This is a genomic window from Mycobacterium sp. 2-64 (genome assembly GCF_035918375.1).
Lineage (GTDB): Bacteria > Actinomycetota > Actinomycetes > Mycobacteriales > Mycobacteriaceae > Mycobacterium > Mycobacterium intracellulare.
Window position 1 is genome coordinate 1,418,605 of record NZ_CP142361.1, and the last position, 445,298, is coordinate 1,863,902.

Annotated in this window: 459 protein-coding genes, 6 tRNA genes and 4 pseudogenes (2 of these 469 only partly in view); 283 read left to right on the plus strand and 186 right to left on the minus strand. The window is 69.4% G+C overall.

Going from position 1 to position 445,298, the window contains the following annotated elements:
- Nucleotides 1–375, plus strand: partial view of a class 1b ribonucleoside-diphosphate reductase subunit alpha gene (nrdE, locus tag QGN31_RS06850; RefSeq protein WP_014942701.1) — the 3' end only. Its footprint begins 1,743 nt before the window's first position; 375 of the gene's 2,118 nt are visible here — the last part of the coding sequence; its start codon lies beyond the left edge, outside the window; its stop codon occupies nt 373–375.
- A 27-nt stretch (nt 376–402) separates the two neighbouring features.
- Here nrdE and QGN31_RS06855 read toward each other — a convergent pair whose 3' ends face one another.
- Nucleotides 403–870 (minus strand): VOC family protein, encoded by a 468-nt coding sequence (locus QGN31_RS06855; protein WP_165576416.1) that lies wholly within the window; start codon nt 868–870, stop codon nt 403–405.
- Nucleotides 871–897: 27 nt separating this feature from the next.
- Between QGN31_RS06855 and QGN31_RS06860 the strand changes: the two genes are divergently transcribed.
- The 4 genes from QGN31_RS06860 (at nt 898) to QGN31_RS06875 (ending at nt 4,750) form a co-directional block, all read left to right on the plus strand.
- Nucleotides 898–1,728, plus strand: coding sequence for a helix-turn-helix domain-containing protein (locus tag QGN31_RS06860; protein ID WP_043955263.1), 831 nt, complete (start codon nt 898–900; stop codon nt 1,726–1,728).
- Between the two features lie 74 nt (nt 1,729–1,802).
- A complete protein-coding gene (locus QGN31_RS06865) occupies nt 1,803–2,531 on the plus strand; it encodes a TetR/AcrR family transcriptional regulator (RefSeq protein ID WP_008259177.1) in 729 nt (242 codons plus the stop codon).
- 155 nt (nt 2,532–2,686) lie between these two features.
- Nucleotides 2,687–4,240, plus strand: a complete 1,554-nt coding sequence (locus tag QGN31_RS06870; protein WP_008259176.1) for a flavin-containing monooxygenase — start codon at nt 2,687–2,689, stop codon at nt 4,238–4,240.
- Nucleotides 4,241–4,291: 51 nt separating this feature from the next.
- Nucleotides 4,292–4,750 carry a universal stress protein gene (locus QGN31_RS06875; RefSeq protein ID WP_008259174.1) on the plus strand — a complete coding sequence of 153 codons (459 nt, stop codon included), beginning with the start codon at nt 4,292–4,294 and terminating at the stop codon, nt 4,748–4,750.
- 14 nt (nt 4,751–4,764) lie between these two features.
- Here the strand turns inward: QGN31_RS06875 and QGN31_RS06880 are convergent, their stop codons facing one another.
- Both QGN31_RS06880 and QGN31_RS06885 read right to left on the minus strand, forming a co-directional pair.
- Nucleotides 4,765–5,301: a TetR/AcrR family transcriptional regulator gene (locus QGN31_RS06880; RefSeq protein WP_014942698.1), complete on the minus strand. Its 537-nt coding sequence runs from the start codon at nt 5,299–5,301 to the stop codon at nt 4,765–4,767.
- The gene (locus QGN31_RS06885) at nt 5,285–5,731 is read right to left on the minus strand and encodes an SRPBCC family protein (RefSeq protein ID WP_014942697.1); all 447 of its coding nucleotides are present in this window, start codon (nt 5,729–5,731) and stop codon (nt 5,285–5,287) included. The genes QGN31_RS06880 and QGN31_RS06885 overlap by 17 nt, the downstream gene beginning before the upstream one ends.
- 210 nt (nt 5,732–5,941) lie before the next feature.
- Between QGN31_RS06885 and nrdF the strand changes: the two genes are divergently transcribed.
- Entirely contained in the window at nt 5,942–6,916 is a 975-nt protein-coding gene (nrdF, locus tag QGN31_RS06890; protein ID WP_009954743.1) for a class 1b ribonucleoside-diphosphate reductase subunit beta, read from the plus strand.
- Nucleotides 6,917–7,059: 143 nt separating this feature from the next.
- Complete coding sequence (locus QGN31_RS06895; protein ID WP_014383026.1) at nt 7,060–7,410, plus strand: DUF3349 domain-containing protein; 351 nt, start codon at nt 7,060–7,062, stop codon at nt 7,408–7,410.
- A gap of 4 nt (nt 7,411–7,414) precedes the next feature.
- On the opposite strand, the gene QGN31_RS06900 is transcribed toward QGN31_RS06895, so the two are convergent.
- Nucleotides 7,415–8,455, minus strand: a complete 1,041-nt coding sequence (locus QGN31_RS06900; protein WP_014385512.1) for an NAD(P)-dependent alcohol dehydrogenase — start codon at nt 8,453–8,455, stop codon at nt 7,415–7,417.
- Nucleotides 8,456–8,556: 101 nt separating this feature from the next.
- Nucleotides 8,557–9,675 (minus strand): iron-siderophore ABC transporter substrate-binding protein, encoded by a 1,119-nt coding sequence (locus tag QGN31_RS06905; protein ID WP_014942696.1) that lies wholly within the window; start codon nt 9,673–9,675, stop codon nt 8,557–8,559.
- 286 nt (nt 9,676–9,961) lie between these two features.
- Here QGN31_RS06905 and ctaD point away from each other — a divergent pair, with 286 nt between their 5' ends.
- From ctaD to QGN31_RS06945, 8 genes are all read left to right on the plus strand, one after another.
- Nucleotides 9,962–11,707: an aa3-type cytochrome oxidase subunit I gene (gene ctaD, locus QGN31_RS06910; RefSeq protein WP_008259158.1), complete on the plus strand. Its 1,746-nt coding sequence runs from the start codon at nt 9,962–9,964 to the stop codon at nt 11,705–11,707.
- A 24-nt stretch (nt 11,708–11,731) separates the two neighbouring features.
- Entirely contained in the window at nt 11,732–12,967 is a 1,236-nt protein-coding gene (gene serB / locus QGN31_RS06915; RefSeq protein WP_008259156.1) for a phosphoserine phosphatase SerB, read from the plus strand.
- Between the two features lie 24 nt (nt 12,968–12,991).
- A complete protein-coding gene (locus tag QGN31_RS06920) occupies nt 12,992–13,852 on the plus strand; it encodes an ABC transporter ATP-binding protein (protein WP_026071262.1) in 861 nt (286 codons plus the stop codon).
- Entirely contained in the window at nt 13,849–14,679 is an 831-nt protein-coding gene (locus QGN31_RS06925; protein ID WP_014380772.1) for an NUDIX hydrolase, read from the plus strand. Before QGN31_RS06920 ends, QGN31_RS06925 begins: the two co-directional genes overlap by 4 nt.
- Nucleotides 14,676–15,440, plus strand: a complete 765-nt coding sequence (locus QGN31_RS06930; protein WP_043955815.1) for an enoyl-CoA hydratase — start codon at nt 14,676–14,678, stop codon at nt 15,438–15,440. Before QGN31_RS06925 ends, QGN31_RS06930 begins: the two co-directional genes overlap by 4 nt.
- A gap of 10 nt (nt 15,441–15,450) precedes the next feature.
- Entirely contained in the window at nt 15,451–16,422 is a 972-nt protein-coding gene (locus QGN31_RS06935) for a class I SAM-dependent methyltransferase (protein ID WP_014942693.1), read from the plus strand.
- Entirely contained in the window at nt 16,380–17,618 is a 1,239-nt protein-coding gene (locus QGN31_RS06940; RefSeq protein ID WP_193375565.1) for a THUMP-like domain-containing protein, read from the plus strand. Before QGN31_RS06935 ends, QGN31_RS06940 begins: the two co-directional genes overlap by 43 nt.
- Before the next feature lie 74 nt (nt 17,619–17,692).
- A complete protein-coding gene (locus QGN31_RS06945; RefSeq protein ID WP_014380768.1) occupies nt 17,693–18,376 on the plus strand; it encodes an esterase in 684 nt (227 codons plus the stop codon).
- A gap of 7 nt (nt 18,377–18,383) precedes the next feature.
- Here QGN31_RS06945 and QGN31_RS06950 read toward each other — a convergent pair whose 3' ends face one another.
- Complete coding sequence (locus tag QGN31_RS06950) at nt 18,384–18,770, minus strand: DUF6264 family protein (RefSeq protein ID WP_014942691.1); 387 nt, start codon at nt 18,768–18,770, stop codon at nt 18,384–18,386.
- A gap of 18 nt (nt 18,771–18,788) precedes the next feature.
- The gene (locus QGN31_RS06955) at nt 18,789–20,123 is read right to left on the minus strand and encodes an outer membrane protein assembly factor BamB family protein (RefSeq protein ID WP_014942690.1); all 1,335 of its coding nucleotides are present in this window, start codon (nt 20,121–20,123) and stop codon (nt 18,789–18,791) included.
- Between the two features lie 82 nt (nt 20,124–20,205).
- On the opposite strand from QGN31_RS06955, the gene QGN31_RS06960 reads away from it, so the two are divergent.
- On the plus strand, nt 20,206–20,943 hold the full coding sequence (locus QGN31_RS06960; protein WP_008259129.1) for an acyltransferase: 738 nt from the start codon (nt 20,206–20,208) through the stop codon (nt 20,941–20,943).
- Here the strand turns inward: QGN31_RS06960 and QGN31_RS06965 are convergent.
- The 4 genes from QGN31_RS06965 to QGN31_RS06980 form a co-directional block, all read right to left on the minus strand.
- Nucleotides 20,940–21,485: a DUF4333 domain-containing protein gene (locus QGN31_RS06965; RefSeq protein ID WP_043955813.1), complete on the minus strand. Its 546-nt coding sequence runs from the start codon at nt 21,483–21,485 to the stop codon at nt 20,940–20,942. The two genes, QGN31_RS06960 and QGN31_RS06965, sit on opposite strands and share 4 nt — an antisense overlap.
- A gap of 91 nt (nt 21,486–21,576) precedes the next feature.
- Nucleotides 21,577–22,905 (minus strand): cryptochrome/photolyase family protein, encoded by a 1,329-nt coding sequence (locus tag QGN31_RS06970; protein WP_008259125.1) that lies wholly within the window; start codon nt 22,903–22,905, stop codon nt 21,577–21,579.
- An 11-nt stretch (nt 22,906–22,916) separates the two neighbouring features.
- Entirely contained in the window at nt 22,917–23,396 is a 480-nt protein-coding gene (locus QGN31_RS06975) for a TspO/MBR family protein (protein ID WP_008259124.1), read from the minus strand.
- On the minus strand, nt 23,393–25,498 hold the full coding sequence (locus QGN31_RS06980; RefSeq protein WP_326544694.1) for an MMPL family transporter: 2,106 nt from the start codon (nt 25,496–25,498) through the stop codon (nt 23,393–23,395). Before QGN31_RS06980 ends, QGN31_RS06975 begins: the two co-directional genes overlap by 4 nt.
- Before the next feature lie 144 nt (nt 25,499–25,642).
- On the opposite strand from QGN31_RS06980, the gene fni reads away from it, so the two are divergent.
- Both fni and QGN31_RS06990 read left to right on the plus strand, forming a co-directional pair.
- The gene (fni, locus tag QGN31_RS06985) at nt 25,643–26,689 is read left to right on the plus strand and encodes a type 2 isopentenyl-diphosphate Delta-isomerase (RefSeq protein WP_043955259.1); all 1,047 of its coding nucleotides are present in this window, start codon (nt 25,643–25,645) and stop codon (nt 26,687–26,689) included.
- Between the two features lie 11 nt (nt 26,690–26,700).
- Nucleotides 26,701–27,951: a glycosyltransferase gene (locus QGN31_RS06990; protein WP_008259121.1), complete on the plus strand. Its 1,251-nt coding sequence runs from the start codon at nt 26,701–26,703 to the stop codon at nt 27,949–27,951.
- Between the two features lie 15 nt (nt 27,952–27,966).
- Here the strand turns inward: QGN31_RS06990 and QGN31_RS06995 are convergent, their stop codons facing one another.
- The 4 genes from QGN31_RS06995 to QGN31_RS07010 form a co-directional block, all read right to left on the minus strand.
- Nucleotides 27,967–28,533: a MarR family winged helix-turn-helix transcriptional regulator gene (locus QGN31_RS06995; protein WP_014942685.1), complete on the minus strand. Its 567-nt coding sequence runs from the start codon at nt 28,531–28,533 to the stop codon at nt 27,967–27,969.
- A 136-nt stretch (nt 28,534–28,669) separates the two neighbouring features.
- A complete protein-coding gene (locus QGN31_RS07000) occupies nt 28,670–29,002 on the minus strand; it encodes a DUF3140 domain-containing protein (protein ID WP_009955826.1) in 333 nt (110 codons plus the stop codon).
- Nucleotides 29,003–29,022: 20 nt separating this feature from the next.
- A complete protein-coding gene (locus QGN31_RS07005; RefSeq protein ID WP_008259118.1) occupies nt 29,023–29,238 on the minus strand; it encodes a DUF2945 domain-containing protein in 216 nt (71 codons plus the stop codon).
- Nucleotides 29,235–29,666, minus strand: a complete 432-nt coding sequence (locus QGN31_RS07010; RefSeq protein WP_008259117.1) for a hypothetical protein — start codon at nt 29,664–29,666, stop codon at nt 29,235–29,237. Before QGN31_RS07010 ends, QGN31_RS07005 begins: the two co-directional genes overlap by 4 nt.
- 153 nt (nt 29,667–29,819) lie before the next feature.
- On the opposite strand from QGN31_RS07010, the gene QGN31_RS07015 reads away from it, so the two are divergent.
- Nucleotides 29,820–30,041 (plus strand): hypothetical protein, encoded by a 222-nt coding sequence (locus QGN31_RS07015; protein WP_008259116.1) that lies wholly within the window; start codon nt 29,820–29,822, stop codon nt 30,039–30,041.
- Here the strand turns inward: QGN31_RS07015 and QGN31_RS07020 are convergent.
- The 10 genes from QGN31_RS07020 to QGN31_RS07065 form a co-directional block, all read right to left on the minus strand.
- Nucleotides 29,976–30,335, minus strand: a complete 360-nt coding sequence (locus QGN31_RS07020; protein WP_008259115.1) for a DUF2784 domain-containing protein — start codon at nt 30,333–30,335, stop codon at nt 29,976–29,978. The genes QGN31_RS07015 and QGN31_RS07020 overlap by 66 nt on opposite strands.
- A gap of 91 nt (nt 30,336–30,426) precedes the next feature.
- Nucleotides 30,427–31,431: a DUF5914 domain-containing protein gene (locus QGN31_RS07025; RefSeq protein ID WP_014942683.1), complete on the minus strand. Its 1,005-nt coding sequence runs from the start codon at nt 31,429–31,431 to the stop codon at nt 30,427–30,429.
- Entirely contained in the window at nt 31,428–32,963 is a 1,536-nt protein-coding gene (locus QGN31_RS07030; protein WP_014942682.1) for an FAD-dependent oxidoreductase, read from the minus strand. Before QGN31_RS07030 ends, QGN31_RS07025 begins: the two co-directional genes overlap by 4 nt.
- Nucleotides 32,960–33,685, minus strand: a complete 726-nt coding sequence (locus tag QGN31_RS07035; protein ID WP_014942681.1) for a class I SAM-dependent methyltransferase — start codon at nt 33,683–33,685, stop codon at nt 32,960–32,962. The genes QGN31_RS07030 and QGN31_RS07035 overlap by 4 nt, the downstream gene beginning before the upstream one ends.
- Nucleotides 33,672–33,983, minus strand: coding sequence for a lycopene cyclase domain-containing protein (locus QGN31_RS07040; RefSeq protein ID WP_009955833.1), 312 nt, complete (start codon nt 33,981–33,983; stop codon nt 33,672–33,674). The genes QGN31_RS07035 and QGN31_RS07040 overlap by 14 nt, the downstream gene beginning before the upstream one ends.
- Nucleotides 33,980–34,303 carry a lycopene cyclase domain-containing protein gene (locus tag QGN31_RS07045; RefSeq protein WP_014942680.1) on the minus strand — a complete coding sequence of 108 codons (324 nt, stop codon included), beginning with the start codon at nt 34,301–34,303 and terminating at the stop codon, nt 33,980–33,982. Before QGN31_RS07045 ends, QGN31_RS07040 begins: the two co-directional genes overlap by 4 nt.
- Entirely contained in the window at nt 34,300–35,253 is a 954-nt protein-coding gene (locus QGN31_RS07050) for a phytoene/squalene synthase family protein (protein ID WP_014385498.1), read from the minus strand. The genes QGN31_RS07045 and QGN31_RS07050 overlap by 4 nt, the downstream gene beginning before the upstream one ends.
- Nucleotides 35,250–36,770 (minus strand): phytoene desaturase family protein, encoded by a 1,521-nt coding sequence (crtI, locus tag QGN31_RS07055; RefSeq protein ID WP_036459377.1) that lies wholly within the window; start codon nt 36,768–36,770, stop codon nt 35,250–35,252. The genes QGN31_RS07050 and crtI overlap by 4 nt, the downstream gene beginning before the upstream one ends.
- Before the next feature lie 28 nt (nt 36,771–36,798).
- Nucleotides 36,799–37,920 carry a polyprenyl synthetase family protein gene (locus QGN31_RS07060; RefSeq protein ID WP_014942678.1) on the minus strand — a complete coding sequence of 374 codons (1,122 nt, stop codon included), beginning with the start codon at nt 37,918–37,920 and terminating at the stop codon, nt 36,799–36,801.
- A gap of 268 nt (nt 37,921–38,188) precedes the next feature.
- On the minus strand, nt 38,189–38,620 hold the full coding sequence (locus QGN31_RS07065) for an STAS domain-containing protein (protein WP_014942677.1): 432 nt from the start codon (nt 38,618–38,620) through the stop codon (nt 38,189–38,191).
- Nucleotides 38,621–38,949: 329 nt separating this feature from the next.
- Between QGN31_RS07065 and QGN31_RS07070 the strand changes: the two genes are divergently transcribed.
- From QGN31_RS07070 to QGN31_RS07080, 3 genes are all read left to right on the plus strand, one after another.
- Complete coding sequence (locus QGN31_RS07070; RefSeq protein ID WP_014380751.1) at nt 38,950–39,690, plus strand: Rv1815 family serine proteinase; 741 nt, start codon at nt 38,950–38,952, stop codon at nt 39,688–39,690.
- A gap of 69 nt (nt 39,691–39,759) precedes the next feature.
- Nucleotides 39,760–40,443 carry a phosphodiesterase gene (locus tag QGN31_RS07075; protein WP_326544695.1) on the plus strand — a complete coding sequence of 228 codons (684 nt, stop codon included), beginning with the start codon at nt 39,760–39,762 and terminating at the stop codon, nt 40,441–40,443.
- A 25-nt stretch (nt 40,444–40,468) separates the two neighbouring features.
- The gene (locus QGN31_RS07080; RefSeq protein WP_014942675.1) at nt 40,469–41,548 is read left to right on the plus strand and encodes an NAD-dependent epimerase/dehydratase family protein; all 1,080 of its coding nucleotides are present in this window, start codon (nt 40,469–40,471) and stop codon (nt 41,546–41,548) included.
- Here the strand turns inward: QGN31_RS07080 and QGN31_RS07085 are convergent.
- The 4 genes from QGN31_RS07085 to QGN31_RS07100 are packed head-to-tail and all read right to left on the minus strand — an operon-like array spanning nt 41,526 to nt 46,590.
- The gene (locus QGN31_RS07085) at nt 41,526–42,908 is read right to left on the minus strand and encodes a TIGR01777 family oxidoreductase (RefSeq protein WP_014942674.1); all 1,383 of its coding nucleotides are present in this window, start codon (nt 42,906–42,908) and stop codon (nt 41,526–41,528) included. The two genes, QGN31_RS07080 and QGN31_RS07085, sit on opposite strands and share 23 nt — an antisense overlap.
- A gap of 22 nt (nt 42,909–42,930) precedes the next feature.
- Complete coding sequence (locus tag QGN31_RS07090) at nt 42,931–44,175, minus strand: glycosyltransferase family 4 protein (protein ID WP_009955843.1); 1,245 nt, start codon at nt 44,173–44,175, stop codon at nt 42,931–42,933.
- 13 nt (nt 44,176–44,188) lie between these two features.
- Nucleotides 44,189–45,769 (minus strand): 1,4-alpha-glucan branching protein domain-containing protein, encoded by a 1,581-nt coding sequence (locus tag QGN31_RS07095; protein ID WP_009955845.1) that lies wholly within the window; start codon nt 45,767–45,769, stop codon nt 44,189–44,191.
- Nucleotides 45,766–46,590, minus strand: coding sequence for a class I SAM-dependent methyltransferase (locus QGN31_RS07100; RefSeq protein WP_014385494.1), 825 nt, complete (start codon nt 46,588–46,590; stop codon nt 45,766–45,768). The genes QGN31_RS07095 and QGN31_RS07100 overlap by 4 nt, the downstream gene beginning before the upstream one ends.
- 229 nt (nt 46,591–46,819) lie before the next feature.
- Here QGN31_RS07100 and QGN31_RS07105 point away from each other — a divergent pair, with 229 nt between their 5' ends.
- From QGN31_RS07105 to mnmA, 6 genes are all read left to right on the plus strand, one after another.
- Nucleotides 46,820–47,620, plus strand: a complete 801-nt coding sequence (locus QGN31_RS07105; protein ID WP_008259088.1) for an electron transfer flavoprotein subunit beta/FixA family protein — start codon at nt 46,820–46,822, stop codon at nt 47,618–47,620.
- A 51-nt stretch (nt 47,621–47,671) separates the two neighbouring features.
- The gene (locus QGN31_RS07110) at nt 47,672–48,628 is read left to right on the plus strand and encodes an electron transfer flavoprotein subunit alpha/FixB family protein (protein ID WP_009955847.1); all 957 of its coding nucleotides are present in this window, start codon (nt 47,672–47,674) and stop codon (nt 48,626–48,628) included.
- Between the two features lie 332 nt (nt 48,629–48,960).
- Nucleotides 48,961–49,803 (plus strand): GNAT family N-acetyltransferase, encoded by an 843-nt coding sequence (locus QGN31_RS07115; protein ID WP_014380749.1) that lies wholly within the window; start codon nt 48,961–48,963, stop codon nt 49,801–49,803.
- A complete protein-coding gene (locus QGN31_RS07120) occupies nt 49,800–50,636 on the plus strand; it encodes a lysophospholipid acyltransferase family protein (RefSeq protein ID WP_014380748.1) in 837 nt (278 codons plus the stop codon). The genes QGN31_RS07115 and QGN31_RS07120 overlap by 4 nt, the downstream gene beginning before the upstream one ends.
- 33 nt (nt 50,637–50,669) lie before the next feature.
- Complete coding sequence (locus tag QGN31_RS07125; RefSeq protein ID WP_009954359.1) at nt 50,670–51,848, plus strand: cysteine desulfurase family protein; 1,179 nt, start codon at nt 50,670–50,672, stop codon at nt 51,846–51,848.
- Nucleotides 51,849–52,925, plus strand: a complete 1,077-nt coding sequence (gene mnmA, locus QGN31_RS07130) for a tRNA 2-thiouridine(34) synthase MnmA (protein ID WP_014385493.1) — start codon at nt 51,849–51,851, stop codon at nt 52,923–52,925.
- A 7-nt stretch (nt 52,926–52,932) separates the two neighbouring features.
- On the opposite strand, the gene QGN31_RS07135 is transcribed toward mnmA, so the two are convergent.
- Complete coding sequence (locus tag QGN31_RS07135; protein WP_179960105.1) at nt 52,933–53,523, minus strand: sensor domain-containing protein; 591 nt, start codon at nt 53,521–53,523, stop codon at nt 52,933–52,935.
- Nucleotides 53,524–53,676: 153 nt separating this feature from the next.
- Between QGN31_RS07135 and QGN31_RS07140 the strand changes: the two genes are divergently transcribed.
- The 6 genes from QGN31_RS07140 (at nt 53,677) to QGN31_RS07165 (ending at nt 59,458) form a co-directional block, all read left to right on the plus strand.
- Nucleotides 53,677–54,693 carry a methionine synthase gene (locus QGN31_RS07140; protein ID WP_041785746.1) on the plus strand — a complete coding sequence of 339 codons (1,017 nt, stop codon included), beginning with the start codon at nt 53,677–53,679 and terminating at the stop codon, nt 54,691–54,693.
- Nucleotides 54,694–54,757: 64 nt separating this feature from the next.
- Nucleotides 54,758–55,240, plus strand: coding sequence for an SRPBCC family protein (locus tag QGN31_RS07145; protein ID WP_009954355.1), 483 nt, complete (start codon nt 54,758–54,760; stop codon nt 55,238–55,240).
- Entirely contained in the window at nt 55,237–55,572 is a 336-nt protein-coding gene (locus QGN31_RS07150) for an ArsR/SmtB family transcription factor (RefSeq protein WP_008259061.1), read from the plus strand. The genes QGN31_RS07145 and QGN31_RS07150 overlap by 4 nt, the downstream gene beginning before the upstream one ends.
- Nucleotides 55,573–55,620: 48 nt before the next feature.
- Nucleotides 55,621–57,702 carry an NAD-dependent DNA ligase LigA gene (gene ligA / locus QGN31_RS07155; RefSeq protein ID WP_014385490.1) on the plus strand — a complete coding sequence of 694 codons (2,082 nt, stop codon included), beginning with the start codon at nt 55,621–55,623 and terminating at the stop codon, nt 57,700–57,702.
- Between the two features lie 3 nt (nt 57,703–57,705).
- Nucleotides 57,706–58,812, plus strand: coding sequence for a cystathionine gamma-lyase (locus tag QGN31_RS07160; RefSeq protein WP_014385489.1), 1,107 nt, complete (start codon nt 57,706–57,708; stop codon nt 58,810–58,812).
- A 34-nt stretch (nt 58,813–58,846) separates the two neighbouring features.
- On the plus strand, nt 58,847–59,458 hold the full coding sequence (locus tag QGN31_RS07165) for a TetR/AcrR family transcriptional regulator (protein ID WP_029384610.1): 612 nt from the start codon (nt 58,847–58,849) through the stop codon (nt 59,456–59,458).
- On the opposite strand, the gene QGN31_RS07170 is transcribed toward QGN31_RS07165, so the two are convergent.
- Nucleotides 59,455–59,973, minus strand: coding sequence for a pyridoxamine 5'-phosphate oxidase family protein (locus tag QGN31_RS07170; RefSeq protein ID WP_014385488.1), 519 nt, complete (start codon nt 59,971–59,973; stop codon nt 59,455–59,457). The two genes, QGN31_RS07165 and QGN31_RS07170, sit on opposite strands and share 4 nt — an antisense overlap.
- A gap of 246 nt (nt 59,974–60,219) precedes the next feature.
- Here QGN31_RS07170 and QGN31_RS07175 point away from each other — a divergent pair, with 246 nt between their 5' ends.
- The 3 genes from QGN31_RS07175 to QGN31_RS07185 all read left to right on the plus strand — a co-directional run bounded on the left by QGN31_RS07175 (nt 60,220) and on the right by QGN31_RS07185 (nt 64,900).
- Nucleotides 60,220–60,624, plus strand: a complete 405-nt coding sequence (locus QGN31_RS07175) for an MmpS family transport accessory protein (RefSeq protein WP_009954349.1) — start codon at nt 60,220–60,222, stop codon at nt 60,622–60,624.
- Entirely contained in the window at nt 60,621–63,521 is a 2,901-nt protein-coding gene (locus QGN31_RS07180) for an MMPL/RND family transporter (protein WP_014385487.1), read from the plus strand. Before QGN31_RS07175 ends, QGN31_RS07180 begins: the two co-directional genes overlap by 4 nt.
- A gap of 80 nt (nt 63,522–63,601) precedes the next feature.
- Nucleotides 63,602–64,900, plus strand: a complete 1,299-nt coding sequence (locus tag QGN31_RS07185) for an HNH endonuclease signature motif containing protein (RefSeq protein ID WP_043955248.1) — start codon at nt 63,602–63,604, stop codon at nt 64,898–64,900.
- 118 nt (nt 64,901–65,018) lie between these two features.
- Here the strand turns inward: QGN31_RS07185 and QGN31_RS07190 are convergent, their stop codons facing one another.
- Nucleotides 65,019–65,675, minus strand: coding sequence for an amino acid-binding protein (locus QGN31_RS07190; protein ID WP_085978385.1), 657 nt, complete (start codon nt 65,673–65,675; stop codon nt 65,019–65,021).
- A 99-nt stretch (nt 65,676–65,774) separates the two neighbouring features.
- Between QGN31_RS07190 and gatC the strand changes: the two genes are divergently transcribed.
- The 6 genes from gatC (at nt 65,775) to gatB (ending at nt 73,052) form a co-directional block, all read left to right on the plus strand.
- Entirely contained in the window at nt 65,775–66,074 is a 300-nt protein-coding gene (gene gatC, locus QGN31_RS07195; RefSeq protein ID WP_009952003.1) for an Asp-tRNA(Asn)/Glu-tRNA(Gln) amidotransferase subunit GatC, read from the plus strand.
- Nucleotides 66,071–67,552 (plus strand): Asp-tRNA(Asn)/Glu-tRNA(Gln) amidotransferase subunit GatA, encoded by a 1,482-nt coding sequence (gene gatA, locus QGN31_RS07200; protein ID WP_014942670.1) that lies wholly within the window; start codon nt 66,071–66,073, stop codon nt 67,550–67,552. The genes gatC and gatA overlap by 4 nt, the downstream gene beginning before the upstream one ends.
- Nucleotides 67,553–67,595: 43 nt before the next feature.
- Nucleotides 67,596–68,627 (plus strand): ATP-dependent 6-phosphofructokinase, encoded by a 1,032-nt coding sequence (locus tag QGN31_RS07205; protein WP_008259042.1) that lies wholly within the window; start codon nt 67,596–67,598, stop codon nt 68,625–68,627.
- A 58-nt stretch (nt 68,628–68,685) separates the two neighbouring features.
- Nucleotides 68,686–69,798 (plus strand): MinD/ParA family ATP-binding protein, encoded by a 1,113-nt coding sequence (locus QGN31_RS07210; RefSeq protein WP_225336823.1) that lies wholly within the window; start codon nt 68,686–68,688, stop codon nt 69,796–69,798.
- A 121-nt stretch (nt 69,799–69,919) separates the two neighbouring features.
- Nucleotides 69,920–71,275: an IS1380 family transposase gene (locus QGN31_RS07215; RefSeq protein WP_155254931.1), complete on the plus strand. Its 1,356-nt coding sequence runs from the start codon at nt 69,920–69,922 to the stop codon at nt 71,273–71,275.
- A 265-nt stretch (nt 71,276–71,540) separates the two neighbouring features.
- The gene (gatB, locus tag QGN31_RS07220) at nt 71,541–73,052 is read left to right on the plus strand and encodes an Asp-tRNA(Asn)/Glu-tRNA(Gln) amidotransferase subunit GatB (RefSeq protein WP_014942669.1); all 1,512 of its coding nucleotides are present in this window, start codon (nt 71,541–71,543) and stop codon (nt 73,050–73,052) included.
- Nucleotides 73,053–73,143: 91 nt separating this feature from the next.
- Here the strand turns inward: gatB and QGN31_RS07225 are convergent, their stop codons facing one another.
- On the minus strand, nt 73,144–74,274 hold the full coding sequence (locus tag QGN31_RS07225; protein ID WP_080552487.1) for a PQQ-dependent sugar dehydrogenase: 1,131 nt from the start codon (nt 74,272–74,274) through the stop codon (nt 73,144–73,146).
- A gap of 253 nt (nt 74,275–74,527) precedes the next feature.
- On the opposite strand from QGN31_RS07225, the gene QGN31_RS07230 reads away from it, so the two are divergent.
- Nucleotides 74,528–75,388 carry a DoxX family protein gene (locus tag QGN31_RS07230; RefSeq protein ID WP_008259038.1) on the plus strand — a complete coding sequence of 287 codons (861 nt, stop codon included), beginning with the start codon at nt 74,528–74,530 and terminating at the stop codon, nt 75,386–75,388.
- A gap of 12 nt (nt 75,389–75,400) precedes the next feature.
- On the opposite strand, the gene QGN31_RS07235 is transcribed toward QGN31_RS07230, so the two are convergent.
- Complete coding sequence (locus QGN31_RS07235; protein WP_008259037.1) at nt 75,401–75,757, minus strand: PH domain-containing protein; 357 nt, start codon at nt 75,755–75,757, stop codon at nt 75,401–75,403.
- Between the two features lie 405 nt (nt 75,758–76,162).
- On the opposite strand from QGN31_RS07235, the gene QGN31_RS07240 reads away from it, so the two are divergent.
- The 3 genes from QGN31_RS07240 to ilvC are packed head-to-tail and all read left to right on the plus strand — an operon-like array spanning nt 76,163 to nt 79,506.
- Nucleotides 76,163–77,965 carry an acetolactate synthase large subunit gene (locus tag QGN31_RS07240; protein ID WP_225324875.1) on the plus strand — a complete coding sequence of 601 codons (1,803 nt, stop codon included), beginning with the start codon at nt 76,163–76,165 and terminating at the stop codon, nt 77,963–77,965.
- Nucleotides 77,965–78,471 carry an acetolactate synthase small subunit gene (gene ilvN / locus QGN31_RS07245; RefSeq protein WP_008259035.1) on the plus strand — a complete coding sequence of 169 codons (507 nt, stop codon included), beginning with the start codon at nt 77,965–77,967 and terminating at the stop codon, nt 78,469–78,471. The genes QGN31_RS07240 and ilvN overlap by 1 nt, the downstream gene beginning before the upstream one ends.
- A gap of 33 nt (nt 78,472–78,504) precedes the next feature.
- Nucleotides 78,505–79,506, plus strand: coding sequence for a ketol-acid reductoisomerase (gene ilvC / locus QGN31_RS07250; RefSeq protein ID WP_009952794.1), 1,002 nt, complete (start codon nt 78,505–78,507; stop codon nt 79,504–79,506).
- 88 nt (nt 79,507–79,594) lie between these two features.
- Here ilvC and wrbA read toward each other — a convergent pair whose 3' ends face one another.
- Together wrbA and QGN31_RS07260 are read right to left on the minus strand one after the other, a co-directional pair.
- The gene (gene wrbA / locus QGN31_RS07255; RefSeq protein WP_009952793.1) at nt 79,595–80,197 is read right to left on the minus strand and encodes an NAD(P)H:quinone oxidoreductase; all 603 of its coding nucleotides are present in this window, start codon (nt 80,195–80,197) and stop codon (nt 79,595–79,597) included.
- Nucleotides 80,194–81,621, minus strand: coding sequence for a phytoene desaturase family protein (locus tag QGN31_RS07260; RefSeq protein WP_014942668.1), 1,428 nt, complete (start codon nt 81,619–81,621; stop codon nt 80,194–80,196). Before QGN31_RS07260 ends, wrbA begins: the two co-directional genes overlap by 4 nt.
- Before the next feature lie 29 nt (nt 81,622–81,650).
- On the opposite strand from QGN31_RS07260, the gene serA reads away from it, so the two are divergent.
- Both serA and QGN31_RS07270 read left to right on the plus strand, forming a co-directional pair.
- A complete protein-coding gene (gene serA / locus QGN31_RS07265) occupies nt 81,651–83,237 on the plus strand; it encodes a phosphoglycerate dehydrogenase (RefSeq protein ID WP_014942667.1) in 1,587 nt (528 codons plus the stop codon).
- Nucleotides 83,238–83,298: 61 nt separating this feature from the next.
- Nucleotides 83,299–84,309 (plus strand): 3-isopropylmalate dehydrogenase, encoded by a 1,011-nt coding sequence (locus QGN31_RS07270; RefSeq protein WP_014942666.1) that lies wholly within the window; start codon nt 83,299–83,301, stop codon nt 84,307–84,309.
- Here QGN31_RS07270 and QGN31_RS07275 read toward each other — a convergent pair.
- Nucleotides 84,306–85,496 (minus strand): MFS transporter, encoded by a 1,191-nt coding sequence (locus QGN31_RS07275; RefSeq protein ID WP_014385483.1) that lies wholly within the window; start codon nt 85,494–85,496, stop codon nt 84,306–84,308. The two genes, QGN31_RS07270 and QGN31_RS07275, sit on opposite strands and share 4 nt — an antisense overlap.
- A gap of 3 nt (nt 85,497–85,499) precedes the next feature.
- A complete protein-coding gene (locus QGN31_RS07280) occupies nt 85,500–86,816 on the minus strand; it encodes an MFS transporter (protein WP_009952786.1) in 1,317 nt (438 codons plus the stop codon).
- Between the two features lie 286 nt (nt 86,817–87,102).
- Between QGN31_RS07280 and QGN31_RS07285 the strand changes: the two genes are divergently transcribed.
- The 4 genes from QGN31_RS07285 (at nt 87,103) to QGN31_RS07300 (ending at nt 89,741) form a co-directional block, all read left to right on the plus strand.
- Complete coding sequence (locus QGN31_RS07285; RefSeq protein WP_009952784.1) at nt 87,103–87,909, plus strand: fumarylacetoacetate hydrolase family protein; 807 nt, start codon at nt 87,103–87,105, stop codon at nt 87,907–87,909.
- Nucleotides 87,906–89,372, plus strand: a complete 1,467-nt coding sequence (gene gltX, locus QGN31_RS07290; RefSeq protein ID WP_083863017.1) for a glutamate--tRNA ligase — start codon at nt 87,906–87,908, stop codon at nt 89,370–89,372. Before QGN31_RS07285 ends, gltX begins: the two co-directional genes overlap by 4 nt.
- Before the next feature lie 151 nt (nt 89,373–89,523).
- Nucleotides 89,524–89,595, plus strand: a tRNA-Gln gene (locus tag QGN31_RS07295).
- Between the two features lie 73 nt (nt 89,596–89,668).
- Nucleotides 89,669–89,741 (plus strand) — tRNA-Glu (locus QGN31_RS07300).
- Nucleotides 89,742–89,756: 15 nt separating this feature from the next.
- Here the strand turns inward: QGN31_RS07300 and QGN31_RS07305 are convergent.
- Nucleotides 89,757–90,269, minus strand: a complete 513-nt coding sequence (locus QGN31_RS07305) for a pyridoxamine 5'-phosphate oxidase family protein (RefSeq protein WP_014942664.1) — start codon at nt 90,267–90,269, stop codon at nt 89,757–89,759.
- 50 nt (nt 90,270–90,319) lie between these two features.
- Nucleotides 90,320–91,021, minus strand: a complete 702-nt coding sequence (locus QGN31_RS07310) for an IclR family transcriptional regulator (RefSeq protein WP_043955242.1) — start codon at nt 91,019–91,021, stop codon at nt 90,320–90,322.
- A gap of 85 nt (nt 91,022–91,106) precedes the next feature.
- Between QGN31_RS07310 and leuC the strand changes: the two genes are divergently transcribed.
- The 3 genes from leuC (at nt 91,107) to QGN31_RS07325 (ending at nt 94,028) form a co-directional block, all read left to right on the plus strand.
- Nucleotides 91,107–92,546: a 3-isopropylmalate dehydratase large subunit gene (gene leuC, locus QGN31_RS07315; protein ID WP_008259010.1), complete on the plus strand. Its 1,440-nt coding sequence runs from the start codon at nt 91,107–91,109 to the stop codon at nt 92,544–92,546.
- Nucleotides 92,547–92,572: 26 nt separating this feature from the next.
- The gene (gene leuD / locus QGN31_RS07320; protein ID WP_008259008.1) at nt 92,573–93,169 is read left to right on the plus strand and encodes a 3-isopropylmalate dehydratase small subunit; all 597 of its coding nucleotides are present in this window, start codon (nt 92,573–92,575) and stop codon (nt 93,167–93,169) included.
- A 211-nt stretch (nt 93,170–93,380) separates the two neighbouring features.
- Complete coding sequence (locus QGN31_RS07325) at nt 93,381–94,028, plus strand: HU family DNA-binding protein (RefSeq protein ID WP_008259006.1); 648 nt, start codon at nt 93,381–93,383, stop codon at nt 94,026–94,028.
- A 113-nt stretch (nt 94,029–94,141) separates the two neighbouring features.
- Here the strand turns inward: QGN31_RS07325 and QGN31_RS07330 are convergent, their stop codons facing one another.
- The 3 genes from QGN31_RS07330 to cofC all read right to left on the minus strand — a co-directional run bounded on the left by QGN31_RS07330 (nt 94,142) and on the right by cofC (nt 98,225).
- Nucleotides 94,142–95,089, minus strand: a complete 948-nt coding sequence (locus QGN31_RS07330) for an NUDIX hydrolase (RefSeq protein ID WP_014942663.1) — start codon at nt 95,087–95,089, stop codon at nt 94,142–94,144.
- 84 nt (nt 95,090–95,173) lie between these two features.
- On the minus strand, nt 95,174–97,375 hold the full coding sequence (locus QGN31_RS07335; protein WP_009952778.1) for an RNA degradosome polyphosphate kinase: 2,202 nt from the start codon (nt 97,373–97,375) through the stop codon (nt 95,174–95,176).
- A 199-nt stretch (nt 97,376–97,574) separates the two neighbouring features.
- Nucleotides 97,575–98,225, minus strand: coding sequence for a 2-phospho-L-lactate guanylyltransferase (cofC, locus tag QGN31_RS07340; RefSeq protein WP_014942661.1), 651 nt, complete (start codon nt 98,223–98,225; stop codon nt 97,575–97,577).
- A 155-nt stretch (nt 98,226–98,380) separates the two neighbouring features.
- Here cofC and QGN31_RS07345 point away from each other — a divergent pair, with 155 nt between their 5' ends.
- Together QGN31_RS07345 and QGN31_RS07350 are read left to right on the plus strand one after the other, a co-directional pair.
- Nucleotides 98,381–99,424: an NAD(P)H-dependent glycerol-3-phosphate dehydrogenase gene (locus tag QGN31_RS07345; RefSeq protein WP_014383007.1), complete on the plus strand. Its 1,044-nt coding sequence runs from the start codon at nt 98,381–98,383 to the stop codon at nt 99,422–99,424.
- 31 nt (nt 99,425–99,455) lie between these two features.
- Nucleotides 99,456–100,601 carry a D-alanine--D-alanine ligase family protein gene (locus QGN31_RS07350; protein ID WP_009952774.1) on the plus strand — a complete coding sequence of 382 codons (1,146 nt, stop codon included), beginning with the start codon at nt 99,456–99,458 and terminating at the stop codon, nt 100,599–100,601.
- On the opposite strand, the gene QGN31_RS07355 is transcribed toward QGN31_RS07350, so the two are convergent.
- Nucleotides 100,602–101,186, minus strand: coding sequence for a DUF3515 domain-containing protein (locus QGN31_RS07355; RefSeq protein ID WP_014380728.1), 585 nt, complete (start codon nt 101,184–101,186; stop codon nt 100,602–100,604).
- A gap of 45 nt (nt 101,187–101,231) precedes the next feature.
- Between QGN31_RS07355 and QGN31_RS07360 the strand changes: the two genes are divergently transcribed.
- Genes QGN31_RS07360 through QGN31_RS07370 form a run of 3 tightly spaced genes read left to right on the plus strand, consistent with a single transcriptional unit; the run spans nt 101,232 to nt 103,839 of the window.
- Nucleotides 101,232–102,179 (plus strand): thiamine-phosphate kinase, encoded by a 948-nt coding sequence (locus QGN31_RS07360; RefSeq protein WP_014942660.1) that lies wholly within the window; start codon nt 101,232–101,234, stop codon nt 102,177–102,179.
- 41 nt (nt 102,180–102,220) lie between these two features.
- On the plus strand, nt 102,221–102,904 hold the full coding sequence (locus tag QGN31_RS07365) for a uracil-DNA glycosylase (RefSeq protein ID WP_014380726.1): 684 nt from the start codon (nt 102,221–102,223) through the stop codon (nt 102,902–102,904).
- Between the two features lie 5 nt (nt 102,905–102,909).
- A complete protein-coding gene (locus QGN31_RS07370; RefSeq protein WP_014942659.1) occupies nt 102,910–103,839 on the plus strand; it encodes an NADP-dependent oxidoreductase in 930 nt (309 codons plus the stop codon).
- Between the two features lie 11 nt (nt 103,840–103,850).
- Here QGN31_RS07370 and QGN31_RS07375 read toward each other — a convergent pair whose 3' ends face one another.
- From QGN31_RS07375 to QGN31_RS07390, 4 genes are read right to left on the minus strand one after another with little or no spacing between them, the layout of a single operon-like run.
- Nucleotides 103,851–104,681, minus strand: a complete 831-nt coding sequence (locus tag QGN31_RS07375) for an oxidoreductase (protein ID WP_014942658.1) — start codon at nt 104,679–104,681, stop codon at nt 103,851–103,853.
- Nucleotides 104,682–104,683: 2 nt separating this feature from the next.
- Nucleotides 104,684–105,928: a hypothetical protein gene (locus tag QGN31_RS07380; protein ID WP_014942657.1), complete on the minus strand. Its 1,245-nt coding sequence runs from the start codon at nt 105,926–105,928 to the stop codon at nt 104,684–104,686.
- Nucleotides 105,921–107,111, minus strand: coding sequence for a sulfotransferase family protein (locus QGN31_RS07385; RefSeq protein WP_014942656.1), 1,191 nt, complete (start codon nt 107,109–107,111; stop codon nt 105,921–105,923). The genes QGN31_RS07380 and QGN31_RS07385 overlap by 8 nt, the downstream gene beginning before the upstream one ends.
- A gap of 5 nt (nt 107,112–107,116) precedes the next feature.
- Entirely contained in the window at nt 107,117–107,560 is a 444-nt protein-coding gene (locus tag QGN31_RS07390; RefSeq protein WP_008258978.1) for a nuclear transport factor 2 family protein, read from the minus strand.
- 67 nt (nt 107,561–107,627) lie between these two features.
- Here QGN31_RS07390 and QGN31_RS07395 point away from each other — a divergent pair, with 67 nt between their 5' ends.
- Together QGN31_RS07395 and QGN31_RS07400 are read left to right on the plus strand one after the other, a co-directional pair.
- Nucleotides 107,628–108,530: an SDR family NAD(P)-dependent oxidoreductase gene (locus QGN31_RS07395; protein WP_014942655.1), complete on the plus strand. Its 903-nt coding sequence runs from the start codon at nt 107,628–107,630 to the stop codon at nt 108,528–108,530.
- A gap of 2 nt (nt 108,531–108,532) precedes the next feature.
- Complete coding sequence (locus QGN31_RS07400) at nt 108,533–109,354, plus strand: mycofactocin-coupled SDR family oxidoreductase (RefSeq protein WP_008258974.1); 822 nt, start codon at nt 108,533–108,535, stop codon at nt 109,352–109,354.
- Between the two features lie 6 nt (nt 109,355–109,360).
- Here QGN31_RS07400 and rpmB read toward each other — a convergent pair whose 3' ends face one another.
- A complete protein-coding gene (gene rpmB / locus QGN31_RS07405) occupies nt 109,361–109,552 on the minus strand; it encodes a 50S ribosomal protein L28 (RefSeq protein ID WP_008258973.1) in 192 nt (63 codons plus the stop codon).
- A 459-nt stretch (nt 109,553–110,011) separates the two neighbouring features.
- Between rpmB and QGN31_RS07410 the strand changes: the two genes are divergently transcribed.
- The 4 genes from QGN31_RS07410 (at nt 110,012) to QGN31_RS07425 (ending at nt 115,442) form a co-directional block, all read left to right on the plus strand.
- A complete protein-coding gene (locus QGN31_RS07410) occupies nt 110,012–110,695 on the plus strand; it encodes a transglycosylase SLT domain-containing protein (protein ID WP_014942654.1) in 684 nt (227 codons plus the stop codon).
- A gap of 165 nt (nt 110,696–110,860) precedes the next feature.
- On the plus strand, nt 110,861–112,510 hold the full coding sequence (locus tag QGN31_RS07415; RefSeq protein ID WP_008258970.1) for a DAK2 domain-containing protein: 1,650 nt from the start codon (nt 110,861–110,863) through the stop codon (nt 112,508–112,510).
- Nucleotides 112,511–112,512: 2 nt separating this feature from the next.
- Nucleotides 112,513–114,732, plus strand: a complete 2,220-nt coding sequence (gene recG, locus QGN31_RS07420; RefSeq protein WP_014942652.1) for an ATP-dependent DNA helicase RecG — start codon at nt 112,513–112,515, stop codon at nt 114,730–114,732.
- Nucleotides 114,729–115,442, plus strand: a complete 714-nt coding sequence (locus QGN31_RS07425) for an HNH endonuclease family protein (protein WP_014382993.1) — start codon at nt 114,729–114,731, stop codon at nt 115,440–115,442. The genes recG and QGN31_RS07425 overlap by 4 nt, the downstream gene beginning before the upstream one ends.
- A gap of 7 nt (nt 115,443–115,449) precedes the next feature.
- Here QGN31_RS07425 and QGN31_RS07430 read toward each other — a convergent pair whose 3' ends face one another.
- A complete protein-coding gene (locus QGN31_RS07430) occupies nt 115,450–116,295 on the minus strand; it encodes an aldo/keto reductase (RefSeq protein WP_161807802.1) in 846 nt (281 codons plus the stop codon).
- A 355-nt stretch (nt 116,296–116,650) separates the two neighbouring features.
- On the opposite strand from QGN31_RS07430, the gene QGN31_RS07440 reads away from it, so the two are divergent.
- The 6 genes from QGN31_RS07440 (at nt 116,651) to QGN31_RS07465 (ending at nt 122,420) form a co-directional block, all read left to right on the plus strand.
- Nucleotides 116,651–117,769 carry an alpha/beta hydrolase gene (locus QGN31_RS07440; RefSeq protein ID WP_043955232.1) on the plus strand — a complete coding sequence of 373 codons (1,119 nt, stop codon included), beginning with the start codon at nt 116,651–116,653 and terminating at the stop codon, nt 117,767–117,769.
- A gap of 95 nt (nt 117,770–117,864) precedes the next feature.
- On the plus strand, nt 117,865–118,632 hold the full coding sequence (locus tag QGN31_RS07445) for a DsbA family protein (protein WP_014382991.1): 768 nt from the start codon (nt 117,865–117,867) through the stop codon (nt 118,630–118,632).
- On the plus strand, nt 118,629–119,261 hold the full coding sequence (locus QGN31_RS07450) for a vitamin K epoxide reductase family protein (protein ID WP_014942650.1): 633 nt from the start codon (nt 118,629–118,631) through the stop codon (nt 119,259–119,261). Before QGN31_RS07445 ends, QGN31_RS07450 begins: the two co-directional genes overlap by 4 nt.
- Before the next feature lie 10 nt (nt 119,262–119,271).
- Entirely contained in the window at nt 119,272–119,826 is a 555-nt protein-coding gene (gene rsmD / locus QGN31_RS07455; protein WP_008258961.1) for a 16S rRNA (guanine(966)-N(2))-methyltransferase RsmD, read from the plus strand.
- A gap of 175 nt (nt 119,827–120,001) precedes the next feature.
- Nucleotides 120,002–120,484 (plus strand): pantetheine-phosphate adenylyltransferase, encoded by a 483-nt coding sequence (coaD, locus tag QGN31_RS07460; RefSeq protein ID WP_009953984.1) that lies wholly within the window; start codon nt 120,002–120,004, stop codon nt 120,482–120,484.
- A 226-nt stretch (nt 120,485–120,710) separates the two neighbouring features.
- Nucleotides 120,711–122,420 carry a thiamine pyrophosphate-requiring protein gene (locus QGN31_RS07465; RefSeq protein ID WP_014942649.1) on the plus strand — a complete coding sequence of 570 codons (1,710 nt, stop codon included), beginning with the start codon at nt 120,711–120,713 and terminating at the stop codon, nt 122,418–122,420.
- Between the two features lie 6 nt (nt 122,421–122,426).
- Here QGN31_RS07465 and QGN31_RS07470 read toward each other — a convergent pair whose 3' ends face one another.
- A complete protein-coding gene (locus QGN31_RS07470) occupies nt 122,427–123,593 on the minus strand; it encodes a permease (RefSeq protein WP_041785127.1) in 1,167 nt (388 codons plus the stop codon).
- Nucleotides 123,594–124,026: 433 nt separating this feature from the next.
- Here QGN31_RS07470 and sepIVA point away from each other — a divergent pair, with 433 nt between their 5' ends.
- From sepIVA to mutM, 4 genes are all read left to right on the plus strand, one after another.
- Nucleotides 124,027–124,764, plus strand: coding sequence for a cell division protein SepIVA (gene sepIVA, locus QGN31_RS07475; RefSeq protein WP_009956333.1), 738 nt, complete (start codon nt 124,027–124,029; stop codon nt 124,762–124,764).
- Between the two features lie 69 nt (nt 124,765–124,833).
- Entirely contained in the window at nt 124,834–125,433 is a 600-nt protein-coding gene (locus tag QGN31_RS07480) for a YceD family protein (protein WP_179293497.1), read from the plus strand.
- On the plus strand, nt 125,430–126,137 hold the full coding sequence (gene rnc / locus QGN31_RS07485; protein WP_014942648.1) for a ribonuclease III: 708 nt from the start codon (nt 125,430–125,432) through the stop codon (nt 126,135–126,137). Before QGN31_RS07480 ends, rnc begins: the two co-directional genes overlap by 4 nt.
- A gap of 4 nt (nt 126,138–126,141) precedes the next feature.
- Nucleotides 126,142–126,990, plus strand: coding sequence for a DNA-formamidopyrimidine glycosylase (gene mutM, locus QGN31_RS07490; protein WP_014942647.1), 849 nt, complete (start codon nt 126,142–126,144; stop codon nt 126,988–126,990).
- A 111-nt stretch (nt 126,991–127,101) separates the two neighbouring features.
- On the opposite strand, the gene QGN31_RS07495 is transcribed toward mutM, so the two are convergent.
- Nucleotides 127,102–127,875: a PIG-L deacetylase family protein gene (locus QGN31_RS07495; RefSeq protein WP_008258941.1), complete on the minus strand. Its 774-nt coding sequence runs from the start codon at nt 127,873–127,875 to the stop codon at nt 127,102–127,104.
- A 52-nt stretch (nt 127,876–127,927) separates the two neighbouring features.
- Here QGN31_RS07495 and QGN31_RS07500 point away from each other — a divergent pair, with 52 nt between their 5' ends.
- From QGN31_RS07500 to QGN31_RS07530, 7 genes are all read left to right on the plus strand, one after another.
- Complete coding sequence (locus QGN31_RS07500; protein WP_008258940.1) at nt 127,928–128,341, plus strand: OsmC family protein; 414 nt, start codon at nt 127,928–127,930, stop codon at nt 128,339–128,341.
- Nucleotides 128,328–128,621, plus strand: a complete 294-nt coding sequence (locus QGN31_RS07505) for an acylphosphatase (RefSeq protein WP_008258938.1) — start codon at nt 128,328–128,330, stop codon at nt 128,619–128,621. Before QGN31_RS07500 ends, QGN31_RS07505 begins: the two co-directional genes overlap by 14 nt.
- Before the next feature lie 135 nt (nt 128,622–128,756).
- The gene (smc, locus tag QGN31_RS07510) at nt 128,757–132,347 is read left to right on the plus strand and encodes a chromosome segregation protein SMC (RefSeq protein WP_008258935.1); all 3,591 of its coding nucleotides are present in this window, start codon (nt 128,757–128,759) and stop codon (nt 132,345–132,347) included.
- Between the two features lie 62 nt (nt 132,348–132,409).
- Nucleotides 132,410–133,741, plus strand: coding sequence for a signal recognition particle-docking protein FtsY (gene ftsY / locus QGN31_RS07515; protein ID WP_014942646.1), 1,332 nt, complete (start codon nt 132,410–132,412; stop codon nt 133,739–133,741).
- Nucleotides 133,742–133,894: 153 nt separating this feature from the next.
- Entirely contained in the window at nt 133,895–135,316 is a 1,422-nt protein-coding gene (locus QGN31_RS07520) for an ammonium transporter (RefSeq protein WP_009955175.1), read from the plus strand.
- Nucleotides 135,313–135,651, plus strand: coding sequence for a nitrogen regulatory protein P-II (glnB, locus tag QGN31_RS07525; protein ID WP_003878721.1), 339 nt, complete (start codon nt 135,313–135,315; stop codon nt 135,649–135,651). The genes QGN31_RS07520 and glnB overlap by 4 nt, the downstream gene beginning before the upstream one ends.
- Before the next feature lie 45 nt (nt 135,652–135,696).
- Nucleotides 135,697–138,159, plus strand: a complete 2,463-nt coding sequence (locus QGN31_RS07530; RefSeq protein ID WP_083863016.1) for a [protein-PII] uridylyltransferase — start codon at nt 135,697–135,699, stop codon at nt 138,157–138,159.
- Between the two features lie 18 nt (nt 138,160–138,177).
- On the opposite strand, the gene QGN31_RS07535 is transcribed toward QGN31_RS07530, so the two are convergent.
- The 4 genes from QGN31_RS07535 to QGN31_RS07550 all read right to left on the minus strand — a co-directional run bounded on the left by QGN31_RS07535 (nt 138,178) and on the right by QGN31_RS07550 (nt 141,719).
- Nucleotides 138,178–138,546: a VOC family protein gene (locus QGN31_RS07535; RefSeq protein WP_036429395.1), complete on the minus strand. Its 369-nt coding sequence runs from the start codon at nt 138,544–138,546 to the stop codon at nt 138,178–138,180.
- Nucleotides 138,547–138,569: 23 nt separating this feature from the next.
- Nucleotides 138,570–138,998, minus strand: a complete 429-nt coding sequence (locus QGN31_RS07540; RefSeq protein ID WP_008258924.1) for a DUF6188 family protein — start codon at nt 138,996–138,998, stop codon at nt 138,570–138,572.
- 61 nt (nt 138,999–139,059) lie between these two features.
- Nucleotides 139,060–140,823: a DEAD/DEAH box helicase gene (locus QGN31_RS07545; protein ID WP_014942644.1), complete on the minus strand. Its 1,764-nt coding sequence runs from the start codon at nt 140,821–140,823 to the stop codon at nt 139,060–139,062.
- A gap of 101 nt (nt 140,824–140,924) precedes the next feature.
- Nucleotides 140,925–141,719, minus strand: a complete 795-nt coding sequence (locus tag QGN31_RS07550; protein ID WP_009955181.1) for an alpha/beta hydrolase — start codon at nt 141,717–141,719, stop codon at nt 140,925–140,927.
- A 205-nt stretch (nt 141,720–141,924) separates the two neighbouring features.
- Here QGN31_RS07550 and ffh point away from each other — a divergent pair, with 205 nt between their 5' ends.
- The 4 genes from ffh (at nt 141,925) to QGN31_RS07570 (ending at nt 147,114) form a co-directional block, all read left to right on the plus strand.
- A complete protein-coding gene (ffh, locus tag QGN31_RS07555) occupies nt 141,925–143,481 on the plus strand; it encodes a signal recognition particle protein (protein WP_009955183.1) in 1,557 nt (518 codons plus the stop codon).
- Nucleotides 143,482–143,500: 19 nt separating this feature from the next.
- Complete coding sequence (locus QGN31_RS07560; protein WP_014385467.1) at nt 143,501–144,583, plus strand: amidohydrolase family protein; 1,083 nt, start codon at nt 143,501–143,503, stop codon at nt 144,581–144,583.
- A gap of 103 nt (nt 144,584–144,686) precedes the next feature.
- Nucleotides 144,687–146,519 (plus strand): N-acyl-D-amino-acid deacylase family protein, encoded by a 1,833-nt coding sequence (locus QGN31_RS07565; protein ID WP_020188524.1) that lies wholly within the window; start codon nt 144,687–144,689, stop codon nt 146,517–146,519.
- A 1-nt stretch (nt 146,520) separates the two neighbouring features.
- Complete coding sequence (locus tag QGN31_RS07570) at nt 146,521–147,114, plus strand: TetR/AcrR family transcriptional regulator (protein WP_014385466.1); 594 nt, start codon at nt 146,521–146,523, stop codon at nt 147,112–147,114.
- 16 nt (nt 147,115–147,130) lie between these two features.
- Here the strand turns inward: QGN31_RS07570 and QGN31_RS07575 are convergent, their stop codons facing one another.
- On the minus strand, nt 147,131–148,018 hold the full coding sequence (locus tag QGN31_RS07575) for a D-alanyl-D-alanine carboxypeptidase family protein (RefSeq protein ID WP_009955186.1): 888 nt from the start codon (nt 148,016–148,018) through the stop codon (nt 147,131–147,133).
- A gap of 59 nt (nt 148,019–148,077) precedes the next feature.
- Between QGN31_RS07575 and QGN31_RS07580 the strand changes: the two genes are divergently transcribed.
- The 5 genes from QGN31_RS07580 (at nt 148,078) to trmD (ending at nt 150,765) form a co-directional block, all read left to right on the plus strand.
- Nucleotides 148,078–148,497, plus strand: a complete 420-nt coding sequence (locus QGN31_RS07580) for a nuclear transport factor 2 family protein (RefSeq protein WP_009955187.1) — start codon at nt 148,078–148,080, stop codon at nt 148,495–148,497.
- 219 nt (nt 148,498–148,716) lie between these two features.
- The gene (gene rpsP, locus QGN31_RS07585; protein WP_014382972.1) at nt 148,717–149,238 is read left to right on the plus strand and encodes a 30S ribosomal protein S16; all 522 of its coding nucleotides are present in this window, start codon (nt 148,717–148,719) and stop codon (nt 149,236–149,238) included.
- A gap of 8 nt (nt 149,239–149,246) precedes the next feature.
- The gene (locus QGN31_RS07590; protein WP_003878715.1) at nt 149,247–149,489 is read left to right on the plus strand and encodes an RNA-binding protein; all 243 of its coding nucleotides are present in this window, start codon (nt 149,247–149,249) and stop codon (nt 149,487–149,489) included.
- Nucleotides 149,490–149,498: 9 nt separating this feature from the next.
- Nucleotides 149,499–150,014, plus strand: a complete 516-nt coding sequence (gene rimM, locus QGN31_RS07595; protein ID WP_014942641.1) for a ribosome maturation factor RimM — start codon at nt 149,499–149,501, stop codon at nt 150,012–150,014.
- Nucleotides 150,015–150,024: 10 nt separating this feature from the next.
- Entirely contained in the window at nt 150,025–150,765 is a 741-nt protein-coding gene (gene trmD / locus QGN31_RS07600) for a tRNA (guanosine(37)-N1)-methyltransferase TrmD (RefSeq protein WP_014942640.1), read from the plus strand.
- Nucleotides 150,766–150,831: 66 nt separating this feature from the next.
- Here the strand turns inward: trmD and QGN31_RS07605 are convergent, their stop codons facing one another.
- Nucleotides 150,832–151,818 carry a hypothetical protein gene (locus tag QGN31_RS07605; protein ID WP_014385463.1) on the minus strand — a complete coding sequence of 329 codons (987 nt, stop codon included), beginning with the start codon at nt 151,816–151,818 and terminating at the stop codon, nt 150,832–150,834.
- A gap of 353 nt (nt 151,819–152,171) precedes the next feature.
- On the opposite strand from QGN31_RS07605, the gene rplS reads away from it, so the two are divergent.
- The 4 genes and pseudogenes from rplS (at nt 152,172) to QGN31_RS07625 (ending at nt 154,607) form a co-directional block, all read left to right on the plus strand.
- Entirely contained in the window at nt 152,172–152,513 is a 342-nt protein-coding gene (rplS, locus tag QGN31_RS07610) for a 50S ribosomal protein L19 (RefSeq protein ID WP_007775353.1), read from the plus strand.
- A gap of 102 nt (nt 152,514–152,615) precedes the next feature.
- Nucleotides 152,616–153,512: a signal peptidase I gene (gene lepB, locus QGN31_RS07615; protein ID WP_014385462.1), complete on the plus strand. Its 897-nt coding sequence runs from the start codon at nt 152,616–152,618 to the stop codon at nt 153,510–153,512.
- 2 nt (nt 153,513–153,514) lie between these two features.
- Nucleotides 153,515–154,286, plus strand: a pseudogene (locus tag QGN31_RS07620) (ribonuclease HII).
- A gap of 15 nt (nt 154,287–154,301) precedes the next feature.
- Nucleotides 154,302–154,607, plus strand: coding sequence for a DUF2469 domain-containing protein (locus QGN31_RS07625; protein ID WP_003875077.1), 306 nt, complete (start codon nt 154,302–154,304; stop codon nt 154,605–154,607).
- Nucleotides 154,608–154,614: 7 nt separating this feature from the next.
- Here QGN31_RS07625 and QGN31_RS07630 read toward each other — a convergent pair whose 3' ends face one another.
- Nucleotides 154,615–155,385, minus strand: a complete 771-nt coding sequence (locus tag QGN31_RS07630) for a GAF and ANTAR domain-containing protein (RefSeq protein WP_009955198.1) — start codon at nt 155,383–155,385, stop codon at nt 154,615–154,617.
- A gap of 191 nt (nt 155,386–155,576) precedes the next feature.
- Here QGN31_RS07630 and QGN31_RS07635 point away from each other — a divergent pair, with 191 nt between their 5' ends.
- The 9 genes from QGN31_RS07635 to QGN31_RS07675 all read left to right on the plus strand — a co-directional run bounded on the left by QGN31_RS07635 (nt 155,577) and on the right by QGN31_RS07675 (nt 165,962).
- On the plus strand, nt 155,577–156,566 hold the full coding sequence (locus tag QGN31_RS07635; protein ID WP_014942639.1) for an NAD-dependent epimerase/dehydratase family protein: 990 nt from the start codon (nt 155,577–155,579) through the stop codon (nt 156,564–156,566).
- A 46-nt stretch (nt 156,567–156,612) separates the two neighbouring features.
- Nucleotides 156,613–158,952 carry an FdhF/YdeP family oxidoreductase gene (locus tag QGN31_RS07640; protein ID WP_029384859.1) on the plus strand — a complete coding sequence of 780 codons (2,340 nt, stop codon included), beginning with the start codon at nt 156,613–156,615 and terminating at the stop codon, nt 158,950–158,952.
- Complete coding sequence (gene fdhD, locus QGN31_RS07645; protein WP_009955202.1) at nt 158,952–159,773, plus strand: formate dehydrogenase accessory sulfurtransferase FdhD; 822 nt, start codon at nt 158,952–158,954, stop codon at nt 159,771–159,773. Before QGN31_RS07640 ends, fdhD begins: the two co-directional genes overlap by 1 nt.
- A 119-nt stretch (nt 159,774–159,892) precedes the next feature.
- Entirely contained in the window at nt 159,893–160,267 is a 375-nt protein-coding gene (locus QGN31_RS07650) for a YraN family protein (protein ID WP_043955203.1), read from the plus strand.
- Nucleotides 160,267–161,778: a YifB family Mg chelatase-like AAA ATPase gene (locus tag QGN31_RS07655; protein WP_014942638.1), complete on the plus strand. Its 1,512-nt coding sequence runs from the start codon at nt 160,267–160,269 to the stop codon at nt 161,776–161,778. The genes QGN31_RS07650 and QGN31_RS07655 overlap by 1 nt, the downstream gene beginning before the upstream one ends.
- Nucleotides 161,775–162,944, plus strand: coding sequence for a DNA-processing protein DprA (gene dprA, locus QGN31_RS07660; RefSeq protein ID WP_014942637.1), 1,170 nt, complete (start codon nt 161,775–161,777; stop codon nt 162,942–162,944). Before QGN31_RS07655 ends, dprA begins: the two co-directional genes overlap by 4 nt.
- A 33-nt stretch (nt 162,945–162,977) precedes the next feature.
- Nucleotides 162,978–163,847, plus strand: a complete 870-nt coding sequence (locus QGN31_RS07665) for a siderophore-interacting protein (protein WP_014942636.1) — start codon at nt 162,978–162,980, stop codon at nt 163,845–163,847.
- Nucleotides 163,848–163,872: 25 nt separating this feature from the next.
- Complete coding sequence (locus QGN31_RS07670) at nt 163,873–165,033, plus strand: lactate 2-monooxygenase (RefSeq protein WP_014942635.1); 1,161 nt, start codon at nt 163,873–163,875, stop codon at nt 165,031–165,033.
- Nucleotides 165,034–165,065: 32 nt separating this feature from the next.
- Nucleotides 165,066–165,962 carry a tyrosine recombinase XerC gene (locus QGN31_RS07675; protein ID WP_014942634.1) on the plus strand — a complete coding sequence of 299 codons (897 nt, stop codon included), beginning with the start codon at nt 165,066–165,068 and terminating at the stop codon, nt 165,960–165,962.
- Between the two features lie 231 nt (nt 165,963–166,193).
- Here QGN31_RS07675 and QGN31_RS07680 read toward each other — a convergent pair.
- Nucleotides 166,194–166,655 (minus strand): annotated as a pseudogene (locus QGN31_RS07680) (M23 family metallopeptidase); the annotation flags it as partial.
- A 333-nt stretch (nt 166,656–166,988) separates the two neighbouring features.
- Here QGN31_RS07680 and rpsB point away from each other — a divergent pair.
- Genes rpsB through QGN31_RS07695 form a run of 3 tightly spaced genes read left to right on the plus strand, consistent with a single transcriptional unit; the run spans nt 166,989 to nt 170,100 of the window.
- Complete coding sequence (gene rpsB, locus QGN31_RS07685; RefSeq protein ID WP_008258810.1) at nt 166,989–167,825, plus strand: 30S ribosomal protein S2; 837 nt, start codon at nt 166,989–166,991, stop codon at nt 167,823–167,825.
- A 12-nt stretch (nt 167,826–167,837) separates the two neighbouring features.
- Complete coding sequence (tsf, locus tag QGN31_RS07690) at nt 167,838–168,665, plus strand: translation elongation factor Ts (protein WP_008258809.1); 828 nt, start codon at nt 167,838–167,840, stop codon at nt 168,663–168,665.
- Nucleotides 168,666–168,696: 31 nt separating this feature from the next.
- On the plus strand, nt 168,697–170,100 hold the full coding sequence (locus QGN31_RS07695; RefSeq protein WP_014382957.1) for an amidase: 1,404 nt from the start codon (nt 168,697–168,699) through the stop codon (nt 170,098–170,100).
- Here QGN31_RS07695 and QGN31_RS07700 read toward each other — a convergent pair whose 3' ends face one another.
- Nucleotides 170,101–170,526 carry a MarR family winged helix-turn-helix transcriptional regulator gene (locus QGN31_RS07700; protein WP_008258807.1) on the minus strand — a complete coding sequence of 142 codons (426 nt, stop codon included), beginning with the start codon at nt 170,524–170,526 and terminating at the stop codon, nt 170,101–170,103. It lies immediately after the preceding gene.
- A gap of 132 nt (nt 170,527–170,658) precedes the next feature.
- Between QGN31_RS07700 and QGN31_RS07705 the strand changes: the two genes are divergently transcribed.
- The 5 genes from QGN31_RS07705 to QGN31_RS07725 all read left to right on the plus strand — a co-directional run bounded on the left by QGN31_RS07705 (nt 170,659) and on the right by QGN31_RS07725 (nt 174,895).
- Nucleotides 170,659–171,072: a ChaB family protein gene (locus QGN31_RS07705; protein WP_014385455.1), complete on the plus strand. Its 414-nt coding sequence runs from the start codon at nt 170,659–170,661 to the stop codon at nt 171,070–171,072.
- Between the two features lie 144 nt (nt 171,073–171,216).
- Nucleotides 171,217–172,395, plus strand: coding sequence for a phosphatidylserine decarboxylase (locus QGN31_RS07710; protein WP_014385454.1), 1,179 nt, complete (start codon nt 171,217–171,219; stop codon nt 172,393–172,395).
- A gap of 139 nt (nt 172,396–172,534) precedes the next feature.
- Nucleotides 172,535–173,035: a hypothetical protein gene (locus QGN31_RS07715; protein ID WP_014385453.1), complete on the plus strand. Its 501-nt coding sequence runs from the start codon at nt 172,535–172,537 to the stop codon at nt 173,033–173,035.
- An 11-nt stretch (nt 173,036–173,046) separates the two neighbouring features.
- On the plus strand, nt 173,047–174,537 hold the full coding sequence (locus tag QGN31_RS07720) for a molybdopterin-dependent oxidoreductase (RefSeq protein WP_041785124.1): 1,491 nt from the start codon (nt 173,047–173,049) through the stop codon (nt 174,535–174,537).
- A gap of 1 nt (nt 174,538) precedes the next feature.
- The gene (locus tag QGN31_RS07725; protein ID WP_009952693.1) at nt 174,539–174,895 is read left to right on the plus strand and encodes a hypothetical protein; all 357 of its coding nucleotides are present in this window, start codon (nt 174,539–174,541) and stop codon (nt 174,893–174,895) included.
- Here the strand turns inward: QGN31_RS07725 and QGN31_RS07730 are convergent.
- From QGN31_RS07730 to QGN31_RS07745, 4 genes are all read right to left on the minus strand, one after another.
- Nucleotides 174,861–175,193, minus strand: coding sequence for a hypothetical protein (locus tag QGN31_RS07730; RefSeq protein WP_014385451.1), 333 nt, complete (start codon nt 175,191–175,193; stop codon nt 174,861–174,863). The two genes, QGN31_RS07725 and QGN31_RS07730, sit on opposite strands and share 35 nt — an antisense overlap.
- Nucleotides 175,194–175,203: 10 nt before the next feature.
- Entirely contained in the window at nt 175,204–176,274 is a 1,071-nt protein-coding gene (locus QGN31_RS07735) for a hypothetical protein (protein WP_014942632.1), read from the minus strand.
- Nucleotides 176,275–176,355: 81 nt separating this feature from the next.
- On the minus strand, nt 176,356–177,195 hold the full coding sequence (locus tag QGN31_RS07740; RefSeq protein WP_008258798.1) for an SDR family oxidoreductase: 840 nt from the start codon (nt 177,193–177,195) through the stop codon (nt 176,356–176,358).
- 82 nt (nt 177,196–177,277) lie between these two features.
- Entirely contained in the window at nt 177,278–177,454 is a 177-nt protein-coding gene (locus QGN31_RS07745) for a hypothetical protein (RefSeq protein WP_167324040.1), read from the minus strand.
- A 296-nt stretch (nt 177,455–177,750) separates the two neighbouring features.
- On the opposite strand from QGN31_RS07745, the gene QGN31_RS07750 reads away from it, so the two are divergent.
- The gene (locus QGN31_RS07750; RefSeq protein WP_008258797.1) at nt 177,751–178,329 is read left to right on the plus strand and encodes an MPT63 family protein; all 579 of its coding nucleotides are present in this window, start codon (nt 177,751–177,753) and stop codon (nt 178,327–178,329) included.
- A gap of 91 nt (nt 178,330–178,420) precedes the next feature.
- Nucleotides 178,421–179,359, plus strand: a complete 939-nt coding sequence (locus tag QGN31_RS07755) for a lysophospholipid acyltransferase family protein (protein WP_020188526.1) — start codon at nt 178,421–178,423, stop codon at nt 179,357–179,359.
- 45 nt (nt 179,360–179,404) lie between these two features.
- Here the strand turns inward: QGN31_RS07755 and QGN31_RS07760 are convergent, their stop codons facing one another.
- Nucleotides 179,405–180,127, minus strand: a complete 723-nt coding sequence (locus tag QGN31_RS07760; protein WP_008258794.1) for a winged helix-turn-helix transcriptional regulator — start codon at nt 180,125–180,127, stop codon at nt 179,405–179,407.
- Nucleotides 180,128–180,317: 190 nt separating this feature from the next.
- The gene (mbp1, locus tag QGN31_RS07765; protein WP_008258793.1) at nt 180,318–180,557 is read right to left on the minus strand and encodes a microaggregate-binding protein 1; all 240 of its coding nucleotides are present in this window, start codon (nt 180,555–180,557) and stop codon (nt 180,318–180,320) included.
- A 325-nt stretch (nt 180,558–180,882) separates the two neighbouring features.
- On the opposite strand from mbp1, the gene pyrH reads away from it, so the two are divergent.
- The 6 genes from pyrH (at nt 180,883) to QGN31_RS07795 (ending at nt 185,836) form a co-directional block, all read left to right on the plus strand.
- Nucleotides 180,883–181,680, plus strand: coding sequence for a UMP kinase (gene pyrH / locus QGN31_RS07770; protein WP_014712070.1), 798 nt, complete (start codon nt 180,883–180,885; stop codon nt 181,678–181,680).
- A 15-nt stretch (nt 181,681–181,695) separates the two neighbouring features.
- Entirely contained in the window at nt 181,696–182,253 is a 558-nt protein-coding gene (frr, locus tag QGN31_RS07775) for a ribosome recycling factor (protein WP_014385446.1), read from the plus strand.
- A gap of 32 nt (nt 182,254–182,285) precedes the next feature.
- A complete protein-coding gene (locus QGN31_RS07780) occupies nt 182,286–183,230 on the plus strand; it encodes a phosphatidate cytidylyltransferase (protein ID WP_036429090.1) in 945 nt (314 codons plus the stop codon).
- Nucleotides 183,231–183,262: 32 nt separating this feature from the next.
- Nucleotides 183,263–184,366, plus strand: a complete 1,104-nt coding sequence (gene rlmN, locus QGN31_RS07785; RefSeq protein WP_008258789.1) for a 23S rRNA (adenine(2503)-C(2))-methyltransferase RlmN — start codon at nt 183,263–183,265, stop codon at nt 184,364–184,366.
- A 74-nt stretch (nt 184,367–184,440) separates the two neighbouring features.
- Nucleotides 184,441–184,950: a protein disulfide oxidoreductase gene (locus QGN31_RS07790; RefSeq protein ID WP_043955195.1), complete on the plus strand. Its 510-nt coding sequence runs from the start codon at nt 184,441–184,443 to the stop codon at nt 184,948–184,950.
- A 4-nt stretch (nt 184,951–184,954) separates the two neighbouring features.
- A complete protein-coding gene (locus QGN31_RS07795; protein WP_014942629.1) occupies nt 184,955–185,836 on the plus strand; it encodes a cytochrome c biogenesis CcdA family protein in 882 nt (293 codons plus the stop codon).
- On the opposite strand, the gene QGN31_RS07800 is transcribed toward QGN31_RS07795, so the two are convergent.
- Nucleotides 185,829–186,083: a DUF2631 domain-containing protein gene (locus QGN31_RS07800; RefSeq protein ID WP_036390065.1), complete on the minus strand. Its 255-nt coding sequence runs from the start codon at nt 186,081–186,083 to the stop codon at nt 185,829–185,831. The genes QGN31_RS07795 and QGN31_RS07800 overlap by 8 nt on opposite strands.
- Nucleotides 186,084–186,197: 114 nt before the next feature.
- Between QGN31_RS07800 and dxr the strand changes: the two genes are divergently transcribed.
- From dxr to QGN31_RS07865, 13 genes are all read left to right on the plus strand, one after another.
- The gene (gene dxr / locus QGN31_RS07805) at nt 186,198–187,409 is read left to right on the plus strand and encodes a 1-deoxy-D-xylulose-5-phosphate reductoisomerase (protein WP_014942628.1); all 1,212 of its coding nucleotides are present in this window, start codon (nt 186,198–186,200) and stop codon (nt 187,407–187,409) included.
- Between the two features lie 19 nt (nt 187,410–187,428).
- Complete coding sequence (locus QGN31_RS07810) at nt 187,429–188,652, plus strand: M50 family metallopeptidase (protein WP_008258786.1); 1,224 nt, start codon at nt 187,429–187,431, stop codon at nt 188,650–188,652.
- A gap of 8 nt (nt 188,653–188,660) precedes the next feature.
- Nucleotides 188,661–189,827: a flavodoxin-dependent (E)-4-hydroxy-3-methylbut-2-enyl-diphosphate synthase gene (ispG, locus tag QGN31_RS07815; protein WP_014385441.1), complete on the plus strand. Its 1,167-nt coding sequence runs from the start codon at nt 188,661–188,663 to the stop codon at nt 189,825–189,827.
- Nucleotides 189,828–189,876: 49 nt separating this feature from the next.
- On the plus strand, nt 189,877–190,731 hold the full coding sequence (locus QGN31_RS07820; protein ID WP_009952679.1) for a GNAT family N-acetyltransferase: 855 nt from the start codon (nt 189,877–189,879) through the stop codon (nt 190,729–190,731).
- 167 nt (nt 190,732–190,898) lie between these two features.
- The gene (locus tag QGN31_RS07825; protein ID WP_008258774.1) at nt 190,899–192,713 is read left to right on the plus strand and encodes a penicillin-binding transpeptidase domain-containing protein; all 1,815 of its coding nucleotides are present in this window, start codon (nt 190,899–190,901) and stop codon (nt 192,711–192,713) included.
- 51 nt (nt 192,714–192,764) lie between these two features.
- A complete protein-coding gene (locus QGN31_RS07830) occupies nt 192,765–193,349 on the plus strand; it encodes a DUF1707 SHOCT-like domain-containing protein (protein ID WP_008258773.1) in 585 nt (194 codons plus the stop codon).
- Between the two features lie 31 nt (nt 193,350–193,380).
- The gene (map, locus tag QGN31_RS07835; RefSeq protein WP_043955193.1) at nt 193,381–194,238 is read left to right on the plus strand and encodes a type I methionyl aminopeptidase; all 858 of its coding nucleotides are present in this window, start codon (nt 193,381–193,383) and stop codon (nt 194,236–194,238) included.
- 25 nt (nt 194,239–194,263) lie between these two features.
- Entirely contained in the window at nt 194,264–195,784 is a 1,521-nt protein-coding gene (locus QGN31_RS07840; protein WP_014380677.1) for a cobyric acid synthase, read from the plus strand.
- A 153-nt stretch (nt 195,785–195,937) separates the two neighbouring features.
- Nucleotides 195,938–196,489: an alpha/beta hydrolase gene (locus QGN31_RS07845; protein ID WP_008258770.1), complete on the plus strand. Its 552-nt coding sequence runs from the start codon at nt 195,938–195,940 to the stop codon at nt 196,487–196,489.
- Nucleotides 196,490–196,508: 19 nt separating this feature from the next.
- The gene (locus tag QGN31_RS07850) at nt 196,509–197,894 is read left to right on the plus strand and encodes a glutamine synthetase family protein (RefSeq protein ID WP_014942626.1); all 1,386 of its coding nucleotides are present in this window, start codon (nt 196,509–196,511) and stop codon (nt 197,892–197,894) included.
- Nucleotides 197,875–198,672 (plus strand): gamma-glutamyl-gamma-aminobutyrate hydrolase family protein, encoded by a 798-nt coding sequence (locus QGN31_RS07855; RefSeq protein WP_225346131.1) that lies wholly within the window; start codon nt 197,875–197,877, stop codon nt 198,670–198,672. Before QGN31_RS07850 ends, QGN31_RS07855 begins: the two co-directional genes overlap by 20 nt.
- 1 nt (nt 198,673) lies before the next feature.
- On the plus strand, nt 198,674–200,038 hold the full coding sequence (locus QGN31_RS07860) for an aldehyde dehydrogenase family protein (RefSeq protein ID WP_014385438.1): 1,365 nt from the start codon (nt 198,674–198,676) through the stop codon (nt 200,036–200,038).
- A 3-nt stretch (nt 200,039–200,041) separates the two neighbouring features.
- Nucleotides 200,042–200,821, plus strand: a complete 780-nt coding sequence (locus QGN31_RS07865) for a 3-oxoacyl-ACP reductase (protein WP_014385437.1) — start codon at nt 200,042–200,044, stop codon at nt 200,819–200,821.
- On the opposite strand, the gene QGN31_RS07870 is transcribed toward QGN31_RS07865, so the two are convergent.
- The 22 genes from QGN31_RS07870 to QGN31_RS07970 form a co-directional block, all read right to left on the minus strand.
- Entirely contained in the window at nt 200,793–201,752 is a 960-nt protein-coding gene (locus tag QGN31_RS07870) for a PPE family protein (protein ID WP_038536960.1), read from the minus strand. The two genes, QGN31_RS07865 and QGN31_RS07870, sit on opposite strands and share 29 nt — an antisense overlap.
- Before the next feature lie 117 nt (nt 201,753–201,869).
- Entirely contained in the window at nt 201,870–202,331 is a 462-nt protein-coding gene (locus QGN31_RS07875) for a hypothetical protein (RefSeq protein ID WP_014380670.1), read from the minus strand.
- A gap of 82 nt (nt 202,332–202,413) precedes the next feature.
- Nucleotides 202,414–203,538: an alkaline phosphatase family protein gene (locus tag QGN31_RS07880; protein ID WP_014942624.1), complete on the minus strand. Its 1,125-nt coding sequence runs from the start codon at nt 203,536–203,538 to the stop codon at nt 202,414–202,416.
- Nucleotides 203,539–203,559: 21 nt separating this feature from the next.
- Nucleotides 203,560–204,270 carry a DUF6390 family protein gene (locus tag QGN31_RS07885; RefSeq protein WP_014942623.1) on the minus strand — a complete coding sequence of 237 codons (711 nt, stop codon included), beginning with the start codon at nt 204,268–204,270 and terminating at the stop codon, nt 203,560–203,562.
- Between the two features lie 32 nt (nt 204,271–204,302).
- A complete protein-coding gene (gene hypD, locus QGN31_RS07890; protein WP_014942622.1) occupies nt 204,303–205,433 on the minus strand; it encodes a hydrogenase formation protein HypD in 1,131 nt (376 codons plus the stop codon).
- Nucleotides 205,434–205,445: 12 nt separating this feature from the next.
- Complete coding sequence (locus QGN31_RS07895) at nt 205,446–205,718, minus strand: HypC/HybG/HupF family hydrogenase formation chaperone (RefSeq protein ID WP_014942621.1); 273 nt, start codon at nt 205,716–205,718, stop codon at nt 205,446–205,448.
- A 12-nt stretch (nt 205,719–205,730) separates the two neighbouring features.
- The gene (hypE, locus tag QGN31_RS07900) at nt 205,731–206,843 is read right to left on the minus strand and encodes a hydrogenase expression/formation protein HypE (RefSeq protein ID WP_014942620.1); all 1,113 of its coding nucleotides are present in this window, start codon (nt 206,841–206,843) and stop codon (nt 205,731–205,733) included.
- Nucleotides 206,840–207,514 (minus strand): D-sedoheptulose-7-phosphate isomerase, encoded by a 675-nt coding sequence (locus QGN31_RS07905; protein ID WP_014942619.1) that lies wholly within the window; start codon nt 207,512–207,514, stop codon nt 206,840–206,842. Before QGN31_RS07905 ends, hypE begins: the two co-directional genes overlap by 4 nt.
- The gene (locus tag QGN31_RS07910; protein WP_043955190.1) at nt 207,511–208,248 is read right to left on the minus strand and encodes a HypC/HybG/HupF family hydrogenase formation chaperone; all 738 of its coding nucleotides are present in this window, start codon (nt 208,246–208,248) and stop codon (nt 207,511–207,513) included. The genes QGN31_RS07905 and QGN31_RS07910 overlap by 4 nt, the downstream gene beginning before the upstream one ends.
- Nucleotides 208,245–210,608 carry a carbamoyltransferase HypF gene (gene hypF, locus QGN31_RS07915; protein ID WP_043955809.1) on the minus strand — a complete coding sequence of 788 codons (2,364 nt, stop codon included), beginning with the start codon at nt 210,606–210,608 and terminating at the stop codon, nt 208,245–208,247. The genes QGN31_RS07910 and hypF overlap by 4 nt, the downstream gene beginning before the upstream one ends.
- Nucleotides 210,609–210,618: 10 nt before the next feature.
- A complete protein-coding gene (locus QGN31_RS07920) occupies nt 210,619–210,888 on the minus strand; it encodes a HypC/HybG/HupF family hydrogenase formation chaperone (protein ID WP_014942616.1) in 270 nt (89 codons plus the stop codon).
- Between the two features lie 3 nt (nt 210,889–210,891).
- The gene (locus QGN31_RS07925; RefSeq protein WP_014942615.1) at nt 210,892–211,389 is read right to left on the minus strand and encodes a hydrogenase maturation protease; all 498 of its coding nucleotides are present in this window, start codon (nt 211,387–211,389) and stop codon (nt 210,892–210,894) included.
- 10 nt (nt 211,390–211,399) lie between these two features.
- Nucleotides 211,400–211,519, minus strand: a complete 120-nt coding sequence (locus QGN31_RS26340) for a DUF6893 family small protein (protein ID WP_014942614.1) — start codon at nt 211,517–211,519, stop codon at nt 211,400–211,402.
- On the minus strand, nt 211,507–212,862 hold the full coding sequence (locus QGN31_RS07930; protein ID WP_014942613.1) for a hypothetical protein: 1,356 nt from the start codon (nt 212,860–212,862) through the stop codon (nt 211,507–211,509). The genes QGN31_RS26340 and QGN31_RS07930 overlap by 13 nt, the downstream gene beginning before the upstream one ends.
- Nucleotides 212,859–213,503, minus strand: a complete 645-nt coding sequence (locus QGN31_RS07935) for a DUF6084 family protein (RefSeq protein ID WP_014942612.1) — start codon at nt 213,501–213,503, stop codon at nt 212,859–212,861. The genes QGN31_RS07930 and QGN31_RS07935 overlap by 4 nt, the downstream gene beginning before the upstream one ends.
- Nucleotides 213,500–214,141 carry a DUF5947 family protein gene (locus QGN31_RS07940; RefSeq protein ID WP_014942611.1) on the minus strand — a complete coding sequence of 214 codons (642 nt, stop codon included), beginning with the start codon at nt 214,139–214,141 and terminating at the stop codon, nt 213,500–213,502. The genes QGN31_RS07935 and QGN31_RS07940 overlap by 4 nt, the downstream gene beginning before the upstream one ends.
- Entirely contained in the window at nt 214,138–215,061 is a 924-nt protein-coding gene (locus tag QGN31_RS07945) for a NifU family protein (protein ID WP_014942610.1), read from the minus strand. Before QGN31_RS07945 ends, QGN31_RS07940 begins: the two co-directional genes overlap by 4 nt.
- Before the next feature lie 3 nt (nt 215,062–215,064).
- A complete protein-coding gene (locus QGN31_RS07950; RefSeq protein WP_014942609.1) occupies nt 215,065–216,864 on the minus strand; it encodes a nickel-dependent hydrogenase large subunit in 1,800 nt (599 codons plus the stop codon).
- A gap of 115 nt (nt 216,865–216,979) precedes the next feature.
- Nucleotides 216,980–218,035, minus strand: a complete 1,056-nt coding sequence (locus QGN31_RS07955; RefSeq protein WP_014942607.1) for a hydrogenase expression protein HypE — start codon at nt 218,033–218,035, stop codon at nt 216,980–216,982.
- Nucleotides 218,036–218,304: 269 nt separating this feature from the next.
- Nucleotides 218,305–219,072 carry a hydrogenase nickel incorporation protein HypB gene (hypB, locus tag QGN31_RS07960; protein ID WP_043955807.1) on the minus strand — a complete coding sequence of 256 codons (768 nt, stop codon included), beginning with the start codon at nt 219,070–219,072 and terminating at the stop codon, nt 218,305–218,307.
- A gap of 46 nt (nt 219,073–219,118) precedes the next feature.
- On the minus strand, nt 219,119–219,454 hold the full coding sequence (locus QGN31_RS07965; protein ID WP_014942605.1) for a hydrogenase maturation nickel metallochaperone HypA: 336 nt from the start codon (nt 219,452–219,454) through the stop codon (nt 219,119–219,121).
- A gap of 98 nt (nt 219,455–219,552) precedes the next feature.
- Nucleotides 219,553–220,689 carry a HoxN/HupN/NixA family nickel/cobalt transporter gene (locus QGN31_RS07970; protein ID WP_373307901.1) on the minus strand — a complete coding sequence of 379 codons (1,137 nt, stop codon included), beginning with the start codon at nt 220,687–220,689 and terminating at the stop codon, nt 219,553–219,555.
- A 171-nt stretch (nt 220,690–220,860) separates the two neighbouring features.
- Here QGN31_RS07970 and QGN31_RS07975 point away from each other — a divergent pair, with 171 nt between their 5' ends.
- The gene (locus tag QGN31_RS07975) at nt 220,861–221,352 is read left to right on the plus strand and encodes a Fur family transcriptional regulator (RefSeq protein WP_014942603.1); all 492 of its coding nucleotides are present in this window, start codon (nt 220,861–220,863) and stop codon (nt 221,350–221,352) included.
- Nucleotides 221,353–221,354: 2 nt separating this feature from the next.
- Here the strand turns inward: QGN31_RS07975 and mtr are convergent, their stop codons facing one another.
- Nucleotides 221,355–222,734, minus strand: a complete 1,380-nt coding sequence (gene mtr, locus QGN31_RS07980; RefSeq protein ID WP_043955805.1) for a mycothione reductase — start codon at nt 222,732–222,734, stop codon at nt 221,355–221,357.
- 2 nt (nt 222,735–222,736) lie between these two features.
- Entirely contained in the window at nt 222,737–223,768 is a 1,032-nt protein-coding gene (locus QGN31_RS07985) for an alpha/beta hydrolase (protein WP_233425285.1), read from the minus strand.
- A gap of 168 nt (nt 223,769–223,936) precedes the next feature.
- On the opposite strand from QGN31_RS07985, the gene mqo reads away from it, so the two are divergent.
- The 8 genes from mqo to QGN31_RS08025 all read left to right on the plus strand — a co-directional run bounded on the left by mqo (nt 223,937) and on the right by QGN31_RS08025 (nt 234,531).
- A complete protein-coding gene (gene mqo / locus QGN31_RS07990) occupies nt 223,937–225,370 on the plus strand; it encodes a malate dehydrogenase (quinone) (RefSeq protein ID WP_043955803.1) in 1,434 nt (477 codons plus the stop codon).
- Nucleotides 225,363–225,833 (plus strand): GNAT family N-acetyltransferase, encoded by a 471-nt coding sequence (locus QGN31_RS07995; protein WP_043955188.1) that lies wholly within the window; start codon nt 225,363–225,365, stop codon nt 225,831–225,833. Before mqo ends, QGN31_RS07995 begins: the two co-directional genes overlap by 8 nt.
- The gene (locus QGN31_RS08000) at nt 225,830–227,671 is read left to right on the plus strand and encodes a magnesium chelatase subunit D family protein (RefSeq protein ID WP_014942598.1); all 1,842 of its coding nucleotides are present in this window, start codon (nt 225,830–225,832) and stop codon (nt 227,669–227,671) included. Before QGN31_RS07995 ends, QGN31_RS08000 begins: the two co-directional genes overlap by 4 nt.
- Nucleotides 227,672–227,686: 15 nt before the next feature.
- Nucleotides 227,687–228,301: a cob(I)yrinic acid a,c-diamide adenosyltransferase gene (gene cobO, locus QGN31_RS08005; protein WP_043955185.1), complete on the plus strand. Its 615-nt coding sequence runs from the start codon at nt 227,687–227,689 to the stop codon at nt 228,299–228,301.
- Nucleotides 228,298–229,686, plus strand: a complete 1,389-nt coding sequence (locus QGN31_RS08010; RefSeq protein ID WP_162137759.1) for a cobyrinate a,c-diamide synthase — start codon at nt 228,298–228,300, stop codon at nt 229,684–229,686. The genes cobO and QGN31_RS08010 overlap by 4 nt, the downstream gene beginning before the upstream one ends.
- Before the next feature lie 130 nt (nt 229,687–229,816).
- The gene (gene cobA / locus QGN31_RS08015) at nt 229,817–231,022 is read left to right on the plus strand and encodes a uroporphyrinogen-III C-methyltransferase (protein WP_009953420.1); all 1,206 of its coding nucleotides are present in this window, start codon (nt 229,817–229,819) and stop codon (nt 231,020–231,022) included.
- Nucleotides 231,023–231,055: 33 nt separating this feature from the next.
- Complete coding sequence (locus tag QGN31_RS08020) at nt 231,056–232,663, plus strand: MFS transporter (RefSeq protein WP_026071284.1); 1,608 nt, start codon at nt 231,056–231,058, stop codon at nt 232,661–232,663.
- Between the two features lie 116 nt (nt 232,664–232,779).
- A complete protein-coding gene (locus QGN31_RS08025) occupies nt 232,780–234,531 on the plus strand; it encodes a proline--tRNA ligase (RefSeq protein WP_014942594.1) in 1,752 nt (583 codons plus the stop codon).
- On the opposite strand, the gene QGN31_RS08030 is transcribed toward QGN31_RS08025, so the two are convergent.
- Nucleotides 234,528–234,974, minus strand: coding sequence for a ferritin-like domain-containing protein (locus QGN31_RS08030; protein WP_008258734.1), 447 nt, complete (start codon nt 234,972–234,974; stop codon nt 234,528–234,530). The two genes, QGN31_RS08025 and QGN31_RS08030, sit on opposite strands and share 4 nt — an antisense overlap.
- A complete protein-coding gene (locus QGN31_RS08035) occupies nt 234,971–235,498 on the minus strand; it encodes a hypothetical protein (RefSeq protein ID WP_014942593.1) in 528 nt (175 codons plus the stop codon). Before QGN31_RS08035 ends, QGN31_RS08030 begins: the two co-directional genes overlap by 4 nt.
- Nucleotides 235,499–235,705: 207 nt before the next feature.
- On the opposite strand from QGN31_RS08035, the gene rimP reads away from it, so the two are divergent.
- The 7 genes from rimP (at nt 235,706) to QGN31_RS08070 (ending at nt 243,410) form a co-directional block, all read left to right on the plus strand.
- A complete protein-coding gene (gene rimP, locus QGN31_RS08040; RefSeq protein ID WP_014942592.1) occupies nt 235,706–236,230 on the plus strand; it encodes a ribosome maturation factor RimP in 525 nt (174 codons plus the stop codon).
- Nucleotides 236,231–236,282: 52 nt separating this feature from the next.
- Nucleotides 236,283–237,329, plus strand: coding sequence for a transcription termination factor NusA (gene nusA, locus QGN31_RS08045; protein ID WP_009955964.1), 1,047 nt, complete (start codon nt 236,283–236,285; stop codon nt 237,327–237,329).
- 156 nt (nt 237,330–237,485) lie between these two features.
- Nucleotides 237,486–237,761 carry a YlxR family protein gene (locus tag QGN31_RS08050; RefSeq protein WP_009955965.1) on the plus strand — a complete coding sequence of 92 codons (276 nt, stop codon included), beginning with the start codon at nt 237,486–237,488 and terminating at the stop codon, nt 237,759–237,761.
- A gap of 75 nt (nt 237,762–237,836) precedes the next feature.
- Nucleotides 237,837–240,608, plus strand: coding sequence for a translation initiation factor IF-2 (gene infB, locus QGN31_RS08055; protein WP_014942591.1), 2,772 nt, complete (start codon nt 237,837–237,839; stop codon nt 240,606–240,608).
- A gap of 6 nt (nt 240,609–240,614) precedes the next feature.
- The gene (gene rbfA, locus QGN31_RS08060; RefSeq protein WP_008258717.1) at nt 240,615–241,103 is read left to right on the plus strand and encodes a 30S ribosome-binding factor RbfA; all 489 of its coding nucleotides are present in this window, start codon (nt 240,615–240,617) and stop codon (nt 241,101–241,103) included.
- Complete coding sequence (locus QGN31_RS08065; RefSeq protein ID WP_193375512.1) at nt 241,078–242,079, plus strand: DHH family phosphoesterase; 1,002 nt, start codon at nt 241,078–241,080, stop codon at nt 242,077–242,079. Before rbfA ends, QGN31_RS08065 begins: the two co-directional genes overlap by 26 nt.
- Nucleotides 242,076–243,410, plus strand: a complete 1,335-nt coding sequence (locus QGN31_RS08070) for an MATE family efflux transporter (protein ID WP_014942589.1) — start codon at nt 242,076–242,078, stop codon at nt 243,408–243,410. Before QGN31_RS08065 ends, QGN31_RS08070 begins: the two co-directional genes overlap by 4 nt.
- On the opposite strand, the gene QGN31_RS08075 is transcribed toward QGN31_RS08070, so the two are convergent.
- The gene (locus tag QGN31_RS08075; protein ID WP_043955180.1) at nt 243,407–243,973 is read right to left on the minus strand and encodes a hypothetical protein; all 567 of its coding nucleotides are present in this window, start codon (nt 243,971–243,973) and stop codon (nt 243,407–243,409) included. The two genes, QGN31_RS08070 and QGN31_RS08075, sit on opposite strands and share 4 nt — an antisense overlap.
- A 49-nt stretch (nt 243,974–244,022) precedes the next feature.
- Nucleotides 244,023–244,772, minus strand: a complete 750-nt coding sequence (locus QGN31_RS08080) for an enoyl-CoA hydratase (protein ID WP_014942587.1) — start codon at nt 244,770–244,772, stop codon at nt 244,023–244,025.
- Nucleotides 244,773–244,843: 71 nt separating this feature from the next.
- Between QGN31_RS08080 and QGN31_RS08085 the strand changes: the two genes are divergently transcribed.
- Together QGN31_RS08085 and QGN31_RS08090 are read left to right on the plus strand one after the other, a co-directional pair.
- Entirely contained in the window at nt 244,844–245,113 is a 270-nt protein-coding gene (locus QGN31_RS08085; protein WP_008258698.1) for a DUF2277 domain-containing protein, read from the plus strand.
- Nucleotides 245,110–245,670 (plus strand): DUF1802 family protein, encoded by a 561-nt coding sequence (locus QGN31_RS08090; protein ID WP_014942586.1) that lies wholly within the window; start codon nt 245,110–245,112, stop codon nt 245,668–245,670. Before QGN31_RS08085 ends, QGN31_RS08090 begins: the two co-directional genes overlap by 4 nt.
- Here the strand turns inward: QGN31_RS08090 and QGN31_RS08095 are convergent.
- Complete coding sequence (locus QGN31_RS08095; protein WP_014942585.1) at nt 245,629–247,350, minus strand: CocE/NonD family hydrolase; 1,722 nt, start codon at nt 247,348–247,350, stop codon at nt 245,629–245,631. The two genes, QGN31_RS08090 and QGN31_RS08095, sit on opposite strands and share 42 nt — an antisense overlap.
- A gap of 1 nt (nt 247,351) precedes the next feature.
- The gene (locus QGN31_RS08100; protein ID WP_014380652.1) at nt 247,352–247,942 is read right to left on the minus strand and encodes a hypothetical protein; all 591 of its coding nucleotides are present in this window, start codon (nt 247,940–247,942) and stop codon (nt 247,352–247,354) included.
- 147 nt (nt 247,943–248,089) lie between these two features.
- Between QGN31_RS08100 and QGN31_RS08105 the strand changes: the two genes are divergently transcribed.
- The 5 genes from QGN31_RS08105 to QGN31_RS08125 all read left to right on the plus strand — a co-directional run bounded on the left by QGN31_RS08105 (nt 248,090) and on the right by QGN31_RS08125 (nt 253,273).
- Nucleotides 248,090–249,067 carry a metallophosphoesterase family protein gene (locus tag QGN31_RS08105; RefSeq protein ID WP_014385423.1) on the plus strand — a complete coding sequence of 326 codons (978 nt, stop codon included), beginning with the start codon at nt 248,090–248,092 and terminating at the stop codon, nt 249,065–249,067.
- Nucleotides 249,064–249,747 carry a 4'-phosphopantetheinyl transferase PptT gene (gene pptT, locus QGN31_RS08110; protein ID WP_008258687.1) on the plus strand — a complete coding sequence of 228 codons (684 nt, stop codon included), beginning with the start codon at nt 249,064–249,066 and terminating at the stop codon, nt 249,745–249,747. Before QGN31_RS08105 ends, pptT begins: the two co-directional genes overlap by 4 nt.
- Nucleotides 249,744–250,649 (plus strand): tRNA pseudouridine(55) synthase TruB, encoded by a 906-nt coding sequence (truB, locus tag QGN31_RS08115; protein WP_014942584.1) that lies wholly within the window; start codon nt 249,744–249,746, stop codon nt 250,647–250,649. The genes pptT and truB overlap by 4 nt, the downstream gene beginning before the upstream one ends.
- 182 nt (nt 250,650–250,831) lie before the next feature.
- Nucleotides 250,832–252,022 carry a lipid-transfer protein gene (locus QGN31_RS08120; protein WP_009955346.1) on the plus strand — a complete coding sequence of 397 codons (1,191 nt, stop codon included), beginning with the start codon at nt 250,832–250,834 and terminating at the stop codon, nt 252,020–252,022.
- Nucleotides 252,023–252,028: 6 nt separating this feature from the next.
- Nucleotides 252,029–253,273 carry an acyl-CoA dehydrogenase family protein gene (locus QGN31_RS08125; protein WP_014385419.1) on the plus strand — a complete coding sequence of 415 codons (1,245 nt, stop codon included), beginning with the start codon at nt 252,029–252,031 and terminating at the stop codon, nt 253,271–253,273.
- Between the two features lies 1 nt (nt 253,274).
- Here the strand turns inward: QGN31_RS08125 and mntR are convergent, their stop codons facing one another.
- A complete protein-coding gene (mntR, locus tag QGN31_RS08130; protein ID WP_009955351.1) occupies nt 253,275–253,967 on the minus strand; it encodes a manganese-binding transcriptional regulator MntR in 693 nt (230 codons plus the stop codon).
- A 113-nt stretch (nt 253,968–254,080) separates the two neighbouring features.
- On the opposite strand from mntR, the gene QGN31_RS08135 reads away from it, so the two are divergent.
- Nucleotides 254,081–255,058: a bifunctional riboflavin kinase/FAD synthetase gene (locus QGN31_RS08135; RefSeq protein WP_036453365.1), complete on the plus strand. Its 978-nt coding sequence runs from the start codon at nt 254,081–254,083 to the stop codon at nt 255,056–255,058.
- A 13-nt stretch (nt 255,059–255,071) separates the two neighbouring features.
- On the opposite strand, the gene QGN31_RS08140 is transcribed toward QGN31_RS08135, so the two are convergent.
- Nucleotides 255,072–255,557: an SRPBCC family protein gene (locus QGN31_RS08140; protein ID WP_014385417.1), complete on the minus strand. Its 486-nt coding sequence runs from the start codon at nt 255,555–255,557 to the stop codon at nt 255,072–255,074.
- 3 nt (nt 255,558–255,560) lie between these two features.
- Nucleotides 255,561–255,902 (minus strand): ArsR/SmtB family transcription factor, encoded by a 342-nt coding sequence (locus QGN31_RS08145; RefSeq protein WP_036453363.1) that lies wholly within the window; start codon nt 255,900–255,902, stop codon nt 255,561–255,563.
- 169 nt (nt 255,903–256,071) lie between these two features.
- Here QGN31_RS08145 and rpsO point away from each other — a divergent pair, with 169 nt between their 5' ends.
- From rpsO to QGN31_RS08165, 4 genes are all read left to right on the plus strand, one after another.
- Nucleotides 256,072–256,341 (plus strand): 30S ribosomal protein S15, encoded by a 270-nt coding sequence (gene rpsO, locus QGN31_RS08150; RefSeq protein WP_003878661.1) that lies wholly within the window; start codon nt 256,072–256,074, stop codon nt 256,339–256,341.
- A 389-nt stretch (nt 256,342–256,730) separates the two neighbouring features.
- Nucleotides 256,731–258,992 (plus strand): polyribonucleotide nucleotidyltransferase, encoded by a 2,262-nt coding sequence (locus QGN31_RS08155; protein WP_014380645.1) that lies wholly within the window; start codon nt 256,731–256,733, stop codon nt 258,990–258,992.
- A complete protein-coding gene (locus tag QGN31_RS08160; RefSeq protein WP_014385415.1) occupies nt 258,979–260,340 on the plus strand; it encodes a M16 family metallopeptidase in 1,362 nt (453 codons plus the stop codon). Before QGN31_RS08155 ends, QGN31_RS08160 begins: the two co-directional genes overlap by 14 nt.
- A 60-nt stretch (nt 260,341–260,400) precedes the next feature.
- Entirely contained in the window at nt 260,401–261,426 is a 1,026-nt protein-coding gene (locus tag QGN31_RS08165) for a nitronate monooxygenase (protein ID WP_009952939.1), read from the plus strand.
- A 12-nt stretch (nt 261,427–261,438) separates the two neighbouring features.
- Here the strand turns inward: QGN31_RS08165 and ald are convergent, their stop codons facing one another.
- Nucleotides 261,439–262,554, minus strand: a complete 1,116-nt coding sequence (gene ald / locus QGN31_RS08170) for an alanine dehydrogenase (RefSeq protein WP_014942583.1) — start codon at nt 262,552–262,554, stop codon at nt 261,439–261,441.
- A 98-nt stretch (nt 262,555–262,652) separates the two neighbouring features.
- Between ald and QGN31_RS08175 the strand changes: the two genes are divergently transcribed.
- From QGN31_RS08175 to QGN31_RS08195, 5 genes are all read left to right on the plus strand, one after another.
- Nucleotides 262,653–263,114 carry an SRPBCC family protein gene (locus QGN31_RS08175; protein WP_009952942.1) on the plus strand — a complete coding sequence of 154 codons (462 nt, stop codon included), beginning with the start codon at nt 262,653–262,655 and terminating at the stop codon, nt 263,112–263,114.
- Nucleotides 263,115–263,136: 22 nt separating this feature from the next.
- Nucleotides 263,137–264,594, plus strand: a complete 1,458-nt coding sequence (locus tag QGN31_RS08180) for a flavin-containing monooxygenase (protein ID WP_014942582.1) — start codon at nt 263,137–263,139, stop codon at nt 264,592–264,594.
- 102 nt (nt 264,595–264,696) lie between these two features.
- Nucleotides 264,697–265,605, plus strand: coding sequence for a metal-dependent hydrolase (locus QGN31_RS08185; RefSeq protein WP_014942581.1), 909 nt, complete (start codon nt 264,697–264,699; stop codon nt 265,603–265,605).
- 3 nt (nt 265,606–265,608) lie between these two features.
- The gene (locus QGN31_RS08190; protein WP_014385411.1) at nt 265,609–267,360 is read left to right on the plus strand and encodes an SDR family oxidoreductase; all 1,752 of its coding nucleotides are present in this window, start codon (nt 265,609–265,611) and stop codon (nt 267,358–267,360) included.
- A gap of 8 nt (nt 267,361–267,368) precedes the next feature.
- Entirely contained in the window at nt 267,369–268,445 is a 1,077-nt protein-coding gene (locus QGN31_RS08195) for a PDR/VanB family oxidoreductase (protein ID WP_014380638.1), read from the plus strand.
- 5 nt (nt 268,446–268,450) lie between these two features.
- Here QGN31_RS08195 and QGN31_RS08200 read toward each other — a convergent pair whose 3' ends face one another.
- Nucleotides 268,451–269,026, minus strand: a complete 576-nt coding sequence (locus QGN31_RS08200; RefSeq protein ID WP_009952948.1) for a hypothetical protein — start codon at nt 269,024–269,026, stop codon at nt 268,451–268,453.
- A gap of 196 nt (nt 269,027–269,222) precedes the next feature.
- Between QGN31_RS08200 and QGN31_RS08205 the strand changes: the two genes are divergently transcribed.
- From QGN31_RS08205 to QGN31_RS08230, 6 genes are all read left to right on the plus strand, one after another.
- Complete coding sequence (locus tag QGN31_RS08205) at nt 269,223–270,230, plus strand: Rieske 2Fe-2S domain-containing protein (RefSeq protein WP_014385409.1); 1,008 nt, start codon at nt 269,223–269,225, stop codon at nt 270,228–270,230.
- A complete protein-coding gene (locus QGN31_RS08210) occupies nt 270,227–271,309 on the plus strand; it encodes an NAD(P)H-dependent amine dehydrogenase family protein (RefSeq protein ID WP_014942580.1) in 1,083 nt (360 codons plus the stop codon). Before QGN31_RS08205 ends, QGN31_RS08210 begins: the two co-directional genes overlap by 4 nt.
- A gap of 64 nt (nt 271,310–271,373) precedes the next feature.
- Complete coding sequence (locus tag QGN31_RS08215; protein WP_043955801.1) at nt 271,374–271,913, plus strand: hypothetical protein; 540 nt, start codon at nt 271,374–271,376, stop codon at nt 271,911–271,913.
- Nucleotides 271,914–272,004: 91 nt separating this feature from the next.
- A complete protein-coding gene (gene dapB, locus QGN31_RS08220) occupies nt 272,005–272,742 on the plus strand; it encodes a 4-hydroxy-tetrahydrodipicolinate reductase (protein WP_043955799.1) in 738 nt (245 codons plus the stop codon).
- Nucleotides 272,739–273,197, plus strand: coding sequence for a hypothetical protein (locus tag QGN31_RS08225; protein WP_009952956.1), 459 nt, complete (start codon nt 272,739–272,741; stop codon nt 273,195–273,197). Before dapB ends, QGN31_RS08225 begins: the two co-directional genes overlap by 4 nt.
- Nucleotides 273,190–273,651: a flavodoxin family protein gene (locus tag QGN31_RS08230; RefSeq protein WP_008258632.1), complete on the plus strand. Its 462-nt coding sequence runs from the start codon at nt 273,190–273,192 to the stop codon at nt 273,649–273,651. The genes QGN31_RS08225 and QGN31_RS08230 overlap by 8 nt, the downstream gene beginning before the upstream one ends.
- On the opposite strand, the gene QGN31_RS08235 is transcribed toward QGN31_RS08230, so the two are convergent.
- Nucleotides 273,642–274,451, minus strand: a complete 810-nt coding sequence (locus tag QGN31_RS08235) for a thioesterase family protein (RefSeq protein ID WP_036390089.1) — start codon at nt 274,449–274,451, stop codon at nt 273,642–273,644. The two genes, QGN31_RS08230 and QGN31_RS08235, sit on opposite strands and share 10 nt — an antisense overlap.
- A gap of 59 nt (nt 274,452–274,510) precedes the next feature.
- Here QGN31_RS08235 and QGN31_RS08240 point away from each other — a divergent pair.
- Nucleotides 274,511–276,042: pseudogene (locus tag QGN31_RS08240) on the plus strand (class I adenylate-forming enzyme family protein).
- Nucleotides 276,039–279,266 carry an acetyl-CoA carboxylase family protein gene (locus QGN31_RS08245; RefSeq protein ID WP_014942578.1) on the plus strand — a complete coding sequence of 1,076 codons (3,228 nt, stop codon included), beginning with the start codon at nt 276,039–276,041 and terminating at the stop codon, nt 279,264–279,266. The pseudogene QGN31_RS08240 and the gene QGN31_RS08245 overlap by 4 nt, the downstream one beginning before the upstream one ends.
- A gap of 14 nt (nt 279,267–279,280) precedes the next feature.
- Here the strand turns inward: QGN31_RS08245 and QGN31_RS08250 are convergent, their stop codons facing one another.
- The gene (locus QGN31_RS08250; RefSeq protein ID WP_008258627.1) at nt 279,281–279,595 is read right to left on the minus strand and encodes a hypothetical protein; all 315 of its coding nucleotides are present in this window, start codon (nt 279,593–279,595) and stop codon (nt 279,281–279,283) included.
- Between the two features lie 99 nt (nt 279,596–279,694).
- On the opposite strand from QGN31_RS08250, the gene QGN31_RS08255 reads away from it, so the two are divergent.
- The 3 genes from QGN31_RS08255 to QGN31_RS08265 are packed head-to-tail and all read left to right on the plus strand — an operon-like array spanning nt 279,695 to nt 282,773.
- On the plus strand, nt 279,695–280,477 hold the full coding sequence (locus QGN31_RS08255; protein ID WP_008258626.1) for an SDR family oxidoreductase: 783 nt from the start codon (nt 279,695–279,697) through the stop codon (nt 280,475–280,477).
- Nucleotides 280,474–281,664: an acyl-CoA dehydrogenase family protein gene (locus tag QGN31_RS08260; protein ID WP_008258625.1), complete on the plus strand. Its 1,191-nt coding sequence runs from the start codon at nt 280,474–280,476 to the stop codon at nt 281,662–281,664. The genes QGN31_RS08255 and QGN31_RS08260 overlap by 4 nt, the downstream gene beginning before the upstream one ends.
- An 11-nt stretch (nt 281,665–281,675) precedes the next feature.
- On the plus strand, nt 281,676–282,773 hold the full coding sequence (locus tag QGN31_RS08265) for an acyl-CoA dehydrogenase family protein (protein WP_014942577.1): 1,098 nt from the start codon (nt 281,676–281,678) through the stop codon (nt 282,771–282,773).
- Nucleotides 282,774–282,789: 16 nt separating this feature from the next.
- On the opposite strand, the gene QGN31_RS08270 is transcribed toward QGN31_RS08265, so the two are convergent.
- Nucleotides 282,790–283,539, minus strand: coding sequence for a dienelactone hydrolase family protein (locus QGN31_RS08270; protein WP_009955233.1), 750 nt, complete (start codon nt 283,537–283,539; stop codon nt 282,790–282,792).
- Between the two features lie 42 nt (nt 283,540–283,581).
- Here QGN31_RS08270 and QGN31_RS08275 point away from each other — a divergent pair, with 42 nt between their 5' ends.
- From QGN31_RS08275 to QGN31_RS08305, 7 genes are all read left to right on the plus strand, one after another.
- Nucleotides 283,582–284,382, plus strand: coding sequence for a thymidylate synthase (locus QGN31_RS08275; RefSeq protein WP_014380625.1), 801 nt, complete (start codon nt 283,582–283,584; stop codon nt 284,380–284,382).
- Nucleotides 284,379–284,882, plus strand: a complete 504-nt coding sequence (locus tag QGN31_RS08280) for a dihydrofolate reductase (protein ID WP_043955160.1) — start codon at nt 284,379–284,381, stop codon at nt 284,880–284,882. Before QGN31_RS08275 ends, QGN31_RS08280 begins: the two co-directional genes overlap by 4 nt.
- 99 nt (nt 284,883–284,981) lie before the next feature.
- Nucleotides 284,982–285,716, plus strand: coding sequence for a cell division protein DivIVA (locus QGN31_RS08285; RefSeq protein ID WP_009955236.1), 735 nt, complete (start codon nt 284,982–284,984; stop codon nt 285,714–285,716).
- A gap of 52 nt (nt 285,717–285,768) precedes the next feature.
- On the plus strand, nt 285,769–286,980 hold the full coding sequence (locus QGN31_RS08290; RefSeq protein ID WP_014942576.1) for a winged helix-turn-helix domain-containing protein: 1,212 nt from the start codon (nt 285,769–285,771) through the stop codon (nt 286,978–286,980).
- Between the two features lie 49 nt (nt 286,981–287,029).
- A complete protein-coding gene (thyX, locus tag QGN31_RS08295; protein WP_036455230.1) occupies nt 287,030–287,782 on the plus strand; it encodes an FAD-dependent thymidylate synthase in 753 nt (250 codons plus the stop codon).
- Nucleotides 287,783–287,948: 166 nt separating this feature from the next.
- Nucleotides 287,949–288,851 (plus strand): 4-hydroxy-tetrahydrodipicolinate synthase, encoded by a 903-nt coding sequence (gene dapA / locus QGN31_RS08300; protein WP_014385397.1) that lies wholly within the window; start codon nt 287,949–287,951, stop codon nt 288,849–288,851.
- A gap of 19 nt (nt 288,852–288,870) precedes the next feature.
- A complete protein-coding gene (locus tag QGN31_RS08305; RefSeq protein WP_009955241.1) occupies nt 288,871–290,547 on the plus strand; it encodes a ribonuclease J in 1,677 nt (558 codons plus the stop codon).
- A 4-nt stretch (nt 290,548–290,551) separates the two neighbouring features.
- Here the strand turns inward: QGN31_RS08305 and QGN31_RS08310 are convergent, their stop codons facing one another.
- Genes QGN31_RS08310 through QGN31_RS08320 form a run of 3 tightly spaced genes read right to left on the minus strand, consistent with a single transcriptional unit; the run spans nt 290,552 to nt 292,574 of the window.
- Nucleotides 290,552–291,424: an SAM-dependent methyltransferase gene (locus QGN31_RS08310; RefSeq protein ID WP_014385395.1), complete on the minus strand. Its 873-nt coding sequence runs from the start codon at nt 291,422–291,424 to the stop codon at nt 290,552–290,554.
- A gap of 5 nt (nt 291,425–291,429) precedes the next feature.
- A complete protein-coding gene (locus QGN31_RS08315) occupies nt 291,430–292,260 on the minus strand; it encodes a mycofactocin-coupled SDR family oxidoreductase (RefSeq protein WP_008258614.1) in 831 nt (276 codons plus the stop codon).
- Nucleotides 292,260–292,574 (minus strand): putative quinol monooxygenase, encoded by a 315-nt coding sequence (locus QGN31_RS08320; RefSeq protein WP_008258613.1) that lies wholly within the window; start codon nt 292,572–292,574, stop codon nt 292,260–292,262. The genes QGN31_RS08315 and QGN31_RS08320 overlap by 1 nt, the downstream gene beginning before the upstream one ends.
- Nucleotides 292,575–292,742: 168 nt before the next feature.
- Between QGN31_RS08320 and QGN31_RS08325 the strand changes: the two genes are divergently transcribed.
- Nucleotides 292,743–295,247 carry a DNA translocase FtsK gene (locus QGN31_RS08325; protein WP_193375511.1) on the plus strand — a complete coding sequence of 835 codons (2,505 nt, stop codon included), beginning with the start codon at nt 292,743–292,745 and terminating at the stop codon, nt 295,245–295,247.
- Between the two features lie 23 nt (nt 295,248–295,270).
- Here the strand turns inward: QGN31_RS08325 and QGN31_RS08330 are convergent, their stop codons facing one another.
- Nucleotides 295,271–295,804, minus strand: a complete 534-nt coding sequence (locus tag QGN31_RS08330) for an amino-acid N-acetyltransferase (protein ID WP_014385393.1) — start codon at nt 295,802–295,804, stop codon at nt 295,271–295,273.
- Nucleotides 295,805–295,842: 38 nt separating this feature from the next.
- Here QGN31_RS08330 and pgsA (QGN31_RS08335) point away from each other — a divergent pair, with 38 nt between their 5' ends.
- The 4 genes from pgsA (QGN31_RS08335) (at nt 295,843) to pspM (ending at nt 298,693) form a co-directional block, all read left to right on the plus strand.
- Complete coding sequence (gene pgsA / locus QGN31_RS08335) at nt 295,843–296,433, plus strand: CDP-diacylglycerol--glycerol-3-phosphate 3-phosphatidyltransferase (RefSeq protein ID WP_008258610.1); 591 nt, start codon at nt 295,843–295,845, stop codon at nt 296,431–296,433.
- Nucleotides 296,434–296,549: 116 nt separating this feature from the next.
- Nucleotides 296,550–296,912 (plus strand): transcriptional regulator ClgR, encoded by a 363-nt coding sequence (gene clgR, locus QGN31_RS08340; protein WP_043955157.1) that lies wholly within the window; start codon nt 296,550–296,552, stop codon nt 296,910–296,912.
- A gap of 134 nt (nt 296,913–297,046) precedes the next feature.
- Nucleotides 297,047–297,874, plus strand: a complete 828-nt coding sequence (gene pspA / locus QGN31_RS08345) for a phage shock protein PspA (protein WP_014942572.1) — start codon at nt 297,047–297,049, stop codon at nt 297,872–297,874.
- 9 nt (nt 297,875–297,883) lie between these two features.
- Entirely contained in the window at nt 297,884–298,693 is an 810-nt protein-coding gene (gene pspM / locus QGN31_RS08350) for a phage shock envelope stress response protein PspM (RefSeq protein ID WP_014942571.1), read from the plus strand.
- Between the two features lie 32 nt (nt 298,694–298,725).
- Here pspM and QGN31_RS08355 read toward each other — a convergent pair whose 3' ends face one another.
- On the minus strand, nt 298,726–299,124 hold the full coding sequence (locus QGN31_RS08355) for a DUF5313 domain-containing protein (protein WP_014942570.1): 399 nt from the start codon (nt 299,122–299,124) through the stop codon (nt 298,726–298,728).
- Between the two features lie 13 nt (nt 299,125–299,137).
- Nucleotides 299,138–299,569 (minus strand): limonene-1,2-epoxide hydrolase family protein, encoded by a 432-nt coding sequence (locus QGN31_RS08360; RefSeq protein ID WP_009956010.1) that lies wholly within the window; start codon nt 299,567–299,569, stop codon nt 299,138–299,140.
- A 52-nt stretch (nt 299,570–299,621) separates the two neighbouring features.
- On the opposite strand from QGN31_RS08360, the gene QGN31_RS08365 reads away from it, so the two are divergent.
- The 3 genes from QGN31_RS08365 to QGN31_RS08375 are packed head-to-tail and all read left to right on the plus strand — an operon-like array spanning nt 299,622 to nt 301,348.
- Nucleotides 299,622–300,788, plus strand: a complete 1,167-nt coding sequence (locus QGN31_RS08365; protein ID WP_043955796.1) for a glycosyltransferase — start codon at nt 299,622–299,624, stop codon at nt 300,786–300,788.
- Nucleotides 300,789–300,828: 40 nt separating this feature from the next.
- Nucleotides 300,829–301,101 carry a hypothetical protein gene (locus tag QGN31_RS08370; protein ID WP_193375510.1) on the plus strand — a complete coding sequence of 91 codons (273 nt, stop codon included), beginning with the start codon at nt 300,829–300,831 and terminating at the stop codon, nt 301,099–301,101.
- Nucleotides 301,102–301,153: 52 nt separating this feature from the next.
- The gene (locus QGN31_RS08375; protein WP_407558019.1) at nt 301,154–301,348 is read left to right on the plus strand and encodes a DUF3046 domain-containing protein; all 195 of its coding nucleotides are present in this window, start codon (nt 301,154–301,156) and stop codon (nt 301,346–301,348) included.
- 10 nt (nt 301,349–301,358) lie between these two features.
- Here the strand turns inward: QGN31_RS08375 and QGN31_RS08380 are convergent, their stop codons facing one another.
- Together QGN31_RS08380 and QGN31_RS08385 are read right to left on the minus strand one after the other, a co-directional pair.
- Nucleotides 301,359–301,997 (minus strand): flavodoxin family protein, encoded by a 639-nt coding sequence (locus QGN31_RS08380; protein ID WP_043955155.1) that lies wholly within the window; start codon nt 301,995–301,997, stop codon nt 301,359–301,361.
- A 34-nt stretch (nt 301,998–302,031) separates the two neighbouring features.
- The gene (locus QGN31_RS08385) at nt 302,032–302,691 is read right to left on the minus strand and encodes a (2Fe-2S)-binding protein (RefSeq protein ID WP_014942566.1); all 660 of its coding nucleotides are present in this window, start codon (nt 302,689–302,691) and stop codon (nt 302,032–302,034) included.
- 229 nt (nt 302,692–302,920) lie between these two features.
- Here QGN31_RS08385 and recA point away from each other — a divergent pair, with 229 nt between their 5' ends.
- From recA to QGN31_RS08405, 4 genes are all read left to right on the plus strand, one after another.
- Nucleotides 302,921–303,973, plus strand: coding sequence for a recombinase RecA (gene recA, locus QGN31_RS08390; RefSeq protein WP_008258595.1), 1,053 nt, complete (start codon nt 302,921–302,923; stop codon nt 303,971–303,973).
- A complete protein-coding gene (recX, locus tag QGN31_RS08395) occupies nt 303,939–304,460 on the plus strand; it encodes a recombination regulator RecX (protein WP_008258586.1) in 522 nt (173 codons plus the stop codon). The genes recA and recX overlap by 35 nt, the downstream gene beginning before the upstream one ends.
- 132 nt (nt 304,461–304,592) lie before the next feature.
- Nucleotides 304,593–306,050: a tRNA (N6-isopentenyl adenosine(37)-C2)-methylthiotransferase MiaB gene (gene miaB / locus QGN31_RS08400; RefSeq protein WP_233425338.1), complete on the plus strand. Its 1,458-nt coding sequence runs from the start codon at nt 304,593–304,595 to the stop codon at nt 306,048–306,050.
- On the plus strand, nt 306,038–306,655 hold the full coding sequence (locus QGN31_RS08405) for an Rv2732c family membrane protein (RefSeq protein ID WP_014942564.1): 618 nt from the start codon (nt 306,038–306,040) through the stop codon (nt 306,653–306,655). The genes miaB and QGN31_RS08405 overlap by 13 nt, the downstream gene beginning before the upstream one ends.
- Here the strand turns inward: QGN31_RS08405 and QGN31_RS08410 are convergent.
- Nucleotides 306,652–307,989: a DUF349 domain-containing protein gene (locus QGN31_RS08410; protein WP_008258580.1), complete on the minus strand. Its 1,338-nt coding sequence runs from the start codon at nt 307,987–307,989 to the stop codon at nt 306,652–306,654. The two genes, QGN31_RS08405 and QGN31_RS08410, sit on opposite strands and share 4 nt — an antisense overlap.
- A 404-nt stretch (nt 307,990–308,393) precedes the next feature.
- Here QGN31_RS08410 and QGN31_RS08415 point away from each other — a divergent pair, with 404 nt between their 5' ends.
- The 7 genes from QGN31_RS08415 (at nt 308,394) to QGN31_RS08445 (ending at nt 317,238) form a co-directional block, all read left to right on the plus strand.
- Entirely contained in the window at nt 308,394–309,368 is a 975-nt protein-coding gene (locus QGN31_RS08415) for a DMT family transporter (protein ID WP_014380607.1), read from the plus strand.
- Between the two features lie 41 nt (nt 309,369–309,409).
- Complete coding sequence (locus tag QGN31_RS08420; protein WP_014382926.1) at nt 309,410–310,102, plus strand: hypothetical protein; 693 nt, start codon at nt 309,410–309,412, stop codon at nt 310,100–310,102.
- A gap of 8 nt (nt 310,103–310,110) precedes the next feature.
- Nucleotides 310,111–311,028 (plus strand): tRNA (adenosine(37)-N6)-dimethylallyltransferase MiaA, encoded by a 918-nt coding sequence (gene miaA, locus QGN31_RS08425; RefSeq protein WP_009955011.1) that lies wholly within the window; start codon nt 310,111–310,113, stop codon nt 311,026–311,028.
- Between the two features lie 4 nt (nt 311,029–311,032).
- Nucleotides 311,033–311,899, plus strand: a complete 867-nt coding sequence (gene dapF / locus QGN31_RS08430) for a diaminopimelate epimerase (protein WP_014942560.1) — start codon at nt 311,033–311,035, stop codon at nt 311,897–311,899.
- Between the two features lie 52 nt (nt 311,900–311,951).
- Nucleotides 311,952–313,373, plus strand: coding sequence for a GTPase HflX (gene hflX, locus QGN31_RS08435; RefSeq protein ID WP_014380603.1), 1,422 nt, complete (start codon nt 311,952–311,954; stop codon nt 313,371–313,373).
- Between the two features lie 121 nt (nt 313,374–313,494).
- Nucleotides 313,495–314,655 carry an acyl-CoA dehydrogenase family protein gene (locus QGN31_RS08440; protein ID WP_008258570.1) on the plus strand — a complete coding sequence of 387 codons (1,161 nt, stop codon included), beginning with the start codon at nt 313,495–313,497 and terminating at the stop codon, nt 314,653–314,655.
- 369 nt (nt 314,656–315,024) lie between these two features.
- The gene (locus QGN31_RS08445; protein WP_014942559.1) at nt 315,025–317,238 is read left to right on the plus strand and encodes an LGFP repeat-containing protein; all 2,214 of its coding nucleotides are present in this window, start codon (nt 315,025–315,027) and stop codon (nt 317,236–317,238) included.
- Nucleotides 317,239–317,253: 15 nt separating this feature from the next.
- Here the strand turns inward: QGN31_RS08445 and lexA are convergent, their stop codons facing one another.
- A complete protein-coding gene (lexA, locus tag QGN31_RS08450) occupies nt 317,254–317,964 on the minus strand; it encodes a transcriptional repressor LexA (protein WP_008258568.1) in 711 nt (236 codons plus the stop codon).
- Between the two features lie 292 nt (nt 317,965–318,256).
- Between lexA and QGN31_RS08455 the strand changes: the two genes are divergently transcribed.
- The 3 genes from QGN31_RS08455 to QGN31_RS08465 all read left to right on the plus strand — a co-directional run bounded on the left by QGN31_RS08455 (nt 318,257) and on the right by QGN31_RS08465 (nt 319,888).
- Nucleotides 318,257–318,751 (plus strand): LysM peptidoglycan-binding domain-containing protein, encoded by a 495-nt coding sequence (locus QGN31_RS08455; protein ID WP_008258566.1) that lies wholly within the window; start codon nt 318,257–318,259, stop codon nt 318,749–318,751.
- Between the two features lie 152 nt (nt 318,752–318,903).
- Entirely contained in the window at nt 318,904–319,368 is a 465-nt protein-coding gene (gene nrdR / locus QGN31_RS08460; RefSeq protein ID WP_008258565.1) for a transcriptional regulator NrdR, read from the plus strand.
- A 34-nt stretch (nt 319,369–319,402) separates the two neighbouring features.
- On the plus strand, nt 319,403–319,888 hold the full coding sequence (locus QGN31_RS08465) for a peroxynitrite isomerase (RefSeq protein WP_009955003.1): 486 nt from the start codon (nt 319,403–319,405) through the stop codon (nt 319,886–319,888).
- Nucleotides 319,889–319,912: 24 nt separating this feature from the next.
- Here QGN31_RS08465 and QGN31_RS08470 read toward each other — a convergent pair whose 3' ends face one another.
- The 3 genes from QGN31_RS08470 to QGN31_RS08480 are packed head-to-tail and all read right to left on the minus strand — an operon-like array spanning nt 319,913 to nt 322,710.
- Nucleotides 319,913–320,599 (minus strand): PhzF family phenazine biosynthesis protein, encoded by a 687-nt coding sequence (locus tag QGN31_RS08470; protein ID WP_009955002.1) that lies wholly within the window; start codon nt 320,597–320,599, stop codon nt 319,913–319,915.
- A 47-nt stretch (nt 320,600–320,646) separates the two neighbouring features.
- Nucleotides 320,647–321,678 (minus strand): alpha/beta fold hydrolase, encoded by a 1,032-nt coding sequence (locus QGN31_RS08475; protein ID WP_008258562.1) that lies wholly within the window; start codon nt 321,676–321,678, stop codon nt 320,647–320,649.
- A gap of 60 nt (nt 321,679–321,738) precedes the next feature.
- Entirely contained in the window at nt 321,739–322,710 is a 972-nt protein-coding gene (locus tag QGN31_RS08480; protein ID WP_008258561.1) for a proteasome assembly chaperone family protein, read from the minus strand.
- 230 nt (nt 322,711–322,940) lie between these two features.
- Between QGN31_RS08480 and QGN31_RS08485 the strand changes: the two genes are divergently transcribed.
- A complete protein-coding gene (locus QGN31_RS08485) occupies nt 322,941–323,777 on the plus strand; it encodes a trypsin-like serine peptidase (RefSeq protein ID WP_014385380.1) in 837 nt (278 codons plus the stop codon).
- Between the two features lie 85 nt (nt 323,778–323,862).
- On the opposite strand, the gene sthA is transcribed toward QGN31_RS08485, so the two are convergent.
- Nucleotides 323,863–325,278: a Si-specific NAD(P)(+) transhydrogenase gene (gene sthA, locus QGN31_RS08490; RefSeq protein ID WP_014942558.1), complete on the minus strand. Its 1,416-nt coding sequence runs from the start codon at nt 325,276–325,278 to the stop codon at nt 323,863–323,865.
- A 113-nt stretch (nt 325,279–325,391) separates the two neighbouring features.
- Here sthA and QGN31_RS08495 point away from each other — a divergent pair, with 113 nt between their 5' ends.
- Entirely contained in the window at nt 325,392–326,453 is a 1,062-nt protein-coding gene (locus QGN31_RS08495) for a DUF4192 domain-containing protein (RefSeq protein ID WP_014942557.1), read from the plus strand.
- Nucleotides 326,454–326,475: 22 nt separating this feature from the next.
- On the opposite strand, the gene QGN31_RS08500 is transcribed toward QGN31_RS08495, so the two are convergent.
- From QGN31_RS08500 to QGN31_RS08510, 3 genes are all read right to left on the minus strand, one after another.
- On the minus strand, nt 326,476–327,165 hold the full coding sequence (locus tag QGN31_RS08500; protein WP_008258556.1) for a metal-dependent transcriptional regulator: 690 nt from the start codon (nt 327,163–327,165) through the stop codon (nt 326,476–326,478).
- A gap of 129 nt (nt 327,166–327,294) precedes the next feature.
- On the minus strand, nt 327,295–328,284 hold the full coding sequence (sigB, locus tag QGN31_RS08505) for a sigma-70 family RNA polymerase sigma factor SigB (RefSeq protein ID WP_050782802.1): 990 nt from the start codon (nt 328,282–328,284) through the stop codon (nt 327,295–327,297).
- Between the two features lie 135 nt (nt 328,285–328,419).
- Nucleotides 328,420–328,866: a DUF3099 domain-containing protein gene (locus QGN31_RS08510; protein ID WP_008258554.1), complete on the minus strand. Its 447-nt coding sequence runs from the start codon at nt 328,864–328,866 to the stop codon at nt 328,420–328,422.
- 70 nt (nt 328,867–328,936) lie between these two features.
- Here QGN31_RS08510 and QGN31_RS08515 point away from each other — a divergent pair, with 70 nt between their 5' ends.
- A complete protein-coding gene (locus tag QGN31_RS08515; protein WP_008258553.1) occupies nt 328,937–329,176 on the plus strand; it encodes a DUF3039 domain-containing protein in 240 nt (79 codons plus the stop codon).
- On the opposite strand, the gene QGN31_RS08520 is transcribed toward QGN31_RS08515, so the two are convergent.
- Nucleotides 329,177–330,178 (minus strand): YihY/virulence factor BrkB family protein, encoded by a 1,002-nt coding sequence (locus tag QGN31_RS08520; protein ID WP_009955740.1) that lies wholly within the window; start codon nt 330,176–330,178, stop codon nt 329,177–329,179.
- A 64-nt stretch (nt 330,179–330,242) separates the two neighbouring features.
- On the minus strand, nt 330,243–330,428 hold the full coding sequence (locus tag QGN31_RS08525; protein WP_008258551.1) for a DUF7455 domain-containing protein: 186 nt from the start codon (nt 330,426–330,428) through the stop codon (nt 330,243–330,245).
- 123 nt (nt 330,429–330,551) lie between these two features.
- Between QGN31_RS08525 and QGN31_RS08530 the strand changes: the two genes are divergently transcribed.
- The gene (locus QGN31_RS08530) at nt 330,552–330,923 is read left to right on the plus strand and encodes a DUF952 domain-containing protein (protein ID WP_038536870.1); all 372 of its coding nucleotides are present in this window, start codon (nt 330,552–330,554) and stop codon (nt 330,921–330,923) included.
- Here QGN31_RS08530 and QGN31_RS08535 read toward each other — a convergent pair.
- The 3 genes from QGN31_RS08535 to ppgK form a co-directional block, all read right to left on the minus strand.
- The gene (locus QGN31_RS08535; RefSeq protein WP_041785112.1) at nt 330,869–331,285 is read right to left on the minus strand and encodes a RidA family protein; all 417 of its coding nucleotides are present in this window, start codon (nt 331,283–331,285) and stop codon (nt 330,869–330,871) included. The genes QGN31_RS08530 and QGN31_RS08535 overlap by 55 nt on opposite strands.
- Nucleotides 331,286–331,420: 135 nt before the next feature.
- Complete coding sequence (locus QGN31_RS08540; protein ID WP_026071295.1) at nt 331,421–332,926, minus strand: RNA polymerase sigma factor; 1,506 nt, start codon at nt 332,924–332,926, stop codon at nt 331,421–331,423.
- Nucleotides 332,927–333,103: 177 nt separating this feature from the next.
- Nucleotides 333,104–333,913, minus strand: a complete 810-nt coding sequence (gene ppgK, locus QGN31_RS08545; protein ID WP_008258547.1) for a polyphosphate--glucose phosphotransferase — start codon at nt 333,911–333,913, stop codon at nt 333,104–333,106.
- A 102-nt stretch (nt 333,914–334,015) separates the two neighbouring features.
- On the opposite strand from ppgK, the gene QGN31_RS08550 reads away from it, so the two are divergent.
- Nucleotides 334,016–334,894 (plus strand): inositol monophosphatase family protein, encoded by an 879-nt coding sequence (locus tag QGN31_RS08550; RefSeq protein WP_014385377.1) that lies wholly within the window; start codon nt 334,016–334,018, stop codon nt 334,892–334,894.
- A 5-nt stretch (nt 334,895–334,899) separates the two neighbouring features.
- Here QGN31_RS08550 and cei read toward each other — a convergent pair whose 3' ends face one another.
- Nucleotides 334,900–335,550: an envelope integrity protein Cei gene (gene cei / locus QGN31_RS08555; RefSeq protein ID WP_008258545.1), complete on the minus strand. Its 651-nt coding sequence runs from the start codon at nt 335,548–335,550 to the stop codon at nt 334,900–334,902.
- Nucleotides 335,551–335,755: 205 nt separating this feature from the next.
- Here cei and QGN31_RS08560 point away from each other — a divergent pair, with 205 nt between their 5' ends.
- Nucleotides 335,756–336,058 carry a DUF4193 domain-containing protein gene (locus QGN31_RS08560; protein WP_008258544.1) on the plus strand — a complete coding sequence of 101 codons (303 nt, stop codon included), beginning with the start codon at nt 335,756–335,758 and terminating at the stop codon, nt 336,056–336,058.
- 9 nt (nt 336,059–336,067) lie between these two features.
- Here the strand turns inward: QGN31_RS08560 and QGN31_RS08565 are convergent, their stop codons facing one another.
- Nucleotides 336,068–336,553, minus strand: a complete 486-nt coding sequence (locus QGN31_RS08565; RefSeq protein WP_009955729.1) for a DUF3093 domain-containing protein — start codon at nt 336,551–336,553, stop codon at nt 336,068–336,070.
- A gap of 25 nt (nt 336,554–336,578) precedes the next feature.
- Here QGN31_RS08565 and dut point away from each other — a divergent pair, with 25 nt between their 5' ends.
- Together dut and QGN31_RS08575 are read left to right on the plus strand one after the other, a co-directional pair.
- Entirely contained in the window at nt 336,579–337,043 is a 465-nt protein-coding gene (gene dut, locus QGN31_RS08570; RefSeq protein ID WP_014385376.1) for a dUTP diphosphatase, read from the plus strand.
- A 43-nt stretch (nt 337,044–337,086) separates the two neighbouring features.
- Complete coding sequence (locus tag QGN31_RS08575) at nt 337,087–337,860, plus strand: DUF3710 domain-containing protein (protein ID WP_008258541.1); 774 nt, start codon at nt 337,087–337,089, stop codon at nt 337,858–337,860.
- A gap of 8 nt (nt 337,861–337,868) precedes the next feature.
- Here QGN31_RS08575 and QGN31_RS08580 read toward each other — a convergent pair whose 3' ends face one another.
- Complete coding sequence (locus QGN31_RS08580; protein WP_014385375.1) at nt 337,869–338,570, minus strand: hypothetical protein; 702 nt, start codon at nt 338,568–338,570, stop codon at nt 337,869–337,871.
- Nucleotides 338,571–338,702: 132 nt separating this feature from the next.
- Here QGN31_RS08580 and QGN31_RS08585 point away from each other — a divergent pair, with 132 nt between their 5' ends.
- Both QGN31_RS08585 and QGN31_RS08590 read left to right on the plus strand, forming a co-directional pair.
- Nucleotides 338,703–339,071 carry an OB-fold nucleic acid binding domain-containing protein gene (locus tag QGN31_RS08585; RefSeq protein ID WP_003875251.1) on the plus strand — a complete coding sequence of 123 codons (369 nt, stop codon included), beginning with the start codon at nt 338,703–338,705 and terminating at the stop codon, nt 339,069–339,071.
- A gap of 14 nt (nt 339,072–339,085) precedes the next feature.
- A complete protein-coding gene (locus QGN31_RS08590) occupies nt 339,086–339,775 on the plus strand; it encodes a DUF3159 domain-containing protein (protein ID WP_043955794.1) in 690 nt (229 codons plus the stop codon).
- Here QGN31_RS08590 and QGN31_RS08595 read toward each other — a convergent pair.
- Nucleotides 339,772–340,428 carry a potassium channel family protein gene (locus QGN31_RS08595; protein ID WP_008258524.1) on the minus strand — a complete coding sequence of 219 codons (657 nt, stop codon included), beginning with the start codon at nt 340,426–340,428 and terminating at the stop codon, nt 339,772–339,774. The two genes, QGN31_RS08590 and QGN31_RS08595, sit on opposite strands and share 4 nt — an antisense overlap.
- Nucleotides 340,429–340,462: 34 nt before the next feature.
- Complete coding sequence (locus tag QGN31_RS08600) at nt 340,463–341,128, minus strand: potassium channel family protein (RefSeq protein WP_008258523.1); 666 nt, start codon at nt 341,126–341,128, stop codon at nt 340,463–340,465.
- Nucleotides 341,129–341,255: 127 nt separating this feature from the next.
- Here QGN31_RS08600 and QGN31_RS08605 point away from each other — a divergent pair, with 127 nt between their 5' ends.
- Nucleotides 341,256–343,250 (plus strand): APC family permease, encoded by a 1,995-nt coding sequence (locus QGN31_RS08605; RefSeq protein WP_009955810.1) that lies wholly within the window; start codon nt 341,256–341,258, stop codon nt 343,248–343,250.
- 41 nt (nt 343,251–343,291) lie between these two features.
- Nucleotides 343,292–344,482, plus strand: coding sequence for a class I SAM-dependent RNA methyltransferase (locus QGN31_RS08610; protein WP_085978351.1), 1,191 nt, complete (start codon nt 343,292–343,294; stop codon nt 344,480–344,482).
- 8 nt (nt 344,483–344,490) lie between these two features.
- Here QGN31_RS08610 and QGN31_RS08615 read toward each other — a convergent pair whose 3' ends face one another.
- Together QGN31_RS08615 and QGN31_RS08620 are read right to left on the minus strand one after the other, a co-directional pair.
- The gene (locus tag QGN31_RS08615) at nt 344,491–345,780 is read right to left on the minus strand and encodes an SLC13 family permease (protein ID WP_014942554.1); all 1,290 of its coding nucleotides are present in this window, start codon (nt 345,778–345,780) and stop codon (nt 344,491–344,493) included.
- 16 nt (nt 345,781–345,796) lie between these two features.
- On the minus strand, nt 345,797–346,240 hold the full coding sequence (locus tag QGN31_RS08620) for a CBS domain-containing protein (RefSeq protein WP_008258518.1): 444 nt from the start codon (nt 346,238–346,240) through the stop codon (nt 345,797–345,799).
- Between the two features lie 154 nt (nt 346,241–346,394).
- On the opposite strand from QGN31_RS08620, the gene dxs reads away from it, so the two are divergent.
- A complete protein-coding gene (gene dxs / locus QGN31_RS08625; RefSeq protein ID WP_008258517.1) occupies nt 346,395–348,320 on the plus strand; it encodes a 1-deoxy-D-xylulose-5-phosphate synthase in 1,926 nt (641 codons plus the stop codon).
- On the opposite strand, the gene QGN31_RS08630 is transcribed toward dxs, so the two are convergent.
- From QGN31_RS08630 to QGN31_RS08640, 3 genes and pseudogenes are all read right to left on the minus strand, one after another.
- Nucleotides 348,317–349,609, minus strand: a complete 1,293-nt coding sequence (locus QGN31_RS08630) for a ribonuclease D (RefSeq protein WP_008258516.1) — start codon at nt 349,607–349,609, stop codon at nt 348,317–348,319. The genes dxs and QGN31_RS08630 overlap by 4 nt on opposite strands.
- A 1-nt stretch (nt 349,610) precedes the next feature.
- Nucleotides 349,611–350,277, minus strand: a pseudogene (locus QGN31_RS08635) (DUF3000 domain-containing protein).
- 78 nt (nt 350,278–350,355) lie between these two features.
- Nucleotides 350,356–351,177 (minus strand): enoyl-CoA hydratase/isomerase family protein, encoded by an 822-nt coding sequence (locus tag QGN31_RS08640; RefSeq protein WP_008258514.1) that lies wholly within the window; start codon nt 351,175–351,177, stop codon nt 350,356–350,358.
- 85 nt (nt 351,178–351,262) lie between these two features.
- Between QGN31_RS08640 and hemE the strand changes: the two genes are divergently transcribed.
- Genes hemE through QGN31_RS08660 form a run of 4 tightly spaced genes read left to right on the plus strand, consistent with a single transcriptional unit; the run spans nt 351,263 to nt 355,159 of the window.
- Nucleotides 351,263–352,336: a uroporphyrinogen decarboxylase gene (gene hemE, locus QGN31_RS08645; protein WP_014942553.1), complete on the plus strand. Its 1,074-nt coding sequence runs from the start codon at nt 351,263–351,265 to the stop codon at nt 352,334–352,336.
- Nucleotides 352,333–353,709, plus strand: coding sequence for a protoporphyrinogen oxidase (locus tag QGN31_RS08650; protein ID WP_008258512.1), 1,377 nt, complete (start codon nt 352,333–352,335; stop codon nt 353,707–353,709). Before hemE ends, QGN31_RS08650 begins: the two co-directional genes overlap by 4 nt.
- Before the next feature lie 5 nt (nt 353,710–353,714).
- Nucleotides 353,715–354,410: a hydrogen peroxide-dependent heme synthase gene (gene hemQ / locus QGN31_RS08655; RefSeq protein ID WP_008258510.1), complete on the plus strand. Its 696-nt coding sequence runs from the start codon at nt 353,715–353,717 to the stop codon at nt 354,408–354,410.
- Nucleotides 354,407–355,159, plus strand: a complete 753-nt coding sequence (locus tag QGN31_RS08660; RefSeq protein WP_014942552.1) for a class I SAM-dependent methyltransferase — start codon at nt 354,407–354,409, stop codon at nt 355,157–355,159. Before hemQ ends, QGN31_RS08660 begins: the two co-directional genes overlap by 4 nt.
- 163 nt (nt 355,160–355,322) lie before the next feature.
- Here QGN31_RS08660 and msrB read toward each other — a convergent pair whose 3' ends face one another.
- The 4 genes from msrB to QGN31_RS08680 are packed head-to-tail and all read right to left on the minus strand — an operon-like array spanning nt 355,323 to nt 359,413.
- Nucleotides 355,323–355,748 carry a peptide-methionine (R)-S-oxide reductase MsrB gene (msrB, locus tag QGN31_RS08665; protein ID WP_008258507.1) on the minus strand — a complete coding sequence of 142 codons (426 nt, stop codon included), beginning with the start codon at nt 355,746–355,748 and terminating at the stop codon, nt 355,323–355,325.
- Nucleotides 355,745–357,055, minus strand: a complete 1,311-nt coding sequence (gene aftC, locus QGN31_RS08670) for an arabinofuranan 3-O-arabinosyltransferase (RefSeq protein ID WP_008258505.1) — start codon at nt 357,053–357,055, stop codon at nt 355,745–355,747. Before aftC ends, msrB begins: the two co-directional genes overlap by 4 nt.
- A gap of 28 nt (nt 357,056–357,083) precedes the next feature.
- On the minus strand, nt 357,084–358,643 hold the full coding sequence (locus QGN31_RS08675) for an alpha/beta hydrolase (protein ID WP_008258500.1): 1,560 nt from the start codon (nt 358,641–358,643) through the stop codon (nt 357,084–357,086).
- Nucleotides 358,644–358,657: 14 nt separating this feature from the next.
- Nucleotides 358,658–359,413: a pyrimidine reductase family protein gene (locus QGN31_RS08680; RefSeq protein ID WP_008258498.1), complete on the minus strand. Its 756-nt coding sequence runs from the start codon at nt 359,411–359,413 to the stop codon at nt 358,658–358,660.
- On the opposite strand from QGN31_RS08680, the gene zapE reads away from it, so the two are divergent.
- Nucleotides 359,412–360,545 carry a cell division protein ZapE gene (gene zapE, locus QGN31_RS08685; protein WP_014942551.1) on the plus strand — a complete coding sequence of 378 codons (1,134 nt, stop codon included), beginning with the start codon at nt 359,412–359,414 and terminating at the stop codon, nt 360,543–360,545. The two genes, QGN31_RS08680 and zapE, sit on opposite strands and share 2 nt — an antisense overlap.
- Here the strand turns inward: zapE and QGN31_RS08690 are convergent.
- The 3 genes from QGN31_RS08690 to QGN31_RS08700 all read right to left on the minus strand — a co-directional run bounded on the left by QGN31_RS08690 (nt 360,523) and on the right by QGN31_RS08700 (nt 362,401).
- Nucleotides 360,523–361,032 carry a GNAT family N-acetyltransferase gene (locus QGN31_RS08690; protein ID WP_014942550.1) on the minus strand — a complete coding sequence of 170 codons (510 nt, stop codon included), beginning with the start codon at nt 361,030–361,032 and terminating at the stop codon, nt 360,523–360,525. The two genes, zapE and QGN31_RS08690, sit on opposite strands and share 23 nt — an antisense overlap.
- Entirely contained in the window at nt 361,020–361,538 is a 519-nt protein-coding gene (locus QGN31_RS08695; protein WP_179960103.1) for a DUF1942 domain-containing protein, read from the minus strand. Before QGN31_RS08695 ends, QGN31_RS08690 begins: the two co-directional genes overlap by 13 nt.
- A 92-nt stretch (nt 361,539–361,630) precedes the next feature.
- On the minus strand, nt 361,631–362,401 hold the full coding sequence (locus QGN31_RS08700) for a Clp protease N-terminal domain-containing protein (protein WP_014385366.1): 771 nt from the start codon (nt 362,399–362,401) through the stop codon (nt 361,631–361,633).
- 104 nt (nt 362,402–362,505) lie between these two features.
- Here QGN31_RS08700 and QGN31_RS08705 point away from each other — a divergent pair, with 104 nt between their 5' ends.
- Entirely contained in the window at nt 362,506–362,841 is a 336-nt protein-coding gene (locus QGN31_RS08705; RefSeq protein ID WP_009952067.1) for a DUF732 domain-containing protein, read from the plus strand.
- A 48-nt stretch (nt 362,842–362,889) separates the two neighbouring features.
- Complete coding sequence (locus QGN31_RS08710; protein ID WP_014385365.1) at nt 362,890–363,234, plus strand: DUF732 domain-containing protein; 345 nt, start codon at nt 362,890–362,892, stop codon at nt 363,232–363,234.
- Nucleotides 363,235–363,243: 9 nt separating this feature from the next.
- Here the strand turns inward: QGN31_RS08710 and QGN31_RS08715 are convergent, their stop codons facing one another.
- The 6 genes from QGN31_RS08715 to QGN31_RS08740 form a co-directional block, all read right to left on the minus strand.
- On the minus strand, nt 363,244–364,164 hold the full coding sequence (locus QGN31_RS08715; protein ID WP_014385364.1) for a cation diffusion facilitator family transporter: 921 nt from the start codon (nt 364,162–364,164) through the stop codon (nt 363,244–363,246).
- Nucleotides 364,165–364,226: 62 nt separating this feature from the next.
- Nucleotides 364,227–364,439, minus strand: a complete 213-nt coding sequence (locus QGN31_RS08720) for a hypothetical protein (RefSeq protein WP_009952062.1) — start codon at nt 364,437–364,439, stop codon at nt 364,227–364,229.
- 63 nt (nt 364,440–364,502) lie between these two features.
- Nucleotides 364,503–365,966: an aldehyde dehydrogenase family protein gene (locus tag QGN31_RS08725; protein WP_014942548.1), complete on the minus strand. Its 1,464-nt coding sequence runs from the start codon at nt 365,964–365,966 to the stop codon at nt 364,503–364,505.
- A 22-nt stretch (nt 365,967–365,988) separates the two neighbouring features.
- Nucleotides 365,989–366,744, minus strand: coding sequence for a carboxymuconolactone decarboxylase family protein (locus QGN31_RS08730; protein WP_263650922.1), 756 nt, complete (start codon nt 366,742–366,744; stop codon nt 365,989–365,991).
- Between the two features lie 58 nt (nt 366,745–366,802).
- Nucleotides 366,803–367,624, minus strand: a complete 822-nt coding sequence (locus tag QGN31_RS08735; protein ID WP_009952059.1) for a mycofactocin-coupled SDR family oxidoreductase — start codon at nt 367,622–367,624, stop codon at nt 366,803–366,805.
- A gap of 6 nt (nt 367,625–367,630) precedes the next feature.
- Entirely contained in the window at nt 367,631–368,461 is an 831-nt protein-coding gene (locus QGN31_RS08740) for a mycofactocin-coupled SDR family oxidoreductase (RefSeq protein ID WP_008258475.1), read from the minus strand.
- A 115-nt stretch (nt 368,462–368,576) separates the two neighbouring features.
- Here QGN31_RS08740 and QGN31_RS08745 point away from each other — a divergent pair, with 115 nt between their 5' ends.
- A complete protein-coding gene (locus QGN31_RS08745; protein ID WP_014385361.1) occupies nt 368,577–369,143 on the plus strand; it encodes a TetR/AcrR family transcriptional regulator in 567 nt (188 codons plus the stop codon).
- Between the two features lie 16 nt (nt 369,144–369,159).
- On the opposite strand, the gene QGN31_RS08750 is transcribed toward QGN31_RS08745, so the two are convergent.
- From QGN31_RS08750 to QGN31_RS08760, 3 genes are all read right to left on the minus strand, one after another.
- A complete protein-coding gene (locus tag QGN31_RS08750; RefSeq protein WP_009952055.1) occupies nt 369,160–369,534 on the minus strand; it encodes a DUF732 domain-containing protein in 375 nt (124 codons plus the stop codon).
- Nucleotides 369,535–369,646: 112 nt separating this feature from the next.
- Nucleotides 369,647–370,012 (minus strand): DUF4189 domain-containing protein, encoded by a 366-nt coding sequence (locus QGN31_RS08755; protein ID WP_014942546.1) that lies wholly within the window; start codon nt 370,010–370,012, stop codon nt 369,647–369,649.
- 86 nt (nt 370,013–370,098) lie between these two features.
- Nucleotides 370,099–370,317 carry a hypothetical protein gene (locus QGN31_RS08760; protein ID WP_009952053.1) on the minus strand — a complete coding sequence of 73 codons (219 nt, stop codon included), beginning with the start codon at nt 370,315–370,317 and terminating at the stop codon, nt 370,099–370,101.
- A 94-nt stretch (nt 370,318–370,411) separates the two neighbouring features.
- Here QGN31_RS08760 and QGN31_RS08765 point away from each other — a divergent pair, with 94 nt between their 5' ends.
- Complete coding sequence (locus tag QGN31_RS08765; RefSeq protein ID WP_014942545.1) at nt 370,412–371,686, plus strand: amidohydrolase family protein; 1,275 nt, start codon at nt 370,412–370,414, stop codon at nt 371,684–371,686.
- Here the strand turns inward: QGN31_RS08765 and QGN31_RS08770 are convergent.
- The gene (locus QGN31_RS08770; protein ID WP_014942544.1) at nt 371,683–372,570 is read right to left on the minus strand and encodes an IclR family transcriptional regulator; all 888 of its coding nucleotides are present in this window, start codon (nt 372,568–372,570) and stop codon (nt 371,683–371,685) included. The two genes, QGN31_RS08765 and QGN31_RS08770, sit on opposite strands and share 4 nt — an antisense overlap.
- Before the next feature lie 65 nt (nt 372,571–372,635).
- On the opposite strand from QGN31_RS08770, the gene QGN31_RS08775 reads away from it, so the two are divergent.
- The 5 genes from QGN31_RS08775 to QGN31_RS08795 all read left to right on the plus strand — a co-directional run bounded on the left by QGN31_RS08775 (nt 372,636) and on the right by QGN31_RS08795 (nt 377,264).
- Nucleotides 372,636–373,565, plus strand: coding sequence for an SDR family NAD(P)-dependent oxidoreductase (locus QGN31_RS08775; protein WP_043955134.1), 930 nt, complete (start codon nt 372,636–372,638; stop codon nt 373,563–373,565).
- Complete coding sequence (locus QGN31_RS08780; RefSeq protein ID WP_014385355.1) at nt 373,562–374,365, plus strand: acetoacetate decarboxylase family protein; 804 nt, start codon at nt 373,562–373,564, stop codon at nt 374,363–374,365. Before QGN31_RS08775 ends, QGN31_RS08780 begins: the two co-directional genes overlap by 4 nt.
- 3 nt (nt 374,366–374,368) lie before the next feature.
- Entirely contained in the window at nt 374,369–375,583 is a 1,215-nt protein-coding gene (locus QGN31_RS08785; protein ID WP_014942542.1) for an amidohydrolase family protein, read from the plus strand.
- 13 nt (nt 375,584–375,596) lie between these two features.
- Entirely contained in the window at nt 375,597–376,865 is a 1,269-nt protein-coding gene (locus QGN31_RS08790) for an amidohydrolase family protein (RefSeq protein ID WP_008258454.1), read from the plus strand.
- Between the two features lie 255 nt (nt 376,866–377,120).
- On the plus strand, nt 377,121–377,264 hold the full coding sequence (locus QGN31_RS08795; RefSeq protein ID WP_014942541.1) for a hypothetical protein: 144 nt from the start codon (nt 377,121–377,123) through the stop codon (nt 377,262–377,264).
- An 81-nt stretch (nt 377,265–377,345) separates the two neighbouring features.
- Here QGN31_RS08795 and QGN31_RS08800 read toward each other — a convergent pair whose 3' ends face one another.
- Nucleotides 377,346–377,630 (minus strand): hypothetical protein, encoded by a 285-nt coding sequence (locus QGN31_RS08800; protein ID WP_193375509.1) that lies wholly within the window; start codon nt 377,628–377,630, stop codon nt 377,346–377,348.
- Between the two features lie 224 nt (nt 377,631–377,854).
- Between QGN31_RS08800 and QGN31_RS08805 the strand changes: the two genes are divergently transcribed.
- From QGN31_RS08805 to QGN31_RS08815, 3 genes are all read left to right on the plus strand, one after another.
- Nucleotides 377,855–379,786, plus strand: coding sequence for a putative alpha/beta hydrolase (locus QGN31_RS08805; RefSeq protein ID WP_014385350.1), 1,932 nt, complete (start codon nt 377,855–377,857; stop codon nt 379,784–379,786).
- Nucleotides 379,767–380,339 carry a hypothetical protein gene (locus tag QGN31_RS08810; protein ID WP_043955130.1) on the plus strand — a complete coding sequence of 191 codons (573 nt, stop codon included), beginning with the start codon at nt 379,767–379,769 and terminating at the stop codon, nt 380,337–380,339. Before QGN31_RS08805 ends, QGN31_RS08810 begins: the two co-directional genes overlap by 20 nt.
- 310 nt (nt 380,340–380,649) lie before the next feature.
- Nucleotides 380,650–380,943, plus strand: a complete 294-nt coding sequence (locus QGN31_RS08815; RefSeq protein ID WP_162137756.1) for a hypothetical protein — start codon at nt 380,650–380,652, stop codon at nt 380,941–380,943.
- A 231-nt stretch (nt 380,944–381,174) separates the two neighbouring features.
- On the opposite strand, the gene QGN31_RS08820 is transcribed toward QGN31_RS08815, so the two are convergent.
- Nucleotides 381,175–381,462, minus strand: coding sequence for a hypothetical protein (locus QGN31_RS08820; protein ID WP_014942537.1), 288 nt, complete (start codon nt 381,460–381,462; stop codon nt 381,175–381,177).
- An 825-nt stretch (nt 381,463–382,287) separates the two neighbouring features.
- Here QGN31_RS08820 and istA point away from each other — a divergent pair.
- From istA to QGN31_RS08845, 5 genes are all read left to right on the plus strand, one after another.
- Nucleotides 382,288–383,880: an IS21 family transposase gene (gene istA / locus QGN31_RS08825; RefSeq protein WP_043955664.1), complete on the plus strand. Its 1,593-nt coding sequence runs from the start codon at nt 382,288–382,290 to the stop codon at nt 383,878–383,880.
- A complete protein-coding gene (gene istB, locus QGN31_RS08830; RefSeq protein ID WP_014941578.1) occupies nt 383,877–384,680 on the plus strand; it encodes an IS21-like element helper ATPase IstB in 804 nt (267 codons plus the stop codon). Before istA ends, istB begins: the two co-directional genes overlap by 4 nt.
- A gap of 39 nt (nt 384,681–384,719) precedes the next feature.
- The gene (locus QGN31_RS08835) at nt 384,720–385,298 is read left to right on the plus strand and encodes a hypothetical protein (RefSeq protein ID WP_014941577.1); all 579 of its coding nucleotides are present in this window, start codon (nt 384,720–384,722) and stop codon (nt 385,296–385,298) included.
- A 5-nt stretch (nt 385,299–385,303) separates the two neighbouring features.
- Nucleotides 385,304–385,642 (plus strand): DUF3024 domain-containing protein, encoded by a 339-nt coding sequence (locus QGN31_RS08840; protein WP_014941576.1) that lies wholly within the window; start codon nt 385,304–385,306, stop codon nt 385,640–385,642.
- Between the two features lie 306 nt (nt 385,643–385,948).
- Nucleotides 385,949–386,263 carry a hypothetical protein gene (locus QGN31_RS08845; RefSeq protein ID WP_233425283.1) on the plus strand — a complete coding sequence of 105 codons (315 nt, stop codon included), beginning with the start codon at nt 385,949–385,951 and terminating at the stop codon, nt 386,261–386,263.
- A gap of 536 nt (nt 386,264–386,799) precedes the next feature.
- On the opposite strand, the gene QGN31_RS08850 is transcribed toward QGN31_RS08845, so the two are convergent.
- Entirely contained in the window at nt 386,800–386,988 is a 189-nt protein-coding gene (locus QGN31_RS08850; protein ID WP_083863013.1) for a hypothetical protein, read from the minus strand.
- A gap of 662 nt (nt 386,989–387,650) precedes the next feature.
- On the opposite strand from QGN31_RS08850, the gene QGN31_RS08855 reads away from it, so the two are divergent.
- Nucleotides 387,651–388,241, plus strand: a complete 591-nt coding sequence (locus tag QGN31_RS08855; protein ID WP_014942532.1) for a hypothetical protein — start codon at nt 387,651–387,653, stop codon at nt 388,239–388,241.
- A 633-nt stretch (nt 388,242–388,874) separates the two neighbouring features.
- Here QGN31_RS08855 and QGN31_RS08860 read toward each other — a convergent pair.
- The 4 genes from QGN31_RS08860 to QGN31_RS08875 all read right to left on the minus strand — a co-directional run bounded on the left by QGN31_RS08860 (nt 388,875) and on the right by QGN31_RS08875 (nt 389,753).
- Nucleotides 388,875–389,237 (minus strand): excalibur calcium-binding domain-containing protein, encoded by a 363-nt coding sequence (locus QGN31_RS08860; protein WP_014942531.1) that lies wholly within the window; start codon nt 389,235–389,237, stop codon nt 388,875–388,877.
- 250 nt (nt 389,238–389,487) lie between these two features.
- Nucleotides 389,488–389,562: transfer RNA gene (locus QGN31_RS08865), tRNA-Val, on the minus strand.
- 16 nt (nt 389,563–389,578) lie between these two features.
- A tRNA-Cys gene (locus QGN31_RS08870) sits at nt 389,579–389,652 on the minus strand.
- A 28-nt stretch (nt 389,653–389,680) separates the two neighbouring features.
- Nucleotides 389,681–389,753, minus strand: a tRNA-Gly gene (locus tag QGN31_RS08875).
- A 182-nt stretch (nt 389,754–389,935) separates the two neighbouring features.
- Here QGN31_RS08875 and QGN31_RS08880 point away from each other — a divergent pair.
- The 3 genes from QGN31_RS08880 (at nt 389,936) to QGN31_RS08890 (ending at nt 391,842) form a co-directional block, all read left to right on the plus strand.
- Nucleotides 389,936–390,007: transfer RNA gene (locus QGN31_RS08880), tRNA-Val, on the plus strand.
- Between the two features lie 214 nt (nt 390,008–390,221).
- On the plus strand, nt 390,222–390,668 hold the full coding sequence (locus tag QGN31_RS08885; protein ID WP_014385339.1) for a hypothetical protein: 447 nt from the start codon (nt 390,222–390,224) through the stop codon (nt 390,666–390,668).
- Nucleotides 390,669–391,002: 334 nt separating this feature from the next.
- Complete coding sequence (locus QGN31_RS08890; protein WP_009952039.1) at nt 391,003–391,842, plus strand: enoyl-CoA hydratase/isomerase family protein; 840 nt, start codon at nt 391,003–391,005, stop codon at nt 391,840–391,842.
- On the opposite strand, the gene QGN31_RS08895 is transcribed toward QGN31_RS08890, so the two are convergent.
- From QGN31_RS08895 to QGN31_RS08905, 3 genes are all read right to left on the minus strand, one after another.
- Entirely contained in the window at nt 391,837–392,622 is a 786-nt protein-coding gene (locus QGN31_RS08895) for an MBL fold metallo-hydrolase (protein ID WP_014942530.1), read from the minus strand. The two genes, QGN31_RS08890 and QGN31_RS08895, sit on opposite strands and share 6 nt — an antisense overlap.
- A gap of 8 nt (nt 392,623–392,630) precedes the next feature.
- Nucleotides 392,631–394,178: an AMP-binding protein gene (locus tag QGN31_RS08900; protein WP_014942529.1), complete on the minus strand. Its 1,548-nt coding sequence runs from the start codon at nt 394,176–394,178 to the stop codon at nt 392,631–392,633.
- A gap of 70 nt (nt 394,179–394,248) precedes the next feature.
- Complete coding sequence (locus QGN31_RS08905) at nt 394,249–394,833, minus strand: hypothetical protein (RefSeq protein ID WP_009952650.1); 585 nt, start codon at nt 394,831–394,833, stop codon at nt 394,249–394,251.
- 195 nt (nt 394,834–395,028) lie between these two features.
- Between QGN31_RS08905 and QGN31_RS08910 the strand changes: the two genes are divergently transcribed.
- From QGN31_RS08910 to QGN31_RS08920, 3 genes are all read left to right on the plus strand, one after another.
- Nucleotides 395,029–395,820, plus strand: coding sequence for an SDR family NAD(P)-dependent oxidoreductase (locus QGN31_RS08910; protein ID WP_014380549.1), 792 nt, complete (start codon nt 395,029–395,031; stop codon nt 395,818–395,820).
- Between the two features lie 35 nt (nt 395,821–395,855).
- Complete coding sequence (locus QGN31_RS08915; RefSeq protein WP_014385334.1) at nt 395,856–396,797, plus strand: catalase family peroxidase; 942 nt, start codon at nt 395,856–395,858, stop codon at nt 396,795–396,797.
- 71 nt (nt 396,798–396,868) lie between these two features.
- Entirely contained in the window at nt 396,869–397,639 is a 771-nt protein-coding gene (locus QGN31_RS08920; protein ID WP_009952645.1) for a sulfite exporter TauE/SafE family protein, read from the plus strand.
- A 26-nt stretch (nt 397,640–397,665) separates the two neighbouring features.
- Here QGN31_RS08920 and QGN31_RS08925 read toward each other — a convergent pair whose 3' ends face one another.
- Nucleotides 397,666–398,751, minus strand: a complete 1,086-nt coding sequence (locus QGN31_RS08925) for a glutamate--cysteine ligase (RefSeq protein WP_014942528.1) — start codon at nt 398,749–398,751, stop codon at nt 397,666–397,668.
- A gap of 32 nt (nt 398,752–398,783) precedes the next feature.
- On the minus strand, nt 398,784–399,221 hold the full coding sequence (locus tag QGN31_RS08930; protein WP_009952641.1) for an anti-sigma factor antagonist: 438 nt from the start codon (nt 399,219–399,221) through the stop codon (nt 398,784–398,786).
- 153 nt (nt 399,222–399,374) lie between these two features.
- Between QGN31_RS08930 and QGN31_RS08935 the strand changes: the two genes are divergently transcribed.
- A complete protein-coding gene (locus tag QGN31_RS08935; protein WP_029384141.1) occupies nt 399,375–399,992 on the plus strand; it encodes a TetR/AcrR family transcriptional regulator in 618 nt (205 codons plus the stop codon).
- Here QGN31_RS08935 and QGN31_RS08940 read toward each other — a convergent pair whose 3' ends face one another.
- Nucleotides 399,993–400,664 carry a DedA family protein gene (locus QGN31_RS08940; RefSeq protein WP_009952639.1) on the minus strand — a complete coding sequence of 224 codons (672 nt, stop codon included), beginning with the start codon at nt 400,662–400,664 and terminating at the stop codon, nt 399,993–399,995.
- Nucleotides 400,665–400,789: 125 nt separating this feature from the next.
- On the opposite strand from QGN31_RS08940, the gene QGN31_RS08945 reads away from it, so the two are divergent.
- Nucleotides 400,790–401,605 (plus strand): IclR family transcriptional regulator, encoded by an 816-nt coding sequence (locus tag QGN31_RS08945; RefSeq protein ID WP_014942527.1) that lies wholly within the window; start codon nt 400,790–400,792, stop codon nt 401,603–401,605.
- On the opposite strand, the gene QGN31_RS08950 is transcribed toward QGN31_RS08945, so the two are convergent.
- Genes QGN31_RS08950 through QGN31_RS08970 form a run of 5 tightly spaced genes read right to left on the minus strand, consistent with a single transcriptional unit; the run spans nt 401,606 to nt 405,263 of the window.
- A complete protein-coding gene (locus QGN31_RS08950) occupies nt 401,606–402,349 on the minus strand; it encodes a class II aldolase/adducin family protein (RefSeq protein ID WP_009952636.1) in 744 nt (247 codons plus the stop codon).
- The gene (gene hcaB / locus QGN31_RS08955; RefSeq protein WP_014380541.1) at nt 402,346–403,164 is read right to left on the minus strand and encodes a 3-(cis-5,6-dihydroxycyclohexa-1,3-dien-1-yl)propanoate dehydrogenase; all 819 of its coding nucleotides are present in this window, start codon (nt 403,162–403,164) and stop codon (nt 402,346–402,348) included. Before hcaB ends, QGN31_RS08950 begins: the two co-directional genes overlap by 4 nt.
- Nucleotides 403,148–403,393: a hypothetical protein gene (locus QGN31_RS08960; protein WP_008258372.1), complete on the minus strand. Its 246-nt coding sequence runs from the start codon at nt 403,391–403,393 to the stop codon at nt 403,148–403,150. Before QGN31_RS08960 ends, hcaB begins: the two co-directional genes overlap by 17 nt.
- Entirely contained in the window at nt 403,390–403,920 is a 531-nt protein-coding gene (locus tag QGN31_RS08965; RefSeq protein ID WP_009952632.1) for a 3-phenylpropionate/cinnamic acid dioxygenase subunit beta, read from the minus strand. Before QGN31_RS08965 ends, QGN31_RS08960 begins: the two co-directional genes overlap by 4 nt.
- Entirely contained in the window at nt 403,917–405,263 is a 1,347-nt protein-coding gene (locus QGN31_RS08970; protein WP_014942525.1) for an aromatic-ring-hydroxylating dioxygenase subunit alpha, read from the minus strand. Before QGN31_RS08970 ends, QGN31_RS08965 begins: the two co-directional genes overlap by 4 nt.
- Before the next feature lie 273 nt (nt 405,264–405,536).
- Between QGN31_RS08970 and QGN31_RS08975 the strand changes: the two genes are divergently transcribed.
- From QGN31_RS08975 to QGN31_RS08995, 5 genes are read left to right on the plus strand one after another with little or no spacing between them, the layout of a single operon-like run.
- Complete coding sequence (locus QGN31_RS08975) at nt 405,537–406,508, plus strand: Rieske 2Fe-2S domain-containing protein (protein ID WP_043955121.1); 972 nt, start codon at nt 405,537–405,539, stop codon at nt 406,506–406,508.
- Nucleotides 406,505–406,990: a hemerythrin domain-containing protein gene (locus QGN31_RS08980; protein ID WP_009952625.1), complete on the plus strand. Its 486-nt coding sequence runs from the start codon at nt 406,505–406,507 to the stop codon at nt 406,988–406,990. Before QGN31_RS08975 ends, QGN31_RS08980 begins: the two co-directional genes overlap by 4 nt.
- Before the next feature lie 28 nt (nt 406,991–407,018).
- Entirely contained in the window at nt 407,019–407,792 is a 774-nt protein-coding gene (gene pcaH, locus QGN31_RS08985; protein WP_014942523.1) for a protocatechuate 3,4-dioxygenase subunit beta, read from the plus strand.
- Nucleotides 407,785–408,405, plus strand: coding sequence for a protocatechuate 3,4-dioxygenase subunit alpha (pcaG, locus tag QGN31_RS08990; protein ID WP_043955120.1), 621 nt, complete (start codon nt 407,785–407,787; stop codon nt 408,403–408,405). The genes pcaH and pcaG overlap by 8 nt, the downstream gene beginning before the upstream one ends.
- Nucleotides 408,402–409,628: a lyase family protein gene (locus QGN31_RS08995; RefSeq protein ID WP_014942521.1), complete on the plus strand. Its 1,227-nt coding sequence runs from the start codon at nt 408,402–408,404 to the stop codon at nt 409,626–409,628. The genes pcaG and QGN31_RS08995 overlap by 4 nt, the downstream gene beginning before the upstream one ends.
- Nucleotides 409,629–409,638: 10 nt before the next feature.
- On the opposite strand, the gene QGN31_RS09000 is transcribed toward QGN31_RS08995, so the two are convergent.
- The 3 genes from QGN31_RS09000 to QGN31_RS09010 form a co-directional block, all read right to left on the minus strand.
- Nucleotides 409,639–409,902: a hypothetical protein gene (locus tag QGN31_RS09000; RefSeq protein ID WP_009952620.1), complete on the minus strand. Its 264-nt coding sequence runs from the start codon at nt 409,900–409,902 to the stop codon at nt 409,639–409,641.
- A gap of 181 nt (nt 409,903–410,083) precedes the next feature.
- Nucleotides 410,084–410,296: a hypothetical protein gene (locus QGN31_RS09005; protein WP_026071309.1), complete on the minus strand. Its 213-nt coding sequence runs from the start codon at nt 410,294–410,296 to the stop codon at nt 410,084–410,086.
- Between the two features lie 191 nt (nt 410,297–410,487).
- Entirely contained in the window at nt 410,488–411,327 is an 840-nt protein-coding gene (locus QGN31_RS09010; protein WP_008258348.1) for a class I SAM-dependent methyltransferase, read from the minus strand.
- Nucleotides 411,328–411,486: 159 nt separating this feature from the next.
- Here QGN31_RS09010 and fdxA point away from each other — a divergent pair, with 159 nt between their 5' ends.
- From fdxA to QGN31_RS09035, 5 genes are read left to right on the plus strand one after another with little or no spacing between them, the layout of a single operon-like run.
- Nucleotides 411,487–411,843 carry a ferredoxin gene (fdxA, locus tag QGN31_RS09015; protein ID WP_043955118.1) on the plus strand — a complete coding sequence of 119 codons (357 nt, stop codon included), beginning with the start codon at nt 411,487–411,489 and terminating at the stop codon, nt 411,841–411,843.
- A 24-nt stretch (nt 411,844–411,867) separates the two neighbouring features.
- On the plus strand, nt 411,868–412,611 hold the full coding sequence (locus tag QGN31_RS09020) for a helix-turn-helix transcriptional regulator (RefSeq protein WP_009952616.1): 744 nt from the start codon (nt 411,868–411,870) through the stop codon (nt 412,609–412,611).
- Nucleotides 412,608–413,033 carry a hypothetical protein gene (locus QGN31_RS09025; RefSeq protein WP_009952615.1) on the plus strand — a complete coding sequence of 142 codons (426 nt, stop codon included), beginning with the start codon at nt 412,608–412,610 and terminating at the stop codon, nt 413,031–413,033. The genes QGN31_RS09020 and QGN31_RS09025 overlap by 4 nt, the downstream gene beginning before the upstream one ends.
- A gap of 54 nt (nt 413,034–413,087) precedes the next feature.
- A complete protein-coding gene (locus tag QGN31_RS09030; RefSeq protein ID WP_009952612.1) occupies nt 413,088–413,432 on the plus strand; it encodes a cupin domain-containing protein in 345 nt (114 codons plus the stop codon).
- 6 nt (nt 413,433–413,438) lie between these two features.
- Nucleotides 413,439–414,392 (plus strand): NAD(P)H-dependent flavin oxidoreductase, encoded by a 954-nt coding sequence (locus QGN31_RS09035; protein ID WP_014942518.1) that lies wholly within the window; start codon nt 413,439–413,441, stop codon nt 414,390–414,392.
- 14 nt (nt 414,393–414,406) lie between these two features.
- On the opposite strand, the gene QGN31_RS09040 is transcribed toward QGN31_RS09035, so the two are convergent.
- On the minus strand, nt 414,407–415,111 hold the full coding sequence (locus QGN31_RS09040; RefSeq protein ID WP_014942517.1) for a helix-turn-helix transcriptional regulator: 705 nt from the start codon (nt 415,109–415,111) through the stop codon (nt 414,407–414,409).
- A 92-nt stretch (nt 415,112–415,203) separates the two neighbouring features.
- Between QGN31_RS09040 and QGN31_RS09045 the strand changes: the two genes are divergently transcribed.
- Entirely contained in the window at nt 415,204–415,659 is a 456-nt protein-coding gene (locus QGN31_RS09045) for a DoxX family membrane protein (RefSeq protein ID WP_014942516.1), read from the plus strand.
- 7 nt (nt 415,660–415,666) lie between these two features.
- On the opposite strand, the gene QGN31_RS09050 is transcribed toward QGN31_RS09045, so the two are convergent.
- A complete protein-coding gene (locus tag QGN31_RS09050) occupies nt 415,667–416,167 on the minus strand; it encodes a DUF1990 family protein (RefSeq protein WP_009953636.1) in 501 nt (166 codons plus the stop codon).
- A 58-nt stretch (nt 416,168–416,225) separates the two neighbouring features.
- On the opposite strand from QGN31_RS09050, the gene QGN31_RS09055 reads away from it, so the two are divergent.
- A complete protein-coding gene (locus tag QGN31_RS09055) occupies nt 416,226–417,110 on the plus strand; it encodes an aldo/keto reductase (RefSeq protein WP_014382863.1) in 885 nt (294 codons plus the stop codon).
- A gap of 11 nt (nt 417,111–417,121) precedes the next feature.
- Entirely contained in the window at nt 417,122–417,775 is a 654-nt protein-coding gene (locus QGN31_RS09060; RefSeq protein ID WP_014385319.1) for a PaaI family thioesterase, read from the plus strand.
- Nucleotides 417,776–417,847: 72 nt separating this feature from the next.
- Here QGN31_RS09060 and QGN31_RS09065 read toward each other — a convergent pair whose 3' ends face one another.
- The gene (locus QGN31_RS09065) at nt 417,848–419,641 is read right to left on the minus strand and encodes a cation:proton antiporter (RefSeq protein ID WP_014942515.1); all 1,794 of its coding nucleotides are present in this window, start codon (nt 419,639–419,641) and stop codon (nt 417,848–417,850) included.
- 98 nt (nt 419,642–419,739) lie between these two features.
- Between QGN31_RS09065 and thrS the strand changes: the two genes are divergently transcribed.
- From thrS to QGN31_RS09115, 10 genes are all read left to right on the plus strand, one after another.
- Complete coding sequence (gene thrS, locus QGN31_RS09070; RefSeq protein WP_014942514.1) at nt 419,740–421,815, plus strand: threonine--tRNA ligase; 2,076 nt, start codon at nt 419,740–419,742, stop codon at nt 421,813–421,815.
- Complete coding sequence (locus QGN31_RS09075; protein ID WP_008258334.1) at nt 421,808–422,383, plus strand: HIT family protein; 576 nt, start codon at nt 421,808–421,810, stop codon at nt 422,381–422,383. The genes thrS and QGN31_RS09075 overlap by 8 nt, the downstream gene beginning before the upstream one ends.
- A 73-nt stretch (nt 422,384–422,456) precedes the next feature.
- Nucleotides 422,457–423,098 (plus strand): phosphatidylinositol phosphate synthase, encoded by a 642-nt coding sequence (gene pgsA, locus QGN31_RS09080; protein WP_036459250.1) that lies wholly within the window; start codon nt 422,457–422,459, stop codon nt 423,096–423,098.
- Nucleotides 423,099–423,115: 17 nt separating this feature from the next.
- Nucleotides 423,116–424,066 (plus strand): phosphatidylinositol mannoside acyltransferase, encoded by a 951-nt coding sequence (locus tag QGN31_RS09085; protein WP_014942512.1) that lies wholly within the window; start codon nt 423,116–423,118, stop codon nt 424,064–424,066.
- Nucleotides 424,066–425,190, plus strand: a complete 1,125-nt coding sequence (locus tag QGN31_RS09090; RefSeq protein WP_014942511.1) for a glycosyltransferase family 4 protein — start codon at nt 424,066–424,068, stop codon at nt 425,188–425,190. The genes QGN31_RS09085 and QGN31_RS09090 overlap by 1 nt, the downstream gene beginning before the upstream one ends.
- Nucleotides 425,190–426,212, plus strand: coding sequence for an NUDIX hydrolase (locus QGN31_RS09095; protein ID WP_014942510.1), 1,023 nt, complete (start codon nt 425,190–425,192; stop codon nt 426,210–426,212). The genes QGN31_RS09090 and QGN31_RS09095 overlap by 1 nt, the downstream gene beginning before the upstream one ends.
- A 132-nt stretch (nt 426,213–426,344) precedes the next feature.
- Nucleotides 426,345–427,193 (plus strand): pyridoxal 5'-phosphate synthase lyase subunit PdxS, encoded by an 849-nt coding sequence (gene pdxS / locus QGN31_RS09100; protein ID WP_014380523.1) that lies wholly within the window; start codon nt 426,345–426,347, stop codon nt 427,191–427,193.
- Nucleotides 427,194–427,207: 14 nt separating this feature from the next.
- Nucleotides 427,208–428,044 carry an acyl-CoA thioesterase II gene (gene tesB / locus QGN31_RS09105; protein ID WP_014380522.1) on the plus strand — a complete coding sequence of 279 codons (837 nt, stop codon included), beginning with the start codon at nt 427,208–427,210 and terminating at the stop codon, nt 428,042–428,044.
- Nucleotides 428,041–428,631, plus strand: coding sequence for a pyridoxal 5'-phosphate synthase glutaminase subunit PdxT (pdxT, locus tag QGN31_RS09110; RefSeq protein ID WP_009955058.1), 591 nt, complete (start codon nt 428,041–428,043; stop codon nt 428,629–428,631). Before tesB ends, pdxT begins: the two co-directional genes overlap by 4 nt.
- 261 nt (nt 428,632–428,892) lie before the next feature.
- The gene (locus QGN31_RS09115) at nt 428,893–429,648 is read left to right on the plus strand and encodes a YebC/PmpR family DNA-binding transcriptional regulator (RefSeq protein ID WP_009955059.1); all 756 of its coding nucleotides are present in this window, start codon (nt 428,893–428,895) and stop codon (nt 429,646–429,648) included.
- A gap of 98 nt (nt 429,649–429,746) precedes the next feature.
- Here the strand turns inward: QGN31_RS09115 and QGN31_RS09120 are convergent, their stop codons facing one another.
- From QGN31_RS09120 to QGN31_RS09140, 5 genes are read right to left on the minus strand one after another with little or no spacing between them, the layout of a single operon-like run.
- Nucleotides 429,747–431,324, minus strand: a complete 1,578-nt coding sequence (locus tag QGN31_RS09120; RefSeq protein ID WP_014942509.1) for a polyamine aminopropyltransferase — start codon at nt 431,322–431,324, stop codon at nt 429,747–429,749.
- Nucleotides 431,321–431,776, minus strand: coding sequence for a DUF350 domain-containing protein (locus QGN31_RS09125; protein WP_009955061.1), 456 nt, complete (start codon nt 431,774–431,776; stop codon nt 431,321–431,323). Before QGN31_RS09125 ends, QGN31_RS09120 begins: the two co-directional genes overlap by 4 nt.
- A 25-nt stretch (nt 431,777–431,801) precedes the next feature.
- Nucleotides 431,802–432,233: a DUF4247 domain-containing protein gene (locus QGN31_RS09130; protein WP_009955062.1), complete on the minus strand. Its 432-nt coding sequence runs from the start codon at nt 432,231–432,233 to the stop codon at nt 431,802–431,804.
- Nucleotides 432,230–432,745, minus strand: a complete 516-nt coding sequence (locus tag QGN31_RS09135; RefSeq protein ID WP_014712019.1) for a DUF2617 family protein — start codon at nt 432,743–432,745, stop codon at nt 432,230–432,232. The genes QGN31_RS09130 and QGN31_RS09135 overlap by 4 nt, the downstream gene beginning before the upstream one ends.
- Before the next feature lie 17 nt (nt 432,746–432,762).
- Nucleotides 432,763–433,374 carry a DUF4178 domain-containing protein gene (locus tag QGN31_RS09140; protein ID WP_009956149.1) on the minus strand — a complete coding sequence of 204 codons (612 nt, stop codon included), beginning with the start codon at nt 433,372–433,374 and terminating at the stop codon, nt 432,763–432,765.
- Between the two features lie 193 nt (nt 433,375–433,567).
- Between QGN31_RS09140 and ruvC the strand changes: the two genes are divergently transcribed.
- The 6 genes from ruvC to QGN31_RS09170 all read left to right on the plus strand — a co-directional run bounded on the left by ruvC (nt 433,568) and on the right by QGN31_RS09170 (nt 437,912).
- Nucleotides 433,568–434,122, plus strand: coding sequence for a crossover junction endodeoxyribonuclease RuvC (ruvC, locus tag QGN31_RS09145; protein WP_014385307.1), 555 nt, complete (start codon nt 433,568–433,570; stop codon nt 434,120–434,122).
- On the plus strand, nt 434,119–434,718 hold the full coding sequence (gene ruvA / locus QGN31_RS09150) for a Holliday junction branch migration protein RuvA (protein ID WP_014942508.1): 600 nt from the start codon (nt 434,119–434,121) through the stop codon (nt 434,716–434,718). The genes ruvC and ruvA overlap by 4 nt, the downstream gene beginning before the upstream one ends.
- A 52-nt stretch (nt 434,719–434,770) precedes the next feature.
- A complete protein-coding gene (ruvB, locus tag QGN31_RS09155) occupies nt 434,771–435,826 on the plus strand; it encodes a Holliday junction branch migration DNA helicase RuvB (RefSeq protein WP_009956162.1) in 1,056 nt (351 codons plus the stop codon).
- A gap of 92 nt (nt 435,827–435,918) precedes the next feature.
- Nucleotides 435,919–436,605: a hypothetical protein gene (locus tag QGN31_RS09160; protein ID WP_043955112.1), complete on the plus strand. Its 687-nt coding sequence runs from the start codon at nt 435,919–435,921 to the stop codon at nt 436,603–436,605.
- A 98-nt stretch (nt 436,606–436,703) separates the two neighbouring features.
- A complete protein-coding gene (locus QGN31_RS09165; protein WP_008258316.1) occupies nt 436,704–437,090 on the plus strand; it encodes a DUF1304 domain-containing protein in 387 nt (128 codons plus the stop codon).
- A 129-nt stretch (nt 437,091–437,219) separates the two neighbouring features.
- Nucleotides 437,220–437,912 carry a hypothetical protein gene (locus tag QGN31_RS09170; RefSeq protein WP_009953663.1) on the plus strand — a complete coding sequence of 231 codons (693 nt, stop codon included), beginning with the start codon at nt 437,220–437,222 and terminating at the stop codon, nt 437,910–437,912.
- 63 nt (nt 437,913–437,975) lie between these two features.
- Here the strand turns inward: QGN31_RS09170 and car are convergent, their stop codons facing one another.
- Complete coding sequence (car, locus tag QGN31_RS09175; protein ID WP_014942506.1) at nt 437,976–441,500, minus strand: carboxylic acid reductase; 3,525 nt, start codon at nt 441,498–441,500, stop codon at nt 437,976–437,978.
- Between the two features lie 139 nt (nt 441,501–441,639).
- Nucleotides 441,640–442,980, minus strand: a complete 1,341-nt coding sequence (gene gabT / locus QGN31_RS09180; RefSeq protein ID WP_041785721.1) for a 4-aminobutyrate--2-oxoglutarate transaminase — start codon at nt 442,978–442,980, stop codon at nt 441,640–441,642.
- Nucleotides 442,981–443,191: 211 nt separating this feature from the next.
- Here gabT and yajC point away from each other — a divergent pair, with 211 nt between their 5' ends.
- A complete protein-coding gene (gene yajC, locus QGN31_RS09185) occupies nt 443,192–443,518 on the plus strand; it encodes a preprotein translocase subunit YajC (RefSeq protein WP_008258310.1) in 327 nt (108 codons plus the stop codon).
- A 112-nt stretch (nt 443,519–443,630) separates the two neighbouring features.
- Nucleotides 443,631–445,298, plus strand: the 5' portion of a protein-coding gene (secD, locus tag QGN31_RS09190; RefSeq protein WP_014942504.1) for a protein translocase subunit SecD. Its footprint extends 144 nt past the window's final position; the window shows 1,668 of its 1,812 coding nt (coding positions 1–1,668); it begins with the start codon at nt 443,631–443,633; its stop codon lies off the right edge, out of view.

Genomic DNA, 445,298 nt, shown 5'->3' on the forward strand with positions numbered 1-445,298 from the left:
TCGATCAGCTACATCAACCACTCGACCAGCTCGATCCACCCGGTGGCGAGCAAGATCGAGATCCGCAAGGAAGGCAAGATCGGCCGCGTCTACTACCCGGCGCCGTATCTGACCAACGACAACCTGGAGTACTACCAGGACGCCTACGAGATCGGCTACGAGAAGATCATCGACACCTACGCCGCGGCCACCCAGCACGTGGATCAGGGGCTGTCGCTGACGCTGTTCTTCAAGGACACGGCCACCACCCGCGACGTGAACAAGGCGCAGATCTACGCCTGGCGCAAGGGAATCAAGACGCTGTACTACATCCGTCTTCGCCAGCTGGCATTGGAGGGCACCGAGGTCGAGGGCTGCGTGTCCTGCATGCTGTAGGACACCGATTCACTCTCCGGGAGTGCTTTACAGGTTGTCGGCGCCCCAGCTGGCAAGCCGGTGTTCGCGCTCGGCGGGATCGATGTCTTCGACCCTTGTCATGATCGACCAGCGTTGCCCGAAAGGGTCGACGATTGAGCCGAACCGGTCGCCCGTGACGAAGGTCTGGGCCTCTTCGCGTACCGTCGCGCCCGCTCGCTGGGCCCGCGCCAGCACGGCGTCGACGTCGGTGCAGTAAAACACCACCGAATGGGTCACCGATTCTGTCCGGCCGGGGGCTTCGAGGTGGTAGCCGGGGTTGGGATCGGACAGCTGCAACCTGCCGTGGCCGAAGTCCAGTTCCGCGTGCGCGATCGTGTCATTCGGTCCGGCCATCTTCTCGACGAGTGTCGCGCCGAAGACGTCGATGTAAAAGCTGATGGCGGCTTCGGCGCCATCGACGACCAAGAACGGGGTCAAACTCGTGTAGCCCTCGGGAATCGGTTGCACATTCATGCAATCCAGGTTGGCTAGATTCGTCATGTGGAGGCTTGGAAAAACGCGCCACAGGCGATCGGTCCCCAGCCGGGGGTGGTCGGACGCGCGGGCAGCGCATCGACGTTCGACCTCCGTCGCCAAGCGCCGTCGCAGGCCGCAGCCAAGTTCGTCGAGCATTTTTGGTCGGTGTGCTGGGATCTGACGGGACAGCCGCCGCGTGAAAGTCAGGTGATCACTTTCCCGTCGATCAACCTGAGCCATGAATGGGGCACCGACTCCCCGCGCCATGGATTCGCTTTGCCCGCCACGTTGGTACACGGCGTCGTCGAGAGGGTCTTCACCATCACGTTGTCGGGGCGTGGTGCGGTTGTCGGTGCGCGCTTCCGCGCCGGCGGGTTCACCGCCCGATTCGGACGCGATGCGGCTGCGCTGACCGGCCGAATCGTTCGAGTCGACGACGACTTGTTCAGCGGTCCAACGCTTTTCGACGACGACATCGAGCTCGCCGCCGCACAACTGGACATGGCGATCGGCGCTGCGAGCATCTGCGACCCGACCTACGACGCCCTCACGGCGCTGCTCCGCCGGATGCACGACGACGAGGCTTTGCACCGCGTGGAGCAGGTGATGGCGTGCTCGCCCTGGAGCGCGCGAACCACTCAGCGCGTGTTCCGGCGCTATGTCGGTGTGCCGGTCAAGTGGGTGCTGTGCCGTTACCGCCTGCAGCAAGCTGCGTTGGCGATCGAGAGCGATCGACGCGTCGACTTCGCCGACCTGGCCGTCCGGCTCGGCTGGTATGACCAGGCGCATTTCACCAACGAGTTCCGGTCGATGCTCGGCTGCAGCCCGGGCGAGTACGCCCAGCGGCACCGTTAACCGCGGTGTCTTCGTCTGGGCCAGTCTGCCCAGGTCAGAAGCGACGACGGGGTAAAGTGCGTGAGGTGGTGAGAATGCCTCGACCTCCCAGGCCCCACCCGGCCGCCAAGCCGGGGGCCAAGGTCGACGCGCGCAGCGAACGCTGGCGCGAGCACCGCAAGAAGGTGCGCGGCGAGATCGTCGACGCGGCGTTCCGCGCCATCGACCGCCTGGGACCCGAGCTCTCCGTGCGGGAGATCGCCGAGGAGGCGGGCACCGCCAAACCGAAGATCTACCGGCATTTTCACGACAAGTCCGACCTGTTCCAGGCGATCGGGGAGCGGCTGCGCGACATGTTGTGGGCGGCGATCTTCCCGTCCATCGACCTGAAAACGGACTCGTCCCGCGAGGTGATCCGGCGCGCCGTCGAGGAGTACGTCAACCTGGTCGACAAGCACCCCAACGTGCTGCGGGTCTTCATTCAGGGCCGCTCGGCGGCGAGCCCTCAGATCCTCAACGAGGGACGCGGCATCACCCTGGCGGTGGCCGACATGTTCGACAACGAGTTGCGCGAGATGGAGCTGGACCACGCGGCCGTCGAGCTGGCCGGGAACGCGGCGTTCGGCTGCGCCGCCTCGGCCACCGAGTGGTGGCTGGGCCCCGACCCCGACAGCCCGCTTCGCATGCCGCGCGAGCAATTCGTCGCCCACCTCACGACCATCATGATGGGGGTCATCGTCGGCACCGCCGAGGCGCTCGGCATCCGCATGGACCCTGACGAGCCGATCCACAGCGTGGTCCCGGCCAACCGCGCCGCGGGCTGAGAACCTTCGGCACGTTGACATCGCCCTGGCGATCGTCAACACTCGTCCCAACCGATACCCTGGGTACTGGGTATCTGCGCCAGCCGGGCGGCTACGGCCGAGGATGCCGGCGAGCGCCGACCCGAGACTGGCCCGACTAGAAAGACCGATCGACCGTGACCGACGTCGTGACACACACCGAGACCGCCCCGGTTCCGGCGGCCAAGGCCTCCAAACCCGTCCACACCCGCGCCGTCATCATCGGGACCGGGTTCTCCGGCCTGGGGATGGCCATCGCGCTGCAGAAACAGGGTGTGGGCTTCGTCATCCTGGAAAAGGCCGACGACATCGGCGGCACCTGGCGCGACAACAGCTACCCCGGGTGCGCCTGCGACATCCCGTCGCACCTGTATTCGTTTTCGTTCGAGCCCAAGCCGGACTGGAAGAACCCGTTCTCGTATCAGCCCGAGATCTGGGACTATCTCCAGGGCGTCACAGAGAAGTACGGGCTGCGCCGCTACATCGAGTTCAACTCGCTGGTGGATCGGGCCCACTGGGACGACGACGAGCACCGCTGGCACGTGTTCACCGCCGACGGGCGCGAATACGTCGCGCAGTTCCTGATCTCGGGCGCCGGCGCGCTGCACATCCCGTCCATGCCCGACATCGAGGGTCGCGACGAATTCGCCGGTCCCGCTTTCCATTCCGCGGAGTGGGACCACAGCGTCGACCTGACCGGCAAGCGGGTGGCGGTGATCGGTACCGGCGCCAGCGCGATCCAGATCGTGCCGGAGATCGTCGGGCAGGTCGCCGAACTTCAGCTCTACCAACGCACCCCGCCGTGGGTGGTGCCGCGCTCGAACCCCGAGATCCCGTTGGCGGTGCGCCGGGCCATGGAGAACGTGCCCGGCCTGCGCGCGCTCGTGCGACTTGTCATCTACTGGGGCCAGGAGGCTTTGGCCTTCGGCATGACCAAGCGGCCCAACCTGCTCAAGTTCATTGAGGCGTACTGCAAGTACAACATTCGCCGATCGGTCAAGGATCGGGAGTTGCGCCGCAAGCTGATTCCCAACTACCGCGTCGGGTGCAAGCGCATCCTGAACTCCTCCACCTATTACGGTGCGGTCGCCGACCCGAAGACCGAACTGGTCACCGACCACATCGCCCGGATCACCGCCGACGGCATCGACACCGTCGACGGCACGCACCGCCAGGCCGACGTGATCGTGTACGCCACCGGCTTTCACGTCACCGACTCCTACACCTACGTCCAGATCAAGGGCCTGCACGGCGAGGATCTGGTGGACCGCTGGAACCGCGAGGGCATCGGCGCCCACCGCGGGATCACCGTGGCCGACGTGCCCAACCTGTTCTTCCTGCTGGGCCCCAACACCGGGCTGGGACACAACTCGGTGGTGTTCATGATCGAGTCCCAAATCCGTTACGTCGCCGACGCGATCGCCACCTGCGACAAGCTGGGCGCGCAGGCGCTCGCCCCGACCCGGGCCGCCCAGGACGAGTTCAACGACGAGCTGCAGCGCCGGCTGGGCCCGTCGGTGTGGAACAGCGGCGGCTGCAGCAGCTGGTATCTGGACGAGCACGGCAAGAACACCGTGCTGTGGGGCGGCTACACCTGGGAGTACTGGCGGGCCACGCGCTCGGTCAGGCCCGCGGAGTATCAGTTCTTCGGGGTCGGCACGGGCAGGCACGCGGCCGCCGTGCAAAGTTGAGCCAATTCGTTTGGAGATTTGGCCGCCGCCGGGCGTTACAGTGACAGGGAAATGAGCGCCTATCAGACCGTCGTGGTCGGCACCGATGGCTCGGACTCGTCGCTGCTCGCGGTGGAGCGCGCGGCGGCGATCGCCGCGGACCACGGCGCGCGATTGATCGTGGTGACGGCGCATCTCCCCGTCCCCAAGGAACGCGGCCGCTACGCCATCCCGCCGGGGAGCGACCACGGCCAGGACTATCGGACGGTTGGGGAGGCCCCGTACTACAGGATCCTTCGCGACGCCACGGAACGGGCGCACCAAGCGGGGGCCAATAACGTGGAGGAACGGTCGATCGTCGGCGCGCCCATCAACGTGCTGGTGCAGGTCGCCGAGGAGGTCCGTGCCGACCTGATGGTCGTGGGCAACGTCGGGCTCAACAGCGTCGCCGGGCGGCTGCTGGGATCGGTGCCGTCCGAGGTCTCCCGCCGGGTCAAGACCGATGTCCTGATCGTGCACACCGCCAACTGAGGCACCGGTACGAATCAGCGGAGCAGTTCCGCGAAGGCGCGCGCGGCCGCGTCCACGCCGGCGTCATCGTCGGTGGCCACGAGATCCAGTAGCAGGCCACGGATTACGGCCAGCCCGAGCCTCGCCAGGGCGGGGTCGACCGGGCCGTCGGCGGCCTCCTTGACCTCGCCCAGCCAGCCGTCGACGGCGCCGGGAACCATTCGCGCGAAAGGCTTTTCGCCCTGCGCGGCGCGGGCGTAACACTCGAAGAAGAGGCGCTCGAACTGTCGCAGTTCGGGCCGGCGGACATCGGCCCACATGGCGGCGAAGCCCTCGACCGGGTCGTCGGGCAACTCGGCCAGCAGCCCCATCTGGCGGCGCTCGACCTCCTCGACGATCGCTACCAGCAGTCCTTCCCGAGACCCGAAGTGGTGCAACAACATTCGGTGACTGGTGCCGACCGCGTCGGCCACCGCGCGCAGCGACCGGTCGCCGACGCCGCCGGTGGCGAACTCGGTGACGAGGGCATCGAGGAGTTGGCGGCGCCGCTCGGTGTCAGTGGTGCGCGCCATCGGCGCGGCTGAGCTGCTCGGAGCGGGCCTTGAGGCCCTGGGCCTCGAGTTTGAGGTATCGCCGGGTCATCGATCGCATGAGCCGCCCGACCAGCGCGCCGAGCATGCCGTTCTGGTCGATGCGCTGGCGCACCAGGGTGCCGCCGCCCGGCTGGGCGATCACGTCATGGCGGGCGCTGGCCCGCGCGCCGGGGGCGCGTTGCTCCCAGGTCCAGGACGTCCCCGGCTCGAGCTCGGTGATCTTCCAGACCAGCTTCGACATGCGTGGCTGCTTGATCGCGAACCGCTTGCCGACCGCGAGCCCGGGCCCGTCCACCGCGGCCAGCGACGTCACCGAGGCCGTCCACTCGGGCCAGCGCTCGACATCGCTGAACACCTTCCACACCACGTGCGCCGGCGCGTCGATCTCGACGCTGTCTTCGGTAATCATGTACCAAATGGTACATCCCGCTCCCCGGTTGTGGCCACGAAACGTCGGCCCGCGCGCGCATACTGGAGTGAAGAGGCAAATCCGGCGGCCCGCGGGCGTCCGCGACACGCAAAACACAACTTCTTGTGTTGCGCTCGGTTGTCGTACCCCAGGGGTAGTGTCTGGAGCCTGACGTCCCTCAGGCAAAACGGCGTGTGAAGCGGGGTTCTGGTGACCGAAAACATGAAGCTGATCGACCGCGTTTCGGCGATCAACTGGAACCGGCTGCAGGACGAAAAAGACGCGGAGGTGTGGGACCGGCTCACCGGCAACTTCTGGTTGCCCGAGAAGGTGCCGGTGTCCAACGACCTGCCGTCGTGGGGCACCCTGACCGCCCACGAAAAGCAGATGACCATGCGGGTGTTCACCGGCCTGACGCTGCTGGACACCATCCAGGGCACGGTCGGGGCGGTCAGCCTCATTCCCGACGCGCTGACCCCGCACGAGGAGGCCGTCTACACCAACATCGCCTTCATGGAGTCGGTGCACGCGCGCAGCTACAGCAACATCTTCTCCACGCTGTGCTCGACGGCCGAGATCGACGACGCGTTCCGCTGGTCGGAGGAGAACCCCAACCTGCAGCGCAAGGCCGAGATCGTCATGCAGTACTACAAGGGCGACGAACCGCTCAAGCGCAAGGTCGCCTCCACGCTGCTGGAAAGCTTCCTCTTCTACTCCGGCTTCTACCTGCCGATGTACTGGTCGAGCCGGGCCAAGCTGACCAACACCGCCGACATGATCCGGCTGATCATCCGCGACGAGGCCGTCCACGGCTACTACATCGGCTACAAATTCCAGCGCGGCCTGGCGCTGGTCGACGACGCACGCAAGCAGGAGCTCAAGGACTACACCTACGAGTTGCTCTTCGAGCTCTACGACAACGAGGTGGAGTACACCCAGGACCTCTACGACGAGGTCGGGCTCACCGAGGACGTCAAGAAGTTCCTGCGCTACAACGCCAACAAGGCGCTGATGAACCTCGGCTACGAGGCGCTGTTCCCGCGCGACGAGACTGACGTGAACCCGGCGATACTGTCGGCGCTCTCACCGAACGCCGACGAGAACCACGACTTCTTCTCCGGCTCGGGCTCGTCGTACGTGATCGGCAAGGCCGTCGTCACCGAGGACGAGGACTGGGACTTCTAGCAGGGCATTCAGCCAAGCGGTGTGTGAACGCCGCGTGAATTGTGGCGACCCCGCGGCGGCCCGGTGGCGCCGCCGGCCGGGTTGCCGGGAGACTGGTGGGCGTGGCGATTACCCCATCTTCTACGGCCGCTTTCTTCCGTTCAGTGATCCAGTGGCTGCAATGCGGCTACCCCGACGGCGTTCCCGGACCCGACCGTGTACCGCTGTTGGAGCTGCTGCGCAGCACCCCGCTGACAGAGGACCAGATCAAGGAAGTCGTCGACGCGATAGACGAGGAAACCAAGCCGGGCGAGGAGATCAACCGCGACGTGATCGCCGATTTCATCTCCGACATGACCCACTACGACGCCGGCCCGGAGAACATCGCGCGGGTGGCCGCCCGGCTGGCCGCGGCGGGCTGGCCGCTGGCGGGCATCACAAACCCGCCCGAGGCGGCCGAAAATCCCGGCGCGGCCAACGGCAAGGCCGAACCGGCCCCGCACACGGCGTCCTGAGCCGCTACAGCTTCGAGATGTCGATGACGAAGCGGTAGCGGACGTCGCTGGCCAGGACGCGCTCGTACGCCTCGTTGATGTAGTCGGGGTCGATGACCTCGATTTCGGGCGTCACGTTGTGTTCGGCGCAGAAGTCCAGCATTTCCTGGGTCTCGGCGATCCCGCCGATGTTCGACCCGGACAGGCTGCGGCGTGCCAGCGCCAGCGGGAACGCGCCGACTTCCATGGGGTGCTCGGGGATGCCCAGTTCGACGAGGGTGCCGTCGACGTCGAGCAGGCTCAGGTAGTCGTTGAGCTTCAGGTTCGCCGAGACGGTGTTGAGCATCAGGTCGAAGCTGCTGCGCAACTTCTTGAAGGTCTCGGGGTCGGCGGTGGCGTAGTAATGCTTGGCGCCCAGCCGCAGCCCGTCTTCCATCTTCTTCAGCGACTGCGAGAGCACGGTGACCTCGGCGCCCATCGCCGCGCCCAGCTTGACGCCCATGTGCCCCAGGCCGCCCAGGCCGATGATCGCCAGCCGGGTGCCCGGCCCGGCCTTCCAGTGCCGCAGCGGCGAGAACAGCGTGATGCCCGCGCACAGCAGCGGCGCCGCCTTGTCCAGCGGCAGCGAGTCGGGGATGCGCAAGACGAAGTTCTCGTCGACGACGACCGCCTGGCTGTACCCGCCCTGCGTCGACGTGCCGTCCTTGTCGATCGAGTTGTAGGTGAAGGTCGCGCCGTTCTTGCAGTACTGCTCGAGCCCGGCGTCGCAGCTGCTGCACCGGCCGCAGGAATTCACCATGCAACCCACGCCGACGTGGTCGCCCACCTTGAACTTGGTGACCTCGGCGCCGACCTCGGTCACGACGCCGGCGATCTCGTGGCCCACGACCACGGGGTAATTCGGCGTGCCCCATTCGCCCTTGGCGGTGTGGATGTCGGAGTGGCAGATGCCGGCGAATTTGATGTCGATCGCCACGTCTCGCGGGCCCGGGTCGCGCCGCTCGATGGTGGTCTTGGTCAGCGGTTCGGTCGCCGACGTGGCGGCGTATGCCGAAACAGTGCGCATGAATATTCCTCTTCGGTCCGATGGCTTCGACCAAAATTTTAGCTAGGGTAACGTTCTTCCGCCAACTATCGGGGCGAACATCACGTTCGACTGGCCCGGCCTCAGTTGATGGGGGCGTTCACCAGGCGCAGGTCGTCGACGATGCCGCGGGCCGCGATCAGCCCCTCGCCGGTTTGCCAGATCTCGTCGTTGACGACATAGACCCGGTTGTCGCGGTTGGCCGACAGCTTGCGCCACGGGCCGCTGTCGAGCACCGTGGCGGCACGGTCGGCGGCGGCCGGGGTGGCGCACGACAGGTACACCACGTCGGCGTCGGCGATGGACAGGTCGGGATCCTTCGCGAGGTCGGCGTCGGTGGCGCCGATCTCGACGTAGGGCTTGTCGGTGAACCGCTGCGTCGCCGGCCGGTCGACGCCGACCGAGCCGAGCACGCTGGCCGGGAAGTTGTTGGCGCCGTAGACCCGGATCGCCTGGGTGGTCAGCCGCACGATCGACGCCTGAAAGTGGGAGGCGTCGTGGCGCGCGCCTACGTCGGTCGCCCGTTTCGCGAACCCGCCGAGCAACCCGTCCATCGCGGTGCCGCGCGCGGTGGCGGCGCCGACGGCGCGCAGGTTGTCCTCCCACCCCGCGCCCGGCGCGCCGGTGAACACCGTCGGGGCGATCGCCGCCAGCTGCGGATACAGGGTGGGCGTCAACCCCTGGGAGCCCAGGATGAGATCCGGGTGGGCCGCCTCGATCGCCTTCACGTCCGGGTGGGAGCGCGTGCCGGCGCCGGGCACACCGTGCACCGCGCCACCGAGATAGGCGGGCTGGGTCGGCGAGCCGTCCGGCAGCGCGGCGGCGACCACCCGCGATTGCAGGCCCAGGGCGCACAACGCGTCGAGCTGATCGCCGGAGAGCACCACGATGCGCTGCGGGTCGGCGGGCACCTGCACCACGTCCGGCTCGACGCCGGCGGCGTTGTGGACGCGCCGCTTCGCGGCCCCCGCGTCGGCCTCGGCGGCCTCGCGGGCGCACGAATCGTCGGGCCGGCGGTCGTTTCCGAGCACCCCGGCCCCCGCGATCTGCGTGGTGGGGGTGACCAGCGAACGGGCCGGGGGCGTGGCGGCGGGCCGGTGGGATCCGCAGCCGCCGCATGCCAGCACGACCGCGGCCGCCACGGCGCCGGCGACGGCGAACCCGGGGGCCAGCCGGGGGGGTCTGATCACGCCGAACGACACGCGTCAGACGCTAACATCGCCGACCCCCATGGCGATCGCGAGCGCGGCGGAGCCGGGCGAAGCGGGTCGCCACCATCGACCGGTGGCGATCGCGAGCGCGGCGGAGCCGGGCGAAGCGGGTCGCCACCATCGACCCCTCCCGGCGCCGCGACGAAGGACGCGGCGCCCCGCAGACCCGTTTACGACAGTTTGTAGGACCAGCCCTGACGTCGCCATCATCGACGGCTAAGATTCGACTCAATAGTGATGTTGGGCCAGTGTCCGATCCGGATGTTTGGAGAAGCTGTTGACAGCCGAAGCGCCCCCCTTGGGAGAACTCGAGGCCGTTCGTCCGTACCCGGACCGCATGGGCCCCAAAGGGAACCTCGTCTACAAACTGATCACGACCACCGATCACAAGCTGATCGGCGTGATGTACACCGTCACCTGCTTCGCCTTCTTCTTCATAGGCGGGCTGATGGCGTTGCTGATGCGCACCGAGCTGGCCGCTCCCGGGCTGCAGTTCCTGTCCAACGAGCAGTTCAACCAGCTGTTCACCATGCACGGCACGATCATGCTGCTGCTCTACGCCACCCCGGTGGTGTTCGGTTTCGCCAACCTGGTGCTGCCGCTGCAGATCGGGGCGCCCGACGTGGCGTTCCCGCGGCTGAACGCCTTCTCGTACTGGCTGTTCTTGTTCGGCGGGCTGATCGCCGCGTCCGGCTTCATCGTCCCGGGTGGGGCCGCCGACTTCGGCTGGACCGCCTACACACCGCTGTCTGACGCCGTCCACTCGCCCGGCGCTGGGGGAGACCTGTGGATCACCGGGCTGATCCTCGCCGGTCTGGGGACCATCCTCGGGGCGGTCAACATGATCACCACCGTGGTGTGCATGCGCGCGCCCGGGATGACGATGTTCCGGATGCCGATCTTCACCTGGAACATCCTGGTGACTTCGATCCTGATCCTGATCGCGTTCCCGATCCTCACCGCCGCGCTGTTCGGACTGGCCGCCGACCGCCATCTGGGCGCCCACATCTACGACGCGTCCAACGGCGGAGTCCTGTTGTGGCAGCACCTGTTCTGGTTCTTCGGCCACCCCGAGGTCTACATCATCGCGCTGCCGTTCTTCGGCATCGTCACCGAGATCATCCCGGTGTTCTCGCGCAAGCCGGTCTTCGGCTACACCACGCTGGTGTACGCGACGCTGTCGATCGCGGCCCTGTCGGTCGCGGTGTGGGCGCACCACATGTTCGCCACCGGAGCCGTTCTGCTGCCGTTCTTCTCGTTCATGACGTACCTGATCGCGGTGCCCACCGGGATCAAGTTCTTCAACTGGATCGGCACAATGTGGAAGGGGCAGTTGACCTTTGAGACACCGATGCTGTTCTCGGTCGGCTTCCTGCTCACCTTCCTGCTCGGTGGCCTGACCGGCGTGATGCTGGCCAGCCCGCCGCTCGACTTCCACGTCACCGACAGCTACTTCGTCGTCGCCCACTTCCACTACGTGCTGTTCGGCACCATCGTGTTCGCGACGTATGCGGGCATCTACTTCTGGTTCCCGAAGATGACCGGCCGCCTGCTCGACGAGCGGCTGGGCAAGCTGCACTTCTGGTTGACGTTCATCGGGTTCCACACCACCTTCCTGGTGCAGCACTGGCTGGGCGACCTCGGCATGCCGCGGCGCTACGCCGACTACCTGCCCAGCGACGGCTTCCAGCCCTACAACATCGCGTCGACAGTGGGCGCCTTCATCCTGGGCGCGTCGATGTTCCCGTTCGTCTGGAACGTCTTCAAGAGCTGGCGCTACGGCGAGGTCGTCACGGTCGACGACCCGTGGGGCTACGGCAACTCCCTGGAGTGGGCGACCAGCTGCCCGCCGCCGCGGCACAACTTCACCGAGCTGCCCCGAATCCGTTCGGAGCGGCCGGCATTCGAGTTGCACTACCCGCACATGGTGGAACGGCTGCGCGCCGAGGCGCATGTGGGCCGGGCGCACGGGCCCGCGGACAAGGACGTCACCAGGCTGGACGACGTCCAGGTTCGCAGCTGATGGCCTGACGGGCGGCTGTCGCGAGTGAACTCACCACCCAAGGTGTCGGTGCTGATCACCGTCACCGGCGTGGACCAACCGGGTGTGACCGCGACCCTTTTCGAGGCGTTGTCGCGGCACGGGGTCGAGCTGCTCAACGTCGAACAGGTGGTGATCCGGCACCGGCTGACGCTCGGCGTGCTGGTGTGCTGCCCGGCGGCCGTCGCCGACGGCGACGAGCTTCGCCACGACGTCGAGTCGGCCATCCGCAAGGTGGGCCTGGACGTCAGCATCGAGCGCAGCGACGACGTGCCGATCATCCGGGAACCCTCGACGCACACCATCTTCGTCCTGGGCCGGCCCATCACCGCCGGCGCGTTCGGCGCGGTGGCCCGCGAGGTCGCCGCGCTGGGCGTCAACATCGACCTGATCCGCGGGGTCTCCGACTATCCGGTGACCGGGCTGGAGTTGCGGGTCTCGGTACCACCCGGGACCGACGGCCGGCTGCGGACCGCCCTGAACCGGGTGTCCAGCGAGGAGCACGTCGACGTCGCGGTCGAGGACTACACGCTGGAGCGGCGGGCCAAGCGGCTCATCGTGTTCGACGTGGACTCCACCCTGGTGCAGGGCGAGGTCATCGAGATGCTGGCGGCCAAGGCGGGCGCCGAGGGCAAGGTCGCCGCGATCACCGACGCCGCGATGCGCGGCGAGCTGGACTTCGCGCAGTCGCTCGAGCAGCGGGTCGCGACGCTGGCGGGCCTGCCCGCCACGGTGATCGACGAGGTCGCCGATCAGCTGGAGCTGATGCCGGGCGCGCGGACCACGCTGCGGACCCTGCGGCGGCTGGGTTACGCGTGCGGCGTGGTCTCCGGGGGCTTCCGCCGGATCATCGAGCCGCTGGCCGAGGAACTGATGCTGGACTACGTCGCGGCCAACGAGCTCGAGATCGTCGACGGCACCCTCACCGGGCGCGTGATCGGCCCCATCGTCGACCGTGCCGGAAAGGCAACGGCGCTAAGGGAATTCGCTCAGCACGCCGGTGTTCCGATGGCGCAGACCGTCGCCGTGGGCGACGGCGCCAACGACATCGACATGCTGGCCGCCGCCGGGCTGGGGATCGCGTTCAACGCCAAGCCCGCGCTGCGCGAAGTCGCCGACGCGTCGCTGAGCCACCCGTATCTGGACACGGTGCTGTTCCTGCTGGGCATCACCCGCGGCGAGATCGAGGCGGCCGACGCGATCGACGGCGAGGTCCGCCGCGTGGAAATCCCGCCCGAGTAGGTTGCTTGTGTCGATCCGATGGGCATACGGCACCATGGTCGGGTGCCCGAAAACGGAAGCGAGGCAGCCGACCCCGATCTGCTGATCGAATTGCGCGAGGTGGCGCTGCAGCGCGGCGGCAACGTCCTGGTCGGGCCGTTGGATTGGGCGGTCGAACTCGACGAGCGCTGGGTCATCGTCGGGCCCAACGGGGCGGGCAAAACCTCGCTGCTGCGGATCGCCGCGGCCGCCGAACATCCCTCGTCCGGCGTGGCTTTCGTGCTCGGTGAGCGGCTGGGCCGGGTCGACGTGACGGAGTTGCGTTCCCGCATCGGCCTCAGTTCCTCGGCGTTGGCGCAGCGCGTCCCCGGCGACGAGGTGGTGCGCGATCTCGTGGTCTCGGCCGGCTACGCGGTCCTGGGTCGCTGGCGCGAGCGCTACGAAGACGTCGACTACCGCCGGGCGATCGACATGCTGGAGAGCCTGGGCGCGGAGCATCTGGCGGACCGCACCTACGGCACACTGTCGGAGGGCGAGCGCAAGCGGGTGCTGATTGCCCGCGCGCTGATGACCGACCCCGAACTGCTGCTGCTCGACGAACCCGCCGCCGGCCTGGACCTGGGCGGCCGCGAGGAACTGGTGGCGCGGCTGGCCGACCTGGCCGCCGACCCCGACGCCCCCGCCCTGGTGCTGGTCACGCACCACGTCGAGGAGATCCCGCCCGGGTTCAGTCACTGCATGCTGCTCGCGGAAGGTCGGGTGGTGGCCGCGGGATTGCTCACCGACGTGCTGACCGCGGAGAATCTGTCCACCGCGTTCGGCCAAGCGATCGCCCTCGACGTCGTCGACGGGCGCTACTTCGCGCGGCGAGTCCGCACCCGCGCAGCCCACCGGAGGCAACTATGACGTCACCCGAGGAAGCCCCGCTGGTCCCCAGGCCGGCGGCGACCGTGATGCTGGTCCGAGACACGGGTCCGGGACTGGGCGTCTTCCTGATGCGGCGGCACGCCAAGATGGAGTTCGCCGCCGGGACGATGGTGTTCCCCGGAGGCGGCGTCGACGACCGCGACCGCAACGCCGACATCGCCTGGGCCGGACCGCCGCCGGAGTGGTGGGCGCAGCGCTTCGGCATCGAACCCGACCTGGCCGAGGCGCTGGTCTGCGCCGCGGCCCGCGAGACGTTCGAGGAATCGGGGGTGCTGTTCGCCGGGCCGGCGGGCCGGGGCCGTTCGGCGCCAGACAGTATCGTTGGCGACGCGTCGGTGTACGGCGACGCCCGCCGGGCGCTGGCCGACGGGACGTTGTCGTTCGCGGATTTCCTGCGGCGGGAGAACCTGGAGCTGCGCTCGGACCTGTTGCGGCCGTGGGCCAACTGGGTCACCCCGGAGGCCGAGCGCACGCGGCGCTACGACACCTATTTCTTCGTGGGCGCCCTGCCGAAGGGGCAGCGCGCCGACGGCGAGAACACCGAATCCGACCGGGCGGGCTGGACGACGCCGGAGGCGGCGATCGAGGACTTCGCGGCCGGACGCAGCTTTTTGCTGCCGCCGACCTGGACGCAGCTGGACTCGCTGGCCGGGCGGACCGTCGCCGAGGTGCTGGCCGTGGAGCGCCAGATCGTGCCGGTGCAGCCGCACCTCGAAATCCAGGGCGACAACTGGGTTTTCGAGTTCTTCGATTCCGACCGCTACCACCAGGCGCGGGAAGCCGGCGGGCTGGGGTGGCGGCATTGAGCGAGTTCGTCAGCGTCGTGGTCAGCGACGGCTCGCAGGACGCCGGCCTGGCCATGCTGCTGCTGTCGCGGCCACCGACGAACGCGATGACCCGCCAGGTCTACCGCGAGGTCATCGCCGCGGCCGAGGAACTGGGTCGCCGGGACGACGTCGCCGTCGTGATCCTGTTCGGCGGCCACGAGATCTTCTCGGCCGGCGACGACATGCCCGAACTGCGGACGCTGCGGGGCGCCGAAGCCGAGACCGCCGCCCGGGTCCGGCAGGAGGCCATCGACGCGGTGGCGGCCATCCCCAAGCCGACCGTGGCCGCCATCACCGGATACGCGCTGGGCGCGGGGCTCACGCTGGCGCTGGCCGCCGATTGGCGCATCAGCGGGGACAACGTGAAGTTCGGCGCGACCGAAATCCTGGCCGGCCTGGTGCCCGGCGGCGACGCGATGGCCCGCCTGACCCGGGCCGCCGGGGTGAGCAAGGCCAAGGAACTGGTGTTCAGCGGGCGATTCTTCGACGCCGAGGAAGCCCTGGCGCTGGGCCTCATCGACGAGATGGTGGCGCCCGACGACGTCTACGACGCCGCCGCACGATGGGCGCGCCGTTTCCTCGACGGCCCCCGGCACGCGCTGGCCGCCGCCAAGGCCGGGATCAACGACGTGTTCGACCTGGGGCGCGCCGAGCGGCTCGCCGCCGAACGCCGCCGCTATGCGGAGGTGTTTTCCGCTGGTCAGGGCGGTGGCGATCGGGCGGATCCCGGCGGCCGTTAGGCTGCCCTGCATGACGAGTTCGACCGACGCCGTTCCGACGCCCCACGCCACCGCCGAGCAGGTGGAGGCCGCCCGGCACGACAGCAAGCTGGCCCAGGTGCTCTATCACGACTGGGAGGCCGAAACTTACGACGAGAAGTGGTCGATCTCCTATGACCAGCGCTGCATCGACTACGCGCGGGGCCGTTTCGACGCCATCGTGCCCGACGCGGTGCTGCGGGAGTTGCCCTACGACCGGGCCCTCGAATTGGGCTGCGGCACAGGGTTTTTCCTGCTGAATCTGATCCAGTCCGGGGTCGCTCGCCGCGGGTCGGTGACCGACCTGTCGCCGGGCATGGTCAAGGTCGCCACCCGCAACGGGCAGTCCCTGGGCCTGGACATCGACGGCCGGGTGGCCGACGCCGAGGGCATCCCGTATGAGGACAACACCTTCGATTTGGTCGTCGGGCACGCCGTGCTGCACCACATTCCCGATGTCGAGCTTTCGCTGCGCGAGGTGATCCGGGTGCTGCGCCCGGGCGGGCGGTTCGTCTTCGCCGGCGAACCGACCAGCGCCGGCGACGTCTACGCCCGCGAGCTGTCCACGCTGACCTGGCGGATCGCCACCAACGTCACCAAGCTGCCGGGCCTGGGCGGCTGGCGGCGCCCGCAGGCCGAGCTCGACGAATCCTCCCGCGCCGCGGCGCTGGAGGCCATCGTCGACCTGCACACCTTCACGCCCGGTGACCTCGAGCGGATGGCCGCCAACGCCGGCGCGACCGAGGTGCGGACCGTCAGCGAGGAGTTCACCGCCGCGATGTTCGGCTGGCCGGTGCGCACCTTCGAGGCGTCGGTGCCGGCCGGGCGGCTCGGCTGGGGCTGGGCGAAATTCGCGTTCAACGGCTGGAAGGCCCTGAGCTGGGCGGATGCCAATGTGTGGCGGCGCGTGGTGCCGAAGGGCTGGTTCTACAACGTGATGGTGACCGGGGTCAAACCCTCCTGAGCGGTGGGCTGCGGTTCAGCGCCGACGACGTCGGCTACCTGCGGTCGCATGCCGGCGCCGCGGCGCTGGCGGCCGTCGCCGAACTCGAGCTGACGGACGCCACCCGGGTCGCCGACGTCGCCGCGACCCGCGCCCGCTTCGGTGAGCGGGCGGCGGTGCTGGTGGAGACGGTCCTGTTGCGCCGCCGCGCCGCACAGAAACTGAGCGGGCTGGGGTGCGCCGTGTCGGACTGGCTGTTCACCGACGAGGCGCTGCAGCAAGCCACCGCCGCGCCGGTGGCGGTGCACCGGGCCGGGCGGCTGGCCGAGGCCGCCCCGGACGCCGTCGTGCACGACGCGACGTGTTCGATCGGCACCGAGCTGGCCGCGCTGCGCGGCCGCGGGATCACGACGGTGGGCAGTGACGTCGACGCCGTGCGGCTGGCCATGGCCCGCCACAACGTGGGGGCGGCGGGGCTCTGCCGCGCCGACGCGCTGCACCCGGTGACCCGCGATGCCGTGCTCGTCGTCGATCCGGCGCGCCGCGCCGAGGGTCGGCGGCGCCTGCGCATCGACGACTATCAGCCCGGCCTGGCCGCGTTGCTGGACGCGTATCGAGGCCGGGATTTTGTCGTAAAGTGCGCTCCGGGAATCGATTTCGACGAGGTGCGGCGGCTGGGCTTCGACGGAGAGATCGAGGTGACGTCCTATCGCGGCTCGGTTCGGGAAGCCTGCCTGTGGTCGTCGGGATTGGCGCGGCCCGGCGTCACCCTGCGGGCGAGCGTCCTCGACCGCGGCGAACAGGTCACCGACGCCGACCCCGACGACTGCGGCGTGCGCCCGGTCGGGCGGTGGATCGTCGACCCGGACGGCGCCGTGGTCCGGGCCGGGCTGGTGCGCCACTACGGCGCGCGGCACGGGCTGTGGCAGCTCGATCCCGACATCGCCTACCTCTCGGGTGATCGGCTGCCGGCCGGGGTGCGGGGCTTCGAGGTGATCGAGCAGCTGGTCTTCGACGAACGACGGCTGCGGCAGGCGCTCTCGGAGCTGGACTGCGGGTCGCTGGAGGTATTGGTCCGCGGGGTGCGGGTCGACCCCGATGCGCTGCGCAAACGGATGCGGCTGCGGGGCCGCCGGCCGCTGTCGACGGTCATCACCCGGATCGGGTCGGGAACCTCGGGGCGCGCGACGGCGTTCGTTTGCCGGGCGTCCCGGTAGCGCCGGGTACGCTGGCGGCGGTTACTTTTCCGGTCGCACCCCCGCCCTGGCTAGTTTGCGAGGACAATTCCACGATGCGTTATCTGATAGCCGCTGCGCTGCTCGCAACGGCGGTGTTGTTGGGCTGGCCGGCCGCCGCCGAGCCGCCGTCGTGCGCGAGCCTCGGCGGCAGCGTCGAGGCCGGCCAGATGTGCCGCGTGCACGCCACCGGCCCCAACTACATGCTCACCATGACGTTTCCCACCGACTACCCGGATCAACAGGCGCTGACCGACTACATCACCCAAAACCGGGACGGCTTCGTCAACGTCGCGCAGAGTTCCGGGGGGCGCGACCAGCCGTACCAGCTGGAGGCCACCACCGACCAGCACAGCGCCGGTCAGCCGCCGCACAACACCCGCAGCGTGGTGCTCAAGTTCTTCCAGGACGTCGGGGGAACGCGGTCGTCGATCTGGTACAAGGCGTTCAACTACAACCTCGGGACGAAGCAGCCCATCACCTTCGACACCCTGTTCCCGCCGGGGACGACGCCGCTGGACGCCATCTTCCCGATCGTGCAGCGCGACCTGGAACGTCAAACCCCTTTGGGCGCCGCGATTTTGCCGTCGACGGGCCATGATCCGTCGCACTATCAGAATTTCGCCATCACCGACGATCAGCTGATCTTCTACTTCGCCCCGGGCGAGATGCTGCCGGCGTTCGGGGGGCCCGCCCAGGCCCAGGTGCCGCGCAACGCGATCCCGCCGCTGGCAATCTGACTACGGCTCAGACCGGCCCGGCCCGCAATTCCATCGCCGCGGCCAGCGCCGCCAGCGCCACCTGGGCGAGGCAACCGATGATCGGGACGAAGAAGGCCCTCCTCCCGCGCACCAGCAGGTACACGGCGACCACGACGTCGGCGACCAAGAGGGCGGCCCCGCCCCAGGTGCCCAGGTTCATGGCCCGGTCGATCCAGGCGGGATCGCCGCACTTCTGATAGCTGCACGGGTCGGTGCTCATCACCAGCAGGCCCAGGACCACAAAGGTCGCCCCGTAGAGGCCGCCATGGATGACCAGCAGGACGAGCGTCGCCACGATGTCCGCGGTGCTTGCGCGCCGGCCCTCCGCTGTGGTGGTCGCGGCGTCCTGCGCTGTGGGGTCGTCGATCGGCACTCAAGGAGTATGTCCCGGTCAGGCCGGCGCGAAACCGTAGACCTGGCCGTCGCTGGTGGCGGCCACCACCCGCCGGTCGGTGCCGACCGCAACCCCGAGCGGATACCCGGTGGCCGCCGGCAGCGGATAGCTGTTCAGCGTGTGTCCGTCACCGGGATCGAAGACCAGCACCGACATCCCGGGGGCGCCGTTGGCAGGCGGTCCGCCGACCACCGTGTAGCCGACCCCGGCGCCCGCGAGGCTCGACGACGACAGGGGGACGGCGTCGTCGCGGCGCCACACCTGGTCGGCGTGATCGCCGGCGTCCTTGAACGCGACGAGCCGCGTGTCGGGCCCGCCACCGGACACGATCAGCCCCTGCGGGGTGATAGCCGGGGGAGTCTGCGCCAGAAATCCCAGCGGCGCCGACCACTTCACCTTCGCGTCCGCTGTGCGCAGCGCCCACAGGCGTTCGTCGCGGCCGTTGACGTAGACGGTCGACCCGTCGGCCGAGAGCACCGGGCTGGCGATGGCGCCGGCGCCCACGGCGTCGCTGGTCCACTCCTTGGTCAGCAGCGGCGTCTGCCCGGGGTGGTACTTCAGGCCCACCAGCACCGCGGCCGGTGCCCCCGGCTGCCAGACGCCGAGCACCGCCATCCCGTTGGCGGCCGAGAAGGCGGGGGCCGCCGCCACCGGGCAGCCCTGGCGCGCCGGCGCGCAGTCGGCGAGCCCGCGCGTCGCATCGGTGGGATCGATGCCGTCCACCAGATCGAGCGGGCTGCTCACCACCTGGCCGCGATGTGAATCGAAAACCAGCACCTGCCCCAGGTGCGTGGCGACGAGTAACTCGCCGCTACCGAGGAACCGGGGCGTCGTGGGCATGCCGATCACCGGCTGGCGCCACCGCGTCCACTGCGTCACCGGGAACGACAGGAAGGCGCCGGGCTGGCCGACGTAGAGGTTGTCGAAGCCGTCGAGCAGCGGCCCGCCGAAGCCGCCGCCCTGGAACAACCGCACACACCAGCGCTGGCGTCCGTTGTGGTTGTTCTCCCACTCCATCAGCGAACAACCCGCGGAGGTCTGGGCGTTCAGTGCCAGATAGCCCCGCGCGCTCAGCGCCGGTCCGGCGGCCAGGGTCCCCTTGACCGACCGGGTCCACTGCAACGACAGCTTGGTGGCCCCGCCGGTGGGGGTGTAGCTGCTGTTGGCGGCGTCGGCGTATTGCGCCGGCCAGCCTTGTGCGGCCGATGCGTCCACCCACGAGTCGGTGGTGCCGCAGCCGCCGACCCCGGCCACGAGCGCCGCCGCCAGCAGCGCGGATGAGCAACGCCGAAGCCCACTGACGAGGTGTCGGGCAAGCACGTTGGTTTCCAAGTCCTTCCCCAGGGCGTGCGCAGGTGCGGCGGTCGAGTACACGTGAGGGTATCGCTTGGGCTCTCGACTAGGCTTTCCGGCCATGACGAGCATGTGGGGCGCCCCGGTCCATCGCCGCTGGCGTGGATCGAACCTGCGCGACCCGCGCCAGGCCAGGTTCCTCACGCTGGCCTCGCTGAAGTGGGTGCTGCGCAACCGCGCATACACCCCGTGGTACCTGGTGCGCTACTGGCGGTTACTGAAGTTCAAGCTGGCCAACCCGCACATCATCACCCGCGGCATGGTCTTTCTCGGCAAGGGTGTGGAAATCCATGCCACGCCCGAGCTCGCGCAGCTCGAGATCGGGCGCTGGGTCCACATCGGTGACAAGAACACCATCCGCGCGCACGAGGGTTCGCTGCGGTTCGGCGACAAGGTGGTGCTGGGCCGCGACAACGTCATCAACGCCTACCTCGACATCGAGCTCGGCGATTCGGTCCTGATGGCCGACTGGTGCTACGTCTGCGATTTCGACCACCGCATGGACAACATCGACATGCCCATCAAGGACCAGGGCATCGTCAAGTCCCCGGTGCGGATCGGCCCGGACACCTGGGTGGGGGTCAAGGTGTCGGTGCTGCGGGGCACGTCGGTCGGGCGCGGTTGCGTGCTGGGATCGCATGCGGTGGTGCGCGGGGTGATTCCGGACTACTCGATCGCGGTCGGCGCGCCGGCCAAGGTTGTTAAGAACCGCCAGCTCGCCTGGGAGAGCTCGGCCGCGCAGCGTGCCGAACTCGCCGCCGCCCTGGCCGACATCGAACGGAAAAAGGCCTCCCGCTAGCTGTCCGGTTGCGGCCGGTCGTCGACCTTGAAATGGAAGTTGACGTCGCCCGCGGCGACGTTCGTGACGGTCACCAGCACACCGTATTTCTGGCCGTGGTCGGTGAGCTGACACCGAAGTGTCGCGCCCGCAACGCCTTTCAGATCGTCGGGGCAGGTCACCGAGTCCGGCTTTCTGCCCACCCGCTGGCCGAGCTGGGTGCTGATCGCGGCGGCGACCTGCTCCTTGCCGACCATCTCCACCATGTCGAACTTGACGTCGCCGCCCTCGACGCTGGTGACCGTGACGTTGACGCCGAACGGCCGGTTCTTGACCTTCATTTCGCAGGTCATCTGCGCGCCGAGGGTTGCTGGCAGGTCGTTCGGGCAGTTCACCGACTCGGGCTTGTTGCCCGCGGCGTCGGTCATCTTCGCGGAGATCTGGCCGGCGACCTCGCTCCTGCTCACCGCGTGCGACGAACCGATCGAGCAGGAACAGCCCGCGACGGCGGTGATGAGGCCGGCGGCAGCGCACGAAACCGGCAGCGCGCGGATGACGGTCATTGTCGCCTCCCGAATGGCTTGACCCGTGAATCGGCCGATCATGGCATGCCCATCGGCTACGGGTGCACGATTGGGCAAACGAGCGCCGAGATCAGATGCTCTGATAGCGCCGCAGCGCTTCGGCCCGTTCGGCGGCGTGGTCGACGATGGGCTGCGGATAGTTGTCCGGCCGCCGGCCCCTGCGCAGGTGCACGTCATCGGCCGAGCGCAGCTCGGGCACCCAGCGGCGGATGTAATCGCCTGTGGGGTCGAACTTTTCGCCCTGTGTCGTCGGGTTGAACACCCGGAAGTAGGGCGCGGCATCGGTGCCGCAGCCCGCACACCACTGCCAGCCGTGCTGGTTGTTCGCCATGTCCCCGTCCACGAGCTGGTCCAGAAACCATTCGGCGCCCCACTGCCACGGCAGATGAAGGTCCTTGACCAGAAACGACGCGACGCTCATCCGCACCCGGTTGTGCATGAACCCGGTTTCGCGCAGCTGCCGCATCCCGGCGTCGACGAAGGGAAAACCGGTCTCACCGGCCTTCCACGCCGCGAAGCGGCGCTCGGCCTCGGCGCCGGAGTCGGTCGGGATGCCGTCGAAATCTTTGTTCCAGTTGCGCCACGCGCTCGCGGGCCAGTGGTGCAGCACGTCGGCGTAGAAATCGCGGAAAGCCAACTCCCGCAGGTACGCCTGCGCCCCGCCGCCGCGCAGGTCCAGGTCGGCGGCCAGGGTGCGGGGGTGGACGGTGCCGAATTTCAGGTGCGCCGACATCCGGCTGGTGCCGCGCAGGTCGGGCCTGTTGCGGTCGTCGGCGTAGCTTCTCAATCCGTTGTCGAGGAAGGACTTCCACTGGGCGCGCGCCGCGGCCTCGCCGGCGGCGACATCGAGCGAGACACCGGGGTCGGGGATTTCGCAGTGCTCGACTTGCAGGCGCGCCGGATCGAGCCAGCGCGCGGAGGCGGCGCCCGATGTGGCCGGGGCCCGCCAGCCGACTTTGTGCCACTGCCGCAGAAACGGTGTGAACACCTGGTACGGGGAGCCGTCCGGCTTGGTGACGCGTCCGGGCGAGACGAGGTACGGCGAGCCGGTCGCCACCAGCGGGACCGCGCCCAGTGCGGCGCGCACCCGTTCGTCGCGGCGCGTGCCGAACGGCGCGAAGTCCTCGGAGATGTGCACCGACGTCGCGCCGATCTCCTTGGCGATGTGGGGAATCTGGGTGTCGGGCCGCCCGCGGGTGACGAGCAGCCGCCCGTCGAGGTCCGCGCGCAGCCGCCGCAGCGAGTCACCCAGGAACTGCAGCCGGCGCTGTCCCGACGAGCTTTCCAGCCGCGGATCGAGCACAAAGCAGGCGAGCACCTCGTGGGCCTCGGCCGCGGCGAGCAGCGCCGGATGGTCACGCAGCCGCAGATCGCGGCGAAACCACAACAGGGCGGGCATGATTCGGCCCCTTAACGGTTGAGCCGCCAGATGTGGGTGGACAGGACGGTCGCGAAGCCGCACCACATGGGGTAGGGCAGTAGCGCCGGCCCGCCCCGCGGGCCGGCTTGCGCGGTGCGCCTCACCAGGTCGGCGCTGCTGGCCGTCAGCGCCGCGGCACCGACCGCGGCCGCACCGAGCTTGTGGTACCGAAAGAAGAGCCAACTCCACCCGGCGTTGAGGAGCAGATTGACCACCAGGGCAGCGGCGTAGCTGCGCGCCTGGTCATGGCGCCCGGTGGCGCGAAACCGGTCGATGGCCACCGCCGACGTGACCGCGATGTCCGCGTAGAGCGTGGTCCACGCGACGGGGAAGGCGGCGCGCGGCGGCTGGTACGCGGGCTTGCGAAGCCGCGCGTACCACGGCGAGGCGGCGTTGGCGCTGGCGACGCTGCCGGCGCCGGCGGCCGCGGCGACGCCCAGGGCCGTCGCACCTAAGATCGATTTGTTCACGGCGTGCTCCGTTCGCGTTGGGCCCGATCCGCTTGTTGTTCAACGGGTTCGGCATTGGCGGGGCTGGTGGGCCACCAGATTCGGTCGCCGATGAGGGCGAACAACGCCGGGATGACCAGGGTGCGCACCACGAAGGTGTCGAGCAGGATGCCCAGGCCGACGATGATCCCCAACTGCGTCAGGACGATCAACGGCAGCACCCCGAGCACGCAGAACACGGCGGCCAAAACGATTCCCGCGCTGGTGATTACGCCTCCGGTCGCCGACACCGCGCGCACCATCCCGTCGCGCGCGCCGTGCCGTGCGGCCTCTTCGCGGGCGCGGGTGACCAGAAAGATGGTGTAGTCCACGCCGAGGGCGGCCAAGAACAGGAAGGCGAACAGCGGGGTGGTGTTGTCCAGTGCCGGAAAACCGAAGATATGGATGCTCGCCCAGCCGCCCATGCCCAACGCGACCAGGGCACCCAGAATCGTCGCGGCCAGCAGGGTCGGCGGCGCGAGGGCGGATCGCAGCAACGCATACAGGACGACCAGGATGACGGCCAGGATCGCCGGGATCAGCAGCACGCGGTCATGCGCGGCCGCGTCCCGGACGTCGAGGGCCTGCGCGTCGGCGCCGCCCACCAGCGCGCCGGGGTCGGCGGCCCGGGTCGAATCCCGCAGTGCGGCAACGATGCCGAACGCCCGGTCGGACGACGGCGGTGCGTCGATCACCACCGACCACTTCGTCAGCCCCGTTTCCGCGCGGCCGGACTCGGTCACCGAGACGACGCCGGGCGTGGCCCCGATCGCCTGCCGCACGGGCGACGCGTGGGCGGTGGGCGCGACAACCAGTGTCGGGTTGGCCAGGCCGGCCGGGAAGTGTTCGGCCACCACGGCGTAACCGGACACCGAATCCGCGCGCACGCGGAACTGCTCGGTCTGCGACAGCCCGATCCGGGTCCCCCACAAGCCCGTGCCCAGGGCGGCCAGCACCGCGATCGCGACCACCGCAACCAGCGAGGGACGACGGGCGACCGATTCCGCGATGCGCCGCCAGGCACCGGAATCCCGGTCCTCGGCGTCGTCGGCGTGCGGGATGAACGGCCAGAACAATCGGCGGCCGCACACGGCCAGCATCGGCGGCAGGATGACCAGCACCGACACCGCGGCGACCACGAGGCCGCACGCCGCCAGCGCGCCCAGACTGCGTGTGCTCGGAGTGGCCGCGAACAGCAGCGTGAGCAGCGCCAGCACCACGGTGGCATTGCTGGCAACGATGGCCGGCCCCGCCCGGCGCACGGCGTGCCGCAGCGCGACGCGGTGCCCGGAATGGCGCCGTAGCTCTTGGCGATACCGGGAGATCAACAACAGCGCGTAATTGGTGCCCGCCCCGAACACCAGCACGCTGGTGATGCCCGAGGTGGCGCCGTCGAAGCTCAGCCCGGTCAGCGACGCCACCGCCGTACCGACCGCGGCGGCGACCCGGTCGGCGAATCCGACGACGAGCAAGGGGACCAGCCACAGCACCGGGGACCGGTACGTGGCGATCAGCAGCAGCGCCACCACCGACGTCGTCACGGCGAGCAAGGTGATGTTGGCGTTGGTGAAGGCGCTGGCGATGTCGGCGCCGAACGCCGGCCCGCCCGTGACGTGCACCTGCAGATCCGTGGGCAGGCCGCTCGCCGCGGCCGTGCGCAGCGCCGTGACCGTGCGGTCGAGGTCAAGCCCCGACAGGCCGCCGCTGATCGGCACGATGCCCAGGACGGCCTTCCCGTCGGTCGACGGCAGCGCGGGCGCCGCGCCATCCCCGCCGGGCGGCGCGGCGGCCTGGGCCCCATCGCGGGCCGCGCGTGCGGCCGAAACGTCCGAGGGGCTGAGCACCGCGCCGTCGGTCCGGCTGACCACGACAATCACCGGGGCGCGGTCGCCGCCGGTGAACTGCCGCGACAGCGCGTCCACCTCGGCCGACGCGGAGTCGTCGGGCAGCGATTTCGGTGACTGGCCCGCCGCCGCGTTCTCGCCGATGAGAACCATGAAACCGACCCCCAGCAGGGCCGCGACCAGCGCGAGCAGCCACGAACGTCGACCCGTCACAGCGGTGGCCAAGGGCTCCCATACCACGAACACAACCCTTTCAGTTAGTTAAACATTAATCAACTGAAACGACGCAGCGCCACGAAGTCGGCATGGCGCTGCGCGAAAGGGGGCACTATGAACATTATGGACGCGATGCGGAGACATTGATGGACGCGAGGCTTGCCGGCGATGACCGCTGACCGTGGCGCGATGAAGAATCGCAAGCGGCGGCACATCGACGTGTGCCTGAGCGAGCCGGTCGGTTATGCCGGGGTCAGCACCGGCCTGGACCGGTATCACCTGCCCTACAACGCGCTCACGCAGACCAGCCTGGGCGACATCGACCTGTCCACCACGTTTTTCGGTGCCAACCTGCGCTCTCCGATCCTCATCGGCGCGATGACCGGGGGCGCAGAGTTGTCCGGGACGATCAACCGCAATCTGGCGGCCGCCGCCCAACAGCTCGGCGTCGGCATGATGCTCGGCTCGCAGCGCATCATGCTCGACAGCGCGCTGGGGGAGCGCGCCGCGGACAGCTTCACGGTTCGCGACGTCGCCCCAGATGCGTTGCTGTTCGGCAACATTGGGCTATCCCAGCTGGCGAAGGCGGCCGTGCCGGACCTGGCCAAGGCCCTCGATCGGGTGGGCGCCGACGCGCTTGCCGTGCATACCAATCCGTTGCAGGAAGCGATGCAACACAACGGCGACACCGACTTCTCCGGCTCGGTGGACCGGCTGCGCGAAGCGGCCGACGCCCTCGGCTACCCCGTGTTGCTCAAGGAGGTCGGCCACGGGATCGGCGGCGCCGCGGTGGCCGAACTCCTTGGGGCCGACGGCACGCTTCCGGTTGCCGGAATCGACGTGGCGGGCGCCGGCGGCACGTCGTGGTCGCGGGTCGAACAGTTCGTGCGTTACGGCGAACTGCGCCATCCGGAGTTGGCCGACTGGGGAATCCCCACCGCGCGTGCGGTCGTGGAGGTGCGCGAGGCGCTGCCGGAGATCCCGCTGGTGGCGTCCGGTGGCATTCGAACCGGGATGGACGCGGCCAAGGCGATCGCCCTGGGGGCCGACGTCGTGGCGGTGGCCCGGCCGCTGCTGCCGGCCGCGATCGAATCCACTGCGGCGGTGGTGGATTGGCTGCAGCCGTTCATCGATGAGCTTCGGGTTTGCCTGCACGGCTGCGGTGCGGCAAACCTCGCGGCGCTGCGCGACGTCGACCTCGTCCACGTTACGTAGCTTCGCGCGACGTGGCTGTCATCCTGGCGTACGGCTCGCCGGCACTCGGACATCTGCTGCCGGTCGGCGCCCTGCTGGCCGAACTCGCCCGGCGGGGTCACGACGTTCATGTGCGCACCATGGCGGGCGGCGTCTCGACGATGCGCTCGGTTGGCGTGCACGCCGCGCCCGTCGATCCGCGAATCGAGGCGATTGCCGGGAAGGACTGGCGGGCGCGAAACGCCTTGGAGGTCTTGACCTCGTCGGTCGACGTGCTGTGCCGGCGAGCGGTGTTCGAGGTCGACGACCTGCGTCGGGCCGTGGCCGAGGTTCGGCCGGATGCGGTCATCGTGGACGCGAATTGTTGGGGCGCCTTGTCGGCCGCAGACGCCGGGGAGATTCCGTGGTCGCTGTTTTCGCCGTTCACCCCGTACCTGCGCTCCCGGGGCGTGCCGCCGTTCGGTCCCGGGCTGCGGCCTCTGCCGGGCGTCGTCGGTGACCTGCGGGACGCCACGGTACGCCCGATCGTGAGGTACCTGTTCGACCGGCCAATGCTGCCGCGCGTCAACGCAATTCGCGTACAGCTGGCGGTGCCACCGGTAACGTCGGTGGACGGCTTCATGCGCCGCGCGCCGCTGCTGCTGGCCGTCGGAGGCGAGCCTTTCGAGTATCGGCATCCGGGATGGCCCGATGTGTTGCACCACATCGGCGCGTGCGTATTCGAGCCGACCGAAACCGTGACAGCGGGTTGGATCGATGACCTCGACCGGCCCGTCGTGCTGGTGAACACGTCGTCGTTGCGGCAGGCCGACGAACCGCTGGGGCGAATCGCCTTGCACGCGCTGGCCGATGAGGACGTGCACGTCGTGGCGACGTTTCCGGCGGGCATACCCACCGATTTGCCGCGCCCCGACAACGCGACGGTATGCCGTTTCGTGCCGCACACCGCCGTCCTGGAGAAGGCCGCCTGCGCGATCACGCATGGCGGAATGGGGACCACACTGAAGGCTCTCGACCGGGGTGTACCGGTCTGCGTCGTTCCCTTCGCCCGCGATCAGGCCGAAGTCGCCCGGCGGGTGGAGGTCGCTCACTGCGGCACCCGGCTGAGGGCGAAAAAACTCACACCGGCGCGGCTGAGAGCGAAGGTGCGTCAGGCAATGACGATGGCGGACGGTGCGCGACGGGTGGCCGCCGGGTTCGCGGCCACCGGAGGTGTGGCCCGCGGAGCGGATCTCATCGAGCAGCGGCTGTTGGGATGCACCGTCGAGCGCCCGGTGCACTAACCGGCCCGGTGCGTCTCAGCGCACGGCGCCGCCGCGGCCTTTCGCCGGGGTGCGCTTCCCCTCGGGGGTGGCGGGCCGTTTGGGAGCCGGTGCGGTGAGCGTGGATTCGAAGGCGGACATCGCCTCGATCATCGCCGTGAAAACCCGATGAGCGGCCTCCAAGTCGCGGTCGGGAAGCTCGGCGAGGGCGGTATGCAGTTCGGCGCCCAACGGCGTGAAAAATGAGCGCGCCAGCGCCATTCCAGGTTTCTCGTAGCGCAGCAGCGTCTTGCGGCGGTCCTGCGGGTCCGGTTCGCGCCGGAGGTGCCCTGCGTCGATCATGCGGTCCACGAGATAGGTGATGGCGGCGGGCGATACGTCCATGCGCCTCCGCAATTGCGCCGCCGTCAAAGGCGTTCCGGCAGTCTCGGCGACCATGATGTGCAGCAGGGCGTGGAAGTCGGTGCCGCTGACCTCGTTTTGCCGCGCGAAGTGCCGGCCGATGCGGTCGGACTGCGCCGTGATCGCGCGCATGTCCGCCGACATCAACTTCTCGAGTTCGGCTCGGTCCATTCGCCGGTCAGCGGCGCCGCGCTTGGTCACTTACCCGCATCCTCTTGCAAGATAGGCCGACCAGCGTTTCGGGACCGCTGCGCGCGGCCCCCGGTCCGGTCGGTGGCCATCAGCCTACGGCACCCCTACCGGATCACCGTGGCTTAGCCGGTGGGTCGAGGCGGTGTCACGACTTCGCGGGGTCGTGACCCCAGTTCATCAACGAGTAGCGCCAGGGGCTCTCGTCGATGTTGCCCTGTGGACGTTGCGCCAGATGGCGCTTGGCGTACCCGACAACCTTGCGCATGTGCGCGTAGTCGGCCTCGGTGAGGTCTTTTCGCTTCGCCGTGAGTATCTCGACGATGCGGCGCCCGCTGGCATGACCGGTCGACTCGCTCTCGCCCTGCTTTTGTCCCACGGCGTTCGACTCTTCTGTGGCGAGCCACTTTTCCAGCTCACCGGCGGTCATGTTCACCGCGTCGTGGAAGCGGGCCCAGGTGGTGTCCTTGTCCTCTGTCATCGGATGACCCTCGACACGAATCAGTCCGCGCGGCGCAGCGCGTCCGGCTTGTGCACCGCATCCGCGCCCGTCTTGTCGCTGCGCACCTTGTACTGCGGCTGGTCCGCGGAGGCGCGCACCGTGCGCCCGGCGGCCTCGGTATCCGAGGTGATCTCGCCCTCGACGGTACCGCGGACCGTCGTGCCGTGGCTTTGCCACTCGACCGCGTCGCCCTTGTCGAATTCTCTGTTGCTCATAGGTTTTCACCATTCGTCGATTCGTCGTTGGGCGACGCGGTGTGGGCGGGGTGACCCGCGGTGCGCCGCTCCTCTTTCATCGCCATCTCGTAGCGGTGGCGCTGTCCGCCGGCGAGTCGCATTCGCACCAGCTGTTCGATCTCCTTGAAGCAGCGGTAGTAGCCGTCGTCGTAGTCTTCGACCACCTGAAAGCTCCAGCGCCCCGGGAGGACGTTGCGCCCGATCAGCTCGCGGCTGATGTGTTGGGCCAGACCGGCGTGCCCGAGTTCGTGCAACCGCGACACCGCCTCGTCGAGTTGGAGGTCGGCATGGCCGGTGAGTTGGTGGAAGGAGTACAGGTGTCCCCGGGCGCGCTCGATGGTTTCCAGCGCCTCGGTGACTTTTCCCACCGCCTGCGTGGCGCCCTCGCCGGTGTTGTCGAAGCTCATGGTGTTCCTTCCCCCGTATTCCGCTATGGCATTCCCGCTGAGCAGGGCGCCGAATCGCGGAGACGTTTCATGTATTCAATAGTCAAATGCTTGTGGCTACAGACCGCGGCGTCCTGCGGTTTGAACAGGTGCTCCTCGGGTATGTGATGGCCGATGACCGTGCACGAGACATCGCAACGCCTGCGGGGCGCCCAGCGCAAAGTGCTGCGCCTGCAACGGCGTGTGTGGCTTGCCGAACTGGCCCTGTGGCCGGCCGCGATCGTGTTCGCGGCGCTGGTGCTGGGCACCGTATGGCTGCTGTGGCGGCGCTCAGCCGTTCACGCCGACGGGCCGCCTCCGGGGATGAAGGATCCGCCGCGCCAGGACGCACCATGAGACGCCGGCCGCGCTGAACGCCAACGCCTGTGCGGCACCAATGCGCCCGGTCGGCACGAAATGACCTGCGACATAACGCTCGATGAAGCCCGCGGTCGGCAGCGGATTCATCCCCGCGCTGCGGCGGGCCCACGATTCCAGGATGGTCAACGGGCAGGGGAGCCTGAGCGTGACGACGGCGATACCCCAACCCACCGCCGGCACGTGCAGCGCCATGGTGCGCGGCCAGCGCAATGCGAGAAAGCCGCCGCTGGGCACGTAGAGCAGGTACGCAAGGTGCGCGCCGACGGTCACTGCGACCGCGACTGCGTAGTGCCTCGTGACGGCCGAGGCGGACTCGGGTGCGGAACTGATCCGACGATTCTTGCATGCGCACCGCTGTGGGTCATCCGCGTGCGGCGCGTACCTGGTAACGACGCTCGGCGTAGGCGAGGTCGTCGCGCCAGAGCCTGCTCGACGCGAAGCGCATGAGCGGCGTGATCAGCGGCGCCACCCGGGATGCCCGCTTGAACCCGGGCCGCCCCGAGTGCGCGATGGTGGCTTCCAGGACGGCAGTGCGGGGGCGGCCATCGGGGCCCAGACCGATTGGGGTGGCGTGGGTTTCGACGACGCTGCCCGCCCCCTCCCCGTCCACGATGCGCATGACGATGGTGCGGGCCTCCGGGCAGCTGAACTCCGCGACGACCGGCACCCCCAGGCGTCCCATCCGGAACGTCACGGCCACCAAGAAGCGGTCGGCATGTTCGGTCGGTGTGGTGAGCACTTCGAGGCGGGTGAACGAGTACGGGTGAAACCAGGCGCCATGCCACGGATCGAGCCGGTTGGCGATGACGTCGATCGGCTCGCAGACGCCCTCCATGCGGGCGACTGCGGCCAGGGTGTCGCCGGTCGGCCGCTCCGGAATCACCGGAAGCTCCAGCGGCGGCTCCCGTCCGACCGCATCGAGCCGCACCCAGACCAGGGTGCCGTCGTCGTGACCGGGCAATGGGCTCCAACCGAATTCGCGGGCGCGCCCGTCCAGGGTCAGCCCGTGCCACCGGCACACCAGCGTGCCCCGGTGCACCGTGCCGGTGGCGAGGTCGGCCCCCAGGTGCGGGCAACTGCGCGGTCCCACGCACAGGCGGTGCTGCTCGTCGCGCCAGGCGACGACCTCGACGCCGGCGACGAGCGCGCCGAACGGCCGCCCGCCGACCACCTGCCGGCTGGCGGCGAACGCGTACCAGTTGCCGGTGGGGCGGTGCTGTGAGCGGCGCAGCGCGGCCTCGATGACGGCGGGTTGTGCATCGCGATAGGTCGGGCGCTGATCGGCCCACGACACACGCGGGATCACCTGCAGGGGCCAATCTTTGGGCCACGCCCGCAGGCTTTGCAGCTGGTCGCGGATCTTCATCGCCGGGCGGCTCCCTCGCGGGTGGCAAGCCATCGCAGCAGTGGTGAACGGCCCCGGGTGGGCACCGTGGACAACGGGTGTCCGGCCAGTCCCCAGCGTTTCAGCAGTTGGTTCGCGGCGCACCACCCAGTGGTGGCGGCGCGCTCCATCAGCGCCACCGGCAGGTCGATCCGGATGGCGTCGCCGGCCAACACCAGGCCCGGTGTCGGGGTGATCACCGCGGGGCGGTCCGTATAGGTGCCCGGCGCGAAAAGCGGGCAGTCGCTGCGGTGCAGCAGCCTCTCGTGAACGATGTGTGCCGCCGCCGTTTCCGGGTACACCGCGTGCAGCCGGCGGAGCGCGGCGGCGCGCGACGGCGCCGAATCCAATGCGTAGGAATGCAATTCGACCACCGAACCCTGATGCGCGCACGCCCACGCGCGGGCTTCGCGTTCGTAGCGTTCCAGCACGCTGATGTTGTCCAGCGGCTTGTGCCCGGCCGTGCCCAGAAACGCCGGGCGCCGCGCCGAGACGGGGCGATCGAGCCAGAACCGATGCACGGCGAACGGCGGCGCGGTGCGCAGCCGCGAGATCCGGGCCCGCCAGTCATCGGTGCCAAGGCCGCTCGATCCCGCCACGATCCGCTGCAGACCCGCGACGTCGGTGGCCAGCACCACCGCGTCGACGTCGAGCCGCTCGCCGGAATCGGTGTGCACGCGAAAGCGCCCCGCCGAATCCCCCTCGATGCCCAGGGCGGCGGTGCCGAGCCGAAACCGCGCCCCGCGCCCCTCGAGGTAGCCGCACAACGGCTGCCACAGCGCGGCGTCGTAGTTCGCGCACGGGACGTCGAAGATCAGCCCCTCGGCCGATCCCAGGAAGTAGATGTGGAACATGGTCGCCAACTCGGCCGCGGACAGCTTGGCGGGGTCGGCGAAGAAGCTGCGGGAGAACACCTCGAACGCCAGATGCCGTGCGGCCTCGGGGAATCGGATGTCCTCGAGGAACGCCGCGGCGTCGATGTGGTCGAGGCGCTCGTAGGTGCCCGGCACCGACACCGCGGCCAGCGGCGCGGCGGCGCGGGCATCGATGCGGGTGAAATCGCGAAGGCGAAAGGTCGGGCTGCGCGCGGCGAAGGCGACGGCGTTCCACGGCGGGGTGCGCGGCAGCCCGCGGAAGCTGTCGCGCCGCCCCGCGCCGTCGATGAGCGGGTAATCCTGGACGGGAGTCAGCATCCGCAATCGCGGGTCGATCCGGGCCAGCAGGGCGCGCAGGTTGTAGTACTGCCGGAAGAACGCGTGGAAGCCGCGGTTCATCGCGAGGTCGACGCCGCCGTCGCGCTCGGTCCAGCCGCCGACCCGACCGCCGAGGTAGGGTTCGCGTTCGATGACCTCGACCGCGACGCCGCGCTCGGCGAGTCCGGTGGCGGCGGCCAGTCCGGCGATCCCGCCGCCGACGACGGCGACCCGGGGCCGCGACGGCAGCGCGCCGGCGTCCGGCAATCCCGTTGGTGCGGGAAATGTTCGGCGGCGACGGTCGGCGGCGTGCGTGGTCATGACGGCGCGTCCGCCAGGAAGGTGTGCACGATGTTGGCTTCCCAGCCGGGCATCGTCTCGCTGTGCACGGCGGTGAAGCCGGCGTCGGCGAGGCGGGTCCGGAACCGCGCGGCGCCGTCGAATGCGAGCACGCTACGCCACAGGTAGCGATAGAGCGCGGTGTCGCGGGTGCGCCACCACCCGGACGGGATGATGATGCCCCAGCAGACCGCGTGCCAGATGCGGGTGGCGGCCCGGGAGTCGCGCACCGAATACTCGTGCACGGCCAGGGTGCCGCCGGGCCGCAACAGCGTGCGGAACTTGCGCAGTTGGTCGTCGCGGTCGGCGACGTTGCGGATCAGGTACGCGGCCAGGATGCCGTCGAAGGGCCCGGTGATCCCGTGCTCCGCCAATTGTTCGACGGGGGTGTGGAGGAAGCGCACCGTGGCGGGCCAGTCCTTCGCGCGCGCCGCGTCGAGCATTCCGCGCGACGCGTCCACGGCGACGATGTCGGCGTGCGGCGCGACGGCGAGCAGTGCGGCCGTCGAGGCGCCCGTCCCGCAGCCGGCGTCGAGCAACCGTAAGCCCTTGCCGCGGGCCGGAATCCGCATCCGGCGCGCCGACAGCAGCAGTTGCGCGTGGTAGCCCGGGCTGGCGCCGACCAGCCGGTCGTAGGCTGCGGCACCCGCGTCGAACGCGGCTGCCAGGTCGGCGGGGGCGGGGCCCGCATCACCGACGCGCATGTTGCCGTTCCCACAGCAGCAGCACCGCGGTGACCAACGCGAAACCGAACAGAAAGTCTTCGACCGGAATGTCGAACGGGAAGCGCAGCCCGCTCAGCTGCCGATCGTCGTAGCTGACGATGGGCGAGCTGAGCTTTGTCAGCCATCCGTCGACCGGGATCTGGAATCCCAGGACGATCACCATCGACAGCCAGTAGGCCGGCCGGCGAAACAGCCCGGTGCGCAGCACCGCCAATTCCAGTGCGCAGACGGCCAATACCGCCAGCGCGGCGGGCAGGGTGTAGCCGAGACCGCTCACCGCCGGTGCACCCTTGCCAGGATGGCGCCCACTGCGTTGTAGGTCAGCAGCGCGCATGTCGGAATGACGAGAAAGAACAGCACCTCTTCGATCGGCACCCGAAACGGGATGCTCAGGCCGCTGAGGTACGCGCCGTCGTAGGTCCACACGCGCGCGGCGACGGCGATCTCATCCCAGATCAGGAACACCGCGGCGACCGGCATCACCGCCTTGAGGAAGCGTCGCCACTGTCGGTAGACGCCGGGGCCCAACGCCTCCAGCGGCGCCGTGATCAGCAGGCATGCGGCCAGGACCACAAGGTATTGCCACCGATCGCTCATGCGGCCCCCGAGTTGAGATCGTCCCGCTCGCGATTTCGCGCCCGCCACGACCGTATCAGTCCCGCACCGGCGACCCGAAGCCGTCGAGCCCGGCCCACGGTGGCCCGGTGGTCGAACACCGCGAACTCGCTTCTTTCGATGCAGTCCAGGATCTCGGCGTACAGGGCGGCCGCGGTTGCCACGCACGGCCGTGAGCGACGCGCCAGCGTGGCGATCCCCGCCGCGGCGAATCGGTAAGTCTGACGCGCGATTTCGTGCTGCGCGGCCAGGGCGCGGCGCACCCGGGGGTCGGTGCGGCGATGCGCATGACACCACGTCAACAGCTCCCGATCCACGCCGTCGGCCGCGAGTTCGTCGGTCGGCAGGTAGACCCGGCCGCGCACCAGATCTTCGTCGACATCGCGCAGGAAGTTGGTGAGCTGGAAGGCCCGGCCCAGCGCCGCGGCATACGGCGCGGCCTCCTCCATCGGCGTCACGGTTCCCAGGATCGGGAGTACCTGCAGCCCAATGGCTTCCGCGGAGCCCCGCATGTAGAGGTTGAGCGCTGCGCGGTCGGGATAGTCGGTGACCGTGAGATCCATCCGCATCGAGTTCAGGAAGTCCTCGAAGAGCCCGGCGCTGATCCGGTAGCGCCGTGCGGTGTGCGTCACCGCCGCCACCAACGGATCGTCGAGGTGGGCGCCGTCGGAGAAGAAGCGCTCGGACAGTTGCTGCAGCCGCCTGCCACGACTGCAAGGGTCCAGCCGCGGATCGAGATCGTCGAGGATGTCGTCGGCGTAGCGGGCGAAGCCGTACAGCGCGTGCACGGGCGGCCGTTGGTCGGGCGCGAGCAGCCGGGTCGCCAGGAAGAAGGTGCGGCCATGGGCGGCATTGAGTTCCCGGCACTGGCGGTATCCCTCGCGCAGCCGCGGATCGTCGATTCCGGCCGCGGCCAATTCGCTGCGCATCATGGCAAACCGGCTTTCGTGTCGAGGACGGCGATGGCCCTCGTGGCGGCCCCGGTGATGCGGTCCGCGGCGAGCCGCCCGGAAATCAGGGTGGTCGGCACGCCGACGCCGGGCACCGTGGAGGAACCGGCGAGCACCGCGTTGTCGATGCCGCGCACCATGTTGGCCGGCCGGAACGGCCCGGTCTGACCGAACGTGTGGGCCAGCGCGAAGGGGCTGCCGGCCGCCATGCCCTGACGGGCCCAGTCGGCGGGTGTGACGACGTCGAGAACCGTTGCGTCCTCCCGCAATCCGGGGAGCAACCGGTCCGCGACGTGTGCGACGAGGCCCTCGGCGTAGGCGGCGCCGGCCCGCGACCAATCGATGGTGCCGCGCTCCAGGTTCGGCGCGGGGGCCAGGACGTAGAGCAGATCGCGGCCCTCGGGAGCCAGCGCCGGGTCGCCGGCCGTCGGGCGGGTCACCAGCAACGACGGATCGGTCATCAACCGGCCGTCGCGGATGATGTCGGTGAAGGTCTGATCCCATGCCTCGCCGAACAGGATGGTGTGGTGGGCCGTGTCGCGAGCGACCGCGGGGCAACCCAGGTGCGCCACCACCGCCGACGGGGAGGCCCGCAACCGCACGGCGCGGCGGGGTGTGCGGCCCAGCAGCGCGTAGGTCTGGGGCAGTTCGGTGGTCAGCACGATCGCGTCGCACGAGATGCGCCCGGCCTGTTCGGTGAGTACGGCCCTGACCCGGCCGCCGGATTGTTCGAGGGCCGTAACGGTTGCGCCGTAACGGAATTGGACGCCGGCGTCGGTGGCCGCCGCGGCCAGCGCGTCGGGCAGCGCGCGCACGCCGCCCCGCGGGAACACCACGCCCGCGATGGTGTCCATGTAGGCGATGACCGCGTAGACCGCCAGGGCGTCGCGCGGCGCCACCCCGGCGTACAGCGACTGGAAGGTGAAGATCCGCTGCAGTCGCTCATCGCTGATGTGCCGCTTGACCATGCGATCCCACCTGCGGAAGCCGCCGATCGCCGTCAGCTGCGCCAGCCGCGGCGTGAGCAGCGAGAGCGGGGAATCGAAATTGGCACCGATGAACCCGTCGAATTCGGTGCGGTACAACCTGGTCAGCCACGTGCGCAGCCGCCGGTAGCCCGCCGCCTGCCCGGAACCGGCGAAGTCGGCGATTGCGTCGGCCATCCGGTCTGCGTCACTGTGCACATCGAGCGCGCTGCCGTCGGCGAACACGGCGCGGTAGGCGGGATCAACCGGCGACAGCTCCAGCCGGTTGGACCTTGTCTCGCCGACGGCCGCGAAGGTCTCGTCGATGATGTCCGGCATCGTGAGCACCGTTGGCCCGGTGTCGATCCGGTACCCGTCGATGTCGAGGCGCCCGGCCCGCCCGCCCGGCCATGGCTCACGTTCCACCACGGTGACCGCGCGCCCCCGCCCGGCCAGGTGCAGCGCCGCGGACAGGCCGGCCAGGCCGGCGCCGACCACCACGACGTGATCGGTGCGTCCGTCGATGGTCCGCATGGTCAACGCGCTCCCGACTCGGTACCGGTCATACGGCGCGATCCGTACAAGCCGCCGCCATTTCGGCCAGCGCGATGCGAACGGGCTCCTCGATCGGCAGGTCCCCGAGGTGGGCGCGCGCGGACGCGACGCGGTCGCCGATCATCTCTTCGATCAGCCCCACGGCCCCGGTCCCGATGATCAGCGCCTTCCACCTGTCGATCGCGTCACGCCCGAGGCCTTCACGATTCGCCAGCTCGGTGAGTTCACGGCGGGTCGCGGGATCGGCCAGCTGGTGGGCGGCCACCACGACGCTGGTTGCCTTGCGCTCGAGCAGGTCTATCGCGCCGGGCTTACCCGTTACGGCGGGTGAACCGAAGACGCCGAGCACGTCGTCGCGGAGCTGAAACGCCTCGCCGACGGCGCGGCCGTAGCGGCCCAGTTGGCACAGCGTGTGAGCGCCGCAGCCGGCCATGGCCGCCCCGATCTCCAGGGGTCGGCGCACGGTGTAGTTGCCCGATTTGCGCCGTGCCACATCGAGAACGAATTCCAGCCCGGGCGCCTGCCGCGCGTCGTTGATCAGGTCGGCGAACTGTCCCACGGCGAGCTCGGTGCGCATCGCGTCGTAGCGCGGCCACGCCAATTGCAGCCGCCGGGGATCGATTCCGCTGTCCCGCAGCATTTGTTCGGCCCAGATCAGGCACAGATCTCCGAGCAGGATGGCCGCGGACTCGCCGAATCGCCGTGAGGCGCCGGGCAATCCGCGTTCCCGGTGCCACCGCCCGAATTGCCGGTGCGCCGACGGGCGGCCGCGCCGTACGTCGGAGCCGTCCATGACGTCGTCTTGCAGCAGCGCGAAGGCGTGCACCAACTCAAAGCTCGCCGCGGCCCGCAACGCCGCGGGGTCGGCCGGCGCGCCGCACAGCCACCCCAGGTACACGAACGTCGACCGCAGGCATTTACCGCCGGAGACGAAGTCGGCCAGGATGTCGCCGACCGCTTCGATGCCCGCCCCGTCCAGGTCGGCGGCGCGTCGCTGCGCGACGAACTCGGCGACCTCGACCAAAACCCTCCGCCGGACCTCCGACCGCCACTCGCCGAAGTCGTCACCGCCCGAGGAGCCCGTCACGGGCGGTGATGCGCCCGCGGGCGAAAACGACAAAGCTCCCATGGTGCCCAAGCGCTCCCTCCCGGACGGCTGGGAATGGCCGGGCCTGCGCTGGCCCGGCACACGCGGTCATACCCGCCGACGAGGCGGGCAAACCACGGCACGAGCCGCCAGGCCCCGCCCCGCGCCGCCCGGTGGGAGATACCACATTGTTCAATAACTTAAACATTCACTTGATGAAGGTGATCCGTGTTTGCCGAGTCACGCTGGGCCCGAAACCGAGCACGGAGCCGAAACGCCAACCCGTGCGGTGTTTTAACCCTCACCGTGGTCACGACGCGGCGCTGCGGGGGACCCGGCTACGCGGCTGTCGCGGCCGGGCCAGGTCGGACACGAAACGCCGTCGCGCCGCAAGGATGTCTTCGATGGTTTGAAATGCCTCCGGTACCGAGTCGGTGGTCGCCAACCCGTTGTCGTGCACGATCCGCAGCAGCGGCCGGATCGCCGTGCCGGTGACCACGCTGCAGTGCACGCGGGCTTTGCGGAGCTCGTCGTTGACGAACAGCAGCGCCCGAAAGCCCTCGACGCTGAGGAAGCGCAGTCGGCTCAAATCGAGGACCACCGGGGTCTTGAGCCGACCGAAGCCGCGGATGGCTTCGGTGAGGTCTCTCGCATTCGCGGCATCGATCTCGCCGTCGACGCGCACCACCGTGGCGAGGCAGCGCGCATAGACGAACACGTGCGCCCTGGCGAATTGGGCCATGTGGCGGCCGCGTGTGGGATGTTGTTGGTCCGCCGAATCCGCGGCGTGAAGAGCAGCCATTGAAGCGCCTATCGATTGTGGTGAGAAGGGAGTGACCAGTGTTTGCACACCGCTCCCGCTAAAGACGCAGCTGTGAACTCAACCTGACAGCAGCCTAGCGTCCCCGCCGTCGCGCGGTAGCAAAGTTTCGTTTTCTGGACGGTGAGCAACGACGCCGATGAACCCGGTGGTGAATGCGTGTTTGGCGGCGTAACCGCGGGGTATACGCGGGCCACGTAACAAACGCGACGAATCCCTTGACGGACGGACGCGAGGGGTGGTGCGGCCCAATGGAAAAGCTCGGCCGCCGCTGGTGCCGGTTAGCGCTTGCGCCCGCTGCCATCATGATGTTTATCGGCGCACCGGGATGGGCCGGCGCCGACCCGGGGATCACGGTGTTTCCGGGAATGGAGATTCGTCAGGGCAACACGGTATGCATGCTCGGAATGGTCGAGCCGCGGCTGCGGGTCGCGCTGACCAGCGGGCAATGCGACGGTGGGCAGTCGATGGTGACCGACCGTGACCGCAAGCCGATCGGCGATGTGGTCCTCGGCCGTAGGCAGGTCGACACGGACTCGGCTGCGGACACGTCGATGCTGCCGGTCGAATACGAAGTCATCGCTCTTGCAGGCAATGTCACGGCCTCGGACGTGTTGCCCACGGGCCGGCAGTTGCGGTCGACGCCCGGGCTGCGCGCGCAGCCGGGCCTGCCCGTGTGTCAGCTGCGCCGCTCGACCGGGCAGCGCTGCGGGCCGGTCGGCACGGTCACCAACGGCCGTTTCGCCATCCCCGACATGGTCGTGGACGGTCGCGACTTCGGCGGGCCGGTCTACGCGCTGACCGACGACAACAAGGCCGTCATCGTGGGGCTCTACGAGGGCATGTGGAGGGCCTCACCCCAGTTCGAGTCGTGGCAGGCGGTCATGGCGCAGGTCTACATCGACAGCCACTCCTACAGCGGGCAACAACAGCTGCCCGCTCTGCGCATGATCAACTGGCGCACCGCCGCTCGCGCTGTGGCGGCGCCGTAGCCGTCCCGTCGTCACCCAGGGACGTCGCGCGGCGTGTTTCCCCCGACACAGAACGGGAATCCGCCGCCGGTGAATGTTTTCGATCTTGTGGCGCTGCCCTTCCAGTGGGGCTCCGCGATCCGGGGCAAACGGATCTTTCATCCGAGCGGGGTGCTGGCGAGGGGCTTCATCGAACGCATCGCCCCGGCGGGTCAGGGCTTGCCGATCCCCTCGTCGGAGATCGTTGCCCGGGTATCCAAGGCCAGCGGCACACCGGGCGCGCTGCCCGACTTCGTCGGCCTGGCTTTCCGGTTGACGCCCCCGGAGCCGGCGGGAAAGCCGTGGGACATCTTGCTCGTGTCCGCCGGGTCGGGGGTGCTGTCCCGGGCGGTGGCGCTGCGGCCGACCGCGTCGTGGAACGGACAGACACTGACCACCCTGATGCCGTTGCACTATCAGAACCACAATTGGTGGCTGCGGGCCCGCACCCCGAGCGACATCGACGGCCTCGGCTTGTCGCTGGCCAGCGTCCGCAACCGTCTCGAACACGGCAATATCGAGATCGCGCTCGACCAAGCCTGCGGCAGAGGGCATTTCACCCCGGTGGGCCGCTTGACGCTGACCGCGGTCGTCGACGACGAACAGCATCGCGACGTGTCGTTCGATCCCGTCGTCAACACCGCGCCGGGCATGAGCCTGCACCCGCGGTGGCTCGCCGACCTGCGCGCCCGCGCGTATCGGCAGAGCCGTGACGGCAGGGATGCCGATGAGTAGCCGGGCGTAGGAAAGGGGGTAGCCGGTGCCCAAGCGCATCGTGATCACCGGGGCCAGCGGCAACGTCGGCACCGCCTTACTGCGCCGGCTCACCGCCGACGACTCGGACTATGAGATCGTCGGAATCAGCCGGAGGCGACCGCCTTCGGACGACGTGTACCGGTCCGCCCACTGGCACGAGCTGGACCTGGCCGACCCGGGCGTGGAGCTCGAGCTGCTCAAGGTCTTCCGCGGGGCCGCGTGCGTGGTCCATCTGGCGTGGGGTTTCCAGCCCACCCGCAACAGGCGTTATTTGGACGCGGTCGGGGTCAACGGCAGCGCGGCGGTATTGAGCGCGGCACACAACGCGAAAGTGCCGCACCTGCTGCACATGTCGTCGGTGGGGACCTACGCCGCCGGGCGATACGGGCAGAAGGTCGACGAGACCTTCTCGACCGCGGGCATACCATCCTCCGCGTACAGCAGGGCGAAATCCGCGGTGGAGCACATGCTCGACGGCTACGAGCGGCACAACCCCGACGGGGTCGGAATCACCCGGATGAGGCCCGGTTTCATCCTGCAGCGCGACGCCGCGTTGGGCCTGCGGCGCTACACCCTGCCCGCCTACGTGGACCCGCGTTGGGTGCGCTGGTTGCCGCTGCTACCGCTGGACCGCTCGCTGAGCGTGTCCATCGTGCACGCCGACGACGTCGCCGACGCGTGCGTCAAGGCGATCGAGCGCCGCGCACTCGGGCCCTTCAACCTGGCCGCCGAACCGCCGGTCGGCCGCGATGACATCGCAAAGGCGTTGCGGGCACGCCCGATTCACGTGGCCTCCCCGCTACTGGGGCTGCTGGTGGCGGCGTCGTGGCGGGCCAGGTTGCAACCCCTCGATCGTGGCTGGCTGGACATGGCGTTTTCGTTGCCGCTGCTGGGCACCGACCGCGCGCGTAACGTTCTCGGATGGTCGCCGCGGTGGAGTTCCGAGGCTGCGCTGGCCGACCTGGTCGACGGGTTCTTGCATACCTGGGGAACCCAGAGCCCCGTCCTTCGTGCGCGTTCGTGCGCCGAGGCCATCAGCCGCGACCTTCACGAAGGCCCGCTCACCGTCCGCCGGGTGCCCTAACCGTTGACTGCCCGCGGCCCAACAGGTGACGCAGCGCCTGGGTCAGGTCGGGTTGACGGAACCGGTGCCCGGCCGCGACGAGCTTGCGGGGTGCCACCCGCTGGCTCGCGCAGGCCAGTTCGCGGGCGCCCTGCCCCCCGAGCAGGAGGCGAGGCCCCAGCGACGGCACCGGCAACACGGCCGGCCGATGCAGCACCGCCGCCAGGGTCGACGTGTACTCCGCGTTGCGGACGGGTTGCGGCGCAACGGCATTCACGGGCCCCGACAGCGCCGCGTCCCACAGCGCGCGGTGATACACATCGACCAGGTCGTCGATTCCGATCCAGGACAGCCATTGCCTGCCGTCGCCCAGCCGCCCCCCGAGCCCGGCGGCGAACAGCGGACGCATCAGCCTCAGCGTGCCGCCGCGCGGTGACTGGACGATGCCGGTGCGCACCCGCACCACCCGCAGCCCCGCCTCCTGCGCGGGTGCGGTCGCCTCCTCCCAGTCGGCCACCACGTCGGCCAGGAATCCCTCCCCACGGTCGCTGTCCTCGCTCAGCGTGTCGTCGCCGCGGTCGTATCCGTAATAGCCGACCGCTGACGCCGAGATCAGCGCGGCGGGCCGGGGGTCGGTGCGGGCCAAGAGTTCGGCGAGGCGCCGGGTGGGCCCAATCCTGCTGTCCCGGATGGCATCCCGGTGCTTGTCGGTGAACCGTCCGGCGATGGAGGCGCCAGCCAGATGGATGACCGCGTCGACGCCGGCCAACAGCTGCGGGTCGGGATCCGCGGGGTCCCAACGCCGTTCGTCGGTGTCGCGTGCGTCGCGCCTGACCAGCCGGATGACCCGGTGCCCGCCGGTGCGCAGAAACGCCGTCAGCGCCGAACCGACCAGCCCCGACGATCCGGTGACGGCGATCGTCGATCGCTTCAGACCGTTCTCGGCGGCCACCCGGTGGGCAGCCAAGTCGTCGGCCAGCTGGCGGTGCCGGTAGTCGAACATGGGCCGCAACAGCGATCCCGGCACCGCGGTCTCGACCCGGTCGATCACCCGGGTGCGGTCATCGCCGATGTCTACGAACTCGTGGGTGTGGCGCCAGCGCAACGCCATTCGCGCCGGAAGCGTGGCCAGGCCGTCACCACCGAGGGCGTCGACGAACCGGCGCGGGGGATCGTAGCCGTCCGGCTGATGCACGGCGACCCAGCGCAGGCCGCCGGGCAGCGCCAGCGTCGCCCGCCCGTCCTCGAGCGAGGATGCCTCGGCGATGAGGCGCATCGGCTGCCACGGCGGCGAGAGGCGGTGGAAGGCACCCGGCCTGGCATGCCAATCGAAGACGTCCGTGATCGGCGCGTGCACCACGCTCGAATAGTCCAGGCCCATGCCTGAAACGTTAGAAAGCTCGCTACCGGTCCGGCAAGGCGTGTTCGACGATGGGGAGCCGCGCCTGCGGCTGCCGCTCGCCGCGCTTGGCCGACAGATAGACCTGCGCGGTCTTGTCGGCCACCGTATGCCAATCGAAGTCGGACGTGAGGCGTTCGCGGGCGGCCCGGGCGCGTTGTTGCGCGGCGCGCGGATCGTCGAGGACGGTGCGAATCGCCGCGGCCAGCCGGGTCACGTCCCGGGGCGGGCACGATACGCCGGTCCGACCGTCGATCACCGCCTCGCCCAGCCCGCCGATGTTCGACGTCACCAGGGGAGTGCCGGCCGCGGCCGCCTCGAGCGCCACGATGCCGAACGGCTCGTAGTGGCTGGGCAACACCGCGGCGTCGGCGCGATGCAGTACGGCCAACAGCTCCGCGTGCTCGAGGTGCCCGACGAACCGAATCGCCTTGAACACCCGGTGTTTACGGGCTTGCTCGATGAGCCAGCCCTGCTGGGTGCCCTCGCCGGCGATGGTCAGCGTGGTGCCCGGGTGGGTGCGCCTGACCCGCGGGAGCGCGGCGATGACGTCGTGCACCCCCTTTTCGTACTCCAGCCGCCCCAGGTAAAGCAGTTCGGCCGGCCCCGTGCGCGGCCGCCGCGCCGCGAACGGCCACCGCGCCGTCTCGATGCCGTTGCAGATCACGGTGATCTCGGCCAGCCCCGGACCGAACAGTTCGGTGATCTCGTCGGCCATCGACCCCGAACAGGTGATCAGCGAATCGGATTCGCGCACCAGCCAGGACTCGACCGCGTGCACCTGACGGCTGAGCGCGCCGCTGACCCAGCCGGAATGCCGACCGGCCTCGGTCGCGTGGATCGTGGAAACCATTGGCACGTCATAGAATTGGGCCAGCGCGATCGCCGGATGGGCCACCAGCCAGTCGTGGGCGTGCACGACGTCGGGCCGCCACGCGTGGCTGCTGCCGGGTTTCTTCAGGCTCAGCCCGGCGCGGACCATGGAATGCCCCATCGCGAGCGTCCAGGCCATCATGTCGGTGCCGAAGGTGAACTCGTGCGGATCCTGCGCGGCCGCGATCACCCGAACACCCTCGCTGATCTGGTCGGACGACGGATGGCTGCGGGGATCGGTCCCGGTGGGTCGGCGTGACAGCACCACGACGTCGTGACCTGCGGCCGCCAGCGCGGTGGACAGGTGGTGGACGTGCCGGCCGAGCCCGCCGACGACCACCGGCGGGTACTCCCACGACACCATCAGGATCTTCACTTCGTGGTCCACCTCATCGGGGCAACCTGCGGGCGTCGAGGGCGCCGAAGAGTCCGTCCGCGCGGTTCCACCCCTCCGCCAGGCGCTGCGCGGTGTCGCGCCGCCCGGACGCCAGCGCCCCCGCGATCTCACGGGTGGCGTGCGCGTGCAGGTGGGCGCGGTAGCGGGCGTAGTCGGCGGCCGAATCCTTGCTCACCATGAACGGCCAGTCGCTGGAGACCGTCAGCAAGGTTTCGCGCAGGATCTGGTCGGCGACGTGGTCGCGGGGGATGGGCCCGTCCAGCGTCGCGGTTTGGGACAGCGCCTTGTCGACGGTGCTCAGCGCGGTGTCGACCACTTCGTTGTTGAGCTGCACCAGGTCGGCGACCTGGTCGCCGGCCCACACCTGCCAGTCCTTGCCCGAACCCCACGAGCTGGGCGGCAGGGCCACCGGGCTACCGACGAAGCCGTCGGCGATCGCGTCGGTCAGGGTGCCCACCCGCACGCCGGCCTCGGGCAGGGCGCGCAGCACCCGCTCCAACCAGGTCGGGCCCTCGTACCACCAGTGGCCGAACAGCTCGGTGTCGAAGGCGGCGATCACATGCGCGGGCCGCCCGATGCGCGCGGACTCGCTCGTCAGGCGGTTGCGGACCGTCTCGACGAAGTCGGCGACGTGAATGTCGACGGCGTGGTCGGCCCGCTCGGGGTCGTAGGGCGCCTTGCCTTCCGAGGGCACGTTGCGGCCGGTGACCCTGGCCGGCTTGAGCCCGGTGAGGTGGTCATAGGTGTGGAAATCGCGATAGGCGGCGTGCCCGGGGTAGCCGGACTTCGGCGACCACACCCGGTAGCTGACCTGCAGGTCGCGCCCGAACGCCACCACGTCGGTGTCGCCGACGGGCCGGCCCAGCGCAGTGTCGCCGTGCAGTGACGGGCCGTCGACCATGAAGTGCGTGACCCCGGCGGCGGCGTAGTCGTGTTCGAGCCCGGGCGCGTACGCGCATTCGGGCGCCCAGATGCCGGTGGGGGTGTGCGCCAGCCGCTGCCCGGCGTCGGCCAGCCCCTCGCGCAGGGCGAACTCGCGCAGGCGGGGGGCGAGCAGCGGTTGGAACGGGTGGGCCAGCGGCCCGCCGAGCAGCTCCACCGTGCCGGCGTCGAGCAACCCGCGCAGCGGCGCGCTGCCGCCGTGCCGCCATAGGGTGGCGAAGTCCTCAAGGGCGTTCTCGGCCTCCGCCTCCTCGCGAATCCCCAAGGCGCGCAACGCCTCCGGCGTGCACGACTGATAGCCGGCCGACTTCGATCGGGGAATCGACCGCACACTGGCCGCCTCGGCTGCGCGCAGCCGCCAGTTCGCCAGCCAATGATGCATGCCGCCAAGGCAATACGGGTCGTCGAGTTGCGCGTTCACCACCGGCGTGACGCCGAGCGTGATCAGTCCCTGGCGGTCCTCGCCGGCCAGCGTGTTCAGCACGCGCATCAGCGGCAGGTAGGCCGCCGCCCAGGATTGATACAGCCATTCCTCACCGACCGGCCAGCGGCCGTGGTGGGCCAGCCACGGAAGATGGGTGTGCAAAACCAGGGTGAACAGGCCGGGGACCCGGTCTGGCGTCGAGTTCACGGCGCTACCGCGATTGCGATCAGGTCGAGGCTGTCGTCGATGTGCCGGCCGGTCGCCGCGCCGGATCCGCTTTCTACGAGTTCGAAGTCGTCGGTGGTGACCGCGGCGACGTCCGCCGCCAGGTCGGGTGGCCACGGGGCGTCGGTTACCGCGCGCGCGATCTGCGCGTCGATGATCGAACCGCCGTGCCGGGCGTCCATCTCCTGCAGCCGCGGACCGTGGAACAGGCCGCTGATCGACACGTCCGAAAAACCGCCGGCGATGAGCAGCTCAGCCATCTCGTCGGCGTTGAGTTCGCGGGTGTGGAACGGGTTGATCGGGGTGTCGCGCCCGGGCGAGAAGGTGATCCGGTTGGGCGTCGACATCATCAGCAGCCCCGACGGTCGCAGCACCCGCGCGCACTCGGCGACGAATTGTGTTTGGTCCCACAGATGCTCGATGACCTGGAAGTTGACCACAATGTCCACCGACGAATCGGGCAGCGGGAGCCGCGCGAGGTTGGCCTGCATGACGTCCACCCGGGGGTAGCGGGCGCGGACGTGGGCCACGGCGGACTCGTCGTAGTCCACCGCGATGACGCGGCGAGCGACGCCGGCGATCAGGTCGGCGCCGTATCCCTCGCCGCAGCCCGCCTCGAGCACCTCGCGGCCCACGCAGCGCTCGGCAAGCCGCTGGTAGACCACCTCGTGGCGCCGAAACCAGTAGTTTTCGATGTCCAAACCCGGGATGGTGCGCTCGCCCGTCAGCATCATCACCGCGTCGCCCACCGACGCGGTGACGCCGGGGGTGTGCGGGGGGAGGTCAGGTACCGGTGCGCTCATTGCATAGGCAGGCTAACGCGAAGTGTCGGATTCGCGAACCACACAAGTGGGTAACCCCGCGCGCGCAGGGGGAGGCGGGCCGCAAGAACCTGCAGCACTACCAGCTATGGTGTGAAGGCATACCGCACAAAGTTACCGGGTAGTAACACGGCTGTGCGTTGCGAAAAACGCGTACCGAGGTCTCGCAGTCGAGCGCTGCGGACCCCTTCGAGGAGGACGAACCACACTCATGACGAACATCGTGGTCCTGATTAAGCAGGTCCCAGACACTTGGTCAGAGCGCAAGCTGACAGACGGCGATTACACGCTGGACCGCGAGGCCGCCGACGCGGTGCTGGACGAGATCAACGAGCGCGCGGTAGAAGAGGCCCTGCAGATCCGGGAGAAGGAAGCCGCCGACGGCGTCGAGGGGTCGGTGACCGTGCTGACCGCGGGTCCCGAGCGCGCCACCGAAGCGATCCGCAAGGCCCTGTCGATGGGCGCCGACAAGGCCGTCCACCTCAAGGACGACGGCCTGCACGGCTCCGACGTGGTGCAGACCGGGTGGGCGCTGGCCCGCGCGCTGGGCACCATCGAGGGCACCGAGCTGGTGATCGCCGGTAACGAGGCCACCGACGGCACCGGCGGGGCGGTCCCGGCCATCATCGCCGAGTACCTGGGCCTGCCGCAGCTCACCCACGTGCGCAAGCTCTCCCTCGAGGGCGACAAGGTGACCGGCGAGCGCGAGACCGACGACGGCGTCTTCAACCTCGAGGCCACGCTGCCCGCGGTCGTCAGCGTCACCGAGAAGATCAACGAGCCGCGCTTCCCGTCGTTCAAGGGCATCATGGCCGCCAAGAAGAAAGAGGTCACGGTGCTGACCTTGGCCGAGATCGGGGTCGAAAGCGACGAGGTCGGGCTGGCCAACGCCGGATCCACCGTGCTGTCGTCGACGCCGAAGCCGCCGAAGACCGCGGGTGAGAAGGTCACCGACGAGGGCGAGGGCGGCAACCAGGTCGCCCAGTACCTGGTCGCCCAGAAGATCATCTAATTCGAGCACCCCATCGAAGACCATTCCTGAGACGAGAAGAGCGATATAACCATGGCTGAAGTATTGGTGCTCGTGGAGCACGCCGAAGGTGCGCTGAAGAAGGTCACCTCCGAATTGATCACCGCCGCCCGCGCGCTGGGCGAGCCCTCCGCCGTCGTGGTCGGGGCGCCGGGGACGGCCGCCCCGCTGGCCGACGGGCTGAAGGAGGCCGGCGCCGCCAAGATCTACGTCGCCGAGTCCGACGACGTGGACAAGTACCTGATCACCCCGGTGGTCGACGTGCTTGCCGCGCTGGCCGAGTCGAACGCGCCCGCGGCCGTGCTGCTGGCCGCCAACGCCGACGGCAAGGAAATCGCCGGCCGGCTCGCGGCCCGGATCGGTTCCGGTCTGCTGGTCGACGTGGTCGAGGTCAAGGAGGGCCCCAAGGCCATCCACTCGATCTTCGGTGGCGCGTTCACCGTCGAGGCCCAGGCCAACGGCGACACCCCGGTGATCACCCTGCGCGCCGGCGCCGTCGACGCCGAGCCGTCCGCCGGAGCCGGCGAGCAGGTCACCGTCGAGGTCCCGGCCCCCGCCGAGAACGCCACCAAGATCACCGCCCGCGAGCCCGCGGTCGCCGGTGACCGCCCCGAGCTGTCCGAGGCCACCATCGTGGTCTCCGGCGGTCGCGGCGTGGGCAGCGCGGAGAACTTCAGCGTGGTCGAGGCCCTGGCCGACTCGCTCGGCGCGGCCGTCGGCGCGTCTCGTGCCGCCGTCGACTCCGGCTACTACCCGGGCCAGTTCCAGGTGGGCCAGACGGGTAAGACGGTCTCGCCGCAGCTCTACATCGCGCTGGGCATCTCCGGTGCGATCCAGCACCGCGCCGGGATGCAGACGTCCAAGACCATCGTCGCGGTCAACAAGGACGAAGAGGCACCCATCTTCGAGATCGCCGACTACGGCGTGGTGGGCGACCTGTTCAAGGTCGCCCCGCAGCTGACCGACGCGATCAAGGCACGCAAGGGCTGAGCTTCTCGGCCTCGAAGAGCCCCCGGCGCCGCGGCGCCGGGGGCTTTCTTGTGTGCCACGCCCGTCCGGTGCGTCACACCGGCCCCACCAGTCCCCGGCCCAGGGGGATGTGCCGTTGTGCCCACCTCCGAGCGACAACCGCAACGGCGGCCGTCGTTGTCGCTCGGAGGTGGGCACAAAGCTCCTCCCGCCTTCCAGTGATCCGAGTGACGGATGGGACGACGGCGCCCCCGCGTCGTCGGTTGGCTCGGTCTCATTTCGTCATCTGACGTGCACCGACACGTCACAGCGCCGATGCCGACCCGCTCACCGGCTACGCCACGTTGTGTCTCATGAGCATCGCTTCTGTCCTCATCCCCGCCGACAAGCTCAGCGGCGCGTCGACCACGCCGCGCTACTCGCTGTTGCTGTCCACCGATCCCGGCCTGATCGAAGCGGCGCAGCGACTCCGGTATGACGTCTTCACCAGCACCCCGGGCTTCGCCCTGCCGCCGGACGGCGGGCACGGATCGGACCGGCGCGACGAGGACCGCTTCGACGAGTTCTGCGACCACCTGCTGGTCCGGGACGACAACACCGGTGAGCTGGTGGGCTGCTACCGCATGCTGGCGCCGGCGGGCGCCATCGCGGCCGGCGGGCTCTACACCGCCACGGAATTCGACATCCGCGCGTTCGACCCGCTGCGGCCGTCCCTGGTCGAGATGGGGCGCGCCGTGGTGCGCGACGGGCACCGCAACGGCGGCGTGGTGCTGCTGATGTGGGCGGGCATCCTGGCTTACCTCGACCGCTACGGCTACGACCACGTCACCGGGTGCGTGTCGGTGCCCATCGGCGACGAGGCCGACGATCAACCGCCGGGCAGCCGGCTGCGCGGCGTCCGCGACGTCATCCTGGCCCGTCACGGCGCGCCCGCGCACCACCGGGTGCGGCCACACCGCCCCGTCGTCGTCGACGGGACCGCGCTCGACGACATCCCGGCGCCCGCGCGGCCCTCGGTTCCGGCGCTGCTGCGCGGCTACCTGCGGCTGGGCGCGCGGGTGTGCGGGGAGCCCGCGCACGACCCGGATTTCGGTGTCGGTGACTTCTGCGTGCTGCTGGGCAAACAGCACGCCGACACCCGATACCTGAAACGCCTCCGCTCGGTGTCGGCCGCCGCGGAGATGGCGGGGAAATGACCGGCATCGCGCACTCCTGGCTACCGCGCGCCTCGTGCGGCGCCGGCTGCGTGCGCCCCGGCGACGCGGTCGCCTGCCCGCCGCCGCTGGTGGCGCTGCGGGTCACGCTTCGCCTGCTGCTGGCGCTGCTGCTCGCGCCGGGGCTGCCGCTGCTGGCCCTGCCACTGCCGGGCCGCACCCGCGTGCAGCGCATCTATTGCCGGCTGGTGCTGCGCTGCTTCGGTGTCCGGATTGCGGTGTCGGGCAACCCGATTCGCAACCTGCGCGGTGTGCTGGTGGTCAGCCCGCACATGTCGTGGCTCGACGTCTTCGCGATCGGCTCGGTGTTGCCCGGGTCGTTCGTCGCCCGTGCCGACATGTTCAGCGGGCCGGCGACCGCGATCGTGGCCCGCGTCTGCAAGGTCATCCCGATCGAGCGGTCCAGTTTGCGGCGGCTGCCCGGCGTGGTGGACGCCGTCGCCCACCGGCTGCGCGCCGGGCAGACGGTGGTGGCGTTTCCGGAGGGCACCACGTGGTGTGGTCGCGACTGCGGGGCGTTCTATCCGGCCATGTTCCAGGCCGCGATCGATGCCGGACGGCCGGTGCAGCCCCTGCGGCTGACCTACCACCACATCGATGGCGGCCTCTCGACGGTGCCGGCCTTCGTCGGCGACGAGACCCTGCTGGGCTCGATCCGCCGGCTGCTCGCGCAGCGCCGCACGCTGGCGCGGGTGCACGTCGAGTCGCTGCAGCTCCCGGGGACCGATCGGCGTGCCCTGGCCGGCCGCTGCCAGTCGGCGGTGGGCGCCGGAACGGCCCGGGGCGCTGGTCACGGGCGCGTGCTGGTGGCCTGAGCCCACCGGTGGGCCGGTATCGTGGGTCGCGTCATGGTCTATTTGGATCACGCCGCCACCACCCCGATGCACCCCGCCGCCGTCGAGGCGATGACGGCTGTGCTGGGCACGGTGGGCAACGCCTCCTCGCTGCACACCAGCGGCCGGGCGGCGCGGCGCCGCATCGAGGAATCCCGAGAACTGATTGCCGACAAGCTGGGGGCGCGTCCCTCGGAGGTGATCTTCACCGCCGGCGGCACCGAGAGCGACAACCTGGCCGTCAAGGGCATCTACTGGGCCCGGCGCGACGCCGAGCCGCGGCACCGGCGCATCGTCACCAGCGAGGTCGAACACCACGCCGTGCTGGACTCGGTCAATTGGCTCGTCGAGCACGAGGGAGCCGAAGTGACGTGGTTGCCGACCGCGCCCGACGGCTCGGTGTCGGCGGCGGCGCTGCGCGAGGTGCTCACCCACCACGACGATGTCGCGCTGGTCTCGGTCATGTGGGCCAACAACGAGGTCGGCACCGTGCTGCCCGTCGCCGAACTCGCCGCCGTCGCAGCCGAATTCGGGGTGCCGATGCACAGCGATGCCATTCAGGCGGTGGGGCAGTTGCCGGTGGACTTCGCCGCCAGCGGGCTGTCGGCGATGAGCGTGACCGCGCACAAGTTCGGGGGCCCCGCGGCCGTGGGTGCGCTGCTGTTGCGCCGCGACGTCGCGTGCGTGCCGCTCGCACACGGCGGCGGCCAGGAGCGCGACATCCGTTCGGGGACGGCCGATGTCGCCGGTGCGGTCGGAATGGCCGCGGCGGCCCGGATCTCGATCGACGGGCTCGAGGTCAACAGCGCCCGGCTGCGGGCGCTGCGGGACCGGCTGGTCGACGGGGTGCTCGGCGGCATCGAGGACGTCAGCCTCAACGGTGCCCGCGACCCGCTGCGCCTTCCCGGCAACGCGCACTTCACGTTCCGCGGTTGCGAGGGCGATGCGCTGTTGATGCTCCTGGACGCCAACGGAATCGAGTGCTCGACCGGTTCGGCGTGCACCGCCGGTGTCGCGCAGCCCTCGCACGTGCTGATGGCCATGGGAGCCGACCCGACCAGCGCCCGCGGGTCGCTGCGACTCTCATTGGGGCACACCAGTGTTGACGCCGACGTCGATGCGGTGCTGCGGGTGCTGCCCGGGGCGGTGGAGCGGGCGCGTCGGGCGGCCCTGGCCGCGGCGGGGGCGTCCTAAGTGAAGGTGCTTGCAGCCATGAGCGGTGGCGTCGACTCGTCGGTCGCCGCGGCCCGGATGGTCGACGCCGGACACGACGTGGTGGGCGTGCACCTGGCGCTGTCGTCCTCGCCCGGCACGCTGCGCAGCGGCTCGCGCGGCTGCTGCTCGAAAGAGGACGCCTCGGACGCGCGGCGGGTCGCCGACGTGCTCGGAATACCGTTCTACGTCTGGGATTTCGCGGAAAAGTTCCAGGCGGACGTCATCGACGAATTCGTGTCGTCCTATGCGCGCGGCGAGACGCCCAACCCGTGCGTGGTGTGCAATCAGAAGATCAAGTTCTCGGCCCTGTCGGCGAGAGCCGTTGCGCTCGGGTTCGACACGGTGGCCACCGGCCACTACGCCCGGCTTTCCGGCGGTCGGCTGCGCCGCGCCGTGGACCACGACAAGGACCAGTCCTACGTGCTGGCCGTGCTGAGCGCCGAGCAGCTGCGCCACGCCGCGTTCCCGATCGGCGACACCCCCAAGTCACAGATCCGCGCCGAAGCCGCCCGCCGCGGCCTGGCCGTCGCCGAAAAGCCGGACAGTCACGACATCTGCTTCATCCCGTCGGGCGACACCCGAGCCTTTTTGGGCTCACGCATCGGGGTTCGCCGCGGCGCCGTGGTCAATGCGGACGGGACGGTGCTCGCCGAGCACGACGGCGTGCACGGCTTCACCATCGGGCAACGCAAGGGTCTCGGCATCGGCGGGCCCGGCCCCGACGGTCGCCCGCGCTACGTGACCGCGATCGACGCCGAGACCGCGACCGTGCGGGTGGGGGACGCGGCCGATCTCGAAGTGCGCGAATTGACCGGGCGGGCACCGGTATTCACCTCGGGTGTGACGCCGTCGGGGCCGATCGAGTGCGCGGTTCAGGTGCGCGCGCACGGTGAGACGGCCGACGCCGTGGCCGAACTCGCCGGCGGCGAACTCGTCGTGCGGTTGCGCGTCCCGCTGCGCGGCGTCGCGCCGGGCCAGACGCTGGTGCTGTACCGGCCCGACCCCGACGGGGACGAGGTGCTCGGCAGCGCCGTCATCGCCGCGACGTCGCGCTGATCGCGAACTAGCGCGGCACGTTCGCGGCGATGTTCGTCATCACGATGTCGGACACCGATTGCGCGAAGCCGCAGAACGTGACCTCCAGCATGGCCACCGACAGGATCCGGTAGTCGCGGCCGCAACCGCCGGGCCGCAGGTGCAGCGAGGTGCCGTCGGCGTTCCACTCGCCGACGTAGAGCTGCCCACCCGAGCCGTTCGCGCAGTCCCCGACGGTGCCCACCAGGGCATTGAAGGCGGTCCGCGCGGAGTCGGCGTCGCGATAGGCCGCCGCGCCCTCCGAGATCAACGCGCCGTCGGGCGGGTCCTGAAAGGTCGTCTTGTGAAACGCCTCGAGATCGGTCCCGAAGGTCGCGGTCTCGTCGTAGATGAACCGGCACTCCCGCGGCGCGGTCTGGGCCAGCGCGTCGATGTTCACCGGGCTGGTGCCGTCCATCGAGGGAATGATGGTCAGGTGCTCACCGGCGCCGGTGATCGCACGCATCCGCGACTGGTCCAGCAGGATCGTGTCGACATTGACGCCCTGCACCACCCTGCGGTTGTTGTCAGGACCCGCGAGCGCCGCGCCGTCCACCACCCGGGTGCACGACACCGCCATCAGCACCGCCCCGCACCACAGCGGTAGCCTCGCCCACTTCGTCCTCTGCGACACCGTTTTTGCACCCCTCTGCGGTTGAACCTACCCGCGGGGACCCTCGGCACACAGCCCCTGCCGACCGGCGGCCCGGGCGACGTCGAATACGGTTGGCCGGTGAGTGTTTTCGCGGGGCCCAGTGGCGTCGGTTCCTGGCCGGGCATCGCGGCGCGGGAGGCCGCCGCCGTGATCGTTGGCGAATTGGCGGGGGCGCTGCCGCACATCGTCGAACTGCCCGCCCGCGGGGTGGGCGCCGACCTGCTGGGCCGGGCCGGGGCGCTGCTGGTCGACGTCGCCATCGACACGGTGCCGCGCGGGTACCGCCTCGTCGCCCGTCCGGGCGCGGTCACCCGCCGCGCCATCAGCCTCCTCGACGAGGACATGGACGCGCTGGAAGAGGCCTGGGAGGCCGCCGGCCTGCGCAATGACGGCCGCGTGGTCAAGGTGCAAGCGCCGGGCCCCATCACGCTGGCCGCCGAGATCGAGCTGGCCAACGGGCACCGGGCGATCACCGACCCCGGCGCGCTGCGCGACCTCACGTCGTCGTTGGCCGAAGGCGTCGCCGCGCATCGTGCTCAGCTGTCGCGGCGCCTCGAGACGCCGGTGGTCGTCCAGTTCGACGAGCCGTCGCTGCCAAAAGCGTTGGGGGGCGCGTTGAGCGGGGTGACGGCGCTCAGTCCGGTCGCGCCGCTCGACGAGGCGGTGGCCGGCGGCCTGCTCGACGCCTGCGCCGAGACGGTGGGCGGCGAGGTGGCGCTGCACTGCTGTGCACCCGGCGTGCCCTGGGACCTGTTGCAGCGCAGCGCATTCAGCGCGGTCTCGGTCGATCCGGGCGCCTTGAGCGCGGCGGATCTCGACGGCATCGCCGCGTTCGTCGAGTCCGACCGCGCCGTCGTGCTGGGCGTCGTCCCCGCTAGCGCCCCGGCGCGGCGGCTGTCGGCCGAGGAGGTCGCCGGTGGTGTGGTCGCGGTGACCGATCGCCTCGGCTTCGCCCGCTCGGCGCTGCGCGAACGCATCGGCGTCACCCCGGCCTGTGGTCTGGCCGGCGCCACCCCCGCGTGGGCCCGCACCGCGATCGAGCTAGCCCGCAAGGCCGCCCAGATGTTCGCCGAGGATCCCGACGCCATCAAATAGGCAACCGAGGGGTTGCTCTTCATACCGCGCCGTGCTGAACTAATAGGCAACCAGGAGGTTGCATATGAAGATCGAAAAGCAGGTGGTGCTGCGCGCGCCGCTGGAGCGGGTGTGGCGGGCCATCAGCGACGCCGAGGAGTTCGGCCGCTGGTTCGGGGTGCGCTTCGACGGGCCGTTCGTCGCCGGGACATCGGTGACCGCGGCGATCAGCCCGACCACCGTCGACGGCGAGGTCGCCAAGCGCCAACAGTCGCACGCGGGCGTGACGAGCACCTGGCAGATCGTCGCCGTCGAGCCGCGGCGGCGGTTCGCCTACCGCTGGCATCCCTTCGCCATCGACCCGGAGGTCGACTATGAGGGCGAGCCGACCACGCTGGTCGAGTTCACCCTCGCCGAGCAGTCCGACGGGGTGCTGCTGACCATCACCGAATCCGGTTTCGAGGCCATTCCGGAGGCCCGCCGCGGCGCGTCGTTCGAGGCGAACGGCGAAGGCTGGGCGATCCAGACCACGCTGGTGCGCAAGTACATCGAGGGCGTCCGGGTATGAGCGGACGAGTCGCCGTCGGCGCCCCGATCTTCGGTGCGCTCGGTGACCCGAACCGGCTGCGCATCATCGTGCGGCTCTGCGATCAGGGCCCGAGCTCGACGTCGCAGGTCACCAGCGTCGTCCCGGTCACCCGGCAGGCGGCGAGCAAGCACCTGCAGCTGTTGGAGTCGGTCGGGCTGGTCACCAGCAGCCGGCGGGGGCGCGAGCGCGTGTGGACGGTGCAGACCGGGCCGCTGGCGTCGGCCAGCGACTACCTCGACCAGTTGTCCCGCCGGTGGGATGCGGCCCTGGATCGGTTGCGGTCCTTCGTGGAAGACGGAGTGGAGGATTGAGTCGAGCGCGCCGGGTTTTGCGTCGGTGTCCTCGGATAGCCTGCCAAGGTGAGCTCAGCAGAAGCTGATTCGGTAGCGCCCGAGGTCCGGCGGCAGTGGCAGGACCTGGCCGAAGCGGTCCGGGAACACCAGTTCCGCTACTACATCAAGGACGCGCCGATCATCTCGGACGCCGAATTCGACACGATGTTCAACGAGCTCCTCGCGCTGGAGGAGCGCCACCCGGAGCTGCGGGTCGCCGATTCGCCGACCCAGCTGGTCGGCGGCGCGGGCTTCGCCACCGACTTCGCCGAGGCGCAGCACCTGGAACGCATGCTGAGCCTCGACGACGTCTTCGACCGCGACGAGCTGGTGGCCTGGAGCAATCGCGTCGAGAACGAGGTCGGCAAGGAACCGCATTACCTGTGCGAACTCAAGATCGACGGGGTCGCGCTCTCACTGGTGTACCGCGACGGCCGGCTGGAACGCGCCGCGACCCGCGGCGACGGCCGCGTCGGTGAGGACGTGACGCTCAACGCGCGCACCATCGACGACGTGCCCGAGCGGCTGTCCGCCGCCAAGGACTTCCCGACGCCGTCCCTGCTGGAGGTGCGCGGCGAGGTGTTCTTCCTGCTCGCCGATTTCGAGGCGCTCAACGCCAGCCTGGTCGAGGACGGCAAGGCCCCGTTCGCCAACCCGCGCAACAGCGCCGCCGGGTCGCTGCGCCAGAAGAACCCGGCCGTCACCGCCCGGCGCAAGCTGCGGATGATCTGCCACGGCATCGGCCGCACCGAAGGGTTCGCCCCGAAGACCCAGCACGAGGCCTACGCCGCGCTGAAGGCCTGGGGGCTGCCGGTGGCCGAACAGACGGCACGCGTGCGCGGCCTCGCCGCGGTCGAGGAGCGGATCGGCTACTGGGGAGAGCACCGCTACGACCTCGAGCACGAGATCGACGGCGTGGTGGTCAAAGTCGACGACGTCGCGTTGCAGCGCAGGCTCGGCACCACGTCGCGCGCGCCGCGCTGGGCCGTCGCCTACAAGTACCCGCCTCAGGAGGCGCAGACCAAGCTGCTCGACATCCGCGTCAACGTCGGGCGCACCGGGCGCGTCACGCCCTTTGCCTTCATGACGCCGGTGAAGGTGGCCGGGTCCACCGTCGGGCTGGCCACCCTGCACAACGCCGCGGAGGTCAAGCGCAAGGGCGTGCTGATCGGAGACACCGTGATGATCCGCAAAGCCGGCGACGTCATCCCGGAGGTGCTGGGCCCCGTCGTCGACCTGCGCGACGGCTCCGAACGCGAATTCGTCATGCCCACAACGTGTCCCGAGTGCGACACCCCGCTGGCACCGGCCAAGGAGGGCGACGCCGACATCCGCTGCCCCAATGCCCGGTCCTGCCCGGCGCAACTGCGGGAGCGGGTGTTCCACGTCGCGGGTCGCGGGGCGTTCGACATCGAGGGGCTCGGCTACGAGGCCGCCATCGCGCTGCTCAAGGCCGAAGTGATCGCCGACGAGGGCGACCTGTTCACGCTGACCGAGGACGACCTGTTGCGCACCGAGCTCTTTCGGACCAAGGCGGGCACCTTGTCCGCCAACGGCAGACGGCTGCTCGACAACCTGGACAAGGCCAAAAAGGTTGCGCTGTGGCGGGTTTTGGTGGCGTTGTCCATCCGCCACGTCGGGCCGACGGCGGCGCGCGCCCTGGCGACCGAGTTCGGCGACCTGGACGCCATCATGTCGGCCTCGACGGAGCGGCTCGCGGCGGTCGAGGGTGTGGGCCCGACGATCGCCGCCGCGCTCACCGAATGGTTCACCGTCGACTGGCACCGCGCGATCGTCGACAAGTGGCGCGCCGCCGGCGTGCGGATGGCCGACGAGCGCGACACCAGCGTGCCGCGCACCCTCGAGGGCCTGACGGTGGTGGTCACCGGGTCGCTCGCCGGCTTTTCGCGCGACGACGCCAAGGAGGCGATCCTGGCGCGCGGGGGCAAGGCCGCCGGGTCGGTGTCGAAGAAGACCGACTACGTCGTGGCCGGGGATTCGCCGGGGTCGAAGTACGACAAGGCCGTCGAGCTGGGGGTGCCCGTCCTCGACGAGGACGGCTTCCGGCGGCTGCTGGCCGACGGTCCGCAAAAAACACCGGCGGAATAACCGATGAGCGGCCGGTACGGCGATTCCACCCGCAGCCTCAAAGCCGTGAATTCCCAAGCGGTTTCGGGCCAGCCCGTCGCGCCGCAGCCGGTGCTCGCCGCCACGTATCACCTTTCGGCCGACGAAACCCTGGACAGCTACGGCCGCAGCTCCAACCCGACGTGGCGGCAACTCGAATCGGCCCTCGCCGAGCTGGAGGGGGCGGCGGGTGCGGTGGTGTTCGGCTCGGGGATGGCGGCCGTGAGCGCGGTGTTGCGGGCCTGGGCGCCGCCCGGGTCGACGGTGGTGGTGCCGGCCGACGGCTACTACCAGGTGCGCCGTCACGCCACCGAGGATCTGGCGCTCGCGGGGGTCACGGTCGTCGCGGCGTCGAGCTCGCAGATCTATGACGCCGCCGCGCAAGCCGACGTGGTGCTCGCCGAGACCCCCACCAATCCGGCGCTCGACGTGGTCGACCTGCACCGGCTGGCCACCATCTGCCACGGCCGCGGCGCACGCCTGGTCGTCGACAACACCGCCGCCACGCCGCTGGGTCAGCAGCCGCTGTCGCTGGGCGCCGACGCGGTGGTGGCCAGCGCCACCAAGGCCCTGTCCGGTCACAGCGACCTGCTGGCCGGCTATGTCGCAACCAGTCAGTCCGAGTTACTCGCCGCCGCCGAGCGCCAACGCCTGCTCGCCGGCGCGGTCCTGGGCGGGTTCGAGGCGTGGCTTCTGTTGCGCAGCCTGGAAACTGCCGGACTGCGATTCGAGCGCCAATGCCAGAACGCCCGGGCGGTGGCGACGATGTTGGCCGGCCACCCGGCGGTGCGGGCCGTGCGCTACCCGGGGTTGGCGCAGGATCCGGCGCATCCCGTCGCCATGGCGCAGATGCGCCGATTCGGCGGCCTGCTCTGGGTCGAACTGGCCGACGCCGCGGCGGTGCACGCCCTCGTCGACGCCAGCGAGCTGCTGATCGCCGCCACCAGCTTCGGGGGCCTGCACACGTCGGTGGATCGGCGGGCACGCTGGGGCGACCCGGTCGCCGACGGGTTCGCGCGCATCTCGCTGGGCATCGAGGACACCGACGACCTTGTCGCCGACATCGAACACGCGCTCATGACCTCCCGATAACGACATATACATGCCGCACCGCCCGGGCGGCTCTATCGTGGGTTCTATGACCCAGACGGCCGAGGAGTGCGCGCAGGCATCGCCGTGGTCGCCGCGCGAGGCCGAGATCCTGGCGGTGACCCTGCGGCTGCTGCAGGAACACGGCTATGACCAGCTGGCGGTTGACGCGGTGGCCAATGCCGCCCGCGCCAGCAAGGCCACGGTGTACCGGCGCTGGCCGTCCAAGGCCGAACTGGTGTTGGCCGCCTTCATCGAAGGCGTCCGCCAGGTGGCCGTCCCGCCGAATACGGGCACGTTGCGCGGCGACCTGCTGAGCCTGGGGGAGACCATCGCCGTCGAGTGCGGGCAGCACGCCAGCACCATCCGCGCGGTGATGGTCGAGGTGTCGCGGCACCCCGCACTCAACGAAGCCCTGCAGCATCAATTCCTCGACCAGCGCAAGGCGATGATTCAGCACGTGCTGCACCAGGCCGTCGACCGCGGCGAGATCACCGAGGACGTCATCACCGACGAACTCTGGGACCTGTTGCCCGGCTACCTCATCTTCCGGTCGATCATCCCCGGGCGTCCGCCCACCCGTCGCACCGTGCAGGCGTTCGTCGACGGGTTCCTCATCCCGGGCCTGACCGCGGGGCCCGGCGCCTAGGGCGCGAACCGCCAACGCGTCGCCCCGTGGGGCTCGGCGGTTGCGACACCGACAGCGCCCCGGGCCACGAATCGGTACAAATACCACGGCGGCGGCCCCGCGCTCTGGGCGCTGTACGGGGCGGTGACGGCGTCGCCGTCGCGTTCGCAGGGCCAGCCGGAGTCGCGATAGCGCGCCGTGACCTCGTCGAGTTCGCGCACATCGGTGGTCCGGTGGGCTACGCCGTCGAGGACCAGGTCGACTCCGGGAAGGCGGAACGACAGGGTGCAGGCCGGATTGGCGGCCAGGTTGCGGGATTTCAGCGTCGCGGGGCCGCTGGTGAAATAGATGTGGCCGCCGTGTTCGATCGAGCCGATACCCGCCGAGTGTGGGCTGCCGTCCGCCCGGACCGTCCCCAGAAACTGTGGCGTCTCCTCGGACGGCAGGGCCTTCATCGCGTCAAGGGCCCTGGCCCACGGCAGCTCGGCGTCGCCGTAGATGTTCAGGTCGGTTGCCGAAATCGGGTCGGGCAGCATGGTTACTCCTCGCAGGATTGCTCGTACGGAGACTGACCGGTGACGGCGCCGGAATTCATCGCCCGACTTGACCAGGGGAAAAATTTCCCCTTGTAGAGTACGGTCCCGTACCGCACTGTCATAGCTGTCGATCACGCTGACGACGTTGGCAGCCGCGCTCGCATCGGGCGCGTCCCTGTCACCCGATTTTCGAAAGGCTAACGGGTGAAAGGCTTTTCGTTAGCACCCCTGGTGAGGCGGGGGTGGATGGTGATCGTCAGCGTGCTCGTCGTCGCGCTCGCGGGGTTCGGGATCTATCGGCTGCACGGCATCTTCGGCTCGCACGACAACACGACGGCCAACAGCGGCCTGGCGGCCGAGATCGTCCCGTTCAACCCCAAGCAGGTGGTCCTCGAGGTTTTCGGCGCCCCGGGCGCGGTGGCCACCATCAACTACCTGGACGTCAACGCCCAGCCGCAGCAAGTCAAGGACGCGCCCCTGCCATGGTCGTTCACCATCACCACCACGGAGCCCGCGGTCATCGGCAACGTCGTCGCGCAGGGCAACGGGGACACCCTCGGCTGCCGCATCACCGTCAACGGTGAAGTGAAAGACCAACGCACGGTTCACAAAGTCGACGCCTACACCTTCTGTCTGGACAAATCTGGATGAGCAACGAACAACAGCCGCGGTCCTTTGTGCCGCGCACCATTCGCCGGCTCGCGCTGCCGATCCTGCTGTTCTGGGTGGGGCTCGCCGCCCTCACCAACATCGCGGTGCCGCAACTGGAAGACGTTGGGAAAACCCATAATGTGGCGCTGAACTCGCCCGACGCCCCGTCGCTCAAGGCGATCAAGCGCATCGGTGAAAAATTCCACGAGTTCGACACCGACAGCTCGGCCATGATCGTGCTGGAAGGTGACAAGCCGCTCGGCGCGGACGCCCACCGCTTTTACGACGAGATGATCCGAAAGATCGAGCGGGACAAGAAACACGTCCAGCACGTCCAGGATTACTGGGGCGACACGCTCACCGCGGCGGGATCGCAGAGCAGCGACGGCAAGGCCGCCTACGTTCAGGTCAACCTCGCCGGCAATCAGGGCTCGGCGCTGGCCAACGAGGGCGTCGGCGCCATCCGCGACATCGTCGAACACATGAAGCCGCCCCCCGGCGTCAAGACCTATGTGACCGGCGCGGCGCCGCTGATCTCCGATCAGTTCGACGTCGGGAGCAAGGGGACCGCCAAGGTCACCGGGATCACGGTGGGGGTGATCGCGGTGATGTTGTTCTTCGTCTACCGCTCGGTGCTCACCACGTTGCTGGTGCTCGCCACGGTCCTGATCGAAATGTCAGCCGCCCGAGGCCTTGTCGCGTTCCTCGGCAACGCGGGAGTCATCGGGCTGTCGACCTATGCGACGAATCTGCTGACGCTTCTGGTGATCGCCGCGGGAACCGACTACGCGATATTTTTCGTCGGCCGCTATCAAGAAGCGCGCGGATCCGGTGAGGATCGCGAAACCGCGTTCTACACGATGTATCACGGCACCACGCACATCGTTCTGGGGTCGGGTCTCACCGTTGCGGGTGCGGTGGCCTGCCTGAGCTTCACCCGGCTGCCCTACTTCCAAAGTCTGGGTGTGCCGGCGGCATTGGGCATTCTCGTCGCGCTGTTCGCCGCGCTCACCCTGGGGCCGGCCATCCTCACTTTGGGCGCCAAGGTGGGGATCTTCGACCCCAAGCGGGCGATCCGGACGCGAGGTTGGCGGCGCATCGGCACCGCCATCGTCCGTTGGCCCGGCGCGGTTTTGGCGTCGGCGTGTGCGCTGGCGCTGGTCGGTCTGCTCGCCCTGCCCGGATACAAGACGAGTTACGACACCCGGCCATACATGCCCGCGAGCGCACCGGCCAACATCGGTTACACGGCCGCCGAGAAGCACTTCTCGCGGGCCCGGCTCGAGCCCGAATTGCTGATGGTCGAAACGGATCACGACATGCGTAATCCGGAGAGCATGCTCATCCTGGACAAGGTGGCCAAGGCGGTGTTCCACGTTCCCGGCATCGCCCAGGTGCAGTCCATCACCAGGCCGTTGGGAACCCCGCTGGTCCACAGCTCGCTTGCCTTCGTGGTCAGCAATCAAAGTGCGGCGCAACAGCAAAACCTGACCTACCAACGCGATCGGGCCGACGACGCCCTCAAGCAGGCCAATGAGCTGACCAAGACCATCAACATCTTGAAGCAGCAGTACGTATTGCAGCAGCAGCTCGCCGGCACCACCCACGAGGAAACCGAAAGTTTCCGCGACACGCTCGGCACGATCCGGGACCTGCGCGACAAGATCGCGAATTTCGACGATTTCTTCCGGCCGGTGCGCAGCTATTTCTATTGGGAAAAGCATTGTTACGACATTCCCGCCTGCTTCGCGTTCCGCTCTCTCTTCGATGCGATCGACGGCATCGACCAGCTCACCGAGAAGTTCGAAAACCTCACCGCTTCCCTCGACAAGCTTGACGCGTTGCAACCGAAACTGACGGCGCTGATCCCGCCGCAGATCGAGAGCCAGCAGACCAATCGCGATCTGACCTTGGCCAATTACGCGACGCTGTCGGGCATTTACGCGCAGACCGCCGCGGCGATCGACAACGCGACGGCACTGGGGCGAGCCTTCGACGCGGCCAAGAACGACGACACCTTCTACCTGCCGCCCGAGGTGTTCAACAATCCCGACTTCAAACGCGGGCTGAAGCTGTTCCTGTCACCGGACGGCAAGGCCGCCCGCATGATCGTCACCCATGAGGGCGATCCCGCTACGCCGGAAGGCATTTCGCACATCGATCCGATGGCCAAGGCCGCGCACGAGGCCCTGAAGGGCACGCCGATGGCCGGCGCGCAGATCTATCTCGGCGGCACCGCCGCGACGTACAAGGACATCCAGGACGGTGCCAAGTACGACCTGATGATCGTGGCCTTCGCGGCGCTGAGCCTCATCCTGCTGATCATGATGATCATCACGCGCAGCCTGATCGCCGCGCTCGTCATCGTGGGTACCGTGGCCCTGTCGCTGGGCGCCTCGTTCGGGCTATCGGTTCTGGTGTGGCAGTACATCTTCGGCATCCAGCTCTATTGGGTGGTGCTGGCGCTGGCCGTGATCCTGCTGCTCGCCGTCGGGTCCGACTACAACCTGCTATTGATCTCGCGATTCAAGGAAGAGATCCGTGCGGGTATCAATACCGGCATCATCCGGGCGATGGCCGGCTCGGGCTCGGTGGTCACCTCGGCCGGCGTCGTGTTCGCCGTCACCATGTGTGCGTTCGTCTTCAGCGGTTTCCAGGTCCTCGGCCAGATCGGCACGACCATCGGACTCGGCCTGCTGTTCGACACGCTGATCGTGCGGTCGTTCATGACGCCTTCTGTCGCAAGGCTTCTCGGGCGCTGGTTCTGGTGGCCGCAGCGGGTGCGGCCACGACCCGCCAGCACCATGCTGCGCCCCTACGGCTCGCGCCCGGCGGTTCGTCAGCTGCTGCTGTGGGAGGACGACGACCCGGTGGCGATGTCGTCGGGTGCCCGCTGATCTGGTTGCGCCGGGTCGCGCCCTCCTAGCGCGACATGACTTGGCCCGAACTTGTCGGTGGTGGCTGTGATGATGACAGCATGTCGTCGATCGCATCCGCTGAGGCTGTGGTGGTCACTGCGAGTGACCGTCTTGAGGTGTTGTTTGGGGAGTTGGCGGAGTTGGCGGGTCAGCGCAATGCGATTGATGGGCGCGTTGTGGAGATCGTGGCCGAGATTGATCGTGACGGGTTGTGTGGTGTGACCGGGGCGCGCTCGGTGCCGGCGTTGGTGGCCTGGAAGCTGGGGTGTTCGTCGGCCAACGCGCACACGCTGGCCGCGATCGCGGCCCGGCTCGAGGAGTTTCCGCGCTGCACCGCCGGCCTGCGGGAGGGTCGGCTGTCGGCCGATCAGGTCGGGGTGATCGCGGCGCGCGCGGGTGAGGGGTCTGATGAGCATTACGCGGAGCTGGCCGCGGTGGCGACGGTCAGTCAGTTGCGTACCGCGGTGAAGCTGGAACCGCGACCCGAGCCTGAACCTCGGTCCGAGTCAGAGTCAGAGTCCGAGTCCGAGTCCGAACCTGGGCCCGAGATCGAGCCTGAGCGTTCGATCACTACGACCGCCACTGAGTGGGGCGCCTGTTATCGGATCATGCTGGGCCACTTGGATGCGGCGAAGTTCGACGCCGCTTTGGCGTCTCATCGTGAGGCGCTGATCGCCGAGTGGAAACACGATCAGGCAAACGGCGCGGGCGTTTCCGATCAGCGGCCGCCGTTGCCGAGCACGGTCGATGCGTTGATGCGGCTGGTCGAGGCGGGTTGGGACGCCGAGGCCACCCGCCGCCCGCATGGGCAGCACACGACCGTGGTGGCCCACCTCGACGTCGGGCAGCGCGCGGCAACCCTGCATTTGGGTCCGCTGCTGTCCGATGCCGAACGTCGCTTGTTGACCTGTGATGCCACCTGTGAGGTCTGGTTCGAACGTGACGGGCAGGTTATTGGGGCGGGCCGGACCACGCGGGTGATCAATCGGCGGCTGCGCCGCGCGCTGGAGTACCGCGACCGCTCGTGTGTGGTGCCCGGTTGTGGGGCCAGCCGTGGCCTGCACGCGCATCACCTGTGGCATTGGGAAGACGGTGGCCCCACGGAGTTGGCCAACCTGGTGCTGGTCTGCCCGTATCACCACCGGTTGCATCACCGGGGCGTTATCACCCTCACCGGACCCGCCGACGCCCTGACCGTGACCGACGAGGCCGGCCGGGTACTGAGCCCGGGATCGTTGGCGCGTCCACCCACTGGGCCCCCGCCCGCGGTGCCACCGTGTCCGGGACCTACCGGCGAGCGGGCCGACTGGTGGTGGTATGACCCCTTCCAACCCCAACCCCCACCGACAAACAACTAGCCCGGCCAGTCCTGGCGATCAAACACGTTGGTGCATAATGGAATTCATTCCTTCAACACTCGCACCGCCGCCCGCCCGGAACGCCCCAAGGCCTAGGCTTCGACGGGGTTGCGGCCGATCAGCGCAGCATGGTGGCGACGATCCCGGCGAGGTAGCCCAACCGGGCGACCTCGGACGGCCGGAATTCGGGGCCCGGCCGGCCGAGCACCACGGCGGTGTGCGGGTCTCCCAGGGGGGCCGCGACCATCGTCATGTCCATGTCGCGCCATGCCTTGGGCACCCAGTCGGCGCTGCTGTCCAGCGGCTCGGCCCGCTCGAGGGGCAGCCACGGGGCCGTGTCCGCCTTGGTTTCGGGGGCGCCGCGACTGCCGGCGAGGCGCTGCAGCTCGCCGCCGGCACTGCGCAACACCGTGCACCAGCTGACGCGCAGCACCCTGGGCGCCTCGTTGGCCAGCACCTGCAGCCTGGACGCCGTGTCGCCGGCCGCGGCGATGTGGTCGAGCAGCTCGAGCTCGCGGTGCGCCTCCAGCAGACCGGTGTGCGGGCGCACACTGTCCACCCGGACCCCGGACAGTGATTCGGCGGCGGTGATCAGCGAGTCCGGCATCGCCCCCGGCGGCAGCTCGATGACCAGGTCGTCGATCGCGTACCCCGAGCTCCGCTCCACGACGTCGAGCGACAAGATGTCGGCGCCCACCGAACCGAGCGCGACCGCCAGCGACCCCAGGCTTCCCGGACGGTCGACGAGCTCGATGCGCAACAGATAGGAGGGCACGGCCAACACTGTTGCACAGCGATGTGTCGGCGGCATTTCGGCTCGAGCCGGCTCGGGCCCCCTCCGCCGGCAGCGGGCCCGCGGCTAGGCTTTCGGATCGTGTCCCAGATCTCCCGCGACGAGGTAGCGCACCTGGCCCGGCTGTCCCGGCTGGCGTTGACCGACAGCGAGCTCGACAGCTTCGCCGGCCAACTCGACGCCATCCTGACGCACGTCAGCCAGGTACAGGCGGTCGACGTCACCGGTGTCGAAGCGACGGACAACCCGCTCAAGGACGTCAACGTCACCCGCCCGGACGAGCCGGCGCCCTGCCTGACCCAGGCCGAAGCGCTGGCCGAGGCGCCGTCGGCCGTCGACGGCCGCTTCGCGGTCCCGCAGATCCTGGGAGACAGCGAGTGAACGAGATCATCCGGTCCGACGCCGCCACGCTGGCAGCCCGGATCGCCGCCAAGGAGCTGTCGTCGGTCGAGGTCACCCAGGCGTGTCTGGACCAGATCGAAGCCACCGACGATCGCTACCATGCCTTCCTGCACGTGGCGGCCGACGAGGCGCTCGGTGCGGCCGCCGTCGTCGACGAGGCGGTGGCCGCTGGGGAGCGGCTGCCGTCGCCGCTGGCCGGGGTGCCGCTGGCGCTCAAGGACGTCTTCACCACGGTCGACATGCCCACCACCTGCGGATCCAAGATCCTCCAGGGCTGGCGTGCCCCCTACGACGCCACCGTCACCTCGCGGCTGCGCGCCGCCGGCATCCCGATCCTCGGCAAGACCAACATGGACGAGTTCGCGATGGGCAGCTCGACCGAGAACTCCGCGTACGGGCCCACCCGCAACCCCTGGAACGTCGACCGGGTGCCCGGCGGCTCCGGTGGCGGCAGCGCGGCGGCGCTGGCCGCGTTCCAGGCGCCGCTGGCCATCGGGACCGACACCGGCGGCTCCATCCGGCAGCCCGCCGCGCTGACCGCGACCGTCGGCGTCAAGCCGACCTACGGCACGGTGTCGCGCTACGGCCTGGTGGCCTGCGCGTCGTCGCTGGACCAGGGCGGCCCGTGCGCGCGCACCGTGCTGGACACGGCGCTGCTGCATCAGGTGATCGCCGGGCACGACACCCGCGACTCGACGTCCGTCGACGCGGCGGTGCCCGACGTCGTCGGCGCGGCGAGGGCCGGGGCGGCCGGTGACCTCAAGGGCGTGCGCGTCGGCGTGGTCAAGCAGCTGCGCGGCGAGGGGTATCAGCCCGGGGTGCTGACCTCCTTCGGGGCCGCCGTCGAGCAGCTGACCGCGCTGGGCGCCGAGGTGAGCGAGGTCGACTGCCCCCACTTCGAGTACGCGCTGTCCGCCTACTACCTGATCCTGCCGTCGGAGGTGTCGAGCAACCTGGCGCGCTTCGACGCGATGCGCTACGGGCTGCGGATCGGCGACGACGGCAGCCACAGCGCCGAGGAGGTGATGGCGCTGACCCGCGCCGCGGGCTTCGGCCCGGAGGTCAAGCGGCGCATCATGATCGGCACCTACGCGCTCTCGGCCGGCTACTACGACGCCTACTACAACCAGGCTCAGAAGGTGCGCACCCTGATCGCCCGCGATCTGGACGAGGCCTACCGGTCGGTCGATGTCGTGGTGTCACCGGCGACCCCGACCACCGCGTTCGGGCTCGGTGAGAAGGTCGACGATCCGTTGGCGATGTACCTGTTCGACCTGTGCACGCTGCCACTGAACCTGGCCGGTCACTGCGGCATGTCGGTGCCGTCGGGCCTGTCGCCGGACGACGACCTGCCCGTCGGATTGCAGATCATGGCGCCCGCGCTGGCCGACGACCGCCTGTACCGCGTCGGGGCCGCCTACGAAGCGGCGCGCGGGCCGCTGCCGGCCGCGATCTGACGTCTGCTCGCGCCGGTAGCCCGCCGCCCGGCAAGATAGGGCTATGCGGATCGGAGTGCTCACCGGAGGCGGCGACTGCCCCGGGCTCAACGCCGTCATCCGGGCGGTGGTGCGTACGTGCGACTCCCGGTACGGCTCGTCGGTGGTCGGATTTCAGGACGGATGGCGCGGGTTGCTGGAGAACCGGCGCGTCCAGCTGCACAACGACGACCGCAACGACCGCCTGCTGGCCAAGGGCGGAACGATGCTGGGGACCGCGCGCGTGAATCCCGACAAACTGCGGGCCGGGCTGAACCAGGTCAAGCAGACCCTCGACGACAACGGGATCGACGTCCTCATCCCGATCGGGGGGGAAGGCACGCTGACGGCCGCGCACTGGCTCTCCGAGGAAAACGTTCCCGTGGTCGGCGTGCCGAAGACCATCGACAACGACATCGATTGCACGGACGTGACTTTCGGCCACGACACCGCGTTGACCGTCGCCACCGAGGCGATCGACCGGTTGCACAGCACCGCCGAGTCCCACCAGCGCGTGATGCTGGTCGAGGTGATGGGCCGGCACGCGGGTTGGATTGCGCTGAACGCGGGCCTGGCTTCCGGCGCGCACATGACGCTGATCCCCGAGCAGCCATTCGACGTCGAAGAGGTCTGCCGGCTCGTCAAACGTCGCTTCCAGCGCGGAGATTCGCACTTCATCTGCGTGGTCGCCGAGGGCGCCAAACCCATACCCGGCTCGATTGCGTTGCGGGAAGGCGGGATTGACGAGTTCGGCCACGAGAAATTCACCGGTGTGGCCGCGCAGCTGGGCGCCGAGGTGGAAAAGCGCATCAACAAGGACGTCCGGGTGACCGTCTTGGGTCACGTCCAGCGCGGCGGCACCCCGACGGCATATGACCGGGTGCTGGCCACCCGGTTCGGCGTGAATGCGGCCGACGCGGCGCATGCCGGCGAATACGGCCAGATGGTGTCGCTGCGCGGCCAGGACATCGGCCGGGTGCCGCTGGCCGATGCCGTCCGCCAGCTCAAGCTGGTGCCCGACAGCCGCTACGACGACGCCGCGGCCTTCTTCGGCTAGGCCCGCCGGGCAGATAACCGGTGGTTTCCGGACCCGTGCATAACGGCTATACCGGGGTATGAGCAACCGTGGTGAGAGTCGCGGAGTCGTTCAGCATTCCGTCGGATCGGCGGGCCCACCGGGCCCGGCACCCCACCACCCGCGCCCGCCCAGCTGGCGCGCCGACGCCCGCCCGTCGGCGACCACGGTGCCCCAGCCTCGCGGGCCCGGCCGCCGTCCGCCGGTCCCGCCGCGCCCCGGGCCGGTGCTGGGCGAGACGGCGCTGGATCGCTTCGACCACCCCGAGACCGACGCCAGGCTCAACTGGCGAGGGTTGATCCACCGCGTCACCGGGATCGATCTCGGCCCGGGCAAAAACGCCGCCTACGAGACGGAGTTGCGGGAGCGCATCCGCGCGACTGTGGGTAGTGCTTTTCCGATCGCCGTCCTCAACCTCAAAGGCGGGGTGGGCAAGACCGCGGTGGTCGAGGCCCTCGGGTCGACTTTCGCCGCGGTGCGCAACGACCGGGTGCTCGCACTCGACATCGACGCGGGGGACCTGGCCGAGCGCCACGGCCGTCACAACCCGCACAGCATGGCCGACCTGCTCCGCGGCGGCCCGGCAACGAGCTACGAGGACATCCGGGCGCTGACCTATATGAACGGCTTCGGGCTGGAGGTGCTCGGGCTGCCGGACTACGCAAGCACCGACTGGCGCCTGGAGCGCCGTGACGTTCTGCGGGCGTTCTCGATGCTGAGAAACCAGTATTCGGTGGTGCTGGTCGATTGCGTCAAAGCGCTCAATTCCAGTGTGATGGAGGCTGTTCTGCCGGAGTCGCGGGCCCTCGTGGTGGTCACGAGCACCTCGATCGACGCGATACGCAAGACCCACACCACCCTGGAGTGGCTGTGCCACAACGGGTATCAACGATTGATGGCGTCGACCGTGCTCGCGGTCAATCACGTCGAGCCGGCCAAGGTGGAGGGTGTGGCCGTGACGGAACTTGACCGGCTGTCCGCACGCGTCGCCGCCACCGTGGTGCTGCCGTTCGACCGGCACGTGCACGAGGGCAGGAAGATCGCGCTGGACCGAATGAGCAAGGAGAGCCGGCGCAGCTACCTCGAGATGGCCGCCGTGCTGGCCGGGATGTTCCCGGGCAGGGGAGGAGAGCGCGCTCGCGATCACCACTAGCCTCGATCTTTCGTGAAGATGGGGTGGTGACGGGCGTGTGATGCACGGAAGTGCCTGTCCTGCTTGAGAAAATGTGACTTGTCTAGGGTCCATGTTCTGCAAGCGGGAAGGCACTCCGTAGGTGAAGCGTAGCCGTTGTGGTGGGTTTAGGGTCGAGGCTGGTCGCGAGTCGTTGATTTCCTCGACTGGTGCGGCGCTGCTCGTGCAGACTGCGCAGGTCAGCGGCTTGACGTCGGTTCTCTCGGATCAGCTGCGGTCGTGGCGGGCGCCGCGCTCGGTCCACGATCCGGGCAAAATGGTGCTGGATCTGGCGGTGGCGATCGCGCTCGGCGGTGACTGCTTGGCCGATGCGGCGCTGCTGCGTGCTCAGCCGGAGTTGTTCGGTGCGGTGGCCTCTGATCCCACGATCAGCCGGCTGCTGGAGACTCTCGGCGGGGATCCCGCCGCGGCGATCGCCGCGATCCGTCATGCGCGGGCGAGCGCGCGGGCGACGGTGTGGCAGCTGTGCTGCCCGGTTCCTGTAGCTGGGGAGGTCGTCGTCGATCTGGACGCCACCTTGATCGGGGCGCATTCGGATAAAGAAGGCGCGACCCCGAACTTCAAGCGGGGATACGGGTTTCATCCGATGATGGCGTTCGTTGATCACGGTGCCGGCGGTACCGGGGAGCCGTTGGCGGCGATGTTGCGTCCCGGGCGGGCCAACGCCAGCGACGCCGCCGATCAGATCGCGGTCCTTGATGCCGCGTTGGCCCAACTGCCCCAGGGGGTGCGCGATCGGGTGCTGGTGCGAGGCGACACCGGTTCGGGAGTCAAGGAATTCCTCTGGCACATCCACCACCTGGGTCTGTCCTACTCGGTCGGTGTCTACGGTCGCCAACCCGTGCTGGATGCCCTGGCCGCCCTGCCGCGCCAGGCCTGGCGGCGCGCTAAGGACGCCGATGGGTGTCTGCGCGAGGGCGCTCAGGTTGCCGAACTGACCCGCTGGCTGCCGGCGACGTTCGTTGGCTGGCCGCCAGGGATGCGGGTGATCGCCCGCCGGGAACGCCCACATCCCGGTGCCCAACTGCGCATCACCGATGCCCACGGCTGGCGCATCACGATGTTCGCCACCAACACCACCGGCGGGCGACTCGCCGACCTCGAAGTACGCCACCGACTGCGGGCCCGCGCCGAGGACCGCATCCGCACCCTCAAAGACACCGGCCTGGCCAACCTGCCGCTGCAGGCCTTCGGCAAGAACGAGATCTGGCTCGAGCTGGCCGCTCTGGCCTACGAGCTGCTGACCTGGACCCAACTACTGGCCTGGCCCGATCACCCCGCCCGCAGCTGGGAACCCAAACGACTGCGCCTGCGCCTGCTTTCGGTGGCCGGCCGGGTCATCACCACCGGACGCCGTCGCATCCTGCGCCTGAGCAGACGATGGCCCTGGTCAGAACTACTGACCAGGGGTCAACGAAACCTCGCCGCACTCAATTGAATTCACCGCAACATCCCTACGGCCCAGGACCCAGGAGAACCGGCGACCCAGCGCCGGGGACGCTCCACGCCCAACCCACCGCACCGGCAACAACCGACCAATCGACAACAACCAACCCACCTCAAGAAAGATCGAGGCTAGTCTTGATCGGTGGTGACCCGCTTCGCCCGGCTCCGCCGCGCTCGCGATCACCACTAGTCTTGATCGGTGGTGACCCGCTTCGCCCGGCTCCGCCGCGCTCGCGATCACCACTAGGATCGAGCGCATGAGTGTTGCCGCCAGCGCCGACCTGATGGAGTACGACGACGTCATCGCGCGTTTCGATCCGGTGCTCGGCCTCGAGGTGCACGTCGAGCTGTCCACCGTCACCAAGATGTTCTGCGGCTGCACGACCGCATTCGGCGCCGAGCCCAACACCCAGGTGTGCCCGGTGTGCCTCGGGCTGCCCGGCTCGCTGCCGGTGCTCAACCAGACCGCGGTGGAGTCGGCCATCCGAATCGGGCTGGCGCTCAACTGCGAGATCGTGCCCTGGTGCCGCTTCGCCAGGAAGAACTACTTCTACCCGGACATGCCGAAGAACTACCAGATTTCGCAGTACGACGAGCCCATCGCCATCAACGGCTACCTCGAGGCCCCGCTGGAAGACGGCAGCACCTGGCGGGTGGAGATCGAGCGCGCGCACATGGAGGAAGACACCGGCAAGCTCACCCACATCGGCAGCGAGACCGGCCGCATTCACGGCGCGACGACGTCGCTGATCGACTACAACCGCGCCGGGGTACCACTGATCGAGATCGTCACCAAGCCCATCGTCGGGGCCGGGGACCGGGCCCCGCAGATCGCCCGGGCCTACGTGACCGCGCTGCGGGACCTGTTGCGCGCCTTGGACGTATCCGACGTCCGGATGGATCAGGGCTCCATGCGCTGCGACGCCAACGTGTCGCTGAAGCCGACCGGCCAGGCCGAATTCGGCACCCGCACCGAAACCAAGAACGTCAACTCGCTGAAAAGCGTCGAGGTGGCCGTGCGTTACGAAATGCAGCGCCAGGCCGCCGTCCTGGCCTCCGGCGGCCAGATCACCCAGGAAACCCGGCACTTTCACGAGGCGGGCTACACCAGCCCGGGCCGCGTCAAGGAGACCGCCGAGGACTACCGCTACTTCCCCGAGCCCGACCTGGAGCCCGTGGCGCCCAGCCGCGAGCTCGTCGAGCGGCTGCGCCAGACCATCCCCGAGCTACCGTGGTTGAGCCGCAAGCGAATTCAGGAAGAGTGGGGGATCTCCGACGAGGTGATGCGCGACCTGGTCAACGCCGGCGCCATCGAACTGGTCACCGCCACCATCCAACACGGCGCGTCCAGCGAACAGGCGCGGGCCTGGTGGGGGAACTTCTTGATGCAGAAGGCCAACGAGGCCAACGTCGCGCTCGACGAGCTGGCCATCACGCCCGCCCAGGTCGCCGCGGTGGTGGCGCTGGTCGACGAGGGCAAGCTGTCCACCAAACTGGCGCGCCAGGTCGTCGAGGGCGTGCTGGCCGGGGAGGGCGAACCCGAAGAGGTCATGTCCGCGCGCGGCCTGGCGCTGGTGCGCGACGACTCGGTCACCCAGGCGGCCGTCGACGAGGCGCTGGCCGCCAATCCCGATGTGGCGGAAAAGATCCGGGGCGGCAAGGTGGCCGCGGCGGGCGCGATCGTCGGAGCGGTGATGAAGGCCACCCGCGGGCAGGCCGACGCCGCCCGGGTGCGCGAACTGGTCCTGGCGGCCTGCGGCCAGGGCTAGCCCCACCCCAAAGTCGCGAGAGTGCAGTTGTCGACGGCGCGTCTCGGCAGATGCGTCGCCAGTTGCACTTTCGCGCAAAACCCGGCGCGCCCTACGTCTTGTCGTCGTTGTTGCGCGGGAAGCCGCCGCCCTGCGGGAAGAGCGGGAACACCACGTCGTCCAGCTTCTCGGCGTCGCCCGCCGTCTTGTTTACGGTTGCGCCCCAGACGTTTCCATCCGGTGACATGCGCAGCGCCCACGCGTGCGCGTGGGTGTCCTTGCGCACGACGTCGGGTTCACCGGTGACCGCGCCCGTGGTCGGAGCCAGCCGGACCGCCACCGTCAGCTTGGTGTTGATCAGGTTCACCAGCACGGTGCCGTCCATCGCCGCGCATCCGGCCACGCCGGGTTTGTCCGGCCAGGTCCACACCGTGGAGACGTCCGACGTTTTGGTGATGCGCTGCAACCGATCCGCGGTCGGGGTGCGGTCGGCGACATACAGCGAGCCGTCGACCGGGTCGGTGCACAAGCCGCCGCCCGAACCCACGCCGGACAGCGCCGTGGTGGGCGGGGCCTGACCGACGGTGGTCGGCTGCTCGATGCGCAGCACCTTGCCGGCCAGCGAATTGGGGTCCGCGGCCATCGCCGGGTTACCGGCGTCGCCGGTCAGCACGACCAGCGTGGTGGGGCTGGTGAAGATCAACGCCCCGGTGTTGCCGGTGGCGCCCTTGGGGATCCCGGTCAGGATGTCCTTGGGGATGTCGCCGTCGGCGATGCGGATGACCCGGTTGTCGGTCGGGGTGCTGACGTAGGCGTACATCAGGCGGTCTTGGGTGTAGGTGGGCGACAACACGATGTCCATCAACCCGCCATCCCCGGACGGGTCGACCGGGATGACCATCTTCACCTTCGGCTCGGCGCTGACCGAGATCTCCTTGACCGCTCCGGTGGTGCGCTCGGCGACCAGCGCGGTTTTGCTGTCGGGCCCCATGATCAGCCCGCTGGTGCTCTCCAGGCAGCCCTGCATGACCCCCGGCGCCGGGCAGGCCTTCGGGAACGGGGTGGGCGGCAGCGGCGGCGGCGGGGGCGGCGTCGAGCTCGGCTGCGGCTTCAATTCCGGGGCGGTCGTGAACGGTTGTGATTGCGCGTCGTTGAAGCGCGCGCACCCGCTCGTCACCAGCACGAGGGCACACAGCGCGGCGAACCCGCGCCGCACCGACCGCCCCGATCGCCCTAGTCGCATGACCGTCAGGCTACGGACACCGCCGCCGCCGCCGCCACACGCGTCCCGCTCGCCCGCCGCCGAACCCGCGATCGGATCCCGCTTTCCGCCGGGTGCCGACGGGCCCCGAATCGTGCCTTCCGGCCCCTCCAGACGGGCTCGCAGGCCGATTTCGGACCGATCCGGGCGTTTTTGGCGGGCAAACCGTCGATTGCCTGGCGAAAGCGCCGCTCAAATCCCCAATTCGGGGCCAACTGCCCTTACCCTGACACCCGTGACCAGTCAACCGAATGACGCAGATTGGCAGCGGCCCGGCGAATCCCCGGAGTCGACCCCGGGACGCCCCGCCTCGGCGCGCCTGGTCGACCCCGAAGACGATCTGACCCCAGTCGGCTACCCCGGTGACTTCAACCCGTCCACGGGAACCACCACCGTCATCCCCTACGGCGCCGCCGCGGCGATGGCCGGCTCCGGGGCCTCGGGTTACAACCTGCTCGAACACCAGGAGCCGCTGCCGTACGTCCAGCCGCATTCGGCGGCCCGGCACGCGGCGCCGGAGTCCACCGACATCGACGACGACGAGCACGACGACCGGTTGCACGACGTCGGGCGGCGCGGAACCCAGCATCTGGGTTTGCTGGTGTTGCGGGTCGGGCTGGGCGTGGTGCTCGGCGCCCACGGGCTGCAGAAGTTGTTCGGCTGGTGGGGCGGTTCGGGAGTGACCGGGTTCAGGAACTCGCTGTCCGACGTCGGCTACCAGCACGCCGACATCCTCGCCTACGTGAGCGCCGGCGGCGAGCTCGTGGCCGGTGTGCTGCTGGTGCTGGGCCTGTTCACGCCGCTGGCCGCGGCCGGCGCTCTTGCGTTTTTGATCAATGGCCTGCTGGCCACCGTCTCGGCGCGGCCGCACACGCACACCTTCTCGTACTTCCTGCCCGAGGGGCACGAATACCAGATCACCCTCATCGCCGTGGCCGCCGCGGTCATCCTGTGCGGACCCGGCCGCTACGGTCTCGACGCGCGCCGCGGCTGGGCCCACCGGCCGTTCATCGGGTCGTTCGTCGCCCTGCTGGCCGGCATCGCCGCCGGCATCGGCGTGTGGGTGGCGCTCAACGGCGTGAACCCGATCGGCTGAGCTGGGCCGCCGTCACTGATAGGGGTTGGGAACCCGCCCCGCGCTGGCCGCGGTGAGCTCCGGCAGCGTCGAGAAGCTGACCGCCGGCAATCGCAGCTCGGCGCCGCTCTTGAGGCGCGCCCGTGCCCAGGAACCGCGATGGAAACGCAGCCCGTCGATGTCGTCCCAGCGCACCGTCTGGCTGCCCAGCAGCGTGCGGACGGTGACACCGCGGTCGTCGGCGACGGTGCGTAACCGGACGATCATCGCCGACAGCACCACCGGAATGATCAGCAGCGGCGCGGACGGCGGCCACAGCATCACCGGGATCAGCAAGCCCAGGGCCAGGAATCCGACCGCGAGGTGCGCGATGGGGGACAGCTTGATCACGAGAGGTGTTCGGGAAGACGAACCGGTAGCCACCCGACCATCATTTCACCCGGGGCGCCCGGCGGATCCCGCGAGCGGCCAGGCGGCGGCGCGCGCCCAACCCGGCTGGTGACGGTGACGGATTTGACTGCTGAGCTGTGCGAAGACTACCGTCGAGCGCTATGGATACCGCCGGAAAGCCCGGGATGCTCGTAGTAATTAGGCGCGTTGGTGCCTGACTTGCGTTTGAGCATTTGAAGCAATCCAGCACCAACGCGCAACCCTCGTGCAGCAGATGAGCTGTCGGGGGTTTTTTGTTGCCCCCGCGAGATTCCCAGAGTGAATAAGGACTGAACGACAGTGAGCGCTCCCACCAGGCGGCCCGCCCCCGACACACCGGGCGCCGCCGACATCGCCACCGACGCGGTGAAGCCGGCCGCGAAGTCTGCCAACGGCAAGCCGAAACGCATTGGGCCCGAGCAACTTACCGGCGCGCAGTCGGTGATCCGGTCGCTGGAGGAACTCGACGTCGACGTCATCTTCGGCATCCCCGGCGGCGCGGTGCTGCCGGTCTACGACCCGCTGTTCGACTCGAAGAAGCTGCGCCACGTGCTGGTCCGCCACGAACAGGGCGCGGGTCACGCCGCCAGCGGCTACGCGCACGCCACCGGCAAGGTCGGTGTCTGCATGGCGACTTCCGGCCCCGGGGCCACCAACCTGGTCACCGCGCTGGCCGACGCCCAGATGGACTCGATCCCCGTCGTCGCGGTCACCGGCCAGGTGGGGCGCACGCTGATCGGCACCGACGCCTTCCAGGAAGCCGACATCTCGGGCATCACGATGCCGATCACCAAGCACAACTTCCTGGTCCGCTCCGGTAACGAGATCCCGCAGGTGCTCGCCGAGGCCTTCCACATCGCCTCCTCGGGCCGCCCCGGCGCAGTGCTGGTCGACATCCCCAAGGACGTGCTGCAGGGCCAGTGCACGTTCAGCTGGCCGCCGCGCATCGATCTGCCCGGATACAAGCCGACCGTCAAGCCGCACAACCGGCAGATCCGGGAGGCCGCCAAGCTGATCGCTGCGGCCCGCAAACCGGTGCTGTACGTGGGCGGGGGTGTCATCCGCGGGGACGCGACCGAGCAGCTGGCCGAGCTGGCCGAGCTGACCGGCATCCCGGTGGTGACCACGCTGATGGCGCGCGGCGCGTTCCCGGACAGCCATCGTCAGCACATGGGCATGCCCGGCATGCACGGCACCGTCGCCGCGGTGGCGGCCCTGCAGCGCAGCGACCTCCTGATCGCGCTGGGCACCCGCTTCGACGACCGGGTGACCGGGAAGCTGGACACCTTCGCGCCCGAAGCCAAGGTCATCCACGCCGACATCGACCCGGCCGAGATCGGCAAGAACCGCCACGCCGACGTGCCGATCGTCGGTGACGTCAAGGCCGTCATTGCCGAGCTGGTCGAGCAGCTGCGCCACGACGGGGTGCCCGGCAAGATCGACATGACCGAGTGGTGGGCCTACCTCGACGGGGTTCGGTCCACGTATCCGCTGAGTTACGGACCGCAGAGCGACGGCAGCCTGGGCCCGGAATACGTCATCGAGAAGCTCGGCCAGATCGCCGGCCCGGACGCCATTTACGTCGCCGGCGTCGGCCAGCACCAGATGTGGGCGGCCCAATTCATCTCCTATGAGAAGCCGCGCACCTGGCTCAACTCCGGCGGCCTGGGCACCATGGGGTTCGCCATTCCGGCCGCCATGGGCGCCAAGATGGCCCGCCCGGACGCCGAGGTCTGGGCGATCGACGGCGACGGCTGTTTCCAGATGACCAACCAGGAGCTGGCCACCTGCGCGATCGAAGGCGTGCCGATCAAGGTGGCGCTGATCAACAACGGCAACCTGGGCATGGTCCGCCAGTGGCAGACGCTGTTCTACGAAGAGCGTTACTCGCAAACGGATCTGGCCACGCATTCGCACCGCATCCCGGACTTCGTGAAGCTGGCGGAGGCGCTGGGCTGCGTCGGGTTGCGTTGCGAGCGTGAGGAAGACGTCGCCGACGTGATCGAACAGGCGCGGGCGATCAACGACCGACCGGTCGTGATCGACTTCATCGTCGGCGCGGACGCGCAGGTGTGGCCGATGGTCGCCGCCGGCACCAGCAATGACGAGATCCAGGCGGCGCGCGGGATCCGCCCGCTGTTCGACGACGAGAGTGAAGGGCACGCCTGATGAGTCCGCAAACCCACACTCTGTCGGTGCTGGTCGAAGACAAACCCGGTGTCCTCGCCCGCGTGGCCGCGCTGTTCTCGCGGCGCGGCTTCAACATCGAGTCCCTGGCGGTCGGCGCGACCGAGCAGAAGGACATGTCCCGGATGACGATCGTGGTCTCCGCCGAGGAGACCCCGCTCGAACAGATCACCAAGCAGCTCAACAAGCTGATCAACGTCATCAAGATTGTCGAGCTCGACGACGACAACTCGGTGTCGCGGGAATTGGCGATGATCAAGGTGCGCGCCGACGCCGGCACCCGCAGTCAGGTGATCGAAGCGGTGAACCTGTTCCGCGCCAAGGTGATTGACGTTTCCACGGAGGCGCTGACGATCGAGGCGACGGGCGACCGCGGCAAGATCGAGGCGCTGCTGCGGATCCTGGAACCATTCGGCATCCGTGAAATCGTGCAATCGGGAGTGGTGTCGTTGTCTCGCGGTCCACGCGGTATCGGCACGGCCAAGTAACACACAAGGAGATATTCAACAGTGGCACTAGAAATGTTCTACGACGACGATGCGGACCTGACCATCATTCAGGGTCGCAAGGTCGGGGTCATCGGATACGGCAGCCAAGGGCACGCGCACTCGCTGAGCCTGCGCGACTCCGGCGTGCAGGTGAAGGTGGGCCTGAAGGAGGGTTCGAAGTCGCGGCCCAAGGTTTCCGAGCAGGGCCTGGACGTCGACACCCCCGCCGAGGTCGCCAAGTGGGCCGACGTGATCATGCTGCTGGCGCCCGACACCGCGCAGGCCGACATCTTCAAAAATGACATCGAGCCGAACCTGAAGCCCGGTGACGCGTTGTTTTTCGGTCACGGCCTCAACATCCACTTCGACCTGATCAAGCCGCCCGCCGACGTCACCATCGCCATGGTCGCGCCCAAGGGGCCCGGTCATTTGGTGCGCCGGCAGTTCGTCGACGGCAAGGGTGTGCCCTGCCTGATCGCGGTCGACCAGGACCCGTCCGGCAAGGGTGAGGCGCTCGCCTTGTCCTACGCCAAGGCCATCGGCGGTACCCGCGCCGGCGTCATCAAGACCACCTTCAAGGACGAGACCGAGACCGACCTCTTCGGTGAGCAGGCCGTCTTGTGCGGTGGCACAGAAGAATTGGTGAAGACCGGTTTCGACGTGATGGTCGAGGCGGGCTACCCGCCGGAGATGGCGTACTTCGAGGTGCTGCACGAGCTCAAGCTGATCGTCGACCTGATGTATGAGGGCGGCATCGCCCGGATGAACTACTCGGTGTCCGACACCGCGGAATTCGGCGGGTATCTGTCGGGGCCCCGCGTCATCGACGCCGGCACCAAGGACCGGATGCGGGAGATCCTGCGCGACATCCAGAACGGCGACTTCGTCAAGAAGCTGGTCGCCAACGTCGAGGGCGGCAACAAGCAGCTCGAGCAGCTGCGCAAGGAGAACGCCGAGCACCCCATCGAGGTCACCGGCAAGAAGCTGCGCGACCTGATGAGCTGGGTCGACCGGCCGATCACCGAGACGGCTTAGCTTTTCGGCGCCGAGCGTGCACTCAGGGCGAGTTTTCGTCGATTTTTCGCCGTGAGTGCACGTTCGGCGGGCTAAGAGGCGAGGCGGCTCAGGACGAGGCGAGGCGATCCGCCGTCTCGACCACCCGGCGGGCCAGGTGCTCGAGGGCCTTGTCGGTGGGCTCGTCGAATTCGTTGATGTTGTCGTGGGTGGTGACCAGGCTGACCCCGTACGGGTTGCCGTCGACGAACTTGCACGCATCCGTGTAGCCCGGCGGCACGATGATGCCGCCGAAATGCATCAGCGTGATGTACAGGGAGAGCAGGGTGGTTTCCTGACCGCCGTGCACGGTGTTGGACGACGTGAAGCCCGCATACACCTTGTCGGCGAGCTTGCCCTGTGCCCACAGCCCGCCCAGCGAGTCGAGGAACGCGCGCAATTGCGCTGCGGGAGAGCCGAACCGCGTCGGTGAACCGAAGATCACCGCGTCGGCCCAGACGATGTCGTCGCCGGTTGCCACCGGAAGGTCCTTGGTGGCCTCGTAATTCGCCGTCCAGGCCGGGTTGTGGGCGAACGAGGCGGGATCCTGGGTTTCGGCGACGTGGCGCAGGCGGACATCGGCCCCTGCCGACTCGGCCGCCGCGGCGACGCGCTGCGCCATCGTGGTGCCGTGTCCGGTGGCCGAGTAATAGATGATCGCGAGTTTGGTCACGGGCTCAGCCTAGGCATGCCGATCCCGAATTCGCGGCGCAACAGCGTGCGCGCGGCGTAGTAGCCGGCCATGCCGTGGACGCCGCCGCCCGGTGGCGTGGCCGCCGAACACAGGTACACCTTGGGAATGGGTGTGCGCCAAGGGTTTAGCCGCGGACTCGGTCCCGCGATCGCTCGCCAGGCCGAATTGCCGCCCATCCCGATGTCGCCGCCCACATAGTTGGCGTTGTGGTCGCACAGCCGCGCGGCGGGCACCGCGCGTGCGGCCACCACGACGTCGCGGAAGCCGGGCGCGAAGCGCTCGACCACCGCGGTCACGGCCTCCGTCGGATCGACGGTGGACCCCGACGGCACGTGGGCATAGCTCCAGAACGGGCGGCGTCCGTTCGAGTCGATGCGGCCCGGGTCGGCGACGTGCGGAGAGGCGGCCAGCACCATCGGCCATTGCGCGTGCCGGCCGGCGGCGATGTCGGCCTCGGCGCGGGCCATCTGGGCCCGGGTGCCGCCGAGATGCAGGGTGGGGGCCTTTCGTAGCCGCGGGTCCGCCCAGGGGATCTCGTCGGCCAGGACGAAGTCGACCTTGGCCACCCCCGGGCCAAACGTGTAGCGCCGCAACGCTTTGGCGTAGCGCCTCGGGAGGGAGTCGCCGTAGATCCGCAGCAGCGCGGTCGGCGCCGTGTCGAAGGCGACGACCCCGCCAGGCGGCGAAGTGACCTCCGTGCCCGCCGTCAGCTCGCCGCCGTGAGCGCGCAGGTCGGCGATCAGTGCGTCGGTGATCGCCTGGCTGCCCCCCACCGGAATCGGCCAGCCCACCGAATGCGCGAGGGTGGCCAGCATCATCCCGGCACCGGCCGCCGTCAACGACGGCATCCGCGAAATGATATGGGCGGCAACACCGGTGAACAGGGCGCGGGCGTCCTCGCCGATCAGCGAACCCCACGCCGGGGTGCCCTGGGCCAGCATCCGCACCCCGAGCCGCCACGCCGACGGCACGGAGTTCGGCACCGACCGCTTGTCGCCCAGCAGCAGGGCCACCACGTCGTCGGAGCGCTCGACCAGCGGGCCGAGCAGGCGCCGGAATGAGGCGCCGCCCTCCAATTCGGCGCAGGTGCGGTCCAGGTCGCGGTACGCGATGGCCGCCGGGCGGCCCGGCAACGGGTTGGCGTACGAAATCTCGGGGACCGCCAATTGCACGCCGCGCGCGGGCAGGTCGAACTCCATGAAGAACGGCGATGCCAGCGCCAACGGGTGCACCGCCGAGCAGATGTCGTGCACGACGCCCGCGGAATCGGGATCGGCCGCGGTGCGCGCACCCCCGCCAAACGTCGGTTGAGCTTCGACGACCTGCACTTTCAGGCCGGCCCGGGCGCAGATTACGGCGGCGGTCAACCCGTTGGGTCCGCTGCCGACGATGGTGACGTCCACCCGTCAATTACAGCCGATAGGCTGGCCGGGTGAATTTGCCTGTTGTACTCATTGCCGACAAGCTCGCTGAATCAACCGTCGCGGCCCTGGGCGACCAGGTCGAGGTGCGCTGGGTAGACGGGCCCGATCGCGAGAAACTGTTGGCGGCCGTGCCTGAGGCCGACGCGCTGCTGGTGCGCTCGGCCACCACCGTCGACGCTGAGGTGCTCGCGGCGGCCCCCAAGCTGAAGATCGTCGCCCGCGCCGGGGTCGGCCTGGACAACGTCGACGTGGACGCGGCCACCGAGCGCGGTGTCCTGGTGGTCAACGCGCCGACGTCGAACATTCACAGCGCCGCCGAGCACGCGCTGGCGCTGCTGCTCTCCGCGGCCCGCCAGATCCCGGCGGCCGACGCCTCGCTGCGCGAGCACACCTGGAAGCGGTCGTCGTTCTCGGGCACCGAGATTTTCGGCAAGACGGTGGGCGTCGTCGGGTTGGGCCGCATCGGGCAGCTGGTCGCCCAGCGGCTCAGCGCCTTCGGCACCCACCTGATCGCGTATGACCCTTACGTGTCGCCGGCCCGCGCCGCGCAGCTGGGCATCGAGCTGTTGACGCTCGACGAACTGCTGGCCCGCGCCGACTTCATCTCGGTGCACCTGCCCAAGACGCCCGAAACGGCCGGACTGATCGGCAAGGACGCGTTGGCGAAAACCAAGCCGGGCGTGGTCATCGTCAACGCCGCCCGCGGCGGCCTGGTCGACGAGGCGGCGCTGGCCGACGCGGTCCGCAGTGGCCACGTGCGCGCGGCCGGCCTTGACGTGTTCTCCAAGGAGCCGTGCACCGACAGTCCGCTGTTCGAGCTGCCGCAGGTGGTGGTCACACCCCATCTGGGGGCCTCGACTGAGGAGGCCCAGGATCGGGCCGGCACCGACGTCGCGGCGAGCGTGAAGCTCGCGCTGGCCGGGGAATTCGTTCCCGACGCCGTCAACGTCGGCGGCGGGGTGGTCAACGAAGAGGTGGCGCCGTGGCTGGACCTGGTGCGCAAGCTCGGCGTGCTGGCGGCCACCCTTTCCGACGGTCCGCCGGTGTCGTTGTCGGTGCAGGTGCGCGGCGAGCTCGCATCCGAAGACGTTGAGGTGCTGAAACTTTCGGCTCTGCGGGGGTTGTTCTCGGCCGTCGTCGAGGGTCCGGTGACGTTCGTCAACGCTCCGGCGCTGGCCGAGGAACGCGGCATCACCGCCGAAATCGGCACGGCGTCGGAGAGCCCGAACCACCGCAGCGTGGTCGACGTGCGCGCGGTCGCGCACGACGGCAGCGCGGTCAACGTCGCCGGCACCCTGTCCGGGCCGCAGCTGGTGGAAAAGATCGTGCAGATCAACGGCCGCAACTTCGACCTGCGCGCCCGCGGCATCAACCTGGTGATCAACTACGTCGACCAGCCCGGTGCGCTGGGCAAGATCGGTACCCTGCTGGGCTCGGCCGGGGTGAACATCCAGGCCGCGCAACTGTCCGAGGACGCCGAGGGTCCGGGAGCGACGATCCTGTTGCGCCTGGATCGGGACGTGCCGGGCGACGTGCGGTCGGAGATCGGTGCGGCCGTCGGCGCGAACAAGCTTGAGGTGGTTGATCTTTCATGAAGCGCGCCGGCGACCCGACCACGCGCCGCATGAGCGGCGCCAATGAGGAGGAGCGGCGCCCATGAAGCTGGCGGTGATCGAGGGCGACGGTATCGGGCCCGAAGTTGTGGCCGAGGCCGTCAACGTTCTGGACGCGGTGCTGCCCGGAGTGGAGAAGACCAGCTACGACTTGGGGGCGCGGCGTTACCACGCCACGGGTGAGCTCCTGCCGGACTCGGCGGTCGACGAGCTGCGCGCGCATGACGCCATCCTGCTCGGCGCCATCGGTGACCCGTCGGTGCCCAGCGGCGTGCTGGAGCGAGGTTTGTTGCTGCGCTTGCGTTTCGAGCTGGATCATCACATCAACTTGCGGCCCGGGCGGCTGTATCCGGGTGTGAACAGCCCGCTGGCCGGCAATCCCGACATCGACTTCGTGGTGGTGCGCGAGGGGACGGAAGGTCCCTACACCGGCACCGGCGGCGCCATCCGCGTCGGAACGCCCAACGAGGTCGCCACCGAGGTCAGCCAGAACACGGCTTTCGGCGTGCGACGCGTGGTGGCCGACGCGTTCGAGCGGGCTCAGCGACGCCGAAAGCACTTGACCCTGGTACACAAAACCAACGTGCTGACCTTCGCCGGAAGGTTGTGGTCGCGCATCGTGGCCGAGGTCGGCCGGGACTATCCCGACGTCGAGGTGGCGTATCAGCACATCGACGCGGCCACCATCTTCATGGTGACCGATCCCGGTCGGTTCGACGTGATCGTCACCGACAACCTGTTCGGCGACATCATCACCGACCTGTCGGCGGCGGTGTGTGGCGGAATTGGCTTGGCCGCCAGCGGAAACATCGACGCCACGCGGACCAACCCCTCGATGTTCGAGCCCGTTCACGGCAGCGCACCGGATATCGCCGGGCAGGGCATCGCCGATCCGACGGCGGCGATCATGTCGGTGGCGTTGCTGCTCGCCCATCTCGGCGAGGACGACGCCGCCGCCCGGGTGGACCGGGCCGTCGAGCGCCACCTGGCAACGCGCGGGAGCGAACGGCTCGCCACCCGCGAAGTCGGCGAACGGATCGCCGCCGGGCTCTAGTCGCGGGCGGCCGCGCGCGAGCGCGCCTCCGACGGCACCACCGGCAGGGCCAGCAACGGAAACAGCGCGCACACCGCGAAGGCCAGCGGGTATCCGGTCGCGTCGATCATCTCGCCGAAAACCGGCGGCCCGACCGCCGCGGTGAGTCGCTGAGTGGTGTTCTGCGCGCCCATGGCGCGCCCGCTCCAAAATCGGCCGGCCACTTCCGGAATGGCGGTGAACGCCAAACCGTTGTCGAGCACGGTGATCACCGACGCGGCGACCATCAGCGTCACCGCCATCGCCGAGTGCGCATGATCCGCGATCGCCAGCAAGACCATCACCACGGCGGCGGCCATCGCGATGATGCGGATCGGGCGCATTCGCGATCCCAGGCGGTCGGACCATCTGCCGACGGCGATGCGACCCAGCGCGCTCAACAGCTGCGAGAAGCTCACCAAGACGCCGGCCGTCGCGATCGACCAATGCTGGTTTTTCATCAACCAGACGAGCATGAACGTCAAGACCACGGTTTGGGGCACCATGAGCAGCGCCGACGCGAAGTGAATGCGCCACAGCACCGTCGTGCCGCGGTACGGGCTGGCCAATTCGGCCTTGTCGGCCGTCGACCGTTCGGGGCGTGCGGGATCGCGCACCCACACGGCGCACAGCACGGCGGACACCGCGCAGACCGCCGCGGGGAACAACAGCGCGACCGAGATGTTGCGTTCGCCGAGCTCGGGAAGTACCAAGGCGGCCAACGCGATTCCCAACGGTTGCGCGGTCTGTCGAATCCCCATCGCCAGGCCGCGCTGCTGCGGCGGGAACCACCCCGTCACCAGGCGGCCACTGGCGGTGTTGGCGCTCGCCGCGGCCATGCCGCCACCGAACAGGGCGATCCCTTCCGTCAGCATGGATTCCGGCACCGCCGCAGCGATGAGCGCCGCCGCCGCGGTGAGGGCCAAGCCCGCCGTGAGCACGATCCGCTCGCCGACGATGTCGAGTATGTAGCCCCAGGCGATCAGCGTGACCACCATGCCGAAGCTGGGCATCGCCGAGAGCAGCGCCGCCTCGGCCAGATTGATGCCGCGTACGTCGTTGAGGGCGGGGATCAGAAAGGCGATGCCGTTGATGAAGACCGTCGCGCTCAACGTCGCGATCAGTCCCGTCCCCAGCATCACCCATCGACGCGTCGATGTCGTCTGCACCTATTAATAGTTCTCACCGGATCGTTGCGGCAAACGTCGCTCCGGCCTATTCGGCATTGCGTGGGAACGGATGGCACGCCACCAACGAACGCGACGGACGGTTTGCCGCCGGGCCCTGGTCTCCAAACCGGGCGGCAGCAACCGCGTCGGCACCAGCGGCACCGCCGCCAACGGGAACAAGGCGCACAAGAGCCACGCCGGTGGATATTTCGCGGCCGCGATCAAGGCGCCGAACAGCGGGGGTCCGGCCGCCGCCATCATGCGCTGGGTGGTGTTCTGAATGCCCAGGGCGCGGCCGCTCCAATACGGGCCGGCGAATTCGGTGATGGCAGTGGCCTCCAGCCCGTTGTCGAGCACGGAGATCACCGCGATGACCACCATGAGCCCCGCCTGCCACCGCGAATTCATGTAGTCGGCCCACGCCAGCAAGAGGAGCGCCAACACCGCGACCGCCGCGATGTAGCGCACGGGACGCATCCGCGACCCGACGCGATCGGACAGGCGGCCCACGGCAACCCGGCCGAGCGCGCCCAACAGCTGCGAGAGGGTGACCAACCCGCCCGCGGCCGTAACCGACCAGTGCAGGTTCCTGATCAGCCACACCAGCATGAACGTCACCGTCACCGTTTGCGGCATCATCATCAGGCCCGCCACAGCGTGAATCCGCCACAGCGTCAACGACTTTCGATAGGGACTGGCGAGTTCCTGATGACTCGCGCTCGCGCGCGGTTTCCGGGGCGGGTCGACGATTCCGATCACGCTCGCTATCGCCCCGACCGCGCATGCCAGGGCGGCGAACCTGAGGCCGTGCTGCGGTCCGTGTTCGGCGAGCTCGGGAATTACCATCGCGCCCAAGGCGATTCCCAGGGGTTGCGCGGTCTGGCGGATGCCCATGGCCAGGCCGCGTTGCTGCGGCGGGAACCAGGCGGACACCAGCCGCCCGCCCGCCGTGTTGCAACTGGCGGCGGCCATGCCGCCGAGAAACAGATACACCGACATCAGCACCAACGAATGCGCGGACGCCGCGGCGTAGGCCGCCGCCGCGGTCAGCGCCGAGCCCGTGGCCATCACCACCCGTTCGCCCACCCGGTCGAGCACATAGCCCCACAACACCAGCGTCACCACCATGCCCCAGCTCGGCATCGAGGCAAGCAGGGCGGCTTCGTCCAGCCGGACTCCGCGCACTCGCAGCGACGGGATCAAAAATGCGACGCCGTTGATGAAGAGGAACGAACTCGCCGTCGCCAGCAGCGAAACGACCATGATCGACCAGCGCACGCCCGCGCCGATTTCGGGCGTATCGGTCGAGTCGGTCTGCATTCCCCATGCTTGCATACCACCGGGAAATTTGGCCGCAGGACGTGTGCCGTTGCTGGTCATCGCCTGGCCCGCCACGCCCGGCTTCGCCGCGCTCGCGACCCTGGCTAGGCGGGATCGTCCGGCTCCTCCTCGGGCCGTCCCGGCCCGAATCGTCGCCAGACTAGGTCGGATGGTGACGGCCCGCCACGCCCGGCTACGCCGCGCTCGCGACCCTCACTGGGTCGGATGGTGAGGGCCCGCCACGCCCGGCTTCGCCGCGCTCGCGACCCTCACTAGGCTCAACCGAATGCGCCTTGGTCGAATCGCCAGCCCCGACGGTGTCGCCTTCGTCAGCATCGAAGGCGAACTCGACGACCCCGCCGAGATGATCGCCCGCGAGATCGCCGAGCATCCATTCGGCACGCCGAACTTCACCGGCCGGTCATGGCCGCTCGCCGACGTCCGGCTGCTCGCCCCGATACTCGCCAGCAAGGTGGTCTGTGTCGGCAAGAACTACACCGATCACATCGCCGAGATGAAGGACATGACCGGCCCCGCGCCGGCCGAGCCGGTGATATTCCTCAAGCCGAACACCGCCATCATCGGGCCCAACGTACCGATTCGCCTGCCGGCCAACGCATCACCGGTTCACTTCGAGGGCGAGCTGGCCGTGGTCATCGGCCGGCCCTGCAAGGACGTCTCGGCCGCCCAGGCCGCGGACAACATCCTCGGCTACACCATCGGCAACGACGTGTCGGCGCGCGATCAACAAAAAGCCGACGGCCAGTGGACGAGGGCCAAAGGCCACGACACCTTCTGCCCGGTCGGGCCGTGGATCGTGACCGACCTCAAGCCGCTGGACCCGGGCGATCTCGAATTGCGCACCGAGGTCAACGGCGAGGTCAAGCAACACAGCCGCACGTCGCTGCTGATCCACGACATCGGCTCCATCGTCGAGTGGATCTCGGCGGTGATGACCTTGCTGCCCGGCGACATCATCCTCACCGGAACCCCGGCGGGCGTCGGCCCCATCGAGGACGGCGACACCGTCTCCATCACCATCGAGGGCATCGGCACCCTGACCAATCCCGTGCTCCGCAAAGGAAAATCGTGACTGCACCCGCGAACGTACGCGTCCGATTCTGCCCGTCGCCCACCGGCACCCCGCACGTCGGCATGGTCCGCACGGCGCTGTTCAACTGGGCCTACGCCCGGCACACCGGGGGCACCTTCGTCTTCCGCATCGAGGACACCGACGCCCAACGCGACAGTGAGGAAAGCTATCTGGCGCTGCTGGACGCGCTGCGCTGGCTCGGCCTGGACTGGGACGAGGGGCCCGAAGTGGGCGGCCCCTACGGCCCGTACCGCCAATCTTTGCGCGGCGAGATCTACCGCGACGTGGTGGCCAAGCTGGTCGAGGCGGGAGAGGCCTACTACGCCTTTTCGACGCCGGAGGAGGTCGAGGCGCGGCACCTCGCCGCGGGCCGTAATCCCAAGCTGGGCTACGACAATTTTGACCGGCAGCTGACCGACTCGCAGCGCGCGGCATTCCTCGCCGAGGGCCGCCAGCCGGTGGTGCGGCTGCGGATGCCCGACGGCGACCTCAGCTGGGACGACCTGGTGCGGGGAACCACCACCTTCGCGGCCGGGTCGGTGCCCGACTTCGCGCTGACCCGCGCCAACGGAGATCCGTTGTACACCTTGGTCAATCCGTGTGACGACGCGCTGATGAAGATCACCCACGTGCTGCGCGGCGAGGACCTGCTGCCGTCGACATCGCGCCAGCTCGCTCTGTATCAGGCGCTGATCCGCATCGGCGTCGCCGAGCGCACCCCGCAGTTCGCGCATCTGCCAACGGTATTGGGGGAGGGCACCAAAAAGCTGTCCAAGCGCGACCCGCAGTCGAACCTGTTCGCGCACCGCGACCGCGGCTTCATCCCCGAAGGGCTGCTCAATTACCTGGCGTTGCTGGGCTGGGCCATCGCCGACGACCACGACGTGTTCAGTCTCGATGAGATGGTGGCCGCGTTCGACGTCGTCGACGTCAACTCCAACCCGGCCCGCTTCGACCAGAAAAAGGCCGACGCGCTCAACGCCGAGCACATCCGGATGCTCACCGTCGAGGACTTCACCGCCAGGCTGCGCGATTACTTCGGCGTGCACGGTCATCGCCTCGAGCTCGACGACGCCGGCTTCGCCACGGCCGCCGACCTGGTGCAGACCCGGATCGTGGTGCTCGGTGACGCCTGGGACCTGTTGAAGTTCCTCAACGACGACGAGTACGCGATCGACCCCAAGGCCGCCGCCAAGGAGCTGGGGCCGGACTCGGCCGCTGTGCTCGATGCGGCGCTGGGCGCGCTGGACGGCGTCGTGGACTGGACGACGCCCCACATCGAGGCCGCCCTCAAGGCGGCGCTCATCGACGAGCTGGGCCTCAAACCGCGCAAGGCGTTTGGCCCGATCCGGGTGGGCGCCACCGGGACGACGGTCAGCCCGCCGCTGTTCGAGTCGCTCGAGCTGCTGGGCCGCGACCGCAGCGTGCGGCGGCTGCGCGCGGCGCGCGCGACGATCGGTTAGGGGAGACCCAGACCACGCATGCGGACTGCCCCGCGAGACTTTGGTAGTCTGCACTGCGGTTTACCAAAGCCGACAACGACTGGCAGCGGCGGTCCCCAAAGAGCTTGTAAAGGCCCGCAATCGGCGCTGACCAGCAGTTTTAGGCAGCCAATGGGGTATGGTGTAATTGGCAACACAGCTGATTCTGGTTCAGCCATTCTAGGTTCGAGTCCTGGTACCCCAGCAAAATCCGCACCGTTTCAAGCGATTAGGTGGGCTTAGCGCGGTGAGCTATGCTGACTGCTCGGATCGTTTCTGGCCCCGTCGTCTAGCGGCCTAGGACGCCGCCCTCTCACGGCGGTAGCGTGGGTTCGAATCCCATCGGGGCTACAAACTAAACCGCAGTTACCGGTCGTTCCCCAGGACGGCCGGAGCGGTCGATCCACCCACCGGCATCGGCGCCAGGCCCAGTTTGCGGTGATCCCACGAACGAGCGCGGCGGGCCACGATGCGAACACAGACCCGCTTGTTCATCATCTGCTCGACGAACGGCTTCATGTCGTCGGTGTAAGGGCCGGTGTAGCGCTCCCAGACGCTGACCCCCACCCGGTGTGAGACGTCGGGGTCGTCCACGATCTCCGCGACGCCCTCGAAGGACACCCCGCGAAGCGTGTCGTAGGTGTGGCCGTCCTCGATCAAAAAGCTCACCCGCGGGTCACGCTTGAGATTGACGGCCTTCTGCGACTTCGCCTTGGTCTCCAGCCAGATCTCGCCGTCGACCACGGCGTACCACATGGCGGTCAGGTGAGGCTGGCCGTCGGGGCCGACGGTGGCCAGCGTTCCGGTGCGGCTCTTGACGACGAAATCGGCGATCTCGTCTTCCGACATGACGATGCTCGCGCGCTGATTGGTTCCCATGCCGGCCAGTCTGTCAGGCCCGCCGCGGCGCTCGCGGAAGGACCTGGGAACTAGAGCCGGCGGGCCATCGCATCGGCGGCGGACAGCAGATCGGCGGCCCAACGCGCGCCCGGACGCCGGCCGATCCGATCGATGGGGCCCGACACCGAGATGGCGGCGACGACGGTGCCGCGGCCGTCGCGCACCGGGGCGGACACGCTCGCCACACCGGGCTCGCGCTCGGCCACGCTCTGTGCCCAGCCACGGCGGCGCACCTCGGCCAGCGTTCGTTCGGTGAATTTGGCCGTCGCCAGCACCGCCTTCTGGGTGGCCGCGTCGCTATGTGCCAGCAGCACTTTGGCGCCCGACCCCGCCGTCATGGGCAGTCGCGCCCCGACCGGAACCGTATCGCGAAGGCCCGCAGCGGGTTCCAGGGCGGCCACACAGACCCGGTCGGTGCCCTCACGCCGGTACAGCTGCACGCTTTCGCCGGTGGTCTCGCGCAACAGGGGCAGCACCGCGCTGCTGGCGGCCAGCAGCGGATCGTTGACGTGCGCGGCGAGTTCGGTGACGGCCGGGCCCAGCCGCCAACGCCCTTCGTCGTCGCGCGCCAACAGGCGATGGACTTCCAGGGCCGCCGCCAACCGATAGGCCGTGGCCCGGGGCAGCCCGGTCCGCTCACACAGTTCGGCCAATCCGCAGGGGGATTGGGCGACGCTGTGCAGGACACCCATGGCTTTGTCCAGGACGCCGATACCGCTATGCTGTCTCACAGGAAGATAATAGCGTCTCGCATTCTGAGATCACAGCCCGAATGATCGGCGAGCCGCGGATGACGCGAATTGAGGCGAGTTCGATATGGGGAGCGACGCAGGGGCGGCCGCCAAGCCGCGCACGCTGGCCGAAAAGGTCTGGGACGACCATGTTGTGGTCTCCGGGGGCGCCTCGGGGCAGGGGGCCCCCGACCTGATCTACATCGATCTGCACCTGGTGCACGAGGTCACCAGCCCGCAGGCTTTCGACGGCCTGCGCCTGGCCGGCCGGCCGGTGCGACGCCCCGATTTGACGCTGGCCACCGAGGATCACAACGTTCCGACCATCGACATCGACAAGCCGATCGCCGACCCGGTGTCCCGCACGCAGGTCGAGACATTACGGCGAAATTGTGCCGAATTCGGTGTGCGGCTATATCCGATGGGCAACCTCGAGCAGGGCATCGTTCATGTCGTGGGGCCACAACTGGGCCTCACCCAGCCGGGCATGACGATCGTCTGTGGGGACAGTCACACCTCGACCCACGGCGCATTCGGCGCGCTGGCCATGGGAATTGGCACCTCGGAGGTCGAGCACGTGCTCGCGACCCAGACGTTGCCGCTGCGGCCGTTCAAGACGATGGCGGTCAATGTCGACGGGAAATTGCCCCCCGGCGTGACGGCCAAGGACATCATCCTCGCGCTGATCGCCAAGATCGGCACCGGCGGCGGGCAGGGGCATGTCATCGAATACCGCGGCAGCGCCATCGAATCCCTGTCGATGGAAGGCCGGATGACCGTCTGCAACATGAGCATCGAAGCCGGCGCCCGGGCGGGAATGGTGGCTCCCGACGCCACCACCTACGAATTCCTGTGTGACCGCCCGCACGCCCCGAAAGGCGCGCAATGGGATGCGGCCATGCGTTATTGGCAGCAGCTGCACACCGACCCGGGCGCCGAATTCGACACCGAGGTCTACCTCGATGCGGAGTCGCTGAGCCCGTTCGTGACGTGGGGCACAAACCCCGGCCAGGGCGTGCCGCTGGCCGCCGCCGTGCCCGACCCCGAACTGATGGCCGACGACGGCGAGCGCCAGGCCGCTGAGAAAGCGTTGGCATACATGGACCTTCGACCGGGTACCCCGATGCGTGACATCGCCGTCGACGCGGTGTTCGTGGGCTCTTGTACCAACGGTCGTATCGAAGATCTCCGCGCCGTGGCCGACATTTTGCGCGGGCGCAAAATCGCCCCGGGGGTGCGGATGCTCGTCGTGCCGGGGTCGATGCGGGTGCGCGCGCAGGCCGAAGACGAAGGGCTGGGCGAGGTTTTCACCGCCGCGGGCGCCGAATGGCGGCAGGCGGGCTGCTCGATGTGCCTGGGGATGAATCCGGACCAGTTGGCGCCGGGCGAGCGGTGCGCGGCGACGTCCAACCGCAACTTCGAAGGGCGCCAGGGTAAAGGCGGCCGCACGCATTTGGTGTCTCCGGCCGTTGCCGCGGCGACAGCAGTTCGGGGCACATTGTCCGCTCCGGCCGATTTGAGCTGACGTATCCGACGTCTGAAGGGATGAGCATGGAAGCTTTTCACACCCACACCGGTATCGGTGTGCCGCTGCGGCGCTCCAACGTCGACACCGATCAGATCATTCCGGCGGTGTATTTGAAGCGTGTAACCAGAACCGGTTTCGAGGACGGCTTGTTCGCGAGCTGGAGGTCGGATCCGTCATTCGTGCTCAACCTCAGCCCGTTTGATCGGGGGTCGGTCCTGGTCGCAGGACCCGATTTCGGGACCGGCTCGTCGCGCGAGCACGCGGTGTGGGCGCTGATGGACTACGGGTTCCGAGTGGTCATCTCGTCTCGATTCGGTGACATTTTCCGGGGCAACGCCGGCAAGGCGGGGCTGCTGGCGGCCGAAGTTTCTCAGGACGGGGTGGAGCTGCTCTGGAAGCTGATCGAGCAGAGCCCCGGCTTGGAAATCACTGCCAATCTTCAAGATCGAAATATCACCGCGGGAACGACGGTGCTGCCGTTCAAGATTGACGACCACACCGCGTGGCGGCTACTCGAAGGTCTCGACGATATAGCCCTTACGCTGCGGAAACTCGATGAAATCGAGTCTTTCGAGGCGGCCTATCCGGACTGGAAACCTCGCACTCTGTCCACCTCCTGAACGGTCGGACGGAGCCGAATTTCTGCTCGATCGGCTAACTAAACCGGGCCGATTTTACGATCCCCCACCGGTCAAGGGCGGCAACCGGATTGCGAAAACGCCGTACCCCTTGCGGTGAAATTGCGCGTGGCTCTTGGAAATTTGCTGGGTGAGGGTTTACCGTGTCCACTAGTCGGTTCAAAATCGAGGACCACTAGTGTCGGAGGGATTGATGAATAAGGCAGAGCTCATTGATGTGCTCACACAGAAATTGAACACGGACCGTCGGCAGGCGACCGCAGCGGTCGAGAACGTTGTCGACACCATTGTGCGTGCGGTACACAAGGGCGACAGCGTCACCATTACCGGGTTCGGTGTGTTCGAACAGCGGCGCCGCGCAGCGCGCGTGGCTCGCAACCCGCGTACCGGTGAGACGGTGAAGGTGAAGCCGACTTCCGTCCCCGCGTTCCGTCCCGGTGCCCAATTCAAAGCGGTTGTGTCTGGCGCACAGCGTCTCCCGTCGGACGGCCCGGCCGTCAAGCGCGGTGTGGTAGGTGGCACGGGCGCGGCCAAGAAGACCGCGGCCAAGAAGGCTCCCGCCAAGAAGGCTGCGGCCAAGAAGGCTCCCGCCAAGAAGGCGGCGGCCAAGAAGGCTCCCGCCAAGAAGGCCGCAGTGAAGAAGGCTCCGGCCAAGAAGGCCGCAGTGAAGAAGGCTCCGGCCCGCAAGGCCGCGACCAAGGCTCCGGCCAAGAAGACTGCGGCAAAGAAGGCTCCGGCCCGCAAGGCCGCGACCAAGGCCCCGGCCAAGAAGGCCGCGAGCAAGTCGACGGCCCGCAAGGCTCCCGCCAAGAAGACGACCGCGCGTCGCGGCCGCCGGTAGGCAGAGCACGTTCTAGACACGAATACCCTTCGGCGGCAGCGGTGCCCCGGAGGGTATTCGTGTGCTAGCGGCGGGCCGCCGCCATCGAGCTGCGGTTGGCCGTCGCTCTGTCGCTAGGCGCGCACGTTGGCAGCCAGCGCACCGCCGAGGTGATCGGCGGCGACCAGCCGGCCGCCCGACAACGACAGCACCCAGGTGCTGCCCTTGTGATTGCGCGATTTGTCCGGCCGCACCCCGTCGCGGGCACACCACCACGCGATCAGGTCCGGAATCACCTTGCCCTGCGTGCAGACAACCGGTGTGCCGTGCTCGCCGGCGATGTCCAGCATCCGGTGGCGGCCGCGTTTGGCGTTCTTGGCGTAGGCCTCTTCGGTGAGGGCGGGCTCGTTGTGCACGGTCGAGCCGAGTTCCTCGGCGAGTGGTTCCACGGTCTGATGACAGCGGACCCGGTCGGCCGCATACACCCGCGAAGCACCGAAGGCGAGCAGCTGGGGAACCAGCGCCTTGGCCTGCGCGCGCCCCCGTTTGTCGAGCGGCCGCTTGGTGTCATCGCCGGAGAAGCGCGACTTGCGTCCCGCGGTCGCGTGCCGGACCACCAACACGGTGTGGGTGTCCGCCGGCTTTTTGTTGAAGTGGCGCAACACTTTTCGGTCCTGGGCGTAATCGAGTTTCCGCATGGCTTCGGCCGCCGGTAACCAGAGCAACCGGTCGACCTCGTCGCCGGGAACGAACTCGCCGCCCACGGCGCGCGCCGACCAGTAGGAGACTTTTTTGACGCCCGCGTCGATCGGATAGCTCACCGCGTTGAGCCGCCTGCCCAGGACGGCGTGTTGGCCGGTCTCCTCGTACACCTCCCGCACCGCCGCCACGGGCGCGGTCTCGCCGGGGTCCACTTTGCCTTTGGGCAGTGACCAATCGTCATAGCGGGGGCGGTGGATGACGGCGATCTCGACATCGTGGTCGGCGGTGTCGGCATCGCCCGGCCGCCACAGGACCGCGCCGGCGGCATGGACGATTCGGCTTCCAGAGCGCCGGGCGCTAGACGAGCTCGAAGGCGGCACCTCAACTCCTGCAGGTCAATTCGGTCAGAGTCGCACGTTCAATCACGCTGCGGCCCGGGAACAACCGGAAATCACCGCACAGGTCTAGGGACTGCGATGCCGCTCCATCAACGATACTTGGTGGTCGCGCACCGTATGGCCCTCTTGCGGCGACGCGGTCCACTGCCCGTCGGACCCGAGTTCCCAGCAGCGCGTGGACGGATCCAGTGCGGACTCGAACAATTCATCCAGCTGCGCGGTGAGCTTGGGGTCCTTGACCTGAGCCAGCACCTCCACGCGGCGATCGAGGTTGCGGTGCATCATATCGGCGCTGCCGATCCAGAATTCGTTGATGTTGCGGAAATGGATGATCCGCGAGTGCTCGAGGAAGCGCCCGAGAATGGAGCGCACAACGATGTTTTCGGAGTAGCCCTGTGCACCCGGGCGCAGCGCGCAGATGCCACGCACCACCACCTCGACCCGCACGCCGGCCTGCGACGCCCGGTACAGCGCATCGATGACCTGCTCGTCCACCAGCGCATTCATCTTGAGACGAATTCGCCCGTCCCCGCGTTCGCGGTGCGCCGCGATCTCACGTTCGACGCGTTCGATGATCCCGGTGCGAATTCCGTGCGGCGCCACCAGCAGATTGCGGTAGGAGACCTTACGCGAATAGCCGGTAAGCGAATTGAACAAATCGGTGAGGTCGGCGCCGATGTCGGGGGCCGCGGTCAGCAGGCCGACATCCTCATAGAGACGGGCGGTCTTGCTGTTGTAGTTGCCCGTTCCGATGTGGCAGTAGCGCCGGATCGCCGAGCCTTCGCGACGCACCACCAAACAGGTCTTGCAGTGCGTCTTGAGCCCGACGAGTCCGTAAACCACGTGCACGCCCGCCTGTTCGAGTGCGCGCGCCCAGCGGATGTTGGCCTGTTCGTCGAAGCGCGCCTTGATCTCCACCAGTGCCACGGCCTGCTTTCCGGCCTCGGCCGCTTCGATCAGCGCGCGAACGATCGGCGAATCACCGGAGGTGCGGTACAACGTCTGTTTGATCGCCAGCACGTTGGGGTCGGCGGCGGCCTGCTGGATGAATCGCTGCACGCTGGTGGAGAACGAGTCATACGGGTGATGCACCAGCACGTCGCCCTCGCGCAGCGTCGCGAAGATGCTCTTGGGGGATTCGCGATCGGCGAAGGCCGGATGCGTGTCGGGGACGAACGCGGGGTCCTTGAGCGCCGGGCGGTCCAGGTCGTAGATCTGCCACAGCGACGAAAGATCCAAAAGGCCCGGGACTTCGATGACGTCACCGGGATGCACATCGAGTTCGCGTAGCAGCAATTCCAGCATGCCCTCGGTCATGTCGTCAGCGATCTCGAGTCGCACCGGCGGGCCGAACCGCCGGCGCGCCAGTTCGCGTTCGAGGGCCTGCAGCAGGTCTTCGTCGCGGTCTTCTTCGACCTCCATGTCGGCGTTGCGGGTGATGCGGAAGGCGTGGTGCTCCACGATTTCCATGCCGGGGAAGAGAAGAGGAAGGAAGGCCGCGATCAGTTCTTCCAGCGGCAGATAGCGCACGATGGACCGGGCTTCGCCCGCGGCGCTGTCCCGGCCCGACCTGGGGGCGGCGAGTTCGACGAAGCGATCGACGTTGTTGGGCACCTTGACTCGCGCGAAGTGCTGGCCACCATCCTCGGGCTGGCGGACCATGACCGCCAGATTCAGGCTCAGCCCGCTGACGAATGGGAACGGGTGCGCGGGGTCGACGGCCAGCGGCGTCAGGACGGGAAAGACTTGTTCGGTGAAATAGGCCGAGAGTTCGTCGCGCTCGGCCTGATCGAGGTCGGCCCACGTGACGATGTGGATGCCTTCCTCGGCCAGCGCGGGCCGCACCGAATCGAGGAACACCCGCGCGTGCCGGGTGGCGATCCGCTGGGTCTGTTCCCCGATGAGGGCCAGCTGCTTGCGCGGCGTCAGACCGTCGGCGGAGCGCACCGACAGGCCCATCTCGTCGCGGCGCTTGAGGCCGGCGACCCGCACCATGTAGAACTCGTCGAGGTTGGAGGCGAAGATCGCCAGGAATTTCGCCCGTTCCAGCAGCGGCAACGAATTGTCGTCGGCCAGCGCCAGCACGCGGGCGTTGAAGTCCAGCCAGCTCAGTTCCCTGTTGAGGTAACGCTCGTCGGGCAGATCGGTCATCGCGGTGGGCGTCGCAGCTGGGGGCGCCGCCACGGCCGAGTCGCCGGAATGCCACAAATTCTCGTCGGGTCGCGCCTCAGCTTCGATTTCAGTCACCCTGCGATCATCGCTCATCACGCGCGGGTGCTGCCAGTGGTGATCGCGAGCGCGGCCGTGGCCGGGCGAAGCGGGTCACCACTCATCGACACCAGTGGTGATCGCGAGCGCGGCCGTGGCGGGTCGCCACTACAGGCCGTCACCGGGCGCAGCGCGCACGGGAATCATTCGCCGTTGGGCCGACGTTCGCTTTCCGGACATCGACCGCTCGTGAGGCAAATCAGTGCGCGGCGATGGCGCGGGCGGTCGCGGCGCCCACCCCCAGGCGGCGGGCGGCAGCGAGGTCGGTCGGAGTGTCGACGTCACAGCGCAGGCCGGGCCACGCGCCGGTCAGCTCGATCGCACCCGAACTGCGGTGCCGCGCCGAGGAATCGGAACCGAACCGGGGATCGAGCGGACCCCCGAACGCGAAGAGCGCCGCGGTTCCGGTCGCCAGCCGGTCGGCGACGAAGCTGCGCCGGTGCTGGCGGGCGGAGGCGACGGCCTCGGCCAGCTCCTGGGTCTGCAGCGCCGGCAAATCACCTTGCAGCGCAACGACATTGGAGAACGAAGTTGCCACCGCGCGCGCCGCGGTGGCGATCGCGTTGTTCAGGGGATCGGGGTGGCCCTCGGGCGTCGGGTCGACCAGCACGTCGGCACCCAGCTCGGCGGCCGCAGCGGCCGCCGCGTCGTCGGGGGTGATGACGGTGATCGAGCCCAGCGATTCCACGCGTCCCGCGGCGGTCAGGGTGTCCATCAACATCGCCAGCACCACGCTCTCGCGGGTGCGCGCCGAGAAAACCGGCGCCAGTCTTGTCTTGGCCGCGGCCAACCTCTTGACGGCGATGATCAACGCGACATCGCCCGCGCCGTCGGCTCGTATGCCGCTCATGAGATGTCATCCTGCCAGCGCGGCCCCGCGCGCCGGCGTCATGGCCCCGGCGCGCGGGACACGCTGGCGCGCGTGACGCCCGGTCCGTCGCTGATCTAGGGTGTAGCGGCTGCACGTGCCGCATGAGCAACGCCGACCACGACAGGGGGTGACACATGACCAGCACGCATGCCGGTTCGACCGGCGCCGTCACGGTCATGGGCGCCGGGGCGTGGGGCACGGCGCTGGCGAAGGTGCTCGTCGAGGCGGGCGGGCCGGAAACACAGGTCACGTTGTGGGCCCGCAGGCCCGAGCTCGCCGAGCGGATCAACGCCACCCGATCGAACCCGGACTATCTGCCCGGCACGTCGCTGCCGCCGGGCATCCGCGCCACCGCCGACGCCGCCGAGGCGCTCCAGAACGCGTCCACGGTGCTGCTCGGCGTGCCGGCGCAGACGATGCGGAGCAACCTCGAGCGCTGGACGCCGCTGCTGCGCGAGGGCGCGACCCTGGTCAGCCTGGCCAAGGGCATCGAGCTGGGCACCCTGATGCGGATGAGCCAGGTGATCGTCGCGGTGACCGGCGTCGACCCCGCTCACGTCGCGGTGATCTCGGGGCCGAACCTGGCCAGCGAGATCGCCGGATGCCAGCCGGCCGCGACCGTGGTCGCCTGCGGTGACTCGGGCCGGGCCGTCGCCCTGCAGCGCATGCTGAACAGCGGATACTTTCGCCCCTACACCAACAGTGATGTGGTGGGCACCGAGATCGGCGGGGCGTGCAAGAACGTGATCGCGCTCGCATGCGGGATGGCCGCCGGCGTGGGGCTCGGCGAAAACACCGCGGCGGCGATCATCACCCGGGGCCTGGCCGAGATCATGCGGCTGGGGATCGCGCTGGGTGCCAAGGGCGCGACGCTGGCCGGGCTCGCCGGCGTGGGCGACCTGGTGGCCACGTGCAGCTCCCCGCATTCGCGCAACCGGTCGTTCGGTGAACGGCTCGGCCGCGGAGCAACCGTCGAGTCGATTCTTTCCGGCACGCCCGACGGCGGCGACGGGCACGTCGTCGAGGGTGTGACGTCCTGCGAGTCGGTGCTGGCGCTGGCGGCCAGTTACGACGTCGAAATGCCGCTCACCGACGCGGTGCACCGGGTCTGCCACAAGGGGCTGTCGGTCGACGAGGCGATGGCGCTGCTGTTGGGCCGCCGCACCAAGCCCGAGTGAGACCCCACCTACCCGGTAGCCTCTTGAGATTGTGAATGCCAGCGATCGGTCGACGCCGCGCCCCGGCTCGGGGGGCGGCGAGCGGGCGCGCGTGGCCGTCGTCTTCGGGGGGCGCAGCAACGAGCACGCCATCTCGTGCGTCTCGGCGGGCAGCATTCTGCGCAACCTCGACCCCGAGCGTTTCGAGGTGGTCGCGATCGGCATCACCCCGGAAGGTTCCTGGGTGCTCACCGACGGCGACCCGGCCGCGCTGGCGATCACCGACCGGCGGCTGCCCGAAGTCACCGCCGAGTCGGGAACCGAACTGGCGCTGTCGGCCGATCCGCGGCGCGGCGGCCAATTGGTCGCCCTGCCGCCCGGCGCCGGTGAGGTGTTGGCGTCCGTCGACGTGGTGTTCCCCGTGCTGCACGGCCCCTACGGCGAGGACGGCACCATCCAGGGTCTGCTCGAACTCGCCGGCGTGCCGTATGTGGGGGCCGGTGTGCTGGCCAGCGCCGCCGGCATGGACAAGGAGTTCACCAAGAAGCTGTTCGCCGCCGAGGGATTGCCGGTCGGCGACTACGCGGTGCTGCGCCCCTCGCGCGCGCGGCTGCGGCCCGAGGAGTGCCAGCGGCTGGGGCTGCCGGTGTTCGTCAAACCCGCCCGGGGAGGTTCCTCGATCGGTGTGAGCCGGGTAGCGAGCTGGGACCAGCTGGACGCCGCCGTCGCCGCGGCGCGCCGCCACGATCCCAAAGTCATCGTCGAGGCCGCGATCGTCGGCCGCGAGCTGGAGTGCGGTGTGCTCGAAATGCCCGACGGCACAGTCGAAGCCAGCGCGCTCGGCGAGATCCGGGTGGCCGGCGTGCGGGGCCGCGAGGATTCGTTCTACGACTTCGCCACCAAATACCTTGACGACGCAGCCGAATTGGACGTGCCCGCAAAGGTCGACGACGAAATCGCCGACACAGTGCGCCAATTGGCGGTCCGCGCCTTCAAGGCCATCGACTGCCAGGGTCTGGCGCGGGTGGATTTCTTCCTCACCGAGGACGGGCCGGTGCTCAACGAGATCAACACGATGCCGGGGTTCACCACGATCTCGATGTACCCGCGGATGTGGGCGGCCAGCGGCGTGGACTACCCGACCCTGCTGGCGACGATGGTCGAGACGGCGCTGGCCCGCGGGGTGGGCCTGCGCTAGCTAGCGCGCCGGCCCGGGGCTGATGGGCCCGGCCGGGATGCGCTGCGCGATTACCTCCGACAGGCGCTGGATGGGCGCCGGGCCCGACCCGGTGGGCAGCGTGAGCGCCACGTAGACACCGCGATCCACCGCGTACCAGGTGGATCTGCCGGCGTCACCGGCGGATTGCTGGTCGGAGCGCACCTGGAACCACTGCACCCGGTCGACCACCTGGATCGGGGAGCCGACGACGAACTCGCCCGGGCGGTCCAGGCCGCAGCGCAGCACGACGGGGTCGGCGCCCCGCCCGGAGCGCCATGCCGCCGCGCCCACCGGTTCCGGCTGCTCGAGCGCCGCCCGCTGGTAGTCACCCAGGCGCTGCGGCAGCGCGTCCATCAGCGCCCGGCACGCGGGGCTGTCGGCCTGCGGCGCCGGGACGCCCGCGACGGCGACCGGCTGCGGGGGCGCCTCACGGGTGGCCGCGATCGCCAGGATCACCCCGATGGTCGTGACGGCCAGCGCCACCGCGACGATGATCACCGCGCGCGGCGGCCCGCCGTCGGCGTCCGATTCGGTTGCCACCGCCCGCACCTCCTGTCCCCACATCACTATCGCCTCAGCTCACCCCGATGGCCAATTATCGTGGGTGGCGTGCGGGACGAATCGACGCTGCGGCAACTCGGCGAATTCGCCGTGATCGACCGCCTGGTGGCCGGTCGCCGCCAGCCCGCCGCTGTGGTGCTCGGGCCGGGTGACGACGCGGCGCTGGTGGCGGCCGGCGATGGCCGCACCGTGGTGTCGACCGACATGCTGGTGCAGGACCGCCACTTCCGGCTGGACTGGTCGACGCCGCACGACATCGGCCGCAAGGCGATCGCCCAAAACGCCGCGGATATCGAGGCGATGGGCGCGCGGCCCACGGCGTTCGTCGTCGCCTTCGGCGCGCCCGGTGAGACGCCGGCGGCCGCGGTGGACGCGCTCGTCGACGGGATGTGGGACGAGGCGCAACGGGTCGGGGCCGGCATCGCCGGCGGCGACCTGGTCAGCTGCCCGCAGTGGGTGATCTCGGTGACGGTGCTCGGCGATCTCGGCGGCCGCGAGCCGGTGCGGCGATCGGGCGCAACGCCGGGTTCGCTGGTCGCTGTCGCCGGCGACCTGGGCCGTTCGGCCGCGGGATTCGCCCTGTGGCACACCGGTATCGGCGGCTTCGAGGAGCTGCGGCGCCGGCATGTGGTGCCCGAGCCGCCGTACGGTCAGGGTGCGGTCGCCGCCGCCTGGGGAGCGCAGGCGATGATCGACGTCTCCGACGGCCTGATCGCCGACCTGCGGCATGTGGCCGACGCGTCGGGGGTAGGCATCGACCTGTCCACGGCGGCGCTGGCCGCCGACCGCGACGCGCTCGCCGCGGCGGCCGCCGCCGCAGGCGCCGATCCGTGGCCGTGGGTGCTGGGGGGCGGCGAAGACCACGCACTGGTGGCATGTTTCGCCGGACCCGCGCCGGCCGGATGGCGCATCATCGGGCGGGTGCTCGACGGGCCCGCCCGGGTACTCGTCGACGATCAGGAGTGGAGCGGCCACGCCGGCTGGCAGTCGTACTAGGGTGACGCGGTGACCGTTTACCCGATCGCGAAGGGCCGACGATGACGGCGCGCCCGCTGAGCGAATTGGTCGAGCCGGGCTGGGCGAACGCGCTGCAACCCGTGGCCGGGCAGGTCGCCCAGATGGGGCAGTTCCTGCGGGACGAGATCGCCGCCGGGCGCAGGTATCTGCCCGCCGGCCCGAATGTGTTGCGCGCCTTCACCTATCCATTCGACCAGGTCCGGGTGCTGATCGTCGGGCAGGACCCCTACCCGACGCCCGGACACGCTGTGGGGCTGAGCTTTTCGGTGGCCCCCGAGGTGCGGCCGCTGCCGCGCAGCCTGGCCAACATCTTTCAGGAGTACACGACCGACCTGGGCCACCCCCCGCCCTCGTGCGGTGACCTGACGCCCTGGGCGCAGCGCGGTGTGCTGCTGTTGAACAGGGTGCTCACCGTGCGACCCAGCAATCCGGCGTCGCACCGGGGCAAGGGCTGGGAAACGGTGACCGAATGCGCCATCCGGGCGCTGACCGCGCGCTCGCTGCCGCTGGTGGCGATCCTGTGGGGCCGCGACGCCTCGACGCTCAAACCGATTCTCGCCCAAGGCAATTGCGTGGCCATCGAGTCACCGCATCCCTCGCCGCTGTCGGCGTCGCGGGGGTTCTTCGGCTCCCGCCCGTTCAGCCGTGCCAACGAACTGCTGGCCGGAATGGGCGCGGACGCGATCGATTGGCGGCTGCCCTGAACGAGATGACCGCGCTACGGGCGAACCGGCGCGGCGGACCGGAGCAGCTGCTGATCGAGCGGGCGCCCGTGCCGGTGGCGGCGGCCGGGGAAGCCTTGGTGGCCGTGCACGCGGCCGCCATCACCTTCGACGAGCTGACATGGGAGGAGACGTGGACCCGCGACGGCGTCAGCCGAACCCCCGTCATCCCGTCCCACGAGGTCTCCGGTGTGGTGTCCGCGGTGGCCGACGACGTCACGGATTTCGTGCCCGGCGACGAGGTCTACGGACTGATCGCGTTCGACCGCGACGGCGCGGCCGCCGATTTCGTCGCCGTGCCCGCGGCCGATCTGGCCGCCAAACCGACGACGGTCTCCCACGTCGTCGCCGCCGCGCTCCCGCTGGCCGGCCTGACCGCGCTGCAGGCACTGGTCGATCACGCCGCGGTGCGGCCAAAGGAGAGCGTGCTGGTGCACGGAGGCGCCGGCGGGGTGGGCCTGTTGACCGTTCAGTTGGCCGCCCTGCTGGGTGCGCAGGTCACCGCGACCGTGCGCAGCGACACCGCGAATCTTCTTCGCGGCTGCGGCGCGCAGCGGGTGATCGACACGCGCACCGAGGCATTCGACGAGGCCGGCGCCGCCTACGACGTCGTCGTCGACACCGTCGGCGGGCAGACGCTGGAAAGGTCCTACGGCGTGTTGCGCCGCGGCGGCCGGCTGGTGACGTTGTCGGCACCGCCGCCGGACGGCCGGGCCGACGAATTCGGCGTCAGCGCAACCTTCTTCATCGTCACACCGAATCGGGATCAGCTCACCGAGCTCGCCGCGCTCGTCGACAGCGACCGGTTGCACGTCGCGATCGCCCAGACGTTCCCGCTCGACGAGGGCCGGGAGGCGTTCGAAAGCCGGGAGCGGGGCGGCCGCGCCGGCAAGACGGTCCTCATCGTGCGGGATTGACGGCGGGGCGGTTACGAAGCCGGGAAGTTCACGTCCTTGGTGACGGCTTCCCATTCGTCGATCGACGCCGACAAGGCGGCGATCTTGTCCCGCGTGGCCTTGAGCACGTCGCGGCCCAGCAGCAAGCGCAGCGGCGGGTCGTCGAGCTTGGCGAGCATCAGCACCGCCTCGGCCACCTTGCGCGGGTCGCCGGGCAGGTGATCGGCGAACTGCTTGATCAGGTCCTTGCGCGCCGCCACGTCGGCGTAATCGGTGATCGGCGCCCCGGATTCCTTCATCGACCTTGTCGCCCAATCGGTGCGGAACGCGCCGGGTTCGACGGCGGTCACCTTGATGCCCAGGGGGCGGACCTCGGTGGCGAGCGCCTCGGTGACCGCCTCCAGCGCGAACTTGGTCGACGAATAGTAGGCGTTGGGCGGGTTGGCCACCAGGCCGGTCATCGAGGAGATGTTGATGATGTGGCCCGATCCGCGGGCGCGCATGGCCGGCAGCACCGCCTTGATGATGTCGACGGCGCCGAAGTAGTTCACATCGAACAGCTTTCGGACCTCGGCGTCCTCACCCTCTTCCACCGCGGACAGGTAGCCGTGTCCGGCGTTGTTGACCAGCACATCGATTCCGCCGAAGGCCTCATCGGCCGCCGCCACCGCGGCCGCGACCTGGCCGGTGTCGGTCACGTCGAGCGCGACGGCCAGCGCCCGGTCGCCGAACTCGTCGGCGAGGTCCTGCACCGCCTCGGCACGCCGCGCCGTCACCACCACGCTGTGGCCGGCTTCCAGTGCGGCGCGGGCGATTTCGCGTCCGAAGCCGGTGGAGCATCCCGTGATCAGCCAGCGAGCCATGCCTAAATCGTCCCTTCCGGTAGGCGGCGCAGATATCCCTTGCGGCGCTCGGCGAGCTGGGCGGCCCGCTGCTGCGGGCTCACCCGCGCCAGGTGGCCCACCTCCGCGTCGAGCCGGTCCAGCTTGACGACGCGGCCCCGCGCACCGAGGTCTTCCCGCGGACCGGCCTCGCCGAACTCCGCCATGCGCAGGGTCAGGATGGCCTCGCGCAGGCCGTCGGAGTCGATCCAGTTGGCCACGCCGGGGTCGACGGGGGAGATCACGTAGGTGTAGGTGCCGTCCTGGTTGGGGACCGACTGCGCCTTGTTGAGGCTGCCGGTGCGGTCGACGAGCTCGAGCGTGGTGCCCCAGACGTTGCTGAGCGGGACGGTGAAGTATTCGGCGCCACCGTCATTCAGGTCGACGACGAACGCCTCGTCGGGGCCGAGATCGAAGCGGCCCATCACGTACACCTGGTTGCGCATGGCGCCGATCTTGTCGGCCGACCAGGCCAGGTTGAAATGGTTGGCCGGCATCTTGTACACGCCGTGGCTGAGCTTGCCGGTGAAGTTCGCGAAGTAATCCATCATCGCGGCGGTGGCCTCGGCCTGCTCGTCAAGGGTGCGTGGCGGTGTTGACGCCGGGCCGCCAAGCCGTTGCACCTCAAGGTGATTGGGGTCGTCGCGGCCCCAGTCCAGCAGCACGTCTCGAATGTAGAACTCGTGTGCCGCCGGGGTGCTCCGCACGTGATTGGGCCGACCGTTGGCGGGTTCGGAGTCGACGGTGATGGTGAAGTTGCCGTCGGAGTCGACCCGCATGGTGCGGCCGTTGAGCACGTCGACGGTGCCCATGTTCGCATCCCAGAGGGTGAAGTAGTTCTCGGTCATCCGGTGTTCGCCGACCCGGCCGTGGATCTCGTAGCGCTCGTCACCGGAGATGGGGATCACCCGGTACACGCTGTCGGGATTGTCGATGCCCCACCGCGATCCGGGGATCCGGCGGCCGTTTACGGGGTGGGCCAGCCGGGTGATGCAGCTGACCTTGGGTCGCAGCTTGTCCTGGTTGGACGACCACATCGCCGCCGAGAACATCACCTCGGCGAACGCGTCGTCGAACCGTTCGCGCATCGCGTCGGACGCCTTGGCGCGGCCCAGCCAGGTTTCGGCAACGGTCCGGTACGCGGCCTTGACGGTGGGATGCTCGATCAGCTCGAGCGCCGCCAGTTCCTGTTCGTGCTGGGATGCCGTCGCGACCGGGTCTTCAGGCATGCGCTGTTCCTCCGATATATTGTGCAAATCGCTTGTTGTACAACGTGAATCGCTCGTCGACCTGCTCGGGAAGCAGGCCGTAGTTCTCCAGGCCGTAGGGCGGGCGCGCCGCCTCGCGCGGACGCTCACGCAGCCAGCGCCGCATCGCGTCCTCGGCCTCGGCCGTCAGCGGCAGCCCGATCGCGTCGTAGACACGGCCCACCTGCCCGATCGGGTCGGCCACCGCATCGTCGAACCCGATGTCGGTGACGCGCTCACCGTCGTCGGACCAGCCGTCGCGGGTCGTCATCGCACGGTCGTTGGTCCAGCCCATCCGGGCCAGCCATTGCGCGCCGACCCGGTGGGTGTCGACGACGTCGGCGTGCATCGCGTGCAGCGTGGCGTTCAGACTGGCCCCCGACGCGATCGTGGTGCGGGGATCGCGGTGCATGTGCACGACGTGCAGGTCGGGAAAGTGCGCGCGCAGCAGGCCCAAATACCCCAGGTGCGCCGGCGATTTGAGCACCCACCGCTGACCGGCCAGCCCGCGTTGGCGTTTTTGCCATTGCAGGAACTGCAGCATGCGGTGCAGGTAGCCATAGGCGGGGGAGAAGTCCTGGTCGTCGAGCCAGGTCCGGTAGTGGGGCAGGTGGGCGCCCGACTCGGGGACGTGCGACAAGAAGGCGTCCGCCAAAAAGACGATCTCCTCCTCGGCTTCGGTGGCGTACATCGGGTGGATGGAGAACAACTCGGGCGCCAGTTCGCGCGATTTCGCCTCGCGCGCTTGGCTGATGGCGATGCGCGGATCCACCCCGGTGAACGGATGGTCCAACCGCGGCGCAACCTCGACGACCTCCCACCCGTACGCGCAGACGAAGCGCGGATCGGCCGCCAGCAGGCGCTGCAACAGCGTGGTCCCGCTGCGCATCATCCCGACGACGACGATCGGCGCGGCCACCCGCTCGTCGAGAATCTCCGGATGGCGGCGGATCCACTCCTGGGTGCGCAGCCGCATCCGCAGGCTGTGCACGATGCCCGAGCGCAGGATGTGGGCGCCGATCGCGTTGAGGTCGGCGCGCGCATAGTCGCGCAGCAGGACGGTCAGCGGCTCTTCGAATTCGCCCGGGCCCCAGTCGGTGAGCCCTTCCTTGCGTTGCGCGTCGGCCAGGACGGCGGCCGGCTCGAAGACGCTGGGGGATGGCACGAGGCTCAGAACTTCAGGTGGTGGCTGACGTCGCCGACCTGGTCGACGAACATGGTGCGGCTGTCGAAACACCAGGCGCCGTCCACCCGGTGAAAGGTGTCCTTGTAGTGCCCGGTCACGATGACCTGCAGCGGCAGGTCGGGGGTGGCCTGGGTGACGCAGTAGTAGGACGTGCTCGTCGCGGTGCCCTGGGCCTCGTCGATGTACAGCTGGACGTTGGTGGTGTTGTGTTTGGTCTTCGGGGTGCCGTCTTCGTAGATGCGCGTGGCCATTTCGTACATCTCGCGGACCCGCGCCGAGCCGGCGAACACCGTTTCCGGCGGGCCGTCCTCGACGCCGCAGATGCGGCCGTGCTCGAAGAGGCGGGCCACCCCGTCCAGGTCGCCGCCGTCGAGCAGCTGCGCATAGGTGTAGATGAGATTCGTGATCTCGGTGGCGCTGTCACTCATGTCGAACCGCCTCGGGAAAGTCCGTCCGGTCCAACTTACATAGAACCGACGATTACTCTTAGTCGCCGTGACCTTACCGTGGACGCCGAGCAGGCTCGGCAACCTGACCGGCAAGCGCGTGATCGTGACCGGAGCGACCAACGGGGTGGGGCTGGGCACCTCGCGCGCGCTCGCCCACGCCGGCGCGCACGTGATCCTGGCCGTGCGCAACACCGAACTCGGCGAGCAACGCGCTGCCGAAATCTCCGCGAACGGCGGCGGTGCGACGTCGGTGCAAAAGCTCGACCTCGCCGACCTGTCGTCGGTGCGGGCCTTCGCCGGCCTGATCGACGAGCCGGTGGACATCCTGATCAACAACGCCGGCGCCCTCACCGACCGCCGCACCGAGACGGTCGACGGATTCGAGATGACACTGGGCACCAACCTGCTCGGGCCCTTCGCGCTGACGAACCTGCTGCTGCCCAAGGTGCGTTCGCAGATCGTCAACGTCGGCTCCGACGCCCACCGGTCGGCGACGCTGCACCTCGACGACCTGCACCTGCGCCGCCACAAGTGGACGAGGTTGGGCGCCTACGCGCAGTCCAAGCTCGCGGTCATGCTGTGGGGGCTCGAGCTGGACCGCAGGCTGCGCGCGGCCGCATCGCCGCTCGTCACGCAGCTCACCCACCCCGGTTGGGTGGCCTCGAACCTGTCCAACCTGGGCGACTCGCCGCTGATGTCGCTGGCCCACAAGGGGGTCAAGGCGGTGGCCGACCGGTTGGCCAACGACATCGACGAGGGCGCGGCGCCGACGCTGTACTGCATCAGCGAGCCGATTCCGCCCGGCAGCTACGTCGGGGTCAGCGGCAGGTTCGGGCTGCGCGGTGGGCCGGTGCTCATCGGCCGCACGCCGCTGGCGTGCGACTACGACACGGCCGCGCGGCTGGTGGCCTTCGCCGAGCGCGAGACCGGCACGAAACTGGAGATCTGAGCATGGGTGAATTCGACAACGTCGTCGCCGTCGTGACCGGCGCCGCGCGCGGCCAGGGCCGCAGCCACGCCGTCGCGCTGGCTGAGCAGGGCGCCGACATCATCGCCGTCGACATCTGCGCTGACCTCGAGGCCATTCCCTACGCGTTGGGCACCGAGGCAGAGCTGGCCGAAACGGTCCAGCTGGTCGGGTCGGCGGGCCGCAAAGCGGTTCCGGTGATCGCCGACGTGCGCGACCTTGCGGGTCTGCGGGCCGGCGTGCAGGCGGGCATCGACGAGCTCGGCGAGGTCGACGTCGTCATCGCCAACGCCGGGGTGGTGGCGATCGGCGTCACCGAGCCCGACGCCGAACCGGTGTTCAACACGATCGTCGACACCAACCTCAAGGGTGTGTGGCACACCATGCTGGCGACGGTCCCCTCGATCGTGCGCAAGGGCGTCGGCGGCTCGGTCGTGCTGGTCAGTTCGTCGCAGGGCCTGACCGGACGTGGCGGTGACGGCAGCGCCGCGATGTTCGCCTACGCGGCGTCCAAGCACGGTGTCGTGGGTCTGATGCGCTCGGCGGCCAATGCGTATGCGCCGCACAAGATTCGGGTCAACTCGGTGCACCCCAGCGGTGTCGCGACGCCGATGATTCTCAACGACTTCGTGGTGAACCGGATGACGGAGAACCCGAACCCGGCCGTCTCGCAGATGCTGCTGCCCGGCGTGCCGTTGGTCGAGGCGCGGGACGTCACCGAGGCGGTGCTGTGGCTGGCCGGCCCGCGGTCGCGCTACGTGACCGGGGTGTCGATCCCGGTCGACGCCGGCCACGTCGTCATGTAGGCGGAACTAGCCCCTGACGACCTTGCCGGCCTTGATGCAGGACGTGCAGACATTGAGGCGCTGCTTGTTGCCGCCCGGACGGGCGACGTGCACGGTCTGGACGTTGGGGTCCCACCGGCGGCTGGTGCGGCGGTGGGAGTGCGACACCGACTTGCCGAAGCCGGGGCCTTTCCCGCAGATGTCGCACACAGCGGCCATTGTTCAAGCTCCTCAAAATCTCGGGGGTCCGGCAATCCGGCCGGGACAGCCCGGCCTCACCGGGCCCAATCAGAATACCGATTGTCGTGGTAACCACCAAAACGTCGACGGGCGGCCCGGGCCATGCCGGGGTCAGGTGTGCGCCGCGACCCCTTGGGCGGTAAACACCGAGTCGATCACAGTACCGGCGCGAATCCGGGCTGCTCGGACGCGGCGCCGCTAGGATGGCGTCGCCGCCGATGGTCGGTGCGGTCGCTGCCTGTGTCAGGTGCGGACGGCGCGCTGATTGGCTGAAGTCTTCTTCCCGGTGGTGCCGGCCCGCGCGGAGCTGCGGATGAGGCTGGGAAGCGAATATCGGCAGGCTTGAGGGGAGTGCGCGGGGTGGTTGCGCGCGCCGAAAACGCCGCCGGTCCAGCCGACGCCGAAAGCGGGCGGGGCTCACCAGCGGGCGTACGACGGTTGGTGTTGAGGTTGCGCCGGGTGGCGGCGGCCTATCTGGTGGTGGCGGCGCTGGGCAGCGTCGCCATAGGGAGTACGTCGGTCAACTGCCCGACCGCTGTGGGCGGGCAGGACGGCATCGGGCAGGGCGGACCGGGCCCGAGAGCATCGGGCCCCGCTCCAGCCGATGCGACGTGGTGGTGGCAGCCCCGTCCGCCTCGTCCCGCGGTGCAAGAGGCGGCCGCCGTGCGCGGCGGAATCCAGCTGCGGCAGGTCGCTTTCGACGGTCGGGGAGTGTGGCCGGACGGACCCGACGCGATCCGCGGCTATCTCGAGGAGGCACTGACCCGGATCGGCGTCACCGAGGCGTCGGCCCGTGGTCACTGGATCGAGGGCATGATGACCATCGCCGACCACGAATCGCAATTCCATTCGAGTGCGATCAACCTGTCAGACAGCAACGCCTACGGGCCTTCTCAGCTCGACGGTGGCCCGCTGCACGCCACGCGCGGCCCGTGGCAGGTAATGCCGGATACCTTCGCGGCCTTCCACCAGCCCGGGACGTCGAACTCGGCGTGGGATCCGGTGGCGGCCGCATGCGCGTCGATGAACTATCAGATGAGCCGCTACGGCGTCAGCCGCGACGGCAGCAATCAGCGCGCGATGGTGGGGCAGGCCAATCCCGGTATCCGGCAGGGCTATTAAGCTCTGCCGCTGCCGGCCGGCCGCTCGATCTTCCTCAACGGCGCGGAGCAACTGAGCGCAGCGCCTGCGTCGCCGGGCTACGCTGGCGCCCACCGGGAGACAGGTGCGGAGGAGGTGGGTCAACTGGGCACTGCTGATACGTCGCAGCTACGTCTCCTGGACGCGATGACCCTGCGAGACTGGGCGCACACCGCCGTCAGCGACCTGATCACCCACATCGACGAGATCAATCGACTCAACGTCTTTCCCGTCGCCGACTCCGACACCGGCGCGAACATGCTGTTCACCATGCGTTCGGCCCTGGCGGAACTGAACGCGCAGGGCGGCTCGGGGTGCGCCGCCCGGGCCGCGGCCGCGCTGTCGGCCGGCGCGCTGAACGGCGCCCGCGGCAACTCCGGGGTGATCCTGTCGCAGATCCTGCGCGGCCTCGCCGACGTCACCGCCACCGCCGCGAGCGACGCCGGCGGCGACCTGCCCCACATCGACGCCGTCGTGCTGGGCGATGCGCTGCAGCGCGGCGTGGAGCTGGTCATCACCTCGATGGGCGGCGAGGAAGTCCCGGGGACCATCGTCTCGGTGCTACGAGCCGCCGCGACCGCCGTGCAGCAGTGCGCGCGCGCCGGGGACGGGCTCGCGCCGGCGGTCATCGCCGCCGGGGACGCGGCGGTGGTCGCCCTGGAAAAGACCCCCGAGCAGCTCGACGTGCTCGCCGACGCCGGAGCCGTGGACGCCGGCGGGCGGGGCCTGCTGGTCCTGCTGGACGCGTTGCGGACCACCATCACGGGGCAGGCGCCCGCCCGGGCGGTCTACGAGCTCGCGCCGCGGGCGCAGCGCACCGAAGCCCCCGCGCCGCGCCCGGCGCCCCAATTCGAGGTGATGTACCGGCTGGACGGCTGCGAGCCCGCGGCGGCGGACGCGCTGCGGGACCGGCTGGAGGACCTGGGCGATTCGGTGGGCATCGCGTCGGCGCCGTCGTCCGCGCAACGCACCTATTCCGTGCACGTGCACACCGACGACGCCGGCGCCGCCGTCGAGGCGGGACTGACGGCCGGACGACTCAGCCGCATCGTCATCTCGGCCCTGAGCTCCGGGGCCCCCGGGTTGCCCGCGGGCGGCTGGACGCGGGAACGGGCGGTGCTGGCCGTCGTCGACGGCGACGGCGCCGCCGAGCTGTTCGCCGGGGAAGGCGCCTGCGTGCTGCAACGCGACCCCGCGGCGCACGATCCCACGACCAACATCAGCGCGCACCAGCTGATGCGCGCCGTCGTCGACACCGGCGCCGCGCAGGTGATGGTGCTGCCCAACGGCTACGTGGCCGCCGAGGAGCTGGTCGCCGGGTGCACGGCGGCCATCGGCTGGGGGATCGACGTGGTGCCGATCCCGACCGGGTCGATGGTGCAGGGCCTGGCCGCGCTGGCCGTGCACGAGACCGGCAGGCAGGCCGTCGACGACGGCTACACCATGGCCCGGGCGGCCGGCGCCGCGCGGCACGGATCGGTGCGCATCGCCACCGAGAGCGCGTTGACCTGGGCGGGCCGCTGCCATCCCGGCGACGGCCTGGGCATCGCGGGCGACGAGGTGCTGATCGTGGCCGCCGACGCCGTCGGGGCGGCGATCGGCCTGCTCGACCTCCTGCTGGCCTCCGGTGGCGACCTGGTGACCGTGCTGCTGGGCGCCGGCATCGAGACCGATGGGGACGTCGGCGCCGTCGGCGACATCCTGGAAGAGCACATGCACGACCACCACCCGGGGACCGAACTGGTCACCTACCGCACCGGCCACCACGGTGACGCGCTGCTGATCGGGGTCGAGTAGCGATGGTGTCGCTGTCCGACCGGCTGGACTACGCCGTCGGCGGGAAGGTCGTGGAGCTCCTCGACGAGGTGTTCGGCATCCGGACCGTCAACGACCTGCTGCGCCACTACCCCCGCAGCTACACCGAGGGCGCCAGCCGCTGGGACGCCGACGACGAACGGCCGCCCGCCGGTGAACACATCACCATCGTCGACACGATCACCGACACCGAGACGTTCCCGATGAAAAAGACGCCGAAGAAGGTCTGCCACCGCATCACGCTCGGCTCCGGGCGCAACAAGGTGACCGCCACGTTCTTCAACGCGAACTACATCAAAAAGGACCTCACCACCGGCACCAAGGTGATGCTCTCCGGCGAGGTCGGGTTCTTCAGGAACGTCATGCAGCTCACCCATCCCGCGTTTCTCCTCCTCGACACGCCGGACGGGAAGAACCGCGGCACCGTGTCCCTCAAGAGCATCGCCAATGCCTCGCACGCCACCACCGGCGAAGACATCGCGGACGCGTATCAGCGCCACTTCTTCCCGATCTATGCGGCCAGCGCCAAGCTGCAGAGCTGGACCATCTTCGCCACCGTGCGCCAAGTGCTCGACGTCCTCGACCCGGTGCCCGATCCCCTGCCCGAGGACCTGCGCGCGAAATTCGGCCTGGTCTCCGAGGATCAGGCGTTGCGCGACATCCACCTCGCCGAAAACGAGGCCCGCCGTCAGCGGGCACGCGAGCGGCTGACCTTCGACGAGGCCGTCGGGCTGCAGTGGGCCCTGGTGGCCCGCCGGCACGGCGAGCTTTCGGAATCGGGGCCCCCGGCGCCGCCGCGTTCGGACGGTTTGGCCGCGGAACTGTTGGGGCGATTGCCTTTCGAGCTGACCGCGGGGCAGCGTGACGTGCTCGGCGTGCTGTCCGAGGGGCTGGCGTCCAACCGCCCGCTGAACCGCCTGCTGCAGGGGGAGGTGGGCTCGGGTAAGACGATCGTGTCGGTGCTGGCGATGCTGCAGATGGTGGACGCCGGTTATCAGTGTGCGCTGCTGGCCCCGACGGAAGTGCTTGCCGCGCAACACCTTCGATCCATCCGCGACGTGCTCGGCCCGCTGGCGATGGCGGGCCAGCTGGGTGGTGCCGATCGGGCCACCCGGGTGGCGCTGCTCAGCGGTTCCATGACCGCCGCGCAGAAGAAGCAGATCCGGGCCGAGATCGCCGGCGGCGAGGTGGGCATCGTCGTCGGCACCCACGCGCTGCTGCAGGACGCGGTGGAGTTCGACAACCTGGGCATGGTGGTGGTCGACGAGCAGCACCGCTTCGGGGTCGAACAGCGAGATCAGTTGCGGGCCAAGGCCCGTCCCGGTGTCACCCCGCACCTGCTGGTGATGACGGCGACGCCGATCCCGCGCACCGTCGCGCTCACCGTCTACGGGGACCTGGAAACGTCGACGCTGCGCGAACTTCCGCGTGGACGCCAGCCGATCACCAGCAACGTCATCTTCGTCAAGGACAAGCCCACCTGGCTCGGCCGCGCCTGGCAGCGCATCAGCGAAGAGGTCGCCGCCGGCCGGCAGGCCTACGTGGTGGCGCCCCGCATCGACGAGGACGACGATCCGGGCGCGCAGGAACAGAACGCCAAGGCCCCCGAGACCGCCGAAGGCCTCTACGCCCGACTGCGTTCCGGCGAGCTGGCGCACCTGCGGCTGGGGCTGATGCACGGGCGGCTGTCCGGCGACGAGAAGGACGCGGTGATGGCGGCCTTCCGCGCCGGCGAGATCGACGTGCTGGTGTGCACCACCGTCATCGAGGTCGGCGTCGACGTCCCCAACGCCACCGTGATGCTGGTGATGGACGCCGACCGGTTCGGGATCAGCCAGTTGCATCAGCTGCGCGGCCGGATCGGCCGCGGCCGGCACCCGAGCCTGTGCCTGTTCGCCAGCTGGTCCGCGCCCGACTCGCCGGCCGGCCGGCGGCTGCGCGCGGTGGCCGGGACGCTGGACGGCTTCGCCCTGGCCGACCTGGACCTCAAGGAGCGCCGCGAGGGAGATGTCTTGGGCCGCAACCAGTCCGGCCGGGCGATCACGCTGCGGTTGCTGTCCCTGGCCGACCACCTGGAGTACATCGAGGCGGCGCGGGAATTCTGCGTCCGAACCTATACCGAGGACCCCTCCGATCCCGGATTGGCCGTGCTGGCGGCGCGATTCACCGACACCGACCGCATCGAATACCTGGACAAGAGTTGAACCGCAAGGTGCTGTTGTGGTTGGCCGCGGCGGCCGCGCTCGCGGTGGTGGTGGCCTACCAGACGGTCGGGACCTCGGCCTCCCGGCACTCCGCGGAATACGCTGCGCGCGCGGATGTTCCGACGGTGCTGCCCGGCGTCGACGTGCTCGCGGGCATCCCGGTCGTGCCGGTGCGGCTGCACCGCTACGACTACCTGCGGGCGGCGTTCGGCGACGCCTGGGATGACGACAACGACGCGCCGTTGGGGCACAACGGGTGCGACACCCGCGACGACATCCTCAACCGCGATCTCGTCGACAAGACGTACGTGTCGATCAAGCGGTGCCCGGACGCCGTGGCCACGGGCACGCTGCACGACCCGTACACCAACAAGACGATCGCCTTTGCGCGCGGCCCCAAGGTCGGCGAATCGGTGCAGATCGACCACATCGTGCCGCTCGCGTACGCCTGGGACATGGGCGCGTACGGTTGGCCGGCGCCCGAGCGGCTGCGCTTCGCCAACGATCCGGCCAACCTGCTGGCCGTCGACGGGCCGGCCAATCAGGACAAGGGCGATTCGGCGCCGGGCCAATGGATGCCACCCAACGGGGCGTTCGCCTGCCAGTACGCCATGCAATTCATCGCCGTGCTGCGCGGCTATGCGCTGCCGGTGGATGCGGCGTCGACCGGTGTTTTGCGTCAGGCCGCCGCGAGCTGCCCCGCGGGGTAGCCGTCGCTTATGAACCCTCGTAGGTGTCGGGGTCCGGGCGCAGCCGGGTGCCGTCGTTGAGCCCGTTGATCGCATCCATGTGCTCGGCGGCCAACTCGAAATCGAACACGTCCATGTTGGTCGCGATGTGCTCTTCCTTGGCCGAGCGGAAGACGACCGCGTTGCCCAGCTGCAGGTTCCACCGCAGCAGCACCTGCGAGGCGGTCTTGCCGTATTCGCCGGCGATCGAGCTCACGGTGGGGTTGTCGATCAGCTTGCCCAGCGCCAGCGGCGTGTAGGACTGGGTGACGACGTTGTGCTCGGCGTTGGTCTTGCGCAACGCCTCCTGGTTGAGCAGCGGGTGCAGCTCGATCTGGTTGACCGCGGGAGTGACGAACGTGAGGTCGATGACCGTCGTCAGGTGTTCCTCGGTGAAGTTGGAGACGCCGATCGAGCGGGCCTGCCCGTCCCCGCGGGACTGGATCATTCCGCCGAAGGAGTTCACGTAGTTGCCCAGCGACGGGGCCGGCCAGTGAATCAGGTACAGGTCGACGTAATCCAGGCCAAGCCGTTCCAGGCTGGCGGTGCAGGCGTCCATCGCCCCCTTGAAACCCTGATCGGAGGTGGCCAGCTTGGTGGTCACGAACAGCTCGGCGCGCGGAATCCCGGAGGCGGCGATGGCGCGCCCGACGGCGGCCTCGTTGCCGTAGGCCGCGGCGGTGTCGATGAGCCGGCAACCGATTTCCAGCGCCGCCGATACCGCGCGTTCGGTCTCGTCGTCCGACAATTCCGCGACGCCCAGGCCCAGGGCCGGCATCGTGTTTTCGTCGTTGAGAGCAATTGAGGGTGCGGCGGAGCCCGACTCGCCAGTCAATTCATTCACCTGCCTGTGAAATTAATGGTCCGAGATTGTGCACCGAGCCGGGTTCCGCCATCGCGCGAGAAGATCAACGGCGTTCGGCGCCGAGTTCGAGGCGCTGCGTTCGAAATCGAACACGTCGAAGTTGCTCGCAATCCGTGAAGGCTTCATCGGCTTGGGGATCACGATATTACCGAGGGAGCAAATGCAACCTAATCAACACCTGGGCAGGTGTCCATCCGCGGCCTCCGGTATCCGGTGCGCCACCACGTACAGTTGGTCGCGCGGCACACCGGAATCGGCGGCCGCTCAGGGGTGAATTCACTTTCGTCGTCAAGCGGTGCCACGTTGTTTGAAAAGGGGGTTGCCCATGACCAAGCCTCTGTCTGCCGCGCCAGACGTGCACACCGCGGCGCAGCGCGCGTCGGTGCCCCTGGCCAGTCGCATCCAGGGCGCCGTCACCAGCGCCGGGGTCAAGGTCATCCCGTGGATCCCGACCGCGGTGCGACGAGGGCTGGTTCGCGGCCGATCGGTCATCATCGACGGCAACACCCTCGATCCCACCTTGCAGCTGATGTTGTCGGGCCTGCGCGCCGTCGGCATCGACGGGCTGGTCGTCGGCGACGACCCGGCGGCGTCCCGGGCGCAGATGCACGATTCGACCGTGGGTTTCCCCGGTCCGCAGATCCACGTCGAGGTCACCGAGTTGTCGCTGCCCGGCCCGGCCGGGGACATCGGCGCCCGGCACTATCGTCCGGCCGACGGCGCGGCGGCCCCGTTGCTGGTCTTCTACCACGGCGGCGGCTGGTCGATCGGTGACCTGGACACCCACGACGCGCTGTGCCGGCTGACCTGCCGTGACGCCGGCGTCCACGTGTTGTCGATCGACTACCGGCTGGCCCCCGAGCACCCGGCGCCGGCCGCGATCGAGGACGCGTACGCCGCGTTCACGTGGGCATACGAGCACGCCGGCGAGCTGGGCGCCGCCCCCGGCCGTATCGCGGTCGGCGGCGACAGCGCCGGGGGCAACCTCGCCGCCGTCGTCAGCCAACTGGCGCGCGACAAGGGCGGCCCCGCGCCGGTGTTGCAGTGGCTGATCTATCCGCGGACCGACTTCACCGCGAAGACCCGGTCTCTGAGCCTTTTCTCGCGGGGCTTCCTGCTGACCAAACGCGACATCGACTGGTTCGAGTCCCAATACCTGCGCCGTTCGGAGTTGGACCGCACGGACCCGCGCGTCTCGCCGGCCCTGGCCGAATCGCTGGCCGGACTGGCGCCGGCGCTGATCGCGGTTGCGGGCTTCGACCCGCTGCGCGACGAGGGCGAGGCCTACGCCGAGGCGCTGCGGGCCGCCGGGACGGCGGTCGACCTGCGTTACCTGGGCTCGCTGACCCACGGCTTCGCCAACATGTTCCAGCTGGGCGGCGACAGCATGGTCGCGACCAGCGAGCTGATCTCGGCCCTGCGCGCACACCTCAGCCGGGTCTGAGTCGCCCGGCGGCCCGCGCCGGTAATCTAGAGGCGCCTTGTCCGATCGCTTTGTCGGCAGACCGACAACTCGCCTACCGAAAGATCAGGGAACCTGTGGCCGACAAACCCAAACGCCCCCCACGATTCGACATGAAGTCGGCCTCCGGCGGTAAGTCCGGCCGGCTCGTCCAGATCGGCGGTACCGCGTTCGTCGTGATCTTCGCGGTCGTCCTCGTCTTCTACATCGTGACGTCGAACCACAAGAAGCCCGCCGCCACCGGCGCGGGCGACACGGTGCGGGTGACGTCGAGCAAGCTGGTCACCCAGCCCGGCACCAACAACCCCAAGGCCGTGGTGACGTTCTACGAGGACTTCCTGTGCCCGGCCTGCGGCAACTTCGAACGCACCTTCGGGCCGACGGTGTCGCGGCTCATCGACGTCGGGGCCATCGCGGCCGATTACTCCATGGTGTCGATCCTGGACAGCTCGCGGAACCACAACTATTCGTCGCGCGCGGCCAACGCGGCCCGCTGCGTCGCCGACGAATCCCTCGACGCCTTCCGCCGTTTCCATACCGCGCTGTTCACCACCGACATTCAGCCCAGCGAAACCGGCAAGAGCTTCCCGGACAACGCGCGGTTGATCGAACTCGCCCGTGAGGCCGGCGCCGCGGGCAAGGTGCCCGACTGCATCAACAGCGGCAAATACCTCGACAAGGTCACCGGCGAGGCCGCGGCCGCACAGATCAAGGCCACGCCGACGATCAAGATCAACGGCGAGGACTACGACCCGTCGACGCCCGACGCGCTGGTCAGCAAGATCAAAGAGATCGTGGGCAACATCCCGGGCATCGACGGCGCGGTCGCGCCGGCCGCCATGTGACCGGCGCGGTGTCGACCGAATCGGCCGATCCCAGCGCCGATCCCACCCCGGCCCCGGTGCCGGCGCCCAGCGCGTGGTGGCTGCTGATCGCCGGGGCGATCGGCCTGGTGGCGTCGATGACGCTGACGGTCGAGAAGATCGACATCCTGCTCGACCCGTCGTACGTGCCGTCCTGCAACATCAACCCGATCCTGTCGTGCGGCTCGGTGATGATGACGCCGCAGGCGTCGCTGCTGGGGTTCCCCAATCCGTTGCTCGGCCTGGTGGCCTTCACCGTGGTGATCGTCACCGGACTGCTGGCGTTGACGAAAGTTGTTCTGCCCCAATGGTATTGGCTGGGACTGACGGCCGGGGTGCTGGCCGGTGCGATGTTCGTGCACTGGCTGATCTTCCAGAGCCTGTATCGCATCGGCGCGTTGTGCCCGTACTGCATGGTGGTGTGGGTCATCACCATGTCGCTGCTGGTGGTGGTCGCCTCGATCGCGTATCGCCCTGCGCTGCAGGCCCGCCAAGCCGGCCCGGCGTGGGTGGTGTACCAATGGCGATGGTCGATCGCCGCGCTGTGGTTCACCGCGGTGTTTCTGCTGTGCATGGCGCGGTTCTGGGACTATTGGTCGACGCTGCTGTAGGAATCTGGACGTGACCCGGATCATCGGCGGCGTGGCCGGGGGCCGGCGCATCGCGGTCCCGCCGCGGGGCACGCGGCCCACTACCGACCGGGTCCGCGAGTCGCTGTTCAACATCCTGACCGCGCGCCGCGAGCTGCGCGGCCTGGCGGTTTTGGACCTCTACGCCGGCTCGGGCGCCCTGGGATTGGAGGCGCTCTCCCGCGGCGCCGCCAGCGCGCTCTTCGTGGAGTCCGACCCGCGCACCGCGTCGGTCATCGCGCGCAACATCGACACCCTGGGGCTGCCGGGCGCGACGCTGCGCCGGGGCGCGGTGGCGGCCGTGCTGTCGGCCGGGACCGCCTCTCCCGTCGACCTCGTCCTGGCCGACCCGCCGTACGACGTCGCCGCCGCCGAGGTCGAGGCCGTGCTGGCGGCGCTGATCGCGCACGGGTGGGTGCGCGAGGGCGCCGTCGCGGTCGTCGAGCGCGCGGCCGGCGGCGCGCCGCTGCGCTGGCCGGCCGGCTGGTCGGTGTGGCCGCAACGCGTTTACGGCGACACCCGTTTGGAGCTCGCCGAGCGGGTATGAGCGGGCGTGTACCGTCATTTGCCATGGCGCCGCTCCTCCGCATCGCTTCGCTCTGCATCGTCTCGGCGCGCGCCATGGCGCCGCTCCTCATTGCTTGCTCTGCATCGTCGCCGGCGCACCACGTGGGCGCCGCTCCTCCGCATCGCTTCGCTCTGCATCGTCGTCGGCGCGGGCTATGAGCGGCGCGGTATGCCCGGGCTCGTTTGACCCGGTGACGTTGGGCCACATCGACGTCTTCGAGCGCGCGTCGGCTCAGTTCGACGAGGTGGTGGTGGCGATCCTGACCAACCCCGCCAAGAAGGGCATGTTCGACCTCGACGAGCGGATCGCGATGATCAACGAATCGACGACGCACCTGCCCAATCTGCGGGTGGAGGCCGGGCAGGGCCTGGTGGTCGATTTCGTGCGGTCGCGGGGGATGACCGCCATCGTGAAGGGGCTGCGCACCGGCACCGACTTCGAATACGAGCTGCAGATGGCGCAGATGAACAAGCACGTCGCCGGTGTCGACACCTTTTTCGTCGCGACCGCGCCCCGGTATTCGTTCGTGTCGTCGTCGTTGGCCAAGGAGGTCGCCATGCTCGGTGGCGACGTGTCGGAGCTGCTGCCCGAAGCGGTCAACCGTCGCTTGCGCGAAAAGCGTGCCGGTCGGTCCTGAGCGACACCGTCTGCCGCCGAAGGCGTTGGGCGGCAACGTCGTTGACGAGACGGCAACGGTGTGGAGTAGCCGGGCGCTGCGCGGGTACCCGATGGCTCCGAGCGCGCAACGCCACGCCCAGCGAGCGGAACGGGTCAATTACGCCACGGCGGAACGTATCTTGAAGATCTGATCCGAAGAAGAGGGGGGTTCGCGCGGTCGCCGACGTCAAAGGAGAACGGCAGCCATGACGGTAGACAATCTTTTCGGCGTTCCCGAGGCCGCGACCAACCTGATCGCCCTGCTGGCCGACGAGGGAGTCGCGCACTTCTTCATCAACCCCGGAACCGACTCCGCCCCGATCCAGGAAGCGCTGGCGGCGGCGCGCGCGGCCGGCACGCCGAGCCCGCGGGCGGTGCTGTGTGTCCACGAGAGCGTCGCGTTGGCGGCGGCTATCGGACACCACATGGCCAGCGGCCGTCCGCAGGCGGTCATGGTGCACGTCGATGCCGGGACGCTGAACCTGGGCTGCCAGCTGCACAACGCCCAGCGCAACGGGACGCCGGTGGTGATGTTCGCCGGGCGCACCCCCTACAGTTCGGCGCCGGAGGTCCGCGGCCACCGCGACGCCTACATCCATTGGCAGCAGGAGCAACTCGACCAGCCGGCCGTCGTGCGCAACTACGCCAAATGGCACATGGAGGTTCCCCGCGGGCGAGAGTTGGCCCCCATCGTCCGGCGGGCATTCCAGGTCGCCCAGTCCAGCCCGTCCGGACCCGCCTACGTCATGCTGCCGCGAGAAGCCCTGATGGAGCCCGGCAGCCGTGTGTTGCCGCGCCGGCTGCCGCCGGCCATACCGCCCGGCCCGGACCCCGGGGCCCTGGGCCGGCTGGCCGGGATCCTGGTCGCCGGGCAGCGGGTCGTCATCGTCGCGTGCCGGACCGCGGCGGAACCCGGGGCCGCGGTCGTGTTGGCCCGCATCGCCGAGCTGCTCGGTGCGCCGGTGATCGACCAGGGCGACCGCGCCAACCTGCCGTTCGGGCACCCCCTGCACGTGGTGGGCGACGCGGGCCCGCTGGAAACCGCCGACACCGTGCTGCTGCTGGACTCCGAAGTGCCCTGGGTGCCCGCACAGCTGGCCCCGCCCGCGGATGCCCACGTGGTGCAGATCGACGCGGACCCCGTCAAGGCCGGCATGCCGCTGTGGTCCTATCCGGTCGAGATCGCGCTGACCGCCGACACGCGGGTGACGCTGGTGCTGCTCGAGCAGACCCTGCTGCGGCTGGCCACCGACGAGCTGCGCGAGAAGTGGAGCGCGCGGCGGCGGGCGGCCGAATCCGATGTCGCGCAACGCCGCCGGGAGGCGGCGCGCCGTGCCGCGTCCGACCGGCCGGCCGATGCGCCCGACGCGATGCTGGCCGCGCTGGGCGCCGCGCTGCCGCACGACGCCGTGGTGGTCCAGGAGGCGGTGACCAACCGGCCCGCCGTGGCCCGGCAGGTCCAGCGGCCGCCGGGGCAGTTCTTCGACACGGGCGCACCGGCGTTGGGCTGGGCGCTCGGCGGGGCCTTCGGGGTCAAACTGGCCAGGCCGCAGGCGCCCGTCGTCGCGATCTGCGGTGACGGTTCGTTCAACTTCGGTGTGCCCACGGCCGCGTTGTGGTCGGCGCATCGCCATGACGCGCCGTTCGTGACGGTGGTCTTGAACAACCACTCGTACCTGGCCTCGAAGCTGCCGGTGATGGAGCTCTATCGGCCGGGAATATCGATGCGGGAGAACGACTTTCCCGAGACCCGGCTCACGCCGGACACCGACTACGCCGCCCTGGCGCGCGCGTGCGGGGGAAGCGGACGCAGCGTGACCACGCCGGCGGAGATGCGCGAGGCCATCGGGTGGGCGCTCGCCGAGGCGGACGAGGGCCGGTGCACGGTGCTCGATGTGCAGTTGCCGCAACCGTGACGCGGATCAATGCGCGTGGCCGGAGCGGTCGGCGTCGGGGGAGCCGCCCATCATGCGCAGCATCGGCAGGCCCCCTGAGGTGATGAACCGGGCGACGAGGACGATCGCGAGCACGCCGAAGGCGATGTTGAGCAAGGTCGTGTAGTTCCACGAGATAGAGGCCTCCAGCACGGTCGCGTTGCGTTGCGCCGGGATGAGATGCGTTGTGCCGAAGATCAATTCGACCAGGTATCCGGCGACCACCATCGCGGCGTAGAAGGTGCCCAGCAGGGTCAGCATCATCTTGGTGCCGTAGTACTTGCGGTAGATGTTCAGGATCGGGAGGATCAACAGGTCGGCGTAGATGAACGCGATGACGCCCCCGAAGCTGATCCCCCCGTTCCACAACACCGCGGCCAGCGGGACGTTGCCGATCGAGCACACGAAGGACACGATCGCCACGACGGGGCCCACGAGCGGACCCCACAGCGCCGACCAGACCGGGTGATCCACCAAAAAGAAGCTCTGCCAGAACTTCTCGGGAACCCACGCCGCGACGGCCCCCGCGATCAACAGGCCCAGGATAAGGTCGCGCAGGATCGCCAGCCACTCCATCACGAACACGTGCGAGACCGAGGTGAAGCCGGCCGGGGAGAACAGCCGCCGCCAGAACGAGCCTTCTCCTTTGACCGACATGTCCATGGCGGCATGGCCTTCCATCGATCCGGCGATTCCCTTTTCGGCCTGCTCGCGGGCGGCGTCGACGAGTCGCGAGCGCACGAACAGCCGGAACAAGGCGGCGAGCACCACGATCATCAACGGGCCGCCGACGAATTCGGCGGCGGTGAACTGCCAGCCCATCAGCAGCGCCAGGATGATGCCCAACTCCGCCACGAGGTTGGTCGAACCGATCTCGAACGCCATCGCGGCGGTGAAGTCGGCGCCCTTGCGGAACAGCGATCGCGCCAGGGCCACCGCGGCGTACGAGCACGACGACGACGCCGCCCCCAGCCCGGCGGACACCGCCAGGGTGCGGGGGCGGTCATCGCCCATCAGCGCCACGATCGTCGAGCGCCGCACCACCGCCTGCACCACCGCCGAGAGGGTGAAGCCGACGATCAGCGCCCACAGGATTTCCCATGTCATCGAACCCGCGAGCGTCAGGGCGTGCCCGATCGCCGATAGCACCGTCATCACTGAAACCTCCTGCGGTGAGCCGCCGGCGCGAGGTGAGTCTGTTCCGACGGATCGGACTATACCCCTTGGGGGTATAAGGGCACAGGGCCCGATCGTCCGGCGGTTCCTCGGACCCTAGAATCGCTGGCAAATAGCCGGGTCCGGGCGCGTCGACGCAAAACCCACACCGGGGCAAAGGCCGCAGCGGCGCGGCCCGGCGACGAATATGGACGAACCACCGCGCGCGGCCGTCGCCGCCGCGAAAACAGCGTGAACGGGCGCTTTCGCATGAAACTCACTGACCACGCCCACGCCGGCACCGGCTCGCCGGGGCGTTTAGGACACCGGGAACGGGCAAATACCCGACACACCGGTGTCGCCACCGCTGTCACAGAGACAACACCAGGCACACTGGTAACAACAGTTTTGCAGACGCCAGGAGGGTACGGCCGTGTATCGAGTGTTTGAAGCGCTGGATGAATTGAGCGCCATCGTCGAAGAAGCCCGCGGCGTCCCGATGACGGCCGGCTGCGTGGTGCCCCGCGGCGACGTGCTGGAGCTGATCGATGACATCAAGGACGCGATTCCGGGCGAGCTGGACGACGCCCAGGACGTGCTGGACGCGCGCGATTCCATGCTGCAGGACGCCAAGACGCACTCCGAGTCCATGGTCGAATCGGCGACCACCGAGTCGGAGTCCATGCTCAACCACGCCCGCGCGGAGGCCGACCGGCTGCTGTCGGACGCGAAGGCGCAGGCCGACCGGATGGTGAGCGAAGCCCGCCAGCACAGCGAGCGCATGGTCGGCGAGGCCCGCGAGGAGTCGATGCGCATCGCCACCGCGGCCAAACGCGACTACGAGGCCAGCGTCGGGCGCGCCCAGGCCGAGGCCGACCGGCTGCTCGAAAACGGCAACATCTCCTACGAGAAGGCCGTGCAAGAGGGCATCAAGGAACAGCAGCGCCTGGTGTCGCAGAACAGCGTGGTCGAGGCGGCCAACGCCGAGGCCACCCGGCTCATCGACTCGGCGCACGCCGAGGCCGACCGGCTGCGGGGCGAATGCGACATCTACGTCGACAACAAGCTCGCCGAGTTCGAGGAATTTCTCAACGGCACCCTGCGGTCGGTGGGCCGCGGCCGCCACCAACTGCGGACGGCGGCCGGGACGCACGACTACGCCGTGCGCTAGCGTTTCGCCGCCCGCCCAGCGGGCGGGCGAGCCCTGGAATTGTGCGGCCGGCGCCGTAGGATTTCCGATATGACGCGCCAGCACACCACCTCATCGACGCGCGGCGGTGCGCCTCGGCTATCTGGGCCGATGACGTTCGACATCACCCGGCTCGGGCGGCGGCCCGGCGCGATGGTGACCGTGCGCAACACCGTGCCTAGCCGGGCCCGCATCGGGCTGGACATGATCGCGATCGAGGCCGGCGCCCCCCTGGAACTGGACCTACAGGTCCAGTCGGTGTCCGAGGGCGTCCTGGTGACCGGGACGGTGACCGCGCCCACCGCCGGCGAATGCGCGCGGTGCCTGACCCCGCTCGACGGGACCGTGCAGGTGCGGTTGACCGAACTGTTCGCCTACCCGGACAGCACCACGGAGGCGACCACCGAGGAGGACGAGGTCGGCCACATCGTCGACGACACCATCGACCTCGAGCAGTCCATCGTCGACGCGGTGGGGCTCGAACTCCCGTTCTCGCCGGTGTGCACGCCGGATTGCCCGGGGCTGTGCCCCGAATGCGGGGTGCCGCTGGCCGCCGAGCCGGGCCATCAGCACGACCGCATCGACCCGCGCTGGGCCAAGCTGGCGGGCATGTTCGACCCCGAGGCGGACGAATCGCGGGGTGAGCGGTGAGCTCACGGCAGGCTCTGCTCGACGCCCTCGGGGTTGAGCTGCCCGACGAACTGCTGTCCTTGGCGCTGACGCACCGCAGCTACGCCTACGAACACGGCGGGCTGCCGACCAACGAGCGGCTGGAGTTTCTCGGCGACGCCGTGCTGGGCCTGACCATCACCGACGAGCTCTACCACCGCCATCCCGATCGCAGCGAGGGGGACCTGGCCAAGCTGCGGGCCAGCGTCGTCAACACCCAGGCGCTGGCCGACGTCGGGCGAAAGCTCTGCGACGGGGGCCTCGGGGTGCACCTGCTGCTGGGGCGCGGGGAGGCGAACACGGGCGGGGCGGACAAGTCGAGCATCCTGGCCGACGGCATGGAATCGCTGCTGGGTGCGATCTACCTCGAGCACGGGATCGACGTTGCGCGCGAGGTGATCCTGCGGTTGTTCGGCCCGCTGCTGGACGCCGCGCCGACGCTGGGGGCCGGGCTGGACTGGAAGACCAGCCTGCAGGAGCTGACCGCGGCCCGCAGCATGGGCGCGCCGTCCTACGTCGTCACCTCGACCGGCCCCGACCACGACAAGGAATTCACCGCCGTGGTCGTGGTGGCCGACACCGAATACGGCTCGGGCGTGGGCCGCTCCAAGAAGGAAGCCGAACAGAAGGCCGCGGCGGCGACCTGGAAGGCGCTGGAAGCGCTGGACACCGTTCCCGGCAGCTGAATCGATGCCCGAACTGCCCGAAGTCGAGGTGGTGCGCCGCGGCCTGCACGCCCATGTGGTGGGAAAGACGATCACGGCCGTCCGGGTGCACCACCCGCGCGCGGTCCGACGCCACGAGGCGGGGGCCGCGGACCTGACCGCCCGGCTCCTCACCGACCGGATCACCGGCACCGACCGGCGCGGTAAGTACCTGTGGCTGCTGCTCGACAGCGACGCGGCGCTCGTCGTGCACCTCGGCATGAGCGGGCAGATGCTGCTCGGCGCGGTGCCGCGCGCCGACCACGTCCGGATCTCCGCCCTGCTCGACGACGGGACCGTGCTGAGCTTCGCCGATCAGCGCACCTTCGGCGGGTGGATGCTCGCCGACCTGGTCGAGGTGGACGGCAGCGTGGTGCCCGAACCCGTCGCGCACCTGGCGCGTGACCCGCTGGACCCCCGGTTCGACGCCGACGCCGTCGTAAAGGTCTTGCGGCGCAAGCACTCCGAAATCAAGCGCCAGCTGCTCGACCAGCAGGTGGTGTCGGGCATCGGCAACATCTATGCCGACGAGGCGCTGTGGCGGGCCAAGGTGCACGGGGCGCGGATCGCCGACGCGCTGACCCGCAAGCAGTTGACCGCCGTGCTCGACGCGGCCGCCGACGTGATGCGTGACGCGCTGGCCAAGGGCGGGACCTCGTTCGATTCGCTGTACGTCAACGTCAACGGCGAATCCGGATACTTCGACCGCTCACTGGACGCCTACGGCCGCGAAGGCCAGGGCTGCCGCCGCTGCGGCGCGGTGATGCGCAGGGAGAAGTTCATGAACCGCTCGTCGTTCTATTGCCCGAAATGCCAACCGCGCCCGCGTGTTTGAGTGTGAAGACTTGGCTTTGACGGTGACCACACGGTTGCGACACGCCGAGGGTGGGTGACCGGCTTTCACACGGGACGCCCCGCGTTCACACTCGACTACGCAAAAGGTGCATCACTCGAAGATGTCACGGCGCAGCGTCCCCGTGGGCAGCGCCGGATCCACAAACCACTCGTGGCTGAACAGCGCGCCGAACACCTGGGGCGGCAACCGCATCAGGAGCCCGAACAGGCGCGCGCCCAGGCCCGAACTGCCGATCTGGGAACGGTGCGCGGCAAAAGCGTCCCGCTTCTGGCGGGCGAAGCGGAACACGTTGACCCGGTGGGTGATGGTCGCGCGCGGGGCATACGCGCCCCGGACGATGTCACGTTCGTACGGTCCGGGCAGCCGCAGCAGGTGCGCGAGATCGCTGACGCGAAGCAGCATTTCGCGCGGCATCGTCACCTCGAGCACCCGGGGAATCGCGGCGAGCTCGGCGGCTCGCTTGCCGACGTGGTGCACCTGCACATGATCGCGGTGGCCGTAGCCGCCGTTGGGCTGGTAGCTGAGCAGCAGATCGGCGCGCTCATCGCGAAGGATGGTGGCCAGCCGCCCCGCCGCCTCGTCGAGGTCCGCCCGCCCGAATCGGGTGCGCCCGGGCGGATCGGGGTAGAACAGCGGGCCGTAGCCGCTGTCGGCGTAGCCGAGGCACTCCACCCGCTGGGCCCCGAGAATGCTTGCGCTCGACCGCAATTCGCCCAGCCTGTTGCCGTCCTCGTTGTGCACCCGCCCGTCGGTCGCCGTGACCACGACGACGCGATGCCCGGCCGCGGACGCGCGCGCAAGCGTGCCGCCGGTGAGGACCACCTCGTCGTCGGGGTGCGCGTGGAACGCGACGACGGTGGCCATGCCAAACAGTATGCCCGCGCGTCACGGCGCGGCCGGCCGGTAGAAATGAGCCATGGCCGAACTATGGGTGGAACGCACCGGAACTCGCCGCTACACGGGATACAGCTCGCGGGGAGCGCAGGTGCTCGTCGGCTCCGAGGACGTCGACGGCGTGTTCACTCCCGGCGAGCTGCTCAAGATCGCGCTCGCGGCCTGCAGCGGGATGTCCAGCGATATGCCGCTGGCCCGCCGGCTGGGCGACGACTACAAGGCGGTCGTCAGGGTCTCCGGCGCGGCCGACCGCGAGCAGGAACGCTATCCGCTGCTCGAGGAGACGCTGGAGCTGGATCTGTCGGGGTTGGCCGAGGACGAGAAGGAGCGCCTGCGCGTCGTGGTCAACCGGGCCATCGACCAGGTCTGCACGGTCGGGCGCACCCTGCAGTCCGGCACCACCGTCAACTTCGAGGTGAGCGATGTCGGATCCTGACGCCCGGCTCACCGCCTGGGTGCACGGGAACGTCCAGGGGGTGGGTTTCCGCTGGTGGACGCGGTGCCGGGCGTTGGAGCTGGGCCTCACCGGCTACGCCGCGAACCAGGCCGACGGCCGGGTGCTGGTGGTCGCCCAGGGGCCGCGGGAGGCCGGCGAGAAGCTGCTGGAGCTGCTGCGGGGCGGCGCGTCCTGGCCCGCCCAGCCCGGACGCGTCGACAAGGTCGTCGCCGACTGGTCGCAGCCCCAGGAGCGTTTCGAGGGGTTCGTCGAGCGGTGACGGCGCCTGCTTCTCGTGGCTGATGTGACCACTGTGACCAGTGCGTCGCCCCGCGACGCCGCCGGCAGATTTCGGCCCGGCCGACACCCCTCGGTGAGCCTGTCCGGGATGGTTTGAGCGGTAGTCTGGCTCGCCGTGTACCTCAAGAGTCTGACGCTGAAGGGCTTCAAGTCCTTTGCCTCGCCGACGACTCTGCGTTTCGAGCCGGGCATCACCGCGGTGGTCGGGCCCAACGGTTCGGGCAAGTCCAACGTCGTCGACGCGCTGGCCTGGGTCATGGGCGAGCAGGGCGCCAAGACGCTGCGCGGCGGGAAGATGGAGGACGTCATCTTCGCCGGGACCTCGTCGCGCGCCCCGCTGGGCCGCGCCGAGGTCACCGTCACCATCGACAACTCCGACAACGCGCTGCCCATCGAGTACTCCGAGGTCTCGATCACCCGGCGGATGTTCCGCGACGGCGCCAGCGAATACGAAATCAACGGCAGCAGTTGCCGTTTGATGGACGTTCAGGAACTGCTGAGCGACTCCGGGATCGGCCGGGAGATGCACGTCATCGTCGGGCAGGGCAAGCTCGACGAGATCCTGCAGTCGCGGCCCGAGGACCGTCGCGCGTTCATCGAGGAAGCCGCGGGCGTGCTCAAGCACCGCAAGCGCAAGGAGAAGGCCCTCCGCAAGCTCGACGCGATGTCGGCGAACCTGGCCCGGCTCACCGACCTGACCACCGAGCTGCGCCGCCAGCTCAAACCGTTGGGCCGCCAGGCCGAGGTGGCCCGCCGCGCCCAGACGATCCAGGCCGACCTGCGTGACGCGCGGCTGCGGCTGGCCGCCGACGACCTGGTCAACCGCAAGGGCGAGCGCGAGGCCATCTTCGAGGCCGAGGCCGCCATGCGGCGCGAGCACGACGAGGCCTCCGCGCGGCTGGCCGTCGCGTCCGAGGAGCTCACCGCGCACGAGACCGCCGTCGGCGAGCTCTCCGGGCGCGCCGAATCGGTGCAGCACACCTGGTTCGCGCTGTCCGCGCTGGCCGAACGGGTGGCCGCCACGGTGCGCATCGCCAGCGAGCGGGCCCAGCACCTCGACGTGGAGCCGGTGGCGGCGGGCGACACCGACCCCGACGCTTTGGAAGCCGAGGCCGAGCAGGTCGCGATCGCCGAGCAGCGGCTGCTGGCGGAGTTGGCCGCGGCGCGCACCCGGCTCGACGGCGCGCGCGCCGAGTTGGCCGAGCGCGAGCGCGAGGCCGCCGAGGCCGACCGGGCGCACATGGCGGCGGTGCGCGCCGAGGCGGATCGGCGCGAAGGGCTGGCGCGGCTGGCCGGTCAGGTGGAGACGATGCGGGCGCGTGTCGAGTCGATCGACGACAGCGTCGCGCGGCTGTCCGAACGCATCGAAGCCGCCGCCGCCCGCGCCCAGCAGGCCAAGGCCGAATTCGAAACCGTGCAGGGTCGCGTCGGGGAACTCGACCAGGGCGAGATGGGACTCGACGAGCACCACGAGCGCACCGTGGCCGCGCTGCGGTTGGCCGACGCGCGGGTCGCCGAACTGCAGTCCGCCGAGCGGGACGCCGAACGCCAGGTGGCCTCGCTGCGCGCCCGCATCGACGCGCTCGCCGTCGGCCTCGAACGCAAGGACGGCGCCGCCTGGCTTACCCAAAACCATTCCGGCACAGGTCTTTTGGGTCCGATGGCCAAGCTGGTCAAGGTCCGCTCCGGCTACGAGGCGGCGCTGGCCGCGGTGCTGGGATCGGCGGCCGACGCGCTGGCCGCCGAGAGCTTCGGCGCGGCTCGGTCCGCGGTCGCCGCGCTCAAACAGGCCGACGGCGGCCGGGCCGCGCTGGTGCTCGGAGACTGGCCCGCCGATCACCCCGCCCCGCAGGCCGCCCCGGCGGGCGCGCTGTGGGCGCTCGACCTGATCGACGCTCCCGAGCGGCTGCGCGGCGCGATCACGGCGATGCTCTCGGGCGTCGCGGTGGTCGACGACCTGGACCGGGCGCTGGCCCTGGTGGCCGAGCATCCCCGGTTGCGCGCGGTCACCCTCGACGGCGACCTGGTGGGCGCCGGCTGGGTGAGTGGGGGCTCCGATCGCAAGCTGTCCACGCTCGAGGTGACCTCCGAGATCGACAAGGCCGGCGACGAGCTGACCGCCGCGGAGGCCCAGGTGGCCCAGCTGAGCGCGGCGCTGTCCGGCGCGCTGACCGAGCAGGCCGCCCGCCAGGACTCCGCCGAGCAGGCGCTGGCCGCCCTCAACGAATCCGACAGCGCCATCTCGGGAATGTACGAACAGCTCGGCCGGCTCGGCCAGGAAGCCCGCACGTCCGAGGACGAGTGGAGCAGGCTGCTGCGGCAACGCGAGGAGCTCGAAGCGGGCCGGACCCAGACCGTCGCCGAAGTCACCGAACTGGAAACCCGGCTGCGCAACGCCCAGGAGACCCAGCAGGCGCCGGCGGAGGAACCGGTGGACCGCCAGCAGATCGCCGCCGCCACCGAGAACGCGCGCAGCGTCGAAGTGGAGGCCCGGCTCGCGGTGCGCACCGCCGAGGAGCGCGCGAACGCGGTGCGCGGGCGGGCGGATTCGTTGCGCCGCGCGGCCGCCGCCGAACGCGAAGCCCGGGTGCGGGCCCAGCAAGCACGTGAGGCGCGGCTGCGGGCGGCCGCGGTGGCCGCGGCGGTGGCCGACTCCGGCCGGCTGCTGGCGCAGCGGTTGAACGGGGTCGTCGACTCGGCGTCCAAGATCCGCGACGCCCTGGCCGCCGAACGCCAGCAGCGCGCGACGGCGATGGCGGCGGTGCGCGACGAGGTGAACGCGCTGGGCGCCCGGGTGGCCGCCCTGACCGACTCGCTGCACCGCGACGAGGTGGCCAACGCCCAGGCTGCGCTGCGGATCGAGCAGCTCGAGCAGATGGTGCTCGAGCAGTTCGGCATGGCGCCCGAGGATTTGATCGCCGAGTACGGCCCGCAGAACGAGCTGCCGCCGACCGACCTGGAAATGGCCGAATACGAGCAGGCCAAGGAGCGCGGCGAGCAGGTCTTCGCGCCGGCCCCCATTCCCTACGACCGCGCCACCCAGGAGCGCCGGGCCAAGCGGGCCGAGCGCGAACTGGCCGAACTCGGCAGGGTCAACCCGCTGGCGCTGGAGGAGTTCGCCGCGCTCGAGGAGCGCTACAACTTCCTGTCCACCCAGCTCGAGGACGTCAAGGCCGCCCGCAAGGACCTGCTCGGGGTGGTCGACGAGGTCGACGCCCGCATCCTGCAGGTGTTCAGCGAGGCCTATGCCGACGTGGAGCGCGAATTCACCGAGGTCTTCACCGTGCTGTTCCCCGGCGGCGAGGGCCGGCTGCGGCTGACCGATCCGGGCGACATGCTCACCACGGGCATCGAGGTGGAGGCCCGTCCGCCGGGCAAGAAGGTCACCCGGCTCTCCCTGCTGTCCGGTGGCGAGAAGGCGCTGACCGCGGTGGCGATGCTGGTGGCGATCTTCCGGGCCCGCCCGTCGCCGTTCTACATCATGGACGAGGTGGAGGCCGCCCTCGACGACACCAACCTGCGGCGCCTGATCTCGCTGTTCGAGCTGCTGCGGGCGCGCTCGCAGCTCATCATCATCACCCACCAGAAGCCGACCATGGAGGTCGCCGACGCGCTCTACGGCGTGACCATGCAGGGCGACGGCATCACCGCGGTGATCTCCCAGCGGATGCGCGGTCAGCAGGTGGAGCAGTTGGTCACGACCTGATCGGCGGGCCGGGGCACGCCCCGGTGACCGACCGGCACCGGACCGCTTGAAACAATGTCAGCGTGTCCCAAGGTCTTTGGATCGCGCTCGCGGTCCTGATAGCTCTCGTCGTCCTGGTCGCGCTGGTCTTGGGCCTGCTGCGGTATCGCCGGCGGCGGATCAGCTTCTCGACGCGCGCCGAACCCGGGGCGATCGACCGCTCCGGCGGATACACCGCGTCGTCCGGGATCACCTTCAGCCAGACTCCGACCGTGGTGCCGCCCGAGCGGCTCGACACCACCGGGCTGCCCGGGGTGGGCGACGACGCCACCATCCCGCGTGATGCGCCGCGGCGCACCATCTCCGACGTCGACCTCCCCGAACCGGAGACCGTCGCGCCGCCACCGATCCCCGCCGCGCCACCCGAACCCGAAACCCCGGCGCCCGAGACCCCGGCGCCCGAAACGACGGCCGCCCCCGAGATCGAGGAGATCGCGCCGCCCGAGGGCCGCCTGGAACGGCTGCGCGGCCGGCTGGCCCGTTCGCAAAGCGCCTTCGGCCGCAGCATGCTGGGCCTGATCGGCGGCGGCGACCTCGACGAAGACGCCTGGCAGGACGTCGAGGACACGCTGCTCGTCGCCGACCTGGGCCCCGTGGTCGCCGAATCGGTCATCGCCCAGCTGCGCGCCCGGCTGGCCGGCAGCGACGTGCGCACCGAGGCCGACGCGAAGGCCGTGCTGCGCGACGTGCTGATCAAGGAGCTGCAGCCCGGCATGGACCGGTCGATCCGGGCGCTGCCGCACGCCGACCATCCCTCGGTGCTGCTGGTCGTCGGCGTGAACGGCACCGGGAAGACCACCACGGTCGGCAAGCTGGCCCGCGTCCTGGTCGCCGACGGGCGGCGCGTCGTCCTGGGCGCCGCCGACACCTTCCGGGCCGCGGCCGCCGATCAGCTGCAGACCTGGGCGTCGCGGGTGGGCGCCGAGGTGGTGCGCGGGGCCGAAGGCGCCGACCCGGCGTCGGTGGCGTTCGACGCCGTCGACAAGGGCATCGCCGCCGGCGTCGACGTCGTGCTCATCGACACCGCGGGCCGGTTGCACACCAAGGTCGGGCTGATGGACGAACTCGACAAGGTCAAGCGCGTGGTGACCCGGCGCGCCGCGGTCGACGAGGTGCTGCTGGTGCTCGACGCCACCATCGGGCAGAACGGCCTGGCCCAGGCCCGGGTGTTCGCCGAGGTCGTCGAGATCACCGGGGCCGTCCTGACCAAGCTGGACGGAACGGCCAAGGGCGGCATCGTCTTTAGGGTCCAGCAGGAGCTCGGCGTGCCGGTCAAGCTGGTCGGGCTCGGCGAGGGCCCCGACGACCTCGCGCCATTCGAACCGGCCGCGTTCGTCGACGCGCTACTCGGCTGACACCACCGCAGCGGCGGGCGGGACGTTAATCCCGCCGAAACACGACGGCACCATCGCCGAAACAACCATTGCGCAATCTTCTCGCAGGTCATCGGACGCATGTCCGACGTCCCATTGCGGCCCGACCGGAGGAGATTGCGAGTGACATACCCGATGCTGGGCCAGCCCAACACCGGCGATACCGCCTGGATGCTGGCCAGTTCCGCGCTGGTGCTGTTGATGACGCCGGGTCTGGCGTTCTTCTACGGCGGTATGGTGCGCGCCCGAAGCGTGCTGAATATGCTCATGATGAGCATCAGCGCGATGGGCGTGGTCACCGTGCTGTGGGTGCTCTACGGCTATTCGATCGCCTTCGGCGACGACGTCGGCAACTTCATGGGCAAGCCGACGTCCTATTGGGGCCTCAAGGGCCTCATCGGCGTCAACGCGGTGGCCGCCGACCCCAGCAAAGGCACTGCGGCAACGGACATTCCGCTCGCCGGCACCCTGCCCGCCACGGTGTTCGTGGCGTTCCAGTTGATGTTCGCGATCATCACGGTCGCGCTGATCTCCGGCGCGGTGTCCGACCGCCTGAAGTTCGGCGCCTGGCTGGTGTTCGCCGGCCTGTGGGCGACGTTCGTCTACTTCCCGGTCGCCCACTGGGTTTTCGCGTTCGACGGCTTCGCCTCCGAGCACGGCGGCTGGATCGCCAACAAGCTGCACGCGATCGACTTCGCCGGCGGGACCGCCGTCCACATCAACTCCGGTGTGGCGGGCCTGATGCTGGCCATCGTGCTGGGGAAGCGGCGCGGCTGGCCCACCACGTTGTTCCGCCCGCACAACCTGCCGTTCGTGATGCTCGGCGCCGGGTTGCTGTGGTTCGGCTGGTACGGGTTCAACGCCGGGTCGGCCACCAGCTCCAACGGCGTCGCCGGGACGACGTTCGTCACCACCACGGTCGCGACGGCCACCGCGATGCTGGGCTGGATGCTGACCGAACGCATCCGCGACGGCAAGGCGACGACGCTGGGGGCCGCGTCGGGCATCGTCGCGGGCCTGGTCGCCATCACCCCGTCCTGCTCGTCGGTCAACGTCCTGGGCGCGCTGGTCGTGGGCCTGGTCGCCGGGGTGCTGTGCGCGCTGGCCGTCGGCCTGAAATTCAAACTCGGCTTCGACGACTCGCTCGACGTGGTCGGGGTGCACCTTGTCGGCGGCCTGGCCGGCACGCTGCTGGTGGGCCTGCTCGCCGCCCCGGAAAGCCCGGCGATCAACGGCGTGGTCGGGGTGTCGAAGGGATTGTTCTACGGCGGCGGCTGGGCTCAGCTCGAGCGGCAGGCGATCGGCGCGTTCAGCGTCCTCGCCTACTCCGGTGTGGTTACGCTGATTCTGGCTTTGATCCTGAAGTACACCATCGGGCTTCGCCTCAACCCGGAAGCGGAAGCCACGGGTATCGACGAGGCCGAGCACGCCGAGAGTGGTTACGATTTCGCGGTGGCTACCGGCTCGGTGCTCCCGCCCCGGGTCGCTGTCGCGGACACCCGCAACGGCGTGAAGGAGGACCGAGTGGGCGACAAAGTGGAGGCAGAGCAGTCATGAAGCTGATCACCGCGATCGTGAAGCCGTTCACGCTCGATGACGTGAAGACCAGTCTCGAGGACGCGGGCGTCCTGGGGATGACGGTCAGCGAAATCCAGGGCTACGGGCGGCAGAAGGGTCACACCGAGGTCTACCGCGGTGCCGAATACTCCGTCGACTTCGTGCCCAAGGTGCGGATCGAGGTCGTCGTCGACGACTCCATCGTCGACAAGGTCGTGGACAGCATCGTCCGAGCGGCGCGCACCGGCAAGATCGGCGACGGCAAAGTGTGGGTCAGTCCCGTGGAAACCATTGTGCGCGTGCGCACCGGCGAGCGCGGAACCGATGCGCTATGACGCATTTCGTCAATTGCTGATTCGCCCCGGGCGGGCCGCGAGGGCATGACCCCGAACGGCTCCGATCCGCCCGGGCACCCAGCGGGGACAGGAAGCGCCGGCGGGGCAGTCGATTTGGCCGCCTCGCGGCGCCAACTGCTGTCCGAGGGCAGCAAGCTACACGCCGCCGAACTGCGGCACGCCTGGCTGGATCTGCACGAATCATGGTTGATGGCCAAGGCGGCCGAGATCGGGATCGACGACGACAGCGGCTTCGCGATCGTCGGCATCGGCGGGTTGGGCCGCCACGAGCTGCTGCCGTATTCCGACCTGGACCTGATGCTGTTGCACGACAACAAGTCCGACGACGTGCTGGGCAAGGTCGCCGACGGGTTGTGGTATCCGTTGTGGGACGCCAACGTTCGCCTCGACCACAGCGTGCGGACCGTGTCCGGCGCCCTGGGTGTGGCCAATGCCGACATGATCGCGGCCCTGGGCATGCTGGACGCACGCCACATCGCCGGCGACGCGCGGCTGTCCGAGGAACTGATCGCGGGCGCGCGACGCCAGTGGCGCAGCGCAATTCGCTCCCGGATGGATGAGCTCGTCGCGATGACGCAGGCCCGCTGGGAGCGCTGCGGGCGGATCGCGCAGCGGGCCGAGCCGGACCTGAAGTCGGGCCGTGGCGCCCTGCGCGATGTGCAGTTGCTCGACGCGCTCGGCGTGGCCCAGCTCATCGACCGCCACGGCATGGCCCGCCCGGAGTCGCCGGGCGGCTCGCTGGACGACGCCCACCTGACGCTGCTCGACGTGCGCACCGAGCTGCACCGCGTGTCCGGGCGCGGACGCGATCAGCTGCTGGCCCAATACGGCGACGAACTCAGCGCCGCGCTGCACATCGGTGACCGATTCGACTTGGCCCGCAAGCTATCCGACGCCGGGCGCACCATCGCCTACCACGCCGAGACGGGGCTGCGCACCGCCGAGATCGCCCTGCCGCGCCGCGGCGTCTCGGCGTTGGTGCGCCGGCCCAAGCGCCGCCCCCTCGACGAGGGCGTCGTCGAATACGGCGGAGAGATCGTGCTCGCCCGCGACGCGCGACCCGACACCGACGTGGGCTTGGTGCTGCGGGTGGCTGCCGCGTCGGCCGACACCGGGTTGCCGATCGGCGCCGCCACGCTGAGCCGCCTGGCCGCCGGCGCGCCCGAGATGCCGGTGCCCTGGCCGCGGGAAGCGTTGGACGACTTACTGGTTGTGCTGTCCGCCGGCCCGACGACCGTGGCCACCATCGAGGCGCTCGACCGCACCGGGCTGTGGGGCCGGCTGCTGCCCGAATGGGACGCGATCCGCGACCTGCCGCCGCGCGACGTCGCGCACAAATGGACGGTGGACCGCCACGTCATCGAGACGGCCGTCAACGCCGCGCCGCTGGCGACCCGCGTGGCGCGGCCCGACCTGCTCGCGCTCGGCGCGCTGCTGCACGACATCGGCAAGGGCCGCGGCGTCGACCACAGCGTGCTCGGCGCGGGCCTGGCCCTGGATATCGGGCCGCGACTGGGGATCTCGCCCGCCGACTCCGAGACGCTCGCGCAGCTGGTCCGCCACCACCTGCTGCTGCCGGTCGTGGCGACCCGCAGCGACCTGAACGACCCCAAAACCATTGAGCGCGTGTCGAAGTCGCTCGGCGGCGATCCGCTGCTGCTCGAAGTGCTGCATGCGCTCACCGAAGCCGACTCCAAGGCCACCGGGCCGGGGGTGTGGAGCGAATGGAAGGCGTCCCTGATCGAGGAGTTGGTTCGGCGCTGCCGGCTGGTGATGGCGGGGGAGCCGCTTCCGGAGGCCGAACCGACTGCACCCCAATATCTTTCGCTGGCCGCTCAACGCGCGGTCCACGTGGAGATCAAGCCCAGTGGCGGTGAGCGGCTGGACGTGGTGATGGCCGCCCCGGATCAGCGGGGGCTCGTGTCCAAGGCCGCGGCGGTGCTGGCGCTGAACTCGCTGCGCATCCATTCGGCGTCGGCCAGCACCGACGCGGGTTTCGCGGTCGTCGAATTCGTGGTGTCGCCGCTGTTCGGTTCGCCGCCGGAGGCGGGCCTGCTGCGCCAGCAGTTCACCGGCGCGCTCGCCGGTGACGTCGACGTGCTGGGCACGCTGGAGAAACGCGATAGCGACGCCGCCGGCGCGGCGTCCACGCGGGCCGGTGAGGTTCAGGTCGGGGTGCCGGTGACGCGCTCGACCGCCCCGCCGCGCATCCTGTGGGTCGATACGGGCACCGCCGGCCAGCTGATCGTCGAGGTCCGCGCCATGGATCGCCTGGGGCTGCTCGCGATGCTGACCCGGGCGCTGGAGCGGGCCGGAACCGACATCGTCTGGGCCAAGGTCAACACGTTCGGGTCGACGGCGGCCGACGTCTTTTGCGTGACGGCCGCCTCCGGCGGGCAAGCCGGGCGGGACGCGGTCGAGCAGAGCCTGCTCGCCGCGCTCGGCGGGCCGGCGGTCGAGGTGCTCGAGGAACCCGTCGGCGACTAACCCCGATGACGCCGGCGATCACCGCAACTTCTGGGCGAATTCGATGACGTGGCCGTCCGGGTCGGCGATGTGGAGCGTCCTTTCACGCCAGGGCCGGTCCACCGGTCCGGTGAGGATCTCGGCACCGAGGTGCCGCAACCGTTCCGCCTCGCTGTCCACGTCGTCAACCAGGAAACCGATCTCGCCGCACGGCGGGTTGCCGCCCTCGCGGCCGATGAGCTCCGGCAGCTTCGACCGCTCGAAAAGCGAGAACTTGGTGTTGGCCGTCTCGAACTCGACGTAGCCGTCGCCTTCGATCCGTACCTGCAGCCCGATCACGTCGCGGTAGAACGTCACCGACCTCGTGAGCGACTCCACGTAGTGGATGACGTAGTCCACGCGACGCATGAAACACCTCGGCGCGTGCTAGCTCACCGGTCGCCGTCGGCCCGAGCCGTATCGAGGCGAACGACGCGCAATTCGCCGTGCGCGAGGCAGGCAGCATAACCGTGGTGCTTGCTGTAGAGCTCCCACGCGATGGCGTTGTCGTTGGACGGCACGTCGATCTGGTGATAGTCGGAGAACTCGAGATGGAGATCTCCGGTGTCGGACCAGACGGCACTCGTGCAGCTCGATCCGGCGAAATCGAAGAGCGGACGCAGTTGACCCGCCGGGTGGTTCGGGTCGATGGCGATCACTTCGGCGGGTGAGGTTTCGATGGCCGGCAGGGTCAGACGCATCGGTGCCGTGATCACCAGCTCGTTGTAGTCCTCGAAATTCAGCACCAGACCGTCGCGGAACATGATCCGCTGAACCGCACAGCCCTCGAGCCACTGCTCGATCACTTTCTGTTCGGTCATAGATTCCACTCTGGCCCCAATTTGGCACATGCACAACCGTGGTGGGCCATGCCGTACCGGCTCACGACGTCTCGGCGTTGAGCCGGCGGACGGCGTCGATGCGCGCCCGCAGCTGTTCGCGGCTCGCGGCGGCGATCGGGGGGCCGCCGCAGCGGCGCCGCAATTCGTTGTGGATCCAGCCGTGCGGCTTGCCCGTCCGGTGATGGGCGATCGAGACGAGCGCGTTGAGCTCGCGGCGCAGCTCGCGAAGCTGGCCGTGCACCGTGGCCGACGGGGTTTCGACGGCACCCGGCGATCCGGTCTCCTGGTGCAGCCGGGCCCGCCGCTGCAGCTGTTCGTCCTGGCGCTGGTGCAGCAGCGCACGCATCTGCTCGGCGTCGAGCAGGCCCGGGATGCCGAGGTAGTCGGCCTCCTCGTCGCTGCCCGCCGGCGCGGCGGTGCCGAACGATGATCCGTCGAAGATGAGCTGATCGAGCTCCGCGTCGGCGCCCAGCGAGGTGAACCCCTTGTCGAGGTCGCTCTTCTCGTCCTGCGTCTTGGTTGCGGGATCGCCGTCGAGGGGATCGCCCTCGGATTCCCGGTGCGGCTCGCCGAGCACGTGGTTGCGCTGCGCCTCCAGCTCGCTGGCCAGCTGCAGCAGGTTGGGCACCGACGGCACGAAGATGCTGGCGATCTCGCCCGGGCGCCGCGACCGCACGAACCGGCCGATGGCCTGGGCGAAGAACAGCGGGGTCGAGGCGCTGGTGGCGTAGATCCCGACCGACAGCCGCGGCACGTCGACGCCCTCGGAGACCATGCGCACCGCGACGAGCCAGCGGCTGGTGCTCGCCGCGAACTCGCTGATGCGCGCCGACGAGCCGGGGTCGTCGGAGAGCACCAGCGTCGGCGCCTCGCCGGTCAGCTTCGTCAGCAGGGTGGCATAGGCGCGGGCCGCGGTCTGATCGGAGGCGATGATCATGCCGCCGGCGTCGGGCACGTGCGTGCGCAGCTGGCGCAGCCGCAGGTCCGCGGCGGTGATCACCGCGGGCATCCACTCGCCGGCGGGATCCAGCGCCGTGCGCCACGCCCGCGCGGTCTGCTCGGCGGACAGCGGCTCACCCAGTCGGGCGGCGTGCTCCTCGCCGGCGCTGTCGCGCCACCGGGCCTCCCCGGAGTAGGCGAGGAAGACCACGGGCCGGACCACGCCGTCGGCCAGGGCGTCGGTGTAGCCGTAGGTGTGATCGGCCTGCGACCGCCGTATCCCGTCGGGACCGGCCTCGTAGGTCACGAACGGGATGGGGCTGTCGTCGCTGCGGAAGGGCGTGCCCGTCAGTGCGAGCCGGCGGGTGGCGTCGTCGAACGCCTCGCGGATGGCGTCGCCCCAGGTCTTGGCGTCCCCGCCGTGATGGATCTCGTCGAAGACGACCAGTGTCTTGCGCTGCTCGGTGCGGACCCGGTGCAGCGTGGGATGCGCGGCGACCTGCGCGTAGGTGACCATGACGCCGTGATACTCCGGCGCGATCCGCGGGTTGGCGTTGGAGAATCTCGGGTCCAGGGCGATGCCGTGCCGCGCCGCGGCCTGCGCCCACTGCACCTTGAGGTGCTCGGTGGGCACCACGACGGTGACCTGCTCGACCGCGCGCTGGCCGAGGAGTTCGGCCGCCACCCGCAGCGCGAACGTCGTCTTGCCGGACCCGGGGGTGGCTACCGCCAGGAAGTCGCGCGGCTGGCCGGCGAGATATTTGACGAGCGCCCTGCGCTGCCAGCCGCGCAGCACGGCGGTGCCGCTGTCGTCGCCCTGGTCGGTGTCGGTCCGCGCTTGGATGCTGCTGGCCGGCATCGACACAGGCCCCCCAATCGTTGCTGTTCGACACGGCCAGCTCGGTTGAGTGGCGGCTGTGAAATCTAGCACGCCAACGCTTTTCGATGTTGGAGCGACTCGACTCGCTATCGTGCGTGGGTCACCGCTTCGTGGGTCTGCAGCCAGTCGCGGATGCGTTCGGCGACGTCGGCCCAGCCCGGCTCGAGCATCATGTTGTGGCCCATGGAAAAGAATTCCGGCTCGGTGCCGTAGGCCCGCGCGGTGGCGCGCACGTCGCCGGGGCTGACGAAGCCGTCGTGCTCGGCGCCCAGGACCAGGATCGGCGTCGTCACCCGCCGGGTCCGGACGCGGCGGACCATCGGATCGGTCATGGCGGCGCGCACGCTCTCGGCCCCGGCCTGTTGCCGGCAGGCCTCGACGATGTCCTCGGGTGTGTCGGCGCAGAAGAGGTATTCGCGGGCCAGCGCCGGGGTGGCCAAAAATTTCAGCAGCGTGGGATCGTTCCAGGCTTCCATGGTCATCGACGGCCGGCGGCGCCAGACGCGCAACGCCATTTTGAGCACGCCCTGCGGCGGCACCGAGCCCACCAGCACCGCGGCCGGGGCGCTGCGCTCTTCGAGGTAGCGCTGGATCACGAACCCGCCCAGGGAGTGCCCGATCAGGATCGGCGCGCCACCGAGGTCGTCGGCCACCGAACGGACGTCCTCGATGTAGTCGGCGATGGACACCTTGCGCAACGGCTTCGCGGTGGGGCTGGTGCCGTGCCCGCGCAGGCTCACCGCGACCGTGCGGTAGCCGGCGTCGGCGAAGAAGTCCTGGAAGTGTTCCCAGCACCACGCGCCGTGCCACCCGCCGTGGACGAAGAGCAGGGGCACCGGGTGCTCGGCAGTGCAGGACCCTTTGTCGATCAGCTCGAGCATCAGGTCATTCCCTTCGCTAGTCCCTGCCGAAACATAAGCCACGCCGACGCGTGTCCGGGGCGGATTCGTGCCGACCGGGACGGCCGAGCGTGCGGCCGCGCGCGCACTCGCGGCCGAATGGGCGGCGGGCCGCACACTCGTCGTCCGCGCGGCAAGCTGCGCCCGGCGGCGTGGGTCGCGCTTGCGGTGCCACTAGGCTGGCGGGGTGTTTGAATCGCTGTCCGACCGATTGACCGGCGCCCTCGCGGGGCTACGTGGCAAGGGTCGACTGACCGACGCCGATATCGAGGCCACCACCCGCGAGATCCGGCTGGCGCTGCTGGAAGCCGACGTGTCGTTGCCCGTCGTGCGCGCCTTCGTCACCCGGATCAAGGACCGCGCCAAGGGCGCCGAGGTCTCGGGTGCCCTCAACCCGGCGCAGCAGGTCGTCAAGATCGTCAACGAAGAACTCATCGGCATCCTGGGCGGACAGACCCGCCAGCTGGCGTTCGCGAAGACGCCGCCGACCGTGGTGATGCTCGCCGGCCTGCAGGGTTCCGGTAAGACGTCGCTGGCCGGCAAGCTGGCGGCCTGGCTGCGCGGGCAGGGCCACACCCCGCTGCTGGTGGCGTGCGACCTGCAGCGCCCGGCCGCGGTCAACCAGCTGCAGGTGGTCGGCGAGCGGGCCGGGGTGCCGGTGTTCGCGCCGCACCCGGGTGAATCCCCGGGGTCCGGACCCGGCGACCCGGTCGCGGTCGCCGCGGCGGGAATCGCCGAGGCCAACGCCAAGCACTTCGACGTCGTCATCGTCGACACCGCCGGCCGGCTCGGCATCGACGACGAACTGATGGCGCAGGCCGCGGCCATCCGCGACGCCATCGACCCCGACGAGGTGCTCTTCGTCCTGGACGCGATGATCGGTCAGGACGCCGTCACCACCGCCGAGGCGTTCCGCGAGGGCGTCGGCTTCACCGGGGTGGTGCTCACCAAGCTCGACGGCGACGCCCGCGGTGGCGCGGCGCTCTCGGTCCGCGAAGTGACCGGTGTCCCAATCCTTTTCGCCTCCACCGGCGAGAAGCTGGAGGACTTCGACGTCTTCCATCCCGACCGGATGTCCAGCCGCATCCTGGGCATGGGCGACGTGCTGAGCCTGATCGAGCAGGCCGAGCAGGTCTTCGACGCCGAACAGGCAGAGGCCGCCGCGGTCAAGATCGGCACCGGCGAGCTCACGCTCGAGGACTTCCTGGAACAGATGCTCGCCATCCGCAAGATGGGCCCGATCGGCAACCTGCTGGGCATGCTGCCCGGGGCCGGGCAGATGAAGGACGCGCTGGCCCAGGTCGACGACCGCCAACTCGACCGCCTGCAGGCCATCATCCGCGGTATGACCCCCGCCGAGCGCGCCGACCCGAAGATCATCAACGCGTCGCGGCGGCTGCGCATCGCCAACGGTTCGGGCGTCACGGTCTCGGAGGTCAACCAGCTGGTCGACCGCTTCTTCGAGGCCCGCAAGATGATGTCGTCCATGCTCGGCGGCATGGGCATCCCCGGGATGGGCCGCAAGTCCGCGACGCGAAAGTCCAAGGGCGCCAAGGGCAAGGCGGGCAAGAAGGCCAAGAAGGGCGGGCGGGGCCCGACGCCACCCAAGGCGAGAAACCCGCTGGCCGCCGGCATGCCGGCCGGGTTCCCCGACCTGTCGCAGATGCCCGAGGGTCTCAACGAGCTGCCGCCCGGGCTGGCCGACTTCGATCTGTCCAAGCTGAAGTTCCCGGGCAAGTCGTGACCGGAAGAAACTAGCCGCCGTGCGCCTGCACGTGCGGGGCGTGGGACTGCCCGACGAGACCGAGATCCAACTGTGGATCGTCGACGGCCGCATCAGCACCGAACCCATCGCCGGCGCCGACACCGTCTTCGACGGCGGATGGATCGTGCCCGGGCTGGTGGACGCGCACTGCCACGTCGGCCTGGGCCATCACGGCGAGATCCCGCTCGACGAGGCGATCGCCCAGGCCGAGACGGAACGCGACGTCGGGGCGTTGTTGTTGCGGGACTGCGGATCGCCCACTGACACGCGCAGCCTCGACGACCGCGACGACATGCCCCGCATCATCCGCGCCGGCAGGCATCTGGCCAGACCCAAGCGCTACGCGGCGGGGTTCTCGCGCGAACTGGAGGACGAGTGGCAGCTGCCGGACGCGGTCGCCGAGGAGGCGCGCCGCGGCGACGGCTGGATCAAGCTCGTCGGCGACTGGATCGACCGCGGCGCCGGCGACCTCGCGCCACTGTGGTCCGACGACGTCCTGGCGGCCGCGATCGAGGCCGCCCACGCCCACGGCGCCCGGGTCACCGCGCACGTCTTCAGCGAGGACGCGCTGCCCGGCCTGATCAACGCCGGCATTGACTGCATCGAACACGGCACCGGCCTGGACGACGACACCATCGAGCTGATGGCCTCCCGCGGCACCGTGCTGGTTCCCACGCTGGTCAACGTCCTCGAGAATTTCCCCGGCATCGCCGAGGCCGCCGCGAAGTATCCGGCCTACGCCGCCCACATGCGCGACCTGCACGCGCGCGGCCCGTCGCGTATCGCCGCGGCGCGGGAAGCCGGCGTGCAGATATATGCCGGAAGTGACGCCGGCACCATGGTCGCGCACGGTCGCATCGCCGACGAGGTCGAAGCGCTCAAGGGCATCGGCATGAGCCCGACGCAGGCGCTGGGGGCGGCCTGCTGGGACGCGCGCCGCTGGCTCGGCCGCCCCGGCCTCGACCACGGCGCCTCGGCCGACCTGCTGTGCTTCGCCCGCGACCCGCGGTCGGGGCCCGCCGTGCTGAACAATCCCGATCTGATCATGTTGCGCGGCAAGATCTTCCGTTCACCGGCGTAGCCGGCGCGTCGCGGTCGCCGCGGCCGCTCGGTGACGCAGACTCACCAGCGGGTCCGGGCGCCGCCGCGCTGCGCGAAGAAAAGATTGCGAGTGCTTGCTATCTATGTTAGCGTTCGGCAACGATGACCGGAAGGACGCCATGGCCTACGACGTGATCATTCGCGACGGATTGTGGTTCGACGGCACCGGCGCCGCGCCGCTCACCCGCACACTGGGCATCCGCGACGGTGTCGTGGTCGCCGTCTCGGCCGAGGCGCTGGACGAGACCGGTTGCCCCGAGGTGATCGAGGCGGCCGGCAAATGGGTCGTGCCCGGCTTCCTCGACGTGCACACCCACTACGACGCCGAAGTGCTGCTGGACCCCGGCCTGCGCGAGTCGGTGCGCCACGGTGTCACCACCGTGCTGCTGGGCAACTGCTCGTTGTCGACCGTCTATGCCGATTCCGAGGACGCCGCCGATCTGTTCAGCCGAGTGGAGGCGGTTCCGCGCGAATACGTCTTCGGCGCGCTGAGTTCGGGCCGGACGTGGTCGACGGCGGCGGAATACGTCAAGGCGATCGACGCCCTGCCGCTGGGCCCCAATGTCGGTTCGCTGCTTGGTCATTCGGACCTGCGCACCGCGGTGCTCGGACTGGAACGGGCCACCGACCCGACGATTCGGCCCACCGACGACGAGCTGAAAAAGATGGCGGCGCTGCTCGACGAGGCGCTGGACGCCGGGCTGCTCGGCATGTCCGGGATGGACGCGGCCATCGACAAACTCGACGGCGAACGTTTCCGGTCCCGCGCGCTGCCGTCCACCTTCGCGACCTGGCGGGAACGGCGCAAACTCATCAAAGTCCTGCGCAAGCGCGGCCGGATCCTGCAGAGCGCGCCGAATCTTCAGAACCCGATCCTGTCGCTGATGTTCTTCTTGACCAGCAGCCGAATCTTCGGGCGCGGCAAGGGAGTCCGGATGAGCATGCTGGTCTCCGCGGACGCCAAGTCGATGCCGCTCGCCGTGCACACCTTCGGGCTCGGCACCCGGGTGCTCAACACCTTGCTGCGGTCCAGCGTGCGGTTCCAGCACCTGCCGGTGCCGTTCGAATTGTATTCCGACGGAATCGATCTGCCGGTGTTCGAGGAGTTCGGGGCGGGCACCGCAGCGCTGCACCTGCGGGATCAGTTGCAGCGCAACGAACTTCTGGCCGACGAGGCCTATCGTCGTCGGTTCCGCCGCGAGTTCGACCGCATCAAGCTAGGACCGTCGCTGTGGCACCGCGACTTTCACGACGCGGTCATCGTCGAATGCCCCGACGCGTCGTTGATCGGCAAGAGCTTCGGTGCGATCGCCGACGAGCGTGGCCTGCACCCACTGGACGCGTTCCTCGACGTGCTCGTCGAAAACGGCGAGCGCAACGTCCGGTGGACCACCATCGTGGCCAACCACCGGCCCAAGCAGCTCGACAAGCTCGCCGCCGACCCCAGCATCCACATGGGTTTCTCCGACGCCGGCGCGCACCTGCGCAACATGGCGTTCTACAACTTTGCACTGCGCATGCTCAAGCGCACCCAGGACGCGCACCGGGCCGGGGCGCCCTTCCTGTCGATACAGCAGGCGGTGCACCGGCTCACCGGCGAACTGGCCGAGTGGTTCGGCATCGACGCCGGCACGCTGCGGGTCGGCGACCGCGCGGACTTCGTGGTCATCGACCCGGCCGGTCTCGACGAATCCGTCGACCGCTACCACGAGGAAGCGGTGCCGTTCTACGGTGGCCTGCGCCGCATGGTCAACCGTAACGACCACGCCGTCGTCGCGACCGGCGTGGGCGGCGTCGTCGTGTTCGGCGGGGGCCGATTCCGCGACGGCTACGGGCAAACCGTGACGTCGGGCCGCTACCTGCGGGCCGGCGAGCGCGCCCGCCGACCACAGGGCGCCCTGACCCAGAGCGCCTGACATGGCCAGAACCCAGCAACAGCGCCGCCAGGAAACCGTCGGGCGGCTGCTCGACGCCTGCATCGCCACCATCATCGAGGTCGGCTACGCCCGGGCGTCCGCCGCGGTGATCACCAAGCGGGCCGGGGTGTCGGTGGGCGCGCTGTTCCGGCACTTCGACACTATGGGCGACTTCATGGCGGCGACGGCGTCGGAGGTGCTGCGCCGCCAGCTGGAGTCGTTCACCAAGGGGGTCGCCGAGATACCCGCCGACCGGCCGGCCCTGGAGGCGGCCCTGGGGATCCTGCGTGACATCACCAGCGGTCCGGCCAACGCCGTCATCTATGAACTGCTGGTGGCCGCCCGCACCGACGAAAAGCTCAGGGAGACTTTGCAACACGAGCTCGGGCAGTATGCGGCGAAGATCCACGACGCCGCCCGGGCGCTCCCGGGCGCCGAACGCTTCCCCGAGGACACCTTCCCGGTGTTCGTGGCGCTGATGACCAACGTGTTCGACGGCGCCGCCGTGGTGGAAGGCGTGCTGCCGCAACCGGACATCGCGGCCCAGCGGATCCCGGTGCTGATGGCGCTGCTGACCGCCGCGCTGCCGGATTGAGCTGCGCGAGCGGCGATTACAGCGAGCCGATGCCGGCCTGCGGGCTTTGCGCGAATCCCCAGTCGAACAACGTCGCCGCCTGATCCCAATACGACGGCCCGCCCTCTTTCACCAACCCGTACATCATGGCGATCACCAGCCGGCGGCCACCGCGCGCGGCGGCGCCGACGAAGGTCTTGCGGGCGGCGTTGGTGAACCCTGTCTTGCCGCCGATCGCGCCGGGGTAGCGCTGCAGCAGTTCGTCCTGGTTGGTGATGAGGCGGTCGCCGTTATCGCCGGGGAACATCGCCGACGGCTCGGCGGTGATCTGCGCGAACACCGGGTTGGCCATCGCCGCGCGGAAGATCACGGCCAGGTCGTGCGCCGTGGACGAGCCCGACCCGCCCGGGCCGTCGAGGCCGGACGGCGTCGCCGCGTGCGTGTTGGTGGCGCCCAGCGAGGCCGCCTTGGCGTTCATCTTGGCGACGGTGACGTCGGGGCCGCCCAGCATGTGGGCCAACGTGTTGGCGGCGTCGTTGCCCGAGACCAGCAGCAGGCCGTCGAGGAGCTGGCGCGCGGTGTAGGTGCGGCCCGGTTTGATGCCGACGCAGTTGCATTCGACCTGGGTGTCGGCGACGTCGGCGACCACCGTGGAATCCAGGCTCACCGAATCCAGGACCACCTGGGCCAGCAGCGTCTTGATCGTGCTCGCCGGCGGGTGGGCCACGTTCTGGTCGCGGCCGGCGAGCACCTGACCGCTGTCCAGATCGGCGATGATCCACGTCTGCGCCGGGCCGTCGGGGATGGGGATCGAGCCGATCGGTTGGCTGCTGTCGGCGCGCGAGAGGGGGACAGGGGCACCGAACGCGACGACGGCGAGCAGCGCCGCGGCCATCCCGGACACCGAGCCCACGAGCTTCCGCATGGGCCGAGAGTCTAACTTCCGGCCCTTGTCGCCGCGGATTTTCGTCTACTGTCCGATGCATGTTGAGCCTGGCCGAGATATCCGACCGCCTTGAGATCCAGCAGCTTCTGGTGGATTACTCCACCGCCATCGACAACCGCCGCTTCGACGACCTGGACCGGGTGTTCACCCCCGACGCCTACATCGACTACACGGCGCTGGGCGGCATCGAGGGGCACTATCCCGAGGTCAAGAAGTGGCTGGCCGAGGTGCTGCCCAACTTCCCGGTGTATGCCCACATGCTCGGCAATTTCTCGGTACGCATCGACGGGGACACGGCGTCGTCGCGGGTGATCTGCTTCAACCCGATGGTGCTCGGTGGCGATAACGAGCAGGTGCTGTTCTGCGGCCTCTGGTACGACGACGAGTTCGCGCGCACCCCCGAGGGCTGGCGGATGACCCGGCGCGTGGAGACCAAGGTCTTCCAGAAGGTGATGTGAGGCTCGACCGGATGGTGGCGACCCGCCGCGCCCGGCTGCGCCGCGCTTGCGATCGCCACAATTTCTGATCGCCGCCCCTGGTCTGGCACAATAGGCGGCTGTCCGCCGAGCGATCACGCATCGCCGGCCGGTCAGAAACGCGAGGCAAAACCGGATCCGGGCATTCCCGCCCCGATCGCTGAATTGCAGCGTGACACACACAGGAGAAGTCGCTTAACCATGGCTGTCAAGATCAAGCTCACCCGGCTTGGCAAGATCCGCAATCCCCAGTACCGCATCGCCGTCGCCGACGCGCGGACCCGGCGCGACGGTCGCTCCATCGAGGTCATCGGCCGGTATCACCCGAAGGAAGACCCGAGCTTCATCGAGATCGACTCCGAGCGCGCCCAGTACTGGCTGTCCGTGGGTGCCCAGCCCACCGAGCCCGTCCTCAAGCTGCTGAAGATCACCGGCGACTGGCAGAAGTTCAAGGGCCTGCCCGGGGCCGAGGGCCGCCTGAAGGTCAAGCCCGCCAAGCCCAGCAAGCTGGAGCTGTTCAACGCCGCGCTGGCCGAGGCCGAGGGCGGACCGACCACCGAGGCCGCGAAGCCGAAGAAGAAGTCCCCGGCGAAGAAGACCGCGAAGGCCGCCGAAGGCGAGTCCAAGGCCGAGTCCGAGGGCGCCGCGCAGACCGCCGAGACGAAGCCGGCCGAGGCGCCCGCCGAGGGCGGCGAGCAGGCCGAGTCGACCACCGAGAGCTGACCGCGGCGATGAGTACGGTTGTCGTTGACGCTGTTGAGCACCTGGTTCGCGGGATCGTTGACAACCCCGACGACGTCCGGGTGGACATGGTGACCAGCCGCCGGGGGCGGACGGTCGAGGTCCACGTCCACCCCGACGACTTGGGCAAGGTGATCGGCCGCGGCGGTCGCACGGCGACCGCGCTGCGCACGCTGGTCGCCGGTATCGGCGGTCGCGGCATCCGCGTCGACGTGGTGGACACCGACCAGTAGAGAACCCCGGTGGAATTGACCGTCGGGCGCGTCGTCAAAGCGCACGGGATCGGCGGCGAAATCGTCGTCGAAATCCGCACCGACGACCCGGACGCCCGGTTCGCGCAGGGTAATACGTTGCGCGGCAAGGCGTCTCGCGGCGGTGGGGAGCGGGATTTCGTCGTCGAGAGCGCGCGTGAACACGGCGGGCGGCTGCTGGTGCGGCTGGCCGGCATCAGCGACCGCGACGCCGCCGACGCGCTGCGCGGCACCCTGTTCGTCGTCGATTCCGACGATTTGCCGCCGATCGACGAGGCCGACACCTACTACGATCACGAACTCGAAGGCCTGCACGTGCGGACGATCACGGGCCGAGACGTCGGTGTCGTCGCCGAGGTCCTGCACACCGCCGCGGGGGAGTTGTTGGCGGTGCGGCGCGAATCCGGGGAGGCGTTGGTGCCGTTCGTGACCGCGATCGTGACGTCGGTGTCGCTGGACGACGGCACCATCGAGATCGATCCGCCCGAAGGCCTCCTGGATCTGTAGGGCCTTCGAGATGAGAATCGACGTCGTCACGATCTTTCCCGCCTACCTGGACCCGCTGCGGCAATCGTTGCCGGGCAAGGCGATTCAGTCCGGGCTGGTCGATTTGGCGGTACACGACCTGCGGCGGTGGACGCACGACGTGCACCGTTCGGTCGACGACGCCCCCTACGGCGGCGGTCCGGGGATGGTGATGAAGGCGCCGGTGTGGGGTGATGCCCTCGACGAGATCTGCTCCGGCGAAACGCTTTTGGTGGTCCCGACGCCGGCCGGGGCCCTGTTCACGCAGGCCACCGCCGCGCGCTGGAGCGCCGAGAAGCACCTGGCGTTCGCCTGCGGTCGCTACGAGGGCATCGACCAGCGGGTCATCGAGTACGCCGGGCGGCGCATGCGGGTGGAAGAGGTCTCCATCGGCGACTACGTGTTGCCGGGCGGGGAGTCGGCGGCCGTCGTGATGATCGAGGCCGTGCTGCGGCTCCTCGACGGCGTCCTGGGCAATCCCGCGTCGCGCCACGACGATTCGCACTCGCCGGCGCTGGACCGCCGCCTGGAGGGGCCGAGCTATACCCGTCCGCCGACCTGGCGGGGGCTGCAGGTCCCCGAGGTGCTGCTCTCCGGTGACCATGCGCGAATCGCCGCGTGGCGACGGGAGATCTCGCTGCAGCGCACCCGCGAACGCCGCCCGGAGCTGCTTGAGCTCGGCGACGATGCGGTCCGCGAAGTGGACCGAGGAGGAGCCGGGCCGTCGGCTTGAGCTCGGCGACGATGCGGTCCGCGAAGTGGACCGAGGAGGAGCCGGGCCGTTGGCTTGAGCGGAAGACTAGAGGCCGCGCGCCACCGCGTCGATGCGGCCCTCGGGAAAGATCGTCTTGACCGCCCGGGTGATGGTGTCCCGCGCCGTGGCGTCGTCGGAGGCCTGCAGGGACTGCACCACCATGATGTAGCGGCGGTCGGCCCCGATCACGCCCGTCGACAGGTGCATCCAGTCGCTGCCGATGCAGCACATCCAACCCTGCTTGACGGCGACCGGTTCGGCGTACAGGCCGTCCGGGATGCCGAACCGCTGTGGGTAGCCGTCGACGCCGTTGGGGGTGGACTGGGCCAGGTCGTTGACGATGATCTTGGCCTGGTCGGCGGGCAGGCCGCCGGAGCCGTCCAGCAGCATCTCGTAGTAGCGGATCAGGTCGGTCACCGAGCTCATCGTGTTCCACCAGCGCCCGTCGCTGGGCGGGGTGGTGGACGCCAGGCCGTAGCGGGCGGCCACCTCGGAGATGATGGCGGACCCGCCGCCCTGCCCCCAGAACCGCTCGGCGGCGCCGTCGTCGGAGGACTGCAACATGATGTCGAGCGCCTGGCGGTCCTCGGCGCTCAGGGCGGCCTTGCCCTCGGCCTGGTGCAGCAACAGGTCGTCGGCGATGAACAGCTTCGCCACCGACGCGGTGCCCACGACCTGGCCGTTGCCGTTGGAAACCAGCTGGTGGGTGCGGCGATCGAGGATGGCCACCGACAGCGCGGCGCCGCTCGCGGCGGCCTCCTCGGTGGCCTGATGGACGCGCTCCTGCAGCGGGGCGGACCCCGCGCCCGGCAGCGCCTGGGGCGGCTGGGGCTCCTGCGGCGGTGTGGCGGCCTCGAGCATCAGCGCCGCCGACTGCGGTGGTGCGGGTGCCGGCCGCTGCGGGATGACCCGAACGGGCGCGTTGATAGGCAGGCTGTACACCTTGGCCTGAACCAGCGCCTCGGAACCGGCGGCAACCAGCAACGTCACCGCCGCGGTGGCGGTGAGCAGCGTCAGTGGCCGTACCCGCATTCCACTCCTTCGGCGCGACTTCGGACGTGACTTGGACACAGTGCAGCGGTGCGGACCCTCGCGCGCCACCCGTACCGGCCGTCACGCAATGGTGCGGGTAGCGCGTTCCGACCCCAGTCATATGTACCATTCACCAGCGCATTCGGCTCGCCGCGAACCGCCGACTTCGTGTGATTTTCGCGGCACGCGCACCGTCTGGCACAATTGACCAGTTGTCTCCAGCGGCTGCAGGCCGCCTGCGCCATTTCCCGCCCGCTGCGAGATACGCCAGAAAGCCCATCGGCTCGGCGACCGCCTCACACCTACGTGTGGGTAGCTGCCGTCGGCCGCGACCTCAAGGAAGTGTCTCTCAGATGAACCGGCTGGACTTCGTCGATCAGGCGTCGCTGCGCGACGACATCCCGGTTTTCGGCCCGGGCGACACCATCAACGTGCACGTCAAGGTCATCGAGGGCGCCAAGGAGCGCATCCAGGTGTTCAAGGGCGTGGTGATCCGCCGCCAGGGCGGTGGCATCCGCGAGACCTTCACCGTCCGCAAGGAAAGCTATGGCGTCGGCGTCGAGCGGACCTTCCCGGTGCACTCGCCCAACATCGACCACATCGAGGTCGTGACCCGTGGTGATGTCCGCCGCGCCAAGCTGTACTACCTGCGGGAGCTTCGCGGCAAGAAGGCCAAGATCAAGGAGAAGCGCTGAGCCGGGACGCCTTGGCGGCGCTGGTGATTCGCCTTACGGGTTTCCGGAGCGGATCACTCGCCGGCTTGCCGGGCGACAACCTGTGCTGGCTACGCTGATCACGTGACCGACACCGCGGATTCATCTAACCCCCAGTCCCACGCTGGCGATTCAGATCCGAAGGTCTCTACGCGCAATCCGGAGACGCGCCCCGACGACGCCGCGGCGGCCGACGGGCCGGTTCCCGAACCAGGCCCCGCGGACCAGGCATCCGAACCCGCCGGCGCCAAGCACTCCACGCTGCGCGAATTCGCCCTGCTGGCGGTCATCGCCGTCGTGCTCTACTACGTCATGTTGACCTTCGTGGCGCGGCCCTACCTGATCCCGTCGGAATCCATGGAGCCCACGCTGCACGGCTGCACCGGCTGCGTCGGCGACCGGATCATGGTGGACAAGATCAGCTACCGGTTCAGCGCGCCGAGCCCCGGCGACGTCATCGTCTTCAAGGGGCCGCCTCCCTGGAACCTCGGCTACAAGTCGATCCGGTCGAACAACACCGTGCTGCGCTGGATGCAGAACGCGCTGTCGTTCATCGGCTTCGTCCCGCCGGACGAAAACGACCTGGTGAAGCGGGTTATCGCGGTTGGCGGGCAGACGGTGGCGTGCCGGGCGGAGACCGGGTTGACGGTCGACGGCAAGCCGCTGAAGGAGCCGTACCTGGATCGCAACACCATGGCGGCCGACCCGTCGGTCTACCCGTGCCTGGGCAGTGAGTTCGGGCCGGTCGCCGTCCCGGCCGGGCGGCTGTGGGTGATGGGCGACAACCGGACGCACTCGGCGGATTCGCGCGCCCACTGCACCAGCGTGCCCGCCGAGGCGCTCAAGGGCGTGCTGTGCACGGGCGACCCCACCACGGGGACCGTGCCGGTGTCCAATGTGATCGGCAAGGCCAGGTTCATCGTGTGGCCGCCGTCCCGGTGGGGTGGCGTGGAGTCGGTGAACCCGCAGCAGACTCGGTAGCCATGGCCACGACGTGGCCGCCGCGCACGGTGATCCGGAAGTCGTCAGGGTTGCGCACCCTGGAGTCGGCGCTGTACCGCAACGGGCTGGGCCCGGTGGCCGGCGTCGACGAGGTCGGCCGCGGCGCCTGCGCGGGCCCGCTGGTGGTGGCCGCCTGCGTGCTCGGCCCGGGGCGAATGGAAAGCCTTGCCGCGCTTGATGATTCCAAGAAGCTCACCGAGGCCGCCCGGGAGAAGTTGTTCCCCCTGATCCGCCGCTACGCGTTGGCCTACCACGTGGTGTTCATCCCGCCTGCCGAGGTGGACCGGCGCGGTGTGCACGTCGCCAACATCGAGGGGATGCGCCGCGCCGTCGCCGGGCTGTCCGTGCGGCCGGGCTATGTGCTCAGCGACGGTTTCCGGGTGCCCGGCCTGGCGGTCCCGTCGCTGCCGGTCATCGGTGGTGACGCGGTCGCGGCGTGCATCGCGGCGGCCAGCGTGCTGGCGAAGGTCAGCCGGGACCGGCTGATGGTGGCCATGGAGGCCGATCATCCCGGCTACGGGTTCGCCCTGCACAAGGGCTACAGCACGCCGGCGCACAGCACGGCGCTGGCGCGGCTGGGCCCGTGTCCGGAGCACCGCTATTCGTTCATCAACGTGCGGCGCGTCGCGAACGGATCGGGCACCAGGCTGGTGGCCGACTGCGATCCGGACCCACCGCTGCAGCGCGACGGATATCGGTGAGGAAAGATGGGACCAGGGTCCCGGGGACAGCATGTGGGAGAAGGACGTCTGAGCGGATGAGTGGCAGATGAGCGCAGAAGATCTCGAAAAGTACGAAACCGAGATGGAGCTCTCGCTGTACCGCGAATACAAGGACATCGTCGGCCAGTTCAGCTACGTCGTGGAAACCGAACGGCGCTTCTACCTGGCCAACAGCGTGGAGATGACGCCGCGCAACGCCGACGGCGAGGTCTACTTCGAGCTGCGGCTGTCCGACGCGTGGGTGTGGGACATGTACCGCCCGGCGCGTTTCGTCAAGCAGGTGCGGGTGGTCACCTTCAAGGACGTCAACATCGAAGAGGTCGAGAAGCCCGAGCTGCGGCTCCCCGAATAACCGCCGGTCAGGCGTTCGGGGGCAGCTGGTTTTCCGCGAGGGCGGGCAGCTGGCCGCGTTGCTCGATCACCGCGCGGGCGACCTCGGCCAGCTTGATGTTCAGCGCCTGGGAATGGCGGCGCAGCAGGTCGAAGGCGTCGTCCTCGCTCATGTCGTGCAGCAGCATCAGCATGCCGACCGCCTTGCCGATCTCGCGGTTGCTGAGCAGTCCCCGGCGCAGGCTGGCGGCGTCTTCCCCCTTGGCGACCGCGTTGATGGCGACGCTCGCGAAGGCCGCCAGCACCGCCGCCCGCCCGGCGGACTCGGCGTCGAACATGTTCGGGGTATCGCTGAACAGGTTGAGCGCCGCGCCTTTGCGTTTGTCGACCAGGAGGCGAAATCCCATCGCCCCCCGCACCGGTGTCTCCGCGACCAGCACCGCCGCCAGCTTGGGCCACAGCGACGGCGTGGTGAGGTCGGGATCGATCTGGGGCGTCTCCTCCTCGATCGCATCGATGCACGGGCCGTCGCCGGCGCGGCGTTCCAACTCGTCGACCTGCTGCGCCAGCCGGTCGCTGGCGCCGACGGTGACGTACCGGTCGTTCTCGCGCACCATCAGGCTGGCGTGGTCGCAGCCGCGGATGGCCAGGGTGGCGGCGACACAGATGGCCGCGTACATCTCGTTGGCATCCGAGCCCCGATAGATGATTTCGGCCAGAGCTGCGAAAACCGTCGAGGGGTCGGCTTTCTCCCCGCCAGTCGGGGGCGCGACCGCACGGGCTTTCGCGTTGTCCGCCATGCTGTGCCTCGTTTCCTGCGGTGTTGGCGCTGTGACCTTTCGGTCGCCGTAGATTATCGGTCGCCGGCCCCACCCTTACACGCGGTTTGGCCCGGTCGCAGCGAATCGGTGAGCGACCCGTCCGTCGCCTTTGACCGCGGTGGCGTTTCCGCGCAGGGTTTCGGTTGGGAACGGGAGGGAAGGACGTCTAGATGGGTGTGACCGTCGCGGTGACCGGGCCCACCGGGGAGATCGGCATCTCCGCGGTGACGGCGCTCGAGCGCGAACCGGCCGTCGACGCCATCATCGGGATGGCGCGCCGCCCGTTCGACCCGTCCTCACGCGGCTGGCTCAAGACTACCTATCAGCGGGGCGACATCTTGGACCGCGAGGCCGTCGACGCCGTGGTCGCGCAGGCCGACGTGGTGATCCACCTGGCCTTCATCATCATGGGCTCGCGCGACGAGAGCGCCCGCGTCAACCTGCAGGGCACCCGCAACGTCTTCGAGGCGACGGTGGCCGCCGAGCGGCCGCGGCGCCTGGTCTACACCTCGTCGGTGGCGGCCTACGGCTATCACGCCGACAACCCGGTCCCGCTGACCGAGGACGTGCCGGTGCGCGGGTCCGCCGAGCATTACTACTCCGCGCAGAAGGCCGCGTGCGAGGCGATGCTCGCCGACATCACCCGGGATTCGCCGCTGGAGGTCTTCGTCCTGCGGCCGTGCGTGGTCGCCGGGCCCAACGCCACCGCCCTGGCCGACGCCATGCCGTGGAACCAGCTGCCCGGCCCGATACGCGCCGTCGTCAAGGCGCTCAAGGCCGTTCCCCTGCTGAAACCGGTGGTGCCGGATCCGGGTGTCGGGCTGCAGCTGGTTCACCACGACGACGTCGCCTCCGCGATCGCGCTGGCGGCCACCGCACCGGCGCCGCCGGGCGCGTACAACATCGCCGGCGACGGCGTGGTGTCGGTGGCCGACGTGGCCAAGGCCCTGGGCGCGCGGTCGGTCCGGGTTCCCGCCGTCGCGGCCTCGGCGGCCTCGGCGGCGATTTCGCGCGTTCCGCTGATGCCGGCGATGCTGGAATGGCTGCACACCGCGCGCACGTCGATGGTCATGGACACCACCAAGGCCAAGACCCAACTGGGCTGGCGGCCGCTCTACTCCTCGGCGCAGGCCCTGGCGGCGCTGGCTTCCGCGGTCTGAACGGTCTGAGGGGTCTGAGGCCCCCGCCAAGCGGTAATTTGATGCTGTGAGGTCTCACCGCTCGGCCGTGTCCGGGCCTGCCGCCGTCGACTACGACGAACACGCGGTCACCGTCACGCCCCGCAAGCGCGAGGCGGCGGGCGTTCGGGCGGTGATGGTCTCGCTGCAACGCGGGTTCGAGCAGATGGGCGCGCTGCGCACCGCGGCGGTGCTGGCCCGGCTCAACCAACGCAACGGCTTCGACTGCCCCGGGTGCGCGTGGCCCGAGGAGCACGGCGGTCGCAAGCTGGCCGAGTTCTGCGAGAACGGCGCCAAGGCCGTCGCCGAGGAGGCCACGAAGCGCACCGTCACACCGGAGTTCTTCGCCCGGCACTCGGTCGCCGAGCTGTCCGCGAAGCCCGAGTATTGGCTGTCCCAGCAGGGCAGGCTCACCCACCCCATGGTGTTGCGTCCCGGTGACGACCACTACCGGCCGATCGGCTGGGACGCCGCCTACCGGCTGATCGCCGACCAGCTCGGCGCCCTGGACAGCCCCGATGAGGCGGTGTTCTACACGTCGGGCCGCACCAGCAACGAGGCCGCGTTCTGCTACCAGCTGCTGGTCCGGTCGTTCGGCACGAACAACCTGCCCGACTGCTCCAACATGTGCCACGAGTCCTCGGGCTCGGCGCTCACCGAGTCGATCGGCATCGGCAAGGGTTCGGTCACCGTCGAGGACGTCGAGCTGGCCGACCTGATCGTCATCGCCGGACAAAACCCGGGCACCAACCACCCGCGGATGCTGTCGGTGTTGGAAAAGGCAAAGGCCAACGGCGCCAACATCATTGCGGTGAACCCGCTGCCCGAGGCCGGGCTGATCCGGTTCAAGGACCCGCAGAAGGTGCATGGCGTCGTCGGGCACGGCATCCCGATCGCCGACGAATTCGTGCAGATCCGCCTGGGCGGTGACATGGCGCTGTTCGCCGGGCTGGGCAGGCTGCTGCTGGAGGCCGACGACCGCGCCCCGGGGACCGTCATCGACACCGCGTTCGTCGACGCGCATTGCGCCGGGTTCGACGAATACCGGCGCCGAACCCTCGACATCGACCTCGACGACGTGTTCGCCGCCACCGGCATCGAACGCCGACAGCTCGACCGCGTCGCCGACATGCTGATGGCGTCGCGGCGGACGGTGGTGTGCTGGGCGATGGGCCTGACGCAGCACGCGCACGCGGTGGCCACCATCGGCGAGATCACCAACCTGCTGCTGCTGCGGGGCATGATCGGCAAGCCGGGCGCCGGGGTGTGCCCGGTGCGCGGACATTCGAACGTGCAGGGCGACCGCACGATGGGCATCTGGGAGCAGATGCCCGAGGAGTTTCTGGCCGCCCTGGATGATCGGTTCGGCATCGCCACTCCCCGCAAGCACGGGTATGACACCGTGGCCGCGATCCGGGCGATGCGCGACGGGCGGGCGAAGGTGTTCGTGGGTATGGGCGGCAACTTCGCCTCGGCCACCCCCGACACCGTCGTCACCGAGGCCGCCCTGCGCAATTGCGCGCTGACCGTGCAGATCTCGACCAAACTCAACCGCAGCCATCTCGTGCACGGGAATACGGCGCTGATCCTGCCCACCCTCGGCCGCACCGACCGCGACGTTCGAGGTGGGCGCAAACAGGTTGTCTCGGTTGAGGATTCGATGTCGATGGTGCACCTGTCCCGCGGCAGCCTGCACCCGCCCAGCGACCAGGTGCGCAGCGAGGTGGAAATCGTGTGCCGGCTGGCCCGCACGCTTCTCGGTGCGGCGCACCCGGTTCCGTGGGAGAGCTTCGCCGCCGACTACGACACCATCCGCGACGCGATCGCCGCGGTGGTCCCCGGCTGCGCCGATTACAACCGCAAGGTGCGTGCGCCCGACGGATTCCAGCTGCCGCACCCGCCGCGTGACACGCGCGAATTCCACACCAGCACGGGGCGGGCCAACTTCGCCGTCAACCCGCTGCAATGGGTGCCGGTGCCCGAGGGCCGGCTGGTGCTGCAGACCATACGCAGCCACGACCAGTACAACACCACGATCTACGGCCTCGACGACCGTTATCGCGGGGTGAAGGGCGGGCGCCGCGTGGTGTTCATCAACCCCGCCGACATCGACGCGCTGGGCCTGACCCCGGGAGGGCGCGTCGATCTGGTGTCGGAGTGGACGGACGCCGAGGGCCGGCTTCAGGAACGGCGCGCGAAAGACTTTCTGGTGGTTGCGTATTCGACTCCCGTCGGCAACGCCGCGTCCTACTATCCCGAGACCAACCCGCTGGTTCCGCTCGATCACACTGCGGCGAAGTCGAACACCCCGGTGTCGAAGGCCGTCGTCATCCGGGTGGAGCCCGCCGCCGGCGGTGAAACCGCGTAGTGGGGCACGTAACGTCACGCCGGCGGGTCACGCATCTGACCGCCGAGAAGGCGATCACCCGGCCGGAGACCCTGGTCGTCGAGGAGCCCTTGGAGATCCGGGTCGACGGCGCGGCGGTCACCGTGACGATGCGCACGCCGGGCGCGGACATCGAACTCGCCCAAGGCTTTCTGCTCACCGAAGGGGTCATCGGCGGCCGCGACGACATCCACAGCATCCGTTACTGCGCCGGGCGTGACGACGACGGCGCCAACACCTACAACGTGCTGGACGTGACGCTGGCGCCCGGGGTGCCCAAACCCGACCTCGACGTCACCCGCAACTTCTACACCACCTCGTCGTGCGGGGTCTGCGGCAAGGCGTCCCTGGATGCGGTGCGGTTGAGCAGCCGGTTCACCCCGGGTGCCGATCCCGCGACCGTAGCCCCGGCCACGCTGAAGGCGATGCCGGACCAACTACGTTCCGCGCAAAAGGTTTTCGAGAGCACCGGCGGGTTGCACGCGGCCGCGCTGTTCGGCGTCGACGGCACGATGCTGGTGGTGCGCGAGGACGTAGGCAGGCACAACGCGGTCGACAAGGTGATCGGCTGGGCGCTGGAGCATCGGCGGGTGCCGCTGGCAGCCTCGGTGTTGCTGGTCAGCGGGCGGGCATCCTTCGAGTTGACGCAGAAGGCCGTAATGGCTGGGATTCCGGTGCTGGCGGCCGTCTCCGCGCCGTCATCGCTGGCGGTCTCGCTGGCCGAGGAGTCCGGCATCACGCTGGTGGCGTTCCTGCGCGAGGACTCGATGAACATCTACACCAGGGCCGACCGCATCGCGTGACCCAGTGTTGCCCGGCCTCCTGTGGATGGAGGCCGCACTGGGGATAACCCGCGGGCGCGGGCGGCCGCGGCCCGCGACGGCGGCCCGACCCGTCGGCCCCGGCGGGCACCGTGGCCCGCATGACAACCGAAACGACGATGACCCGGATCCAACTGGGGGCCATGGGCGAGGCGCTCGCCGTGGACCACCTGACGCGGGCGGGATTGCGGATCCTGCACCGCAACTGGCGCTGCCGCTACGGCGAACTCGACATCATCGCCTGCGACCGCGCCGGCACGGCGGTGTTCGTCGAGGTCAAGACCCGCACCGGCGACGGCTACGGGGGACTGGCGCACGCGGTGACCCCGCGCAAGGTCCGGCGGCTGCGCAGGCTGGCCGGGCTGTGGCTGGCCGGCCAGGACCGGCGGTGGGCGGCGATCCGCATCGACGTGATCGGCGTGCGGGTCGGACGCCGGCGCACCCCGGAGATCACCCACCTGCAAGGCGTCGGCTGATGGCGCTGGGGCGCGCGTTCTCCGTCGCGGTGCGCGGCGTGGACGGCGAGATCGTGGAGATCGAAGCCGACATCACGTCCGGACTGCCGGGCGTGCACCTGGTGGGTCTGCCCGACGCCGCGCTGCAGGAGTCGCGCGACCGGGTCCGGGCCGCGGTCACCAATTGCGGCAACGACTGGCCCATGGCGCGGCTCACGCTGGCGTTGTCGCCGGCGACGCTGCCGAAAATGGGCAGCGTGTACGACATCGCCCTGGCCGCGGCGGTGCTCTCGGCGCAGCGAAAAAACCCGTGGGACCGGCTGGAGAAGACCGTGCTGCTGGGCGAGCTTTCGCTGGACGGGCGGGTCCGGCCGGTGCGCGGGGTGCTGCCCGCCGTGCTCGCCGCCAAGCGCGACGGATGGCCGGCCGTGGTGGTCCCGGCGGACAACCTCGCCGAGGCCAGCCTGGTGGACGGCATCGACGTGTGGGGCGTGCGGACCCTGGGGCAGCTGAAGAAATGGCTCGGCGGCACCGGCGCCCTGCACAACCGGGTCCATCCGGACCGCACGCCCGAGGAGCCGGTGGTGGACCTGGTCGACGTGGTCGGGCAGACGCAGGCGCGCTTCGCGGTGGAGGTGGCCGCCGCCGGCGCGCACCACCTCATGCTCACCGGGCCGCCCGGTGTGGGCAAAACGATGCTGGCGCAACGCCTTCCGGGCCTGCTGCCGCCGCTGTCGGAGAGCGAGTCGCTGGAGGTCACCGCAATCCACTCGGTGGCCGGGCTGCTGTCGGGGGACACGCCGTTGATCACCCGGGCGCCGTTCGTGGCGCCCCACCACAGTTCCAGCGTGGCGGCCCTGGTCGGCGGGGGCTCCGGGATGGCGCGACCGGGCGCCGTCAGCCGGGCCCACCGCGGGGTGCTGTTCCTCGACGAGTGCGCCGAGATCCGGGTCAGCGCGTTAGAGGCCTTGCGAACACCGTTGGAGGACGGCGAGATTCGCCTCGCCCGCCGCGACGGGGTGGCGTGCTATCCGGCCCGGTTCCAGCTGGTGCTGGCCGCCAACCTGTGCCCGTGCGCGCCGGCCGATCCGCGGGACTGCATGTGCCCGGCGGCGACCAAACGCCGCTACCTGGGCAAGTTGTCCGGGCCGTTGCTGGACCGCGTGGACCTGCGGGTGCAGATGGATCCGGTGCGGGCGACGGCGTTCTCGGGTCGCGACGGCGAATCCACGGCACAGGTGCGTCAGCGGGTGGCGGCCGCCCGTGCGGCCGCCGCGCAGCGCTGGCAGCCGCACGGTTTTCGCACCAATGCCGAAGTCAGCGGGACCCTGCTGCGCCGAAAGTTCCGCCCCAGCAAAGCGGCGATGGAGCCGCTGCAAAGGGCGCTGGATCGCGGCCTGATCAGCATCCGGGGCCTCGACCGCACGTTGCGGGTCGCGTGGAGCCTGGCCGACCTGGCGGGCCGCACGTCGCCCGGGCTCGACGAGGTCGCCGCCGCACTGAGCTTTCGCCAGCCGGGGACGCAGCGGTGAGCGCCCCGACCGGCCGGCAGCCCGCGCTGCGGGCGTGGGCGTATCTGTCCCGGGTGGCCGAACCGCCCTGCGCCGGGCTCGCCGCCCTGGCGCGGCGTGTCGGCCCGGTCGAGGCGGCCGAGCGGGTCCGGCGGGGCGCGGTCGACGACGTCCTGACCCGGCACACCGAGGCCAGGCGCGACATCGACACGTCGGCGGCCGATCTCGAGGCGATCGCCCGGCGGGGCGGCCGGTTGATCACGCCCGACGACGACGAGTGGCCGGTGCTGGCGTTCGCCGCGTTCGGCGGCGCCGAAGCACGGCGGCGCGGCGGCCCGCCGATGGTGTTGTGGGCGCAGGGGCCCGCCCGACTCGACGAGGTCGCACAGCGGGCCGCCGCCGTGGTGGGGACGCGCGCCTCGACGGCCTATGGCGAGCACATGGCTGCCGAACTCGCCGCCGACCTGGCGCAACGCGACGTGGCCGTCGTCTCGGGCGGTGCCTACGGCATCGACGGCGCCGCCCACCGGGCCGTGCTGGATTGCGACGGGATCACCGTGGCGGTCCTCGCGGGCGGGCTCGACGTCCCCTACCCGGCCGGTCACACCGCGCTGCTGCACCGCATCGGCCAGCACGGGCTGTTGTTCACCGAATACGCCCCCGGCGTCCGCCCGGCCCGTCACCGGTTCCTGACCCGCAATCGCCTGGTGGCCGCCGTCTCCGGCGCGGCGGTGGTGGTGGAAGCCGGCCTGCGCAGCGGCGCGGCGAACACCGCGGCCTGGGCGCGGGCGCTGGGGCGGGTGGTGGCCGCGGTGCCCGGACCCGTGACCTCCTCGGCGTCGGCGGGTTGCCACGCGCTGCTGCGCGACGGCGCCGAGCTAATCACCCGCGCCGAGCACATCGTCGAGCTGATCGGCCACATCGGCGAACTGGCGCAGGACGAGCCGCGGCCGGTCACGCCGTTGGACGGCCTGAGCGAGGCCGAGTGCCGGGTATACGAGGCGTTGCCGGGCCGCGGCGCCGCCACGGTCGACGAGATCGCGGTCGCGTCGGGGCTGGTGCCCGAGCAGGCGCTGGGGCCGCTGGCGATGCTCGAGCTGGCCGGGTTGGTGCAGCGCCAGGACGGGCTGTGGCGAATCGTCCGGGCGACCGCGGGCCACGCTGCGTCAACGCCGCGGCTCGTATAGTCGAGGCGGGTCGGGCGTCGGACAGGAGGACACGTGGCAGGTCGACCGCTGCAATGCTTCGAAGTTGTCGGTACCGAGCAACTCACCCCGCACATGGTGCGGGTGGTGCTGCGGGGCAAGAATTTTGACGCCTTCGTGCCCAGCAAGTTCACCGACTCCTACGTCAAGCTGGCGTTCGTCGCCGACGACGTGGACGTCGCCGGTCTTCCCGAGCCGCTGACCCTCGACAGCTTCGCCGGTCTGTCCCCGGAGAAGAGGCCGACGGTGCGCACCCTCACCGTCCGGCACGTCGACGTCGAGGCCCGCCAGATCGCGCTGGACATCGTCGTGCACGGCGAGCACGGGACGGCCGGCCAGTGGGCGGCCACCGCCCAGCCCGGCCAGCCGATCTACCTGATGGGCCCCGGCGGCGCGTACACGCCGGACCCCGCCGCCGACTGGCACCTGCTGGCCGGCGACGAATCGGCGCTGCCGGCCATCGCCGCGGCCCTGGAGGCGTTGCCTCCCAGCGCGGTCGGGAAGGCGTTCATCGAGGTGGCGGGGCCGGAGGACGAGATCCCGCTGACCGCACCGGATGGCGTCGAGGTGCACTGGGTGTATCGCGGCGGACGCGCCGACCTGGTGCCCGAGGACCGCGCCGGCGATCACGCCCCGCTGATCGAGGCCGTCACCACCGCCCCCTGGCTGCCGGGGCAGGTGCACGTGTTCATCCACGGCGAGGCGCAGGCCGTCATGCACAACCTGCGGCCCTACATCCGCAAGGAGCGGGGCGTGGACGCGAAATGGGCGTCGTCCATCTCGGGTTACTGGCGCCGCGGCCGCACCGAAGAGACGTTCCGCCAGTGGAAGAAAGAACTCGCCCAGTCAGAATCCGAGGCGGAGGCGGCGAACTCGTCCGCCTGACCGCTCGACTGGCATTCTCTTTTCCATGGCATTCGCGGACTACCAGAACGAGATCTACTTCAAGGGCCTGGGCGGAATCGCGCCCCCGCTGCCGATGGCCTTCACGGAGCTGGAGGCCCGCGCCGAGCGGGCGATGTCGCCGTCGGTGTGGTCGTACGTCGCCGGCGGCGCCGGCGACGAACGCACGCAGCGGGCCAACCGGGAGGCGTTCGATCGCTGGGGCCTGATCCCGCGCATGTTCGTCGGCGCCGCCGACCGCGACCTGTCGGTCCAGATGTTCGGCCTGGCCTTGCCGTCGCCGGTGTTCATGGCGCCGATCGGCGTCATCGGCATCTGCGCCCAAGACGGCCATGGCGACCTGGCCACCGCGCGCGCGGCCGCGAAAACCGGTGTGCCGATGGTGGTTTCGACGCTGACCGCCGACCCGATGGAAGACGTCGCCGCCCAGTTCGGCGATACCCCCGGCTTCTTCCAGCTGTACACGCCGAAGGATCGTGACCTGGCCGCCAGCCTCGTGCGGCGGGCCGAAGCCGCCGGCTTCCAGGGCATCATCGTCACCCTCGACACCTGGATTCCCGGGTGGCGCCCGCGCGACCTGTCCACGGCCAACTTCCCCCAATTGCGGGGGCTCTGCCTGAGCAACTACACCAGCGATCCGATCTTCCGCGCCGGCCTGCAGCGCCCGCCCGAGGAGGACCCGCAAGGCACCGTGCTGCAGTGGATCACGACCTTCGGAAACCCGTTGACCTGGGACGACCTCGAATGGCTGCGGTCGCTGACCGACCTGCCGCTGATCATCAAGGGCATCTGCCATCCCGACGACGCCCGGCGGGCCAAGGACGGCGGCGTCGACGGCATCTACTGCTCCACCCACGGTGGGCGCCAGGCCAACGGCGGCCTGCCCGCGCTGGACTGCCTGCCGGGCGTGGTCGAGGCGGCCGACGGGCTGCCCGTGCTGTTCGATTCGGGCGTGCGCAGCGGGGCCGACGTCGTCAAGGCGCTCGCGCTGGGCGCGACGGCCGTGGGTATCGGCCGGCCCTACGCCTACGGCCTGGCGCTCGGCGGCGACGACGGCATCGTGCACGTGCTGCGCTCGATCCTCGCCGAGGCGGACCTCATCATGGCCGTCGACGGCTATCCCACGCTCAAAGATCTCACCCCGGACACGCTGCGGCGCGTCGGCTAGAGCGCCCCGGCCGGCCCTGCGACCGTGGGGGAGTGCAGGCGATCCTCGAGGAGTTCGACGAATACCTGGATTTGCAGTGCCTGCGTTCGGCGCACACCCGCCGCGCCTACCTGGGCGACCTGCGCTCGCTGCTCGCGTTCGCGGCGGAGCGCGGCGTCGGCCTGGACGGGTTGAGCCTGCCGCTGCTGCGCTCGTGGTTGTCCGCCGCGGCCGCGGCCGGCGTCGCCCGCACGACACTGGCCCGGCGCACCTCGGCGGTCAAGGCGTTCACCGCCTGGGCCGTCCGGCGTGGCCTGCTGGACACGGATCCGGCCGCGCGGCTTCAGGTTCCCAAGGCGCACCGCACCCTGCCCGCGGTGCTGCGCCAGGACCAGGCCCTCGACGCCCTGGCCGCCGCCAAATCCGGTGCGCAGCAAGGTGAGCCGATGGCCCTGCGGGACCGGCTCATCGTCGAGATGCTGTATGCCACCGGGATCCGCGTCAGCGAGCTGTGCGGCCTGGACATCGACGACGTGGACACCCGGCATCGGCTGGTCCGCGTCCTGGGCAAGGGCAACAAGCAGCGCAGCGTGCCGTTCGGGGCGCCGGCCGCCGAGGCGCTCGACGCGTGGCTGGCCGACGGGCGTCCCGCCCTGGTGAACGCCGACTCAGGCCCGGCGCTGCTGCTGGGCGCGCGGGGACGCCGGATCGACGTCCGCCAGGCCCGCACGGTGGTGCACCAGACCGTCGCCGCGGTGGACGGCGCGCCGGACATAGGTCCGCACGGCCTGCGGCACAGTGCGGCCACACACCTCCTCGAAGGGGGCGCCGACCTGCGCGTCGTCCAGGAGCTGCTCGGCCATTCCAGCCTGGCGACCACGCAGCTCTACACCCACGTCGCGGTGTCCCGGCTGCGCGCCGTGCACGACCAAGCCCACCCCCGCGCCTGAGCGCCGCCGCGGCCCGGGCGACGGGCCGGCGTCGTCACACGTCGCGTCGCACCAGTCCCATCGGCCACACCAGGCGCTGGCGGAGGGCGCACTGCGAGTGCCCACCTCCGAGCGACAACACGTTTTCGCAGGTCATGGGCCCGCCCGAGATTGTCGCTCGGAGGTGGGCGCAACGCCTGTCCACCCGCGCAGCGACGCGTGTGGCGCCTGTTACCCATGTTGCGCGGCGTCGCCCGGCGGCCGCAGCGGCTTGAGCCGGATCGGCGTCGACCTCAGCAGGCCCAGCGGATCGACATAGTGGGCCCCCGACGCCGGACCCCACATCGCGCCCCAGTGCAAACACGCCGCGACCCGGCACCCCGGGTGGCCGGCCATCAACGTCCCGATCACGGTCCCGGCCGCCACCGACTGCCCGGCCCGCACGGCCGCCCGCACCGGCTCGTAGCTGGTGCGCAAGCCCCCGGGATGCGCCAGCGACACCACCGGCCGCCCCACCAGCAGCCCGGCGAAGACCACGGTGGCCGCGCCCGCCGCGTACACCGGCTGACCGGCGGCGCCGGCCAGGTCCACACCGCGGTGGCCGGGATGCCAATCCTGCACGGGGGCATCGAACGCCCGGGTGACGGCCGGCGGCGGGCGCAACGGCCAGTCCAGGCGATCGTCGTCGGCCGCCGCCGGCGCCGCGCTGACCAGGGCCGCACCCAACGTCAGCGCCATCCACCGCATCCAGGCAGTTCAGCGCGGCCCGCCCGGCCACGCCACCCGGCCGCACCGGCACTGTGGACGGCGACGCCGCCTGGGGAAGCGTGGCAAAAGCACCCGCCGAACCGGTGTAAACTGCTGGTCGCAGCTCGTCCGCGGGCTGACTTCGCGCGTCCGCATCGCGTCTCCGGTTCCACGAGGAGAACGCAATCGCGTGCCGGGCGGTCCCGACCGGATTTTCCGGACGGGTCCGGCATCGCAGCAGGCGCCAGGGCCCGGCTTCACCCGATGCCAGGCGACAACCGACACAAGTAAGGCACAACCATGGCCGTCGTAACCATGAAGCAGCTGCTCGACAGCGGCACCCACTTCGGGCACCAGACCCGCCGGTGGAATCCCAAGATGAAGCGGTTCATCTTCACCGACCGCAACGGCATCTACATCATCGACCTGCAGCAGACGCTGACCTTCATCGACCAGGCGTACGAGTTCGTCAAGGAGACCGTCGCCCACGGCGGCACCGTCCTGTTCGTCGGCACCAAGAAGCAGGCGCAGGAATCCGTCGCCGCCGAGGCGACCCGCGTCGGCATGCCCTACGTCAACCAGCGCTGGCTGGGCGGCATGCTGACCAACTTCTCCACCGTGCACAAGCGGCTGCAGCGCCTCAAGGAGCTCGAGGCGATGGAGCAGACCGGTGGCTTCGAGGGCCGCACCAAGAAGGAAATCTTGATGCTGACCCGCGAGAAGAACAAGCTGGACCGCAGCCTTGGCGGTATCCGCGACATGGCCAAGGTGCCGTCGGCCATCTGGGTCGTCGACACCAACAAGGAGCACATCGCCGTCGGCGAGGCCCGCAAGCTCGGCATCCCGGTCATCGCGATCCTGGACACCAACTGCGACCCCGACGAGGTCGACTACCCGATCCCGGGCAACGACGACGCGATCCGGTCGGCCGCGTTGCTGACCAAGGTCATCGCCTCCGCCGTCGCCGAGGGCCTGCAGGCCCGCGCCGGGGTCGGCCGCGGCGACGGCAAGCCCGAGGCCGAGGCCGCCGAGCCGCTGCCCGAATGGGAGCAGGAACTGCTCGCCTCCGCCGCTGCCAGCGCCCCCACCGACGCCGCTGCGGGCACCCCCGAACCAACCACCACTGAATCCTCCTAGGAAGGCTGAACATTGGCGAACTTCACCGCTGCCGACGTCAAGCGGCTTCGGGAACTCACCGGTGCCGGCATGCTCGACTGCAAGAACGCGCTGGCCGAAAGCGACGGCGACTTCGACAAGGCCGTCGAGGCGCTCCGGATCAAGGGCGCCAAGGACGTCGGCAAGCGCGCCGAGCGGGCGACGGCCGAGGGTCTGGTCGCCACCCAGGGCGGCGCGCTCATCGAGTTGAACAGCGAGACCGACTTCGTGGCCAAGAACGCGGAGTTCCAGGCGCTGGCCGACCAGATCGTGGCCGCGGCCGTGTCGTCGAAGGCCGCCGACGTCGACGCGCTCAAGGCTTCTTCTATTGACCAAACCTCGGGTACCAAGACCGTCGAGCAGGCGATCGCCGAGCTGTCGGCCAAGATCGGCGAGAAGTTGGAGCTGCGCCGGGTCGCGAACTTCGACGGCACCGTCGAGGCGTACCTGCACCGGCGGGCGGCGGACCTGCCCCCGGCGGTGGGCGTGCTGGTCGAGTACCAGGGCTCCGACAAGGAGGCCGCGCACGCGGTCGCCCTGCAGATCGCCGCGCTCAAGGCCCGCTACCTGTCCCGCGACGACGTGCCCGAGGACGTGGTGGCCAGCGAGCGCCGCATCGCCGAGGAAACCGCCAAGGCGGAGGGCAAGCCGGAGCAGGCCCTGCCCAAGATCGTCGAGGGCCGGTTGAACGGCTTCTTCAAGGACGCCGTGCTGCTCGAGCAGCCGTCGGTGTCCGACAGCAAGAAGACGGTCAAGGCCCTGCTCGACGACGCCGGTGTGACGGTGACGCGGTTCGTGCGCTTCGAGGTGGGTCAGGCGTAGCCGGCGCGCGTGAGCGGCTAGCGTCACTGCTATGCGGCACGTGCACGCGTTCGGCGACGACGCCCTCGGCGATCTCGACGCGGTCGGGCTCGCCGAGGCCATCCGCTCCGGACGCGTCGGCAGGGCCGAGGCGGTCGAGGCGGCGATCGCCCGCACCGAAGCCGTCGACCCGGCCCTGAACGGGTTGGCGTACGCGGGTTTTCGGCAAGCGCGTGCGGCCGCCGAGCAGGCGGCCGACGGCTATTTTTCCGGCGTCCCGACGTTCATCAAGGACAACGTCGACGTCGCCGGGCAGCCCACGATGCACGGCACCGACGCGTGGACACGCCGCGACGCCGTCGCCGACAGCGTGTTCACGAAGCTGTACCTGGCCACCGGGATGACCTCGCTGGGCAAGACGCAGCTCTCGGAATTCGGTTTCAGCGCGTCGGCCGAACACCCGCGGCTGGGCCCGGTCCGCAACCCGTGGGACACCGAATACAGCGCCGGCGCATCCTCATCGGGGTCGGGCGCCTTCGTCGCCGCCGGTGTGGTGCCGATCGCGCACGCCAACGACGGCGGCGGCTCGATCCGCATCCCGGCGTCCTGCAACGGGCTCGTCGGCCTCAAACCGTCGCGCGGGCGGTTGCCCCTGGACGCGGTGCTGCGCCGGATGCCGGTCGGCGTCGTCGTCAACGGCGTGGTGACCCGTTCGGTGCGCGACACCGCGGCGTTCTACCGGGAGGCCGAGCGGATCTGGCGTAACCCCAAGCTGGCCCCGGTCGGGGACGTCACCGGGCCCGGCCGGCAGCGGCTGCGGATCGCGGTGTTGACCCGCTCGATCCAGCGCGAGTGCAGCCCCGCGGTGCGGGAGCTGACGCTGAAATCCGCGGGCCTGCTCGAAGAGCTGGGCCACCGCGTCGAACACGTCGACGAACCGCCGGTGGCGGCCAGTTTCGTCGACGACTTCGTGCTGTATTGGGGATTTTTGGCGCTGGCCCAGGTGCGCGGCGGACGGCACATGTTCGGCGAGACGTTCGACCGCGCCAAGCTCGACTGCCTGACGCTGGGCCTCATGCGACACACCGGCCGCCACCTGCACCGGCTCCCGGCGGCGATCATGCGCCTGCGCGGGGCGCGGCGGCGCACCGCGCGGTTCTACGGCACCTACGACGCGGTGCTCACGCCGACCCTGGCCGACGAGACGCCCCGCATCGGGTTCCTGGCGCCGACCGACTATCAGCAGGTCATCAACCGGCTGATCGAGTGGGTGTCGTTCACCCCGCTGCACAACGTGACCGGCGAACCGGCGATCTCGCTGCCGTTGGCCCAATCCGCCCACGGCATGCCGGTCGGCATGATGCTGTCGACCGGTATGGGGCAGGAGTCGCTGCTGCTCGAACTCGCCTACGAACTCGAAGAGGCCCGGCCGTGGGCGCGGATCCAGGCCGGGTGATCAGGCCTGCTCGTCGGACCCGAGTTTTTCGAGCATCCTTTTGAATTCGCGCTGCTGCGTCTCGGTGAGCTTGCTCAGGATCCGGGCGTCGGCGCCGCGCACCGCCGCTTCGGCGCGCTTGAGCAGGGCGCGGCCCGCGCCGGTCAGGTTGGCCGGCAGCGCCCGCCCCGACGACACCGACGAAGGCCGCTCCACCGCACCGACGTCCTCCAGCTTGCGCAGCACCGTGTTCATCGCCTGCGGGGTGACGCCCGCGTGGCGGGACAGCTCGGCGCTCGACATCCCCGGGTGCATCGAAAGGATGCGCAGGCAAACGAATTCGGGCAGGGCCAGGTCCAACGGACTCAGCACCGCGGCAACCTCCGGCCGCAACACCGTCCCCACCCGGTACAGCAGATAGCCAAGCGGGGCGTCGTCCTGATTCATGTCAACCATGTTGACATATGTCCGCCTGGTCACGGCGCACATTTCCCGGACCGCGATTGCCCGGCCCGCAACGGGGTAACCGACCGGCGGTAACAGGTTTCCCGCACCGCTTTTGGCGCACGAGGAGGTTCGATGCCGAAGACGACGAAAGGCGGAGCGCCCAAGAAGAGCGAACTGCCCAGCACTTTGCGGCGTTCCGACGCCAAAGCGCAACGCACGTTCGCGAAATCCCACGACGCGGCCGCCGACCAGTACGGCAGCGAGGAACGGGCCCACCGGGTGGCTTACGCCGCCGTCAAGCACAGTTTCGAAAAGGTCGGCGACCACTGGGAACCCAAGGAGAAGAAGGGGCCGTCCGACGAGCGCGCCGAGCGTGGCGGGCTGCGACCGTCCGGCGAGTCGGCCGAGGGCGTCGACGCCAACGCCAGCAAAAAGCATCTGCTCGACGTGGCGCGCCGGCTCGAAGTTCCGGGCCGATCGACGATGAACAAAGCGGAGTTGGTCGACGCGATCAAGAAGCACAATCGCCGCGTCCGCGGACGCTGAGCGGGAATCGCCAACTCCCCGCGGTCCTTTGCGTTCGCGTGCGCACCGCGGCGATGCGGCGCCGTTTGCCGCCCGAGTCCGCGGGTACGTGACTGCCCGTGGTCGCGAAGCGTTCGCGCACAGACGACACCAGGGAGCAGTGACATGAGCGAGCCGGATTCCGTCATCCACAATCTGCGCGACACGCTCAACAACGAGCCCGGTCTCGCGGATCGGCTCGAGCGGTCTTTGCAAAAGGCGCGCGGGCGGGCCGAATCCGAGCTGAACCCGGAGCTGTACGAGGCGCTCGAGTGGCCGCGCGACATCGGCGAGTACGAGGCCTACCTGAAGCGCTTCCTCCGATGGGTGCCCCACGAGTCGGACGCGGACGCCTGGAAGAACGAAAAGCGGCAGGCTCAAGAGGTCAGCGATCGCATGGCGCACTTCTACTTCCTGGTCGACCAGGGCGACGAGCCGGCCCAGGGCTCCGGTGTCTTTCGGGAATGGCTGACGGACTTCGCCCGGCAGTGGGGGAATTTCCTGGACACGCCGGAGTCGTTCAGCCCCGAAGCCCTGCAGTCGTTCATCGACAACGCGCCGGAGTACCGCATCCATGAGTCGCTGGTCGACGGCGTCCCGAACGCGCCCAGCGGATGGCTGACCGCCAACCAATTCATCGCGCGGGAAATCAACGGAGGGCTGCGCCCGATCGCCGAGCCGACCACCAACCTGGTGGTGACCTCACCGGCCGACTGCAAATACCAGCACGCCTACGACATCGCTGCCGACTCGAGCATCCCCGCCACCACCGTCAAGAACGAAAAGTACGGCAACATCAAGCAACTCATCGAAGGAAGCCAATACAGCGAGAGCTTCGCCCGCGGCACCTTCGTGCATTACATGCTGCCGGTGCATGCCTACCACCGCTATCACCTGCCCGTCGCGGGACTGGTCGAGGAGTCCTTCCGGATCAACGGGAAAGTCTTCATGCGGGTGGGCCTGGAAGAACACGAGTTCGCCTCCAGCGACAGCGCCAGCAGCGGGTACGAGTTCTCCCAGACCCGCGGCGTGGTCACCGTCGACACCTCGCAATCGGATTGCGGCGACATCGGCATCGTGGCGGTCATCCCGGTGGGCATGGCCCACGTGTCGTCGGTCGTCCTCACCGCGGTGCCCGGCAAACACATGGCCAAGGGGGAGGAGTTCGGGTACTTCCAGTTCGGCGGCTCGGACATCATCATCCTCTTCCAGGAGGGCGTCGATCCCCAGCTGGACACCAGTGAGGAGTTCCGGCTGGTCGGTTCGCCGGTGGCGCGCTGCGCCGCGCCGCGAAACCCGCAGTGAGGGTGATTATTACGCCGCCCAAGGGGTAAAAGCCCTGCCTGCGGGGGGCAAGGCGGCTTCTCCGACGGTGCGGATCGAGCCGTTCGAGGTCGCCTCGGTCGATCGTTTGTGGGGCTATCAGTCGGGGTAGTCAGCCGCAATGGCCGGTCTCCTGGGGCGACTGTGGCTCACGGCGTGGCACAAGGTGCTGTCCTCGCCCCTCCTCACGCTCAACGGCTACGTCGCCTTCGACTTGCCGCGCACCGTAACCGCGTTGGGCACATCGCTGCTCATGGGCCTGGTGGCGGTGCACGCCTACCTGGCGGCCACCCGGCCCGGCCTGCCGCTGTATTTCTGGGTGTATCTGGCCGCGCTGATCGCCGCCTGCCTGGCCGTCGCCGCCGCGATGGCGTTTGCCGCCAAACCCCTTGTGCCGCAAGCGGGCTGGTACGCCGGGAGCCTGGTGTGCGCGGCCTTCCTGGTGATCTATCTGGTCAGCCGGTTTGTCAGCCTGCCGGGTCTGGTGGCGGTGACCGGGCGGTGGGACCTGGCCCCGGGAACGTTTGCCATGGCGTTCGCCGGTGCCTTCATCGCCGTGCACACCACCGTCCTGTCCGGCATCAACGTGGCGTATCCGCAACGGCAGAACTGGCGCGACTGAACGGTGACGACATGACAGTGCTCGACTATCCGGCGTGGCTGCGCATCGACCACTGGCTCAATGTCCTTTTTCTGACGCTGGTGATCCGCAGCGGCATCGAGATCCTGTCCACGCACCCGAAGCTGTACTGGCACGACGACAGCAGGCCCGGCAGCGAGTGGGCGCGCTTCACGGTCAAGGAAATGCCGGTCAACAAGCTCTACGACACCCTCGACGAGGAGGAGGACTACAGCTCGCTGTTCTCGTTGCCCGGCCACAAGAAACTCGGCATGGGCCGCCACTGGCACTTCTTCTCGGTGATCGGCTGGATCCTCGTCGGCCTCTCGTATTACATCCTGCTGTTCGCCACCGGGCAGTGGCACCGGTACTGGCCGGCGTCGTGGTCGATCTTCGGTGAGGCGTGGAACGACGTCGTCACCTACATGAGTTTCAACCTGCCGCCGCTGCTGCCGGGCGAGCCACTGGATGCCATCCAGAAGCTGACCTACGCCGGGGTCATCTTCGTGCTGGCGCCGTTCCAGATCCTGACGGGCGCCGCGCAGTCACCGGCCATCGAGGCCGCGTTCCCCTGGTATGTGCGCATGTGGGGCGGCCGGCAATGGGCGCGCAGCCTGCACTTCCTCGGCCTGATCGCGTTTGTGGTGTTCATCGTCATCCACCTGTCGATGATCTTCTTCTGGAGTTGGGGCCAGCTCACCGCGTCGATGATCTTCGGTTCCGTGCGCAACATCGGTTGGGCCACCGCCCTGTCGCTGGTGATCATCGCGGCCATCGTCGCCGTCCACGTCGCGGCGACGGTGTGGAGCCTGCGCCGGCCCGTTCAGGTGCGCCGCGTGCTCGGCGCCGTGGTCACCCGCGCCCGCAAAATCCTGTTGCGGCCGCTGAATTCGAGGCAGAACTACCCCGAGCGGATGACGTCCAAGGAGCACCGGGTCAACGGCAAGCCGCCGACCAGCGCCGAGTACAAGGTGATGGCCGTGCACAACTTCGTCGATTGGCGCGTGCGGGTGGGGGGGCTGGTGGAAAACCCGGTGACGCTGGACCTCGACGCGCTGCGCGGCCTGGCCGAGCAGCAATCGCAACGCGTGATGCACAACTGCGTGCAGGGGTGGACCAGCATCGGCCAGTGGAGCGGAATTCCGCTGGCCCAACTCGCCGATCATGTGCGTCCGCTCCCGCAGGCGAAGTACATCTGCTTTTTGACCATGCAGGACACCGGCCGCGACGAGCCCAGCGCGGAGGGGGAGGGCCAGTTCTACGAGGTGATCGATCTCGAACTCGCCTACAAGCCACAGACGTTGCTGGCCTACGAGATGAACGGGAAGCCGCTGCCCATCAAGCACGGGGCGCCGCTGCGGCTGCGGGTGGAGACCCAGGTCGGTTTCAAGATGGCGAAGTGGATCAACCAGATCGAGTTCATCGACGACTACTCCGGCATCGGCCACGGCCTTGGGGGCTGGCGCGAGGACAACGTCCACTACGACAAGGACGTGGAGATCTGACATGCCCGACCCTTCGGCAACGCGTCCCGAGCTGATCGACCTGCAAAGCGTTGAGCGCGAACGAGTTTCAGAGCTGGTGGCCGTCAAGGGCGGACACTGTGCCGGCTGCGGCGGCAGGGACTTCGCCGTCGGGCACGCGCTGTATCTCGGGTTCTTGTTCCTCGACGAGGACGACGACGCCTTCATGGTGGCGTTGACGTGCCGCAACGACGACTGTCCGGCCCCGCGCACCGGAATCGTGTTGGCCGCCAACGAGTTTTTGTCCGACTACCGGGAGATCTCCGACGTCGAGGACATCGCGAGCCGCGCCAGGGCGAGACAGGCTAGCGCAACGTGGGGTGGCTCGGGGTATCGGTGAACCGCGGCCGGGCGAGATCGAACCTCTCGATCAACTCCGACACGGAACGCAGGTCGTCACATAGGGATTGGAACCGTCGTTCGGCGGGCTCGTCGAGCACGCCCAGGCAACTGTAGTGCACCAACCGGCGGAACCTCCCGGCGAGCGCTGCCCCCCAACGGATCCCGAAGTCGTAGGCCTGCCCTTCGGGAACGTCGTCGAGCCGCGCGAGCTCTTTGAGCGCCGCGATCTGCTCCTCGAGCAGCTCGAAGTCGTCATCGATGCCGATCGGCTCGGGCCGCCGCGCTGTGGTGCTCATCTGAACTCCCTCACAGGCGTGGCTTCGCCACGCTGATCACGTGGGGCTGGCCGCGCAGGGTCAGATACACCCGCTTGGGCCCGATCGCCATCCCGGACAGCGGCGCCGAAGCGACCGGGCCCGACGGCAATCCCGCCCGGTAGTCGAGGGTGCGGATCACCCGGATGGTCCCGTTCGGAAAGCCGGTGAAGCTCGCGGTTTCCAGCACCGTCACGTCGCGGTCGGTGGCCGCGTAGATGCGCGTGTCGTCGGTGCCCAGATAGCGAATCGGCGACGACAGCTCGGTTCGGGCCAGCACCTCGAGCCCGTCCCCGCCGCGACGCGAGTCGACCGCGTACAGCACCTTGTCGTCGCGCCCGGCCACATAGCTGCGGGTGACCTGGGTTCCGTCGCCCGCCCACACGGCGACGGCCATCGGAAGCGAGCCGCGTTCTTCGGGCGGCGACGTGGGCCCCTTGTAATAGCGGATGCCCGAGGCGCCGTAGAGGTGGTACTCGATTTGCCGCCCGCGGTTGGACCCGTCGATCGTGTCGGCCGGGTCCCCGGCGTAGGTGGCCGTCGGCAGCTTGCGGAACCCGTACTGGTCCACCGGCGTCACCGACGAACCGTCCGCGGCGAGCGCCAGCAACACCCGCATGCCGGCGTCCTCGGCGAGGTAGGAAGGCGCGGGGCCGGCGTCGATTTCGGCGACCGGCCGCAGGGTCGCGATGTCGACGACGGCGACCTTGCCGCGCTCCGGCTGCGGCACGAAGACGTGGCGGTCGTCCTTCTGGCTGATCTGCAGGTTGCGCCCGGACCCCATCGGGGCCGACAGCCGGGTATGGGCGGTGCCCGGCCCGGCGTAGCCGATCGCGGCCAGCCGGTGATCGTCGGTGAGGCCCAGCAACTCGTGGTCGTGATAGGACCAGACCGGGTCATGCAGGGCCGCGTCGATGGTCGCCACGCTGACCGCCGGCGCGCTCTCCAGCGAGGACCCGGGGGCCGAACATCCCGCTACCGCCACGACTCCGGAGGCCGCCGCGACCGACCATCGTCGCAACCTTCGCCGCTGACCGCTCCCGATGGCCACGATCGGTGCCATCCTTTCGCCGTTTCGCCCGTCCGGGCTGTACCCCGGCGGGCGGCCCGTTACACCTGCGAGAGGGCGCGACGGGATCGCCGCCTACAGAATCGGCCGCCCGCCCGTGACGGCCACCCGCGCCCCGGAGATGTAGCTCGCGTCGTCGGAGGCCAGCAGCACGTAGAGCGGGGCGAGTTCGGCGGGCTGGCCGGCACGCCCCAGCGGCACGTTGTCGCCGAAGGACTCCACGCTGTCCGGCGGCATCGTCGACGGGATCAGCGGCGTCCAAATCGGACCCGGCGCCACGCTGTTGACCCGAATCCCCTTCTCGCCCAACAGCTGAGCCAAGCTGGCGGAGAAATTGGCGATCGCCGCCTTGGTCGCGGCGTAGGGCGCCAGGGTCGGATTGGGGCTGTCGGAGTTCACCGACGAGCTGCCGATGATCGACGAGCCGGCGTTCAGGTAGGGCAGGGCCGCCTTGGCGAGGTAGAAATACGCGCCCACGTTGAGCCGGAAGGTGTAATCCCACTCCTCGTCGCTGATCTCGTCCAGGCTCTTGCGCATCATCTGATACGCGGCGTTGTTGACCAGGATGTCCACGCCGCCCAATTCCTGCACCGCCCGGTCCACGACGGCGCGGCAGTGGGCGGCGTCGGAGAGGTCACCGGGCACCAGCACGCACTTGCGTCCGGCGTTGGTGACGTAGCGGGCCACGTCGCGCGCGTCGTCGTCCTCGTTGAGGTACGCGATCAGCACGTCGGCGCCCTCGCGCGCGAAGGCGATCGCGACCGCACGCCCGATGCCGCTGTCGCCGCCGGTGATGATCGCCTTTTTGCCGAGGAGTTTTCCCGAGCCCTGGTAAGTGTTTTCACCACAATCGGGAATTGGATCCATCTGGGCCTGCACGCCCGGGACGGATTGTTGTTGCGCGGTAAAGCCCATCTTGATTTCCTTTGCCTCGCTCGAAAGTTGGCCATGTCATTGGAGAAGCCGGCCCGGGCAAACGCCGGCGCCGCTTCCCGCTTTACGATTCGCGACGGGTTGGGCCGGCGGCCGGAACGTCCGGATCGTCGTCGGCCGGCGGCTCCGGGTCCCGCCACTCCTCGCTACGGCTGGACCGATTGCCGCGGACCGTGCCCTCCAGTTCGTGCTTGAGCTCGTCGTCTTCCCGTGAGCTGTGCTTGGAGTTGCCACGTTGCACGCGATCGCCCCCTTCGCGGATGTCTCGGCCTGTGCTCAGAACGCCTTCGCGCACCGGTTACCCGGCGGCGCACGGCTTAATCGGGGCGCGCGGCGGGTGTTAGCGGTGATGCGGATGTTGTGTTCTGTTACCAAAGATGTCGTCGGCGAAAACACCCGCATTTCACCAGCTAATGGACCCGATTATTGGCGTGCGGCGCGGGTAGATGTTTAAAGCCGGAGCCGCATGGCTATTTCGCTGCGTATATCTGCATGCCCTTGACGGGGGGCGTTTGTGTGCGACGAAAGGAATGAAGAATGAAGGTCACCAAGACGGCCATTAAGACAGTTGCCGCCGCCGGGATTGCGGCCGCGGGCGTTTTCGCCGCGGCGCCGGCTTTGGCTTCGCCGCCGCCCAACATTCAGGGATTCGGCACCAGCGAACAGCTCGTGGACGGCGCCCTGATCACCAATTACACCGTGAGCAACCTGCAGCCGAGCAATGTCACCATCCCGGGCTACACGCCCAAGGGCACGCTCTACCAGGCGGACATCAGCGCCCGGTCGGAGGCCGGCCTCGTGACCCCGATGGTCAACGACTTCATCGCCCGCGGACCCAACGGTCAGAATTACCGGGTGATCGACAAGGTCGGGACCCCGAACGGGCTCAGCCCCGCGCCGATCCCGCAGGGCAGCGAGTCGACCGGCACGCTGTACTTCGACGTGACCGGCGCGCCCCCCAACGGCGTCGTCTACAACGACGGCATGCAAGACGTCCTGATCTGGACGTCGAACATGGAGGGCGGCTCCGCGTCCGGGACGATCAACAGCCCGGCGCCCGGCGCGCCGAACAGCCCGGCACCCGGTGCCCCGCCGGCGCCGGCGCCCAGCGCCTGATCCGGCCGGCAAAACTCCCCGCACCCCCGTGGTGCGGGGAGTTTTTGCGTCCCGACGAATCGGGCGCGGGTGAACCGGGTACCCGGCATTCATGAGTAATCCGGACCACAGGCCGGCGAGCGTGCGCAAACAAGCGCAACGCAACGCCGAGCGAACGCGAGCGGCGATGGACGAGCGGCGCAGCGAACACAGCGGCGGGCTGAGCGGCTGGGTCGCCGAGCGCGCCGGCCGCTGGGATCTGTCCGGCCAGGACGAGGCCGCCCTGCAGCGACAGAAGTATTTGTGGAATGTGCTGGTGGACTATTGGTTTCGGATGGAGATCGACGGCTGGGAGAACATTCCGGAAGCACCGCCGGCGCTGCTGGTCGGGATCCACTCCGGGGCCCCGTTCGTGTGGGACGCCTGGACGGTTGGTCTGCAATGGTGGCGACGGTTCGGCCAGGACCGGCCGCTGCACGGCACCGCCCATGACGCGTTGATGGCAATCCCGTTGTTCGGGCGCTACTTCCGGTCGATGGGGGTGCTCCCGGCCGCCCCGGACGCGATCGCCACCGCCCTGGCCGAAGGGCGTGACGTCGCGCTGTGGCCGGGTGGGGAAGTGGACTCGCTGCGCCCATGGACGGAGCGCGATCGGGCCAACCTCGCCGGGCGGACGGGCTTCGTCAAGATGGCGATCCGGGCCGGGGTGCCGATCGTGCCCATCGCCACCGTCGGCGGGGCCGACGCGATGCCCGTGCTGATCCGCGGCGACCGGCTGTCAAAAGCCTTGCAACTGGACCGGTTACTGCGGCTCAAGGTGTTCCCGCTGGCGATCTCGCTGCCGTGGGGGATCGCCCCGGCGGCGCTGCCCCAACTGCCGCTGCCGGCCAAGATCAGGACGCGCTTCATGCCCGCCGTGGAACTCGACCACGACCCCGCGCGGGCGGACGACGAGGAATACATCGACCGCAAATACCACGAAGTGCAGGATTCCATCCAGGAGGGCATGGACGCGCTGGCGCGCAAGCGCGCCTTCCCGTTCTTCGGGTGACGGCCGCGAAAACCGTTGCGGCCACGTCGATGAGGGCGTCGTGGATCAGGTTGCCCGCGTGGGTGTCAGCGCCGGATCGGCGAGCACCCACTCCGGTTGCGGGGGCGTGGGCGCCCGGTAACCGACCCCGCGGACGGTGCCGATCATGAATTCGTGCCGGGTGCCGAGCTTGGCGCGCAGTCGCCGGATGTGGACGTCGACCGTGCGGGCCCGGCTGTTGCTGTCATAGCCGCACGCCTCCCGCATCAATCGGGTGCGCGTGAAGGCCTGGCCGGCATGCAGCACAAGGAAACTCAGCAATCTGAACTCGGTCAGGGTCAGAGTCAGGTCGTGGCCGTCCAGCGACGCGGTGAAGCTCGCCGGGTGCAGGCGGAGGTCGCCGAACTTCAAGATGCCGTCGGCGGTGCCGCGGCGGCGGCCGACCGCCAGCCGCAACCGCGCCCGCAGCTCGTCCGCGCCGGTGCCGGGCAGCATCACGTCGTCGAAATTGCCATCGGTGTCGACCGCGGCGCAATCCGCCGGCCTCACCAGGGCCACCACCGCGGTAGCGGGGTTCTGCGCCGCCAGTCGGCGGCTAACCGCCTGGGCCGCAGGCATATTGCTGCGCGCGTCGACGATCGCCACGTCGGCGGTGGCGCAATGACCGTCGGTGTGGGCGGTCAGCGCCACGCGCGCCGGGAGCGCGAACGTGGTCAAATCCGGTAAGGCCGATTCGAAATCAGCCTCGTCGGTGAGCACCACAATGTCCATCGACCTGTCCAACGACATCTCCAACCTCGTGAGGTCCCTGCGTTCCCCCCGGTCCGTAGGCGCCTCGCGCGAGATGTCTGGCAGCGCTAGGGCTGTTTACCCACTCGGCCGAAAACTATGCAAAGCTATGCAAACTCAGGCCGGCGCGCTGGAGAAAGTCGATGGGCCCGGCCCATTTTCATGGACCGGACCCATCTTTCCCATCAAGCTACTGGTTGGACTTCTGGCGCTCCTCGGCCGCCTCGGCGCCGCCACGCGCGGCTTCCGCCTCGGCTTCCTTCTTCGCCGCGTCACGCTGCGCTTCGGCCTTGTCCTGCTGCGCCTGGCCCTCACGGGTCAGGTCATCGCGACCGGCCACCGCGCCTACGGCCTCCTTGGCCTTACCCTTGACGTCCTCGACGACGCCCTTCACCGCTTCAGCGGGTCCCGACTTGTTTTCTTCCGCCATGGATCCGTTCCTCCTCGTTGGCGTACTGTGAGCGATCCACGCTCAACGATCGCGAGCGATCGATCCGGTCATACGGCGAACCCGGTCCTCATTGCTCGAGACCGCATATGTCACCGCGTTGTAGCGGGTTCCCCTGCCGTCGGCGGCTCAAACGCAGCGCCGGGCGTCGGAACATTCGGTACCGGCAGGCTCGAAAATCGCTCCCGCACGCCAACTGTGCGCATAATGCACCCCACCGACGCCCCGTTGTGCTGCGATGAGGCAGGATGTGAAATGCCGTTCCGGATGAGATCGCCCGGGATGGCACTCTCATGCGAGGAGTCTGATGACGGAGTCCAGGGAGCCCCACGTCGCCGGCCCGGCGGCTCCGAGGCAGGAGCCCACGAACGGACTGGCTTCCGGCCAGGCGCTGACCCGGGCCAGGTATTCGCGAGTGCTACTCAAGCTCGGCGGCGAAATGTTCGGTGGCGGCCAGGTGGGCCTGGATCCCGACGTCGTGGCGCTGGTGGCGCAGCAGATCGCCGAGGTGGTCCGCGGCGGCGTCCAGGTCGCCGTCGTGATCGGCGGGGGCAACTTCTTCCGGGGGGCGCAGCTGCAGCAGCGCGGCATGGAACGCACCCGTTCGGACTACATGGGCATGCTGGGCACCGTCATGAACAGCCTCGCGCTGCAAGACTTTCTGGAGAAGGAAGGCATCGTCACCCGCGTCCAGACCGCGATCACCATGGGTCAGGTCGCCGAGCCCTACCTGCCACTGCGCGCCGTACGCCACCTGGAAAAGGGGCGCGTGGTGATCTTCGGTGCCGGCATGGGCCTGCCGTACTTCTCCACCGACACCACCGCCGCGCAGCGGGCGCTCGAGATCGGCGCCGAGGTGGTGTTGATGGCCAAGGCCGTCGATGGCGTCTTCTCCGCGGACCCGCGGCAGTATCCCGAGGCCGAGCTGATCACCGCGATCAGTCATCGCGAGGTCATCGACCGCGGGCTACGAGTGGCCGATGCCACCGCGTTCAGCCTGTGCATGGACAATGGCATGCCGATCCTGGTGTTCAACCTGCTGACCAATGGCAATATCGCCCGGGCGGTCGCTGGTGAGAAAATCGGGACTCTGGTCACCACCTGATGAGGAGCGGCGCAGATGATTGACGAGGCTCTCTTCGACGCTGAAGAGAAAATGGAGAAGGCCGTAGCGGTCGCCCGCGACGACTTGTCGACCATCCGGACCGGGCGCGCCAATCCCGGCATGTTCTCGCGGATCGTGATCGATTACTACGGCGCCGCCACCCCCATCACGCAGCTGGCGAGCATCAACGTCCCCGAGGCGCGCCTGGTGGTGATCAAGCCCTACGAGGCGAGCCAGGTGGGGGCGATCGAGACGGCGATCCGCAACTCCGACCTGGGCGTGAATCCCACCAACGACGGCACCCTGATCCGCGTGGCGGTCCCGCAGCTCACCGAGGAACGTCGCCGCGAGCTGGTCAAACAGGCCAAGAGCAAGGGGGAGGACGCCAAGGTCTCGGTGCGCAACATCCGCCGCAAGGCGATGGAGGAGCTGCACCGCATCCGCAAGGACGGCGAGGCCGGCGAGGACGAGGTCGCCCGGGCCGAAAAGGACCTGGACAAGACCACGCACCAGTACACCACCCAGATCGAAGAGTTGGTCAAGCACAAAGAAGGCGAGCTGCTGGAGGTCTAGCGACCACTCGGCAGCTAAGTTGACTCAGGCCCGTGGCTACCCCAGATCCCGGCGCAGGCACCCCGCCCGACGAGCCCGGCGCCGCAGCCCAGCCGGAGCCTGCGTTCACGGCGATGCCGCCGCCCGCGAAGAAGACCTCGCGGGCCGGCCGCGACCTGCGCGCCGCGATCGCGGTGGGCGCCGGTATCGGCGGCGCTTTGGTCGTCACGCTGGTGTTCGCCCCCCGCTTTTGGGTCCCGATCGTCGCGATGGCCATCCTGGTCGCCACCCACGAGGTGGTGCGGCGGCTGCGTGAAGCCGGATTCGTCATTCCGGTCATCCCGTTGCTGGCCGGCGGGCAGCTCACGGTGTGGCTGACCTGGCCGTTCCACGCCGCCGGCGCGCTGGCGGGCTTCGGCGTCACCGTGGTGGCGTGCCTGTTTTGGCGATTGTTCATGCAGGACAACCGCACACCGCCCGAACCCGCCGGTGGGTCCCCGTCGCCGTCCTACCTGCGCGACGCGTCCGCCACAATTTTCCTGGCCGCGTGGGTGCCGCTGTTCGCGTCCTTTGCCGCGTTGCTGGTGTATCCCGCCGACGGCGCGGGGCGGGTGTTCTGCCTGATGATCACGGTGGTCGCGTCGGACGTGGGCGGCTACGCCGTCGGCGTGTTGTTCGGCAAGCACCCGATGGTCCCGGCGATCAGCCCGAAGAAGTCCTGGGAGGGGCTCGCCGGTTCGCTCGTCCTGGGCATCACCGCGGCGACCCTGACCGCGACCTTCCTCGCCGGCAAACCGCCGTGGGTGGGCGCGCTGCTGGGTCTGGTGCTCGTTTTGACCTGCACGCTCGGCGATCTGGTGGAATCACAGATCAAGCGCGACCTCGGCATCAAGGACATGGGCCGGCTGCTGCCCGGCCACGGCGGACTGATGGACCGCCTCGACGGCGTCCTGCCGTCGGCGGTCGCGGCGTGGACGGTGCTGACGCTCGTTCCCTAGGTCGGCCCGACGTGACCGATACTGGACAGGTCATGGTCCAACAACTGGTGTTCTCCGAGCCGCGACCCGGCAAGCCGCCGCGGCATCTGGCCGATCTCGACGCGGACGGCCGCGCCGCCGCCGTCGCCGAGCTGGGGCTGCCGGCCTTTCGCGCCAAGCAGCTGGCGCATCAGTACTACGGGCGGCTGATCGCCGACCCGCGGCAGATGACCGACCTGCCGGCCGGGCTGCGCGACGCGATCGCCGACACGATGTTCCCGATCCTGCTCACCGCGGTCTCCGAGGTGGCCTGCGACGCCGGCGAGACGCGAAAGACGTTGTGGCGGGCCCTCGATGGGGTCACCGTGGAGTCGGTGTTGATGCGCTATCCGCAGCGCAACACGGTGTGCATCTCGTCGCAGGCCGGCTGCGGCATGGCGTGTCCGTTCTGTGCGACGGGCCAGGGCGGGTTGAGCCGCAACCTGTCGACGGCCGAGATCCTCGAGCAGGTGCGCGCCGCCGCCGCGGTGCTGCGCGACGACTTCGGCCCGCCCAGTCAGCGGCTGTCCAACGTGGTCTTCATGGGCATGGGGGAGCCGTTGGCCAACTACGCCCGGGTGGTCGCCGCGGTGCGGCGCATCATCGCCGCGCCGCCCCACGGGTTCGGCATTTCGGCCCGTTCGGTGACGGTGTCGACGGTCGGCCTGGCGCCCGCGATCCGCAAACTCGCCGACGAAGGGCTCGCGGTGACCCTGGCGCTGTCGCTGCACGCGCCCGACGACGAACTGCGCGACACGCTGGTGCCGGTCAACAACCGGTGGAAGATCGCCGAGGCGCTCGACGCCGCACGGTATTACGCCGACGTCACCGGCCGGCGGGTATCGGTGGAGTACGCGCTGATCCGTGACGTCAACGACCAGCCGTGGCGGGCGGACCTGTTGGGGCAGCGGCTGCATCGCGCGCTAGGGCCGTTGGTGCACGTCAACCTGATCCCGCTGAACCCGACGCCGGGCAGCGAGTGGGATGCGAGCCCGAAGGCGGTCGAGCGCGAGTTCGTGCGGCGGGTCCGCGCCAAGGGCGTGTCCTGCACGGTCCGCGACACCCGCGGCCGGGAGATCAGCGCCGCGTGCGGCCAGCTGGCCTTCGAGAACCGGTAGCTCGCTGGGGGCGGATGAACCGGACTACGGGCTGTCCCGTCGAGTAAGGCATGACTCCAGTAATGAGGTGTGCCATGAGGATTCGCTTGTCAGCCCTGAACAAAGCGTTTGCCGCGGCGCTGGTCGTCGCCGCGATGATGGTCGGCGTGGCCAGCGGACCACGCGCGCAGGCCGCCGACGACCGATTGCAGTTCACCGCGACGACCCTGAGCGGTGCACCCTTCAGTGGCGCCAGTTTGCAGGGCAAGCCGGCGGTGCTGTGGTTCTGGACGCCGTGGTGCCCGTACTGCAACGCAGAGGCCCCCGGCGTCAGCCAGGTCGCGGCCGCCAACCCCGGCGTCGCTTTCGTCGGCATCGCGGCGCACGCGGACGTGGGTGCGATGCAGGGCTTCGTCTCCAAGTACAACCTGAATTTCACCACCCTCAACGACACCGACGGCGCCATCTGGGCCCGCTACAACGTCCCCTGGCAGCCCGCCTACGTGTTCTACCGTGCGGACGGCAGCTCGACCTTCGTCAACAACCCGACCTCGGCGATGTCACAGCAGGAGCTCTCCGACCGGGTCTCCGCGCTGAGGTCCTGACCAAATGGACCAGGGTCTGGTCGGCCTGGCCTTCGCCGCCGGATTGGTGGCCGCGCTGAATCCGTGTGGGTTTGCCATGCTGCCCGCCTACCTGTTGCTGGTGGTGCGCGGCCGGCGACCCGACGAACGCTCCGGCGTGGCCGCCACCGGGCGGGCGCTGGCGGCCACCGTCGGGATGGCGCTGGGCTTCTTGACCGTGTTCGGCGTGTTCGGCGCGCTGACCGTGTCGGCGGCCACGACCGTGCAGCGCTACCTGCCGTACGCCACCGCGCTGGTCGGCGTGGTGTTGATCGTGCTCGGTGCCTGGCTGCTGTCGGGTCGGGAACTGTCGGCCCTGGCCTCGCGGCCGCTGGGGCCGAGGTGGGCCCCCACGGTGCGGCTGGGCTCCATGTACGGCTACGGCATCAGCTACGCGGTCGCCTCGCTGTCGTGCACCATCGGGCCGTTTCTGGCCGTCACCGCAGCCGGCCTGCGCGGGGGATCGATCGTCACCGGCGTGGCGATCTACCTCTCCTACAGCGCGGGGCTGACCCTGGTCGTCGGTGTGCTCGCCGTCGCCGCCGCGACGGCGAGCACCGCGATGGTGGACCGGCTGCGCCGAATCCTGCCGTTCGTCAACCGGATCGGTGGCGCGCTGCTGGTGCTGGTCGGGCTGTACGTCGCCTACTACGGCAGCTACGAGGTGCGCCTGTTCGGCGCAAACGCCAACCCGCGGGACGCGGTGATCACCGCGGTCGGTCGCCTGCAGGGTGCGACTGCCGGCTGGGTGCACCAGCACGGAATATGGCCGTGGCTGGTGGCCATGCTCGCGTTGGCGGTCGTCGTGATCGGCGGCGCCTGGCATCGCCGGGTGAAACGCCAGGGCAAACGGGGAGCGGCTACCTGATCCAGCCGCGCCGGCGGCCCCACAGGTCGCGGATCAGGACGACGAGGACCAGGGCCGCGAAGCCGATCAGGAACCAGTCCTCGATGTGGCCGACGTGGTTGCCGCGCAGCATCGCCAGCAAGAGCCCGAAGATGCACAGGCCGACGATGTGCCAGGTCCGGTGATTGATCCGGCTCCAACCCCACGCCGCCGACGGCACCTCGACGGAGTCGACGCCGGTGAAGTGTTCGACCTCGGTACTGGCCACGGCGAATCCCTTTCGGATCGGATCGGCTTGCTGAATCCAAATTCTGGCATAAGGCCGCGCCGCGGGCGCGGCCGCATCGTGGCCCCCGTCCGGGCCGGGCGGCACAATGAATGGGTGACCAACCCGACGACCGACGGGCAAACCCCGGGCCGCGTGCGCGTGCTGGTGCTGGGCAGCACCGGCTCCATCGGCACCCAGGCGCTGGACGTCATCGCGGCCAATCCGGACCGCTTCGAAGTGGTCGGCCTGGCCGCGGGTGGGGCGAACCTGGACACGCTGCTGCACCAGCGCGCCGCCACCGGTGTGACCAACATCGCGGTCGCCGACGAAGCGGCGGCGCGGCGGGCCGGCGACATCCCCTTTGCCGGGCCCGAGGCCGTCACCCGGCTGGTCCAGGAGACCGAGGCCGACGTCGTCCTCAACGCGCTGGTGGGGGCGCTGGGCCTGCGGCCCACCCTGGCCGCGCTGGAGTCGGGCGCCCGGCTGGCGCTGGCCAACAAGGAATCGCTGATCGCCGGCGGTCCGCTGGTGCTCAAGGCCGCCAAGCCCGGCCAGATCGTGCCGGTCGACTCCGAACATTCCGCGCTGGCCCAGTGCCTGCGCGGCGGGACTCCCGACGAAGTCGCCAAGCTGGTGCTGACCGCGTCCGGCGGCCCGTTCCGCGGCTGGACCGCCGCCCAGCTCGAGGACGTCACCCCCGAGCAGGCCGGCGCCCACCCGACGTGGTCGATGGGCCCGATGAACACGCTGAACTCGGCCTCGCTGGTCAACAAGGGGCTCGAGCTCATCGAGACCCACCTGCTGTTCGGCCTTCCCTATGACCGCATCGAGGTGGTCGTGCACCCCCAGTCGATTGTTCATTCGATGGTCACCTTCGTCGACGGCTCGACCCTCGCCCAGGCCAGCCCGCCGGACATGAGGCTGCCGATCGCGCTGGCCCTGGGCTGGCCGCGCCGGGTGCCCGGCGCGGCCGCCTCCTGCGACTTCAGCACGGCGTCTAGCTGGGAATTCGAGCCCCTGGACAACGGCGTCTTCCCCGCCGTCGAGTTGGCCCGGCACGCCGGGCAGACCGGCGGCTGCATGACCGCGGTCTACAACGCCGCCAACGAGGAGGCGGCGCAGGCGTTCCTGGCGGGCCGCATCGGGTTCGGTGCCATCGTCAAAACCATCGCCGACGTGCTGCACGCCGCCGACCAATGGGCCGTCTCACCCGCTAACGTGGATGAGGTACTCGACGCGCAGCGCTGGGCACGGGAGCGGGCCCAGCGTGTCGTCGCACAGGCGCAGCCCGCCAACTTATCGGTCAAAGCCTCCGGAGCGGTGTGAGAAAGGTCCTCGCAGCCTAATGATGTTCGTCATCGGCATTGTGCTGTTCGCACTGGCCATCCTGATCTCGGTGGCCCTGCACGAGTGCGGCCATATGTGGGTTGCGCGCGCCACCGGCATGAAGGTGCGGCGCTACTTCGTCGGCTTCGGCCCCACGCTGTGGTCGACCCGCCGCGGCGAGACCGAGTACGGCCTCAAGGCCGTGCCGCTGGGCGGATTCTGCGACATCGCCGGCATGACCTCGGTGGAGGAGCTGGCGCCCGACGAGACCGACCGCGCCATGTTCAAGCAGGCGGTCTGGAAGCGCGTCGCGGTGCTGTTCGCCGGGCCCGCCGCGAACTTCGTCATCTGCCTGGTGCTGCTCTACGGCATCGCGCTGGTGTGGGGCCTGCCCGACCTGCACCCGCCCACCAAGGCGGTGGTCGGCGAAACCGCTTGTGTGGCACCGGAAGTGGCGCCCGGCAAGATCGCGGACTGCACCGGGCCCGGGCCGGCGGCACTCGCCGGAATCCGTCCCGGCGACGTCATCGTCAAGGTGGGCGACACCCCGGTGTCGACCTTCGAGGAGATGGCCGCGGCCATCCGCAAGGTGCACGGCAACACCCCGATCGTCGCCGAGCGGGACGGCACCGCCATCACCACCTACGTCAACGTCACGCCCACGCAGCGCTACCTGACCACCGGGCCCGACGGGCAGGGCGCTCAACCGCAAGCCTCGACGGTCGGCGCCATCGGCGTCGGCGCCGTCCGGACCGGCCCGACGCACTACGGGGTGCTCTCGGCGATCCCGGGCAGTCTGGCGTTCGCCGGGGACCTGACCGTCGAGGTGGGCAAGGCGCTCGTCACAATTCCCACCAAGGTCGGTGCGCTGGTGCACGCCATCGGCGGCGGCCAGCGCGACCCGCAGACGCCGATGAGCGTGGTCGGAGCCAGCATCATCGGCGGCGACACCGTCGACCACGGACTGTGGGTGGCGTTCTGGTTCTTCCTGGCCCAGCTGAACCTCATCCTGGGCGCGATCAACCTGGTGCCGCTGCTGCCCTTCGACGGCGGGCACATCGGGATCGCGATGTTCGAAAAGGTCCGCAACCTGATCCGCTCGGCCCGGGGCATGGTCGCGGCCGCGCCGGTGAACTACCTCAAACTCATGCCGGCGACGTACGTCGTGCTGGTGTTCGTGGTCGGCTACATGCTGCTGACCGTGACCGCCGATCTGGTCAACCCGATCAGGCTGTTTCAGTAGGAGAACTCATGTCCGTTGGCCTGGGCATGCCGGACGCCCCGGCGCCCACGCTCGCACCCCGGCGCAAAACGCGCCAATTGATGGTGCGCGACGTCGGGGTCGGCAGCGACCACCCGATCTCGGTGCAGTCGATGTGCACCACCAAGACCCACGACGTCAACACCACGCTGCAGCAGATCGCCGAGCTGACCGCGGCCGGCTGCGACATCGTCCGCGTGGCCTGCCCGCGTCAGGAGGACGCCGACGCGCTGGCCGAGATCGCCCGGCACAGCCAGATCCCGGTGATCGCCGACATCCACTTCCAGCCGAAGTACATCTTCGCCGCGATCGACGCGGGATGCGCCGCGGTGCGAGTGAACCCGGGCAACATCAAGGAATTCGACGGCCGCGTCGGCGAGGTCGCCAAGGCCGCCGGCGCCGCCGGCATCCCCATCCGCATCGGGGTCAACGCGGGCTCGCTGGACAAGCGGTTCCTGCAGAAGTACGGCAAGGCCACCCCCGAGGCGCTGGTCGAGTCCGCGCTCTGGGAGGCCTCGCTGTTCGAGGAACACGGCTTCGGCGACATCAAGATCAGCGTCAAGCACAACGACCCGGTGGTGATGGTCGCCGCGTACGAGCAACTGGCCGAGCGGTGCGACTATCCGCTGCACCTCGGCGTCACCGAGGCCGGCCCCGCGTTCCAGGGCACCATCAAGTCCGCGGTCGCGTTCGGCGCGCTGCTGTCGCGCGGGATCGGCGACACCATCCGGGTGTCGCTGTCGGCGCCGCCGGTCGAAGAGGTCAAGGTCGGCATCCAGATCCTCGAGTCGCTGAACCTGCGCCCGCGCGGGCTCGAGATCGTGTCCTGCCCGTCGTGCGGCCGCGCGCAGGTCGACGTCTACACCCTGGCCAACGCCGTCTCGGCGGGCCTCGACGGCCTCGACGTCCCGCTGCGCGTCGCCGTGATGGGCTGCGTGGTCAACGGTCCGGGCGAGGCCCGCGAGGCCGACCTCGGCGTCGCATCGGGAAATGGCAAGGGGCAGATCTTCGTTCGCGGCGAGGTGATCAAGACCGTGCCCGAGGCGCAGATCGTCGAGACCTTGATCGAAGAGGCGATGCGGCTCGCCGCCGAGATGGGCGGCGATCACGGACCGGACACAACATCGAGCGGTTCGCCGGTTGTGACCGTAAGCTGATAAACGCCAGCGCCCTGGCCCTGAGATCGCACCACAGAGAGTTCGCCACATGTCGGCTCCGCCCCTTTTCCGCCTGGTCGGCGAGCGTCGGGTGTCCGTGGTGCGCGATGCGGCCGCGGTCTGGCGGGTTCTCGAGGACGATCCCGTCGCCTCGTGCATGGTCGCGGCCCGGGTAGCCGACCACGGCATCGACCCCAATTCCATCGGCGGGGAACTGTGGACGCTGCGCGGCGCCGAGCAATCGCTGTGCTTCGCCGGCGCCAACCTGATCCCGCTGCGCGGCGCCCCGGCCGACCTGAGCGCGTTCGCCGACGAGGCCATGCGCGGGACGCGGCGCTGCTCGTCGCTGGTCGGCAGGGCCGACCTGGTGATGCCGATGTGGGAGCGGCTCGAGGGGGCGTGGGGGCCGGCCCGCGACGTGCGCGACCGCCAGCCGCTGCTGGCGTTGTCCACCCACCCGAGCTGCGACATCGACACCGCGGTGCGCCAGGTCCGGCCCGAGGAGCTGGACGCCTACCTGGTGGCGGCCGTCGACATGTTCATCGGCGAGGTGGGCGTCGACCCGCGGATCGGGGATGGCGGTCGCGGCTACCGGCGGCGGGTGGCCAGCCTCATCTCGGCCGGTCGCGCCTGGGCACGGTTCGAGCACGGCCAGGTCGTCTTCAAGGCCGAGGTGGGCTCGCAGTCGCCGGGGGTCGGCCAGATCCAGGGGGTGTGGGTGCACCCGGAGTGGCGCGGCCTGGGCCTGGGCACCGCCGGCACCGCCACGGTCGCCGCGGTGATCGTCGGCAGCGGGCGGACGGCCAGCCTCTACGTCAACGACTTCAACGCGGTGGCGCGCGCGGCCTACGCCCGCGTCGGCTTCGCCGAGATCGGCACCTTCGCGACGGTGCTGCTCGACTAGTTGTGCTCCCCGGCAGCGGCCGCCGCCCGGCTGGGCGGGCGCCGGCCGGCGAACGCCCGACTGCCCGGGCGCTCGGCATCGGGGCGAGCTGCCACGACCACGCATAACGGTTCGGTCTCGGTGTGGCGGCGCCGCAGTTCACCCCGCAGCTCATAACATCAGCACCGATGGTAACTAGAACAACAGCGGCCTCATCCGTTTCAGGCCTGCTGCTCGTCGCGGTCATCGCGCTGTCCGGGTGCACGCCCCGGCCCGACGGCCCGGGCCCGGCCGCGGAGAAGTTCTTCCGCGCCCTCGCCGTCGGCGACACCGCGACGGCCGCCCAGCTCAGCGACAGCCCCAACGAGGCGCGCGAAGCGCTCAACGCCGCCTGGTCCGGCCTGCAGGCGACCCACCTCGACGCGCAGGTCCTCAACGCCAAGTACGCCGAGGACACCGGCACGGTCGGCTATCGCTTCGCCTGGCACCTGCCCAAGAACCGCGTCTGGAGCTACGACGGCCAGCTGAGGATGGCGCGCGACGAGGGCCGCTGGCGGGTGCGCTGGACCACCACGGCTCTGCACGCCAAACTGGGCGAGCACCAGACGTTCGCGCTGCGCGCGGATCGGCCGCGCCGCGCCTCGGTGAACGAACTCGGCGGCAGCGACGTGCTGGTGCCCGGCTACGTGTACCACTACACGCTGGACGCCACCCAGGCCGGACCCGCGCTGTTCGGCACGGCGCACGCGGTGGTCGACGTACTGCACCCGTTCAACGACACGCTCAACGACCCGCAGCTGCTCGCCGAGCAGGCCAGCTCGACACCCCACCCGGTCGACCTCGGCGTCACGCTGCACCCCGACGACAACGACAAGGTGTTCCCGGCGATCGGCCGGCTGCCCGGCATCGTGGTCACGCCCCAGCCCGAAATGCTGCCCACCGACCCGCATTTCGCGCCCGCGGTCGTCGCCGCGGTGAAGAAGGCCGTGGTGGACCAGCTGGACGGCGAGGCCGGCTGGCGGGTGGTGAGCGTCAACCAGAACGGCGTCGAGGTCGAGGTGCTGCACGAGGTCGAGGGATCACCGGCCCCCTCGGTGTCGCTCACGATGGACCGCGCGGTGCAGAACGCCGCCCAGCATGCGGTGGACACCCGCGGCGGCAAGGCGATGATCGTGGTGATCAAGCCCTCGACCGGGGAGATCCTCGCGATCGCCCAGAACGCGGGCGCCGACGCCGACGGCCTGCCGGCCACCACCGGGCTGTTCCCGCCCGGGTCGACGTTCAAGATGGTCACCGCCGGCGCGGCGGTCGAACGCGACATGGCCACGCCCAACACCATGCTGGGCTGCCCGGGCCGCCTCGACATCGGGCACCGCACCGTCCCCAACTACGGGGGCTTCGACCTCGGGGTGGTGCCGATGTCGCGGGCGTTCGCCAGTTCGTGCAACACCACCTTCGCCGAGCTCAGCAGCAAGATGCCCCCGCGCGGCCTGACCCAGGCGGCCTCCCGCTACGGGCTCGGGCTGGATTACCAGATCGACGGCATCACCACGGTGACCGGCTCGGTGCCGCCGACGGTCGACCTCGCCGAGCGCACCGAGGACGGCTTCGGCCAGGGCAAGGTGCTGGCCAGTCCGTTCGGCATGGCCCTGGTGGCGGCGACGGTCGCGGCCGGCAAGACGCCGGTGCCGCAACTGATCGCGGGCCGCCAGACGGCCGTGCAGGGCGACGCCACGCCGATCAGCCCGAAGATGATCGACGCACTGCGGCCCATGATGCGGCTGGTGGTGACCAACGGGACCGCCAAGGAGATCGCCGGCTGCGGCGAGGTGTACGGGAAGACCGGTGAGGCCGAGTTCCCGGGCGGGTCGCATTCCTGGTTCGCCGGCTACCGCGGCGATCTGGCGTTCGCGGCGCTGATCGTCGGGGGTGGCAGCTCGGAGTACGCCGTCCGGATGACCAAGGTGATGCTCGAGTCGCTGCCGCCGGACTTTCTGGCCTAGCAGTCCTACGGACCCGGTCCACGTCGGCCGCGGCGGCGGTAAATTGCGAGCATGACCGATACCGGCGGCGACATGGTGGCGTTGCGCGTCTCCGATGCCGACCGCAACGGCACGATGCGGCGACTGCACAACGCGGTCGCGCTCGGGCTGATCGACATCGACGAGTTCGAGCAGCGCTCCTCGCAGGTGTCCTACGCGCGCACGCGCGGGGAGCTGGACCATCTGGTCGGCGACCTGCCGGGACCGGGCGCCATCGTCACCTCGGCGGCCGACCGGGTGGAACTGCGCGGCTGGGCGGGCTCGCTGAAGCGGCACGGCGAATGGACGGTGCCCACCCGCCTGGCGCTGGTGCGCCGGCTGGGCTCGGTGGAACTCGACCTCACCAAGGCCCGGTTCGCCGGGCCGGTGGTGGTCGTCGAACTGGACATGCGGTTCGGCTCCGTCGAGATTCGATTGCCCGACGGCGCCAGCGCGTCGATCGACGACGTCGAGGTCTACGTGGGCAGCGCCAGCGATCGCCGCAAAGACCCGCCTGGTGAGGGCAGGCCGCACGTCGTGCTGACCGGGCGGGTGGTGTGCGGTTCGGTGATCATCCGGGGCCCGCGCCGCTCGCTGCTGCGCCGCCAGCGAGTCTGATCGCCGGGGGGACCCCGGTTAAGCTGGTCGCATGCCCGCTCGCACCGCGCTTTCCCCCGGAGAGTTGTCCCCGACTCTGCCGGTGCCCGGCAGCGTCCCGCGCCCCGAGTACGCCTGGAAGCCGACGGTCCACGAGGGCAGCGAGCCGTGGGTGCAGACGCCCGAGGTGATCGAGAAGATGCGCGTCGCCGGCCAGATCGCGGCGCGCGCACTGGTGGAGGCGGGCAAGGCGGTCGCGCCCGGGGTCACCACCGACGAACTCGACCGGATCGCCCACGAATACATGGTCGACCACGGCGCCTATCCCTCGACGCTGGGCTACAAGGGCTTCCCGAAGTCGTGCTGCACGTCGCTCAACGAGGTCATCTGCCACGGCATCCCCGACTCGACGGTGATCGAGGACGGTGACATCGTCAACATCGACGTCACCGCCTACATCGACGGCGTGCACGGCGACACCAATGCCACCTTCCTGGCCGGCGACGTCGCCGAAGAACACCGGCTGCTGGTGGAGCGGACCCGGGAGGCGACGATGCGCGCCATCAACGCCGTCAAGCCCGGGCGTGCCCTGTCGGTCGTCGGCCGTGTCATCGAGTCATACGCAAACCGGTTCGGCTACAACGTCGTTCGCGACTTCACCGGGCACGGCGTCGGCACCACGTTCCACAACGGGCTGGTCGTCCTGCACTACGACCAGCCCTCGGTGTCGACCGTCATGCAGCCGGGCATGACGTTCACCATCGAACCGATGATCAACCTCGGCGGCCTGGACTACGAGATCTGGGACGACGGCTGGACGGTGGTCACCAAGGACCGCAAGTGGACCGCGCAGTTCGAGCACACCCTGCTGGTCACCGACACCGGCGTCGAAATCCTCACGCTGCCATGAGCGCCCCACTGCTCGCCGCGCACGGGTGAGCGGGGCGCTGCTGGTCGCCGGCACCAGCTCCGACGCCGGCAAATCGGTGGTGGTGGCCGCCCTGTGCCGGTTGCTGGCCCGCCGCGGAACCCGGGTCGCCCCGTTCAAGGCGCAGAACATGTCCAACAACTCCGTGGTCACCGTCGAAGGCGGCGAAATCGGTCGCGCCCAGGCGATTCAGGCCCGCGCGGCCGGCCTGGAGCCCAGCGTGCGGTTCAACCCGGTGCTGCTCAAGCCGGGCAGCGACCGCACCTCGCAGCTCGTGATCAAGGGCCGGGTCACCGACTCGGTCAGCGCGAAAAGCTATGTCCAACACCGCGATCGGCTCGCCTCCGTCGTGCTCGACGAATTGGCATGCCTGCGAGATGAATTCGACGCGGTCATCTGCGAGGGCGCCGGATCGCCCGCCGAAATCAACCTGCGTGCCACCGATTTGGCCAACATGGGGCTGGCCCGGGCCGCCGGCCTGCCGGTGGTCCTGGTCGGCGACATCGACCGCGGCGGCCTGCTCGCGCACCTGTTCGGCACCGTCGCGGTGCTCGAGCCCGACGACCAGGCGCTGATCTCCGGTTTCATCGTCAACAAGTTCCGGGGCGATCCCGCGCTGCTCGAGCCGGGATTGCGCCAGCTGCAGGCCATGACGGGGCGGCCCACCTACGGGGTGCTGCCGTACGCCGAGGAGCTGTGGCTCGATGCCGAGGACTCGCTGTCAGTGGTCGCGCACCGCGTCATCGGCACGCCCGCCCCGCCGCGCGGCGACGAGTGGCTGCGGGTGGCCGCGGTCCGGCTGCCCCGGATCTCCAACTCCACCGACGTCGAGGCGCTGGCCTGCGAACCGGGCGTGGTGGTGCGCTGGGTCGCCGACCCCGCCGGCGCGGCCGACGCCGACCTGATCGTCGTCCCGGGCAGCAAGGCCACCGTCGCCGACCTGTCCTGGTTGCGCGAGCGCGGCCTGGCCGAGGCGATCGTGTCGCACGCGCGGGCCGGCAAACCGGTGCTGGGGATCTGCGGGGGATTTCAGATGCTGTGCCGTCGTATCGATGACGCGGTGGAGTCCGGGGCCGGCGAGGTGCCGGGGCTGGGATTGCTCGACGCCGACATCGCCTTCGATCCGGCCAAGGCCCTGCGCCGCTGGCGGTGTGGGATCGACGGTCCGTTGGGCGGATACGAGATCCATCACGGGCGGATCGCGCGCTGCGCCGAGCAAACCTGGTTCGACGCCGGCACCGATCCGCAACCGCAAGGTGTGGTGCGCGGCGCGATCTTTGGGACGCATTGGCACGGCGTGCTCGACAACGACGACTTCCGGCGCGCCTGGCTCACCCGGGTCGCCGACGCGGCGGGCCGGGGCGGCTTCGTGGTCGACGACGACACCAACGTCGCCGCGCGGCGCGACGCCCAGCTCGATCTCGCCGCCGATCTGCTGGCCGCCCATCTCGACGTCGACGCCGTCCTCGGGCTGCTGCACGGCCCGCCGCCGGCGCGTCCGCATCTGGCAAGTCTGTTGCGCCCGTAAGGTATTCGCCGACGTCGCGATGTGAACGCCGCCGTTGACGACGCGGCCGGCGGGCCGTCATCGAGTGCCGGTGGAAACTGTGTCCCTGTATCACATGCCGCAGAATCATCGCGCGCGCATGCCGTTTGGCTGTAGCGTGCTTGGGTGTCCTCGATGATGACCACCCTGGAGGGGTTCCCGGTCCCGGTCGTTGTGGCCGGACCGGAGACGGGCGTCGTCGTCGTCATATTGGGCGACGAGGAACGCGCCCCCGCCGCGTATGACGCGGTCTGCGAGCGCCTGCACACCGCATCGCTGCGGACGGTCGTAATCGGCTTCGACCCGCGGCTGACCCCCAAGTCGGTGATCGGCATTCTCGACGCGCTGGGAATCGGTTGGGCCGTCGTCATGGGCGACCGCGCCGGTGGCGACCTCGCGTGGGAACTGACGGCGACCCGGCTGGGCCGGTTCGTCGGGCTGGTGGTGATCGACCGCGGGCATCCGCGCGCCGGCGATCGCGACGGCGCCATCCGCGACGGGCACTGCCCACCGGTGGAGATTGGCACCACCGTGTTGGTCAGCTCGCCGGCCGCCCGGTCGGTGGCCCAGGCCAGCCAGCAGTACGTCTACGCCGACTACCGGGTGGTGCATCTGGGACGGCGCACCGTGCAGGAGTCGACGGCGCAACTGGCCGCCGAGATCATTTTGCGCACCAGCACCTGGTAGCGCCTGGTTGACTAACGGCATGGCCTCCGACGATGACGCCGTGACCGACCCGATGCTCTCGCTGAGTGCCCTGCGGCAGCTGGTGGCCGCCGGCGCGGTGGACACGGTCATCGTGGCGTTCGCCGACATGCAGGGACGCCTGGTCGGCAAGCGGGTGGCCGCGCAACTGTTCGTCGACGAGGTGGCCACCCGGGGCGCCGAGTGCTGCGACTATCTGCTGGCGGTCGACGTCGACATGAACACCGTCGATGGCTACGCGATGTCGAGCTGGGACACCGGATACGGCGACACCGTGCTGACGCCCGATCTGTCCACCCTGCGGCGCATTCCCTGGCTGCCCGGCACGGCCCTGGTGATCGCCGATGTGGGCTGGGCCGACGGCAGCCCGGTCGCCGTGTCACCGCGGGCCATCCTGCGCCGCCAGCTCGATCGGCTGGCCCGGCGCGGGTGGAGCGCCGACGCCGCGACCGAGCTGGAATTCATGGTGTTCGACGAGACCTATCGCCAGGCGTGGGCCGGCGGATACCGCGGCCTGACCCCGGCCAGCGACTACAACATCGACTACGCGATCGCGGCGTCGTCGCGCATGGAGCCGCTGCTGCGCGACATCCGCAACGGAATGACCGGCGCGGGCCTGCAATTCGAGGCCGTCAAAGGCGAATGCAACAGGGGACAGCAGGAGATCGGTTTCCGTTACGCCGAGGCGCTGGTCACCTGCGACAACCACGTCATCTACAAGAACGGGGCCAAGGAGATCGCCGATCAGCACGGCAAGAGCCTGACGTTCATGGCGAAATACGATGAGCGAGAAGGCAACAGCTGCCACATACACCTCTCGCTGCGCGACCCGCAGGGCGGCGCGGTGTTCGCCGACCCCGCCCGTCCGCACGGCATGTCGTCGACGTTCTGCAGCTTTGTGGCCGGGCTACTGGCGACCCTGCGCGAATTCACCGTGTTCTATGCGCCGAACATCAACTCCTACAAGCGATTCGCCGACGGCAGCTTCGCGCCCACCGCGGTGGCCTGGGGGCTGGACAACCGCACCTGCGCGCTGCGGGTGGTCGGCCACGGGCCCAACACCCGGGTCGAGTGCCGGGTGCCCGGCGGCGACGTCAACCCGTATCTGGCGGTGGCGGCGATCGTCGCCGGCGGGCTGTACGGTGTCGAACGGGGCCTCGAGCCACCGGAGCCCTACGCGGGGAACGCCTATCACGCCCCCGGCGTCGAGCGGCTGCCCGCCACCCTGGCCGAGGCGGCCTCGGCCTTCGAGCGCTCGACGCTCGCGCGCGAGGTGTTCGGCGACGACGTGGTCGCCCACTACCTGAACAACGCCCGCGTGGAACTGGCGGCGTTCAACGCCGCGGTCACCGACTGGGAAAGGACGCGTGGTTTTGAACGGCTCTGAGCTGGATGGTGGCGACCCGCTGCGCCCGGCTGCGCCGCGCTTGCGATCGCCACGCAAGTCCGCGCGCCCGGTCGTGGGCCTGACCACGTACCTCGAGCGGGTGCAGACCGGGATCTGGGACATCCCCGCCGGATACCTGCCGACCGACTACTTCGAGGGCGTCATCCAGGCCGGCGGGATCGCCGTCCTGCTGCCCCCGCAACCGGCGGACGCCGAGGTCGTCGGCGCGGTGCTCGACGGCGTGCACGCGCTGGTGATCACCGGCGGTTACGACCTCGACCCCGCCAGCTACGGCCAGCAACCGCATCCCACGACCGACGAACCCCGCACCGACCGCGACGCCTGGGAGTTCGCGCTGTTGCGCGCCGCGCTGCACCGGGGGCTGCCGGTGCTCGGGATCTGCCGCGGCGCACAGGTGCTCAACGTCGCGCTCGGCGGCACGCTGCACCAGCACCTGCCCGACGTGCTCGGGCACTGCGGGCACCGCGCCGGCGACGGGGTGTTCACCCGGGTGCCGGTGCGCACCGTCGCCGGCACCCGGGCGGCCGCGCTGGTGGGGGAGACCGTCGACGCGCCGTGCTATCACCACCAGGCCATCGACCGGGTCGGGGACGGGCTGGTGGTCAGCGCGACCGATCCCGACGGCGTCGTCGAGGCGCTGGAGCTTCCCGGGGACCGGTTTGTGCTTGGCGTGCAATGGCATCCGGAGCAGTCCCTGGAGGATCTGCGGTTGTTCGCCGCGATCGTGGACGCGGCCCGGGCGTATGCGGGGCGCTGACGTGGTTGCGACGCAACTGATCAACCCGGCGACCGAGGAGGTGCTGCGCTCGGTCGAGCACGCCGACGCGGCGGCCGTCGACGACGCGGTGGGCCGCGCGCGGGCGGCGCAGCGGCGGTGGGCGCGGCTATCCCCGGCCGAACGAGCCTCCGGCCTACGGGCTTTTGCCGCCGCCGTCGACGCCCATCTCGACGAGCTCGCGGCCCTCGAGGTCGCGAACTCGGGTCATCCCATCGGGTCGGCCGAGTGGGAGGCCGGCCACGTCCGCGACGTGCTGACCTACTACTCGGCAAGCCCGGAACGGTTGTCCGGCAAGCAAATTCCGGTGTCCGGCGGGCTGGACGTCACGTTCAACGAACCGCTGGGCGTGGTCGGTGTGATCGCCCCGTGGAACTTCCCGATGCCCATCGCCTGCTGGGGGTTCGCGCCGGCGCTGGCGGCGGGTAACGCCGTGCTGGTCAAGCCCGCCGAGGCGACGCCGCTGACCACGATCCGCCTCGGTGAGCTGGCGGCCGACGCCGGCCTGGACCCAGACCTGCTCCAGGTGCTGCCGGGACCGGGCCCGGTGGTGGGGGAGCGGTTCGTCACGCACCCCGACATCGCCAAGATCGTGTTCACCGGCTCCACCGAGGTCGGCAAAAGGGTGCTGGCCGTGGCGGCGGCCCGCGTCAAGCGGGTGACCCTGGAGCTGGGCGGCAAGAGCGCCAACATCGTGTTCGCCGACTGCGATCTGGAGCGGGCGGCCGCGACCGCGCCGGCCGGGGTGTTCGACAACGCCGGGCAGGATTGCTGCGCCCGCAGCCGGATCCTGGTGCAGCGCAGCGTCTACGACCGCTTCATGGAGCTGCTCGAACCCGCCGTCAAAGGTGTCGTCGTCGGGGACCCCGCGTCCCGGGGCACCGAAATGGGCCCGCTGGTGTCGGCCGCGCACCGCGCCAGGGTGGCGTCCTACGTGCCCGACGGCGCCCCCGTCGCGTTTCGCGGCACCGCGCCGAGCGGGCGCGGATTCTGGTTCCCGCCAACGGTTCTCACCCCGCAGCGCACCGACCGCACCGTCACCGAAGAGATCTTCGGCCCGGTGGTCACGGTGTTGGCCTTCGACGACGAGCAGGACGCCGTCACGCTGGCCAACGACACCGCCTACGGCCTGTCCGGATCGATCTGGACGAACGACCTGTCCCGCGCCCTGCGGGTGTCCCGCGCGGTGGAAGCCGGGAACCTGTCGGTGAATTCGCACTCGTCGGTGCGGTACAACACCCCGTTCGGCGGTTTCAAGCAGTCGGGCCTGGGCCGCGAGCTGGGTCCGGACGCGCCGCTGGGATTCACCGAGACCAAGAACGTTTTCATCGCGATCGGAGAGGATTAGGCGGTGGCGGTCGATCTCACCCAACGGTTGGCGGGCCGGGTCGCCGTCGTCACCGGCGCCGGCGGCGGCATCGGGCTGGCCTCGGCGCGGCGGATGCGCGCCGAGGGCGCCACCGTCGTGGTCGCCGACGTCGACCACGACGCGGGCGCCGCCGCGGCCGACGAGCTGTCCGGCCTGTTCGTGCCCACCGACGTCGCCGACGAGGACGCGGTCAACGCGCTGTTCGATACCGCGGCGCAGGCCTACGGCCGCGTCGACATCGCGTTCAACAACGCCGGCATCTCACCCCCCGACGACGATGTCATCGAGAACACCGAGCTGCCCGCCTGGCAACGCGTCCAGGACGTCAACCTGAAGTCGGTGTACCTGTGCTGCCGGGCGGCGTTGCGGCACATGGTTCCCGCGCGGCGCGGCTCGATCATCAATACCGCGTCGTTCGTCGCCGTCCTGGGGTCAGCGACGTCGCAGATCTCCTACACCGCGTCCAAGGGCGGGGTGCTGGCCATGTCGCGGGAGCTGGGGGTGCAGTTCGCCCGGCAGGGCATCCGGGTGAACGCGCTGTGCCCCGGGCCGGTCAACACCCCACTGCTGCAAGAGCTTTTCGCCAAGGACCCCGAACGTGCCGCGCGCCGGCTGGTGCACGTGCCGGTGGGCCGCTTCGCCGACCCCGGCGAAATCGCCGCGGCCGTCGCGTTTTTGGCGAGCGACGACGCGTCGTTCATCACGGCGTCGACGTTCCTGGTCGACGGCGGCATCAGCTCGGCCTACGTGACTCCGCTCTAACGGCGGCACCCACCGGCCCCGACCACGCGGGCGCCTTCGCCCGCCGGTCCCCGCCCAGGCCTTGCGCGGCGGACGCGGCCGTCGTCCAGCTGCGCGGCACCGACAGCGCGCCCAGCGACACCCCGCGGCCCACGCGCGCGTTCACCCCGTCGACGGCGGCCGGCCTGGGGAACAGTGTGCGCAGCGCCGCCGCCTTGTTCATCGAATTCAGGTGGCCGATCGCGAAATCCGACGGCGCGGTCAGCGAATTCAGCTTCGACAGCGACGGTGTCACCGAGGAAAGGGACGCCTCGAACGTGGTCCGCGATGCCGACGACAGGTGCTCGAGCGCGCCGGGAATGGCCGACATCACGCGGCGGCCGGCCGATATGACGTCGGGCGCCGCCTTCAACAGCCAGCTGTCTGCGCGCGCACCGGCGTCGGAAGGCGGAGGGGTGAACGGGGCCAACGTCGCCGCGCCGGCGGCGGCGTCGGCGTAGGCGTACATGGCGCCGGCGTTGCGCGCCCACATGGCGTCGTAGTCGGTGTCGACGTCCGCGATTGCCGCGCTGTGCTGGCCCAGCCAGTTCGCCGACACCAGTGCCGTGCGGCGCGCGCGGTTGCCCGCGATCGCCGGTGGGGGCACCGTCGCCGCGAACGCCGCCTCGTGCGCCCCGGCCGCCGCGCCCAGCTGCACGGCCGCCTCCTGGCTCCGTGCGGCGTTGGCGTCCAGCCAGTCGACGTAGCGGGCGGCCTCGCGCAGCGCCGAGGGCGCCGGGCCCTCCCATTGCGCCGCCAGCTTCGCGGTCACCGCCCGGTAGTCGGCCGCCGCGGTGCAGAGCCGCGCGGCAAGCTTGTCCCACGCCGCGGCGGCCGCGACCATCGATCCCGCACCGGGACCCGAATACATCAGCGCGGAGTTGATCTCCGGGGGCAGCGTCGCGAAATCCATTACAGCCTCCGCCGGGGGCGGGCGGTGTGGTTGATGCTCGAAAACATTGGGGGCGTCCTTCACGAGATAGACACGGGAGATATGAGCCCTGTCGCGCGAATGCGCGGCGTGCGGCGATCAGACGCGGGCGATGCAGAGCCGGGTCAACGTATCTCGGTCGGTGGCAATGATTGCGGGAGAACGGGATTGGGCGTGGTCGGGCGCCGCCCGCACCGGGCCGAACGTCGTCGGCGCCGGTGACAGGGCCACTTGCGCTGACGAACGGTTCCAGGTTTGGGGCCGTTCCTTCGTCATCCACATGCTGTGGAACGGCTTCTTGTTGGTGTTGTCCGCCGGTGCCGGCGACTCCCACGCGGCCGGCGCCGGGCGGCCGACGGCGGAGTGGAGGCCCCGGGGGAGCGCATGCGCGCCGACCCCGGCGGCCGGGCCGGACCAGGCGGCAGGCTCGGGCAGGCTGGACGCGGCGAACTGAGGCCGCAGCGACGAACCGGCTATCAGGGCGATGAACACACCCAGGGCTGCGACGATCGCGGTGGCGGGCCGCCACCGCCGAGTCTGACCGCCAACCCGGAACAACACAGTGCGCCGAATGTACAACGCGAATCGTGGTAAACCGGTCGGAACGAGCTGTGAAGTCGGTCCGAATCCACGGTCGGTGCAGCTAGGGGCGGAAAACGATGAGCGGGATCGCCATCTCGGCCGGGCTGGCTCCGCCGTGGAAACCGATCAGGCGCGAGGCTTCCGGCGGCTCGTGCGCGCTGGCCAGCACCGCCGTGTCGCCCGAGCAGACCACCACCACGTCGCCCAGCCGCTCCAGGTGCGGCGCGGCGACCGGCCCGAACATCCCGGTGCCCACCGCCTGCTCGCGGCTGTACACGGTCGCCCGGCCGCCGAGCACCTCGGCCCACGCGGCCCGCACGTCGGGCGCGGCGCCCGGCTCGGTGTGCAGGTAGCGGACCCGGGGCTCGCCGGCGACCACCCGGACGCCCCGGGCCAGCCGGGCGTCGGCGTCGAGGTCGATGCGGGCCTCCGGCGGGACGTTGAGGCCGCCGTGGTCGGCGGTCACCAGCAGCGCCGCGTTCGGCGGCAGCGCCTCGAGCAGGCGCGAAAGCAGCGTGTCGACGCTCGCCGCGGCCGCGTGCCACTGCTCGGAGCCGACGCCGAAGACATGGGCCGCGGTGTCGAGTTCGGCGGTGTAGCCGTAGACCAGTCCGGGCGCCGAGCGCAGGTCGTCGACCACCAGCTGGGCGTAGTCGTCGGCGGGGCCGGCCGGGCGGAATTCCGCGCCGCGGTACGCGGCCTCGGTCAGCCCACTGCCGAGGAACAGCGCCGGCAGCACCGCGCGGGCGCTGACGCCGGCCTCTTTGAGCCGCTGAAACCAGGTCGGCACCGGCTGCCAGACGGCCGGCGAGGGTTCGTCGCGCCACCGGACGTGGTTGAGCACCGTCTCGGTGCCAGGCACCCGCAGGGTGAAGCCCAAAATGCCGTGCTCGCCGGGCGCTGCCCCGGTGCCCAGGGACACCAGGCTGGTCGGCGTGGTCGACGGGAAGGTGCACTCCAGCTGGGTCAGCCGGCCGGTGGCGCCGCTGCGCACGGAGGCCAGCAGCGGGGCGTCGCCGGCCAGCTGCGGAAGCAGGTGCCAGCCCAGCCCGTCCACCAGCACGACGAGCACCCGGTCGATCCGATCGGAGCCGACCCGGTCCGTCACCGCGAGCTTGTCGACCGCGCCGGGAACTCCGAGCAGGGCGGCCGCGGCGGGCAGCACGTCGCGCAGGGAACCGGGCACCGGGCCAGTCTGACGTCGAAGCTAGACGCGCGCCAGTCGCTGGTCGGTCACCAGCAGTTGGCGGTGCGTGCTGTCGGTGAGCGCGCAAAGCTGCGCCGGCGAGAGTCGACCGCACAGCCGGCCCCAGTGCATCGCGACCACATCTCCGGCGGCCGCATCGGGCACCGCGCTGTATCCGTCTGCCCACACCTCGAGCACCCGCGCCGACGGTTTCGACAGCGTGAGCGCCTGACCGTTCCAGGCCAGGTTCCGGCACAGCACCTCGACGCGGTCCCCGTCGCGGGAAAGCACTGTGCCGGAACTGATTCGGCAGTTATCCAGCACGCTCAAGGGCTGCTCGTCGCAATTCCGGCCCAGGAACCGCGTCCACGGGTAGATCCCGAAGACGTGAAAGCAGTGGTTTGCGGCGGCCTCGCACGCCAGGTCCGGCGTGAGATGCGACCAGTATTGGCCTGCTTGCGGGCCGAGGATCGCCAGCAACGCGGCGAGGAACTGCTGCGGATCCAGCTCGGCGGCGACGCCGCCGCCGAGCCAATACGACTCCACCAACCGGTAATCCAGCGGGTCGGCGATGCCGGTCAGCTCCGAGAGGACCCGCAGGTACGGCCACGCGCCGGAGAACTTCCTCGCCGCGGCGCGCACGTCGTCGACCGACCCGTCGCGCAGGGTGGCTCCCAACGGCGGGCCGCAATAGCCCAACGCGTTGGGCGCATACGCGTAGCGGGCGAACATTGCAGCGCCCTTTTCGAGGCCTCGGTCGTCGGTCAAGCGCGGCTCACCAGCTTCACGGCGTCGCGATGCATCCGTCCGAAGTTGTAGTAGGCCGCGCAGGCCCCTTCGGGTGACACCATGCAGGTCCCGATCGGGGTCTCGGGGGTGCACGCGGTACCGAAAACCTTGCATTCCCACGGCTTGAGGACGCCCTTGAGGACCTCACCGCACTGGCAGGCCTTCGGGTCGGCGACCCGCACGCCGGGCATCGCGAATCGCAGCTCGGCGTCGAACCCGGCGAAGTCGTCGTGGAGCCGCAGGGCGCTTTGCGAGATGAAGCCCAGACCGCGCCATTCGAAGTGCGGGCGCAGCGCGAACACCTTGCCCATCAACGCCAACGCGGCAGGGTTGCCGTGCTCGGGCACCACGCGCTTGTACTGGTTCTCCACTTCGCAGCGCCCCTCGCGGATCTGGGTCAGCAACATCGCGACGGAGGCCAGGATGTCCAGCGGTTCGAAACCTGCCACCACCAACGGCTTTCGATAGACGTCCGGGACGAACCGGTAGGGCCGGTTGCCCACCACCGTGGACACGTGCCCCGGGCCGATGAAACCCGACAGCCGCAGGTCCGGGGATTCCAGGATGGCCCTGATCGGCGGCACGATCGTGACGTGGTTGCAGAAGACGCTGAAATTGGCCAGGCCCAACTCACGCGCCCGCACGAGCGTCACTGCGGTCGACGGCGCGGTGGTCTCGAAACCGATGGCGAAGAACACCACCTGTTTGGCCGGGTTGTCGATCGCGATCTTCAACGCGTCCAGCGGCGAGTAGACGAACCGCACGTCGGCGCCGCGGGCCTTGGCATGCAGCAGGCTGCCGTGCGAGCCGGGCACCCGCATCATGTCGCCGAAACAGGTGAAGATCACGTCGGGCTGGCCGGCCAGCCACATCGCGTCGTCGATGCGTCCCATCGGGATCACGCACACCGGGCAGCCCGGCCCGTGCACGAGCTCGACGTTGGCGGGCAGCAGGTGCTCGATGCCGTGCCGGTAGATGGTGTGCGTGTGCCCGCCGCACACCTCCATGAACTTGAAGTCCTCGCCGCCGGTCCCGGCCAGGCGCTCGATAGCCACCAGCAGCTTGCGGGCCGCGGCGGGGTCGCGGAATTCGTCGACGAATTTCATTGCCGCTCCTAGTCAAACGATGGCCGACGAGTCGAAGGCCTGCATTTCGGTCGTGTAGGTGTCGCCGAGTTTCTTGATGGCGGCCAGCGTGAGCAACGCCTCGGTCTCGTCGATCTTGGCCATCGCGAAACCGACGTGGACCAGCACCCAGTCGTCGGGCGCGGGCAGGTCGTTCTCCAGCAACCGGACGCTGATGGTCCGTTGCACGCCGCTCACGTCGACCTTCGCCAAACAGGTGGCGGGATCGGTGATTTCCACGATCCGGCCCGGAATCCCAAGGCACATGTGCAGCTCCTTTCAGCAGATCCTCGGCAGCGGGTCCCCTACCAGCATGTCCACGATGCGGGTGCCGCCGAATCCCGTACGCAGCACCACGCTTTCGGCGGGTTCGGTGACGATCTCGCCGACCTCGGCCGCATCGGCGCCCAGCGGATGGGACCGCAACGCGTCCAACGCCGCCCGCGTCTCCTCAGGTGCGACGACGGCGACGAACTTGCCCTCGTTGGCGACGTAGAGCGGATCGATGCCGAGCAGCTCGCAGGCGCCATTGACCATGGGCGCCACCGGAAGTCGCTCCTCGTCGAGCAGTACCCCCAGGCCGCAGGCCTGGGCCAGCTCGTTGCACACGGTGCCCACCCCGCCCCGCGTCGCGTCGCGCAGCCACCGGGTGGACGGGGCGGCCGCCATCAGCAACTCCACCAACGGGCTCACCGAGGCGGTGTCGGAGGCGATGTCGGCCTCGATGGCCAGATCGCCGCGGGCGAGCATGACGGCCATGCCGTGATCGCCCATCGACCCCGACAGCAGCACCTTGTCCCCGGTGCGCACCGACTGCGCCGACAGCGCGCGGCCGGCGGGGATGACTCCGGCCCCGGTGGTGGTGATGAACAGGCCGTCGGCCGCCCCCTTGGGCACCACCTTGGTGTCGCCGGTGACGATCTGCACGCCGGCGGCCGCGGCCGCGGCCGCCATGTCGGCGACGATCTCTTTGAGCTCGGCGATTCCGAACCCTTCTTCGAGCACGAAGGCCGCGCAGATCCACGATGGCACGGCGCCGGCCACCGCCAGGTCGTTGCAGGTGCCGTGCACGGCGAGCTCGCCGATCGAGCCGCCGGGAAAACGCCTGGGCGCCACCACAAACGAGTCGGTCGACATCGCCACGCGTTCGCCGCTGGGCAACGTGAGGACCGCGCCGTCGCCCAGCGTCTCGAGCAGCGGATTGCGAAACGCCTCCATGAACACCGCGTCCATCAGTGCCGCCGACGCCTTGCCGCCCGCGCCGTGCGCCAGGGTCACCTGCTCGTCGAGCAGCCGGGGACGGCGCCGGCGAAACGACTCGATCCGCTCGATCACGTCGCCTTCGGCGAACCGCGGACCCGACGAAAGGTAGTCACCTGCTGAAGGATTCATGCCGCCCCCACACCGTGATCGCCCGCGAGCCGTTCGTGGACCGCCAACCACAACTGGTAGCCCAACAGCGCCTGGGATTCCTGGATCCGGTGCACGCTTTGCGAACGAACGACGAAGCAGGCGTCCACATTCGGGTTGTCGGCGAAGGCGCCCCCGTCGTAGCCGGCGAAACCGATGGTGTACAGGCCGCGGCGGCGGGCCTCGGCCAGCGCGGTCAGCAGGTTGGGGGAGTTGCCGCTGGTCGACATCGCGATCGCGATGTCGCCGGCCGCCGCGCGCGCGATCAGCTGGCGGGCGAAGACGAGCTCGAATCCGACGTCGTTACCCAAGGCGGTGAGGATCGCTTGATCGGCGGTCAGCGACCAGGCCGGCAGCGGCTTGCCGAGCGGTGGCCGCGCGAACAAGGCCGCCAGTGTGGTGGAATCGGTGCAGCTGCCGCCGTTTCCGAAGGTGAACAGCCTTCCGCCGGCGGCGAACCGGCGCGCCAGCTCGGCGGCCGCCGCCGCCAGCAGCTCGGCGTTGGCTTCCAGGGTGGAGTGCCGCAGCGCCCGGCTTTCGGTTGCCTTGGCGTGCGCCGATGCGGCCAGGTCGGCGAGCAGCGACGAGGGGTCATCTTCTTGCGCGTCGATGAACGGGTACAAGAAGTTGGTGGGTTCGTCGGCGGGGCTCATGAAACACCTTCTGGCTCTTCGTCGCAGACGCGGCTGATCGCCGTGCCGGCGTGCACCAGCACCAGCTCGCCGGCGGCCACCGGGTCGACCAATGCGGTGATCACGTTCTCGACGCCGCGCGCGGTGCGCACCGTCGTCTGACCGTCGACCGACGCGCTCATCACTTCGCCCAGCCGACCCTCGTCGCTACAGGTCACGCAGGCCGCCTCGTCGTCGTCGCAGCGGCCGGGTTTGAGCAAGCCCGCGTGCTCGAAGCACACGTGGGTCAGCTCCCACAGAAGGTGATAAAACAGCACGAAGCCGCCGGTGGCGGGCACCCGCGGATCGGGATCGTCGAGCCAGAGCACGTGATCGGCCATGGCGGCGTCGGGCGGATCGCCGCTGCCGATCCAAATCGTGGTGGTGCCCCAGGCCGGGCCGCGGCGCATCACCGAGCGCACCTGCGCGTCCGTCGCACCGGAGACCGCGACCACGATGTCGCCGGGCCGCACCGATACCCGCACCAGGTCGACCAGGTCGGGTCCGGTGAGCGCCACCGCGGGCAAGGCCCGTTTGCCCATGATCACCGGATGCACGAATTCGACGGCGATGTGCATGGCGTGCGGTTCCCACGAGGGCGCGATGGACCACATGGTGGCACCGGCGGCGAATCGTTTGGCGAGCGTCAACGCCGTCGCGGCAAGATCTTCGGCCAGCTCGGAGCTCAGGCCGCGATCGACGGCGGTCACAGTCATCGCGTCAACACCTCCTCCTGCGCGATCAGCGCCGAGACCACGGCTTGGCCCAGCGCCAAGCCACCGTCGTTCGGCGGCACAATGTGATGGGTGAGAACCTCAAACCCCCTGCACCGCAATAGGTCACGGCAGGATTGCAGCAGCAGAACGTTCTGGAACACCCCGCCCGTAAGCCCCACCAGCCGGGTGGCGCCGGCCACCCGCGCGACCGCGCCGGCGACCGCGTCCGCGATCGCGTGGTGAAAGGCCAAGGCCAGTACCGCACGCGGTGTCCCGGCGTACAGCGCCGCGACCATCGTTTGCACCATCGGCGTCGGATCGATCACCCCGTCGGGACGCACCGCCAGCGGCAACGACGGCGCAGGCCGATCGGGACCGTGGTCGGCCGACTCCGCCAGCGCCTCGAGTTCGACGGCGGCCTGCCCTTCGTAGTCGATGCGGTGCCGCACCCCGAGCAGGGAAGCGACGGCGTCGAACAGCCGGCCCATGCTCGAACACGGCACACAGCCCGTCCCGGTCTCGAGTTGCGAACGGGTGAGCCGCAGTTCGTCGTCGGTCGCGGCGGCGACCGGCGCCAGATCCGGGGTCCAGTCGATGTCGGCCATCCATAGCTGGGACAGCGCCATCCGCCACGGATTGCGCACCGCCGCGTCGCCGCCGGGTAGCGGCACCGGCAACAGGTGGCCGGCCCGGACGAAATGGTGGCTGCCGGTGCCGAGCGCCAGAATCTCGCCGCCCCAGATCGTTTCGTCGCAGCCATAACCCGTGCCGTCGAAGGCGACCCCGACGATGGGTTCGCCGATGCGCCCGTGTTCGGCCAGCAGCGACACCACGTGGGCGTGGTGGTGCTGAACCAGGTCCAGCGGCCGGTTCCCCGCGTGGCGCTCCGCCCAGCTTCGGGTGTGGTATCCGGGATGCAGATCGGCGGCCATACGCTCGGGCGCGCCGCGTATTTCGCTGAGCTGACCCACCGCACGCTCGAAGGCGCGCAGCGTCTCCCAGGTGGCCATGTCACCGATGTGGCCGGACAGGTAGGCCCGCGAGCCGTCGGTGAGGCAGCAGGTGTTCTTCAATTCCCCGCCCACGGCCAGCACGGCCGGCCCCTCGAGACGTAGCTCGACCGGCAGCGGCGCGTACCCGCGGGAACGGCGGATCGGAAGCTCGTGTGCCCCGTCCCGGTCTCGGACGACGCGCACCACCGAGTCGTCGCACGGCACGTGGATCGGCCGGTCATGGTCGAGAACCGCGTCGCAGAGCGCCGGAAGCCTCTGCGCGGCATCGTCATCGGTGAAGCAGATCGGCTCGTCGGAGCGGTTGGCACTGGTCAGCACCAGCGCATCGGGCACCGGCCCGGCGATGCCCGGTACGGGTGCCAGCAGCAGGTGATGAAGGGGGGAGTACGGGAGCATCAACCCGAGCAGCGGGCTGCCGGGCGCCACGGCCTCGGCGACCGGCGCGGTGGGCAGCCGCCGCAGCAACACGATCGGGCGGGCCGGGCCGGACAGCACGGCGGCCTCGGGGTCGTCGACGTGGGCGTAGCGGCGCGCGGCGTCGAGATCGCGGACCAGGACGGCAAAGGGCTTGGCGCCGCGGGCCTTACGCCCCCGCAGCACGGCGACCGCCGCCGGGTCGTCGACCTGACAGGCCAGGTGGTAGCCGCCGATGCCCTTGATGGCCACCACGGCGCCGGCGGCCAGCGCACTCTGCGTGGCGGCCAAGGCCGCATCCGCTCCGCGCACGTCACCGGTCGCCGAGCGGAAACGCAGGGTCGGTCCGCAGTCCGGGCAGGCGATCGGCTGCGCATGGAAGCGGCGATTCGCCGGATCGTGGTATTCGGCGGCGCAGCGTGCGCACATGGCGAAGGCCGACATCGTGGTGGCGGGGCGGTCGTAGGGCAACCCTTCGATGATGGTGAACCGCGGGCCGCAGTTGGTACACGTCACGAACGGGTGCCGATAGCGGCGATCCAGGGGGTCGAACAGCTCGGCGACGCAGTCGTCGCACACCGCGACGTCGGGCGGAATCGGTGTGGTCACACCGGGGGCCGGTTGGCTTGTCACGATGCGGAATTCGGGTGCGCATTCGGGATCGACCTCGAGGTCGATCACCCGCACCTCGGCGATCCGCGCCAGCGGCGGAGCGTCGGCGCGCAGCCGCCGGCAGAATTCCGCCAGGCGGGCACGCCGGCCCTGCACCTCGACGAACACCGCCCCCGAGTCGTTGCCGACGAATCCGGACAGGCCCAGTTCGGTCGCGATCCGATGCACGAACGGGCGGAAGCCCACCCCCTGCACCACGCCGGTCACCGTGACGCCCTGCCGCACCTCCTGCGACCGCAAGAGCACGGGGGCTTCGGCCATGTCCGTCATCTCAACCGGCCTCCGCTGGACCGTCCATAGGCCCGGCCCGGCCCCGGCCCATCAACTCCAGGCCGGCCATCGCCTGCTCCGCCCCGGCCCGGTCGGTCTTCTCCACGACGAAGCCCATGTGGATGATCACCCAATCGCCCGGCGCGAACGTCTCTTCCGGCAACATGCCGACGTTCACCTTGCGCTGTTCGCCGACCACGTCGACCAGCGCCAGTTGCCCGGCAAAACCGTCCAGCATGGCGACGACCTGCCCCGGTATGCCCAGACACATGATTCAGCACCCGCCTTCGGCCGCGGGTAATGGCGCGCCGTGCAACGCCGCGACAATCTCTTCCACCGCCCGCGCCGCCCGCGGGACGGCCTGGGCGACCGGTTCGGTCAGGCCGATTCCCTCCTGCACGCTGCCCGCCTCGCACCCGACGACCACGGTGTAGGGCGGACGGCCGCCCAGTGCCCGCAGGCTGGCGAATACCGCGGCCGGGTCCATGCTGTGTCCGTCCAGACCGGTTGTTTGCGAAGGTGATTCGTGATCGGCCTGAAAGACGTGCAACGTGCCCGGATGCCCCCGGCTGGGTACGGCGTCGACGAGCACCAGCGTGTCCCAGTCCTCGAGCAGGTCATAGGCCAGGTGCATGCCTCGGATTCCATAGTCGATCACCTGGACCGTCGGATCATCCTGGGGCAGTTCGGCGTTGCGGACCACTTGCGATCCGAATCCGTCGTCGCCCAGGAAGATGTTGCCGATCCCGGCTACCAGGATGCGCGCTGTCATGGTGGCTCGGCTACATCCGCCTCAACTTGAGATAGCGGCGGGCATCGGGCAGCGATACCACGCCGAGCGCCAATGCGATCGCCGCCACCAGCGCGATGATGGCGATGAAGATCCAACCTAGGACTTCCATGTCGGACTCCTTTCGGGGACTGTTGTGTTCTGCTGCAAATGCAGCGGTTCGACTTCGTCGGGGGAGAAGTACAAGTACCGGCCGTACCAGTCGTGCAGGTCCGCGGCCGGGTCGTCGTCGACGACCACGGCGACGTGCTTATGGCCCTCGACGTCCTCATGCACCGACGTGACACGGGCGGTTTTGCCGGCGACGAAGATGTCCTGGGCGTCGGCGTTGCGCCGGGGCCGCAACCGGACCATGCTGCCCCTGGCGATTCGGACCCCGTTCACCAAAACCGCGTCGATCTCGGACCGGACGGCGTTGTCCGCCAGCGGATCCCACCAATCGATACCTTCGGGAATCTCGGGTACCAAACCGGTGGGCACGCGCGCCGAGTGCGGATCGCGCAGCACACCGTGCAGCCGGACCATCGCCTCGGGTGACATGGCGTCACACTCGTCGATGATTCGTGCCGCCCGCGGGTCGGTCGCCCGGGCCTGCGCCTTCTCCTCGTCCGTCATGGTCATCACGCGCAGGGTGAGTATCTCGTCGATCTCGGTGCAGTCGTATAAGGCCGTGTCGCTTTGTTCGGCGACCTCGGGGTGGTCGTAGAGAATGATCGGTGAGATCAGCAGCGTGTCGCGGGTGCCCGGCGGACCGGCCAGCACCGGGAAGCAGCGATGCCGGCGGCACCGGGACACGGCATCGGTCGCGGTCTGCGGTGGCTCGAGCAGCGAGACGAACTGGCCACCAACTACTTCGGCGATGAGGTGCGTACCGATCATCGAGCGCGCGGCGGCGTCGCCCTTGTCGCGCGGGGCCGCGCCGGTGTTGTCCACCCGGACCGAGACGCGCCGCAGGGCGCCGTCGGGCTCGCTGGTGACGCTCAGCACGCCACGCACCTGACGTCGTTCGCGAACCAACCGCCCGCCGTCGAGGAGTTCGACATCGGTGGCCGCATCGGCCGTCACCGGCAGCGACCACGGTTGATCGTCAAATTCCAGGGGGCCGAACGCGATTTCGCACTCCACGGCTTCGTCCCAGGTCAGCCACGACCCGGCCGGGGTAATGAGCTCGTCGACGGGCTCGAAGCCGTCACTCGTTTCCTGCTCGGCTCGGCGGTGTTGCAGCTGCAGGAAACGCAGCACCAAGGTCAGCGCCCGCGCGCCCTCGACCAGAAACTCCGCGGCCAGGGTGGGATCCTCACCGAGGCCGGCGTCACACGCACCGCACGGACCCAAAACGCCGAACTGCCAACGTGATTGATTCTTGCTCGACGTGCCCCGGTACGGGTAGAGCAGGTAGCCCTCGTAGAGCACCGCGTCGGCGACGGCGCGGGCGCGCTCCCAGGTCGCCGTCATTGCGCCACCTCGCGATCGGCGGTGGCGTCCAGCAAGGAGGTGATGGCCTGGTCGAGGTCGAGCATTCCCCGAGCGGATTTGTAACCGGCCAGCTCCGTGATGGTTTCGTGGTTCAGCCGGATCCAGCCGCTGTTGGGATAGTGTTGCTCGATCAGCTCCCGCCAGACCGTGACCGGCATCTCGTAGCGGTCCTCGCAGTCCCACGGCACCTGATGAACTGAGAAGCCGCGTTCGGAGTTGACGAAAAGCGTTCCGCTGAAGAGGAACTGCAGCGGTACCGTCCCGCCGCGCAGCGCGTGCAGATATTTGGCGCCAGCTACCTCGAAGTCGTAGGTGCAGGCCAGGGGCAGCGCCGCGGTCGTGCTGCCGGTGAACCCCGGCACCATGGCGCTGCAGTGCTGCCACAGGAAGGTGCGTTGGGTGCTCGCCCAGCGTTCTCGGGCGCCGAACAAGTCCGTCAGGCCGGCCGCTTCGTCGTCGGAGTAGGGGCGGCGCAGCGGCTCGATCCTGACCTGGCACCGCAGGGCGAGGGCGTGCACCGAGTCCCCCCCGCTGGTGGTGACGCCGACGCAGGCGGTGAGGGCGGGGCTGACGGTGTACGGTTCGGCCGTCACGTCCAGAACCGTGAAGCTCACGTTCATCGCCGCGTCTGCACTGCCCGGGCGGCGAGCCCGTCGAAGAAGCCGTCGATGAATTCGCGCGCCTGCTGGCCACCGTCAAAGCCGCGCCACAGCAGTCGCATCCGCCCGACGAATTCGTAGCACGCGTCGATCGGGACCAAATAGCTTTCCGGCTGCGGTAATTCGCCGTCTTCGGGACCGTCGGGGACGCGCACGAGCAGCGCCTCCACGTCGTCGGCCAGCAGGTCCACCCGCCGGTCGGCGCCGCGAATGGTGTCCCACACGTCCATGTCCAGCTCGGACTCGGTGGCCCCCGCCGGGCCCGGATAGAACGCGACGGTGTGGCCCAGCTCCGAGTTGGTGAAGAAGAAGGCGACCCCGACCGGGATCTGCAGCGCCTCCCACACCAGGCGGTCCAGCGCGAAGTCGGGAAAGGACAAATACCGGTCGGGCACCGCGCGGTAGCGCAACTCGGCGTGGGAGTCGGTGAACAGCAGATAACAGGCGCGACAGACGCACATCAGTTGCCGGTCGGCCACATTGACGACGTGCTGGTGTTCGTCGGCGATGCGCTCCGAGCACATTTCGCAGCGCTCGCCGGCCGGTTCGGGGGCCCGGTCGCTGCTGATGCGTGCCAGGACGTCGTAGGGGGTTGTCATGCCGGGGCTCCCATGGCCTCGGCCCGCAGCGCCACCGACGGCAGGCCGTCGCGGGTCAACAGCGGAATCGGATCGAGATGGATCGGCGATCCCGCGGCGGCGTCGGCCCCGGCGCGCAGTCCCGCGTGAACGATGTCGAAGTCCGTCAAGCAGCCCGCGCAGCGCAGCAGCGCGCCGTGCAGTTGCGAACCGGCCAGGGAGCCGTCACACGCCGGGCAGTGATCTCGGTAGGCGAACGTGCGGTCGTCGACCCGGCACGCCACGATGGCGGCGCCGGCGATCACGAATCCTCCGGCCTCGCCGGGTGCCAGCTCGGCCAGCTCGGGAATCGGGTGCCAGTCGGCCGGCGCCTGCCCGTTCGAATGTAGGTTCGTCAGAAGCGATTCGGCGGGAATCACGGCCGTGGGCGCGGCGGCCTGCGCGGTCACCACCTCGATCGAGGAGATCTCCGGGGCCGCCGCGCGGACCGCGTCCTGCACGGCCAGCTCCAGCGTCACCGCGGACGAGGGGCAGCTCTTGCAGCTGCCGGTGAACGCCAAACGCAGGGTGTCACCGTCGATCTCGAGGAGGTCGACGTCCCCGCCGTGCGAACCCAGATAGGGCCGCACCCGGTCCAGCGCATCGGCGACCCGGCGATGCGTGTCGTGCGGATGCAGTCCGTGCACTAGGAGCAGGCTGGCCACCAGGTCGTCGGTGGCCAGCCGCTCGGCCAGGCCGCCGCCGGGGCCAGGATCATCGGCCATTCGCATGATCCGCTGCAGCCCGGCACCGTACAGCCCGACCACTTCGCGAACCAGTTGCTGCGCGCGGTCGTGGGCGGCGGTTCCACTCGCCGCGCAGGAATCGAGCAGTGTCTGGATCCGATCGCCCGCTTCACGCCACTGCGCGTCGTTCGCGGACTTGTTCGGGCGATCCGCCATGTGTTACTCCCCGACGGGTGACTGGGTCGGCGTGTGCAGTCTGTCCAGGGACCTGCCCTTACCCAGGTACATGTGCACACCACAGGGCAAGCACGGATCGAAGCTGCGCACCGTGCGCATGACGTCGATCCCCTTGAAGTTGTCCCGGCCGTTCTCCTCGAAGATCGGCTGGCCCTGCACCGCATCCTCATACGGCCCGGGGGTGCCATAGCTGTCGCGCGGGTTGGCGTTCCACGGCGTCGGCGGATACGGGTGATAGTTGGCGATCTTGCCGTCCCGGATCACCATGTGGTGGCTGAGCACGCCGCGGACCGCCTCGGTGAACCCGCAGCCAATGGCCTCGTCGGGCACGTCGAACTTCTCCCACGTCTTGGTGCGCCCGGCACGGATCTCCTCGAGCGCCTTCTCGCAGAAGTGCAGCGCACTCGCGGCCGCGTAAGCCTGGAAGTAGGTGCGCGCCCGATCGCGTTCGATCGTGTTGCTGCCGTATTGGGGGATCTTCCACTCCAACTCGACTGGCCCCTTCAGGGCCGTCTTGGGCAGGTTGATCTTGACGCTGTTGCCGGTCGCCTTGACGTAGCCGATGTCGACCAGGCCGGCAAGAGCGGTCGACCACAGCCGCGCCAGCGGGCCGCCGCCGGTGTCCAGCGCCAGGTGGTCCTTGCCGTCGAACCAGCGCGGAGACATCACCCAGCTGTACTTGCCGCCCTCCAGGTCCCGCTTCTGCGGGTGCGGGTTGGTGTGCTGGTTCCATGGGTGACGCCGGTCCACCGCGTTACCCAGCGGATCGGTTTTGACGAACATCTCCTGGTCGGTCCAGTCGTCGTAATACGAACTACCCAAGAGGATTCGGATTCCCAGGTTGATGTCCACCAACGAGTGGGTGACCAGTTTGCCGTCGACCACCACACCCGGGGTGACGAACATCGCGTTGCCCCAGCTTTCCATGTCCTTGTATTCGAAGTTGCACACTTCGGGGTCCTGGAAGGAGCCCCAGCAGCCCAGCAGGGTGCGGCGCAGCCCGACCTTCTCGTAACCGGGCAGGGCGGTGTAAAAGAAGTCGAACAGGTCGTCGTGCATGGGCACAACCTTTTTCATGAACTCGACGTAGCGCATCAGCCGGGTCATGTAGTCGGTCATCAACTGGATGGTTGCGACGGTGCCGACGCCGCCGGGGTACAGCGTGGAGGGGTGCACGTGACGCCCTTCCATCAGACAGAACATCTCGCGCGTGTAGCGGCTGACCACCAGCGCTTCGCGGTAGAACTCACCGCTGAACGGGTTGAGCGATCGCATGATGTCCGCGATCGTCTTGTAGCCGTGGGCATCCGCGTGCGGTGCCGGTGTCTTCTCGGCCAGCGAGAGCACGCTGGGGTTGGTCTCGGAGACCATCTTCTCGCAGAAGTCCACCCCGACGAGGTTCTCCTGAAAGATGTTGTGGTCGAACATGTATTCCGCGGCCTCACCGAGATTGACGATCCACTCGCCCAGATGCGGTGGCTTGACCCCGTAGGCCATGTTCTGCGTGTAGCACGAGCAGGTCGCGTGGTTGTCGCCGCAGATACCGCAGATGCGGCTGGTGATGAAGTGTGCGTCGCGAGGATCCTTGCCCTTCATGAAAATCGAGTAGCCCCGGAAGATCGACGAGGTGCTGTGGCACTCGACGACTTCCTTGTTCTCGAAGTCGATCTTGGTGTAGATGCCCAGGCTGCCTACGATCCTGGTGATGGGATCCCAGGCCATTTCGACCAATTGGCCGGGTTCCCGTGCGGCGTGGGTGGGTTCAGGAATGATGGTTGTCATCGCGCTACTTCTTCCCGCTTTGTCTTCCCGCTATGGCTGCTGTCCGTGTTGGCGGATGCGGCGACGGCTGTTCGTCCGGAACTAGAGGAGGGAGCGTGCCCACCTGGTAGGTGACCTACCAGGTGCGGCGCGCTCCGGTGGTGAGTTTGTCGCCGTTGTGGCGCCACCGCGGCTCTTTGTCGACGGTGCGTTCCGTGATACCCCTCAGACTGCGAATCACGGTTCCGTACAAACCCGACGCGGTGCTCGAGATCTTGCCTCCCGGCGGCTCATCCATGAACGGCATGAACTTGTCGGGGAACCCCGGCATCGTGCAGCCGATGCAGATGCCGCCAACGTTGGGGCAGCCGCCGACACCGTTGATCCACCCGCGCTTGGGCACGTTGCACTTGACCACTGGCCCCCAACAGCCAAGCTTGACAATGCATTTCGGCGAACCGTACTCGGTGGCGAAGTCGCCCTGCTCGTAGTAGCCGGCCCGGTCGCAACCTTCATGCACGGTCTTGCCGAACAACCACTGCGGGCGCAGCGCGTCGTCGAGCGGGATCATCGGCGCCTGATCGGTCGCCATGTAGAGCAGATAGGTCAGGGTCTCCGAGAGGTTGTCCGGCTGGATCGGGCAGCCTGGCACACACACGATCGGTATGCCGGCCTTGCTCTTCCAGTCCCAGCCCAGGTAGTCGGGCACGCCCATCGCCCCGGTCGGATTGCCGGCCATCGCATGGATGCCGCCGTAGGTGGCGCAGGTCCCCACCGCCACGATCGCGGTGGCCTTAGGCGCCAACCGGTCGAGCCACTCGCTGGTGGTCATCGGCTGGCCGGTGGCCGGGTCGTTGCCGAACCCGCACCAGTACCCCTCGTCCTTGATCTTCTCGTTAGGGATGGATCCTTCGACGACGAGCACGAAAGGTTCCAACTCGCCGCGGTCAGCTTTGAAGAACCACTCGAGGAAGTCGTCCGCGCCTCCGTTGGGTCCGCATTCGAAGTCGATCAGGGGCCAGTGCACGGCGATCTGGGGGAGTCCGGGCAGTGCCCCCAATGCGATTTCCTCGACGCTGGGCTGGGTGGCAGCAGTCAACGCCACCGAATCACCGTCACAACTGAGGCCCGCGTTGATCCAGAGAACATGGATCAGTGTTTGTTCTGCCTTGACTGCTGCTTCCGTTGGCATGCTGCAGCTTTCCGGAGCCGGGCTGGGGCTCCTGCGCCGCCGGAGTCGACCGTCGGCCCACTTGCGCAGCGCTATTTTTTGGGTCTACTCCCGCTATCGGGCGTTGTCAACGTTTCACTATTACCGATTAGTAGCCACGTGTTGTATAACGTCGAAAACCTTTGGGCACCTGGTGAAGTCGGTGAATCTCGACGTTCGTCCGGGGCCCGGTTGTCCTGCGAACGCTTCGCAGGAGCGCGGACCTAAAATCGCCTCCGGCACGGCTTGGTTCAGGTCCCTTCGGCGGCGAAGCGCCGCAGCCAGCCGAACCAGGCGCCCATGCCGTCGCCGGTGCGCGCGCTGACCGGCAGGATCGTCGCCGCCGCATTGACTTTGCGGACGTGGGTGATGTACGTGTCGACGTCTACGTCGAGGTGGGGCACCAGGTCGATTTTGTTGAGCAGCACCACGTCCACCGACCGGAACATCACCGGATACTTCAGCGGCTTGTCCTCGCCCTCGGTCACCGAATAGACCATGGCCTTGGCGTGTTCGCCGACATCGAACTCGGCCGGGCAGACCAGGTTGCCGACGTTCTCGATGACCACCAGGTCCAGCACGGCCAGGTCGAGGCCCGGCAGCGCGCGGTCGATCATCGGCGCATCGAGATGGCATTCGCCGCCAAATCCGTTGCTGGTATTCAGCAGTGACACCTGGGCGCCACGGCCGCGAAGCTTTGCCGCGTCCAGATCGGTGGCGATATCGCCCTCGATCACCCCGATCGCGAGTTCGCCGGCGAGTTCGTCGAGGGTCGCCTGCAGGACGGTGGTCTTGCCCGACCCGGGAGAGCTCATCAGGTTCAGGACGCGGACGCCGTGGCTCTCGAACGCCTCCCGGTTGGCCGCGGCGAGCAGGTCGTTCTCGGCGAAGATCGCCTCCAGCACGTCGATGCGCTGTCCGCCGGTCCGGTAGCTGCTGTGGTCGCCGTGGTCGTGGGGCAGTTCACTGTGCTCGTGGGTGTGCACGGTCCCGTCGTCGTGCCGATGAAATCTTCCCATGCTCAACACCTTTCGATGCGGCATCTGACGACGCCACGGCCCCTGCTCACGAGACATCCATCGACGTGACCAAGAATTCGTTGCCGCGCAGCACCTCGACGTCGGAGCTGTCGCAGCGCGGACACCAGATCGACCACGGCGAGGTGATCTCGGAGTGCCGACCGCACGCCCGGCAGCTGACTTCGGCGCTGACGCATTCGAGTTCCAGTTCGGCGTCGGGCATGTCCTCGGCGTCGCGCACGAGGGTCCAGCAGAAGGACAACGACTCCGGCACCACCTGGCGAAGCGCGCCGACCCGCACGCGGACCACGTCGACGTGCCGACCGTCGGCGTGATCTCTGACCACCCCGGCGATCGCCTCGCACAGCGACAGCTCATGCACCGCGGACCACCGCTCTGCGGGGTCCGTCCGACGGCTGGGCGCATGTGCAGGAGCCCATGAGCCTGTTCTACACCCGAACGGACGTGATCGGTGAGCCGCTAGGACGCGGCTTCGGTTCCTAGATCGGCGGTGCCCCACTTCTCTTCGATGCGGCCGAAGCGCCAGACGAGCAGGGCCACCGCCCAGGTGATGACGAACATGCCGACGACGACGTAGCCCACCGCGTTGAGGTCCAGCCCGCCGATCCAGTTCCAGAACCCGCCCCGCCAACCGAACTGGTCGGCGAACAAGACGAGGAGTTCGACGCTGCCGATGAGCAGGGCGACCGCCACCGACAGCGCGGTGATGGTGATGTTGTAGTAGATCTTGCGCACCGGATTGGAAAAGGCCCAGCCGTAGGCGAAGTTCATGAACGAGCCGTCGATGGTGTCCAGCAGGCACATGCCCGCGGTGAACAACACCGGCAGGCAGATGATGGCGTACCACGGCAACCCGGCGGCCGCGCTGGTGCCCGCCAGCACCAGGAGCGCGATCTCGGTCGCGGTGTCGAAACCGAGTCCGAACAACAACCCGACCGGATAGCAGTGCCAGGACTTGGTGATCGACTTGGTGAGCCGGCCGAGCAGCCGGTTCATCAGACCGCGGCTCTGCAATTGCCGCTCCAGTTCGGCCCCGTCGGTGTCGGGATCGTATTCGCCGCGGCGCAGTCGCGCGAACACGCGCAGGATGCCGACCAGGACGATGACGTTGAGGAGGGCGATCGCATACAGGAAGACACCGGAGACGCTGGTGCCGATCAACCCGGTGTAGTGGTGCAGCGTCGAGGAGTCGTCCCGGACCGGTCCGACGACCGTCCTCACCCCGCACGCCAGCAACAGCGCCAACCCGAACACCACCGTGGAGTGGCCCAGCGAAAAGAAGAAGCCGACGGCCAGCGGCCGCTGCCCGTCGTTCATCAGCTTGCGGGTGGTGTTGTCGATGGCGGCGATGTGGTCGGCGTCAAAGGCGTGCCGCATACCCAGGGTGTAGGCCGTCAATCCGATGCCGACACCAAAAGCCTTGCCGCCCAAGCTGTATTGGGCCGGCGCGACCAAGAACACCAGGGTGAGCCAGCCGATCAGGTGCAGCGCGACGATGGCCGCCAGCATCGAGGCCAGGCGCCACCACTCCGCTGTCGTCAGGGCTGTTGTCAGGGCGCCGAGAAGCCGGGTCGTCCGTGACGGCCGCCAGTCGATCTCGGTACTGGCCACTGGGGTCCTTCCGGCGCGTCCTTGCGGTTTCGGGCAGAGAACAACCGGCACGACTGTAAGTTCCGCGTCGCGCCAGATGCAAGTGAATCGCAGAACCGTGGGTCTCGATCACGCCGAAAGCTGGCGATCCCGGCACCGCGGCGTGACACTGAACCGGTGACGCCCAAGCCGCCTCTGCCGGACGCGTCGGTCACCGAGAGGATCGGCGATCTTCTGCGCGCCCGCGGGCTGCGGCGGATGGCGTCGCGGATCCAGGTGTTGGCGGTGCTCGAGCCGGTCAACGGGCACCTGTCGGTGGCCGAGATCGACAAGCGGATGCGCGAGTGCCTGCCTCCGGGAGCCCAGGCGCCCGACGTGGCCACGGTCTACCGCACGGTGACCACCCTGGTCGATCAGGGGGTGCTGCACGCGCTGACCCTCGACGGGGGCGTCACGACCTACGGGCTGGCCACCGCGCCGCACCACCACGCGGTCTGCACCGAGTGCGGCACGATCATCGAGGTGCCCGCCCGCCGGCTGAGCCTGGCGCTCGAGCATGCGATGGCGGCCAGTTCCTTCGCACTGCCGGAGGCGGCCGGGCTGACGCTGCACGGCGTGTGTCCCCAGTGCCAGGGCGACCAATCGCCCGCCCGGCCGCGCCGTCGCTGAGGTCAGTGCAGGCCCAGTAGCGCGTTCTCCACCACCTCGGCCAGCGCCGGATGGATCCAGTACTGCCCGCGGGCCATCTGCGGGGCGCTGAGCCCGAAGCTCATCGCCTGGATCAACGGCTGGATGATCGACGAGGCCTGATCGCCCATGATGTGGGCGCCCAGCAGGCGGCCGGTGCCGCGCTCGGCGACGAGCTTGACGATCCCGGTGGTGTCCTCCGCCGCCCACCCGTAGGCGACGTCGCCGTAGTCCTGAATCTTCACCGAAATCTTGAAACCCTGTGCGATGGCCTGGTTTTCGGTCAGCCCGACGGAGGCGATCTGCGGATCGGTGAACACCGCCGCGGGCACGTAGCGATGGTCGGTGACGGCCATCGCTACGGTGTCGTCCCAATCGCACAGCAGATTGTGCTGCACGACGCGCGCCTCGTGGTTGGCGACGTGCTTGAGCTGATACGGCGAGGAGACGTCGCCGAGCGCGAAAACGCCACGCGCCGTGGTCCGCTGGTACTCGTCGACGACCACCAGGCCGTCCTCGAGGGTGACACCTGCCGGCTCGGCGTCGAGCAGATCGCCGTTGGGCACGCGGCCGGTCGCCACCAGCAGCACGTCGGCGTTCACGGTGCGACCGTCGTCGAGTTGCACCGCGACGCCCGAACCTTGGTTTTCGGCGCCCACGACGTTGCGGTGCGTGTGCAGCTCCCATTTGCTCGCCGCGATGCGGGTGAAGCGCTCGCCGATGACGTCGTCGAGATGCCGCAGCAATGTGGAGCCCCGGACCACCAGGGTGACGCGCGAGCCCAGCGAGGAAAAGATGTGCGCGAATTCGGCCGCCACGAACCCGCCGCCGACGATCACCAAATGCTCCGGCAATTCGGGGATTCGCATGATCGTGTCGCTGGTGTGGTACGTCGCGCCGCACTCGAGGATCGCCGGGGGAACCACGGCTCGCGCCCCCGCCGCGATCACCACCTGGTCGGCCGCGAACTCGTCGCCGGCGTCGGTGCGCAACAGGTAGCTGCCGTCGGCCTGGACCGGACCGAACCGGGTGTGCTGTTTGTACACATCGACATTGGGCGCGGCATTGCGATAGTCCTCGCCGCCGACCCCGATCGGATCGATGCGCCCGAAGACGCGCGAGACGATGTCGTCCCAGCGCACCCGCTCGATGCGCGCGTCGACGCCGTATCGCGCCGCCTCCCGGATGGTTCGGGCGACCTCGGCGGCGTAGACGAACATCTTGGTCGGGATGCACCCGACGTTCAGGCAGGTGCCCCCGAAGGTGCCCTGCTCGCAGATGGCCACGCGTTTGTCGGCGAAGCGGTCATCGAGAATGCTGTTGCCCGAACCGGTTCCGATGATCGCGAGGTCGTAGGTCTCCACCGTCACCCCTTTCCGAACGACGCCGGGGCGTCGTTGTTGTTGGTGGGCAGGTGCTCGTCGAGCCAGAGATCCAGTTCCCGGTAGGCCGCCTCGCGCGGGCCCTCCAACGACAAGAACACGTCGTGTTTGGCATCGACCACCGGAACGATGGTGCTGCGGTTCCCGATACAGCCTGCCCACCTGGCGATCTGGGTGACGTCGAGAACGGCGTCGCCGCACCGCATGGACGCCGGGTCCGCGGTTTCGTGCACGCTGTGGTCCGAGCGCAGGATCAGGTTCGGCACCCCGACGTCGAGGCCGCGGTGCAGGCGGGCCTGGCCGCGGCGGATGGCGTGCAGCCAACCGAACGTGATCGGGAAGCCGCCCACGGGTTTCCACTGCAGGTTGTAATCGAATTGCCCGCCGTAGTCGCGGTGCAACGTGGTGCCATAGCCGCCCTCACCCGGCGACCGGGCCACGCCCTTGGACCGCACCCGCGACAGACCCGCGATCAGCGCCACGGTCGCCGAATGCCGCAGGATGGCCGGCCCGGGGAGGTCCAGGAACGGGCTGTTGAGCACCAGGCCGTCGATGCCGGCATGCGCGGACGGGTCGCGGCGCCGCAACCGATCCAGCCACAACGACACGATGAGCCCACCCGCGGAATGCCCATACACCAACACTGTGCGGGCCTGCGCGCGCACGGCGTCCAGGGCGTCTGAAAGTTCGGCGTCGTAGTTGGCGAGGTCGGTGATGAAGTGCGGGGTCTGGCCGTCACGCCGCGACCGCCCGCACTTGTGAAGGTCCAGCGCGTAGAAGGCGAAGCCGCGGGCGGCGAAATGATCGGCCAGCTCGGTGTGGAAGAAGTAATCGGTGTAGCCGTGCACCGCCAACACCGCGCGCCCCGCCGGTCCCGTCTGGCCGAGGTCCTGTGCCGTTGCGGGCCCGCGCCGGATCAGGGTCGCGACGATGTCGCCCTCACCGGCGGGATCGCGGCCCAGCGCGATGGTGCGCTGCCAATATCCGGGGAGGACATCGGGCACCCAGCCAGTCACGAGGCAAGCTTAGAGCTTTTGCTGGGCACGGGGCGCCGCACGGCGTTCGCTCCCACTTTGCCTCGGGATAACCTGGGGACCGGCCCAGTCGAGGGAAGGACCAGCAAGCCGGTGTCGTCGCTAGCCACAACCACGCGCACGGACGTCGTGCTGGTGGGCGCGGGCATCATGAGCGCGACGCTGGGCGCGTTGCTGCACCGGCTGCAGCCGGAGTGGACGCTGACCTTCGTCGAGCGTCTCGACGCCGTCGCCGCCGAAAGCAGCAGCCCCTGGAACAACGCCGGCACCGGGCATTCGGCGCTGTGCGAGCTGAACTACACCCCGCAGCACCCCGACGGTTCGATCGACATCAGCAAAGCGGTGCGCATCAACGAGCAGTTTCAGGTGACCCGCCAGTTCTGGGCGTACGCCGTCGAGAACGGCATCCTGAGCGATCGGCGCTTCCTGACCCGGATCCCGCACGCGAGCTTCGTGCGCGGGGCGCAGCGCGTCGATTATCTGCGCCGGCGCCGGCAGGCTCTGGCCGCCAACCCGCTGTTCGCCGGCATCGAATTGATCGAGGACCCCGATGAATTCGCGCGCCGGCTGCCGTTGATGGCCGCCCAACGCGACTTCTCCACGCCGACCGCGCTCAACTGGGCCGCCCACGGCACCGACGTCGACTTCGGCGCGCTGTCGCGACAGCTGGTCGGGTTCTGCGTGCGCGGCGGCGCGACGGCCTTGTTCGGCCACGAGGTCCGCAACCTGACCCGCGGGCCCGACGGCGGCTGGACGCTGTCGATCCGCAATCGCCGCACCGGCGAAAAGCGCCGCGTTCACGCCAAATTCGTCTTTGTCGGGGCGGGCGGTGACGCGCTGCCGCTGCTGCAGAAGTCCGGCATCAGCGAGGTCAGGGGCTTCGCGGGATTCCCGATCGGCGGCCGGTTCCTGCGCGCCGACAACCCGGCGCTCACCACCGCGCACCGGGCCAAGGTGTACGGGGCGCCCGCACCCGGCGCCCCGCCCCTGGGGGCGTTGCATCTGGACCTGCGCTACGTCGACGGCAAGCCGTGGCTGGTGTTCGGCCCGTACGCCGGCTGGTCGCCGAAGTTCTTGAAACACGGTCACTTCACCGACCTGCCCCGCTCGGTGAAGCCGCACAACGTGGCAGCGTTGCTCGGTGTCGGCGCCACCCAGCTGACGCTGGTCCGGTACCTGCTCGGCCAACTGCGGCTCTCCGACACCGACCGGATGCGCATGCTACGTGAATTCGCAGCCACTGCAGTCGATTCCGACTGGGAGCTGACGGTGGCCGGTCAGCGCGTGCAGGTGATCCGGCGTGACAGGCGCAAGGGCGGGGTGCTCGACTTCGACACCGTGGTGGTGGGCGCCGCCGACGGAACCATCGCCGGTCTGCTCGGCGGCTCACCGGGGGCGTCGACCGCGGTGCCGATCATGCTCGACGTGTTGCAACGGTGCTTTGCCAACCGCTTTCAGTCGTGGCGGCCCGCGCTCAAGGAGATGGTTCCGTCCTTCGGGACGTCACTGTCGGATGAGCCGGCTCTGTACGACGAGGTTTTTACGTGGGGAACGAAGGTACTGGGGTTGGATGTCAATGAGTGAAGCACTGCGACGTATCTGGGCCAAAGACCTTGATGCCCAGACACTTTACGAGCTGCTCAAGTTGAGGGTCGAGGTGTTCGTCGTCGAACAGGCGATCCCGTATCCGGAACTGGACGGTCGCGACCTCCTGGCAGAAACGCGGCACTTCTGGCTGGAGACCGCCGACGGCGAGGTGATCTGCACCCTGCGCCTGATGGAGGAGCACGCCGGAGGCGAGAAGGCGTTCCGCATCGGGCGCCTGTGCACCAAGCGCAACGCCCGCGGGCAAGGTCACACCACCCGGCTGCTGCGCGCGGCGCTGGCCGAGGTCGGCGACTACCCGTGCCGGATCAACGCGCAAACCTATTTGGCCGACATGTACGCCCAGCACGGATTCGTGCGCGACGGCGACGATTTCCTCGACGACGGCGTCCCGCACGTGCCCATGCTGCGGCCCGGTTCCGGTCCGGCGGCCAAGCCGTGAGGCCGTATCCGTTCAGCGCCATCGTCGGGCACGACCAGCTGCGGCTTGCCCTGCTGTTGTGCGCCGTGCGCCCCGAGATCGGCGGCGCGCTCATCCGCGGCGAAAAGGGCACCGCCAAGTCGACAGCCGTGCGCGGCCTGGCGGCGTTGCTGTCCGCTGCGACCGGCAGCGATTCCGGCCTGGTCGAAATGCCGCTCGGGGCAACCGAAGACAGGGTGATCGGCTCCCTGGATCTGCAGCGCGTGCTGCGCGACGGCGAGCACGCGTTTTCGCCGGGTCTGCTGGCCCGCGCGCACGGCGGCGTGCTCTATGTCGACGAGGTCAACCTGCTGCACGATCATCTCGTCGACGTGCTGCTCGACGCGGCGGCGATGGGGCGCGTGCACATCGAACGCGACGGCATCTCGCATTCGCACGAAGCGCGGTTCGTGTTGATCGGCACCATGAATCCCGAAGAGGGCGAACTGCGTCCGCAGCTGTTGGACCGGTTCGGGCTCACCGTTGACGTGCACGCCTCACGCGACGTCGACGTGCGGGTGCAGGTCATCCGGCAGCGGATGGCCTATGAGGCCGACCCGGACGGTTTCGCCGAGCGCTATGCCGATGCCGACGCCGAGCTGGCCCGGCGCATCGCCGCGGCCCGTGCGCTCGTCGACGAGGTGGGGTTGCCCGACACCGAGTTACGGCGCATCGCCGCGCTGTGCGCGGCGTTCGACGTCGACGGCATGCGCGCGGACCTCGTGGTGGCCCGCACCGCCGTCGCGCACGCCGCCTGGCGCGGCGCGGACACCGTCTCAGAACAAGACATCCGGGTGGCCGCCGAGCTGGCGCTGCCGCATCGGCGCCGCCGCGATCCCTTCGACGATCCGGGTATCGACCGCGACCAGCTGGACGAGGCACTGGCGCAGGCCGGCTCAGACCCGGACCCCGAGCCCGACCCGCCCGGTGGGGGTCAAACGGCCGACACCGAACAGGAAGGGCCGCAACGGGATTCGGGGGAGAGCGCCCCGGCACCGCCGCCGAAGACCAAGCCCAGCGCCCCGCCGTCGAAAACCTTCCGCACCCGCGCGCTGCGGGTTCCCGGCGTCGGGGAGGGAGCACCCGGCCGACGGTCACGGGCGCGCAACGCCAGCGGCAGCGTCATCGCCGCCACCGACGGGGACGACGCCAGTTGCGGCGGGCACGGTCTGCACCTGTTCGCCACGCTGCTCGCGGCCGCCGAACGCGCCGGAGCCGGGCCGTTGCGGCCCGAGCCCGACGATGTGCGCCGCGCCGTGCGCGAGGGACGCGAAGGCAACCTGGTGATCTTCGTCGTCGACGCCTCGGGTTCGATGGCCGCCCGGGACCGCATGGCGGCGGTCAGCGGCGCCACACTCTCGTTGCTGCGCGACGCCTATCAGCGCCGCGACAAGGTCGCCGTGATCACCTTCCGGCACCAGGAGGCGCGGTTGTTGTTGCCGCCGACCTCGTCGGCCCACATCGCCGGCCGGCGACTGTCCCGGTTCGACACCGGCGGCAAGACCCCGCTGGCCGAAGGCCTGCTGGCCGCGCGTGAGCTGATCGTCCGGGAGAAGGCGCGTGACCGGGCCCGCCGCTGCCTGGTGGTGGTGCTCACCGACGGCCGCGCCACCGCCGGCCCGGATCCGTTGGGCCGCACCCGATCCGCGGCGGCCCGGTTGGTCGCCGAAGGCGCCGCCGCGGTGGTCGTGGACTGCGAAACGTCTTTCGTGCGGCTGGGCTTGGCCGAGCAGCTGGCCCGCCAGCTCGGTGCACCGGCCGTTCGGCTAGAGCAGTTGCACGCCGATTCGTTGACGCGTGCGGTACGCGACGTGGCGTGAGAAAGGTAACCCGTTATGCCGCAAGGAGTTCCACTCCAAGTTCCCGATGACGGCCTGACCACCCGGGCGCGACGTCACACGCCCGTGCTGGCCGTGCACACCGGCGCCGGCAAGGGCAAGTCGACGGCGGCGTTCGGAATGGCGTTGCGGGCCTGGAACGCCGGGCTTTCCGTCGCGGTGTTCCAGTTCGTCAAGAGCGCCAAATGGAAGGTGGGCGAGGAGGCGGCTTTCGCCGCGCTCGGCGACGTGCACGAGCAGCATCGGATCGGTGCACCGGTCGAGTGGCACAAGATGGGTGCCGGCTGGTCCTGGACGCGCAAGGCGGGCAGCGAGGTCGATCACGCGGCGGCCGCGGCCGACGGCTGGGCCGAGGTCGCGCGCCGGCTGGCGGCCCAGCGGCACGACTTCTATGTCCTGGACGAATTCACCTACCCGCTGAAATGGGGCTGGGTGGACGTCGACGAGGTGGTCGAGGTGTTGTCGGCGCGGCCCGGTCATCAGCATGTCGTCATCACCGGGCGCGATGCCCCGCAGCGGCTGGTCGAGGCGGCCGACCTGGTCACCGAGATGACCAAGGTCAGGCATCCGATGGACGCCGGGCGCAAGGGGCAGAAGGGCATCGAGTGGTGAGAGTTCCCGCAGTGGTCATCGCCGCGCCCGCATCCGGCAGCGGAAAGACCACCGTGGCAACGGGTTTGATCGGTGCTCTGCGGCAGGCGGGTCACACCGTCGCGCCGTTCAAGGTGGGGCCGGACTTCATCGATCCCGGCTATCACGGCCTCGCCGCCGGCCGGCCGGGCCGCAACCTCGACCCGGTGCTGGTCGGGGAGGGGCTCGTCGGCCCGCTGTACGCCCACGGCGCCCACGGCGCGGACATCGCCGTGATCGAAGGCGTGATGGGGCTGTTCGACGGGAAGATCGGGCCCTCCGCCACCACCCCCGCCGCGGGATCGACCGCCCACGTCGCCGGCCTGCTTGGCACGCCCGTCGTCCTGGTCATCGACGCACGCGGTCAAAGCCAGAGCATCGCCGCACTGCTGCATGGCTTTTCGACATTCGACGCCGCGACCCGGGTCGCCGGCGCGATCCTGAACCGCGTCGGCTCGGCCCGGCATGAGCAGGTGCTGCGGCAGGCCTGCGAGCAGGCCGGTGTCCCGGTGCTGGGCGCCATCCCGCGCGCCGCCGAATTAGAGTTGCCCACAAGGTATTTGGGACTCGTCACCGCCGTCGAGTACGGGCTCCGCGCTCGGCACGCGGTCGACGCGATGACCGCCTTGGTCGCCCGCCACGTCGACCTGGCGGCCGTGAAGGCGGTCGCGCGGGCCCCGGCGGCGGAGCAGCCCTGGGATCCGGCGACGGCGGTGGGGGAGCCGGCGCACGGTCGGCCCACCGTCGCCGTGGCGGCCGGCAAGGCCTTCACCTTCGGCTACGCCGAGCACGCCGAGCTGCTGGCGGCCGCCGGCGCGGACGTCGTCGAATTCGATCCGCTCAGCGACGCGCTGCCCGACGGCAGCGATGCGCTGTTGCTGCCGGGCGGCTTTCCCGAACAGTTCACCGCGGAGCTGTCCGCCAACGAGGGGGTGCGCGGGCAGATCAAAGAGCTGGCCGTTGCCGGGGCGCCCGTCCACGCCGAGTGCGCCGGGCTGATCTACTTGGCCGCCGAACTCGATGGCCACCCGATGTGCGGCGTGCTGGCCGGACAGGCCCGCTTCACCCCGCACCTGACGCTGGCCTACCGCGACGCCGTCGCCGTGGCCGACTCCCCGCTGTACACTGCGGGCCAGCGGGCGGTGGGGCACGAATTCCACCGCACCGCAATCACATTCAGCGACGGCTATCAGCCGGCATGGATGTACCGGGCCCCGGACACCGACCCGGCGGGTGGGGCGGTGCGCGACGGCGTCGTACACGCCGGCGTGCACGCGTCGTATCTGCACACCCACCCGGCCGCCGCGCCGCAGGCGGTGGCGCGCTTCGTCGCACACGCGGCGCGGCCCGCCGGTTCGCGAATGTAACCCCACTGCGACGTTTGGCCGGATTCTTCGCAGTGCCGTTACGCTCGCGCTCGCGATCGCCACTAGGTCGATGGTGGCGACCCGCAGCGCCCGGCTTCGCCGGGCTCGCGATCGCCACTAGGCTTGCCGGGTGACTGAGAGCGCCTACCTCGTGGGGCTGCGGCTGACCGGCAAGAAGGTCGTCGTCGTCGGCGGCGGCACCGTCGCCCAGCGCCGGCTGCCGTTGCTCATCGCCAGCGGCGCCGACGTCCACGTCATCTCCCGCAGCGCCACCCGGTCGGTCGAGGCCATGACCGGAATCACCCTGGCACTGCGCGAATACCGCGACGGCGACCTCGACGGCGCCTGGTACGCGATCGCGGCCACCGACGACCCGCGCGTCAACGAGGCCGTGGTCGCCGAGGCCGAAAGCCGCCAGATCTTCTGCGTCCGAGCGGACATCGCCGTCGAGGGAACCGCGGTGACGCCAGCGTCTTTCAGCTATGCGGGGCTGTCCGTCGGCGTCCTGGCCGGCGGCGAGCACCGGCGTTCGGCGGCGATCCGCTCCGCCATCCGGGAGGCGCTGCAGACCGGGGTCATCACCCCCGAGGGCCCGGTGGGCTCCGACGCCGTCAAGGGCGGCGTGGCGCTGATCGGGGGCGGTCCCGGCGACCCCGAACTGATCACCGTGCGCGGGCGCCGGCTGCTCGCCCAGGCCGACGTCGTGGTCGCCGACCGCCTCGCGCCGCCGGAACTGCTCGCCGAACTGCCCCCACACGTGGAAGTCATCGACGCCGCCAAGATCCCGTACGGGCGGGCGATGGCCCAGGACGCCATCAACGACGTGATGATCGAACGCGCCCGGGCCGGAAGCTTCGTGGTGCGCCTCAAAGGGGGGGACCCCTTCGTCTTCGCCCGCGGCTACGAGGAGGTGCTCGCGTGCGCCGAGGCCGGGATCCCGGTCACCGTGGTGCCGGGTGTGACAAGCGCCATAGGGGTGCCCGCACTGGCGGGTGTCCCCGTCACCCATCGGGCGATCAACCACGAGTTCGTGGTGGTCAGCGGCCATCTCCCACCCGGGCATCCCGAATCGTTAGTGAATTGGGATGCGCTGGCCGCGATGTCCGGCACGATTGTTTTGCTGATGGCCGTCGAACGCATCGAACTTTTCGCCGAAGCCCTTTTGGCAGGCGGTCGACCAGCGGATACGCCCGTGCTTGTCGTTCAGCACGGAACGACGGCCGCTCAACACACTTTGCGGGCCACCCTCGCCGACACGCCCGAAAAGATTCGCGCCGAGGGGATCCGACCTCCCGCGATCATCGTGATCGGCGCCGTGGCGGCTTTCGGGGTTTAAACGCTTCTTAAGATTACTGTAAGGTAACCCTTTATGACGGCTCTCAACGACTCAGAGCGCGCTGTCCAAAACTGGACGTCTGCACGCCCCGATCGTCCGGCCCCGGTGCGCACGGCGGAGACCGCCGCAAAACCCCCGGCGGAGACCGCCTCCAATCGCATCAGCAAGTACTACCCGGCGTGGCTGCCCTCGCGACGCTTCATCGCGGCCGTCATCGCCATCGGCGGTATGCAGCTGCTTGCGACGATGGACAGCACCGTCGCGATCGTCGCGCTCCCCAAGATCCAAAACGAGCTCAGCCTGTCCGACGCCGGCCGCAGCTGGGTGATCACCGCCTACGTGCTGACATTCGGCGGGCTGATGCTGCTCGGCGGGCGGCTCGGTGACACCATCGGGCGCAAGCGCACCTTCATCGTCGGTGTCGCCCTGTTCACCATCTCCTCCGTGCTGTGCGCCGTCGCCTGGGACGAGGCGACCATGGTCATCGCCCGGCTGTCGCAGGGCGTCGGGTCGGCCATCGCCTCGCCGACGGGCCTGGCGCTGGTGGCGACCACCTTCCCCAAGGGACCGGCGCGCAACTTCGCGACCGCGGTCTTCGCCGCGATGACGGCCGTCGGCTCGGTGATGGGCCTCGTGGTCGGGGGAGCGCTCACCGAGGTGTCGTGGCGGCTGGCGTTCCTGGTGAACGTGCCGATCGGCCTGGTGATGATGTACCTGGCCCGCACCGCGCTGCGCGAGACCAACCGCGAGCGGATGAAGCTGGACGCCACCGGCGCCATGCTGGCAACCCTGACGTGCACCGCCGCGGTGTTCGCCTTCTCGATGGGGCCGGAAAAGGGGTGGGTTTCGATCACCACCATCGGTTCGGGTGTGGTGGCGATGCTCGCCGGGCTGGGCTTCATCATCGTGGAGCGCACCGCCGAGAACCCCGTCGTGCCGTTCGATCTGTTCCGCGACCGCAACCGCCTGGTCACGTTCACCGCGATCTTCCTGGCCGGCGGGCTGATGTTCAGCCTGACCGTGTGCATCGGCCTGTACGTGCAGGACATCCTCGGCTACAGCGCGCTACACGCCGGCGTCGGCTTCATCCCGTTCGTCATCGCGATGGGGATCGGCCTCGGCATCTCCTCGCAGCTGGTGTCGCGGTTCTCGCCGCGGGTCTTGACCATCGGCGGCGGCATCCTGCTCTTCTGGGCGATGCTCTACGGCTGGGCGTTCATGCACCGCGGCGTCGCCTACTTCCCCAACCTGGTGTTGCCGATCGTGGTCGGCGGGATCGGCATCGGCATGGCCGTCGTGCCCCTGACGCTGTCGGCCATCGCCGGTGTGGGTTTCGATCAGATCGGTCCCGTCTCCGCGGTCACGCTGATGCTGCAAAGCCTGGGTGGCCCGCTCGTGTTGGCCGTCATCCAGGCCGTGATCACTTCGCGGACACTGTATTTGGGCGGCACCACCGGCCCGGTGAAGAACATGACCGACGCGCAGCTGCAGGCGCTCGACCACGGGTATACCTACGGCCTGCTGTGGGTGGCCGGCGTGGCCGTCATCGTCGGCGGTGCCGCGCTGCTCATCGGCTACACCCCCGACCAGGTTGCGCACGCGCAAGAGGTCAAGGAAGCGATGGACGCCGGGGAGCTGTAGCTCGCTGACCCTTCGCGAGAGTGCAGCTACCTACGTCCTACTCGGGAAACGCGTCGCTGGTTGCAGTCTCGGGCTGCCGGATACCGGGCCCCGCGTCACCGCTAGGCTAGCCCGCTGTGATCACCCGGATGTCCCAGCTGTTTTTGCGCACGTTGCGCGACGATCCCGCCGACGCCGAAGTCGCCAGCCACAAGCTGCTGATCCGGGCCGGCTACATCCGGCCCGTCGCACCCGGGCTGTACAGCTGGCTGCCGCTGGGCCTGCGGGTGCTGCGCCGCATCGAGCGCATCGTCCGCGAGGAGATGAATGCCATTGGCGGGCAAGAGATCCTGTTTCCCGCCCTGCTGCCCCGCGCGCCCTACGAGGCAACGAACCGATGGACCGAATACGGCGACTCGGTGTTCCGGCTCAAAGACCGCCGCGGTAACGACTACCTGCTGGGCCCGACGCACGAGGAGTTGTTCACCCTGACGGTCAAGGGCGAATACAGCTCCTACAAAGACTTTCCGGTCCTGCTCTACCAAATCCAGAACAAGTACCGCGACGAGGCGCGGCCGCGCGCCGGCATCCTGCGCGTGCGTGAGTTCCTGATGAAGGACTCCTACTCGTTCGACGTCGACGACGCCGGGCTCAAGGCCGCCTACCACGCGCACCGCGAGGCCTATCAGCGCATCTTCGCGCGCCTGCAGGTGCGCTACGTCATCGTCTCGGCGGTCTCCGGCGCCATGGGCGGCAGCGCCTCCGAGGAGTTTCTGGCCGAAAGCCCGGTCGGCGAGGACACCTTCGTGCGCTGCCTGGAGTCCGGCTACGCGGCCAACGTCGAGGCCGTCGTCACCGCGCGCCCGGAGGCGCAACCGATCGACGGGCTGCCCGAGGCGGTGGTCCACGACACCGGCGACACCCCGACCATCGCCACCCTGGTGGACTGGGCCAACACCGCCGACCTGGGCCGCACCGTCACCGCGGCCGACACGCTGAAGAACGTCCTGCTCAAGGTGCGCGAGCCCGGTGGGGACTGGGAGCTGCTGGCCATCGGGCTGCCCGGCGACCGTGAGGTCGACGACAAGCGGCTGGGCGCGGCGCTCGAACCGGCCGAATACGCGATGCTCGACGACGCCGACTTCGCCAAGTACCCCTTTCTGGTGAAGGGATACATCGGCCCGAAAGCGTTGCGCGACAACGGTGTTCGCTACCTGGTCGATCCACGGGTGGTGGACGGCACCAGCTGGATCACGGGGGCCGACGAGCCTGGCCGGCACGTCGTCGGGCTGGTCGCCGGCCGCGATTTCACCGCCGACGGCACCATCGAGGCCGCCGAGGTGCGCGACGGGGACCCGTCGCCGGACGGCGCGGGCCCGCTGGTGTCGGCGCGCGGCATCGAGGTCGCCCACATCTTCCAGCTCGGCCGCAAATACACCGACGCCTTCACCGCCGACGTGCTCGGCGAGGACGGCAAGCCGGTGCGCCTGACGATGGGCTCCTACGGCCTGGGCGTCTCGCGGATGGTGGCCGTGATCGCCGAGCAGCACCACGACGAGCTGGGGCTGCGGTGGCCGTCGTCGGTCGCGCCCTTCGACGTCCACCTGGTGATCGCCAACAAGGACGACCGGGCCCGCACCGGGGCCACCGAGCTCGCCGGCGAGCTGGACCGGCTGGGCGTCGACGTGCTGCTCGATGACCGCCAGGCGTCACCCGGGGTGAAGTTCAAGGATGCCGAGCTGTTGGGCGTGCCCTGGATCGTGGTGGTGGGGCGCGGCTGGGCGGACGGCGTGGTGGAACTGCGCGACCGCTTCGGCGGGCAAACCCGCGAACTGGCGACGGGGGCGTCGCTGGCCGCCGACATCGCGGCGGCGCTTGAGACGGGCTAGTCGTTGCCGCCCGGGAAGCTCGTCGTGATCGGCCAGGCGCCCAACACCCGGTTCCACCGGGCGGCCATGACCGCGCTTTGCACCAGCGCCGTCGAGGCGAACGCCCGGTCCTCGGCGGTCTCGGCGTGTTCGGCGACAACGCGCCACGCGCCGGCGCCGTCGTTCTCCATCCGCGCGGCCAGCCGCGCCGCGTCCGCCGGGCTGCCGACCACCAGGGGCAGCTGGTAGCCGGCGGCGGCAACCGGGGCGGTGACCTTGCGGGCGGTCAGCATCGCGATGACGTCGTCGCGGCGCTGCCGGTGCTGCTCGAGCGCCTCCACCACCATGCCGTTGACGCTGGGCGGCGACATGGCCGAGACGATGCCGTAGCCGTAGATCGTCGAGTGTTCGATGGCCAGTGCGTCGGACAGCGCGGCGTTGTCGGCGTCCTTCCCCGAGCTCATATCGACGGCCCCCCGGGCACCAGCGCCACGGTGTAGGACGCCGTGCAGGACGCGGCGATCGAGGCGAGCAGCCCGGCCCGGTAGCCGGATTCGGTGCCCACCAGGCGAGCGGCGCTGTCGGCCGAGGCGTGCAGCGCGTTGATCACGTCGGCCACCGGCGGCGGGGGAGGCGGGGGACCGGCCGGCTCGGCCTGACTCGGGCTGGGCGTTTCGCTCGACGACGGCGCGGCGAGCTTGCCGGCGGCCCGCGCGATCTCGGTGGACAGCGCGCGGGCGTGCGCGGCGCGCTGGCTCGCCACCACCGTCAGCGCGGCGGCGACCTGCGGGGGGTTCCCGACGGCCGAGGCGGCGGCCGTCGCCAGCGCGCTGTCGTGGCGCGCCTGGTCCAACGGGCCCAGCAGTTGTTCGACGGGCGGGGGCTTGGGCGCGGACTTTCCGCACGCGGACACCACACCGAGCGCGGCCAAAGCGACGCCGCCGGAGAGGACGTCTCGCCGGTTGACGAACGGAACTGCGCTAGGCACAAGCACATCCTGCCACCGGTGCGTCGGCGGGCATGAAGCCAGCACGCGATCGCGCCGCCATCCGCGATTCCTGGCGTATCGTGGATAGCTGGTTCTCGCAGAGGACAGCCAGCATGTTCTCCGCCGGGGCACCGGAAGCCGGACGCGAAGCCATCGCGGCGGCGACATCCGCCAGATGACCGGACAACTCAAGATGAGGAGCTCGCCGTGACCACCGGGCTACCGTCGCAGACGCAGGTGATCGAGCTACTCGATGGAGAGTTTGCGCGCGCGGGATACGAGATCGAAGACGTGGTCATCGACGCACGCACCCGGCCCCCACGCATCACGGTGATCGCCGACGGCGACGACGGCCTCGACCTGGACACGGCCGCCACGCTGTCACGCTCGGCGTCGGCGCTGCTCGACGGACTGGACACCATCGGCGACCACTACGTGCTCGAGGTCTCCTCGCCCGGCGTGGACCGCCCCCTGACCAGCGCGAAGCACTTCCGCCGCGCCCGCGGCCGCAAGGTCGACGTCACCCTGTCCGACGGATCGACGCTGACCGGCCGCATCGGCGAGACGAACGAGGACGCCGTCGCGCTGGTGGTTCGCACCGGCCGAGACTGGGCGATCCGCGAAATCTCGCTCGGTGATGTCGTCAAAGCTGTTGTCCAGGTGGAGTTTTCGCCCCCTGCCGACGCCGAACTGGCACTGGCGAAGCGTGGGGCTGGGGAGGAGCGGTGCTGATGAACCGCGCCGGCGACGATGCAGAGCGTAGCGATGAGAAGGAGCGGCGCAGATGAACATCGACATGGCCGCACTGCATGCGATCGAGGTGGATCGGGGCATCTCGGTCAACGAGCTGCTCGAGACCATCAAGTCCGCGCTGCTCACCGCCTACCGGCACACCGAGGGCCATCAGAACGACGCGCGGATCGAGATCGACCGCAAGACCGGCGTCGTCCGGGTGATCGCCCGGGAGACCGACGAAGACGACAACGTCATCAGCGAATGGGACGACACCCCCGAGGGCTTCGGGCGCATCGCCGCCACCACCGCACGCCAGGTGATGCTGCAGCGATTTCGCGATGCCGAGAACGAGCGCACCTACGGTGAGTTCTCCACGCGTGAGGGCGAGATCGTCGCGGGCGTGATCCAGCGTGACAGCCGGGCCAACGCGCGCGGCCTGGTGGTGGTGCGGATGGGCACCGAGACGAAGGCGTCCGAGGGCGTGATCCCGGCCGCCGAGCAGGTCCCCGGCGAAAGCTACGAACACGGCAACCGCGTGCGGTGTTACGTGATCGGGGTGACCCGCGGGGCCCGCGAGCCGCTGATCACGCTGTCACGCACCCACCCCAACCTGGTCCGCAAGCTGTTCTCCCTGGAGGTGCCCGAGATCGCCGACGAGTCGGTCGAAATCGTGGCCGTGGCGCGCGAGGCCGGCCATCGCTCCAAGATCGCGGTGAAGTCGAACCTGCCCGGCCTGAACGCCAAGGGCGCCTGCATCGGCCCGATGGGTCAGCGGGTCCGCAACGTGATGAGCGAGCTCTCCGGCGAGAAGATCGACATCATCGACTACGACGAGGACCCGGCCCGCTTCGTCGCCAACGCGCTGTCACCCGCCAAGGTGGTCTCGGTGTCGATCATCGACCCGTCCGCCCGCGCCGCCCGGGTGGTCGTCCCCGATTTCCAGTTGTCACTGGCCATCGGCAAGGAGGGCCAGAACGCGCGGCTGGCCGCCCGGCTCACCGGCTGGCGCATCGACATCCGCGGGGACTCGCCCGGCGGGCATCCGGAGAACGAGCCCGAACACGGCGCCACCCACGGAATGGCCCACGACCGCTAGGGCGCGCCCGCACATCCTCGGGCGGTGCTGACCATCGATCCGGTGACGCTAGACTATTTCTGATCCAGCGTGAGCCTTCGGCCTCCGAAACCCAGAAGGGCGCACCGACACATGGGTGGACCCGTGCGGACGTGTATCGGGTGCCGAAAGCGAGAGTTGGCCGTCGAACTGCTTCGCGTGGTGGCTGTGCCGACCGGGAACGGCGAATTCGCCGTGATCGTTGACACAGGCAGTCGCCTGCCGGGGCGGGGTGCGTGGCTGCATCCCGTGCCGCACTGCGCACAACAGGCGATCCGGCGGCGGGCTTTCACCAAGGCGCTGCGCATCACCGGTTCACCGGACACCTCCGCGGTGGTCGAGCACATAGAGTCGCTGAGTGCGCCCGATCGCCCGGCAACAGAACAGGTAGCAAAGAACATGAGCACACCGTGAAGTCCCGATGACAATGTGTCATAGCTAAACCCGAGGCGCGGCCCCACGACTGTCGCCTCATAGACAGGAGATGTAGTGGCAGGTAAGGCCCGCGTACACGAGTTGGCTAAGGAACTCGGTGTCACCAGCAAGGAAGTCCTCGCCCGACTGAATGATCAGGGCGAATTCGTCAAATCCGCATCGTCGACGGTAGAAGCGCCGGTCGCTCGCCGGCTGCGCGAGTCCTTCGGCGGCGGCAAGCCCGCGGCCGAGAAGGCCCCCGCGAAGGCCGCGAAAGGCGACGCCAAGGCCCCCGACAAGGCCCCCGACAAGTCGCTCGACGCGGCCCTCGACAACGCGATCAACAAGCCCGCCGGCAACGGCGAAGCGACCGCGACGCCGGCCCAGCCCGGTGGCGCGGCGCCCGCTGCCGCCGCCCAGGCCTCCGGCGCCGCGCCGAGCGACGCCCCGGCGCGACCGGGGCCGGCCCCCGCGCGCCCGTCGGCGCCGTCGCCAGGGCAGCCGAAGCCGCCCGCTCCCGGCCAGGCGCCGCACCCTGGCATGACGCCGGGCCCGCGCCCCGGCCCCATCCCCAAGCCCCGCGCCCCGCGCGTCGGCAACAACCCGTTCTCGTCGGCGCAACCCGTCGACCGGCCCATCCCGCGCCCGGCGGCGCCGCGTCCCGGAGCGCCCCGCCCGGGCGCGCCGCGGCCCGGCGCCTCCCCGGGCAACATGCCACCCCGGCCCGCCGGCGCCGCCGGACAGGGCCGCCCGCCGCGCCCCGGCGCCCCGCGGCCCGGCGGCGGCCGGCCCGGTGGTCCCGGCGGTCGTGACGGAGGAGGCGGCAACTACCGCGGCGGTGGCGGCGGAGTCGGCGCCCCGCCCGGAGGCGGCGGCGGTTTCCGCGGCCGGCCCGGTGGCGGCGGCGGCCGTCCCGGCCAGCGCGGCGGTGCGGCCGGCGCGTTCGGCCGTCCCGGCGGCGCGCCCCGGCGTGGCCGCAAGTCGAAGCGGGCGAAGCGCGCCGAGTACGAGAACATGCAGGCCCCGGTCGTCGGCGGTGTGCGGTTGCCGCACGGCAACGGCGAGACGATCCGGCTGGCCCGCGGCGCGTCGCTCTCCGACTTCGCCGACAAGATCAACGCCAACCCGGCCTCGCTGGTGCAGGCGCTGTTCAACCTCGGTGAGATGGTGACGGCCACCCAATCGGTGGGCGACGAGACGCTCGAGCTGCTGGGCAGCGAGATGAACTACGTCGTCCAGGTCGTCAGCCCGGAGGACGAGGACCGCGAGCTGCTCGAGTCCTTCGATCTGACCTACGGCGAGGACGAAGGCACCGAGGAAGACCTGCAGACCCGCCCGCCGGTGGTGACCGTGATGGGTCACGTCGACCACGGTAAGACCCGGCTGCTGGACACCATCCGTAAGGCCAACGTGCGCGAGGCCGAGGCGGGCGGCATCACCCAGCACATCGGCGCCTACCAGGTGTCCGTCGAGCACGACGGCGACGAGCGGCCGATCACCTTCATCGACACCCCGGGTCACGAGGCGTTCACCGCCATGCGTGCCCGCGGCGCGAAGGCCACCGACATCGCGATCCTGGTGGTGGCCGCCGACGACGGCGTCATGCCCCAGACGGTGGAGGCCATCAACCACGCGCAGGCCGCCGACGTGCCCATCGTGGTCGCGGTCAACAAGATCGACGTGGAGGGCGCCGACCCGGCCAAGATCCGCGGCCAGCTCACCGAATACGGTTTGGTGGCAGAGGATTTCGGTGGCGAGACGATGTTCGTCGACATCTCCGCCAAGCAGGGCACCAACATCGACGCGCTGCTCGAGGCGGTCCTGCTGACCGCCGACGCCGCCCTGGACCTGCGGGCCAACCCCGACATGGAGGCCCAGGGTGTCGCGATCGAGGCGCACCTGGACCGCGGCCGCGGGCCGGTCGCGACCGTGCTGGTGCAGCGCGGCACGCTGCGCGTCGGCGACTCGGTGGTCGCCGGCGACGCCTACGGGCGCGTGCGCCGCATGGTCGACGAGCACGGCGACGACGTCGAAGAGGCGTTGCCGTCGCGGCCCGTGCAGGTCATCGGGTTCACGTCGGTGCCCGGCGCCGGTGACAACCTGCTGGTCGTCGACGAGGACCGCATCGCCCGCCAGATCGCCGACAAGCGCAGCGCGCGCAAGCGCAACGCGCTGGCCGCCCGCTCGCGCAAGCGGATCAGCCTGGAGGACCTGGACTCGGCGCTGAAGGAAACCAGCCAGCTGAACCTGATCCTCAAGGGCGACAACGCCGGTACGGTCGAGGCGCTCGAAGAGGCCCTGATGGGCATCCAGATCGACGACGAGGTGGCGCTGCGCGTCATCGACCGCGGCGTCGGTGGCATCACCGAAACCAACGTCAACCTGGCGTCGGCGTCGGACGCGGTGATCATCGGCTTCAACGTGCGGGCCGAGGGCAAGGCCACCGAGCTGGCCAACCGCGAGGGCGTGGAGATCCGCTACTACTCGGTGATCTACCAGGCGATCGACGAGATCGAGAAGGCCCTGCGCGGCATGCTCAAGCCGATCTACGAGGAGAACCAGCTGGGTCGCGCCGAGATCCGGGCGATCTTCCGGTCCTCCAAGGTCGGCATCATCGCCGGCTGCATGATCAGCTCCGGCGTGGTGCGGCGCAACGCCAAGGCCCGGTTGCTGCGCGACAACGTCGTGGTCACCGAGAACCTCACGATCAACTCGCTGCGACGCGAAAAGGATGATGTGACCGAGGTCCGCGAGGGCTTCGAATGCGGTATGACGCTGGGCTATTCCGACATCAAGGAAGGCGACATCATCGAGTCCTACGAGCTGGTCCAAAAGGAACGGTCGTGACCCGGCATGGCTGACCCCGCCCGGGCCCGCCGCCTGGCCAAGCGGATCAACACGATCGTCGCCTCGGCGATCGAGTTCGAGATCAAGGACCCCGGGCTCGACGGGGTCACCATCGTGGACGCGAAGGTGACCGCCGACCTGCACGACGCGACCGTGTTCTACACGGTCATGGGGCGCACGCTGGACGACGAGCCGGACTACGGCGCCGCCGCGGCCGCGCTGGAGCGGGCCAAGGGCGCGCTGCGCACCATGGTCGGGGCGGGCACCGGCGTGCGCTTCACGCCCACCCTCACGTTCACCCGCGACACCACGTCGGACAACGTGCAGCGGATGGACGAGTTGCTGGCGCGGGCCCGCGCCGCGGACGCTGATCTGGCGCGGGTTCGTTCGGGCGCCAAGCCGGCTGGGGAGGCCGATCCATACCGGGATAGCGGATCGGGCGCCGAGCCCGGCCTCGACGGGAGCATCGGTGACGACGACCAACGCGAATACTGAACTCGCCGGTGTGGGTGCACGCGTCGACGCGCCGGCCGCCGTCGACCTACTGTCGGACGCCACCACCGTCGCGGTGATCGCCCACGTGCATCCCGACGCCGACACCATCGGCGCCGGTCTGGCGTTGGGTTTGGTGCTCGACAAGTGCGGCAAGCGGGTCGAGGTCAGTTTCGCCGAGCCCGCCGGTCTCCCGGAATCGCTGGCATCGCTGCCGGGCCGTCACCTGCTGGTCAGCCCGGACGCGATGCGCCGCGACGTCGATCTGGTTGTCACCGTTGACGTTCCGAGCGTCAAGCGGCTGGGCGCGTTGAGCGAGCTGGCCGTGTCGGGCGCCGAGGTGCTGGTCATCGACCACCACGCCTCCAACGACATGTTCGGGACCGCCAATTTCGTTGACGTGTCGGCGGATTCGACGACGATGATGATCGCCGACATCCTCGACGCGTGGGGCAAGCCCATCGATCCAGACGTCGCGCATTGCATCTATGCCGGCCTGACGACCGATACCGGATCGTTCCGCTGGGCCAGCGCGCGCGCCCTTCGTCTGGCCGCACGGCTAGTCGACGCCGGCGTGGACAACGCCGCAATCAGCCGGACCCTGATGGACACCCATCCGTTCGGATGGCTGCCGCTGCTGTCGCGCGTGCTGGCGTCGGCCCAGTTGGTGCCGGGCGCGGCCGGCGGCCGGGGGCTGGTGTATGCCGTTGTCGGCCACCAGGATTGGAGCGGGTCCCGCCCGGAGGAAGTCGAAAGCATCGTCGACATCGTGCGGACCACGCAGCAGGCCGAGGTGGCCGCGGTCTTCAAGGAGGTCGCGCCGGGGCAGTGGTCGGTATCGATGCGGGCCAAGGCCGAAGTGGACCTGGCGACGGTCGCGTCCGCATTCGGCGGCGGCGGGCACCGGCTGGCGGCCGGCTACTCGACCACCGGCCCGATCGAGGACGCCGTCGCGGCGCTGCGCACCGCGCTCGGGTGACCGAGCCGGATCGACCCGACGCCGGGGGCCGTCGGATCGCCGGTCTGGCGCTACCCGCGCTGGGCGTGCTGGCGGCCGAACCGCTCTACCTGCTCTTCGATACCGCGGTCGTCGGCCGGCTCGGCGCCCTGAGCCTGGCCGGGCTGGCCATCGGCGGGCTACTGCTCAGCCTGGTGGGTTCCGACCTCACCTTCCTGTCCTACGGCACGACGGCACGCTCGGCCCGCCACTTCGGCGCCGGCAACCGCTCGTCGGCGGTGACCGAGGGCGTGCAGGCGACGTGGTTGGCGCTGGGGCTGGGCGCACTCGTCGTGATCGCGGTGCAGGCCGCGGCGGTGCCGCTGGTGTCGGTGATCGCCGGCGGCAAAGTGGGCGGGGAGGCGATCGCCGCGGCGGCGCTGCCGTGGCTGCGCATCGCGATCTTCGGCGCCCCGGCCATATTGGTGTCTCTGGCGGGGAACGGGTGGATGCGCGGCGTGCAGGACACCGTCCGCCCGCTGCGTTATGTGGTTGCCGGCTTTGGGCTTTCGGCGCTGCTGTGCCCGCTGTTGGTCTACGGCTGGCTGGGGTTGCCGCGGTTGGGGCTGGCCGGATCGGCGGTGGCCAACCTGGCGGGCCAGTGGCTGGCCGCGGTGCTGTTCGGGCGCGCGCTGCTGGCCGAGCGGGCACCGCTGCGGCTGGACCGCGCCGTGCTGCGGGCCCAACTCGTGATGGGCCGGGACCTGGTGGTGCGGACGCTGGCTTTTCAGGCCTGCTTCGTCTCGGCGGGCGCGGTCGCCGCCCGATTCGGCGCCTCGGCGTTGGCCGCGCACCAGGTCGTGCTGCAGCTGTGGGAATTCCTTGCGCTGGTGCTGGATTCGTTGGCGATAGCGGCGCAGGCCCTCGTGGGCGCCGCGCTGGGCGCCGGTGACGCCGCACACGCGAAATCGGTCGCGCGACGGGTGACGCTGTTCTCGACCGCGGCCGCCGCCCTGCTGGCGGCCATCTGCGCGGTCGGGTTTTCCGCGCTGCCCCGCCTGTTCACCGACGACCGTTCGGTGCTGGCCGCGATCGGGGTGCCGTGGTGGTTCCTGGTGGCCCAATTACCCTTTGCCGGAATTGTTTTCGCCCTCGATGGCGTGCTGCTGGGTGCGGGGGACGCCGCATTCATGCGCACCGCCACCGTGATCAGCGCGCTGGTCGGCTTCTTGCCGTTGATCTGGCTGTCGCTGGTGTTCGGCTGGGGACTGGCGGGCATCTGGACGGGGCTGACCACGTTCGTGCTGCTGCGGCTGGTCTTCGTTGGCGCCCGGGCGATCTCGGGCCGCTGGGCGGCCACCACGGGCCGCTAGAACGCCCAGCTGCCCGAGCGCTGCACGACGAATCCGTGGTCGCCGCTGGTGGTGTCCAGGCAGGTGACCAGGTTGTCGGCTCCCACCGCGCAGGTGACGTTGAGGTAGGTCAACTTCTGACCCGCGGCCAACAGCTTGGCGCCCGTGGGCAGCGCGGGCGGGTTGCCGTCGCATCCGCTGTAGGACATGCGGCTCAACTGGTAGCCGGGGCCCTTGAAGTCGACGGAACCCACGACGCAATCGCCCGGCCGCGGGCGGCCCCCGGGGATGGGGACGTCGTCCATGCCCGACATGTCGCCCTTGCACTTGATGTCCTGCGAGGGTTGCGGCGCGGGCGGCGGCCCGCCGTAAAAGTCACAGACCAGCGCGTACGGGGCCGAAAAGGCGATCCGCGGCGAGGCGCCGGTGCTGAGGTAGCCCTCGGCCGGGACGGCGGTGTAGCCGTCGAGGTTGGGGAACTTGGGCGGTGGCTGCGCGGCCGCGAGGGGGCCACCGGCCGCGATCGCCGATGCCGCCAGCGCCAGGCAGGCGAGCGCCCTGCTGATTCCCACAACCGCGCGCATCACCTGATCGTATTGGGTGGCCGGAAATCGGCCCGACCGGACCGCCCGGTCAGCGGACCTGGGCCCGCCCGCGTTGCAGCACGGCCTCGCGGTTGGCGGCGATGTCGTCGCCGCTGGTCCGGAATTGCCGGGCCGCCATCGCCTCCTGCCAGAGCCCCGCGCCGGTCTGCGCGTCGTCGATGCGGTGATAGGACGCCAGCAGCGCCCGCACCGCGTCCTGGTTGTTCCCCACGATCGACGCGGCGACCTGGCGCGCGGCACCCAGCAGCCGCTCGTGGGGCACCACCTCGGTCACCAGGCCGGCGCGCAGCGCGTCGGCGGCGGACAGGTAGTCGCCGGTCATGCTCATCCGCCGGGCCAGGCCGATGCCCACCTTCTGCGGTAACCGCACGCTCAGCCCCCAGGTGGGCAGCAGGCCCACCCGGGCGTGCGTGTCGGCGAAGCGGGCGTTCTCCGAGGCGATCAGGATGTCGCAGTACAGCGCCAGCTCCAGCCCGCCGGTCACGGCGGCGCCGTTGATGGCGCCGATCACCGGCTTGGTCATCGCCGGCCACCGCGGCGAGATGTCCGGCAGCGCCGACGAGCCGCCGAGCTCCTTGAGATCGAGTCCCGCGCAGAACACCGGGTCGGCGCCGGTGACGATGACGACGTCGACGTCGTCGTCGGTTTCGGCGTCGGCCAGCGCGCCGAAGAAGCGGTCCCGCAACGCCGAGGACAGCGCGTTGCGCGATTGGGGTCGGTTCAGGGTCAGGGTGCGGACCCGTTCCTCGGTGTCGATCAGCAGGATCTCGTCGGTCATGAATGCAACCGTAGTCAGCCGTCCGTTGCGACCGGAGGCGGTACGGCGGGGCAGCGCTTATCGTGGGGACCATGTGCCGGAACATCACCGAACTGCGGGGTCTTCAGCCGGCGGCCACCGCGGAGGAAATCGCCGCGGCGGCCCGCCAGTACGTGCGCAAGGTCAGCGGCATCACCCACCCGTCGGCCGTCAACGCCGAGGCGTTCGAGCAGGCGGTCGCCGAGGTCACCGAGACGACGACCCGGCTGCTCGGGCGGCTGGCCCCGCGGCGTCAGCCGCCCAAGACGGTGCCGCCGTTGCGCCGGCCCGAGGTGGTGGCCCGGTTGGCGGGTGCGACATGACGGTGACCGCCACGATGCCCGCGCTCAAAGAGTGGAGCGCCGCGGTCCACGCCCTGCTCGACGGCCGCCAACGGGTGCTGCTGCGCAAGGGGGGCATCGGGGAGAAGCGGTTCGACCTTGCCGCCCGCGAATTCCTGTTGTTCCCGACGGTCGCGCACAGCCACGCCGAGCGGGTGCGCACCGAACATCGAGACCTGCTCGAGCCCGCCGCCGCCGACAGCACCGACGACGAGCTGGTGATCCGCGCGGCCGCGAAAGTCGTTGCGGCGGTGGCTGTTGAGCGGCCCGACGGCCTGGCGGCCATCGAGGACCTGCACATCTGGACGCCCGAGTCGGTGCGCGCCGACCGGCTCGATTTTCGCCCCAAGCACAAGCTGGCCGTGCTGGTGGTGTCGGTGATCCCGTTGGCCGAACCGGCGCGCATCGCCCGGACGCCCGAATACGCCGGCTGCAAGAGCTGGGTGGAGCTGCCGGTGCACGCACCGTTGGCGGCGCCGGTGCACGACGATCCCGCGCTAGACGCCGTCGCCGCCCGCGTCCGCGACGCCGTCGGCTGACAACTCCGCCGGGCCGACGGGCAACACCAGCCGGGAGCGTCCGTAGCGCACGCTGTGGGTGACCGGCGTGGCGCGCCGGGCGGTCAGCACCGGTGCGTCGCCGCCGAGGTTGTGCGCGTAGCGCGGGGACCAACTGCCGGCGATCAGCACCCGGATGCGTGACCCGGCGCGGAACCGGTGGGCGATGCCGTCGAGGTCGAGGCGAACGACCTTCTCCGACTTCGTCTTCGCCGCGGTGGCCAACCGGCGGTAGGCCTCGCTCACGTTGCGCGACCGGCCCTTCGCATCGACCTCACTCACCCGCACGAACAGGTCGACGTGCGGATTGTCGGCGCCGTGTGCGAGCTCGACGACCGGGGTTCCGTAGGCGTACAGGTCCTGGGTGAGGGTGGCGCTGGTGAACGCCAGCACGTCGGCGCGCGACGCGAGCCGGCCGTCGTCGCGGTAACCCCCGTTGGCGGACAGCATCGGGCCGCCGATGGTGGGTGTCGGATCGGCCGGGTCGTAGCGAAACGTGGCCGGGGACAGCCCTTTCAGCGTCGGGGCGGTCTCACCCAGGTAGCCACCGGGCCGCAGGTACAGCGCGCGCTCGGTGGTGACGGGCGGCCACGCGGGCAGGCTGCGCCACCCTTGGCCCCGACCCACGCCGGTGACGTAGACCCGGACCGGGGCGGGCCGGCGGGCGGGGGCCCCGCCGAGGTGGGTGCCCAGCCAATCCAGCGTCTCCCGGGCGCAGGTGGCGAGCCCGGTGGTGAGCAGCTGGGTGTGCGTCCACGGGCCGACGGTGAGCGCGACATCGACTCCCCGGCCGTGCAGATGCGCGTACTGCCGCAGCGTCTGCCTGATGAAGAGGTCCTGCCAGCCGCCGATGAGCAGCACGGGCACCTGAACCCGGTCCAGCGCCTCGTTGCAGCGCAACGCATTCCAGAAGGGATCGCCGGGATCGCTGTGTTCGGCCCACGATTCGAACCAGGGTGCGCCCGTGCCGAGCAGGGCCCGGGCGGCTTCGCCCAGTGGCGTCGCGGCCGCGGCCCGCGGCACCTTGCGGCGGGTCTGCAACTGGCGCAGCGCGGCGCGGGCGCGCACCGGGTCCTCCTGGTGCGCCACCATGTCGCTCCAGCCCAGGAAGTCGTTGACCGCGAACGACCCTGTGCCCCAAGTCGATTCGTTGAAGTCGTGCGGTCCCACCGCGATCACCGCGGTGGACAGTTCCGGCGGGGGATCCTGCAACAGGGCCCACTGCGTGAATCCCAGGTACGACATGCCGATGGTGGCGAAGCTGCCGGTGAACCACGGCTGCTCACGCAGCCATGCGACGGTGTCCGCGCCGTCGGCGATCTCGTCGGCCATCGGCTCGAAAACCCCGCCGGACCCGAACGTTCCGCGCACACTCTGCAGCACCACGTGGTAGCCGCGCGCCGCGTACAGCGCGCCGAATATCAGGGTGAACGGGAATCCGCGTCCGTAGGGGCTGCGGACCAGCAGGGTGCCGACGGGGGTGGCGGGCGTGTAATGGTCGGCCACCAAGGCGACCCCGTCGCGCATCGGCACGCGCACGCGCTCCACGGTGTAGTCGGTGGTCGCCGGCGGCAGACCCAGCAACCGGCCAAGGGCCTTGCCGCCCAAGTGATTCAGGGTGTGCAGGGTCGGCTGCGCGGGGCGGATCGAGGTGATGCTCACCCTAGAACTTGTAATACGGAGCGAGGTCGTTGGCGCGCTGCAGGTTGGTCTGCATGCAATCGACCTCGGGGTCGGAGTAGACGGTCGAGTAGTACAGCGCCTGCTGCAGCACCCCGTAACTGGTCTTGAACACGACCATGCAGGAGTAGAACCAGTAGCTGTTGTGATAGGTCGGCTTGAGCACCCAGTACTGCGCGGCGCGGTGGCCCGCGATCGTCGTCTCGACGGCGTCGGCGGGCAGCGAGGCCTCGTAGGTGCGCCAGATGATTGGCTCGACGGCCACCTGATAGTTGCCGGCGTCGAAGTGGCAGCGCAGCCCGTCCTCGTGCTCGGGCGGTGTGAATCCCAGCCCGAGGCGCTGGACGACGTCGAACGGGATGTCCTCGCACGCGTCGAACGGGCGCGGATCGGTGGTCGCCACGATCGGGCTCTTCATCGTGGTTTCCATCGGCTGGGCGGTCGACCGCAGCTCGACGGGTCGATCGCCGCCACCCGGTAGGGAAGGGGAACCGGACAACACGCCCACCGTGCCCCCGATGGCCGCTGTGAGCAGCGCACCGAGCGCCCCCATCAGACGAACATTGGCGAACACGACACCCCCTGACGCCGCAGCGGTCCTTTCGGGGGAGTGTACAAGTCGCGCGCTCGGGGTCACAGGCAAAGGTGAACTTGTTCTAGTTCACCCGCCGACCGGGCGCGAAAACAGATCGCCCGGCCCGGGTCGTTAGGGTGGTTATTCGTGGCTGGGCATAGATCGGGGCAGGACTCGACCAACGGTGGGCAACCGACGCTGTGGGCGGTGTCCGACCTGCACACCGGTCACCTCGGCAACAAGCCGGTCACCGAATCGCTGCATCCGTCGTCGCCGGACGACTGGCTGATCGTCGCCGGCGACGTCGCCGAGCGCACCGACGAGATTCGCTGGGCCCTTGACCTGCTACGACGGCGGTTCGCCGAGGTGATCTGGGTGCCCGGCAACCACGAGCTGTGGACCACCACCCGCGACCCCGTGCAGGTCTTCGGCAAGGCGCGCTACGACTACCTGGTCAACATGTGCGACGAGATGGGTGTGATCACGCCGGAGCATCCGTTCCCGGTCTGGACCGAGCGCGGCGGTCCGGCCACGATCGTGCCGATGTTCCTGCTCTACGACTACAGCTTCTTGCCCGAGGGGGCCACGAGCAAAGCCGAGGGGCTGACCATCGCGCGGGACCGCAACGTGGTGGCCACCGACGAGTTCCTGCTCTCCCCGGAGCCGTACCCCACCCGCGAGGCGTGGTGCCGCGAGCGCCTGGAGATCACCCGTGCCCGCCTCGAAGAGCTGGACTGGATGACGCCGACCGTTCTGGTGAACCACTTCCCGTTGGTCCGCGATCCCTGCGACGCGCTGTTCTACCCGGAGTTCTCGCTGTGGTGCGGAACCACCAAGACCGCCGACTGGCACACCCGCTACAACGCCGTCTGCTCGGTCTACGGTCACCTGCACATCCCGCGCACCACCTGGTATGACGACGTGCGCTTCGAGGAGGTGTCGGTGGGCTATCCGCGGGAGTGGCGGCGCCGCAAGCCGCCCAGCTGGCTGCGCCAGGTACTGCCGGATCCCCAGTACGCGCCCGGTGACCTCAACGACTTCGGCGGCCACTTCGAGATCACCCCCGAGATGCGACAGCAGGCCACGCAGTTCCGGGAACGGTTGCGGCAGCGGCAATCACGATGACGGGGGAGCACACGCTGGTGTCCTCCGTGTTGCCGGCCACCGACGGCCTGGCCTACTCGGAGGTGTATTCCGATCCGCCCGATCTCGCCCCGCTGCCCGAAGAGGAGCCGTTGATCGCGAGATCGGTGGCCAAGCGGCGCAACGAGTTCATCACCGTCCGGCACTGCGCCCGCATCGCGCTGGGCGAGCTCGGCCTGCCACCGGTGCCGATCCTCAAGGGCGAGAAGGGAGAACCCTGCTGGCCCGACGGCGTGGTCGGCAGCCTCACCCACTGCACGGGGTACCGCGGCGCGGTGGTGGGCCGCACCGACGCGCTGCGCTCGGTGGGGATCGACGCCGAACCGCACGACGTGTTGCCCGACGGCGTGCTCAACGCGATCAGCCTGCCGGCCGAACGCACCGAGATCCCCGCCCACCTGTCGGGGGATCTGCATTGGGACCGAATCCTGTTCTGCGCCAAGGAGGCGACGTACAAGGCGTGGTTCCCGCTGACCAAACGGTGGCTGGGCTTCGAGGACGCCCACATCACGTTCGAGTCCGACGGCCCCGGCGCGGCGACGGGCCGGTTCGTCTCGCGGATCCTGATCGATCCGGCGGCGCTGTCCGGTCCGCCGCTGACGGAGCTGGCGGGCCGCTGGTCGGTCGAGCGCGGGCTGGTGCTGACCGCCATCGTCCTATGAGCGGTCCGGGCATCGTCGTCGTCGACAAGCCGCCGGCGATGACCAGCCACGACGTCGTGGGCCGCTGCCGCCGGATCTTCTCCACCCGGCGGGTGGGGCACGCGGGGACCCTGGACCCGATGGCCACCGGAGTGCTGGTGATCGGCGTCGAGCGCGCCACCAAGATCCTCGGCCTGCTGTCGGCTTCTTCGAAGTCGTACGCGGCCACCATCCGCCTGGGCCAGAGCACGTCGACCGACGACGCCGAGGGCGAGCCGGTGCGCAGCGTCCCGGCGGGGCACCTGACCGCCGAGGCGATCGGGACCGCCGTCGAGGGGCTGCGGGGTGACATCGCGCAGGTGCCCTCGACGGTCAGCGCCATCAAGGTGGGCGGCAAGCGCGCCTACCGCCTGGCCCGCGAGGGCCACGCCGTCGAGCTCGAGGCCCGCCCGGTGCGCATCGACCGGTTCGACGTGCGCGACATTCGCCCCGGACCGCACGGCGTGGACGTGCTCGACGTCGACGTCGAGGTCGATTGCTCGTCGGGGACCTACATCCGTGCGCTGGCCCGCGATCTGGGTGCCGCGCTGGGGGTGGGCGGGCACCTGACGGCGTTGCGCCGCACCCGGGCCGGCCGCTTCGGGCTAGACCAGGCGTATTCGCTCGACGAGCTCGCCGAGCGGCCGCGGCTGAGCTACAGCCTCGACGAGGCCTGCCTGCTGATCTTTCCGCGCCGGGAGTTGTCCGCCGGGGAGGCCGACGCCGCCGCCAACGGCCGGTCCCTGCCGGCGGCCGGGATCGACGGCGTCTACGCCGCCTGTGACCCCGACGGCCGGGTGGTTGCGCTGTTGCGCGACGAGGGGGCGCGGACCAAGTCGGTGGTGGTGGTCCGCCCGGCGACGATGCAGTCCGGAACGGACTGAGGAGGAGGCGGGCCATCGATCCCGCCCGGCGACGATGCAGTCCGGAACGGACTGAGGAGGAGGCGGGCCATCGATCCCGCCCGGCGACGCTCTAACGGGTCCCGGCCGAGCGGTTGGTTGGGCTACGTTGCAGACTGAGGTATCCAGGCGGCCCACGGGAAGGGACAACGATGTCCAACAAGATGTCCAACAAGGTTTACGTCATCGGCGTCGGCATGACGAAATTCGAGAAGCCGGGTCGCCGCGAGGGCTGGGACTACCCCGACATGGCGCGTGAGTCGGGGACCAACGCGCTGGCCGACGCCGGCATCGCCTACCACGAGGTGCAGCAGGGCTACGTCGGCTACGTCGCCGGGGATTCGACGTCCGGGCAGCGCGCGCTCTACGAGCTCGGCATGACGGGTATCCCGGTGGTCAACGTCAACAACAACTGCTCCACCGGCTCCACCGCGCTCTTCCTCGCCGCGCAGGCGATCCGCGGCGGCATCGTCGACTGCGCGATCGCGCTGGGTTTCGAGAAGATGCAGCCCGGTTCGCTGGGCGGCGGAGCTCAGGACCGCGAATCGCCGATGGGCAAGCACGTCAAGGCGATGGCCGCGATCGACGAGTTCGCGATGCCCGTCGCGCCGTGGATGTTCGGCGCCGCCGGCCGCGAGCACATGAAGCAATACGGTTCCACCGCAGAGCATTTCGCCAAGATCGGCTATAAGAATCACAAGCACTCGGTGAACAACCCGTTCGCGCAGTTCCAGGAGTCCTACACGCTCGAGGACATCCTGGCGGCGCGGATGATCTCCGACCCGCTGACCAAGCTGCAGTGCTCGCCGACCTCCGACGGTTCGGGCGCGGCCATCCTGGCCTCGGAGAGCTTCGTCGACAGCCACGGGCTGGCGGGCCAGGCCGTCGAGATCGTCGGTCAGGCCATGACCACCGACTTCGCCTCGACGTTCGACGGGAGCGCCAAGAACCTCATCGGCTACGACATGAATGTGCAAGCCGCACAACAGGTCTACGACCAGTCCGGGCTGGGTCCGCAGGACTTCCAGGTGATCGAACTGCACGACTGCTTCTCGGCCAACGAGCTGCTGCTCTACGAGGCGCTGGGCCTGTGTGGGCCGGGTGAGGCGCCCAAGCTGATCGACAACAACGACACCACCTACGGCGGCCGCTGGGTGGTCAACCCCTCCGGTGGCCTGATCTCCAAGGGGCATCCCCTGGGCGCGACCGGGCTGGCGCAGTGCGCGGAACTGACGTGGCAGCTGCGCGGGACGGCCGAGGCGCGTCAGGTCGACAACGTCAGCGCCGCACTGCAACACAACATCGGGCTGGGCGGCGCCGCCGTCGTCACCGCCTACCAGCGCGCCGAACGCTAGGGCGCCATGATCGAGTGGTCCGACACCGACCTGATGGTCCGCGACGCCGTTCGGCAGTTCGTCGACAAGGAGATCCGCCCGCATCTCGACGAATTGGAAACCGGCGCGATGTCGCCCTATCCGATCGCGCGCAAGCTGTTCAGCCAGTTCGGCCTCGATGCCATGGCCGCCGAATCGGTCAAGAAGATGCTGGACCGGGAGCGCTCGGGAGAGCGTCAAAGCGACGGCGAGGCAAGCGGTTTCGGCGGCGGAGCCCAGGGATCGATGATCGCGGTGCTGGTCTCCGAGATCGCCCGGGTCAGCATCGGGTTGCTGAGCACCGCGTCGGTGAGCCTCGGCCTGGGTGCGGCGACCATCATGAGCCGCGGCACGCTGGCGCAGAAGGAACGCTGGCTGCCCGAGCTGATGACGCTGGAAAAGATTGCGGCATGGGCCATCACCGAGCCGGACTCGGGCTCGGATGCGTTCGGCGGCATGAAGACCTACGTCAAACGCGACGGTGCCGATTACATCCTCAACGGGCAGAAGACGTTCATCACCAACGGGCCCTGCGCCGACGTCCTGGTCGTGTACGCCAAACTCGACGAGGGCGACGCCGACCCGACGAAGGTGGACAAGCGCAACCGCCCGGTGCTGGTGTTCGTGCTCGACGCCGGCATGCCGGGCCTGACGCAGGGCAAGCCGTTCAAGAAGATGGGCATGATGTCCTCGCCGACCGGCGAGCTGTTCTTCGACAACGTGCGGCTGAGCCCGGACCGGCTGCTCGGCGAGAGCGAACAGCACACCGACGGCGACGGCCGCGACAGCGCCCGCGCCAACTTCGCCGCCGAGCGGATCGGGATCGCCATGATGGCCCTGGGCATCATCGACGAATGCCACCGGCTGTGCGTCGACTACGCGAAGAGCCGCACGCTGTGGGGCAAGAACATCGGGCAGTTCCAGCTGATCCAGCTCAAGCTGGCCAAGATGGAGATCGCGCGAATGAACGTGCAGAACATGGTCTTTCACACCATCGAGCGCCAACAGGCCGGTAAGCCGCTGACGCTGGCCGAGGCGTCGGCGATCAAGCTGTACTCGTCGGAGGCGGCGACCGAGGTGGCCATGGAGGCCGTGCAACTGTTCGGCGGCAACGGATATATGGCCGAGTACCGCGTGGAGCAGCTGGCCCGCGACGCCAAGTCGCTGATGATCTACGCCGGCAGCAACGAGGTGCAGATCACCCACATCGCCAAGGGATTGCTGGCCGACTGAGCTACGCGGTCACCCAGATCGCCCGCGCGGCCGGGCTGCCCAGGTCGACGGTCGTCTCGTCGCCGTCGCCGGATTCGATCGCCACCGAGATCATGCCCGCGAACTCGCGGCGGGTCAGCACCCGCAGCCGGGAGTCGAGGTTGATGCCCACGTCGGTGAAGTAGCGCAGCATCTCGGGGTCGGCGTCGGAGATGCGGGCCACCGTCCCGGCGTCGCCGTCGCCGCACGCCCACAGCTGGCGCGCCGGCGGGGTGGGCACCTGCCCGTCGGTGGCGGGGATGGGGTCGCCGTGCGGATCGCGCTGCGGGAATCCCAGCTTGGCGTCGATGCGGGAAACCAGACGATCCGACACCGCGTGCTCGAGCACCTCGGCCTCGTCGTGCACCTCGTCCCACGCGTAGCCCAGCTCGTTGACCAGGAAGGTCTCCAGCAGCCGGTGCCGGCGCACCATCTCGAGCGCCGCGCGCCGTCCGGCCTCGGTCAGCGTCACCGCGCCGTACTTCTCGTGGTCGACGAGGCCCTGCTCGGCGAGTTTGCGGATCGACTCCGAGGCCGTGCTGGCCGACACCCCGATCTTCTCGGCCAGCATCTTCGTGCTGACCTTGTCGGGGGACCACTCCTGGGCATTCCAGATCGCCTTGAGGTAGTCCTGGCCGACCGCGGTGAGACCGCCACGCTCTTCGTCAGCACTCACAACGACAAAGTTTAGGCAACCCCATCCAAATCCGGCGTGTTCCCCGCCACCCTGGCGGGTGTCGGGCCCTCTGGATCTCCCGGCCGGGCACTCGGCGCCGTAGGCTTGCGGTCGTGCAGCGGTGGCGCGGCCAAGACGAGATTCCCACGGACTGGGGCAGGTGTGTGCTCACCATCGGTGTGTTCGATGGTGTGCATCGCGGGCACGCGGAGCTGATCGCGCATGCGGTGAAAGCGGGGCGGGCGCGCAGCGTGCCGACGGTGTTGATGACGTTCGACCCGCACCCGATGGAAGTGGTCTATCCCGGCAGCCATCCGGCCCAGTTGACGACGCTGACGCGGCGCGCCGAGCTGGTCGAGGAGCTGGGCATCGACGTCTTCTTGGTGATGCCGTTCACCACCGACTTCATGAAACTCACGCCGGACCGCTACGTGCACGAGCTGCTGGTGGAGAACCTGCACGTGGTCGAGGTCGTCGTGGGGGAGAACTTCACCTTCGGCAAGAAGGCGACCGGCAACGTCGAGACCCTGCGGCGCGCCGGCGATCGATTCGGGTTCGCCGTGGAGTCGATGTCGCTGCTCTCCGAGCACCACAGCAACGAGACCGTCACGTTCTCGTCCACCTACATCCGGTCCTGCGTGGACGCCGGCGACGTGGTGGCGGCCACCGAGGCCCTGGGTCGCCCGCACCGGGTCGAGGGCGTGGTGGTGCGGGGTCACGGGCGCGGTGCCGAACTGGGCTTCCCGACCGCGAACGTGGCGCCGCCGATGTATTCGGCCATCCCGGCCGACGGCGTGTACGCCGCGTGGTTCACCGTCCTCGGCCACGGCCCGGTGACCGGCACCGTCATCCCGGGTGAGCGTTACCAGGCCGCGGTGTCCGTCGGCACCAACCCGACCTTCTCCGGGCGCACCCGCACCGTCGAGGCGTTCGTCCTGGACACCGACGCCGACCTGTACGGGCAGCACGTGGCGCTGGATTTCGTCGGCCGCATCCGTGGGCAGCACAAGTTCGGCTCCGTGGAGGAACTCATCGTCGCGATGGGCGAGGACACCGAACGGGCCCGCACCATCCTGTCGACGCAGGACTGATCCACCGCGGTTTTCAGGAAGCGACCAGGTCGTCGATCTGGTTGATGGCCGACGACGAGCCCTCGACCACCCCCATGTCCAGCACCTGTTGCAGCGCCTCGGCGGACTCGAAGGCGCTCACGTAGGTCGCGCGAGTGCCGCCGTCGTGCTCGGTGAAGGTGTAGACGTTCCTCGAGACCGGCAGTCCGGGGTTCGGGTTGAAGTCCAGGTCGGCGAAGCCGTCGAGGAACGAGAAGCTCGTCGGCTCGTCGACGGCCGTGATCTCCCAATATCCGGCGTATTTCTCGCCGTCCGGACCGGTCATGAAATACGTCGTGCGACCTCCGGGCGTCAGGCTGTGGTCGACGACGGTCGCCGGATGGGACGGCGGCCCCCACACCTTCTCCAGTTGACGCGGGTCGGCGTAGACCTGCCAGATCCGGTGCACCGGCGCGGCGAAGTCCGCGGTGATGGTCAGCGTCAGGTTGTCGGGATCGTGCTCGACGCCGGTTACGGGCATGGTTCAGTCCTCCTTGGTTGAGTCGGATGAGATGAGTTCGTCGATGCGTGCGATCCGGTCGCGCCAGAGGAGTTCCAACTCGGCGAGCATCGAGGCCACCGACCGCACGGCCGTCACGTCACCGCTGGCCAGCTGCTCGCGACCGCTGCGTCGTTTGGTGACCAGGCCGGCCTTCTCGAGCACGACGACGTGCTTCTGCACCGCGGCGAAGCTCATGTCGTACTTGCGGGCGAGCGTGGAAACCGAGTGTTCCCCGGCCAGCGTCCGTCGCATGATGTCGCGCCGGGTTCGGTCGGCGAGCGCGTGGAACAGGGCGTCCACCCGGTCCTCTTCGTCCACATCCACCCGGCAAACATACAACCAAATGGTTGTATGTTGTCAAGTGTGCGGCGCTGGCCTGCGATTTCGGCGAACATCGCGGCCGCTGATAGACTCGCCCCCCGATACGGAGTGTGCTGCAGTCCGCGGCGGCCACGACCGAAATTTTCGCGGCACCGATTGATGGAGATAGTTCGTGGCGCTGACAGCCGAGCAGAAAAAAGAAATCCTGGGCACCTACGGCCTGCATGACACCGACACCGGTTCCCCGGAGGCGCAGGTCGCGCTGCTGACCAAGCGGATCGCCGACCTGACCGAGCACCTCAAGGTGCACAAGCACGACCACCACTCGCGGCGCGGCCTGTTGCTGCTGGTCGGGCGCCGTCGCCGGCTGCTCAAATACGTCGCCCAGATCGACGTGGAGCGCTACCGCTCGCTGGTCGAGCGCCTCGGCCTGCGCCGCTGACGCCGCCGTCACCGGGGCTATGACGCCCGCCCGATCCCGCGCGATGCTGGCGGGGCGGGCCCGCCCGTGTAGAGTAAGGACGTTCTGGGCCGGTTCGGCCCGAGCAAAACGGTGCGGCCACGCAGATCCGCGTGCGCCGTTCCAGCGTGTCACTACGCACCTTCGAGGGAGCAGCCCAGTCTGCATCGGGCGGTCTTCGGTAGTGGCTGCCGGGCTCTCCGGATCTGGGGCTTCTCGGCCGCTTCGATCGATGGCCGTAGCCGCATTCAGACTGGCTCTTCGGGATAGCTCCCAGGGTGACTCGCAGGCCCCAACGGGCGCTGCGGACCCTCTCCAGGTTGCGCGTGACGACGCGAAACAGCCGAATAAGAGAGGCCGTACGGACGTCCATGTCTGTCGCTGAAATTGAAGAGGGCGTGTTCGAGGCGACCGCCACCATCGACAACGGGAGCTTCGGCACCCGCACCATCCGTTTCGAGACCGGCCGGCTGGCCCAGCAGGCCGCCGGCGCCGTGGTCGCGTACCTGGATGACGAAAACATGCTGTTGTCGGCGACCACCGCCAGCAAGAGCCCCAAGGAGCACTTCGACTTCTTCCCGCTGACCGTCGACGTCGAGGAGCGGATGTACGCCGCCGGTCGCATACCCGGCTCGTTCTTCCGTCGCGAGGGCCGTCCCTCCACCGACGCGATCCTGACCTGCCGGCTCATCGACCGCCCGCTGCGCCCGTCGTTCGTCAGCGGACTGCGCAACGAGATCCAGGTCGTGGTCACGGTCATGAGCCTGGACCCCAACGACCTGTACGACGTGCTGGCGATCAACGCCGCGTCGGCCTCCACCCAGCTGAGCGGGCTGCCGTTCTCGGGTCCGATCGGGGGCGTGCGGGTCGCGCTCATCGACGGCCAGTGGGTGGCGTTCCCGACCGTCGAGCAGCTCGAGCGGGCGGTGTTCGACATGGTGGTGGCCGGCCGCATAGTCGGCGGCGGCGCCGCCGAAAAAGACATAGCGATCATGATGGTCGAGGCCGAGGCCACCGAGAACGTCATCGAGCTCGTCGAGGGCGGCGCCCAGGCGCCGACGGAAACCGTTGTGGCCGAAGGGCTCGAGGCCGCCAAGCCGTTCATCGCCACCCTGTGCACCGCGCAGGAGGAGCTGGCCGGGGCGGCCGCCAAGCCGGTCGGCGAGTTCCCGACGTTCCCGGACTACCAGGAAGACGTCTACTACTCGGTCGCCTCGGTGGCCACCGACGAGCTGGCCAAGGCGCTGACCATCGGCGGCAAGGCCGAGCGCGACGCGCGCACCGACGAGCTGAAAGCCGAGGTGCTCGCGCGCCTCGCCGAAACCTACGAGGGCCGCGAGAAAGAGGTCAGCGCCGCGTTCCGCTCGCTGACCAAGAAGCTGGTGCGCCAGCGCATCCTCACCGATCACTTCCGCATCGACGGCCGCGGCATCACCGACATCCGCGCGCTCTCGGCCGAGGTCGCCGTGGTGCCCCGCGCGCACGGCAGCGCGCTGTTCCAGCGCGGTGAGACCCAGATCCTGGGGGTGACCACGCTCGACATGGTCAAGATGGCCCAGCAGATCGACTCGCTGGGGCCGGAAACCTCCAAGCGCTACATGCACCATTACAATTTCCCGCCGTTCTCCACCGGCGAGACCGGCCGGGTGGGTTCGCCCAAGCGGCGCGAGATCGGGCACGGTGCGCTCGCCGAGCGGGCCCTGATCCCGGTGCTGCCCGGCGTCGAGGATTTCCCGTACGCCATCCGCCAGGTCTCCGAGGCGCTGGGCTCCAACGGCTCGACGTCGATGGGGTCGGTCTGTGCGTCCACCCTGTCGCTGCTGAACGCCGGTGTGCCGCTGAAGGCGCCGGTGGCCGGCATCGCGATGGGCCTGGTCTCCGACGACGTGGAGATCGACGGCCGGACCGAGCGGCGGTTCGTCACGCTGACCGACATCCTGGGCGCCGAGGACGCGTTCGGCGACATGGACTTCAAGTGCGCCGGCACCAAGGACTTCGTCACCGCGCTGCAGCTGGACACCAAGCTCGACGGCATCCCGTCGCAGGTCCTGGCGGGCGCCCTGGGCCAGGCCAAAGACGCGCGCCTGACGATCCTCGAGGTCATGGCCGAGGCCATCGACGCGCCCGACGAGATGAGCCCGTATGCCCCGCGGGTCACCACCATCAAGGTTCCGGTGGACAAGATCGGTGAAGTCATCGGCCCCAAGGGCAAGGTGATCAACGGCATCACCGAGGAGACCGGCGCGCAGATCTCCATCGAGGACGACGGCACCGTGTTCGTCGGCGCCACCGACGGGCCCTCGGCGCAGGCCGCGATCGACCGGATCAACGCCATCGCCAACCCGCAACTGCCGACGGTCGGCGAACGCTTCCTCGGAACCGTGGTCAAGACAACGGATTTCGGCGCCTTCGTCTCGCTGCTGCCCGGTCGCGACGGCCTGGTGCACATCTCCAAGCTCGGCAAGGGCAAGCGCATCGCAAAGGTCGAGGACGTGGTGAACGTCGGCGACAAGCTGCGCGTCGAAATCGCCGACATCGACAAGCGCGGCAAGATCTCGCTGGTGCTGGTGGAGGACGACAACTCGGCGCCAGCCGATGCCCCGGCGGCCGCCCCTGCCGATGCCGCGAGCTGATTCGGGAAAGCGAGCAGCTGACCCCGCGCTGCGGCGGGGTAACCACACGGCCGCGGCGGACCCGCACGCCGCACTGCGGCGCACGACGCTGCCGGGCGGCTTGCGGGTGGTCACCGAATACCTGCCGGCGGTGCGTTCCGCCTCGGTCGGGGTGTGGGTCGGGGTCGGCTCGCGCGACGAGGGCGCCACGGTCGCCGGCGCGGCCCACTTCCTCGAGCACCTGCTGTTCAAGTCGACCCCCAGCCGCACCGCGGTGGACATCGCCCAGGCGATGGACGCCGTCGGGGGAGAGCTGAACGCGTTCACCGCCAAGGAGCACACCTGCTACTACGCGCACGTGCTCGACAGCGACTTGGCGCTGGCCGTCGACCTGGTCGCCGACGTGGTGCTCAACGGCCGCTGCGCCGCCGAGGACGTCGAACTGGAACGCGACGTGGTCCTCGAGGAGATCGCGATGCGCGACGACGACCCCGAGGACGCGCTCGGGGACATGTTCTTGGGCGCGCTGTTCGGCGACCACCCGGTGGGCCGGCCCGTCATCGGCACCGCGCGGTCGGTGACGTCGATGACGCGTAGCCAGCTGCACTCGTTTCACGTCCGCCGCTACACGCCCGAACGCATGGTGGTGGCGGTGGCAGGCAACGTCGACCACGACGAGGTGGTCGCGCTGGTGCGCGAGCACTTCGGCCCGCATCTAGTCCGTGGGCGCGCACCCATCGCGCCGCGCAAGGGCGCCGGGCGGGTCAACGGCCGGCCCGGGCTGGCGCTGGGCCACCGGGACGCCGAGCAGACGCACGTGTCGCTGGGGGTGCGCACGCCCGGCCGCGGCTGGCAGCACCGCTGGGCGCTGTCGGTGCTCAACACCGCGCTGGGCGGCGGCCTGAGTTCTCGGCTGTTCCAAGAGGTTCGGGAGCTGCGCGGGCTGGCCTATTCGGTGTACTCGACGGTGGACATCTTCGCCGACAGCGGCGCGCTGTCCGTGTACGCGGCGTGCCAGCCCGAACGTTTCGCCGAGGTCATGGAGGTGACCGGTGCGGTCCTCGACGCCGTCGCGCGCGACGGCATCACCGAGGCGGAGTGCCGGATCGCCAAGGGCTCGCTGCGCGGCGGTCTGGTCCTCGGCCTGGAGGACTCGGGCTCGCGGATGAGCCGCCTCGGCCGCAGCGAGCTCAACTACGGCAAGCACCGCAGCATCGAGCACACCCTGCGGCAGATCGACCAGGTGACCGTCGATGAGGTCAACGCCGTCGCCCGCCGGCTGCTCGGGCAGCGCTACGGCGCCGCGGTTCTCGGCCCCTATGCCACCAAACGGTCACTGCCCCAACAACTTCGGGCGATGGTAGGCTAGCTCGAATGTCCGCCTCCTCACTCGCGCCCCCTCGGCGCTCGCCGTCGGCGGACTAGCCGAATGGTACTGGGCTTTTGGGACATCGCGGTGCCCATCGTGGGTGCCCCGATGGCCGGCGGCCCCGGGACTCCCGCGCTGGCCGCGGCGGTGTCCAACGCCGGTGGGCTCGGTTTCGTCCCCGGCGGGTATCTCACCGCCGAGCGGTTCGCCGACGACATCGCCGCCGCGCGCAAGGCCACCACCGGCCCGCTGGGCGTGAATCTGTTTGTGCCCCAGCCCAGTGTGGCCGACTGGGTGGCCCTGGACTACTACGCGGCCGAACTCGAAGAGATCGCCGATCACTACCAGGTGGAGGTCGGTCACCCGCGTTACGGCGACGACGACGGGTGGGAACAGAAGCTCGAGGTGGTCGCCGACGTCCGGCCCGAGCTGGTGTCGTTCACGTTCGGCGTCCCGCCGCCCGACGTGATCCGGCGCCTCGGCGCGCTGGGCCTGCTGGTGATGGTCACGGTGACGTCGGCGTACGAGGCCGGGGTGGCCGTCGCCGCCGGCGCCGACAGCCTGGTGGTCCAGGGCCCCGCCGCGGGCGGGCACCGCGGCACGTTCGCGCCCGACATGGAACCCGCCAACGAGTCGCTGCACCAGCTCATCGACCGCATCCGCAACACCCATGACATCCCGATCATCGCCGCCGGCGGGCTGGGCACCGCCGACGAGATCGGCGCCGCCCTGCGCCGGGGAGCGGTGGCCGCGCAGGTCGGCACCGCGCTGCTGCTCGCCGACGAAGCCGGCACCAACCCCGCCCACCGCACCGCCCTGAAGAACCCGCTGTTCGCGACCACCGTTGTGACACGGGCCTTCTCGGGCCGCTACGCGCGCGGGCTGGAAAACGACTTCACCCGCATGCTCGACCACGTGGCGCCGCTGGGCTACCCCGAGGTCAACCAGATGACATCGCCCATCCGGGAAGCCGCCGCCGCCCTCGAGGACCCGAACGGGATACCGCTGTGGGCCGGGGCGGCCTTCAAGCACGCCAGCGCCGGCCCCGCGGCCGACATCATCGCCGGCCTCGTGGCCACCGATTAGCCGATTAGCCGATTAGCCCAGCACGCAGGCGGGGTCGGTGCACGGCAGCCCGAGATCGGCGGCCACCTGCCCGGACAGCAGCGCGCCGTCGTGCGTCGAAAGGCCTTTGGCCAGAGCATGATCCGATCGGCACGCCGCACGCCAGCCGCGCTCGGCGAGCGCGAGCACATACGGCATGGTCGCGTTCGTCAGCGCCACCGTCGACGTCTTGGGCACCGCGCTGGGCATGTTGGCCACGCAGTAGAACAGCGTGTCGTGCACAGCGAAGATCGGGTCGTCGTGCGTGGTCGGCCGCGAGTCCTCGAAGCAGCCGCCCTGGTCGATCGAGATGTCGACCAGCACCCCGCCCGGTTTCATCTGCGCGACAAGGGAATTCGAGACCAGGCTGGGGGCCTTGGCGCCGGGGCGCAGCACCGCGCCGATCACCAGGTCGGCGCGCTTGACGGTGCCCTCCAAGTCGTAGGCCGACGAGTACCGGGTGCGGACCTGCCCGCCGAACTCGGCGTCGAGCAACCGCAGCTTGTTGATGTTGACGTCGAGCACCGACACCATCGCCCCCATGCCGTTCGCGACGCGGGCCGCGTTGTAGCCCGCGGTACCCGCCCCGATCACGACGACGTCGGCCGGCTTGACGCCCGGCACGCCGCCCATCAGCACGCCGCGCCCGCCGTGGGTGCGCATCAGGTGATACGCCCCCACCTGAGCGGACAGCCGGCCCGCCACCTCGCTCATCGGCGCCAGCAACGGCAGTGTGCCGTCGGCGGTTTGGACCGTCTCGTACGCGATCGACGTCGTTCCGGACGCCAGCAAGGCCTCGGTGCACGCGCGCGAGGCGGCCAGATGCAGGTAGGTGAACAGAATCTGGTTGCGCCGCAACAGCTCATACTCGGCGGGCACGGGTTCTTTGACTTTGAGCAGCAGGTCGGCGTCGCCCCAAACCTGTTCGGCCGTATCGGCGAGTTGCGCGCCCGCCGCCTTGAACTCGGAGTCGGCGATCGCCGATCCCTCGCCGGCGCCGGTCTGGACGAGCACGTCGTGTCCGCGGCGGACCAACTCGGCGACACCAGCGGGGGTGATGGCCACGCGAAACTCGTTCGTCTTGGTCTCGGTCGGTACGCCGACTCGCATGATCGCCCCTCGTTCGCGCAGTCACTTTCGATTGTGAAGAAACTTCACAGGGCCCGCAATCGATGTGCATCGCATCGCCCGCTGGCTATGATCGGCGGATGACCGCCCCGTGCGTTTCGGCCACCGTGCAGATCGACGCCCGCCCCGACGTGGTGTACCGGCTCATCACCCACCTGCCCACCCTGGCTTCGCTGGCCGAGGAGGCGGTGGCGATGCAGTGGCGCAAGGGTGAGGCGGTCGCCCCGGGCGCGGTTTTCGCGGGCCACAACGAGAACCGCGGCCGGCGCTGGAGCACCAGATGCACCGTCACCGACGCCGAACCGGGCCGCCGCTTCGCCTTCGACGTGCGCTACAGCATCCTTCCCGTCGCCCGCTGGCAGTACGACATCGTCGCGGCGGACGGCGGCTGCGAGGTCACCGAGAGCACCTGGGACCGCCGGCCCGGGTGGTTCCGCAAGGTCGCCGGCAAGGCCACCGGCGTCAGCGATCGGGTGGCCGCCAACACCGAGCACATCCGGCTCACCCTGCAGCGCCTCAAGCAGCGCGCCGAAACCGAGTAGCCGAAGAGCCGCGGGAGTTCCGATGACGCGACGCGATCCCGCCGTAGCGGTCGTCGGAGCGGGCATGTCCGGGCTGTGCGTCGCAATTGCGTTGCTGCGCAGCGGCATTACCGATGTGACGATCTTCGAAAAGGCTGACGAGGTGGGCGGCACCTGGCGCGACAACACCTATCCGGGCCTGACCTGCGACATACCGTCCCGGGTCTACCAGTACACGTTCGCCACCAACCCGCACTGGTCGCACATGTTCTCACCGGGCGGTGAAATCCAGGACTACTTCCGGAAAATCGCGGACCGGTTCGGCCTGCGGGACCGCATCCGGTTCGGCACCGAAATCACCGACGCCCGTTTCGAGAACGGGCGCTGGTCCCTGCGCACCGCCGCCGGAGAACAGTGCGCGGCGGACTTTTTGATCACGGCCACCGGCGTGTTGCACCATCCCCGGATGCCGTCGATCGCCGGCCTGGACGACTTCGGCGGCCACGTCTTTCACTCGGCGTGCTGGGACCATTCCGTCGAGCTGGCCGGCCGGCGGATCGCGATCGTCGGCAACGGGTCCACGGGCGTGCAACTCGTCTGCGGCCTGGCCGGCGTGGCGGGCAGGGTCGTGCTGTTCCAGCGGACGCCGCAGTGGGTGCTCAAGCTGCCCAACCCCCGCTACACCCGGTTGGCCGGCATCACCCGCAACCGGTTTCCGTGGCTGGACCGGGTGGCGTACCGCGGCTACAGCATGGTGTTCGACCTCTTCGCGGTGGGGCTGACCAAGCCCGGCGTGCGCCGAAAGATCATGGGCGCGCTGTGCCGCGCCAGCCTCCGCGAGGTCCGCGACCCCGAACTGCGCCGGGCGCTGACCCCCGACTACACGCCGATGTGCAAACGGCTGGTGATGTCGGGCGGCTTCTACCGCGCGATGCAGCGCGACGACGTCGACCTGGTCACCGCCGGCATCGACCACGTGGAGCGGCGCGGCATCGTGACCGACGACGGCGTCCTGCACGACGTCGACATCATCGTGCTCGCCACCGGCTTCGACACCCACGCGTTCTTTCGGCCGATGCGGCTGATCGGCCGCGACGGCATCGCCGCCGACGACGTGTGGCGCGACGGGCCGCGGGCCTACCAGACCGTCGCGATGCCGGGCTTCCCCAACTTCTTCATGATGCTGGGGCCGCACAGCCCGGTCGGCAACCTGGCGCTCACGACCGTCGCCGAATCGCAGGCCGATCACATCCTGGGGTGGATCCAGCGTTGGCGCCGAGGTGAATTCGACACCGTCGAACCGACACGCTCGGCGACCGACAGCTTCAACGCCCGGCTGCGGGCCGCGATGCCGAACACCGTGTGGACCACCGGCTGTGACAGCTGGTATCTCAACAAGGACGGGGTGCCCGAGGTGTGGCCGTTCACCCCGGCCGCGCACCGCGCCATGCTGGCCAACACCGATCCGGGATCCTACGACCTGCGCCCGGTCGCGCCCTAGACACCGGCCGGGACAAAACCCGGTACCGCTGGTTCCGCATACTTGGTTGCGCAACTATACTGGCAGCGCGCGGCGTCGGAAACGCCGAGGTAGGGGGCAATAATGCTGACCGTTGACGACCAGGCGGCGGGTCCGCACGACGCGTCGCTCGACCACGAACGGCTGGTCCTCGAGGCGCGCGACGTGCACTTCGATTGGGCGGCACTGCCGTTCCATTACGTGCCCGGCGAGCCGTTCTCCACCCACGTCCTCAACGTGCTGCACCTGCTGCTGCCCGCGGGCGAGGAGTTCTTCGTCGACGTGTTCAAGAAGACCCTGCCGCTGATCAAAGACGATCAGCTGCGGCTCGACGTCCAGGGATTCATCGGGCAGGAGGCGGTGCACTCCCAGGCGCACGCCGGCGTGCTCGCCCACTTCGCCGCGCGGGGCATCGACCTGACCCCCTATACCGGACAGATCAAGTGGCTGTTCGACAAGCTGCTCGGGCCGCGGCCCCGCTGGAGCGAGCGCCGCCAGCACAGCTGGCTGCTCGAGCAGGTGTCCGTGGTCTCCGCCATCGAGCACTACACCGCCATCCTGGGCGAGTGGATCCTGAATTCGCCGGCCCACGACGCGATCGGCACCGATCCGGTGATGCTGGACATGCTGCGCTGGCACGGCGCCGAGGAAGTCGAACACAAGGCGGTGGCCTTCGACACCATGAAGCATCTGCGGGCCGGCTACTGGCGGCAGGTCCGCGCCCAGCTGGTCGTGTCGCCCGCCATGCTGCTGTTGTGGATTCGCGGCGTGCGGTTCCTGTACTCGCTGGATCCCCACCTGCCGCCGGGCGCCAAGCCGCGCTGGCGGGACTACTTCGCCGCCGCGCGCCGCGGATTGGTGCCCGGGCCACTGCGATTCGTGCGTGCGATCGGGAACTACTACCGCCCGGGCTTCCACCCCTCGCAGCTCGGCGGGCTGGGACTGGCCGTGGACTACCTGGCCGTCTCACCGGCCGCGCGGGCCTCGCACTGACCGATGGGCACCACGTCTCGCATCACCGCCAGCGACGGCGTCACGCTGGCCGTGCACCGCTACACCGACATCGACCCGGCGCGCCCGACCATCCTGGCGATCCACGGCTTTCCGGACAACCACCACGTGTGGGACGGCGTCGCCGGCGAGCTGGCCGGCCGACCCTACAACTTCGTCGCCTACGACGTGCGCGGGGCCGGTGAATCATCTTCTCCCGCAGAGCCTTCCGGGTACCGGTTCGCGCAGCTCGTCTCCGACATCGAGGCGGTCATCGACAGCCTGGGCGTCGAGCGGGTCCACCTGCTGGGCCACGACTGGGGCTCGATCCAGGCCTGGGCGGCGGTCACCGACGACTCGGTGATGCCCAAGGTGGCCTCGTTCACGTCGATCTCGGGCCCGCACCTGCAATACGCGGGGGCGTTTCTGCGGTCCGCGCGCACCCCACGGGCCGTGGCCCAGGTCGCCAGGCAGCTGATCTCCTCGGGCTACATCGGCTTCTTCCTGTGCCCGGGGGTGCCCGAGCTGTCGTTTCGCTCGCGCGTCGGCGTGAAAGTCATTGAGGCCCTTGAGCGCATCGGCCGCTCCAGCACCCGCAGCCAGCGCCACGACACCAGGCGGTCGCTCACCGACTATGTCAACGGGCTCAACCTGTACCGGCAGAACATGCCCGCGCCCATGCTGGCGCCGGGCCCGCAACTCCCCGAGACCTCCGTCGCGGTCCAGACGTTGGTTCCGCGGCGGGACGTCTTCGTCACCCCCGCGCTGCAGCGCTTCACCGGCGCAATTCCTCAGGGCGCCAGGGTGATCGCGATCGAGGGCGGGCACTGGGTGGTGACCTCGCGCCCCGACGTCGTCGCCCGGCTGACCGCCGAGTGGGTCGACCGGACCGTCGCCGGTGCGCCGCCCGCGGTCGAGTCGCGCGGCGAACGGGGCGAGGTGCGCGGCAAGCTCGCCCTGGTCACCGGCGCGGGTGCCGGGATCGGCAGGGCCACCGCGGTGGAGCTGGCCCGGCGCGGCGCCCGCAAAATCGTGCTGGCCGACCGCGATCGGGCGGCCGCCGACCAGACCGCCGACGCGGTCCGCGCCGCGTGCGCCGAGGCCGCGGTCTACCAGGTCGACGTCAGCGACGAGGCCGCGATGAACGACCTTGCCACACAAGTGCGTAACGAGCACGGGGTGGTCGACATCCTGGTGAACAACGCCGGCATCGGGATGGCGGGCCGCTTCCTGGAGACCAGCTCGGCGAATTGGGAAAACATCATGGGGGTCAACGTCGGCGGCGTCATCTCCGGCAGCCGGGCGTTCGGTGCGCAGATGGTCGAGCGCGGCGAGGGCGGAACGATCATCAACGTGGCCTCGGCCGCGGCCTTCCTGCCGTCGAAGTCGATGGTCGCCTACAGCACCACCAAGGCGGCGGTGCTGGCGCTCAGCGAATCGTTGCGCGCCGACTTCGCCGACGAGGGCATCAGCGTCACCGCGGTGTGCCCGGGCTTCGTCAACACCAACATCGCCAAGAGCACCATCTACGCCGGGATGAGCGCCGAGCAGCAGGAGCGGGCGCGGGGCAAGGCCGACGCCGCCTACCGGCGCCGCAACTTCACCCCCGAGGCGACCGCCAAGGCGATCGTGAAGGCCGTCAAGACCGGACCGGCGGTGCTGCCGATCGCCGCCGAATCCAGGATCGGCTACGCGATGCGACGCATCAGCCCGGGGGCGGTCCGGCTGTTCGCGCGGTTGGACATTCGGCAGACCTAGGGGGACCGGTGCCGGAAAGCATTTGGGCCAGCAGGCCCGCCGACCTGTACGGCCGGCGCGCCCACGACCGCTTCGGGTCGTTGCTGTGGGGTGTGCGGGCGGTGTTCGAGGGATTCGCCTCGGTGTCGCGGTGGGAACCCTCGCGGGTGAAGCCGGTGCAGCGCACGCTGACCGCGGTCGTGACCCAACGCGAGCTCGTCGCGCCCGATGTCGTCGCGCTGACGTTGGCCGACCCCGACGGGGGGCTGCTTCCCTCCTGGACGCCCGGCGGGCACATCGACGTCCTGTTGCCCTCCGGCCGGCGCCGGCAGTACTCGCTGTGCGGTCCGCCCGGGCGGCGCACCGACTACCGCATCGCGGTGCGCCGCATCGCCGGCGGCGGCGGCGGATCCATCGAGATGCACGAGGCTTTCGGCGTGGGCGACACGTGCGAATTCGAAGGCCCGCGCAACGCGTTCTATCTCGGCACCGCCGAGCGCGACGTCTTGTTCGTCATCGGCGGCATCGGCGTGACCCCCATCCTGCCGATGATCCGCGCGGCCGCGCAGCGCGGGATCGATTGGCGCGCAATCTATACCGGGCGCAGCCGCGAGTACATGCCGCTGCTCGACGAGGTGGTGTCGGTGGACCCGGACCGGGTGACGGTGTGGGCCGACGACGAGCACGGCCGCTTCCCGAGCGTGGCGGAGTTGCTGGCCGGCGCCGGCCCGGCGACCGCCGTCTACGTGTGCGGCCCGAGCGCCATGCTCGAGGCCGTGCGGATCGCTCGCGACCAATATGCCGGGGCGCCACTGCATTACGAGCGGTTCAGCCCGGCGCCCGTTGTCGACGGGGTTCCGTTCGAACTCGAGCTCGCGCGCTCCCGGCGGGTGCTCGCGGTGCCGGCCAACCGCACGGCGCTGGACGTCATGCTGGACCGCGACCCGACGACGCCCTACTCGTGCCGGCAGGGGTTCTGCGGCACGTGCCGGGTCAAAGTGCTTGCCGGGCAGGTGGATCACCGCGGGCGTGCCTCGCCCGGGGACGACGGCATGCTGGTGTGCGTGTCGCGGGCCGGCGGCGATCGGGTGGTCATCGACGCCTGAGCCGGTTACGGTCGGGACGGCTCCAGGTAGGCGGCCAGCGCGTTGGTCAGGCCCCGGCGCGCCATGTCGAGGTCGGCGTAGGAGCCCAGCTGGCGCTCGGACACCAGGCCGCGCATCGCGCCGGGGATCAGGGCGGCCACCTCGCGGACCCGGTCGGGGTCGACGGCCAGACCGGCGAAGGCCTGCTGGCAGGTCTCCAGCCAGCTCTTGCCCCAGGAAAACAGCTCGGCGGCCGTGCGCGGATAGAGGCGTTCGAGCTCGTCGGGATCGCGGGGCAACGCCGCGCGCAGGTTCTCGATCGCGCGCGAATCGGCCGATGCCAGGCCGGTGTAGAGGGTGTCGATGATGGCGCCGACGCGTTCGCGCAGCGGGGCGTCCGGCGAGATCGGGGCCGACAGCGTCGAGAACGTCGCGGCGCGGCGCTCCGCGGTGCGGTGCAGCACCGCGGCCCAGAACCCGTCGGTGTCGCCGAACTGGTACTGCACCGCGCCCCAGGTGGCGCCGATGTCCTTGGCGATGCGGTTGGCCGATACCGAGCCCGGCTCGCCGGAGGCCAGCGAGCGCAGCGCGGCCTCGAGCATGCTTTCGCGAGTCGCATGGCCCCGCCGGTTCGGGCGCCGGCCCGCGATGCCGGCTCCGCTGGTCTGAGGGGTCATTGGGCGATCTTATCCACTCGGGCGGGCAGGCCGCCGACGTTTTCATAGAGGGTACTTTGATTTTCTCGGGGCGCGGCTTATATTCGTACCCGAGGGAGGGCAGCTCACATGGCAGGGTTCGATGGCTAAGCCGCCGTTGTCGATGAAGCCGACCGGTTGGTTCCAGGTCGCCTGGTCCGACGAGATCGGCGTCGGCGACGTGCACAAGATGAAGTACTTCGACTCCGAGATGGTCGCCTGGCGCGCGGAATCGGGTCAGCTCACCGTGATGAACGCCTACTGCGAGCACCTCGGGGCGCACCTGGGGTACGGCGGCACCGTCGTCGGCGAGGTGCTGCAGTGCCCGTTCCACGGCTGGCAGTGGAGCGCCGAGGGGCGCAACGTCTGCATCCCGTACCAGGACCGCCCCAACCGCGGCCGGCGCATGCGCACCTACCCGGTGGTCGAACGCAACGCGTCGGTCTACATCTGGCACGACGTCGAGCGCCGCGAACCGTACTTCGAGCCGCCGGATGTGTTCGCCGCCTTCGAGGACGGCAGCACCGCCGACGATTACTACCCGCAGCAGCGGCTGTACCGCGAGACCCTGGAGATGCACCCGCAGTACGTGCTGGAAAACGGGGTGGACTTCGCGCACTTCAAGTTCGTGCACAAGACCCCGATCGTGCCGGTGTTCACCCGCCACGACTTCGCCGAGCCGGTGTCGTACGTCGATTTCACCATCACCTTCGAGGGCGACGACGCCCAGTTGATCGAGGACGTCAACAGCGGCGTGCAGGCCATCAACGGCGGCCTGGGCATCGCGGTGACCAAGAGCTGGGGGATGATCGACAACCGCACCATCTCCGCGATCACCCCGGTGGACGAGCGCACCTCCGACGTCCGGTTCATGGTCTACATCGGCCGCGCGCCGGGCGGCGATTCGGAACGCGCCGAACGCAAGGCGGCCGAATTCGGCCAGGAAGTGATCCGCCAGTTCACCCAGGACATCGAAATCTGGCAGCACCAACGGTATTCGGATCCACCCGCGCTGGCCCCCGACGAGTACGAGGGATTCACGGCAATTCGCCAGTGGGCCAAGCAGTTCTATCCCGAGGCATTCGTATCGCAGGAAGGCTTAGCGCAATGAGTACAGCACCGATCCGCGTCTTTCAGGTCGGAAGCGGCAACGTCGGCTCGGAGATGATCAGGCGGATCGCGACCCAGCCCGATCTCGAACTCATTGGCGTGCATGCCTATTCGCCGGAGAAGGTCGGCACGGACACCGGGGAGTTCGCCGGCGTGGGGACCAACGGGGTCAAGTTCACCGGCACCATCGAGGAGATCATCGCCGCCAAGCCGGACGTGCTGACCTTCCACGGCGTGTTCCCCGACGAGGACCTCTACTTACACGTGCTCGAGGCGGGCATCGATATCGTCACCACCGCGGACTGGATCACCGGCTGGCACCGCGACACCAATCACCCGCACCCGTCGGGCAAACCGGTGAGCAAGCTGCTGGCGGACGCCTGTGAGAAGGGCGGTGCCACGTTCTACGGCACCGGGATGAACCCGGGGCTCAATCAGATTCTGGGCGTGGTGTGTTCGGCCGACGTCGCCGACATCGAGAACATCACCACCATCGAGTCCGTCGACGTGTCGTGCCACCACTCCAAGGACACCTGGATCGAGGTGGGCTACGGCCAGCCGGTCGACGATCCCGACATCCCGTCGAAGCTCGAGAAGTACACCCGCGTCTTCGCCGACAGCGTGTACATGATGGCCGACTGCTTCGACCTGACACTCGACGAGGTCAGGTTCAGCTACGAGCTGGGCGCCTGCACCAAGGACGTCGACCTGGGCTGGTACACGCTGCCCAAGGGCTCGCTGGGCGGCAACTACATCAAGTACCAGGGCATGGTCGACGGCGTGCCGCGGGTCGAGACACACCTGGAATGGCAGATGACCCCGCACACCGACCCCAGCTGGAACATCAAGGGCTGCTACATCACCCAGATCAAGGGTGATCCGTGCATTTACAACAAGCACATGATCTTTCCCAAGCCCGGCGTGGACCTGTCCAACCCGGACAGCTTCGCCTCGATCGGCATGACCGTGACCGGCATGCCCGCCCTCGCCGCGATCAAGTCGGTGATCGCGGCGCCGCCGGGGCTGATCACCAGCGCCGACCTGCCGCTGCGCGGCTTCGCCGGGCGGTTCAAAAAGTAGGCGAGGCGTCGCACCGCCGCCAGCCACGCGTTTCTCGTGGCAGCGCCGCGGGTAACCACCCGTGGTGCACGCGGGATTTGTAGGTGCGGCAGCCGCGGCCGCGGCGGTCATTGCCACATGCTCGTGTCCCTCCGGTTCGGCCGACCCCGCGTCCGAGAGCCCACCGTTCCCGACCGGTCAGATGGGCGTGCCCGTGCATGCGCGGGCGGCCGGCGGCGCGACCGCCGACATCACTATCGACAGTGCAACGTGGTTACCGCCGGGGTGCGCCTCGCATTTTGCGAGTCCGACGCCTGGCTCCGCATGCAACGTGGTGGAAATGACGATCACCGCGACGTCTCACTACTTCTTCCAGTTCGACCAGCGCTATATGTTCGCCGGATACGGCGGCGGCAACGACGCCCCCCAGCCGGCAACGATGGCGGTCGACTACCAGAGACTGAACAAGATGCCCCCGCTGGAATCCGGTGGCCTTCACGACGGGCAGACCGCACATGGATTCGTCGGTTTCGCTATGCCGACGGGAGGCGAGCTGTACATCACGATTAACGATCCCTCGCAACCCGCTCCCTACACCGAAGCGGCCTGGATCGTCCACACCTGATCGGCGCGAGAAACCCACGTTCGAGCTGTCATTGAGATAACCCCTCGACGCACGCCGCGGCGCAGAAGGGACTCGGTCTAGGGTGAAGGCCATGCGAGTGGGAGTGCTGGGAGCCAAGGGAAAAGTCGGATCGACGATGGTGGCCGCCGTGCGGGCCGCCGAGGATCTGACGCTGTCCGCCGAGGTGGATGCCGGTGACCCGCTGAGCCTGCTGACCGACGGCGGCACCGAGGCGGTCATCGACTTCACCCACCCCGACGTGGTGATGGGCAACCTGGAGTTCCTCATCGGCAACGGGATTCACGCCGTCGTCGGCACCACCGGCTTCACCGCCGAGCGTCTGCAGCAGGTGCGGGCCTGGCTCGCCGAGAACCCGAAAACCTCGGTGCTGATCGCGCCGAACTTCGCCATCGGGGCGGTGCTGTCGATGCACTTCGCCAGGCAGGCGGCGCCCTTCTTCGACTCGGCCGAGGTGATCGAGCTGCATCACCCGCACAAGGCCGACGCACCGTCGGGCACCGCCACGCGCACCGCCAAACTGATCGCCGAGTCACGAAAAGGCTTGCCGCCCAACCCCGACGCCACCAGCACCAGCCTGCCGGGCGCGCGGGGCGCCGACGTGGACGGCATCCCGGTGCACTCGGTGCGCCTAGCCGGGCTGGTCGCGCACCAGGAGATCCTGTTCGGAACCGAGGGGGAGACGCTGAGCATCCGCCACGACAGCCTCGACCGGACCTCGTTCGTGCCGGGCGTGCTGCTGGCGGTGCGGCGCATCACCGAACACCCCGGACTGACGGTGGGCCTGGAGCCCCTGCTCAACCTGCAATGACCAAAGCGCTGCGCACCCAACTGCTCGTCGCCTTCATGTGCGTCGCGCTGTTGGTGTACTTCGCGCTGCTGGGACGGGTGGCCGTCGCCATGATCGCCTCCGGGCGGGCCGCCGCCGTCGGTCTCGGGCTGGCGGTGTTGGTCATGCCCGTCATCGGCCTGTGGGCGATGGTCGCGACCCTGCGCGCGGGGTTCGCGCATCAGCGGCTCGCGCGCCTGATCGCCGCCGACGGAATGGAACTGGACACCAGCGACCTGCCGCGCCGGCCGTCGGGCCGCATCCAGCGAGACGCGGCCGACGCGCTGTTCGCCACGGTGCGCACCGAAGTGGAAGACCACCCCGACGACTGGCGGCGCTGGTACCGGCTGGCCCGCGCCTATGACTACGCCGGGGATCGACGCCGCGCCCGCGAAGCCATGAAGACGGCCGTGAACCTGCAGGGCGACCATGAGTAAGACGCTGCTGATCGTGCACCACACGCCGTCGCCGCACACGCACGAGATGTTCGAGGCGGTCGTCTCCGGCGCGACCGACCCCGAGATCGAGGGTGTGGAGGTGCTGCGCCGCCCGGCGTTGACGGTGTCGCCGGCCGAGATGCTGGCCGCCGACGGCTACCTGCTGGGCACCCCGGCTAATCTCGGCTACATCTCGGGCGCCCTCAAGCACGCGTTCGACTGCTCCTACTACCAGCTGCTCGACTCCACCCGCGGGCGACCGTTCGGGCTGTACCTGCACGGCAACGAGGGCACCGAGGGCGCCGAGCGCGCGGTCGACACCATCACGACCGGGCTGGGTTGGTCCAAAGCCGCTGAGACGGTGGTGGTTTCGGGCAAGCCCGGCAAGGAGCAGCTGCAGGCGTGCTGGGAACTCGGGGCGACGGTCGCCGCCCAGTTGATGGATTACGCGTAGGTCGGCTTGAACGCGTCGGCCGGTTGCGCCAGGGCCAGCGCCGAGCTGGTGCCGAGCGGGCCGCGCCGGTCGAACAGGGTGGCCGCCCCGGTGGCGACCCCGGCCGTGCCGTAGTGACTCTGGGCGGCCAACCCCAGGAATTCGCCGTCGGGCAACCGGCTAGCGGTGACGGTGTAGTCGGCGTTGATGTAGCGCAATCCGCCGGTGCCCCAATGGGTGAGCGAACTCGTGATGTCACCGACGAACGCCAGCCGGGTGAACGGGGTCAGCGGGTGGCCCTGCACCATCGGTCGAAAGATCCTGGCCCACGCGAACTTCTGCGAGTCGGACTGCTCCCACTCGCCGGCGGCGATGCCCGGGCTGCCGTCGCGGGTGGCCCCATACCCCCAGATGAGGAACGGCATGGCCTCCGGGAAGCCGTCGGAGGATGTCGGCGGCGGCGGCATCTCGACCGGGAAGGACCACACCCGGCCGTCCGGATGATCGCCGCGACGGAGGAACAGCGCACTGGCCCGCGCGACGACCGTGCCGTTTTGTACCAGCTCGCCGTCGACCAGCTTGATGCGCCGACCCTCCCGCAGGACCGATGTCCGGATCTGCACCGGCGACATCAGCGCCGGGCGCAACAGGTCGACCGTGAACCGGGCGGGCTGCAGGTCCGGATCGACGCCGGATTGCTCTATGCCCCAACCCAACAGGCCGCCGACGATCTGGCCGCCCATGGCCGCGCCCCACGGCCCTTGCGTCATCGCGCCCGGAACGTAGGAGTCGCCGTCTACAGTGAAAAACGCCTCGGGCATGATGGCGGAATCGTTCGTCACCGCTATCACGATAGGACACCGGATAGTAAGGACCGGGTATGCCTCCAGTGATCGAAATCGCGCCCGACCACAACCCGTTCCCGACGGTCGGCGTGTCCCGCGGCCGCGACGGCGTCCCGCGCTACGACGAGCTGCCCGCCACCCTGCTGGACATGCTCGCCGAACACGTCGACACCCGTCCGGGCAGCGAGGCGCTGGTCGAGCTGGGCGGCGGCCGGCTGACGTACCGACAACTCTGGGACCGCGCCGCGCGGGTGGCTGGTGGGCTGCGCGCGGAAGGCATCAAGCGGGGCGACCGGGTCGCGGTGCGTTACCCCGCGGGGATCGACTGGGTGCTCGCGTTCTGGGGCGTCGTGATGGCCGGCGGCATTGCGGTGGCGGTCAATACGCGCTCCGCTCAACCGGAGGTCGACTTCGTCCTGTCCGACTCGGGTGCGGGGCTCGATCTGGCGCCGGATTCCCCGCTGCCCGAAGGGCCGCCGTACGTCAGCGAGCAACTTGGCCGCACCGACGTGGCCGCCCTGTTCTACACGTCGGGCACCACCGGCCACCCCAAAGGGGTGCCCACCACCCACGAGGCGTTCCTGACCAACACCGAGAACGCGATCCGGTGTCTGCAACAACCGCGAGACCTGGGCGAGGGAATGCGGACGCTGATCTCGGTTCCCCTGTTCCACGTGACGGGTTGCAATTCACAACTTTTGGCCGCCGCACGGCTCGGGGGAGCGTCGGTGATCATGCCCACCCTGAACCTCGACGCGTTGATCGCCGCGCTGGGCGCCGAGCGCGTGTCGGTGCTGGTGACGGTGCCGGCGATCTACTCACTGTTGTTGCGGCACAAGGGGTTTGCCGGGACCGACGTCTCGGGGATCCGGTGGGTGGGATACGGCGGGCCCCCATCGCCCCGTCGCTGGTGCGGACGGTGAAGAACGCGTTCGGCCACGCCACCGTGTTCAACGGCTACGGCATGACCGAGACGGCATCGCTGATGACGGTGCTGCCCGACGGCGAGGCCGTCGAACACGCCGACTCGGTCGGGTACGCGGTCCCGTCGGTGGACCTCGGGCTGATCCCGTTGGGGGACGAGCCCGGCGTGGGTGAGCTGGTGACCCGCGGCGCCAACGTCACCGCCGGCTACTGGAACCGGCCCGAAGCCACGGCGACGACCTTTGCCGACGGCTGGCTGCACACCGGCGACGTGGTGCGCGTTGACGACGCGGGCAGGGTGCACCTCATCGACCGGCTCAAGGACATCATCAACCGCGGGGGCGAGAACGTCTCCAGCGTCGAGGTCGAGGCCGTGCTGCTGGGGGCGCCCCACGTCGCGGACGCCTGCGTGCTCGGGGTCGCCGACGACGTCATGGGGGAGAAGGTGGGGGCGGTGTTGTTCGGCGGTGACGACGACATCGACGTGCCGGCCGTGCTGGAGCACTGCCGCGGCCGGCTCGCCGATTTCAAAGTGCCGCAATACGTCACGGTGGTCGATACCGCGCTGCCGCGCAACGCCGGCGGCAAGCTGCTCAAGGCCAGGCTCCGCGAACAGGTGCGGTGGGGGGAGCCGCTGCGATGAGCGCGAGCCTGTTGGTCGCCAACCGCGGCGAGATCGCACTGCGGATCATCCGCACCGCAACCGAACTGGGCATGCGGACCATCGCGGTGTACGCCGGCGACGACGCGCAGAGCCCGCACGTGCACGCGGCCGACGAGGCGATCGGGTTGCCCGGCAGCGGCCCGCGGGCCTACCTGGACCAGTCCGCCGTGTTGGCGGTGGCGAAGAGCTCCGGCGCGGACCTCATCCACCCCGGATACGGATTCCTCAGCGAGAACGCCGAATTCGCCGACGCGTGCGCGGCCGGCGGCCTCACGTTCGTCGGCCCCGACCCCGCGGTGCTCGGGTTGCTCGGCCACAAGACCGCGGCCCGCGGCGCCGCGCTGGCCGCCGGGGTGCCGGTGCTTCCCGCGACCGACGGGGCGAGCAGCGGCGTGGACGTCAAGGCGTTCTTCGCGGCGCAGCAGGGCGGCATCATGCTCAAGGCCCTCGCCGGCGGCGGCGGACGGGGAATGCGCAAGGTGCACCGCGCCGATCAGATCGACGACGCCTACCAGCGCTGTGCGGCCGAGGCGCAGCTGGGTTTCGGCGAACCGGCGCTGTACGCCGAGGCGCTCCTCGACGACGCCCGCCACATCGAGGTGCAGGTTGTTGCCGCACCGGCCGGCCACCAGACGCACGCGTTGGCGGTCGGGGATCGCGACTGCAGCATCCAGCGCCGCTACCAGAAGCTGGTCGAAATAGCCCCCGCCCAAGGGCTTTCGGATGAGCTGCGCCGGGCGCTGCATCAGGCGGCGGTGCGGCTGTGCGCGCGCGTGGGCCTGCGCGGGCTGGCCACGGTCGAATTCCTGGTCACCGGCGAGGATTTCGTCTTCCTCGAAGTCAACCCGCGAATCCAGGTAGAGCACACCGTCACCGAGGAAACCACCGGACTCGACCTGGTGGCCGTCCAGCTGGCGATCGCCGGCGGCGCGTCCTTCTACGGGCTGGGGTTGCCGGCCGGCATCGCGTCCGACGGGCTCGAAGTCATCGGCGAGCCGGCCGCCCAGCGCGGCATCGCGATTCAGCTCAGGGTCAACGCGGAGACGTTCGGGCCCGACTTCTCCGTGCTGGCGTCGGCGGGCACGCTCACGGCGTTCACCCCGCCCAGCGGGCCGGGCGTGCGGGTCGACACCTATGGCCGGCCCGGGCAGGTCGTGAGCCCCCAGTACGACTCGCTGCTGGCCAAGGTCATCGTCCATGTGCGGGGGACGTCGTGGCCGGCGGCGCTACGCAAAGCCGGCACCGCCCTGTCCGAGTTCGGCATCGAGGGCATCCACACCAACATCGGATTCCTCCGCGAGCTGCTGCGCGCGGACCGCGTCGAATCCGGTTGGGTGAGCACCGATTTCGTCGACGAGAAACTTCCCGAGCTGGCCCGCGCCGCGCAATCACACGAGCAAGAGCCGGCGCCGGCGGAGGTCGAGCTCTATCCCGGCGAGGACGCGCTGCGCGCGCAGCTGGCCGGCACCGTGGTCGAGGTGGCGCCCGAGGGGGCGCAGTACGCCGCCGGAAGCCAACTGGTCGTCCTGGAGGCGATGAAGATGCAGCACGTGCTCGTCGCGCCGGACGCGCTGCGGACCGTCCGGACTCTGGTAACGTCCGGGCAGGTCGTCGGCACCGGCGACCCGCTGCTGATCTTCACCCGCGCGGACGCGGGGGACGGCGGAGAATCCGTAAGGGCCGCAACCGATCTCGACCGGCCGCGCGCCGACCTCGACGAGGTGACGCGGCGCCACGCGCTCACCCTGGACGAGGGCCGTGCGGCGGCCGTCGCCAAGCGGCACCAGCAAGGCCGCCGCACCGCGCGGGAGAACATCGCCGATCTGGTCGATCCCGGCAGCTTCGTCGAATACGGCGCGTTGGCCATCGCGGCGCAGCGCAGCCGCCGTTCCGAAGAGGACCTGATCGCCAACACCCCGGCCGACGGCCTGGTGGCCGGCCTGGCGACCATCGGCGCGGAGCGGTTCGGGCGGGCCGCCGCCGAGGCCGTCGTGGTGTCCTACGACTACACCGTGCTGGCCGGCACGCAGGGCATGCGCAACCACGCCAAAACCGATCGCGCCTTCGACCTGGCCGCGCGCAAGCGACTGCCCGTGGTGCTGTTCGCCGAGGGCGGCGGGGGCCGGCCGGGCGACACCGACGTCGGCGGCGCTGCCGGGCTGGACGTGCCGACCTTCCGGATGCTGGCCGGGCTGCGCGGCGAGGTGCCGCTGGTGTCGATCGTGTCCGGCCGATGCTTTGCCGGCAACGCCGCCCTGGCCGGGGTCTGCGACGTGATCATCGCCACGCCGGACGCCAACATCGGGATGGGCGGGCCGGCGATGATCGAGGGCGGCGGGCTGGGCGTGTACCCGCCGGAGGCGATCGGGCCGATCGGTGTGCAGCGCCGCAACGGCGTGGTCGGCCTGGTCGCCCGGGACGAGGCGCACGCGGTGGCGCTGGCCAAGCTGTACCTGTCCTACTTTCAGGGCAGCCTGGGTGAGTGGGAAGCGCCCGACCCCCGGCTGGCCCGGCATGTGGTGCCGCAGAACAGGTTACGCGCCTACGACGTGCACCGGGCGATCGAGGCGATCGTCGACGTCGGATCCGTGCTCGAGCTGCGGGGAGACTACGGCGTGGGCATCGTCACCGCGCTGGTGCGCGTCGAAGGGGTGCCATACGGGCTGATCGCCAACAGCACCCACCACCTGGGCGGCGCGATCGATGCCGAGGCGGCCGACAAGGCGGGCGACTTCCTGGCCCTGTGCGAATCGTTTGGGCTGCCGGTGATTTCGCTGTGCGATACCCCCGGCTTCATGGTGGGTCCTGACGCGGAGACCCAGGCGGCGGTGCGCCGCTTCGGCCGCATGTTCGTACTCGGCGCGCGGCTGACGGTGCCGCTGGGCATGATCATCTTGCGCAAGGCATACGGGCTCGGCGCGATGGCGATGGCCGGCGGCTCCTTCCGCGCGCCCCAGTTCACCATCGCCTGGCCGACCGGCGAGATCGGCGGCATGGGATTGGAAGGCGCTGTGCGCCTTGGCTACAGCAAGGAGCTGGCCGCGGTCGACGATCCCGCCGAACGGCAGAGCCTCTTCGATCGCCTCGTGGCTGCCGCCTACGAGCACGGCAAAGCGCTGCGTGCGGCCACCACGTTCGAGCTGGACGACGTGATAGACCCGTCAGCCTCCCGGGCCTGGATCACCAGGCTCTCGGGAGGCTGACCGGGTTTGAGCGATTATCCGTGGCCGGAGCCGCAGCCGACGCCGGGCAGGCAGCCGGTGCCGCCGGGCACTCCGCCGGGGCCGGCGAACTGGCCGCCGGAGCCGCAGCCCACACCCGGGACGCAGCCCTGACCACCGGGTCCGCCGCCGGGACCCTCGAACTGGCCTCCCGAGCCGCAGTTCCCGTTGGCGTCGCAGCCGCCACCGCCCGGATCCTGCTTGAAGGTGATGTGGGTCGGCGCTGGTCCGGCTACGGAAACGTCAGCAACGGCCGCGGGCGCGGCAGCGATAGCCGCAGCCACAGCCCCGGCGACAACCAGCGGTTTCATGAGTGTCAATTTCGATAGCATGCGCGTGGCATACCACCTCAACACATGTCCAAAACATCGCGAATAAGATTCGGTGGCAAACGACGGAAGGCCAACGACATGACCTCACAAGATCTGACCGGCCGTACCGCAATCATCACCGGCGCGTCACGTGGAATTGGCCTGTCGATCGCTCAACAGCTCGCGGCAGCGGGCGCCAACGTGGTGCTGACCGCGCGCAAGCAGGAGGCGGCCGACGAGGCCGCCGCGCAGGTCGGCGAGCGGGCCGTCGGCGTCGGGGCGCACGCGGTCGACGAGGAGGCCGCCCGGCGCTGCGTGGACATGACCCTCGAGCGCTTCGGCACCCTCGACATCCTGGTCAACAACGCCGGGACCAACCCCGCGTACGGCGCGCTGATCGACCAGGATCATGCCCGTTTCACCAAGATCTTCGACGTCAACCTGTGGGCTCCGCTGCTGTGGACCTCGCTCGCCGTCAAGTCGTGGATGGGTGAGCACGGCGGATCGATCGTCAACACGGCCTCCATCGGCGGCATGCACCAGTCCCCGGCGATGGGCATGTACAACGCCACCAAGGCGGCGCTGATCCACGTCACCAAGCAACTGGCGCTGGAACTTTCGCCGCGCGTGCGGGTCAACGCGATCTGCCCCGGGGTGGTGCGCACCCGGCTGGCCGAGGCGCTGTGGAAGGACCACGAGGATCCGCTGGCGTCGTCGATCGCGCTCGGGCGCATCGGCGAACCGATCGACGTGGCCGCGGCGGTCGCCTTCCTGGTTTCCGACGCCGCGAGCTGGATCACCGGCGAAACCATGGTCATCGACGGCGGTCTGCTGCTGGGCGCCGCGCAGGGATTCCGGTCCGCCCCCGGCGGCGGTCAATGAACGCCTTCGACGCGGCCGAGCTGGACGCGCGGGTGCAGGCACTGCTCGACGAGCACGATCCGAAGGACGGCGACGCGCGGGAATTCCTTGGCGCGCAATACGATGCGGGACTGGCCTGGGTGCACCTGCCGCGGGGCTTCGGCGGGCTGGATCTGCCGCGCACCGCTCAGGAGCGCGTCGACGCCCGGCTGGCCGCCGCCGGGGCGCCGGTGGGCGGCACCCCCAAGAACTACATCGGCATGGGCATGGCCGCGCCGACCATCGCGGCGTTCGGCACCGACGAACAGAAGCGAAAGTTCTTGCGCCCGTTGTTCACCGGTGAGCAGATCTACTGCCAGCTGTTCAGCGAGCCGGGTGCCGGATCCGACCTCGCCGGGGTGTCGACCCGCGCGGTCCGCGACGGCGACGAGTGGATTGTCAACGGGCAGAAGGTGTGGACGTCGCAGGCGCAGCACGCGCACATGGCCATCCTGGTCGCCCGCACCGATCCGGCCGTGCCCAAACACGCCGGCCTGACCTACTTTCTCTGCGACATGACGCAGCCCGGCGTCGAGATCCGGCCGCTGCGCCAGATCACCGGCGAGGCCGAGTTCAATGAGGTCTTCCTCACCGACGTCCGGGTGCCCGACGCGAACCGGCTGGGCCCGGAGGGTGGGGGCTGGCGGGTCGCGACCACCACGCTGAACAACGAACGGGTCGCCATCGGTTCCCGCGCCGGCGCGCCGCGCGAGGGCGGCCACATCGGCAAGGTCGCCGACGCCTGGCGCGCCGAGCCGGCCCTGCGCGACCCCGCCATGCACGATCAGCTGATGCGGTTGTGGGTGGAGGCGGAGGTCTTCCGGCTCGCCGGTGAACGGCTGCGGCAGCAGGCCGCCACCGGTCAGCCGGGGCCCGAGGGGGCCGGCATGAAGGTGGCGTTCGCCAAGCTGGCGCAAGCGATTTCGGGCTTCGAGATCGAGCTGCACGGCGAATCCGGCCTGTATTACGACGACTGGACCATGCGCCGGCCCGAGACGGTCGACCTGGTCGGCCGCGGGCCCGGCTACCGCTACCTGCGGGCGCGCGGCAACTCGATCGAGGGCGGCACGTCGGAAATCCTGCGCAACACCATCTCCGAGCGGATCCTCGGCCTGCCGGGTGAACACCGCGTCGACAAGGACGCCGCGTGGAAGGACCTGCCCCGATGAGCCCCCTTGCCGTGCTGACCGGGGACCTGCTCTATTCGGACACCGAAGAGGCGCTGCGGGCCGGCGTCCGTCAGCTCTTCGCCGAGCGTTGCCCGCCCGAATCGGTGGCCGGCGTGTATGACGCCCAACCCCAAGACTTCTCGGGCGTGTGGCGGACGCTGGCCACCGAATTGGGCGTGGCCGGCCTGCTCGTTCCCGAGTCGCTCGGCGGGGCCGGCGCAAGCGCCCGCGAGGCTGCGGTGGTCATGGAGGAGATCGGCCGGGCCGTTGCGCCGGTGCCGTTCTTGTCCAGCGCGGTCCTCGCCACGGTGGCACTGCTGCGCGCCGGGGACACCCGGACCGTCTCGGCGCTGGCCCAGGGCGAGCTGACGGCGGCGTTGGTGGTGCCGCTGACCACCGCGCCGGACGACCCGGTCACCGGGGTCAGCGGCGGACCCGGCGGACTCAGCGGATCGGTCACCGCCGTGGCCGGCGCCGGCGAGGCCGACGTGCTGGTGGTGCCCGTCACCGGTCCGGACGGGCTCGAGCTGCACACCGTCGACCGCGCCGCGGCGGGCGTGCAGGTGTCGCCGCTGCTCGCGCTGGACATGACCAGACCCCTTGCCGCCGTGACGTTTTCGGGCGCGCCCTCCTCGAAGGTCGGCGCGGGCGACGGGCCGGTGGCCGATGCCGTCCTCACCGGGGCGGCCCTGCTCGCGTCCGAGCAACTCGGAGTCGCCCAATGGTGTTTCGACACCACGCTGGACTACGCCCGGCAGCGCCGGCAGTTCGGCCGCACGATCGGCTCCTACCAGGCGATCAAGCACCGGCTGGCCGACCTGTGGTTCGACGTCGGCGCCGCCGCGGCCGCGGCCCGCTACGCGGCCGACACCTGCGCCCGGGCCGACGACGACGCGGCCGCGGCGGCCGCCATCGCCCAGGCCTACTGCAGCGATATCGCCGTGCACGCCGCCGAGGAATGCATCCAGCTGCACGGCGGCATCGGGATGACCTGGGAGTATCCCGCGCACCTCTACCTCAAGCGGGCCAAGAGCGACCAGCTGGCGTTCGGCACCGGCTACCGGCACCGCGCCCGGCTGGCCGAGTTGGTGAACCTGCCGCCGACCTGACGGCCCCGCGCAACCGTCAGCGCGGGAACGCCGCGGCGAACACCTCCGTCATCGCGTCCCAGTGCCGCTCGGCGGCCGCGGGGTCATACGGCGCGTTGTCCGGGACGGCGAACCCGTGGCCCGCCGAATACCACTCGATGGTGTGCTCGACGCCGGCCGCCGTCAGCGCCTTGTCGAGCTGTTCGGCGTGATCGGCGGTGAACGACGCGTCGTTCTGGGCGCCGCCCACGTACACCGTCGCGCTCATCCGGTCGGCCAGCAGGTGCGGGCTGTCGTCGGTGTCGGTCACCAGGCCGCCTCCGTGGAACGACGCCGCCGCGGCCACCCGGTCGGGCACCCGGCCGGCGACGATCAGCGACGTCCGCCCGCCCATGCAATAGCCGCACACGCCGAAGCGCTCGCCGGACACCTCGGGGCGCGCCGCCAGGTAGTCGAAGAACGCGGTGGCGTCGGCGGCCATCCGGTCCGGGGTGACGCTGCCGATCATCGAAAACAGGCGCCCCCGTTCTGACTGGTCGTTGAAGACGGTCGCCATGTCGAACGGCGCCCAGTCGGCGGTGCGGTAGTAGACGTCCGGGAGCAGCACGGCATAGCCGAATCCGGCCAGCTTGGCGGCCATCTCCTCGAACGTGCCCCGCACGCCGCCGGCGTCGGGATACATGACCACACCGGGCCACGGGACTTGGGATTCCGGACCGTCGGGCGTGAACAGGTGCACCGGGCAGGTGCCATCGGGGGTGGTGACGACGTCGGTGATATTCGGCATGGCACCCGTTCTACTCCGCTTGCCTAGACGTATCCTGACCGCGTGCCAATCCCGACGCCCTACGAGGACCTGCTCCGACTGGTGCTCGACGAGGGAACGGCCAAATCCGACCGCACCGGCACCGGGACCCGAAGCCTGTTCGGCCGGCAGCTGCGCTATGACCTGTCGGCCGGTTTCCCGCTGCTCACCACCAAAAAGGTGCACCTCAAGTCGGTGGTGTATGAGTTGCTGTGGTTCCTGCGCGGCGATTCCAACGTCGCCTGGCTGCACGAGCACGGGGTCACCATCTGGGACGAATGGGCAAGTGACACAGGCGATCTCGGGCCGATCTACGGCGTACAGTGGCGGTCCTGGCCGACGCCGACGGGTGAGCACGTCGACCAGATCAGCGCCGCCCTGGATTTGCTGCGCACCGACCCCAACTCGCGGCGCATCATCGTGTCCGCCTGGAACGTCGGCGAGATCCCCCAGATGGCGCTGCCGCCGTGTCACGCCTTCTTCCAGTTCTACGTGGCCGACGGCCGGCTGAGCTGCCAGCTTTACCAGCGCAGCGCCGACCTGTTCCTCGGCGTGCCGTTCAATATCGCCAGCTACGCGCTGCTGACGCACATGATGGCCGCCCAGTCCGGCCTGTCGGTCGGCGAGTTCGTGTGGACGGGCGGGGACTGCCACATCTACGACAACCACGTCGAGCAGGTGCGGCTGCAACTGAGCCGCGAGCCGCGGCCCTACCCGGAACTCGTTCTGGGCGAACGTGATTCGATTTTCGACTACACCTACGACGACGTCGTCGTGCGCAACTACGATCCGCACCCGGCCATCAAAGCCCCCGTCGCGGTATGACGCGTACTACCACTGTGGGCCTGGTGTGGGCCCAGTCGACCTCCGGCGTCATCGGACGCGGTGGCGGCATCCCCTGGAACGTGCCGGAAGACCTCGCCCGGTTCAAAGAGGTGACGATCGGGCACACCGTGGTGATGGGCCGGCGGACCTGGGACTCGTTGCCGGCCAAGGTGCGGCCGCTACCAGGCCGGCGCAACGTCGTGCTGTCCCGCGAGGATGGCTTCGCCGCCGACGGGGCGCAGGTGGTCGGCTCGCTGGACGCGGCCTTCGCCGGGGCCGAGGGGGAGCCCGCGGTCTGGGTGATCGGCGGCGGGCAGGTGTATCTGGCCGCGTTGCCGTACGCCACCCGGTGCGAGGTCACCGAGATCGAGCTCGACCTGCGCCGCGACGACGACGACGCGCTGGCGCCCGCGCTGGACGACACCTGGGTGGGCGAGACGGGGGAGTGGCAGGCCAGCCGGTCCGGGCTGCGGTATCGCTTCCACAGCTACCGTCGGTGAGCCTGCGCAGCCGCTCGCGCCCGGCCCCGACCTGACATACTCGGACTCGGGGTCGGTCGCAGGGTCTACCAGGAGTTTGGTCAGAAGGGGGAATTGGCAGTGATAACCGAACCCGTGAAGACGTTCTCGCGAAAGTTCATGGGCTACGACGCGTCCGCCGTCGATGCCCACATCGAAATGTTGACCACCAAGCAGCAGCTGCTGCTTGACGACGTCGAAAGCCTGCGGGCCCGGCTGCAGGAATCCGGCGAGCAAACCGCCGCGCTGCGCAAGGAGGTCGCCGCCCTCACCGACACGTCACCCTCGCCGCACGCAATGCAGAAGCGGATGGCGAAAATGCTGCAGCGCGCGGTCGACGAGGTCGCCGAGATGCAGGCCGAGGCGCGCGCCGAGGCGGACGCGCTGATCGCGGCGGCCGAGGCCGAGGCCGAAGCCGCCGAACGCAAGCGCGACGAGGTGCTCGCCGACATGGCCGCCCAGCAAAAGGCGCTGGAAGCCGAGTACGAACAGACCAAGGAAAAGCTCGACGCCGAACTGGCCGAGATGCGCGCCGAAACCCAGGCGGCGATCGACGAAGCGCGGCGAAACGCCGAGCTGGAGTGCGAGCGGCTCCTCGGTGACGCCAAGCAGGGGGCCGATCACTACCGTGACAAGGCACGGCGCGCGGTCGATGAGGCGACCGCGCAGCGGATCGAGATCCTCGAGCAGCTGATGGGCGTCTACCGCGACCTCGACGGCGTTCCGGCCGCACTCGAGGCGGCCTACCAAGAACAGAAGAACCCGTCCGAGGACGGCGCCCTGGCTCCGGTGGACGGCAAGGTCCGCGCGAGCTGAGCTCCCGCCAGCCCGCGCCGACGGGCCCCGACGGCGGGGTATTCTCGGCGCCGTGTCGACCCGCAGGCTCTCCGCCGCTCAAGCCCGGCGGATAGCCGTTGCGGCCCAAGGATTTACCGAGCCCCGGCCCGGCGGCGAGATCACCCGGGCGCACCTGAAACGGCTGATCTCCCGAATCCAAGTGCTGCAACTGGATTCGGTCTCGGTGGCGGTGCGCGCCCATTACGCCCCGGTGTTCAGCCGGCTCGGCCCCTACGACCGTGACGTGCTCGACCGCGCGGCCTGGGGCCCGCGTTCGTCGCGGCTGCTGGCCGAGTACTGGGCGCACGAGGCCGCGCTGATGGCCGTCGAGGACTGGCCGCTGCTGCGCTGGCGGATGCGCCAGTACCGCCACGGCCGGTGGGGGACCCACATCGTCAAGGCCAATCCGCGGCTGGCTGAGAAGGTGGTCGCCGCCGTCGCCGAGCTCGGGCCCAGCACGGCCGGCCAGATCGAGGCGCATCTGGCCGCCGGGCCGCGCGGGCCACGCGGGAGCTGGTGGGGCAGCCGCAGCGACACCAAATGGGTGGCCGAGGCGCTGTTTTCGGCCGGGGTGCTCACCACGGCCACCCGGGTGGGCTTCGCCCGCCATTACGACCTGGTGGAACGGGTGCTGCCGGCCGCGGTGCTGGCCCGCGAGGTCGACGACGACGAGGCGCTCCGCGAACTGACGCTGCGGGCGGCCACCGCGCTGGGGATGGGCACCGAGGCCGACATCCGCGACTATTTCCGGCTGTCCGCCGCGCAGGTCAAGCCCGCGATCGCCCAGTTACTGGCCGCCGGTGACATCGAGCGGGTCGACGTCGACGGCTGGTCCGCCCCCGCCTACCTGCGTGCGGGCCGGACGGTGCCGCGCGCCGACCGCGGCACCGCGCTGCTCTGCCCGTTCGACCCGCTGATCTTCTTTCGGCCCCGGGTCGAGCGGCTCTTCGAATTCCATTACCGCATAGAGATTTACACGCCGGCGGCCAAACGGCAGTACGGCTATTACGTGTGGCCGCTGCTGATGGACGGGCGGTTGGTGGCGCGGGTCGACCTCAAGGCCGACCGGCCCGCCGACTCGCTGCGTGTCGTCGGCGCATTCGCCGAGCCCGACACCCCCAAAGCCCGCGTGGCCGCCGCGCTGGCCGGCGAGCTTCGGTCCATGGCGTCCTGGCTGGGCCTGGGCGGGTTCAGCGTCTCCGGGCGGGGAGACCTGGCCGCCGACCTGCGGGCGATCAGCTGATGTCCGGCCTGCGACACCGATCCGCCCGGCACGCCTTAAGGTGGGCGCCGTGGCCGAGATCGCGCCGCTGCGCGTGCAACTGATCGCCAAGACCGAGTTCTTGGCGCCCCCGGACGTCCCGTGGAGCACCGACGCCGACGGCGGCCCCGCGCTGGTCGAGTTCGCCGGCCGGGCCTGCTACCAGAGCTGGTCGAAACCCAACCCCAAGACCGCGACCAACGCCGGCTACATCAAGCACATCATCGACGTCGGACACTTTTCGGTGCTCGAGCACGCGAGCGTGTCGTTCTACATCACCGGCCTGTCGCGCTCGTGCACCCACGAGCTGATCCGGCACCGGCACTTCTCCTACTCGCAGCTGTCGCAGCGCTACGTCCCCGAGACGGACTCGCACGTTGTCGTGCCGCCCGGCATGGAAGACGACCCCGAACTGCGGCAGATCCTGGCCGCGGCCGCCGACGCCAGCCGCGCCACCTACACCGAGTTGCTGGCCAAGCTGGAGGAGAAGTTCGCCGACCAGCCCAACGCCGTCTTGCGGCGCAAGCAGGCGCGCCAGGCCGCCCGCGCGGTGCTGCCCAACGCCACCGAAACCCGCATCGTCGTCACCGGCAACTACCGGGCGTGGCGCCACTTCATCGCCATGCGCGCCAGCGAGCACGCCGACGTGGAGATCCGGCGGCTTGCCATCGAATGCCTGCGTCAACTGGCGGGCGCGGCGCCGGCGGTGTTCGCCGACTTCGAGATCTCCGCCCTGGCCGACGGGACCGAGGTCGCGACCAGCCCGTTGGCGACCGAAGCCTGACCGACCATCGGGGACGCTTCAAAGACGCCGTCGTCGCTTCTAGGCGGGCGCTTATCGGCCACCCGCCCGGGTGTGACTCCTGCGGCGGCTGAGCCGGCGTGCGTCGCGGCAACGCGCGCTCGTGCGGGTGCGAAATTGCTTGCCGGCGCCAGGTAACCTGAACACCGTGAGCACGGCCGGATTCGACGCCCCAGCGCGGTTGGGAACCGTGCTGACCGCGATGGTCACACCGTTTCGCCCGGACGGCTCCCTTGACACCGCCACCGCCGCCCACCTGGCCAACCACCTGATCGACGCGGGGTGTGACGGGCTGGTGGTCTCCGGCACCACCGGCGAATCGCCGACCACCACCGACGACGAGAAGCGGGAGCTGCTGCGCGTCGTGCTGGAGGCGGTGGGCGACCGCGCCCGCGTCATCGCCGGCGCGGGCACCTACGACACCGCGCACAGCGTCCGGCTGGCCAAGGCCTGCGCGGCCGAAGGCGCGCACGGGCTGCTGGTGGTCACGCCGTACTACTCGAAACCGCCCCAGAGCGGGCTGATCGCGCATTTCACCACCGTCGCCGACGCGACCGAATTGCCGGTGGTGCTCTACGACATCCCGCCCCGGTCGGTGATCCCGATCCAGCCCGAGACCATCCGCGCACTCTCGGCGCACCCGAACATCGTCGGGATCAAGGACGCCAAGGCCGACCTGCACAGCGGCGGCCAGATCATCACCGAGACCGGCCTGGCCTACTACTCCGGCGACGACGCGCTGAACCTGCCGTGGCTGGCCATGGGCGCCACCGGCTTCATCAGCGTGATCTCCCACGTGGCGGCCAATCAACTTCGGGAAATGTTGTCCGCCTTCAACTCCGGGGATATCGCCACCGCCCGCAAGATCAACTCCACCGTCGCCCCGCTGTGCGACGCGATGGCGCGCCTGGGCGGCGTGACCTTGTCCAAGGCCGGCCTGCGCCTGCAGGGCATCGACGTCGGCGATCCCCGGCTGCCCCAAATGCCCGCTACGCCAGAGCAAATCGACGCCTTGGCCGCCGATATGCGCGCGGCGTCGGTGCTCAGGTGACCCAAGGAGCGTCCGAGAAGTGGATGTAGACCTCGCCCCGCCAGGCCCATTGGCCACTGGAGGGTTGCGGGTCACCGCGCTGGGCGGCATCAGCGAAATCGGCCGCAACATGACGGTTTTCGAACACCTGGGCCGGCTGTTGATCATCGACTGCGGGGTGATGTTCCCCACCCACGACGAGCCCGGGGTCGACCTGATCCTCCCGGATCTGCGCCATATCGAGGACCGGCTCGACGACATCGAGGCGCTGGTGCTCACCCACGCCCACGAGGACCACATCGGCGGCATTCCGTTCCTGCTCAAGCTGCGCCCCGACATCCCGGTCGTCGGTTCGAGATTCACCCTCGCGCTGGTCGCCGCGAAGTGCCGTGAGCACCGCCTCAAGCCGGTGTTCGTCGAGGTGGCCGAGGGCCAGAAGAGCACCCACGGCGTGTTCGAATGCCAATACTTCGCCGTCAACCACTCCATCCCCGACGCGCTGGCGATCGCCGTGCACACCGGCGCGGGAACGGTTCTGCACACCGGCGACATCAAGCTCGACCAGCTTCCGCTGGACGGCCGGCCGACCGACCTGCCCGGCATGTCCCGCCTCGGTGACGCCGGGGTGGACCTGTTCCTGTGCGATTCGACCAACGCCGAGCACCCCGGCGTCGGGCCGTCGGAAAGCGAGGTCGGTCCGACGCTGCACCGCCTGATCCGCGGCGCCGAGGGCCGCGTCATCGTCGCGTGCTTCGCCTCCAACGTGGACCGGGTCCAGCAAATCATCGACGCCGCAGTGGCATTGGGCCGCCGGGTGTCGTTCGTCGGCCGCTCCATGGTGCGCAACATGGGCATCGCCCGAGAGCTCGGCTTCCTGCGGGTGGCCGATTCCGACGTGATCGACATCGGCGCCGCCGAGATGATGCCGCCCGAGCGGGTCGTGCTGATCACCACCGGCACCCAGGGCGAGCCGATGTCGGCGCTGTCGCGCATGTCGCGCGGCGAGCACCGCAGCATCACGCTGACCGCGGGTGACCTCGTGGTGCTGGCGTCGTCGCTGATCCCGGGCAACGAGGAGGCCGTCTACGGCGTCATCGACGAACTCGCCAAGATCGGGGCCCGCGTCGTCACCAACGCCCAAGCGCGCGTTCACGTTTCGGGCCACGCCTACGCCGGCGAACTGTTGTTCCTGTACAACGGGATCCGGCCACGCCACGTCATGCCCGTGCACGGGACGTGGCGGATGCTGCGCGCCAACTCCAAGCTGGCGGCCCGCACCGGCGTGCCGGAGGAGTCGATCCTGCTCGCCGAGAACGGGGTCAGCGTCGACCTGGTCGCCGGCAAGGCCGCGATCGCCGGGGCGGTGCCCGTCGGCAAGATGTTCGTCGACGGCCTGATCAACGGCGACGTCGGCGACATCACGCTGGGCGAAAGGCTCATCCTCTCATCGGGTTTCGTGGCGGTGACCGTCGTGGTCGCCCGCGGCACCGGACGTCCGGTGGTCCCACCGCAGCTGCATTCGCGCGGCTTCTCCGAGGACCCCAAGGCGCTTGAGCCCGCCGTGCGCAGGGTCGAGGCGGAGCTGGAAGCGCTGGCGGCCGAGAACATCACCGACCCGAGCCGCATCGCCCAGGGCGTCCGGCGCACCGTCGGCAAGTGGGTGGGCGAAACCTACCGCCGCCAGCCGATGATCGTGCCGACCGTCATCGAGGTCTGACCAGTTAGATCTTCTCCGCGTAGGCCGACCACTCCAGTTGCGACGCCTTGAGTTTGCGACCCGTCGGAGCGACGTAGCGCTCGGCGAGCTCGTCGGGGCCGGCCTGCTCCACCAGCCGCCACCCGTACTCGCCGACGAACGCGGCGGCGTCGTCGGGTTGCAGGCCGAAATGCCACAGCTGCCGGCGCTGGCGGACGTTGCGGTACAGCGTGCGGGTGCCATACCGATTCGTGCCGTCGATGAAATCCCTACGGACGTAGGTGAACACCAAACGGCTGCCGGGTGCGGCCGCGCGCAGCCCCTCCAGCGTGCGGCGAACCGTGGCCTCGGTCAGGTATTGGGTGACGCCCTCGCAGATGAAGAAGACCCGGTAGTCGGTGCGATAACCGTGCTCGGCCAGCGCGGTGAGCAGGTCGTCGTGCTCGAGGTTCAGCGCCACCAGCCGAACCGACAGCGGCGGCTCACCCAGCACCCGGCGGACCGTCTTGAACTTGCGGGCGATGTTGACCGGCAGGTCGACCTCGAACACCGGGATGCGGACCCGACGCGTCAGCAGATAGGCGCGGGTGTCCAGCCCCGCCCCCAGGATGACTACGGCGTCGATGTCGTCGAGCGACTCGGTGAGCTTGTCGGCGATAAATCGCTTGCGGCAGGCCAGATTCGCCCACAATCCTGGGCCGGTGAACTCCGAGCCGCGGATCATCAGGCGACGAACTGGCGCGAACCGCGTCGCGCCGACCAGCCACCGCAGCGGGGTGGGCAAGAACAGCTCGGCGAAATCGTCGTCCACCAGGCGGCGCCCGGGCGGCTCGTTCTGCTCGACGGCGGCCAACACCATGGGGCCGAACGCCGTCTGCGCTACCGGATTTCGAGCCATGGCCGCTACTTGTTCAGGAAGCCCGCGTCGACCGGCAACGTGACCCCCGTGATGTAGCGGGCCTGATCCGACACCAGCCAGGCCACCGCGTTGGCGACGTCCTCGACGTCCAGCACCTCCACCGGCATGGCGTTGCCCATGGCGCCGGGTGTGTCGGTCGCGGCGGCCATCTTGGCCAGCCACTCGCGGGTGAACTCGTTGTTGATCATCGGTGTCTCGACACCGGACGGATGAATGGAGTTGACCCGGATCATCTGCCCGGCAAGCAGATTCGCGTAAACCCGCATCAACCCGACGACCCCGTGCTTGGCGGCGGCGTAGCCCACCGAACCGGCGTCCGGGCTGCCGACGCCGGCCAGCCCGGCGCTCGAGCTGATCAGCACGATCGATCCGCCGGTGCCCTGCTTGACCATCGTGGGTATCGCGGCCTTGATCGTGTGGTACACGCCGGTGAGGTTGACGTCGATGACGTCGTGCCAGCCGTCGTCACCGGACTGCATGGGAGCGATCCCCGCGTTGGCCACCACGATGTCAAGGCGGCCGAACACGTCGAGCCCCGCTTGCAGTGCCGCCGACAGGGATTCGCGGTCGCGGACGTCGCCACGGGAGGCCACGATGCGCGCGCCGGTGTCCTCCACGAGCTTCACGGTGGCCGCCAGGTCCTCCGGCGTGGCCAGCGAGTAGGGGACGCTGGCGATCTGGTCGCACAGATCGACGGCGATGATGTCGGCGCCGTCGGCAGCCAGTCGCACGGCGTGTGCGCGCCCCTGGCCGCGCGCCGCGCCGGTGATGAACGCGACCTTGCCTTTGAGCGGGCCTTCCGACGACGGGGCCATCAGGGGCGCAACTGTCCTTTGGCCGGGTCGCCCGCCGAGATCGTCTGCAACATCTTGATGTCGGGGGCGCCGTCGAGGTGTTCGCCGGCCGCGCTGAACATCTTGCCGATCGCCGGGGCGGTGCTGTGCGCCTTGAGCGCCTCCTCGTCGGCCCACTGCTCGATGAAGACGAAGGTCTCGCCCGAGTGATGCAGCGAGTACAGCTGACAGCCCGGCTCGTCGTGCACCTCTTCGACCGCGCGGGTGAGGATGTCGCGAACGGTGTCGACCGATTCCGGTTTGACGGTCATGGTGGCGACGACGACAACGGGCATTGATGGCCTCCTGGGCGCTCCGGGACGGGTGACGAGCACGACTTCGCTCACCGAAATGTCACCCTACTCACGCGGCCGGGGAGCCGACCCGCCACATGCCGCACAAGCCGGGCGGTTACCAGTGTGGCGGGTGGTGTAGATGATGCCGTTGCGACTACCCTTGCCGTCATGCCCAGTAAGACCGCCGCCCGCTCCGCAAGCCGAACGAGCAGGTCAAAGGCCCCTTCGCGCGCGGGCGGATCCCGCGGCGCGCGACCAGCGGCGCCCCGCAGGAAGCCCAGCAAGCCCGCCCGCCGCCGGAATCGCTCACCGCTGGTCGGAATCGGGCTGACCTGTGGTCGCGCCCTGCGCGCCACCTGGTTGATGGCCGCGCGGGGGACCGGCGGCGCGGCCCGGTCGATCGGGCGGGCCCGCGACATCGACCCCGGCCACCGCCGCGACGGCATCGCGCTGCTGTTGCTGGGCTTTTCCGTGGTGGTCGCCGCGAGCTCGTGGTTCCACGCCGCCGGGCCGGTCGGGGCGTGGATCGACACCCTGGTGCGGACCTTCATCGGCGCCGGCGTGCTGGCACTGCCCGTCGTCACCGCCGCGGTGGGGGTGACCCTGATGCGGACGGAGCCCGACCCCGAGGTGCGGCCCCGGCTGATCCTGGGCGCCAGCCTGATCACCCTGTCGGTGCTCGGCCTGCGTCACCTGTGGTCGGGCTCGCCGGGCGACCCGGAGGCGCGCCGGCGCGCGGCGGGATTCATCGGCTTCGCCATCGGCGGGCCGCTCGCGGACGGGCTCACCCCGTGGATCGCGGCGCCGCTGCTGTTCATCGGCTTCATGTTCGGGCTGTTGCTGTTGACGGGCACCACGATCCGCGAGGTGCCCGTGGTGATGCGCAACCTGTTCCACACGCGGTTCGTCGACGAGGACTACGACGACGAGCCCTACGACTACGCCGACGAGTTCGACGACGCCGAACCCGACGATTACCCCGACGACGCCTCGAGCGAGCCGGCGCCGTGGTCGCCGGACGATGACGCCCAGGCCGCGCTGCAGGACGACATCCCCACGGTTCCCGAACCGGCGTTGCAACCCGGCTCAGAGCCCGGCGCGGCGCGGGGCCGCAAGCGCGGACGGTCGGCGGACAAGCAGGACACCATTGAGCTGGACCGGGTCGTCGAGGGCCCCTACGTGCTGCCGTCGCTGAGCCTGCTGGTGGCCGGGGACCCGCCCAAGAAGCGCAGCGCCGCCAACACCGTCATGGCCGACGCCATCACCGAGGTGCTGACCCAGTTCAAGGTCGACGCGGCGGTCACCGGCTGCACCCGCGGACCGACCGTCACCCGCTACGAGGTCGAGCTGGGCCCGGGCGTGAAGGTCGAGAAGATCACCGCCCTGCAGAAGAACATCGCGTATGCGGTGGCCACCGAAAGCGTGCGCATGCTGGCGCCCATCCCCGGCAAGTCCGCCGTCGGTATCGAGGTGCCCAACACCGACCGCGAAATGGTGCGGCTGGCCGACGTGCTCACCGCGCCGTCGACGCGGCGCGACCATCACCCGCTGGTGATCGGGCTGGGCAAGGACATCGAGGGCGACTTCATCTCGGCGAACCTGGCCAAGATGCCGCACCTGCTGGTCGCCGGCTCCACCGGATCCGGTAAGTCCAGCTTCGTCAACTCGATGCTGATCTCGCTGCTGGCCCGGGCCACCCCGGAAGAGGTCAGGATGATCCTGATCGACCCGAAGATGGTGGAACTCACGCCGTACGAGGGCATTCCGCACCTGATCACCCCGATCATCACCCAGCCCAAGAAGGCGGCGGCGGCGCTGGCATGGCTGGTCGAGGAGATGGAGCAGCGCTACCAGGACATGCAGGCGTCGCGGGTGCGCCACATCGACGACTTCAACGAGAAGGTCCGCTCCGGCGCCATCACCGCGCCGCTGGGCAGCCAGCGCGAATACCGGCCCTACCCGTACGTGGTCGCGATCGTCGACGAGCTGGCCGACCTGATGATGACCGCGCCCCGCGACGTCGAGGACGCCATCGTGCGGATCACCCAAAAGGCCCGGGCCGCAGGCATTCACCTGGTGCTGGCCACCCAGCGCCCGTCGGTGGACGTGGTCACCGGGCTGATCAAGACCAACGTGCCGTCACGGCTGGCGTTCGCCACGTCGTCGCTCACCGATTCCCGGGTGATCCTGGACCAGGCCGGAGCGGAGAAGCTGATCGGCATGGGCGACGGCCTGTTCCTGCCGATGGGCGCGGGCAAGCCGATCCGGTTGCAGGGCGCCTTCATCACCGACGAGGAGATCCAGGCCGTCGTCACCGCCTGCAAGGACCAGGCCGAACCCGAGTACACCGAGGGCGTCACCGCCGCCAAGCCCACCGGGGAACGCACCGACGTCGACCCGGACATCGGCGACGACATGGACGTGTTCCTGCAGGCCGTCGAGCTGGTGGTGTCCAGCCAGTTCGGCTCCACCTCGATGCTGCAGCGCAAGCTGCGCGTCGGCTTCGCCAAGGCCGGCCGGCTGATGGACCTGATGGAGACCCGCGGCATCGTCGGGCCGTCGGAGGGGTCCAAGGCGCGCGAGGTGCTGATCAAGCCCGACGAGCTGGCCGGGACGCTGGCGTTGATCCGGGGCGGCGCCGACGCCGACGGCGGCGACCCCGACCCCGACTAGCGCGAGCGTGGAATTCCGGCCGGTTAGAGCACCAACAGCATCCGGGAGTTGCCGAGGATGTTGGGCTTGACGTAGCTCAGGTCCAGGAACTCGGCCACACCGATGTCGTAGGAGCGGCACATCTCCTCGAACACCTCGGCGGTGACGGGCGTGCCCTCGATCTCGGTGAACCCGTGCCGCGCGAAGAACTCCGTCTCGAACGTCAGCACGAACAGCCGCTTGAGCGCCAACTCGCGGGCGACCTCGAGCAGCCGGTCGACGATCGCGTGGCCGATGCCGTGGCCGGTCATCGCCGGGTTCACCGCGACGGTCCGCACCTCGCCGAGGTCGGCCCACAGCACGTGCAGCGCGCCGCAACCGACGACGCGGCCCTCGTGCTCGGCCACCCAGAACTCCTGAACGGCCTCGTAGAGCGTCACGAGGTTCTTTTCGAGCAGGATCTTGCCCGCGTAGGTGTCGACCAGTTGCTTGATGGCGGGAACGTCGGACGTTCGCGCTCGCCGCACCAGCGGCCGGTAGCCCTGTGGACTTGTGCTCACGGCTAACAGTATCGGCATCGGGAACGGCGACGCTGGTCAACGGTTATTCTGTTGCCGTGTCGGGGCAGCCGCAGACCGGTCCGGTGGTAGGCCGCGCGAACATCGCCAACCTCGCCAACACGCTGACCCTGCTGCGGCTGGTGCTGGTCCCGGTCTTTCTGCTCGCCCTGTTCGCCGGTGACGGCCAGGAGCCCGGCTTCCGGGTGGTGGCGTTCCTGATCTTCGCGGTGGCGTGCATCACCGATCGCCTGGACGGCCTGCTGGCCCGCAACTACGGCATGGCAACCGAATTCGGCGCGTTCGTCGACCCGATCGCGGACAAGACCCTGGTGGGATCGGCGCTGATCGGCCTGTCGATGCTCGGGGAGCTGCCGTGGTGGGTCACCGTGGTGATCCTGGTTCGCGAATTCGGGGTCACCGTGCTGCGGCTGGCCGTGATCCGCCGCGGCGTCATCCCGGCCAGCTGGGGCGGCAAGCTCAAGACCGTCGTTCAGGTGTTGGCCATCGGATTGTTCGTCCTGCCGCTGGGGGGACCGTTCCGGGTGGCCGCCGCGGTGGTGATGGGCGCGGCGATCGTGCTGACGGTGATCACCGGGATCGACTACGTGGTCTCGACCGTTCGGGAACTGCGCCGCACGAACGGCTGATTCTTTGGCCGCCGAGCGGGAACCAGACCGCCGCTGACGGCGTTCACCTAATGAGCACCTGCCGGAGCCAAACTGGCGACGTGCCGCGCAGGGCCGACTGGACGAAGGAGGGCGGGATGCCGCCATTGGTGCGCGAGGTGATCGGCGATGTGCTGCGCGAGGCCCGCACGACACAGGGCCGCACGCTGCGTGAGGTGTCCGATTCGGCGCGAGTGAGCCTCGGGTATCTGTCCGAGGTCGAGCGCGGCCGCAAGGAGCCGTCCAGCGAGCTGCTCAATGCGATCTGCGACGCGCTGGACGTCCCGTTGTCGTCGGTTCTCACCGACGCCGGTGAGCGGATGGCCGGCCAGGAAAGGGCCCACGAGCGGGCCCCCGTCGAAGCGCCCGTCGGCGTGCCTGCCGACGCGGCCGCGGGCAGCAGCATCGACGTCAGCACCAAGGTCGTCATTCCGCCTGTGGCGTCGCTGGCGCTGGCCTGAGCGCCGGTCGGCCGATGCCGCGCAAGGGGTGGGGCGATCGGCGCCGACCCACTAAATTGAGCGTCAGGCGCGCGGCCCGTCAGGGTCGATCCGGAACCATCCGGCCCCTCAGGAAGCGAAGGTGGAGCTAACTCATGGCCAATCCGTTCGTCAAGGCGTGGAAGTACCTCACGGCGCTGTTCAACGCGAAGATCGACGAGCACGCAGACCCCAAGGTGCAGATCCAGCAGGCCATCGAGGAGGCGCAACGCACGCACCAGGCGCTGACCCAGCAGGCCGCGCAGGTCATCGGCAACCAGCGGCAACTCGAGATGCGGCTCAACCGTCAGCTGGCGGACGTGGAAAAACTTCAGGTCAACGTGCGTCAGGCCCTGACGCTGGCCGACCAGGCCACCGCCGCCGGGGACGCCGCCAAGGCCACCGAATACAACAACGCCGCGGAGGCGTTCGCCGCCCAGCTGGTCACCGCCGAGCAAAGCGTCGAAGACCTCAAAACGCTGCACGATCAGGCGCTGAACGCGGCCGGACAGGCCAAGAAGGCGGTCGAACAGAACGCCATGGTGCTGCAGCAGAAGATCGCCGAGCGCACCAAGCTGCTCAGCCAGCTCGAGCAGGCCAAGATGCAGGAACAGGTCAGCGCCTCGCTGCAGTCGATGAGCGACCTGGCCGCCCCGGGCAACGTCCCCAGCCTCGACGAGGTGCGCGACAAGATCGAGCGCCGCTACGCCAACGCGATCGGGGCCGCCGAGCTGGCGCAGGGCTCGGTGCAGGGCCGGATGCTCGAGGTCGAGCAGGCCGGCGTGCAGATGGCCGGCCATTCCCGCCTCGAGCAGATCCGCGCCTCCATGCGCGGCGAGGCGCTGCCGACCGGGGGGACGCCCGCGGCGGGGACCACGCCCGCCACTCCGGCGTCGGCGGAGAGCGCCGGCGGTGCGGTCAGCGAGAAGCCACTTGGCCAGTAGTCCGGTCTCATGGCGGTGAACGCGCCGCGGCCCCGCCTGTGGCGCGCGCTGCTGCACCGCGGATTGGCCACCGCCGCCGACGTTTCCGACCTGGTGGCCCGCAAGATCAGCGCGGCCGCGGATCCGCGCGCACGCCAGCTGCGCCGTCGCCGCCGCGCGCTGCGGTGGGGCCTGATCTTCGCCGCCGGGTGCGCGTTTTGGGCGGTGGTGACGATCTTGCTCGCGGCCTGGGGATGGTTCGCGTTGCTGCTGGAGATCACCGGCGGGGTCGCGGTCGTCATGGCCATTCCGGCCACCTTGGTGCTGCTGCGCTACCGCTGGCTGCGGTCCGAGCCGCTGCCGGTGCCCCGGACCACGACCGCGCGCCGGCTGCCGCCGCCGGGTTCGGCGGCGCGCCCCGCCATGTACGCGCTGGGCGCCTCCGAACGCGGATTCTTCTCGCTGGTGGCCGTGCTGGAGCGGGGCGCGATGTTGCCGACGGCCGAGATCCGCGACCTGACCGCGGCCGCCACCAAGACCTCGGCGGCCATGGCGTCCACGGCCGCGCAGGTGGTGTCGATGGAGCGGGCGGCGCAGGCCAGCGAACAGTCGCGGTCGTATCTGGTGCCCACCATCAACGCGTTCACCGCGCAACTGAGCGCCGGCGTTCGCCAATACAACGAAATGGTCACCGCCGCAGCGCAATTGGTGTCCTCGGCCAACGGTGACGGGCTCACCGAGTCGCAGCGCTACCGCGCGGAGCTGGCCGGGGCGACCGACCGCCTACTCGGTTGGGCGCAGGCGTTCGACGAACTCGGCGGACTGCGCGGCGCCGGCTAGTCTTCCGGGCGCAGCGGGTCGTCACCGTAGGGCTAATCTTCCGGGCGCGGGCCGTAGCGCTCGATGTACGACTGGTGCATGCGGGCGTCGCGCTTGCGGGCCAGCTCGTCGACCAACTCGGGATCCAGATCGTGCACGGCCAGCATGTGGCGCCGCCACACCTTGTTCAGCGCGTGCGAAAAGTACACGAACGGAATGAGAATCGGCAGCGTCATGCTCAGATGCACGTCGAGCGTCGTCGGGATCAACCAGAACGGCGCCAGCACCACCACCGCCGGCACCGCCACGCGGCGCATCATCCGCGCGCTCGCGCCCTTGCCGGCCAGGTCGTTGCGCACCCAGTCGCGCATCGAGTCCGGTAGCCGGCCACCGCAGCAATAGCGGACGAACTGCCAGAAATTCGGCCGCGTGCGCGCGGCGTCCCGGTTCATCGTCGTGCCCCGCTCAGAACGCCGCTTTCAGCGACGGCACCACCAGCGCCGCCAGGCCGCGCGCGGTGGCCTTGAGCATGTCGAAAAAGTCAAAGTAGTCCCGCCACAGCGTGATTCGCCCGTTGTGCACCTCGAACACGCCGCACACCCAGAACTGCAGCCGCAGGGGGCCGAAGATCAGCGCGTCGGTGCGTTCGGTGAGCACCGCGCCGCCGTCGGCCGCGATGCGGTGGATCTTCACCTCGAAGGCCGCGCGGCCCTCCATCTGGCGAAACAGCTTCATGGCCCTGGCGCGGCCATGGATGGTGGGCAGGCCGACGTTTTCGTAGACGAGGTCGTCGGCCAAAGCGGCATCGGCGGCCTCGTAATCGGCGTCCTGCAGCGCGTTCAGGAATCCCTCGACCGTGCGGGTGTTCGCCACGGTTGTCCCAGTCAGCTCGGTCATCTTGCCAGCGTAGGCGAGCGTGGCGGCCGTGCGCTGTGGCAGGGTGAACCCGATGCGTGTCGCCGTGGTCGCCGGGCCCGATCCCGGGCATTCGTTCCCGGCGATCGCGCTGTGCCGGCGGTTTGCCGAGGCGGGCGACGAGCCCACGCTGTTCACCGGCGCCGAATGGATCGACACCGCCCGCGGCGCCGGCATCGACGCCGTCGCGCTGGACGGGCTGGTGGCCACCGACGACGACGTCGACGCCGGGGCCAGGATCCACCGGCGCGCCGCGCGGATGGCCGTGCTCAATGTGCCCGCGCTGCGCGACCTGGCGCCCGACCTGGTGGTCTCCGACGTCATCACCGCGGGCGGCGGGATGGCCGCCGAGCTGTTGGGGATCCCGTGGATCGAGCTCAATCCGCATCCGCTGTACCTGCCGTCGAAGGGCCTGCCCCCGATCGGCAGCGGGCTGGCGCCGGGAACGGGCATCCGCGGCCGGCTGCGCGACGCCGCGATGCGCGCACTCACCGCGCGCTCCTGGCGGGCGGGCCTGCGGCAGCGCGCGGCGGTGCGCACCGAGATCGGCTTGCCGGCCGCCGACCCCGGGCCGCTGCGGAGGCTGATCGCCACGCTGCCCGCGTGCGAGGTGCCCCGCCCGGACTGGCCGCCGGAGGCGGTGCTGGTGGGCCCGCTGCACTTCGAGCCGACCGACCGGGCGCTGGACATCCCCGCGGGGTCCGGGCCCGTCGTCGTGGTCGCGCCGTCGACCGCGTCGACCGGCACCGAAGGCCTGGCCGAGGTGGCGCTGGCCTGCCTGATACCGGGGGACACCCTGCCGCCGGGGGCGCGGGTGGTGGTCTCGCGGCTGGGCGGGGCGGAGCTGACGGTGCCGCCGTGGGCGGTGGCCGGGCTGGGCAGCCAGGCCGAGTTGCTGACGCACGCCGACGTGGTGATCTGCGGCGGCGGGCACGGCATGGTGGCCAAGACGCTGCTGGCGGGGGTGCCGCTGGTCGCGGTGCCCGGCGGCGGCGACCAGTGGGAGATCGCCAACCGGGTCGTCCGCCAGGGCAGCGCGCGGCTGGTTCGTCCGCTGAGCGCCGACGCGCTGGTGGCCGCGGTCAACGACGTGCTGGCAGTGCCGGGCTACCGGGCCGCGGCGCGGCGGGCCGCCGCCGGCATCGCCGACGTCGCCGACCCGGTCGCGGTGTGCCACGACGCGCTGACGGTGGCCGGATGATCCGCCCCGCACCGCCTTATGCTTCGGCGGGAGGCACGCAATGAGGATGATCACGGCGGTAACGGCCGGCGCCCTGCTGGCGGGGCCGGTGGTCGGGGCGGGCGTCGCGCGCGCCGACAGCCCCGAGGAGCAGCAGGCCTGTCAGTTGATGGACGATCCCGCCGCCGCCGAGCAGGGACTCACGCCGGCCGAATACGCCTTCATGCGACTGCGCGCCACGATGTCGGCGCAACACGCCCGCGACACCATGTCCCTCGCGGTCCAGGAGGACTGCCCGAATCACATCATCGACCTGCCGGCCAGCTGGCGGTGACCGGCGTTGCGCCCGGGTGTCCGATCCATGCCCGCTGGGTATGTTCACTGGCGTGCGGCTAACGGAGTTTCACGAGCGGGTGGTGCTGCGCTTCGGTTCCACCTACGGGTCATCGGTTTTGGTCGATCACGTGCTGACCGGTTTCGACGGCCGGACGGCCGCCCAGGCCATCGAGGAGGGCATCGAGCCCCGCGACGTCTGGCGGGCGTTGTGCGTCGACTTCGACGTGCCCCACGAGCAGTGGTGACTCGCGCGCGTTATTCGTATGCCGGATAAGGGTTTTGCCGCAGCACCGTGGCCAGGTGCACGGCATTGCGGGTCGCGTTGGCGGTGGCGGACGCGACCGCGTCCGGGACGTCGTCGAGGTCGGTGTAGTCCGTGCCCTGCATCGCCTCGCCGTTCCAGTAGGTGCAGCCCTGCGCGGCGATCGAGAACCCGATGTCGTTGAGCGCCTGAAAGAGGTCGGCCACGATCTTGTGCGCGCCGTCCTCGTTGCCGACGACCGCGGCCAGGGCCACCTTGCCCACCATTGCCGGCCGTCCCGCGTCGTCGGTGTCGGACAGCTCGGCATCCAGGCGCTCCAGGACGCGCTGCGCGACGCTGGACATGTGCCCGACCCAGGTGGGCGTCGACACGATGACGATGTCGGCCGCCTTGATCTTGGTCAGCACCGCCGGCCACTCGTCGCCCGGCCCCATGTCGGCCTCGACACCCGGCAGCAGCGCCAGGTCCACGCACCGCACCTTCTCGCCCTGGACGCCTGCGCCGCGCAGCTGATCGAGCAACTGGTCGGCGAGCAGGTCGCTGCTGGACGGCGCGGGGCTCTTCTTCAACGAGCAGACCAGCGCGAGGGCGCGCAGGGACGGTGCTGAGGTCGGGGCCATGGTGGGCCACATACCCCGGCGCGGCGGCACCAAACGGCGCCCGGCCCTACCGCGGCGTCCGGTGCAGCACGCAGTCGCCGCACAACGAGCCGTCGGGCAGGCGATAGAACAGGCAGCAGCTGCGGCGCCGGAAGCCCAGCCGCGGGCCGGTGATCACGCCGGATCCGGCCAGCACGCCGGTGTCCAGCAGGGACCGGGTGGTCTCGGCGATCGCGCGGCGCAGGTCGGGCCGCGCCGTCAGCAGCGCCCGCGCGGCGCCCACCAGCGCGGAGGCGATGTTGCCCGCGAGCAGCGCCGGCGCCAGCTTGACCCGCAGGCCGGCGGCGAGCGGGCGCATGTGCTCGCTCACCACGGCGCGATACAGCGCGTCCGGTGAATCGGCGGGCATCCCGACGGGTCGGGGCAGTCGTAGCTGCGCGCCGTCGTCAGCGCGTTGCAGGTCGTCGAGCCGGGGGAGGACGCGGTGGCCGATCGCGCACGCGAGCACCGGCGACCACAGCCGGGTGGCGTGGCCGAGGTGAACCAGCGAGGCGCCGATCCGCAGGTCGGTCGTGCGGTAGCGCCGGGCGGTGGCGTCGATCAGGTCGGCGCAGCCGTCGGCGTAGGACTGGGTGACCGGATGCCATCCCGCCGCGTCGCCGCCGACGGTCAGGGCGAAAAAGCCTCCATAGGAAGCCGTTTCGGCCAGCTCGGTGGAGATGTCCATCGCGTCGCGCCCGCCTCTTGAGGAAATCCGCCGCGAAGCCCCGTCGACGCCTTTCGGTGGCCGATGTTGCCACACGCGATGGCGATGAACGGCGTGTCAGACTTGAATCGAACACCTGTTCGGCTAGTGTGGGGAGCGTTCGGCCAGTCAACTTGTCGGTGGGCTTCTCTAGTGTCACCGCCAACCGACCGATACCGGTCAGACGAACACCGACTATAGGAGAGACACCATGGCGCAAGCCCCCGATCGCGAGAAGGCTCTCGAACTGGCGATGGCCCAGATCGAAAAGAGCTACGGCAAAGGCTCGGTAATGCGTCTCGGCGACGAGATGCGCCAGCCGATCTCGGTCATCCCGACCGGATCCATCGCACTGGACGTGGCCCTGGGCATCGGCGGCCTGCCCCGCGGCCGGGTCGTGGAGATCTACGGCCCGGAATCCTCGGGTAAGACCACCGTCGCCCTGCACGCCGTGGCCAACGCCCAGGCCGCCGGCGGCGTCGCGGCCTTCATCGACGCCGAGCACGCCCTGGACCCGGAGTACGCCAAGAAGCTCGGCGTGGACACCGATTCCCTGCTGGTCAGCCAGCCCGACACGGGGGAGCAGGCCCTCGAGATCGCCGACATGCTGATCCGCTCCGGCGCCCTGGACATCCTGGTCATCGACTCGGTGGCGGCGCTGGTGCCGCGCGCGGAGCTCGAAGGCGAGATGGGGGACAGCCACGTCGGCCTGCAGGCCCGGCTGATGAGCCAGGCGCTGCGGAAAATGACTGGCGCGCTGAACAATTCGGGCACCACCGCGATCTTCATCAACCAGCTGCGCGAGAAGATCGGCGTGATGTTCGGCAGCCCCGAGACCACCACGGGCGGAAAGGCGCTGAAGTTCTACGCCTCGGTGCGCATGGACGTTCGCCGGATCGAGACCCTCAAGGACGGCACCAACGCGGTGGGTAACCGCACCCGGGTCAAGATCGTCAAGAACAAGGTGTCGCCGCCGTTCAAGCAGGCCGAGTTCGACATCCTCTACGGCCGGGGCATCAGCCGGGAAGGCTCGCTGATCGACATGGGGGTGGATCAGGGCTTCATCCGCAAGTCCGGTTCCTGGTTCACCTATGAGGGCGAGCAGCTCGGCCAGGGCAAGGAGAACGCCCGCACCTTCTTGATGGAGAACGACGAAGTGGCCAACGAGATCGAGAAGAAGATCAAGGAAAAGCTCGGCATTGGCGCGGTCGTGACCGATGACTTGTCCGATGACAGCGTCCTGCCCGCCCCCGTCGATTTCTGATCCCTCTCGCGAGGAGCAGGCGCGGGCGCTGTGCCTGCGCCTGCTCACCGCGAGAGCGCGCACCCGGGCCGAGCTGCGCGGCCGGCTGGCCAAGCGGGGCTATCCCGACGACGTCAGCGAGCGGGTGCTCGACCGGTTGGCCTCCGTCGGCCTGATCGATGACACCGACTTCGCCCAGCAGTGGGTGCGGTCCCGCCGCGCGCACGCCGGAAAGAGCAAGCGCGCCTTGGCCGCCGAGTTGCACACCAAGGGCGTCGACAACGAGGTGATCACCACCGTGCTGGCCGGCATCGACGCCGGCGCCGAGCGGGACCGGGCCGAACAGCTGGTCCGGTCCAAGCTGCGCCGCGAGACGCTCAGCGACGACGACGCGCGGGTGACGCGGCGGCTGGTGGGGATGCTGGCGCGCCGCGGCTACAGCCAGAACCTGGCGTGCGAGGTGGTGTTCGCCGAGCTGGCCGCCGAGCGGGAGCGCCGCCGCGTCTAGGCGGTGACGTGCGGTTTCACCCGCGCCGACCGCCCGCCGTACCATGGCCCCGTGACTTCGACGGTGCGAGAGGCGGTGGCGCGGGGCGCCGCACCGGCGCGCACCTACCAGGTCCGCACCTACGGCTGCCAGATGAACGTCCACGATTCCGAGCGGTTGGCGGGCCTGCTGGAGGCGGCCGGATACCAGCGGGCGGCCGAGGACGCCGACGCCGATGTGGTGGTGTTCAACACCTGCGCGGTCCGCGAGAACGCCGACAACAAGCTCTACGGCAACCTCAGCCACCTGGCCCCGCGCAAGCGCGACGATCCCGAGATGCAGATCGCGGTCGGGGGCTGCCTGGCGCAAAAGGACCGGGACGCGTTGCTGCGCAAGGCGCCGTGGGTCGATGTCGTCTTCGGCACCCACAACATCGGGTCGCTGCCCACGCTGCTCGAGCGGGCCCGGCACAACAAGGTCGCCCAGGTCGAGATCGCCGAGGCGCTGCAGGAGTTCCCGTCGTCGCTGCCCAGCGCCCGCGAATCCGCTTACGCCGCTTGGGTTTCCATCTCGGTCGGGTGCAACAACAGCTGCACGTTCTGCATCGTGCCGTCGCTGCGGGGCAAGGAGGTCGACCGCAGCCCCGACGACATCCTGGCCGAGGTCGCCTCGCTGGTGGACGACGGCGTGCTCGAGGTCACGCTGCTGGGCCAGAACGTCAACGCCTACGGGGTGTCCTTCGCCGATCCCGCGCTGCCGCGCGACCGCGGCGCCTTCGCCCGCCTGCTGCGCGCCTGCGGCGAGATCGATGGGCTGGAGCGGGTGCGGTTCACCTCGCCGCACCCAGCCGAATTCACCGACGACGTCATCGAGGCCATGGCGCAGACGCCGAACGTGTGCCCCGCCCTGCACATGCCGCTGCAATCCGGGTCCGACCGGGTGCTGCGCGCGATGCGGCGCTCGTATCGCGCCGAGCGCTACCTCGGCATCATCGACCGCGTCCGGGCGGCGATGCCGCACGCCGCCATCACCACCGATCTGATCGTCGGGTTCCCGGGTGAGACCGAGGAGGATTTCGCCGCCACGCTGGAGGTCGTGCGCCGGGCCCGGTTCTCGGCCGCCTTCACCTTCCAGTACTCCAAGCGGCCCGGCACCCCCGCCGCCGACCTCGACGGTCAGCTACCGAAAGCCGTTGTGCAGGAACGCTATGAGCGGCTGGTCGCGCTGCAGGAGGAGATCTCGCTGCAGGGCAACCAGGCCCTGGTCGGCCAAACCGTCGAACTGCTCGTCGCCACCGGCGAGGGGCGCAAGGACACCGCCACCGCCCGGATGAGCGGGCGGGCGCGCGACGGCCGGCTGGTTCACTTCGCCGTCGGCGACGCGGCCCGCGGGTCCGCCGACACCCGGCCGCGCCCCGGCGACGTCATCACCACGGTGATCACCGGGGCCGCACCCCACCACCTCATCGCCGACGCGGGCATCCTGACCCATCGCCGCACCCGGGCGGGTGACGCGCACGCCGCCGGGCGGCGCCCGCGCGGCATCGGCCTGGGCATGCCCGCCGTCGGTCCGCCCGCCGGCCCGGCCCAACCCCTGGGATGTGCACGATGAAAAAAGACGACACACAACTTGGCGCCCTGCGCACCGAGATCGAGGCCGCCGAACGCCGGGTGGCGCGCGGGATCGACCCCGGCCCGCGGGGGTTCTTCGTGTCGATCCTGGTGTTCGTGCTGCTCGGGTCGTTCATCCTGCCGCACACCGGCGATGTGCGCGGCTGGGACGTGCTGTTCGGGAGCCACGGCGCCGGCGCGGCCGCGGTCGCGCTGCCGTCGCGGGTGTTCGCCTGGCTGGCGCTGGTCTTCGGCGTGGGCTTTTCGATGCTGGCGCTGGTGACCCGGCGCTGGGCGCTGGCCTGGGTTGCGCTCGCCGGCTCGGCGATCGCGGGCGCGGCGGGCATGCTGGCGATCTGGTCGCGTCAGACCGTGGCCGCGGGGCACCCGGGGCCGGGGTGGGGCCTGATCGTCGCCTGGATCACCGTGCTGCTGCTCATCTACCACTGGGCGCGCGTGGTGTGGCAGCGCACCATCGTGCAGCTCGCCGCCGAGGAGCAGCGCCGCCGCGCCGCCTCCCAGCAGCAGTCGACCTCGTTGCTGGACGACCTGGACCGCCCGCGCGACGATCCCGCAAGCGGTACCGGATCGGGCGGCGCCCGCTAGGACTTGCGGCTCAGGGCCTCCACGGCCGCCTGCGCCCACTGCCGCCACTGTTCGGCGTTGGCTTTGGCCTCTTCGGCCTCTTTGGCCCGGCCCGCCGCCGCGGCCTTCTGGGCCTGCTGTTCGTATTGCTCGGCGCGCGCCTGGAATTGCTCGGCCCGGGCCTGCGCCTGGGGATCCGACCAATCCGCCTCGCCGGCGTCGCGCACCTTCTTCTCGACCGCGCGCAGCCGGCGCTCCAGCTCGGCGGTGCGCTCCCGCGGGACCTTGCCGATCGCGTCCCACTTCTCGACGATCGAGCGCAGCGCAGCCCGGGCGGCGTCGTGGTTGCTGGTGTCCAGCTTTTCGGCCTCCGCCAGCAGCGCCTCTTTGGCCGTCGCGTTGGCGCGGAACTCCGCGTCCTTTTCCGCGGTCGCCGCGTTGCGCGCGGTGAAGAACACGTCCTGGGCGGCCTTGAAGCGCCGCCACAGCGCGTCGTCGACCTCCCGGGTCGCCCGCCCGGCCGCCTTCCATTCGGTGAGCAACTTGCGGAACTCCGCGCTGGTGGCCGTCCAGTCGGTCGAATCGGAGAGTTCCTCGGCCCGCTCGCACAGCCGCTCCTTGGCCTGGCGGATTCCCGAGCGTTCCCGGTCCAACTCGGCGAAATGGGCTCCCCGCCGCCGGTTGAAGGCCTCGCGGGCCGCCGAATAGCGCTTCCACAACGCGTCGTCCACCTTGCGGTCCAGGCCGGTGATGGTCTTCCACTCGTCGAGGATCGCGCGCAGCCGGTCGCCGGCGGCCTTCCACTGCGTCGAGGTGGCGGCCAACTCCTCGGCCTCGGCGGCCAGCGCCTCCTTGCGGGCGGTCTGGGCGGCCCGATGTTCCTCGCGCCGGGAGCGGTCCGCGGCGACGGTCGCCTCGGCGTGTTCGGCGATGCTGGCCAGCCGGGTGGCCAGGGCGTCGATATCGCCCAGCACCGCGGCCGTCGGCAGCGTCTCGGCCAGCTCGGACGCGTGCGCCTTGATCTTGCGCGCGTCCCCGGTCCCCGAGGCCAGCCGCTCCTCCATCAGCGTGACCTCGGTGGCGAGGTCGTCGAATCGCCGGCCGAAGTGGGCGAACGCCGCTTCGCGGTCACCGGCCTGCCAGGAGCCCACGATCCGCTCGCCGGCGGCGCTGATCAGCCACACCGTGCCGTCGTCGTCCACGCGCCCGAACTGGTGCGGATCGCTGGGTGGGGGCGGCACCACGACCGGGTGAGCGGCCGGCCGCGACCCCGAGCCCGCGGGCCGCGGACCGGGACGCGGCCCCGGACGTGGCACCGGCCGGGCCGATTCGTCGCGAGGCTGGTCAGCCGTCATGCGCTCGTCACTACCCTTTCGCAACCTTCCGCGCGGTTGGCGTACCGCGCGCCTGGCCGCGCGTAGCGGCACCGTCTCTTGCATCTGCGGACGTCCCACCCGGGTTTTCCCAGCAGGCGCCTAACAGTATTCAAGCAGCTTGCGCGACCACACGCCGCCACCTTGGTATTCGGGGCGGGGAACCGGGGCGGCCGCGTCGGCTCGCGCTACCTGTGATGTTCTCTTAGAGTTATCCAAGCGGTCACATAGATTGCTGAAGTAATAATCGAAGGATCGCCCGCGGCGCGGCCGGACGTGTGAAACGTCATAGATTTGTATCTGAACTGAACGCGAAATGTGCGTGTATTCGCTTGCGCCCCGGGGAAAGCTGGGTCGGACGGTCGTGAGCTCTGGGGGTCGGGGATATGTCGAAAGTTGATGTCGCAGCGTTGATTGCCTTGTGCGCGGCGCTGGCATCGGCGATCGGCGACGTGATCCGTCAGCGCTCCGCGCACGAGATCACCGACAAGCAGGTCGGGCACCTCGAACTGTTCCGCATGTCGCTGCGCGACGCGCGATGGTGGCTCGGCGGCATGGCCGCGGTCACCAATTACAGCCTGCAGGCCGCCGCCCTGGCGTGGGGCTCGGTGGTCATGGTGACGGCCCTGCAGGTGACCGCGCTGCTCTTCGCGCTCCCCATCTACGCGCGGCTCGCCCATCATCGGGTCAAGCCGCGGGAATGGATCTGGGCGCTGGTCCTGGCGGCCGGGCTGGCGGTGGTCATCATCGTCGGCGACCCGGAGTCCGGCCACCAGCGCGCGCCGCTGCAGACCTGGATCATCGTGGCCCTGGTCATGGCGCCGCTGCTGGTGGGCTGCGTGGTGGCCGCGCGAATCTGGTCCGGCAGCCCGTTCGCGGCGGTGCTGCTCGCGGTGGTGGCGGGTTCCTCGCTGGCGCTGTTCGCGGTGTTGACCAAGGGCATCGTCGAAATGTCCGAGCACGGCGTCGCGCGCGTGCTGACCTCGCCGGAGTTCGTGCCCTGGCTGCTGGTGGCGCTGGCCGGGATGATCTTCCAGCAATCGGCATTCCGCGCCGGCACGCTGACCGCGTCGCTGCCGACGATGACGGTCGCCAAGCCGGTGGTCGCGGGGCTGCTCGGAGTGCTGGTGCTGGGCGAGACGGTCAACGCCAGCGGGGCCGAGTCGTTCGTGCTGGTCGCCGCGGTGTCGGTGGTGATCGTCGCGACCATCGCGCTGGCGCGCGGCGAGGCCGCCGCCGTCGACCGGACCGAATCCGGTGGGGGCGCACCGCGAAGAAAGCGGGCCCGGGACGCATCCGCCGAAGAGAGCCTCGGTCCCTACGGCGAGTGCCTGGTGGTCGCCGACGGCCCACGCTGCTGACTGGTTCGCTGGTGGCGGCCCGATCACGTTAGTTTGGTGGCGTGCTGAGCGCCATTGCCATCGTCCCGTCGGCGCCGGTGCTTGTTCCCGAACTTGCCGGGGCGGCCGCCGCCGAGGTGGCCGATCTGGTCGCGGCGACGCTCGCGGCGGCCGCGTTGCTGCCCGAACGCTGGGTGATCATCGGGACCGGCCCCGCCGACGAGGAATTCGGTCCCGACGCCGCGGGCACGTTCGCGGGTTTCGGAGTTGACGTGCGTGTCCGGTTGTCACCGCAGGACGGCGACGAGCCCGAGCCACTTGCACTCCCGGTGTGCGCGCTGCTGGGCGGCTGGGTGCGCGGCCGGGCGCAGCCGCAGGCCAGCGCGCGGGTCCGCGTCTACCGCGGCGACCACGGCGCCACCGCGGCGCTTCGCCGGGGCCGCGAACTGCGAACCGAGATCGACCGGCTGCCCGAGCCGATCGGAGTGCTGGTCGTCGCCGACGGCGCCAACACCTTGACCCCGTCCGCCCCCGGCGGACACCACCCGGACAACGCGCCCGCGCAAGAGGCCCTGAACGACGCGCTCGCCGACGGCGACGTGGCGGCGCTGACCCGCCTGCCGCCCCAGATCCTGGGGCGGGTCGCCTTTCAGGTGCTGGCCGGCCTGGCCGAGCCGGGGCCCCGATCCGCCAAGGAGCTGTACCGGGGGGCGCCCTACGGGGTGGGCTACTTCGCCGGCGCCTGGCAGCTGTGACGGTGGCCGTGCGACCACTGGCCATCATCGGTCCCACCGGAACGGGCAAGTCGCAGCTGGCCCTCGACATCGCGGAGCGGCTGGGCGCACAGATCGTGAACGCCGACGCGATGCAGCTGTATCGGGGCATGGACATCGGCACCGCCAAGTTGGCCGTCGACGCGCGCCGCGGCATTCCGCATCACCAGCTCGACGTCCTCGACGTCACCGAGACCGCGACCGTCGCCCGCTATCAGCAAGCCGCCGCCGCGGACATCGAGGCGATCGCGGCCGCCGGCGCGGTGCCCATCATCGTGGGCGGCTCGATGCTCTACATCCAGTCGCTGCTCGACGACTGGTCGTTTCCCGCCACCGATCCCGCCGTGCGCGCACGCTGGGAGCGGCGGCTGGCCGAGGTCGGGGTGGGGGAGCTGCACGCGGAGCTGGCCCGTCGCGACCCCGCCGCGGCCGCATCGATCCTGCCCACCGACGCGCGCCGCACGGTGCGGGCCCTGGAAGTGGTGGAACTGACCGGCCGGCCGTTCGCCGCCTCCGCGCCCCGGATCGGCGCCCCGCGATGGGACACCGCCATCATCGGATTGGACTGTGACACAACGATTCTCGATGACCGGCTGGCCAAGCGGACCGACGCCATGTTCGACCAGGGCCTGGTCGGGGAGGTCACCGCGCTGCTCGAGCACGGCCTGCGCGACGGGGTCACCGCCTCGCGAGCCCTGGGCTACGCGCAGGTGATCGCGGCGCTCGACGACGGTGGCGGCCCGGATCGACTCCGCGAGGCCAGGGAGCAGACGTTCGTGGGCACCCGCCGCTACGTGCGACGGCAGCGCTCGTGGTTCCGGCGCGACCACCGGGTGCAGTGGCTCAACGCCGACGATCGCGCCGGGCTCGTCGACGGCGCGGTACGCGCGTGGCGGCACGTATCCTGAACTGGTGAAATTCGCAAAGGGCCACGGCACCCAGAACGACTTCGTGGTGCTGCCCGACCCGGCGGCCGAGCTGAGCCTGACCGGGCCCCGGGTGGCCGCCCTCTGCGACCGGCGACGCGGGCTGGGCGCCGACGGGGTGCTGAGGGTCACCACGGCCGGCGCCGCCGCCGCGGCCGGCGTGCTGGACCGGTTGCCCGACGGCGTGGCCGCCGACGACTGGTACATGGACTACCGCAACGCCGACGGGTCCATCGCCCAAATGTGCGGCAACGGCGTGCGGGTCTTCGCCCACTACCTGCGCGCGAGCGGGCTGGAGGACCGCGACGATTTCGTCGTCGGGTCGCTGGCCGGCCCCCGGCCGGTCACCGTGCATCGCGTCGACGGGACCACCGCCGACATCAGCGTCGACATGGGCAAGGCCAACACGCTCGGCCCGGGCGACGCCGTCCTGGGCGGGCGGCGGTTTTCCGGCGTGGCGATCGATGTGGGCAATCCCCACTTGGCCTGCGTCGACCCCGACCTGACCGTCGACGCGCTGGCCGCGCTGGACGTGGCCGCGCCGGTCAGTTTCGACCCCGCCCAATTCCCGGACGGGGTGAACGTCGAGATCCTCACCGCACCGGACGCCGGGGCGGTGCACATGCGCGTCCACGAGCGGGGGGTCGGCGAAACACGCTCGTGTGGCACCGGAACGGTCGCGGCCGCGGTCGCCGCGCTGGCCGGCACCGGGGCGGACACCGGCACGCTGACCGTCCGGGTGCCGGGCGGCGAGGTCGTCGTCACCATCACCGACGCCACCAGCTACCTGCGGGGGCCGTCGGTACTGGTGGCCCACGGAGAAATCAGCGAGGAATGGTGGCGCGAACAGTAGCGTTAAATCAGATGCACGCCACCGACTTTGCGTGCATCATCTCTTATTGCCTATGACACATCCCGAATTTCGCGATCACGCGGTCACGGAGCCCAGCACGGGCGAACTCGCCCTCGAGGATCGGTCGGCGCTGCGCCGCGTCGCCGGCCTGTCCACCGAGCTCGCCGACGTCACCGAGGTCGAATACCGCCAGCTTCGGCTGGAGCGGGTCGTCCTGGTGGGCGTGTGGACCGACGGCACCGCCGCCGACAGCCAGGCCAGCATGGCCGAGCTGGCCGCCCTCGCCGAAACGGCCGGCTCCCAGGTGCTCGAAGGGCTCATCCAGCGCCGCGACAAGCCCGACCCGTCGACCTACATCGGCTCGGGTAAGGCCGCCGAACTGCGCGAGGTGGTGCTGGCGACCGGCGCCGACACCGTCATCTGCGACGGTGAGCTGTCCCCGGCTCAGCTGACCGCGCTGGAGAAGGCGGTGAAGGTCAAGGTCATCGACCGCACCGCGCTGATCCTGGACATCTTCGCCCAGCACGCCACGAGCCGGGAGGGCAAGGCGCAGGTGTCGCTGGCCCAGATGGAATACATGCTGCCGCGGCTGCGCGGTTGGGGTGAGTCGATGTCGCGGCAGGCCGGTGGCCGCGCCGGCGGCAGCGGGGGAGGTGTGGGCCTGCGCGGTCCCGGTGAGACCAAGATCGAGACCGACCGGCGGCGCATCCGCGAGCGGATGGCGAAGCTGCGCCGCGAGATCAAGGACATGAAGCAGGTCCGCGACACCCAGCGCAGCCGCCGGTTGCACAGCGACGTGCCGTCGATCGCCATCGTCGGCTACACCAACGCCGGCAAGTCCAGCCTGCTCAACGCGCTGACCGGCGCCGGGGTGCTGGTGCAGGACGCGCTGTTCGCCACCCTGGAGCCCACCACGCGGCGCGCCGAGTTCGACGAAGGACGTTCGTTCGTGCTCACCGACACCGTCGGGTTCGTCCGGCACCTGCCCACCCAGCTCGTCGAGGCCTTCCGCTCCACCCTGGAGGAGGTCGTCGACGCCGACCTGCTGGTGCACGTCGTCGACGGCTCCGACGTCAACCCGCTGGCGCAGATCAATGCGGTCCGGCAGGTGGTCACCGACGTCATCGCCGACCATGACGGCGCGCCCCCGCCCGAGCTGCTGGTGGTGAACAAGGTCGACGCCGCAAGCGATTTGGCGTTGGCCAAGCTCCGCCACGCGCTGCCGGGCGCGGTGTTCGTCTCCGCGCGCACCGGCGAGGGCATCGACGCCCTGCGCCGCCGCATCGCCGAGCTGGCCGTGCCCGCCGACACGGCCGTGGACGTGGTGATCCCGTATCACCGCGGGGACCTGGTGGCCCGCCTGCACGCCGACGGACGCGTCCAGCACGAGGAGCACGACGCCGAGGGCACCCGGATCAAGGCCCGGGTCCCGGTCGCCTTGGCCGGCCGGCTGCGCGAGTTCGCCGCCCGCTGAGCCGTCGGCCGTAGCGGCCGATTCCCCAGCGCACCGCCGGCGCCGACCCGCCAGCTGCCGACCAACCGTCCGGTTGGTATATGTTGGGCTGCAGAAATCACCGTCGCCGGAGGTCTATTCCATGAGCAGCGCCATCAAATACCAGCGCACTCTTTTCGAGCCAGAGCACGACCTGTTCCGCGAGTCCTACCGGGCCTTCCTCGAGCGCCACGTCGCGCCGTACCACGACGAGTGGGAGAAGGCGAAGATCGTCGACCGCGGCGTGTGGCTCGAGGCCGGCAAGCAGGGCTTCCTGGGCATGGCGGTGCCCGAGGAGTACGGCGGCGGGGGTAACCCGGATTTCCGGTACAACACGATCATCACCGAGGAGACCACCGCCGGTCGCTACAGCGGCATCGGTTTCGGCCTGCACAACGACATCGTGGCGCCGTACCTGTTGGCGCTGGCGACCGAGGAGCAAAAGCAGCGCTGGCTGCCGAAATTCTGCACCGGAGAACTGATTACGGCGATCGCGATGACCGAGCCGGGCACCGGCAGCGACCTGCAGGGCATCAAGACCCGCGCGGTCAAGCAGGGCGACCACTACGTGCTCAACGGTTCAAAGACGTTCATCACCAACGGGATCAACTCCGACCTGGTCATCGTCGTCGCGCAGACCGATCCGGACAAGGGCGCCCAGGGCTTCTCCCTGCTCGCCGTCGAGCGTGGGATGGAAGGCTTCGAGCGCGGACGGCACCTGGACAAGATCGGGCTCGACGCGCAGGACACGGCCGAGCTGTCGTTCACCGACGTGAAGGTGCCGGCCGAGAACCTGCTGGGCCAAGAGGGCATGGGGTTCATCTACCTCATGCAGAACCTGCCCCAGGAGCGGATCTCGATCGCCATCATGGCCGCCGCGGCGATGGAGCAGGTGCTGGAGCAGACGCTGCAATACACCAAGGAGCGCAAGGCTTTTGGCAAGCCGATCGGCAGCTTCCAGAACAGCCGCTTCGTGCTCGCCGAGCTGGCGACCGAGGCGACCGTGGTGCGCATGATGGTCGACGAATTCGTTCGCCTGCACCTGGACCACAAGCTGACCGCCGAGCAGGCCGCAATGGCTAAGTGGTACTGCACCGAAAAGCAGGTGCACCTGATCGACCGCTGCCTGCAGCTGCACGGCGGCTACGGTTACATGCGCGAATACCCGGTCGCCCGTGCCTATCTGGACGCCCGGGTGCAAACCATCTACGGCGGCACGACCGAAATCATGAAGGAAATCATCGGCCGCAGCCTCGGCGTATAGCTTTTCGTTTAACGGATCGTCGTCCAGTCGGCGAACGCCCCGCGGGCCGCGGTGGCCGCGCTCGATTGATGAAATCCCGGCCGGCTTTGGGCGCGATATGCGCCGACGCATGGATGGTCGCGATTCGGCCGTGGCCCGGCATCATTTCGACATCGGTGTGGTATCCCTTTTTGTAAAATTCGTGATTTGACTTCGCATTTCTTGTTGGCTGGAGCAAAGTTATGCGAGCCCGGCGATAAGGCGGATCGTGAGCGGGTCCATTCCCCGCGGAAGAACGGCCCGTTTCGCCGGTTATGCAGGTAAGGGCATAGCCGCAGATAGAGCCGTATCCGGAGGCTGGAAGGCTTGGTGAAGGTGCATAGAGGTCACATGCGCAAGCTGATCGGAAGCGCGCTGGTCAGCCTGACGACCACAGCACTAGCCGCCGTATTGCTGGCGCCCGTCGCCACCGCGAGCCCGATAGGTGACGCCGAAGCGGCGATGATGGCCGCGTGGGAGAAGGCCGGCGGCGACACCTCCCCGCTCGGCCCCCGCAAGGGGGACGTGTACCCCGCCGGGGAGGGGTTCGCCCTGGACTTCGACGGCGGCAAAATGTTCTTCACCCCGGCCACCGGGGCCAAATTCGCCTACGGGCCCATCCTGGAGAAATACGAGATGCTGGGCGGGCCGGCCGGCAGCGATCTGGGTTTCCCGGCCATCAGCGAAGTGCCGGGCCTGGCGGGCCCCGACAGCCGGGTGATCACATTCTCGGCCACCGACAAGCCGGTCATTTTCTGGACACCCGAGCACGGCCCGTACGTGGTGCGCGGCGCCATCAACTCCGCCTGGGACAAGCTGGGCAGCTCGGGCGGGGTGCTCGGTGTTCCGGTCGGCGACGAGACCTACAACGGCGAGGTGTCCTCGCAGAAGTTCAGCGGCGGCCAGGTTTCGTGGAACCGGCAGACCAAGCAGTTCACCACCGAACCGCCGGGGCTGGCCGACCAGTTGAAGGGCCTGCAGGTGGCGATCGATCCCACCGCGGCCATCAACATGGCGTGGCGGGCGGCCGGGGGGCCCAACGGACCGCTGGGTGCCAAGCAGGGCGGGCAGACCCCCATCGGCGGTGACGGCATCGTCCAGAACTTCGCCGGCGGCAAGGTGTTCTTCACCCCGGCGACCGGCGCGAACGCGCTCGAGACCGACATCCTGGCCAAATACGAGTCGCTCGGCGGGCCCGTCGGCAGCGGCCTCGGCTTCCCCGTCACCAACGAAACCGAGGGTGGCATCGGCCCGTCCAGCCGGATCTGCACCTTCTCGGCCGCCGACAAACCGGTGATCTTCCGGACCGCCGAGCACGGCGCGTTCGTCGTGCGCGGGGCGATGAAGGCCGCCTGGGACAAACTGCGCGGTCCGGCCGGCAAACTGGGGGCGCCCGTCGGCGACCAGGCCGTGGACGGTGACGTGATCTCGCAGCAGTTCACCGGCGGCAAGATCTCGTGGAACCGGGCGAAGAACACGTTCAGCACCGACCCGGCCAACCTGGCGCCGTTGTTGAGCGGCCTTCAGGTCTCGGGCCAGAACCAGCCGAGCAGTTCGGCCATGCCGTCACACGCCAACAAGTTCGGCTGGCATTCGTGGTGGTGGCTGGCCGCCATTCCGGTCCTGGTGCTGCTGGTGGTGGTGGCGTGGGCGCTGTTCGGATGGCGCCGGCGCCGCTCCGGCGCGGACGGTGCCGCCGGGTATGCGCGCGACCAGGGGTATGACGCGCCCTGGGGCCCGGAGGACCCCGACCTCGCGACCGAGCATTTCGCGCCGGGCGGGCCGCGCGAACCCGAGCGGCCGACCGATGCCGCGGCCACCGCGCGGGTCAGCTGGCAGCGTCAGGCGCCGTCGGAGAGCGACTACGGCGTCGAGCAGGAAGACCCCGACGCGATCGACACCGACTCCATCCCCGTCGTCTCGGAGGAGATGCTGGCGGAGGCCGACTATCCCGATGCCGAGGCCGATTACACCGACTACACCGACGCCGTTCCCGAGGTCGCCGAGGCCGAGACCGCCGACGATGCCGCCTACGTCGACGCCGACTACGCCGACGCCGGCTATCCGGAGGACGAGTACGCCGACGAGTATCCCGACGTCGCCGTTGCGCACACGCCGCCGGATGCCGACGCCGTCACCGGTGCCCTGGAAACCGCCGCGCCCGAGGATGAGTATCCCGACGTCGCGGTCCCTGAGGCGGAAGTCGAACCCGAGGACGATGTCGCCGCGGAGCCCGACGTGTCCGGGGCCGCCGAGGCCGGGGCGGTCGGCGCAGGCGCGACCGGGGCCTTCGTCGCCGCGCAGCGATCCGGCGGTCGGCACGCCGCCGCGGACGACGCCGAGGACGGCTCGGAGAACGGGCTGGCGGGCCCGGACGGGCGCCCGACCATCCACCTGCCACTCGACGACCCGTACCAGGCGCCCGACGGCTACCCGATCAAGGCGAGCGCCCGGTACGGCCTGTATTACACGCCCGGCAGCGACCTGTACCAGGACACGCTGCCCGAGATCTGGTTGTCCAGCGAAGAGGTCGCGCTGGCCAACGGCTTCACCCGGGCCGACTAGCGGGGCCGCCGGCCGCTAGACCTTGCGGATCACCGTGACGACCTTGCCCAGCACGGTCGCGTCGTTGCCCGGGATGGGGTCGAACGCCGGGTTGTGCGGCATCAGCCACACCTGACCGCCGGCGCGTTTGAACGTCTTGACGGTGGCCTCGCCGTCCAGCATCGCCGCGACGATGTCGCCGTTGTCGGCGACGTTCTGCTGGCGCACGACGACCCAGTCGCCGTCGCAGATCGCGGCCTCCACCATCGAGTCGCCCACCACTTTGAGCAGGAACAGCGTGCCCTCGCCGACCAGCTCGCGCGGCAGCGGGAACACGTCTTCGACGGCTTCCTCGGCCAGGATGGGTCCACCGGCCGCGATCCGCCCGAGAACCGGGACGAACGTGGGTTCCGGCAACGCATCCGACCCGGCCACCTCGGTGGCGGGCGCGGCCACGTCGTCGTCGGCGCCGCGGACATCGACCGCCCGGGGCCGGTTGGGGTCGCGGCGCAAATACCCCTTGCGTTCCAGCGTGCGCAGCTGGTGCGCCACCGAGGACGTCGACGTCAGCCCGACGGCGTCGCCGATCTCCCGGATGCTCGGGGGATAGCCGCGGCTGGTCACCGAGGCGCGAATGACATTCAAAATGGTGCGCTGCCGCTCGGTCAGCGCGGAGTCCACGGAGTGCAGCCGGCCGTCCGCCGCGGCCGGGCCGGTGTTCGGGGAAGTGTCGTTGCTGTCGCCCATGGCACTGAATGTAGCCGCACCGCCGACAAGAATCAAACATGTGTTCGACTGGCGTGTCGCCCGGGCGTCCCGGGCCGGAAAAGCGCCGCCATCGGCCGAATCACAAATGTGTAACTCTTGCCGAGACCGGGTATTTGTGCCTCGTGACAGTGGTAGAGGCCGACGGAGTTGTCGGTGGTGTGATCTAGCGTTTTGCTCGTGCGACACGCTTCGCTCAAATGTTCGGGTTTCGAACACACAAGCGATTAGAGTCGAACACACGAGCGAGAGCTAGTTGACCGGAGGAACGCAGATGACAGTCATCCACACGCTTGCGCCGCGCACCAGCAGTCTTCGGCGCCCGGTCAACGGACCGGTTCAGGGCGTTCGGTACGGCAGGGACGGCCTGGCCCGCTCGCGGCGCCCCGCGCCGTCGCGGCCCGCGGGCGCCCCGACGCGCTACTACGGCACCGGGGTCGCGATGTCTGTCGCTCCGCACCGCAGGCGCGCCGTCACCTGGGCGACGACGGTTGGTCTGGCACTCGCCGCCGGGGCGATCACGCTGTGGCTGGGCCTCGTCGCGAACGTGGGGCAGGCGCTCAACGGCGACTCGACGAATTCGGCCGCCCCCGTCCCGAACCGGCTCGCCGTCGTGCGGGTCGACGCGGGGGAGTCACTGCAGGATGTCGCTCACCGCGTGGCCCCCGACGCGCCGGCCGCCGCGGTGGCCGATCGCATCCGTGAGCTCAACGACCTGAACTCGCCGACGCTGGTTGCCGGCCAAACGCTGATCGCCCCGATCGGCTGACGGTCGTTGTGTCCCAACGGTTCCGGCCCGTGAGGTGCGCGGCCCGCGTGGCGCCGCCCCAGGGAGGGCGGCTCCGTTAGCCGTGCAGGTCAGCGCACGGGTACGCTCAAAGTTCTGCGGTACCCGGTTGTCGGCACGGTGAAGGAGCGGTCATGCACTGTCCCTTCTGCCGCCATCCGGATTCCCGGGTGATCGACTCGCGCGAAACCGACGAGGGGCAGGCCATCCGGCGTCGCCGATCGTGCCCCGAATGCGGAAAGCGTTTCACCACCGTGGAAACCGCGGTCCTGGCGGTGGTCAAGCGCAGCGGCGTCACCGAGCCCTTCAGCCGGGAAAAGGTCATCAGCGGAGTCCGCCGGGCCTGCCAGGGCCGCCAGGTGGACGACGACGCGCTGAATCTGCTGGCCCAGCAGGTCGAAGACACCGTGCGCGCCGTGGCCTCCCCGGAGGTCCCCAGCCACGAGGTCGGCCTGGCCATCCTCGGGCCGCTGCGCGATCTCGACGAGGTGGCGTACTTGCGGTTCGCGTCCGTGTACCGCTCCTTCGAGTCCGCCGACGACTTCGAGCGCGAGATCCAGGCGCTGCGCGAGCACCGCGGAGTGGCCACGCCGGGCTGACGGATCCCGCCGGGGGGCCCGCTAGGCTCGGTGCATGCCCCCTGAGTTGCATCCCGACCTGGCGGCCCTGGCCCCGCTCCTCGGCACGTGGGTCGGCCAGGGCGCGGGCAAGTACCCGACGATCCCGCCGTTCGACTACCTCGAAGAAGTCACGTTCGCCCATGTGGGCAAACCCTTTTTGGCCTACGCCCAGAAAACCAAGGCGGTGGCCGACGGCAAGCCGCTACACGCCGAGACGGGATACCTTCGCGTGCCGCAGCCGGGCCACGTCGAGCTGGTGCTGGCCCACCCGAGCGGCATCACCGAGATCGAGGTCGGCACCTATTCGGTCACCGGCGACCTCATCGACATGCAGATGTCCACCACGACGGTCGGCCTCACGCCTACGGCCAAAGAGGTGACGGGACTGGGGCGTTGCTTCCGCATCGACGGCGATGAGCTGTCCTACACGGTGCAGATGGGTGCGGTCGGCCAGCCGCTGCAGGACCACCTGGCCGCGGTGTTGCACCGGCAGCGCTGAGCGTGCGACCGCCGGCGGCCCCGGTCAGTCCAGCTGTCGCACACCGTCGTTGACCACCCGCCCGGCCACCGCGACCCAGCCCTCGGCGCTCCAGGTGGTTTCGATGACCGAGCCGTTGCCCTGGGTGATCCGCAGGTTTTGGCTCAGGTAGTCGGTGATGCGCATCGCGGCCGAACCGGTCGCCTCGTCTTCGGCCACACCGAGGTTGGCGGCGAACATGCGCACCCGCAGCGCCCCGGCGGCCCGGTCGGTCCAGGCCCACAGGTAGTGCGCCGTGTCGTCGGGGAAGTCCGTCGGGTCGGCGGCGAGAACATCGTCGGCCGAAGCGAATTCGTGCAACGCGAACTCGGGCGCCCATTCCGCGCGGGCGCTGATGCGGGTGTGGTGTTCGTCGTAGCCCACCTGCACGATTCCCGCCGGTATCTGCAACGTGTTGATCGGCCGACCGTTCTCCCGCAGCCACCACGAGGCGCCGACCGTCGGGTGCCCGGCGAACGGCAGCTCGGTCCGGGGCGTGTAAATGGTGGCGTGCGCGGTCGCGGAGCCCGCGGCCGGACGGTCGACGAAAACCGTTTCGCTGTAGCCCAATTGGGTCGCCACCCGTTGCCGGTCCGCGACCCCGACCTCAGCGGCATCCACCACGCCGAGCGGATTGCCGAAATTGCCGTCCGCGTCGGTGAACACCCGCAACACCGTGACGTCGATACCCATGGCCCGACTGTACGACCCCGAACCGCGCCGCCTCGATCAAGGTGGAATCAGGTGGCGCTGCGTTCGTCGGACCCCATGGCGTTCAGCACGGCGACGCGCGTGGGCGCCGGGCCGCTCACGGCCCGCTCGCCACCACCGGTGCGCAGCAACCCGCGCAGCGCGGCCTGATCGTATTCGGCGGGCGCGGTCGAATCCATGAAGCGCTCGACGACCTCGATGAAGCGGGCGGGGTCGTCGTGAAAGGGAAAGTGGCCGGAGCCCTCGAAGATCTCGAGCCGCGAACCGGGCATCGCGGCATGGGCCATCCACGCGTGCCGGACCGGGACCACCACATCCTTGGTGCCCCAGACGATCTGCACCGGGATGGCTTCGGTCAAATAACATCGGTCGAGCATGGTGACGATCTGCCCGCGCCAGTCCACCACCGCCCGCAGGGTTCGGCTGAATGCCGCCGACGCCGTCGGTTCCGGCAGATCGTCGAGGATCCGCAGGACGTTGGGCAGGTCACGGCCCAGGCCGGTGCTGCCCAGCGCGGCGCCCAGGACCCGGCCCACGACCTGAACCGCCGGCAGCACCAGGGGCAATCGCAGCAGGGCGATGGCTTCGCTGCCCATCGGCAGCGAAGCCCACCGCAGGACGAAGTTGACGTCCTTGGTCACGCCGCCGGCGCCCACCAGGATCAGCCGCTCCACCAAATGCGGGAACTGGTAGGCGAATTGCATGGCCACACCGCCGCCCAAGGAATGACCGACGATGGTGGCCCGTTCGATGTCGAGCACGCTGAGCAGGTCCCGCATCCCGTTGGCGTATGCGGCGATCGAGTAGTCGGCGCGCGGCTTGTCGGATCGGCCGTGACCCAGCAGGTCCGGGGCGATGACCGTGAAGCGCTGGGCGAGCTTGGCCTGCACGGCATTCCACGTGGTGGAGTTGTCGCCGATGCCGTGGATCAGCAGGATCGCCGGCCCGGAGCCCGCGATGCGGTAGGCGCGCCGGTAACCGTGGATGGTGCGGAACTCGAGTGTGGGTGCGGTCACTTCGCGCACCGGGCGGAGCCTGTTCTTGCGCTTCCGCTCGGTCATAGGGCCAACCTTGCTGTCGGGCCGGGCTAAGGGCGGTGTGGCTGGGTGTTCGGCAGAGGGTCAGGCCTGATCGTCGTCGTCGAACTTCTTCTCCGCCTGCTGGGCGAGAAATCGCTCGAACTCCGCGCCCAGCTCGTCGCCGCTCGGCAGATCCTCGTCGCGCGACAGTAACGATCTGTTCTCCTGAGCGTCGATGAAGGCATCGTACTGGCGCTCCAGCGCCGCCACCACCTGAGCGACCTCTGCGCTCGCCTCGACCTGCTCGTCGATCTTGGCCCGGATCACCTCCGCGGCTTCGGTCAACGCGGTCAGCGGCAGCTCCAGCGACGCGGTCTTGGCGACCTGCTCGAGCAACGCCTGAGCTGCGGCCGGGTAATCGGTCTGGGTGAGGTAGTGGGGGACGTGCACGGTGAAGCCGACCACCTCATGGCCGTGCTGGGCCATCCGGTACTCGAGCAGGTTGGACGCGCTGCCCGGGACCTGGATCTCGGCGATCCACGGCTGGAAATTGGCGATCAGCTCCGGGTTGTTGGAGTGCGCGGTCATCGTGGTCGGCCGCGTGTGCGGAACGGCCATCGGGACGGTGCCCAGGCCGATGGTCTGGCGCACGTTGAGCCGCTCGGCCAGCAGGCGGACTGCGGTGATGAAGCGCTCCCACTTGAGATCGGGCTCCATGCCGGCCAGCAACAGGAACGGGGTGCCGACGGTGTCGCGCAACGCGTAGAGGCTCAGCTCCGGGTCGTCATAGTTGGTGAAGTGATCGGTCTTGAAGGTCATCAGCGGCCGCCGTGAGCGGTAGTCCAGCAATTCGTCGATCGCGAAGGACGCGACCAGCTCGGTGTCCAGCACGGCCTTGAGATGCGAGGCCGCCAGCCGGATGGCGTGACCGGCGTCGGAAAAGCCCTCCAGGGCGTGCACCAGTACGGGGCCGCGGCCGTCGGACGTCGACAACTGCGGCGCGGGCAGCTCCAGCTCGTACATGCCGGGCTGGCCCTGCTGGTACTGGTCACCTGGGTCTCGATGGTGATCCATCTTCGATCGCCTCCTCTCGGGGGTCCCTTCAGGGTGCCCTACCAAGTGTCCCCTGAATCAGGCGGCACCCGGATAGAACAGCGAACTCGGTTCCGGCGTTCGCACCGTGGAACGCGATAATTCTCAGGCGTAATCCGGTGAGACCCTATCGGGGGTCCCCTCCGCGGCGTCAGCAAACCCCGTGGCGCACGGCGTCGCGCGGAAGTCGGCTCGCCGCCGCGGCATCGGGCATGATGAAGGCGATGCGCATACCGATCCTGGTGCTCTGCTCGGTGGTGGGGGTGGCGACGTCGCTGACGTCGTGTCATCGGCCCGTCGAGCAGGTGTCGGGCGCCCCGGTGTCGGCGCCGCGGACCGGCGGCCCCGTGCAGCGGCTCAGCCAGCCCGAGCAGAAGGCGGTCGCGGGTCCGGTGGAGCCGGACCGGCGGATCGGGGCGATCTTCATCGACGGTGGGCCGCTCCACGTTTGCACCGGTTCGGTGGTGCATTCCAAGGGCGGGGACCTGATCATGACCGCGGCGCATTGTCTGGCCGGGGCGTCGCTGATCACCTTCGTTCCCGGTTTCGCCGGCGACGCCGCGCCCGCTCCCACCGACATGTGGAAGGCCGACGCGGTCTACCTCGATCCGCGCTGGGTCGCCAGCAAGGATCCGCATGCCGACTACGCGATCGCGCGAGTCAGCAACGACACCGGCGCCAGCGTCGAGTCCCGCGCGGGTCTGGCGCTGACGCTGGGCGTGACGCCCCCACCGGGCAGTCGCGTCACCGTGCTGGGTTATCCGGTCGGCGTGGGCGGCGAGCCCATCGGGTGCCAGGGCAGCACCTCGGTCAGCGACAGCGGGTTCCCCGCGCTCGCGTGCGAAGGTCTGGTGGACGGCACCAGCGGCGCTCCGTGGGTCAGCGGCACCACGCTCACGGGGCTGATCGGCGGACTCGAGCGCGGCGGGTGCGCGCCGGACATCTCGTATTCGGCGCCGTTCGACGCCCAGACCGCGGAGCTGCTGGCCCGCGCCGAAGTCGGTGGGCCGGGCGACCCCGTCCCCGGCGACCTGCAGGACGCCTGTTAGCTATGGCGACCGCCAGCGCGGCCGTGGCCGCAGCGGGTCGCCACCATATGTCGGAACCGGGCGCAGCGGGTCGCCACCATCTGGCCTAGCGGCGGAACTGATTGAGCGCGCGCACCTTGTTCATCACGTCGAGCGCGGCCACCTTGTAGGCCTCGGAAAACGTGGGGTAGTTGAACACGGCGTCCACCAGGTAGTCCACCGTGCCCCCGCACCCCATCACCGCCTGCCCGATGTGCACCATCTCGGTGGCACTGGTGCCGAAGATGTGCACGCCGAGCAGTTTCAGGTCCTCGGTGGACACCAGCAGCTTGAGCATCCCGTAGGAGTCCCCGGCGATCTGGCCGCGGGCCAGCTCCCGGTACCGGGCCACCCCGACCTCGTAGGGGACCGCGTCCTTGGTCAGCTCCACCTCGGTGGCCCCGACGTAGGAGACCTCGGGGATCGAGTAGATGCCGATCGGCTGCAGCTCGGTGATGCCGTCGCACGCCTCCCCGAACGCGTGGTAGGCGGCCAGCCGCCCCTGCTCCATCGAGGTCGCGGCCAGCGCGGGGAAACCGATCACGTCCCCGACGGCGTAGATGTGCGGCACCTTGGTCTGGAAATAGTCGTCAACGAAGATCCGGCCGCGGTTGTCGGCCTCCAGCTCGGCGTGGTGCAGGTCGAGATGGTCGGTCTGGCCCTGCCGACCGGCCGAGTACATCACCGTCTCGGCCGGGATCTGCTTGCCGCTGGCCAAGGTGGTGACGGTGCCCGCCGAGCCAACGTCGACCGCGGTCACCTCCTCGCCGAACCGGAACGTCACCGCCAGGTCGCGCAGGTGGAACTTCAGGGCCTCGACCACCTCGGGGTCGCAGAAGTCCAGCATGTCACCGCGCTTTTCCACCACGGTGACCTTGGTGCCCAGCGCGGCGAACATCGAGGCGTACTCGATGCCGATGACCCCGGCGCCGACGACCACCATCGAGACCGGCAGCGTCTTCAGGTCGAGGATGCCGTCGGAGTCGAGCACGCGCTCCTCGTCGAACTCGACGCCGGACGGCCGCGCCGGCCGCGTTCCGGTGGCGATGACGATGTATTTGCCACTGATGGTTACCTTTTCGCGCCGCGACGGGTCTTCGACCTCGATGGTGTGCGGGTCGACGAACCGCCCGTGGCCGATCAGCAGGTCGATGCGGTTGCGCATCAGCTGGTTGCGCACCACGTCGACTTCCTTGCCGATCACGTGCTGGGTGCGGGCCAGCAGATCAGCCGGGGTGATCTTCTCCTTGACCCGATAGCTCGCGCCGTAGAGTTCGCGCTGGCTCATCCCGGTGAGGTAAAGGACCGCCTCGCGCAACGTCTTTGACGGGATGGTGCCGGTCTGGACGCAGACGCCGCCGATCATCTGGCCGCGTTCGACGATGGCGACCGACTTGCCCAGCTTGGCCGAGGCGATGGCGGCCTTCTGCCCGCCGGGCCCCGAACCGATGACCACCATGTCGTACTCTTGCGCCGAGCCCATGGGCTAAACAGTAGAGCAGCACAACTCACAGTGCCGGGTTCATCCACAGCTGGGTTGCCGCGCCGGCGCGCGCGAGCACCGGCCGACGGTGGCGGCCGTCAGCGTTGGTGCTCATGACCACGCATGCACAACCCGACTTCGAGCTTTCCCGCCCCGGCGCGCTCATCGCCGCGCTGCCCGCCGTTCTCGGCTTCATTCCCGAAAATTCATTGGTATTAGTGTCTTTGGAGGATCGGCACCTCGGGTCGGTGATGCGCGTCGACCTCTCCGAGGAGTTGCTCGCACGGGTCGGTCATCTGGCCGAGGTCGCCGCGGCGGCCCGCCCCGAGGCCGTCATCGCGGTGATCGTCGACGCCGACGGCGCGCACTGTCCCAGCTGCAACGACGAGTACCGGCAGTTGTGTGAGGCGCTCGCAGAGTCCTTGTCGCAGCACGACATTGAGCTCTGGGCCACCCACGTGGTCGACCGGGTCGCCCTCGGCGGGCGCTGGCATTGTGTCGAGGGCTGCGGGTCGAGCGGCCTCGTCGAGGACCCCTCGGCCTCGCCGCTGGCCGCGGCGGCGGTGCTGGAGGGCAGGCGGCTCTACCCGCGCCGCGCCGACCTGCAGGCGGTCATCGCGCCCGACGACCCGGCCCGCAGCGCCGCATTGGCCGGCGCGGTCGGCCGGCACGCCGCCCGGCGCCGCGCCGCGCATCGCGCGCATCCGGTCCGCTGCACCCGCGGCGACGTGGAGGGCGCGATGGCGGCCGCCGCCCGGGTCGCCTCGGGCGAATCGCTGTCCGACGCCGAACTGGCGGCGCTGGGCTGCGCGCTGAGCGACCCGCAGGTCCGCGACATCCTGTACGCGCTGGCCGTCGGCGAGGGCGCCGACGACGTCGAGTCGCTGTGGGCGGTGCTGGCGCGCACCCTGCCGCCGCCGTGGCGGCTCGAGGCGCTGGTCCTGCTCGCGTTCAGCGCGTACGCGCGCGGCGACGGCCCGCTGGCCGGGGTGTCGCTGCAGGAGGCGCTGCGCTGTGAGCCCGAGCACCGGATGGCGGGCATGCTGGACACCGCGTTGTCCTCGGGCCTGCGGCCCGAGGACATCCGGGATCTCGCGCTCACCGGGTACCGGCTGGCCAAGCAGTTCGGGGTGCGGCTACCGCCGCGTCGGCCGTTCGGCCGCAGGGCGGGCTAGCCGCGGGGCCAGGGGTGGTGGGTCAGACCTTTTCGACCTTGACCGCGTGGGCCATCTCGTGGGGCAGGGTGACGTTTTCGTGGCCGGGGATGACGATGGTCACGCCGGCGGGGCCGGTCTCGACGGTCACGCGCGCGTTGGGGACCACGCCGGCGTCCTTGAGGCGGGTGATCAGGTCGGTGTCGCCCTGGACGTGTTCGGTCAGCTGCCGGACCACCACCGCCACCGGGGAGCCGGGCGGCAACTCGGTCAGCCGGACGAGGATGGCCTCCTCGGCGCCGGACTCGGGGCCCACGCCCAGGTCCAGAAGCCCGGGGATCGGGTTGCCGAACGGCGAGGTGGTCGGGTGGTTGAGCACCTTGACCAACCGCCGCTCGACCTCCTCGCTCATCACGTGCTCCCAGCGGCACGCCTCGGCGTGCACTTCCTCCCAGGGCACCCCGATGACGTCGACCAGCAGTCGCTCGGCGAGGCGGTGCTTGCGCATGACGGCCACGGCCAGCGCCCGGCCCTTGTCGGTGAGCTCGAGGTGGCGGTCACCGGCCACGTGGAGCAGCCCGTCGCGCTCCATCCTGGACACGGTTTGGCTGACAGTCGGCCCGCTCTGATCGAGGCGTTCGGCGATTCGGGCACGTAGCGGCGTTACGCCCTCTTCTTCGAGGTCGTAGATGGTCCGCAGGTACATCTCGGTGGTGTCAACCAGGTCGTTCATTCAGCACCTTCCATCGACGCTGAGTCTACTTGGCCAGCTGCATGAATGGGTGTAACGCCTCCCAGGCAAGCAGTATGCCCGCCGCTGACGCGGCGGGCATACTGTCTGCTACCTAGCTTGAGTGAGTTGTCAGCTCGCGTACGACCGTAGCCTGTCGGCGCGCTCCCCGTTGCGGAGTTTGGACATTACGTCCCGCTCGATTTGGCGAACCCGCTCGCGGGACAGCCCGAACAGCTTGCCGATCTGGTCCAGCGTGCGGGGCTGGCCGTCGTCGAGGCCGAACCGCAACCGGATCACCTGGTGCTCGCGCTCGTCGAGCGTGGCCAGCACGCTGCGGATGTCGGTGTGCAGCAACTCGGCGATCACCGCGTTCTCGGCCGACATCGCCTCGGCGTCCTCGATGAAGTCGCCCAGCGGCGCTTCCTCCTCGGAGCCGACCGGCATGTCCAGGCTCACCGGGTCGCGGCTGTGCTCGAGCAGGTCGTTGATCTTGTCGACCGGGATGCCGGATTCGGCGGCCAGTTCCTCGTCGGTGGCCTCGCGGCCGAGGTTCTGGTGCATCTCGCGCTTGATCCGCGCCAGCTTGTTGACCTGCTCGACCAGGTGGACGGGCAGCCGGATGGTGCGGCTCTGGTCGGCCATGCCGCGGGTGATGGCCTGACGAATCCACCACGTGGCGTAGGTCGAGAACTTGAATCCCTTTGTGTAGTCGAACTTTTCCATCGCGCGGATCAGCCCGAGGTTGCCCTCCTGGATCAGGTCCAGCAGCGGCATGCCACGACCCGTGTACCGCTTGGCCAGCGACACCACCAGGCGCAGGTTCGCCTCCAGCAGGTGACGGCGCGCGGCCTTACCATCGCGCACCACGGCCTCTAGATCGCGTTTACGGTTCTCCCCGAGGCGCTTACGCGTTTCGAGCAGGTGCTCGGCGTAGAGCCCGGCTTCGATCCGCTTCGCGAGTTCAACTTCCCCCGCCGCATTGAGCAACGCCGTCTTGCCGATTCCGTTCAGATATACGCGCACTAGATCCGCCGCGGGGCTTTGAGCATCCAGATCGCCGTCAAATCTGCTCGTGCTGGCGTTCGCCATAGCGACCTCCCGTTCGGCTTGTACTGTCATCGAGTTCAACGACCGATTAGGGTTCAGAGTTCCCAGCGGTTCCCCATCTCACACGTCTTGACGTGCACAAATGTCCCGAAGACCTGAGAATGTCCTGAGAAGTGCGCCGCGACGGCACCGAAGACGGAACGAGCGCTAGCCGTCGTCGATTCCGCCCCGCGGGTCGGGAGGCCACCCCGGCTGCGGGTGTCGCGGAGCCTCGAGCGCCGGGCGTTCGGCGCGGGGGAACAGGGGGGTGCGCCGGCGCGCGTTGTCGAACCGGCGGGGCTCGTCGGGGCGGCGCGGCGGGCGGTCGTTGGCGATCAGCACGGCCATCCAGGGCAGGGGGATGGACACCGCCACGATCGCCAGCGAGATCAGGCCGTTGTGCCACGCGCCGTAGGCGAGCGCGGCGAGGATGAGGGCCGGAATCCGGAATGCCATCAGGGTCAGGTATTTACGGACCCGCGCGCGATGCTGCTCCTCATAGGAGGGCTCGGCGGCGGTGATGAGCACCGGGCGGCCCTTGTGGCCGGCGAAGTCATCGAAGCTGCCGTCGAACCCCGCGTCGGAGCCGTGCTTCATTTCTCCACTGTCCCACACCTGGACGATTCCGGCGTGGCCGGTTTCGGGGCGGCCCGGCAGCGCACCGGGCAGTGCAAGAATGTCAGGTATGCAGACCCAGACGATCGAGCGCACCGAGACCGACGAACGCGTCGACGACGGGACCGGCAGCGACACACCCAAGTATTTTCACTACGTCAAGAAGGACAAGATCGCCGAGAGCGCGGTGCTGGGCAACCACGTCGTCGCGTTGTGCGGCGAGGTGTTCCCCGTCACCAAGGCGGCCAAGCCGGGCTCACCCGTCTGCCCGGAGTGCAAGCAGATCTACGACCGGCTCAAGAAGGGCTGATCACCCGGGCGGCTTCGCCGGCGCGGTATCGCGTTGTTGCGTGGCGGGATTCGCGATCGGGCTGGCCAGCGTCTCCACCGTCTTCTTCAGGGCGGGCGAGCGGGAGAACAACCAGGTGCGCACCCGGTGGGCGTGCGTGGTGGGCGCGGGAAACTCCTCCTGGACCGCGGCGTTGAGTTCGGCCCCGAGCATGATCGCGAACCCGCCGAAGAACGCGAACAGCAGGAATGCGATCGGGGTGGAGAGCGCGCCGTAGGTGTAGCCGGTGCTGGTGATCCACCTCAGGTAGAACCGCAGGCCCAGGGTGGCGGTGACGAACACCGTGGTCGCCAGCATCGCACCGAGGATCAGCCGGTGTGACGGCAGCGGTTCGGGCAGTGCGACCCGGTACAGGATCATCACCCCGAGCGTCAGGCCGATGATCAGCGCCGGGTAGTAGCCGTAGCGCAGCACGTTGGACAGGCCGAGCGGGATGTGTTCTTCCACCTTGCGCGGGCCCACCACGACCAGCGGCGCGGTCGCCACCACGACCACAAGCATCACGACGTAGAGGAACAGCGCGAAGAAGCGCTGCCGCACCGGATGGCGCAGCGGCGTCTGGTCATGCGCCTCGACGACGGAATCGACGAACGCCGAGATCGCCGACGACCCCGCCCACAGCGAGATGATGAATCCCAGCGACACCACCTCTCCGCGGGCGTTGCTGGCGATGTCGCGGACCGTCGGCTCGATGATCTCGTTCACCACGCTGGGGGAGAACACGCTGTGCGCCGTCGAAAGCAGCTGCCGCAGGATGTTGGGCAGCATGTCCGGCCCGAACAGCGGCGCCACGTAGGCCATCGTGCCCAGCATCCCGAGCAGCAACGGCGGCAGGGACAACGCCGACCAGAAACCAGCCTGAGCCGACTCGGAAAAGATTGAGTCGTCCCAGCTCTTGGACAGAGCCCTCAGGGTGATTCGCCAGATGTGGTGGCGCGACGGTTTTGCGACCTGATCGCTCATACCAGTCCAGCATTACCGAAGATCGCCCGCGCTGCCCACATTGGGGACGGGCGAGTTCGGTTGGCTAGCTTCCGCTGACCTCCAGCACGGCGTCCAGCTCGGTCAGCTTGGCCTCGTGCTCGTTGGCGTGGTGCTGGCAGAAGAGAAGCTCGAGGCCGGAAGGCAGCTTGGCGCGCACACGGGCCGCGGCACCGCAGCGGTCGCAGCGGTCGGCCCGTGTCAGTTCTGGACTCGTCAGAGTTGCATTCATGGCTTCTCCGTTCTCGTACATTCACTTTCTCAGACGTATGGCGTTTTCGCCTTGTTCCCCGATCGTTATCGGGTGTGTCGTTTCTCACGGCCTGGTCAGATTTGGTGTGGACGGTTCTCTAGGGTGACCGTCGTGACCTTCGCTGCCGACGTGCTGGTGCACCTGTGCGGGGCCGAGCAGTGGGCGCAGGCCCGCCGTGACGGCGCCATCCGCCCCGCGGACGGCGCCGAATTCATCCACCTGTCGACGCCCGAGCAGGTCCACCTGCCCGCCAACCGGCTCTACCGGGGCCGGCGTGACCTGGTGCTGTTGCGCATCGACCCGGCTCGCCTCGACGCACCGGTGCGCTGGGAGCCGGGAGTGCCAACCGATCCGGCGTCGATGTTGTTCCCGCACCTGTACGGCACCCTGCCGGTCGCCGCGGTGACCCGCGTCACCCCTTACCCCCCGGGGGCCGACGGCGCCTTCCCTCCGGTCACCGGCGAGTCGACGTAGGCGTCGGCCTCGATCTCCACCAGCAACTCGGGCGCGATGAGCGCCGAGACCTCGACCATGGTGGCCACGGGGCGGATCGCGCCGAACACCTCCTCGTGCACGGCGCCCACCTCGCGCCAGCGTGAGATGTCGGTGACGTAGAGGCGCGTGCGTATCACGTCGGTGAGTGACGCGCCGGCTTGTTGCAGTGCAATGTCGATGCGGCGCAGGGCATCTCGCGTCTGGGCGGCGATGTCACCGGCGGGCCCGGTGCCGGTCGTACCGGCCACCGCCACATGCGGACCGACCCGCACCGCGCGCGAGTAACCGACCACCGATTCGAATTCCGAACCGGACGAGACCACTGTGCGGTGTGCTGACATGCGCCTCACCGTACGACGGCGGCGCCGCCAGCGCAGCCGAATTTCCCCGCGGCATGGGTTGTTTGGCTCGGTCGGGGTGCCGCGAGCCGCGAACAGCTTGTGCGCCAACCGTTCTCACGGAAGGCCGGACCGGGCTCAGTCCAGGTAGTCGCGCAGCACCTGCGAGCGGCTGGGGTGGCGCAGCTTCGACATGGTCTTGGACTCGATCTGGCGGATGCGCTCGCGGGTCACCCCGTACACCTGCCCGATCTCGTCCAGGGTGCGGGGCTGGCCGTCGGTGAGGCCGAAGCGCAGCCGCACCACGCCGGCCTCGCGCTCCGAGAGCGTCTCGAGCACCGACTGCAACTGGTCCTGCAGCAGCGTGAACGACACCGCGTCGACGGCCACCACGGCCTCGCTGTCCTCGATGAAATCGCCCAGCTGGCTGTCGCCCTCGTCGCCGATGGTCTGGTCCAGCGAGATCGGCTCGCGCGCGTATTGCTGGATCTCCAGCACCTTTTCCGGCGTGATGTCCATTTCCTTGGCCAGCTCTTCGGGCGTGGGCTCGCGGCCCAGGTCCTGCAGCAGCTCGCGCTGGATGCGGCCCAGCTTGTTGATCACCTCGACCATGTGCACGGGGATGCGGATGGTGCGGGCCTGGTCGGCCATGGCCCGGGTGATGGCCTGGCGGATCCACCAGGTGGCGTACGTGGAGAACTTGTAGCCCTTGGTGTAGTCGAACTTCTCGACCGCGCGGATCAGACCCAGGTTGCCTTCCTGGATGAGGTCGAGGAACGCCATGCCGCGGCCCGTGTAGCGCTTGGCCAGCGACACCACCAGCCGCAGGTTGGCCTCCAGCAGATGGTTTTTGGCGCGGTCGCCGTCGCGGCAGATCCACTGCATGTCGCGGCGCTGGGCGGCCGGCAGTTTGTCGCCGCGCTCGGTCATCTCGGTCATCAGCTGCGTGGCGTACAGGCCGGCCTCGATCCGCTTGGCCAGCTCGACCTCTTCCTCGGCGTTGAGCAGCGCGACCTTACCGATCTGCTTGAGGTACGCGCGAACCGAGTCGGCGGAGGCGGTGAGCTCGGCGTCCTTGCGGGCCTGGCGCAGCGCCTCGGATTCGTCCTCGTCCCAGACGAAATCGCCGGAGGCCTTGTCCTTTTCGGTGGGCTCGGCGATCTCGTCGTCCTCGTCGGCGGCGGGCTCGGCGGCCGCCGCGGGGGCGGGCGCCTCCTCGTCGTCACCCACCTCGGAATCGCCCGATTCGACCTCGGCGTCTTCGGACGCCACGTCTTCCTCGAGGTCGTCGAGGGACAGGTCGCTGTCGATGTCGAGGTCCTCGCCGGGCTCAGCCTCGAGGTCTGGTTCGTTGTCGAGATCCTCGACGGCGCCGTCGGAATCGAGGGCGTCGGGATCCGCCGGGCCGCCCTTGGCCGCTTTGGTGCCGCGGCCCTTGGCCTCGGCGCCCTTGGCGCGGGTCTTCTTGGCGGGCTCGGCGGCGTCGGACTTGGTGGACCGCGCGGTCGTCTTGGCGGCCCGTTTGGCGGGCGCGGAGCCATTGGCGGCCTTGGCCGCCGGACGCTTGGCGGGGGACGACGCAGACTTCGTGGCGGTGCGTTTCACCGGCCCATCGGTTGCCGGGCTTGCCTTGGTCGCTGCCACTTACACCCCTTCGTTTGGGCTCACCTTCGGTGGGTATTGGGCATGGTTAACCGAAAGTGTCTGCTATGTCGATGTCGGCGTTGGTATCAGCGTGCGTAGTCGCACGCTATCGGTTGGGCGTTCGCCGAAGACCATTGTAACGACAGTGCGCGGTACTACAGCTGTGCCGGGCGAAATTCAGTGGGTCACGTCCGAGGTGGCGGCCATCGCCGCGCCGACGATCCCGGCCGTGTTGAGCAGGGCCGCGGCCACCACCGGGGTGCGGTTTTCGAGCAGCGGCAGCCACTTGTCGGCCTTGCGGCTGATCCCGCCCCCGGCGATGAACAGGTCCGGCCACATCGCGTTCTCGATGCTCACCAGCACCTCGGTGACGTGTTTGGTCCATTTTTCGTAGGACCAGCCCTTCTTTTCCTTCACCGAGGAGGCGGCTTGTTTCTCGGCTTCCTTGCCGCCGACCTCCAAGTGCCCGAATTCGGTGTTGGGGATCAGCGTGCCGTTGTGGATGACCGCCGAGCCGATACCGGTGCCGAACGTCAAGAGAATCACCAGGCCCGTCTGATTCCTGCCCGCCCCGTAGTGCTCCTCGGCCAGCCCGGCCGCGTCGGCATCGTTGAGGACCGTCACGTCCTGACCGTCCAGCTCGGCGCTGATGATGTCGCGGGCGTTGACCCCGATCCAGGACTTGTCCACGTTGGCGGCGGTTTGCACCACACCGTGCGTGACCACCCCGGGGTAGGTCACGCCGAGGGGCCCGGTCCACCCGAATTCGTTGACGACCGCGGCGATGGTCTTGGCGACCGCCGACGGCGTCGCGGGTTGCGGGGTCAGCAGTTTGACCCGTTCGCCGATCAACAACCCCGTGTCCATGTCGACGATGCCGCCCTTGATGCCGCTGCCGCCGACGTCGATGCCGAAGCCGCGGCGTTCATGTGTGCCGTCGGCCGGTGCTGCGCCGGGCGTGTCCGTGGTCGAGTCGGTGCTGGTCATCGAATCTCCTCGGCGTGACGGGGCTGTCCGCTCACCTTAACGCCGCGACGCCGGCAGCCCGCGGTGTCTGCGCGCCCGCGCCGACTGTGATGCGATAGACCGGTGATCCAATCCGATGACGAGCTCGTGCGGCTGCGTTCAGTGGCCGAAACCGTGGCCACGGAGGCCGCCGCGTTCGTGCGGCGCCGGCGCGCCGAGGTATTCGGCGCCGAGCCGGCCGGCGTGACAGGCCCCGACAGCGGCGCGGTGCGGACCAAGAGCACCCCGACCGATCCGGTGACGGTGGTCGACACCGAGACCGAGCGCCTGTTGCGGGACCGGCTGGCCGAATTGCGGCCTGGGGACCCCATTCTCGGCGAGGAGGGCGGCGGACCGACCGACCCGGCGGGCACCCCGCCCGGATCGGTGACCTGGGTGCTCGATCCCATCGACGGCACAGTGAATTTCGTTTACGGCGTTCCCGCCTACGCGGTGTCGGTCGCCGCGCAGGTCAACGGCGAGTCGGTGGCCGGGGCGGTCGCCGACGTCGTCGCCGACCGGGTGTACTCGGCGGCCAGCGGCCTCGGCGCGCACGTCAGCGACGGCCAAGGGACTCAGCCCTTGCAGTGCGCGGCGGTCGAGGACGTGTCAATGGCGTTGCTGGGCACCGGTTTCGGCTATTCGCGGCAGCGCCGCGCGGCGCAGGCGGCGTTGTTGGCGCGCATGCTGCCGGTGGTCCGCGACGTTCGCCGCATCGGCTCGGCGGCGCTGGATCTGTGCATGGTGGCCTCGGGCCGGCTGGACGCCTACTACGAGCACGGCCTGAAGGTGTGGGACCGCGCCGCGGGCGCGCTGATCGCCACCGAGGCGGGGGCCCGGGTGGTGCTGCCGGCGCACGACGCCACCGGGGCGGGATTGGTGCTGGCCGCCGCCCCCGGGATCGCCGACGAGCTGCTGGCCGTCCTGGAGCGGTTCAACGGCCTGGATCCGATCCTGGATTGAGCGCCTCAGCAGCTGCTGGCGTGAATCTTGGCCAGCAGCGTGGGATCTGACGGCTCGGTCGCGCCGGGCCGCAGGGTGGCGAGCACGGCGTCGATGTCGTCGTTGTGGGCCAACGCGCTGAAGTCGGTTCCCAAGGCGAGGTCGACGGAGTCGTCGGCGCGGCTGTCGTTGAACAGTTCGGTGCACGGCGCCACCAGCCACACCGCCGCGGCGGTGGCCTGTCCGGCGGTGCCGAAACGGATTTGGCCTTGGCAGGCGAGCCGGGTGCCGGCGTAGAGCGGGTCGTTGGCGGCGGTCGGCTGCGCGAAGCCGAGGTCTTTCATCGCCCCGGCGACGTCGCCGGCCTGCCCGCCCCGGCCGCTGGCGTTGAGGACGCGGACCTTGGTGTCGGCGAGTTTGGCGGGCGCGACGTCCATCATGGCGCTGCGCGACACCTGCTCACCGAGCTGCGCCGACGCCGAACCGGTCGCCTGCGGCGGGGGATTGCACACCACCGCCTCGTGCACCTTGGCGGGCCGGGTCAGCGCCACGGTCCAGACGACCGCGGTGGCCACTGCGAGCAAAATCACCACGACGATCGCGGGCTTGGGGTTGCGCCGCCGGAAGGGCCGACCATGCTTGTCAAAAGCTGTACCCTCGGTGATTTGCGTGACCACAGCTGCACTCTAGTCGCACCCCAAACCCACTGTTCAGAAGCGAGCGCAAGGGTGAAAATGGGTGTGTGAGGTAAATCACACCTTAATGGGCCGCGATACGGGCACGAATCATTTGGTGGATGCGTTCGACGCTGGTACAAAGCGATGCTTGAGATTTACGAGGGCATGCAGAGGCAAGCAGAGGCAATAGGGCAGGGGAATAGATATGCCTACCGATTATGACGCTCCACGGCGCACCGAGACGGACGACGTTTCGGAGGACTCGCTGGAGGAGCTCAAAGCGCGACGGAACGAGGCGGCTTCGGCCGTCGTCGATGTCGACGAATCTGAATCCGCTGAGAATTTCGAACTGCCCGGCGCCGACCTGTCCGGTGAAGAACTTTCGGTCCGTGTCGTTCCGAAGCAGGCTGACGAGTTCACCTGCTCGAGTTGCTTTCTGGTGCAACACCGCAGTCGGCTGGCCAGCGAGAAGAACGGCGTGATGATCTGTACCGACTGCGCGGCCTGATAGCTGCCGCTACGTTGTCAGGGCCGACAGCACCCGTTCCGGGTGACGGCAACTCACCAGCCAGTACGGCGTCGGGTCGTCCGGGTCGTCGAGGACGATCAGGATCATCGGCGCCACCCACGCCCTGTGCAGCACGTAGGCCGCCGGGTCGAGCTGGCGGCCCAACGCGGCGGATTTGGCCGAGGGCGCTACCTGTGCGGACCGGGCGATCGCGGTGACCGGCAGGTGCGCGGGGCCCGCCCACAGTTCCACTTCCCCCGGCGCGGACGGGTTGGCGGTGACCCGGATCTCGACGCGCCCCAGCCACAACAGTGCCGCGGCCGCCACCGCGAACAGTGCCGCGTACGGCCACCACGAGGAGTGGCGGGTGACGCCCATGTTGAACTCGAACGCGAGGATGCCGGCGAGCGCGAGGGCCGGTGGCCACCACCACCACGGAACCCACAATCGTTCGCGATACCGCACGTTGTGCGGCGCGACGCGGGTATCGGACACGCAGTCAAGGGTAGTCTGTGGCCCCGTGTCGACCAGTCTGGCCATCGTCCGCCTTGACCCCGAGCTTCCGCTGCCCGCCCGCGCCCACGAAGGCGACGCCGGGATCGATCTCTACAGCGCCGAGGACGTCAAGCTCGAGCCCGGGCGGCGCGCCCTGGTGCGCACGGGCGTGGCGGTCGCCATCCCGTTCGGCATGGTCGGGCTGGTCCATCCTCGGTCGGGATTGGCTGCGCGCGTTGGGCTTTCGATCGTCAACAGTCCCGGCACCATCGACGCGGGCTACCGCGGCGAGATCAAGGTCGCGCTGATCAACCTCGATCCGACCGAGCCGATCGTGGTGCATCGCGGCGACCGCATCGCCCAGCTGCTGGTGCAGCGGGTCGAGTTGGTGGAGCTGGTCGAGGTGTCGTCGTTCGACGAGGCCGGGCTGGCCGAAACGTCCCGTGGCGACGGTGGTCACGGTTCCTCCGGCGGACACGCGAGTCTGTGATGCGCCGGCGAGCAGGGCGAAGCGATGAAAAGGAGCGGCGCTGATGGCTGCATTCGGTAAACGCTCACGCAAGGACGACAGCGCTTCGGCCGCGGACGCCCGGGCGGACGAGGCCGTGACGCCGGGCGCCGACGAGCCCGCTGCCGAGGAACTCGAGGGCCCGTTCGACATCGAGGACTTCGACGATCCCGCCGTCGCCGAGCTGGCCCGGCTCGACCTGGGCTCGGTGCTGATCCCCATGCCCGAGGCCGGCCAGCTGCAGGTCGAGTTGACCGAAACCGGTGTCCCGAGCGCGGTCTGGGTCGTCACGCCCAACGGTCGTTTCACCATCGCCGCCTACGCGGCGCCCAAGACGGGTGGGCTGTGGCGTGAGGTGGCCGGCGAGCTCGCCGAGTCGCTGCGCAACGACTCCGCCCAGGTCAGCATCAAGGACGGGCCGTGGGGGCGCGAGGTGGTCGGCACCGCCACCGGCGTGGTGCGCTTCATCGGCGTCGACGGCTACCGCTGGATGATCCGCTGCGTCATCAACGGCGCCCACGAGACGATGGAGGCGCTCGAGCAGGAGGCGCGAGCGGCGTTGGCCGACACCGTGGTTCGGCGCGGCGACACGCCCCTGCCGGTGCGCACACCGCTGGCCGTGCAGCTGCCCGAGCCGATGGCGCAACAGCTGCGCGAAGCCGCCGCGGCGCAACAGGCCGCCCAACAAGCGGATGCGCAGCAATCCGAGGACCAGCAGGCCCCCGCCGACCAGCCGGCCGCGCGCCGCAGCGCCGACGGGTCGGCGATGCAACAGCTGCGCACCACCACCGGCGGCTGAGACCCCGGCTAGCCCAGCTCGGCCAGCGCCGCCAGGCAGGCCGCGCCCAGGGCGGCGGGATCCGCGCCGATCTGATCCAGCGTCACCGTGCGCAGCGCCGCGCGCGGCGCCGCGGCGACCCAGTCGAGGCCGGCCTGCAGCGGATGGATCGGATCGTCGACCGCGGCCGCCACCGCCAGCGGCGCGGCCAGCCCGGCCAGCTCGTCGCAGCTCGGCGCGACGTAGTCGGCCGCCTCCTCCATGGCGTCCGGAAGGTGCGGCCACTGGGCGCCCCACGAGCGGGTCAGCTCGTCGGCCAGCCACGGGGGGCTGGACGCCCGCATCTGGGTCGTCGTCGCCGCCAGGCCGTCGGCGCGCAGCCGGGAGGCCGAGTACCGCGCCGCGAGGGCGGCCGGCGCCTCACCGGGCGCCCCCGCCCACGCCGGCAGCGCGGCCAGCACCGCGACCGTCCGGTCCGGATGGGCCAGCGCCCAGGCCGCCGCGACCGCCGCGCCGATCGACACGCCGCCGACGGCGATCGGACCTTCGCACGCCGCGGCATCCAGCGCCGCCAGGTAGCCGTCGATCAGCCGGTCGGGACGCGGCGGCGGGTTCATCAATACCGCGCCGACGTGGGCCAGCGGGCCCGAAAACGCCCGCTGAACGTAGTCGTCGTCGGAGCCGGTTCCGGGCAATAACACCGTCGTCACACCGTTCAGATCGACCACCACCCCTCGATAGTGCACGGCGTTGACCTGCGGTCCAACATCACGTTTGAGTCGGTTGGCGCTGGGGAACCAAGAGGTCTACGGTGTCCGTTGGCATAGAGGGAAGCATCGAAGCTTTTATCGTCAGGAGTGGCCATGGGGGCCCAAGGGTATCTGCGCCGGCTGACCCGTCGGTTGACGGAGGATCCGGAGCAACGCGACTCTGAGGAACTGTCCGACGAAGTCGCCAGCACCGGCGCGCAACGGGCTATCGATTGCGAGCGTGGCCAGGAGGTCACGATGGTTGGCACGCTACGCAGCGTGGAATGCAACGGCAGGGCCTGCGCCGGCGGGGTTCGCGCGGAATTGTTCGACGGCAGCGACACCGTCACGCTCGTGTGGCTGGGCCAGCGCCGCATCCCGGGCATCGACTCGGGCCGCACCCTGCGCGTGCGGGGCCGCCTCGGCAAGCTCGAGAACGGAACCAAGGCGATCTACAACCCGCACTACGAAATTCAACGGTGACCGTCCCGGAAGGATTGGGCGGGGCCACCCCGCCCGCCCGGGAGCCGGGCTCATCGGAACAAACCACTAGTCGCATCAGCCCCGAGCGCCTGCTGGCGCAGGCGGGCGGCGTCAGTGGCGTCATCTACTCGTCGCTCCCGGTGGTCGTCTTCGTGATCGTCTCGAGCGTGTCGGGACTGGTCCCGGCGATCGCGGCCGCGCTGGGGGTGGCCGCGCTGGTCTTGCTGTGGCGGCTGATCCGGCGGGATTCCCCACAACCGGCGTTGTCCGGGTTCTTCGGCGTGGCGCTGTGCGCGCTGATCGCCTACGTGCTGGGGGAGTCCAAGGGCTATTTCCTGCTGGGCATCTGGATGTCGCTGGTGTGGGCGGTGGTGGTCGCGGCGTCGGTGGCGATCCGCCGGCCGCTGGTGGGCTACGCGTGGAGCTGGGCCACCGGCCGCGGGGACGGCTGGCGCAGCGTTCCAAAGGCCGTCCTTGCGTTCGACATCGCCTCACTGGGCTGGGTGCTGGTGTTCACCTCCCGCTTCGTGGTCCAGGGGCTGCTCTACGACGCCGATCGGACCGGGTGGCTGGCGGCCGCGCGGATCGGGATGGGCTGGCCACTGACCGTGCTGGCCGCGCTGGCGACCTACGCGGCGATCAAGTCGGCGCAACGGGCCATCGCGGCGGGCGCCGAGCTGGCACCCCGTAGCGTCGGCGACTAGCCCAACAGCAGCTTCTGCAGGTCCTCTTCGGCCTCGGCGACGGCGACGAACAGCAGCTCGTCGCCGCCTTCGAGCGGCTCGTCCTCCTCGGGCACGATGACCCGCGGGCCGCGCAGGATCGTCACCAGCGAGGTGTCGCGCGGCAGCTGCAGTTTGCGCACCGGCTTGCCGCCCCAGGGCGTGTCATCGGGCAGCGTGATCTCGACGAGGTTGGCCTGCCCCTTGCGGAACTCCATCAGCCGCACCAGATCGCCGACGGCGACGGCCTCCTCGATGAGCGACGCCAGCATGCGCGGTGTCGACACCGCGACGTCGACGCCCCAGGCGTCGGTGAACAGCCACTCGTTGCGCGGGTCATTGACCCGGGCCACCACCCGGGGCACCGCGAATTCGGTTTTGGCCAAGAGGCTTAGCACGACGTTGGCCTTGTCATCGCCGGTCGCGGCCACCACCACGTCGAACTCCTGCATGTGCACCGATTCCAGCAGCGTCAGCTCGCACGCATCGCCCAGGCGCCAGTGCGCGGCCGGGATGGCGTCGACGTCGACGTGGTCGGGGTTGCGCTCGATCAACGTCACGTCGTGGCCGTTGCCAATGAGTTCCCGCGTGACCGAGCGACCGACCGCACCGGCACCGGCAACCGCTACCTTCATATGCGCCGTCCCCTCACAGCCGGTCCCGTATTCATCACAGGTCTTCGCTCGGCGGTAGCGCGGCGATGGCGACCGCCTCGGCGGCGCGCCCGGATATCGCCGCGACATAGACCTGGTCGCCGGCCTGGATCACCGACTTCGGCTCGGGCAGGACGCCGGCCCCGAATCGGATCAGGAAGGCGACCCGCGCGCCGGTGGCCTGCTCGAGATCGGTGACCCGGTGGCCGATCCAGTCCTCGTGCAGGACGACCTCGGAGACGGCGACCGTGCCGGTCGGGTCGCGCCACTTGGCCGTCTCGGTCTCCCGCAGCAGGGCATTGAGCAGGCGGTCGGTGGTCCAGGGCACGGTCGCGATGGTCGGGATGCCCAGGCGCTCGTAGACCTCGGCGCGCTTGGCGTCGTAGATGCGGGCCACGACCCGCTTGACGCCGAACGTCTCCCGTGCCAGGCGCGCGGAGATGATGTTGGAGTTGTCACCGGAGGACACCGCGGCGAACGCGTCCGCCTCTTCGATACCGGCCCTCAGGAGTACATCTCGGTCGAATCCCTGCCCCAGGACCCGCTCGCCGGCGTATTCGGGGCTGAGCCGGTTGAAGGCCGTGCTGTCGCGGTCGATGACGGCCACGTCGTGACCGATGCGGGACAGCCCGTCGGCGACCGAGGAGCCGACACGGCCGCAGCCCATCACTACTACTCGCACTTGTGGTCCTCTCGGCCGCGTCCTGCGCCCTTCGTCGGCAACGCACGTGGGCAAGCCGTTTCGGTCGGCGAACATTCTCGTCCACGAACGCTACCGTCAGAGGCGTCTGGGCTTACTCTTGGCTCTCGTGTCCAAACTTTCAACCGCCACTCGTCGGTTGCTTATCGGCCGGCCGTTTCGCAGCGACCGGCTCAGCCACACCCTGTTGCCCAAGCGGATCGCCTTGCCGGTGTTCGCCTCCGACGCGTTGTCCTCGGTGGCGTATGCGCCCGAGGAGGTCTTCCTCATGCTCTCGGTGGCGGGGGTCTCGGCGTACGCGCTGACGCCGTGGATCGGGCTCGCCGTGGCGGCGGTCATGTTGGTGGTGGTGGCCAGCTACCGGCAGAACGTCCACGCCTACCCCTCCGGTGGCGGCGACTACGAGGTGGTCACCACCAACCTGGGCGAGACGGCGGGCCTCGTCGTGGCGAGCGCGCTGATGGTGGATTACGTTCTGACCGTGGCGGTTTCGACGGCGTCGGCGATGGCGAACATCGGCTCGGCCATCCCGATCGTGGCCGAACACAAGGTGTTCTTCTGTGTGGCCTCCATTCTGCTGGTGATGGCGCTGAACCTGCGCGGGGTGCGCGAATCCGGGGTGGCGTTCGCCATCCCGACGTATGCGTTCATCATCGGGGTCCTCGTCATGATCGGCTGGGGCCTGTTCCGGATCTTCGTGCTGGGTGATCCCTTGCGGGCAGAGTCCGCCGGTTTCCAGATGCACGCCGAACACGGCCAGGTCGTCGGTTTCGCGTTGGCGTTCTTGGTGGCGCGGTCGTTCTCCTCGGGGTGTGCGGCGCTTACGGGTGTCGAGGCGATCAGCAACGGGGTGCCGGCGTTTCAGAAACCCAAGTCGCGCAACGCGGCCACGACCCTGCTGATGTTGGGCGCAATCGCGGTGACGCTACTGATGGGCATCATCGTGCTGGCGCAGAAGATCGGCGTTCAGCTCGTCGAGGATCCCGCGACCCAGCTGAGCGGAACCCCGAAGGGGTACTACCAAAAGACCCTGGTCACCCAACTGGCGCAGGCGGTGTTCGGCGGCTTTCACCTCGGGTTCCTGCTGATCGCCACGGTGACCGCCCTCATCCTGGTGCTCGCGGCCAACACCGCGTTCAACGGATTCCCGGTGCTCGGTTCGATCCTGGCCCAGCACAGCTACCTTCCGCGCCAATTGCACACCCGCGGAGACCGGTTGGCGTTCTCCAACGGAATCCTGTTCCTGTCCGGGGTGGCCGTGCTGGCGATCGTGGCGTTCCGCGGCGAGGTCACCGCGTTGATTCAGCTGTACATCGTGGGCGTGTTCATTTCGTTCACGCTGAGCCAGATCGGCATGGTGCGGCACTGGACCCGGTTGCTGCGCACCGAGACCGATCCCGGGGTACGGCGCAAGATGATGCGCTCGCGGGTGGTCAACACGGTCGGATTGCTTTCCACCGGTGCGGTTTTGCTGGTGGTGCTGGTCACCAAGTTCGTCGCCGGGGCGTGGATCGCGCTGTTCGCGATGAGCCTGCTGTTCGGCATGATGAAGATGATCCACCGGCACTACAACACCGTGAACCGCGAATTGGCGCAGCAGGCCGAGGACGAGGAGGACGCGGTGTTGCCCAGCCGCAACCACGCCGTGGTGCTGGTGTCGAAGCTGCACCTGCCGACGCGGCGCGCGCTGGCCTACGCGAGGGCCACCCGCCCCGACGTTCTCGAGGCGGTGACGGTCAGCGTCGACGACGCGGAAACCCGCGAGCTGGTGCGCAAGTGGGAGGCGAGCGATATCAGCGTTCCGCTCAAGGTCATCGCCTCGCCGTATCGCGAAATCACCCGCCCCGTACTGGAATACGTCAAGCGGGCCCGGGAGGAGTCGCCCCGCACCGTGGTCACGGTGTTCATCCCGGAGTATGTGGTGGGGCACTGGTGGGAGCAGGTGCTGCACAATCAGAGCGCGCTGCGGCTCAAGGGGCGGCTGCTGTTCATGCCCGGCGTCATGGTGACTTCGGTTCCGTGGCAACTGAGTTCGTCCGAACGGCGCAAGACGTTGCAGCCGCACGTGGCGCCGGGCGACGCTCGTCGGGGTATTTTCGATTGACCCGCGAATCGACCCGCCCACCGCGCGGGGTGTCGCCCGCGATGGGGGAGCTGACGTTGACCACCGGCGCCCCGGCCAACGGCGGCAGCTGCGTGGCGCACCACGAAGGCCGGGTGGTGTTCGTCCGGTACGCGCTGCCCGGTGAGCGGGTGCGGGTGCGGGTGACCGCGGACCGCGGATCCTATTGGCACGCGGAGGTTGTCGAGGTCGTCGAGCCGGCGGACGGCCGCACGGCGTCGCTGTGCCCGATCGCCGGGGTCGGCGGCGCCGGCTGCTGCGACCTGGCGTTCGCCGCCCCCGAGGTGGCGCGCGCCCTCAAGGCCGAGGTGGTGGCCAATCAGCTGGAGCGCCTCGGTGGGCATCGCTGGAGCGGGGAGGCCGAACCGCTGTCGTCGCGACCCACGGGCTGGCGCACCCGCGTCCGCCTCGACGTGGGCGCCGACCATCGACCGGGCTTTCACCGTTACCACAGCGACGATTTGGTGACCGACCTGCGTTGCGCGCAGCTGCCCGACGGCATGCTCGACGGGATCGCCGAGACCGAGTGGCCGCCGGCCGCCCAGCTGCACGTGGCCGTCGACGACGACGGCGCGCGCCACGTGGTGCGCACCCTGCGGCAGGGCAGACGCACGGCGACCAAGGTGATGGAGGGCCGCTACGAGGCGGTGCAGCGGGTGGCGGGGCGCACCTGGCAGGTGCCGGTGACCGCCTTTTGGCAGGCGCACCGCGACGCCGCGGCGACCTACAGCGCCCTGGTCGCCGACTGGGCGGCCGCCGGCACCGGCATGAGCGCCTGGGATCTTTACGGTGGCGCAGGCGTTTTCGCCGCCGCGCTCGGCGAGGCCGTGGGGGCCTCGGGGCGGGTGCTCAGCGTGGACACCTCGCGCGGGTCGACGCGGGCCGCCCGGAGCGCGCTGGCCGATCTGAGCCAGGTGCAGATCGTCACCGACTCGGTGCGCCGCGCGCTGGCGGCGCAGCGAGAAGGCGCCTCAACAGCAGATGTGGCGGTGCTTGACCCACCGCGGGCGGGCGCCGGGCGCGAGATCATCGATCTGCTCGCCGCGGCCGGTGTCCCGCGTGTGGTGCACATCGGTTGTGAGGCAGCGTCTTTCGCGCGCGATATCGGTATCTATCTCGGCCACGGCTACGCCGTCGAGAAGATCAAGGTGTTCGACGCGTTCCCGTTGACCCACCACGTCGAATGCGTCGCGCTGCTGACACGTGGCGATTAGTCCGGCGCCTAGGCCATCACGAAATACCGCAGCCACACATACAGCGCGGCCAGCGCGATGGAGACGGCGGTGACGAGCGCGCCCTTGCGGGTGAATTCCCAGAAGGAGATGGGGTTGTCGGAGCGGTGGGCGATCCCGAGCATGACGATGTTGGCGCTGGCGCCGATGGCGGTCAGGTTGCCGCCGAAGTCCGTGCCCAGCGCGAGTGACCACCACAGGGCGCCGGGGTTGGCGTGATCGGTCAGGGCGGGCACCAGGTCGGCCACCACCGGCGCCATCGTCGCGGCGTAGGGGACGTTGTCCACGACCCCGCTGATGACGGCCGACGCGACGAGGATGATCATCGTCGCGGCCAGGGTGTTTCCTCCGCTGGCGGAGATCAGCACGCGGGCAAGCTCTTTGACGACTCCCGTCTTCACCAGCGCGCCGACCATGATGAACAGGCCGGCGAAGAACAGCAGCGTGTCCCACTCCACGCTGGACAGGTAATCGGACGGCTTGAGTCGTGACGCCACGACCAGGATCCCGGCGCCCAGCAGCGCCACCATGGAGGGTTCCATATGCAGCGGCGAGTGCGCGATGAACGCGGTGAACACCGCCAGCAAGACGATCCCGCACGTGACGAGCAGCCGGGGGTCGCGGATGGCCTCCTTTTCCTCCAGCGACATCACGTCGGCAACCCGATCGGGGTCGACGCTGAACGCCCCGGGAAAAAGGCGCGGCAACAACACCATCAGGACGGCGAGGACGATGACCACGATCGGCGCCAGATGAACGAGAAAGTCGTTGAACGTCAGACCGGCCCTGCTGGCGATGATGATGTTGGGCGGATCGCCCACCAACGTTGCCGCGCCGCCGACATTCGATGCGAACACCTCGGCCATCAAAAAGGGCGCCGCGTTGATCGCCAGTCGTTCGCACACCAACAGCGTCACCGGGGCGACCAGCAACACGGTGGTGACGTTGTCGAGCAGGGCCGAGGCGATCGCGGTCACCAGGGCCAGCAGGATCATGACGCGCAACGGCGAGCCGCGGGCGCGTTTGGCCGACCAGATCGCCACGTACTCGAACACGCCGGTCTGCCGCAGCACGCTGACGATGATCATCATGCCGAGCAGCAAAAAGATGACATCCCAATCGATTCCGGTTTCGTGCGAGTAGAAGACGTCGTCGGATCGGATGATCGGCAGGGTGACCACGATCGCGGCGCCGGCGAGGGCCACGAACGTCTTGTTGACGCGGTCGCTGGCGATCAGGACATAGGCGACCACGAAGACCAGGATCGCGATGAAGCTCATCGATGTGCCTGGGGCATCAGGTTTTCAGCGCGGCGGCGAGCACCCGCGATGCCGTGATCACCCCGACCAGTCCGCCGTCTTTGACCACCGCGACGAGCGGGCTGCGCAGTCGCGCCATGAGCGCGGCCACTTCGATGATGGTGTCGTCGGCGTGGGCCGGGGGCACGTCGACCAGGTGGTCGGGCAACACGTCGCGCACCTTCTTGCCGCTCAATTTTTCCGCGCAGCGGTCGGCGGTCGATTCGTTGAGCACGCCGGCCAGCGACGGGTCGTCCTGCACGTATCGCGGCACGATGAAGCGGACGACCTGGGAGGCGGGCAGCACCGCGTAAGGGCGCCCCGAACCGTCGGTGACCAACAGCCCGGGCAGCCGGTGCTCGGCCAGCATCCGGGCGGCTTCCAGCGCGTCCGCGTCGATGCTGACGACGGGGAAGTCCTCGGCGATCTGCTCGGCACGCACACTGCGACGATACGTCCGCGGGGAGTGGATGGTGCGGCGGCCTCGATGCTCATGGCGTGCTCCTGGGTCGGAAGTAGAAGTGCCGACCAGGCTTCCCGGCTCACCGCGCATTGACGCTACCAAACCTGCGCGTGTGGCTGCGTAGACTGACGGGATGCTGGAACAGATCCGCGGGCCCGCTGATCTGCAGCACCTTTCTGCGCATCAGCTCCGCGAATTGGCCGCCGAGATTCGCGAGTTCCTGATTCACAAGGTCGCTGCCACCGGGGGACACCTCGGGCCCAATCTCGGCGTGGTCGAACTGACCCTCGCGCTGCATCGGGTGTTCGACTCGCCGCACGATCCGATCATCTTCGACACCGGCCATCAGGCCTACGTCCACAAGATGCTGACGGGACGTTCCCACGAGTTCCAAACCCTGCGCAAAAAGGGTGGGCTGTCCGGGTATCCGTCGCGCGCCGAGAGCGAGCACGACTGGGTGGAGTCCAGCCATGCCAGCGCCGCGCTGTCCTACGCCGACGGGTTGGCCAAGGCCTTCGAGCTGAGCGGGCACCGCAACCGGCACGTGGTCGCGGTGGTCGGCGACGGGGCGCTGACCGGTGGCATGTGCTGGGAGGCGCTGAACAACATCGCCGCGTCGGGCCGCCCGGTGATCATCGTCGTCAACGACAACGGGCGCAGCTACGCCCCGACGATCGGCGGCGTGGCCGACCATCTCGCCACGCTGCGGCTGCAACCGGTCTACGAGCAGGCCCTGGAAAGGGGCCGCGACGCGCTGCGGGCGCTGCCGCTGGTCGGCCGGCTCGCCTACCGGGTGATGCACAGCGTCAAGGCCGGCATCAAGGACTCGTTGTCACCGCAGCTGCTGTTCACCGACCTGGGGCTGAAGTACGTGGGCCCCGTCGACGGCCACGACGAACGCGCGGTGGAGGCCGCGCTGCGCCACGCCCGCGGCTTCGGGCGCCCGGTGATCGTGCACGTGGTGACCCGCAAGGGGATGGGCTACGCGCCCGCCGAGGACGACGAAGCCGAGCAGATGCATTCCTGCGGGGTGATCGATCCCCTTACCGGCCAGGCGACCAGCGTCCCCGGCCCGGGCTGGACGGCGACCTTCTCCGATGCGCTCATCGGCTACGCCCGCAAGCGCCGCGACATCGTCGCCATCACCGCGGCCATGCCCGGCCCCACCGGGCTGACGCCGTTCGGGCAGCAGTTTCCCGATCGCCTGTTCGACGTCGGCATCGCCGAGCAGCACGCCATGACGTCGGCGGCCGGCCTGGCCATGGGCGGGATGCACCCGGTGGTGGCCATCTATTCGACGTTCCTCAACCGCGCCTTCGACCAGATCATGATGGACGTGGCGCTGCACCGGCTGCCCGTCACCATGGTGCTGGACCGGGCCGGGATCACCGGATCCGACGGCGCCAGCCACAACGGCATGTGGGACCTGTCGATGCTGGGCATCGTGCCCGGCATGCGGGCGGCCGCCCCCCGCGACGCCACCCGGTTGCGCGAGGAACTCGGTGAGGCGCTCGAGGTCGACGACGGGCCGACGGCGCTGCGCTTCCCCAAAGGTGATGTGGGCGAGGACATCCCGGCGATCGAGCGCCGTGGTTCCGGCATCTCGGGTGTCGACGTGCTCGCGGTCCCGGCCGGCGGATGCAACCACGACGTGCTGCTGGTGGGCGTCGGCGCGTTCGCGCGGATGGCGCTGGCGGTGGCCAAGCGACTGCAGGATCAGGGGATCGGCGTCACGGTCATCGACCCGCGCTGGGTGCTGCCGGTCTCGGACAACCTGCTCGACCTGGCGGCGCGGCACAAACTGGTCGTCACCTGCGAGGACAACGGGGTCAACGGCGGCGTGGGCTCGGCGGTGTCGGCCGCCCTGCGCCGCGCCGAGATCGACGTTCCGTGCCGCGACGTCGGGCTGCCGCAGCGGTTCTACGAGCACGCCTCCCGGGGCGAGCTGCTGGCGGACCTGGCCCTGACGGATCAGGACGTGGCACGCCGCATCACCGGGTGGGTCGCCGCCCTGGGCAGCAGCGAGGCGGAAGCCGAGATCCGGGAGCACCTCGACTAACCGGCGCTTTCGGTGCCTTCCGCCTGCAGCGCCCGGGCCAGCACGGGATCCACCAACTCCCGCTGCCAGGGCCGGGCCTGCCCGGCCCGCAGAAACGCCTCGACGGCCTCGAACGGATCCGGCGCGGCCTCCCAGTCCCAGCACAGCCGTCGCACCAGGTCCGGCGAGACCAGGTTCTCGGTGGGGACGTGCACCCGCTCGGACACCTCCGACAGCGCCGCCCGCGCGGCCTCGAGCCGCGCGGCGGCCTCCGGTTTGCGCCGGCTCCACCGCGCGGGGGGCGGCGGCCCGTTCGGCGGTTCGGCGTCCACGGGCGGATTCTTGTTCTGGCGCGCGGCCTCCAGCGCCGCCAGCCACGTCGCGGCGCTGCGGCGTTGATTGCGCCCCCCGAACACGGGCAGGGCGACCAGTTCCTCGACGGTCGTCGGGTTGGCCAGCGCGGCGTCGATGATGGCCGAGTCCGGAAGGATGCGCCGCGGCGCGATGTCGCGGCGCTGCGCGATCTGGTCGCGCGTCAACCACAATTCGCGCACCGCGGCCAGGCCGCGCTTGTCGCGCACCCGATGGATTCCCGACGTTCGTCGCCACCGGTCCCGTCGCGCCGCGGCACCCGGATCTTTCGAACCCGTGTCCCGCAGGTAGTCGAATTCCTGTGCGGCCCAATCGGTTTTGCCCTGCCCGGCGAGGACCTCCGCGATCGCCGCGCGCAGCTCGATGAGCAGTTCCACGTCCAGCGCGGCGTAGTTGAGCCATTCGGCGGGCAGGGGGCGCTTGGACCAGTCCGCCGCGCCGTGGCCCTTGGCCAGCCCGAAACCCAGCAGCCGCTCGACCATGGTGGCCAGGTTCACGCGCTCGAACCCGGCCAGGCGGCCCGCGAGCTCGGTGTCATACAGCGCGGGCGGCCGCATGCCCACCTCCGCCAAACAGGGCAGGTCCTGATCGGCCGAGTGCAGGATCCATTCGTCGGTGCCCAGCACCTCGGCCACCGGCCGCAGCGCCTCCAGCGGGTCGCGGCCGTGGCTCACCGGGTCGATCAGCACGGTGCCGGAGCCCGCCCGGCGGATCTGGATCAGGTAGGCCCGGTTGGAGTAGCGGAAACCCGACGCCCGCTCGGCGTCCACCGCGAACGGCCCGCGCCCACGGTCCAGGCGCTCTGCCGCGGCCTCGATTTCGTACACGCTCACCGAGATGGGCGGGACGCCTTCGGTCGGGCGTGGAAGTGGGGTGGGGGCGGGTTCGGTGCCGCCGGGCGCGCTGCTGCCCGGCCCGTCGGGCGACGGTTCGCCCATGCTAGGCGCGTGACCGCGAGCTCAGGTCGGTGACTCCGGCGGGCGGCAGGCCCGCGGCGTGCTCCAGCACCTCGCAGAACGCCTCGACGTGCGCGCCGACCGCGGGCGACGTGGCGGTCCAGGACGCCCGCAGCTCGAGCTGGTGGGCGCGCGGCGGCCCCGAGATGTCGCCGTAGCGCACCGAGGTGGTGGCGGTGACGGTGCCGCCCAGCGCGACGACGTGTTCCATGCGTGACTCCAGTGCCTCGACCAGCCAGCTCCACGCTACTTCGGGCAGCAGGGGATCGACGGCCTCGCTGGGGTCGAGGTCGGCCTGGATGTAGGCGACCATGCGGATGGTGCCGTCCCACGCGTCGGCCCCTTCGGGGTCGTACAGCAGGATCAGCCGGCCGAAGGCGTCGCCGTCGGACCGTTCGGGGATGATCTCGCGGTCGGGATGCTTGACCTCGGCGCCCAGCGCGTAGCTGTGGGGAGCGAGGCGTTGCGGCGGCCGGATCGGACCCAGCTCGATCTCCGGCCGCACGGCCACGGCGTTCATCGCCGCCACCGCCTCGCGGAAGGGGGCCGGTTCGGATGAGGTCACTTGGCACCGCTCCTCTTCATCCCGACCGCTCTGTATCGTCACGGCAGGGGTCACAGGGATCGACGGTAGACCCATCGGCTGACACGCTGCGACAGGCGCGCCGGGTTTCAAACCCGCCGCGACCAACCCGTTACCAGCCCTCCACCAAACGTATATGTCCTGCTCAGGTGGCAGATCCGCCGGTAAACCGGGCGGGGCGCTTCTCGCGGTGGGCGGCCAGGCCTTCCTGCACGTCGGGGCCGCTGAAGCTGAGGAATTCCAGGCCCACCGAGGTCTCGAAGGTGGGGCCCATCATGCGGTACCAGTGGTTGAGGCTGCGCTTGGTCCACTGGATGGCGTTCTGCGCGCCCTGCGCCAGGTTCTCGGCGATCCGGGTGGCGGTGGACAGGACGTCATCGTCGTCGACGCAGGTGGAGACCAGGCCGATCCGCTCGGCCTCCTCGCCGAGCAGGGTTTCGCAGGTCAGCAGGTAGTACTTGGCCTTGGCCATGCCGACCAGCAGCGGCCAGCAGATCGCGGCGTGGTCGCCGGCGGCCACGCCGAGCTTCGTGTGCCCGTCGATCAGCTTCGCGGTCCGGCCCGCCACCGAGATGTCGGCCAGCAGCGCCACCACCAGGCCCGCACCCACCGCCGGCCCCCGGATCGCCGACACGACCGGGGTGTCGCAGTTGATCATGTTGTGCACCAGGTCGCGGGCTTCGCGCATGATGCGGATCCGGCCCTCGTACTCGCCGATGGTCTCGGCGATCAGGTCGAAGCTGCCGCCGGAGGAAAAGGCCTTGCCCTCGCCGCGGACCAGGACGACGCGCACGGCCGGGTCGCGATCGATCACCGGCCAGATGTCGGCGAGGTCGCGATGCATCTGCGGGCCCACCGAATTCAGCCCCGGGGAGTCGAGAACCAGCGTCAGCACGCCGTTCTCACCGAGCTCGCACCGCAGGCTGGGGAACTCGTCGTAATTGGCTGGGGGCTGGCTGACCGGCATCCGGGCTCCTGACGTTCAAACGGTTGCGGTCGCGATAGTACGCAGCGGGGTTTGGCGTTCTGCGGTCATGGCAGCATTGAGGCCGATGAACAGGCCCACGCACACCAGTGCGGACACTCGCCGCGACCTTCCCGAGTCGCCGTATCTGGCCGCGGCGGGCGGCCGAAAGCCCCGCCGGATCCCGGTGTGGTTCATGCGGCAGGCCGGCCGGTCGCTGCCCGAATACCGGGCGCTGCGGGCCCACCACGACATGCTGTCGGCGTGTTTCGACGCCGAGCTGGTCTGCGAGATCACCCTGCAACCGGTGCGCCGGCACGACGTCGACGCGGCGATCCTGTTCTCCGACATCGTGGTGCCGCTGCTCGGCGCCGGCATCGACCTGGACATCGTCGCCGGGGTCGGACCGGTGATCGAGTCGCCGGTGCGCACCGCGGCCGACGTCGCCGCGATCAAACCGCTTGAGCGGCAACGGGTTCAACCGATTTCCAACGCCGTGTCGCTGCTGGTGTCCGCGCTCGGCGATGTTCCGCTGATCGGTTTCGCCGGCGCGCCGTTCACCCTGGCGTCCTACCTGATCGAGGGCGGGCCCAGCCGCCACCACGCGCGCACGAAGGCGATGATGCTGGCCGATCCCGACAGCTGGCATGCGTTGATGGAGAAGCTGACCGACATCACCGTCGGCTTCTTGCGGGTGCAACTGGATGCCGGGGTGGACGCGATCCAGGTGTTCGACTCGTGGGCCGGGACGCTGTCGTTGGCCAACTACCGCGCCTACGTGCAGCCGCACAGCGCCCGGATCTTCGCCGCCCTGGCCGAGTACGGCGTGCCGATGACGCACTTCGGCGTCGGCACGGCCGAACTGCTGGGCGCGATGTCGGAGGTCGGCGCGACGGTGGTGGGCGTGGATTGGCGAACCTCGCTCGCCGACGCGGCGGCCCGGGTGGAGCCCGGCACGGCGCTGCAGGGCAACCTCGATCCGGTGGTCCTGCTGGCGGGCTGGCCGGTGGTCGAACGCGCGGCGCGCGCCGTCGTCGACGACGGTCGGCGCGCGGTCGACGCCGGCGCCGCCGGTCACGTCTTCAACCTCGGCCACGGCGTGCTGCCCGAGACCGACCCCGCAGTGCTGACCGACCTGGTGTCGCTGGTCCATTCGCTATGACGTCCCGCTCATATTGCGTTGTCGGGGGCGGAATTTCGGGGCTGACGGCGGCCTACCGGCTGCGCATGTCCCTCGGCGACGACGCGGCCATCACGCTGTTCGACCCGGGGGAGCGGCTCGGCGGGATCCTGCGCACGGAGCTGGTCGGCGGGGCGCCGATGGATCTGGGCGCCGAGGCGTTCGTGCTGCGCCGACCCGAGCTGCCGGCGCTGCTGGACGAGCTGAATCTGACTGGGCACCAACTGGTTTCGACCGGTGCTCGCCCGCTGATCTACAGCGGGCAACGGCTGCGCCCGCTCCCCACCGGCACGATCGTGGGCATCCCGTCGTCGGCGGCGTCGGTGGCCGGATTGGTCGACGAGGCGACCGTCGCCCGCATCGACGCCGAACCCTCCCGCCCGTTGGAGTGGGTCGCCGGCAGCGATCCCGCGGTGGCCGACCTGGTGGGCGACCGGTTCGGCGACCAGGTGGTCGCGCGGTCGGTGGACCCGCTGCTGAGCGGGGTCTACGCGGGCTCGGCGGCCACCATCGGCCTGCGTGCGGCCGCCCCGACCGTGGCCGCGGCGCTGGACCGTGGCGCCGCCAGCCTGACCGACGCCGTCGGGCGGGTCGTGCCGCCGGCCACCGGCGCGCCGGTGTTCGGCGCGCTCGACGGCGGGTACCGGGTGCTGGTCGAGGAGCTCGCCGCGCGCGCCCGGCCGCGCTGGGTGCGCGCCGCCGCGTCGCGGCTCGAGCGCGCCGACGCGGGCTGGGCGGTGTTCGACGACACCGGCGCCCGCTGGGGCGCCGACGCGGTGATCCTGGCCGTGCCCGTGCACGAATCGTGCCGCCTGCTCGGCGGCATCGCGCCCCGCAGCGTCGCCGCGGCCGGGCGCATCGCGAGCGCATCGTCGGTGGTGCTGGCGCTGGCCGTGCCGGCTGACACCGCGTTCCCCGACTGCTCGGGCGTGCTGGTGGCCACCGGGGAGCGGTTGCGGGCCAAGGCCATCACGCTGTCGTCCCGCAAGTGGGGCGCCCGGGCCGACGTGCAGCTGTTGCGGTTGTCGTTCGGGCGGTTCGGCGACCACGTGGCGGCCAGCACCTCCGACGACGAGCTGCTGGCCTGGGCGCTGGGGGATGTGGCCGCCGTGTTCGGGCTCGACATCGACCCCGTCGACGTCCGGGTGCAGCGCTGGATCGACGCCATGCCGCAGTACGGCCCCGGCCATGCCGACCTGGTCGCCGAGGTGCGCGCCGGACTGCCGCCGACGCTCGCGGTGGCGGGGAGCTACCTCGACGGCATCGGCGTGCCCGCCTGCGTCGGCGCGGCCGGGCGTGCGGCCGAGGATGTGATCAGGGCCATCGGAGGTCCGGACGCGCAAGTGGCACGATAGGTTTCATGGCCAAGCTCGACTACGACTCGCTCAACTCCCAGATTCGCTACCTGATGTTCTCGGTTTTCTCGGTGGAGCCGGGTGAGCTGGGCGAGGAGCGCGACGACGTCATCGACGAGGCGTCGACGTTCCTCAAGCAACAGGAGGAGCGCGGCGTCGTGGTGCGCGGCCTCTACGACGTGGCGGGCATGCGGGCCGACGCGGACTTCATGATCTGGACGCACGCCGAACGCGTCGAGGCGCTGCAGGCCACCTACGCCGATTTCCGCCGCACCACCGCGCTGGGACGGGCCAGCTCGCCCGTGTGGAGCAGCGTCGCCCTGCATCGGCCGGCCGAGTTCAACAAGAGCCACATCCCGGCGTTCCTGGCCGGCGAGGAGCCCGGCAACTACATCTGCGTGTATCCCTTTGTGCGGTCCTATGAGTGGTATCTGCTGCCCGACGAGGAACGCCGCCGCATGCTCGCCGAGCACGGCATGGCCGCCCGCGAATACAAGGATGTCCGCGCCAACACGGTCCCGGCGTTCGCGCTCGGCGACTACGAGTGGATCCTGGCGTTCGAGGCTCCCGAGCTGCACCGCATCGTCGACCTGATGCGCGAACTGCGCGCCACCGACGCCCGCCGGCACACCCGCGAGGAGACGCCGTTCTTCACCGGCCCCCGGGTGGCCGTCGAGCAGTTGGTGAAAGCCCTGCCATGACAGCGCCGTTCGATCCGACCGACCCCACCCGTTTCGAGCAGATGTACCGTGACGACCGGACGTCGCACGGCCTGCCCACCGCCACGCCGTGGGACATCGGCGGCCCGCAACCGGTGGTCCAGCAGCTCGTGGCGTTGGGCGCGATCAAAGGCGAGGTGCTCGATCCGGGCACCGGCCCCGGCCACCACGCCATCTACTACGCCTCGAAGGGCTATTCGGCGACCGGCATCGACGGCTCGCCCGGCGCCATCGAGCGCGCCCGGGCGAACGCCGAAAAAGCCGGGGTGTCAGTCAATTTCGAGGTGGCCGACACCACAAAGCTGGACGGGTTCGACGGCCACTTCGACACCGTGGTCGACTGCGCTTTCTATCACACGTTCAGCACCGAGCCCGAGCTGCGACGGTCCTACGCCGAGGCGCTGCGGCGCGCCACCAGGCCGGGCGCGCGGCTGTACATGTTCGAGTTCGGCGAACACAACATCAACGGCTTCAAGATGCTGCGGTCGTTGTCCGAGAGCGACTTTCGCGACGTGCTGCCCGACGCCGGGTGGGACATCACCTATCTGGGCACGACCACCTACCAGGTCAACATCAGCGCCGAGTCCATCGAGTTGATGGCCGCGCGCAACCCCGACATGGCCGACGAGGCGGCGAAGTTGCTGGAACGGTTCCGCGCCATGGAACCCTGGCTCGACGGCAGCCGGGTGTACGCGCCGTTCTGGGAAGTGCACGCCACGCGCGCCGACTGAGGGCCTGGGCGTCACACCCGTCGCGTCTGTCACTGGGGAAGGGAAGGGGGCTTTTGCCCACCTCCCAGCGACAACGTGTTTGCCCTGGTCACACCCGTTAACGACGTTGTCGCTGGGAGGTGGGCACAACGCATGCCCCCCGGATTCTTGTGACTGCTGGGACTCAAGCCCCCGACGGCACCAGTCGCAGGCAGACCGAGTTGATGCAGTACCGCTGGTCGGTCGGCGTCGGATAGCCCTCACCAGCGAACACGTGGCCCAGGTGGCTGTGGCAGTTCGCGCACAGCACCTCGGTGCGCGTCGTCCCCATCGAATGGTCGGGCCGCAGGATCACCGCATCGGATTTCGCCGGGTCGAAGAACGACGGCCAGCCGCAGTGCGACTCGAATTTCTCTGTGCTGCGGAACAATTCGGCACCGCAGGCACGGCACTGGTACACGCCTTCGGTCTTGGTGTCGGTGTATTCACCCGTGAAGGGTCGCTCGGTGCCGGCTTGGCGCAGCACGTGAAACTCTTCCGGGGTGAGCTTCTGGCGCCACTCGTCGTCGGTCAGCTGCAGCTTCGGACGCGATACGTCGGGGGAGGTCATGCATCCACGGTAGCGCGCTGCCGCTCGGTCATCAGCCACGCCGGATCGATCCCGTCATCCAGCCGGTTCTCAGCCTTGGCATCGAGGTACCGGAAGTACAGCACGGTGAACACCACGATCAGCAGCAGCGACCAGCCGTAGGTGATCTTGAGGTACTCCAGCGCCCGGCCCCAGCGCATCCAGTTGAACAGCAGCCAGCGGTCCAGGGTCATGAAGCCGTAGATCCCCAGCCACGCCGGCCAGTTGCGGATCAACGAGTTGGGCAGCACGACCGTCATCAAAAACGGGAACAGCATCATCGAGTAGTAGCCCTGGGCCAGCGACGACACCAGGAACGACCACAGCAGCAGCACACCCGCGGAGTTGGTCAACCAGAACCGCGGGTCCCGGGTGCGGTAGTGGCGGTACAACAGCCACAGGGCCCCAATGGCCAACAGCGTGAACAGGATTCGCAGGAACACGATCAGCCAGGTGGGCAGGCCGAAGTACACGCCGTTGCCCTCGATCGAGCTGTTGAAATAGTCGCGGGTGCCCAAAAAGTAGGGCACCGTGCGGGTCACGAAGTCCATCGGATCACTGACCAACGGCCACGCGGCGGCGTTGACGACGACGGGAATCACGAAGGCCGGCACCAGCGCTCGCCACTGGCGGTTCAGCACCGGCAGCAACAGCAACGGCAACAGCACCGGTTTGAGCGTCAGCGTCAGGCCGATCGCCACGCCGGCCCACCATTGCCGGCCGATCCGGCCGTCGAGCAGCCACCGCAAGAACAGCATCTCGGCGAGCAGCACGCAGCCGTTGATGTTGGTGAACACCAGCGTGTTGGTCACCGTCTCGGTGCAGAACATGGCCAGCAGCAGCGCGGGCGCGGCCACCGAGGACAGCGTGTAGTTGAACATCCGCAGCAGCAGATACCACGCGGCCAGGATGGCCACGGTGTTGATCAGGATGAACAGGTAGCGCGACGGATACTCGGGCAGGTACCCGAACGGTGCCATCAGCAGCGTGCCGCCGGGCGGATACAGGTAGTGCGGGTCGACGTAGTCGAAGTGCTCGTTGTAGATGTCCCAGCCGCGCCGGAAGTTCACCACCGCCCGGTAGACGGGTTTGAAGTCGTCGGTGATGTTGCCGTTGGTGGTGATGACGATGCTGCGGTGCAGCACCGAGAGGATGGCGATCGGCCACAGCGCGGACCGCAAGATGCTCGCCACGCTCGGCGCGCCGGTGCGGGGACGAAAGGCGGTCAGGAGCCGCTCGCGCGAGCCGGTTCGGATCGATTCAGCTGCCGTCACCAGCGCACCGTACACCGGCGCGCCGGCGCCGCTGAAGGCAGCATCAGGCCGGGCAGTAGGTGTCGGTGTTGGGCAATTTGCCGCTGCTGAGGTAGCCGTTCAGCGGCGCAACCGCGCAGCCCGAATAGATGCTGGCGCCGTGCCCGATGCCCTGCCACATCACCCGCTTGCTGGCCGCGTTGGCGTTGATGATGCTGGCCGCGGTCGCCGCGACCCCGTCGGTCCCCACGATCGGGTCGTTCTGCACGCCGAGCAGCAGCACGTCGACCTTCAGGGTCTTCGGGGAGGGCGGCGGGGAACCGGTGGGCCAGTGCACGCACTTGACCATGTTGAGCGCGGCGACGGTACCGAATTGGGGGTAGAGCTTGCCCCAGGCGACGAACAGCTCACGCACCCGGTCCGGGGTCGGGCGATTGACGGCGTCACTGCAGACATTGACGAACTGGCCGTCGGAGTCCTGCACGGTGTTGGCGTGGTTGATCAGGTTGTTCAGCCCGTTGGTGTCACCGGAGCGGGCGGCCGCGAGCGCGTTGGCCAGGTCGGTTGTGGCGTTGACGCGACCGCCGGACGGGAAGCCCAGCGCGACGGTGATGGCGTTGGCGACCTGTGCCACCGACGCGCCGCCGGGGCCCCTGCCGGCGCGGGCGTCGGCCAGCAGGGCGCTGACGGCGCCCTTGGGGTCGGGACCGAGCGCGCAGTTCACCGCGATGCACTGGGCGGCGAAGGCGTCGAGCGCGGCCTGCTGCCCCTTGACCTGTTGCTCGGCGGCGGCTTCGGCGTTGGTGCCCAACGCGACCGGTGAGTCGAGGACGAGGCGGGCGACCTTGTCGGGCCGCGATCCGGCGTAGGCCAGCGCCACCTGGGCGCCGTTGCCGATGCCGATCAGCGCCAGGGCGGGCACGTCCCAGGTGCTGCGCAACCGCTCGATGTCGGAGGCGGCGTGCGCGTCGTCGTAGGCGGAGGCACCAGGCGCGATGGCGTCGGTGCAGTTGGTGGTCGCGGTGTTGGCGACCTCGGACAGGTTGGCCACCGGGTCGTCGCCGGTCTGGAACTGCGACTGGTCGCGCATCTCCTGGCGGTCGAACTTGTCCCGGCAGTCGATGGGGCTCGACATGCCGATGCCGCGACGGTCGACGGCGACGATCGGGTGGGCGGCGAGCACGTCGGCGCCGGCGCGGGACAGCCAGACCGGCAGCTGCGCCGACGACGGCAGATCCGAGCCGGTGGTGAAGACCAGCGGCCCGGCGTCGTGGGGCGTCTTGTTCGTGCGGGCGCGCACCACGCCGATGCTCAGGCTGCCGCCCCCGCCGTTGACCGGGTCCAGGTCGGAGTCGTAGGTGGCGCAGTCGAGCTGCACACCCGCGGCGGCGGGAACCGCCGCGTCGGCGAACACCCGCGAGGTGCAGTCGTGCCACGCCAGGTCGTTCTTGGGCGCGGCGATCGGGGGCGGGCCGGTGGGCGCCGGCTTGGAGGTCGCCGCTCCCTGCGGCCGCGCACCGGAATTCGTGGCGAAGCGCGGGTTGGCGGCCAGGCCCGGGACGCAGCCGGCCAGCAGCGCGGTCACCGCAACGAGGATCGTGGCGCACGTGTACGGCCGACTCATGCCGACCACAGTAGCTAGGCCCTGACGTAGCGGGTGTAAAGGTAGCCGGCGTCGTCGGTCAGGACGTGGGCGCACCGCATCCCGGTGAGCAGCTGGCCCGGGCCGGCCGCGATGCGTCGCGCCTGGCCCCCGACGATGTAGGGCGCGATCGTCAGGCACAGCTCGTCGAGCATGTCGCGGTCGATCAGCGAGCCCAGCAGCATCGGGCCGCCCTCGGTGAGGATGCGGCGCAGCCCGCGCGCGCCCAGGGCCGCCAGCAGGGCGGCCTCGTCGACCTTCTCGGGATCGCCGGCGGAGCAGTCGACGACCTCGCACACGCCGCTGAGCAGCCGTCGCGTCTGGGCGGTCGCCGCGGCGCAGGTGAGCACCAGCGGGGGCACCTCGGTGCGGGTGAACACGGCCATGTCCCGGTTGAGGTGGCCCGATTTGGTCACGATCGCCAGGGGCGGGACCTCGCTTTGTCCGCGGGCCTGCCGGTGCTGACGCTGGGCGGCGCTCAGCTGCGCCCCGGAGTAGCCCTCGATCCGCACGGTGCCCGCGCCGACCACGATGACGTCGGCGAGCTCACGCAGCAGGTTGAAGATGAACCGGTCGCCCGGCCCGCCCATCGCCCCGCTGCTGCCGCCCGAGGTGGCGCCGCCGTCGACGCTGGTGATGAAGTTCGCCCGCACCCAGGTCGCGTCCTGCTCGGGATAGCCGTAGAGCCGGGGGAGTTCGCCGTCCTCGAGGTCGCGCACCGAGCCCAGCAGCGACAGCGGCGTCTCGGGCATGGGTCTGATTGCAGCACGCCGCTACAGTTCCTGCATGCACGGGTCCACCTCCGCGGGCGTTTCGGGCGCCGTCGCGCGCCTGGTGGATCGGCATCCGACCGTCTCGCCGGAGCGCCTGATCGCCCAATTGAGGCCGCCCCCGACGTTCGCCGACGTGAGCTTTGCGACGTACCAGCCCGATCCGGCCGAGCCGACGCAGGCCGCCGCGGTGCTGGCATGCCAGGACTTCTGCCGGCAGGCCACGCAGCGCCGCGCGGGCCGCCGAAAGTTGTTGGGACGACGGCAGGTTCTGCCCGGTGTCGGGCTGTACCTCGACGGCGGGTTCGGGGTGGGCAAGACGCACCTACTGGCGTCGGCCTACTACGAACTGCCCGGTGACGGGCCGGGCGGGTCGAAGGGCGGGACGCCGGATGGGCCGCCCCCCAAGGCTTTCGCGACCTTCGGGGAGCTCACCCAGCTCGCCGGGGTGTTCGGCTTCGCCGAATGCGTCGACCTGCTGGGCACCTACACGGCGGTCTGCATCGACGAGTTCGAGCTCGACGACCCGGGCAACACCACGCTGATCGCGCGGCTGCTCTCGTCGCTGGTCGAGCGCGGGGTGTCGGTGGCCGCCACCTCCAACACACTGCCCGAGCAGCTCGGCGAGGGCCGCTTCGCGGCGCAGGATTTCCTGCGTGAGATCAACACGCTGGCAAGCATTTTCACCACCGTGCGCATCGAGGGGCCCGACTACCGGCACCGCGGCCTGCCGCCGGCCCCGCAGCCGCTGTCCGACGAACAGGTGGCGGCGCGCGCCGCGCGCGTCGACGGGGCCACGCTCGACGACTTCGACGCGCTGTGCGCGCACCTGGCCACCATGCACCCGTCGCGGTACCTGACGTTGATCGAGGGCGTGCGCGCGGTGTTCGTGACCGGCGTGCACGGGATCGACGACCAGAACGTCGCGCTGCGGCTGGTTTCGCTTACCGACCGGCTCTACGACGCCGGAATTCCCGTGGTGGCGTCGGGCGCCAAACTGGACACCATCTTCAGCGAGGAGATGCTGGCCGGCGGATACCGAAAGAAGTACTTACGGGCCACATCCCGGCTGCTGGCGTTGACGGCGGCGGCTAGCCCAGCTCGCGAACCATGACATAGTCGTGCTCGAGGCCGGCGCCGAGACGAAACGTCCTGGTGCCGCTGATCCTGAAGCCGCTCTTGGCGTAAAAGCGTTGCGCGCGTTGGTTTGCCTGGTTGACCCCCAGCCACACGCGCCGCGCGCGCCACTCGCCGGCGGTGGCCAGCGCGCGGTCCATCAGGGCCGTCGACACCCCGCCGCCGTGGTACGCGGGCAGCACGTAGATCTTGGACAGCTCGGCGGCGCCGGGCTCGCGAATCAGCATGGCGTAGCCGATGATTCGGCCGTCGTGCGCCGCGGTGAGGACGGCGCGGTGCGGATCGGCGAGGTAGTCCGCGAAGCGTTCGGCCGACAGGTTGGCGGCCACGAAGGCCGCGATGTTCTCCGGGGCCGCCGTGGGCGGGCACGCGAGCGGAAAGGTAAGGGCCGCAACGGCGGCCAGCTCGGCGGCAGCACCGGAATCCGCCGCCGCGACGTGGACGGTTCGGATCAAAGATTCCACTGGGCGAGGTGATAGCCCGTCTTCTTGTCCAGCAGGACGACGGTGGAGACGGGGTCGCGGTAGGCGTCCCAATACACCTCACCGCGCACGATCGCCCCGTTGGGCGCGTTGACGATCACGTTGTCCAGCGCGTCGGGCGCATCGGAGGCCCGCGGCTTGTAGGCGTCGGCGTTCGGGGTCACCCCGTTGAAACTGAAGATGGTCGCCATGATGTACGGATTGGGCACGCGGATCGCGCGAATCGTCACGTCGGCGCGCTCGACGGTGCTGCCGGGGAAGCCCTTGTAGGTGCCCTCGCGCGTGTAGCCGAAGCCGGGCGGCGGGTCGCAGGGCGCCACGCCGCTGACGGTCACGTCCGCGATGAACGTGCCGTTGTCCACGCGCAGCGTGTCCCCGATGTGGCCGATCGGCGCGTCGCCGGCGCCCGCGGGCGGCGCCGGAACGACGGCGGTCGCGCTCGCCGCGGCAACCAGCGCGGCCGACACCGATACCAGCCAGCGGCGCATCTTCGCCATGTCTTGCCTCCTTGGCACCGTTGCGGGGACCCTCGCATGATCGCACACGCGGTGGCGCCCGAGGCAGGGGTCGGCCGCAGCCGTCAGGCGTCACCGCCGCCGTCCGGGGCAACGGATTTCCCGCCACCGAGCGAGTCCAGCGCCGCGATCAGATCGGCCTCGACCCGGTCCTTGTCGACGCCGCACCGGTGCAGCGGCCCCGGGGTGGAGGAGGCGGCCTCCAGTTCGAGCAACGCCAGCAGCTGGTGTTCGGTGCCGACGTAGTTGTGGCCGAGCCGAAGGGCCTCGCGCACGGTCAATTCGAGGGCCTTGCGCGCCGGCCCGCTGAACGGGATGAGTTCGGGTGGTTGGTCTTCCACGCGCAGCGCGGCGATCGACGCGGCCGCGGCGTCGCGTAGCGCCTCGGTGTCGATCTTTTGCAGGCGCAGCAACACCGTGGCGAGCGCGGCCGCATCGGCGAGCACCCCGATCAGCAGGTGGTCGGGGGTGATCTCGCCGTTGCCGGCCTCGTGCGCGGCGTTCTGGGCCGCCACCACCGCGCCGCGCGCCCGCGGGGTGAACCGCGCGAAGCCTTGCTCGGGGTCCAGGGTGGTGGCCTCGGCGCGAGGGACGAATCGTTTCTGGGCGGCTTGTTTGGTGACGCCCATGCTCTTGCCGATGTCGGTCCACGACGCTCCGGACCGGCGGGCCTGGTCCACGAAATGGCCGATCAGGTGGTCGGCGATCTCGCCCAGGTGCTCGGCGGCCAGTACGGCGTCGGTCAGCTGGTCCAGCACGTCGGGGTGGGTGGTCTTGATCGCGGTGATCAACTCGTCGAGGCGGATCGGATACGCGATGCGGATGGGCTCGGACATGTCGTCAACGCTAGGTTGACGGATGCCGAGTGTCAACCGCGAGTTGACGAAGCCTGTCGCTAGCGGGTGCGGGTGGGCGACATCTCTGGGAGAATCACTGAGCCATGAAGCTCATGCTCGCCCTGTCCGGCCTGGCCGTCACGATCGGCCTCGCGGTGCCGGCGCACGCCGACCCCGTTGACGGCGTCGACGGCACCGACGAAGCGTTCATCGCGTCACTGCGCGCGGCCGGCATCACCTTCGCCGATTCCGACAAGGCGGTGGGCGCGGGCAAATGGGTGTGCGACACGGTCGGCCAGGGCACGCAGATGCCCGACGTGGTCAAGACGCTGCTGTCCAAGAACTCCGCGCTGAGCGAGGGCAAGGCCAATCAGTTCGCGGCCATCGCCGCGAGCACGTACTGCCCGGGCGCGATCACCTCCACCACGAACACCCCGTAACGGCGCCGAGGTGCCGATTGTCGCCGGGTTTGAAACAATCATGGCGTTATGCGATTTCTCCTCGGGCTCTGCAGTGCCGCCGCCGCGCTCGGCCTGGCCGTCCCGGCCCACGCGGACGTCGACAACGATCAGGATTTCCTCAAGGACCTGCGCGACGCCGGCATCACCTACCAGGACGCCGGCAACGCGATCACCATCGGCAAGTCGGTGTGTGAGCTGCTCGACGACGGCCAGTCGGACGCCAAGATCGTGACGGACCTGCGCAACCAGAACCCGGCATTCCAGGGCGCCAGCGCGGCCAAGTTCACGTTCCTCTCGGCCGCCCACTACTGCCCGAAGTACATCACCGGCGAGGACCGCGGGCCCAAGCCCGATGGCGCCGCCGGCAACTGAGCCGACCGGTCAGGCCGCGCGCGCCGTCCACGTGAAGCTCTGCATCTCCGGGATCCGCGGCGCCAGGGCCGCGGCGACGCTGCGACCGATCTGATCGGACGCGCCCAGCGACGTGTCCGCGTTCAGGAACCCTTCCACTTCCACGCGCAGGGTCCGCCCGGTCCATCGGGCCCGGGCGTGCGCGTGCGTCACGCCGGGCACCGAGGCGGCGACGGCCTCGGCGGTGGTGATGATGTCGGGGTCGACGCCGTCGAGCAGGCGATGCGCGATGTCGGCGGTGACCTCCCAGCCGACGTGGCAGATGAATCCGGTGACGACGATTCCGGCGACCGCGTCGGCCCAGCCCCAGCCGAGTGCCACGCCGATCAGCCCCAGCACCGCCCCGGCCGACGACAACGCGTCGAGCCAGGAGTGCTTGGCGTCGGCCACCATGGTGGCCGACCGAATTCGCTTGCCTACCACCAGTTTGTAGCGGGCCACCAGCTGGTTGCCCGCGACGCCCACGACGGCCGCGGCGATGCCCCAGCCCACGTAGCCGGTGCCGCCGTGACGGAGCAACTTGGTGACGCTCTCGAAACCGGCGACCACGGCGCTGCCCCAGATCACCAGGGCCACCCCGATGCCGGCGAGGTCCTCGGCGCGTTCGTAGCCATAGGGGTACCGCTCGGTGGGGACCTTGCGCGAGGCGCGGAAGCCGACGAACACCAGGGCGCTGGTGGAGACGTCGGACAGGTTGTGCAGCGCATCGCCGAGCAGCGCCACCGAACCGGACAACAGCGCGATGACCAGTTCCACCAGGCCGGTCAGCGCCAGCCCGGCCGCGCTGACGGCGACCGCACGGTTGGCCTGCCGGCGCTCGCCGGCGTCGTCGGCCGCGGTGTCGAGGGGAAAGCCTGCCGCCGGGTCACGGACCCCGTTGATCGCATGCATACCGTCAGCATGCCCCATGCGGCGGCGGCCCCCAAGGGTTTACGGCAGACGACGGCCGCGCCCTACTTGTCCTGCTCCGGCTTGGACGGTTGATCACGCCACGGGCGGACGGTCTTCGGCAGGAGCATGAACGCCACGGGCACGCGCACCAGCGCGTCGCGGGCGGAGACCTCGAGGAACACGATCTCCATCTCGAGGCTGTTCAGGGGCCGCGTTTCCATCATGAAGCGTGTCCGCAAGTAGCGGGGGGTCCGCAGCCACTCGACCAAACTCATGAAGGCGACTGTACGCCACTAGCGGAAATACCTGATGGACACCGTGTTTCGGAACTCTGTCCGTCAGCTCATGCCGATGCGAATGTTCTTCACCTGCAGAAAGTCATACAGGCCCTCCACGCCGCCGGTGCGGCCGAACCCGCTCTGTTTGTATCCGCCGTAGGGGCCTTGGGGCGCGATGTCGCTGTGCCTGTTCACCCACACCGAACCCGCTTCCAGCCGGCGCGCCACCCGATGCGCCCGCTCCAGGTCGGAGGTGGCCACGAATGCGTTGAGGCCGTAGCGCGAATCGTTGGCGATCCTGACCGCCTCGTCCTCGTCGCCGAACGGCATGACGGAAGCCACCGGCCCGAATGTCTCGGTTTGCGCCAGCGCCGAGCGGTTGTCGACGTTCGCGAAGATCGTCGGCTCGATGAAATAGCCGGACGCGAGTTCACCTCCCAGCCGGCGCCCGCCGGTGATCAGGTCACCGGCCTTCTCGCTGACCGCCTGGTCGATGACACCGAGGACGCGCTCGGCTGCGGCCTCGCTGACGACGGGCCCGAGCATGACGTCGGGCTGCAGCGGATCCCCGACCTTCGCGGCCCGCACGGTCGCCACGAGCTTCTCCACGAACGCCGTGTACACCGACGCATGGACGAGGATCCGCGAGGCGCAGGCGCAACTTTGGCCGGCCTGGGTGATGGGCCCCTGGTGGGCCGCGATGACGGCGGCCATGTCGAGGTCGGCGTCGGCGAACACGAGATACGCCGACTTGCCGCCCAATTCGGCCGTCACGGGTGTGAGGTTGTGCGATGCGGCCTGCAGCACCTTCTGCGCGGTCGCCTGTCCGCCGGTGAAGTGGATCTTGCGGACCCCAGGGTGACGCACCAGCGCGTCGCCGCCCTTCGGGCCGGCCGGCAGCACGTTCACCAACCCCGGCGGCAGGCCCGCTTCCAGGCAGAGTTCGCCAAAGCGCAAGGGCGCCAACGACGCAACCTCCGAGGGTTTGAGGATGACGGCGTTCCCCGCCGCCAGCGCGGGGGCCACGGCCGCGCCGACCACGACCAGCGGCCCGTTCCACGGGGCCAGGACGCCGACGACGCCGTACGGTTCGCGCTCGACGATGTTGACGTCGAACGCGCCGGCGACGGGAGTGCTTGCGCCGTGCGACTTGTCGACGTAGCCGGCGTAGTAGCGCAGGAACCGCTCCGTCAGTACGGAGTTGCCGGCGACCGCGATCGGGACGCCGTAGTCGTGCACGTTGAGCTCGCTCAGCTCGGCGAAGTGGTCGCGCACCACGTCGGCCAGCGCGAACAACAGGTCGCGGCGGCGATCGACGGGGTAGGACATCCATTCCCGGTGCGCGTCCCACGCGCTGTCGACGGCCCGATCGACCTCGCTTCGGCCGGCCAGGGGTATGGACGCGTTGGGCAGGCCGGTGCCCGGGTAGACGTGGCGGTAGGTTCCGCCGGATGCCGCGGTAATGCGTTCTCCGCCAATGAGTAACGCACCCGAGAGCGTCGGTGACGACGCGGTTGCCGTCATGGCAGTGTCCTCCGTTGTCGTGTCAGCCGACGGGCGCGGGATCGGCCCGATTTTCGGCCGTCACCCGCTGCTTCTGCTCCGCGATCACCTGGTTGAGGTAGTCGGCCTTGGCGCAGCCGTAGTACGCCGCGAACTGCAGCGCCAATTCGTCCATCTCCTCGAACGAGACGTCGCCGCTCTTCAGCGCCGCGTACACGTGGGAGATGATCGGGATTTCGGCGTCCTGGAAGGCGACGCAGGCCACCGTGATGAGGCGGCGTTCCTTCATGCCCAAGCCGGGCCGCAGCCACATCTCGCCGAAGACGAAGTTCAGAATGCCCGCGCCCGAGTAGGGGTTGTCGCGCATCGGCGCGAACGGCAGGCAGTTGATCTCCTTGAACGATGCTTCGCCGCCCTGCAGCCGCTGCTCGGGGTCGCTGGCGGTGACCAGCGGCAGCAACGGTTCCGGGGGAGGGGGCGCCTCGCCGCGTTCCTCGGCGATCCTGGCCCACTCCTGGTCCACGGCGATGTTGAACCGCGAGGCCTTCGGCCAGCCGGCGTAGACGGCGAAATGCAGGACCGTTTCCCGCATTTCGGTGATGGTGAGGTCACCGCTGTTCAACGCCGCATAGACGTGCTGCTCGAGCGGGGCCTGCGCGTCGGCGGCCGCGACGCAGGCCAGCGTCACGAACCGTCGATCGCGGCGGCTGAGCCCGGGCCGCGACCACACCTCGCCGAAGACGAAGTCGATCAGCCCTGCGGTGAAGGGTCCCCGATCGCCGGGCGGGTCGACCGTCATCACCTCGGCGAAGGTGCGCGCCCCCCGTTCATGTCGCGCACCGTCGTCCGTCAAAGCACTATCTGATGGTGACACCGGCGTCCACTTTCAGTTCAAGCCCCGTGACATAACGGGATTCATCGGAGAGGAGGTAGAGCACCGCGTTGCTCACATCGGCCGCCTCGATCAGCGGCGCGGGCAGCGCGTTGAGGAAGATGGGCACCAGGTCGGGCCGCTGCTCGGCGATCAACGTGTGCATCGTCGGGGGCGCCATGCCGGTCGCCACGCCGGTGGGGTGCACGGTGTTGACCCGAATGTTCTGTGCGGCAAGCTCGTTGGCCAGCGCGAGCGTCATCCCCACGATGCCGTGCTTGGACGCCGTGTAGGGCACATGCAGCGGGGTCCCCTTGATGCCGGCCGAGGAACTGATGTTGACCAGGCTCCCGCCGCCGCGCGCGACGAGGTGGGGCAGCGCGGCCGCGCAGGTGTTCCAGGCCCCGATGAGGTTGACATCGACGACCAGCCGCCACTGCTCGGCGGTGGTGGTGTCCCAGGTGCCGACGGTGAGCACGCCGGCGTTGGCGACCGCGCCGTCGAGCCCGCCGAGTTCGCCGGCGGCCGCGTCGACCGCCGCTTTCATGGCGGCCTCGTCGCGCACGTCGACGACCTCGGTGATCGCCCGGCGGCCGTGTTTCTCGACCAGGTTCGCGGTCTCGTTCAGGTCGTCCTCGGTGGCCAGTGGGTATTCCAAACCCGCTGGAGTGGAACAGATGTCGATTAGGACGCAGTCGGCGCCCTCCTCGGCCAGCCGCACCGCGTGCGAGCGTCCCATGCCGCGCGCGGCCCCGGTGATCAGGATCCGTTTGCCGGCGACCCGGCCCGTTGCGTCGTTCGTTGTCACGGGTTATCAGACCTTGTTGCAGAAGCCGGCATCGACGGGGAAGGTCACGCCCGTCACGTACTTCGCCTCGTCGGAGACCAGGTAGGCGATGGCGGCGCTGACGTCTTCGGGTTCCAGCATGCCGACGGGCATCGGGTTTTGCAGATGGGGGCCGGCGCCGGGATTCTTCTCCAGGAAGTCGGTCATGTCATCATTGGTCGCCATCATGGTGTTGACCGCGGTCGGGTGCACGGTGTTCACCCGAATGTTCAGCGGCGCAAGCGCATTGGCGAGCGTACGCATCAGGCCGACGATGCCGTGTTTGGACGCCGCGTAGCCCAGGCCGCCGCCTTGCAGGCCGCCGAAACCTTTGATGCCCGCCGTCGAGCTGGTGAAGATGATCACCCCGCCGCGATTGCCGGACAGCAGGTGCGGAACGGCCGCCCACGCCGTGTGGTAGGCGCCGTCGAGGTTGACGCCGGTGACCGCGCGCCACTGCGCCAGTTCCTCCTCAATGCTCAACTCGCGGAACGCCAATGGCGCGATCCCGGCGTTGGCCAACACGATGTCGAGGCGGCCGAAGTGCTCGACGCCGCTATCCATCGCGGTCTTGACCTGCTCGAAGTCGCGCACATCGGCGACGGTGCCCAGCATCTTTCCGCCGGCCTCTTCGACGAGGGCGACGGTCTCGTCCAGTTCCTGCCGGGAGGCCATCGGATATCCGTTGGCGGGGATGTCGGCGCAGATGTCGATCCCGATGATGTTGGCGCCCTCACGGGCGAGCCGCACCGCGTGGCTGCGGCCCTGGCCGCGCGCCACCCCGGTGATGAAGGCGACTTTGCCATCTAACGAACCCACGGCGCGTTTCCTCTTTTCTTGGTCATCGGCCCAGATCAGGCCGGAGTAACGCCGTTACTCACGTGCGCACAGTAACATGGTTACTGTGAAGACGACAGGGTCCCGAGTACAGACCGTGGACAGCGCGTCCGGGCCCCGGGTCGATCCGATCCTGGACATCGTGGTCGAAATGCTCGACACCGAGGGCTACGAGGCCGTGCAGCTGCGCGAGGTGGCGCGACGGGCCCGCGTTTCGTTGGCGACCATCTACAAGCGGTATCCGACGCGCGACGAGCTCATCGTCGCCGCGCTGGAAGGCTGGATGGACGCCAACCGCTACGCGCGATTGCCGTCGCTGATCGAGGACCTACCCGGCGATTCGATCTATGTGGACCTGATGCACGTGATGAGGACCATCTTCGAGCCGTGGGAAAGCCACCCGTTGATGCTGCGCTCCTACTTCCAGGCGCGATCGGGGCCCGGGGGAAAACGCCTCATCCAGCGCGGTGTCGATGCCGTCGTCCCTGTCGCCAAAGCCATTCTGGCCCAAGCCGATCCGGGGTTCGCCAAAGACCTCGAGCTCATCCTGCCCGGCGTCGTGTACGGGTTTCTCACGCGATTCGCTCAGGGCGAGATCGACGTCACCGAGATCGTGCCCGGCATCGAGCGCACGGTGTTCTGGCTGACCGCGGCGCAGGGCTGAGCGGGATTCTGCGCTCTCACAGGATCGGGGGTGGTATCAGCCACCCCATCGACGGATCGACGTCGTCTTTGTATTCCGGGCAGTAGCTGGCCACCGAAAGGCCGATGAAGTATCCGGATTGCTTCGCCGACATCGGCGTTTGCTTGGTCAGTTTGATCGCCAGCATAGATACGTTCGGGTTCGTTTCGATGCTGCTGCACACCGCATGGGCCGTCGCGATCGCATCGTCGTCGTCGAACATCGTGATCCCGCCCCTGTCGAGGCCGGCGAGAAACGCATCGTCGGCGTCGTCATCGGCCGCCGCCGGTGCCGCGCCGGCCAGCGCGCCCGTGGCCAGCGCAATCGCGCAGGCGGCCGACCACGTGGCAAAACCGGCCTTCAGATGAGCCATGGCCTCCCCTCTATGCGCGGGCCAATCGGCGGCAAGTCAAGGACGACTTACGTGAACGATAGCCGAAATCGCGGTGTCCATCTCGGCATCGCGCGAGGCGTCGTCCCGGATTTCACGACGAGCAGTGGGAGGCCTTGATTCGTCCGTTGGGGGCGCCCAGCTTGGCCAGGGCGTCCGCATCGGATGCCGTTGTGTCCGGGCCGGATCCGCCCTGGAACCGGCCGGAACGGTCGAACGCCACCGATGCGCAGCCGTTGCGCGTGCCGGCCACGACTTCGCACACGTCGCCGGCCTCGGCGGTGCAGTGGGCGAGCGCGATCTGGTTTGCCTGGTCCTGGCTGCCCCCGGTGCCCCACCCGGCGGCGCGTCCGCTCCCGACGGACACCGCCAGGGCGACGAAGTCGTCGTCGGCCGCGGCCGCCGGCGCCGAGATGAGCGCGCAACCGAACGCGACGACGACGGCAATGATTGACCGCACCGGCCGACTCCTTCGCAACGCTCAGGACAGGAATCTAGCGCCGCGGTCGGCGTGCGCGCGGGAAAACGGGCCGCGGTGTCTCGCGGCTACGCGGTGTCCTCCGGGTCTTCGGCCAAGTAGGTGACCTCATACCAGCGCTTCCGGGATTCGGCGTCGAACGGCTCGCTCGCGGTCGCGCGCTCCAGTCGCACGTCCGTCAGATGCGGATTGTCAACGCGGATATAGTCTTCGAGCTCGGCGTGCAGCGCCTCGCCATCCAGGCTGACATCCGCGAGCGCCCTGCCGTCGTACCTCGTCCAACTCACGGGTGACATCTTGCTCCGGTCGCGGCCCGGACTTTCGTTGGCCCTTCGCGAGCCGACCCGTTTCTCCTATACTCGACGTACCTTTGGAGGTGCGATGGCTACAAGCTGGGACACGCTGGATCGCTACGTCGTCATTTCGACGGATACCCACGCCGGGGCGGATCTTTACGACTACAAACCGTATCTGCCGGCCAGTCTGCACGAGGAGTTCGATGCGTGGGCCAAGGCCTACGCCAGCCCGTTCGACGATCTGATCGTCGCCACAGCCAACCGGAACTGGGACCACGAGCTTCGGATCGCCGAGATGGACGCCGACGGGGTGGCCGCCGAGGTCCTGCTGCCCAACACCGTTCCGCCGTTCTTCCCGACGACCCCCAACATCACCATCAGCTTGCCGCGCACGCGTGAGGAGTTCGAGCAACGTTGGGCTGGCGTGCAGGCCCACAACCGGTGGCAGGTCGACTTCTGTTCGCTGGCGCCCGCCCGGCGGCGCGGGCTGATCCAGATCTTTCCCAACGATGTCGAGTTGGCGCTGGAGGAGATCCGCTGGGGCGCGGAGCAGGATTGCTTTGGCGGCGTGCTCATTCCGCCGGTGTCGCCCGGCGATTCGCAGGTGGCCCCGCTGTTTCACACCCGCTACGAACCACTTTGGGCGCTGTGCGCGGAATTGGACCTCACGGTGGTGCAGCACGCGGGCGCCGGCAGCCCCGAGATGCCGATGGACCAGCCGGCCTCCAACGCGGTGTTGATCACCGAAATGGCGTTGTGGGCCCAGCGGACCCTGGGTCACCTGATCCTGGCCGGGGTGTTCGAGCGCTACCCGACGCTGCGCTTCGTGCCGACCGAGCAGGGCACGCTCTGGGTGCCCGGGCAGCTCGCCGTCCTCGACGCCATGGTGCCGACCATGAAGTCGGACGCGGGCAACCGCACCTATGGAATGTTCGGCGGATCGTCGGTCGACGAGCTGTCCCTGACTCCGAGCGAATACGTCCAGCGGAACTGCTATTTGGCCACCGAGCTGATGCCGTACGACTCCTCGATGATCGACTTCATGGGGCCCGATCACATCATGTGGGGCAGCGACTATCCCCACGAGGAGGGCTTTGCGCCCCACTCCACGTTGGCCATTCGTTGGGCCCTGCACGACAGGCCGGAGGACGTCTGCCGAAAGATCTTGGGCGGCAACGCCGGTCGCCTGTACCGATTCGATCTAGAAGCGCTGGCGCCGATCGCCGGCAAGATCGGGCCCACCGTCGCCGAGGTGCGGACTCCCCTCGAGGACACGGGATATCGCGCCCCGGCCGCCTTCGGCTACCGACCATTCGAAGGGGGCCTGGCCCTCAAGCGGCTGGCTCCGCAGCGGCACTAACCGGATTCGTCGCTCAGGGCGGCGCTCAGCCGGCGGGTCGCCGAAGCGAGTTGCGCCCCAAGGCCGGTGACCGCCGCGCCGCTCATCGGCTCGGCGCTGGGGACCAGGCTGAGCATCAGGGCGATGCGCGACCCGGGGCCCAGGATCGGGGAGTCGATGTGGCTCACCTCGTAGGTGCGGTCCGCGTCGAGGTCGATCGGGAACCACTCCTCCTGGTGGATCAGCTCGTCGGTCAATTCCTGCGCCAGCCGGCTCAGTCGGGTGGACCGCACCTCGGCACTGCGCACGATCAGGGCCAGTTCCTGCAGGCGCAGATCGGGCAAAAGATGCAGGCCGACCGCGTACCTACGCCGCCGGGCATTGGTGATGGCCTCGCGGTAGCGATCGCGCACGTCGTCCGGCAGCGCGGCCAGCCAGCGCTCCCGGACCTCGGGACCGGCCCAGGCAACGGTCGACGCCCCGTACGGCGGACGGTGCGGGAACTGGGTGCCGATCGGCATCGGGTGACCGCCGCCGCGACGGCTCCGGACCTGATCGACGACGGTGGAGTAGTCCTCGCTCACCGAGAAGGCCACGCAGTGCGCGCCCGTCGCGGCCGACAGCTCGGCCATCGCGGAGCGGGCCAACACCAGCGCCGGGTAGCGGCCCGCGGCCTCGCGGCCGAGCCGGACCAGAGCGGGACCGAGGTGGTAGGTCTTGCGCACCGGGTCGCGCAGCAGCCAGCCGGCCCGCAGTAGCTCGGACAACATCGAGTGGCAGCTGGCCTTGTGCACGCTCAAGTGGCGCGACACCTCGGCCAATGTCATCCCGCGGCTCCCGTCGCCCGCCAGCTGCTCGAACAGGTTCACCACCCGTTCGGTCTGCGGGGAGGGGCGCGGGGCCATGGCCCCAATGGTCGCATAATGCGACTGCTTGCGGTGATATAAGCGACCATGTGACCATGACCACAATGGAAGACCTGCGGGGCAAGGTGGCGGTCGTGACCGGCGGGGCCGGGGGCATCGGCCGGGCCATGGGCCGCCGTTTCGGCCGCGAGGGCATGAGGGTGGTGCTGGCCGACGTCCTCGCCGAACCCCTCGAGGAGGCGACCCGGGCGCTCGCGGACGAGGGCATCGAGGCCGCCGGGGTTCTCACCGACGTCACCGACTATTCCTCGGTCGAGTCGCTGGCCAAGGAGGCGGTCTCGCGCTTCGGCGCGGTCCACGTGGTGTGCAACAACGCCGGCACCGGCGGCGTCTCCGAGGGCTACATGTGGGAGCACGACCTGGCCGACTGGCGCTGGGGGATCGACGTCAACGTGCTCGGCGTCATCCACGGCATCAAGGCGTTCGTGCCGCTCCTACTCGAGCAGGGCGAGGGACACGTGGTCAACTCCTGTTCGGGCAACGGCGGGTTCGCCCCGATCGCCCGGGGCGCCATGGGCGGACCGGCCACCGCGGTCTACCCGATGACCAAGGCGGCAGTGCTCTGCCTCACCGAGAGCCTCTACACCCACCTGGAGATGGCGGGGAAGGGCGTCCGGGCGCACGTCCTGTTCCCCGGCGGCTTTTTGAACACCGGCATCTGGGAGTCGTGGCGGCATCGCCCGGAGCGCTACGCCGCGACCCAGCAACGTCACACGCCCGAGCAGACACTGGACAAGGTCGTGGCCCGCTTCGAGGCCGCCGGCGCGCACGTCGAGTTCACCCCGCTCGAGACCGTCGCCGACCAGGTGGTGGAGGGGATTCGCGCGGACCGCTTCTGGATGATGGGCCCGCCCACCCCGGCCGATCAGGTGGTGAGCGCCAAGGCGGCCTCGATCCTTTCCCGCGGCGCGCCCGACTACCTCGTCGACGTCCTCGGGCGGCACGCCGAAAACAGTGAAGGAGGAAAGCGTTGAACACCAACGTCATTCGCTACGGTCCTCGCCCGCCCGAGGCGCAGGTGGACCACGAGATCGATGCCACCAAGGCGCCCATCGCCACCGAGGCGGTGACCGTCACCTACCTCACCGATCCGGAGATCGTCGCGGCCGTGCTGCCCCGCCCGCTGCAGCCCGCGGCCGAACCACTGGTGCGCATCCAGCTGCAGCGGGTGCGGATCGAGGGCATGGCGCCCTTCGGTTCGGCGGTGTTCTCGGTGACCGCCCGGCACGGCGAGGTCGAGGGCGACTACCCGCTCTTCATGCCCCAGTCCACCGAGCAGTCGGTCACCGGCGGGCGCGAAACGTTCGGCGAGCCAAAGAAATTGGCCCGCATCGAGGTGGAGCGCGACGGCGATCGCGTCACCGCCACCGTGGACCGGCTGGGCTATGCGCTCATCAGGCTGAGCGGACAGATCACCGGCCCGGCGGAGTTGCCCCCCGACCAGGTGAACACCGAGTTCTACTTCAAGTTCCTGCGGGCCCCCGACGGCAGCGGCATCACGGACCCCCACCTGGTTTATGGCGAGTACCACCGCCACTACGAGCTGCTGGAGAACATCGACGGAACCCTCGAGCTGGGGGAGTCGCCGTTGGATCCGGTGGCCGACATCGTCGTTCGTCAGGTCAGGTCGATCACCTGGTGTCGGCGGCGCACCGTCCAGGTGGGCCGGATCGCGGCGCGGGTGCCGCAGGAGTGGCTGCTGCCCTACGTGCACCAGCGCTACGACGACGTCGCCCTGCTCGCCGCCCCGAGGCCCGAGCCGGCGCGGGCGTAGCGCATGGACCGCTACACCGTCATTTCGGCCGACTGCCACGCCGGCGCCGACCTGCTCGCCTACCGCGAGTACCTCGATCCGCAGTACCGGGACGAATTCGACGGCTGGGCAAAGACATACGTCAACCCGTTCGGTGATCTCACCGAGCCCGAGGCCGAGCGCAACTGGAACAGCGATCGGCGCAACGCCGACCTGGATTCCGAAGGCATTGCGGGGGAAGTCATTTACCCCAACACCGTGCCACCGTTCTTTCCCCAGGCGAGCCTGGCCGCCCCGCCACCCGAGACGGCCCGCGAGCTCGAGCTGCGCTGGGCCGGCCTGCGCGCGCACAATCGCTGGCTCGCCGACTTCTGCTCCCTGTCGCCCGAGCGGCGCGCCGGGGTGGGCCAGATCCTGCTGCCGGACATCGACGAGGCCATCGCCGAGGTGGCGCAGATCGCCAAGCTGGGCCTGCGCGGCGGGGTGCTGCTGCCCGGGATCGCCCCGGGCACGGGCATTCCCGCGCTCTACGCCGAGCACTGGGAGCCGCTCTGGGCGGCGTGCGCGGAGGCCGGCGTGGTGGTCAACCACCACGGCGGCAACGCCGGGCCGAGCCCGACGGACGGGTGGGGCAGCTCGTTCGCGGTGTGGGTGTACGAGACGCACTGGTGGGCGCATCGTGCGTTGTGGCACTTGATCTTCAGCGGCGCGCTGGATCGCCATCCGGACCTCACCGTGGTCTTCACCGAGCAGGGCGCGGGGTGGATCCCGGCGACCCTCGACTCGCTCGACGTGGCGGCGGCCCGCTACGGGCGGGAGAACTCGGCGATCGCCCGGTTCGCCGGGCCCACCGCCGGCTCGCTGAGCCTCAAGCCGAGCCAATTCTGGGCCCGCCAGTGTTACGTCGGCGCCAGTTTCATGCGTCCCGTCGAGTGCGCCGAGCGGCACCGCATCGGCGTCGACCGCATCATGTGGGGAAGCGACTACCCGCACTACGAGGGCACCGCCCCCTACACGCGGGAAGCGTTGCGCCACACCTTCTCCCGCGTTCCGGCCGAGGAGGTGGCGGCCATTTTGGGCGGGAACGCGGCCGCCGTGTACGGCTTCGACCTCCAGGTTCTCGCGCCGCTCGTCGAGCGGATCGGCCCGACCGTGGCCGAGGTCGCCGAGCCGCTGGACACCGTGCCCGCCGACGCGCGCAGCACCGTCTTCGAACCCGACCCCATCCGTGCCTGGTAAGGAAGGACCGCCCGTGAACCCCTACATCATCATCTCCGCCGACACCCACGCCGAACTCCCGACCGAGCGGTACCGCGAATACGTCGACCCCGAGTACCGCGAGGACTTCGAGGCCTACCTGGCCGAGAAGACCGCCGCGGCGCAGGCCGGCGGATTCATCGACGAGGAGTTCGCGCAGGAGTGGTTCTCCGAGCACGGCGACGGCATCGCCGGGGGATGGGACGTCGGCCTGCGCGACAGGGAACTCGACGGCGATGGGGTGGTCGGCGAGGTCATCTTCCCCGACGCCGACGCCGTGACCGGCGTGGCCGGCGCCCCGTTCGGCGCCGGACTGGGCCAGTCGGGCGACCTCGACCCGGGGCGCGCCATGGCCGGGGCGCGGGCCCACAACCGCTGGCTGGCCGAACTGTGCAGCCACAGCCCCGAGCGGCGCGCAGGGGTGGCGGTGGTGCCGATACTGGCCGACGTCGACGCGGCGGTCGCCGAGATCACCCGAGCGGCGGAATCCGGACTGCGCGGCGGGATCCTGATTCCCGCGCGCTGGGTCGGCTACCCGCCGTATCACGATCGTCGCTACGACAAGGTCTGGGCCGCCTGTCAGGACCTGCAGATGCCGATCCACACCCATTCCGGTCCCGCCCCGCAGGAGGAGTACGGCGGGCACCTGGGCATCTACGTGACCGAGGTGCGCTGGTGGGGCGCCCGGCCCCTGTGGTTCGCGCTGTGGTCGGGCGTGTTCGAGCGCTTCCCCGGGCTGCGCTGGGGGGTCACCGAGTGCGGCGCGTTCTGGGCCAACGATCTGCTCTGGCTGATGGACACGCGGTATCTGCGTGAGCACTCGGCCAAGAAGATGAGCCATCTGATGGAGGGCGACCTGACGATGCCGCCGTCGGCCTACTTCGACCGGAACTGCTTCATCGGGGCCACCACCACCGAGCGCCGGGAGCTGGCGCGCCGCTACGAGATCGGCGTATCGAACATTTTGTGGGGCAACGACTTTCCCCATCCGGAGGGTACCTGGCCGCACACCCGCGACTGGCTGCGCCGCTCCTTCTGGGACATTCCCGTCGAGGAGACCCGCCAGATGCTGGGGCTGGCGGCGGCCGAGGTCTACAACTTCGACCTCGGGGCCCTCGCCTCGCTGGCCGAGCGCATCGGCCCGACCCCCGAGGACCTCGGCCAGGACGATGCGGTCAGCATCCCCAAGTGGGAGGCGGCACGACAGGTCGGACGCCACTGGCTGACGGACGCGGAGCCGATTCCCGATCTCGTGCAGAACTGAATAGTTCCAGGGTCTCGGCGCGTTACTCCGGCGCGCCGCGTGGGCGGTATTCCGTTGCGGCGCAGCGTATCTGATCGGCGCGTGAGGCCGCCGCATCCGCGAATGCGCTTGCGTGGCCGCCGAAGGCATTGCCAGCCGTGAAAGGATGGCGATGATGACCACGGTATCTGCGGAATTACCCGTTGCACCGGTGCTGATGGGTTGAGCGTGCCCCTGAAACGCGTTGACGAACTGAAGCCCGGAGACAGGATCCGCATGAAGGTCGGGCACGCCACCGTCGTCGCGACGGAACCCCTCGACGACGACCGCACTATGCTCACCTTTACCTACGGGACCAAAGCCCCCGCCGACAGCAGCCTCACCGTGGACGTCCTCGACGATGACGACTGGGGTTGGTAAGCGAGAAGCCCATGCCGCGTGGGGTTTTCGCGGGGCCGAGGCGCCAGTGGCGGTTGGCCCCTCAGCCGCCCCGCAACTCGCTCACGGCTCGGGTGGCGGTGCCGGTGGGTTGTCCCAGCTTCCCGGCGTGCCGGCGGGCACCTGCATTCCGAGCCAGTTGCACGGCATCATCGATCGCCACGCGATGAACGCGCACTGCTGTTCGGGTGTCAACGGGCTAGGCCCCGCGCAGGGCGGCGTTCCCGCCGTCCCGCATATCGGGTCGGCCGCGGCGGGTGGTGACGCGGCGAATGTGGCGACGGCGATCATCGGCGCGATGGCCGTGATGAATGTGGTGACGAAACGTCGGGTGCGATGCATGGCCACCTCGAATCTGTAGCTCCGTGCGCAGATCGTAACCCCAGGCTCCGGCGCCGGGTGGCCGTTTGAGTGCACCCGGGCGAGCCCGGGAATCGGAGGGCATCGGCCACGGCGGAGCACGGCGGTGACTTGCGGCGCGTCGCCGGATGTAGCTAACTTGGACGACCCCCGGTTGGGGGTAGCGTCATAGCTGGTGTGGAGAATTATCAGCTAGGTTTTCGGGCGGAGCGATGCAGCTGAAGTGGCTCAGCGTGGCCGATCTGATCGCCCGGGCCGGTGGAGACCCCTGGGCGATCAACCAGAGCCTGCAGGCGGGCAGCCCGGCTCAGATTTCGAGCCTGGCGGAAGCCTTCCACGGCGCGGGTCGGCACACGGCCGAAGCCGACCACGCCTTCGAGCAAGCCCGGAAGCGCTTTGATGCGGCCTGGAACCACCAGAACGGCGATCACCCGATCAACGACTCCGCTGAAGTGCAGCGGGTCATCAAATCCCTGGGTGCGCAATCCGAGCAATTACCCAAAATCGGTAGCGATCTGGAGAACATCGCCGCCGCGTTGGCCGAGGCGCAGAAAGCCGGAGCTCAACGAATCTCCACGCTCGAACACGCGCTGCAGGGACTCGACCACATCATCGACGCGGCCCAGCACGATCTGCAATACGGCCACCCCGACGCGAAAACCCAGGCTTTTCTGAAGAAGCTGATCGACGACGCGACAGCCGACGCGGCCGATGATGTCCGGGATGCTCTTGGCGACCTGGAGTCGACTCGTGACGGCTACTCGGCCACGCTGCAGAACTGTCTGGGCAATCTGCGCACCGATGGCTACGACCCGAACATCCTGGCGCCAGTCGACGCCGACACCCAGATCCCCCCGACGAGCACCAATCCCGAGGACGTCAATCGCTGGTGGACATCCCTGACCCCCCAGCAGCGGCAGCGCTTCATGGCCGAGCACCCCGACCGAATCGGCAACCTCAACGGCGTCCCCATTCTGGCGCGCAACGACGCCAACCTCACGGTGATGAACCAAGACCTCGACCGGGTGCGGGGCATCGCCAGCCGCAACGGTGTCTCGGTGGATGACGTGCTTCGCGACCCCGCGAAATTCGGTTTGTCGGCCACGGATGTGACCCGCTACCAGAACGCCAACGAGACCAAGCTAGGCCTCGACCACGACGCGGGAGACCCGCTTCACCCGAAACCGGTCTACCTATTCGCTTATGATCCAACGGCATTCGGCGGCAAGGGCCGTGCGGCGATCGCGATCGGCAACCCCGACACCGCCAAGAACACCGCGGTGATCGTGCCCGGTACCAGCAGCAGCGTGAAAGGCGGCTGGCTACACGACGGCCACAACGACGCGATCAACCTGTTCGAACAGGCTAACGCCGCCGACCCCCATAACCCGACGGCGGTGATCGCGTGGATGGGCTACGACGCCCCCAACGGATTCGACGACGTCCAGCGCATCTCCACACCGGCGCTGGCTCGCGCGGGCAGTGCGTCGCTGGCCCAAGACGTCAACGGTCTGTGGGCGACGCACCTCGGGGCGGGCCAACATGTCACCGTGTTGGGCCACTCGTATGGTTCGACCACCGTCGCCGACGCCTTCGCCATGCACAACATGCACGCCAACGACGCCGTGCTACTGGGCTGCCCCGGAACCGACATGGCCCGCAGCGCCGAACAATTCCACCTCGACGGTGGACACGTCTTCGTGGGAGATGCCTCCACCGATCCGGTCGGCATGCTCGGACATCTCGACGGCGCGAGCAAGAAACTCTTCGGCGAGAACTTCTTCGGCACTAACCCCAGCCTGGGTACCGACCCCGCGGTCGACGGGTTCGGGTCGGTACGCTTCCGCGCCGAGGTCCCCGGCTCCGATGGCATCAATCCCCATGACCACTCGTACTACTACCACCGGGGCAGCGAAGCCCTCTATGGCATGTCCGACATCGTCTCCGGCCATGGTGACCAACTACAAGCCGACGGCATGACCGCCGATCACCGCAATTCGTTGGGTGGCGTACAGGTCAGGATCCCCGGCCTACCCCCGGTCACCATCGGCCCGCACACGCCTGCCGTCATCGACCCGGAGTGGGAGCGCTCGCCAGGATCTATCACCGACAACCATGTTTTCGATGCTCAACACCACCATTGAGGAACAACGTATGCCGTTGCGCCAAGCGCTGATCAGTTCGCTAGTGGTCGTCGCCGTGTTGTTAGGAGGATGCGCGCCAGTGCTACACAAACCACATGCCGCGGGATCGACGAATCCGTACGAGGATACGGCCCATCCCATGAGCGACGATCAGACCAAGGCGCAGGTGATCGAGCCGGCCAAGCAGATCGTCGCCGCCGCGAAGCTGGAGGGAGTCAGCGGGGCATTCTCCTTCGCCTCGTGCAACGACCAAGGGGATCCGCCGTTTCAGGGCACCGTCACGCTGAGCTTCCTGATCTACGGGGATCCCGATACGTATTTCCAGCAAGTACGCGCGGCGATGATCGCGCAGGGCTGGAACGAGGGGGCGCCACCGGGACAGCACTACCACGGCGCCTCGCTGAACAAAGACGGCGTGGCCGCCAGCATCAGCTACATGCCGTCCGACCACGCCTACGGGCAGATCATCCTCGATGGTCAGTGCCGAAACATGGGCAACCACAAGGGCGAAGGCCAATGGACCAACATCAACGATCAGCTGGCCGCTCGATAGCCTTCTTTGCCGAACGGCTGGCCAGGACCCGATAGGTGCCAGCACTGTGGGGCGCGACCTTGAATCCCTGCACCGATCACGCATAACGGGCAAATCTGTTGTGGGACAACACGAGAGGGGGCCCACCGCCAGAAATCCCTGGCCCTTCCGACCCTTCGGACCGTTCGCCACGCTTGGTGGCGTCATTGGTCATGAACCCCTAAGAGGTCGTTCGATTTATGCCGGGAATCTCGGGGTAAGGCGTTGGCCTGGCCAGTTGGCTGCCGCTGACGGATAATACGAGGTTATCCCGCATGAAAGGTTAGGAGTGATGACCGACACCGCTTCCACCACATCACGTACTCCGACCGGGCCGACGTGGACTCGCTGGTTGTACCGAATCCTCGCCATCGTCGGCATCGCCGTCGGCATCGTTGTCATCATCGCCGTCGTCTATCTCCTCTTCGCTAAGTCGGACTGCTGCTCCATGATGAAAGCGGACCCGCCGGCTGCCCAGTCGAAGGATTGCTGTGCCTCCATGATGAAAGGCATGAAAATGCCGATGGAGAACAGGCCGAGCATGTCGCCGATGCCGAACATGCCCATGCCCGCCCCCGGCCGGTGAATGCAGTGGGGCCGGAGTCAGTCGGAAGCTGAGCCGCCCACACTGCAACCGCAAGTCCCGGCCCCGGCACACGCAACTAGGACCGCGACCCTGATCCGGCGCTCGAGCTGCTCGCCCTGGCCGGCCGCATCTACGCCACCAAACCTAGTGCGCGGGTGGCCCTACTTGACCAGCTCATCACCTGCGCCGTAGCCCTCATCGGGTGGGCCCTGGAAGCCAACCGGCGCCGAATCAGCCGATATCCCCGTCGTCGTCGCGTAGGCCCAGCTTGTCCCGCAGCTCAGCCGCGGGGATCGTCTCGCCAGTGCGCAGCAGCACGCTGAGTCGGTCCTCGAGGAGGTCCGTTGTCATGCGGATGATCCGGGCTGGGACGCCTCGAGCGAGGGCATCGGACACTGCGTGTTCGAGCTGCCTGGCCGCATGGGAAAGCGCTTCAACGTCGTAGATCCGGACTGTCGGGTCGTCCGGGTCGAGCTCGTCTAGCCAGCGCTCGACCGCTTCGGCATCCGGATCACTCATGCTCGCCAGAGTATTGCGTCGCGCTGAGGGGCGCCCCGGAGGCGACACCGGCTATCGAGAGGTCCACACAGCGGGAGGCTGACGCGCTACAGATTTGACCCATTGTGTGGCAGGTGGATCGATAGAGTTGCGGGATGCCAGGTCGGGGGGCGCAGGGGAGACATACGCGTAGCGCCAGCCCTGCGAAAGCCCGTATTATGCGCTACCCCTTAGAAAGCACCACCATCGCATAACACCATTAACGGCGCGGATTACGCCGCAGTCATTGCCGAATCCTTCGAGGTATCGCTGGACGACAACGAAGAACGCGGCCCCGTAATGGACTCAAGGTTGATCCCCTGGACGCTCCCGCATTCATCGTTCCCATGACGTATCAGGCTGCGAAGGATGTCGCGCTCAATCTCGGTAAGGCCCTGCTGCTCGCACACCGGAACTTATTACCTCCTAGCAGCGATACCCCCCGTACATCCAGGCGAAGACGTGTTGGACCGTCGGTGCTTGGACGTTGACAACGTGAAGTATGCCCAAACTTCAGGAAGCGATTCGCCGGCCAAGTCCTCCATATGGCAGCGCCGCGTTCGTTGCATGGGTTTTCATGGAGCCGTGAACCCACCTGGCTGTGACAGCCTGACTTGGCCCCGGGTGGACGGTTTGAAGTGGCTCCACCTGTGTGGTCGCGGGTGTGCTGTTTTGACGGTCTGATTTGGCTCCGTCTTCACGACACGCCGCGTTGGTTATGACGACGTGGATTGGCCCCACCTGACGGTGATCGCGTGCGTTCCGGATGGCCTGGATCGCGTGGTGATGAAGGTGAGGGTCTGGAGGGTGAGGTCGAAGGTGGAGCAGTTCGCGGCGATCCGCCGGGATCATCGGCTTGAGGGGTTGTCGATCCGGGCGCTGGCCGATAAGCATCGGGTGCACCGGCGCACGGTGCGTCAGGCGTTGGCCTCGGCGGTGCCGCCGGCACGCAAAGTTCCGGCGCGGGTGGCACCGCGGCTTGAGCCGTTCAAGGCCGCTATTGATGAGATGCTGCGCTCGGATCTGGACGCCCCGAAGAAGCAACGTCACACCGCCCGAAGGGTTTTGGCGCGTCTGGTCGATGAATACGATGCGACCGGGTTGTCGTATTCGACGGTGCGTGATCATGTCCGCAAGCGGCGCCCGCAGATCGCCGCGGAAGCGGGCCGGGCGTTGGAGGCGGGGTTCGTGCCGCAGACGTATCGGCCCGGCGCTGAAGCCGAGGTCGACTTCCATGATCTGTGGGTGGTGCTGGCCGGGGTGAAGACCAAGACCGCGCTGTTCACAATGCGGTTGTCGTTCTCGGGGCGGGCGGCCCATCGGGCGTTCGCGACCCAGGGCCAGGAGGCCTTCCTGGAAGGTCACGTGTACGGATTCGACCGGCTCGGCGGCGTACCGGTCGACAAGATCCGCTACGACAACCTCAACAGCGCGGTCAAGCAGGTGCTGTTTGGGCGTTCTCGTCAGGAGAACGAACGCTGGATCGCGTTTCGTTCGCACTACGGTTTCGAAGCCTGGTACTGCCAGCCCGGTCACGACGGCAGTCACGAGAAGGGCGGCGTGGAAGGCGAAGGCGGGCGGTTTCGCCGCACCCATTGCGTGCCGATGCCGAAGGTCGAGTCGATCGACGAGCTCAACGAGATGCTGGCTGCGGCTGATGATGCTGATGATCGGCGTCGGATCGCCAACCGCGCCAACACTGTTGGGCAGGACTGGCAGACCGAGAAGCTGGCGTTGCAGCCGATCCCCGGTGAACCGTTCGATACGGCGTTGACGTTGACCCCGCGGGTGGACCGCTACGCCCAGATCATGGTGCGCTGCAATCAGTACTCGGTGCCGGCCCGGTTCATCGGCCATCGGCTCCGGGTCAAACTGTCGGCCTCCCACGTCACCGTCTATGACCGCACCAGCGTGGTCGCACGGCATCCGCGGGCGGTCGGCAAGGGCACCAAGGTGCTGGAATTGGATCACTACCTGGAGATCCTGGCCCGCAAACCCGGCGCTCTGCCTGGGGCCACCGCCTTGCTGCAAGCCCGGGCGGCCAAGGTGTTCACCGCCGAGCACGACGCCTGGTGGGCGGCAGCGCGGCGGGCTCACGGCGATGCGGCCGGTACCCGGGCGCTGGTGGAGGTGTTGCTGCTGCATCGCCGTCTCGACCACGCCGATGTGCTCGCCGGGATCGCCGCCGCACTGTCGGTGGATGCCACCAATGCCGATGTGGTCGCGTTGGAAGCACGCAAAGCCGCCGAACGACGCCGTCGCGGCAGCGACACCGACCCCGCGGGCGGGCCCGCTCACGGTGGGCAGGTCCTGGTGCTAGCCGAGCGCCGTCTGCTCGATGCGCGTGCGCTGCCCTCGGTCGACCAGTACGACACCTTGCTGGGCCGGGAAACGTCATGAGTATTGCGCGACGCAATGTCACCGAGCAAGCCGCGGTCTCGGCCATCGAGCAGGGCTGCCGAATGTTGCGGCTGCCCACGATCCGTGACCGCTTCGCCGAGATCGCCGCGGCCGCCGAACGCGAGCAGCAGTCCTATCTGGGGTTCTTGTCGGAGTTGGTGATCGCCGAGTGTGACGACCGGGATCGGCGCCGCGCCGCACGCCGCGTGCACGACGCGGGATTTCCCCGACCAAAACGGCTCGAGGAGTTCAACTTTGAGGCCAACCCGGCGATCAACCCGGCTGTCATTGGAACCTTGCGCACCTGCGGCTGGGTCAAGGCCGGTGAACCGCTGTGCTTGATCGGGGACTCCGGGACCGGCAAGAGCCACCTGCTGATCGGCCTGGGGACCCTGGCCGCCGAATCCGGCTACCGGGTCCGCTACACCCTGGCCAGCAAGCTGGTCAACGAACTCGTCGAAGCCGCCGACGACGCCCAGCTGAGCAAACTGATCACCCGCTACGGGCGGGTCGATCTGCTGCTGATCGATGAGCTGGGCTATCTGCAATTGGATCGCCGCGGCGCCGAACTGTTGTTCCAGGTGCTCACCGAACGCGAAGAACGCTCTGCCGTGGCGATCGCCTCCAACGAACCGTTCTCGGCCTGGACCAAGACATTCACCGACCCGCGGTTGTGCGCGGCGATCGTCGACCGGTTGACCTTCGCCGGACAGATCATCGAAACCGGAACCACCTCCTACCGGCTGGCCCATGCCCGCAAAAGACGCACCAGCACAGCCACTGAGTCCACCCGCAGCTGACCCGCGCCTACACCCTGCGGCGGCTACAGTGACCAGGTCATGTTGGTCGCCGATCTGCACCACTTCCTCGACGTGGGACCCGACACCCCGGGCCCGGCCCGCAAGCTCGCCGAACACCTAAGCGCGATTGTCGCCGCAGCCTCGGCCGGCGACGCTCACACCCGATGGGAAACCGCCCTGCCGTGCCGGCGCCGGCCAGCCCACCGTGCCTGCCCCGGCCGCATCGTCGTGAGCTGGACCCAACCCGATCACCCCATCAACTGGTGCTGCAGCCACTGCGATGACGACGGCACCATCAGCAACTGGGCCACCTCGATCTACGACCTGCGTCGCCAGCAGTTGAGCGCGGCCGAACCCGTCCAGAATGTCCTCGTCGATGCCGACACCGCGGCAATCCTGCGGACCCTGCCGTTCCTCGACCATGACTGCCACAGAGCAGTTTTCGCCATCCACGCCCACGGCAACGAATTGCACCTCACGGTCACCGACACCGAACTCAACGAACTGATAGATTCCCTGGCCGCCGAAGCCAACCACGAACCCAACCGCCGCCGCCAACGACAACTCGACAACGCCTACGACCACCTCACCACCGCCGCCGGCCAACCCCGCTGGTAATCAGAATGGCACTGCCCGAACTTGACGTCGCACGCGTGCAACGCTGGTGCGCGGCAAGGGTTCCCGACGACGCGCGCCACGAAGTACGCCTGGAATGCGAGGTAGCGTCCAGGTATCTGACCATCACCGAGCATCGCCCGCCTTGGCGTGACGACTTCGGCCCGGACTGGATCAGCTTCCCGATCGCCCGACTGCGCTACACCGCTACCAACAAAACCTGGACCCTCTACTGGCGTGACCGCCACCAACGATTCCACCGCTACGACCTGCTCGACCCCTCAGCCCGCATCGCCGACCTGCTCACCGAAATCGACAAAGACCCCACCGGCATCTTCTGGGGCTAACCACCCGAACCCTGGGCCGGGGCCAAATCCGGCCGTCACACCGGGGCCAGTTCAAGTTGACATTGCCACCCACCTGACCCACCGGCTGACTGGTACAACGACCCCGAACATGCAGGTACCGAGCGCTGGTGGGACGGCCGGCGTTGGACCGAGCATCGCCGTCCCGGTAGACCGCCGCCGCCAGATGCCGCAGCGCGGGCAACATCGTTCATCGGGCAACCAATTCCGCAGCCACCGGCATACCGGCCGCAGCAGCAGTATCCGCAGTTCCGGCAGAACCCACCAACCGCATGGCCCTACGGTCCGATGCAGCCTTCGGCCAGTCGTGGCGCGATCACCAAAAGCAAACTGATCTCAGTAGTGGTCGCAATTGCTTCACTGCTTGTGATTGGCGTCGTAGTTTCGGGTTCCCTGACCCGTATTTTCCACGACGACCGCTGGTACAAAATGGGTCAAGAATCCGCCCGCCATGGGACCGCTCGTAACTACTACGACAGGATGGGGATGGACCCAGAGAATGCCTGTCAACTCGATTACAGAACCCAGTTCATGTTCAATCCGCCGCCCAAAGACTTTAATAAGGACGACTTCATGAAAGGCTGCATCGAAGGGCTCAAGTGAGATGCACAGCGTCGACCGGGTTGTCTAGTGGCGGTAGCCAGGCCAAGCGGAATCGACATTAACCTAGCTCGCCTATTGAAACTATCAAACACCTGTATAGTAGCGACCCATGACCAAGCGGATCGCCGTCGCCCTGATGATCGCCTGGAGCGCCCCAATGATGTCGGGGTGCATACCTAGTTGCACCCAAACCAGTTTTGGCTGCATCTACATGTGAGCCGGGACTATGACCAAGCGAATCGCCCTCGCGTTGATCCTCGCCTTCATCCCGTTCACCACGTCGGGGTGTTTCGCGCCCATCTGCACTCCCGGCACGATGCCGAACTGCGTGTTCCAATGACCAGGAAACTTGCCGTTGCCTTAATCCTCGCCGTGGCTGTCTCCACGTCCCCGGCCTGTGGTGCCAACCTCGTCCCCCTTTGCGTCCCGAACCCGCCGACGCAACTCTGTACCTGATAGCGCCCAGGCCGGCCGGGAGCTGTTGATACTGGCTGCCGCAGGGTATCTGCCAGAAATGGCCGATATGCAATGGCTCGCTATGCTCCCCGATTCATCACGCGTTCGGGGGACATCACCTGACCCAGGCAGCCGTTGAGGCAGAGGACCCGCTGGACGATGGATCGGACGGGAATCCCTCCGTGCGCGTAGTCCCGCTTCATGAGGACGGCGACGGGACCACCACAAATCTCGCAGACGTCGCTTTCTTCCCAGTGCTCAGATGACATCGACGTGCTCCTAGCTCGGCTAACGCAAGTACACGTAGAACGCTAGGGCAGGTTACCGACGCCGCCGTGTATTTCCCGCTAGCCAAATCCCAGATGCACGTCCACATATACGCAGCAGGAGAGACCTGTACCCAGCGAGCTGCAGAACCCGACCAGCGGTCGGGATTGGCTGCTCATCTGGTCGAGCTGTCTCATTTGAGGCACTTTCCTGCGGGCGTTCGAAGTCGAACGTTTACAGGCTCGAATCGGACCATGGTCCGGTTGATTCCCGCGCGACTACTTCTGCCGCGCCTAATCTGTTGAATGGCACACACCATGCACGTCGGCGGGAGCTAGGCAAAGGGAACTGAGAGCCGTTGCTGTACAGGGATTCTCAAGGCCACGACTGACGCCACGGTTACCCGTAGTGCCCAACCTTGTTGTAACGCAATAAAATAGGTGGTGTGAGAGAAGATTCTCGTCCGCTACACCATGATCAGCGTCGCATAGGTGAGAGCCGGGGACGGGACTACCGCCCCCGGTCCTCGCGACAAACGATAGCCAACTACCCCACCTCCCCGCTGAAATGCGGCAGGGACCGGGCAGCCAATCAACCACTTCTCGACATGCCGAACGGGGCGGATATACGGCAAGACTATTTGACTCGGTGGGAGGCTACGACCATGGACCAAGACGACCTACCCAGATCAGCTCGGGTCTCGATTTCGGTTGCCTCGCCGGAAGGTGAACTTGTCGAGATCGCCTTTGTCTTCACAAACATTGTTCGACGCGACACGGCAGCTTTCCGCCAAGAACTTGAGGGCCTAGTGAACTCGCTGGCCGAGAGTGCCCGGTCGGATGCCGAGCCGGTCATTACAGAGCTGGAAACTCCATACCCCGGGGGTGGCGCGGCTGCATACGGCATCGCCTTTATGGTGGGACTGCCCATGGCTCTTGCGAACAGCGGCATCTATGACCTTTTGAAAAAGCTGTCGAATCGGTTTTCGTGGACCGGCGGGTCACCACCCGACCGAGAACATTTCCTGATGGAAAACGCAAACCCTTTGGCGCTGGGAGCAATCGAGCAGGCATTCGGAGTGACCAGGGATGACTTGAGGCCGCTCATCACGGACGTCCAGGGCGAACACGCCAAGCTTGTCTACCAGGCGACAGACGGATCGACCTTCACGGTGAGCATGGAGAATACTGACAAGTTTGTAGTCACTGGTATCACGAAGAACTGGCCCAGTGCTCAATGGGATGATGAGTCATAGCGGGGCGGCCGGTGCGTGAAACCCGCTGTGTCACAGCAGTTCCAGGCCGGGGAGTCTCGTTAATCATCTCTTCTAAAAATCCAGCGTCGCGCAGCATCCGGCGTGTATCAACAATCATCTCCCGAATTTCCTCGGGTATCTCCACTCGGCTCTCGCACGCCTCTTGACGCATCGCCGCGGCGATGCGCAGTTGTTCCTGCATGAGGGCCAGCCGCGCCTTGGCCTCGGTCCTCTTCGCCGTAAAGTTCTGGCCCACCCCAGGCCCGAGCGCCCGACTGGTGTACCTCGTGGGCGGGCATGAATGCCTAACGACGTCTAGCTCTGTTCCATTAAATGGAGTGGGTAGCACCGCCGCGCAGGCAGTCTGCCGCCTTGGTGAGGATGCGCAGTACGGCGGCGTCGTCATCCTCTCCGTCTTGCACGGCGTCCGAGTAGATGGGGTAGTCATCCCGTACATCCGTGTACGTCTCGTTGATCGCGTCTCGTCAGAGATCCGCGTAGGTAGGTTGCTCAGGCTCGGTCATCCAGTCAAGGGTGCGCTGCCCCGCCGGGTGTGAAAAGCGCGAAATATGTTGACTACCATATTAATCCGACTCGATTATCCGAAACGCGTTACCTACCAACTAGGTACGGTTATCGACCCGCCAGTCGAGAGGACTTGCGAGATTCGCATGCGATTCCGTTGTGGTCTTTGTCCAGGCCGGGGCGGTAGGCGGGGTCGCCTTCGGGAATGTCCCAGCGGCCAGCGGCATGGGCCTCAGCGCAGTTCCGGTAGTACACCGACGGTCGGTTCGGCATGGTGGCCGCAGTGGAGGCCGGGGTGCTCCGTGGGCCAGGTCGGGAACCGATCGCACAATCTTGGATCAGCGTCCACACGACGACGATTACGCAGACGACAATGATCGCGATCAGTATGGTCGCGATCACCTTGGCGAGCTTGTCGCGCGTTGTCTCGCTGAGCCGCGTTGGATGCGTGTTGAACACGCCCTGCATCATCTCTTCGCCGCGCCGAGCGCCGCAGCGAGTTCGCGAATTTCGGGTGCGGCGGCCTGGGCAGGGCCAGCAACCGGTCGCGGATACCGCTGCAGCGCATCAGCGCCGCCACGTTCTTCGCGTCCCAGTAGAACGCGGGTCTACACATGATGTCTCCCGAGTTAATGAGGTACCCGAAGAGATCCGTATTGCATGACTATTGCATGACCACTGGTACGTCTATCTAGATAAGGTGTCTCACCTGCATGAATATTGGTGCGCGATACTGGGATTGAACCAGTGACCTCTTCCGTGTCAGGGAAGCGCTCTCCCGCTGAGCTAATCGCGCCGGGGAAACCAAAGCTTGGAGGTGGAGACGGGAATCGAACCCGTGTGCACGGCTTTGCAGGCCGTTGCCTCACCACTCGGCCACTCCACCGTTGGGGTCCACGCCACTTGCACCTTCGAGCGGATGACGGGATTCGAACCCGCGACCCTCACCTTGGCAAGGTGATGCGCTACCAACTGCGCTACATCCGCGCGCCTCGGACGAGATCGTCGCCCGGTGCGAAGCACGACGATAGTCCACGTGAGCGGGCACATACAAATTTCTTGGTACGAGCCGTGTCTAGGCTATCGCGTCGCGCCCGGCATGCCGATGCGGCCGGTATCGTCGGGGTCTGCACGTGCTAGTCTTCGACGTCGTTCGCCATCTCGGCGCCGGTCCCGTGGCTCAGTGGGAGAGCGTCCGCTTCACACGCGGAAGGTCGCTGGTTCGATCCCAGCCGGGACCACACATCGACCCAGGTCACTGAGCAGTTGGCCCCCTGATCCACCTGCGCTTCCTCGCCTTCTCGCGGGATAGCGTCCTGACCCCAACGATGTTTCCTGGTCCTGATAGCGGCCCGCTTGGTGCGCCGCGTCGGGTTAACCGCTCGGCGAGACGAAGTCGCCGCCAGAAGCCCCGAGGCCACGCTGCCCTTGCCGGAATGCGCCCGCTGGGCCACCATGAACCGCGTGAGTAAGGTAACCCTAACTACCGAGCTGCCGATCCCCGCCGAGACCGCGGCCGCCCTGGCGCGCAAGCCCGAGCTGATGCGCCATGTGCTGAGCCCCGTGCTGCGGATCTACCGCCTCGACGTCCCCGAGCGCATCGAGGTCGGCACCCAGGGATCGGCGCGGTTCTGGTGGTTCGGCGTGATCCCCGCCTGGACCCACCACCTCACCATCAAGCGCCTGGAGCCGACCGAGATCTACACCAACGAGCACGGGGGACCGGTCCGCACGTGGAACCACCGCCTGACGTTTGAACCCATCGACGAGCGCAGCTGCCGCTACACCGACGAGATCGAAACCGACGACGGCCTGAATGGCGTACTGACCCGCGCCTTCGTCCGGCTCATGTTTCGCCACCGGCATCGGCGATGGCGAAAGCTCGCGCACATCCTGCGATAACGCGAGCGGCTTCGCGAAAAGCCGGCATCCATCAACGAATAGCGCTTCCGGTCCGAGCGACTACTACCCGCCCGCGCGACGGGTACAGCTGTAGAGGACGACTCACAGCAACAGAGGAAGGGATCATGGGAGACACGGCTCGAGATCCGCTCGAGCATCAACGGTCCAGCCGCCCACGGGTTGGCCAAGCCCTGAAAAATCCCGCCAAAGCCCCGGGTTTGCTTCTGGTGGGCACCGAGAGCCGCGGCCGGCCCTGAAACCGCATTCGGGGTGGCGCCCGGCCCCGCGGATACTGTAAGAGCTACAGTAGCGGCGCCGACCCGAGAGGAGCCCCGTGGCGCAGAACCCTTCGACTCCGCCGAACACCCCCCGCCCTCCCGAGGGAGACTGGCTGGGCACGCCCTATCTGCGCTTCGAGCGCCAGGGACCGATCGCGGTGTGCACCATCGACCGCCCCGACGCGCGCAACGCCCTGAGCCCCGCGATGTACTTCGGAATCCGTTATGCCGTCGGACGTCTCAACGAGGACCCGGACCTGGCCGGGCTGGTGCTCACCGGAACCGGCGATGTCTTCGCGCCCGGCGGCGACATGGGTGGCGGGGGAGGCGAGGACAACTGGATCACGTTCGGCTCGGCACTGGGCATGGACGTGACGCCGTTCGACGCGGTGCGCACCTCGGCCAAGCCCATCGTGTCCGCGGTCAACGGGCTGTGCCAGGGCGGCGGATTCCAGATCGCGCTGTGCAGCGACCTGTCGGTGGTGAGCGATCGGGCGACCTTCCGGGTGCCCGAGTTGTTCCGCGGCTACGCAGACACCTACTACAGCCAGATGCTCACCCGCGTCATCGGCCCGGTGCGCACCCGCGACCTCATGTTCACCGGACGAGTGCTGACCGCGGTCGAAGCCCTCGACTGGGGCCTGGTCAGCCGGGTGGTGCCGCACGAGGGCCTGCTGGACGCGGCGAAAGACCTACTCGCGCAATGCTGTCGGACCGCGCCGCGCGCCCGCGGCGTCATCAAGTCCAGCATCGACAGTTACCTGGGCCTGTATGACCGGATCGGCATGACCTCCAGCCTGTCCGACGCCGAGGCCATCGAGGGCTTCCGCTCGTTCAAGGAACGCCGCTCGCCCGACTGGGTGCATCCGGAACTGCGCGTCGAGGGACGCCTATAACTCGATCCAGTCCCCGTGGGGCGCAACCTTGAGCAGGCTGCTGATGCCGGCCTGATCGAACGCGGCGACGAATTCGTCGACGCCCTCGCTGAAGTGGGCCCAGCCGTCGACGTGGGCTGGGATCACCGCCTTGGCGCCGAGCACCTCGGCGGCGGCCGCCGCGCGCGCCGCGGTCAGCGTCAACGGCCGCCCGCGCTCCTTGGTGGGCACGCTCGCCGCGCCGGCGAACAGCACCGCGATGTCGACCTGCCCGACCCGGTCGGCGACGTCCTTGACCGCGCTCATCGAGGCGTTGTCGCCGCTGAGGTACACCGTCGGCAACCCGGGCCCCGACAGCACAAAGCCGGTCACCTCGCAGTTGATGTGGCCGCCGTCGTCCCGTTGCCCGTCGGCGGGGCCGTGCACGGCCGGAACCGCTTGCGCGGTAAGCGATCCGGTCCCACCGCCAAGCTCATGGGATTCCCAGGGCGCCAACCCGACCGCGGGCGGGCCCAGCCGGCCGGCCGCCCCGGGATGGGTGAGCAGCAGCGGCGCGGCCAGCGCCATGCGCCGGCCGTCGTCGTCGAAGTTGTCGGGATGCTGGTCGTGGCTGACCAACACCGCATCCACCGGGCCCAGGGCTTCGGCGCTCACCGCGGGACCGGTCAGCTTGGTCAGGTAGGCGTACACCCCGGGCGGGTCGAAGGTCGGGTCCATCACGATCCTGCGGCCCGCGATGTCGATCACCGTCGTCGGGCCGCCCAGCACACTGATCGCGCAGTCACGCCGCCGCGCGTCCACACGGCCGCTCATATTCCGCGGGACCGGTCTCGCCAAAACGGTTCCCGCAGCTGCGTTTTGAGGATCTTCCCGCTCGCGTTGCGGGGGAGCTCCGACACGAAATCCACGGTGCGTGGGCATTTGAAGCCCGCCAGATGCTGGCGACAGAATTCGATGATGCCGGCGGGATCGGCCTCGCCGTCGGCCACCACGATCGCCTTGACCGACTCTCCCCAGAAGTCGTCGGGCACCCCGATCACCGCGGCATCGGCCACGGCGGGATGCTCGATGAGCACGCTTTCCACCTCGGGGCCGTACACGTTCTCACCGCCGGTGATGATCATGTCCTTCAGCCGGTCCTCGATGTAGACGTACTCGTCGGCGTCGAGGCGCCCGACGTCGCCGGTGCGCACCCAGTCGTCGGCGGTGATCGTCTCGGCGGTCGCCTCCGGGCGGTTGAGGTACCCGGTCATGTTCTGGTTGCTGCGCACCCACACCTCACCGGACTGTCCGGGCGGAAACGAGGCGCCCGTCTCGGGGTCGACGATGCGAATCTCGCAGCCCAGCACCGCCTTTCCGGCCGAGAGTTGCAATTCGGGTCGCGCCGAATCGCGGTGGTCGGCGTCGGACAGGGCCGTCACCGCGCCGCACAGCTCGGTCTGCCCGTACACCTGCACGAATTTCGTGTCCGGCCACGTCGCCAGCGCCCGATGCAGCAACGGCAGCGGCATCGGCGCCGCGCCGTAGACGATGTAGCGCAGGCCGGCGATGGCGGCGGTCGCCGCCTCACCCGCCTGCAGGAACCGGGCGATCACCGGCGGCACGAAGAACGCGTGGGTGGCGCCGGCGCGCACCGCGCCGATCAGCGTCGCGGCATCGGGTTCGCGGGTCAGGAAAGTCGGTGCGCCCGAACGGATCCCGAACAGCGCGTAGCCGATCCCGCCCACATGGAACAGCGGCATGGCGACCAGGTTCGCGTCCCCGTCGGCGAACGGGAACGCCGGCGCGAGGTTCGCCGCGTGATTGACCAGCGCGCGCTGGCTGAGCAGCACGCCCTTGGGCCGTCCGGTGGTGCCCGAGCTGTAGATCACCAGCGCGGTCTCGTTCGGGTCGAGCCCCGCGTCGGCCTCGGCCGGTGACGCCGCGGCGAGCAACGATTCGTACTCCTCGCCGACCTCGATGATGCGTTCCAGGCCGGGTACCCGCTCGGCGGCCGCCTCGGCGGCGGCGCGCAGCTCGGCGCCGGCCAGCAGCACGCGGGCCCCGCTGTCGGCGAGCACGTGGACGAGCTCGTCGCCGATCACCCGCCAGTTGACGACGGTGGTGACCACGCCGATGGAGGCGCCGGCGATCAGCACCTCGAGGCAGGCGGGATGGTTCTTGTCCAGGAACGCCACGCACTGGCCCCGCTCGATCCCGGCGTCGCGCAGCACCCCCGCGGCGCGACGGATCCGCGAGCTCCAGTCGGCCCACGACCACTGGCGCTCGCCGTAGCGGATCGCGATCGCCTCGGGCCGCTGCAGGGCGTGTCGTTCGACGATCCCGGCGAGCGTCTCCGCCGTGTCGGTTTGTGGCATGAACCCCTCCGCGTTCGATGTGTTCCACTCGGTAATACGGGATCGCTGTGCCGTGCCCGACGGCGGGGCGTCATTCCATGGAGCCGACCATCATTCCGCCGTCGCCCGCGGCTTGGGTGGTCGCGCCGCTGCCTTGGCGGAAGTCGATGAATGCCGAGCGCCCGTTCGACGTGTTCAGCAGCTCGGTGAACGTGCCGATCACCGGAATTGTGCCCTGCGGGTTCACCACGCCGGCCGTGTAGTTGAGGGACGCTTGCTGCTGAAAGTTGGGCCCCTGCAGCGGCGTGACGTCGGGAGCCGTCAATCGATTCACACCGGTCAAGATGGCCGATGCGCCGCTCACGTACTGGTCGATGTCGGCTTGCAGAACCGCCGCGGCGTCGGTGCCGCCGGCGTGTTTGACGGTGATCCGCATCTGCGCGCTGGTGTCGGCGTTGTTCAGCGCCACCCAGTTCGGGCCGCGGTTTCCCAGCGTCCAGCCGGGCGCGGGGGTGACCGATACGCCCTGCGCGATGGCGATCGCCTCGTCGGAGGCCAGCGCTATCCCGACGGATGCGTGGGGGCCGGCGAGGACGACCGCCGCGGCGGCGACCGCTCTCAGCGCCCGCCGGCCGGTTGCACGCGGGGAGGGCGCCTGCGGCTGAGTCGATGACATCGTTGTTCCTCACTCTCTGGGCGGCGCGGATTCGAGCGCGGTCCTATCGTCCTCCGGCGCCGGGGCCGATGTCCAAGATGGGCTCGCTATGAGTCGATCCAGCGCGGCTATCGCAAATCCGGTATCCGCGAACTGATCCCGGGCCGATGTGTCACCATGACGGGGCCGCCCGACCCGCCCCGAGGAGGATCCGACATGGTGAACCCCGATCGCGCCCGCTCCCGCACCTTCGTCGTGACCGGCGCCGCCTCCGGAATCGGGCTGGCCACCGCGCGACGGTTATTGGCCGAGGGCGGCACCGTCGTCGGCGCCGACCTGGCGGCACCGCCCGATGATCTGGGCCCGCGGTTCACCTTCGTGCCCGCCGACGTGACCGACGAGGCCGCGATCGCGGCGGTCCTGGACGCGGTGCCGGGCCGCCTCGACGGCCTCTTCCACGCCGCCGGTGTCGCCGGGGGAGGCCCGGTGCACCTGCTCGACCGCGCCGAATGGGACCGCGTGATCGGGATCAACCTCACCGGCACCTTCCTGGTCGCCAAGGCGGCCCTGGCCAGGATGATCGACCAACCCCGCGCCGAGGGTGAGCGGGGCTCGATCGTGACCGTCGCCAGCGTCGAGGGCCTGGAGGGCACCGCCGGCGGCAGCTCCTACAACGCGGCCAAGGGCGGCGTCGTGCTGCTCACCAAGAACATCGCCCTCGACTACGGGCCGAGCGGCATCCGGGCGAACGTCATCTGTCCCGGCTTCATCGAAACACCGATGGCGCACAGCGTGTTCAGCATTCCCGGGATGGAGGGCCCGCTCGCCTCCATCACCAAGGAGCACGCGCTGCAACGGCTGGGCCAGCCCGAGGAGATCGCGGCCATGGCCGCCTTCCTGCTGTCGCCCGACGCCTCCTTCGTCAGCGGTCAGGCCCTCGCGGTCGACGGCGGCTACACGGCCGGTCGCGACCACGGTGTCGTCGAACTCTTCGGCTTTCCCAGCTGATACCACTGCGATTCAAATGCCACTAAGATTCGTCCATGAGCGGTGGATTAACCCCTGACCAAGCGATCGAGGCGATCCGGGGCGCCGGCGGCGCTCGGCCGGGCTGCCGCGCGCTGCATGCGAAGGGCACCCTGTACCGGGGCACGTTCACCGCAGCCCGTGACGCGGTAATGCTCTCGCGCGCAAGCCATCTCGACGGCTCGCCGGTCCCGGCGCTGATCCGGTTCTCCAACGGATCGGGCAACCCCAAGCAGCGCGACGGCCGGCCCGGCGTGCGTGGGATGGCGGTGAAGTTCACCCTGCCCGACGGCTCCACCACCGACGTCTCCACGCAGACCGCCCGGCTCTTCGTCTCCAGCACGCCGGACGGCTTCATTGATCTGCTCAAGGCGATGCGGCCCGGCCTGACGACGCCGCTGCGCATGGGCAAGCACCTGCTCACCCACCCGGGGCTACTCGGCAGGTTGCCCATCCTGCGGGAGGCCAACCGGATCCCGGCCAGCTACGCCACCACCGAATACCACGGCCTGCACGCCTTCCGCTGGATCGCCGCCGACAGCAGCGCCAGATTCGTTCGCTACCACCTGGTTCCGATCGCGGCCGAGGAGTACCTGTCGGTGTCGGACGCCCACGGCAAGGATCCGGACTTCCTCACCGACGAGCTGGCGACGCGGCTGGACGGTGGACCGGTGCGGTTCGACTTCCGGGTGCAGATCGCCGGGCCCACCGACTCCACGGTGGACCCGTCGTCGGCCTGGCAGAGCACCCAGATCGTCACCGTCGGCTCCCTGCAGATCACCGGTCTGGACACCGAGCGCGAACACGGCGGCGACATCGTGGTGTTCGACCCGATGCGGGTGACCGACGGCATCGAGCCCTCCGACGATCCGGTCCTGCATTTCCGGACGCTGGCGTATTCGGCGTCGGTCAAGCTGCGCACCGGGGTCGAGCGCGGTGCCGAAGCCCCGCCCGCCTGAGCGGAGTAGTGGTCGCCCTCGGGACGAAATCGGCGGCAGGCTAAGGTTTTTCTTCGGTGTCGCCATTTCAGATGTTCCTCATATGCCTGGCCGGACTGGCGGCCGGGGCGATCAACGCGCTGGTCGGCTCCGGCACCCTGATCACCTTCCCAACGCTGGTTGCGCTCGGCTTTCCGCCCGTGACGGCCACCATGTCGAATGCGACGGGCCTGGTTGCCGGCAGCGTGTCGGCCACCTGGGGCTACCGAGCCGAGTTGCGCGGTCAGTGGGATCGGTTGCGCTGGCAGCTGCCGGCCTCGCTGGCCGGCGCGACGCTGGGCGCCTATCTGCTGTTGCATCTGCCCGAGAAGGTGTTCGCCGAGATCGTGCCGGTGCTGCTGGTGCTGGCGCTGGCGCTGGTGGTGATCGGGCCGCGGATCCAGGCGTGGACCGCCCGGCGCGCCGCGCAGGCGGGCCGCTCACCCGAGCACGTCCCGCCGGGGCGGATGGCGACGCTGGTGCTGGGCACCTTCGCCGTCGGCGTCTACGGCGGCTATTTCACCGCCGCCCAGGGCATTTTGCTGGTCGGGCTGATGGGGGCGTTGCTGCCGGAGTCGGTGCAACGCATGAACGCCGCCAAAAACCTCCTGGCCCTGGTGGTGAATGTGGTTGCCGCCGTTGCCTATACGGCCGCGGCGTTCGACCGGATCAGCTGGCCGGCCGCGGGGCTGATCGCGGCGGGCTCGCTGGTCGGTGGCCTGCTCGGGGCGCGTTACGGGCGCCGGCTATCGGGCAACGCGCTGCGCGCCATCATCGTGGTCGTCGGCCTGATCGGGCTGTATCGGCTGCTCGCGGTGGCCTGACGAGAATGGTTGTGCGGCAACGAGGCTCAACTCAGCGTGGCCGCGGCGGCTTCGGCGATGACATCCGCCACCTCGCCGCGCTGGCGCCACGCCCGCAGCTGCCGCATCGCCCCGTTGCCCCGCGTCGCGACGCGGTCGAGTTCGTGGACGACGTGCCCGTATTCCCCCAGCGACTCGAGCGCCGGGCGGACCCGTTGCACGAGCGCTCCCAGTTGCTCACGCGCCGGCACCGCCCCGCGGCCGTGGATCAAATCGAGTGTGTGCCCGGACAACCCGTCGTGCGCGGCCTTCCAATACGCCGCGCGCAGCGCGCCGGGCGGCAGGCGACGGGCGTCGTCGGGTGAGTCGAGCGCCGTCATCACGGCGGCCCTGATCAACGTGGCCAGCAGCACGGTCTCGTCGACCGTGGCGGGCACGTCGGCCACGCGGACCTCCACCGTCGGGAACTCCGCCGAAGGGCGCACGTCCCAATAGATCATGTCCTTGTCGAGGATCACCCCGGTGTCGACCAGCATGCGTACCGCGTCGTCGTATTCGCCGGGCGAGGCGAAAAACGGCGGCGCTCCCGCGGCGGGCCAGCGCCGCCACAGCACGCTGCGCCAGCTCGCGTAGCCGCTGTCGGCGTTGCGGTACACCCGCGAATTGGCCGACAGCGCAAGCAATGACGGCAGCCACGGCCGCAGCCAGTTGCTGACATGGATGGCCGCGGCGCGGTCGGGCACCTGCACGTGCACGTGGCATCCGCAGATGCCCTGCTCGTGGGCGATCATCCCGAACTCGTCGCCGATCCGGCGGTAGCGCGGGGTCTCGGTGACCGGGAACGCGTGCGGGGTGGCCGGCGGAAGCCCGCAGGCCAGCAGCTGGACGCCGACCGCCTGCGCGGCCTGCGCCGCGGTGCGCCGCAGCCGGCGCAGTTCCGCACCGAGCTCGGCGGCGCTCGCCGCCACGTCGGAAGTGGTTTCCACCTGGCAGCTGCTCAGTTCCAGCTGCAGCGCGACGCCGCGCCGCTCGGCCTCGGCCGCCACGTCGGCGTTGCGCGGGGACGGTTCACCGGTTCGCGGGTCGACGAGGAGAAACTCTTCCTCCGCGCCGACGGTGGGATGGCCGCTCATTCAGCCGATTACGGCCGAGCAGTGCCGTGTGGTTACCAGCGCGCGGCCGCGGACAACGCGGAGTCGACGGTGGGGTAGATGGGCAGCACGCCGCCGAGCCCGCACGCGTCGATGATGCGGGCGACGATCGGCTCGCAGCTCACCAGCCGCAGATCGATGCCGCGTTTCTGGCAGCGCTTCGCCTCGTCGGCGAGCACCGCGAACGCGCAGCAGCCCATGAACTCGAGCCCGGTGACGTCGACGACGAACGGGCCGGGCGCGGTGACGACGCCGGCCGCCTCGCTGACCAGGTGGCGCCAGGTGTGCTCGTTGCACGCGTCGATCTCGCCCCCCGCGTAGATCAGCACCGCCGGCCCGCAACGATCGGCCGTCGCCCGTAGCGTGCTGTGCGGATCGCCCAGCTCGTACACCAGCTTGGTGCTCAGCATGAGGTGAGTGGTGGGCAATTGTTCCGCAATGGCTGAGTTCATGATGGACCCCCTGATCGACCGGCGTCCGAGACGCCGCGAGGATGCCCGTCCTAGTGTCTGAAGACCGACTGTTCGCGGATGCGAATCTCATTTGTATAACGAGACAGGGCGGTCTGTCTACGGGTCCGGGGCTAAGAGTACGGTAAGGCCCGTATGACAACCTCCGATGTCGGGACGCCTGCCGCGTCGGCGCGTGAGCGCGTGCTGACCGCGGCATATGAGCTGTTCAGCCGCCGCGGCATCCGCGCCGTGGGCACCGACGAGGTGATCGCGCGGGCCGGTGTCGCCAGGGCGACGCTGTACCGCCATTTCGCCACCAAGACCGACCTGGTGCTGGCCGTGCTGCAGCGCCGCGAGCAGCTTTGGACGCACGGTTTGATCGAGGAGCAGTCGCGGCAGCGCGGTACCACCCCCGAGGAACAGTTGCTGGCGATCTTCGATGTCATGCACGACTGGTTCCAGCTCCGCGACGGATACGAGGGCTGCTCGTTCATCAACGTGCTGCTCGAAGTCGGGGCGGACCATCCGGCCGGACAGGCCTGCATCACCCACATCGACCACGTCCGCGACATCGTGCGCGGCCGCGCGATCGCAGCGGGGTTGACCGACATCGAAGACTTCGCGTCGTCGTGGCACATCCTGATGAAGGGCGCCATCATCCTCGCCGCCGTCGGGGACCTCGACGCGGCGAAACGCGCCCGCCGGATGGCCCGCGCCCTGATCGACGAACACCGGCCGCCGCTGGTGGCGGACACCGGCGAGGCCGTTTAGTCAGACCGCGTCGGCTTGCGTGGCGGCCTCCGCGGTCTTGCTGTGATGCTCGGCCTCCAATTCCGCAATCGCCCGTGATGTGCGCTCGCGCAACAGGATTGCCGCGGTGAGACCGGCCACCACGGCGACCACCAGCCCGATCCAGGAGAACCGCTCCAGCCAGCGTTCGGCCGCGATGCCGGCGAAGTACACCAGCGCGGTCGTGCCGCCCGCCCAGCAGATGGCGCCCGAGACGTTGGCCGCCAGGAACCGCGGATAGTGCATCTTCAACGCACCCGCCAGCGGCCCGGCCAGAATCCGCAACAGCGCGATGAACCGGCCCAGGAAGACGGCCCGCGCGCCCCACCGGTTGAACAGCTTCTCGGCGAGCGCGACGTGTCCGGGACCGAAATGCTTGGGGAATCGCCGGCCGAGCCGGTCGAAGAGCGGCATGCCGAAGCGGCGCCCGATCGCGTACCCGATCGAATCTCCGATCACCGCGCCGATCACCGCGGCGGCGCCGACCCCGATCGGATTGACGGCCAGGTCGTGATGCGACGACATCAGGGCCGCGGTCACCAACACGATCTCGCCCGGCAGCGGGATGCCCAGGCTCTCGATCCCGACCACACCGCCGACCACCACGTAGACCGCGAGCGGCGGGATCGAGTGCAGCAAGGGCTCCACATTCATGCGTCAAGGATGCCTGACCGCCCCACGATCCGCGCCCCAAGGTGCGCGTTTCAATTCGCTTGGGGCGCCCAGACCCACGGGACGAAACCCTCCTGCGTCCGGCGCCCACTGGTTACCGTTGAGCCATGCCACCCAAGCGCGAGCGCGCCGCACGGGATGTCGCCGCGGCGGCGCCCGCCGATTCGCTTGCGCCGCAGTATCCGATCGAGTCGGTCGACAATGCGCTCAGGCTGTTGTTGCTGCTCGGCGAACAACCCCAGATCCGGTTGAGCGAGGCGACCCGCTATCTGGGCGTGGCGTCGTCGACCGCGCACCGGTTGCTGGCGATGCTGGCCTACCGCGGGTTCGTCCGGCAAGACCCGGTGTCCAAGGCGTACCTGCCCGGCCCGTCATTGACCGGGGTGGCGTTCGCGATCTTCGGCCGCGTCGACATCGCGCGGTCGGCCGCACCCGTCCTTCGCGGCCTCAGCGAACAGCTGCGCGAGACCGTGCACGTCGGAATGCTGGACGGCGCCAGCGTCCGCTTCGTGGCCGCCGTCGAGGGGCCGGCCGCGGTGCGGGTGGCGTCCCGGCTGGGCCGCACGATGCCCGCGCACTGCACCTCGACGGGCAAGGTGATGCTGGCCCAGTTGTCGCCACCGGAATTGCGTGCGCTGCTGCCGCGCGAGCGGCTCGAGCGCATCACCTCGCATTCGATCGCCAGCCGCGCCGAGCTGGAAGCCGAGCTGTCGGGCATCCGCGAACGCGGCTACGCCACCAACCGGGAGGAGAGCGAGGAGGGCGTCGCCTCGGTCGCCGTGCCCATCCCGGCCCGGGCGCCCGGCCTGCGGCTCGCGCTCAACGCCGCCGCGCCGCAACACCGGCTGGACCCCTCCCGGTACCCGGCGGTGGCCGCCGCACTTGTCAACGCCGCCAAGGAGATTGGCGATCAGCTCGGCTAGCTAGGCCGGCGACGACGCGGGCCCCGACGGGAGCCGCGCCACTTCGTGGCGCCAGGCCGCCTCGGCGGTGAGCGCGGGCCCCAGATCCGGCAAATCCTCCCAGTCCGCGTCGTCGATGTCGCGCAGCGTGCCGCCGGCGGCGCGCACTCGCAACGCCATGCGGGCCAGCGCGTCGAGGCTGATCGCCTGCAGCACCGCCTGCGGCACCGTGGCCGCGGCGCTGGTGATTCCGTGTCCGCGGCAGATCACCACGGGCGCACCGCGCATGGCCGCCACCATCTCCTTGCCCAGCCGCGAATCCCGGATCAGCACGGCGCGTTCGTAGACGGGGACACCGCCGCGCGCCAGCCAGGCGCCGGGAATGTCGTAGGCGCCGTAGATGGGCCGGATCGTGATGCCGGCCAAATCGGCGGCGACCACCGCCGGCGGGTGCAGGTGCGCGACGGCCGTGTGGCGCGGGTCGGCGAGCATGGTCTCGACGTGGATGGGCAGTTCGTTGGGCACCCGGTACCCGTCGAGTTCGCCTGGGGCGCCGGGGCTGCCGTCGAATCGGACCAGCCGGATGTCGCTGGGCCGGGTGAACGCCACCCCGTCGTCGGCGTCGCTGCGGCAGCGCACCAGCAGGCGCTCGTCGTCGACCCGCTGGCTCAGGTGGCCGAGGATGCCGTCGACCAGGCCGCGGGCAGCCGCGACGCGGCACCCCTGCGCGACCAGGGTTCGCTGCCGCTCCAGCCGGTCGGTCATGGTTCGGTCCCTTTCGGGTCGGGTTTCGTTGCGCCGAGGCCGAATCCGCCATCGGGACGCACGGTTTCGCCGGTGATCCCGCGGGAGCGGTCGGACGCCAGGAACACATAACTGAACGCGTGGTCTTCGCCGGTGAGCGCGACGTGCAGGGGAGTGCGGTCCGCCACCTCGCGGGCCCGGCCGGGTCTGTCGTCGAGCCGGGTGTCGCCCAGCCCCAGGCTGGCGAGGCCACGCAGATCGGTGTTCAGCGTGCCGCCGGGCGCCACCCCGTTGACCCGGATCCCCGGCGCCAACTCGTGGGCCAGCGCCGAAACCAGGCCGCGCACCGCGAATTTCGAGGCGACGTAGAGCGCGCCGCCGCGTCCCGGGTAGAACGACGAGGCGGACTCGGTCAGCACGATCGAGGCCCCTTCCGCGTGCCGCAGCGCCGGGATCGCCGCCTTGACCGACTGCATATGGCTGAGCACGTTGGTGCGAAACATCTCGTCGAACGCGCCGGGTAGGTCGGGCGGGTCGATGTCGCCGATGCCCCTGTAGAAGTCGAAGATTCCGACACAGTTGACCAGCGTGTCCAGCCCACCGAAGGCGTCCACCGCGGCGGTGACGGCCCGTTCGTTGGCGTCGTAGGCGGTCGCGTCGCCCTCGGTCACCGGTGCGTCGGGCAGCTGCGCGCGCAGCGCGGCGCACTTCTCTGGAACGCGTTCCAGCGCGGCGACTTTCGCGCCCTCGGCGCGAAACGCGTCGAGGATGGCGCGCCCGATTCCCGAACCCGCGCCGACGACCAGTGCGCGCTTGCCCTCAAGCCAGCCCGTCATCGCGCTCCTCGGGATCGTCGGGCAGCAGCGGCGCGTGGGAATTGCCGACCATGGCAGCCAGAGTACGGGGGTTCTGCCAGGTCAAGGCCTCGACCTCGAGCGCGTCCAGCGTGATCGACTCCCCGGACCTGGGGGCGCTGATCAGCAGGCGCGACCCGTTGCGGGTGTCGATCCGGCGCACCACGACCTCGGTGAATTCGTTGGCGATCGTGATGGGTTCGTCGCTCATAGGAACACCGCCAGGTTCTGCATCCGTAGCACCGACTCGTCGGCGAGGATGGTGCGCCGCGCCAGCTTGAAGCGATCGCCACACCGGCGCAGGAGGTCCTCGCGCCCGCAGGACAGCAGGGCGGCCTCGTTGACGTCCCCGCGGCTGCGGAACAGCAGCTCGGCCGATTCGACGACCACGTCCTCGGAATCGTCGCACTCGAAGGTGCGCACGTTGGTGATGAAGTGCCGCAGCCGCGACGGCGGGTCCTCGGCCCACACGTGCTCGGTGCCCATCCGCGCGACCCGCTGGGTCAGGGAGTACTTGTCCTCATCGAAATGGGCCATTCCGGGCTCGGGAAAGGGCGACGCGTCGAATCCGGCGCCGCGCGCGGCGGTGACCCGCACCGGCATGGTGTAGCGGACGTCGTCGGTCAGCGTGTCCAGCCACGCCTCATACCGTTGGGCGTCGAGCAGGTACGCCTCGTCCACCAGGAACTGGTGCGCCTCGAGGTGTCGAGTGTCGCTGAAGGGCAGGGGCTTTCTCACGCGCCGGCCCCCTGCAGGTAGTCGGCCCACATGGTCAAAAGCGCCCGCTGGTTGTGCTCGTTGTACCCGACCTGGGCGCGTCCGGGACCGTGAAACGCGTTGGGCGCCAACGGCTCGACGACGGGTCGGTCGTCGGCGAGCAGGCCCATGCGGCTGTTCAGCAGCAGCCGTCGCGCCATCGAGCCGCCCGCGGTGGTGGTCAGCGACACCCAGTTCTCCACATCGTCCTGTTCGAACATGCCCGTCGACCCGAAGCACATCAGATACGCCTTGTACGAATCCTGTTTGTACTGCGGGGGAGCGGCGGAGTCCACGGCGAACCACGAACACACTTCGGTCTCGTTCTCGCTGATGGGTTGCCACAACCGGATCGAGATGAACGGCAGCACCTCGTCATCGCGATCGCGCACCTTGGGCCAGTTGTGCACGAAACTCAGGTTCGGAAAGCAGGTCGCCGCGGAGATCATGAAGCCGTCCTCGCCGACGACCCGCTGCTGTTGCGGGGTCCACACGTCCTTGATGCGGCCGATCATCTCGGCGGGGTAGCCGACGTAGCGCATCCGCTCCTCGAAGCTGCCGGGGGGCAGTTTGTAGGTGGTGCCCCCGCCGCGGTGCGCCCAGTAGGTGGCGCCGTCCTTGCGCTTCTGGGCTTTCGGCTCGCGGAACAGGCCGATCTCGACGATCGACGCGTGGGTGTGCGGGGTGTGGTACATGTCGCCGGCGAAGTTCTCCGCGCCGATCTTCCAGTTCGCTTTGATCCGCCAGCGCTGCGGCCCCCGCACCTCGACGCCGCCGGCGCTCTGCTTGGTGTAGTAGTCCAGGTAGAACCTGAAGTCGCCCAGGAAGTCTTCCAGCGGTTCGGCATTCGGATCCAGGCTGATGAACAGCAGGCCGTTGTAGCTCGCGAAATTCGGTGCGGGCAACAGGGTTTGGTCCTTGGCGAACCCCTCGTCGCCGCCGTAGGCCTCGCGGTGGAACGGCAGCCCGGTGAGCCGTCCGTCGTTGCGGTAGGTCCAGCCGTGGTACGGGCAGCGGAAGTTGGAGGCGTTTCCCATCTCCGCGCGACAGACCTGCATCCCGCGATGCAGGCACATATTGAACAAGGCCCGCACCTCGCCGGCGGAATCCCGGGTGATGATGAACGAGTCGTCGAGCACCCGGCGCACCACGTAGTCGCCGTCGTGCGGGATTTCGGACTCGTGCCCCACGAACGTCCACGCCCGGCCGAACAGCTTTTCCTTCTCCAGCGCGAACAGTTCCTTGTCGTTGTAGATGTGCGCGGGGATCATCCCGCGGCGCACGTTCTCGAAGACTTCGAGCAATCCGCCGTCCCGGTGCGCCATGACTCCCTCTGATCTACAGAAATACTCTCCGCTCAGAAGAATCCCGCAGTCTTCGGCGCCGGTCAACCGCCGGGCGCCCGCGTCGCCAGGTTGTCCGCAGAATCCTTGGGGCCGATTCACAGGTGGCGCGCAATTACAAGCCGGAAGTCCCCGGCTACCGTGGGTCACGGCGGCGGTTCGGCGTATGTGAGCGCGGAGTAAACTGCCGGTAATCGTTCGGTTTTGCGGTTATTAACCGCTTATTTCCACTGATTTGAGGAAAGGCAGGGTGCGATGGTGGGTCGGCCACGCGGGGGTCGATTGCAGCAGGTCGGATCCAAGGTTCTGGCCGCTATCGGGCGCCAGGAGTGGATGGATCGGCCGAGCTATCGGTTCGAACACCTGCTCAGCTTCGCCTACAACGGGCTCGGCGGCGCCCGCAACACCGTCACCAACGCGCTCAACGGGGTCTGGCTCGGGCACCCGGTGCACCCGCCGTTGGCGTCGCTGACCAGCGGCGCGCTCGGCACGACGGTGGCGCTGGACGTCCTCAGCGTGCTGCCGGGCCAGCCCGCGTCCGAGGTCGTCGACGCCTCACGATTCGCCTCCCGCGCCCTCGGGCTCGGCATCCTGGCGAGCCTGGGCTCGGCCGTCACCGGCGTCACCGACTGGCAGCACACCCACGAGGAGGACCGCCGCGTCGGCGCGGTGCACGGCCTGCTGAACGTCGCCGCCACCGCGCTATACATGCAGTCGTGGTGGGACCGTCGCAAGGGACGCCACGGGCGAGGCATCGTGCTCACCGCGCTGGGCTACGGCATCACCGTCGCCGGCAGCTACCTCGGTGGTGCGCTGGTCTTCGACTCCGGTATCGGCATCGACCAGTCCGGTCCGCGGCTGCGCACCTCGACGTGGACGCCGGTGCTGCCCGCGAGCTCGCTCAACGGCAAACCGGTGCGCGTCGAGGTCGACGGTGTGGGCCTGGTGGTCTGTCAGACCAAGCCCGGTGAAGTCGCGGCGTACGGAGAATTCTGCCCCCACCTGGCCGCCCCGATGGCCGACGGCTGGATGGACCGCGGCCGGTTGGTGTGCCCCTGGCATGGCTCGTGGTTCGCCGCCGAATCCGGCGAAGTGGTGCGCGGTCCGGCGGCAGCGCCGCTGCCGTGCTACGAGGCCCGGTTGGTCGACGGAGTGGTCGAAGTCCGCGGTGAGCAGCAGCCCGCTCCCGGCGGCGCGATCGGAATCGCTAAAGGAGGAGCCAATTGAACGCCTACGACGTTCTCAAAGAACACCACATCGTGCTCAAGGGCCTCGGCCGCAAGGTCAGCGAGGCACCGCTGAATTCCGAAGAGCGCCATGCCCTTTTCGACGACATGCTGATCGAGCTCGACATCCACTTCCGGATCGAGGACGACCTGTACTACCCGGCGCTGCGCGCGGCCACCAAGCTGATCGCGGTCGCCCACGCCGAACACCGCCAGGTCGTCGACCAGCTTTCCGTGTTGCTCAAGACGCCGCAGAGCGCGCCGGGGTATGAGGACGAGTGGAATTCGTTCAAGACCGTGCTGGAGGCGCACGCGGACGAAGAGGAACGCGACATGATCCCGGCCCCTCCGCAGGTGAAGATCACCGACGCGGAGCTCGAGGAGTTGGGCAACAAGATGGCCGCCACGATCGAGCAATACCGCGGCTCGGCCGTGCACCGCCTGCGGACCAGGGGGCGCGCGGCGTTGATCCGCGCCCTGTAGGGGAGCATCGAGAGTAGCGTCACGGCTCATGGACGCCGGGTGTGTCGCTTCTCAGGCTGACATCACGGCGGAGATCGCCCGCATCGCAGCGCAATACCCGGGCGGCGCCGGGGCAGGCCCGGCGCACGATCAGCCGCTCCTCGACTATCCGCCGTACCGCAGCACGACGCTGCGCCACCCCAAGCATCCCCTGGTCGCGATCGATCCCGAGGGCGTCGAGCTCTGGGCGCCGTGCTTCGGCCACCAGGACGTCGACCCGCTCGACGCCGACCTGACGGCCGGGCATCCGGGCGAGCCGATCGGGGAGCGCGTCGCGGTGACCGGACGCGTCGTCGACGAAGGCGGCCGACCGGTGGCCGGTCAGCTGGTCGAGATCTGGCAAGCCAATGCCGCCGGGCGCTACCGCCACCAGCGCGACCAGCACCCGGCCCCGCTCGACCCCAACTTCACCGGCGCCGGCCGCTGCCTGACCGGGCCGGACGGCTCCTATCGGTTCCTGACCGTCAAGCCCGGCCCCTACCCGTGGCGCAACCATCGAAACGCCTGGCGCCCGGCGCACATCCATTTCTCCGTTTTCGGAACGGCTTTCACCCAGCGCCTGGTCACCCAGATGTACTTCCCGGGCGACCCACTGTTCGAGCTGGATCCGATCTTCCAGTCGATCCTCGATCCCGCCGCGCGGCAACGGCTCATCGCCCGCTACGACCACGACCTGACCCAGCCCGAGTACGCGACCGGGTACCGGTGGGACATCGTCCTGACCGGCGGCGCGCACACACCCACCGAGGGCGCACATGACTGAAACTGCCTGCACCCCAGGGCAAACGGTCGGACCCTTCCTCGACCTGGGATTGCCGTACCCCGGTGACAGCGAGCTGGTCGACGACGGTCACCCGCAGGCCATCCGGCTGCACGGCACGGTGTACGACGGCGGCGACGCCGCGGTCCCCGATGCCCTGGTCGAACTCTGGCAGCCCGATACCGCGGGACGCATTGCGCGGCAGGCCGGTTCGCTGCGCCGATCCCACGCGTCGATCGCAAGCGCGGCGCTTGCGCCGGGCGCAGCGGGTCGGCGCCATCGAGACCCGTCGTTCACCGGCTGGGGGCGCTGCGCGACCGACGACGCCGGGCGCTACGCGTTCACCACCCTGACCCCGGGTTCGGTGATCGACGGGCGCCCGCCGTTCTTCGCGCTCACCGTGTTCGCGCGGGGGCTGTTGAACCGGTTGTTCACCCGCGCCTACCTGCCCGGAGCCGACCCGGACGCCGATCCGCTGTTGGCCGCCGTCCCCGCCGAGCGTCTGGAAACGTTGCTCTGCGTGTCCGAAAACGACGGCGCCGCATACCGTTTCGACATCCACCTGCAAGGGCCGGCCGAGACCGTGTTCCTGGCGTACCGGGCGGACGCGCGATGACGAATCTGCTGTGGCCCGGAGACCATCGAGCCGGCGAGCACATGACCGACGGGGCGCTGCTGGGTTCGATGGTCGCGGTGGAATCCGCGTGGCTGAGCGCGCTGGCGGGCGCCGGCCTGACGGCCGCCGAGTGCGTCGGCGTGGAGCTGCGGAATCTGGTGACCCACGACGACTGCGAGGCCCTCGCGGCCTCCGCCGAAGACGGCGGCAACCCGGTGATCCCCTTGGTGAAGCTGCTGCGCGAGCGCGCGGAGCCGGCCGTCGCGCCGTGGATCCACCGCGGACTCACCAGCCAGGACGTCCTGGACACCGGCCTGATGCTGGCCACGCGCGCGGTCGCCGACGACCTGATCACGCAGCTGAGAGAGCAGATCTCGGCGCTGTCCGAACTCGTCACGCGGCACCGGGCCACGCCGATGGTGGCCCGCACCCTTACCCAGCACGCGGCACCCACCACCTTCGGCGCCAAGGCCGCCGCTTGGCTGAACGGGGTCGTCGACGCCTTCGACCGGATGGCCGCGCTGACCACGCCCGTCCAAATCGGCGGCGCCGCGGGCACATTGGCCGCCACCACGGAGTTGGCGGCGCTGCTCACCGGCGGCTCCGACCCGGCCGGGGTGGCGGCCGGCGTCGCCGCCGACACGGCAACCGCATTGGGCCTGGCGCCGCGGGCGCCCTGGCACACGGCCCGCGCGCCGATCAACGGCGCCGCCGACGCGTTCGTCGGCTGCACCGACTGCTGGGGCCGCATCGCCTCCGACATCGTCACGCTGGCCCGCCCCGAGATCGCCGAACTCAGCGAGCCGACGGCCGACAACCGGGGCGGCTCGTCGTCCATGCCGCACAAGCGTAACCCCGTGCTGTCCATCCTGATTCGCCGCGCCGCGCTGTCGGCGCCGCCGCTTGCCGCCACCTTGCACACCGCCGCGGCGCTGGCCGACGACGAACGGCCCGACGGGGCGTGGCACGCCGAATGGGACACCCTGCGCACGCTGGGCCGGCGCACGGTGGTCGCGGGATCCCAAACCGCGGAGTTGCTGACCGGCCTGACCGTGCACACGCAGCGCATGGCCGAAAACCTCGATGCCGCAGATGTTTTGGGTGAGCAGCAAGCGATCGCCGAGCTGGTGGGTAAAGACCCGTCACCGACCTACTTCGGCGCCGTCGACCGGCTGATCGACGACAGCCTCGGCCGCGCCGCGCGGGCACTCGCTCAGCGCTGAGTCGCGATTCTCAGTCGGCCACCGCGATCTCGATGGACAAGCACTCACTCAGGGCGTGCGCCGCCGCCCAGTCCCCGCCGCACACGGCGCGCTCGAGTTCGTCGACCAGCGGGCTGTCGGCTCCCAGGTCCGCCAGCCACGCCGACACCGTCGCCGTGATCTGATGGGCGGGCACCCGGGCGACGTGCCCGCGGTGGAGTCGGTCGGTCAACTGGTAGATCGTGGCCGTCGGCCTGCGCTGCGGCCAATGAACCATCCATTTCGGTGAATTCATCGTCCCCTCCCCGCTAGCCTCAACGACTCATCCATCCCCGGCGGCACGTCCAGCTCTAGAGCGCAATAGTACGTCCGTACCAATGCGTGGGTTGTCATTTCGGCCGTCAAAACTCGAACTTTTTCGCGGATTTTGTTCATCGCGGTCGCCTACCTGGTTCTGCAGCAGAAGAGCAGGCCGATCAATGCCGCGCCAATGAGGCACGGCCCGCCCGGGACATGATGCGTTGCAAGACGTTGTGGGACAGGTCGCCGTCGTTGGCCACCCTGGCGAGGCCGCGCCTCCTCAGGAACATGTCGAGCCGCCGATCGGGTGACCAATCGGCGTAGATGGCGCCGAGGTAATGCGACTGCAGGAAATCCGACGCCAACGCGTCGAGGTCGGAATCCGTCAGCGACGGTGGGCTAGCACCCATGCTCGGCAAGCTCCTTCGTTCTCCCCACAACTGCCGCAGCCAAGTTACGTCAGGGGGCGTCACTAAACCGTCACGCGGAGATTGCGGAACGGGCCCAAACTCGGGACCCGATATCGGAAGCGGCGCAACACCGAACGGCGCAGGCCGTCCCGAAAGCCTTCCGGGGCCGGTCAGCCGGTGGCCGATGCCGCCGGCTTGTGGGCGACGATCGCGACGGCGGCCAGTTGCTTGCGGTGCTTGCGGAACGTGCGGCGCATCGCCAGGACCCGTTTGCGGGCATCGCGGTGCAGGAGCACGTTCCTGGCGAACCGCAGGGCCCCGAACAGGCCCTCGTCGGAGACCAGCCGGCGGGGCTGTAGCAGGGCCATCGGCGCGGTGGTGACGTTGTCGACCACCAATCCGTGCTCGGCGAGCAGTTTCGACCACTCCGCGATCGTCAGCGGCCGCGCGTTCACCTTGATCGAACGCGCGAGCCCCTGCCGGATCTCGGTGCTGATCTCCTCCGACACCGTGTCCGGGATGAGGGCGAGTTCGTGGATCGCGTAGCGGCCCCCCGGCCGCAGCACGCGGGCCGCCTCGGCGACGATGGCCTGTTTGGCCGCGTCGCCTTGCATGGTCAGCATCGCCTCTCCGACGACGACATCGCTGCTGGCGTCCGGCAACCCGGTCTCCGCCGCGTCCGCCACCCGCACGGCGGCATTCTGCGCACCGAGATCGGAAAGCACGCCGCGGACCATGTTGGCCGCGTCCGGGTCGCCCTCGGCGCCGACGTAGGATCGCGGACCGCGGGCCACGATCTCGGTGGCGGTACGGCCCAGGCCCGGCGCCAGCTCGACCACATCGGCGCCGCCCAGCTCCGCGCGCGACAGCAGGGTGCGGGTCAGCTCGACCCCGCCGGGGCGCAACACGCGCTTGCCGAGCCGGGCCAGCAGCCAATGGCCGGCGACGGCGCTGTCGTCACGGCGCGATGCCGGCAGCGGAAGTTCGGAACCTGCTCGTTGTCCTGGCATCAGATCTCCTGTCGCGCAGCGCCTTGCGGTGAGGCCAGGGCCAGCTCGTGGTACCCATGGCGCACCGGGGGCGGGGTGTCGATGAGCCTACCGTCGGCCTTCACCGTTCTTAGGCCTCGAACCCAATTTTTACAAGACATGTTGTGTAAACTGTAGCCCATGACTTACGCGATCGGGAAGCCATGCGTCGACGTGATGGATCGCGCCTGCGTCGACGAGTGTCCCGTGGATTGCATTTACGAGGGCGGCCGCGCGCTCTACATTCATCCAGACGAGTGTGTCGACTGCGGCGCGTGCGAGCCGGTTTGTCCGGTGGAGGCGATTTACTACGAAGATGACCTGCCCGAGGACCTCCAGCCGCACCTGGCCGACAATGCAGCATTCTTCGCCGAGACGCTGCCGGGCCGCGACGAACCCCTGGGGTCCCCGGGCGGGGCGGCCAAGGTCGGCCCGCTCGGCGCCGACACACCGCTGGTGGCGGGTCAGCCCAGTGCCGCCCATTCGGACGGGGCTTGAAGGACGAGCAGCGTGAGGGACCCGGTGAAGACCCAGAGAACCCAGAAGACGCAGAAAGCCCAGAAGGCCCGGCAGTTGGAGAAATTCCCGGAGGTTCAGGGTTCGGTCGCGGGCGAATCGGCCGGTCGGCGCCGCGCGGTGATGCGGTTGCTGCGGGCTTCCCCGGAGCCGATGAGCATCGCCGGGATCGCCGACGAGCTGGGCGTGCATCCCAACACCGTCCGCTTCCACCTCGACAGCCTGGTCACCGACGGGCAGGTGGAACACGTCGAGCTGGACCGCAAAGGCCCAGGCCGCCCACCGCTGATGTTCCGGGCGGTCCGGCAGATGGATCGCGGCGGGACGCGGCATTACCGGCTGCTCGCCGAGATCTTGACCATGGCCTTCGCCACCGAGCGCGACCCGGGGCCCAAGGCGCTGGCCGCGGGACGGGCGTGGGGGCGGAAGGTGGACGCCGAGCTGCATCCGCGGCCCGACGCCCCCGCCAACGCCGAGGAGGTCATCGCCCGTTTGATCGAGGTGCTCGACGAGCTCGGCTTCGCGCCCGAGCGCCGGGTGGTCGACGGGGAGCAACAAGTCGGACTGCGGCACTGCCCGTTCCTGGAGCTGGCCGAAAACCGGTCGAGCGTCGTGTGTCCGGTGCACCTCGGCCTCATGCAGGGAGCGGTGGAAACCTGGGGCGCACCGGTCTCGGTGGACCGGCTCGACTCGTTCGTGGAGCCGGACCTGTGTCTGGCTCACCTGACGCTGCAGGGGGCGGCCAAATGACCACCGGAACCGCGATCGCCGTCGCGCTCACCTTCGTCTGGCTCGGCATGGTGCTGGCCATCTCGTTTTTGGAAGCCCCGCTGAAGTTCCGGGCGCCCAACGTGACGTTGCAGATCGGGCTCGGCATCGGCCGGCTGGTCTTCCGCGCCCTCAACACCGTCGAGGTGGCCTTCGCGCTCGTCATCGGGGCGATCGTGATCGCGGGCCCCACCCCGGCGGGCGTCATCGCGGCGGTCGGCGTCGCCGTCGCCGCGTTGGCCGTGCAGCTGGTCGCCGTGCGGCCCGCATTGACCCGCCGTTCCGACCGGGTGCTGTCCGGATCGGACGGGCCGCGCTCCCGGGCCCACTACGGCTACGTCGCCCTCGAGGCGGTCAAGGTGGCCGGCCTGATCGCGGCGGGGATACTCCTACTGAGCGGTTAACTGCCCACCCTCAAGGCCGTCGGTGAAAGGCCTTGCAACTACGAAGGACTCACAATGGATTCCGTTTCGTTGACCGACCTCGCGTCCGAAAAGCTCGCCGAGGCCAAACAGTCCCACAGCGGACGGGCCGCGCACACGATCCACGGCGGACACAGCCACGAGCTTCGGCAGACCGTGCTGGCCCTGCTGGCCGACCACGACCTCTCCGAACACGACAGCCCCGGCGAGGCCACCCTGCAGGTGCTGCGCGGCCGCGTGCGCCTGACCACCGGCGGCGACGCCTGGGAGGGCAAGGCCGGCGAATACCTTGCGATCCCACCCGAACGCCATGCCCTGCACGCGATCGAGGATTCGGTGGTCCTGCTGACCGTGCTGAAGACCATCCCCTCGGCGCACTAGCCGCCGATGCTCTCGACGCCCTGGGCAACGAGTTTCGGTCTGCGGGCGCCCATCGTCAACGCGCCGATGGGCGGGGTCGCCGGCGGCCGCCTGGCCGCCGCGGTCACGGCGGCCGGTGGTCTGGGCATGGTCGGCATGGGCAGCGTCGCGACCCGGGAGCTGCTGGCCGAGCAGCTGCGGGCCGTCGACGGCCGGTTCGGCATCGGCCTGGTCGATTGGGTGATGCGCAACGAGGCCGGGCTGCTCGAGGATGCGCTGGCCGCACGGCCCGCCCTGTTGTCGGTCAGCTTCGGAACCGACTGGTCCTGGGTCGCCAAGGCGCATGAGGCCGGAATCCCCACCGCCACACAGGTTTACGACAGCGACGGGGCGCGCAGGGCCGTCGACGGCGGCGTCGACATCCTGGTCGCCCGCGGGTCGGAGGGCGGCGGGCACGGCGAGGTCAAGCTGGGGCTGCTGCCGCTGCTGGACGCCGTCCTGGACGCCGTCACGGTGCCGGTGCTGGCCGCGGGCGGCGTCGCCTCGGCGCGCAGCCTGGCCGCCGTGCTGGCCGCCGGCGCCAGCGGCGCGTGGGTGGGGACCCGCCTGTCGGCCTGTCCGGAGGCGCTGACCGGCGACGCCGGCCGCCGGGCCCTGGTGGCCGCCACCGAAACCGACACCGCGGTCACCCGGGTCTTCGACGTCGCCAAGGGGCTGCCCTGGCCGGCGCGATTCCCGTCGCGGGTGCTGGCCAACGAGTTCGTCGAGCACTGGACCGGTCACGAAGAGGCGCTGGACCCGGCCGCCTGCGAGGAGCTGGCCACAGCGATCGCCGCCGGGGACTGCCGGATCGCCCCCGTCGACGCCGGTCAGGGCGTCGGGATGATCCGCGACGACGCGTCGGTGCGCGAGGTCATCGACGAGATGTGCACGGGCGCGGCACGGTTGCTGTCCGGCTGGGGGACACCAGAGCGGGCATAGGGCTCGCTCGCGGCCTACGCGCGGCCGGGCGCCAGCACGACGCAGCACCGGTCGGGCCCCGGGCAGAGCCGGGCGTTCGGGCCGTGTGGCGCCAGCGCATCGGCCACGCCGCTGATCAGCGCGTGGTTCATGGTGCAGGCCAGCTCCGTCTGCTCCTGCGCCAGGGCGTGGAACGGGCAGTTGGCGAGCTCGACCTCGCCGTCGCCGTAGCGGGGCTCGTAGCCGTGCCGGCTCAGCAGCTCCACCGCGCGCCGAAGCGCGCCCGCGGCGTCGGCGGGCGCTCGCGCGCCGGCCCGCGCCCCGATCGCGCGACCGTAGTCACGGGCCACCCGGTTCAGGACGCTGGTGACCGGTTCGCCGGTGCCCGCCGACCGGGCGATCGCCGTCGCCATCAAGCGGCCCGCCAGCTCGTACTCCCGCTGCGGAAGGCTGACCGCGATGTCGCGGCCCGCCCGGCGATACAGCTTGGCGGTACGCCCGGCGCCGGGGCCCGAGCGCCCGGTCACGCGCGCGAAACCGGTTTCCAGCAGGCCCTCGGCGGTGAGCCGGTCCAGGTGGAACTTGGCCTGGTGGTGGGGGATCCCGACGGCGTCGGCCGCCTGGTCGCGGGTCACGGGCGCGGGCTGGTCGCACACGAACTGATACAGGCGGTGGCGCACCGGATCGGCGAGCGCCCCGATGCCGGCGGCGTCGCGCTGCAGGTGCTTCCCGTCGTCCATTCCCGCGCCATTTCTAACAGACAAAATGCTTGACGCTACAGTCTACACGCTCTACCGTTCGATTTATTATCCGTTAGAAATGGAGGCACCCGATGAGCACCAATCAAGTCAGCGCGACGCCCACCCTCGCCGAGCAGCTACGGGACCCGGCCTATTCGGCCTACCTCGCGCTTCGCACCGTGTTCACGATCGCGCCGATCGTGTTCGGGTTGGACAAGTTCTTCAACCTGCTGACCCACCCGCATCACTGGAGCATGTATCTGGCCGGCTGGATCGACGACCTGGTGCCCGGAACGGCCGATCAGTGCATGTACCTCGTCGGGATCATCGAGATCGTGGCCGGGGTGGTGGTGGCGGTGGCCCCACGGCTGGGCGCCTGGGTCGTCGCGGCCTGGCTCGCCGGGATCATCATCGACCTGGTCACCGGGCCCGGGTTCTACGACGTCGCGCTGCGCGACTTCGGGTTGTTCGTGGGCGCCATCGCGCTGGCCCGGTTGGCGCAGGGCGTGCACAGCGGCAGCATCTGGCGCGGCATCGCGGCCCGGTAGCCGCGCGTCAGACGGCCCTGAGGTAACGCTTGGCGATGAGCCGCTGCGCTACCCGCACCACCGGGCCGCCGGCCTTGCTCCACCAGGTCGCCGGACGGGAGAACGCCGACACCTCCGCGTGGACCGCGGAGGTGATCGGGTCGTAGCGCACCACGAAACGTTCCTCGCCGGATTCCGGGTGGCCCGGCAGGGTGCCGTAACCGAAGCCGCGAATGTCGGGTTCGTCGACGACGTACACGACGCGGCAGGGCGCCGGCAGAAAACCCATCCGCACCACCACCACCGCGTCGACGACGGCGATCTCCGAGCTGGCCTGCACGCGCAGCCCCGAGCCACGCTGCATGCCCCAGCGCAGCACGGCGTCGGCGGCCTGCTCGAAACGCTGCCGGCCCGTGCCGATTTGGCGCTCGGCGTGTTGATGGTCGTATCCCGCGGGCAGGTCACCGGCCGCCGTCGCACCCACTTCCCGATAGGTCAGCGGAAGTTCCTCGAGCGCTCGTAGGTCCACGCGTTCAGCTTGCCACGCCACGGTGCGCGGCGGTGTTTTGCGAGTACGGTCTGAAGATGTGACCGCACAAAACTCGAAAACCGTTGCCGGGGCGTCGGGAACGTTCACCCTCGGCGGAGATCTGACCATCAACCGACTCGGCTTCGGGGCGATGCGCCTTACCGCGAAGGGCGTGTGGGGCCCGCCCGACGACCGCGACGAATGCGTCCGGGTGCTGCGCCGCGCCGTCGAGCTCGGGGTGAATTTCATCGACACCGCCGACTCCTACGGCCCGTACTTCTCCGAGGAGATCATCCACGAGGCGCTGCATCCCTACGACGGCCTGGTGATCGCGACCAAGGCGGGCCTGCTGCGCACCGGGCCGGACATCTGGATCCCGTTGGGCAACCCCAGTTATCTGCGGCAGGAATGCGAGCTGAGCCTGCGCCGGCTGGGCGTGGACACCATCGACCTGTTCCAGCTGCACCGCATCGACAAGAACTTCCCGCTCGAGGACCAGGTCGGCGAGCTGCTGACCCTGAAGAACGAGGGCAAGATCCGCCACATCGGCCTGTCCGAGATCAACGTCGACCAGCTCGGCGCGGCGCAAAAGATCACCGAGATCGTGTCGGTGCAGAACATGTACAACCTGTCGGCCCGTGACGCCGAGCCGCTGCTGGACGCGGTGACCGAACAGGGCATCGGTTTCATCCCCTGGTTCCCGCTGGCCGCCGGACCGCTGGCCGCCCCTGACGGACCGCTGCAGCGCATCGCCGCCGAGCACGACGCGACGCCGTCACAGCTGGCGCTGGCGTGGTTGCTGAAGCGGTCACCGGTGATGCTGCCGATTCCGGGGACGTCGAAGGTGGCGCACCTGGAGGAGAACGTCGCCGCGGCCCAGATCACGCTGTCGGACGACGAGTTCGAGACCCTGTCGGCCGCCGGGGCCCGGCAGACCGGGTAGCCACCACGCGAATGCGCGCGCCCGTCGGGCAATACGGTGTGGTGGTGGCCGAACATCAGCGACACCCCGGCGGGGGATTCAACCCGCCCGAACCCACCACCAAGGGCGGGCCCGACTACGGCAGGTTCATCGACGCCGTGCGCGCGTTGCAGGATCACGCCCGCGCCGCCGACGCCCCCGACGAGGTGATCACCGAGGCGGCCGACCTGCTGGAGAAGGTGTCGGCGTTGCTGGCGCCGTACGACGCCGACGAGTGGGCCTCCCCGTCGGGCCGCCGGATGGACCTGCCGATGCGCGGCAACATCCTGACGATCCCCATGGCGGCCCGCAAAGGCGCAGACGGCCGCGTCCATGGCGAGGCCCGCTTCGCCCGGTTCCATCTCGGCCGTAACGGCGCCGTGCACGGCGGCGCGCTGGGGATGCTGTTCGATTCCATTCTGGGGCTGAGCGCCGCGGTGCTCACCGGCAACCCGCGGCAGCGCACCGCCTACCTCAAGATCGACTACCGCCACATCGTGCCGGTGGAGAAGGAACTACAGTTCGACGCCGGCGTCGACCGGGTGGACGGGCGCAAGATCTTCGTCTCGGGCCGGTTGACCGACGGCGATCGCCTGCTCACCGAAGCCGACGCGCTGTTCGTGCGGCTCAAACCCGGCCAGCCCTGAGAGTCGTTCGCCCGCAAGGGGTTTCATGGAGCGTCGTCGCAACAGGGTAGGCCGCACCAAATAGGTTGAAAATCAAGTTCTTTGCGTGCGCCGGCGGGCCCGGCGCGTCCGCATCGGCAGCGTGCTCTCTTCGTGGTCGAGTTCGCGTTCAATCGCGCGCAGGCTCTGGTCGGGCAGCATGCCCGCGTCCCGCCAGCGCACCAGCTCGTCGCGCTGGGCGTCGATGGCGATGCGGCGGATGGCGACCGCGGCCTCGTAGCGGGGAGCGGCGGGCGCCTCGGCGGCGTCCGACAACAGGTCGAGCCGGTGCTGATACCGCTCGAGCCGTGCCGACAACTGTTGGCGCACACCGTCGATCACCCGAGGGTCCACGTCCACGTCGTCCTGTTGGTCCAGCGAGTCGAGCCTGTCCAGCGCGGCCTGCACGGCGGCGGCGCGAGCCCGGTTGCGCAGCCGCAGTTCGTCGGTGGCATCCGCGCGCAGGCCCAGGGCGCGCACCAGCGGACCGAACGTGATGCCCTGTCCGATCAGCGTCACCAGCACGACGACCAGGGTGCAGAACAGCAGCAGGTCCCGGTCGGGAAACGGCGCGCTGCTGTCGGTCACGAACGGAACCGTGAAAATCGCCGCGAGGCTGACCACCCCGCGGGTGCCGGCCCAGCTCAGCACCAAGACTTCACGGCCGCTGAGGCGCTCGGAGGTGCGGTTGGGCCGGCGCCCGGTGTCGGGCTCGGCGGGTCCGTCGGGTCCGTCGGGTTCGTTTGCGTCGTTTGCGTCGTTTGCGTCGTTGGCGTCGTTGGCGTCGTTGGCGTCGTCGGCGTCGTCGGCGTCGGCGGACCCCGAGACGTTGCCGAGCCGGGTGCGCAGCGGCCGGGGAAGCGACTGGGTGAGCAGCAACCACAGCGGCCGCACCACGAGAACCACGGCGACGGTGACGGCGACCGCCACGATGATCGTCGACAGGTCGTAGCCGCCCAGGTCGTCGAGGATGGCCGGCAGCTGATGGCCGATCAGCAAGAACACCAGGCCCTCGAGCAGGAAGTTGACCAGCCGCCAGACGGCCCGCGTCTGCAATCGGCTCGCCCCCGACTCGAGCCGGGGCGAGTCGTGGCCGACGATCAACCCGCACACCACGACCGCCAGGACACCGGAGGCGGACAGCTCCTCGGCCACCAGATAGGTCACGAACGGGGTGGCGAGCGAGATCGCGTTGGCCGTCAGCACGTCGTGTCTCCACCGGCGCAGCAGCCGCCGGAAGTAGGCGAACACCATTCCCACCGCCAGGCCGCCCAGGGCCGCCAGCGCGAACTCCCGGATCGCCGACGGCACGGAGAACGCGGCGCCGCGCGCCACCGTGATGGCCACCGACAGCGTGGTCAGGGCGGTCGCGTCGTTGAGCAGCCCCTCGCCCTCGATCAGGGTGACGATGTTGAGCGGGAGGCCTTCCTTGCGGGCCACGGCCAGCGCGGCCACCGGGTCGGTCGGCGCGACGGCGGCGCCCAGCACCATGCCCACCGCGAGCGTCGCACCGCTGACGAGCAGCCCGAACGCGATGCCGACCGACGCCGCGGTCAACAGGACGAGGACCACCGACAGGCTGATGACCGTGCGCAGATTGCGGCGGATGCCGACTAGCGACGACTCCAGTGCCGCGTTGAAGAGCAGCGGCGGCAGGATGCAGGTCATCACGACGTCGGGCTCGAGGCTGATATTCGGCCCCGGCACCAGCGCATAGCCGATGCCGACGAGAACCAGCAGCGGCGCGCTGGGCAGCCCGGTGCGCTCGCTGATCCAGTTGACCAGCACGATGACGGCGACGGCGCCGAGCAGCAGCGTCAAACCCGTCTGCGCCCCCATCGGGTCCATCTTGCCGGACTTGTGGGCGGCTGCTCGACGGCCCTGCTCGGCGCCGAACCGCCCCGATAGCATGGTCGTCGACCCATCGAGCCTTGGAGACCGCCACAATGACCGTCCCCGCACACGCCGCCTCGGGAGCCGACGGCGGCGACCCGCAAGCCCCGATCCGGGTGCCTGCCGGGACCACCGCGGCCGCCGCGGTGCGGGATGCGGGGCTGCCGGGCCGCGGGGCGCCCGACGGCGTCGTAGTGGTGCGCGACGCCGAGGGGAAGCTGCGCGACCTCAGCTGGGCGCCCGCCGCCGACGCCGAGGTGATCCCGGTGGCGGCCAACACCGACGACGGCCGCAGCGTGATCCGGCACTCGGCCGCGCACGTGTTGGCCCAGGCCGTCCAGGAGCTGTTCCCGCAAGCCAAGCTGGGCATCGGCCCGCCCATCGCCGACGGCTTCTACTACGACTTCGACGTACCGGAGCCGTTCACGCCCGAGGATCTGGCGGCGCTGGAAAAGCGGATGCGCCAGATCGTCAAAGAGGGCCAGCTGTTCGAGCGCCGGGTCTACGAGTCCAAGGACCAGGCGCGCGCCGAGTTGGCGGGGGAGCCTTACAAGCTCGAACTCGTCGACGACAAGTCCGGTGATCCTTCGGTGATGGAGGTCGGGGGCGACGAGCTCACGGCCTACGACAACCTCAATCCCCGTACGCGCGAACGGGTTTGGGGCGACCTGTGCCGGGGACCGCACATCCCGACCACCAGGCACATCCCCGCGTTCAAGCTGACCCGCAGCTCGGCGGCCTACTGGCGCGGCGACCAGAACAACGCCAGCCTGCAACGGATCTACGGCACGGCCTGGGAGTCGCAGGAAGCCCTGGAGCGCCACCTGACGCTGATCGAGGAGGCCCAGCGCCGCGATCACCGCAAGCTGGGCACCGAGCTCGACCTGTTCAGCTTTCCCGACGAAATCGGTTCCGGCTTGGCCGTTTTCCATCCCAAGGGCGGCATCGTGCGCCGGGAGCTGGAAGAGTACTCGCGGCGCAAGCACATCGCCGCCGGATACGAGTTCGTCAACACCCCGCACATCACCAAGGCGGACCTGTTCCACACGTCTGGCCATCTGGACTGGTACGCCGAAGGCATGTACCCGCCGATGCATCTCGACGCCGAATACGACGACGACGGGACCGTGCGCAAGCCGGGGCAGGACTATTACCTCAAGCCGATGAACTGTCCGATGCACACGCTGATCTTCCGGTCGCGCGGGCGCTCGTATCGCGAACTTCCGTTGCGGCTCTTCGAATTCGGCACCGTTTACCGCTACGAGAAGTCCGGCGTGGTGCACGGGTTGACCCGGGCGCGCGGTTTCACCATGGACGACGCGCACATCTTCTGCGCCCGCGAGCAGCTGCACGCCGAGCTGGCGTCGCTGCTGCGGTTCATCCTCGAGCTGCTCGGCGACTACGGGCTGGAGGACTTTTATCTCGAGCTGTCCACCAAGGACCCGCAGAAGTTCGTGGGCTCCGATGCCATGTGGGAGGAATCCACCAAAGCCCTGGCCGATGTGGCCGCCGAATCCGGCCTGCAGCTGGTGCCGGACCCGGGCGGCGCGGCGTTCTACGGGCCCAAGATCTCCGTGCAGGCCCGCGACGCCCTGGGCCGCAGTTGGCAGATGTCGACAATCCAGGTGGACTTCAACTTCCCGGAGCGGTTCGAGCTCGAGTACACCGCCGCCGACGGGAGCCGGCAGCGGCCGGTGATGATCCACCGCGCGCTGTTCGGGTCCATCGAGCGGTTCTTCGGCATCCTCACCGAGCACTACGCCGGCGCCTTCCCGGCGTGGCTGGCGCCGGTGCAGGTGGTCGGCATCCCGGTGGCCGACGACCACGTCGACTATCTGAACGACGTTGCGGCGCAACTGCGTTCGCACGGGGTTCGGGTCGACGTCGACGCCAGCGACGACCGGATGGCCAAGAAGATCGTCAACCACACCAACCAGCGGGTGCCGTTCATGTTGCTCGCCGGCGACCGTGACGTTGCGGCGGGCGCGGTCAGTTTCCGCTTCGGTGACCGCACCCAGATCAACGGCGTGCCCCGCGACGGCGCGGTCGACGCCATCGTGAAGTGGATCGCCGATCGCGAGAATGCCGCTCCCACCGCCGAACTCGTGAAGGTGGCGGCCGGTGAGTGAGCGCGAACGCGCCGAGCCGCGCACCGACGACACCATCCTCGACCGGGGCGTCGGCGAGGAAGATCATCTGCAGCGGTTGTGGACGCCGTACCGGATGACCTACCTGGCCGAGGCGCCGATGAAGCGCGACAACGGCAAAACCGAGCAGCCGTTCACCGACATCCCGCAGCTGACCGACGAAGACGGCCTAGTCGTCGCGCGCGGTGAACTCGTCTACGCCGTGCTCAACCTCTACCCGTACAACCCGGGGCACCTGATGGTGGTGCCCTACCGGCGCGTCTCGGAGCTTGAGGACCTCACCGATCCGGAGAGCGCGGAGCTGATGTCCTTCATCCAGAAGGCGATTCGCGTCATCAAGAACGTGTCGCGCCCGCACGGTTTCAACGTCGGACTCAACCTGGGGACCTCGGCCGGCGGGTCGCTGGCCGAGCACCTGCACGTGCACGTCGTCCCGCGCTGGGGCGGCGACGCCAACTTCATCACCATCATCGGCGGGTCGAAGGTGATCCCGCAGTTGCTGCGCGAAACCCGCCAGTTGCTGGCGACGGAGTGGACGAAGCAGCGATGAGTCGCGGCGGCGACGATGCAGAGCGTGGCGATGAGGCGGGGGCACCTCCCGCTTGCGGGGGAGAGCGGCGCCAATGAGTAAGGTGCCGTTCCTGTCCCGGGCGGCGTTCGCGCGGCTGACCACTCCGACCGCGAAAGCGTGCCTGCGGTTGGGTTTGACTCCCGACGTCGTCACGATCCTGGGCACCGTCGTGGCCGTGGCGGGGGCGCTGATCTTCTTCCCGATGGGCAAGCTGTTCATCGGCACGCTGGTGGTCTGGTTCTTCGTCCTCTTCGACATGCTCGACGGGGCGATGGCCCGGGAAAGGGGCGGCGGCACCCGGTTCGGCGCGGTGCTGGACGCCACCTGTGACCGCGTCAGCGACGGTGCGGTGTTCTGCGGGCTGCTGTGGTGGATCGCCTTCGGACTGCACGACAAGCTGCTGGCGGCGGCCACCCTGATCTGCCTGGTCACCTCGCAGGTGATCTCCTACATCAAGGCCCGGGCCGAGGCCAGCGGCCTGCGCGGCGACGGCGGCATCATCGAACGGCCCGAGCGGCTGATCATAGTGCTGGTCGGCGCCGGCATCTCGGACTTTCCGTTCGTCGCGTGGCCGCCCGCGTTGCCGGTGGCGATGTGGCTGTTGGCGGCGGCCAGCCTGGTCACCTGCGCGCAGCGGTTGCGCACGGTGCGCACCTCGCCGGGTGCGACCGACCGCGGATCGGTCGCGCCGTGATTCCCACTCCGCCGGGCATGAACGCGATCACGGCACCGAGCCGCCTGGCGAGCCGCGTCGCGGGCCGGTTGAGCGGCGTCGGGGCCGACTGGGCGTACGCGTCAGGCTGGTTGGCCGTGCGGGCGATGCCGGAGTTCGCCGCGCGCAACGCATTTGGCGCCGCGGCGCGCTACGCGGCCCGCGGCGGCGGCCCAGATCAGTTGCGCAAGAACCTGGCCCGCGTCTTGCGGGTGCCGCCCTCAGACGTTCCGGATTCACTGATGCGGGCGTCCGTGGCCTCCTACGCCCGTTATTGGCGCGAGGCGTTCCGCCTGCCGGGCATGGACCTCGCCGCGGTCGGCCGCCAGCTGCACGACTCTGTTCAGGGCCGCGACCATATCGAAGCGGCACTGTCCGGCGGCCGCGGCGCAGTGATCGCGTTGCCGCACAGCGGCAATTGGGACATGGCAGGGGTGTGGCTGGCGCAGACACACGGCACCTTCACCACCGTCGCGGAGCGACTCAAACCCGAGTCGCTCTACCGGCGGTTCATCGCCTACCGCGAAGGCCTCGGCTTCGAGGTGCTGCCCTTGTCCGGGGGCGAGCGGCCACCCTTCGACGTGTTGTGCGACCGGCTGCGGGACAACCGGGTGGTGTGCCTGATGGCCGAGCGCGACCTCACCCGCACCGGCGTGCAGGTCGACTTCTTCGGCGAACCCACCCGGATGCCGGCCGGTCCGGCGAAGCTCGCGATCGCGACGGGCGCGGCCCTGCTACCGGCCCACTGCTGGTTCGAGGGCCAGGGCTGGGGCGTCGCCATCCACCCGGCGCTGGACTGCACCGGCGGCGACGTCGGCGCGATCACCCAGCTGTTGGCCGATCACTTCGAGAAGAACATTGCCGCCCGCCCCGAGGATTGGCACATGATGCAGCCGCAGTGGCTGGCCGACCTCTCCGAGAACAAGCAGGCCCGGCTAAGGGACGCCTGATGCGCATCGGGATGATCTGTCCCTACTCGTTCGACGTTCCGGGCGGGGTGCAGTCGCACGTCCTGCAGCTTGCCGAGGTGGTGCGGGCCCGCGGGCATGACGTCAGCGTGCTCGCACCGGCCTCGCCGCACGCCGTGTTGCCCGACTACGTCGTCTCGGCGGGCAAGGCCGTCCCGATTCCCTACAACGGGTCGGTGGCCCGGCTGCGGTTCGGCCCGGCCACCCACCGCAGGGTCAAAAAGTGGCTCGCCGAAGGCGATTTCGACGTGTTGCACCTGCACGAGCCCAACGCGCCGAGCCTGTCCATGCTGGCCCTCAACATCGCCGAGGGCCCGATCGTGGCGACGTTTCACACGTCGACCACCAAATCGCTGACGCTGACGGTCTTTCAGGGCATCCTGCGCCCGATGCACGAGAAGATCGTCGGCCGGATCGCGGTGTCCGACTTGGCGCGGCGCTGGCAGATGGAGGCGCTGGGAACCGACGCGGTGGAGATCCCCAACGGCGTCGACGTCGGCTCGTTCGCCACCGCGCCGCTGCTGGACGGGTACCCGCGGCCCGGCAAGACGGTGCTGTTCCTGGGGCGCTACGACGAGCCGCGCAAGGGCATCGGGGTGTTGCTTGATGCGCTGCCGCGGCTGGTCGAGCGGTTCGCTGACGTGCAGCTGCTCATCGTCGGCCGCGGTGACGAAGACGAATTGCGCGCGCAGGCAGGCGAATTCGTGAATCATATTCGCTTCCTCGGTCAGGTCGACGATCCCGGGAAGGCGTCGGCCATGCGCAGCGCCGACGTCTACTGCGCACCCAACCTCGGCGGGGAAAGCTTCGGCATCGTGTTGGTCGAGGCCATGGCCGCCGGCACCCCGGTGGTGGCCAGCGACCTGGACGCCTTCCGGCGCGTGCTGGCCGGCGGCGACGTGGGCCGCCTGGTGCCCGTCGGCGACGGCGCCGCGCTCGCCGATGCCTTGATCGCGGTGCTGGAGGATGATGTGCTGGCCGAACGCTATGTGGCGGCCGGCGCGGCCGCCGTCCGGCGCTACGACTGGTCGGTGGTGGCCAGCCAGATCCTGAGGGTTTACGAGACGGTCGCCGCGACAGGCGCCAAGGTTGAGGTGGCCGGTTGATGACAGGGTTGATCGTCGCCATCGCGGTGTTGGTCGCGGTGCTGGGCGTCTTCGGCGCCTGGGCGTACCGGACGGCCAACCGGCTGGACCGGTTGCACGTCCGCTACGACCTGTCGTGGCAGGCGCTCGACGGCGCGCTGGCGCGCCGCGCGGTGGTGGCGCGCGCCGTGGCAATCGACGCCTACGGCGGCGCATCCGAGGGCCGGCGGTTGGCGGCGCTGGCCGACGCCGCCGAGGGCGCGCCCCGGCCCGCGCGGGAGACGTGCGAAAACGAGCTGTCGGCCGCGCTGGCCGCCGTCAACCCGGCGTCCCTGCCGGCCGGGTTGATCGCCGAGCTGGCCGACGCCGAGGCCCGGGTGCTGCTGGCCCGCCGCTTCCACAACGACGCGGTGCGCGACACGCTGGCGCTGGCCGAGCGGCCCCTGGTGCGGCTGTTCCACCTGGGCGGGACCGCCGGGCTGCCCAGCTATTTCGAGATCGTCGAGCGGCCGCACGCGCTGGCCCACGGCGATCACGGCGTGCTCAACCACCGCACCTCGGCCCGCGTCGTGCTGCTCGACGAGAGCGGGGCGGTGCTGCTGCTGCGCGGGTCGGATCCGGCGCTGGGCGAGCCCGCCCCGAAGTGGTGGTTCACCGTGGGAGGCGAAGTGCAGCAGGGGGAGCGGCTGGCCGAGGCGGCCGCGCGAGAGCTCGCCGAGGAAACCGGCCTGCGGGTCGCGCCCGCCGACATGGTCGGGCCCGTGTGGCGGCGCGACCAGGTCTTCGAGTTCAACGGCTCGCTGATCGACAGCGAGGAGTTCTACTTCGTCTACCGCACCCGCCGGTTCGAGCCGTCGCGCACGGGCCGCACCGAACTGGAACGCAGCTACATCCACGGCCACCGCTGGTGTGACGCTGCCGACATCGCCCAGCTCGTCGCCGCGGGGGAGACGGTGTACCCCATGCAACTATCCGGACTGCTCACCGACGCGGCCGCGCTCGCCGGCGGCCGCGCCCCCGGCCCGCTGCTGTCGATCCGCTGACTCCGTCGGTCAACGCGGGCCAAAGCGCCTCATTAGACTGGGTCGACAACGGTTGAAGGAGATCAAGCAGTGACTAGCGCCCACCCACCGGACGGCAACGGGCGAACCGGAACCGCACGCGTCAAGCGCGGCATGGCCGAGATGCTCAAGGGCGGCGTCATCATGGACGTCGTCACCCCCGAGCAGGCCAAGATCGCCGAGGGCGCCGGCGCCGTCGCCGTGATGGCGCTGGAGCGCGTGCCCGCCGACATCCGCGCCCAGGGCGGGGTGTCGCGGATGAGCGACCCGGACATGATCGAGGGCATCATCTCGGCGGTGACCATCCCGGTGATGGCCAAGGCGCGCATCGGGCACTTCGTCGAGGCGCAGATCCTGCAGAGCCTCGGGGTGGATTACGTCGACGAGTCGGAGGTGCTCACCCCCGCCGACTACACCCACCACATCGACAAGTGGAAGTTCACCGTGCCGTTCGTATGCGGCGCCACCAACCTCGGCGAGGCTTTGCGACGCATCAACGAGGGCGCCGCCATGATCCGCTCCAAGGGCGAAGCAGGCACCGGGGACGTCTCCAACGCGACCACGCACATGCGGGCGATCGGCGGCGAGATCCGCCGCCTGACGTCGCTGTCCGAAGACGAATTGTACGTCGCCGCAAAGGAATTGCAGGCGCCCTACGAACTCGTCGTCGAGGTGGCCCGGGCGGGCAAGCTGCCGGTCACCATGTTCACGGCCGGCGGCATCGCCACCCCCGCCGACGCGGCGATGATGATGCAGCTCGGCGCCGAGGGCGTCTTCGTGGGCTCGGGCATCTTCAAGTCCGGCGACCCCGCCCAGCGCGCGGCGGCCATCGTCAAGGCCACCACCTTCTACGACGATCCCGACGTGCTGGCCAAGGTCTCGCGTGGGCTGGGGGAGGCGATGGTCGGCATCAACGTCGAGCAGATCGCGCAGCCCCATCGGCTGGCCGAACGCGGCTGGTAAGCCGAGGGCTATTGGTGGCGATCGAAGAGATCCTTGATCTCGAGCAGCTCGAGGTCAACATCTACCGGGGCAGCATCTTCAGCCCGGAATCGGGATTCCTGCAGCGCACCTTCGGCGGTCATGTCGCCGGCCAGTCGCTGGTGTCGGCGGTGCGCACCGTCGACCCGCGCTACCAGGTCCACTCGCTGCACGGCTACTTTTTGCGGCCCGGGGACGCCAAGGAGCGCACGGTGTTCATCGTGGAGCGCACCCGCGACGGCGGCTCGTTCGCGACCCGGCGCGTCAACGCCATTCAGCACGGCGAGATCATCTTCAGCATGGGCGCGTCCTTCCAGACCGACCAGGAAGGCATCCACCACCAGGACCCCATGCCGCCCGCGCCGCCGCCCGACGGCCTGCCGGGGCTGGACTCGGTCAAGGTGTTCGACGACGCCGGGTTCAAGCAGTTCGCGGAGTGGGACGTGTGCATCGTGCCGCGCGAGCGCCTGCAGCTCACGCCGGGAAAGGCCGCCCAGCAGCAGGTCTGGTTCCGCCACCGTGACCCGCTGCCAGACGACCCGGTGCTGCACATCTGTGCGCTGGCCTACATGAGCGACCTGACGCTGCTGGGGTCGGCGCAGGTCACCCACCTCGACGTGCGCGAGCACCTGCAGGTGGCGTCGCTCGACCACGCGATGTGGTTCATGCGGGCGTTCCGGGCCGACGAGTGGCTGCTGTATGACCAGTCCTCCCCGTCGGCCAACGGCGGCCGCGCGCTGTGCCAGGGCAAGATCTTCACCCAATCCGGCGAGATGGTCGCGGCGGTCATGCAGGAGGGGCTGACCCGCTTCAAGCGGGGATATCACCAGTGAGCGCCCCCCGGATCGGGGTCCTCGCGCTGCAGGGCGATACCCGCGAGCACCTGGCGGCCCTGCGCGAAGCCGGGGCCGAGTCGATGCCCGTGCGTCGGCGCGGTGAGCTGGAGGCGGTCGACGGGCTGGTCATCCCCGGTGGGGAATCGACGACCATGAGCCACCTGCTGGGAGACCTCGGCCTGCTGGAGCCGTTGCGCGGGCTGCTGGCCGACGGGCTGCCCGCCTACGGCGCGTGCGCCGGGATGATCCTGCTGGCCAGCGAGATTCTCGACGCCGGGGCGGGCGGGAGGGAGGCGCTGCCCCTGCGCGCGATCGATATGACCGTGCGGCGCAACGCCTTTGGACGACAGGTCGACTCGTTCGAAGGGGACATCGACTTCGCGGGCCTCGACGATCCGGTGCGGGCGGTGTTCATCCGCGCGCCGTGGGTCGAGCGCGTCGGTGACGGCGTGGAGGTGCTGGCCAGCGCCGCCGGTCACGTCGTCGCGGTGCGCCAGGGCCGCAAGCTGGCGACGGCGTTTCACCCCGAGGTGACCGGCGACCGGCGGATCCACCACATGTTCGTCGACATGGTGACCGGCTGACGGCCGAGGCTGTCAGGGCGTTCGGTGTGCAGTCCGGGTTTTCAGTGTGCGTCCAGGGCGGCGCTCCCCGGGCGGGTCGCCGCCGCCAGCGCACACTCAACGCCGTCACCGCACAGCCAAAGCCCTCAGGCGCACGCTCTCGCCGGAAGTCGTGACTGCGGGAACCCTGCGACCGGAGTGAAGCGCCCGGTAGTCGGCCGCAGACGTCCACGTAGACTCGACTGGCGAACTTTCCAGACATAGAAGAGGTAAGAGACACCGATGAGCGGCCATTCCAAGTGGGCCACCACCAAGCACCAAAAGGCCGTCAAAGATGCGCGCCGCGGCAAGGAATTCGCCCGGCTGATCAAGAACATCGAGGTCGCCGCCCGCACCGGCGGCGGTGACCCCGCCGGCAACCCGACGCTGTATGACGCCATCCAGAAGGCGAAGAAGACCTCGGTGCCCAACGACAACATCGAGCGGGCCCGCAAGCGCGGCGCGGGCGAGGAAGCCGGTGGCGCCGACTACCAGACGATCATGTACGAGGGCTACGGGCCCAACGGCGTCGCGGTCCTGATCGAATGCCTGACCGACAACCGCAACCGGGCGGCGGGCGAGGTCCGGGTGGCCGTCACCCGCAACGGCGGCAACATGGCCGACCCCGGGTCGGTGTCCTACCTGTTCACCCGCAAGGGCGTCGTCACGCTGGAGAAGAACGGCCTGACCGAGGACGACGTGCTGACGGCGGTGCTCGACGCCGGCGCCGAGGACGTCAACGACCTCGGCGAGAGCTTCGAGATCATCTCCGAGCCGACCGACCTGGTCGCGGTGCGCACCGCGCTGCAGGACGCCGGCATCGACTACGAGTCCGCCGAGGCGAGCTTCCAGCCGTCGGTCAGCGTGCCGGTCGACGTCGAGGGCGCGCGCAAGGTGTTCAAGCTGGTCGACGCGCTGGAGGACAGCGACGACGTGCAGAACGTGTGGACCAACGTGGACCTGTCCGACGAGGTGCTCGCCGCCCTCGAGCAGGAGTAATTCGCCTGCTTCGCCTCGCCGAGCGTGCACTCAGGGCGAGATTTCGGCCGATTTTTCGCCCTCACTGCACGCTCGGCGCGAGGGATTACGCAAGGGATCTAGTCGTACCCGTGCCGCATGTCCTCGACGATGCGCGGATTGTCCAGGGTCGACGGCTCCACGGGCCGCGGCGCGACGTCGCCGGAGAACACGCACGCGGCCTGAAGCACCTGCTGGTTGAGGAAACGCAGCGGGGGAGCGTCGGGCGGCACCGTCGGCGTGGGTGCGGTATCGGCGCGCTGCGCCAGGGCGAATCCCCAATCGCCGAACGTCGGCACGTGCACGTGATACGGCGTGACCGCATAGCCCGCCGCCCGGATCGTCGACACCGTGCGCCAGTAGGCCGTCGGCGTGGAAAAGGGGCTGCCCGCCTGCACCGCCATCAGCCCGCCGGGCGCCAGCGCCCGCGCGGCCAGCGCGTAGAACTCGGCCGAATACAGCCGGCCCAGCACGGGTGTGTCGGGATCGGGAAGGTCGACGATGATCGCGTCGAACCGGTCGAGGTCGGGTCCGCGCAACCAGTTCATCGCGTCCTGCGTCACCACGGCCACCCGCGGGTTGTCCAACGAACCGCCGTTGGCGCCACGCAGCGTGGTGCGTGCGACGTCGATCACCGCGGGGTCGAGTTCGACCTGCACGATCTTGGAAACGCCTGGCAGGCGCAGCAACTCGCGGGCCACCAGGCCGTCGCCCCCGCCGAGCACCAGCACCGAACGCGCGCCCTTGCCGACGGCGGGGTACACCAGGCTCTCGGTGTAGCGGTATTCGTCCCGGGTGGAGAATTGCAGCCCGCCGTCGAGGTACAGCCGGGTGTCGTTGCCGCGGCGGGTCACCACGATCTCCTGGTAGGGCGTGTGCCGGTAGGCGACGATCGGGTCGGCGTAAAGCCGTTGCCGGCTTGTGGTTTCGACGTCGGCCGAACGCAGCAGCAGGGTGGCCAGCAGCCCCAGCGCGGCGGCCAGCGCGCACAGCGCCAGCAGGAGCTGGCGCGTCGAAACCACGTGGCGCAGCAGGAAAAGCGCGACGACGGCCGCCGCCGCCAGGTTGATCATGCCGGTGGCCGCCGCGCCGCGGATCATCCCCAGCTGCGGCAGCAGCAGGAACGGCCAGACCAGCCCGCCCAGCAGCGCGCCGAGGTAGTCGGCCGCGTTGAGGTTGGCGAGCGTGCGCCCGGCGTCGGCGGCACCGGTCACCCGCCCGCTCTGCAGCAGCGTCATCAACAGCGGCACCTCGGCACCGACCAGGCCGCCGATCAGGGCCGTGCTCACCGCCAGCACCCACGTCGACCCGACGGAGCCGTCCAGGAACGCGAACACCATGTACAGCGCCGCCGCGGACAGCCCGCCGATGACGCCGAGCAGCGCCTCCACGGCGATGAAGGTAATTGCCGCGTGCGCCAGCAGGGGTTTGACCAGCAGCGCGCCCACGCCCAGCGCGGCGATGTAGCCCGCCACGATCAGCGAGGTGGCGACGATGCCGCCGCCGTCGAGGCTGGCCGACAGCGTCAGCAGAGCGAGTTCGTAGATGATGCCGCAGGCCGCGCACGCCGCCACGGCGGCCAACAGCAGCGCCCGCCACCGCCCCGATACCGGCGCGGACGGCGCCGCCGGGGCCGTGGCCACGTCGACGGAGCTCATGACACCGCCGCGGCGGTCACCCCTCCCACGGCGAGCAGTATCAGCGCCACCGCGAACGAGCCGGGATGCAGCACCTGCTCGTCGATGTGCTCGTGGAAACTCCCCGGGATCAGCAGATGCATTGTGAGCAGCGCTATCCCGAGCAAAATCACCCCCATCAATCCGTACACCGCCACGCCGAGGAGCCCCTGGCCCAACTGGCTGTAGCTGTTGGCGATCGCGGTGATGATGACGACGGTCAGCGCGATGTACATCGCGCCCGCGACGATCACGGCGTTGGGGCGGCGGTCGATGAACACCAGGTGGCGCAGCTTTCCCGGGGTCAGCACGTCGACCACGTAGAACCCGACGAGCAGGACGGCCATGCCGACGACGAAGTACAGGATCGTCGCGACCGCGCCCTTCAGGACGGGATTGATGTCGACGGTTCCGATCTCGACGGCGAGGTACATGGTTGTCTCCTTTGCGGTGGTGCCATCACTTGGTTCCGCCCGGGCCGCCGGGGCTGCCTCCGGAACCGCCCGACGGGGAGCCGGGGGTGAATCCGGGACCGAGGAAGATGAACGCGCCGTGGCTGTAGCCGGCGCTCAGCGACTCGACGCGGATGCTGCACGGGTAGGTCCCGTCGGGCCCGACGATCACGATGTTGTTGGCGTACCGCAGGTATTCGGTGTTGCCGTTGTCGGCGCGCGCCTCGGGGTGCGCGTACGCGGCGAGCGTGTCGGCCGCCTGCCGTGGCGACCCGCTGCACTGGTAGCGCCTGCCGTTCACGTCGTGGGCGTACTCGTGATAGTGGCCCGCCACGTACGACGCGATGTTCTTCTGCAACAGGATGATTCCGGTGATCAGGCACACCACCGCGCCGGCCGCCAGCAGGCCGGAGATCACGAACAGGCGGGTCCGGCTCACGGTTGCCACCGGCTCGCCGTGTGAACCACGGTCCCGCCGGAGCCCGCGGGACGCCCCGGGTACAGATGCCATGTCCGCCAACGCCATCCGGCGCCGTCGGGCTCGGCGGCCAGCACGGTCAGCGCGGCGTCGTCGCCCGGGAACGTGCCGCCGAGCCAGCCCGCCTGGCGGGCGCAGCGGCCGCGCAGGTCGTGGGCGAGGCGGCGGAAGTCCGCCTCGTCGCGGGCGTCGGTGCGCGATTGCAGGCGGTAGCCGGGCGCGTCGGTGCGCTCGGGCAGGTCGGCCCCGAGATTGCGTGCCGTGCAAGAGATTTCCTCGGAGAACCGGCCCGCGGCGTGCTCGACCGCGACGACGTGCGACGCGCCGAGCACCCCGAGCAGCAGCGCCCCGGCGCCGCAGGGATGGTCCAGCCGGCAGGTGGCCAGCGGCGCGGGGACCGGCGCGTTGAGCGCGAGCCCCAGCCGCTGCCCGGATACGTCCGCCGGGGTCACGGCGAGCTGATGAAGGGGCACCGGCCTGACCTCGCGCGCTAGGCGGGGCTGGGCGGGGGCGCCGCGTACACGGTGAGTTCGCCGGGCGACACGGCCTTGCCCGTCGACACCTCCCAGGGCATGTCCGGGGCCCAGCGCTCGAAGGAGAGCAGGACCGTCTCGTCCTCGTTGGTGCAGTCGACGAATTCCATCTCGCCGCCGGCCGGCAGCCCGGTGGTGCCTTCGGTCGTGTACGAGGCGCGGCCGCGTTCGGTCTCGTGAAACATCGCGCCGTCGACGACGTACGGGTCGCCGGGCCGCAGCGGGACGTCCTTGCGGGTGATCCACATCGCCAGTTCCAGCCGTCCGTCGTCCTCCTCGACGCTGAACCAGATCGGCTGGTCGCCGCCCTCGAGCAGGTGTTCCCACCAGACGAACGGTCCCTCGCGGAAGGTGACCGACCCGCGCACGATGTAGTCGGTGCCGCCGTAGCTGACGATGGCGCCGGGGCCCAGTTGGCGCGGCCCGAACTGCGGCATCGCGTCCGACGCGAGCGGATCCGGCCGCCCGGCGCGCTCGGCCGGCCGCTTGGGGCGGCGCAAAGCGATGACGAGCACCACGATGGACGCGATGAACAGCACGATGGCGAGCACGACCAGCAGAGATCCCACGCGCACCCTCCGTTGCCACGATGCTTGAGCGAACGTGGGCTAAAGCTAACAGCTTTTTCGCGGCACCGGCGCGGTAACCTCGCGGCCCGGGAATCGGCCCAGAATCGGTGACGCCGCCGCGTGTCGCAGCCGCGGCGCGTCGGTGCCGGCCGCTAGGGTATCGAACAGCTGTTCTACTAGGTGGGAGCGGGTAATGCGGGTGATGGGCGTCGACCCCGGCCTGACCCGGTGCGGGCTGTCGGTCGTCGAGAGCGGGCGCGGGCGCACCGTGGTCGCGCTCGACGTCGACGTGGTGCGCACGCCGTCGGACGCGCCGCTCGCCGAGCGGCTGCTGACGATCAGTGACGCCGTCGAGCATTGGTTGGCCACGCATGAGCCCGACGTCGTGGCGGTCGAGCGGGTCTTCTCCCAGCTGAACGTGTCGACGGTGATGGGCACGGCCCAGGCCGGTGGGGTGGTCGCGCTGGCGGCCGCCAAGCGCGGCATCGACGTGCACTTCCACACCCCGAGCGAGGTCAAGGCCGCGGTCACCGGCAACGGCGCGGCCGACAAGGCCCAGGTCACCGCGATGGTCACCAGAATCCTTGCGCTGCAGGCCAAACCGACACCGGCGGACGCCGCCGACGCGCTCGCGCTGGCGATCTGCCATTGCTGGCGGGCGCCGATGATCGCCCGGATGGCCGCCGCCGAGGCGCTGGCCGCCCAGCAGCGGCAGAAATACAAGGCCAAGCTCAAGGCCGCCCGATGATCGCCGCGGTGCGCGGCGAGGTGCTCGAGGTGGCGCTCGACCATGCGGTGATCGAGGCCGCCGGCGTCGGCTACCGGGTGAACGCGACGCCGTCGACGCTGTCCACGCTGCGGACCGGGACCGAGGCGCGGCTGATCACCGCGATGATCGTCCGCGAGGATTCGATGACGCTGTACGGTTTCACCGACACCGACACCCGCGACCTGTTTTTGACCCTGCTGTCGGTGTCGGGGGTCGGGCCCCGGCTGGCGATGGCGACCCTGGCCGTGCACGACGCCGGCGCGCTGCGCCAGGCGCTGCACGACGGCGACGTCGCCGCGCTGACCCGGGTCCCCGGGATCGGCAAACGCAGTGCCGAACGGATGGTCCTGGAGCTGCGGGACAAGGTGGGCGCCGCCGGTGCGGGCGCGGCCGCCGCGGGCGCCGCGCTCAACGGCCACGCGATCCGCGGGCCGGTGGTGGAGGCCCTGGTGGGCCTCGGGTTCGCCGTCAAGCAGGCCGAGGAAGCCACCGACAAGGTGCTGGCCGCCGAGCAGGACGCGACCACCTCCGGTGCGCTGCGCGCCGCCCTGTCGCTGCTGGGCAAGTCCCGATGACCCCCACCGACGACGACGATGCAGAGCGCAGCGATGAGGAGGAGCGGCGCACATGACCCCCGCTGAGGAAGACTGGTCGGACCGCGACGTCTCCGGCGCGCTGGCGCCCGGCGAGGGCGACATCGACGTCAGCCTGCGGCCGCGCTCGCTGCGGGAGTTCATCGGCCAGCCGCGGGTGCGCGAACAGCTGCAGCTCGTCATCGAGGGCGCCAAAAACCGCGGCGGCACACCGGATCACATCCTGCTGTCCGGGCCGCCGGGGCTGGGCAAGACGTCGCTGGCCATGATCATCGCGGCCGAGCTCGGCTCCTCGCTGCGGCTGACGTCCGGCCCCGCGCTGGAACGCGCCGGCGACCTGGCGGCCATGCTGTCCAACCTGGTCGAGCACGACGTGTTGTTCATCGACGAGATCCACCGCATCGCGCGGCCCGCCGAGGAAATGCTCTACCTGGCCATGGAGGACTTCCGGGTCGACGTGGTCGTCGGCAAGGGGCCGGGCGCGACGTCGATCCCGCTGGAGGTGGCGCCGTTCACCCTGGTCGGCGCCACCACCCGGTCCGGCGCGCTGACCGGCCCGCTGCGCGATCGCTTCGGCTTCACCGCGCACATGGATTTCTACGAGCCCGCCGAGCTGGAGCGGGTGCTGGCCCGCTCCGCCGGGATCCTGGGCATCGAACTCGGCGGCGACGCGGCCGAGGAGATCGCCCGCCGCTCGCGGGGCACGCCGCGGATCGCCAACCGGCTATTGCGCCGGGTGCGGGACTTCGCCGAGGTGCGCGCCGACGGTGTGATCACCCGCGACGTCGCCAAGTCCGCGCTGGCGGTCTACGACGTCGACGAACTGGGACTGGACCGGCTGGACCGGGCCGTGCTCTCGGCGCTGACCCGCAGCTTCGGGGGCGGCCCGGTCGGGGTGTCGACGCTGGCGGTGGCGGTCGGCGAGGAGGCGACCACCGTCGAGGAGGTGTGCGAGCCGTTCCTGGTGCGCGCCGGCATGGTCGCCCGGACCCCGCGCGGCCGGGTGGCCACCGCCCAGGCGTGGACGCACCTGGGCATGGCGCCGCCGGCCGGGGCGGCCGGTCTCGGGCAGCCCGGCCTGTTCGAGTAGCTAGCAAACGATCGCGCGGGCCCCATCCGGTTACTTCGCGGCGCCGTGGGTAACCAACCTCACAACAATCACGCCTCGTGAAGGAGATTGAGATGAGGAACAGGCGCCACGACTACGAACGCCCTCGCGCGCTGTACATGCCGCGTACCCGCGGCGCGCTGACCGGGCTACTCCTGATTCTGTTGGGAGCTTGGGGTGCGCTAGTTCCGTTCTTCGGGCCCAACATCGACTGGGCCTACGCCACCGACCCGGCCTGGACCTGGACCGCGGCCAAAGGCTGGCTCGAGGTGCTTCCCGGGGTCGCCGCGGCGGTGGGTGGCCTGCTGGTGCTGCTCTCCGGCAACCGCGCGAACGCCGTGTTCGGCGGCTGGCTGGCGGTCCTGGGCGGCGCCTGGTTCGTCGTCGGCCGCGCGTTCGCCCCGACGCTGGGCATCGGGGACGTCGGCCAACCGGCGGCCGCCGCGGACCTCAAGCGCGCCCTGCTCGAGGTCACCTACTTCACCGGCCTCGGCGCCCTGATCGTGTTCCTGGGTGGGGCGGCCGTGGCACGCCTGGCCGTTCGGCACGCGCGCGACGTCGTGGTGACCCAACCGGCGCCCGCGGCGGGCGACGCCGCCGTGCCGGCGGCCCAACCGGCCATGTACGACGAGACGGGCGGCACGGCGCCCGCACGGACGGACGCGGTGCCGGCCGACGCGGCGCCCCGCGAGCGCGGCGGGCATGGCCTGTTCCACCGCCGCCCCGGCGGCCTGTTCCACCGCCACCACGCCGGCGTCTAGGACGGTAGCCGGCAACACGAACGGCACCGGCAGCCCTTGGCTGCCGGTGCCGCTTTGCGCGAAGGTAGTGCGAGCGACCGCGAGACGAGGAGGACGCGATGATCACGACCGCGCTGCTGTTCGCCGCGCTGGCGGCGTTACTGCACGTCTACATCTTCGTGATGGAATCGTTGACCTGGACCTCGCCGCGCACCCGCGCCACCTTCGGCACCACCCCCGCGGAAGCCGAAACCACGAAGCTGCTCGCCTTCAACCAAGGCTTCTACAACTTGTTCCTCGCGATCGTCACCGGCATCGGCATCGCCGTAATTGCGTTGGGGCACACCACCGTTGGCGCGGCGCTCGTTTTCGCCGGCATCGGATCGATGGCCGCGGCCGCGGTGGTGCTGCTGGTGTCCGCGCCCGACAAGGCCCGCGCCGCGCTCGCCCAGGGCACCTTTCCGGCGATGGCGATCGTGCTGCTGTTGCTCGGCCTTCAGCAGTAACACCAGTCCCACCAGCCTCAACAACCACGGCGCTCGGTTGGCTTTCGTTTGCCGCGTGGGTTACTAGTGGAAGTCGCCGGGTACCCATCTCGAGCCGGAAACAGGCCCGGTATTCAACGAGGGGATGTCATGAAATACGCAGAAGACGGCCGAACCAGCGCGCTGAGCATGCCGCGCTCGCGAGGCGCGGTCAGCGGATTGCTCCTGGTCATTCTGGGAGCCTGGGGGGCGTTAATACCGTTTGTCGGTCCACACTTCAACTTCGCCTACACGCCGGACCGAAACTGGGCGTGGAGCACGGCCCGGGGCTGGCTGGAAGTCGCGCCGGGCGCGGCCACCGCGCTGGGCGGCCTGCTGCTGATCGTTGCCGGCAACCGCGTCGCCGCGATGTTGGGCGGCTGGCTGGCCGTGCTGGCCGGCGCCTGGTTCGTGGTGGGCGGCGACGTCGCCCCGCTGCTGGGAATCGGCTCCGCCGGTGACCCGATAGCCGCGACCGACCGCAAGCGCGCGGTGCTCGAGGTCACCTACTTCTCGGGCCTGGGCGCGCTGATCATCTTCATCGGAGGTGTCGTGTTGGCGCGCACCGCCGTGCGCCTGGCGCGCGACGTGCAGCCGCTGGCGCCGGCCACCACGGGCACACCGACCGTTGAGCCGTATCGGGATTCGGTTTACGAGCAGCCAGCCGAGGTCTCCTCGGGTGCGCTGACCAAGCCGCGCGCGTCGTCTGACCCCGAACCAAAGCGGGGATGGCGCCGCCACCGGGCGGGCGCGGGATCAGGGGGCAACGCCGCATATCTGCGTTGGCCGCACCCGCAGCAGTAGTCGGCACACCGAAACAGGTCGCCCAGCCCCAAAAGGGCTGGGCGACTTGCTGTTTGGCTCACCTCAGAGGAGTCCGAGCAACTCCAGGTCGGTGATGTACTTGACGATCACCGGCGCCGAGACGTGCGGGATGTCTTTGTCGGGGCCGATTTTCGCTTCCTGCACCGCCGCACGGAACACGTCGGTGGGCGCCATCGAGCCGTTGATCGGCTTTTCCGGCTTTTGGTAGTTGTGCAGCAGCGGCAGCAGCGAGTACTGACGCTGCCGATCGGGCAGGGCCCGCAGCGAGGTCTCGAAGCGCCGCAGCCACTCGGAGTAATCGGCGATCCGCTCGATCGAATACCCGGCCTCGATCAGCCAATCGATGTACTCATCCAGCCCGATGCCGTCGTCGTAGGGGTTCATCACGTGGTAGGTCTGGAAGCCGGTGTCGCTGTCGGTGATTTGGGTCCCCAGCGTCGAGATCGCCGCGGCGATGAACTCGACCGGCAAACCGTCGTAGTGTGCCCGCTGGCGGTTGCCGTCGGTGTCCAGTTCGTAGAACGACCCGGGCGCGATACCGGTGGCGACCAGGCTCAGCATCAGCCGGGTGAACATGTCGGGCAGGTTGAGCTGCCCGGCATAGGTGGTGTCGGCCAGGATCATGTCGCAGCGGAACACCGTGACGGGCAGGCCGCACAGGTCGTGGGCCTCGCGCAGCAGCACCTCGCCGGCCCACTTGCTGTTGCCGTAGCCGTTGGCGTAGCCGTCGTTGATCTCGCGGGTGGCGCTGATCTGGCGGATGTCGGCGTTCTCGACGAACTCACCCGGCTGGATCTGATCGCCCACCCCGATCGTCGACACGTAGGTGTAGGGCTTTTGCCTGGAGGTCAGCGCGATCCGGATCAGTTCCGCGGTGCCCAGGGCGTTGGGGCCGAACAGCTCGCTGTAGGGCAGCACGTGGTTGACCAGCGCGGCGGGGTCGACGATGACGTCGACCTCCTCGGCCAGTCGCTGCCAGGTTTGGGGGTCCAGGCCGAGGTTGGCCTCACCCTTGTCGCCGGCGATGACCTCGAGGTGGTCGGCGGCCAGCCGCTGGTAGTGCGCCAGCAGTTTGGGGTCGCCGCTGTCGAAGGTCTTGTCCAGCCGGGCGCGCGCCTCCTCATCGGTGCGGGCCCGCACCAGGGCGATGACCTTGCCGTCGACCATGTCCATCCGCTCGAGCCAGTCCAGCGCCAGGTAGCGGCCCAAAAAGCCGGTCGCGCCGGTCAACAGCACGGTGCGCACCTCGGTGGCCGGGGTGGGCAGGCTCGGCGCGGCGGCCAGGGTCGCCTCGTCGAGGAACTTGTCCAGCGTGAGGTCACCGGCGTGCACCGTGGTGGCGCCGCGTCCGTGCACGGCGGCGAACGTCGGGCGCTTGGAGCCCTGCCGCTCGGCCTCGATGTAGGCGGCGATCCCCGCCAGGTCGTTGGCCGGGCTGACGATGACACCCACCGGCACGTCGACATCGAAGATCTCGCGCAGCAGATTGCCGAAGGTCAACGCCGACAACGAGTCTCCACCAAGATCGGTGAAGTGGGCATCTGCGGACAGATCCCCGGCCGTCGCACCCAGCAGGGCGGCCGCGGCCCGACTCACGGTCTGGGCCACCGGCGCCGCCGCGCCGCTGCGGCGCAGTTCGGCCAACTCGTTGGCCTGTCCCGCGGCCAGCTCGGCATACATCTGCTCGAGCCGATCCCCGTAGTGTGCCTTGAGCTTCGGCCACGCCAGCTTGCGGATCCCGGTCAGCAGACCGTTTTCCAGGGTGAACGGCGTGGTCTCGATGATGAAGTCGCGCGGCACCTCGTAGGACTGCAGGCCGGTCTCCTTGGCGACCTTCTGCAGCGAGTCGGCGATCTTCGCCTTGAGCGACTCAAGATCGTTGTCCGCCAACGCTTCCTCGGTCGGCACCACCACGGCCAGCAGGTAGGGCTGGGCGCTGTTGCCGTAAACGTAGATCTGGCGGATCAGCGGGCTGTTGCCGAACACCGCCTCCAGCTTGGCCAACGTGACGAACTCGCCCTGCGCGAGCTTGAGCACGTTGTTGCGGCGGTCGACATACACCAGCCGGTCCGGCGCGATCTCGGCGAACACGTCACCGGTGCGGTAATAACCGTCCTCGTCGAACACGTTCGCGGTGGTCTCGGCCCGCTTGTAATAACCCGGGAACATGTTCTCGGTCCGCAGCAACAACTCACCGCGCGGATGCGGACGGTCGGTGCTGAAATAGCCCAGATCCGGAACGTCGACCAGCTTGTAGTCGATGACCGGCGGACGCTGAATCTCCCCGTCGAACAACACCATTCCGGCCTCGGTGGAGCCGTAGCCGTCCATCAGGTGCATCTGCAGCAGCGACTCGGCCCACGCCTTGAGCTCCGGCGAGGTGGGTGCCGAGCCCGTCATCGCGAAGATGAACCGCCCGCCCAGCAGGTACTGGCGCTGTTCTTCCAACACCGCAGCCTCGACAGTCTCGCGGGCCTCTGGGCCCGCATCGCCGTCGGCCAGCCGCCGCTCGACCTGGCGCTGGAATTCGCCATACAGCGTCTCCCAGATGCGGGGGACGAAGTTCATCTCGGTGGGCCGCACCAACTCGAGGTCCTCGAGCAGGGTGGACAGGTCGCTGCGGGCGGCGAAGTACGCGGTGCCGCCGTTGCCCAGCGTGCCGTAGAGGATTCCGCGCCCCATGACGTGGCTCATCGGCATGAAGTTGAGGGTGATCGACGCGGCGCTTTCCCCGAACCAGTTCTTGCTGCCGCGCCGCCACATCTTGCCGACGTTGCTCTGCGGGTACATCGCGCCCTTGGGCGCGCCGGTGCTGCCGGAGGTGTAGATCAGCAGGGCCAGCGAGTCCTCGTCGCTCGCCGGCAGCTCGACGGCCGGCAGGTCCTTGCCGCGCCGCAGCACGTCGGCGAGAGCCTCGACCGCGACGCCGGAGTCGGCCAACCGCGCGGCCGCGGCCTCCACGGCCTCGCGCTGGTCGTCGACCTGGGGCTGGTAGTCGAACACGACGAGCTTGCCGGGCACGTGGTCGCCGGCCAGGATCAGCTCCACCGCGTCGGGCAGCTGGTTGACGCTCGAGGCGACCAGGCTGGGCTCGGTCTCGGCGACGATCGGCTGCAGCGACGAGATCGCCGCGCTGGTCTGCAGCGGCACCGACACGGCCCCGATGGTGCCCAGCGCGATGTCGATGGTGGCGTAGTCAACGCTGTTGAAGCCGAGCACGCAGACGCGGTCGCCGGGGCGCACCGCGTCGCCGGCCCAGGCACGGCCGAGGGCCGAAACCCGTTCGCCGAGTTCGCCATACGTGATGGTCTCGAAACGGGGGAGCAGCTCGGCCGTCGTCCGCCCGGTCTTGGCGTCGGTGACGAACTCCGCGACGCGCTGCGCCAGGGCAGGCCGGTCGGCGTAGCCGTCGAGCACGGTCCGGATGATCTGCGGCAGCCGCAGCCCGGGCGCTTCGGTGGCGGCGGTGATCGCCGGGTCCGGTCGGGCGGCGGCGAACTGGGGGTCGTTGGCGATGAGTTCCTCGATGCGACGGTCGAGGCGTTCGTCATGAATGGCAGTCGACATAAACAGATCCCTTGCGAATGAAAGATAGCGAGTCAATAAGCGCGTCGGCGCTGACACATAGAACGTTAGCTAAAGTAACGGTATTCCACCATGATACGGCCTTGGGCCTGCATGTGAGATTGCCCACGGGGGCGGGGCCTTACAGGTCGCGCAACAACCCGCTCAGGATCTCGATTCCCTCGGCCAGCAACTCGTCGCCGATGGTCAGCGGCGGCAGCAGCCGGATGATGTTGCCGAACATGCCGCAGGTCAGGACGATGACGCCGGCGGCCTGGGCGGCGACGGTCAGCTTTTGGGTCAGCTCCTTGTCGGGCTCGGCGGTCCCCGACTTCACCAACTCGATCGCGATCATCGCGCCGCGGCCGCGGACGTCGCCGATCCGGTCGTCGCCGGCCTGCAGCCGCAGCAGCGGTTCGGTGATCAGCCGTTCCAGCTGCTGGGCCCGCTCGACCAGCCCGTCGCTCTCGATCGTCTCGATCGTGGCCAACGCCGCCGCGCAGGCCAGGGGGTTGCCGCCGAAGGTGCCGCCGAGGCCGCCGACGTGCGGCGCGTCCATGATGTTGGCCCGGCCGGTGACCGCCGACAGGGGAAGCCCGTCGGCGATCGCCTTGGCGGTGCAGATCAGGTCGGGCTCGATGCCCTCGTGTTCGCAGGCGAACATGGCGCCCGAGCGCGCGAAACCGGTCTGCACCTCGTCGGCGATGAACACCACGTCGTTCCTGCGGCACCACTCCAGCAGGGTGGGCAGGAATCCCTCGGCCGGCACGATGAACCCGCCTTCGCCCTGGATCGGCTCGATCAGGAGGGCGGCCAGGTTGTCGGCGCCGATCTGGCTGTCGATGACCCGGATGGCCCGCGCGGCGGCCTTCTCCCCGTCGGTGGCCAGCTCCTTGTCGATCAGGCCGTCCCGATAGGGGTAGGACAGCGGCGCCCGGTAGACCTCCGGCGCGAACGGGCCGAAGCCGGCCTTGTAGGGCATGGACTTCGCGGTCAGCGCCATCGTCAGGTTGGTGCGGCCGTGGTAGGCGTGGTTGAACGCCACCACCGCCGACTTGCGCGTGTAGGCGCGCGCGACCTTGACGGCGTTCTCGACGGCCTCGGCGCCGGAATTGAACAGCACCGAGCGCTTCTCGCCGGAGCCCGGGGTGATCCGGTTGAGCGTCTCGGCCACCGCGACGTACGACTCGTACGGCGTCACCATGAAGCAGGTGTGGGTGAACTCGGCGACCTGCGCGCGCACCGCGTCGACCACCCGGGGCGCCGAGTTGCCGATAGTCGTCACCGCGATGCCGGAGCCGAGGTCGATGAGCCGGTTGCCGTCGACGTCCTCGATGATGCCGCCGCCGGCGCGCGCCACGAAGACGGGGACGGAGACGTTGACCGCGTGCGACACCGCCGCCGCCCGGCGCTTGCTCAGTTCCAGCGAGAGCGGGCCGGGGATCTCGGTGACCAGTTGGCGAGTCTGCTCGAGGCCGGCCACCACGTACTCCCTCCCGCGGCGCGCGTGTCACGCCACGTTGAAAGCCTATCGAGCTTGCCTCCGGCGGGCACCGGTCGCACCGCGGCGGCCGGTGACGGGCCGCGGCCTGCCAGACTGAACGGGCACACTGGACCGTGATGAGGTGCGCGGCGTCCGCGTCGCACCGGCACCCACCCCCGAAATCCGAAGAAAGAAAGACACAGGCGCGCCCATGGAGAGTTTGATCCTGTTCCTGCCGTTCCTGCTCATCATGGGCGGGTTCATGTATTTCGCGTCGCGGCGCCAGAAGCGCGCGATGCAGGCCACCATCGACCTGCACGAGTCGTTGAGCCCGGGCGACCGGGTGCACACCACGTCGGGCCTGCAGGCCACCGTCGTCGCGATCACCGATGACACCGTCGACCTCGAGATCTCCCCCGGCGTGGTGACCACCTGGATGAAGCTGGCGATCCGCGACCGCATCCTGCCCGACGACGACGAGGATCTGGTCGACGGGGACGAGCCCGCCGACGAGGGCTCGGTCGCCAAGGATTCCTGACGCCTAATACTTCGGGGGAGGGCGGCTTGCGCGACGGGCTCCTCGGGGCCACGTAGGCTTTTCTAGGCTCTGTCCGGGGTAAGTAACCGATTCTCGAGGAGATAGAAGGAACGTGGCATCGTCTTCGGCGCCGGTGCACCCTGCCCGCTACCTGTCGATCTTCTTGGTGTTGCTCATCGGCGTCTACCTGCTGGTGTTCCTCACCGGCGACAAGCGCGCCGCCCCCAAGCTCGGGATCGACCTGCAGGGCGGCACCCGCGTCACGCTGACCGCGCGCACCCCGGACGGCTCGCGCCCCAGCCGCGAGGCGCTGGCGCAGGCGCAGCAGATCATCGGCGCCCGCGTCAACGGGCTCGGCGTGTCCGGCTCGGAGGTCGTCGTCGACGGCGACAACCTGATCATCACGGTCCCCGGCAACGACGGCAACGAGGCCCGCAACCTGGGCCAGACGGCCCGGCTGTACATCCGTCCGGTGCTCAACTCGATGCCGGCCCAAAGCGCCGAGCCCAAGCCCCCGGCGCACCAGCCCGCACCCGGCCAGCCCGCGCCCGCAGAACCCGCGCCCGCAGAACCCGGGCCCAGCGGCCAACCCGCGCCGGGCCAGCCGGCCCCGCCCCCGGCCGGACAGCCCGCGCCGGGAGGCAAGCCGGGCGCCCAGCCCCGCCCCTACCCGCAGGATCCGCCGCCGGCGCCCACCCCCGCGCCTCCCGCTCCGGCTCCCGGGGCCCCGGCGCCCGCCCCGGCCACCCCGGCCCCCGGGGCGCCGCCGGCCGAGCAGCCCGCGTCGCCGGATCCGCGCAAGGACCTCGCCGAGCGCATCGCCGACGAGAAGAAGTGGCGGCAGAGCACCCGGCAGGGCATCCAGTTCCTGGCCCTGCAGTTCCAGGCGACGCGCTGCGACAAAGAAGACATCCTGGCCGGCAACGACGACCCCACCCAGCCGCTGATCACCTGCTCGACCGACCACAAGGTGGCCTATCTGCTCGGTCCGTCCATCATCAGCGGTGACCAGATCCAGGACGCCACCTCGAGCCAGAACCAGCGCGGCATCGGCTACGTCGTCGACCTTCAGTTCAAGTCCGCGGCGGCCAACACCTGGGCGGACTTCACCGCCGCCCATATCGGCACCCAGACCGCGTTCACGCTGGACTCGCAGGTCGTCAGCGCCCCGATGATCCAAGAAGCCATCCCCGGCGGCCGCACCCAGATCAGCGGCGGCGACCCGCCGTTCACCGCGGCGACCGCCAAGCAGCTGGCCAACGTCCTGAAATACGGTTCGTTGCCGCTGTCGTTCGAATCGTCGGAGGCCCAAACCGTCTCGGCGACACTGGGTTTGACGTCGCTGCGCGCGGGGTTGATCGCCGGCGCGATCGGCTTGGTCCTGGTGCTGCTGTATTCGCTGCTCTACTACCGGGTGCTGGGACTGCTCACGGCGCTGTCGCTGGCCGCTTCCGGCGCAATGGTTTTCGCGATCCTGGTGATCCTGGGTCGCCAGATCAACTACACCCTCGACCTGGCGGGCATCGCCGGTCTGATCATCGGTATCGGCACCACCGCGGACTCGTTCGTCGTCTTCTTCGAACGCATCAAAGACGAGATCCGCGAAGGGCGTTCGTTCCGGTCGGCGGTCCCGCGAGGGTGGACGCGGGCGCGCAAGACGATCGTGTCGGGCAACGCGGTCACCTTCCTGGCCGCCGCGGTGCTCTACGCGCTGGCGATCGGCCAGGTGAAGGGCTTCGCATTCACGTTGGGCCTCACCACGATCCTGGACCTGGTGGTG

What these genes read in the sequence shown, in the direction of transcription:
- QGN31_RS06855 (WP_165576416.1), bottom strand. Translation starts at nt 870, where the DNA reads ATGAATGTGCAACCGATTCCCGAGGGCTACACGAGTTTGACCCCGTTC.
- QGN31_RS06865 (WP_008259177.1), top strand. Translation starts at nt 1,803, where the DNA reads ATGCCTCGACCTCCCAGGCCCCACCCGGCCGCCAAGCCGGGGGCCAAG.
- QGN31_RS06875 (WP_008259174.1), top strand. Translation starts at nt 4,292, where the DNA reads ATGAGCGCCTATCAGACCGTCGTGGTCGGCACCGATGGCTCGGACTCG.
- QGN31_RS06880 (WP_014942698.1), bottom strand. Translation starts at nt 5,301, where the DNA reads ATGGCGCGCACCACTGACACCGAGCGGCGCCGCCAACTCCTCGATGCC.
- QGN31_RS06885 (WP_014942697.1), bottom strand. Translation starts at nt 5,731, where the DNA reads ATGATTACCGAAGACAGCGTCGAGATCGACGCGCCGGCGCACGTGGTG.
- QGN31_RS06900 (WP_014385512.1), bottom strand. Translation starts at nt 8,455, where the DNA reads ATGCGCACTGTTTCGGCATACGCCGCCACGTCGGCGACCGAACCGCTG.
- QGN31_RS06925 (WP_014380772.1), top strand. Translation starts at nt 13,849, where the DNA reads ATGACGTCACCCGAGGAAGCCCCGCTGGTCCCCAGGCCGGCGGCGACC.
- QGN31_RS06935 (WP_014942693.1), top strand. Translation starts at nt 15,451, where the DNA reads ATGACGAGTTCGACCGACGCCGTTCCGACGCCCCACGCCACCGCCGAG.
- QGN31_RS06945 (WP_014380768.1), top strand. Translation starts at nt 17,693, where the DNA reads ATGCGTTATCTGATAGCCGCTGCGCTGCTCGCAACGGCGGTGTTGTTG.
- QGN31_RS06960 (WP_008259129.1), top strand. Translation starts at nt 20,206, where the DNA reads ATGACGAGCATGTGGGGCGCCCCGGTCCATCGCCGCTGGCGTGGATCG.
- QGN31_RS06965 (WP_043955813.1), bottom strand. Translation starts at nt 21,485, where the DNA reads ATGACCGTCATCCGCGCGCTGCCGGTTTCGTGCGCTGCCGCCGGCCTC.
- QGN31_RS06970 (WP_008259125.1), bottom strand. Translation starts at nt 22,905, where the DNA reads ATGCCCGCCCTGTTGTGGTTTCGCCGCGATCTGCGGCTGCGTGACCAT.
- fni (WP_043955259.1), top strand. Translation starts at nt 25,643, where the DNA reads ATGACCGCTGACCGTGGCGCGATGAAGAATCGCAAGCGGCGGCACATC.
- QGN31_RS07000 (WP_009955826.1), bottom strand. Translation starts at nt 29,002, where the DNA reads ATGACAGAGGACAAGGACACCACCTGGGCCCGCTTCCACGACGCGGTG.
- QGN31_RS07005 (WP_008259118.1), bottom strand. Translation starts at nt 29,238, where the DNA reads ATGAGCAACAGAGAATTCGACAAGGGCGACGCGGTCGAGTGGCAAAGC.
- QGN31_RS07010 (WP_008259117.1), bottom strand. Translation starts at nt 29,666, where the DNA reads ATGAGCTTCGACAACACCGGCGAGGGCGCCACGCAGGCGGTGGGAAAA.
- QGN31_RS07015 (WP_008259116.1), top strand. Translation starts at nt 29,820, where the DNA reads ATGACCGTGCACGAGACATCGCAACGCCTGCGGGGCGCCCAGCGCAAA.
- QGN31_RS07025 (WP_014942683.1), bottom strand. Translation starts at nt 31,431, where the DNA reads ATGAAGATCCGCGACCAGCTGCAAAGCCTGCGGGCGTGGCCCAAAGAT.
- QGN31_RS07030 (WP_014942682.1), bottom strand. Translation starts at nt 32,963, where the DNA reads ATGACCACGCACGCCGCCGACCGTCGCCGCCGAACATTTCCCGCACCA.
- QGN31_RS07035 (WP_014942681.1), bottom strand. Translation starts at nt 33,685, where the DNA reads ATGCGCGTCGGTGATGCGGGCCCCGCCCCCGCCGACCTGGCAGCCGCG.
- QGN31_RS07045 (WP_014942680.1), bottom strand. Translation starts at nt 34,303, where the DNA reads ATGAGCGATCGGTGGCAATACCTTGTGGTCCTGGCCGCATGCCTGCTG.
- QGN31_RS07050 (WP_014385498.1), bottom strand. Translation starts at nt 35,253, where the DNA reads ATGATGCGCAGCGAATTGGCCGCGGCCGGAATCGACGATCCGCGGCTG.
- crtI (WP_036459377.1), bottom strand. Translation starts at nt 36,770, where the DNA reads ATGCGGACCATCGACGGACGCACCGATCACGTCGTGGTGGTCGGCGCC.
- QGN31_RS07060 (WP_014942678.1), bottom strand. Translation starts at nt 37,920, where the DNA reads ATGGGAGCTTTGTCGTTTTCGCCCGCGGGCGCATCACCGCCCGTGACG.
- QGN31_RS07065 (WP_014942677.1), bottom strand. Translation starts at nt 38,620, where the DNA reads ATGGCCCAATTCGCCAGGGCGCACGTGTTCGTCTATGCGCGCTGCCTC.
- QGN31_RS07070 (WP_014380751.1), top strand. Translation starts at nt 38,950, where the DNA reads ATGGAAAAGCTCGGCCGCCGCTGGTGCCGGTTAGCGCTTGCGCCCGCT.
- QGN31_RS07085 (WP_014942674.1), bottom strand. Translation starts at nt 42,908, where the DNA reads ATGGGCCTGGACTATTCGAGCGTGGTGCACGCGCCGATCACGGACGTC.
- QGN31_RS07100 (WP_014385494.1), bottom strand. Translation starts at nt 46,590, where the DNA reads ATGAGCGCACCGGTACCTGACCTCCCCCCGCACACCCCCGGCGTCACC.
- QGN31_RS07105 (WP_008259088.1), top strand. Translation starts at nt 46,820, where the DNA reads ATGACGAACATCGTGGTCCTGATTAAGCAGGTCCCAGACACTTGGTCA.
- QGN31_RS07110 (WP_009955847.1), top strand. Translation starts at nt 47,672, where the DNA reads ATGGCTGAAGTATTGGTGCTCGTGGAGCACGCCGAAGGTGCGCTGAAG.
- QGN31_RS07115 (WP_014380749.1), top strand. Translation starts at nt 48,961, where the DNA reads ATGAGCATCGCTTCTGTCCTCATCCCCGCCGACAAGCTCAGCGGCGCG.
- QGN31_RS07120 (WP_014380748.1), top strand. Translation starts at nt 49,800, where the DNA reads ATGACCGGCATCGCGCACTCCTGGCTACCGCGCGCCTCGTGCGGCGCC.
- QGN31_RS07125 (WP_009954359.1), top strand. Translation starts at nt 50,670, where the DNA reads ATGGTCTATTTGGATCACGCCGCCACCACCCCGATGCACCCCGCCGCC.
- QGN31_RS07135 (WP_179960105.1), bottom strand. Translation starts at nt 53,523, where the DNA reads ATGGCGGTGTCGTGCACCCGGGTGGTGGACGGCGCGGCGCTCGCGGGT.
- QGN31_RS07145 (WP_009954355.1), top strand. Translation starts at nt 54,758, where the DNA reads ATGAAGATCGAAAAGCAGGTGGTGCTGCGCGCGCCGCTGGAGCGGGTG.
- QGN31_RS07150 (WP_008259061.1), top strand. Translation starts at nt 55,237, where the DNA reads ATGAGCGGACGAGTCGCCGTCGGCGCCCCGATCTTCGGTGCGCTCGGT.
- QGN31_RS07160 (WP_014385489.1), top strand. Translation starts at nt 57,706, where the DNA reads ATGAGCGGCCGGTACGGCGATTCCACCCGCAGCCTCAAAGCCGTGAAT.
- QGN31_RS07170 (WP_014385488.1), bottom strand. Translation starts at nt 59,973, where the DNA reads ATGCTGCCCGACCCGATTTCGGCAACCGACCTGAACATCTACGGCGAC.
- QGN31_RS07175 (WP_009954349.1), top strand. Translation starts at nt 60,220, where the DNA reads ATGGTGATCGTCAGCGTGCTCGTCGTCGCGCTCGCGGGGTTCGGGATC.
- QGN31_RS07180 (WP_014385487.1), top strand. Translation starts at nt 60,621, where the DNA reads ATGAGCAACGAACAACAGCCGCGGTCCTTTGTGCCGCGCACCATTCGC.
- QGN31_RS07185 (WP_043955248.1), top strand. Translation starts at nt 63,602, where the DNA reads ATGTCGTCGATCGCATCCGCTGAGGCTGTGGTGGTCACTGCGAGTGAC.
- QGN31_RS07205 (WP_008259042.1), top strand. Translation starts at nt 67,596, where the DNA reads ATGCGGATCGGAGTGCTCACCGGAGGCGGCGACTGCCCCGGGCTCAAC.
- QGN31_RS07210 (WP_225336823.1), top strand. Translation starts at nt 68,686, where the DNA reads ATGAGCAACCGTGGTGAGAGTCGCGGAGTCGTTCAGCATTCCGTCGGA.
- gatB (WP_014942669.1), top strand. Translation starts at nt 71,541, where the DNA reads ATGAGTGTTGCCGCCAGCGCCGACCTGATGGAGTACGACGACGTCATC.
- QGN31_RS07225 (WP_080552487.1), bottom strand. Translation starts at nt 74,274, where the DNA reads ATGCGACTAGGGCGATCGGGGCGGTCGGTGCGGCGCGGGTTCGCCGCG.
- ilvN (WP_008259035.1), top strand. Translation starts at nt 77,965, where the DNA reads ATGAGTCCGCAAACCCACACTCTGTCGGTGCTGGTCGAAGACAAACCC.
- ilvC (WP_009952794.1), top strand. Translation starts at nt 78,505, where the DNA reads ATGTTCTACGACGACGATGCGGACCTGACCATCATTCAGGGTCGCAAG.
- QGN31_RS07270 (WP_014942666.1), top strand. Translation starts at nt 83,299, where the DNA reads ATGAAGCTGGCGGTGATCGAGGGCGACGGTATCGGGCCCGAAGTTGTG.
- QGN31_RS07280 (WP_009952786.1), bottom strand. Translation starts at nt 86,816, where the DNA reads ATGCAGACCGACTCGACCGATACGCCCGAAATCGGCGCGGGCGTGCGC.
- QGN31_RS07285 (WP_009952784.1), top strand. Translation starts at nt 87,103, where the DNA reads ATGCGCCTTGGTCGAATCGCCAGCCCCGACGGTGTCGCCTTCGTCAGC.
- QGN31_RS07305 (WP_014942664.1), bottom strand. Translation starts at nt 90,269, where the DNA reads ATGGGAACCAATCAGCGCGCGAGCATCGTCATGTCGGAAGACGAGATC.
- leuC (WP_008259010.1), top strand. Translation starts at nt 91,107, where the DNA reads ATGGGGAGCGACGCAGGGGCGGCCGCCAAGCCGCGCACGCTGGCCGAA.
- leuD (WP_008259008.1), top strand. Translation starts at nt 92,573, where the DNA reads ATGGAAGCTTTTCACACCCACACCGGTATCGGTGTGCCGCTGCGGCGC.
- QGN31_RS07325 (WP_008259006.1), top strand. Translation starts at nt 93,381, where the DNA reads ATGAATAAGGCAGAGCTCATTGATGTGCTCACACAGAAATTGAACACG.
- cofC (WP_014942661.1), bottom strand. Translation starts at nt 98,225, where the DNA reads ATGAGCGGCATACGAGCCGACGGCGCGGGCGATGTCGCGTTGATCATC.
- QGN31_RS07345 (WP_014383007.1), top strand. Translation starts at nt 98,381, where the DNA reads ATGACCAGCACGCATGCCGGTTCGACCGGCGCCGTCACGGTCATGGGC.
- QGN31_RS07355 (WP_014380728.1), bottom strand. Translation starts at nt 101,186, where the DNA reads ATGTGGGGACAGGAGGTGCGGGCGGTGGCAACCGAATCGGACGCCGAC.
- QGN31_RS07365 (WP_014380726.1), top strand. Translation starts at nt 102,221, where the DNA reads ATGACGGCGCGCCCGCTGAGCGAATTGGTCGAGCCGGGCTGGGCGAAC.
- QGN31_RS07370 (WP_014942659.1), top strand. Translation starts at nt 102,910, where the DNA reads ATGACCGCGCTACGGGCGAACCGGCGCGGCGGACCGGAGCAGCTGCTG.
- QGN31_RS07375 (WP_014942658.1), bottom strand. Translation starts at nt 104,681, where the DNA reads ATGGCTCGCTGGCTGATCACGGGATGCTCCACCGGCTTCGGACGCGAA.
- QGN31_RS07380 (WP_014942657.1), bottom strand. Translation starts at nt 105,928, where the DNA reads ATGCCTGAAGACCCGGTCGCGACGGCATCCCAGCACGAACAGGAACTG.
- QGN31_RS07390 (WP_008258978.1), bottom strand. Translation starts at nt 107,560, where the DNA reads ATGAGTGACAGCGCCACCGAGATCACGAATCTCATCTACACCTATGCG.
- QGN31_RS07400 (WP_008258974.1), top strand. Translation starts at nt 108,533, where the DNA reads ATGGGTGAATTCGACAACGTCGTCGCCGTCGTGACCGGCGCCGCGCGC.
- rpmB (WP_008258973.1), bottom strand. Translation starts at nt 109,552, where the DNA reads ATGGCCGCTGTGTGCGACATCTGCGGGAAAGGCCCCGGCTTCGGCAAG.
- QGN31_RS07415 (WP_008258970.1), top strand. Translation starts at nt 110,861, where the DNA reads ATGACCCTGCGAGACTGGGCGCACACCGCCGTCAGCGACCTGATCACC.
- recG (WP_014942652.1), top strand. Translation starts at nt 112,513, where the DNA reads ATGGTGTCGCTGTCCGACCGGCTGGACTACGCCGTCGGCGGGAAGGTC.
- QGN31_RS07440 (WP_043955232.1), top strand. Translation starts at nt 116,651, where the DNA reads ATGACCAAGCCTCTGTCTGCCGCGCCAGACGTGCACACCGCGGCGCAG.
- coaD (WP_009953984.1), top strand. Translation starts at nt 120,002, where the DNA reads ATGAGCGGCGCGGTATGCCCGGGCTCGTTTGACCCGGTGACGTTGGGC.
- QGN31_RS07465 (WP_014942649.1), top strand. Translation starts at nt 120,711, where the DNA reads ATGACGGTAGACAATCTTTTCGGCGTTCCCGAGGCCGCGACCAACCTG.
- QGN31_RS07470 (WP_041785127.1), bottom strand. Translation starts at nt 123,593, where the DNA reads ATGACGGTGCTATCGGCGATCGGGCACGCCCTGACGCTCGCGGGTTCG.
- QGN31_RS07480 (WP_179293497.1), top strand. Translation starts at nt 124,834, where the DNA reads ATGACGCGCCAGCACACCACCTCATCGACGCGCGGCGGTGCGCCTCGG.
- mutM (WP_014942647.1), top strand. Translation starts at nt 126,142, where the DNA reads ATGCCCGAACTGCCCGAAGTCGAGGTGGTGCGCCGCGGCCTGCACGCC.
- QGN31_RS07495 (WP_008258941.1), bottom strand. Translation starts at nt 127,875, where the DNA reads ATGGCCACCGTCGTCGCGTTCCACGCGCACCCCGACGACGAGGTGGTC.
- QGN31_RS07500 (WP_008258940.1), top strand. Translation starts at nt 127,928, where the DNA reads ATGGCCGAACTATGGGTGGAACGCACCGGAACTCGCCGCTACACGGGA.
- QGN31_RS07505 (WP_008258938.1), top strand. Translation starts at nt 128,328, where the DNA reads ATGTCGGATCCTGACGCCCGGCTCACCGCCTGGGTGCACGGGAACGTC.
- QGN31_RS07520 (WP_009955175.1), top strand. Translation starts at nt 133,895, where the DNA reads ATGCTGGGCCAGCCCAACACCGGCGATACCGCCTGGATGCTGGCCAGT.
- glnB (WP_003878721.1), top strand. Translation starts at nt 135,313, where the DNA reads ATGAAGCTGATCACCGCGATCGTGAAGCCGTTCACGCTCGATGACGTG.
- QGN31_RS07530 (WP_083863016.1), top strand. Translation starts at nt 135,697, where the DNA reads ATGACCCCGAACGGCTCCGATCCGCCCGGGCACCCAGCGGGGACAGGA.
- QGN31_RS07535 (WP_036429395.1), bottom strand. Translation starts at nt 138,546, where the DNA reads ATGCGTCGCGTGGACTACGTCATCCACTACGTGGAGTCGCTCACGAGG.
- QGN31_RS07540 (WP_008258924.1), bottom strand. Translation starts at nt 138,998, where the DNA reads ATGACCGAACAGAAAGTGATCGAGCAGTGGCTCGAGGGCTGTGCGGTT.
- QGN31_RS07550 (WP_009955181.1), bottom strand. Translation starts at nt 141,719, where the DNA reads ATGCTCGAGCTGATCGACAAAGGGTCCTGCACTGCCGAGCACCCGGTG.
- QGN31_RS07565 (WP_020188524.1), top strand. Translation starts at nt 144,687, where the DNA reads ATGTTAGCGTTCGGCAACGATGACCGGAAGGACGCCATGGCCTACGAC.
- QGN31_RS07570 (WP_014385466.1), top strand. Translation starts at nt 146,521, where the DNA reads ATGGCCAGAACCCAGCAACAGCGCCGCCAGGAAACCGTCGGGCGGCTG.
- QGN31_RS07575 (WP_009955186.1), bottom strand. Translation starts at nt 148,018, where the DNA reads ATGCGGAAGCTCGTGGGCTCGGTGTCCGGGATGGCCGCGGCGCTGCTC.
- QGN31_RS07580 (WP_009955187.1), top strand. Translation starts at nt 148,078, where the DNA reads ATGTTGAGCCTGGCCGAGATATCCGACCGCCTTGAGATCCAGCAGCTT.
- rpsP (WP_014382972.1), top strand. Translation starts at nt 148,717, where the DNA reads ATGGCTGTCAAGATCAAGCTCACCCGGCTTGGCAAGATCCGCAATCCC.
- QGN31_RS07590 (WP_003878715.1), top strand. Translation starts at nt 149,247, where the DNA reads ATGAGTACGGTTGTCGTTGACGCTGTTGAGCACCTGGTTCGCGGGATC.
- trmD (WP_014942640.1), top strand. Translation starts at nt 150,025, where the DNA reads ATGAGAATCGACGTCGTCACGATCTTTCCCGCCTACCTGGACCCGCTG.
- QGN31_RS07605 (WP_014385463.1), bottom strand. Translation starts at nt 151,818, where the DNA reads ATGCGGGTACGGCCACTGACGCTGCTCACCGCCACCGCGGCGGTGACG.
- rplS (WP_007775353.1), top strand. Translation starts at nt 152,172, where the DNA reads ATGAACCGGCTGGACTTCGTCGATCAGGCGTCGCTGCGCGACGACATC.
- QGN31_RS07625 (WP_003875077.1), top strand. Translation starts at nt 154,302, where the DNA reads ATGAGCGCAGAAGATCTCGAAAAGTACGAAACCGAGATGGAGCTCTCG.
- QGN31_RS07630 (WP_009955198.1), bottom strand. Translation starts at nt 155,385, where the DNA reads ATGGCGGACAACGCGAAAGCCCGTGCGGTCGCGCCCCCGACTGGCGGG.
- QGN31_RS07635 (WP_014942639.1), top strand. Translation starts at nt 155,577, where the DNA reads ATGGGTGTGACCGTCGCGGTGACCGGGCCCACCGGGGAGATCGGCATC.
- QGN31_RS07650 (WP_043955203.1), top strand. Translation starts at nt 159,893, where the DNA reads ATGACAACCGAAACGACGATGACCCGGATCCAACTGGGGGCCATGGGC.
- QGN31_RS07655 (WP_014942638.1), top strand. Translation starts at nt 160,267, where the DNA reads ATGGCGCTGGGGCGCGCGTTCTCCGTCGCGGTGCGCGGCGTGGACGGC.
- QGN31_RS07670 (WP_014942635.1), top strand. Translation starts at nt 163,873, where the DNA reads ATGGCATTCGCGGACTACCAGAACGAGATCTACTTCAAGGGCCTGGGC.
- rpsB (WP_008258810.1), top strand. Translation starts at nt 166,989, where the DNA reads ATGGCCGTCGTAACCATGAAGCAGCTGCTCGACAGCGGCACCCACTTC.
- QGN31_RS07695 (WP_014382957.1), top strand. Translation starts at nt 168,697, where the DNA reads ATGCGGCACGTGCACGCGTTCGGCGACGACGCCCTCGGCGATCTCGAC.
- QGN31_RS07700 (WP_008258807.1), bottom strand. Translation starts at nt 170,526, where the DNA reads ATGAATCAGGACGACGCCCCGCTTGGCTATCTGCTGTACCGGGTGGGG.
- QGN31_RS07705 (WP_014385455.1), top strand. Translation starts at nt 170,659, where the DNA reads ATGCCGAAGACGACGAAAGGCGGAGCGCCCAAGAAGAGCGAACTGCCC.
- QGN31_RS07710 (WP_014385454.1), top strand. Translation starts at nt 171,217, where the DNA reads ATGAGCGAGCCGGATTCCGTCATCCACAATCTGCGCGACACGCTCAAC.
- QGN31_RS07715 (WP_014385453.1), top strand. Translation starts at nt 172,535, where the DNA reads ATGGCCGGTCTCCTGGGGCGACTGTGGCTCACGGCGTGGCACAAGGTG.
- QGN31_RS07720 (WP_041785124.1), top strand. Translation starts at nt 173,047, where the DNA reads ATGACAGTGCTCGACTATCCGGCGTGGCTGCGCATCGACCACTGGCTC.
- QGN31_RS07725 (WP_009952693.1), top strand. Translation starts at nt 174,539, where the DNA reads ATGCCCGACCCTTCGGCAACGCGTCCCGAGCTGATCGACCTGCAAAGC.
- QGN31_RS07730 (WP_014385451.1), bottom strand. Translation starts at nt 175,193, where the DNA reads ATGAGCACCACAGCGCGGCGGCCCGAGCCGATCGGCATCGATGACGAC.
- QGN31_RS07735 (WP_014942632.1), bottom strand. Translation starts at nt 176,274, where the DNA reads ATGGCACCGATCGTGGCCATCGGGAGCGGTCAGCGGCGAAGGTTGCGA.
- QGN31_RS07740 (WP_008258798.1), bottom strand. Translation starts at nt 177,195, where the DNA reads ATGGGCTTTACCGCGCAACAACAATCCGTCCCGGGCGTGCAGGCCCAG.
- QGN31_RS07750 (WP_008258797.1), top strand. Translation starts at nt 177,751, where the DNA reads ATGAAGGTCACCAAGACGGCCATTAAGACAGTTGCCGCCGCCGGGATT.
- QGN31_RS07755 (WP_020188526.1), top strand. Translation starts at nt 178,421, where the DNA reads ATGAGTAATCCGGACCACAGGCCGGCGAGCGTGCGCAAACAAGCGCAA.
- QGN31_RS07760 (WP_008258794.1), bottom strand. Translation starts at nt 180,127, where the DNA reads ATGTCGTTGGACAGGTCGATGGACATTGTGGTGCTCACCGACGAGGCT.
- mbp1 (WP_008258793.1), bottom strand. Translation starts at nt 180,557, where the DNA reads ATGGCGGAAGAAAACAAGTCGGGACCCGCTGAAGCGGTGAAGGGCGTC.
- pyrH (WP_014712070.1), top strand. Translation starts at nt 180,883, where the DNA reads ATGACGGAGTCCAGGGAGCCCCACGTCGCCGGCCCGGCGGCTCCGAGG.
- frr (WP_014385446.1), top strand. Translation starts at nt 181,696, where the DNA reads ATGATTGACGAGGCTCTCTTCGACGCTGAAGAGAAAATGGAGAAGGCC.
- rlmN (WP_008258789.1), top strand. Translation starts at nt 183,263, where the DNA reads ATGGTCCAACAACTGGTGTTCTCCGAGCCGCGACCCGGCAAGCCGCCG.
- QGN31_RS07790 (WP_043955195.1), top strand. Translation starts at nt 184,441, where the DNA reads ATGAGGATTCGCTTGTCAGCCCTGAACAAAGCGTTTGCCGCGGCGCTG.
- QGN31_RS07795 (WP_014942629.1), top strand. Translation starts at nt 184,955, where the DNA reads ATGGACCAGGGTCTGGTCGGCCTGGCCTTCGCCGCCGGATTGGTGGCC.
- QGN31_RS07810 (WP_008258786.1), top strand. Translation starts at nt 187,429, where the DNA reads ATGATGTTCGTCATCGGCATTGTGCTGTTCGCACTGGCCATCCTGATC.
- ispG (WP_014385441.1), top strand. Translation starts at nt 188,661, where the DNA reads ATGTCCGTTGGCCTGGGCATGCCGGACGCCCCGGCGCCCACGCTCGCA.
- QGN31_RS07820 (WP_009952679.1), top strand. Translation starts at nt 189,877, where the DNA reads ATGTCGGCTCCGCCCCTTTTCCGCCTGGTCGGCGAGCGTCGGGTGTCC.
- QGN31_RS07825 (WP_008258774.1), top strand. Translation starts at nt 190,899, where the DNA reads ATGGTAACTAGAACAACAGCGGCCTCATCCGTTTCAGGCCTGCTGCTC.
- QGN31_RS07830 (WP_008258773.1), top strand. Translation starts at nt 192,765, where the DNA reads ATGACCGATACCGGCGGCGACATGGTGGCGTTGCGCGTCTCCGATGCC.
- map (WP_043955193.1), top strand. Translation starts at nt 193,381, where the DNA reads ATGCCCGCTCGCACCGCGCTTTCCCCCGGAGAGTTGTCCCCGACTCTG.
- QGN31_RS07845 (WP_008258770.1), top strand. Translation starts at nt 195,938, where the DNA reads ATGATGACCACCCTGGAGGGGTTCCCGGTCCCGGTCGTTGTGGCCGGA.
- QGN31_RS07850 (WP_014942626.1), top strand. Translation starts at nt 196,509, where the DNA reads ATGGCCTCCGACGATGACGCCGTGACCGACCCGATGCTCTCGCTGAGT.
- QGN31_RS07870 (WP_038536960.1), bottom strand. Translation starts at nt 201,752, where the DNA reads ATGGATTTCGCGACGCTGCCCCCGGAGATCAACTCCGCGCTGATGTAT.
- QGN31_RS07885 (WP_014942623.1), bottom strand. Translation starts at nt 204,270, where the DNA reads ATGTTCGCCCGCTACGCGTATGCGCCCAACGCGTTGGGCTATTGCGGC.
- hypD (WP_014942622.1), bottom strand. Translation starts at nt 205,433, where the DNA reads ATGAAATTCGTCGACGAATTCCGCGACCCCGCCGCGGCCCGCAAGCTG.
- QGN31_RS07895 (WP_014942621.1), bottom strand. Translation starts at nt 205,718, where the DNA reads ATGTGCCTTGGGATTCCGGGCCGGATCGTGGAAATCACCGATCCCGCC.
- hypE (WP_014942620.1), bottom strand. Translation starts at nt 206,843, where the DNA reads ATGAATCCTTCAGCAGGTGACTACCTTTCGTCGGGTCCGCGGTTCGCC.
- QGN31_RS07905 (WP_014942619.1), bottom strand. Translation starts at nt 207,514, where the DNA reads ATGAGCCCCGCCGACGAACCCACCAACTTCTTGTACCCGTTCATCGAC.
- QGN31_RS07910 (WP_043955190.1), bottom strand. Translation starts at nt 208,248, where the DNA reads ATGACTGTGACCGCCGTCGATCGCGGCCTGAGCTCCGAGCTGGCCGAA.
- hypF (WP_043955809.1), bottom strand. Translation starts at nt 210,608, where the DNA reads ATGGCCGAAGCCCCCGTGCTCTTGCGGTCGCAGGAGGTGCGGCAGGGC.
- QGN31_RS07920 (WP_014942616.1), bottom strand. Translation starts at nt 210,888, where the DNA reads ATGTGTCTGGGCATACCGGGGCAGGTCGTCGCCATGCTGGACGGTTTT.
- QGN31_RS07925 (WP_014942615.1), bottom strand. Translation starts at nt 211,389, where the DNA reads ATGACAGCGCGCATCCTGGTAGCCGGGATCGGCAACATCTTCCTGGGC.
- QGN31_RS26340 (WP_014942614.1), bottom strand. Translation starts at nt 211,519, where the DNA reads ATGGAAGTCCTAGGTTGGATCTTCATCGCCATCATCGCGCTGGTGGCG.
- QGN31_RS07930 (WP_014942613.1), bottom strand. Translation starts at nt 212,862, where the DNA reads ATGACGGCGACCTGGGAGCGCGCCCGCGCCGTCGCCGACGCGGTGCTC.
- QGN31_RS07935 (WP_014942612.1), bottom strand. Translation starts at nt 213,503, where the DNA reads ATGAACGTGAGCTTCACGGTTCTGGACGTGACGGCCGAACCGTACACC.
- QGN31_RS07940 (WP_014942611.1), bottom strand. Translation starts at nt 214,141, where the DNA reads ATGACAACCCCCTACGACGTCCTGGCACGCATCAGCAGCGACCGGGCC.
- QGN31_RS07945 (WP_014942610.1), bottom strand. Translation starts at nt 215,061, where the DNA reads ATGGCGGATCGCCCGAACAAGTCCGCGAACGACGCGCAGTGGCGTGAA.
- QGN31_RS07950 (WP_014942609.1), bottom strand. Translation starts at nt 216,864, where the DNA reads ATGACAACCATCATTCCTGAACCCACCCACGCCGCACGGGAACCCGGC.
- QGN31_RS07955 (WP_014942607.1), bottom strand. Translation starts at nt 218,035, where the DNA reads ATGCCAACGGAAGCAGCAGTCAAGGCAGAACAAACACTGATCCATGTT.
- hypB (WP_043955807.1), bottom strand. Translation starts at nt 219,072, where the DNA reads ATGGGAAGATTTCATCGGCACGACGACGGGACCGTGCACACCCACGAG.
- mqo (WP_043955803.1), top strand. Translation starts at nt 223,937, where the DNA reads ATGAGCGCGACGCTGGGCGCGTTGCTGCACCGGCTGCAGCCGGAGTGG.
- QGN31_RS07995 (WP_043955188.1), top strand. Translation starts at nt 225,363, where the DNA reads ATGAGTGAAGCACTGCGACGTATCTGGGCCAAAGACCTTGATGCCCAG.
- cobO (WP_043955185.1), top strand. Translation starts at nt 227,687, where the DNA reads ATGCCGCAAGGAGTTCCACTCCAAGTTCCCGATGACGGCCTGACCACC.
- QGN31_RS08020 (WP_026071284.1), top strand. Translation starts at nt 231,056, where the DNA reads ATGACGGCTCTCAACGACTCAGAGCGCGCTGTCCAAAACTGGACGTCT.
- QGN31_RS08030 (WP_008258734.1), bottom strand. Translation starts at nt 234,974, where the DNA reads ATGAGCTCGGGGAAGGACGCCGACAACGCCGCGCTGTCCGACGCACTG.
- nusA (WP_009955964.1), top strand. Translation starts at nt 236,283, where the DNA reads ATGAACATCGACATGGCCGCACTGCATGCGATCGAGGTGGATCGGGGC.
- rbfA (WP_008258717.1), top strand. Translation starts at nt 240,615, where the DNA reads ATGGCTGACCCCGCCCGGGCCCGCCGCCTGGCCAAGCGGATCAACACG.
- QGN31_RS08075 (WP_043955180.1), bottom strand. Translation starts at nt 243,973, where the DNA reads ATGCGCGCGGTTGTGGGAATCAGCAGGGCGCTCGCCTGCCTGGCGCTG.
- QGN31_RS08080 (WP_014942587.1), bottom strand. Translation starts at nt 244,772, where the DNA reads ATGACCGACGAGATCCTGCTGATCGACACCGAGGAACGGGTCCGCACC.
- QGN31_RS08085 (WP_008258698.1), top strand. Translation starts at nt 244,844, where the DNA reads ATGTGCCGGAACATCACCGAACTGCGGGGTCTTCAGCCGGCGGCCACC.
- QGN31_RS08090 (WP_014942586.1), top strand. Translation starts at nt 245,110, where the DNA reads ATGACGGTGACCGCCACGATGCCCGCGCTCAAAGAGTGGAGCGCCGCG.
- pptT (WP_008258687.1), top strand. Translation starts at nt 249,064, where the DNA reads ATGACGGGGGAGCACACGCTGGTGTCCTCCGTGTTGCCGGCCACCGAC.
- truB (WP_014942584.1), top strand. Translation starts at nt 249,744, where the DNA reads ATGAGCGGTCCGGGCATCGTCGTCGTCGACAAGCCGCCGGCGATGACC.
- QGN31_RS08120 (WP_009955346.1), top strand. Translation starts at nt 250,832, where the DNA reads ATGTCCAACAAGGTTTACGTCATCGGCGTCGGCATGACGAAATTCGAG.
- QGN31_RS08125 (WP_014385419.1), top strand. Translation starts at nt 252,029, where the DNA reads ATGATCGAGTGGTCCGACACCGACCTGATGGTCCGCGACGCCGTTCGG.
- QGN31_RS08140 (WP_014385417.1), bottom strand. Translation starts at nt 255,557, where the DNA reads ATGCCCGTAACCGGCGTCGAGCACGATCCCGACAACCTGACGCTGACC.
- QGN31_RS08155 (WP_014380645.1), top strand. Translation starts at nt 256,731, where the DNA reads ATGTCTGTCGCTGAAATTGAAGAGGGCGTGTTCGAGGCGACCGCCACC.
- QGN31_RS08160 (WP_014385415.1), top strand. Translation starts at nt 258,979, where the DNA reads ATGCCGCGAGCTGATTCGGGAAAGCGAGCAGCTGACCCCGCGCTGCGG.
- QGN31_RS08165 (WP_009952939.1), top strand. Translation starts at nt 260,401, where the DNA reads ATGGTACTGGGCTTTTGGGACATCGCGGTGCCCATCGTGGGTGCCCCG.
- ald (WP_014942583.1), bottom strand. Translation starts at nt 262,554, where the DNA reads ATGCGAGTCGGCGTACCGACCGAGACCAAGACGAACGAGTTTCGCGTG.
- QGN31_RS08175 (WP_009952942.1), top strand. Translation starts at nt 262,653, where the DNA reads ATGACCGCCCCGTGCGTTTCGGCCACCGTGCAGATCGACGCCCGCCCC.
- QGN31_RS08180 (WP_014942582.1), top strand. Translation starts at nt 263,137, where the DNA reads ATGACGCGACGCGATCCCGCCGTAGCGGTCGTCGGAGCGGGCATGTCC.
- QGN31_RS08185 (WP_014942581.1), top strand. Translation starts at nt 264,697, where the DNA reads ATGCTGACCGTTGACGACCAGGCGGCGGGTCCGCACGACGCGTCGCTC.
- QGN31_RS08190 (WP_014385411.1), top strand. Translation starts at nt 265,609, where the DNA reads ATGGGCACCACGTCTCGCATCACCGCCAGCGACGGCGTCACGCTGGCC.
- QGN31_RS08200 (WP_009952948.1), bottom strand. Translation starts at nt 269,026, where the DNA reads ATGCTCGAGGCCGCGCTGCGCTCGCTGGCCTCCGGCGAGCCGGGCTCG.
- QGN31_RS08205 (WP_014385409.1), top strand. Translation starts at nt 269,223, where the DNA reads ATGGCTAAGCCGCCGTTGTCGATGAAGCCGACCGGTTGGTTCCAGGTC.
- QGN31_RS08210 (WP_014942580.1), top strand. Translation starts at nt 270,227, where the DNA reads ATGAGTACAGCACCGATCCGCGTCTTTCAGGTCGGAAGCGGCAACGTC.
- dapB (WP_043955799.1), top strand. Translation starts at nt 272,005, where the DNA reads ATGCGAGTGGGAGTGCTGGGAGCCAAGGGAAAAGTCGGATCGACGATG.
- QGN31_RS08225 (WP_009952956.1), top strand. Translation starts at nt 272,739, where the DNA reads ATGACCAAAGCGCTGCGCACCCAACTGCTCGTCGCCTTCATGTGCGTC.
- QGN31_RS08230 (WP_008258632.1), top strand. Translation starts at nt 273,190, where the DNA reads ATGAGTAAGACGCTGCTGATCGTGCACCACACGCCGTCGCCGCACACG.
- QGN31_RS08235 (WP_036390089.1), bottom strand. Translation starts at nt 274,451, where the DNA reads ATGCCCGAGGCGTTTTTCACTGTAGACGGCGACTCCTACGTTCCGGGC.
- QGN31_RS08245 (WP_014942578.1), top strand. Translation starts at nt 276,039, where the DNA reads ATGAGCGCGAGCCTGTTGGTCGCCAACCGCGGCGAGATCGCACTGCGG.
- QGN31_RS08250 (WP_008258627.1), bottom strand. Translation starts at nt 279,595, where the DNA reads ATGAAACCGCTGGTTGTCGCCGGGGCTGTGGCTGCGGCTATCGCTGCC.
- QGN31_RS08255 (WP_008258626.1), top strand. Translation starts at nt 279,695, where the DNA reads ATGACCTCACAAGATCTGACCGGCCGTACCGCAATCATCACCGGCGCG.
- QGN31_RS08260 (WP_008258625.1), top strand. Translation starts at nt 280,474, where the DNA reads ATGAACGCCTTCGACGCGGCCGAGCTGGACGCGCGGGTGCAGGCACTG.
- QGN31_RS08270 (WP_009955233.1), bottom strand. Translation starts at nt 283,539, where the DNA reads ATGCCGAATATCACCGACGTCGTCACCACCCCCGATGGCACCTGCCCG.
- QGN31_RS08280 (WP_043955160.1), top strand. Translation starts at nt 284,379, where the DNA reads ATGACGCGTACTACCACTGTGGGCCTGGTGTGGGCCCAGTCGACCTCC.
- QGN31_RS08310 (WP_014385395.1), bottom strand. Translation starts at nt 291,424, where the DNA reads ATGGCTCGAAATCCGGTAGCGCAGACGGCGTTCGGCCCCATGGTGTTG.
- QGN31_RS08315 (WP_008258614.1), bottom strand. Translation starts at nt 292,260, where the DNA reads ATGGCCCCGTCGTCGGAAGGCCCGCTCAAAGGCAAGGTCGCGTTCATC.
- QGN31_RS08320 (WP_008258613.1), bottom strand. Translation starts at nt 292,574, where the DNA reads ATGCCCGTTGTCGTCGTCGCCACCATGACCGTCAAACCGGAATCGGTC.
- QGN31_RS08325 (WP_193375511.1), top strand. Translation starts at nt 292,743, where the DNA reads ATGCCCAGTAAGACCGCCGCCCGCTCCGCAAGCCGAACGAGCAGGTCA.
- QGN31_RS08330 (WP_014385393.1), bottom strand. Translation starts at nt 295,804, where the DNA reads ATGCCGATACTGTTAGCCGTGAGCACAAGTCCACAGGGCTACCGGCCG.
- clgR (WP_043955157.1), top strand. Translation starts at nt 296,550, where the DNA reads ATGCCGCCATTGGTGCGCGAGGTGATCGGCGATGTGCTGCGCGAGGCC.
- pspA (WP_014942572.1), top strand. Translation starts at nt 297,047, where the DNA reads ATGGCCAATCCGTTCGTCAAGGCGTGGAAGTACCTCACGGCGCTGTTC.
- pspM (WP_014942571.1), top strand. Translation starts at nt 297,884, where the DNA reads ATGGCGGTGAACGCGCCGCGGCCCCGCCTGTGGCGCGCGCTGCTGCAC.
- QGN31_RS08355 (WP_014942570.1), bottom strand. Translation starts at nt 299,124, where the DNA reads ATGAACCGGGACGCCGCGCGCACGCGGCCGAATTTCTGGCAGTTCGTC.
- QGN31_RS08360 (WP_009956010.1), bottom strand. Translation starts at nt 299,569, where the DNA reads ATGACCGAGCTGACTGGGACAACCGTGGCGAACACCCGCACGGTCGAG.
- QGN31_RS08365 (WP_043955796.1), top strand. Translation starts at nt 299,622, where the DNA reads ATGCGTGTCGCCGTGGTCGCCGGGCCCGATCCCGGGCATTCGTTCCCG.
- QGN31_RS08370 (WP_193375510.1), top strand. Translation starts at nt 300,829, where the DNA reads ATGAGGATGATCACGGCGGTAACGGCCGGCGCCCTGCTGGCGGGGCCG.
- QGN31_RS08380 (WP_043955155.1), bottom strand. Translation starts at nt 301,997, where the DNA reads ATGTGGCCCACCATGGCCCCGACCTCAGCACCGTCCCTGCGCGCCCTC.
- QGN31_RS08385 (WP_014942566.1), bottom strand. Translation starts at nt 302,691, where the DNA reads ATGGACATCTCCACCGAGCTGGCCGAAACGGCTTCCTATGGAGGCTTT.
- recA (WP_008258595.1), top strand. Translation starts at nt 302,921, where the DNA reads ATGGCGCAAGCCCCCGATCGCGAGAAGGCTCTCGAACTGGCGATGGCC.
- recX (WP_008258586.1), top strand. Translation starts at nt 303,939, where the DNA reads ATGACAGCGTCCTGCCCGCCCCCGTCGATTTCTGATCCCTCTCGCGAG.
- miaB (WP_233425338.1), top strand. Translation starts at nt 304,593, where the DNA reads ATGAACGTCCACGATTCCGAGCGGTTGGCGGGCCTGCTGGAGGCGGCC.
- QGN31_RS08405 (WP_014942564.1), top strand. Translation starts at nt 306,038, where the DNA reads ATGTGCACGATGAAAAAAGACGACACACAACTTGGCGCCCTGCGCACC.
- QGN31_RS08410 (WP_008258580.1), bottom strand. Translation starts at nt 307,989, where the DNA reads ATGACGGCTGACCAGCCTCGCGACGAATCGGCCCGGCCGGTGCCACGT.
- QGN31_RS08415 (WP_014380607.1), top strand. Translation starts at nt 308,394, where the DNA reads ATGTCGAAAGTTGATGTCGCAGCGTTGATTGCCTTGTGCGCGGCGCTG.
- hflX (WP_014380603.1), top strand. Translation starts at nt 311,952, where the DNA reads ATGACACATCCCGAATTTCGCGATCACGCGGTCACGGAGCCCAGCACG.
- QGN31_RS08440 (WP_008258570.1), top strand. Translation starts at nt 313,495, where the DNA reads ATGAGCAGCGCCATCAAATACCAGCGCACTCTTTTCGAGCCAGAGCAC.
- QGN31_RS08445 (WP_014942559.1), top strand. Translation starts at nt 315,025, where the DNA reads ATGCGCAAGCTGATCGGAAGCGCGCTGGTCAGCCTGACGACCACAGCA.
- lexA (WP_008258568.1), bottom strand. Translation starts at nt 317,964, where the DNA reads ATGGGCGACAGCAACGACACTTCCCCGAACACCGGCCCGGCCGCGGCG.
- QGN31_RS08455 (WP_008258566.1), top strand. Translation starts at nt 318,257, where the DNA reads ATGACAGTCATCCACACGCTTGCGCCGCGCACCAGCAGTCTTCGGCGC.
- nrdR (WP_008258565.1), top strand. Translation starts at nt 318,904, where the DNA reads ATGCACTGTCCCTTCTGCCGCCATCCGGATTCCCGGGTGATCGACTCG.
- QGN31_RS08465 (WP_009955003.1), top strand. Translation starts at nt 319,403, where the DNA reads ATGCCCCCTGAGTTGCATCCCGACCTGGCGGCCCTGGCCCCGCTCCTC.
- QGN31_RS08470 (WP_009955002.1), bottom strand. Translation starts at nt 320,599, where the DNA reads ATGGGTATCGACGTCACGGTGTTGCGGGTGTTCACCGACGCGGACGGC.
- QGN31_RS08475 (WP_008258562.1), bottom strand. Translation starts at nt 321,678, where the DNA reads ATGACCGAGCGGAAGCGCAAGAACAGGCTCCGCCCGGTGCGCGAAGTG.
- QGN31_RS08480 (WP_008258561.1), bottom strand. Translation starts at nt 322,710, where the DNA reads ATGGATCACCATCGAGACCCAGGTGACCAGTACCAGCAGGGCCAGCCC.
- QGN31_RS08485 (WP_014385380.1), top strand. Translation starts at nt 322,941, where the DNA reads ATGATGAAGGCGATGCGCATACCGATCCTGGTGCTCTGCTCGGTGGTG.
- sthA (WP_014942558.1), bottom strand. Translation starts at nt 325,278, where the DNA reads ATGGGCTCGGCGCAAGAGTACGACATGGTGGTCATCGGTTCGGGGCCC.
- QGN31_RS08495 (WP_014942557.1), top strand. Translation starts at nt 325,392, where the DNA reads ATGACCACGCATGCACAACCCGACTTCGAGCTTTCCCGCCCCGGCGCG.
- QGN31_RS08500 (WP_008258556.1), bottom strand. Translation starts at nt 327,165, where the DNA reads ATGAACGACCTGGTTGACACCACCGAGATGTACCTGCGGACCATCTAC.
- sigB (WP_050782802.1), bottom strand. Translation starts at nt 328,284, where the DNA reads ATGACAGTACAAGCCGAACGGGAGGTCGCTATGGCGAACGCCAGCACG.
- QGN31_RS08515 (WP_008258553.1), top strand. Translation starts at nt 328,937, where the DNA reads ATGCAGACCCAGACGATCGAGCGCACCGAGACCGACGAACGCGTCGAC.
- QGN31_RS08520 (WP_009955740.1), bottom strand. Translation starts at nt 330,178, where the DNA reads ATGAGCGATCAGGTCGCAAAACCGTCGCGCCACCACATCTGGCGAATC.
- QGN31_RS08525 (WP_008258551.1), bottom strand. Translation starts at nt 330,428, where the DNA reads ATGAATGCAACTCTGACGAGTCCAGAACTGACACGGGCCGACCGCTGC.
- QGN31_RS08535 (WP_041785112.1), bottom strand. Translation starts at nt 331,285, where the DNA reads ATGTCAGCACACCGCACAGTGGTCTCGTCCGGTTCGGAATTCGAATCG.
- ppgK (WP_008258547.1), bottom strand. Translation starts at nt 333,913, where the DNA reads ATGACCAGCACCGACTCGACCACGGACACGCCCGGCGCAGCACCGGCC.
- QGN31_RS08560 (WP_008258544.1), top strand. Translation starts at nt 335,756, where the DNA reads ATGCCTACCGATTATGACGCTCCACGGCGCACCGAGACGGACGACGTT.
- QGN31_RS08575 (WP_008258541.1), top strand. Translation starts at nt 337,087, where the DNA reads ATGGCTGCATTCGGTAAACGCTCACGCAAGGACGACAGCGCTTCGGCC.
- QGN31_RS08585 (WP_003875251.1), top strand. Translation starts at nt 338,703, where the DNA reads ATGGGGGCCCAAGGGTATCTGCGCCGGCTGACCCGTCGGTTGACGGAG.
- QGN31_RS08595 (WP_008258524.1), bottom strand. Translation starts at nt 340,428, where the DNA reads ATGAAGGTAGCGGTTGCCGGTGCCGGTGCGGTCGGTCGCTCGGTCACG.
- QGN31_RS08610 (WP_085978351.1), top strand. Translation starts at nt 343,292, where the DNA reads ATGGGGGAGCTGACGTTGACCACCGGCGCCCCGGCCAACGGCGGCAGC.
- QGN31_RS08615 (WP_014942554.1), bottom strand. Translation starts at nt 345,780, where the DNA reads ATGAGCTTCATCGCGATCCTGGTCTTCGTGGTCGCCTATGTCCTGATC.
- dxs (WP_008258517.1), top strand. Translation starts at nt 346,395, where the DNA reads ATGCTGGAACAGATCCGCGGGCCCGCTGATCTGCAGCACCTTTCTGCG.
- QGN31_RS08630 (WP_008258516.1), bottom strand. Translation starts at nt 349,609, where the DNA reads ATGGGCGAACCGTCGCCCGACGGGCCGGGCAGCAGCGCGCCCGGCGGC.
- QGN31_RS08640 (WP_008258514.1), bottom strand. Translation starts at nt 351,177, where the DNA reads ATGCCGGTCAGCCAGCCCCCAGCCAATTACGACGAGTTCCCCAGCCTG.
- hemE (WP_014942553.1), top strand. Translation starts at nt 351,263, where the DNA reads ATGAACAGGCCCACGCACACCAGTGCGGACACTCGCCGCGACCTTCCC.
- QGN31_RS08650 (WP_008258512.1), top strand. Translation starts at nt 352,333, where the DNA reads ATGACGTCCCGCTCATATTGCGTTGTCGGGGGCGGAATTTCGGGGCTG.
- hemQ (WP_008258510.1), top strand. Translation starts at nt 353,715, where the DNA reads ATGGCCAAGCTCGACTACGACTCGCTCAACTCCCAGATTCGCTACCTG.
- QGN31_RS08660 (WP_014942552.1), top strand. Translation starts at nt 354,407, where the DNA reads ATGACAGCGCCGTTCGATCCGACCGACCCCACCCGTTTCGAGCAGATG.
- msrB (WP_008258507.1), bottom strand. Translation starts at nt 355,748, where the DNA reads ATGACCTCCCCCGACGTATCGCGTCCGAAGCTGCAGCTGACCGACGAC.
- QGN31_RS08675 (WP_008258500.1), bottom strand. Translation starts at nt 358,643, where the DNA reads ATGAGTCGGCCGTACACGTGCGCCACGATCCTCGTTGCGGTGACCGCG.
- zapE (WP_014942551.1), top strand. Translation starts at nt 359,412, where the DNA reads ATGGGTCTGATTGCAGCACGCCGCTACAGTTCCTGCATGCACGGGTCC.
- QGN31_RS08680 (WP_008258498.1), bottom strand. Translation starts at nt 359,413, where the DNA reads ATGCCCGAGACGCCGCTGTCGCTGCTGGGCTCGGTGCGCGACCTCGAG.
- QGN31_RS08695 (WP_179960103.1), bottom strand. Translation starts at nt 361,538, where the DNA reads ATGCGCCGCTGGCTGGTATCGGTGTCGGCCGCGCTGGTTGCCGCGGCG.
- QGN31_RS08700 (WP_014385366.1), bottom strand. Translation starts at nt 362,401, where the DNA reads ATGTCCGAGCCCATCCGCATCGCGTATCCGATCCGCCTCGACGAGTTG.
- QGN31_RS08705 (WP_009952067.1), top strand. Translation starts at nt 362,506, where the DNA reads ATGAAGCTCATGCTCGCCCTGTCCGGCCTGGCCGTCACGATCGGCCTC.
- QGN31_RS08710 (WP_014385365.1), top strand. Translation starts at nt 362,890, where the DNA reads ATGCGATTTCTCCTCGGGCTCTGCAGTGCCGCCGCCGCGCTCGGCCTG.
- QGN31_RS08715 (WP_014385364.1), bottom strand. Translation starts at nt 364,164, where the DNA reads ATGCATGCGATCAACGGGGTCCGTGACCCGGCGGCAGGCTTTCCCCTC.
- QGN31_RS08720 (WP_009952062.1), bottom strand. Translation starts at nt 364,439, where the DNA reads ATGAGTTTGGTCGAGTGGCTGCGGACCCCCCGCTACTTGCGGACACGC.
- QGN31_RS08725 (WP_014942548.1), bottom strand. Translation starts at nt 365,966, where the DNA reads ATGACGGCAACCGCGTCGTCACCGACGCTCTCGGGTGCGTTACTCATT.
- QGN31_RS08730 (WP_263650922.1), bottom strand. Translation starts at nt 366,744, where the DNA reads ATGACGGTCGACCCGCCCGGCGATCGGGGACCCTTCACCGCAGGGCTG.
- QGN31_RS08750 (WP_009952055.1), bottom strand. Translation starts at nt 369,534, where the DNA reads ATGGCTCATCTGAAGGCCGGTTTTGCCACGTGGTCGGCCGCCTGCGCG.
- QGN31_RS08765 (WP_014942545.1), top strand. Translation starts at nt 370,412, where the DNA reads ATGGCTACAAGCTGGGACACGCTGGATCGCTACGTCGTCATTTCGACG.
- QGN31_RS08770 (WP_014942544.1), bottom strand. Translation starts at nt 372,570, where the DNA reads ATGGCCCCGCGCCCCTCCCCGCAGACCGAACGGGTGGTGAACCTGTTC.
- QGN31_RS08775 (WP_043955134.1), top strand. Translation starts at nt 372,636, where the DNA reads ATGGAAGACCTGCGGGGCAAGGTGGCGGTCGTGACCGGCGGGGCCGGG.
- QGN31_RS08785 (WP_014942542.1), top strand. Translation starts at nt 374,369, where the DNA reads ATGGACCGCTACACCGTCATTTCGGCCGACTGCCACGCCGGCGCCGAC.
- QGN31_RS08795 (WP_014942541.1), top strand. Translation starts at nt 377,121, where the DNA reads ATGAAGGTCGGGCACGCCACCGTCGTCGCGACGGAACCCCTCGACGAC.
- QGN31_RS08805 (WP_014385350.1), top strand. Translation starts at nt 377,855, where the DNA reads ATGCAGCTGAAGTGGCTCAGCGTGGCCGATCTGATCGCCCGGGCCGGT.
- QGN31_RS08810 (WP_043955130.1), top strand. Translation starts at nt 379,767, where the DNA reads ATGCTCAACACCACCATTGAGGAACAACGTATGCCGTTGCGCCAAGCG.
- QGN31_RS08815 (WP_162137756.1), top strand. Translation starts at nt 380,650, where the DNA reads ATGACCGACACCGCTTCCACCACATCACGTACTCCGACCGGGCCGACG.
- QGN31_RS08820 (WP_014942537.1), bottom strand. Translation starts at nt 381,462, where the DNA reads ATGAGTGATCCGGATGCCGAAGCGGTCGAGCGCTGGCTAGACGAGCTC.
- istB (WP_014941578.1), top strand. Translation starts at nt 383,877, where the DNA reads ATGAGTATTGCGCGACGCAATGTCACCGAGCAAGCCGCGGTCTCGGCC.
- QGN31_RS08835 (WP_014941577.1), top strand. Translation starts at nt 384,720, where the DNA reads ATGTTGGTCGCCGATCTGCACCACTTCCTCGACGTGGGACCCGACACC.
- QGN31_RS08840 (WP_014941576.1), top strand. Translation starts at nt 385,304, where the DNA reads ATGGCACTGCCCGAACTTGACGTCGCACGCGTGCAACGCTGGTGCGCG.
- QGN31_RS08845 (WP_233425283.1), top strand. Translation starts at nt 385,949, where the DNA reads ATGCAGCCTTCGGCCAGTCGTGGCGCGATCACCAAAAGCAAACTGATC.
- QGN31_RS08850 (WP_083863013.1), bottom strand. Translation starts at nt 386,988, where the DNA reads ATGTCATCTGAGCACTGGGAAGAAAGCGACGTCTGCGAGATTTGTGGT.
- QGN31_RS08855 (WP_014942532.1), top strand. Translation starts at nt 387,651, where the DNA reads ATGGACCAAGACGACCTACCCAGATCAGCTCGGGTCTCGATTTCGGTT.
- QGN31_RS08860 (WP_014942531.1), bottom strand. Translation starts at nt 389,237, where the DNA reads ATGATGCAGGGCGTGTTCAACACGCATCCAACGCGGCTCAGCGAGACA.
- QGN31_RS08885 (WP_014385339.1), top strand. Translation starts at nt 390,222, where the DNA reads ATGAACCGCGTGAGTAAGGTAACCCTAACTACCGAGCTGCCGATCCCC.
- QGN31_RS08900 (WP_014942529.1), bottom strand. Translation starts at nt 394,178, where the DNA reads ATGCCACAAACCGACACGGCGGAGACGCTCGCCGGGATCGTCGAACGA.
- QGN31_RS08905 (WP_009952650.1), bottom strand. Translation starts at nt 394,833, where the DNA reads ATGTCATCGACTCAGCCGCAGGCGCCCTCCCCGCGTGCAACCGGCCGG.
- QGN31_RS08910 (WP_014380549.1), top strand. Translation starts at nt 395,029, where the DNA reads ATGGTGAACCCCGATCGCGCCCGCTCCCGCACCTTCGTCGTGACCGGC.
- QGN31_RS08915 (WP_014385334.1), top strand. Translation starts at nt 395,856, where the DNA reads ATGAGCGGTGGATTAACCCCTGACCAAGCGATCGAGGCGATCCGGGGC.
- QGN31_RS08920 (WP_009952645.1), top strand. Translation starts at nt 396,869, where the DNA reads ATGTTCCTCATATGCCTGGCCGGACTGGCGGCCGGGGCGATCAACGCG.
- QGN31_RS08925 (WP_014942528.1), bottom strand. Translation starts at nt 398,751, where the DNA reads ATGAGCGGCCATCCCACCGTCGGCGCGGAGGAAGAGTTTCTCCTCGTC.
- QGN31_RS08930 (WP_009952641.1), bottom strand. Translation starts at nt 399,221, where the DNA reads ATGAACTCAGCCATTGCGGAACAATTGCCCACCACTCACCTCATGCTG.
- QGN31_RS08935 (WP_029384141.1), top strand. Translation starts at nt 399,375, where the DNA reads ATGACAACCTCCGATGTCGGGACGCCTGCCGCGTCGGCGCGTGAGCGC.
- QGN31_RS08940 (WP_009952639.1), bottom strand. Translation starts at nt 400,664, where the DNA reads ATGAATGTGGAGCCCTTGCTGCACTCGATCCCGCCGCTCGCGGTCTAC.
- QGN31_RS08945 (WP_014942527.1), top strand. Translation starts at nt 400,790, where the DNA reads ATGCCACCCAAGCGCGAGCGCGCCGCACGGGATGTCGCCGCGGCGGCG.
- QGN31_RS08950 (WP_009952636.1), bottom strand. Translation starts at nt 402,349, where the DNA reads ATGACCGACCGGCTGGAGCGGCAGCGAACCCTGGTCGCGCAGGGGTGC.
- hcaB (WP_014380541.1), bottom strand. Translation starts at nt 403,164, where the DNA reads ATGACGGGCTGGCTTGAGGGCAAGCGCGCACTGGTCGTCGGCGCGGGT.
- QGN31_RS08960 (WP_008258372.1), bottom strand. Translation starts at nt 403,393, where the DNA reads ATGAGCGACGAACCCATCACGATCGCCAACGAATTCACCGAGGTCGTG.
- QGN31_RS08970 (WP_014942525.1), bottom strand. Translation starts at nt 405,263, where the DNA reads ATGGCGCACCGGGACGGCGGATTGCTCGAAGTCTTCGAGAACGTGCGC.
- QGN31_RS08975 (WP_043955121.1), top strand. Translation starts at nt 405,537, where the DNA reads ATGGTGGGTCGGCCACGCGGGGGTCGATTGCAGCAGGTCGGATCCAAG.
- pcaH (WP_014942523.1), top strand. Translation starts at nt 407,019, where the DNA reads ATGGACGCCGGGTGTGTCGCTTCTCAGGCTGACATCACGGCGGAGATC.
- pcaG (WP_043955120.1), top strand. Translation starts at nt 407,785, where the DNA reads ATGACTGAAACTGCCTGCACCCCAGGGCAAACGGTCGGACCCTTCCTC.
- QGN31_RS08995 (WP_014942521.1), top strand. Translation starts at nt 408,402, where the DNA reads ATGACGAATCTGCTGTGGCCCGGAGACCATCGAGCCGGCGAGCACATG.
- QGN31_RS09000 (WP_009952620.1), bottom strand. Translation starts at nt 409,902, where the DNA reads ATGAATTCACCGAAATGGATGGTTCATTGGCCGCAGCGCAGGCCGACG.
- QGN31_RS09010 (WP_008258348.1), bottom strand. Translation starts at nt 411,327, where the DNA reads ATGCCAGGACAACGAGCAGGTTCCGAACTTCCGCTGCCGGCATCGCGC.
- fdxA (WP_043955118.1), top strand. Translation starts at nt 411,487, where the DNA reads ATGACTTACGCGATCGGGAAGCCATGCGTCGACGTGATGGATCGCGCC.
- QGN31_RS09025 (WP_009952615.1), top strand. Translation starts at nt 412,608, where the DNA reads ATGACCACCGGAACCGCGATCGCCGTCGCGCTCACCTTCGTCTGGCTC.
- QGN31_RS09030 (WP_009952612.1), top strand. Translation starts at nt 413,088, where the DNA reads ATGGATTCCGTTTCGTTGACCGACCTCGCGTCCGAAAAGCTCGCCGAG.
- QGN31_RS09035 (WP_014942518.1), top strand. Translation starts at nt 413,439, where the DNA reads ATGCTCTCGACGCCCTGGGCAACGAGTTTCGGTCTGCGGGCGCCCATC.
- QGN31_RS09040 (WP_014942517.1), bottom strand. Translation starts at nt 415,111, where the DNA reads ATGGACGACGGGAAGCACCTGCAGCGCGACGCCGCCGGCATCGGGGCG.
- QGN31_RS09045 (WP_014942516.1), top strand. Translation starts at nt 415,204, where the DNA reads ATGAGCACCAATCAAGTCAGCGCGACGCCCACCCTCGCCGAGCAGCTA.
- QGN31_RS09060 (WP_014385319.1), top strand. Translation starts at nt 417,122, where the DNA reads ATGCGCGCGCCCGTCGGGCAATACGGTGTGGTGGTGGCCGAACATCAG.
- QGN31_RS09065 (WP_014942515.1), bottom strand. Translation starts at nt 419,641, where the DNA reads ATGGACCCGATGGGGGCGCAGACGGGTTTGACGCTGCTGCTCGGCGCC.
- thrS (WP_014942514.1), top strand. Translation starts at nt 419,740, where the DNA reads ATGACCGTCCCCGCACACGCCGCCTCGGGAGCCGACGGCGGCGACCCG.
- pgsA (WP_036459250.1), top strand. Translation starts at nt 422,457, where the DNA reads ATGAGTAAGGTGCCGTTCCTGTCCCGGGCGGCGTTCGCGCGGCTGACC.
- QGN31_RS09085 (WP_014942512.1), top strand. Translation starts at nt 423,116, where the DNA reads ATGAACGCGATCACGGCACCGAGCCGCCTGGCGAGCCGCGTCGCGGGC.
- QGN31_RS09090 (WP_014942511.1), top strand. Translation starts at nt 424,066, where the DNA reads ATGCGCATCGGGATGATCTGTCCCTACTCGTTCGACGTTCCGGGCGGG.
- QGN31_RS09095 (WP_014942510.1), top strand. Translation starts at nt 425,190, where the DNA reads ATGACAGGGTTGATCGTCGCCATCGCGGTGTTGGTCGCGGTGCTGGGC.
- pdxS (WP_014380523.1), top strand. Translation starts at nt 426,345, where the DNA reads ATGGCCGAGATGCTCAAGGGCGGCGTCATCATGGACGTCGTCACCCCC.
- QGN31_RS09115 (WP_009955059.1), top strand. Translation starts at nt 428,893, where the DNA reads ATGAGCGGCCATTCCAAGTGGGCCACCACCAAGCACCAAAAGGCCGTC.
- QGN31_RS09120 (WP_014942509.1), bottom strand. Translation starts at nt 431,324, where the DNA reads ATGAGCTCCGTCGACGTGGCCACGGCCCCGGCGGCGCCGTCCGCGCCG.
- QGN31_RS09125 (WP_009955061.1), bottom strand. Translation starts at nt 431,776, where the DNA reads ATGTACCTCGCCGTCGAGATCGGAACCGTCGACATCAATCCCGTCCTG.
- ruvC (WP_014385307.1), top strand. Translation starts at nt 433,568, where the DNA reads ATGCGGGTGATGGGCGTCGACCCCGGCCTGACCCGGTGCGGGCTGTCG.
- ruvA (WP_014942508.1), top strand. Translation starts at nt 434,119, where the DNA reads ATGATCGCCGCGGTGCGCGGCGAGGTGCTCGAGGTGGCGCTCGACCAT.
- ruvB (WP_009956162.1), top strand. Translation starts at nt 434,771, where the DNA reads ATGACCCCCGCTGAGGAAGACTGGTCGGACCGCGACGTCTCCGGCGCG.
- QGN31_RS09160 (WP_043955112.1), top strand. Translation starts at nt 435,919, where the DNA reads ATGAGGAACAGGCGCCACGACTACGAACGCCCTCGCGCGCTGTACATG.
- QGN31_RS09165 (WP_008258316.1), top strand. Translation starts at nt 436,704, where the DNA reads ATGATCACGACCGCGCTGCTGTTCGCCGCGCTGGCGGCGTTACTGCAC.
- QGN31_RS09170 (WP_009953663.1), top strand. Translation starts at nt 437,220, where the DNA reads ATGAAATACGCAGAAGACGGCCGAACCAGCGCGCTGAGCATGCCGCGC.
- car (WP_014942506.1), bottom strand. Translation starts at nt 441,500, where the DNA reads ATGTCGACTGCCATTCATGACGAACGCCTCGACCGTCGCATCGAGGAA.
- yajC (WP_008258310.1), top strand. Translation starts at nt 443,192, where the DNA reads ATGGAGAGTTTGATCCTGTTCCTGCCGTTCCTGCTCATCATGGGCGGG.